Annotated in this window: 345 protein-coding genes, 2 tRNA genes, 1 pseudogene and 1 riboswitch; of the genes and pseudogenes, 167 read left to right on the top strand and 181 right to left on the bottom strand. The window is 59.8% G+C overall.

Annotated elements, in window-relative coordinates:
* Positions 1-27 precede the first annotated feature (27 nt).
* The 11 genes from H567_RS0102035 (at position 28) to H567_RS0102095 (ending at position 16,353) form a co-directional block, all read left to right on the top strand.
* Positions 28-348 carry a hypothetical protein gene (locus H567_RS0102035; protein ID WP_153306013.1) on the top strand — a complete coding sequence of 107 codons (321 nt, stop codon included), beginning with the start codon at positions 28-30 and terminating at the stop codon, positions 346-348.
* Positions 349-553: 205 nt separating this feature from the next.
* Positions 554-4,990 carry an FAD-dependent oxidoreductase gene (locus tag H567_RS0102045; RefSeq protein ID WP_153306014.1) on the top strand — a complete coding sequence of 1,479 codons (4,437 nt, stop codon included), beginning with the start codon at positions 554-556 and terminating at the stop codon, positions 4,988-4,990.
* A 582-nt stretch (positions 4,991-5,572) separates the two neighbouring features.
* Positions 5,573-6,004: a hydrogenase iron-sulfur subunit gene (locus tag H567_RS29250; protein WP_208598313.1), complete on the top strand. Its 432-nt coding sequence runs from the start codon at positions 5,573-5,575 to the stop codon at positions 6,002-6,004.
* On the top strand, positions 6,004-6,954 hold the full coding sequence (locus H567_RS0102060) for a 4Fe-4S dicluster domain-containing protein (protein ID WP_028320118.1): 951 nt from the start codon (positions 6,004-6,006) through the stop codon (positions 6,952-6,954). The genes H567_RS29250 and H567_RS0102060 overlap by 1 nt, the downstream gene beginning before the upstream one ends.
* A 74-nt stretch (positions 6,955-7,028) precedes the next feature.
* Positions 7,029-8,072 (top strand): 4Fe-4S dicluster domain-containing protein, encoded by a 1,044-nt coding sequence (locus H567_RS0102065; RefSeq protein ID WP_028320119.1) that lies wholly within the window; start codon positions 7,029-7,031, stop codon positions 8,070-8,072.
* Positions 8,073-8,219: 147 nt separating this feature from the next.
* A complete protein-coding gene (locus H567_RS0102070; protein WP_028320120.1) occupies positions 8,220-9,062 on the top strand; it encodes an FAD/NAD(P)-binding protein in 843 nt (280 codons plus the stop codon).
* A 407-nt stretch (positions 9,063-9,469) separates the two neighbouring features.
* Positions 9,470-9,898 carry a hypothetical protein gene (locus H567_RS0102075; RefSeq protein ID WP_028320121.1) on the top strand — a complete coding sequence of 143 codons (429 nt, stop codon included), beginning with the start codon at positions 9,470-9,472 and terminating at the stop codon, positions 9,896-9,898.
* 40 nt (positions 9,899-9,938) lie between these two features.
* Positions 9,939-10,622, top strand: coding sequence for a CDP-alcohol phosphatidyltransferase family protein (locus H567_RS22575; protein WP_051184401.1), 684 nt, complete (start codon positions 9,939-9,941; stop codon positions 10,620-10,622).
* Positions 10,619-11,062: an NUDIX domain-containing protein gene (locus tag H567_RS0102085; RefSeq protein WP_028320122.1), complete on the top strand. Its 444-nt coding sequence runs from the start codon at positions 10,619-10,621 to the stop codon at positions 11,060-11,062. Before H567_RS22575 ends, H567_RS0102085 begins: the two co-directional genes overlap by 4 nt.
* A 26-nt stretch (positions 11,063-11,088) precedes the next feature.
* Positions 11,089-14,463 (top strand): AsmA-like C-terminal region-containing protein, encoded by a 3,375-nt coding sequence (locus H567_RS0102090; RefSeq protein ID WP_161626543.1) that lies wholly within the window; start codon positions 11,089-11,091, stop codon positions 14,461-14,463.
* 27 nt (positions 14,464-14,490) lie between these two features.
* A complete protein-coding gene (locus H567_RS0102095) occupies positions 14,491-16,353 on the top strand; it encodes a carboxyl transferase domain-containing protein (RefSeq protein ID WP_028320124.1) in 1,863 nt (620 codons plus the stop codon).
* A gap of 3 nt (positions 16,354-16,356) precedes the next feature.
* On the opposite strand, the gene H567_RS0102100 is transcribed toward H567_RS0102095, so the two are convergent.
* The 3 genes from H567_RS0102100 to H567_RS28340 all read right to left on the bottom strand — a co-directional run bounded on the left by H567_RS0102100 (position 16,357) and on the right by H567_RS28340 (position 18,336).
* Positions 16,357-16,614, bottom strand: coding sequence for a hypothetical protein (locus H567_RS0102100; RefSeq protein ID WP_028320125.1), 258 nt, complete (start codon positions 16,612-16,614; stop codon positions 16,357-16,359).
* A gap of 52 nt (positions 16,615-16,666) precedes the next feature.
* Positions 16,667-17,605 (bottom strand): malate dehydrogenase, encoded by a 939-nt coding sequence (gene mdh, locus H567_RS0102105; RefSeq protein ID WP_028320126.1) that lies wholly within the window; start codon positions 17,603-17,605, stop codon positions 16,667-16,669.
* Between the two features lie 326 nt (positions 17,606-17,931).
* Positions 17,932-18,336, bottom strand: coding sequence for a hypothetical protein (locus H567_RS28340; protein WP_153306015.1), 405 nt, complete (start codon positions 18,334-18,336; stop codon positions 17,932-17,934).
* A 13-nt stretch (positions 18,337-18,349) separates the two neighbouring features.
* Here H567_RS28340 and pyrR point away from each other — a divergent pair, with 13 nt between their 5' ends.
* The 3 genes from pyrR (at position 18,350) to H567_RS0102120 (ending at position 20,522) form a co-directional block, all read left to right on the top strand.
* Complete coding sequence (gene pyrR / locus H567_RS0102110) at positions 18,350-18,898, top strand: bifunctional pyr operon transcriptional regulator/uracil phosphoribosyltransferase PyrR (protein WP_028320127.1); 549 nt, start codon at positions 18,350-18,352, stop codon at positions 18,896-18,898.
* 74 nt (positions 18,899-18,972) lie between these two features.
* Positions 18,973-20,106 (top strand): hypothetical protein, encoded by a 1,134-nt coding sequence (locus H567_RS0102115; protein WP_153306016.1) that lies wholly within the window; start codon positions 18,973-18,975, stop codon positions 20,104-20,106.
* A gap of 23 nt (positions 20,107-20,129) precedes the next feature.
* Positions 20,130-20,522, top strand: coding sequence for a secondary thiamine-phosphate synthase enzyme YjbQ (locus H567_RS0102120; RefSeq protein WP_028320129.1), 393 nt, complete (start codon positions 20,130-20,132; stop codon positions 20,520-20,522).
* 159 nt (positions 20,523-20,681) lie between these two features.
* Here the strand turns inward: H567_RS0102120 and H567_RS0102125 are convergent, their stop codons facing one another.
* Entirely contained in the window at positions 20,682-21,587 is a 906-nt protein-coding gene (locus H567_RS0102125) for an ATP-grasp domain-containing protein (RefSeq protein WP_028320130.1), read from the bottom strand.
* 42 nt (positions 21,588-21,629) lie between these two features.
* Between H567_RS0102125 and H567_RS27700 the strand changes: the two genes are divergently transcribed.
* The 4 genes from H567_RS27700 to H567_RS0102145 all read left to right on the top strand — a co-directional run bounded on the left by H567_RS27700 (position 21,630) and on the right by H567_RS0102145 (position 25,073).
* The gene (locus tag H567_RS27700) at positions 21,630-21,875 is read left to right on the top strand and encodes an FmdB family zinc ribbon protein (RefSeq protein WP_028320131.1); all 246 of its coding nucleotides are present in this window, start codon (positions 21,630-21,632) and stop codon (positions 21,873-21,875) included.
* Positions 21,876-22,237: 362 nt separating this feature from the next.
* Positions 22,238-22,495 (top strand): hypothetical protein, encoded by a 258-nt coding sequence (locus H567_RS0102135; protein WP_028320132.1) that lies wholly within the window; start codon positions 22,238-22,240, stop codon positions 22,493-22,495.
* Positions 22,496-22,881: 386 nt separating this feature from the next.
* Entirely contained in the window at positions 22,882-23,871 is a 990-nt protein-coding gene (locus tag H567_RS0102140) for a DVU0298 family protein (protein ID WP_153306017.1), read from the top strand.
* A 101-nt stretch (positions 23,872-23,972) separates the two neighbouring features.
* The gene (locus H567_RS0102145; protein WP_028320134.1) at positions 23,973-25,073 is read left to right on the top strand and encodes a hypothetical protein; all 1,101 of its coding nucleotides are present in this window, start codon (positions 23,973-23,975) and stop codon (positions 25,071-25,073) included.
* On the opposite strand, the gene H567_RS28345 is transcribed toward H567_RS0102145, so the two are convergent.
* From H567_RS28345 to dsrA, 5 genes are all read right to left on the bottom strand, one after another.
* Positions 24,988-25,647: a YkgJ family cysteine cluster protein gene (locus tag H567_RS28345; protein WP_153306018.1), complete on the bottom strand. Its 660-nt coding sequence runs from the start codon at positions 25,645-25,647 to the stop codon at positions 24,988-24,990. The two genes, H567_RS0102145 and H567_RS28345, sit on opposite strands and share 86 nt — an antisense overlap.
* Before the next feature lie 20 nt (positions 25,648-25,667).
* On the bottom strand, positions 25,668-26,294 hold the full coding sequence (locus H567_RS0102155) for a tetratricopeptide repeat protein (protein WP_028320136.1): 627 nt from the start codon (positions 26,292-26,294) through the stop codon (positions 25,668-25,670).
* Positions 26,295-26,504: 210 nt separating this feature from the next.
* The gene (locus H567_RS0102160; RefSeq protein ID WP_028320137.1) at positions 26,505-26,735 is read right to left on the bottom strand and encodes a dissimilatory sulfite reductase D family protein; all 231 of its coding nucleotides are present in this window, start codon (positions 26,733-26,735) and stop codon (positions 26,505-26,507) included.
* 37 nt (positions 26,736-26,772) lie between these two features.
* On the bottom strand, positions 26,773-27,963 hold the full coding sequence (gene dsrB / locus H567_RS0102165; protein ID WP_028320138.1) for a dissimilatory-type sulfite reductase subunit beta: 1,191 nt from the start codon (positions 27,961-27,963) through the stop codon (positions 26,773-26,775).
* Positions 27,964-27,975: 12 nt separating this feature from the next.
* A complete protein-coding gene (gene dsrA / locus H567_RS0102170; protein WP_028320139.1) occupies positions 27,976-29,394 on the bottom strand; it encodes a dissimilatory-type sulfite reductase subunit alpha in 1,419 nt (472 codons plus the stop codon).
* An 812-nt stretch (positions 29,395-30,206) separates the two neighbouring features.
* Here dsrA and H567_RS22585 point away from each other — a divergent pair.
* Together H567_RS22585 and H567_RS0102180 are read left to right on the top strand one after the other, a co-directional pair.
* Positions 30,207-31,619 (top strand): cobyrinic acid a,c-diamide synthase CobB, encoded by a 1,413-nt coding sequence (locus tag H567_RS22585; RefSeq protein WP_035253320.1) that lies wholly within the window; start codon positions 30,207-30,209, stop codon positions 31,617-31,619.
* A gap of 116 nt (positions 31,620-31,735) precedes the next feature.
* On the top strand, positions 31,736-32,053 hold the full coding sequence (locus tag H567_RS0102180) for a TusE/DsrC/DsvC family sulfur relay protein (RefSeq protein ID WP_028320140.1): 318 nt from the start codon (positions 31,736-31,738) through the stop codon (positions 32,051-32,053).
* Between the two features lie 189 nt (positions 32,054-32,242).
* Here the strand turns inward: H567_RS0102180 and H567_RS0102185 are convergent, their stop codons facing one another.
* From H567_RS0102185 to cimA, 9 genes are all read right to left on the bottom strand, one after another.
* Positions 32,243-33,070 carry a nitrilase-related carbon-nitrogen hydrolase gene (locus H567_RS0102185; RefSeq protein WP_028320141.1) on the bottom strand — a complete coding sequence of 276 codons (828 nt, stop codon included), beginning with the start codon at positions 33,068-33,070 and terminating at the stop codon, positions 32,243-32,245.
* A 301-nt stretch (positions 33,071-33,371) separates the two neighbouring features.
* Positions 33,372-34,436, bottom strand: coding sequence for a 3-isopropylmalate dehydrogenase (locus H567_RS0102190; RefSeq protein ID WP_028320142.1), 1,065 nt, complete (start codon positions 34,434-34,436; stop codon positions 33,372-33,374).
* 363 nt (positions 34,437-34,799) lie between these two features.
* Positions 34,800-35,858 carry a ketol-acid reductoisomerase gene (gene ilvC, locus H567_RS0102195; protein ID WP_028320143.1) on the bottom strand — a complete coding sequence of 353 codons (1,059 nt, stop codon included), beginning with the start codon at positions 35,856-35,858 and terminating at the stop codon, positions 34,800-34,802.
* Positions 35,859-35,870: 12 nt separating this feature from the next.
* Positions 35,871-36,368: an acetolactate synthase small subunit gene (gene ilvN, locus H567_RS0102200; RefSeq protein WP_028320144.1), complete on the bottom strand. Its 498-nt coding sequence runs from the start codon at positions 36,366-36,368 to the stop codon at positions 35,871-35,873.
* A 178-nt stretch (positions 36,369-36,546) separates the two neighbouring features.
* Positions 36,547-38,232, bottom strand: coding sequence for a biosynthetic-type acetolactate synthase large subunit (gene ilvB, locus H567_RS0102205; RefSeq protein ID WP_028320145.1), 1,686 nt, complete (start codon positions 38,230-38,232; stop codon positions 36,547-36,549).
* Positions 38,233-38,397: 165 nt separating this feature from the next.
* Positions 38,398-38,892 (bottom strand): 3-isopropylmalate dehydratase small subunit, encoded by a 495-nt coding sequence (locus H567_RS0102210; RefSeq protein WP_028320146.1) that lies wholly within the window; start codon positions 38,890-38,892, stop codon positions 38,398-38,400.
* A gap of 258 nt (positions 38,893-39,150) precedes the next feature.
* Positions 39,151-40,413, bottom strand: a complete 1,263-nt coding sequence (leuC, locus tag H567_RS0102215; protein ID WP_028320147.1) for a 3-isopropylmalate dehydratase large subunit — start codon at positions 40,411-40,413, stop codon at positions 39,151-39,153.
* A gap of 135 nt (positions 40,414-40,548) precedes the next feature.
* On the bottom strand, positions 40,549-42,090 hold the full coding sequence (locus tag H567_RS0102220; protein WP_028320148.1) for a 2-isopropylmalate synthase: 1,542 nt from the start codon (positions 42,088-42,090) through the stop codon (positions 40,549-40,551).
* Positions 42,091-42,157: 67 nt separating this feature from the next.
* Positions 42,158-43,822, bottom strand: coding sequence for a citramalate synthase (gene cimA / locus H567_RS22590; RefSeq protein WP_084516766.1), 1,665 nt, complete (start codon positions 43,820-43,822; stop codon positions 42,158-42,160).
* A 337-nt stretch (positions 43,823-44,159) separates the two neighbouring features.
* On the opposite strand from cimA, the gene H567_RS22595 reads away from it, so the two are divergent.
* Complete coding sequence (locus H567_RS22595; RefSeq protein ID WP_084516768.1) at positions 44,160-45,914, top strand: B12-binding domain-containing radical SAM protein; 1,755 nt, start codon at positions 44,160-44,162, stop codon at positions 45,912-45,914.
* Between the two features lie 148 nt (positions 45,915-46,062).
* Positions 46,063-47,445, top strand: a complete 1,383-nt coding sequence (locus tag H567_RS0102240) for a sigma-54 dependent transcriptional regulator (protein ID WP_028320149.1) — start codon at positions 46,063-46,065, stop codon at positions 47,443-47,445.
* A gap of 25 nt (positions 47,446-47,470) precedes the next feature.
* Here the strand turns inward: H567_RS0102240 and H567_RS0102245 are convergent, their stop codons facing one another.
* The 3 genes from H567_RS0102245 to H567_RS28350 all read right to left on the bottom strand — a co-directional run bounded on the left by H567_RS0102245 (position 47,471) and on the right by H567_RS28350 (position 48,439).
* Positions 47,471-47,848, bottom strand: a complete 378-nt coding sequence (locus H567_RS0102245) for a hypothetical protein (protein WP_153306019.1) — start codon at positions 47,846-47,848, stop codon at positions 47,471-47,473.
* Between the two features lie 5 nt (positions 47,849-47,853).
* The gene (locus H567_RS0102250) at positions 47,854-48,117 is read right to left on the bottom strand and encodes a hypothetical protein (RefSeq protein ID WP_028320151.1); all 264 of its coding nucleotides are present in this window, start codon (positions 48,115-48,117) and stop codon (positions 47,854-47,856) included.
* A gap of 136 nt (positions 48,118-48,253) precedes the next feature.
* Positions 48,254-48,439: a hypothetical protein gene (locus tag H567_RS28350; RefSeq protein WP_028320152.1), complete on the bottom strand. Its 186-nt coding sequence runs from the start codon at positions 48,437-48,439 to the stop codon at positions 48,254-48,256.
* Positions 48,440-48,940: 501 nt separating this feature from the next.
* Between H567_RS28350 and H567_RS29125 the strand changes: the two genes are divergently transcribed.
* The 3 genes from H567_RS29125 (at position 48,941) to H567_RS0102270 (ending at position 51,263) form a co-directional block, all read left to right on the top strand.
* Positions 48,941-49,102 carry a hypothetical protein gene (locus H567_RS29125; protein ID WP_167330928.1) on the top strand — a complete coding sequence of 54 codons (162 nt, stop codon included), beginning with the start codon at positions 48,941-48,943 and terminating at the stop codon, positions 49,100-49,102.
* Between the two features lie 66 nt (positions 49,103-49,168).
* The gene (gene folE2, locus H567_RS0102265) at positions 49,169-49,951 is read left to right on the top strand and encodes a GTP cyclohydrolase FolE2 (protein ID WP_028320153.1); all 783 of its coding nucleotides are present in this window, start codon (positions 49,169-49,171) and stop codon (positions 49,949-49,951) included.
* Positions 49,952-49,967: 16 nt separating this feature from the next.
* Positions 49,968-51,263, top strand: coding sequence for an IMP cyclohydrolase (locus H567_RS0102270; protein ID WP_028320154.1), 1,296 nt, complete (start codon positions 49,968-49,970; stop codon positions 51,261-51,263).
* A gap of 86 nt (positions 51,264-51,349) precedes the next feature.
* On the opposite strand, the gene H567_RS0102275 is transcribed toward H567_RS0102270, so the two are convergent.
* Positions 51,350-51,676, bottom strand: coding sequence for an SCP2 sterol-binding domain-containing protein (locus H567_RS0102275; protein WP_051184402.1), 327 nt, complete (start codon positions 51,674-51,676; stop codon positions 51,350-51,352).
* An 811-nt stretch (positions 51,677-52,487) separates the two neighbouring features.
* On the opposite strand from H567_RS0102275, the gene H567_RS0102280 reads away from it, so the two are divergent.
* The 16 genes from H567_RS0102280 to H567_RS22630 all read left to right on the top strand — a co-directional run bounded on the left by H567_RS0102280 (position 52,488) and on the right by H567_RS22630 (position 73,712).
* Positions 52,488-52,913 carry a F0F1 ATP synthase subunit B gene (locus H567_RS0102280; protein WP_028320156.1) on the top strand — a complete coding sequence of 142 codons (426 nt, stop codon included), beginning with the start codon at positions 52,488-52,490 and terminating at the stop codon, positions 52,911-52,913.
* Positions 52,914-52,915: 2 nt separating this feature from the next.
* Positions 52,916-53,527 (top strand): F0F1 ATP synthase subunit B, encoded by a 612-nt coding sequence (locus H567_RS0102285; RefSeq protein WP_084516770.1) that lies wholly within the window; start codon positions 52,916-52,918, stop codon positions 53,525-53,527.
* Positions 53,524-54,075, top strand: coding sequence for an ATP synthase F1 subunit delta (gene atpH, locus H567_RS0102290; RefSeq protein ID WP_028320158.1), 552 nt, complete (start codon positions 53,524-53,526; stop codon positions 54,073-54,075). Before H567_RS0102285 ends, atpH begins: the two co-directional genes overlap by 4 nt.
* Positions 54,075-55,589, top strand: a complete 1,515-nt coding sequence (gene atpA, locus H567_RS0102295; RefSeq protein WP_028320159.1) for a F0F1 ATP synthase subunit alpha — start codon at positions 54,075-54,077, stop codon at positions 55,587-55,589. Before atpH ends, atpA begins: the two co-directional genes overlap by 1 nt.
* Positions 55,590-55,621: 32 nt before the next feature.
* Entirely contained in the window at positions 55,622-56,503 is an 882-nt protein-coding gene (atpG, locus tag H567_RS0102300; protein WP_028320160.1) for an ATP synthase F1 subunit gamma, read from the top strand.
* 34 nt (positions 56,504-56,537) lie between these two features.
* Positions 56,538-57,953, top strand: a complete 1,416-nt coding sequence (atpD, locus tag H567_RS0102305; protein WP_028320161.1) for a F0F1 ATP synthase subunit beta — start codon at positions 56,538-56,540, stop codon at positions 57,951-57,953.
* A 13-nt stretch (positions 57,954-57,966) separates the two neighbouring features.
* Entirely contained in the window at positions 57,967-58,383 is a 417-nt protein-coding gene (locus H567_RS0102310; RefSeq protein WP_028320162.1) for a F0F1 ATP synthase subunit epsilon, read from the top strand.
* 217 nt (positions 58,384-58,600) lie between these two features.
* Positions 58,601-58,837, top strand: a complete 237-nt coding sequence (locus H567_RS0102315) for a cell division protein ZapB (RefSeq protein ID WP_028320163.1) — start codon at positions 58,601-58,603, stop codon at positions 58,835-58,837.
* A 19-nt stretch (positions 58,838-58,856) separates the two neighbouring features.
* Positions 58,857-59,168 (top strand): cell division protein ZapA, encoded by a 312-nt coding sequence (locus H567_RS22610; RefSeq protein WP_035253214.1) that lies wholly within the window; start codon positions 58,857-58,859, stop codon positions 59,166-59,168.
* A gap of 921 nt (positions 59,169-60,089) precedes the next feature.
* On the top strand, positions 60,090-61,655 hold the full coding sequence (gene rny, locus H567_RS0102325; RefSeq protein WP_035253216.1) for a ribonuclease Y: 1,566 nt from the start codon (positions 60,090-60,092) through the stop codon (positions 61,653-61,655).
* 466 nt (positions 61,656-62,121) lie between these two features.
* The gene (polA, locus tag H567_RS0102335; protein WP_028320165.1) at positions 62,122-64,806 is read left to right on the top strand and encodes a DNA polymerase I; all 2,685 of its coding nucleotides are present in this window, start codon (positions 62,122-62,124) and stop codon (positions 64,804-64,806) included.
* Positions 64,807-64,821: 15 nt separating this feature from the next.
* Positions 64,822-65,757, top strand: coding sequence for a radical SAM protein (locus H567_RS22615; protein ID WP_051184403.1), 936 nt, complete (start codon positions 64,822-64,824; stop codon positions 65,755-65,757).
* The gene (locus H567_RS22620; protein WP_051184404.1) at positions 65,747-68,857 is read left to right on the top strand and encodes an acyl-CoA dehydratase activase; all 3,111 of its coding nucleotides are present in this window, start codon (positions 65,747-65,749) and stop codon (positions 68,855-68,857) included. Before H567_RS22615 ends, H567_RS22620 begins: the two co-directional genes overlap by 11 nt.
* 52 nt (positions 68,858-68,909) lie before the next feature.
* A complete protein-coding gene (locus tag H567_RS22625; protein WP_051184405.1) occupies positions 68,910-70,289 on the top strand; it encodes a CoA activase in 1,380 nt (459 codons plus the stop codon).
* Positions 70,286-71,794: an Rne/Rng family ribonuclease gene (locus H567_RS0102355; protein WP_028320166.1), complete on the top strand. Its 1,509-nt coding sequence runs from the start codon at positions 70,286-70,288 to the stop codon at positions 71,792-71,794. Before H567_RS22625 ends, H567_RS0102355 begins: the two co-directional genes overlap by 4 nt.
* A 79-nt stretch (positions 71,795-71,873) precedes the next feature.
* Positions 71,874-73,712, top strand: coding sequence for a M48 family metallopeptidase (locus H567_RS22630; protein ID WP_035253219.1), 1,839 nt, complete (start codon positions 71,874-71,876; stop codon positions 73,710-73,712).
* A 19-nt stretch (positions 73,713-73,731) separates the two neighbouring features.
* Here the strand turns inward: H567_RS22630 and H567_RS22635 are convergent, their stop codons facing one another.
* Positions 73,732-74,436: a hypothetical protein gene (locus tag H567_RS22635; RefSeq protein ID WP_153306020.1), complete on the bottom strand. Its 705-nt coding sequence runs from the start codon at positions 74,434-74,436 to the stop codon at positions 73,732-73,734.
* Between the two features lie 69 nt (positions 74,437-74,505).
* Positions 74,506-75,765 (bottom strand): sulfite exporter TauE/SafE family protein, encoded by a 1,260-nt coding sequence (locus H567_RS0102370; RefSeq protein ID WP_028320167.1) that lies wholly within the window; start codon positions 75,763-75,765, stop codon positions 74,506-74,508.
* Between the two features lie 424 nt (positions 75,766-76,189).
* Between H567_RS0102370 and H567_RS29765 the strand changes: the two genes are divergently transcribed.
* The gene (locus H567_RS29765) at positions 76,190-76,321 is read left to right on the top strand and encodes a hypothetical protein (RefSeq protein WP_279614962.1); all 132 of its coding nucleotides are present in this window, start codon (positions 76,190-76,192) and stop codon (positions 76,319-76,321) included.
* Positions 76,322-76,480: 159 nt separating this feature from the next.
* Here the strand turns inward: H567_RS29765 and H567_RS0102385 are convergent, their stop codons facing one another.
* Together H567_RS0102385 and trkA are read right to left on the bottom strand one after the other, a co-directional pair.
* Positions 76,481-77,929, bottom strand: a complete 1,449-nt coding sequence (locus H567_RS0102385; protein ID WP_028320169.1) for a TrkH family potassium uptake protein — start codon at positions 77,927-77,929, stop codon at positions 76,481-76,483.
* Positions 77,929-79,287, bottom strand: coding sequence for a Trk system potassium transporter TrkA (trkA, locus tag H567_RS0102390; protein WP_028320170.1), 1,359 nt, complete (start codon positions 79,285-79,287; stop codon positions 77,929-77,931). The genes H567_RS0102385 and trkA overlap by 1 nt, the downstream gene beginning before the upstream one ends.
* Before the next feature lie 444 nt (positions 79,288-79,731).
* Between trkA and rfaE1 the strand changes: the two genes are divergently transcribed.
* Genes rfaE1 through rlmB form a run of 6 tightly spaced genes read left to right on the top strand, consistent with a single transcriptional unit; the run spans position 79,732 to position 83,967 of the window.
* Positions 79,732-80,781, top strand: coding sequence for a D-glycero-beta-D-manno-heptose-7-phosphate kinase (gene rfaE1, locus H567_RS22640; protein ID WP_244155407.1), 1,050 nt, complete (start codon positions 79,732-79,734; stop codon positions 80,779-80,781).
* Between the two features lie 3 nt (positions 80,782-80,784).
* Positions 80,785-81,327, top strand: coding sequence for a DUF4416 family protein (locus H567_RS0102405; RefSeq protein ID WP_028320172.1), 543 nt, complete (start codon positions 80,785-80,787; stop codon positions 81,325-81,327).
* Complete coding sequence (locus H567_RS0102410) at positions 81,320-82,201, top strand: YicC/YloC family endoribonuclease (RefSeq protein WP_028320173.1); 882 nt, start codon at positions 81,320-81,322, stop codon at positions 82,199-82,201. Before H567_RS0102405 ends, H567_RS0102410 begins: the two co-directional genes overlap by 8 nt.
* Positions 82,202-82,217: 16 nt before the next feature.
* Positions 82,218-82,490 carry a DUF370 domain-containing protein gene (locus tag H567_RS22645; protein ID WP_035253221.1) on the top strand — a complete coding sequence of 91 codons (273 nt, stop codon included), beginning with the start codon at positions 82,218-82,220 and terminating at the stop codon, positions 82,488-82,490.
* Complete coding sequence (gene gmk, locus H567_RS22650; protein WP_035253223.1) at positions 82,490-83,149, top strand: guanylate kinase; 660 nt, start codon at positions 82,490-82,492, stop codon at positions 83,147-83,149. Before H567_RS22645 ends, gmk begins: the two co-directional genes overlap by 1 nt.
* A gap of 2 nt (positions 83,150-83,151) precedes the next feature.
* The gene (rlmB, locus tag H567_RS22655; RefSeq protein ID WP_051184409.1) at positions 83,152-83,967 is read left to right on the top strand and encodes a 23S rRNA (guanosine(2251)-2'-O)-methyltransferase RlmB; all 816 of its coding nucleotides are present in this window, start codon (positions 83,152-83,154) and stop codon (positions 83,965-83,967) included.
* Here the strand turns inward: rlmB and H567_RS0102430 are convergent.
* Positions 83,927-84,541, bottom strand: a complete 615-nt coding sequence (locus tag H567_RS0102430) for a Maf family protein (RefSeq protein WP_051184410.1) — start codon at positions 84,539-84,541, stop codon at positions 83,927-83,929. The two genes, rlmB and H567_RS0102430, sit on opposite strands and share 41 nt — an antisense overlap.
* A complete protein-coding gene (locus tag H567_RS0102435; protein WP_035253225.1) occupies positions 84,538-85,314 on the bottom strand; it encodes a TatD family hydrolase in 777 nt (258 codons plus the stop codon). Before H567_RS0102435 ends, H567_RS0102430 begins: the two co-directional genes overlap by 4 nt.
* Before the next feature lie 354 nt (positions 85,315-85,668).
* Here H567_RS0102435 and H567_RS0102440 point away from each other — a divergent pair, with 354 nt between their 5' ends.
* The 3 genes from H567_RS0102440 to H567_RS0102450 all read left to right on the top strand — a co-directional run bounded on the left by H567_RS0102440 (position 85,669) and on the right by H567_RS0102450 (position 90,256).
* Positions 85,669-87,474, top strand: coding sequence for a GspE/PulE family protein (locus tag H567_RS0102440; protein ID WP_161626544.1), 1,806 nt, complete (start codon positions 85,669-85,671; stop codon positions 87,472-87,474).
* Positions 87,475-87,882: 408 nt separating this feature from the next.
* On the top strand, positions 87,883-88,554 hold the full coding sequence (locus H567_RS26835; RefSeq protein ID WP_051184412.1) for a PTS sugar transporter subunit IIA: 672 nt from the start codon (positions 87,883-87,885) through the stop codon (positions 88,552-88,554).
* A gap of 4 nt (positions 88,555-88,558) precedes the next feature.
* Complete coding sequence (locus tag H567_RS0102450) at positions 88,559-90,256, top strand: chloride channel protein (RefSeq protein ID WP_028320177.1); 1,698 nt, start codon at positions 88,559-88,561, stop codon at positions 90,254-90,256.
* 195 nt (positions 90,257-90,451) lie between these two features.
* On the opposite strand, the gene H567_RS0102455 is transcribed toward H567_RS0102450, so the two are convergent.
* The gene (locus tag H567_RS0102455; protein WP_028320178.1) at positions 90,452-91,933 is read right to left on the bottom strand and encodes a cation:proton antiporter; all 1,482 of its coding nucleotides are present in this window, start codon (positions 91,931-91,933) and stop codon (positions 90,452-90,454) included.
* A 127-nt stretch (positions 91,934-92,060) separates the two neighbouring features.
* A riboswitch (Fluoride riboswitch) is annotated at positions 92,061-92,126 on the bottom strand.
* A 382-nt stretch (positions 92,127-92,508) separates the two neighbouring features.
* Here H567_RS0102455 and H567_RS0102465 point away from each other — a divergent pair.
* Positions 92,509-93,291 carry a TorF family putative porin gene (locus tag H567_RS0102465; RefSeq protein ID WP_028320179.1) on the top strand — a complete coding sequence of 261 codons (783 nt, stop codon included), beginning with the start codon at positions 92,509-92,511 and terminating at the stop codon, positions 93,289-93,291.
* 328 nt (positions 93,292-93,619) lie between these two features.
* On the opposite strand, the gene H567_RS22665 is transcribed toward H567_RS0102465, so the two are convergent.
* Positions 93,620-94,672 carry a phosphotransferase family protein gene (locus H567_RS22665; protein ID WP_035253226.1) on the bottom strand — a complete coding sequence of 351 codons (1,053 nt, stop codon included), beginning with the start codon at positions 94,670-94,672 and terminating at the stop codon, positions 93,620-93,622.
* 679 nt (positions 94,673-95,351) lie between these two features.
* Between H567_RS22665 and H567_RS22670 the strand changes: the two genes are divergently transcribed.
* Both H567_RS22670 and H567_RS0102485 read left to right on the top strand, forming a co-directional pair.
* Positions 95,352-97,349 (top strand): PAS domain S-box protein, encoded by a 1,998-nt coding sequence (locus tag H567_RS22670; protein WP_161626547.1) that lies wholly within the window; start codon positions 95,352-95,354, stop codon positions 97,347-97,349.
* A gap of 114 nt (positions 97,350-97,463) precedes the next feature.
* Positions 97,464-97,985, top strand: coding sequence for a nicotinate-nucleotide adenylyltransferase (locus tag H567_RS0102485; protein ID WP_435051118.1), 522 nt, complete (start codon positions 97,464-97,466; stop codon positions 97,983-97,985).
* A 92-nt stretch (positions 97,986-98,077) separates the two neighbouring features.
* Here H567_RS0102485 and H567_RS0102490 read toward each other — a convergent pair whose 3' ends face one another.
* The gene (locus H567_RS0102490) at positions 98,078-98,467 is read right to left on the bottom strand and encodes a pyridoxamine 5'-phosphate oxidase family protein (protein ID WP_028320182.1); all 390 of its coding nucleotides are present in this window, start codon (positions 98,465-98,467) and stop codon (positions 98,078-98,080) included.
* A 150-nt stretch (positions 98,468-98,617) separates the two neighbouring features.
* Positions 98,618-100,156, bottom strand: coding sequence for an SDR family oxidoreductase (locus H567_RS0102495; protein ID WP_028320183.1), 1,539 nt, complete (start codon positions 100,154-100,156; stop codon positions 98,618-98,620).
* A 356-nt stretch (positions 100,157-100,512) separates the two neighbouring features.
* On the opposite strand from H567_RS0102495, the gene H567_RS22675 reads away from it, so the two are divergent.
* On the top strand, positions 100,513-101,580 hold the full coding sequence (locus tag H567_RS22675) for a class I SAM-dependent methyltransferase (RefSeq protein ID WP_084516842.1): 1,068 nt from the start codon (positions 100,513-100,515) through the stop codon (positions 101,578-101,580).
* 29 nt (positions 101,581-101,609) lie between these two features.
* Here the strand turns inward: H567_RS22675 and H567_RS0102510 are convergent, their stop codons facing one another.
* Positions 101,610-102,563, bottom strand: coding sequence for a YbgA family protein (locus tag H567_RS0102510; protein ID WP_028320184.1), 954 nt, complete (start codon positions 102,561-102,563; stop codon positions 101,610-101,612).
* Positions 102,564-102,930: 367 nt separating this feature from the next.
* Here H567_RS0102510 and H567_RS22685 point away from each other — a divergent pair, with 367 nt between their 5' ends.
* The gene (locus H567_RS22685; protein WP_161626548.1) at positions 102,931-103,401 is read left to right on the top strand and encodes a pyridoxamine 5'-phosphate oxidase family protein; all 471 of its coding nucleotides are present in this window, start codon (positions 102,931-102,933) and stop codon (positions 103,399-103,401) included.
* 309 nt (positions 103,402-103,710) lie between these two features.
* Entirely contained in the window at positions 103,711-105,213 is a 1,503-nt protein-coding gene (locus H567_RS0102525) for a cryptochrome/DNA photolyase family protein (protein ID WP_051184415.1), read from the top strand.
* Positions 105,214-105,267: 54 nt separating this feature from the next.
* Here H567_RS0102525 and ilvD read toward each other — a convergent pair whose 3' ends face one another.
* On the bottom strand, positions 105,268-106,941 hold the full coding sequence (gene ilvD, locus H567_RS0102530) for a dihydroxy-acid dehydratase (RefSeq protein ID WP_153306042.1): 1,674 nt from the start codon (positions 106,939-106,941) through the stop codon (positions 105,268-105,270).
* 473 nt (positions 106,942-107,414) lie between these two features.
* Between ilvD and H567_RS28355 the strand changes: the two genes are divergently transcribed.
* Together H567_RS28355 and H567_RS22695 are read left to right on the top strand one after the other, a co-directional pair.
* Positions 107,415-107,561 carry a hypothetical protein gene (locus H567_RS28355; RefSeq protein ID WP_153306022.1) on the top strand — a complete coding sequence of 49 codons (147 nt, stop codon included), beginning with the start codon at positions 107,415-107,417 and terminating at the stop codon, positions 107,559-107,561.
* A 35-nt stretch (positions 107,562-107,596) separates the two neighbouring features.
* A complete protein-coding gene (locus H567_RS22695) occupies positions 107,597-108,301 on the top strand; it encodes a lysophospholipid acyltransferase family protein (protein WP_161626549.1) in 705 nt (234 codons plus the stop codon).
* Positions 108,302-108,323: 22 nt separating this feature from the next.
* On the opposite strand, the gene H567_RS0102540 is transcribed toward H567_RS22695, so the two are convergent.
* Positions 108,324-109,661, bottom strand: a complete 1,338-nt coding sequence (locus H567_RS0102540) for a M23 family metallopeptidase (protein WP_051184417.1) — start codon at positions 109,659-109,661, stop codon at positions 108,324-108,326.
* A gap of 170 nt (positions 109,662-109,831) precedes the next feature.
* On the bottom strand, positions 109,832-111,217 hold the full coding sequence (locus H567_RS22700; protein ID WP_153306023.1) for an amidohydrolase family protein: 1,386 nt from the start codon (positions 111,215-111,217) through the stop codon (positions 109,832-109,834).
* A 189-nt stretch (positions 111,218-111,406) separates the two neighbouring features.
* Here H567_RS22700 and H567_RS0102550 point away from each other — a divergent pair, with 189 nt between their 5' ends.
* Positions 111,407-112,762 carry a DUF1015 domain-containing protein gene (locus H567_RS0102550; RefSeq protein ID WP_028320189.1) on the top strand — a complete coding sequence of 452 codons (1,356 nt, stop codon included), beginning with the start codon at positions 111,407-111,409 and terminating at the stop codon, positions 112,760-112,762.
* Positions 112,743-113,468 (top strand): tRNA1(Val) (adenine(37)-N6)-methyltransferase, encoded by a 726-nt coding sequence (locus H567_RS22705; protein ID WP_051184419.1) that lies wholly within the window; start codon positions 112,743-112,745, stop codon positions 113,466-113,468. The genes H567_RS0102550 and H567_RS22705 overlap by 20 nt, the downstream gene beginning before the upstream one ends.
* Here the strand turns inward: H567_RS22705 and H567_RS0102560 are convergent.
* From H567_RS0102560 to H567_RS0102595, 8 genes are all read right to left on the bottom strand, one after another.
* Positions 113,452-113,757 carry a DciA family protein gene (locus tag H567_RS0102560; RefSeq protein WP_028320190.1) on the bottom strand — a complete coding sequence of 102 codons (306 nt, stop codon included), beginning with the start codon at positions 113,755-113,757 and terminating at the stop codon, positions 113,452-113,454. The two genes, H567_RS22705 and H567_RS0102560, sit on opposite strands and share 17 nt — an antisense overlap.
* A gap of 33 nt (positions 113,758-113,790) precedes the next feature.
* A complete protein-coding gene (gene tkt / locus H567_RS0102565) occupies positions 113,791-115,797 on the bottom strand; it encodes a transketolase (protein WP_028320191.1) in 2,007 nt (668 codons plus the stop codon).
* Positions 115,798-115,826: 29 nt separating this feature from the next.
* Positions 115,827-116,522, bottom strand: coding sequence for a TVP38/TMEM64 family protein (locus H567_RS22710; RefSeq protein WP_035253232.1), 696 nt, complete (start codon positions 116,520-116,522; stop codon positions 115,827-115,829).
* A gap of 281 nt (positions 116,523-116,803) precedes the next feature.
* Positions 116,804-117,232: a hypothetical protein gene (locus H567_RS0102575; protein WP_028320192.1), complete on the bottom strand. Its 429-nt coding sequence runs from the start codon at positions 117,230-117,232 to the stop codon at positions 116,804-116,806.
* Positions 117,229-117,780 carry a 2-oxoacid:ferredoxin oxidoreductase subunit gamma family protein gene (locus H567_RS0102580; RefSeq protein ID WP_028320193.1) on the bottom strand — a complete coding sequence of 184 codons (552 nt, stop codon included), beginning with the start codon at positions 117,778-117,780 and terminating at the stop codon, positions 117,229-117,231. The genes H567_RS0102575 and H567_RS0102580 overlap by 4 nt, the downstream gene beginning before the upstream one ends.
* Before the next feature lie 62 nt (positions 117,781-117,842).
* Complete coding sequence (locus H567_RS0102585) at positions 117,843-118,595, bottom strand: thiamine pyrophosphate-dependent enzyme (RefSeq protein WP_028320194.1); 753 nt, start codon at positions 118,593-118,595, stop codon at positions 117,843-117,845.
* 3 nt (positions 118,596-118,598) lie between these two features.
* On the bottom strand, positions 118,599-119,678 hold the full coding sequence (gene vorB, locus H567_RS0102590; protein ID WP_028320195.1) for a 3-methyl-2-oxobutanoate dehydrogenase subunit VorB: 1,080 nt from the start codon (positions 119,676-119,678) through the stop codon (positions 118,599-118,601).
* A complete protein-coding gene (locus H567_RS0102595) occupies positions 119,671-119,910 on the bottom strand; it encodes a 4Fe-4S dicluster domain-containing protein (protein ID WP_028320196.1) in 240 nt (79 codons plus the stop codon). Before H567_RS0102595 ends, vorB begins: the two co-directional genes overlap by 8 nt.
* 377 nt (positions 119,911-120,287) lie before the next feature.
* On the opposite strand from H567_RS0102595, the gene fdhF (H567_RS27710) reads away from it, so the two are divergent.
* The 4 genes from fdhF (H567_RS27710) (at position 120,288) to H567_RS0102630 (ending at position 128,024) form a co-directional block, all read left to right on the top strand.
* Positions 120,288-123,059, top strand: a complete 2,772-nt coding sequence (gene fdhF, locus H567_RS27710) for a formate dehydrogenase subunit alpha (RefSeq protein ID WP_084516783.1) — start codon at positions 120,288-120,290, stop codon at positions 123,057-123,059.
* Between the two features lie 327 nt (positions 123,060-123,386).
* Positions 123,387-123,887: an NADH-quinone oxidoreductase subunit NuoE family protein gene (locus H567_RS0102615; RefSeq protein ID WP_028320200.1), complete on the top strand. Its 501-nt coding sequence runs from the start codon at positions 123,387-123,389 to the stop codon at positions 123,885-123,887.
* 368 nt (positions 123,888-124,255) lie between these two features.
* Positions 124,256-126,043, top strand: a complete 1,788-nt coding sequence (gene nuoF / locus H567_RS0102625; protein ID WP_028320202.1) for an NADH-quinone oxidoreductase subunit NuoF — start codon at positions 124,256-124,258, stop codon at positions 126,041-126,043.
* Positions 126,044-126,542: 499 nt separating this feature from the next.
* Positions 126,543-128,024, top strand: coding sequence for a gluzincin family metallopeptidase (locus H567_RS0102630; RefSeq protein ID WP_028320203.1), 1,482 nt, complete (start codon positions 126,543-126,545; stop codon positions 128,022-128,024).
* Positions 128,025-128,210: 186 nt separating this feature from the next.
* On the opposite strand, the gene H567_RS0102640 is transcribed toward H567_RS0102630, so the two are convergent.
* Positions 128,211-129,182: a DUF814 domain-containing protein gene (locus H567_RS0102640; protein WP_028320204.1), complete on the bottom strand. Its 972-nt coding sequence runs from the start codon at positions 129,180-129,182 to the stop codon at positions 128,211-128,213.
* A 22-nt stretch (positions 129,183-129,204) separates the two neighbouring features.
* On the bottom strand, positions 129,205-130,146 hold the full coding sequence (locus H567_RS0102645) for a DnaJ C-terminal domain-containing protein (RefSeq protein ID WP_028320205.1): 942 nt from the start codon (positions 130,144-130,146) through the stop codon (positions 129,205-129,207).
* A gap of 263 nt (positions 130,147-130,409) precedes the next feature.
* Between H567_RS0102645 and H567_RS27715 the strand changes: the two genes are divergently transcribed.
* Positions 130,410-131,825 (top strand): ferredoxin reductase family protein, encoded by a 1,416-nt coding sequence (locus H567_RS27715; protein WP_161626550.1) that lies wholly within the window; start codon positions 130,410-130,412, stop codon positions 131,823-131,825.
* Positions 131,826-132,005: 180 nt separating this feature from the next.
* Here H567_RS27715 and H567_RS0102655 read toward each other — a convergent pair whose 3' ends face one another.
* Complete coding sequence (locus H567_RS0102655) at positions 132,006-133,049, bottom strand: GNAT family N-acetyltransferase (protein ID WP_028320206.1); 1,044 nt, start codon at positions 133,047-133,049, stop codon at positions 132,006-132,008.
* A gap of 455 nt (positions 133,050-133,504) precedes the next feature.
* Here H567_RS0102655 and H567_RS0102660 point away from each other — a divergent pair, with 455 nt between their 5' ends.
* The 5 genes from H567_RS0102660 to H567_RS0102690 all read left to right on the top strand — a co-directional run bounded on the left by H567_RS0102660 (position 133,505) and on the right by H567_RS0102690 (position 141,024).
* A complete protein-coding gene (locus tag H567_RS0102660; RefSeq protein WP_028320207.1) occupies positions 133,505-134,788 on the top strand; it encodes a metallophosphoesterase in 1,284 nt (427 codons plus the stop codon).
* Between the two features lie 122 nt (positions 134,789-134,910).
* Positions 134,911-136,080, top strand: coding sequence for a tocopherol cyclase family protein (locus H567_RS26840; RefSeq protein ID WP_028320208.1), 1,170 nt, complete (start codon positions 134,911-134,913; stop codon positions 136,078-136,080).
* Between the two features lie 327 nt (positions 136,081-136,407).
* A complete protein-coding gene (fdhF, locus tag H567_RS27720; protein ID WP_084516789.1) occupies positions 136,408-139,173 on the top strand; it encodes a formate dehydrogenase subunit alpha in 2,766 nt (921 codons plus the stop codon).
* Positions 139,174-139,485: 312 nt separating this feature from the next.
* Positions 139,486-140,205 (top strand): FmdE family protein, encoded by a 720-nt coding sequence (locus tag H567_RS22730; RefSeq protein ID WP_084516844.1) that lies wholly within the window; start codon positions 139,486-139,488, stop codon positions 140,203-140,205.
* Positions 140,206-140,232: 27 nt separating this feature from the next.
* On the top strand, positions 140,233-141,024 hold the full coding sequence (locus H567_RS0102690) for a sugar phosphate isomerase/epimerase family protein (RefSeq protein WP_028320211.1): 792 nt from the start codon (positions 140,233-140,235) through the stop codon (positions 141,022-141,024).
* A 27-nt stretch (positions 141,025-141,051) separates the two neighbouring features.
* On the opposite strand, the gene H567_RS0102695 is transcribed toward H567_RS0102690, so the two are convergent.
* Entirely contained in the window at positions 141,052-141,414 is a 363-nt protein-coding gene (locus H567_RS0102695) for a hypothetical protein (RefSeq protein ID WP_028320212.1), read from the bottom strand.
* Between H567_RS0102695 and H567_RS0102700 the strand changes: the two genes are divergently transcribed.
* The 5 genes from H567_RS0102700 to H567_RS0102720 all read left to right on the top strand — a co-directional run bounded on the left by H567_RS0102700 (position 141,402) and on the right by H567_RS0102720 (position 146,715).
* Positions 141,402-141,920, top strand: a complete 519-nt coding sequence (locus tag H567_RS0102700) for a hypothetical protein (protein ID WP_153306024.1) — start codon at positions 141,402-141,404, stop codon at positions 141,918-141,920. The genes H567_RS0102695 and H567_RS0102700 overlap by 13 nt on opposite strands.
* 370 nt (positions 141,921-142,290) lie before the next feature.
* Positions 142,291-143,742, top strand: coding sequence for a cardiolipin synthase (cls, locus tag H567_RS0102705; RefSeq protein WP_208598314.1), 1,452 nt, complete (start codon positions 142,291-142,293; stop codon positions 143,740-143,742).
* 131 nt (positions 143,743-143,873) lie between these two features.
* The gene (locus tag H567_RS22735; RefSeq protein WP_051184421.1) at positions 143,874-145,052 is read left to right on the top strand and encodes a metallophosphoesterase; all 1,179 of its coding nucleotides are present in this window, start codon (positions 143,874-143,876) and stop codon (positions 145,050-145,052) included.
* A 307-nt stretch (positions 145,053-145,359) separates the two neighbouring features.
* Complete coding sequence (locus H567_RS26845) at positions 145,360-146,220, top strand: peptidoglycan-binding protein (protein WP_051184422.1); 861 nt, start codon at positions 145,360-145,362, stop codon at positions 146,218-146,220.
* 261 nt (positions 146,221-146,481) lie between these two features.
* Positions 146,482-146,715: a hypothetical protein gene (locus tag H567_RS0102720; RefSeq protein ID WP_028320215.1), complete on the top strand. Its 234-nt coding sequence runs from the start codon at positions 146,482-146,484 to the stop codon at positions 146,713-146,715.
* 55 nt (positions 146,716-146,770) lie between these two features.
* Here the strand turns inward: H567_RS0102720 and H567_RS0102725 are convergent, their stop codons facing one another.
* Together H567_RS0102725 and H567_RS29255 are read right to left on the bottom strand one after the other, a co-directional pair.
* Positions 146,771-147,799 (bottom strand): helix-turn-helix transcriptional regulator, encoded by a 1,029-nt coding sequence (locus tag H567_RS0102725; protein ID WP_028320216.1) that lies wholly within the window; start codon positions 147,797-147,799, stop codon positions 146,771-146,773.
* 35 nt (positions 147,800-147,834) lie between these two features.
* Positions 147,835-151,137 carry a patatin-like phospholipase family protein gene (locus H567_RS29255; RefSeq protein ID WP_208598315.1) on the bottom strand — a complete coding sequence of 1,101 codons (3,303 nt, stop codon included), beginning with the start codon at positions 151,135-151,137 and terminating at the stop codon, positions 147,835-147,837.
* Positions 151,138-151,396: 259 nt separating this feature from the next.
* Here H567_RS29255 and H567_RS0102735 point away from each other — a divergent pair, with 259 nt between their 5' ends.
* The 3 genes from H567_RS0102735 (at position 151,397) to H567_RS22745 (ending at position 160,742) form a co-directional block, all read left to right on the top strand.
* Positions 151,397-155,272, top strand: coding sequence for a hypothetical protein (locus tag H567_RS0102735; protein ID WP_035253243.1), 3,876 nt, complete (start codon positions 151,397-151,399; stop codon positions 155,270-155,272).
* A gap of 410 nt (positions 155,273-155,682) precedes the next feature.
* Positions 155,683-158,883: a CHASE domain-containing protein gene (locus H567_RS0102740; RefSeq protein ID WP_028320219.1), complete on the top strand. Its 3,201-nt coding sequence runs from the start codon at positions 155,683-155,685 to the stop codon at positions 158,881-158,883.
* A 5-nt stretch (positions 158,884-158,888) separates the two neighbouring features.
* Positions 158,889-160,742 (top strand): hybrid sensor histidine kinase/response regulator, encoded by a 1,854-nt coding sequence (locus tag H567_RS22745; protein ID WP_051184423.1) that lies wholly within the window; start codon positions 158,889-158,891, stop codon positions 160,740-160,742.
* 4 nt (positions 160,743-160,746) lie between these two features.
* On the opposite strand, the gene H567_RS0102750 is transcribed toward H567_RS22745, so the two are convergent.
* Positions 160,747-162,444: a potassium channel family protein gene (locus tag H567_RS0102750; RefSeq protein WP_028320220.1), complete on the bottom strand. Its 1,698-nt coding sequence runs from the start codon at positions 162,442-162,444 to the stop codon at positions 160,747-160,749.
* Positions 162,445-162,834: 390 nt separating this feature from the next.
* On the opposite strand from H567_RS0102750, the gene H567_RS0102755 reads away from it, so the two are divergent.
* The 6 genes from H567_RS0102755 (at position 162,835) to bioD (ending at position 171,569) form a co-directional block, all read left to right on the top strand.
* Positions 162,835-163,272, top strand: a complete 438-nt coding sequence (locus H567_RS0102755) for a Fur family transcriptional regulator (protein ID WP_244155415.1) — start codon at positions 162,835-162,837, stop codon at positions 163,270-163,272.
* Positions 163,273-163,467: 195 nt separating this feature from the next.
* Positions 163,468-165,678 (top strand): catalase/peroxidase HPI, encoded by a 2,211-nt coding sequence (gene katG, locus H567_RS0102760; RefSeq protein ID WP_028320222.1) that lies wholly within the window; start codon positions 163,468-163,470, stop codon positions 165,676-165,678.
* Positions 165,679-166,350: 672 nt separating this feature from the next.
* Positions 166,351-167,934, top strand: coding sequence for a glucose-6-phosphate dehydrogenase (gene zwf, locus H567_RS22750; protein WP_084516846.1), 1,584 nt, complete (start codon positions 166,351-166,353; stop codon positions 167,932-167,934).
* Between the two features lie 226 nt (positions 167,935-168,160).
* The gene (gene bioA, locus H567_RS0102770) at positions 168,161-169,525 is read left to right on the top strand and encodes an adenosylmethionine--8-amino-7-oxononanoate transaminase (RefSeq protein WP_028320223.1); all 1,365 of its coding nucleotides are present in this window, start codon (positions 168,161-168,163) and stop codon (positions 169,523-169,525) included.
* Entirely contained in the window at positions 169,509-170,708 is a 1,200-nt protein-coding gene (gene bioF / locus H567_RS0102775; RefSeq protein WP_208598316.1) for an 8-amino-7-oxononanoate synthase, read from the top strand. Before bioA ends, bioF begins: the two co-directional genes overlap by 17 nt.
* A 96-nt stretch (positions 170,709-170,804) precedes the next feature.
* Entirely contained in the window at positions 170,805-171,569 is a 765-nt protein-coding gene (bioD, locus tag H567_RS22755; protein ID WP_153306025.1) for a dethiobiotin synthase, read from the top strand.
* Positions 171,570-171,838: 269 nt separating this feature from the next.
* Here the strand turns inward: bioD and nagZ are convergent, their stop codons facing one another.
* Positions 171,839-172,906, bottom strand: a complete 1,068-nt coding sequence (nagZ, locus tag H567_RS22760; protein WP_051184425.1) for a beta-N-acetylhexosaminidase — start codon at positions 172,904-172,906, stop codon at positions 171,839-171,841.
* Positions 172,907-173,155: 249 nt separating this feature from the next.
* Between nagZ and H567_RS26850 the strand changes: the two genes are divergently transcribed.
* The 6 genes from H567_RS26850 to sctV all read left to right on the top strand — a co-directional run bounded on the left by H567_RS26850 (position 173,156) and on the right by sctV (position 180,144).
* Complete coding sequence (locus H567_RS26850; protein WP_051184426.1) at positions 173,156-174,055, top strand: nucleotidyltransferase family protein; 900 nt, start codon at positions 173,156-173,158, stop codon at positions 174,053-174,055.
* Between the two features lie 7 nt (positions 174,056-174,062).
* Complete coding sequence (locus H567_RS22770) at positions 174,063-175,076, top strand: aminoglycoside phosphotransferase family protein (RefSeq protein WP_051184427.1); 1,014 nt, start codon at positions 174,063-174,065, stop codon at positions 175,074-175,076.
* Between the two features lie 704 nt (positions 175,077-175,780).
* A complete protein-coding gene (gene sctW / locus H567_RS0102805) occupies positions 175,781-176,920 on the top strand; it encodes a type III secretion system gatekeeper subunit SctW (RefSeq protein WP_028320225.1) in 1,140 nt (379 codons plus the stop codon).
* A gap of 138 nt (positions 176,921-177,058) precedes the next feature.
* On the top strand, positions 177,059-177,463 hold the full coding sequence (sctX, locus tag H567_RS0102810) for a type III secretion apparatus assembly protein SctX (protein WP_028320226.1): 405 nt from the start codon (positions 177,059-177,061) through the stop codon (positions 177,461-177,463).
* Between the two features lie 18 nt (positions 177,464-177,481).
* Complete coding sequence (gene sctY, locus H567_RS0102815) at positions 177,482-177,811, top strand: type III secretion apparatus assembly chaperone SctY (protein WP_153306026.1); 330 nt, start codon at positions 177,482-177,484, stop codon at positions 177,809-177,811.
* 248 nt (positions 177,812-178,059) lie between these two features.
* Positions 178,060-180,144, top strand: coding sequence for a type III secretion system export apparatus subunit SctV (gene sctV / locus H567_RS0102820; RefSeq protein WP_028320228.1), 2,085 nt, complete (start codon positions 178,060-178,062; stop codon positions 180,142-180,144).
* A gap of 70 nt (positions 180,145-180,214) precedes the next feature.
* Here the strand turns inward: sctV and H567_RS0102825 are convergent, their stop codons facing one another.
* From H567_RS0102825 to sctQ, 11 genes are all read right to left on the bottom strand, one after another.
* On the bottom strand, positions 180,215-181,489 hold the full coding sequence (locus H567_RS0102825; protein WP_028320229.1) for a hypothetical protein: 1,275 nt from the start codon (positions 181,487-181,489) through the stop codon (positions 180,215-180,217).
* The gene (locus H567_RS22775) at positions 181,461-182,108 is read right to left on the bottom strand and encodes a SycD/LcrH family type III secretion system chaperone (RefSeq protein WP_035253247.1); all 648 of its coding nucleotides are present in this window, start codon (positions 182,106-182,108) and stop codon (positions 181,461-181,463) included. The genes H567_RS0102825 and H567_RS22775 overlap by 29 nt, the downstream gene beginning before the upstream one ends.
* Positions 182,105-182,395 carry a hypothetical protein gene (locus H567_RS28950; RefSeq protein ID WP_028320231.1) on the bottom strand — a complete coding sequence of 97 codons (291 nt, stop codon included), beginning with the start codon at positions 182,393-182,395 and terminating at the stop codon, positions 182,105-182,107. Before H567_RS28950 ends, H567_RS22775 begins: the two co-directional genes overlap by 4 nt.
* An 85-nt stretch (positions 182,396-182,480) precedes the next feature.
* The gene (locus H567_RS0102840) at positions 182,481-183,245 is read right to left on the bottom strand and encodes a hypothetical protein (RefSeq protein WP_028320232.1); all 765 of its coding nucleotides are present in this window, start codon (positions 183,243-183,245) and stop codon (positions 182,481-182,483) included.
* Positions 183,246-183,308: 63 nt separating this feature from the next.
* Positions 183,309-184,001, bottom strand: a complete 693-nt coding sequence (locus tag H567_RS0102845) for a hypothetical protein (RefSeq protein WP_028320233.1) — start codon at positions 183,999-184,001, stop codon at positions 183,309-183,311.
* Positions 184,002-184,036: 35 nt separating this feature from the next.
* A complete protein-coding gene (locus H567_RS0102850) occupies positions 184,037-185,212 on the bottom strand; it encodes a hypothetical protein (protein ID WP_161626551.1) in 1,176 nt (391 codons plus the stop codon).
* Positions 185,213-185,371: 159 nt separating this feature from the next.
* Entirely contained in the window at positions 185,372-186,424 is a 1,053-nt protein-coding gene (gene sctU / locus H567_RS0102855; protein ID WP_028320235.1) for a type III secretion system export apparatus subunit SctU, read from the bottom strand.
* A gap of 175 nt (positions 186,425-186,599) precedes the next feature.
* Positions 186,600-187,391, bottom strand: coding sequence for a type III secretion system export apparatus subunit SctT (sctT, locus tag H567_RS0102860; RefSeq protein ID WP_028320236.1), 792 nt, complete (start codon positions 187,389-187,391; stop codon positions 186,600-186,602).
* Positions 187,391-187,651, bottom strand: a complete 261-nt coding sequence (gene sctS, locus H567_RS0102865; protein ID WP_028320237.1) for a type III secretion system export apparatus subunit SctS — start codon at positions 187,649-187,651, stop codon at positions 187,391-187,393. The genes sctT and sctS overlap by 1 nt, the downstream gene beginning before the upstream one ends.
* Before the next feature lie 156 nt (positions 187,652-187,807).
* A complete protein-coding gene (gene sctR, locus H567_RS0102870; RefSeq protein ID WP_028320238.1) occupies positions 187,808-188,458 on the bottom strand; it encodes a type III secretion system export apparatus subunit SctR in 651 nt (216 codons plus the stop codon).
* Positions 188,451-189,308, bottom strand: coding sequence for a type III secretion system cytoplasmic ring protein SctQ (gene sctQ, locus H567_RS0102875; RefSeq protein ID WP_161626552.1), 858 nt, complete (start codon positions 189,306-189,308; stop codon positions 188,451-188,453). Before sctQ ends, sctR begins: the two co-directional genes overlap by 8 nt.
* Before the next feature lie 129 nt (positions 189,309-189,437).
* Between sctQ and H567_RS29130 the strand changes: the two genes are divergently transcribed.
* Positions 189,438-189,791 carry a hypothetical protein gene (locus H567_RS29130; protein ID WP_167330927.1) on the top strand — a complete coding sequence of 118 codons (354 nt, stop codon included), beginning with the start codon at positions 189,438-189,440 and terminating at the stop codon, positions 189,789-189,791.
* Here the strand turns inward: H567_RS29130 and H567_RS30005 are convergent.
* From H567_RS30005 to sctC, 12 genes and pseudogenes are all read right to left on the bottom strand, one after another.
* Positions 189,700-191,040, bottom strand: a complete 1,341-nt coding sequence (locus tag H567_RS30005; RefSeq protein ID WP_353743094.1) for a type III secretion HpaP family protein — start codon at positions 191,038-191,040, stop codon at positions 189,700-189,702. The genes H567_RS29130 and H567_RS30005 overlap by 92 nt on opposite strands.
* On the bottom strand, positions 191,027-191,530 hold the full coding sequence (sctO, locus tag H567_RS0102885) for a type III secretion system stalk subunit SctO (protein WP_028320241.1): 504 nt from the start codon (positions 191,528-191,530) through the stop codon (positions 191,027-191,029). Before sctO ends, H567_RS30005 begins: the two co-directional genes overlap by 14 nt.
* A complete protein-coding gene (sctN, locus tag H567_RS0102890) occupies positions 191,527-192,876 on the bottom strand; it encodes a type III secretion system ATPase SctN (protein ID WP_279614963.1) in 1,350 nt (449 codons plus the stop codon). Before sctN ends, sctO begins: the two co-directional genes overlap by 4 nt.
* Before the next feature lie 11 nt (positions 192,877-192,887).
* Positions 192,888-193,553, bottom strand: a complete 666-nt coding sequence (locus H567_RS0102895) for an HrpE/YscL family type III secretion apparatus protein (RefSeq protein ID WP_084516801.1) — start codon at positions 193,551-193,553, stop codon at positions 192,888-192,890.
* A gap of 20 nt (positions 193,554-193,573) precedes the next feature.
* A pseudogene (locus tag H567_RS30010) lies at positions 193,574-194,212 on the bottom strand (SctK family type III secretion system sorting platform protein); the annotation flags it as partial.
* The gene (gene sctJ, locus H567_RS22780) at positions 194,190-194,975 is read right to left on the bottom strand and encodes a type III secretion system inner membrane ring lipoprotein SctJ (RefSeq protein ID WP_161626553.1); all 786 of its coding nucleotides are present in this window, start codon (positions 194,973-194,975) and stop codon (positions 194,190-194,192) included. The pseudogene H567_RS30010 and the gene sctJ, both read right to left, overlap by 23 nt.
* Before the next feature lie 46 nt (positions 194,976-195,021).
* The gene (locus H567_RS0102910) at positions 195,022-195,468 is read right to left on the bottom strand and encodes an EscF/YscF/HrpA family type III secretion system needle major subunit (RefSeq protein ID WP_028320245.1); all 447 of its coding nucleotides are present in this window, start codon (positions 195,466-195,468) and stop codon (positions 195,022-195,024) included.
* The gene (locus tag H567_RS0102915) at positions 195,459-195,917 is read right to left on the bottom strand and encodes a tetratricopeptide repeat protein (protein WP_028320246.1); all 459 of its coding nucleotides are present in this window, start codon (positions 195,915-195,917) and stop codon (positions 195,459-195,461) included. Before H567_RS0102915 ends, H567_RS0102910 begins: the two co-directional genes overlap by 10 nt.
* A gap of 42 nt (positions 195,918-195,959) precedes the next feature.
* On the bottom strand, positions 195,960-196,214 hold the full coding sequence (locus H567_RS0102920) for an EscF/YscF/HrpA family type III secretion system needle major subunit (RefSeq protein ID WP_028320247.1): 255 nt from the start codon (positions 196,212-196,214) through the stop codon (positions 195,960-195,962).
* 281 nt (positions 196,215-196,495) lie between these two features.
* On the bottom strand, positions 196,496-196,747 hold the full coding sequence (locus tag H567_RS0102925; RefSeq protein WP_028320248.1) for a hypothetical protein: 252 nt from the start codon (positions 196,745-196,747) through the stop codon (positions 196,496-196,498).
* Positions 196,747-198,147, bottom strand: a complete 1,401-nt coding sequence (gene sctD, locus H567_RS0102930; protein WP_028320249.1) for a type III secretion system inner membrane ring subunit SctD — start codon at positions 198,145-198,147, stop codon at positions 196,747-196,749. Before sctD ends, H567_RS0102925 begins: the two co-directional genes overlap by 1 nt.
* Positions 198,144-199,958: a type III secretion system outer membrane ring subunit SctC gene (gene sctC, locus H567_RS0102935; protein ID WP_028320250.1), complete on the bottom strand. Its 1,815-nt coding sequence runs from the start codon at positions 199,956-199,958 to the stop codon at positions 198,144-198,146. Before sctC ends, sctD begins: the two co-directional genes overlap by 4 nt.
* A gap of 615 nt (positions 199,959-200,573) precedes the next feature.
* On the opposite strand from sctC, the gene H567_RS22785 reads away from it, so the two are divergent.
* The 5 genes from H567_RS22785 to H567_RS22795 all read left to right on the top strand — a co-directional run bounded on the left by H567_RS22785 (position 200,574) and on the right by H567_RS22795 (position 204,291).
* Positions 200,574-201,674: a sigma-54 interaction domain-containing protein gene (locus H567_RS22785; RefSeq protein ID WP_051184430.1), complete on the top strand. Its 1,101-nt coding sequence runs from the start codon at positions 200,574-200,576 to the stop codon at positions 201,672-201,674.
* Positions 201,675-201,959: 285 nt separating this feature from the next.
* Positions 201,960-203,321, top strand: a complete 1,362-nt coding sequence (locus H567_RS22790; protein WP_051184431.1) for a radical SAM protein — start codon at positions 201,960-201,962, stop codon at positions 203,319-203,321.
* 63 nt (positions 203,322-203,384) lie between these two features.
* Positions 203,385-203,762, top strand: a complete 378-nt coding sequence (locus H567_RS0102950) for a DnaJ domain-containing protein (RefSeq protein ID WP_028320251.1) — start codon at positions 203,385-203,387, stop codon at positions 203,760-203,762.
* Between the two features lie 4 nt (positions 203,763-203,766).
* The gene (locus tag H567_RS0102955; protein WP_028320252.1) at positions 203,767-203,955 is read left to right on the top strand and encodes a ferredoxin; all 189 of its coding nucleotides are present in this window, start codon (positions 203,767-203,769) and stop codon (positions 203,953-203,955) included.
* Between the two features lie 135 nt (positions 203,956-204,090).
* Positions 204,091-204,291 (top strand): CooT family nickel-binding protein, encoded by a 201-nt coding sequence (locus H567_RS22795; RefSeq protein ID WP_035253255.1) that lies wholly within the window; start codon positions 204,091-204,093, stop codon positions 204,289-204,291.
* Between the two features lie 207 nt (positions 204,292-204,498).
* Here H567_RS22795 and H567_RS0102970 read toward each other — a convergent pair whose 3' ends face one another.
* Positions 204,499-205,107 carry a TetR/AcrR family transcriptional regulator gene (locus H567_RS0102970; protein ID WP_028320253.1) on the bottom strand — a complete coding sequence of 203 codons (609 nt, stop codon included), beginning with the start codon at positions 205,105-205,107 and terminating at the stop codon, positions 204,499-204,501.
* Between the two features lie 76 nt (positions 205,108-205,183).
* Positions 205,184-205,675, bottom strand: coding sequence for a response regulator (locus H567_RS0102975; RefSeq protein WP_028320254.1), 492 nt, complete (start codon positions 205,673-205,675; stop codon positions 205,184-205,186).
* Positions 205,676-205,966: 291 nt separating this feature from the next.
* Here H567_RS0102975 and H567_RS0102980 point away from each other — a divergent pair, with 291 nt between their 5' ends.
* From H567_RS0102980 to H567_RS0103000, 5 genes are all read left to right on the top strand, one after another.
* The gene (locus H567_RS0102980; protein ID WP_161626554.1) at positions 205,967-206,965 is read left to right on the top strand and encodes a TRAP transporter substrate-binding protein; all 999 of its coding nucleotides are present in this window, start codon (positions 205,967-205,969) and stop codon (positions 206,963-206,965) included.
* A gap of 69 nt (positions 206,966-207,034) precedes the next feature.
* Positions 207,035-207,502 carry a TRAP transporter small permease gene (locus H567_RS0102985; protein WP_028320256.1) on the top strand — a complete coding sequence of 156 codons (468 nt, stop codon included), beginning with the start codon at positions 207,035-207,037 and terminating at the stop codon, positions 207,500-207,502.
* Positions 207,503-207,505: 3 nt separating this feature from the next.
* On the top strand, positions 207,506-208,798 hold the full coding sequence (locus H567_RS0102990; RefSeq protein WP_028320257.1) for a TRAP transporter large permease: 1,293 nt from the start codon (positions 207,506-207,508) through the stop codon (positions 208,796-208,798).
* Positions 208,799-208,861: 63 nt separating this feature from the next.
* Entirely contained in the window at positions 208,862-210,376 is a 1,515-nt protein-coding gene (locus H567_RS22800) for a class I adenylate-forming enzyme family protein (protein ID WP_035253258.1), read from the top strand.
* A gap of 44 nt (positions 210,377-210,420) precedes the next feature.
* Positions 210,421-211,569, top strand: a complete 1,149-nt coding sequence (locus tag H567_RS0103000) for an acyl-CoA dehydrogenase family protein (RefSeq protein WP_028320258.1) — start codon at positions 210,421-210,423, stop codon at positions 211,567-211,569.
* A gap of 79 nt (positions 211,570-211,648) precedes the next feature.
* On the opposite strand, the gene H567_RS0103005 is transcribed toward H567_RS0103000, so the two are convergent.
* The 4 genes from H567_RS0103005 to efp form a co-directional block, all read right to left on the bottom strand.
* On the bottom strand, positions 211,649-212,290 hold the full coding sequence (locus tag H567_RS0103005; protein WP_244155408.1) for a nitroreductase family protein: 642 nt from the start codon (positions 212,288-212,290) through the stop codon (positions 211,649-211,651).
* A 283-nt stretch (positions 212,291-212,573) separates the two neighbouring features.
* Positions 212,574-213,179, bottom strand: a complete 606-nt coding sequence (locus tag H567_RS0103010; RefSeq protein WP_161626555.1) for a DnaJ domain-containing protein — start codon at positions 213,177-213,179, stop codon at positions 212,574-212,576.
* A 232-nt stretch (positions 213,180-213,411) separates the two neighbouring features.
* A complete protein-coding gene (epmA, locus tag H567_RS0103015; RefSeq protein WP_244155409.1) occupies positions 213,412-214,359 on the bottom strand; it encodes an EF-P lysine aminoacylase EpmA in 948 nt (315 codons plus the stop codon).
* Complete coding sequence (efp, locus tag H567_RS0103020; RefSeq protein ID WP_028320262.1) at positions 214,346-214,909, bottom strand: elongation factor P; 564 nt, start codon at positions 214,907-214,909, stop codon at positions 214,346-214,348. The genes epmA and efp overlap by 14 nt, the downstream gene beginning before the upstream one ends.
* A 212-nt stretch (positions 214,910-215,121) precedes the next feature.
* On the opposite strand from efp, the gene H567_RS0103025 reads away from it, so the two are divergent.
* From H567_RS0103025 to larB, 3 genes are all read left to right on the top strand, one after another.
* Complete coding sequence (locus H567_RS0103025) at positions 215,122-216,870, top strand: AMP-binding protein (RefSeq protein WP_035253261.1); 1,749 nt, start codon at positions 215,122-215,124, stop codon at positions 216,868-216,870.
* Between the two features lie 104 nt (positions 216,871-216,974).
* Positions 216,975-217,313, top strand: coding sequence for a hypothetical protein (locus H567_RS0103030; protein ID WP_028320264.1), 339 nt, complete (start codon positions 216,975-216,977; stop codon positions 217,311-217,313).
* A gap of 268 nt (positions 217,314-217,581) precedes the next feature.
* Positions 217,582-218,331, top strand: a complete 750-nt coding sequence (gene larB, locus H567_RS0103035) for a nickel pincer cofactor biosynthesis protein LarB (RefSeq protein WP_028320265.1) — start codon at positions 217,582-217,584, stop codon at positions 218,329-218,331.
* Here the strand turns inward: larB and H567_RS22810 are convergent.
* Entirely contained in the window at positions 218,318-219,727 is a 1,410-nt protein-coding gene (locus H567_RS22810) for a B12-binding domain-containing radical SAM protein (RefSeq protein WP_051184432.1), read from the bottom strand. The two genes, larB and H567_RS22810, sit on opposite strands and share 14 nt — an antisense overlap.
* 207 nt (positions 219,728-219,934) lie before the next feature.
* Between H567_RS22810 and dtd the strand changes: the two genes are divergently transcribed.
* Entirely contained in the window at positions 219,935-220,384 is a 450-nt protein-coding gene (gene dtd / locus H567_RS0103045) for a D-aminoacyl-tRNA deacylase (RefSeq protein ID WP_028320266.1), read from the top strand.
* A gap of 408 nt (positions 220,385-220,792) precedes the next feature.
* Here dtd and rsmG read toward each other — a convergent pair whose 3' ends face one another.
* Positions 220,793-222,262, bottom strand: a complete 1,470-nt coding sequence (rsmG, locus tag H567_RS0103055) for a 16S rRNA (guanine(527)-N(7))-methyltransferase RsmG (RefSeq protein ID WP_028320267.1) — start codon at positions 222,260-222,262, stop codon at positions 220,793-220,795.
* 65 nt (positions 222,263-222,327) lie between these two features.
* Between rsmG and H567_RS0103060 the strand changes: the two genes are divergently transcribed.
* Positions 222,328-223,011, top strand: coding sequence for an RluA family pseudouridine synthase (locus tag H567_RS0103060; protein WP_028320268.1), 684 nt, complete (start codon positions 222,328-222,330; stop codon positions 223,009-223,011).
* A 24-nt stretch (positions 223,012-223,035) separates the two neighbouring features.
* Here the strand turns inward: H567_RS0103060 and H567_RS29770 are convergent, their stop codons facing one another.
* The 11 genes from H567_RS29770 to H567_RS0103120 all read right to left on the bottom strand — a co-directional run bounded on the left by H567_RS29770 (position 223,036) and on the right by H567_RS0103120 (position 237,222).
* Positions 223,036-223,161 carry a hypothetical protein gene (locus H567_RS29770; RefSeq protein WP_279614965.1) on the bottom strand — a complete coding sequence of 42 codons (126 nt, stop codon included), beginning with the start codon at positions 223,159-223,161 and terminating at the stop codon, positions 223,036-223,038.
* A gap of 152 nt (positions 223,162-223,313) precedes the next feature.
* Positions 223,314-224,201: a methylenetetrahydrofolate reductase gene (locus tag H567_RS0103070; RefSeq protein ID WP_028320269.1), complete on the bottom strand. Its 888-nt coding sequence runs from the start codon at positions 224,199-224,201 to the stop codon at positions 223,314-223,316.
* Positions 224,202-224,491: 290 nt separating this feature from the next.
* Positions 224,492-225,148 carry a methylenetetrahydrofolate reductase C-terminal domain-containing protein gene (locus H567_RS0103075; RefSeq protein ID WP_028320270.1) on the bottom strand — a complete coding sequence of 219 codons (657 nt, stop codon included), beginning with the start codon at positions 225,146-225,148 and terminating at the stop codon, positions 224,492-224,494.
* Positions 225,145-228,276, bottom strand: coding sequence for an NADH-ubiquinone oxidoreductase-F iron-sulfur binding region domain-containing protein (locus tag H567_RS0103080; protein WP_028320271.1), 3,132 nt, complete (start codon positions 228,274-228,276; stop codon positions 225,145-225,147). Before H567_RS0103080 ends, H567_RS0103075 begins: the two co-directional genes overlap by 4 nt.
* A gap of 4 nt (positions 228,277-228,280) precedes the next feature.
* Complete coding sequence (gene nuoE / locus H567_RS0103085) at positions 228,281-228,769, bottom strand: NADH-quinone oxidoreductase subunit NuoE (protein WP_028320272.1); 489 nt, start codon at positions 228,767-228,769, stop codon at positions 228,281-228,283.
* A 314-nt stretch (positions 228,770-229,083) separates the two neighbouring features.
* Entirely contained in the window at positions 229,084-231,738 is a 2,655-nt protein-coding gene (locus H567_RS26855) for a molybdopterin-dependent oxidoreductase (RefSeq protein WP_161626556.1), read from the bottom strand.
* A gap of 345 nt (positions 231,739-232,083) precedes the next feature.
* Positions 232,084-232,962 (bottom strand): methylenetetrahydrofolate reductase, encoded by an 879-nt coding sequence (locus tag H567_RS0103100; RefSeq protein ID WP_028320275.1) that lies wholly within the window; start codon positions 232,960-232,962, stop codon positions 232,084-232,086.
* A gap of 74 nt (positions 232,963-233,036) precedes the next feature.
* Positions 233,037-233,612 carry a response regulator gene (locus tag H567_RS0103105; protein ID WP_028320276.1) on the bottom strand — a complete coding sequence of 192 codons (576 nt, stop codon included), beginning with the start codon at positions 233,610-233,612 and terminating at the stop codon, positions 233,037-233,039.
* A gap of 375 nt (positions 233,613-233,987) precedes the next feature.
* The gene (locus H567_RS22830) at positions 233,988-235,844 is read right to left on the bottom strand and encodes a PAS domain-containing sensor histidine kinase (RefSeq protein WP_051184433.1); all 1,857 of its coding nucleotides are present in this window, start codon (positions 235,842-235,844) and stop codon (positions 233,988-233,990) included.
* Between the two features lie 152 nt (positions 235,845-235,996).
* The gene (locus H567_RS0103115; protein ID WP_028320277.1) at positions 235,997-236,575 is read right to left on the bottom strand and encodes a response regulator; all 579 of its coding nucleotides are present in this window, start codon (positions 236,573-236,575) and stop codon (positions 235,997-235,999) included.
* 227 nt (positions 236,576-236,802) lie between these two features.
* The gene (locus tag H567_RS0103120; RefSeq protein ID WP_028320278.1) at positions 236,803-237,222 is read right to left on the bottom strand and encodes a hypothetical protein; all 420 of its coding nucleotides are present in this window, start codon (positions 237,220-237,222) and stop codon (positions 236,803-236,805) included.
* 417 nt (positions 237,223-237,639) lie between these two features.
* Between H567_RS0103120 and speE the strand changes: the two genes are divergently transcribed.
* Positions 237,640-238,539 (top strand): polyamine aminopropyltransferase, encoded by a 900-nt coding sequence (speE, locus tag H567_RS0103125; RefSeq protein ID WP_084516848.1) that lies wholly within the window; start codon positions 237,640-237,642, stop codon positions 238,537-238,539.
* A 233-nt stretch (positions 238,540-238,772) separates the two neighbouring features.
* Here speE and H567_RS22835 read toward each other — a convergent pair whose 3' ends face one another.
* The 4 genes from H567_RS22835 to H567_RS0103145 all read right to left on the bottom strand — a co-directional run bounded on the left by H567_RS22835 (position 238,773) and on the right by H567_RS0103145 (position 244,085).
* Entirely contained in the window at positions 238,773-239,597 is an 825-nt protein-coding gene (locus H567_RS22835; protein WP_035253269.1) for a metal ABC transporter permease, read from the bottom strand.
* A 1-nt stretch (position 239,598) separates the two neighbouring features.
* Complete coding sequence (locus H567_RS0103135; protein ID WP_028320280.1) at positions 239,599-240,360, bottom strand: metal ABC transporter ATP-binding protein; 762 nt, start codon at positions 240,358-240,360, stop codon at positions 239,599-239,601.
* Between the two features lie 131 nt (positions 240,361-240,491).
* Entirely contained in the window at positions 240,492-243,140 is a 2,649-nt protein-coding gene (locus H567_RS0103140) for a valine--tRNA ligase (RefSeq protein ID WP_028320281.1), read from the bottom strand.
* Between the two features lie 402 nt (positions 243,141-243,542).
* Positions 243,543-244,085, bottom strand: coding sequence for a hypothetical protein (locus tag H567_RS0103145; protein ID WP_028320282.1), 543 nt, complete (start codon positions 244,083-244,085; stop codon positions 243,543-243,545).
* Positions 244,086-244,762: 677 nt separating this feature from the next.
* Here H567_RS0103145 and H567_RS0103150 point away from each other — a divergent pair.
* Together H567_RS0103150 and H567_RS0103155 are read left to right on the top strand one after the other, a co-directional pair.
* Positions 244,763-245,848, top strand: coding sequence for a DUF1207 domain-containing protein (locus H567_RS0103150; protein ID WP_035253271.1), 1,086 nt, complete (start codon positions 244,763-244,765; stop codon positions 245,846-245,848).
* Between the two features lie 431 nt (positions 245,849-246,279).
* Entirely contained in the window at positions 246,280-247,992 is a 1,713-nt protein-coding gene (locus tag H567_RS0103155) for an NAD(P)H-hydrate dehydratase (RefSeq protein WP_244155410.1), read from the top strand.
* Between the two features lie 29 nt (positions 247,993-248,021).
* Here H567_RS0103155 and H567_RS0103160 read toward each other — a convergent pair whose 3' ends face one another.
* From H567_RS0103160 to H567_RS26860, 3 genes are all read right to left on the bottom strand, one after another.
* Entirely contained in the window at positions 248,022-251,042 is a 3,021-nt protein-coding gene (locus H567_RS0103160) for an FAD-dependent oxidoreductase (RefSeq protein ID WP_153306029.1), read from the bottom strand.
* Positions 251,043-251,045: 3 nt separating this feature from the next.
* On the bottom strand, positions 251,046-251,930 hold the full coding sequence (locus H567_RS0103170) for a CoB--CoM heterodisulfide reductase iron-sulfur subunit B family protein (protein WP_028320287.1): 885 nt from the start codon (positions 251,928-251,930) through the stop codon (positions 251,046-251,048).
* A gap of 148 nt (positions 251,931-252,078) precedes the next feature.
* Positions 252,079-253,851 carry a 4Fe-4S dicluster domain-containing protein gene (locus H567_RS26860; RefSeq protein ID WP_051184434.1) on the bottom strand — a complete coding sequence of 591 codons (1,773 nt, stop codon included), beginning with the start codon at positions 253,849-253,851 and terminating at the stop codon, positions 252,079-252,081.
* A 245-nt stretch (positions 253,852-254,096) separates the two neighbouring features.
* On the opposite strand from H567_RS26860, the gene H567_RS22845 reads away from it, so the two are divergent.
* From H567_RS22845 to alaS, 8 genes are all read left to right on the top strand, one after another.
* Entirely contained in the window at positions 254,097-255,065 is a 969-nt protein-coding gene (locus H567_RS22845) for a radical SAM protein (protein ID WP_084516850.1), read from the top strand.
* 262 nt (positions 255,066-255,327) lie between these two features.
* Entirely contained in the window at positions 255,328-256,476 is a 1,149-nt protein-coding gene (locus tag H567_RS0103185; RefSeq protein WP_028320288.1) for a (Fe-S)-binding protein, read from the top strand.
* 86 nt (positions 256,477-256,562) lie between these two features.
* Complete coding sequence (gene larC / locus H567_RS0103190) at positions 256,563-257,735, top strand: nickel pincer cofactor biosynthesis protein LarC (protein WP_028320289.1); 1,173 nt, start codon at positions 256,563-256,565, stop codon at positions 257,733-257,735.
* Between the two features lie 294 nt (positions 257,736-258,029).
* Entirely contained in the window at positions 258,030-258,545 is a 516-nt protein-coding gene (locus tag H567_RS0103195) for a phosphatidylglycerophosphatase A family protein (RefSeq protein WP_084516811.1), read from the top strand.
* Between the two features lie 87 nt (positions 258,546-258,632).
* Entirely contained in the window at positions 258,633-259,889 is a 1,257-nt protein-coding gene (locus H567_RS0103200) for a competence/damage-inducible protein A (RefSeq protein ID WP_028320291.1), read from the top strand.
* Positions 259,861-260,436, top strand: a complete 576-nt coding sequence (thpR, locus tag H567_RS22850) for an RNA 2',3'-cyclic phosphodiesterase (RefSeq protein ID WP_051184436.1) — start codon at positions 259,861-259,863, stop codon at positions 260,434-260,436. The genes H567_RS0103200 and thpR overlap by 29 nt, the downstream gene beginning before the upstream one ends.
* Before the next feature lie 363 nt (positions 260,437-260,799).
* Complete coding sequence (gene recA, locus H567_RS22855; RefSeq protein WP_035253274.1) at positions 260,800-261,840, top strand: recombinase RecA; 1,041 nt, start codon at positions 260,800-260,802, stop codon at positions 261,838-261,840.
* Between the two features lie 108 nt (positions 261,841-261,948).
* Positions 261,949-264,594 (top strand): alanine--tRNA ligase, encoded by a 2,646-nt coding sequence (gene alaS / locus H567_RS0103220; protein ID WP_028320292.1) that lies wholly within the window; start codon positions 261,949-261,951, stop codon positions 264,592-264,594.
* A gap of 67 nt (positions 264,595-264,661) precedes the next feature.
* On the opposite strand, the gene H567_RS22860 is transcribed toward alaS, so the two are convergent.
* The 5 genes from H567_RS22860 to H567_RS22865 all read right to left on the bottom strand — a co-directional run bounded on the left by H567_RS22860 (position 264,662) and on the right by H567_RS22865 (position 267,940).
* A complete protein-coding gene (locus tag H567_RS22860) occupies positions 264,662-265,459 on the bottom strand; it encodes an outer membrane protein assembly factor BamD (RefSeq protein WP_051184437.1) in 798 nt (265 codons plus the stop codon).
* The gene (gene trxB / locus H567_RS0103230) at positions 265,456-266,391 is read right to left on the bottom strand and encodes a thioredoxin-disulfide reductase (RefSeq protein WP_028320293.1); all 936 of its coding nucleotides are present in this window, start codon (positions 266,389-266,391) and stop codon (positions 265,456-265,458) included. Before trxB ends, H567_RS22860 begins: the two co-directional genes overlap by 4 nt.
* A gap of 185 nt (positions 266,392-266,576) precedes the next feature.
* Complete coding sequence (gene trxA / locus H567_RS0103235) at positions 266,577-266,900, bottom strand: thioredoxin (protein WP_028320294.1); 324 nt, start codon at positions 266,898-266,900, stop codon at positions 266,577-266,579.
* Between the two features lie 219 nt (positions 266,901-267,119).
* Positions 267,120-267,302 (bottom strand): hypothetical protein, encoded by a 183-nt coding sequence (locus H567_RS0103240; protein WP_028320295.1) that lies wholly within the window; start codon positions 267,300-267,302, stop codon positions 267,120-267,122.
* Between the two features lie 14 nt (positions 267,303-267,316).
* Complete coding sequence (locus tag H567_RS22865; protein ID WP_035253277.1) at positions 267,317-267,940, bottom strand: rhodanese-like domain-containing protein; 624 nt, start codon at positions 267,938-267,940, stop codon at positions 267,317-267,319.
* Between the two features lie 478 nt (positions 267,941-268,418).
* On the opposite strand from H567_RS22865, the gene H567_RS0103250 reads away from it, so the two are divergent.
* The 9 genes from H567_RS0103250 (at position 268,419) to speD (ending at position 277,098) form a co-directional block, all read left to right on the top strand.
* Positions 268,419-269,528 (top strand): DUF362 domain-containing protein, encoded by a 1,110-nt coding sequence (locus H567_RS0103250; protein WP_028320296.1) that lies wholly within the window; start codon positions 268,419-268,421, stop codon positions 269,526-269,528.
* Between the two features lie 175 nt (positions 269,529-269,703).
* Entirely contained in the window at positions 269,704-270,672 is a 969-nt protein-coding gene (locus H567_RS0103255; protein WP_208598317.1) for an ABC transporter ATP-binding protein, read from the top strand.
* Positions 270,669-271,442: an ABC transporter permease subunit gene (locus H567_RS0103260; protein ID WP_028320298.1), complete on the top strand. Its 774-nt coding sequence runs from the start codon at positions 270,669-270,671 to the stop codon at positions 271,440-271,442. Before H567_RS0103255 ends, H567_RS0103260 begins: the two co-directional genes overlap by 4 nt.
* A 5-nt stretch (positions 271,443-271,447) precedes the next feature.
* Positions 271,448-272,860 (top strand): GldG family protein, encoded by a 1,413-nt coding sequence (locus H567_RS0103265; RefSeq protein ID WP_028320299.1) that lies wholly within the window; start codon positions 271,448-271,450, stop codon positions 272,858-272,860.
* A complete protein-coding gene (locus H567_RS0103270; RefSeq protein WP_028320300.1) occupies positions 272,857-273,810 on the top strand; it encodes a DUF4340 domain-containing protein in 954 nt (317 codons plus the stop codon). The genes H567_RS0103265 and H567_RS0103270 overlap by 4 nt, the downstream gene beginning before the upstream one ends.
* A 117-nt stretch (positions 273,811-273,927) precedes the next feature.
* Entirely contained in the window at positions 273,928-275,001 is a 1,074-nt protein-coding gene (locus tag H567_RS0103275) for a branched-chain amino acid aminotransferase (RefSeq protein WP_028320301.1), read from the top strand.
* Between the two features lie 47 nt (positions 275,002-275,048).
* Positions 275,049-275,189, top strand: a complete 141-nt coding sequence (locus H567_RS28370; protein ID WP_153306030.1) for a hypothetical protein — start codon at positions 275,049-275,051, stop codon at positions 275,187-275,189.
* A 244-nt stretch (positions 275,190-275,433) separates the two neighbouring features.
* Positions 275,434-276,474 (top strand): S-methyl-5-thioribose-1-phosphate isomerase, encoded by a 1,041-nt coding sequence (mtnA, locus tag H567_RS0103285; protein WP_028320302.1) that lies wholly within the window; start codon positions 275,434-275,436, stop codon positions 276,472-276,474.
* Between the two features lie 231 nt (positions 276,475-276,705).
* Positions 276,706-277,098: an adenosylmethionine decarboxylase gene (speD, locus tag H567_RS22870; protein ID WP_035253281.1), complete on the top strand. Its 393-nt coding sequence runs from the start codon at positions 276,706-276,708 to the stop codon at positions 277,096-277,098.
* Between the two features lie 131 nt (positions 277,099-277,229).
* Here speD and tilS read toward each other — a convergent pair whose 3' ends face one another.
* A complete protein-coding gene (gene tilS / locus H567_RS22875) occupies positions 277,230-278,657 on the bottom strand; it encodes a tRNA lysidine(34) synthetase TilS (RefSeq protein WP_051184439.1) in 1,428 nt (475 codons plus the stop codon).
* Between the two features lie 536 nt (positions 278,658-279,193).
* On the opposite strand from tilS, the gene H567_RS22880 reads away from it, so the two are divergent.
* The 3 genes from H567_RS22880 to H567_RS0103315 all read left to right on the top strand — a co-directional run bounded on the left by H567_RS22880 (position 279,194) and on the right by H567_RS0103315 (position 282,042).
* On the top strand, positions 279,194-280,609 hold the full coding sequence (locus tag H567_RS22880; RefSeq protein WP_051184440.1) for an acetate--CoA ligase family protein: 1,416 nt from the start codon (positions 279,194-279,196) through the stop codon (positions 280,607-280,609).
* On the top strand, positions 280,606-281,277 hold the full coding sequence (locus H567_RS0103305) for an acetate--CoA ligase family protein (protein WP_028320303.1): 672 nt from the start codon (positions 280,606-280,608) through the stop codon (positions 281,275-281,277). Before H567_RS22880 ends, H567_RS0103305 begins: the two co-directional genes overlap by 4 nt.
* A 462-nt stretch (positions 281,278-281,739) precedes the next feature.
* The gene (locus tag H567_RS0103315) at positions 281,740-282,042 is read left to right on the top strand and encodes a glycogen-binding domain-containing protein (RefSeq protein WP_244155412.1); all 303 of its coding nucleotides are present in this window, start codon (positions 281,740-281,742) and stop codon (positions 282,040-282,042) included.
* A 69-nt stretch (positions 282,043-282,111) separates the two neighbouring features.
* Here the strand turns inward: H567_RS0103315 and H567_RS22885 are convergent, their stop codons facing one another.
* Positions 282,112-282,732: a YkgJ family cysteine cluster protein gene (locus H567_RS22885; RefSeq protein WP_051184441.1), complete on the bottom strand. Its 621-nt coding sequence runs from the start codon at positions 282,730-282,732 to the stop codon at positions 282,112-282,114.
* A gap of 48 nt (positions 282,733-282,780) precedes the next feature.
* Positions 282,781-283,158 (bottom strand): hypothetical protein, encoded by a 378-nt coding sequence (locus H567_RS0103325; RefSeq protein WP_028320305.1) that lies wholly within the window; start codon positions 283,156-283,158, stop codon positions 282,781-282,783.
* A gap of 1,334 nt (positions 283,159-284,492) precedes the next feature.
* Between H567_RS0103325 and H567_RS0103330 the strand changes: the two genes are divergently transcribed.
* From H567_RS0103330 to htpX, 9 genes are all read left to right on the top strand, one after another.
* Positions 284,493-285,707, top strand: coding sequence for an anion transporter (locus tag H567_RS0103330; RefSeq protein ID WP_028320306.1), 1,215 nt, complete (start codon positions 284,493-284,495; stop codon positions 285,705-285,707).
* 130 nt (positions 285,708-285,837) lie between these two features.
* Positions 285,838-286,923 (top strand): pyridoxal-phosphate dependent enzyme, encoded by a 1,086-nt coding sequence (locus tag H567_RS0103335; RefSeq protein ID WP_028320307.1) that lies wholly within the window; start codon positions 285,838-285,840, stop codon positions 286,921-286,923.
* Complete coding sequence (locus tag H567_RS0103340; protein ID WP_028320308.1) at positions 286,920-288,002, top strand: N-acetyltransferase DgcN family protein; 1,083 nt, start codon at positions 286,920-286,922, stop codon at positions 288,000-288,002. The genes H567_RS0103335 and H567_RS0103340 overlap by 4 nt, the downstream gene beginning before the upstream one ends.
* Positions 288,003-288,075: 73 nt before the next feature.
* Complete coding sequence (locus H567_RS0103345) at positions 288,076-290,505, top strand: creatininase family protein (RefSeq protein ID WP_244155413.1); 2,430 nt, start codon at positions 288,076-288,078, stop codon at positions 290,503-290,505.
* A 5-nt stretch (positions 290,506-290,510) separates the two neighbouring features.
* Positions 290,511-291,581 carry a mandelate racemase/muconate lactonizing enzyme family protein gene (locus tag H567_RS0103350; protein WP_028320310.1) on the top strand — a complete coding sequence of 357 codons (1,071 nt, stop codon included), beginning with the start codon at positions 290,511-290,513 and terminating at the stop codon, positions 291,579-291,581.
* A gap of 14 nt (positions 291,582-291,595) precedes the next feature.
* Complete coding sequence (locus tag H567_RS26865) at positions 291,596-293,977, top strand: mechanosensitive ion channel family protein (protein ID WP_153306032.1); 2,382 nt, start codon at positions 291,596-291,598, stop codon at positions 293,975-293,977.
* 9 nt (positions 293,978-293,986) lie between these two features.
* On the top strand, positions 293,987-295,240 hold the full coding sequence (locus H567_RS0103360) for a sensor histidine kinase (RefSeq protein WP_028320311.1): 1,254 nt from the start codon (positions 293,987-293,989) through the stop codon (positions 295,238-295,240).
* A gap of 77 nt (positions 295,241-295,317) precedes the next feature.
* Entirely contained in the window at positions 295,318-296,382 is a 1,065-nt protein-coding gene (gene corA / locus H567_RS0103365; protein ID WP_028320312.1) for a magnesium/cobalt transporter CorA, read from the top strand.
* A gap of 303 nt (positions 296,383-296,685) precedes the next feature.
* The gene (htpX, locus tag H567_RS0103375; protein WP_028320313.1) at positions 296,686-297,621 is read left to right on the top strand and encodes a zinc metalloprotease HtpX; all 936 of its coding nucleotides are present in this window, start codon (positions 296,686-296,688) and stop codon (positions 297,619-297,621) included.
* 261 nt (positions 297,622-297,882) lie between these two features.
* On the opposite strand, the gene H567_RS0103380 is transcribed toward htpX, so the two are convergent.
* Positions 297,883-298,467 (bottom strand): hypothetical protein, encoded by a 585-nt coding sequence (locus H567_RS0103380; protein WP_028320314.1) that lies wholly within the window; start codon positions 298,465-298,467, stop codon positions 297,883-297,885.
* 104 nt (positions 298,468-298,571) lie between these two features.
* Complete coding sequence (locus H567_RS22895) at positions 298,572-299,201, bottom strand: GAF domain-containing protein (protein ID WP_051184443.1); 630 nt, start codon at positions 299,199-299,201, stop codon at positions 298,572-298,574.
* 867 nt (positions 299,202-300,068) lie between these two features.
* Between H567_RS22895 and H567_RS0103390 the strand changes: the two genes are divergently transcribed.
* Both H567_RS0103390 and H567_RS0103395 read left to right on the top strand, forming a co-directional pair.
* Entirely contained in the window at positions 300,069-300,941 is an 873-nt protein-coding gene (locus tag H567_RS0103390; protein WP_035253284.1) for an AAA family ATPase, read from the top strand.
* A gap of 139 nt (positions 300,942-301,080) precedes the next feature.
* A complete protein-coding gene (locus H567_RS0103395) occupies positions 301,081-302,274 on the top strand; it encodes a vWA domain-containing protein (protein WP_028320316.1) in 1,194 nt (397 codons plus the stop codon).
* Positions 302,275-302,406: 132 nt separating this feature from the next.
* Here the strand turns inward: H567_RS0103395 and H567_RS0103400 are convergent, their stop codons facing one another.
* Entirely contained in the window at positions 302,407-303,105 is a 699-nt protein-coding gene (locus H567_RS0103400; protein WP_035253285.1) for a Crp/Fnr family transcriptional regulator, read from the bottom strand.
* A 75-nt stretch (positions 303,106-303,180) separates the two neighbouring features.
* Between H567_RS0103400 and H567_RS0103405 the strand changes: the two genes are divergently transcribed.
* Positions 303,181-303,495, top strand: a complete 315-nt coding sequence (locus tag H567_RS0103405; RefSeq protein ID WP_153306033.1) for a hypothetical protein — start codon at positions 303,181-303,183, stop codon at positions 303,493-303,495.
* A 99-nt stretch (positions 303,496-303,594) separates the two neighbouring features.
* Here H567_RS0103405 and H567_RS0103410 read toward each other — a convergent pair whose 3' ends face one another.
* From H567_RS0103410 to H567_RS0103420, 3 genes are all read right to left on the bottom strand, one after another.
* Positions 303,595-305,127, bottom strand: a complete 1,533-nt coding sequence (locus H567_RS0103410) for a sigma-54 interaction domain-containing protein (protein WP_028320319.1) — start codon at positions 305,125-305,127, stop codon at positions 303,595-303,597.
* A gap of 375 nt (positions 305,128-305,502) precedes the next feature.
* Complete coding sequence (locus tag H567_RS0103415; RefSeq protein WP_028320320.1) at positions 305,503-305,733, bottom strand: hypothetical protein; 231 nt, start codon at positions 305,731-305,733, stop codon at positions 305,503-305,505.
* 215 nt (positions 305,734-305,948) lie between these two features.
* Positions 305,949-307,229, bottom strand: a complete 1,281-nt coding sequence (locus H567_RS0103420) for a putative porin (protein ID WP_161626557.1) — start codon at positions 307,227-307,229, stop codon at positions 305,949-305,951.
* Between the two features lie 403 nt (positions 307,230-307,632).
* Between H567_RS0103420 and H567_RS0103425 the strand changes: the two genes are divergently transcribed.
* The 3 genes from H567_RS0103425 to H567_RS0103435 all read left to right on the top strand — a co-directional run bounded on the left by H567_RS0103425 (position 307,633) and on the right by H567_RS0103435 (position 309,370).
* Positions 307,633-308,211: a hypothetical protein gene (locus tag H567_RS0103425; protein ID WP_028320322.1), complete on the top strand. Its 579-nt coding sequence runs from the start codon at positions 307,633-307,635 to the stop codon at positions 308,209-308,211.
* 72 nt (positions 308,212-308,283) lie between these two features.
* Entirely contained in the window at positions 308,284-309,123 is an 840-nt protein-coding gene (gene pcaD / locus H567_RS0103430) for a 3-oxoadipate enol-lactonase (protein WP_028320323.1), read from the top strand.
* Positions 309,104-309,370 (top strand): hypothetical protein, encoded by a 267-nt coding sequence (locus H567_RS0103435; protein ID WP_028320324.1) that lies wholly within the window; start codon positions 309,104-309,106, stop codon positions 309,368-309,370. The genes pcaD and H567_RS0103435 overlap by 20 nt, the downstream gene beginning before the upstream one ends.
* Positions 309,371-309,576: 206 nt before the next feature.
* Here H567_RS0103435 and phoU read toward each other — a convergent pair whose 3' ends face one another.
* From phoU to H567_RS0103470, 7 genes are all read right to left on the bottom strand, one after another.
* A complete protein-coding gene (gene phoU, locus H567_RS0103440; RefSeq protein ID WP_028320325.1) occupies positions 309,577-310,257 on the bottom strand; it encodes a phosphate signaling complex protein PhoU in 681 nt (226 codons plus the stop codon).
* Between the two features lie 172 nt (positions 310,258-310,429).
* Positions 310,430-311,173 carry a phosphate ABC transporter ATP-binding protein PstB gene (gene pstB / locus H567_RS0103445; RefSeq protein ID WP_353743095.1) on the bottom strand — a complete coding sequence of 248 codons (744 nt, stop codon included), beginning with the start codon at positions 311,171-311,173 and terminating at the stop codon, positions 310,430-310,432.
* A 77-nt stretch (positions 311,174-311,250) separates the two neighbouring features.
* Positions 311,251-312,069 (bottom strand): phosphate ABC transporter permease PstA, encoded by an 819-nt coding sequence (gene pstA / locus H567_RS0103450; protein WP_435051119.1) that lies wholly within the window; start codon positions 312,067-312,069, stop codon positions 311,251-311,253.
* Positions 312,070-312,149: 80 nt separating this feature from the next.
* Positions 312,150-313,070 (bottom strand): phosphate ABC transporter permease subunit PstC, encoded by a 921-nt coding sequence (pstC, locus tag H567_RS0103455; protein ID WP_084516823.1) that lies wholly within the window; start codon positions 313,068-313,070, stop codon positions 312,150-312,152.
* 141 nt (positions 313,071-313,211) lie between these two features.
* Positions 313,212-314,030 (bottom strand): phosphate ABC transporter substrate-binding protein, encoded by an 819-nt coding sequence (locus H567_RS0103460; RefSeq protein WP_028320329.1) that lies wholly within the window; start codon positions 314,028-314,030, stop codon positions 313,212-313,214.
* A 729-nt stretch (positions 314,031-314,759) separates the two neighbouring features.
* Complete coding sequence (gene pyk, locus H567_RS0103465) at positions 314,760-316,169, bottom strand: pyruvate kinase (RefSeq protein WP_028320330.1); 1,410 nt, start codon at positions 316,167-316,169, stop codon at positions 314,760-314,762.
* A 112-nt stretch (positions 316,170-316,281) separates the two neighbouring features.
* Positions 316,282-316,357, bottom strand: a tRNA-His gene (locus H567_RS0103470).
* Between the two features lie 217 nt (positions 316,358-316,574).
* Between H567_RS0103470 and selA the strand changes: the two genes are divergently transcribed.
* Positions 316,575-317,993, top strand: a complete 1,419-nt coding sequence (gene selA / locus H567_RS0103475) for an L-seryl-tRNA(Sec) selenium transferase (protein ID WP_028320331.1) — start codon at positions 316,575-316,577, stop codon at positions 317,991-317,993.
* A 91-nt stretch (positions 317,994-318,084) separates the two neighbouring features.
* On the opposite strand, the gene H567_RS0103480 is transcribed toward selA, so the two are convergent.
* Complete coding sequence (locus H567_RS0103480) at positions 318,085-318,408, bottom strand: HU family DNA-binding protein (protein WP_353743096.1); 324 nt, start codon at positions 318,406-318,408, stop codon at positions 318,085-318,087.
* Between the two features lie 520 nt (positions 318,409-318,928).
* Between H567_RS0103480 and H567_RS0103485 the strand changes: the two genes are divergently transcribed.
* From H567_RS0103485 to H567_RS22910, 7 genes are all read left to right on the top strand, one after another.
* Positions 318,929-319,516: a D-sedoheptulose-7-phosphate isomerase gene (locus H567_RS0103485; RefSeq protein WP_028320333.1), complete on the top strand. Its 588-nt coding sequence runs from the start codon at positions 318,929-318,931 to the stop codon at positions 319,514-319,516.
* 8 nt (positions 319,517-319,524) lie between these two features.
* On the top strand, positions 319,525-320,520 hold the full coding sequence (locus H567_RS22905; RefSeq protein ID WP_051184444.1) for a GSU2086 family protein: 996 nt from the start codon (positions 319,525-319,527) through the stop codon (positions 320,518-320,520).
* Between the two features lie 70 nt (positions 320,521-320,590).
* Positions 320,591-320,809: an FmdB family zinc ribbon protein gene (locus H567_RS0103495; RefSeq protein WP_028320334.1), complete on the top strand. Its 219-nt coding sequence runs from the start codon at positions 320,591-320,593 to the stop codon at positions 320,807-320,809.
* A gap of 46 nt (positions 320,810-320,855) precedes the next feature.
* Positions 320,856-321,344, top strand: coding sequence for a 2-C-methyl-D-erythritol 2,4-cyclodiphosphate synthase (gene ispF, locus H567_RS0103500; RefSeq protein ID WP_028320335.1), 489 nt, complete (start codon positions 320,856-320,858; stop codon positions 321,342-321,344).
* A 41-nt stretch (positions 321,345-321,385) separates the two neighbouring features.
* Complete coding sequence (gene cysS, locus H567_RS0103505) at positions 321,386-322,834, top strand: cysteine--tRNA ligase (RefSeq protein WP_028320336.1); 1,449 nt, start codon at positions 321,386-321,388, stop codon at positions 322,832-322,834.
* A complete protein-coding gene (uvrB, locus tag H567_RS0103510; protein ID WP_028320337.1) occupies positions 322,827-324,821 on the top strand; it encodes an excinuclease ABC subunit UvrB in 1,995 nt (664 codons plus the stop codon). Before cysS ends, uvrB begins: the two co-directional genes overlap by 8 nt.
* An 82-nt stretch (positions 324,822-324,903) precedes the next feature.
* Positions 324,904-326,628, top strand: a complete 1,725-nt coding sequence (locus H567_RS22910; RefSeq protein WP_051184445.1) for a sensor histidine kinase — start codon at positions 324,904-324,906, stop codon at positions 326,626-326,628.
* A 153-nt stretch (positions 326,629-326,781) separates the two neighbouring features.
* On the opposite strand, the gene H567_RS0103520 is transcribed toward H567_RS22910, so the two are convergent.
* From H567_RS0103520 to H567_RS0103535, 4 genes are all read right to left on the bottom strand, one after another.
* The gene (locus H567_RS0103520) at positions 326,782-327,609 is read right to left on the bottom strand and encodes a DUF3786 domain-containing protein (protein WP_028320338.1); all 828 of its coding nucleotides are present in this window, start codon (positions 327,607-327,609) and stop codon (positions 326,782-326,784) included.
* Between the two features lie 82 nt (positions 327,610-327,691).
* A complete protein-coding gene (locus tag H567_RS0103525; RefSeq protein WP_028320339.1) occupies positions 327,692-327,916 on the bottom strand; it encodes a hypothetical protein in 225 nt (74 codons plus the stop codon).
* 74 nt (positions 327,917-327,990) lie between these two features.
* Positions 327,991-328,605, bottom strand: coding sequence for a TIGR02444 family protein (locus tag H567_RS0103530; protein WP_084516827.1), 615 nt, complete (start codon positions 328,603-328,605; stop codon positions 327,991-327,993).
* A gap of 66 nt (positions 328,606-328,671) precedes the next feature.
* Positions 328,672-329,178, bottom strand: a complete 507-nt coding sequence (locus H567_RS0103535) for a hypothetical protein (protein ID WP_153306035.1) — start codon at positions 329,176-329,178, stop codon at positions 328,672-328,674.
* Positions 329,179-329,657: 479 nt separating this feature from the next.
* On the opposite strand from H567_RS0103535, the gene H567_RS0103545 reads away from it, so the two are divergent.
* The 6 genes from H567_RS0103545 to H567_RS22915 all read left to right on the top strand — a co-directional run bounded on the left by H567_RS0103545 (position 329,658) and on the right by H567_RS22915 (position 335,666).
* Positions 329,658-329,978 (top strand): hypothetical protein, encoded by a 321-nt coding sequence (locus H567_RS0103545; RefSeq protein ID WP_028320343.1) that lies wholly within the window; start codon positions 329,658-329,660, stop codon positions 329,976-329,978.
* Between the two features lie 33 nt (positions 329,979-330,011).
* Positions 330,012-330,443, top strand: a complete 432-nt coding sequence (locus tag H567_RS0103550; RefSeq protein ID WP_028320344.1) for a DUF120 domain-containing protein — start codon at positions 330,012-330,014, stop codon at positions 330,441-330,443.
* 32 nt (positions 330,444-330,475) lie between these two features.
* Entirely contained in the window at positions 330,476-331,174 is a 699-nt protein-coding gene (locus tag H567_RS0103555; RefSeq protein WP_028320345.1) for an HAD family hydrolase, read from the top strand.
* A 177-nt stretch (positions 331,175-331,351) separates the two neighbouring features.
* Entirely contained in the window at positions 331,352-331,963 is a 612-nt protein-coding gene (locus tag H567_RS0103560) for a sigma-70 family RNA polymerase sigma factor (protein WP_028320346.1), read from the top strand.
* Positions 331,960-332,949: a zf-HC2 domain-containing protein gene (locus H567_RS0103565; RefSeq protein WP_028320347.1), complete on the top strand. Its 990-nt coding sequence runs from the start codon at positions 331,960-331,962 to the stop codon at positions 332,947-332,949. The genes H567_RS0103560 and H567_RS0103565 overlap by 4 nt, the downstream gene beginning before the upstream one ends.
* A gap of 224 nt (positions 332,950-333,173) precedes the next feature.
* Positions 333,174-335,666 carry a VIT domain-containing protein gene (locus tag H567_RS22915; RefSeq protein ID WP_051184447.1) on the top strand — a complete coding sequence of 831 codons (2,493 nt, stop codon included), beginning with the start codon at positions 333,174-333,176 and terminating at the stop codon, positions 335,664-335,666.
* A gap of 71 nt (positions 335,667-335,737) precedes the next feature.
* Here H567_RS22915 and H567_RS0103575 read toward each other — a convergent pair whose 3' ends face one another.
* The 5 genes from H567_RS0103575 to H567_RS22920 all read right to left on the bottom strand — a co-directional run bounded on the left by H567_RS0103575 (position 335,738) and on the right by H567_RS22920 (position 341,463).
* Positions 335,738-336,490: an SIMPL domain-containing protein gene (locus H567_RS0103575; protein WP_051184448.1), complete on the bottom strand. Its 753-nt coding sequence runs from the start codon at positions 336,488-336,490 to the stop codon at positions 335,738-335,740.
* 147 nt (positions 336,491-336,637) lie between these two features.
* A complete protein-coding gene (locus H567_RS0103580) occupies positions 336,638-337,570 on the bottom strand; it encodes a methylenetetrahydrofolate reductase (RefSeq protein ID WP_028320349.1) in 933 nt (310 codons plus the stop codon).
* A complete protein-coding gene (locus H567_RS0103585) occupies positions 337,567-338,235 on the bottom strand; it encodes a methylenetetrahydrofolate reductase C-terminal domain-containing protein (protein WP_028320350.1) in 669 nt (222 codons plus the stop codon). The genes H567_RS0103580 and H567_RS0103585 overlap by 4 nt, the downstream gene beginning before the upstream one ends.
* Positions 338,236-338,256: 21 nt before the next feature.
* Entirely contained in the window at positions 338,257-338,673 is a 417-nt protein-coding gene (locus tag H567_RS0103590; RefSeq protein WP_028320351.1) for a hydrogenase iron-sulfur subunit, read from the bottom strand.
* A gap of 57 nt (positions 338,674-338,730) precedes the next feature.
* Positions 338,731-341,463 carry an FAD-dependent oxidoreductase gene (locus H567_RS22920; RefSeq protein WP_084516831.1) on the bottom strand — a complete coding sequence of 911 codons (2,733 nt, stop codon included), beginning with the start codon at positions 341,461-341,463 and terminating at the stop codon, positions 338,731-338,733.
* A 619-nt stretch (positions 341,464-342,082) separates the two neighbouring features.
* Between H567_RS22920 and H567_RS0103605 the strand changes: the two genes are divergently transcribed.
* The 4 genes from H567_RS0103605 (at position 342,083) to ppdK (ending at position 345,896) form a co-directional block, all read left to right on the top strand.
* The gene (locus H567_RS0103605) at positions 342,083-342,424 is read left to right on the top strand and encodes an FmdB family zinc ribbon protein (protein WP_084516833.1); all 342 of its coding nucleotides are present in this window, start codon (positions 342,083-342,085) and stop codon (positions 342,422-342,424) included.
* Between the two features lie 81 nt (positions 342,425-342,505).
* Positions 342,506-342,835: a hypothetical protein gene (locus H567_RS22930; RefSeq protein WP_051184450.1), complete on the top strand. Its 330-nt coding sequence runs from the start codon at positions 342,506-342,508 to the stop codon at positions 342,833-342,835.
* 86 nt (positions 342,836-342,921) lie between these two features.
* A complete protein-coding gene (locus H567_RS0103615; RefSeq protein ID WP_028320354.1) occupies positions 342,922-343,104 on the top strand; it encodes a hypothetical protein in 183 nt (60 codons plus the stop codon).
* Positions 343,101-345,896, top strand: coding sequence for a pyruvate, phosphate dikinase (ppdK, locus tag H567_RS0103620; RefSeq protein ID WP_028320355.1), 2,796 nt, complete (start codon positions 343,101-343,103; stop codon positions 345,894-345,896). Before H567_RS0103615 ends, ppdK begins: the two co-directional genes overlap by 4 nt.
* Positions 345,897-346,092: 196 nt before the next feature.
* Here the strand turns inward: ppdK and H567_RS0103625 are convergent, their stop codons facing one another.
* Genes H567_RS0103625 through H567_RS0103635 form a run of 3 tightly spaced genes read right to left on the bottom strand, consistent with a single transcriptional unit; the run spans position 346,093 to position 350,649 of the window.
* Positions 346,093-348,651 (bottom strand): 1-acyl-sn-glycerol-3-phosphate acyltransferase, encoded by a 2,559-nt coding sequence (locus H567_RS0103625; RefSeq protein ID WP_028320356.1) that lies wholly within the window; start codon positions 348,649-348,651, stop codon positions 346,093-346,095.
* 20 nt (positions 348,652-348,671) lie between these two features.
* Complete coding sequence (locus H567_RS0103630; protein ID WP_028320357.1) at positions 348,672-350,045, bottom strand: PFL family protein; 1,374 nt, start codon at positions 350,043-350,045, stop codon at positions 348,672-348,674.
* A gap of 49 nt (positions 350,046-350,094) precedes the next feature.
* A complete protein-coding gene (locus H567_RS0103635; protein WP_028320358.1) occupies positions 350,095-350,649 on the bottom strand; it encodes a glycine cleavage system transcriptional repressor in 555 nt (184 codons plus the stop codon).
* A gap of 218 nt (positions 350,650-350,867) precedes the next feature.
* Between H567_RS0103635 and H567_RS0103640 the strand changes: the two genes are divergently transcribed.
* The 3 genes from H567_RS0103640 to H567_RS0103650 all read left to right on the top strand — a co-directional run bounded on the left by H567_RS0103640 (position 350,868) and on the right by H567_RS0103650 (position 352,756).
* Positions 350,868-351,365 carry a bifunctional nuclease family protein gene (locus tag H567_RS0103640; RefSeq protein WP_028320359.1) on the top strand — a complete coding sequence of 166 codons (498 nt, stop codon included), beginning with the start codon at positions 350,868-350,870 and terminating at the stop codon, positions 351,363-351,365.
* Positions 351,366-351,464: 99 nt separating this feature from the next.
* Positions 351,465-352,529 carry a CehA/McbA family metallohydrolase gene (locus H567_RS0103645; RefSeq protein WP_028320360.1) on the top strand — a complete coding sequence of 355 codons (1,065 nt, stop codon included), beginning with the start codon at positions 351,465-351,467 and terminating at the stop codon, positions 352,527-352,529.
* A gap of 139 nt (positions 352,530-352,668) precedes the next feature.
* Positions 352,669-352,756, top strand: a tRNA-Leu gene (locus H567_RS0103650).
* A gap of 248 nt (positions 352,757-353,004) precedes the next feature.
* On the opposite strand, the gene H567_RS0103655 is transcribed toward H567_RS0103650, so the two are convergent.
* The 36 genes from H567_RS0103655 to H567_RS22965 all read right to left on the bottom strand — a co-directional run bounded on the left by H567_RS0103655 (position 353,005) and on the right by H567_RS22965 (position 381,933).
* A complete protein-coding gene (locus tag H567_RS0103655; RefSeq protein WP_028320361.1) occupies positions 353,005-353,763 on the bottom strand; it encodes a DNA adenine methylase in 759 nt (252 codons plus the stop codon).
* A 165-nt stretch (positions 353,764-353,928) separates the two neighbouring features.
* Positions 353,929-354,882 carry a glycosyltransferase family 2 protein gene (locus H567_RS0103660; protein WP_028320362.1) on the bottom strand — a complete coding sequence of 318 codons (954 nt, stop codon included), beginning with the start codon at positions 354,880-354,882 and terminating at the stop codon, positions 353,929-353,931.
* Positions 354,879-355,457, bottom strand: a complete 579-nt coding sequence (locus H567_RS0103665; RefSeq protein ID WP_035253298.1) for a class I SAM-dependent methyltransferase — start codon at positions 355,455-355,457, stop codon at positions 354,879-354,881. Before H567_RS0103665 ends, H567_RS0103660 begins: the two co-directional genes overlap by 4 nt.
* Entirely contained in the window at positions 355,454-356,206 is a 753-nt protein-coding gene (locus H567_RS0103670) for a glycosyltransferase family 9 protein (RefSeq protein ID WP_028320364.1), read from the bottom strand. Before H567_RS0103670 ends, H567_RS0103665 begins: the two co-directional genes overlap by 4 nt.
* Positions 356,196-357,497 (bottom strand): glycosyltransferase family protein, encoded by a 1,302-nt coding sequence (locus tag H567_RS0103675; RefSeq protein ID WP_035253300.1) that lies wholly within the window; start codon positions 357,495-357,497, stop codon positions 356,196-356,198. Before H567_RS0103675 ends, H567_RS0103670 begins: the two co-directional genes overlap by 11 nt.
* Entirely contained in the window at positions 357,464-357,685 is a 222-nt protein-coding gene (locus H567_RS0103680) for a hypothetical protein (RefSeq protein WP_028320366.1), read from the bottom strand. Before H567_RS0103680 ends, H567_RS0103675 begins: the two co-directional genes overlap by 34 nt.
* Positions 357,686-357,695: 10 nt before the next feature.
* A complete protein-coding gene (locus tag H567_RS0103685) occupies positions 357,696-357,902 on the bottom strand; it encodes a hypothetical protein (protein WP_028320367.1) in 207 nt (68 codons plus the stop codon).
* Between the two features lie 9 nt (positions 357,903-357,911).
* Entirely contained in the window at positions 357,912-358,151 is a 240-nt protein-coding gene (locus tag H567_RS22935; protein ID WP_035253303.1) for a hypothetical protein, read from the bottom strand.
* 9 nt (positions 358,152-358,160) lie between these two features.
* On the bottom strand, positions 358,161-360,473 hold the full coding sequence (locus H567_RS0103695) for a GTA baseplate fiber-binding domain-containing protein (RefSeq protein WP_084516834.1): 2,313 nt from the start codon (positions 360,471-360,473) through the stop codon (positions 358,161-358,163).
* A gap of 2 nt (positions 360,474-360,475) precedes the next feature.
* A complete protein-coding gene (locus tag H567_RS0103700) occupies positions 360,476-360,967 on the bottom strand; it encodes an NlpC/P60 family protein (RefSeq protein ID WP_051184451.1) in 492 nt (163 codons plus the stop codon).
* Positions 360,964-361,761 carry a phage/gene transfer agent baseplate hub protein gene (locus tag H567_RS22940; protein ID WP_051184452.1) on the bottom strand — a complete coding sequence of 266 codons (798 nt, stop codon included), beginning with the start codon at positions 361,759-361,761 and terminating at the stop codon, positions 360,964-360,966. The genes H567_RS0103700 and H567_RS22940 overlap by 4 nt, the downstream gene beginning before the upstream one ends.
* A complete protein-coding gene (locus H567_RS0103710; RefSeq protein WP_028320370.1) occupies positions 361,758-362,381 on the bottom strand; it encodes a hypothetical protein in 624 nt (207 codons plus the stop codon). Before H567_RS0103710 ends, H567_RS22940 begins: the two co-directional genes overlap by 4 nt.
* On the bottom strand, positions 362,374-363,438 hold the full coding sequence (locus H567_RS0103715) for a hypothetical protein (RefSeq protein ID WP_028320371.1): 1,065 nt from the start codon (positions 363,436-363,438) through the stop codon (positions 362,374-362,376). Before H567_RS0103715 ends, H567_RS0103710 begins: the two co-directional genes overlap by 8 nt.
* Positions 363,439-363,442: 4 nt before the next feature.
* Positions 363,443-363,661 carry a hypothetical protein gene (locus H567_RS0103720; RefSeq protein WP_028320372.1) on the bottom strand — a complete coding sequence of 73 codons (219 nt, stop codon included), beginning with the start codon at positions 363,659-363,661 and terminating at the stop codon, positions 363,443-363,445.
* Positions 363,661-364,668 (bottom strand): hypothetical protein, encoded by a 1,008-nt coding sequence (locus H567_RS0103725; protein ID WP_028320373.1) that lies wholly within the window; start codon positions 364,666-364,668, stop codon positions 363,661-363,663. The genes H567_RS0103720 and H567_RS0103725 overlap by 1 nt, the downstream gene beginning before the upstream one ends.
* A 24-nt stretch (positions 364,669-364,692) precedes the next feature.
* Positions 364,693-365,706 (bottom strand): hypothetical protein, encoded by a 1,014-nt coding sequence (locus H567_RS29135; protein ID WP_028320374.1) that lies wholly within the window; start codon positions 365,704-365,706, stop codon positions 364,693-364,695.
* A gap of 11 nt (positions 365,707-365,717) precedes the next feature.
* Positions 365,718-368,993, bottom strand: a complete 3,276-nt coding sequence (locus H567_RS0103735; RefSeq protein ID WP_028320375.1) for a hypothetical protein — start codon at positions 368,991-368,993, stop codon at positions 365,718-365,720.
* Between the two features lie 239 nt (positions 368,994-369,232).
* A complete protein-coding gene (locus H567_RS0103745) occupies positions 369,233-369,625 on the bottom strand; it encodes a hypothetical protein (RefSeq protein ID WP_153306038.1) in 393 nt (130 codons plus the stop codon).
* Between the two features lie 113 nt (positions 369,626-369,738).
* The gene (locus H567_RS0103750) at positions 369,739-370,437 is read right to left on the bottom strand and encodes a hypothetical protein (RefSeq protein ID WP_028320378.1); all 699 of its coding nucleotides are present in this window, start codon (positions 370,435-370,437) and stop codon (positions 369,739-369,741) included.
* The gene (locus tag H567_RS0103755; protein WP_028320379.1) at positions 370,437-370,838 is read right to left on the bottom strand and encodes a hypothetical protein; all 402 of its coding nucleotides are present in this window, start codon (positions 370,836-370,838) and stop codon (positions 370,437-370,439) included. Before H567_RS0103755 ends, H567_RS0103750 begins: the two co-directional genes overlap by 1 nt.
* A gap of 12 nt (positions 370,839-370,850) precedes the next feature.
* Positions 370,851-371,426: a phage tail tube protein gene (locus H567_RS0103760; RefSeq protein WP_028320380.1), complete on the bottom strand. Its 576-nt coding sequence runs from the start codon at positions 371,424-371,426 to the stop codon at positions 370,851-370,853.
* Positions 371,427-371,472: 46 nt separating this feature from the next.
* Positions 371,473-371,922: a phage protein Gp37 gene (locus tag H567_RS0103765; protein WP_028320381.1), complete on the bottom strand. Its 450-nt coding sequence runs from the start codon at positions 371,920-371,922 to the stop codon at positions 371,473-371,475.
* Between the two features lie 3 nt (positions 371,923-371,925).
* The gene (locus H567_RS22945) at positions 371,926-372,366 is read right to left on the bottom strand and encodes a gp436 family protein (RefSeq protein ID WP_051184453.1); all 441 of its coding nucleotides are present in this window, start codon (positions 372,364-372,366) and stop codon (positions 371,926-371,928) included.
* Complete coding sequence (locus H567_RS0103775) at positions 372,366-373,376, bottom strand: major capsid protein (protein WP_028320382.1); 1,011 nt, start codon at positions 373,374-373,376, stop codon at positions 372,366-372,368. Before H567_RS0103775 ends, H567_RS22945 begins: the two co-directional genes overlap by 1 nt.
* A 54-nt stretch (positions 373,377-373,430) precedes the next feature.
* Complete coding sequence (locus H567_RS0103780; RefSeq protein ID WP_028320383.1) at positions 373,431-373,928, bottom strand: head decoration protein; 498 nt, start codon at positions 373,926-373,928, stop codon at positions 373,431-373,433.
* A 48-nt stretch (positions 373,929-373,976) separates the two neighbouring features.
* Positions 373,977-375,044 (bottom strand): hypothetical protein, encoded by a 1,068-nt coding sequence (locus H567_RS26870; protein ID WP_161626558.1) that lies wholly within the window; start codon positions 375,042-375,044, stop codon positions 373,977-373,979.
* Entirely contained in the window at positions 374,977-375,552 is a 576-nt protein-coding gene (locus H567_RS0103790; protein WP_035253305.1) for a phage virion morphogenesis protein, read from the bottom strand. Before H567_RS0103790 ends, H567_RS26870 begins: the two co-directional genes overlap by 68 nt.
* A gap of 8 nt (positions 375,553-375,560) precedes the next feature.
* Positions 375,561-376,322 (bottom strand): phage head morphogenesis protein, encoded by a 762-nt coding sequence (locus tag H567_RS22955; RefSeq protein ID WP_051184454.1) that lies wholly within the window; start codon positions 376,320-376,322, stop codon positions 375,561-375,563.
* Positions 376,319-377,860 carry a DUF935 domain-containing protein gene (locus H567_RS0103800; RefSeq protein WP_028320386.1) on the bottom strand — a complete coding sequence of 514 codons (1,542 nt, stop codon included), beginning with the start codon at positions 377,858-377,860 and terminating at the stop codon, positions 376,319-376,321. The genes H567_RS22955 and H567_RS0103800 overlap by 4 nt, the downstream gene beginning before the upstream one ends.
* Positions 377,861-377,870: 10 nt before the next feature.
* Positions 377,871-379,388: a terminase large subunit domain-containing protein gene (locus tag H567_RS22960; RefSeq protein ID WP_051184455.1), complete on the bottom strand. Its 1,518-nt coding sequence runs from the start codon at positions 379,386-379,388 to the stop codon at positions 377,871-377,873.
* The gene (locus H567_RS0103810) at positions 379,385-379,906 is read right to left on the bottom strand and encodes a phage protein Gp27 family protein (protein WP_028320387.1); all 522 of its coding nucleotides are present in this window, start codon (positions 379,904-379,906) and stop codon (positions 379,385-379,387) included. The genes H567_RS22960 and H567_RS0103810 overlap by 4 nt, the downstream gene beginning before the upstream one ends.
* Positions 379,903-380,151: a hypothetical protein gene (locus tag H567_RS0103815; RefSeq protein WP_028320388.1), complete on the bottom strand. Its 249-nt coding sequence runs from the start codon at positions 380,149-380,151 to the stop codon at positions 379,903-379,905. Before H567_RS0103815 ends, H567_RS0103810 begins: the two co-directional genes overlap by 4 nt.
* Positions 380,148-380,534, bottom strand: coding sequence for a hypothetical protein (locus H567_RS0103820; RefSeq protein ID WP_028320389.1), 387 nt, complete (start codon positions 380,532-380,534; stop codon positions 380,148-380,150). The genes H567_RS0103815 and H567_RS0103820 overlap by 4 nt, the downstream gene beginning before the upstream one ends.
* Before the next feature lies 1 nt (position 380,535).
* Complete coding sequence (locus tag H567_RS0103825) at positions 380,536-381,063, bottom strand: YiiX/YebB-like N1pC/P60 family cysteine hydrolase (protein WP_028320390.1); 528 nt, start codon at positions 381,061-381,063, stop codon at positions 380,536-380,538.
* A 2-nt stretch (positions 381,064-381,065) separates the two neighbouring features.
* Positions 381,066-381,563, bottom strand: coding sequence for a hypothetical protein (locus tag H567_RS0103830; protein WP_028320391.1), 498 nt, complete (start codon positions 381,561-381,563; stop codon positions 381,066-381,068).
* 22 nt (positions 381,564-381,585) lie between these two features.
* Entirely contained in the window at positions 381,586-381,933 is a 348-nt protein-coding gene (locus H567_RS22965) for a D-Ala-D-Ala carboxypeptidase family metallohydrolase (protein WP_051184456.1), read from the bottom strand.
* A gap of 427 nt (positions 381,934-382,360) precedes the next feature.
* Here H567_RS22965 and H567_RS22970 point away from each other — a divergent pair, with 427 nt between their 5' ends.
* Positions 382,361-382,795, top strand: a complete 435-nt coding sequence (locus H567_RS22970; RefSeq protein ID WP_051184457.1) for a hypothetical protein — start codon at positions 382,361-382,363, stop codon at positions 382,793-382,795.
* A gap of 249 nt (positions 382,796-383,044) precedes the next feature.
* Here the strand turns inward: H567_RS22970 and H567_RS0103845 are convergent, their stop codons facing one another.
* The 10 genes from H567_RS0103845 to H567_RS0103900 form a co-directional block, all read right to left on the bottom strand.
* A complete protein-coding gene (locus tag H567_RS0103845) occupies positions 383,045-383,479 on the bottom strand; it encodes a hypothetical protein (RefSeq protein ID WP_028320392.1) in 435 nt (144 codons plus the stop codon).
* 3 nt (positions 383,480-383,482) lie between these two features.
* Positions 383,483-384,148, bottom strand: a complete 666-nt coding sequence (locus H567_RS0103850; RefSeq protein ID WP_028320393.1) for a hypothetical protein — start codon at positions 384,146-384,148, stop codon at positions 383,483-383,485.
* A gap of 200 nt (positions 384,149-384,348) precedes the next feature.
* Complete coding sequence (locus tag H567_RS0103855) at positions 384,349-384,894, bottom strand: HI_1489 N-terminal domain-containing protein (protein WP_028320394.1); 546 nt, start codon at positions 384,892-384,894, stop codon at positions 384,349-384,351.
* A 108-nt stretch (positions 384,895-385,002) separates the two neighbouring features.
* Positions 385,003-386,007 (bottom strand): AAA family ATPase, encoded by a 1,005-nt coding sequence (locus H567_RS0103865; RefSeq protein ID WP_028320395.1) that lies wholly within the window; start codon positions 386,005-386,007, stop codon positions 385,003-385,005.
* Positions 386,004-386,267 carry a hypothetical protein gene (locus H567_RS28375; RefSeq protein WP_051184458.1) on the bottom strand — a complete coding sequence of 88 codons (264 nt, stop codon included), beginning with the start codon at positions 386,265-386,267 and terminating at the stop codon, positions 386,004-386,006. Before H567_RS28375 ends, H567_RS0103865 begins: the two co-directional genes overlap by 4 nt.
* A gap of 23 nt (positions 386,268-386,290) precedes the next feature.
* Entirely contained in the window at positions 386,291-386,551 is a 261-nt protein-coding gene (locus tag H567_RS0103875) for a hypothetical protein (protein WP_028320396.1), read from the bottom strand.
* Positions 386,552-386,751: 200 nt separating this feature from the next.
* On the bottom strand, positions 386,752-387,000 hold the full coding sequence (locus tag H567_RS28955; protein ID WP_035253312.1) for a phage protein GemA/Gp16 family protein: 249 nt from the start codon (positions 386,998-387,000) through the stop codon (positions 386,752-386,754).
* The gene (locus H567_RS28960; RefSeq protein WP_028320398.1) at positions 386,997-387,446 is read right to left on the bottom strand and encodes a hypothetical protein; all 450 of its coding nucleotides are present in this window, start codon (positions 387,444-387,446) and stop codon (positions 386,997-386,999) included. Before H567_RS28960 ends, H567_RS28955 begins: the two co-directional genes overlap by 4 nt.
* On the bottom strand, positions 387,443-388,123 hold the full coding sequence (locus H567_RS26875; protein WP_051184459.1) for an AAA family ATPase: 681 nt from the start codon (positions 388,121-388,123) through the stop codon (positions 387,443-387,445). The genes H567_RS28960 and H567_RS26875 overlap by 4 nt, the downstream gene beginning before the upstream one ends.
* Positions 388,120-390,189 (bottom strand): Mu transposase C-terminal domain-containing protein (locus H567_RS0103900; protein WP_028320399.1); only part of this gene is annotated, 2,070 nt, incomplete at its 5' end. The genes H567_RS26875 and H567_RS0103900, both read right to left, overlap by 4 nt.

Raw genomic sequence — 390,189 nt, forward strand, 5'->3', positions numbered from 1 at the left:
CAGCGCGCGCCGAATGGAAACTAAGCGTTGATCGGGCGGCTGGGTGTGGTTAAAATAGCTTCATACGGGAGTGGAGAAAAGGCTGTTCCCGGCTGGGAGCATAATAAGATCCATCCGGGAATGATTTCCCGGAAAAACCCGGTTTCCAACCCGGAAATGAGGATTTTCTCGCCACACCCTTCAGGTGCTCAGTCCCAACGCTTTGGCGTGAGGCTGGTCCCGGTTTTTTTCAATATCAAGGAAATCAAGCGTTTGCGCGGAGGCGACCTGCAGGTCGCCGCACAAGCAAACGTGCAGATTGACGCCGAGATTGGCCAAAAAGACCATTTCCGGATGAAAACAAAATAGCATCGGGGTAAGGTTGATTCAAGCCGTTTTTGGAAGAGGAATGGGGATCAAAGCGGCGTTTTTGCGTGTAAAGACGAGCGGTTCAGCCCGTAGCCGAACCATATTTTGGTTGACAATTTTCGGCGCTCCGGAGTAAGGTGCGCTGTGGCAACTGGGGAGACCTGAGAAGGTCGCTTTTCTGACAGATTGCTTTGAGGAGAATGAGATGCCCGAGAACGTGGTAGGTTCCGTCATGGTAGTAGGCGGTGGGATCGCGGGGATGCAGGCGGCGCTGGATCTCGCGGATTCCGGATATTTTGTTCATCTGGTCGAGAAGTCCTCCGCCATCGGCGGTGTGATGAGTGAACTCGACAAGACATTTCCCACCAATGACTGCGCCATGTGAATTATCTCTCCTAAACTGGTCGAGGTCGGCCGGCACCTGAATATCAATTTAATCACCTGCGCTGAAATCGTGGACGTCGCAGGAGAGCAAGGTTCCTTCACCATTACCCTGAACAAGACCCCTCGATATATCGATCCTTTGAAATGTACGGCCTGCGGAGATTGCGCCACAGTCTGTCCCGTCAACCTGCCGAGCGAGTATGACCAGGGCCTTGCCGAGAGAAAGGCGACCTTCAAGAAATATGCCCAGGCGATTCCCGGCGCATTCTCCATTCAGAAGGCCGACAAGGCGCCCTGCCGGTTGGCCTGCCCTGCCGGCCTGAATGTTCAGGGCTACGTGCAGATGGTCAAGCAGGGGAAGTACCAAGAGGCCTTGCGAATCATCATGGAGGATCTGCCGCTTCCCGGCGTCTTGGGGCGTATTTGCCCCCATGGATGCGAGGATGCCTGCCGCCGCTGCGAGGTGGACGATCCGGTGGCCATCCGGGACCTCAAACGATTGGCGGCGGACCGGTTCGACCCGAGGGAGATCACGGTTTCCTGTCTTCCGAAGCGGGGAGAAAAGGTGGCGATCATCGGCTCGGGCCCGGCAGGCCTGAGTGCGGCTTACCACCTCGCCAGGAAGGGCATCCAATCGACGATTTTCGAGGCGCTTCCCGCTGTGGGCGGAATGCTCCGCGTGGGGATTCCCGGTCACAGGCTGCCCCGCGAAGTTCTCGATCGGGAAATAGAGGTTGTTACGCGCCTGGGGGTCGAGATCAGGACCGGTACGGCGCTTGGCCGGGATATCACGTTCGAAGGCCTTTTTGAGGAAGGCTACGGCGCAGTCTTCCTGGCGATGGGGGCTCACAAGGGCATCCAGCTGGGGATACCGGGGGAGAAGGCCCAGGGTGTTCGCCAGGGCGTCGACTTCCTGCGGGAAGTCAACCTGAAGGGAACTGCGCCCGTCGGTCGAAAGGTCGCTATCATCGGCGGCGGAAATGTTGCGATCGACGTGGCCCGTTCGGCGGTTCGGCTGGGGGCCGAGGAGGTCCACATCATCTACCGGCGTACGCGGGCGGAGATGCCTGCCTGGGAAGAGGAAATCCGGGCGGCCGAAGATGAAGGGGCCAAGATCACCTATCTTGCCGCTCCGCAGGAGGCCCTGGTGGAGGATGGCCGTGTGGTGGCGTTGCGCTGCATCCGAATGGAACTCGGCGAGCCGGATTCCTCGGGCCGTCGCCGTCCTGTTCCCCTGCCGGGCAGCGAGTTCGAGATCGAGATCGATCAGCTGGTACCCGCGATCGGGCAGCGTCCGGATCTGTCACCGGTGGAGGACACGGAAGACCTGGTGCTGACGCGCTGGGGGACCGTCGAGGCCGATCCGGTCACCTTCGCAACAGGGAAAAAAGGGGTCTTTGCGGGCGGGGACGTTCAGACCGGTCCCTGGGTGGCCATTGGTGCCATCGCTGCCGGAAGGGAGGCCGCCGAGTCCATTGTACGGTACCTGGATGGTGTCGATATGGCAGCGGGCAGGGAATTCGCTGCCAATCCCGAGCCGGTCTATCGACCGATTCCTCCGGATGCGGCGGTGCGCCGTCGCGCCCGGATGCCCGAGCTCGATCTCGAGGCCAGGAAAGGCAGTTTCAAGGAGGTCGAACTTGGCTACGACGAAGAGGCGGGCCTCGAAGAGGCCGCGAGGTGCCTGAACTGCGGGTATTGCTGTGAATGCTACCAGTGCGTGGAGGCGTGCGGCGCCGGGGCAGTCACCCTCGAAACGCACCAGCAGAAGCCCGAGGCCGCTCAGCTGAATGTGGGCTCCATCATTCTCGCCCCCGGATTCCGCCCCTTTGACCCCAGCCGGTACGATACCTACAGTTACAGCAAATTCCGCAATGTGCTCACTTCGATGGAATTCGAGCGCATCCTCTCGGCGTCCGGTCCGACGATGGGTCACCTGGTGAGATTGTCCGACCACAAGGAGCCCCGGAAGATCGCCTGGCTGCAGTGCGTCGGATCACGCGACATCAACCGGTGCGATCATGGATACTGCTCCTCGGTCTGCTGCATGTACGCCATCAAAGAGGCCGTCATCGCCAAGGAACATGCTGGGAACGCTTTGGAGTGCGCCGTCTTTTTCATGGATATGCGCACGCACGGCAAGGATTTCGAGCGTTATTACGATGATGCGCGGGGCAAGCACGGCATCCGCTTCATCCGTTCCCGGGTCCACACGATCGATGAGTTGGAGGAAAGCGGGGATCTGATTCTCAAGTATGCGAACGAACAGGGGGAATTTATCGAGGAGCCCTTCGACATGGTCGTCTTGTCCATCGGGCTCGAGACGGATCCCGCGGCTGTGCGGCTGGCCGGAGAATTGGGCGTTGAGCTGACAGAGGGTTCGTTCTGCAGGACGACCTCTTTCGATCCTGTCGCTACGTCGAGGAAGGGCGTCTATGTCTGCGGCGCCTTCCAGGGGCCGAAGGACATTCCACAGTCCGTGATCGAGGCCAGTTCTGCTGCCGCGGACGCCGGTGCCCTGTTGAGGGAGGGGCGCAATACCCTCACGAGGGAAAAGGAGACACCCACCGAACGGAACGTCCTCGGCGAGCGGCCGCGGATCGGCGTGTTCGTCTGCCAGTGCGGGATCAACATCGGAAGTGTGGTGGACGTCCCGGCTGTCCGGGCCTACGCGGAAGGGTTGCCCTACGTCGAATATGTGGCGGACAACCTTTACACCTGCTCTCAGGATACGCAGGACATCATGAGCCAGGTCATCAAGGAGAAGAACCTGAACCGGATCGTGGTGGCCGCCTGTACACCGAAGACCCACGAGCCGCTGTTCCAGGAAACCTTGATCAGCGCCGGTCTGAACAAGTACCTCTTCGAGATGACCAATATCCGCAACCAGGACTCCTGGGTGCACAAGGAAAACCCCCAGGCTGCAACGGAAAAGGCGAAAGACCTGGTCCGGATGGCTGTGTCCAAAGTGGCTCTGATGGAGCCGCTTGCAGAAACCAGCCTGGAAGTCAATCAGAAGGCGCTGGTGATCGGAGGCGGCATCTCTGGCATGGTTGCGGCCAGGACCCTGTCGGAGCAGGGCTATCAGGTTTGCCTGGTGGAGCGGGCCGGCGCCCTGGGAGGGCAGGCGAGAAACCTTTTCCGCACCTGGAAGGGGGAGGATGTCCAGTCCCATCTCGGGAACCTGGTCCGGTCGCTCGAAACGGATTCCAACGTCGATGTCCGCCTCAATACCACGCTCGAAAATGTCGAGGGGTTTGTCGGAAATTTCAAGACCACCCTGAGTTGCGGGGATTCGCGGGAAGAGGTGCTGCACGGGGTAGCGATTGTCGCCACGGGTGCCCATGAGTGGCGGCCCGATGTTTATGAATACGGCAAGGATCCCAGGGTTTTGACACACCTCGAACTGGACCGCCGGTTCATCGAAAACGACGGGGAACTCAAAAAGCTGGAAAGCGCCGTTTTCATCCAGTGTGTGGGCAGCCGAGAACCGGAGCGGCCCTACTGCTCCCGGGTGTGTTGCACCCATTCGATGGAAAGCGCCCTGCACTTGAAGGAACTCAATCCCGACATGGAAGTGTACATTCTGTACCGGGACATGCGAACCTACGGGGAGCGAGAGTATCTCTATCGGAAGGCGCGGCAGGCCGGCGTCATCTTCGTCCGGTATTCCCATGAGAAGAAGCCTGCAGTACGGGTTGGAGCGGATGCCCTCGAGATTGTGGTGGATGACCACATCCTGGGACGACCGGTCCTGATCCGCTCGGATTTGTTAGTGCTGGCGTCCGCCATTATCCCTGAGAAGGATGAGGCATTCGCGCAGCTGTTCAAGATCCCGATGAACGCCGATGGGTTTTTCGTGGAGGCCCATGCCAAACTGGGTCCTTCGGAGTTTGCGACCGACGGGGTGTTCCTGTGCGGCACTGCGCATTATCCGAAGCCGATCGACGAAACGGTGGCCCAGGCTAAGGCTGCCTGCTCGCGGGCTGTGACCCTGCTGGCCAGGAAAACCGTGCAGGTCAGCGGCACGGTGGCCCAGGTCATCCCGGCATACTGCAGCAGTTGTGGTGTATGCGTGAGCGTCTGTCCTTATTCGGCTCCGTCGTTCATAGAAAAGGGGCCTTTTGCGGGGAGGGCGGAAATCAATCCGGTGCTTTGTAAAGGGTGCGGGTTGTGCGTTGCTTCCTGCCGTTCGGGAGCGATCAACCTGAAAGGCTTCGGGACGGATCAGATCATGGCGATGATCGATGAGATCTGATTCGTGCTCATCGCGATGATTGTCCGGTACGAGCGAGCCTTCCATCCGGAAATGCCATCTCCGGCCTTCCGGTGGTCTGAGATGGGGGCAGCGGCAAAGGGCTGCAAAGACGCCGGCTATTTGGCGTAACCCAGTTTCCAATCTTGAGACAGGGGCTTTTTGCTCCTATCCAGGAAATCAGGTGTTTGCGCTGAGGCGGCTTCAGGTTGCCGCACAAACAACCGCGTAGATGGGTGCACATCCGGAAAGATTTCCCGGGACAACCCGGTTTCCAATCCGGAAATGAGGGGTTTTTGTCAATATCTAAGGAAATCAGCCACCTGCTTCGAGGCGGCCTTTAGGTCTCCTCACAAGCAGACGTGCAGATTGACGCCGAGATTGGCAAGAAAGACCATTTCCGGATGAAAAAAGGATTGACGCCGAGACCGGAAAAGGCCTTTAACGGGAGGGATGGAACCATTGGGTGGGTGCCCGGCTCCCGGTTTCGGCGGGAACGGGGTGCCTTGCCTGCCATACCAGATCCGATGTTCGCATGGAATATCGTCAACGTATTTACGAATACAGGACCAGGAGAATGCAACAATGAGCGAATGGGAACCCAAGATCACGACATTTCTTTGTCATTGGTGCAGCTATGGCGCAGCCGATCTGGCGGGCGTCAGCCGGCTCCAATATCCGCCCAACTTCAGGGTCATCCGTGTTCCCTGTTCAGGACGGGTGAGCCCCAAGTTCATCTTGGCTGCCTTCCGGCACGGTGCCGACGGCGTCTGGGTCTCCGGGTGACACCCGGGAGACTGCCATTACCTGGAAGGTAATTACTACGCGCGGAGAAAGTTCGCCCTTCTGAAAGGGCTGCTGGAACACATCGGTATCGAACCGGGGAGGCTCAATTTTTCCTGGATCTCATCCGCTGAGGCCACCAAATTCGTTGAAGTGGCCAACAAAGTGGCGGACGAAGTGCGGGCCTTGGGGCCTGCAAAGTACTTGATCAAACAAAGAGCCGAGGTGGCATGATGTTGGAATATGCTGGCAAGATCAGAGAAGCAGCCAAGAAGCTGCTTGCCGATGGAAAGGTGGACGTATTCATCGGTTACCAAAAGGGGTCGGTCCCGATGATGAACGAGCCTGTCCTGGTGAAGGATCCGGAGCAGACGGAGATTCTGCACTGGGACAGTCACTGCGGTCTGAACCTCTGCAATTACCTGACCAAACGCACGGACAAGATCGGCATCGTCGCAAACGGATGCAATTCCCGGAATATTGTGACGCACATCATCGAAAACCAGATCGCACGGGATCAACTCTATATCGTCGGCATTCCGTGCGAGGGCATGATCGATCACCGCGCCGTGGTGAGGGCCGTCAAGTATCGTGAGATTACTTCCGTCGAGGAAGAAGGCGACCGGTTCACCGTGAAAGGCCCGGGATTCGAGGAGACATTTGCCAAGAAGGATTTCCTCCGCAGCAACTGTGTCATCTGCCGCCATCGCAATCCCGTTATTTATGACGAAATGCTGGGGGATCCCGTTCCGGAACAGACAGATGTCGATGCCTATGAGGATGTGAAAAAGATCGAGGGGATGTCCTCGGAGCAGAAATGGGAGTTCTTCAATCGGATGATCTCAAGATGCATCCGGTGTTATGCTTGCCGCAACGCCTGCCCTCTGTGCTACTGTCCGACATGCTTCGTCGACGAAAGCCGGCCGCAGTGGGTGGGAAAGAGCATCGATCCCACCGATACCATGACGTTTCACTTCCTGCGGGCCTATCACTGTGCCGGACGCTGCACCGATTGCGGTGCCTGTGAGCGGGTTTGCCCGGTCGGTATCCCTGTCAGGCAGTTCACCAAGAAACTCAACAAAGACGCTGAGGAACTTTTTTCCTGGGAAGCTGGTCTGACGCTGGATCAAAGGCCGCCCTTGGATGTCTATAAACCGGATGACTACAATGCGTTTATCCGGTAGACGGCGTTATCCACTGTCCGGATTCCGCCTGAGGGGTCATAAACCGCACAGCGAATAGACAAAAGGTAAATTCCATGACAGACAAGATATTCACTAAAGATGAGTGGTTGGAACGTCTTGGGGGCGTTAAAGGAGATTACAAGGTATTCGTACCGGTCAAGGATGGTGATTTTCACATGTTCGCCCCGATCGACAGCGGGAAAAAACCGGATTTCAGCTATCAGAATACGCGGCTTTCCCCCAAAGGCCTGGTCTATCCTCAGTCCGAGCGCATATTCGAATATTCCCTGGACAAGCAGGATGAGGATGCCTTTATCGTCAAAGAAGCCCCGAAAGACTACGCCCCTCAGGCCGTCGTCGGCATCCGGCCGTGCGATGCCCAGGCGTTTCAAATCGTGAAGATCAATTTCGACAATAAGGAATTCCGGGATCCCTGGTGGGTGCAACGTTTCGAGTCTTCGGTCCTGATCGGGCTTGGCTGCAACGAGCCCTGCGATACCTGTTTCTGCAACTCGGTCGGAGGTGGCCCTTTCTCCGAAAAAGGCCTCGATGCGTTGCTCTTCGATCTGGGCGATGCTTTCCTGGTCCGGGTCATCACAGAAAAAGGACAGGCATTTGTGGATAAAGTGGGTGGTGGGGCCGAAGCCGCCCAGGACGCAGTCGACAAGGCCAAGCGGCTTGCATTGGAGGCCGAAGGCCGGATGACGTCGAAAGTCCCTACCGACAAACTGAAGGACAAGGTGGTTCTGGATCTGTTCAATGCTCCGTTCTGGGATGAGGTGGCGTTTGCCTGCATCAACTGCGGAACCTGCACCTATCTGTGCCCCACCTGCTGGTGCTTCGACATCCAGGACGAGGCATACGGCAAACAGGGTGACCGCCTCCGAAACTGGGATTCCTGCATGTATCCGCTTTTCACCTTGCACGGGTCGGGCCACAATCCGAGAGACAAGAAATTTCAGCGTGTCCGGCAGCGTTTCATGCACAAGCTGAAATACTATGTCGATAAATACGGTGACGGCGTGCAGTGCTCCGGGTGTGGCCGTTGTGTACGCTATTGTCCGGTCAATATCGACATCAGAAAAGTTTGCGCCCGGATGAATGCATACGAAGGATAGCCTTTTTTACGTTCAGACGGCTGTAAGGTTTTATGCGCCGATGCTTCTGTGAGGTCTTTTCCTGGCCGTCTTCGATGAACGGGTGGGTCAGAGAGGTCAAAAGGCGTTGGAAGGATGTCAAGAACGCTTGAGACAGGGGGTGTTTCATTGAGAAATCCATATTTACCCTATCCGGTTCGGATTGATAAAATAACGACAGAGACCGTTGATCGGAACCTCAAGACCTTCAGATTTGTTTTTTTGAATCCGGAAGATGAGGAAAAATTCGCTTATACACCCGGTCAATTTGCCGAATTGTCGATTCCGGGCAAAGGGGAGATCCCCATCGGGATCGCATCTTCTCCTACGGAAAAAGGCTTTGTAGCCTTTACCGTCAACAAGGTCGGACTCGTTTCCTCTTATCTGCACAATATGCAGGAAGGGGAGGTCATGGGTATTCGAGGGCCGCTCGGCAACTGGTACCCATGGGACGAGATGGAAGGGCAGAACGTCATCATCGTGGGCGGCGGCTTTGCGTTTACGACCCTGCGGTCGAGCATCATTTATATGCTGGACCCCCAGAACAGGCCGAAGTTCAAGGATATCATCGTTGTCTATGGGGCCCGTAATCCCGGCATGCTTCTGTATCGGGATGAGCTGGCCGCCTGGGAGCAGAGGGACGACATCCACATGCACATCACCGTAGATGGAACGGATGACCCCGACTGGAAATACAATGTGGGGTTCGTGCCGGCCATCACGGAGAAGAAGATCACCAGTGCCGAGGATGCGATCGCCATCGTTTGCGGCCCTCCCATTATGATTAAATTTACCCAGCCGGTGCTGGAAAAACTTGGATTCCCGCCGGAGAAGATCATCCTTTCCCTCGAGATGAGGATGAAATGCGGCATCGGCATCTGTGGACGCTGCAATATAGGTGACCAGTACGTGTGCAAAGACGGTCCGGTGTTTTCTCTGGCGAAACTCAAGAAGATGCCGCCGGAATACTGATCCGTTTCTATGTGCAGGTGCGCGCAGGGCGCTTTCCAGGGAAGCGTCCGGAAGGGCCTTTGAGGCGGGGTCTGAATCCGGGTGGTTGAAGGCATGGTGACCAATGGTTTAGGCCGTGCCGAATCATCGAGGGGTCTCATCCGGCGCCGCGGATCGGTGGCGCTGCAGTGGCCTCAGTGAAAGGTGCTTCTTTGTTCTTCTGGCCCGTTGCAGAAACGTTCTTGAGAAGGGCCCTGGGGACCGCGAAAGGATGAAAGTGGGGTGGGTAGCAATCCTATCCCACTTTTTGTTGCGCCCTCGAAAAGAAGGTGTTTTCAGACCGTGCGTCGATCCCCGTGCCCTGCTCCACGAAAAGACCCTTCCCCTTTATTCCTGAAGCGATATCCAACGAGGAGCGAGTACAAGAAATGGCCGACGAAAACCCTATCGTCTCTCTCATCGGAAAAGAATCCTTTCGGTGGCTTTCCGGATCCTTCAATCAGGCGACCCTCCTCGCGGAGGTGCCTTATGAAATCCTGACGGCCGTGGCCGCGATCGATGTTTCGACCCGCGATTTCGGGGCGGATCGAAATGCCGTGACTGCCATTGCGCTTGTCACGTTTGCCTACCGTTTGGCTGGGCGCAGGCAGCAGGCGCATCTCGGACCGAGAGACCTTCTGCTCGTCAAGGTCTTGGCCAAAGAGGAACTGAAGCGCAGAGACGGTCGAAGCGCTTTCCTTCGAGTACCGGAAGCGTTGCCACTGTTCGAGATTGTAACAGGCGAGGTAGGGGACCGCATTCGTTCGATGGCGACGATCAACAGCCCTTTCTGCGCCGGGGTGCATAGGGTTTCTTGAGCCCTTCAACATCCGTTCCCGGCGCTCCAGGAGGCCGTTTGTGAAAACATTCGACATGAGGGAAATCGGCGGAAAGATTCGCGTCCGCTACTATGCCCTTCTGGGCCCGCTCGAGTCGGTGTTGACCAGGTTGAACATCCATCCGGATGCGCTGACCTTTGCGGGGCTGATTCTGAGTGCTGTTGCCGGGCTTCTGGTCGGGGGAGGGTCTTTTTTCTGGGGCGCCTGGGTCATTGCCCTGGCCGGGGTATTGGACACGCTTGACGGTAGCCTTGCCAGAAGCACGGGGCGGGCCTCGAAGTTCGGGGCCTTTTTTGACAGCACGCTCGACCGCTATGGCGAGGCTTTCATCCTGATCGGATTTGCATGGTTTTTCGTGGGCGGGGGTGCTTCGGTGTCGGGGGTTGATACACCGGCCGGTTCAACCGTTGCTCCCTGGACGATCCTGTGGATCCTGCTGGCAATGGTGGGGTCTTTTATGGTAAGCTACACCCGCGCGAGGGCTGAAGGGCTTGGATTAGAGTGCAAAGAGGGATGGTTCCAACGGCCTCAGCGTATGGTTTTGCTGGTGATCGGAGGGCTTTTGGGGGCGTTGCCGGTCGCCGGACCTTATCTTCTCAAGTGCATCCTTTTTCTCCTTGCCTGTCTGTCGAATGTGACGGCTGCCCAGCGAATCCTGCTGGTGCGGAAGGCCCTCTCCTCGAAAGAGCCTCTGGTTCCATGAAAACCGACCTGATCTGCCCCCATTGCGGAGGCAAAGTGACCGCCTATCGCAATCCTTTTCCAACGGTGGATGCCATCATCGAATTGGAAGACGGTGGGATTGTGTTGATTCGCAGAAAGAATCCTCCCTATGGCTGGGCGCTGCCCGGTGGATTCGTCGATTACGGTGAATCGCTCGAGGCGGCGGTGAAGCGGGAGGCTTTGGAAGAAACCGGTCTGCGGATAACGCTTCGATACCAGCTTGGCGCCTATTCCGACCCGACACGGGATCCGCGTTGGCACACCATCAGCGTGGTATTTGTGGCACAGGGCGAGGGGGAGCCGAAGGCGTCGGATGATGCGGCCGAGGTCGGTATCTTTTATCGAGGAGGGCTTCCTGAGCATCTTGCCTTCGATCACAAAACGATTCTGAGAGACTACTTCACGCGATGCGGCGAATGATCCTGAAGGTGCTCATCCCCCCTCTAATGTTGATCGTATTGGGGGGGCTCCTGATGCTGTTGTCGGACCGCCTGGTTCAGGACCCTGCGGTTCAGACCTATTTCCTCAAGCAAATCGGTGGAAAAATCGGATTCGACCTTGCTGCAGAAGAAATCGCCGTCAACTGGCTGCACGGGATAGGTATCCGGGCTAACATGGCCGAGGCTGTTTCCCATTCAGGCAATATGCGGATGGAGGCTGCGGACCTCAGGATCGTATTGTCCCCAATCGGGTTGCTTCAGGGGGAGATCTCACCGACTCGCATCGATGTATATCAGCCTATTGTCCACCTGCGGTCCCTCCCGGGGGAGCCGGCGGGAGCGGCCGTTGGTTGGGCCGACGGGGTCTTTCCGGTGTTGCTGCGTCAGTTCGGAGAGCTTGTTTCTTTGCATCTGGAGGACGGCCGCTTGGATTTGAACGGCGGGTCGGTCCGATTGAAGGACTTCGATCTCATTGCAGAGCAGCGGGTGAACGCGCCTTTAACGGTCGATTTCAGGACCCGTGGACGCCTCATCCATGACCGGCGCGAGTCGATCCTTTCTCTGGAGGGCGAGGTGAAGGAGGACGCGGTTCATCCAGAGGCGCCGCTCTGCCGGATGCGTCTTGAAGGCCGTTCGTTCCCGATCCGGTGGTTGCCTTGGCCTTCTTTCATTCCCTGGCAGGGCGGAAGGATGGACATGGACATCTCGCTGAGCGGCAGCCGGGCTCTGGGTTTTAGTGCGGATGCCCGGCTGAAGGGAAGACAGTGCGCCTTCGAGATTCGAAACGCGGAGCGGAGCAAGTCATACCGTTTCAGCGAGTTGGTATTGAACACAACGGCTGCTTATGCTGATCGGCGCATCGACCTGACTTCTTTCACACTGCAGGGCCCCGGTTTTCATTTTACCGGTTCCTCCGGATTCGATCTGAAGAATCCCAAAGATCCGGAGATCCTTATCCTGGCCAGTAGTGATGCAATCGCGTTGAAGGATTTTATGCCCTTGATCCCGGATTCGATTCTGCCTGCCTGGTTAGAGAAAGACCTGTTTCCGCTTCTGCAGGATGGAGAGGCGGTCTTGGACGGAATTCGCGTGGCTGGGTCCGTGAGCCGCATCGGATCCCTGGGTGACAGGAGAAACGCCGACACGCTCTCTCTCTCGATAGGCTGGAAGGGGTTGACCGCCGATACGCCTTGGGCCCCGGTTCCTTTTCGGGAGATTCCGGGATCGCTGGATATCGCGAATGGGGAGTTGAGGATCTCGGGTATCAGGGCGCTTTTCGGGCAATCGGAACTCCAGGAAGGGTCGATGATCATCTTCGATCTCTATGAGGATCCCCCCGTTTTCGATTTTTCCCTGAAGGGACGATTGGACGCTTCCGACCTTGCAGCCATCGCCGGGAGGGTGCCGCTGCCGCCCGGCTTGACGGGATGGGTCGAGCGCACGAAGCCCGAATCGGTCGGCGGCCGCATCGAGGCCGATGTCCGGGTCGCCTACGTGTCAGGAGCGGCCTGGCCGGTCCTGCAGAGCGGCGTTTTCGAGGTGGTCGATGGGAGATGGTCCCCGGATGATGCGACGGGGGTCCTGCACGTTGAGCAAGGGACCCTGCAACTCGATCTCGCCGGGGAAAGCCGCTTTTCCAGCCGTTTTGACTGGGAAGGCTCATCGTTAGAGATGGAGGGCGCCTTCGGCCCGGGCTGGGAAGACGGATGGAGTCTGAGCGGTCAAGGCGGGATCGATTTCTTGAGGCTGATGCAGTATACCGGGATCGTGTCGCCGTGGCTGCCGGCCTTTCCCCAAGACGTTCCATGCCGGTTTTCCCTGAAGGCCGTGGACGCGGGATGGCAGATTGTGGCTGAAGCGGACATTTCCGGCATGACATGGGATGCGCCTACCTTCTCGATGAAACTGCCGGATCAGGGTTGCCGGGTGGCGTTCGACGGCACGTACCTCCCCGAAAGGAATAAACGGATTTCCGGCAAGGCCTTGTTTTCTTTGCAGAACGCAACCGCCGAGGTCACGGGATTCGGCGATGTCGACAGGCTGCAGGTGTCGGTTGCCTCATCTTCCTTGCCGTTGAAGACGCTTCATTTTCGCCCCACGCTGGCTGGGCGGGTCCCCCTTGAAGGGGTCCTGAAGGGAGATCTCGATCTGGTCATCCCGACGCACTCTCCGGAGGACTTCTCGGCCGAGGGCTTCTTGTCAGGTCAGGACATGGCGTGGACCCTGCCGATGACTTCCATGTCGATTCGCGAGGGGATGTTCGCGTTGGCCTTGGACGGCGAGTCGTGCGAGCTCACTGAGCTTTCGCTTCTGCTGGACGAGGGCCATGTATCCGGGCGCGGCACGTTCGACTCGCTCTGGAGGGCCCCGAGCGGTGATGTGCACCTGGAGGTCGAGCGTGTCGATTTCTCTCGTCTTCTGGAGTCGTTGAAGAAGGTGGGCGCAGGGGAATCCGGACGGAAAGACTGGGATTTCCCCCAGAAGGCCGATTTGGGGTTTTCGGTGGCGATCGATCAGGCCGAGTGGAACGGGCGCGGATGCGGGAAGTTGAAAGGCGAGTTGACCCTGGCCGGCGGAGCCCTCTCTGTGGAAGATGTCCTGCTGCAGCTGCAGCAGACGCGCATGACCCTGAAAGGCTCGGTGCGCCGGGGTGGATCCCCTTCGATCGAGGTTTCGGCCCATGTCCTGTCGGAGGAGCAGCCGATCAGTGAAATTGCGGGTCTTTGCGGGTGGAAGCCCACCGAGATCGAAGGGCGTCTGAGTATGGAAGGTTTTTTTTTCACACGCGGGAAGCGATTTTCGGATCTGACAAAGAACATGGATGGCCGGGCAAGGGTGAAGCTCGAAGACGGGATCATCAGACGATCCAACCTGATTGTCAAGATATTGGAATTTCTCAGTCTGCAGAGGATCGTCGACCGGCGGCCGGATGATATCTCCCGTGAAGGATTCTACTTTCAGAGCATCGAGGGGCAGATAGCGGCCGAAAAAGGGGTTCTCGAAAGCGACGACCTTCTGATCAGGAGCCCGGCCTTCAATGCCGCAGTCGAGGGGTCTCTCGATCTCCGGACGCAAACGGTCGCAATGGATATGGGTGTCCAGCCCTTGGGGACCATCGACAGCCTTGTGAGCCGAATTCCGGTGGTGGGTTATATATTGAGTGGTGAAGACAAGACCGTTCTGGTGTATCGTTTCAAAATCCACGGACCGGTTGACCAGCCGGAAATCGACTACGTTCCCCTGAAGGACATCGGAGACAGCATGAAGGGTTACATGGAGCGATTGATCGGTACACCGTGGCGGCTTCTCAAAAAGATAGGCAGAATCAGCAGAGAGATCGAACAGACCGAACCCTTGGAGCCTGCGGAAGAAGGGCTCTAGACGCCGGTTTTCGAAAGGAACGTCCAGATGGCCAAAATTGACCTGGTTGATATCTTCAAGCGCCGCACCCGGCATCCCTATAGACCCCGAGCTTCTCACCTGGTGGAGCATCTTTTTCCGGATTTCAGCCTGATTTCACCGCCAGGAGGCTCTTTGCTGGCGGGTGTCACCTCTTTTGCGAACCATCAGCTCTATGTCGTCGCCCAGCAAAAACCCACGCCGGATGACCTGCGCAGCAGCGAGGATCTCAAGAAGCTCAACTATGGCATGCTGACCTCGGATGATCACGCCCGGATCCTGAGGATCCTGCGCGAGGCGGCAGCTTCGGATACCGACAAGACGGTCCTTTTCAGCGTCATTGATACTTATGGTGCTGATATTTCAATGTATTCCGCTCAAAGGTTTCAGGCTTTCTTCATCGCCCACCTCATCCGTGCCTTCCTGACCATCCCGGTCAGAACCGTGTCCCTTATCCTGGGGGAGGGGGGGAGCGGGGGGGCGCTGGCGATTCAGGTGACGGACGTCCGCGGGCAAATGGAAGACGCCCTTTATGCCACAGCGCCTCCGGAGAGTATGGCTTCGATTGTTTTCCGGGATGCCACCCGGATTCAGGATGCCCTGACGGTTCTGAAGCCTGCGGCGAAGGAATTGAAGGCCTTGGATGTGATCGACCGGATTGTTCCTTCTCCCGAGGATGTAACGGATGTCGAGGGGTTTGCCGCGAACGTGAAGGATTTCCTGTCCAAGGCGGTCAAAGACCTTTCGCGCAATCATATCAGCAAGCTGATCAAGCGCAGGGAGATGCGCGCCAAATCATATGGGGTGTCGAAAGGAAGCGGCCCTCTTTATGACATCAAGCGCTACATCGAAAAACCGATCAAGATGGCATTCCGCAGACCCGCACCCGACATCAAGATCGTCAACTACTCGAGTCTGACAGAGGTGGGGGATGATTACGGTCACATGGATGGCAGAGCGGAGGATACGGAGTTTATCGAATGCGGGTCTGGAAAGAGCGGGGAGGGCAAGCATCGGGGCTGCGGCAAACTGATCCCTCTCAAGGATTTCCTGGACAATTTCCAGGTTTGCCCCGAGTGCGGCTATGCCTACATCCTGAGCGCGACTGGATGGATAGACTGCCTTGCGGATACCGGGAGTTTTCATGAACTCTACAGAAACCTGAGTGTAGAGGATCTCCTCGAAGAAGACGCCATGACCAGTTATTACCGTGATTTCCTGGCGAAGCAGGAGGGCCGGTCCCATTTCAAGGAATCCCTCGTGGTCGGCAGCGCGGAAATCCATCATTTCAAAGTCGTCATGGCCATCAGCGAATTTTACTACTGCGGCGGGTCGATGGGAGTGGTTTTCGGCGAGAAGTTTCGGAGGGCGGTCGACTATGCGATCCAGGAGAATATCCCCCTCGTGAGTCTGTGTTGTTCGGGTGGGGCGCGCCTTTATGAGGGTATTTCGGCCCTGATGCAGATGGTTAAAACAGTGGAGTCGGTCAACCGCCTCAAACGGGCCGGGCTGCCGTTCATCTCGGTCCTGGCGGACCCCTCGACGGGCGGCGCGATTGCGAGTTATGCGGCTCTGGGGGATGTCGTCATTGCTGAGCCCGGGGCCCTGGTGATCTTCGCCGGCCCGCGAGTGATGAAATCACGCGGGTTTCAGGTCGAGGAAAAACTGGTCCGGTCGCATTTTCTGCACCAGATCTCAGGGGAAATCTATGATCGGCTCGATTACTACCACGATATACGCGGTATCCAGGAGATCTGTGAGCGGAAACACATGAAATACACCCTTGCGAAGTACCTGGAATTTTACCGACGAACGGGTCTACGTCTCCCGCGCAAGACCCGCAGGAAGAAGGGTCGTTCAACCGCCGTCTGATGATCATTCGAGCAGTTCCCGGATGGCAGGCACTACATAGACGCCGCTCAGGTCGAAGCGCCTCAAGGATTGGAGGAGAAGGTCTTTTTTCTCTTCGAGGCAGGCCCGTTTATCGACAATGATAACGGGCCTGCCTCGTATGCGGCACAGGCCTCCCTTGCTGGCAGCGATTTTTCCATGTGAGAGGTTCTCGTAGCGGATCCCGATCTCCAAGGCCGCTGCCAGGGATTCGAGAGTCTCGATCATTTCCTCGTTTGTCACCCTTCTCCTCCGATTCCCGGACGGCGCTCCGAAGAAAGGCTCGCGATACCCTTCAGCCCTTCAACCGTGCCATATCTTGCACCAAGGCCCTGACCGCATCCGCGGAATGCTGCAGTGCCTCGGCTTCAGCACCTGTCAGGTTGATTTCGATGATCTCCTCTATCCCTGCTGCACCCAGTTTCGTCGGGACGCCGATGAAAAGGTCTTTGATGCCGTATTCCCCTTCCAGATAGGCCGCACAGGGAAGGACCTTGTGTTTGTCTTTGAGGATCGCCTCAGCCATTTCGACGGCTGCCGATGCCGGCGCATAATAGGCGCTGCCGGTCTTGAGGAGTCCGACGATCTCGGCACCGCCGTTCCGTGTCCGTTGTACAATGGCCTCGATCTTGGCCGGCGACAGGAGTTCCGTAATAGGAATGCCCGCTACGGTGGAGTAGCGCGGAAGGGGGACCATGGTGTCTCCGTGACCACCGAGCACGAAGGCATGGGTATTTTCGACGGACACGTTCAATTCCATGGCGATAAAGGCGCGGAAACGAGCCGAGTCGAGCACCCCGGCCATGCCTATGACCCGGTTCTTGGGAAAGCCGCTCGCTTCGAAGGCGGCATGGCACATGGCATCCAGCGGGTTGCTGACGATGATCAGGATCGATTCGGGCGCCACCTCTGCAATGGATTTGGCCACCCCCGATACGATGCCCATGTTCGTTGCAAGGAGGTCGTCACGACTCATGCCCGGTTTGCGGGCAATGCCAGCGGTGATGATGACGATATCCGCATCGGCTGCGGCGCTGTAGTCCCCCGTAACACCCGTGATTTTGGCGTCATGCTTTTCGATGGGCGCGGCTTCAGTGAGGTCGAGGGCCTTCCCTGCAGGGACCCCTTCGAGGATGTCGATAATGACCACGTCGCCCAACTCCTTTTCCGCCAGTCGCATGGCTGCGGTTGCCCCTACGTTTCCGGCTCCGACTACAGCGATCTTGTGCTTCATGTGGTTCCTCCTTGGTTGTTCTGTTGAATGATGTGTCAATTCGGTGTTGGCGCTTTTACCTCCTCGGTATTTGAGGCCCAACTCCGCCGATTCGAGGCGGGACCCACCTTCCATGAATCTCATGAAACCATAAACGTGTGCTGGGGCGAACGGTGCATCTTTGTGCTGGCAACCGCGCAAATGGACGCAGAGACGGGCAAAAAGACTCTGTCCGGGTGGAAACCATCGGATGTCGCCGACATAAACGAGCCCTATGAGAGAGAGCTTTGTTTGATCATCCCAGTGGTTCAGGGAACGGGTTCCGCAGGTTCACAAGGACGATTCCCTCAGGCCGGAAGGGCGGCGGTTTTGTTTGGCCGGCTTTCCGGCTGTTTCCAGACGATCTTCTGGCCTAGCCGGGTTCGGCGGCGGCGCGTCCGGGCATAATGACCGCGCACCAAGGTCGAATACCGTCTCGCGAATGGATAAACGGCGCAATTGCCCCGCAAAAGCGCGGGCTGGATTCGAACACTCGAAAAGCGGGAGCCTTGGTCCAGCGGGTTCCCCTCTGGTTCATGACCGGCCGTTGCTGCTGCGAGTTGCCAGCCGGAAAAGCAGTCGGCAAAATTATAGAACAATTGAAATTTTAAGGTCAAGCAGTCAGCGTTGTTGAAGGGGTAAGTATTGATTTTGAATAGGAATTGATTGACTTCGAGGTTTTTGGTGGGTAATAATAAAAATATTAATGACATAGGCGGGTAAAGCATGGAAAAGACAGTGGTGCTCAGGGAGCGGGATATTGCGGAATGTCTACAGACCATCGCTGACGCGATCCTCCGGCGGAATAATATCTTGAAGGATGTCGCTTTGGTGGGTATCAGGACAGGAGGAGCTTTTCTCGCCGCCCGGCTGCAGGATGCCATCAGGGAGAAAAGCGGGAAGGTTTTACCTATGGGGGTACTGGATATCACCTTGTACCGCGACGACTGGACGAGGATTGGTCCGGCGCCGGTGGTGGGAAAGACGGAGCTGCCTTTTTCCGTCGATGACAAGACCGTGGTGCTGGTTGACGATGTCCTGTTTACCGGGAGGACGGTGCGGGCGGCGATGGATGCCCTTATGGATTACGGTCGGCCGCGCCGGATTGAACTGGCGGTTCTGGTGGACCGTGGTGAGAGGAATCGTGAACTGCCGATCTTCGCCAATTACGTCGGCTCTGTCTATGAAAGCTCCGTCGACACGACCGTGAATGTCTACCTCAAGGAAGAGGGCTATTTCGATCACGTTGCGATAGAAGAAAAGAGGACTGTTTGAAGTCAGGTTCAAAAAAGAAGAGCAAAAAGAAGGCGAAGGATGGCAGGCGCCTTTCGAGTGCAGAGGATGCCCGTTTGAAAGAATTGCTGGACATGGCTCAAATGGCTCCCCCTGATTCTCTGGCGGCCGAGGCGGGTGGACCGGAGATGGCCCAAGCCTTGATCGAAAGGTTGGCGCAGGACGACTCCCCTCGTTTGGAGACGATTGCCGCGCTCGCGGAGGCCTATCCTGAAAAAACCGTGCGCAAAGCGCTCAGACGAGCGGTTTTCCAGATGGAGCGGCGCGGTATCCCCTTGGATTTCCTGCAGGAAAATGCAGCGCTACGGCCCGAACCGGCGCTGAAGGGCCGTGTGGGAAATGAACTATATGCGCGGATAGGACCAGTCATGGATCTGAGCGGGGCGCGGTTGGTCATGGTTACGGCGACTCATCCGCTCAGGGGCCATGAGGTCTTGATTGCGGTTGTCTCACCTGAGAAAGGTTTCCTCGATGTCTTCGCGGGCAGAGTGAACAGGAAGCAACTCACGAGGCTCGAAAAAGACATGGAGGCCGAGGGGCAGCCGCTGGTGGACACCTCACTCGTGCACTCGGCGGATGTGCTTGAAAAGGCTTACCAGCAGCATATCCGGATGAACGCCGGTGCACCCGATGGATACCTGGCAATCCGTCCAGACTTGCTCGCACGTGCGGCCCGCCCGAAATCACCCGCAGTCGAAGAAGTGTCTGCGGCCTCAACCGAGACACTCCAGCCTCCGACCCAGGCCCAGTGCGCTCTCTTATTCAGGGAGGCGTGCATGGAAAGATGGCTGATCGATGTCGACCTGCTCCAGCCATATTTAGAGGAGATGCGGTCCGCGGCCGAAAGCCGCCTCGTGCTATCGGCGATGTCTCAGGCCGATCGCCTGGACGATATCAGAGGCCGTGCCCTGTCCGGCATCTTCACCGGAGCGAAGATGGATTTCCTGAGGGATTGCTTGACCGAGAATGCCTTCGTTTTCCGAGGGATCGGGAGAGACGATACTGCTGGAATAAGTCTCCAGGCCGCTCAGGAATGCGTCAGATTCAGGGATGCTCCTGACGGGAGCGCGTTCCTCCGATATCTTTTGGACCGCAGCCTTGCCCAGGCGGGAGGTGTCGACGTCGGAAAACCTCCTGAGGAGGATCTTATGGAGGAAAACCGGACGGAAAAGCCACTGATCCTTGCGTGAAGAGGGAAAGGAGACCGTTTCAGATGCCTGTATCGATTTCTGTCAAAAGCGGCGCCAGGGCCGAAATGATCGACATCACAGGGCGGGTGCAGGAGACGCTGCGGCAGGTCGGCGTCAAAGACGGCCAGTGTCTGGTTTATGTCCCCCATACGACGGCCGGCGTAACCATCAACGAGGGTGCCGATCCGGACGTGTGCGGGGATATCCTTGCCAGGCTTGAATTCCTCGTGCCCAGGAATGCCGGGTACCGCCACGCAGAGGGCAATGCGGACAGCCATATCAAGACGTCTTTGATGGGGAATTCCGTCTCCGTCCTGGTGGAAGAAGGAAGCCTGGTTCTGGGGACGTGGCAGAGGATCTTTCTGTGCGAGTTCGACGGGCCGAGAACACGGCGGGTCTTCGTTGCCTGCAAGTAGGGGGGACGTTCTTCCTTCAAAAGATCTGCTGCCGCTGTTCGTGCAATTTATCCCTCGAGTGACTGGAAGAACAGCGCCTTCCAGGTCCCCGAGTTCAGAAAAAAGGGCCTCCATTCTGGACATGACTCCCTTGAAGCGAATTCCTGCTGCGACGAGTCCTCAATAAAGACATATTCCCGAAGGGTCGAGGCCGATCTTTTCGACCCATTTTTTCACCTCTCTGTGCAGGATTCTGTAAAACCGTTCACCTCCGCCCAGCCCCCGTCTGCCGAAAAAATAATTGATCTCGAGAAAAAGAGGCTCGGGATCGACCTCGGCGAGGTTGAAAACGATGTCGACGGCCGCCAGATTGAGGGGGGCGGAACGGGCAAAGCCTCTTACAGCCGCCACCGCTTTGCGCTGAAGGTTTTGATTCCAGGAGTGGTCGACCACCGCCCCGCGGGCGATGGTCGTGATGATCTGGTTTGGAACGGCAGGACGCTTCCAGAAACTGATCGCGGTTCCACCGATTAGAACGACTCTCAGGACATTGCCTTCCGTATCGATCAGATCCTGGCTGACGAATCCGCTTGCGCCACCTTCCTCGCATTGCCGCAAATGCTGAAGCGTACGGCTCAGCTCCCGCTGGCTGCGGATGAGGAAGACGCCTTCGGCTTCGTGATGGTCGTCCTGCTTGATGAGGAATGGAAACGCATGTGGTTGATGGCCGCAGTCCCAGGTGTGCTTGAAATCTTCTGTCGACGCCCACAAAGAGGTGCGAGGATGGGGGCAGTTGTACCGTGCAAAGAGTTCAGCCTGCCCGCACTTGCCTGGATAGCGGAACCGCAGGGAGTAATCGGGAAAGACGGGTACGCCTGATGCGGCGCAGACCTCGAAAAGCTCTCCGGAGCATCCCTGTGGCAGTAGGATGGCACGGGCCTTCCCTATGAGCCCCTTTTCAGAAGCGCCGAGCGGACGCGATCCCAGGATGATCTGGACATCCCCCCCGAGGCATGGATGAAAAGAAAGGATCATGAGCGGTCCGATGAACTGTATGCACCGTTTGACAATTCTCTGTTCAAGCATTAGGATGATATCAAAAACTTGTCTGTGTAAGGAATGATAAAAATGCCTATCTACGAGTTTCGCTGCCTGCAGTGCGGGGCGTTTGTCGAGAAACTGTTGACGCGCTCGGAGGAGCCGGTCGAGCTGGTTTGTCCTGAGTGCCGGTCCGAATCCTTCGAGCGGGTGGTTAGCCGGACCAATTATGTCATGGGGGTCGGACCCGGGGGTAAATCACCAAAAATTACTGCGAAGTCATGTGGTTCAGGCAACCAGTGTATGACTCTGGATCTTCCCGGTCCGGGAAAATAGCCTCGGTTAAAATCCGGAAAGGGCCTTTTTTGCCGATCTCGGTGTCAAAGTGCAGGTTTACTCTTGCGGCGACCCGGAGGTCGCATCCTTAACAAACGCTTGATTCCCGCTGCATTGGCAGGAAAACCTCGTTTCCGGGCCTTCCAGACGGCCTTCCACCCTCCTTCGGCGAGACGGCCGGGGTGCTGCGTTTGATGATCGTTCCCGCGTCTGTTCGAATCACTGGTGCCGCCCATATCTTGTTGCCGCAGGGGGCCTTTTGACTCCCAGGGATTTTTGCCCCCAGCCGCTCAAGGGCTTTGTATGCTGGGGCGGTCAAGCAGCGCGGGAGGTGCGGTGACCTGTGCGACGGGGTCGAGACAATGGCAGAGAATGAGCTGAAGGCTGAAGCATTGCTGGAATTGAACGCGGATGACGAGGCGCTTATCATGCAGCTCTTTTACGAGCGGATGGTACCGCTGCTCGAGCGGGCCGACGCCAGGATAGGAACCCTGAATTGCCGATTTGCCGGAGATGCTTACAGGCATTGGAATCTCCATTTTTGCTCGGCCGGTTCTTCCTTTCAGATTACGGGCTTGGAGTACGACGAGACGAGTGATGAACTGAGCCTCGACCTCTGACCCGGATGAGGGAGGCGGGGATAAAGGCCGCCTCTTGGCTCATCTGCGCGAATTCGTTTCCATCCGGAAAGGGTCCTTTTTGCCAATCTCGGCGTCAATCTGTACGTTTGTTTGTGCGGCGATATAGGTCGCCTCCGCGCAGACGTTTGATTTTCTTGATATGGTCAAAAAATCCTCATTTCCGGATTGGAAACTGGGTAGTACCGGGAAATCATTTCCGGATGGACACGAATTCAGTTCACAAGCCTCCGTCGAGGCAGAGGATATTGGACATGCTCTTGGATCAACAGCTTCAGGGAAGAGATTTTATCAAACGGCCCACCTGCCCCTTTTGCGGGCTTATGATTGAGCCGCCTAAGGAACTCAGGACCTGCAGGCCTGGTGAAATGCCTGTTGGAACCTGCAGTTGCGGGGCGGTTTATGCCTGTGATGTCACAGGTCGCCACAGCGGGGAGGCTTTGATCGAGTCTCTGGTTTTCTCCTGTGACATGGACTGGGATTTGGCCTGGAATCTGCTGCCGGAAGAGGACTACCTGTACGAGATCGTGGACCATTACGACCTCGCAAATCACGTGATCGTTCCGGGGGGTTTCTTCGAGGGGCGGCGTATTTCCGGGGTTCTTTTTTTCGTTCGGCTGCACAAAGATGTCCTGGAGGTGAGCGCAGACGGCGTCAGGCGAAAAATGGAGGATGCCGTTCCTACCTTTTACGAGCGCAAGATGCGCAGACGCCCGGTGAAGCGCAGGGTCTCCAAGACGGAACTGGAGCAGCTGGTCCGGGATTTTAACGCCGATGCCCTGATCGAACTCGCCCGCGAGGACCCGAAGATCATCCGCATGGTGCAGAGGTTCCTCTACTCGGGGGATCGGCTTTTCAGACAGCGTGCAGCCGATTTGCTGGGTCGTATTGCGGCTGTGGTAGGGGAATCTGAGCCAAAGGCGGTTTCGAATCTTCTGCAAAATCTGTTTTACGCGGTTTCGGACACAGCGGCATCGACATGGGGCGCCTTCGAGGCGATCGGCGAGATCATTGCCCGTAAACCCGACCTTTTTGCCGGTTATATGCCACAGCTCTATCCCTTTCTCACGGATGCGACGCGCCGATCCCAGACGGTGCAGGCGCTGGCGAGAATAGCAGCCTCCGTCCCTCAGTTGCTGCGCAAGATCACCTTCCACTTCATTCCGCTTTTGAAAGACCCGGACCCGGAGGTCCGTGGACAGACGGTCAGACTGCTCGGATATCTGCAGGCCAGTGAACTGAAGGACGATATGGTCGAGCTTCTGCCGGATGAACACGAACTCATCCTTTATGATTCCGGGCGTCTCGAAAGGACGTCTGTCGGAGCGATCGCTGCGGAGGCTCTACGGCGTCTATGAAGATCCGTTGTTGTATCCCCGGTCCCGACGGTGACTGGGAACTGCGCGCCGCCGATCTTGACACCCCGTTTATGCTTGGGCCAGGAGCAGCGCATCCTCAGATGACTGTTGGGGATTTTTTTGAAGCCGTTAAGAGCTTTTTGACCGCCGATGAGGTCATTCGTGAGCCGCTTTCGGCGGCCTACGGGGAAGAGATGCTGCTTCCCTTGCAGGACGCGGGAGAGCGATGGCTGATCCGGATGGAAAAGCATGGGGCCTTTTATCATGTCGCTTGTGTCGAAGGAGGGTGTTTAGGACCTAGACGCAGGCTTGCGGTGGTCTCCGCCCTTGAAGAGACCGGGAAGCGCTTTCTCAAGGACGATGTTCGGAATATTGGCCGCCTTCTGGAGAAAAGGGGTGGGGGAGATCTCCCTGTTGCATACTGCATGGCTGAGATCCATTCTTCCTGTGGCGAGGGGAAGCCCGGCTGGCTCATGGTGCTGTCGGAATGGCTCGAGGACTGTCATGAATGGCATCACACGTTGGGCGAGGGAACATCACACATCCTGATCTGGGATCGAGCCGGGGGGGGACGCCGTGCCGATGAAGCGGAATACGCCGCCATTTATCGCGGGGTATCCCGGCTCCTGGCCCTGCATTACAACCCCGTGACCTTTGAGCGGATCGATCTCTGGCACCATGCGGCGGGGGATTTCGTTGTCTCTCGGTTCGGAGACGATCTCCGGGTCAGGTTGACTACGGTCAGGCGCTATGAGTCTATGCCCTTTTTCGCAGGAGAGAGCGGTGTAGATCCCAGGATTCCGCTGGTCTATCTTTTCCTCGAATCAGCGCTCAAGACCAGATGCGACCGACGCGACGGCACCGGCGAGGTCGTTTGGGCAGAAGACGATGTGCTGGGCCCCACGCTGGACGGTTTTTGCCTTGGCTTGAGAGAAAAAGAAGCGGATCGAGATGCGCTCCCTGAAAACGCAGGCCATCTTCTGGAACTCCTCAAGCCGTTTTCAGCGGAGGAACTGTTGCAGGTCTATTCTTCCCTGCTTCCGCTTTATGAAAGGGAGGACCCGGAGGAACTTCGGATGATGCAAATCCGGTTGCCGGAGCACTGCCGCGCCCTGTTCAGGACCATCCAAAGTGCGTCTTTACGAGCCTTTCAAGCGGCTGACCGAGCACAGCCGGCAGGGAGACCAGCAGGTCGGCCTTGAGGGGATCGCCTTGTTCCAGCCCTGCCAGCAGGGATCTGGAAAGCTGATACAGTTCGCGGAAAACGGTATCCAGAGAGAATGCGGGATAGGCCTCATCAGGCCCGAAACCTGACTTCGGGCAGTAACGGATGCGCCCTTGGATAACGGTCGGGATCCCATAGATACGGCAGGTGATGGGCCGCCAAGGGTAGATGAGGCACAGGCCCGTGGGGAGGAGCATTGGACACCGGACCCGCTCCTGGGCCATCAGACGGTTGGATCGGAAGGGGTCGTCTGCAAACGGCAGGATCCGCGTTCGAAGTCTTTCGATCTCTTTGCGGCTCTTTTCACAGCGAAGCAGCGCCGGACGCCGGTCTTTGCGGGAAAGATCCTCGAAATGCGAGTGGATCCATACAGCTTCGATCAGGAAGAGCCCGAACACGGCATGGCAGCAATCCCGGCAGCCAGGTTGGCAGAGGACGCGATCGCTGTAATCGGACTGGAATCTCCGAAAGGCACCGTCGGCTGCAGCGGCCAGCTCTCGATAGCGCTCGAAAAGGTCGTGCTGAAGGCTTGGGGTGTCGAGAGAGATCACGATGACATCGGGCCGTCCCGTTAAGGTTTCCGGTAGGGGAGCAGCCGTTTGATAAATTCAGGGTGAGCCTCGAACCCGAGAGCGATCGCTCGGTCCAGGTGTTCGATCGCCTTGGCGTAGTTTTCGGCTGCATAGTAGGCGAAGGCGAGGTTGTTGTGCCCCAGTGCGAAATCCGGTGCAAGCGCGACGAGCTCCTGACCGGTTTCGATCGCCTTCTCGACCTCCTCTTTCTGCAGGTAGGCATTCACCAGGTTGTTCCAGGCCTGGGCGATCTTCGGGTTGAGTTCGATGGCCTTTTTCAGGGCCTCGATCGCCTCATCCGTTCGGCTCATCTGCAGGTAGGCGAATCCCAGATTGGCGTAGCCCCTTGCATAACGTGGCTCCAGTTCGATGGCCTTCAGGTTGACCTCGGCGACCCGTTCGAGATCGCCTTTCTTGAAATAGATATACCCGAGGTTTACATACGCCTCGAACATCCTGACGCTGTTCCCGATGGCGTCGTTGAAGACCTTGATGGCTTCGTCCAGGTGGCCTCCCTCCATCAGGGAGACCCCCAGGTTGTAACTGGTATTGGCGCATTCGGGATTGGACTTCAGAATCTCTTTTTGCTCCGCGATAAACGCTTCGGAATCCTGCGGTACTTTCATTTCTTCACCTTGGATCGATCGGCTCGGTGTGGCGGTTCATGAGTCGGCGGATCTTCCTGAGGACGCCCGCCCGTAATCTGATGCTTCAAGTGGACCGCTTCACGCCGTCTTCTATTCGAATCGAGATACAAAGAGGTCGTCGGCCACATGAGCCGACGACCTCGAATCATGCTCCGGCATTCTTTTCAGAACACCGGGTGGACAGACCGGCTAGTGGTCTTCCGTCTGACCCCTGCCTTTCAGGCCGTACATCGTGCTGCTTCCGGTCGAAAAATAGATCAGCTTCTCTTCGTTGATCAGCGCCGTCGCCGCCTTCTTGATCTCGCGGGACTTTGCTTCCGGCATGGATTCCTGAACGGCCTTTTCCATATCTTTGAAATAGAATTTGGACTTTTTGCTTGATGTAGCAAAGTCCATGATGGCCTTTTTGATATCTTCCATTTCAGCTCTCCTTTATTGAGACGCGAACGGGCGGGAATTAGTCCTCGATCCCGCCGGCGGCCCTCGAAACCTCCCAAGCAGCCTCGGTGTATTTGAACTGCGTGGAGGTTCTGTAGGTATCGTACTGCAAGCGGTAATCATCGATGAGGTGCTCGGTGAAGGGGATGTTCGTCTTTTCGAAGAACTTTTCCCAGCCGATCCGCTCGGCCCAGTCGCCGACCCGCTCGTATTTTTTGGCGTCGGAGGCATAGGCTTCGATGATCTGCTTGACGGTTTCACATACCTCAGGATACCTGGGGAAGTTGTTGGGCAGGAAGGGCACCACGACCTTGGAAAATTTGGGAGGCGAGATCCGGTTGGAGATCTTGCCGCCGGCCAGGATGGTCACGCCGTCGCCCTCTTTGTCCGAAAGCGGCAAGGCCATGCACATGGTGTAGCAATTGCCGCAGAACATGCAGCGTTCTTCCTTGATCTTGACCGCCTTTTTCCCGGATTCCGTCTTGGCCGGGGAGATGGCGCCGGTCGGACAGGCCGCGATGACCAGCGGGATCTCGCAGACCGATTCCAGGACCTCCGCATCGACGATCGGCGGCTTGCGGTGATACCCGAGCAGGGCGATATCGGAGCAGTGCACGGCGCCGCACATATTCAGGCAGCAGGCCATGGAAACGCGGACCTGCGCCGGCAGGGTCATGCCCTGGAAATAGTCGAAAAGATCGTCCATCACGGCTTTGACCATGGAGGAGGCATCCGTTGCCGGGGTATGGCAGTGGATGTAACCCTGCGTGTGAACAATGTTGGTCAGGCCGGCGCCGGTCCCGCCGATGGGGAACTTGTAGCTGCCGGAGACGTGCTTGCGGCTCATGAGGTCCTTTTTCAAGGCCTCGAGCTTGTCGGAGCTGTCCACCAGGAATTCGATGTTGTTCCGGGTGGTGAAACGCATGTGCCCTTCGCAGTACTTGTCGGCGATATCGCAGATCTCGCGGACGTGTTCGACGGTCATAAAACGGCAGCCGCCGCAGCGCACGGTGAAGACCTTGTCTCCGGTCTCGGAGAAGTGGACCAGGATGCCGGGTTCGAGGATTTCGTGGTGGGTCCACTTGCCGTAGTTGTTCCGGATGATCGGGGGAAAGTACTGCCAGAAATGCCGCGGACCGAGGTCGGTAATGCGGTTTTCCATGGGTTTTTCAGGGTTATAGAGTCCGAGTCTTTCGGTTGATAGAGCCATGAGTCATACCTCCTATCTCTTGTGTCTGGATCGGTAGTCGTTGATGTCGCGCTGCCAGCCGCCGGGAACGTCTTCCTCTTTCCAGAAGATATAGGGGTTGCTGCGCGGCTCTTTGACCATTTGGGGCATCGGAGGAATCTCCAGGACCTCGAGAAACTTGGGAATGCCGTAACGCTGGATCAGTTCGCCCAGTCGCTCGCGGTTTTTCCCCTCTTCCATCCACCAATCCCAGACCTTTTCGACGATTTCTTTGATATTGTCGTACGGGGGCTCCGCCTTCATAAAGGGAATGGTCAGCACGGACATCTGGGCGCCTTCGAGAATAGGGGCCTTGGCGCCGAAAAGGAGGCTCACGCCCGTATCCAGGCCCGGCCGGAGGGCCTTGGGCATAACGTTGATGCAATGCATGCAGCGAGTGCATTCCTTGTCGTCGATCTTGAGCTTGCCGTCTTCCATCCACATGCACTGGGTCGGGCAGAGGTCGATGACTTCCTTCTGGATGTCGAATTTACCCCAGTCCCTGCCCTTGTGGGCACCGGCGTTGGGCGGAATCTCGCCGCCGATGTAGGCCTTGACCGCTTCCTGGTCGATCCGGATGTTGTCGCGCCAGGTGCCGATGAAGGACATATCGGAGCGGGCGATGGAGGCGACGCAGCCGTTGGGGCAGCCGTCGAACTTGAATTTGAACTTGTACGGGAACGCCGGTCTGTGAAGTTCATCCTGATAGTGATGGGTCAACTCGTAGCACATATCCTGCGTGTCGATGCAGGACCATTCACAGCGGGCCTTGCCGATGCAGCAGGATGGGGTCCGGAGGTTCGAGCCCGATCCGCCCAAGTCCTGCTGGAGGATATGGGTCAGTTCGTAAAAAATGGGCTCGAGCTGTTCGGTGAAGGTCCCGAGGAAGATGATGTCGCCGGTCGAACCGTGCATGTTCATCAACCCGCTGCCGCGATATTCCCAGAGGTCGCAAAGGGAGCGGAGATAATCGGTGTTGTAGAACTTGCTGGCGGGCTGGTTGACACGCATCGTGTGGAAATGGGCGATCGAGGGGTACTTCTCGGGCATGTCGGAGTAACGGCCGATGACGCCGCCGCCGTATCCGAAGACGCCCACGATGCCGCCGTGCTTCCAGTGGGTCTCGCCGTCGTTGAAAGAGTCTTCCAACTGACCGAGCATGTCTTCCACGACGTCTCTTTCGATCAGCATCCGGTCGGTGGAGAGTTTGCGGCGATGAAGGGCCTGGCGTTTGGCATCGGCGACGAAGCTCGGCCACGGACCTTTCTCGAGGTCGTCCAGCAGCGGGGTGGGGTGTTTGACCTTGAAGCTCTTCAGCTCTTCCTCGGTGTAGTTTTTGAGTTCGTCATCCTTGTAGATGCGAAGCTCTTGATATTTTAGTTCTTTTTGCTCTTCTTTTGGTTCGAAAGCCATTATGAATGCCTCCTTCTACGTGGGAAAATAGATATTCTTGCAGGAGCAACCGTCCAAGAAAATAGGGTTTACTTCACCTCCTCCCTCCAGATTTGACCTGACCTAATTCGCTGCCAAGGGATGTCGACCGTGTGTGAGATCCCACAAAAACAAGGGGTTAAACGAGCGCTAACTCCTTGTGAATATTGTAATTAGTTCAATTTTCAAATACTTAAGATTGCTTTTATAGTAGATATAACGTCGTATTGTCAATAGAAAAAGACCAGATTTTTGTTGACAAGACAGGGGTTGCCGAGGCGTAATCGGTCCGGCTCCGCCGAATCAAACCCATCAGCCGTCCCTAGGATTCTGAGTGCCGGGTCGTCCCAGCTCGAACCGGAGAATGGCGTGTGCGGGCGGTGGGTGACCCGGGTGGATGGGGCACGACGAGATCCGAATATCCGAATAGGGGTGGTTTTCATCCGGGAGGGGTCTTTTTGGCGAATCTCGGTGTCGAACTGCAAGGTTTTTTGGGCGGCGGCTTGCAGGGAGCTTTAGCACAAGCACCCGATTTTACTGAATGGACGAACGGAGATCCGCCGCGAGGCGATGGGACCGAACACCCGAAGGGTGCGGAGAAACCGGCACCCGCTCCGCAGGGGTGGGACGGAGCACCCGAAGGGTGTGAATAAAAATCCTCATTTCCAGATTGGAACTTGGGTTTCAGCGGGAAGTCATTTTCAGATTGGAAAATGGTTTCTAGCGGGAAACCGTTTCCGTGCAGAGACGAGGTAGCCGGCAAAGGCCGTTTCAGGATAAAAATCGGAAGCAAGATGTACTTGATACCCCCCAGAATCTCGATCAGTGCGCTGCGCGGAGGGAGCGGCAAAACGCTACTTTCCCTCGGACTGGCATCGGCGTGGGAGGCGCGGGGGTTGTCGGTCGCACCCTTCAAGAAGGGGCCGGATTTCATCGATGCCGGATGGATGTCTTTCGCTGCCGGTCGGCCATGCCGGAATCTGGATCCTTTCTTGATGACGCGGGAACAGGTCATCCGTTCGTTTGCGCTTCATGCAAGCGGGTTGGATTGCGCTCTGGTGGAGGGGAACAGGGGCCTTTTCGATGGTCTGGATGTGACGGGTTGTTGCAGCACCGCTGAACTGGCCAAATGGCTTCGAAGCCCGGTCATTCTGGTGGTGGATGTGACCATGAGCACCCGGACCGTGGCCGCTGTCGTCAAGGGCTGTCAGGTCTTCGACCCCGATCTGCGGGTCTGCGGTGTCATCTTGAACCGGGTCGCCGGGCCGAGACAGGAAAACCTGGTCCGTGAGGCTGTTGCAACCTACTGCGGCATCCCGGTGGTGGGAAGCGTTCCCAAACTCGGGAAAAACCTTTTTCCAGAGAGGCACATGGGCCTGGTTCCTCATCAGGAAAGGGAAGAGGGGCGCAGGGCTGTCGCATGGACGAAAGAGGTGGTCGAGACCCATGTCGATCTGGCGGCCATTGAGGAGATTATGGCCAGGCAAGGCTCCGGGGATCTGCAAGTCCCCGAAGAGGAGGCCTCGTCCGCGATTCTGCCTCTTTCAAAGGTCCGCATCGGCTACATCCTCGACCGGTCATTCTGGTTCTATTATCCAGAGAACCTGGAGGCCCTCGAGCGGCTGGGCGCCCGTCTCATCAGACTCGATGCCATGGAAGACCCTGCTCTGCCGCCGCTCGACGGCCTTTACATCGGCGGCGGGTTTCCGGAGACACAGGCCGCCGCGCTCGCGGCCAATGCGGGGTTTCGCACGTCCCTAAGGTCGGCGGTTGAAAAAGGGTTGCCGGTTTATGCCGAGTGTGGCGGGCTCATGTATCTTGGAGAGGCGCTCGAGATTGAACAGGCGGTCTATCCGATGGTCGGAGCGCTTCCGGTGGCATTCGAACTGATGAAACGGCCGCAGGGGCACGGATATACCGTGCTGCGGGCCGACGCGCCCAACCCGTTTTTCAAGGAAGGTACCGTTATCCGGGGACACGAGTTTCACTATTCGCGGCCTCGGTTGACTCGTCCTCTGGAGGCGCGTTTCGCCTTCAAGGTCGAGCGCGGCCACGGGATCGACGGCGTGCGGGACGGACTCTGGGTCAAAAATCTCTTGGGGGTTTACACGCACGTACACGCTGCGGGGGACGACCTCTGGGCCCGGAGGCTCGTTGAAATGGCTAGGGAATTCGGAGGGACAGATAGGGAATTTTTTCACGAATAGGCAAAAGAACCGTTGACAAGGCTGAAAATTCAAATTATATTTTTTCACTTAGATTTGAAACATACGCTCAAATCGGTTCAAACGGGGACAATATCACTAGAAGGAGGTTCGTTGTTATGCCCACGGTAGAATTTGAAGGTAACACCTTCCAGGTCGATGAAGATGGGTTCATCGATGACTTCAATAACTGGAACGAAACTTGGGTGCAATACGTAAAGGGCACGGAAGGGATCGAGGAACTGACCGACGAGCACTGGAAGGTCATCAATGTGCTTCAGGAGTACTACAAGAAAAACGGCATCGCTCCGATGGTGCGGATTCTTTCCAAGGTCACGGGCTACAAGCTGAAATATATCTATGAGCTTTTTCCATCGGGCCCGGGCAAAGGCGCCTGTAAAATGGCCGGTTTGCCCAAACCGACTGGATGCGTTTAGCCGCTTGAGCGGTTCGCCGCGGCATTTCTCGCAGCATCTGCGCATGGCATGGAATGGTGGATCAAGAAGCCGTTCCGTGCCTTTTTGCGTTGAGGGTCAAGGCCTTAGCTTGGGGGCCTTCCGATTCTCCGGTGGCGAGGTCTCGAAGGCGATCCGGGTCCTGGACGGGTATGGCCGGAGCCGCCCGCTTCAACGGGGTTTTCTCGAGATGCTCCCGTAGAGATCCGGCCGGCGGTTGGGGAGGAAGTACCTCATCCGGTGGGAGCGGATGGCTTGCAGGTGGCTGGCCTTCAGGTCCGCGATGAGGACCTGCTCCTGCCGGCCGGCGTACTCCGCCAAAACATGCCCGTCCGGACCGAGGATCAGTGCAACGCCGGGGAAGGACAGTCCGTCCCCTGTACTGCCCACCTGATTGCATGCAACGGCGAAGACGCCGTTGTCGAAAGCCCGTGCCTGGAGGTGCCGCATCCAGCTGTTGCGCTTTTCCTCGGGGGTGCCCCGCGGGGAGGCATGAGGCATGAAGAGAATCTCCGCGCCTTGCAGCGCCAATGCCGTCGAGATCTCCGGGAAATGGGTTTCGTAGCAGATCTGGATGCCGAACGAGCTGTTTTTGAAGGAAAAAACCGGAAGTTCGGCCCCGGGATGATAGGTTGCCTTTTCGGGCGGCGAGAGGTGGGTTTTCCGATACAACCCGAGGATGCCTGCCGGGGCGATCACCGCCTGGGTGATGCAAGGGGAACGCCCCTGGGCCCCCTCGACGAGCCCGGCCAGGATAACTGCCCCGGTGTCTTGAGCGATCGCTGAAAGCCGCGCAACCGCCTTTTCCCAGTCTTCTCCTTCCAGCGCGGGCACGGGCGGCTTTGCCTTGTATCCGGTTACGGCCAACTCAGGGAAGCAGATCACCTCAGCCATGCGTGCGGCCGCCTCGCGGGCGAGCCGCTCCATACGATCCAGATTTCGCTCGATGGCCTGCGGAATGGCATGCATGCAAACCGCAGCGACGCGCAGGTTTTCCATAGCAGCAAGCGCCTGCTGAAATAAGCCCTGTAAGAAAGGCAGTAAATTTGTCGGCCGCAGCCGCGCAAAGCATCCAGGCGTGGTCAGCGGATCCCTGATCAGCGTGTTGAAAAATCCGTTGTGCGCAGGCTGTTGAAAAACGTCCGGCTGCTGCGTAGTGTTCATCCCGTGTCACTGGGGCGCACGGACAGGTGCGGCCCCCATTCCATGGTAGCCCGCAGATCTTGCATCCGGCCGTTTTTCAACAGCCTGCGCTATGATTATAAAGGCCCGGTCGAAGGTGTCCGGATCGGGTCGGGCATCAGGCCATGATATAGCGGGCGACGAGATCGCCCACCTCGCTGGTGGTATAGCCCATCCGGCCGGCTTCGAGGCTCTTCAGGTCCTGGGAAAGAACCTTGCGGATGGCCTGAAAGATATCGGCGGCCGCCTTGTCTTTGCCCAGGTATTCCAGAAGCATCTGTGCGGAGCCGATCGCCGCCATGGGGTTGATCTTGTTCTGTCCCGTGTATTTGGGTGCCGATCCGCCGATCGGTTCGAACATGGCGGATTGGCCTGGGTGAATGTTGCCGCCGGCCGCGATGCCCAACCCGCCCTGAATGATGGCCCCGATGTCCGTGATGATATCTCCGAAAAGGTTCCCGGTCACGATCACGTCGAACTGCTCCGGGTTCTTGATCATCCACATGCAGAGGGCATCCACGTGCTGGTACCCTGTGCCGATGTCGGGGAAATCCTTGGCCACGTCCTGGAAGACCCTGAACCACAGATCCGATTCGAAGATGAGGACGTTGGTTTTGGCGCAGAGGGTCACGTGTTTGCCCTTGTTCCTCTTGCGGGCATACTCGAAGGCGTAGCGGATGCATCGCTCGACCCCTTTGCGGGTGTTGACCGACTCCTGGATGGCCACTTCGTCCGCCGTGCCCTTTTTGAAAAACCCGCCGCCCCCTGCATACATCCCTTCGCTGTTTTCGCGCACCACCACGAAGTCGATGTCCTCCGGCTGCTTTCCCATGAGTGGGGTGTCCACCCCGGGGTGCAGGACGACCGGCCTCAGGTTGATGTAGAGATCGAGTTCGAACCGGAGTTTGAGCAGGACCTCCCTTTCGAGTATTCCGGGCTTGACGCCGGGGTGTCCGATGGCGCCGAGAAAGATGGCGTCCATCCCGCGAAGTTCATGGATGACGCTGTCCGGGAGGAGGGTTCCGTCCCTCAGGTAGGCTTCGCCGCCCAGATCGTATCGTTTGAAATCGAAGGTGAGGTCATGCTTCCGCCCCGCCGCTTCGAGGGCCTTGAGCCCTTCGGCCACGACCTCCGGGCCGGTGCCGTCGCCGGGGATTACGCCGATCGTATAGTGCTTTGACATGTCATTCCTTTCATAGAGATCGAGGCGACCGGTTGGGGCAGCCCTCGATCGTGCTGCGGACTTCATGCCGCAAACGCCCGGATGCCCGGCGGGAACCAAGCTCCCCAAGCAAACACGATCCGATCCGGGAAATGTGGAATTTTCTTCACACCCTCCGGGTGCTCGGTCCCACCCCTTCGGGGCGGGTCCCGGTTTCTTCACACCCTCCGGGTGCTCAGTCCCAGCCCTTCAGGGCGGATTATCATCCTGTTGCGCCGAGAAGAAGCGGAATCCTGCGCATGGGGAACTCGACCCATCCGGTGCGGAGGCGCGCCGAACGGTGCGAACCGGTTCGAAGGGTATACCCCATTTACGGGATGCGACTTACTTTTGGCGCCTGTTTTCGGGCCTGAGGGCACGGACAGCCGCGCCGGCCTGCCACATTTCGGAATGGCGCATCTCAGCCAACTCCTTGTCGAGCTTTTCCTTGTAGTCCGGCGCGCTGTTGGCCTCGAGGACGATGCGGGTCTCCTCACCCTCTACGACACTCTGGTAAAGGTCTTCGAAGACGGGCGCCACCGCCTCGCGAAACCGCTTGCGCCAGTCGAGGGCCCCGCGCTGGGCCGTGGTGCTGCAGTTGGCGTACATCCAGTCCATCCCGTTCTGCCCCACCAGCCGGATGAGGCTCTGGGTGAGTTCCTCCACGGTTTCGTTGAAGGCCTCGCTCGGGCTGTGGCCCTTGCGGCGCAGGATGTCGTACTGGGCCTCCATGACGCCTGCCAGGGCGCCCATGAGGACCCCGCGCTCGCCGACCAGGTCGCTGTGCACCTCCTTTTCGAAGGTGGTCGGGAAGAGGTACCCGGACCCGATCGCGATACCGACGGCCTTGGTCCGCTCCTCGGCGTTCCCCGTGGCGTCCTGGAAGACGGCGTAACTCGAGTTGATGCCGCTGCCCTCGAGAAAATTGGTCCGCACGGTGGTGCCGGACCCCTTGGGCGCGACGAGGATCACGTCCACATCGCCCGGGGGAATGACACCGGTTTGCTCCTTATAAACAATGGAAAAACCGTGGGAAAAGTAGAGCGCGTCGCCCGGGCTGAGGCACTGTTGGATGAGCGGCCAGATGGCCTTCTGTCCGGCGTCGGAGACCAGCATCATGATGATGGTTCCCTTCCGGGCGGCCTCCTCGATATCGAAGAGGGTCTTCCCCGGCACCCAGCCGTCTTTCACGGCATGGTCCCAGTCTGCCGGAAACTTGGGGGACTGGCCAACGATTACGTTGAAGCCGTTGTCGCGCAGGTTCATGGACTGCCCCGGGCCTTGCACGCCGTAGCCGATGACGGCGATGACCTCGTTTTTCAGGACCTCACGCGCTTTTTCCAGGGTGAATTCCTCTGCCGTGACGACGTCTTCCATCACGCCGCCGAAATTGATCTGTGTCATTGAACGTCTCCTTTATTGTTTTTCGCGCGGGAGGGCGATCAGGCCGGTCCGCGCGATTTCCTTGATGCCCATTGGTTCCAGAAGATCCAGAAAGGCCTTGATTTTCCCCTGATCGCCGGTGACTTCCACCATATAATAATCGGTTCCCACATCGACCACGCGGCTGCGGAAGATATCGACCAGGCGCAGGATCTCCGCCCGGTATTCCGGTTTGGCCCGGATCTTCAGGAGAACCAGTTCGCGCTCCACGTGGCTGACGCCTGTGAAGTCGAACACCTTCAGTACGTTGATGAGCTTGTTGAGCTGCTTCTTGATCTGCTCCACAATGTTCATATCGCCGGTGGTCACCAGGGTGACGCGGGAGATGTTCGGTTCCGTCGTCTCGGCGACGCACAGGCTTTCAATGTTGAATCCCCGCCCGCTGAAAAGCCCGGCGATGCGGGAAAGGACTCCTGGCTGGTTTTCGACCATCAGCGAAAGGATATGGTTTTCTCGATGTTCATCATCCATCGGTATTTCTCCAGGTTGAGTGAGTTTGGGATTCCTCGGGATCCGCCCGGTCTTCGCCCAGCAGAGCGCGTTGGCGCAGGCCGGACCATTCTGCGTCCGGGAATGTTTATCCAGTAGGGACAGGCTTCCAAGCCGGGATGGGGGTTTTTTCGCCGAAAAGCCCCTGTCCGGACGGAAGCTAGACCAGCAACATGTCGGTGATCGGGGCGCCTGCAGGCACCATCGGGTACACCTTTTCCTCCCGCTCCACCACGAATTCCATGATGACCGTTCTGGGCAGGGCGAGCCCCTGCTTGAGGGTCTCCTCGACCTCTTCGGGTTTGGTGGCGCGCAGGCCGACCGCCCCGTAAGCCTCCGCCAGTTTGACGAAGTCCGGGGCGTGCTCCATCCCCGTGCAGGCGTAGCACCGGTTGTAGAACAGCTCCTGCCATTGGCGCACCATGCCGAGGTACTGGTTGTTCAGGATGATGATCTTGACCGGCAGCCCATACTGCACGGCGGTGGCCATCTCCTGGATGTTCATCTGGATGCTGCCGTCCCCGGCGATGTCCACGACCAGCTTGTCCGGTCTGGCGACCTGTGCCCCGATGGCCGCCGGCAGGCCGAAGCCCATGCAGCCGAGGCCGCCCGAGGTGATGAAGCTGTTCGGCTGGTCGAAGTGGTAATACTGGGCGGTCCACATCTGATTCTGCCCCACCTCCGTCGTCACCAGGGCCTTGCCGGCCGTCAGTTCGTAGAGCTTTTCGATGACGAACTGCGGTTTGATGGTGTCGGACTGGGTGTAGGCAAGCCGTTTCGTGCTCTTCCACTCCTCGATCTGGTTGATCCAGGCCGTTCGCGGTTTCTGGACGCCGCTGAAATCCTCTTTCTCGAGCAGCTCGTTCAGCATCTGGAGGGTCTGCCGGCAGTCCCCCACCACCGGAATGGTCACCGGGATGTTTTTGCGGATAGAGGTCGGGTCGATATCGATGTGGACGATCTTGGCCTGATGGGCGAAGGCGTCGGTCTTTCCCGTGACCCGGTCGCTGAACCGCACGCCGATCGCGATCATGAGGTCGCAGGCCGCGGTCGACATGTTGGCCCGGTAGGTCCCGTGCATGCCGATCATGCCGAGCCAGAGCGGTGTCTGGGTGGGGAAGGCCCCCAGTCCCATCAGGGTCGTGCTCACCGGCGATTGGATCTTTTCAGCGAACTTCCTCAGTTCCTCGGAGCCCTTCGAGAGGACGACGCCGCCTCCGGCCACGATCATCGGCCGCTTGGCCTCCTTGATCAGCTTCACCACCTTGTGAAGCTGCTTCGTGTTGGGGCGGTAAGTCGGCTGATAGGACTTCAGATTGACATCCTTCGGCGGCCGGTATTCGCATTTCTTGCTCATGAGGTCTTTCGGGAGGTCGATGAGGACCGGGCCGGGCCTTCCTGATTTCGCGATGTGGAAGGCCTCCCTGACGACGCGCGCCAGGTCTTCCACCCGCGTGACCAGGTAGTTGTGCTTGGTGCAGGGCCGGGTGATCCCGACGATGTCGACCTCCTGGAAGGCGTCGTTTCCGATCAGCTGGGTCGGGACCTGTCCCGTGAGGACGACGATCGGGATGGAGTCGAAGTAGGCCGAGGCGATCCCCGAGACGGTGTTGGTCGCCCCCGGGCCGGAGGTCACCAGGCAGACCCCGACGCGCCCGGATGCGCGCGCGTAGCCGTCGGCGGCATGCACCGCACCCTGTTCGTGGCGGACAAGGATATGCCGGATGTCGGTTTGCACCAGTTCATGGTAAATATCGATCACGGCACCCCCGGGGTACCCGAAAATGGTATCCACCCCTTCTTCCTTCAGGGATTGCATCAGTATCTTGGCTCCAGTCAGTTTCATCCTGTCTTAACCTTTCATTCCGTTTGAATCCATGCCGCATCGCTTTCGGTGCGGATATTTCCGGCGGCACAGGCCGCCCATGCAGCCGCCTCCGCCGCGGCCGGTCTCACACGTTCGGCGGAGCGGCCCTGCGGGTTCTCGAATGCCTGTATTTGAGGGACTGAATCAGGCACGGGCCTTCTGTTTGACGTAGTCTACAAGCCCCCCGGCCAGGATGATCTGGCGCATGAAGTCCGGAACGGGTTTGGCTTGGAAAACCCGGTCCCGTCCCACCACGCCGATACGGCCGGTGGTCAGATCCACATCCAGCCGGTCCCCTTCCTCGACGGCGTCGGCCGCCTCCTCCGATTCCAGGATGGGCAACCCGATATTGAAGGCGTTGCGGTAAAAGATCCGTGCGAAACTTTTGGCGATGATGACATCGATCCCGGCCGCCTTGATGGCCCACGGGGCATGTTCGCGGGACGAGCCGCAGCCGAAGTTGACGCCGGCGACGAGGATGTCCCCTTTCCGGACATCCCCCGCGAACTCGGGGCGCAGGTCCGCAAAGCAGTTCTTCGCCAGGATGTCTTTGTCGGATACATTCAGGAACCGCGCGGGAATGATGAGGTCCGTGTCGATGTGATCACCCAGTTTCCAAACCTTGCCTTGAAAATGCATAGTGCTTATGTCCTCCAGGGTACCGGTCTGTACCGTTCTGCTTTGCGGGATCGCGCCGATCCAGCCGTTGGTCCTGATGAGGAAGCGGCAGTCGAGGTGCTGCGCCTCCGTGGGATGTTGGGGCCCCCATCTGTGGCCGGGGGCCCCCGTCTAAACCCCTTCCGGTTGGGAAGGGGGGTGCTTTCCTCCCTTGTTGAGGGAGATGTCCGGGCATTGCCGCGCTGATAAGCCGGAACGCCCATTCGGCACCCGCTCCCCTTACAGTGTGTCGGGAGCGGTGATATGCCCGGTTACGGCGGATGCGGCTGCAACGGTGGGATTGGCCAGGTAGACCTCGCTTTTCGGGTGACCCATCCGGCCGATGAAATTGCGGTTGCTGGTCGAAAGGGCCTTCTCGCCTTCCGCCAGGATGCCCATGTGGCCTCCGAGACAGGGCCCGCAGCAGGGCGGACCGATGACGGCGCCGGCCTCTAGGAGCGTTTCGATGATGCCCTCCCGGATCGCGTCCCGATAGATGGTCGGGGAGCCGGGGATGACGATCAGCCGGGTCCCGCGGGCGACCGTCCGCCCTTTCAGAATGGCCGCGGCCTTCCGCAGATCGCTCAGCCGCCCGTTGGTGCAGGATCCGATGAAGACCTGGTCCAGCTTGACGGCGCCGGCCTCCGCAACGGGACGGACATTCTCCGGCGAGTGGGGGAAGGCGACTTGCGGTTCGAGGGTCTCCAGGTCGATCTCGACCACCTCTTCGAAAACGGCGTCCGGGTCGTCCGCCAAATACAGGCCTTCCCGCCGGCTTCGCCCGGCCATATACTCGCGCGTGGTCTCGTCGGGGGCGAAGATGCCGTTCTTGGCACCGGCCTCGACGGCCATGTTGGCCATAGTGAAACGGTCGTCCATCCCGAGCTGTCCGATCCCTTCTCCGCTGAAGGCGAGGGTCTTGTACCCGGCGCCTTCCACCCCGAGGAGCCCGATCGTTTTCAGGATCAGATCCTTCCCGCCGACCCAGGGTTGCAACCGGCCGTGATAGACCACCTTTATGCCGGCGGGCACCTTCAGCCAGATGCGCCCCGTGGCCATGATGACGCCCAAGTCCGTGCTGCCGACACCGGCTGAGAAGGCCCCGAGTGCGCCGTAGGTGCAGGTGTGGCTGTCGGCCCCGATCACCAGGTCGCCCGGCACCACCAGGCCCTTTTCCGGCAGGATCACGTGCTCGATGCCGGATTCGGACAGTTCGAAATAGTGCTCGATGTCGTATCGGGCCGCGAAGTTTGCCATCAGCTTGGCCTGCTGCGCCGAGGGAATGTCCTTGTTGGGCACGAAGTGATCCGGGACCAGGGCGACCTTTTCGCGGTCGAAGACCCGGTCCAGGCCGAAGCCCTCGAATACCCCGATCGCCAGCGGCGCCGTGATATCGTTGGCGAGCGCCAGGTCGACCTCGACGTCGATGAGGTCGCCCGGTTGGACGGCATCCCGGCCCGCGTGCCGGGCCAGGATCTTTTCAGTCAGTGTCATGGGGGTCATGCGTTTATCCCTTTCTGGTTTCCGTTTCCGGGTCTTGGGGCCCGCCGCTCCAAGGCGCCTGGACCGCCCTGGGGCGGCAGAGGCCCGGCGGTTCGAAAGTCCTGCCACCCGGGCCGCCGGGGTCGACCCGGGAATCTATAAGACCCGTTCCTCCGCGGATATGGAGGGGTTGCGTTTCATGTACTCGAGGCGGTTCAGCCCGTTCAGGAACGCCTTTGCGCTGGCGGTGATGATGTCCGGATCCGCGCCTTTGCCGAGGGCCACCAGGCCGTTTTCCTGAAGACGCACGGTCACTTCCCCCTGGGCGTCCATGCCGCCGCTGATGGCGTTGACGGAGAAGCGAAGCAGTTTGGACGTCGTTCCCGTCATCTTGGCGATCGTGTTGAACGCCGCGTCGATCGGGCCTACGCCGAAGCCGGCGCTCTGGGCGGTTTCACCGTTGATCTTCAGCTTCACTGTGGCCGTCGGGACCGCCATCGTCCCGCTCACGACATTCAGGTAGTCCAACTGGTAAGTGTCCGGCACCCGCAGGATTTCTTCGGCCACGAGGACCTCGATGTCTTCGTCGAGGATCTCCTTGCGTTTGTCGGCGAGTCCTTTGAAGCGGTCGAAAAGGCGGTTCAGATCGCTTTCGGACAGCTCGTATCCCATGTCCGCCAGCTTTTGTTTGAAGGCATGCCGCCCGGAGTGTTTTCCGAGCACGAGGCGGTTGCTGGACAGGCCGATCGTTTCAGGTTCCATGATCTCATAGGTCATGCGGTTTTTGAGGACGCCGTCCTGGTGGATGCCGGCCTCGTGGGCAAAGGCGTTGGCGCCGACGACGGCCTTGTTGGGCTGTACGACGATACCTGTGATCATGCTCACCAGACGGCTCGTCGGGAAGATCTCGCGGGTCTGGATGGAGGTGGTGAAACCCAGCATCTCCCGCCGTGTATACAGTCCCATGACGAGTTCCTCGAGCGAAGTGTTTCCGGCCCGCTCTCCGATGCCGTTGATAGTGACCTCCGCCTGGCGCGCACCGGCCTTGATGCCTGCCAGGGTGTTGGCGGTGGCCAGGCCGAGGTCGTTGTGGCAGTGCACGCTCACGACCGCCCGGTGGATGTTCGGGGTGTGCCGGATGACATAGGCTACCAGTTCCCCGAATTCATCAGGCATGGCGTATCCGACGGTGTCGGGGAGGTTTACCGTCGTGGCGCCGGCCTCGATGGCGGCTCCGAATACCCGGCAAAGAAAGTCCCGATCGCTCCGCGACCCGTCTTCGGCCGAAAATTCCACATTGGGCGTGAGCGACTTGGCGTACTTCACGGCGGCCGCCGCGGCTTCCACCACCTGGTCCCGGTTCATGCGCAGCTTGTGCTGCATGTGGATGTCGGATGTGGCGAGAAACGTGTGGATCCGCGGTTTGGCGGCATCCTGGATGGCCCCCCAGGCCTTGTCGATATCGTCTTTGCTGGCCCTGGCCAGGGCCGTCACCTCGGCCTGGTGGATGTTGGCCGCGATCTGTTTGACCGCATCGAAATCCCCGGTGGAGGCCGCCGGAAAGCCGGCCTCGATGGCATTGACCCCCAGCTTTTCGAGTTGCCTGGCCAGCCGCAGCTTCTCGGCGGCATTCATGCTGGCCCCTGGTGATTGTTCGCCGTCCCTCAGCGTTGTATCGAAAATCTTGATCTGTTCCATAACGCGTCAGCCTCCCTGATTCAAGAAAATAGCGATGATTGAAGACAGTCTGGTCTTTCCCGGGATGCTAACGCCCAAGGGCCCGCCGCAGACTTCCACTGGGGGAAGGATCTGCGGCGGTTGCCTCCATGTGAGCGGGTTTTGTATCGTTGCCGGGGTTTTCCTCGACGGGGCCTTTGGACAGCTTGTACTGCACACTGTCCACCAGGGCCTGCCAGCTGGCCTCGATGATGTTTTCGGAAACCCCGACAGTGGTCCAGATCTCCCGGCTGTCGCGGGACTCGATTTGTACACGCACCTTGGCGCCGGTGCCTTCGCTGCCGTCGATGACACGCACCTTGAAATCGACCAGCCCCATTTCCTCGACCTCGGGGAAGAACTTCCCAAGCGCCTTCCGCAGGGCATGGTCGAGTGCGTTGACGGGTCCGTCGCCTTCGGCCGCCGTGATTTCGACCTCGTCTCCGACCGAGATCTTGATGGTGGCCTGGGCGGTGTCCTCGCCGTCCCGGTTCTTCTCGATCGTGACGCGGAAGGACTCCAGCACGAAGGGATCCTGATACTGACCGGTGACCTTCTTGATCAGCAATTCGAGCGACCCTTCGGCGGCCTCGAACTGAAAGCCCTGGTCCTCGAGTTCCTTCACCCTCTGGACGACCTTCTGGCTGTCGTAGCCGTTTCCGCCGAGCTTGATCCCCAGTTCCTGGGTCTTGAACTCGATATTGCTCTTCCCCGACAGGTCGGAGACCAGGACGCGGCGGCGGTTTCCGACCTGCTCGGGTTCGATGTGCTCGTAGGCCGCAGGGTTCTTGAGGATGGCGCTCACGTGGACACCGCCCTTGTGCGCGAAGGCGCTATGTCCGACAAACGGGCGCTGGTTGACGGGCGGGACGTTGGCCACCTCACTGACGAAGCGCGAGAGCTCGGTCAAGTGCCGGATCTTTTCGGGTGGAATGCAGTCATAGCCCATCTTGAGCTGCAGGTTGCCGATGACGGCGATCAGATCGACGTTGCCGCACCGTTCACCATAGCCGTTGATGGTCCCCTGCACCATGACGGCGCCGTTCTGCACCGCGGTGAGGGAATTGGCCAGGGCCAGGCCGCAGTCGTTGTGGGCATGGATCCCGAGCGGCGTATGGACGCGCGGGGCCACCTGCTGCAGAGTGCTCTGGACTTCTCCGGGCAGGGTGCCGCCGTTCGTGTCGCAGAGGACCAGGAAATCCGCTCCGCCCTTCTCGGCGGCGGCGAGGGTTTGCAGGGCATAATCCCGGTTGCGTTTGAAACCGTCAAAAAAGTGCTCTGCGTCGTAGATGACTTCCAGGCCCTTTTCCTTCAGATATCGGACGGTGTTTTCTATCAGATCCGCGTTCTGTTCCAGGGAGATGCCGAGGATTTCCTCCGCGTGGAGATCCCAGCTCTTGCCGAAGACGGTCACGGTCTGGACCCCCGAGTTCAGCAGGGCTTGAATACTGGGGTCGTCCTCGGGCTGCATCTGCGCTCTGTGGGTGCTTCCGAAGGCGGTCAAACGGGAATGCTTGAAGTCGTTCCGTGCAGCCATTTCGAAGAATCGGGCGTCTTTCGGGTTCGAGCCCGGCCACCCGCCTTCTATGTAATGGATGCAAAAGCCATCGAGCTTGCGGGCGATCCGCAGTTTGTCCTCGGCTGAGAGGTTGACTTGCTCACCCTGAGTTCCATCCCTGAGTGTTGTGTCGTAGATGATGATCTGTACCGCCATGACGTTGCTCCCTTGATGCGAAAGGCCAAAAAAAAATCCGTTATCAGGCGGACCTGATAACGGATTTGGGGAAACTCTCTTGCTACTTAGCCATTATCAGGTCCGGGGACTTGAGTCGTACGACCAAAAGGAGAAGCAACAAGGATACCAGGATCCCTGTTGCGCTGATAATGGCGATAATGTTAAAGTCCAAGTAGCTCATACCGGCTATTTTCTCGTCAAAAGATTATTTTTCCACTTTAGGGAGACCTCGGAAACTTGTCAAGCTTTTTTTGTAAAAATCCTTCTCCGCTTGGGACCTGGAGATATTCCGGTGGGCGGCCGGCATGGTAATAGTATGAAAGAGATCTTGTTGATCTACCCGCACTGCCTCGAGGAGCGGCTGGACGACGAAGACGCGTCGGTGGTCCCCATTGGATTGTTCTATATCGGTGCTGCGCTGGAGGCCGACGGGCGAAAGGTCGAGATCCTGAACACCCATCCGATGAGGGGCCGGCCGGAGGTCATTGAAAAGATGATCGCTGATCGAAAACCCGATGTCATCGGGTTTTCGATTCTGCATGCCAATCGATGGCCCGGGCTCGAGATGGCGCGTCTGGCCAAGAAGATTCATCCCGGCGTCCCGGTGGTGTTTGGGGGAGTCGGGCCCACCTTTTTGTGGGAGCATTTCCTGCGGCATTTTCCAGAGGTCGATTTCGCTGTCGTGGGCGAAGGGGAGCGGGCGTTCCTGGAGCTCCTGCGTTGTCTCGAGAGGGATGACAGGGAGGCCGTCCGCCGAATTCCCGGGATCGCGTGTCGGGATGGGGATCGGATCGTCTTCAACGGGCCTGGCTCTCCTGTCGAGCAGCTTGACCGGCTGCCGGACCCGGCGCGCTACTTCGATTTCCAGCATCTGACATCGAGCCGTGGATGCCCGGGCCGGTGCACCTTTTGCGGTTCGCCGGCCTTTTGGGGCCACAAGGTGAGGTTCCATTCGCCCTCCTATTTCGTCAACCAGATCGAGCGGTTGTATCGTCGCGGTCAGCGCTTTTTCTATGTGTCGGACGATACCTTCACGCTCCAGCCCGACCGGGTGATCGCGATCTGCAAGGCCATTCTGGCCAGGGGACTCGATATATCCTGGGCAGCGATCTGCCGTGTCAAGGATGTCCACGAGGAGCTTCTCTACTGGATGCGCAAGGCGGGTTGTGTCCAGATCAGTTACGGCGTTGAAAGCGGTTCGCCGGAAATAAGGGAGAGGCTTGGGAAGAGGATCAGCGAGGCTGAAATTCGGAAGGCGTTCCGGTTGACGCAGGCCTACGGCATCCTGGCCCGGGCCTATTTCATCTATGGATGCCCGGGGGAAAACGCCGACACGATCCAGACGACGCTCGATCTGATGGACGACATCCAACCGCTCAGCGTCATCTTCTATATCCTCGATCTGTTTCCCGGCACGGCTCTGTATGCCGATTATATCCGGCGCTCGGGGGTTACAGATGATATCTGGCTGAAGCGAGTCGAAGACGTCATGTATTTCGAAACCGATACGGAGCTGGGTCCCGAAAAGATTCTCGAATACGGCCGGAGCTTGCGCACCGGTTTCCACCGTAGATTGGAAAGCTACATTCGCTCGCTGCAACTGGTTGATCTACCGGAGCTTTATCCTCTGCACGCTGATTTTCTTTCCCGGCTGGGCATGACTCTTAGTCATGGCGATTATGCCCAAATCGAAGAAATCCGTGACAAGGCGGAACTCGCAGAGTGGCTTTACCGAAGGTCGCTCGGGTACCATGGCGATCACCGGGCTTTTCTGGGGCTTGGGGTCCTTCTTCAGAAGCGGGGCGCCCATGCCGAAGCGGTGGAGGTTCTCGATCAGGGTCTAGGGTTTTTCCCCCAAAGTGAACCGCTGTGTGTCTGCATGGGGATCAGTCTGATCAACATGGGCCGATACCGGGAGGCGCTGGCTCTGTTCTCGAGATTCCCAGAGTCTGTGCAGGGGCTTCAGTACGCGGCCCTGTGCTACGGGGCACTTGGAGATAGCTCCAAAGCGTCCGCCGTCCGCAGGCGGGCAGCGGAGCTGCAATCCGGGTCTTTTTCATCAAAACATTGAATTTTTAGTTGTTTTGAGATAGCGTCAGGTCGTGCGGACTGGATGCCCTCCCTCGCCGAGGGGTGGCGCAAGGTCCGGTACTCCGCACCGAAAACGTCCATAGAACCGTTTGCCGGACGAGAAATCATTCCGTTCCCGAAAGGCTGTCGTGTCCGAAAAACTGCAGATACTGGCAATCGATCCAGACAGACAGAATCAGGGTCAATACACCCAGGTCCTCAACCCGCCTCACCAGGTTGTTTTTTGTTGGGACAGAGAGGAAATCCCTTCGGTCCTCAAACAGACGGAGTTCGATGTCGTCATTGTAGGTCTCAACGGGGTGGACGAGGGGGGGCTCGGCATCCTTGGCAAGGTCGCCGAGTGGTCTTCGCATACCCCGGTTCTGGCTGCCGGTGATTCGGACGAGCCAAGCCTGATCGTCAAGGCGATCAAAGGCGGCGCTTTCGATTTTGTTTCCCGGCCTTTCTCCAAGGAAAAACTGTTTGTCGCCATCGAGCGGGCTATCGAGAACCGGAGTCTGCGGAACGAAATTGACTATCTCAGAAGATCGCAGGACGTGATCTATGACTTCTGCCAGATCATCGCATTCAGCCCCGTGATGAAGAGGTTGATCGAGACGCTCAAGAAGTTTTCACGGACGGATTCGACCATCCTGGTGACGGGGGAGACGGGAACGGGCAAGAGTTTTCTCTCCGGTGCGGTTCACTTCAACAGCATGAGGAGGAGCAAGCCTTTTATCAAGATCAACTGCGCCAACATCCCTGATAACCTTCTTGAAAGCGAGCTTTTCGGCCACGAGAAGGGCGCCTTCACGGGGGCATCGAAGACCCGTATCGGACGCCTCGAGCAGGGAAAAGGAGGCACGGTCTTTCTGGATGAGATCGGTGAGATGGCTTTGGGGCTGCAGGCCAAGCTTCTGCGCTTTCTCGAGGAGAAATCATTCGAACGTCTGGGCGGCAACCGGACGATCCAATCCGATGTACGCTTGATCGCCGCGACCAATCGAGACGCTGAAGAGCAGGTACGGGAGGGTAAGTTCCGGGAGGATCTTTATTACCGATTGAATGTTCTACGGGTGCATCTCCCGCCGCTGCGGGAAAGAAGGGAATGTATTCCGAGTCTGGCAAAGCATCTGCTGAATCGTAGCTGCCGGCAGTTGGGCAAATCTATCGAAGGATTCGCTCCGCATGTCCTGGACCGGTTCATCGATTACCGTTGGCCCGGCAATATCCGCCAGCTGGCGAATACCATCGAAAGGGCGGTCATCCTCGAAGATTCCGAGGTGATCCAGCCCGACAGCATCCATCTTCCCGACGCCGTCATTGTGCCGCAACCCCCTCCCGAGTGCGAAGCTCAGACGGCCTTACGCTCGCTTGACGGCCACGAGAGGCAGATGATTCTGAACGCGCTCGAAGATTGTCTTTGGGTCCAGAAGGATGCCGCAGCCCTTCTGGGGATTAGTCCACGGGCCCTCAATTATAAGATAAAAAAATTTCACATCACGCATGCCAGATGGCGCCGAAATCGATGATGAGGTGCAAGCCGGTCGGTAAGGCTCAGGTTCGGTCGGGGCAAGGCGGGGGTGGGTCCGGCGGCTTAGGCGTAAGGCGGACGTTGCTTTTTTTGAGCTCGACAACCAGGGGAATCCCCTCTCGCACCCCTTGCTCAGCGAGTTCCCCCTCTACGAGGCTGTAAACGAGGTCGAGAAGGGTTTTCCTGAACTCGGCAACGGCAAGATCGTACATCAGCCATTCTTCGACCGCTCCGCTGACGATTACGGTAACGCTTTTTTCTTTCGGACCGCGGGATCCTATCTTTCTGAGTGTGATGTCCAAGGGTCCGAAGGGGGTCAGGAAGCGTCTTTCCGTCTCCCCTTTGCGGCCGGTCTTCGTTGAAATGAGCATGACCGGCACGGTCAGGTCCACTTTGTCCATGGTGTTCACCCTGCATCCTCCGGCTCTTGCCGCCAGGCGTGCAAACGCTGATCTTCGCTATAGGTCATCATGCGCATCCTCCATGCTTTTTGCCCGTTTGGAATGACAGGTTTGAACCGTCTCTCGATGAAAAGGTTCACCCGTCGGCCTGTGTTCGGGAAGCCCGAGCATCGTTTGGCATCCACCTGACGGCTGCCCATGTCGGCGTAGCCGCCGATGCAGCCTGTTTCAAGGATCGAAACAAAGCAACCCACAAGGATTCCCTGCATGCTTGATGCCATATCCGGTTCGTCTGAGGATGGGCATGGTGTCAATACGATGCCGGCTGATCGTGCCTGCCTGATCGCAGAGGGTTTTCCCCGCAACGACGGGTGCAGGGCAAATGCCCGCTTCCAAGAAGGCCTTTCAATCGTCATCTGCCGGGGTTCTGCGTGCCTGATTCCGGGGGGCGTTTCCCGTTACTGAAATGTAACTCGATTCCATCCGGAAATGGTCTTTTTGGCCAATCTCGGCGTCAATCTGCACGTTTGCTTGTGCGGCGACCTGCAGGTCGCCTCCGCGCAAACGCTTGATTTCATTGATATTGGCCAAAAGTCTTCATTTCCGGATCGGAAACCGGGTTCTACCGGGAAATCATTTCCGGATGGAATGTAACTCGTATGCCCATGTGGTATCTTTCCGATTGGATGGGTGGACAGCGGTTCCGGAGACAGGAAGACCGTCTCCGGCTATGGAGCGTGTGCAGAATGGTCATCGGCCGAAAGACGTTTCTTTGAAAACAAGGGGGTGACAGGGCCCTGGAATTCTGGCATATTGCAGACACATTGAGCCGGGCCGGGGGTTATGGAAGGTCGTTGTCACCCGGCCCGGTTCTCACGATCTTTCCCTCCGGAAATGGTCTTTTTGCCCAATCTCTGCGTCAATCTGCGCGCTTGCTTGTGCGGCGTACTATCCGTACGCCTCCGCGCGACCGCTCGATTTCCTTGATCTTGGCCAAGAATCCCCATTTCCGGATTGGAAACCGGGTTCTACCGGGAAATCATTTCCGGATGGATACGCAATAAACAACCGAATCAGGAGGTTGATGAAACCATGGCTGGACCAAAAGACCCCGATCCTCAGAAACTGGAGGTGCTCAGGCAATTGCCGGTCGAGATCCTTCGCCAACTGACACGTGAAGAGGTCGCCGCATTCCTGGGCGACGATCCTTGGCCGGATTCTTTACAGGAGAAATTGAAAGACTATCTGATTTAGACCAATGGGCGTATCCGCTTTGCTGCCATGCCCGCCTTGCGGCTTCGATCAGTTCGGGTGAGATCAATGCAGGATATTCAGAGTCATATGGATTACAGAAACATCGACATCGATCAGGTCGGTGTGAAAGGGATTCGTTACCCCATTACAGTGTTGGACAAGGACATGGGGAGTCAGCAGACTGTAGCGCAGATCAATATGTACGTGGATCTTCCACGCTATTACAAAGGCACGCATATGAGCCGGTTCGTGGAGATACTGAATGAACATAGCCGAAGGATATCGCTACAGAATTTTTCCCAGATTCTTCAGGAGATGAAAGACCGCTTAAACGCCGAGAGCGCCCACATGGAGATCACGTTTCCATATTTTGTAAAGAAAGCAGCGCCTGTCACCGGCTCGGAAGGTTTGATGGAGTACAAATGCACTTTCAAAGGTTCACTGCGGCGCCGTTCGGATCTTGTCATTATGCTCCACGTGCCGATCTGCACGCTTTGCCCCTGTTCCAGAGAGATCAGTGATTATGGCGCACACAACCAACGGGGCGAGGTTCGGCTTCAGGTGCGTTTCAAGAAGTTTGTATGGATCGAAGATTTGATCAGGCTGGTCGAGGAATCGGCCTCCTGCGATGTCTATTCGGTCCTGAAGAGGGAAGACGAAAAATATGTGACGGAGAGGGCTTACAATCACCCGATGTTCGTCGAGGACATCGTCAGGGAGATAGCCGTCAAACTGAACCAGGATAACAATATCACCTGGTTTGCTGTGGAGTCGGAGAACTTTGAATCTATCCACAATCATAATGCCTATGCCTATGTCGAAAAGCGTAAGAACGAACCAGGCGCCTGATGGGGAGGAAGAACGGATGGGGCAGGATTTGAAGCAGATGTACCGTACGGTTATGGATGACCATTTTCCCGATGATTTGACGATTTCGTTCGGTGGGCAGACCCTCGTTTACCGGAAACGGACATGGCGCATGCCGGATGAAAAGGCCGGAGGGCTGGTCGAGAAAGGATTGCGCTACGGGGAGAACCCGGGGCAGGAGGCGGCTTTATATGAGTTGACGAACGGGAACTTGGTCCTTGGGGGCTGTGAATGTATTCGTCCCGGGCTGGGGCTTGTCTCCGCGATATCTGAAGAGGACATGCTCCAGAGCGGGAAGCATCCTGGCAAGATCAATTTGACGGATCTGGATAATGCTCTGAACATATTGAAATACTTGAAATCCCGCCCTGCAGCGGTCATTGTGAAACACAACAATCCTTGCGGCGTCGCCTACGGAGAGACCTGCGCCGATGCGTATCTGAAGGCCGACATGGCGGATCGGATCGCCGCCTTCGGCGGGTGTGCCGTTTTCAACCGTCCGGTCGACCGCATTGCTGCTGCCGAAATCGCGAAGAATTATCTGGAAGTGGTCGGAGCTCCCGATTTCGAGGAAGGGGCGCTGGAGATCCTGAAAAAACGGTCGAATCTGCGTGTCATTCGCGTTCCGGGGATGGAGCGACTGGAGGCCTACGCCGCCCTGCGCTTCGTCGATTTCAAGAGCCTCATCGACGGTGGACTGATATTGCAGCAGTCTCCGTTGAATGCGGTCCGCTCTGCAGCCGATTTGAAGCCGGCCAGCGCCATCCACGACGGGCGCTCCTATCGCATTGAGCGGGCGCCGACAACGCAGGAGGTGGAAGACCTCCTTTTCGGTTGGCAGGTCGAGCAGGGGGTGACCTCGAATTCGGTCCTGTATGTCAAGGACGGTGTGACGGTCGGGATCGGCACGGGCGAACAGGATCGAGTAGGGGTCGCTGAAATCGCGGTCTTCAAAGCCTATACGAAGTATGCCGACGCCTGGTGCTTCCGGCGGCACGGGCAATCCTACAAGGATCTGGAACTACAGGTCAGAAAGGGTGAAAAAGCCAAGGATTTGCTGGAGGAGATCAAAGCGGAGACTGCAGAGGCCAAGGGCGGGTTGATCGGTGCTTCCATGGTATCCGATGCCTTTTTCCCGTTCCGTGATGGCGTCGATGTGGGGATCAGAGAGGGAATCGGAGCGGTGATTCAACCCGGGGGGTCTCTCCGGGATTTCGAGGTGATCGAGGCATGCAACGAGGCCCGTCCACAGGTGACCATGGTGTTCACCGGACAAAGGGCCTTCAGGCACTGATGCCGATTGACACCATAGAGGGGGTGCGGCCGCCGCCACGTGCAAGGGGCGGGCACCACCTCCAGACGTTCCGGAAAATCGCCCCGTTATAAAGGAAAAAGCTCGTAGATCCTTTGGGCCAGCAGGATATTCCCCTTGACGCGCAGTTTTCCGGTCATGAAGGCCTGCATGCCGTTGAGTTCCCGGTTGACCATTGCGATCCAGGTTTGATCCGACATGGTCAGGACCACCGAGGGCTCGCTAGGCAGGTTTTCCTCGATGGTGCAGGTGTTTTCTCTGATGACGGCGGACCACTGGCCTCCGTCGCTGCCCGTGATGTCGAAACGGATCGTCGCATCCAGACCCTTCGCGGCGTTTGGGTCGAATGCTTCCGGCATTTTCGCGAAGATCTCTCTGACATGTTTGAAAGCCATGCTCCTGCTCCTTGGTGAATGAAAATAGTCGGTTTGGACGGCACCCGGCCGCCGATGCCCTATCTGGGATGAAACCTTCTCCGATGCGCGGCATTTTGGGGCGGCTGACGGAAAAAGTCAATGGAATCGGCTTTCCATGGGACGGGTTCCTCCAACGCCGAAATATTCACTGCGCGCCGTGAACTGATTTTCGGGTAGAATCGAGTTTCCAGTCCGGAACTGAGGATTTTTGCTTCGAACGCTGCGCGGGCTAAGTCCCCCCGCCTCAAGGCGGGTCACGGTTTGTTTTCATGTTCAGAAAATCAATCGCTTGCGTGAAGGCGACCTGCAGGTCGCCAAACAAGCAAACGTGCAGGTTGACGTTGAGAGTGGCAAAAAAGCCGTTTCGGGTGGAGAACTATTTCCCCTTGCAAATACCATGGCTTTGTGTTATGCAGCCCGGCTGAAGGGGTTCAAGCTCCCACCTGATTAGAGACGTATCCATCCGGAAACGGAAATGATTTACCGGTAGAACCCGGTTTCCAATCCGGAAAGGAAAGTTTTTGGCCAATATCAAGGAAATCAATCGCTTGCGTGGAGGCGATCTACAGGTCACCGCATAAGCAAACGTGCAGATTGATGCCGAGATTGGCCAAAAAGCCCCTTTCCGGATGGAAACTTGAGATATTCAGCCGGCCTGGATTGGGCTTCAGGTGGAGCTGGAAATCGGTGACCGCAGGCCAAAAAATGTTTTGACAACATGCGCTTTTTTTTGTAAAAGGCCTTACCCCGTGAATTAACTTAATCAAAATGAAGGAAGGGTGAGTTATTTATGCTTTCGGCAAATCACACTCTGTTCATTCAAATTGCCAATTTCCTGATCCTCCTCTTTGTATTGAACCTGATCTTGTACAAACCGATCCGGCGAATCATTGCGGAGCGGAGACAGAGGATGGGGAGTCTGGAGCAGGCAGTTGCGGACCTCAGGGAGCATTCTCAGAAGAGCGAGGCTGCCATTCAACAAAGCATCGTTCAGGCGCGTAAGGAAGGTTTCGCCCAAAAGGAAGAGCTTAAAGGGGATGCGCATAAGGAGGAGGTCGGCATCCTTCAGGAGGCTTCGAGCGCTGTAGCGCAGCGCATGACCGAGGCTAAAACCGAACTGGATGCGAGAATGGAGGCCGTGCGGAAGGAACTGGAAGCGCAAGTGGCTGCTTTTTCGAAAGATCTGGCCGAAAAGGTTTTGGGGAGGGCTTTCTGATTATGAGGAAAGGTGGAACCGGTAAAGGTCTGCGATGGATGTCAGCCGGGCTGATCACCACCCTGTTGTGCACCACGGCTGTGATTGCCTATGCGGCGAGCGGCGGTGGTGAACATGCCGCCGATGACAGCGGCAGGCTGATGGATCTGCTGTATCGCTGTATCAATTTTGCTCTGCTCGTTATCATTCTGGTTGTTGTGATCAAGAAGACTTCTCTGAAAGACTACTTTGCGCAGCGCAGAGAGGATATCAAGCGGCGCATGGAGGAACTGCAGAAGGAGAAAGCTGCGGCTGAGGCGCGATACCAGGAACTCGAGCAGAAGTTCAAGGATTTCGAGATCAAGAAGAAGGAGATTGTCGAGCAGTTCAAGGCTGAAGGTCTTGTAGAGAAAGACAAGATCATTGCCCAGGCGAAGGAAAGGGCCCAACAGATCATGGCCCAGGCTGAGTCGACGATTCAGCGTGAGATCCAGGGTGCCAAAGACCGTTTGCGCGAGGAGATTGTCAACGTAGCGGCCCAGAAGGCTCAGGATCTCATCGTCAAACAGATCAAGGCGAGTGATCAGGAACATTTGGTTGATGAATTCATAGAAAGGGTGGGGAAGCTACATTGAGCGGCTCAAAGGTTTCCAGACGATATGCAAAGGCGCTGCTGAGTTTGGGGCAGCAAGACGGTCAATATGAATCCTATGGGAAGGGATTGCAGGCATTCGTCGAATACTGCAAAGCCACCCCGGATTTTTTCGCAGTCATTTCAAACAAGATTTTCTCGGTGGAGGACCGGAAAAAGGTCCTTGATTTTGTACTAAAGAAGAGTGAATTTCCCTCGATGGTCAACAACTTCCTGAAACTCCTGCTCGAGAAGAATCGTATCGGCGCCATCCCGGATATCACCGACTATTATGTAAAGCTCACCGATGCGCTTTCGAATGTCACCCGTGCGGACATCCTGACGGCCAAGCCTCTTAAGACTCAGGCCCTGGAAAAGCTGAAAAAGACTTTGTCCGATTTGACTTCGAAGGAAGTCAGGTTCGAGGTGAAGGTGGATGAGTCCCTGATCGGGGGGCTGGTCGTGAAGATAGGGGATTTGGTATTGGATGGTAGTGTGAAAGCCCAGCTGGAAGGGTTAAAAGAATCATTGAAAAGGGGTGAATATAACTAATGGAGATCAGAGCAGAAGAGATAAGCCAGGTAATCCGCGATCAGATCAAGGATTATGAGAAAAAGGTGGAAGTGAGCGAGACAGGCACGGTTCTGTCCGTTGGCGACGGAATCGCGCGTGTCTATGGCGTGGAAAATGCCATGGCCATGGAGATGCTCGAATTTCCAGGTGGGATCTACGGCCTGTGCCTCAATCTCGAGGAGGACAACGTGGGTGTCGCCATCATGGGCGACGACAGCCAGATCAAGGAAGGGGATACGGTGAAGCGGACCGGCCGCATCGCTGAAATCCCGGTCGGCGAGGCGGTTCTTGGCCGCGTTATCGATGCCGTGGGTCAGCCGCTTGACGGCAAGGGACCGATCGAGGCGACGGAATTCCGGCGGATCGAAATGGTCGCACCCGGCGTCATCGCTCGTCAGCCGGTGGGTGAGCCGATGTATACCGGCATCAAGGCGATCGATGCCATGACGCCGATCGGCCGCGGACAGCGTGAATTGATCATTGGTGACCGCCAGATCGGAAAGACCGCGATCTGTGTGGATGCCATCATCAATCAGAAGCGGACCGACATCTACTGTATTTACGTTGCCGTCGGGCAGAAGAAGTCGACCGTCGCCCAGGTGGTCGACGTGCTCGAGCGCCACGGTGCCATGGAATACACCACGGTCGTAGCGGCCTGCGCGAGCGACCCTGCGACACAGCAGTTCATCGCACCTTATTCGGGTTGCGCTATCGGCGAATACTACCGTGACAACGGGAAGCACGCGCTGATAGTGTATGATGATCTTTCCAAGCAGGCAACCGCCTACCGGCAGGTCTCACTGCTTCTCAGACGCCCCCCGGGACGCGAGGCCTTTCCCGGTGACATCTTTTACAACCACTCGCGATTGCTGGAGCGTGCGGCCAAGTTGAACGACGAACTCGGTGCCGGATCCCTGACCGCCCTTCCTATCATCGAGACCCAGGCCGGTGACGTTTCGGCCTATATTCCGACGAACGTCATTTCGATCACCGATGGGCAGGTCTACCTCGAACCGAACCTGTTCTTCTCCGGTGTCCGACCGGCGATCAACGTCGGGCTATCCGTTTCCCGTGTCGGCGGTGCCGCTCAGACCAAGGCTATGAAGAAGGTGGCGGGGACCCTGCGTCTCGACATGGCGCAGTACCGCGAGTTGGAGGCCTTCGCCCAGTTCGGCAGCGACTTGGACAAGTCAACCCAGAGACAGCTCAGTCGCGGCCAGCGGCTCGTGGAGGTTCTCAAGCAGCCCCAATATCAGCCGATTCCCGCGGAAAAGGAGATCGCTATCCTCTTTGCGGGTGCCAATGGTTATCTGGATGAATGGCCGGCTTCTTCGGTTGCCGATTACGAGAAGCAGATGCTCGAGTTCATGGATAGCAAACATGCCGAACTGTTGAAGGAGATCCAGGAAAAGAACGACATCAGCGCGGACCTGTCAGAAAAGCTGAAGAAGGCGCTGGATGAGTTCAAGGGGATTTTTCAGCCCTCCGTTTAATCCTTAACGACCTGAAAGAAAGAGACGGATAGATGGCAACCTTAAGGGATATCCTCCGGAAAATCGGCGCCGTCAAAAAGACACGCCAGATTACGCGTGCCATGAACATGGTGGCTGCCGCCAAGCTCCGGGGGGCGCAAATGAAGATGGAGAGCTTTGAGCCCTATGCGCGAAAGTTTTCCGACGTCCTGGGGAACCTGGCGAGCCGCATCGAGCCTGACGTCCATCCATTGCTAGTGAAGAAAGAAGATGTGCGTCGGGTCGAATTACTGCATTTCAGTGCGGATAGAGGATTGTGCGGCAGCTTCAATATGAACGGCATCAATCGGGGCGAGAAGTGGATTCGCGAGCAGAAGGAGAAAGGGCTTGATGTGAGCCTGAACCTGGTTGGCAAGAAGGGCCGGGATTTCTTCACGAGGCGCGGATACCCGATCACCGCCGCTCAGATTCACTTATACGGGAGTGTCGATATCTCGTTCGTCAACAAGATGAGCGCCGGGTTTATCGAGCGGTTTTTGAACGACGAGATCGACGAAGTCTACATGATGTACAGCCGGTTCGTCAGCATGGCTCGGCAGGAGCCGACAGTGGTCAAGCTGATTCCGATCGAGCCGCCTCGGCAGAGTGAGGAAGAGGCGGGAAAGACTCAGGCGGAATACGTCTGCGAGCCTGACCCCGAGGATTTACTGATTGAACTTTTACCGAAGAATATCAGCGTACAGATATTCAATGCGTTTTTGCAGAACGAAACCAGTGAGCATGCTGCCCGTATGGCCGCAATGGACAATGCTTCGAAAAACTGCAAGGAATTGATCGAGACGCTGACCTTGGTCTACAACAAGGCCAGGCAGGCCGCCATTACGGCTGAGCTGATGGATATCGTGGGTGGTGCCGAAGCCTTGAAGAAGGCTTAATGGTTTCATATTTTAAGGAGGTCTTTAGTCAACCATGAACGAGGGCAAAGTTATACAAGTCATAGGTCCGGTTGTCGATGTTGAATTCGTTGAAGGCGAACTTCCTGCCATTCTGACGGCACTGCTCATCACCAACCCAGCCATCGATGACACCGAGGACAATCTTGTGGTGGAGGTTGCCCAGCACCTTGGTGATAATGTCGTCCGTTGCATCGCTATGGACGTCACCGATGGTCTGGTGAGGGGGATGAAAGCCAAGAATACGGGTGCGCCGATCCGCATGCCTGTCGGGGATCCATGCCTTGGGCGTGTCCTTAACGTGGTTGGCCGGCCTGTGGATGGCCTGGGTCCTGTCAATGCGGATGTGTATTACCCGATTCACCGTCCGGCTCCGAGTTTCGAGGACCAGGATACGAGCGTGAATGTGCTCGAGACCGGCGTCAAGGTTATCGACCTGCTGGTTCCCTTTCCGCGCGGCGGCAAGATGGGGATGTTCGGCGGCGCAGGCGTCGGAAAGACCGTCGTTATGATGGAGATGATCCACAACATCGCCATGCAGCATGGTGGTATCAGCGTGTTTGCCGGTGTCGGGGAGCGTACTCGAGAGGGGAACGATCTGTACCGGGAGATGAAGGAATCAGGTGTTATCGAGAAGGCTGCGCTGATTTACGGTCAGATGACGGAGCCGCCGGGGGCTCGTGCGCGCGTGGCGCTGTCCGCGCTGACCGCTGCTGAATACTATCGCGATGAAAAGGGCCAGGATGTGCTGCTCTTCATCGACAACATCTTCCGTTTTACGCAGGCCGGATCCGAGGTCTCCGCTCTGCTGGGCCGGATCCCTTCCGCCGTCGGTTACCAGCCGACACTGGGTACGGACCTTGGCGCCTTGCAGGAGAGAATCACGTCCACGAAAAAGGGATCCATCACCTCTGTCCAGTGTGTCTATGTCCCTGCCGATGACTTGACGGACCCTGCCCCTGCCACGACGTTTGCTCACTTGGATGGAACAGTGGTTCTCTCGCGGCCGATTGCCGAGCTCGGGATCTATCCCGCCGTGGATCCGCTCGACTCCAGTTCGCGAATTCTGGATCCGAATGTGCTGGGTGAAGAGCACTACTACGTTGCGCGTCAGGTGCAGCAGACCTTGCAGAAGTATAAGGACCTGCAGGATATCATCGCCATTCTCGGCATGGACGAACTGTCCGACGAGGATAAGCTCACAGTCGCCCGGGCTCGGAGAATGCAGCGGTTTCTGTCGCAGCCCTTCCACGTGGCAGAGACCTTTACCGGAACACCAGGCAAGTATGTCGCGGTCAAAGACACGATCCGTGGATTCAAGGAAATCATCGAGGGAAAGCACGACGATCTGCCCGAGGGCGCTTTCTACATGGTCGGTGGGATCGATGAGGCGATCGAAAAGGCAGAAAAGATGGCTGCCGCCAGCAAATAGGGGTGATTAGCTCATGGGAGACTTATTTTTAGAGGTGGTGACGCCTGAAAAGGTGCAGGTGAGCCAAAAGGTCGACATGGTGGTCGCACCTGGCTCCCTCGGCGAATTCGGCGTTCTGGAGGGGCATGTCCCCTTTCTGACCGGCCTCATTCCTGGATCCCTGCGTTACACGGCGGGGGGGAAGCCCCATCTGTTGGCCGTTTCTTCCGGTTTTGTCGAGGTTTCCGAGAACAAGGTTACGGTCCTGGTCGACTCGGCGGAGCGAGCCGAGGAGATCGATCTCGAGAGGGCTCGGTTAGCGATGGAGAGGGCCAAGGAGCGGCTTTCGAAGGAAAGAGGCAGGAAAGACATCGATTTTATGAGGGCCGAGTTGTCCCTCAGAAGAGCGATTGCGCGGATTAAGGTTGGGGAGGCTACCAAGGGGAAGTAACCAGCGATCTTCTTCTGCATTGACAGAAAAGGGCAAGCCGTGGCGCTTGCCTTTTTTATTGACGTTTTGTTCGATTGTGGATAGGATTACAAATTACTTCAATAAAATAGGCGAATGCCCGACTGGCAGGCGGGGCGTCTGGACGACATCATTTTACCTCCGGTCGGCGATTGGTTCGATGATGATGAATATGTTTTTGTGAAAGGGTGTGCCCGTTATGGATATCGGAATGGAAGTGGACCAATTCGAACTCTTGGAAGAAAAAATTGACCGCCTGATTGGGAGTATCCAGAGTCTAAAACGTGAAAATGAAACCCTGAATGAGAAATTGCAGATCCAGGAAGAGAAGCTTGCTGATATGAATGAGCAGGTGGAGAATCTGAGGGCTTCGAGAGACAATGCAAAGGCGCGGATCGTATCCCTCTTGGATAAGATTGAGCAGATAGGGTTATAGGACCGGTTGGGGGGGGCAGTTGAGCAGGCCCATCAAACTGAGCATTTTGGGGAACGATTATCTCATCCGGAGCGATGAGGATGAGCAGCACGTAAAAGAGATTGCCCAGTTTGTACGGGACAAGTTCGAGCAAATCAGCAGTCAGTCTGATGGAATTTCTGAAAGGAAGACGGCCATTCTCGCTGCATTTTATATTGCGAGTGACTATTTTCAGCTTCTTAAACAGCATGATGAAATGGTAAAGCGGTTTCAGGAACGTGAAGAGATTGTACAATCCATCAGGGAGCGTGCTCGCAAGCTCAATTATCAGATTGACGCTGTTGTAGATTAGGGTCACGGATTGTTTTTGTTTACTCAAGTTGCAGGAGCGATGATTTGAGGCAGGATTCTATCTGGGGCGGGGATTGTGATGCCTTTGTTGTGGATTTTTGGCGCATCAACCCTCCAGGTTGCGTAGAACCAGCCGGCTGCCTGTGCTTGAGGACTGGAATGGGTTGTCCGTTATGCTCCAATCTATGTTGATGATGTCATATTTCAGTTGCAGTGGCCGCCGGTCTTTATTAACGTACTGATAAAGACGATCAAATGGTTCCTGCAGCACTCCCCCCTTTCGAAAACATGCCTGTCGTACTGTAAAACCCGCCTGCCCCGCACGGTTTACGGCTTTTGTAGAGAATGGATTCCCTCTTGTGCGCAGACGATTCCAGTGGTCTGGAAAACGTGAGCCAGTGGGCGTAAAAGAGATTTTATCGCCCAATTCTGGACATCCCGTCAGGAACCTGTTTTTCGGGAGGCGGAGTTGGCCGCCTGCCCAGCTTGTTTCTCTCGCGATTTTGACACGCTGTGCCGATGCAATGCTTGATTTGCTGGTTTAGTCGCCGTCGAGAAATGATTTCCGGTAGAGCCAAGTGTTCAATCCGGAAAGGATTATTTTTAGCTTATTAGCAAGAAAGCAAGCGTTTGCGTGGAGGCGGCCTGTAGAGGTCGGCGCACAGGCAAGCCTGCAAATTGACGGGGAGATCGGCCAAAATGGCCATTTCCAGGATAGGAGCGGGTATCGTCGGGACCGGTAGGCATCGCAACTGGAATAGGGTGGACAGAGGGCCTCTTCGAAAAAACTGAGATCCGCAAGTCTGAAAAGCGGGGTCAGAGTGGGCGGGACCCACAAACGCAATCCTCATTTCCGTGTTTGAAACGTGTCTGTGCTTGAATAGAATTTTTCCGGATAGACACCAAGGAGAATGAACTCGGCATGATCCCTATATATAGCATCATTATTACGGGTGTGATTTCCCTGATTCTGGGCCTCTTGCTGGGCTATTTGCTCTACAAGAAGGTGGTGCAGAATCGTGTGGATTCGGTAGAGAAGTATTCACAGAAGATTTTGGCCGATGCGGAAAAGGAAGCCAGCAATATTAAAAAGGACGCGGCTTTACAGGCCAAGGACATTCTGTATCAGACGAAGATCGAGTTTGAGAGGGAGAGCAAGGAAAAGAAGGAACAGCTGCTCATTCAGGAAAAGAGGCTGCTTCACAAAGAGGAGAATCTGGATCGAAAGATCGAGCAGATAGAAAAGCGTGAAGCGGCTCAGGCCGACCGCGACAAGGATATCGAAAAGCGGGAGAATGAGCTCAAACGAATGGAGAACGAATGTGAGCGGCTGATCGCTGAACAGCGCATCCAGTTGGAGAAGCTTGCGGGCATCTCGAGCGAAGAGGCCAAACAGCAGTTGATCAGTTCGATGGAGATGGAGGCCAAGCACGAGGCGGCCAAGATCATGAGGCGGATAGAGAATGAGGCTCGGGCCGAGGCTGATAGAAAGGCGCAAGAGATCTTGTCTCTCGCTGTAAAGCGCTATGCAGGAGAATATGTGGCTGAAAAGACGGTCTCCGTGGTCAACCTGCCGAATGAGGAGATGAAAGGCCGCATCATTGGCCGAGAAGGCCGGAATATCCGTGCGATCGAGGCGGCGACCGGCATCGATCTGATTATTGACGATACCCCCGAGGCTGTCATTCTTTCTGGATTCAATCCAGTGAGGCGCGAAGTGGCCAAGATCGCCCTCGAGCGGTTGATAGACGATGGAAGGATCCACCCGGCCCGTATCGAAGAGGTCGTTGCCAAGGTCGACAAGGAGATCGAAGCCGCCATCAAGGATGCCGGAGAGCAGGCGGCTTTTGACGTAGGTGTGCACGGAATTCATCACGAGTTGATCAAACTCGTCGGGCGGTTGAAATACCGGTCGAGCTATGCTCAGAACGTGCTGCAGCATTCCCGAGAGGTGGCGTTTTTGTGCGGGATCATGGCGGCTGAGCTCGGGCTGAATGTCAAGCAGGCCAAACGTGCCGGTCTGCTGCACGATATCGGCAAAGCCGTCGACCATGAGGTCGAGGGTCCGCATGCGATCATCGGAGCGGATCTGGCGAAAAAATACGGTGAATCGAATCAGGTTGTTCACGCCATCGCTGCGCACCACGAAGAGGTGGCGCCGGAGACCGTTTTGGCGGTTCTGGTCCAGGCTGCGGATACCTTGTCGGGTGCCCGCCCGGGGGCCCGTCAGGAGATGCTTGAATCCTACGTGAAGCGGCTTGAGGGACTCGAAAAGATTGCTATGAGCTTTCAGGGGGTTAACAAGTCCTACGCGATTCAAGCCGGACGGGAGATCCGCATCATCGTCGAATCAAAGATCGTTGATGACAGCCAGGTGTTTATCGTGTGTAAAGATATTGCCAAAAAAATAGAAAAGGAGCTGTCTTATCCCGGACAGATCAAGGTGACCGTGATTCGTGAGACACGGGCCGTCGAGTACGCCAAGTAGAATTGATGTTCGATTGCGCTCTTTAACGAGACGCTGTTGTGCCACTGATCGGATGTGACGTTTTCTTCCCTGCCTTTTTTCATTCGTGACCGAGGTTTTTTCCATGCTCGCTGCATGGTCGGCTGGCCCCTCTTTATGCGGCGTTTTCTTTCTTTGCGGATATTTTCAAAAACAAGGGTATGAACTGCAAGCGGAAACTCCATTGCAGATCTGCAAGTTTCGCAGATACCGGGTGGGTGATGTTTACATGACCTGCCGGAGAGATGAGACCGGTTTTTACAGGATGTTGGACGGCTGGGGTTATGATTCGTGAGCGAGGTGTGCAGGTGGTCCAAAGCGGATCTTAGAGGCGATCCCTCCGGAAGAGCATGGCCACATTCTGTTTGCCGAGGCTCGATCCGGTGGAAATTCGAGGCATCTTTTTTTGCTTTTGTAATTTATCTCGTTTTTGGAGTATGGTAAAGGCATGCCCGATCGTCTTGTCACCGTCTATCTCGTTGATGGCAGTTCCTATCTGCACAGAGCGTACCATGCCATAAGGAATCTGTCCAATTCGAAGGGATTTCCTACCAATGCCGTTTTCGGATTCACCAAGATGCTGCTCAAACTCTTGGCTGAAAGGAATCCAGAACGTCTGGCGGTTGTGTTCGACGCCAAAGGCCGCAATTTCAGACATGCCATCTACGCTGCATACAAGGAAAACCGCCCGCCGATGGCTGAGGATCTTGTCGTTCAGGTGCCGGTGCTGAAAGAGATCGTCAGTTTGCTGAGTGTGCAGATGGTTGAAAAGGAAGGATACGAGGCCGACGATCTGATCGGAACGTATGCCCGTCTTCTGGAGGAGAAGGGTTGCAGTGTTGTCATCGTCAGTGGAGACAAGGATTTCAGGCAGCTGATTTCGCCGCGCATCAGCCTTTGGGATCCGTCCAAGGATGTGGTTACGGACTATGAAGGCCTCAAACGGACGTACGGGTTCGAACCGGTCCGTTTTGTCGATGTTATGGGGCTTTCCGGCGACAGCACCGACAATATCCCAGGCGTTCCCGGCATCGGGGAGAAGACGGCCGTCGAATTGATCAGGGCCTTTGGTTCTTTCGATGGCGTGTTTAAAAATCTTGGCCAAATCAAGAAGAAGAAGCTGCGCGAGAATCTCGAGAAATACCGGGAGCAGGCCTATTTGAGCAGGCGCCTGGTTGCCATCGAGCGGTTTGCGGATACAGGTGATGCCCCAATGGATTTGCGAATCGGGGAACCGGACCGCGAACGTCTGGCCCAGGTTTTCAGGGAATTGGAGTTCCATGCTTTATGGGAGCAATTCATGCCCCGTCTTGCGGAGAAAGATGTGCCTCTGCGCCTCTGTCTGACAAAGTCGGGTTGGCAAATGTTGAAGGACTCGGTCCGCGCGGCGGAGTCAATGGTGATGGTGGTCTTGACATCCGAGAGTGATCCTCTTCAGTCGCCGATTGCAGGAATCGCGCTTTTCACGCCTGATGAGGGCTTTTCCTATGTGCCGTTGAACCGTAAGGACCGTGGGGACTCGCCCGGGCTCAGCTGGGAGGAGATCGAAAAGGATCTGGCCCAACTGCTTGAAGGCGAAAAACTCGGGGTGACCGGGCACGATTTGAAAGTGACCGCTGAGGTGTTCGCCTTAAAGGGCCTGAAGCTGCGGCGGTTGGAATTCGACACGATGCTTGCGGCCTACGTCGTCAATCCAGGGCTCAAGCGTTACGATCTGCGGGCCCTGGCTCAGTACTACTTGAATTTGCCGATGACCGCCGAGGAGGAGCTTCTGGGTAAAGGCCGGAACGCCCTGTCCTTTTCCGAAATCCCTTTGGAAAAAGCCTCCCGCTATTCCTGCGAGAGGCTCCAGGTCATCCTGTCGCTTAAAGAAGATTTGTCGAAGAGACTCGCGGAACATCGGAACGAAGATTTATTCCGCGAAATCGAAATGAGGTTGATCCCCGTTCTGGTCGACATGGAACTGCGCGGGGTCAAGTTGGATCAAGCGGTTTTCCGGAACCTATCCAAGGATTACGCCGGCAGGATGGCGCAGATCGAAAAGGAGATCTTTACCGAAGCCGGGATGGAGTTCAATATTCAATCTTCTCAGCAGCTTGGATTCGTCCTTTTCGAGAAGATGCAGCTGCCGGTTCAGCGAAAGACCAACAAGACGAAGCATTATTCCACGGATGTCCATGTGTTGAGGAGACTGGCGAATGGTGCTTCCCGGATTCCTGAACTGGTGTTGGAATACCGAACCCTGTCCAAGTTGAAATCGACCTATCTGGATGCCCTTTTGAAGATGGTGAATCCATCCACCGGAAGGATTCACACATCGTTCAATCAGGCAGTGACGGCAACGGGGCGTCTGAGCAGCAGCAACCCGAATTTGCAGAATATCCCTGCCCGGGGCGATACCGGACGCGAAATCCGCAGAGGGTTTATCGCTGAGGAAGGATTCCGGCTGGTCTCCGCGGACTACAGCCAGGTGGAGCTGCGTGTCTTTGCACACTATTCCGGCGACCAGGCCTTTCTGGACGCTTTTCGCAGCGGCGAAGACATCCATCGGCGTACGGCCTCCGAGCTGATGGGGGTGCAGCCCGATGCCGTCACTCCGGACATGAGGCGCATCGCCAAGACCATCAATTTCGGGATTATTTACGGCATGGGGCCGAGAAAATTGAGTGAGCAGCTTGAAATTGATGTGACGACTGCCAAACATTACATCGAACGTTACTACTCCCGATACAGCGGAGTTGTCCAGTACCGGGAGGCGATGATCTCGAAGGCCCGGCGGGATGGCTTCGTGACGACGCTTTTCAACCGCCGCCGGTATCTTCCGGATATCGATCATAAAAATCAGATGATCCGAGCGGAGGCCGAGCGGATGGCGGTGAACACGCCGATTCAGGGGACCGCCGCCGACCTCATCAAGATGGCGATGATTCGCATCCATGAGCGCTTGGAGCCGGATCGACCCGTGTGCCGGATGCTGCTCCAGGTCCACGACGAATTGCTCTTCGAGGTGGCTGCGGAAGAGACGGAGCGGCTCATGCCGATGATCCGCCGGGAGATGGAGGATGTTTATCCGTTGAAGGTTCCGTTGCTTGTCGATATCCGGGAAGGCGCGAATTGGGACGAAGTCCATTGAGGGGAGGGAGGATGTATGCCTAGGTATGTTTTCGGGCCGGTGCCTTCGAGGCGGCTGGGTCTGTCCCTGGGCATCGATCTTCTGCCCCCGAAAACCTGCTCATTCGACTGCCTGTACTGCGAGGTGGGCCGCACGACATTGAAACTGAGTGAGCCGCAGCCGCTGGTTCCTGTGGCGGAGGTCCTTGCCGAGGCCAGGTCCATCCTGGAGACAGCGACCACCGATGTCATTACACTGGCGGGCTCTGGTGAACCGACCTTGCACAGCGGCATCGGCGAGGTCATCGCTGGACTTCGGGATTTGAGTTTAAAACCCGTCGTGCTGCTGACGAACGGGTCCCTTTTTTGGCGGGAGGAGGTCGTCCACAGAGTTCTGGCGGCGGATGTGATCATGCCTACCTTGTGCAGCGCCTATCCCGAGACCTTCGCCCGGATCCATCGTCCGCACCCCGATATCACCCTCGATAAGGTGATTCGCGGGATCCGGTCTCTAAGGCACGCTTATGCGGGACGCCTGGCCGTGGAGGTCGTTCTGCTGGCCGGTATCAACGACACGCCCCAGGAGATCGAGGCATTGAAAGGCGTTTTGGACGAGCTTCGTGCTGATGCCGTGTACCTGAACACGGTTGCAAGGCCTCCATCCGATCCCACGGCCAGGGCGGTCGCTCGGGAGAAGCTGAAGGCCGTCAGGACGTTTCTAGGCGAGAGTGCTGAAATGGTTGTATCGAAGCCGCTGGCAGCCGGTTCGGGAAAAGGGCTTTCGGCTGTGGAGGTCCTGATCGAGATGATCAAAAGAAGGCCTCTCAGATTAATGGATGTCTGTTCATCCCTCGGGTTGACGAAGGATGCCGCTGAAGCCCTGATCAGGGGTTTCGAAGTAAAGGGGCTTATCCGATCCCGGAAACAGAGTGGCGAAGTCTATTATACGAGTACAGAAGACGATGGAAGATGAGACGCGTGCCTCCGGATCCGGAAGGCAGGGGTTGTATGCCGGCATCGACGCCGGCTCGGTGGCTGTCAAAGGCATCGTCATCGATCAGGCGGGGGAAATTGTCCACGCCTGCCCGTATGCCCGGCATTTTGGGAAGGTCGAGGAGAAGATCCAGGAGTTGATCGCGCAGCTTTACGCGGATATCGGCCCCGAAAGGTTCCGGTCCATATCTTTTACCGGGAACCATGCCCGCAAGCTTGCCGAGGATCTCGACGCTTTTTATGAGTTTGAAAACATCACCCAGGTCCTCGGCGCGCTGCATGTTGAGCCGAAGGCGCGTTCCATCATCAGCATGGGAGGACAGGATACCGCCCTTTTCGAGATCGGACACGAGGCCGGGGGGGCGTCCAAAGCGGGCGAAGGAGAGTGGGAGCTGGCCTATTTCAACTCGAACGGGCCGTGCGCATCCGGAACCGGATCGTTTATCGACCAGCAGGCCCAAAGACTGGCGACGGCCCTCTATGAGACCGAAAAGGTGGTTTCACAGGAGGCCATCGACCAGGTGCTCGCAGATTTTATCGAGCTCGGGTCGAAGAGCCAAAAACCCGCGCATGTTGCCTGCCGGTGTACGGTCTTCACCAAGTCGGACATGATCCACCTGCAGAACAAGGGTGAACGGCTGGAGGATATCATTTTCGGCCTCCATATCGGCAATGCCCGCAATTACATGAGCACGATCGTCTCGAATCGCCGGCTGCGCGCGCCGATCCTTTTCATCGGCGGACTTGCGATGAACCGGCTGCAGGTCCAGGCCTTCAAGGCGTATTTCCCGGATCTCGTCATCCCGCCTCATGCCACCGCGACCGGGGCGCTGGGGGTTGCTTTGCAGGCTCTCAGGAGCGGACACAGAGGGGTTGTCGAGGAGAAAAGACTGGAGGAGATCCGCTCCTTACGGATGGTGAATCTGCCCTCGGCCCAGAGGCTGATTCTGCGGAAAACGGTGTTCCCGGAAGGCAATCTCGTTGCTTCGAAGCCGCTGAAGAAGAAGACGCGCGTCTATCTTGGGCTCGATATCGGATCTACGACGACGAAGTATGTCCTGATGGATGAAAACAGGGTGATCATTCACAAGCGCTACGTGCCGACGCAGGGAAAACCCATCGAGGTGGTGAAAGAACTTTTGGGGGATTTGCAGTCCGAAAGGGGCGGCGATCTGGAAATCGCCGGCACGGCGACCACAGGGTCCGGTCGAAACGTTGTGGGGGATTTTCTCAATGTCGATCTCATGATCGATGAGATCACGGCGCATGCCCGCGGAGCTGTCGAGATGGACGCCGCGGTGGACACGATCTTCGAGATCGGTGGTCAGGATTCGAAATACATCTATATCGCGAATACGCACCCGCTCGATTTCGATATGAACAAGGTCTGCGCCGCCGGGACCGGCAGTTTCCTCCACGAGCTGTCAAACAAGTATGGGATCAACATCGTCGGGGAGTTCCAGGATATCGCTCTTTCATCGTCGGCTCCGGTTCCGTTGGCCGAGCGCTGTACGGTATTCATGGAATCGGACCTGGTTTCCTATCTTCAGCGGGGGGCGCCGGTCAGGGATTTGATGGCGGGGCTCTGCTATGCCATCGTGTCCAACTATCTCAACCGCGTCGTAGGCAAGCGCCGCATCGGAGAGCGGATCATGTTCCTGGGGGGCCCTTCCTTGAACAAGGCGGTTGTGGCTGCCTTTGAAAACGTTCTCGGCAGGGGCCTGCTGGTGCCTCGGCATCGTGAGGTCCTGGGGGCCTACGGTGCGGCTTTGAGTGTTCAGGAACTGATGGCCTACGAAGGAAAGGGCGAGAGTAGTTTCAGAGGTATAGCCAGTGCTGTTGCGGATAACATGGAGTACGAAGAAAAGATCTGCCATGCCGATCCCAATTGCCACAACCAGTGCAAGCTGAAGATTTATCATTTCGACGGGCGGCGGAGCGTGTGGGGCGGCGAATGCGGCCGCTACGATGTAACGCGGGGGCGCGGCGAGAAAAAACCCAATTATTTTGCGCTGAGACAGCGCGTTATGGATGAATTTCTCGACGGCGTGGCGCTGACCCTCAAAGAGGGGGAGACGCGGTTAGAGGCGGACGGGCGACCGACGGTCGGGCTTCAGAGGGCGCTGCACGTGCATCAGACGGCGGTGCTTTGGGCGCATTTTTTCGATCGGTTGGGGTTCAGGCTGGTGTTGACCCCTCCAACGACGCCTGCCATCTCCTCGAGCGGCATCGAATCCATGGCCGCAGAAACGTGCTATCCGGTCAAGGTTTCGCACGGACATGCCCGCATGCTGATCGGCAGGACGCGCCACCTCTTCATGCCCTTCATGATCACCATGGAGAAGCCTCAGGAGGTCGAAAGGGGCTTTTATTGTCCCATGGTGCAGGGCAACACCTATATGCTGCAGTCCGCTTTGGGAATTGATCTGAAGAAGGCGTTGACCCCGACAGTCTACCTCGATCGGGATCCTAAGACCATAGCCATGGCCTTGACCGAGGCCCTGGGCCCAAAGCTCGGCGTGCACTTTGCTGAGACGCACCAGGCCCTGATCCATGCTTTGGGGAAGCAAGCGGCTTTCCGCCGCCGGCTGATAGAGGAAGGCGACCGGGTCAGGGCCGCTATGGGTGAAAACGAGCCGCTCGTTGTGGTGACAGGCAGACCCTACAATCTATATGATGAAAGGCTCAATCTGCGTCTTGGGCAGAATTTGGGGAAGATTGGTTTGACAGCCCTGCCAATGGATTTCCTTGATGCGTCGGCAGTGGATCTTTCCGACTTTCCCAGCATGTATTGGGGCTTGGGCGCACAGATCCTCAGGACGGCGAAGATCATCAAGGAGCACGATCACCTCTTCGGTCTGCATCTGACCAACTTCGAGTGTGGGCCGGATTCCTTTCTGGAGCATTTTTACCGCTATATCATGGGGGACAAGGCCTACCTCATTCTGGAACTGGATGAGCACAGCGCTGTAGCTGGTGTGATGACGCGTCTGGAGGCCTATCGAAACGTTATTGAAAACGTGCTGCGAAAGCAGCAGCAAGGGTTCAACGGTGCCCTGGACCACAGGGCAGCCAATTAATTTCCGTCCGGAAGAGGAAAAACGCTCCATTGAGCGCCACAGAGTCGATCTCATGAACGAAACAGCCGCCAATGTGATAAGGTTTCAGGCGCTTACCGAACGGGTAGGCCGGGTGAACCTTCGGAACAAGACCTTTCTGATCCCCCAGATGAACCGGATCGGCTCGCATCTCCTGGCGGCGACCTTTCGCGGTTTCGGCATCCGTGCCCAGGTGATGGAAACATTCAAGGGGCTCGACCTCGGGAAGGAGTATACCTCGGGGAAGGAATGTTTCCCCTGCCAGGTGACGACGGGAGACATCCTGTACCACATGAAAAAGGAAAAAGAGCGGCTTGGAGATGCCTTCAGGGCCGATGATTACGTCTATTTCATGCCGGAAGCGGATGGCCCCTGCCGTTTCGGCATGTACAACAAGTATCAGCGCATCGTATTGGATTCCTTTCCCGATCTGGAGAGTTTGAGGATCGGGTCGTTGACGACCAAGGACGGGTATGCGCTCGATGGGCTGATCGAGCGCCATCGGGTGCGGGACCTGCGCAAATCGGCCTACTTTTCGGTCATCGTCGGGGATATTCTCGACCGCCTTTTGTGGCGCGTTCGACCCTATGAACGCCGACCGGGTGTGACGGATGCCTTTATCGAGCAGGCCATGCAGCGGATGGAGCAGGCTTTCGAGCGGCATGCCGCGAAGAAGGATTTCGATGCGATCCTGGGGCGGCTCGGGGAGATCGTCGAGGAGGGACGCGGCCTGGTCGATCCGGCCATCCCTCCGAAGCCTCTGATTGGCTTGGTGGGTGAGATCTATCTGCGCACCCACGTGGAAGCCAACCAGGATTTGATCCGGTTGCTCGAGAGGTACGGCGGAGAGGTGGTGAACGCATCGCTCGCCGAATGGATGAACTACACGAGTTACGACCGTTTGCGTGAAGCCCGGAAGGATTTCGTCACCGCTCTGCGCCAGCTCCGCATGGCCCCCCTGAAAGAGGCTCTCAACAGAATCATCAGCTACGGGGGGGATTTGTTCTATCAGGAGTATCGTCAACGGCAGGTCTACCGTTTTGCAAAGAGCAGGATCGACTTGCTGGAAGACCATCGCATCGCGCATCTGGACAAGCTGCTGCGGCACACAAACCTGTTCAGCTTCGATGTAGGGACTGAAGCCTGTTTGAGCATACCCGGCATTGTCGAGTATGCGAAAAGCGGATTCAACGGCGTGGTGAATGTCTATCCTTTCACCTGCATGCCGAGCACGATCACGTCGGCTGTTATCAAACCCGTCATCAATCGCTACAAGATTCCATACCTGGACACGCCGTACGACTCCAGTTCCCAGCCCGGAAGAGAAGCGACCATCAGAACGTTTATGTATCAAGCCCATCAACACTTCCAACGAAATGGAAGGTTACGGAAGGAGAGTCATTTCGCCCCATGAAGACCAAAATGCTTATCAACGCGGTGGAATCGGAGGAGTACCGGGTAGCCATCGTCACCGACAATGTTTTGGACGGTTTTTACATCGAGAGCACCGCCTCCGAGCAGAAGATCGGAAATATCTACAAGGCTACCATAGAACGAATAGAACCCAGTTTGCAGGCATGTTTCGTAAATTTCGGGGCTGACAAGAACGGGTTTCTGCCCTCTGCAGATATTCATCCAGAGTACTATCATACACCATACGATCCGTCTTCCGACGGACCGCCGCCGCCGCTCGAAAAAGTCCTCAAGAAAGGGCAGGAGCTGCTCGTGCAGGTGATCAAAGAGATGCCGGGCCGCAAAGGAGCTCATCTCACAACCTTTTTGTCGCTTGCGGGTCGTTATCTCGTTCTCACACCGGGCCGGGAGATGGGTGGCGTTTCCAAGAAGATCGAAGACGAAAAAGAGAGGGTGCGGTTAAAAGCGGTCATGTCGGAGTTCACCCTCCCCGAAGGGGTGGGATTCATCGTGCGGACCGCCGCCCTCAAGCAGAACAAGCGGGAGCTGTCCAGAGATCTGAACCGGCTTCTGCGCATGTGGGAAAACATCCGGAAGGCGGCGAGAGAGGTGCTCCCTCTGACCTTGATTCACAAAGAGCAGGATGTCTGCCTCAGGACCCTTCGGGACTACTTCACTGGCGAGATCACGGAAGTGCTGGTGGATGACAAGGACACCTACGCGAACGTCAAGTCCTACATGAAAATCATCTCGCCGGCTCATCAGAACCGGGTGAAGCTTTACAAGGACAAACGCCCCATTTTCGATCATTACAAGATCGAAGAGCAGATCGAGGCGATTTACCGCAGCGAGGTGCCCCTCAAGTCGGGCGGATCTATCGTGATCGATCAGACCGAGGCGCTGATCTCCATCGATGTCAACTCGGGACGGGGCAAAAGCGGCAAGGATATAGAGACCACGGCTTTCAAGACCAATACGGAAGCGGCGGTGGAGGTGGCCCGGCAGCTGCGTCTGCGGGACATGGGCGGCCTCGTCGTGATCGATTTCATCGACATGCGGGACAAGAACCACAACCGGGATGTCGAAAAGATGTTGCGCGAGGAGATGAAGAAAGACCGCGCCAAGACGGACATGTCCCACATCTCCAAGTTCGGACTGCTCGAGTTGTCGCGCCAGCGACTGAGACCGTCGATCGAGTCGCGCAGTTATCAAACCTGTCCCCATTGCCAGGGCCGCGGCATCGTCCCGTCCGTGGAATCCGCGGCCATCTCTTTCCTGCGCCAGATCTGGCTGGGTATTACGACCAAAGAAGTGAATCAGGTGCGGGGGATTTTGTCGCTGGATGTAGCCACCTATCTGCAGAACAAGAAGCGGCATGAGCTTGCCGAGCTCGAATCCCGCTATGGCGTCTGCATCAATCTCAAAGGGGATCCGCTCCTGCCGCCTGGCAAAGGCCAGATCGAATTCCTGCAGGAAACCCAGCCGAAAGAGAATGGATCGGCGTGATCTCAGGGTTCAAGCCGCAGGACGGGCCGGGGCCGGGCGCCCGGCCGAGAGATGCCTCAGGGCGGTGCGCTGAGATCTGATGTTCAATAATATCTTCTATTTTATCGTGGTTCTTCTGGCCTACGGCGTCGGCGGCGCCGAACGGCCTCCGATCCATCTCCTGCCGCTGCACGCCGGCCTGATCGCTGGAAGCTGGCTGCTCTTCGCCGTGTTGTGCCGGACCGGTTTCAGGACGCTCCTCACGCGGTCCCTGGGCACGAATGAGGCGGTTCACCTCCCGGAACGATACCATGCGCTGCTGGCGAAATTTTCCATCCTGGCGGTGGTCCTCTTTGCGGTGGCGGTCCACGGTTTCCACTTGAAGGGATGGCTGCATGCGCTTCCTTTCTCGGACCGTCTCGACGTCCTGGATCATTCCTTGGCGCTCGCCTTTTTCTTCTGTTGCCTGGCGACCATCTGGTATTGGGCCTATCCGGTTTCAGAGGCGTTCATGGAGACCGGCATCGGGCGCCGCCGGTTCATCGCCTCCCATCTGCGGCTCAATATCCCGATTCTCTTCCCGTGGTGGGTCCTCACGTTTATTGCCGATGTCACCGGGCTTCTAACCGGGTCGCGGGAAGCCCTTTTCCTGGGGGGAATGCCGGGGCAGATGCTCTTTTATACGCTCTTCCTGCTTCTTCTCATGACCATCATGCCCGTTTTCATCCAGTTTTTCTGGGGCTGCCGGCCGCTGGAAGATTCTCCCCCGGTCCAGGAACTGAAGTCCTTCCTCTCGCAGCACGAGTTTCGCTACCGCGGACTTCTCAATTGGCCGATCTTTGCCGGGCGCTTGATGACGGCCGGAGTGATGGGCATCGTTCCCCGCTTCCGATACATCCTGTTTACGGAGTCTTTGCTGAGGTCCCTCCCCGCAGAAGAACTGAAGGCAGTGGCGGCCCACGAGATGGGCCACGTCAAGTACAAGCATCTCCTGTTTTACCTCCTGCTGTTCCTGGGGTTTATCTTTCTCTTTTCGAGCGGTTTCGAGATTTTTGGCTATGTCCTGTTGGCGCATCCGTATTTTTCCCCCTTGCTTCATGCGGGAGAGGGAATCGATTCACCCCTCTTTTTCATCCTGGCAGCACTCCCCATGGTCGTGGTTCTGCTGCTTTATTTCCGCTTCGTCATGGGTTTTTTCATGCGCCATTTCGAACGGCAGGCGGATCTTTATTCGGCCCGCCTGATGGGATCCCCCTGGCCGGCCATCAATGCTCTGGAGCGGATCGCGTGGCTGAGCGGCCGTATCCGAGACCTGCCGAGCTGGCATCATTTCAGCATCCGCGAGCGCGTGGAGACCCTGCAACGCAGCACATGGGACCGCGGCTTCGTGCGGCGCCACAACCGGCTGCTGCTGATCTCCGTTGTCCTATACGTCATGGGTGTGGGGGCCCTGGGCGCCTTCATGCATTTCTCCGGATGGCGGGACCGGGCCGCCCTGGATCTACTCGCGCGGATGATCCAGGAGGAGTTGGCTGAGCAGCCGGATCATATGGAATTGAGGCAGAACCTGGCGATGGTTTACCACCAGAAGGGGGAGGAGGCCGCCGCGATGCAGATATACCGGGAAATCCTCGAGCGGGACCCCGGCAACGCAGTGGCCCTGAACAATCTTGCCTGGTTGCTGCTGACCGCACGGGACGAAGGGATGCGTGATCCCTCAGCGGCGTTGCGCCATGCGCAGGCCGCAGTCGCGCTTGAACCGTCGGCCGTTTTTCTGGATACCCTGGCCGAGGCCTACTTCGCCCATGCCCATGTCGACAAGGCGGTTGTAGCGGCTGAAAAGGCCCTCGCTGCCGCCGGTCCACACGATGACCGGCGTTACTTGCGGAAGCAGCTTGAACGGTTTCGGGCTCATTTGGAGAGGCCGGCGAAAAAGTAGGCATTCAGCTCGGCGGTGCTCAGCGCTCCTCTTTTCTCATCCGCCCTTTTCCCCCTCCTTTTTCCCCGAAGTGGTTCTGCCGTAAGGACCTCGAACGGCTCAAGAGAATCCTGGCGAGTATATACAGGACCATGTAAAGGAAAAGGGCGCTGATCTGATTGCCGAGCCAGGGAATGGAAACGGGCAACTCCATGCGGAGACCCGCAAAGCGCAGTTGGAGCCAGGCGATTGCCAGCGGAACGGGCCAGAGGACGGCCGCGGCTACGGTGATTTGAAGGAAAAAGGCCTTCCCGTAGGCCTCGTTCGCCAGGCTGTTGATGTCTTTGTACAGATCGCGGTCACCATCCTGGAGTGCGGACAGGGATTGGTCATGGCGATCGGATGCCTCAGAAAAGGCGTCCCGGATGGTGCGTCGGTTGGCCCGCACCGCGATCATCCCGGTCACTTCACCGAGGACCGCAGACCAGAGGGCAAGCAGACCCGTTCCAAGCCACCAGCCGAGATAAGGATTGGCCGGCCACCGGTAGGGTGCGATGAGAAAGGCGTCGATAGCTGCAAGAAGGGCATTGGGAGATTCCATTTCACTGCTTGGGGCTGGCCGCCCCGTACCCGCCGGGGTGAAGGTTGCGTGCACGGGTGAACCGGTGCAGATGAGCGGGACAGGGCCCCCCTCTGTCAAAAGGGATGATCCGCCTCCGGGGCGGCTGCGGATCATCCGGTTCATCTGCGGCCTTCTTGGCCATGGCCGCCCCTGCGTGAACACCGGGTCCGATTGCCGGCCGCGGGTCTTCGATCAGAAGGGGGGCAGAATGCTGTAGCCGAGAAAACCCTGGGTGACGTAACGGATGCCGACATAAAAGGCCAGCACGACAAAGATCCGCTTCAGCCAGATGTCCGGGATGTACTTGGACGTGCGCGGACCGATCATCGAGCCGATGAAGATTCCGACCAGTTCCATCCCAATGAGTCCCCAGTCGGTCGGGACGCCCTGCCCGACCATGTAGCCGAAGATCGAACTGATCATGCCGACGAGGACCGCGAGGGCACTCGTGCCAGCGACCAGGAACATTGGCAGACCCGCGATGGAGGTCAGAAAGGGTACGAAGAGAAAACCGCCTCCCACGCCGATGAAGGAGGCCATGGCACCGATGATCAAGCCGCCCAGCATGGGGATCCAGGACTTGAACTCGAATTCGACACCGAAAAAGGTGAAGCGGATCGTACCGACAAAAAAGGTGATGATCAGAGATATCAAGGCCAGCAGGTAGGCAATCCATTTGGCTCCGCCGCCGAGGCTGAGCCAGAGGGCGCTGGCGATGACGAAGGCCAGGGCGAGAAACATGAGAGGCCAGCTGCCAGAAAGCACTTTTACTCCCTGGTCCGTGCGCTGTCCCTCGCGGGTCTGTTTTTCGAAAGCCGCTGCGGCTTCCTTGGCCTTCTTTTTCTTGGCCTGGCCGGAGGACGTCGTTTCGCGGAGCAGGATGATGCCGAGCAGGAGGACAACGAGCCCGAAATAACCCAGGTAGGCCTTGAGACTGATCTTGCCGGCAGTGATGTCCGGGATGACGGAGGATCCGAGCACCCCTCCGATCGCCAGGCACATGGCGAGCGGGGCTACCAGCCGTCCCATACGGTAGTAGTTCGTGCTCGAAATGAGCGCGCTCAGTCCGACGAGCCACTGATTGGACACCCGGATGGAATCGGTTACGAGGTTGTTCATCGGATGGCCTTTTCCGAAATCCTTGGCGTAGTCACCGAGTCCGAAGATCGTGATATGCCCGACGCCCGCCATGATGCCCCCGAAGGCGCCGACGGTGGAAAAGATCCACCCCACCCAGATCGCCCAGAGAAACCCCAACAGATAACTGACATCCGGCGCTCCGGGGATTCCAAGGAAACCTTTCGGTGCATTCGCATCGATCTTGCCTTGACCGATAGTGGACTGGATGGCGTCGGCGAGTTGATCCGCATAGACGGGTCCGGCACCGGTGGCTGTCATGACGGCGCATCCCACAAGCAGCGTCAGGCAGATCATCCATCTCGTCCCTTTCATGTGCAGCACCTCCTCGTGAGTCAGTTTTGGGTATTTATTCCAAACGGTCAGTGGATGCGCCCGAAGGGTTCCTCGGACGTCCTCCGTCTTTGGCGGGGCTGGAGCGATCCGGGCAATGCGCATGGGTGTATGTTCCGCTGCCGGCTGCAGCGAGGCTTCGCATCAGGTGGAGGTTGAACATAGCGATCATGCGCGCACCCCGAAAGATTCCACGCAACGGCACCACCGGAAAAACGGCGTTTGCAGCGCTTCGTGCCGGGATCTCTGAGGGATACTCAGGGAAGAGCAGGAAGTCCAGGAAAATCCTGAAGCATCTCCATCCGAAAATGATTTTCCGGTACGACCCCGTCTCCAATTCGGAAAGGAGTATTTCTCTTTACACGCTGCGCGTGCTCAGTTCCACCGCTTCGCGGCGGGTCCCGGTTTGGCCAATATCCGGAAAATCAAGCACTTGCTTGGAAGCGACCTGTGGGTCACCGCGCTAGCAAACGCGCAGATCGACGCCGAGATGGGCAAAAAAGACCATTTCCAGATGGAAACTAAGCCGATTGTGTAGCGCATTATGTCATTGACGGCAAGAAAAAATATGCGGGCTGCGGGATTGTGCCGCTAAACCCCCCGCTCTATGCGCTGTCCTGGTCAGGGCGTTTCGAACCTCCGGCCGCGGGATTGGCGCCGGGATGCACAGCGCAGCGCCGCCGCTGCAAGATAGCGCCTATTTTCGCCAATACTCGGGAACGAGCAGCACGATGACGGTATAGATCTCGAGCCTCCCGAGCAACATGCACGCGATCAGGACCCATTTGCCCGGCAGGGGGACGGCGGCGAAGTTCTGGACCGGACCCACCAGGGCCAGCCCCGGGCCTATGTTACCCAGGGTGGCGGCGACCGAGGAGAAAGCGGAAATCAGATCGAGGCCGAGGGATGCCATCAGGAGAGATCCGGCCAGGAATAGACCGATATACAGGGCGAAAAATCCCCAGATGCTCGTCAGGACTTCCTGCGGCACCGCCTTTCCTCCGAGTTTGACGGTGGTGACGGCATGCGGATGGATGATGCGGAAGATCTCCTGGTAGGAATGGCGCGCCAGCAGCATGATCCGCATGATCTTGATGCCGCCGCCGGTAGAGCCGGCCATGCCGCCCAAAAACATGCATGCGAGCAGGATGATCTGGGATAGGGGCGGCCACCGGTCATAGTCGGCGGTTGCAAACCCGGTGGTGGTGATGATCGAACTGACCTGAAAGGCCGCATAGCGGAAGGCCGTATCGAGGCTGTCGTAGACGGCCCCGTGGACATCGATCGTAACGAGGAAGGTGAGGATCGCTACGATGCCCAGGAAGACACGGCATTCGGGATCACGTCCGAAGATGCGCCAATCCCCCTTGAGCAGCCTGTAGTGGAGCGAGAAGTTGATGCCCGCCAGGAGCATGAAAACGATGATCACCCCGTCGAAGTAGGCGCTGCTGTAAGCGGCGATGCTCGCGTTGCGGGTGGAAAAACCGCCGGTGGGCAAGGTGCAGAAGGCATGGCAGACCGCGTCGAAGAGGGGCATGCCTCCGGCAGCGAGCAGGAAGATCTCGACCACCGTGATGAGGATGTAGACCTTCCAGAGGGTCTTGGCGGTCTCGCTGATGCGGGGCTTCAGCTTGTCGATGACGGGGCTGGGAATCTCGGCCTTGTAAAGCTGCATCCCGCCGATTCCCAGGAAGGGCAGGATTGCAATGGACAGCACGATGATGCCCATTCCGCCAAGCCACTGAGTTAAACTGCGCCAGAGGAGGATGCTTTCGGGAAGCCCTTCGATCTGTGTCAAAATAGAAGCACCGGTCGTGGTGAATCCCGAGAAGGATTCGAAACAGGCATCGGTGAAATCCGGGATGGCGCCTGAGAAAAGGTAAGGCAGGGTGCCGAAAAGGCCGGCCAGGACCCACCCGAAGCTTACGACGGCGACGCCGTCGCGGTGGCCGAGCTGCGGAGTCTCCGTTTTACGTGTGAGAAGGTAGCCGGCTAGTCCGCTTCCTAAGGTTGCCAGCATGGCGAAGAAAACGCCCGAGGAGACGCCGTCCTGGTAGTATAGGGAAGCAAGGAACGGCCCCAGCATGGATAAGCCAAGGAAAAATGCCAAGACAGCCGAAAGTTTGACAACGATGCGCCAGTGCATCAGAAGTATTCCAGCCTGACAGTGAGCAGTTTTTCCAGTTTAGGGACGACTTCTCTTTGAGCGAAGATGATCAGGTGGTCTTTCGGCTGAATGACGGTGTCTCCACGGGGGATGATGATGTCCTCCCCGCGCACGACAGCCCCCACGATGGCTCCCTTGGGGAATTTGACGCGGGAGAGCGGTTGATTGACGACCTCGCTGGTATCCAGGGCCTCCGCTTCGATCGCTTCAGCATGTTCCCCCTTCAGGGGGGCGACGGAGATGATCTTGCCGCGGCGGATGAACTGGAGGATCGCCCGCACGGCGGACAGCCTGGGGCTGACGACGGTGTCCAGGCCGATGGCCGAGATGAGGGGAATATAGCTGAACTTGCTGATTCGCGTGATGGTTCTTCTCGCGCCGAGTCCCTTGGCGAGGAGCGAGATCAGGACGTTGTTTTCTTCGTCGCCGGTCAACGCGATCAGAAAATCCACGTCCTGGACGTTTTCTTCGATCAGGAGGTTTTTGTCGGTTCCATCCCCTTTGATGACAAGGACCCGCTCCAGGTTCTCGGAGAGTCTGGCACAGATGGCTTCATCCTTTTCGATGATCGTGGCCTTGATCCGGGACTTGTCCAGGTGTGCAGCCAGCGAGGCGCCGGTCAGACCTCCTCCCACGATGATGACGCGTTTGAGCGGCCTGGGGTGGATGTCGAAGGCGGGCAAAAGACTCAAGGCCTGGTCGCCCTGCGTGACCACGTAAACCAGGTCGTTCGGCAGGACCTGATCCTTGCCGCGCGGGATGAGAACCTGGTCACCGCGGACGATGGCTCCGATCAGGAGTTTTTCCGCCTGTCCGGTAAGGGCCATCAGGGGCTTGCCGGTCAGCGGAGACCCCTCTTTCACGGTCACCCCGATCAGCTTGACCCGCCCCGCCGCAAAATCTATGACTTCGGAGGCCCAGGGATATTCCATGAGGCTCAGGATCGACTCGACCATGACCGACTCCGGGTTGATGACGTGGTCGATTCCGAGGAATTCCTGCCCGATGAGATGCTCTTCGTCGATGTATTCCTGATTGCGGACCCGCGCGATCTTGACCATGTAAGGGTTGATGTTGCGGCCCAGCAGGCAGGCGAAGAGATTGACCTCGTCGCTGTCCGTGGCGGCTACAAGCAGGTCGGTCTCTCCCGCTCCAGCCTCCTTGAGCACGCGGGGGCTGGTCCCTGATCCCAGGACGCTGCGGACATCGAGATTTTCATCGATGCGTTTGATCTGAGCCGGTGCCTTGTCGATGAGCGTGACGTCCTGTCCCTCTTCGGAGAGTTTGCGCGCGATGTGAAAACCCACCTCGCCGGCTCCGATGATGATGATCTTCAAGACTGCGCCTCCTTGCGAGAAAAGCATTCGCCTGCAGGGTTCGTCATGGCTGTAGCGGATCGCTTATTCCTAAGAGAGCGCGGGCAGAAAGTCAACTTCCAACTCGCCATGGGTCCACGAAGTATTTTTCTGATCTCGCTTCGCCGCGGATGCACCCGTTTTCCGCCAGCCCTGCGCCCTGCCAGGTCCCGAAGTTTGAAAAGGCTGGACAAAAAGGGGAATTCGATGATATTTATAACAATTTTCGTATCCGCAAACATTTGGATCTTGTCCATTTGGAAATCATTTCCGGATGGGAAATACTTTGTTAAGGTAAAGAAAACCAATCGTTTGTACTGAAACAACCTGTCGGTCGCCGCGCAGGCAAAGGTCAAGATGGACGCCGAGATCGGCAAGAAAGCCCCTTTCCGGATTGGAAACGAATAGATTCAGGAGCAGAAAGCCGTGTTGAAAAACATCCTCAAGACCCTGAGCGGGCGCCACTTCGAAAAGATGCTCCAGGATGCCGTGGATCGGTTCAAAGATGCCAGGGTCCTCGTCGTGGGCGACATCATCATGGATCAATACATCTGGGGCCAGGTGACCCGGATATCTCCCGAAGCACCCGTGCCGGTTGTCGAGGTGCGGGAGGAGACGCGGATGTTGGGCGGCGCTGCCAATGTCGTGCACAATATGTCTACGCTGGGGGCCACGGCGGTCCTGTGCGGGGTGGTGGGCGAGGACCATGCCGGCCGGGAGGTTCTGGAGAAGCTCCGTGCCCTGGAGGTTCCAACCGATGGGGTGATCGTCGAGGCCGGACGCCCGACGAGTCTCAAGACGCGCATCGTTGCCCACAGCCAGCAGGTCGTCCGCTTCGATCGGGAGAGCAAGGGCGCCATCACCGATCAAAGCGCGAAGACTATCCTGGACTATATCGAAACCTCCCTCGACTCGCTCGATGCGATTGTCGTTTCGGATTACGGGAAGGGGGTCGTATCGGCCGGACTGATGACAGGGCTGCGGGAACTGGTTGATTCGGGCAGGACCAACGGCGTGAGGATCGCCGTCGACCCGAAGACCGGGAACTTCGAGTACTATCAGGGGGTGGACGTCATCACGCCCAACCACCACGAGGCCGGCGCCTACTGCGGTTTCGCCGTTACGGACGACGAGACGCTCCTTGCAGCCGGGCGGCGGATGCTGCAGGAGCTGCAGTGCCGTTCTGTTTTGATCACCCAGGGTAAGGACGGCATGACCCTCTTTGAGCAGGAGGGCCGTGTCAGCCATATCGGAACCGTGGCGAAACAGGTCTTCGACGTCACGGGCGCCGGGGATACGGTCATCAGCACGCTGGCCCTCGCTATGGCTGCCGGTCTGGATCTCCGCGAAGGGGCGATGCTTGCCAATTACGCCGCGGGGATCGTGGTCGGCGAAGTGGGGACTTCCACGGTGCGTGCGGAGGACCTGAAAAGGGCCGTCGCGGACATGAAATCCCTGCGCTCCGAGGCGGGATGATCTGTGAGCCGCCCCAGCCCCCCACCGCCTGTCAAACTGATCGTGAGCCTGTTTTCGGCCCGCGAGCCTTTCCTGGAAGAGGTGCTTGAGCGTCTGTCGCGGCTTTTCGGGCCGATCGATGACCTAGGGCCCCGGGGATTCTTCGATCGTTCCACCTATTATTCGGCGGAGATGGGATGGCCGCTGCACCGCCGGTATGCCTCTTTCGAACGTCTGATCCAGACAACGGAGCTGGTGGCCGCCAAGATGGCGACCAATGCCCTGGAAGCGGAATCGGCTGGCGCTGATGGCCGCCGCCTGGTCAACATCGACCCCGGCATCTTATCCGTGGAGCGGCTGGTCCTGGCCACCGGAAAAAATTTCACCCATCGTGTCTACCTTTCGCAAGGGATCTATGCCGACTTGACACTGATCTTCCAGAAAGGAAGCTTTCGTCCTTTGGAGTGGAGCTACCCGGATTACGCCGGCCCGGTGATGATTGAATGGTTGAATGCGCTGCGCTGCAAATACAGGGAGCAGCTGAGGGGGGAGAAAGACAGTGATTAGAAGCATGACGGCCTTCGGCCGCGGGGAATTCACCGGGGGTGATATGCAGCTCGTGGTGGAGATGCGGTCTGTGAACAACCGCTATCGCGATATTGTTGTAAAGTTACCGAAATCGCTTCAATTCCTTGAGGAGGGCGTCCGCAACAGGCTCGGCGGGTTTATCCAGCGCGGCCGGGTGGAAGTGGCGGTTCAGTCGATCGCCAACGGGGAGGAGCGGCCGGGCCGCCTGGAGCTGAACGAGCCCGTGGTCAAAGCTTATCTGGCCGTATTCGACCGCCTCTCCGAAGAGTTCGGCATGCCGCGCGACATACGGATGGATCGGTTTTGTCTGTTGAGTGATGTGATCGTGCGCAAACCGGAAGAAATGGATGAAAAGGCAATTGAGGACTGCGCCGGCGAGGCCCTCGAGCAGGCGGTCGCCGCTTTCGAGACCATGCGCGTGCGGGAGGGGGCGGCCATGGAGGCGGATTTCAACGCTCGCCTGGATCTGCTTTCAAAATACGCCGTGCAGGTAGCGGAGAGTGCACCGCAGGTGGCGGAATTTTACCGTCGGCGCCTGAAGGACCACATCGGCAAGGTCCTGGGTGAGATGGAACTCGACGAGGAGCGGCTGGCGCAGGAGGTGGCCCTTTTCGCCGAAAGAGCGGATATCACGGAAGAATTGGTGCGCCTGCGAAGCCACCTCGATCAGTTCAGGACGTATCTCGGGGCTGATGAGGCCGTTGGGCGGCGGCTGGATTTTCTGCTGCAGGAGATGCATCGGGAGGTCAACACGCTGAGCGCGAAGGCCTCTGATTCCGGGATTTCCCGGATAGTGGTGGAGATGAAATCAGAGCTCGAAAAGATCCGGGAACAGGTTCAAAACGTGGAATGACAAGGAGCAGGCAAGGATGAGCACAAAGCTGGTCAATATCGGTTTCGGGAATTCGGTGGTGTCGCGGCGCGTGATCGCGATCATCTCGCCGAATGCGGCTCCCATCAAGCGCCTGCGTGACGAGGCGCGCGAGGAAAAGCGCCTCATCGACGCCACGCAGGGGCGGCGCACCCGCTCTGTCATCATCACCGACAGCAACCACGTGATCCTTTCGGCGATCCAGTCCGAGACGATCGCGCAGCGCTTCAACCCGAACGGCACCTTGGCGAAGGAAGATCTGGAAGAGTAATGCCGCCGGGACAGATTTTCATTTTCTCGGCTCCCTCGGGCGGGGGCAAGTCGACCATCATCGGAGAACTGCGCAAACGGGTCGCAGGCCTCGGGTACGCGGTTTCCCACACGAGCAGGCCGCCGCGAAAAGAGGAACGGGAGGGCGTCCACTATTATTTTGTAGATCGGGTGACCTTCGAGCGGATGATCGGGCAGGGGGCCTTCGTCGAGTGGGCCCCGGTCTATGATGCCTTGTACGGAACATCCTTCATGACCCTCGAGGAGCAGACCGCCAAGGGGCTCGATGTGGTCATGGATGTGGACGTCAAGGGCGCCCGCAGCATCCGCCGCCGCTTCCCGGAGAGCGTTTCGATCTACATCGTGCCGCCTTCCATCGCCACCCTGGCCGAGAGGCTTCGCAGCCGTGGCACGGATAGCGAATCGGCCGTCGAGCGGCGTCTCCGGGCTGCAGCCGGGGAAATCCATCACAGCCTCGAGTACGATTACATCATCGTCAACCACCTTCTGGAGGATGCGGTCAAAGAGGCCGAGGCGATCATCCTCGCGGCGCGATGCCGGACTGCGCGCCGGGAGATGTCTGTGCGGCGTGCTTTTCCTGAGTCTTTCGCACCCGTGTCCGAGTTGGTGAAGGATACGGGGCCTGGAACGGAGGGGTGAGGATGGGCTTGTCCGGAAGGCCTGAAAACGCCGGGGACGTGCTGATCCCGGGGTTCCATGCGGTCAGGGAGGCCCTGCTGCGCGGGAGCGCCGCGCTGAAGGAGGTCTGGGTGGCGGGAGGGAAGCTGTCCCCCCGTCTGCGTGAACTGGTAAAACTGGCTGCCGGGATGGGGGTTCCGGTCCTGGAAAAACCGCCGGCGGTCTTTGCCGGACGTTTCCCCGACGTGGCGCACCAGGGTGTGGCGGCGGTTGCAGCGGCCTTTGCCTACGCGGATTTGGAGGAAACGGCCCGCAGAGCCCTCGATCGGGCGGAGGAGGCCCTTTTCGTGGCGCTGGACCACGTCACCGATGAGGGGAACCTGGGGGCCTTAGTCCGCACCTCGGCCTTTTTCGGAGCCCAGGGGATGATCCTCCCGAGGGATCGCTCTGCCGGGATTTCACCGCGCGTGCTCAAACGGGCTTCGGGCGCCTGCGCGGTGCTTCCCGTCGTCCAGGTCGTCAACCTCGTCCGCAGCCTGCGGCAGTTGAAGGCGATGGGGTATTGGGCGGTGGGAACTGCAGGGGAGAGCAGCGTGTCCATTTATGACTTCGACTGGCGGCGGCCGACCGTGCTGATTCTGGGGAACGAAGAAAAAGGGCTCAGCCCGGGGATCCGAAAATCCTGCGACCAGCTGGTTGCGATCCCAGGTTCGGGCCTGATGGAATCCTTGAACGTGTCCGTGGCCGGAGGGGTCATCCTGGCTGAGATCCGACGCCGACACCGCACCGGCAAACCCTTCATTCCGGCAGAGGGAATGTCTCCAGCGCGCCGATCCTGAGCAAGGCGTTGACCAAGGCGCAGACCGGCAGCCCGACCACGTTGGTGTAGGAACCGGTGACCCCCATGACCAGAAATGCGCCCACCCCCTGGATGGCATAGGCCCCGGCCTTTCCCAGCGGCTCGCCGGTAGCCGTGTATCCTCTGATCTCATCCTCTGACAGGGCTTTGAAACGGACGAGCGTCGTCACCGCCTCGCTGTGGATCGCTTCGCCTTCAGGGCTCAGGACACAGAAGCCGGTGATGACACGGTGCTCCTTTCCGCTGAGCCGGCGGAGCATGTTCACGGCGTCATCGGCATCGGCCGGCTTCCCGAGTATCTCCCGGTCGATGACGACGATGGTGTCGGCCCCGAGGGTCCAGCGGTTTGTCAGGCGGCTGAAGACCTCCCCGGCCTTTTCAGCGGCGAGCCGCTGGACCAACGATTCCGGGTCTGCGTGCAGACGGCTTTCTTCCGCAAGGCTGGGAACGACCTCGAAGGGCAGCTTGATCTGCTGAAGCAGCCGCCTACGGCGAGGTGAGGCGGAGGCAAGGGTCAGGGGGTTACGGATGCTGATCCGGCAGGCTCGGGTCATGGCGTCTGATCGATCCCGAAAAGACGGCAGGCATTTTCCGTTGTCACCCTGGCGATTTCCTCTTCGCGGAGGCCCCGCAGGGAGGCGATTTCGCCGGCTGTGTAACGGACGAAGGCCGGTTCGTTGCGTTTGCCGCGTTTGGGCACGGGGGCGAGGTACGGGGCGTCGGTTTCGATCAGCAGGGCTTCGAGCGGGATGCCTCGGGCCACTTCCCGGACTTGGGTCGCCTTTGGAAACGTCACGGTTCCGGGGATGGAGATGTAAAAACCCAGATCGATGAAGGTGTGCGCCAGGTCGAGATCCCCCGAAAAACAGTGAATGACGCCGCGCCGCTTTCGAAGGCCCGTCCTTCGGACCGCTTCGAGGACGTCCATGTGGGCCTCCCGGTCGTGAATGATCACCGGGAGGGCGAGGTCGGCAGCCATCTCGATCTGACGTGTAAACAAGGGCTTTTGGGTCTCCGCCGGACAGTAACCGCGGTAGTAGTCGAGCCCGATTTCCCCCCAGGCGACGACTTCCGGCGCGGCGGAAAGGGCCGCCAGCCGCTCCAGGTCGTTCGGCGTGCACTCTGCAGCGTTGTGCGGGTGATAACCAACAGCCGCATAGGTCCGATCGTGTTCTTGGGCGATCGCGATCGCGCGGCTCGAACTCCCGAAGTCGATCCCCACCGTCAGAACGGACTCCACCTGCGCCTCGCGGGCGCGTTGCATGACCTCCTCGAGATCGTCCGCAAATGCCTCCATATCCAAATGTGCGTGGGTGTCGAACAGCATGATCCCTTCTTTCTAGGGGCGCATCACCGGATGGCCTCCGTCAGGCGATGTCGATTCACGAGCACGCGGGGATCTGGAATCCGGCCGCCCTTCCACCGATGGCGGGTTGCAGTTGCTTTGCCGCCGGCGGCTGCGCAGCCCCACGTCCCCAAGGCTGTTTTCGGATGAAGATGGTATAAAGGATTTGTCGCGCCGAGGCAAACAATTCCCTTGCCAGCGCCCATAAATTCCTTAAAATCATCCGCACAGACAGCTTTTGACCACCGTTCCCACGGACTCCCCCGTTGTGCTGCCATGAATCTTCCGCGGCGCCCCCCGCTGAGCAGAGCCTTCCGGAAGCAGCCGGAGACGAAAATGGTGACATCTGAAGAGGAAAACCGCTTGCGAAGCGGCTCCGCGGAACGGGACGCCCGTTCTGATGATGGGTTCGATTCGCGATTTGCCGGACTGCTCGGGACAGGGCTCCTGAGCCTCCTGGATCTGAAGGATGCCGAAAGCCGTGCCAGATCGGCCGGCCGGTCCGTAGAGAGCATCCTGCTGGATGAATTTCACTTGTCGAAGCAGGATCTTGGCCTCGCCCTGGCGAGGTGTTACCGGATGCCTTATCTGGCCTTCAGCGAGGAGTTGCACTTTCCCGCCGGCCGGCTTTCCGGCGTGAAGACCGCTTTCCTGCGAAAGAACGGGATGATCCCGGTTTGGAAAAACCCCGAAAAAAGCGCCGTTCTGGTCGCCATGCGCGATCCTGCCGATCTCCAGGCCAGGGATGCCGTCAGGCGAATCTTTCCGGGCGAACCTCTGTCCTTCGCCGTTGCGCTGGACGAGGATATCCAGCGTCTGATCGATCAACTGGAGCGCAGGCGGCGGGATGGAGCGGCCGTCGATGCCCCGGGGATCGAGGCGCTGCTCCAGGGCCTGGAGCCGGCGCCGGGGGAACCCGAGGAGGAAAGGGAGGAGCCGAGCGAGCAGGACAGCCTTATCGTTCAACTGGTCAACCGGATGATCCTGGACGCCTGCCGACAGCGCGCCTCCGACATCCACATCGAGCCGCGGTCGGGGAAGGCCGGCACCCTGGTCCGTTTCAGGGTGGACGGCGTTTGCCGGGTTTACCAGACCATTCCAGCCAGTTATCAGCGTGCGGTGGTTTCCAGGATCAAGATCATGGCCGATATGGACATCTCGGAGCGCCGGCTCCCCCAGGACGGCAAGATCTTGTTCAAGCGCTTCGGTTCGTTGGATATCGAGCTGCGCGTGGTCACGGTCCCACTCGGGGGGCTGATCGAAGACGTGGTGCTCAGAATCCTTCCGCGGCACGCGGTGCAAAGCATCCAAAAGATCGAGATGAGTGCGCGCGACGAGACACGCTTCAAAGAGCTGATCTCGAAGCCCTATGGCCTGGTCCTCGTCGTCGGCCCGACGGGCAGCGGAAAAACGACCACGCTCCATGCGGCGCTCGCTGAGATCAACCGGACGGAGCGAAAGATCTGGACGGCGGAGGATCCGGTCGAGATCACCCAGGATGGGCTGCGCCAGGTCCAGATCAACCGCAGGATCGGGTATGATTTCGCCGCCGCCCTCCGGTCATTCCTGAGAGCGGATCCGGATGTGATCATGGTGGGTGAGATGCGGGACCGGGAAACGGCCGCCATCGCCATCGAGGCGTCTCTGACGGGCCATCTCGTTCTGAGCACGCTGCATACCAACAGCGCCGCCGAGACCGTCGTCCGGCTGCTCGAAATGGGCCTCGATCCCTGTAATTTCGCCGATGCGCTTCTCGGCGTTCTGGCGCAGCGCCTCGTCAGGAGCCTCTGCCGGCGATGCAGAAGACCGTGCGGGCCGGACCCCGGCTACCACGACGCCCTCGAGGCGTCCTACGGCGATGGCTGGTCCGGTCTGGGGGAGTCCTCGCAGAGCATGGACCTCTTTACCCGTGGAGGATGCCCCCACTGCAATCAGAGCGGGTACAGCGGGAGGACAGCGATCTGCGAACTGCTTCTTTGCACGGATCCGATCAAGGAGCTCATCCGGCGGGGTGCACCGGTCGATGCGCTGAATGCCCAGGCCGCCCGCGAAGGCATGACGACCCTGATGCAGAATGGCGTCCGCAAGGTCGTCAAGGGCATCACGGACCTCCAGGAGGTCCGGCGGGTGTGCCTGCGTTAGGAAAGGGAATCGTAAGGCGCACAAGACCGCCGTCTGAAAAACAGCCGGCGGAAGGGTATCCCATGATCGGGGGAGAAGATTTTTCTGCGAGGTCGGATTCCCACGACCGGCGGTCGAGCATCTGGACGTGCCGGCCCGTTTGAGCGGGTCGCCGGCGAGGAAAAACCTTGTTTTTGGCCGGGGTTCTTGGCATGTTAAACCATTTGCGTCCGCAAAGAGGTTTTTGCGCCCATCCCGGTGTCCGTTTGCATTTCTAATGGAGCGGTAGTCTGCGGACCGCCCTCCGGAAATGTTTCATTTTTCCTGTGTGGGCCCTTTTTGCCGGATGCGAAATCTGGCCGGTGGGAGAGTCTTTCCCCCCGGCTGTCTGACACCCGATATCGGAGAAACAGGACAGAGAAGGTCCCCATGAAGCTTGACTTGAAGGAGGCGGAGTCGCTTCTCGGCATTTCCGCCATGACGATTCAGCGCTGGGCACGCCAAGGGCGGATACCCGCTAGAGAGGCTGACGGCGCCCTCGTTTTCAGACAGAAGGAACTCGAACGGTGGGCCTGGAACCGGCAGTGGCCGCTGCGCCGGGATCCGGGCATGCCCTGCTTGGAGGGCAGCCTGGAGACGGAATGTCTTTCGGACGCCCTGCGGCGGGGAGGCGTCTTTTTCAACGTCCGAGGGAATACGGTCAAGGAAGTCCTGAACGAGATGTCCGGGCTGGTTCCGCTCTCAGCCGATGTGGATCGCGAAGGGCTGGTCGGGCTGTTGGAGGAGAGAGAGCGGTTGGCGAGCACGGGCATCGGGCGAGGGGTCGCCGTTCCGCACCCGCGTGAACCTCTGACCTCGATCGGTGACCGTGCCATTGTGACGGCGGCGTTTTTGGAGCGGCCGGTGGATTTCGGGGCGATGGACCATGTCCCGGTCTTTCTGGTGTTGCTCATGTTGAGCCCCGCAACGCGTACCCACCTCCGTCTGCTGTCCCGCTTGAGCTTCTGCCTTCGAGACGCATCGTTGACGGAGGGGCTGCCGAACTACCGAGAAGAAGAGGCCTTTTTGAAGGATATCGCCCGGGCCGAGCAGGGATTGTGAGGTCATGCACCGCCTTTTACTGCGATTGGATGAACGTCTGCAACTCGTTCTGATCTCCTGCGTGGTGGGGGTCTGCGGCGGTCTTTTGTCGGTCCTGCTGAACCGTTCCCTCCATGCATTTGCTGGGTGGGTCAAGCCCTTGAGCGGAGAGATCTATGCGGTGCTCTTCCCGGCCGCCGGGGCGATGCTTTCATGGATCTTTCTGAACTATGTGATGCGGGAAAAAGGCGGGCACGGGGTCCCCGATGTCATCCAGAGCGTGTCCCGGAGGGGCGGGTTGCTGCCTTTCAGAACCAGCTTCTCGCGCCTGGTTTCCGCTCTTCTGACGATCGGCAGCGGGGGTTCGGCCGGTCCGGAGGGGCCGGTGGTGATCAGCGGCGGCAGCATCGGCTCCAACATCGCGACCTTTTTCGGACTCAAGGACCGGCAGCGGGTGGTCATTGTGGGCTGCGGGGCCTCGGCTGCGATCGGCGCCATCTTCAATGCCCCTGTCGCGGGCATCGCCTTCACGCTGGAGGTGATCCTGGGGGAGTGGGCTCCGGTGAATCTCATCCCGATCGCCATGGCATCGGTGGTCGGCACCTCCGTGAGCCGGCTGCTCCAGGGCAATCAGATCCCCTTCGAGCACCAGGCCTTTCCGGTGGCGGGTTTGGATCTGGTGGCCTGCATCGGCCTGGCCTTGTTCACGACCGGAAGCTCGGTCGGCCTTATGCGGATGGTCTCGACGGTGCACACCTGGTCCACGAAGTGGGTTTCCGCCGGGTGGATGCGCGCCGGCCTTGGCGGCCTCATGGTGGGGGGCATCGGCATGTTCCTTCCGGCCGTCCTTGGCGAGGGCTATGAGGTGATCCGGGAGATTCTCAGGCAGCAGATCTCAGCCGGCGTAGGCATGGTCGCACTTCTGGTCGCCGCCAAGATCCTGGTAACGGGCCTGACCCTCGGAAGCGGCGGTTCCGGGGGGCTCTTCGCGCCGTGCCTGGTCGTCGGCTGCTTCACCGGCCTGTTTTACCAGCGTGCATTGGTATGGCTGATGCCTTCGGTCGAGTGGGCCGGTGAGAGCTACTTCGCCCTGCTCGGCATGGCCGGCGTGATCAGCAGCGTCATGCAGGCGCCGATGACCGGCATCTTTTTGATCAGCGAGATCACGGGGGGCTACGAAGTTCTGCTTTCCGTCGTGCTGGTCTCCGTCCTGAGTGTATCTGTCAGCAGCTATATCGAACCTGTCTCCGTCTATCACCGGGACCTGGTGGCGACGGGCGAATTTATCCGGCCGGGGTCGGATCGGAAGATCCTTTCGGACCTGAATGTCGCCGAACTCCTTGAGACCGATTGCGTCCCTCTGCACCCGGAGATGCTTCTGAAGGACCTGGTGGCGCGGGTGGAACAGGGGCGCCGGAACTACTTTCCTGTAGAGGATCCAGAGAACGGGCGTTTCCTCGGAATGGTCCACCTGGACGATGTCCGAGAGTTCCTTTTCCATCCGGATCTTTACCACTCCGTGCTGGTGGAAGAGGTCATGCAGCGGGATGTTCCCACCGTGAGCCTGGACGATGACCTCGGCCATGTATTCCAGCTCTTCGATGAGGAAAGGGTCTGGAGCCTGCCGGTCGTCCACGGCGATGGGCGGTTTGCCGGGCTGATCTCCAAGGCCACTATCCTGGACCATTACCGCAGGGAACTGATGGCCCAGCAGAATGTATAAAACAGACCGTTTCCAGTCCGGATGGACATCCGTTGAAAAATGTTCCCCCCATCAATCCCCGGCCAACGACTGTCGCGGGCCGCTGCGGCTGAATCACCTGTAAAAGGCATTCTTCATCCGGTACGCCGCTTTATTCCCTATCCAGGCTTCTGCCTCCGCACATGGCAGGGGAACGATCCGTCGCCGGCGCTTCGATCACCAGTCGTAGAGGATCTCCCACTCGTCTCCGAATGCCGGGCCCTGGGCGGTGTAGGTTTTCGTCAGGGTCTTGCCGGTCCCGGGTTTCCCGCCCGACTGCTCCTGCCAGAAACGCAGCACGATGGCCGGCAGGTCGCCGGCATTCCCTGGTCCGCCTGGCTCTTCATAGGCCGGTTCCCAGATCTCTCTTTCTTCGATAACCTTCCACACGGCGCTGGAGCCCTTGTCCCTGACCCGCTCTCCGACCCGGGCCAATCCCTGCTTCTCCCGCAGGTCTTTGAAACGGTAACTCGACCGCGCGCCGTGGTCTAAGACACGTTCGCCCATGACCATGATCCCTATAGCCCCCAATGGGGCGGTCAGGATGATAGACAGGACCGCCACGGCAAGGATGACCTCGCCTCCCGCCACGCCGGCTGCCAGGGGAATCGCGCCGATGGCCGCCTGGACCGTGGCCTTCGGCAGATAAGCGACGACGCAGAAAGCCCGCTCTTTCCAGTTCAGGGGTGTGCCGCAAAGGGAGACATAGGTGCCGATGCTTCGAAAGAACAGGCCCGCCAGGATCACCGCCATGCCGGCCAGGCCTGCCTTCCATGCCACCTGGATGTTGACCTGGGCGCCGACGAGCACGAAGAGCAGCAGTTCGGCGAAGACCCAGAGCTTTTTGAGTTTCTGAGAGATGATGTGCGCGATCGACTCCGATTTCTCGAGGATGATGAATCCGATCGCCATGACCCCAAGAAGGCTCGCTGCAGGGACCCATCGTTCGACGGCTCCTTCGATCCAGGTCAGCAGGATGGCTGTGCCCATGACCACGAGGGTGCGCTTGGGCGGACGCCAGTCGTAGCGGCGGAAGAGCCACAGCAGAAAAAACCCCGGGATGACCCCCAGTAGGATCCCGAGGCCGATGGAAAGCGGGATCTTGGCCAGTTGGGTCCAAACGTGGACTTCCCCTCCGCCGGCCATGCCAAGGGCGATCGTAAAGAGCACGATCACGAAGACATCGTCGATGGCGGAGGCCCCGAGGAGGAGCGTCGGAATGCCCTTACCGGTTCCGCGGCCGCGGTCCATGAAATCGATCATGAGCGGGACTACGACGGCGGGCGAGACGGCCGCCAGGATGGTTCCCAGGATGGCCGCTTCGATGCGGGCGATGGGCAGGAGCATGGGGCCGACCCACGTGACGGCGGCGATCTCGAAAAGGGCCGGGACCATGCTCATGGTGACGGCCGCTTTGCCGACACGGTGCATGGTGTCCCGCCGCAGTTCGAAACCGGCCCGGAGCAAAATGACGATCAGGGCGATTTTGCGGAAATCCCCGGATACGTTCATCATCTCCGGGTTGATGAGGTCGAGGACATAAGGCCCGGCGAGGACCCCCACCAGGAGCATTCCCACGAGCCCGGGGAGTTTCACTCGACGCAGGAGGTAATCCGCGCCGAGGCCGAGAAGGATGATCAGGGCGATGCTGACAGCCATTGTCATTTCCTTTCCAAGGCGTTGTAGAAGCCCTTTGCCCTTTTGGAGGCAAAGGACCGAAAAAAGCCCCATCGGTCATGGACGCGATGGGGCTTTTTCAGGGTGTGATATAGATATTCCTGCCCCATCCGGAGCAGGAGTCATCATCCCTCGGTTCAGGGCGGTTCAGGCAGACTCCATTGCCTGTCTCTGATTTCCTTGAGATCGTATTTCAAGACCACCCTAGGTGTCAACATCTTGGGTGCGCCTTGCACCACATTTTCTGTTGAAAAGGCTTTTCCTGCCCGCGCTATGGAGTTGGAGAGTCTGTCCGAATCAAACAAATATTCCTTTTTCAAAAAAAATACAAAAAAGTATCATTTATATGCTATTAGTACAAATTTGTATATCCTTCCCGAAGGATAAAATGATTTCAACGATTGATAAATAATGGAAATTTAATGAGTTGAGAAAAATGCCCGCTTCTCCCCGCAATCGGCACAGATCTGGCAAACCTAGGTTTCCAGAAAATTCCCGGGATGATTTCGCAGCGGCTGAGCGCCGCTGCAACATGGAAGATAAAAGGAGGAAATTGCATGAAGATGTTTAGCTGTTTTGGGAAAAGAATGTTCATTCTCGCCGTCCTGCTGTCTGCGGCGGCCGTTCCAACCTGGGCTGAAGAGGAACCGGCCCCAACCGCTTCGGCGGACGTGGCGTTCATGAGTCAATACATCTGGCGGGGGTACGAACTCAGCAAGGACAGCCTGGTGATTCAACCGTCGGTGACGGTGGGGTACATGGGGTTCAGCCTCAACCTCTGGGGCAATATCGATACGGACGTTTATGGGGATGATCGCAACGAGGCCCAATGGAACGAAACCGATCTGACATTCGGCTACGAGCGGACGGTCGGCCCGGTCAACCTGGGGGCGGGGTATATCTACTATGCCCTCGACGGTTTGGACGACTCTCAGGAGCTTTATGCCAGTGCCGGCCTGGATGTCTTTCTCTCTCCAACCCTGACGATCTATCGGGAGATCGCGCACGTTCCGGCCTGGTATTTGAAGCTCGGGATATCCCATTCGTTCGAACTCCCGCGGGACATCAGCCTCGATCTCGGGGCCTCGGCCGGGTACTATTTTTCGGATGATGACGATTTCTCCGAAGCGGGGAATCCGAACGAGAAATACCGCAGCCTTCATGACGGGCTGGTTTCCGTGGGCTTGACCATCCCGCTCGGCGACTATTTCAGCTGCGCGCCCATGATCGCCTACTCCTTCCCGCTCTCGAGCGAGGCGGATGACCTGATTACGGATGCAAGTTACAGCCAGGATTCGGACTTTTTCTTCGGAGGGGTGACTTTTTCCCTAGCCTTCTAAATTCCTTTGCTGCCGAAACTGATAAAACCGGCCCCTGGCTTACCACAGAAGGACCAGGGGCAGGTTTTACCGTGCGTTTTCAGTTTGTCCGCAAATGGCTTCGTCTTCTCTCAGCCTGAAAGGCGTATGCCGGGATCAGAGGCTTTCTATTTTTCCGGATGGAGACTATTGGGGTAATGCCTTTAGATCGCGTCCCGACTGTTCACCATTTCTCCATTTGTGAGGCATCGTAGAAGAGAGCTCGAGATACTGTCACATACTACAGTTGAATGCTTTTTCGTACATTTCTGCACATGTTATTGAGGGACATCGCAATTTTGTAAAACCACTATATCAAGTAGTCAGGCACCTTTTCGAGATCGAAGCGTCCGCAGTCGAGCACGTTGAGCCCGAAGGTGATGAGCTTTCGTTTGACGTCGGGGGTGTCGTCAGGATAGAAGCGCGGGTTGGCGATGACCAGGATGCGAAAGGCGAAGAAAGGCTGGACCATGCCGAGCAGATCGTGGTCTCCGGTCCGTTCGAGGTAGTTTTCTACGAACACTCGGCAAAGCTCGGCGAAAGGCCCCTCGAAGCATCCGCGGTCCTTCAGGGCATAGTAGATGTAATTGGATGCCAGGCAGCTGACGTCATCGGCGGCCTCGCCCCACCTCCCGCGCGAGCGGTCCAGCAGGGTGAAGCCCTCTCCGTGGAAGCGGATGTTTCCGGGGTGGTAGTCTCCGTGGACATTGCAAAGCCTTTCGACCCTGTCCCGCAGCTTTCCCCACCAGGAGACGCCTTTTCGGGCAAAGGCGGAAAGCTCTTGGAAGCCGGCGAACGGGACCGTGTCGTAGGTGTCGATGATGCCCATGATGCACTCGCCATGGCCGACCAGTTCGCGGATCCTGCGGCGGTAAAGGGATCGCGCGTTCGGGCCCTGGTAGCGACGTCGATGCAGCCTGGCCAGAAACCGCGCCAATGCCCGGGTCCTTTCCCTGTCCTGTTCGGTCAGGGCACGGCGCTGGAGGATGGCATCGAGATCCTCCACATACGATGTGCCGGGGGCTGTTTTCATGAAGATGAAGAACTCTTGCGCATCCTTGAGGGAGATCAACCGGTCCGGAGTGTCGCCCACGACGTCGATCGCCTCGACATGCTGCGGCATGTCGTTGTAGTCCGCGTAGGCGAGGAGCAGAACCCGCGCCCGGTCCGAAAAATGATCATGACCGAATTCAGCCGGGAACAGGGTCTTGAGGATCAGATTCCGCTGCTTTCCGTCCGTTTCAAAGGCGAGTTTGAATGCGGTGCCGTGCACCCCTTTACCGAGGCGCTTCATCGTTAGATTCGACACGCAGGTGCCGTAAACGGTTTCGAGGTGTTGTCGGACTTTGGTCTCGAGGTCCATGAGGTTCCCCCTTTCCAGCGACGAAAACGGGCTTCGCCTTCAGGCAGGCGAAGAGGCGTTTCCTGTTGTGCGCGGTGCAAGCGGCCGGATCGCGCGGCTCAGCGGCGGATTTGAGATTGAAAAGCAGGCCCGCGTTGGGTATAAATATCAGTCATATCAAAAAGGCTTTTTCGGATGATCGAGGCGCTGGTCTGCAGGTTCGTCCGCGGAAAGACCCGCAGAGCGCGTGGTTCCCGAGGTTCGATTCTCTTTGACCGGGGCTTTTCCCGAGGTCGCACGGCGGAGCGGCCGAGGTCTGTCGAGAAAAACCGCCGCTCTCGAATGGAAAGTTGCCGCTCTTCAGCGGCTACCGGCTTTCCCTAGTACGGCCTGGCTTTGTGAGCGCGGGGCCTCAGCTCCGAACTCGAGACCGGCGCGCTCGGTAAATGCCGAACAGGATAGCCGAAATCGTTTCTGACGGAGAAAGAGAAGCGTCTTCAGCCGTTTGCACCCGCCCAGCGCCATTCCGCCCGGGCGGGTTCTGCGTCCTGATGGAAGAACCTGTGGTCCAGGCGGATGCCGTCGAGAGGCTCCGCCCGTGCATTGCCCCGCGCGCCGCAGATCGAGGGCAGGGATGCCCGGAAACCCGACCGCCTGCGGCGGCTGTGTGCGCCTGTCTGTATCAGACGGGAGGCATGGCTTGACAAGATGCAGTATAGCATCCGTCCGCAGCGAAGTCATCTATACCCGATGGGAACCTATGCCGATCATGGAGCAGCCGACCTATCAAGAATTGACCGAGCGTGTCCGGGAGCTCGAGAAGGAGCTGGCGGACCTGCGCCACACGCAGGAGGAACTGCGCCGCACGGAAAAGCGGTACAGGACCTTTCTGGAGTTTGTTCCTTATGCGGTGGCGCTGCTCACACTGGATGGCCGCGTGACCTTTGTCAATTCGGCTTTCACCGAGATCTTCGGCTGGACGCCGGATGAGTTGATCGGGCAAAGGATTCCCTACATCCCGCAGGGCCTGGTGGGCGAGACGCAGGAATATCTCGGGCGGCTCATAGAAAACCGGGTAGTGATGCGGCATGAGACGAAGCGGCTGACAAAGGGCGGGCGTGTGCTCGATGTTGTCATCCGCGCGGCTGTTTACGATGCCTTTGCCAGCACTCCGGCAGGCGAGCTGATCATCATCCGGGATGTGACCCGTGAGAAGCGCATCGCACAGCACAACGCCGCCATGCTGCGCATCAGCACGGGCCTCCATGCCCACCCGGACCTAGAAGGGCTTCTGGACTACATCAGCAGCGAGGTTCGGGTCCTGGTCAATGCCCAGGGGGCCATCGTCGTCCTCAGGGATGAAGAGAAGAACGAACTTTTCTTTCTGGGGGTGGCATACGATGACAGCGATCTCCAGCGGAAGGCGAAAGAGATCCGGTATCCTGCGGACAACCCTGGTGTAGCGGCGCAGGTCATCCGGACCGGTGAGCCGCTCCTCATCCCCGACACGTCCCGGTTCGAAAATTACTCCTCCTTCGTCGATCAACAACTCGGCTATACGACCCGCGATATCCTGGCGGTGCCCTTGCGGAGCGGGGATCACATCATCGGCGTCCTCCTGGCGCTCAACAAGCAGGAAGGCATATTCGATCAGACGGACGTGGAATTGCTGATGACCGTGGCGGGCACCTTGGGCCTTTCGATCGAAAACGCGCGTTTTGCCGATCAGATCCGCCGGGCCTACATGGAAGTGAGCAGCATGAACCGGGCGAAGGACAAGGTGATCAACCACTTGTCCCATGAGCTGAAGACGCCGATTTCCGTCCTGCTCCTTTCTCTCACGATCCTTTCCCGTAAACTGGCCGAGTTGTCAGACCGCTCCTGGCAGAACACCATCGAGCGCGCCCGCCGTAATTTGGATCGCTTGATGGAGATCCAGTATCAGGTGGAGGACATCATGCGGGAGAGGCCCTATCCCCACTATGGCATCCTTGTGTCGCTTCTCGATGCCTGCGCCGACGAACTCGAGGTGCTGATCGCCGAAGAGGTTGGAGAAGGCCCTGCTGTGGTCCGTATCCGGCGGCGTATCGACGCATTGTTCGCACCGCGTGAGAGCGTCCCGGAGGAGATTCGGCTGGATGCCTTCGTTCCGGACGTTTTGGAAAAGATCGAAGGGCTTTTCCCTCATCGCGAGATCCATGTGGTCACCGATATCGCGACGGTTTCGCCGGTCTGGCTCCCGCCTGATGTGGCGGAGAAGGTCGTCGAAGGGCTGGTCAAGAACGCGATCGAAAACACCCCGGATGAAGGGTATGTTCACGTCAGGGTGAGGGGCAAAGAAGGCCGTGTCATCCTGGAGGTCCAGGATGAAGGGGTCGGGATCACGGCCGAGAATCAGAGGCGGATCTTCGAGGGGTTTTTCACCACGCGGGATACGATGGCCTATTCGTCCAAAAGGCCTTACGATTTCAATGCCGGGGGAAAGGGCGTCGACCTCCTGCGCATGAAGGTGTTCGGCGAGCGTTATGGCTTCGAGATCGACATGGCGTCTATACGCTGCCGCTTCATTCCGAAAGAGGCGGATGAATGTCCCGGGCGGATCAGCGCCTGCCGATTCGTCCGGAACGGAGCCGGGTGCCGTGAGTCGGGCGGGACGACCTTTCGCGTCGAATTCCCGACCGCTGATCGACGAAAATGATATTCCGGGGTCCGCCGCGGTCCCAGTGCGGCAGATAATGGACCTCTTTTTGGGGGCGGGTTGATCGAGACAGGCGTCATCCATGGGCGGTTCCAGGTTCTGCACCGGGACCACATGCGGTATCTGATGGCGGGTAAGGCCCTGACACGTCATCTGGTGGTTGGCATCACGAACCCGGATCCACAGCAGACCGGCTTCGATGCCGCAGACCCCGAACGAAGCGTGCCTTCGGCCAATCCGCTCACCTATTTCGAGCGCTATATCCTGCTGAAACATGCCCTTGTGGAGGAAGGACTGGGCCCGAAGGAATTCTCGATCGTCCCCTTTCCGATCAACCTGCCCGAACTCTATCGCTACTACGTACCCCTCTCCGCGACCTTTTTCCTGACGATTTACGATGCCTGGGGAAGACGGAAAAAGGAACGCTTCGAGGCGCTCGGACTCAAGATCCATGTCCTGTGGGAGAAACCGCCCGCGGAGAAAGGCTTGAGCGGCAAGGCGGTCCGCGCCCGAATGGCCGCAGGCGAAACATGGGAAGCCCTTGTTCCGCCGGCGACCATTCCATTGCTGAAAGACTGGGCGGTTCCCGAACGGCTTCGCCTTGCAGCGATGCGGGCCGGTGGGCGCGAAGGATGATGCCTCAGCCCGCCCTGCTGGCTGATCGCTTGGCTCCGAGAAGTAGAAGTCTTACCTTTGGCGAAGGAAAGTGACCTGCCGGCGGAGACGGGTCAAGCCTTTTCCCCGGATCCGATGAGCGGGAGGATCTTTTCGACCTCGAAGAAGACCAGGAACCGGGAAGCCTCTTCGTGCTCCTCTTCGGCGGCGTATTTTCTTCTTCGCAGGCTGTAGAGCAACTCCGTGTCCTGCTCCTCCCGGAGTTTTTTCAGGAACAGCCGCTTGCCTCTGTACCCCGGGCCTTCTTCCATGAACAGGTAAGCGGCGTAGGGGTTGGAAAGAAGGTTGTGGTGCGTCAGACGGTCGGCCATGATGAAGGCCACGGATCCGTCATCCATGAAGTGGGGTTTTGCGTAGACAGCGAGATCGACTCGCCCATCCGAGTCAACGGTGGCAAGAATGCCCCGCCCCTTGGTGTCTTCGAAATAGCCTTTCAGGTCCATGGGTGCCTCCACGTCTTAGGGGTCTTGCAGTTGCGCGGCCGCCTGCGCTGTCGATAGGTCGAGCGGTGGCCGGTCTCCATGCTTCACAGAGGGGATGTCCATCCGGAAATGAGAATTTCTCTTCAAAGACCATTTCGGGATGGAAACAAACTAAGGTTTCGACTGCAAAGCGCAAGCGTTTTTCGCAGGGCGGGGCGCAAACTGCTGCGGATTCTGGGCGATCGGGCGGCGCGTCGCCTTGGCGATCCCTTTGAGCATCCCCGTGTAGAGCCACTGGTGGGCCGGGTAGAAGGCGTACCAGTAAAGGATGCCGAAAAGGCCCTTGGGTCGGAACCGTGAATACTGTTCGAGGAGGGTCCGGTCTTCCCCGATCGGCTGCAGCCTGAACTCGAGGGTCGCTTCACCGGGAAGCTTCATCTCGGCCAGCAGGAGCAGACGGCGGCCTTCATCGAGGCCGATCACCCGCCAAAAATCGAGGGCGTCTCCGTATCGGATCTCTTGCGGGTCACGGCGTCCACGCCGCAGTCCGACCCCGCCGATCATCCGGTCCATGGCGCCGCGCAGGGCCCAGAGGGTGTTGGCGAAATACCAGCCTGTTCCTCCTCCAATCCGGGTGATCGGCTCCCAGACCTCCTCGGCCCGCCCTTCGATGACAACCCGGTATCCGCATTCGAAGAGGGTCCCCCCGGCATAGGGGGCATCCCCGCAGTCCAGCCACTCGGGGATGCGAATCGGACCGGCATCGCTCCAGCAGGTCTGGATCCCTCTGCCGCTCCGTGTCTGTTCCAGGGCGTGCCGGATGGCCTCCCGGCAGGAGAGCAGACGCTGGGGGATGATCTCCCGGATCCGATTTTCTTCGCAGACCACCGGGATGGACAGCCCCTCGACCAGTGGTTTGGCTAGCGAGATGGGAACCGGAGTCACCAGGTGGAGCCAGTGCGAACTCAGCCTGGGGCTCAGCACCGGAACGGGGATGATCACGCGCCTCGGCAGGCCGGCCTCTTCGGCGTATGTCTCGAGCAGCCGCTGATAGGTGAGCACATCCGGTCCACCGATGTCATAGGTGTTCGCGCGGGTTTCCTCGTGCTCCAGACAGCCTTTCAGGTACTGGAGAACATTGCTGATGGCGATCGGCTGAATGGGGTTCCGGACCCAGCGCGGGGTGGTCATCACGGGCAGTCGCTCGACGAGATAGCGGATCAGTTCGAAAGAGGCGCTCCCGGCCCCCAGGATGACCGCGGCCCGCAGAAAGGTGGCGGGGACCTTGCCGGACTGGAGGATGCGGGCCACTTCACCACGGGAGCGCAGATGTTTGCTTGCCCTGGGGTGGTTCGAGCCGAGCCCTCCGAGATAGATGATCCGCTCCACCCCTCCAGCAGCGGCCGCGCGGGCCATGTGCTCCGCGGCCTCCCGGTCGGTTCTGTCGAAGTCCTTGCTGCGCGGATTCATGGAGTGGACGAGGTAGAAGGCCGCGCGGCAGCCTTTGCAGGCAGTTGTGAGCGCAGCCTCGTCCAGCATGTCGGCCTCGGCGATTTCGAGCAGCGGGTGGGCCGCCCAGGGGCGGCAGCGAAGTTTGGCGGCTGACCGGCCTACCACCCGGACGCGATGGCCCGCTTCGAGGAGCAGCGGGACCAGCCTCCCGCCGACGTAGCCTGTGGCGCCGGTTACCAGTACAGGTCGATCGTCCATGATGCCTCCTTCAGGAAAAGGTTGCCGGAAGGCGGGTTCAAAAAAAACGCCGATGGGCACCGGTTGTCGCCGAAGAGCAGCCGGTGGGAGACCCTTGCGGCGAATGCCTTGGAAGACCCGCGAGATGCAGACCGATGAAGGCGGCCGCCGCCGCTGTGTGGGTTTCGTTCGGCCGGTCCTGCGGTGAAACGGCCAGATGGACCGTGCAGGAATGGCGCACAACCGGATTGACAATCCGTTAAGCTGCTTTATCATAGAATCAAACAGCGAATGAAGTAAATACTAACCCGCCCAGAGATGGGGCTACGAGCCGGGTCCAAGTGATGGATGCCGGCTTTTTCTATGGAGGTGAAGCAATGAACGAGGTGCAGAGCGTTTTGCAGGAAAAGGGTTTCGAGTGGAGTCCCGTGAATCTTGCGGGGGCCTTTTCGCGTCTGGATGATTCGAATGACGAGGTATTCTACGGCACGGACCGATTTGTCAGCCATCTGGATCGGACGGCTCTCGATAGCGTCGAGAAGGTGATCGGTGATCTGGTGGTGGAGGAGGCGCCGGTCATCCTGGATCTCATGGCGGGCTGGGATTCGCATCTGCCGGCGTCCCTCCGTCCCGCGCGCGTCGTGGGGCTGGGGCTGAACAGAAATGAACTGGACCGCAATCCCGCGTTGACCGAAAGGATTCTTCACGACCTGAATGCGGACCCGTACCTTCCGTTTGCGGACGAAACCTTCGATGTCGTCCTGAACACGGTTTCCGTAGACTATATGACCAACCCTTTCGAGGTCTTCAAGGAAGTGGGACGTGTCCTCAAGCCGGGCGGCCTCTTCTTGGTGATCTTTTCCAACCGGATGTTTCCCCGGAAGGCGGTCAAGATCTGGCGCGAATCCGGGGAGGAGGAGCGGGTGATCCTCGTGCAGGAGTTCTTCGAGCGGAGCGGAGTGTTCGACGAGCCGAAGGAGTTTCTTTCAAAAGGCCGGCCGCGTCCCTCGGATGACAAGTATGCGGACATGGGGATTCCGAGCGATCCGGTATACGCCGTCTACGCCGAGCGGAAGGGCGGTGCAGATCGGGCAAAGCGCCCTGAACCGGTCGTGCCCTATCACGGGAGATTGGGTGAGGAAGGGCTCGAGGAGCGCAAAAAGGCGGTCAAAGAGACCCTCTGCTGCCCTCACTGCGGGGAGCGTCTGAAGAAGTGGCTCGTTCCCGACAACCCGTTTGCCCAGACCTGGGACAACGACTACATGTACATCTGCTTCAACGATGCCTGCCCCTATTATGTCCGGGGCTGGGACCACATGCACCGGGACGGGAACCGTGGGATCTCCTATCGTCTGATGTATCATCCTGAGAAGGACCGCTGTTTCCCGATCCCGGTCCCCACGCCGAAGGCGCTTCGCGACGGGATCGTCGGAGAGGACGAGTAGAGCCGGAATCCGTCCCCGCGGGGCCGGGCTCAGACATGCGTCCGCAGCTTCAGCTCCGTGGGGTGGGGGTTGAGATAGACCTGCTCGGCGAGATACCCCTGTCGATATTTCCGAACGTAATGGTTCAGCAGGGTGATCGGGACGATCAGGGGAACCAGCCCCTGGGCGTATTGATCGATCAGGATCAGCATTTCCTGCTTCTCGTCGGCGGAAAGGTCCCGTTTGAAGTAGCCGAGCATGTGCTGCAGGACGTTCGTGTTCTTCCGGTTCGTCGTCTTGAGGGCAAGGGCGGTCATGAGAAGGGTCTCATAGGAGGCGTAAAGTTCTTCGACCGGCCGGGTCTTGCCCTCGGCGACGAGCTTTCCCATCTCCCGGTAGTGCTTTTCGCTGTGGGAGAGGATCAGCAGTTTGTGCCGGGTATGGAACTGGACCAGTTGCCCGAGGTCTTTTTTCCCGGCAAGCGTCTCGCGCCAGCGCCTGAGGGTGAAGATCCTCTCGATGAAATTCTCCCTCAAGCGCGGGTCGTGCAGGCGCCCCTCGTCCTCCACGGGAATCAGCGGGAAGCGATCCATGAAGAGCCCGGCGAAGATCCCCCGCCCGGCCTTGTTCGGCATGCCTTTGTCCGTGTATACTTTCACCCGCTCCATGCCGGAGCTGGGCGAATTGCTTTTGAAGATGAAGCCGCAAAGCCCCTCGCCGGCCAGTTCGGCCAGGCGCTTTTCAGCCCATTGGAGCATCTGATCCGTCAGGTCCCGTCCGCTTCGGATCGTGACCAGTCGCGGCGCCGAAGGTTCGCCTACCAGCCGCATGGCTTCCCGCGGCACCCCCAGGCCGCATTCCACTTCCGGGCAGACAGGGACGTAGTCCACGTACTGACCGAGGGTGTCCCGGATGAAACGGTCGAGTTTGTGCCCGCCGTCGTACCGGACGTCCTGGCCGAGAAGGCAGGTGCTTACGCCGAGCTTGATCCGCGCGTTGTCCATGAATCCCTTCCTCCGTCTGAAATCGTTTCGGTGCGCTCGATGCTTCTGCGGGTGAACGCGGGTTTCCAGTGGTTCATCCTTTCAGGATCAACGTCTCGCATCGAAAATGCCTTCGAGATGAATCGGATGGCGGACGAGCCGGATTGGGCCCTTGACGTGAAAAGGAGCAGTGAGCCCGGTCGAGCCCCGGCTCTCGATGGGGGATTTATCCTCGCCGGCTGCGCAGCCGTTGACCCGCAAGTCCATTTGATAGCAGGAAGCGCCCGTATAGGGAAGCAAAAACCGAGGGCCTTGCACCCGGCTGGCCCTCGGGTGCCTGCGATTTCGGTTTTGCACAAAGGCCCCGATTTGGCATAGGATGGAAGGGATGAAGAGGACACAGCGCATACAGGAGGGATCGATGACGCTCGAGAACATGAAGAAGATGCTGCAGGACCACGACCTTTGCGTCCTGGCGACAGAGTCCGGCGGCAAGCCGCTCTGCTCCCTGATGGGGTATGTCTGCGATGAAGACTGCCGCCACATGTACATGACGACGGCCAAAAACTCGACCAAGTGGCGGAATCTGATGGAAAACCCATCGGTGAGCTGCCTGGTGGACACCCGGGAACGGCATGGCCGTAACCGGCGCAATGAGGTGCAGGCGCTGACCGTGGCGGGCGTTTGCGAGCCCCCCGAAAGCGAGGCGGAAGAGGCGCACATCCGCAGCCGCCTGCTCGAGGCCCATCCACAGCTGAAGGTCTTTCTGGAGGATTCGGATTGCGGCATCATTGCCGTGCGGATCCTTTCGTTCCTTCTGCTCGACGGGTTGACGGACGCCCGCTACGTCAGGGTCTGAAAGGATGCGGCGAGGTCATCGGAAAAAATGCCGCGGTGGGACTGAGCACCCGGAGGGTGTGAAGAAATATCTTTATTTCGGGGTTGGAAATGGTGATGCGCCGGATGCTCTTTCCCGAATGGATGCGACGCAAGCCTTGACTGCAGGTTGAAAAGACCGTTCTGAGCAGGCTGTTGAGAGACGGCCGGATGCAAGACTTGCGAAATCCCATGGGATGGAGTGCACGTAGAGATGCCCCGCCGTTGCGCGGGATGAGTTTAACGCAGCAGACAGGCGTTTTCCGCCGCCTGTTGAGGAGCGATAAATAGGATGCCTCAGGACCAGGATCAGGACAGGGAGGGGCGGCTGCAGCATTGCAACGTACCCCGGCTGCGCATCAGGGCGGTCAATGCGGCCCCGGTTCGGCGGGAGCGGCGCTACGTCCTCTACTGGATGACGGCCTTTAGGCGCCCCGTCTGGAATTTCAGTCTGGATCGAGCCAGGGCCTGGGCCGATGAGCTTCAAAAGCCGCTCTTGATTCTGGAGGCGCTTCGGGTGGGGTATCCATGGGCCGCCGACCGCCTGCACCGGTTCGTCCTCGACGGGATGGCTGCAAACGCCGCGTATTTCAATAGGACCGGCGCGCTCTACTACCCTTATGTCGAACCGGCCGAGGGTGCGGGCAAAGGTCTTCTCGCCGCGTTGGCCGCCGAGGCCGCGGTGGTTGTGACGGACGAGTTTCCCGCCTTTTTCATCCCCCGCATGACGGCGGCCGCCGGCCGGCAGTTGGATGTCCGGCTGGAAAAGGTCGATGCGAACGGCCTTCTCCCTGTAAGGGCGGCGGATCGGGCATTCCCGACGGCCTATGCCTTCAGGCGCTTCCTCCAGAAGACGCTCTCGGTCCATCTGGTCGAGCGGCCGTCAGCCGATCCGTTGGGCGGCCTGCCCGCCCGCAGACTTGCCCTGCCCCGAACCACGACGGGGCGCTGGTCTCCGAGGACCCTCGAGTCTTTGAAGAACGACCGTGTGCTCGAAGCACTCCCGATCGACCACGGCGTCCGCCCGGTCGACACGCGCGGGGGCGTTGAGGCCGCCCGGAGTTCGCTCGACCGGTTCCTTCTGGAGAGGCTTCAGCGGTATGCCTCGGAGCGGAACGAACCCGAGATCGAAGCCACGAGCGGCCTATCGCCCTATCTCCACTTCGGCCACCTGTCGGTCCACGAGGTTTTCCATACCCTTGCGGAAAAGGAGGGGTGGTTTTTCGACCGGCTGGGTTTGACCGCGAAAGGCAGCCGCCAAGGCTGGTGGGGGATGAGCGAGTCGGCCGAGGCCTTCCTCGACCAGCTTGTCACCTGGCGTGAACTCGGGTTCAACGGCTGCCTGTTCATGGAGGATTACGATGCGTACGCCTCTCTCCCCGATTGGGCCCGGACGACCCTGGAGAGGCACCGGCAGGATCCGCGCGAGTACGTCTACGACCTGGCGGCGTTCGAAGGCGCCGCGACCCACGACCCCCTGTGGAACGCCGCCCAGCGCCAGCTCCTCCGCGAGGGCACGATCCACAACTACCTGCGGATGCTCTGGGGGAAGAAGATCCTCGAATGGAGTTCCTCCCCCGAAGAAGCGCTGCGGATCATGATCGAGCTCAACAACCGCTATGCCCTGGATGGCCGGGATCCCAATTCCTACAGCGGCATCTTCTGGACCCTGGGGCGCTATGACCATGCCTGGGGCCCGGAGAGGCCGGTATTCGGAACGGTCCGCTACATGAGCTCCGCGAACACGGCCCGCAAGGTGCGGGTGAAGGACTACCTCCTGCGCTATGCTCCGTGAATCCGGGTGACCCGCCGGGATGGAATCCGGAGCCGGGCTTCCGCCCGTCTGCTTTTAGCGCTCGAAGACGGCGCCTTTGTCCGCGCTGGAGACCATTCGGGCGTAGCGACCGAGGTAGCCATGCCGCACCTTGGGTTCGAACGCCGGCAGCCGGCTCAGCCTTTCGGCGATCGCTTCATCGGAAAGATTGAGACGCAGGCTCTTGCCCGGGATGTCGATTTCGATCGTATCGCCCTCCTCGACGGCGGCGATAGGGCCGCCGGCCGCGGCTTCGGGCGAGACGTGCCCGATGGAGGACCCGCGGGTGGCCCCCGAGAAGCGACCGTCCGTGATGAGCGCCACGTCCTTGTCCATCCCCATCCCGGCCAGCACCGATGTCGGGCTGAGCATCTCCCGCATCCCTGGACCTCCCCGGGGGCCCTCGTAACGGATAACCAGCACATCCCCCTTTTGGATCCGGCCGCCCGTGATGGCTGCCACGGCATCTTCCTCGCTGCTGAATATCCGGGCCGGCCCCCTATGCTGGAGCATCTCCGGCGCGACGGCGGCCTGTTTGACGATGGCGCCTTCCGGGGCCAGATTGCCCGTCAGGACAGCCAGCCCCCCCGTGGAGTGGACGGGGTCCTTTACCGGCCGGATCACCTTCGTGTCCCGGATGCCGGCCCCGATCCGCTCGAGCATTTCCCCCAGTCGGGTCCCGTAGACGGTCCGGGTTTCGAGGTCGATCAATCCGGCCTGGCCGAGCTCCGCCAGGATCGCGGGCACGCCGCCGGCATGGTAGAGGTCGATGATGTGGTGCGGTCCGGCGGGCGCCATGGAGGTCAGATGGGGGATCCTGGCGGTGTAGGGGTCGAAATCCTTGAGGGTAAGGTCCACATCCGCGTAGTAGGCAATGGCCGGCAGGTGGAGGGCGGTGTTCGTCGATCCGCCAAGGGCCATGTCCGCGGCGATGGCATTCCCGAAGGCCTCCCGCGTCATGATATCACGCGGCCGCAGGTTGCTGCGGACGAGCTCGACCGCCTTCATGCCGGTTTCCTTCGCCAGATGGACCCGGTCGGAGTAGACTGCCGGTGCGCTGCCGTTATACGGGAGCGACATCCCGAGGGCCTCCGACAGGTTGCTCATAGTGTTGGCGGTGAACATTCCGGAGCAGGAGCCGGCCCCCGGGCATGCTCCGCACTCGTAGCTGTGCAGGTCTTCAGAAGTGATCCGGCCGCTCTTGAGGGCGCCGACCGCCTCAAAGACCTTGTCGAGTCCCATCTCGCGTCCGGCCACCCTGCCCGGCAGCATGGGGCCACCGGAGAGGAAGATCGCCGGTATGTTCAAGCGGGCGGCGGCGATCAGCATCCCGGGGATGATCTTGTCGCATGAGGCGAGGAGGACGAGCCCGTCGAAGGGGTGGGCCATCGCCATGATTTCAACCGAGTCTGCGATGAGTTCGCGGCTCGGGAGGGAGTACTTCATCCCTTCGTGGTTCATGGCGATTCCGTCGCACACCCCGATGGTGTTGAAGACCATCGGCGTGCCCCCTGCCGCGTAGATGCCGGCCTTGACGGCGTCCACCAGACGGTCGAGATGGATGTGTCCAGGGATGATTTCGTTGAAGGAATTGGCGATCCCGATGATCGGCCTTTCCATTTCCCAGTCGCAAAAGCCGTCGGCCCGCAAGAGTGAGCGGTGCGGGGCCCTTTCGGCGCCTTGCAGCATCAGGTCGCTTCGTTTACTCATCATTCTTCCTCCTTAGGTCGTTTCATCCGGAGGGGGGCGATTCGCTTCCTGCGAGGTGCCGCCCCGTCCGGGTCGGAAATCCTTTTTCGCGGCCGGCTGCGCGCTTGGCCTTCACGTGCCGCCGATACATGCCGGCAGCGTTGGGTAAAAACCGCTTTTTCGAAACATCCGCCGTCGGCCCGCAGGCCGTCGCGGTTCAGCGGTGGCTATGCATGCGGCAGACAGCTGGAAAGATGCAATTTGGCCGTGTGCTTCAGCAGGTGGTGGCTCCGCATGGGGGCAGACGGCTGCCTTGCCGTCTGCACATCTCCTTTTGCCTGAAGGTTCAATCCGTTCGTCCAGGCCTCACGGTTTCGAAAGCGTTGGCGGCCCTAGGTCAGCGTGCCAGTCCGCGCAGAGCCGGCTTCGATGGTTACTCTATAGCACCGGCGGTTCCCGCGATCAAGTCATCATCTCCTGATAGGGGTTAGAGGATGCCGTCTGCAAATCGAATCGAACCGGATACGCATCACACGGTCTACATCTCGGGTACTCCGCTTGCCATGACGTCGGAGAATCCCTACAATGCAGATGCCGGGACCCAGGCGCCTGTCTGCCGGTTCCGCAATGAGTCCGGTTGAGGCTGCACCCGATGAACGAGCATTTGGGACAGAAAATGGAAAAGGGAGCTTTCCGCCCGCACGAGCGTCTATGGCTGACCGCAGGTTCCTCCGTCTTGGCGGTCTTGATCCGGATTTATCTGGGGAGTTGCCGTCTGGTGCGGGTCGAAGGCGGTGATCTGCAGCGCGAGGCGCTCGGCCGTTCAAGGGGGAGGGCGGTCTTCGTCACGTGGCACCAGCGGATGCTGATGTTGGCGCGCTATTTCGGGCCGCGCCGTTTGACCGTCATGATCAGTCAGAGCCGCGACGGGGAGTACGGTGCCCGCGTTGCGGCGAAGCTCGGGTTCGCCAACGTGCGGGGCTCCTCGACACGCGGCGGCATGCGCGCCCTGCGTGCGCTTTCGAAGGCCATCCGGGAAGGCGGCCGCGGCGGGATGTTGGCGGACGGCCCCCAGGGACCTCCGCGGGTGGCGAAAGTGGGGACGGTGCTCTCGGCACGCGATGCGGGTGTCCCGATCATCCCGGTGGTGTGGGCTGCAGATCGATGCTGGGTCCTGAACTCCTGGGACCGTTATATGATCCCGAAACCCTTCGCCCGCGTGGCCGTCTTCTATGGAGCCCCCATCTGGGTGCCGCCGAAGGTCCGCGGGGAGGCATTGGAAAGCTGTAGGAGGGGGCTGGAGGACCGGTTGAACGACCTTACGCGGAGCGCCGATGCCTATTTCGGAGCGGAAAGACCCTGGAGGAGGCCGAAAGACTGATTCGTTTCCACCCGGAAATGGCCTAGTTCAGCAGCGCGAGTTTGCGCGTTACATTGTCCTGGATCCAGTGGCTGTCCCACCATTCGATCGGATTGACAGGGATTCCGTTGACCATGACCCCGAAGTGCAGATGGTCGCCTCCGGCGAGGCCCGTCTGCCCGGTCAGCCCCAGGATTGCTCCCTTTGCGATTTCCTGGCCCTTCTGCACGTGGCTGACGCTCAGGTGCGAATAGATGGAGGCGAGCCCCTGGCCATGGTCCAAGACGACTGTGGTCCCATAGATCCCAAGGGGGCCGGAGAAAATCACCCTGCCGTTGTTGGCGGCCTCCACGGGTGAATTGGCGAGCGAAGCCAGGTCGATCCCCATATGCGTCTGCTCATCGATCTTCTGCCCGTTGTAGAAATAGCTGCGGCGGTCGCCGAAGCGGGCCATGTTGGCTGCGTTTTTGAGCCGGAGCCAGGTCCCTTCCCACAGCTGCCGGGGGGCGGTTTCGGTGCGCATCGCGTAAAACGTGTCGGCGTTTTCGCGGCGAAGGTCTCGGTTGATCTTCAAAAAACGCTCCAGCAAGGTGGCCTGGGGCTCGAACTTCACGGAGGTGAAGTAGGGCAGGATCTTGTTCAGAAAGCCGTCGCTGACATTGATCGAGTCGGAGCGGAAGCGCTTGTTCCGAACCTGATAGTAGAAGCCGGCCCTGGCGGAGTTCCCCGCCTGATCGCGTGCCCACAGATGGATGGCAGGCTTTCCCTGGGTGTCCAGGGGCAGAGCGAAATAACAGGCATGAGCCCCGCTTCCTTTGGCATCGTTCGCGGGGTAGCCGGGGAAAAAGAGGTCATCGACGTATACGCCGGTCTCTACAGCATCGGATGAAGTTTCATAAACCACCATGCCGGTGCCCCCCACGTTGATGTAATGGGAGGCGCTGATCGCCCTGAGGGCCGGCGGGATGGTATCGACCACCATCTTGTGCTGCACGATCGACCGGTTGCCGTCCCCCCCGTTTCGTCGTGAGTAGTCCCAGACCGATACTTGGAGTTCCACGAGGCCCTGGGCCAGCGAAAGCGCTTCCGGATCGACGGTGTATTCCATCTCGAAACGATGCTGCCCCTCTTTGTTGGAAAATCCTATGAACGGAAAGGTCTCCTCCGCCACCGTGACCTCACGTCCCTCCTGCGTCACAATGGCCTGGATCCGCCGCAGTCCCCGGTTGGCGTCCGATGTCGTGATCGTGAATTTCTGGTTGGCCGAAAGGAACTCCGGCAGCGGTTTGAGATCGAGGGTGGGTTTGACCCCTTCGAAGATGCCCCAAAGGAACCAGCCTAAACCCGCCACGACCAGGACCAGCACGGAAAATGCCAGCATAAACCCAATCTTTTTGCCTTTACCCATGGTTCGACCTGAATTGTCCTCTCATCCCTGCGAAGGGATACTGGTTAGGGGGGACCTGAAGCGATCCCCACCCGCGGTTTGCATGGTGTATATCAACGGACGTCCGATCCGGGCGGAGCCTTCAGGATGCCTGACACGGTCGGTCATGTCTCCTGGGTCGCTGCCGGCGGGGCGCTCGTCTGGTTCGGTCCGGCTGCTGCGGCCGTTATCCTCTGTGCGACGGCCGAGACCTTGCGCATGATTTCATTCGCGTCCAGCGTCAGGAAGGAACGGTTGCGCATCAAGATGCGTCCCTCGACGATGGTGTCCCGCACATCTCCGCCGGAGGCGGCGTAGACCAGTGCGGAATAAGGGTTGTAAACGGGTCGGAGGTGCGGTTTTTGGAGATCGACAACAATCAGATCGGCCGCTTTACCGGCTTCGATGGTGCCGATCCGACCCTCCAGTCCGAGCACGGCAGCCCCCAGCGAGGTGGCCATCCGGAGTGCATCCCGGGCCGTCAGGGCGACGGGATCCGCGCTGAAAACCTTGCTCACCTTGGCGGCGGTGTCCATCTCCTGGAACATGTCGAGGTTGTTGTTCGAACAGCAGCCGTCGGTTCCGAGGCCCATGGGTATGCCCAGCCGTAACAGGCCGGTGACCGGGGCGACACCGGAAGCGAGTTTCATGTTGCTTTCGGGCACGTTGACCAGCCTGACACCGCGCTCTTTGATCAGGCCCATTTCGTCCCTGTCGAGGTGGACGGCGTGGGCGGCCGTCATGCGGTCGTTGAGGACACCGAGATCATCGAGGTAGAAGACGGGCCTTTTGGCAGTCTGCTGCAGGATTTGGTCTACTTCGCTGCGGGTCTCGGACAGGTGAATCTGGAAAGGGGTTCCGTAGCGCTCGGCCGCCTCTGCGCCGGCTTTCAGGGTGGCGGCCGAACACGTCAGGGGGCTGTGGCAGAAGAGCCCCGGGGTGATCCGGTCCGATGCCCCTTGCCAACGCTTCATGAAGGCGCAGGCCTCGCGGATATTGTCTGCCGGGTCGGGCACCCCCGGCGCTGGAAAGTCGATGACGCCCTGGGCGATGACAGCGCGGAGCCCGGCCTTGCGGACCGCTCGCGCCGTCGCGTCCTGGAAAAAGTAGCCATCGGCAAAACAGGTCGTCCCCGAAGCGATCATCTCCAGACACCCGAGAAGGGCTCCCCAGTAAACCGTGTCGTCGGAGAGGAAGGCTGCTTCGGCGGGGAAGATCCGTTCAAAGAGCCATTGTTGGAGGGGAAGGTCGTCGGCATATCCCCGGAACAGGGTCATGGCGGCGTGGGTGTGGGCATTGACGAGCCCGGGCATGACGATGCACCCTGTGGCATCGATGTGGTCGAGGGCGTCCGCGTCAGCGGTTTGCCCCTCCGGTGTGGTGTCGATCCCGATGATGAGGCCTGAACGAATGCGGATCGTTGCCTTCTCGAGAGGCGCTGCCCCATCGACCATCGTCAACAGGGTACCGCCGGAGACGACCAGATCCGGCCTATGGGCAAGAGTTTCCAATATCGCGAATCGCTGTGATTTTCCGAAGGTTCATCCCCGCCCAGGCTGTTTCGGCTCCGGCGGCAACGTTCCCAACAGGGTAGCGGCTTCGGCGGCAGCGGTCAAGTCTTAAATCCAGTTGACAAAAATCACCGAAATGAGCGAAACTAAAAATTTATGATTTTTACCGCCACCTTGAAGGAGCCCAATATGACCATCATTGCCCCCTTCCGGGGGTTAACTTACAGCCCGGACCTTTTCGACCAGCTGCCGAACCTCACGGCCCCGCCCTATGACGTCATTTCACCGGAGGAGCAGGAAGGTTACTATCAGAAAAACCCCTTCAACGTGATCCGGTTGATCCTGGGCAAAAAAAAGACGGGGGACTCCGACTGGGACAATCCTTACACGCGCGCCGCAGACCTGTTCAGGCGATGGCAGTCCCAGGGGATTCTCCGGCAGGCGGATCAACCCTGCATGTACGTCACTGCGCTCGATTATGATCCAGGCAACGGGGAGCCCCGGCGGACCCGCTGGGGCGTCATCGCGGCCGTGAAGATCGAAGAGCCGGATTCCGGGGTGATCCTGCCCCACGAAAAGACCTTTTCGGCCCACAAAGACGACCGGCTGCGGCTCATGCGCGCCTGCGGCGCCCAGTTCAGCCAGATCTTCGGCCTTTACGAGGACGCTGAAAACCGGGTCAAGGGCGCCTTGAACCGTGTTGTCGAACGTGCCCCCGTGTTGGATTTTCCGTTTCATGACGGGACAAACCACCGCATGTGGGAGGTCGATGATCCGGCCGTCTTCAGGTCCATTTCGGACACGCTTGCGGACAAGCGCATTTTCATTGCCGACGGACATCATCGCTACGAGACCGCCCGGAATTACCGCAACCTGATGCGGACGAGATACGGGCAGCAGAGCCCCGGGCGATCGTATGAGTACGTCATGATGTATCTGTCCAACATGAGCGACGAGGGCCTGACCATCCTGCCCTCACACCGCTTGATCAAGCGGGTGCCGGGATTCGACCTCGACCGGTTCCTGGAGCGGTCAAGCGCCTGGTTCGAGATCGAACCGGTGTCTTTGCCCAAAACGCCTTCCGATGCGGAGTACATGGAGCTGAGGGACTCGCTGGCCGAGGCCGGCCGGGTGACGAGCGCCTTCGCCCTCGTGCTGCACGGTGATGAACGGGTGTTTCTGTTCACCCTCAAACCGGGCGCGCGGAAGGAGATGGGGGACGACTTGCATGACTCTCTGAAGAAGCTCGATGTCCTCGTCCTGTCACGGCTCGCCTTCCAGAAGGGTATGGGTTTCAGCCGCGAAGACCTGGACAACCCGGAACTGTTTTTTTATCAGAGCGGTTTTCGCAAGGCGGCGAACGATGTCCGGCAGGGGCGCTACCAGCTGGGATTCCTTCTCAACCCGACGCGTATGGAGCACGTGAAGGAGGTGGCAGGCAACGCCCTCGTCATGCCGCGCAAGTCGACCTTCTTCTTTCCCAAGGTCCTGACCGGCCTGGTCTTCAATAAACTCGATCCCGACGATGTCATCACCGTTCCCTGAGGTCGCGATCGGACCCGACGAATCCTTGGACGCCATTTTGGGCGGGCGGCTGCAATTCATCCAGTCGAGGGACGGGTATCGTTTTTCTGTGGATGCCTTGCTGCTCGCCGACTTCGCCACGATCAGGGACCACGACGTACTGGTGGACCTGGGGACGGGATGCGGCGTCATCCCGATCCTGCTGCTGCACACCCGGCCGATCGCTTATGCAGTGGGGTTGGAGATTCAGTCCGAACTGGCCTCTCAGGCGATCAGGAACGTCCGACTGAACGGCTTCGACCGCCGGATGTCCGTAGTGAGAGGCGACTTGCGTGCCTTGCCCCTGAAGGGCGGGTCAGCGGATGTGGTCGTCTGCAACCCGCCTTACCGGAAGCTCGACAGCGGGCGCATCAATCCTGATGCGCGAAGGGCCATCGCCCGGCACGAGATCATGGCCTCCCTGGATGACATCCTGGCGGCGGCCCGTCACCTGCTCCGGAAGCGCGGCCGGATCGCGTTCGTCTACCCCTCGGTGCGTCTGGTCGATGCCTTCGCGCGTATGCGCCGCTTCGGTTTCGAGCCGAAACAGGTCCAGTTCCACTATCCCAATCTGAAATCCGGTGCAAAGATGGCCTTCATCGAAGGAAGCCCGGGCGGCCGCGCAGAGGTACGGGTGCTGCCGCCGATCCTGGACCAGGGGGCCTTTTCGATCAATGTCCCATCCTGAAAACGACCTTCCGCACGACATTCCGGCCGAGGGCGAGATCGAGCTTTTCCTTGATCTCGGGCTCCCGGTAGGTCAGTTCCTGCATCCAGACCGGATCGGTCACGCTCACCTTCAACACGGCGTCTTTGAAATATACCGGCCGCGCGTGTTCGGCGATGGCCTTTCCCATGACCTGTTCCCAGATCCGCAGGATGGGGTAGAGACCCTGCCCCAGCGGGGAGCTTCGGCTTTCCAGGATCTCCGCCAGAATATCTTTGATGGGCATCAGTGTTTTTTTCGTATATTCCATGCGGGATATTCCCTCTGACCTCAGCCGGCCCGTTCATTTCGAGAGAAGTTCACGCGCCTTTTCGAGGACGGCGGCCACGGTCAGTCCGAATTGCTCATACAGGATCTGATAGGGCGCCGATGCACCGAAGCGCTCGATTCCGACCACGACGCCGTCTGCGCCCACGTATCGGTGCCAGCCCATCGGGCTGCCGGCCTCGACGGCGATCCGGCGGGTCACATCTTCGGGGAGGACCTCTTTCCGGTAGGCAGCCGGCTGCCGTTCGAAGAGTTCCCAGGAGGGCATGGATACGACCCGGACACGGTGTCCTTCATCCGAGAGCTTCGCTGCGGCATCGATTACGATGTGAAGCTCCGAACCCGTTCCGATCAGGATGATTTCGGGTTTGCCCTCTGGGCTCTGCCACAGGGTGTAGGCGCCGCGGGACAGCATTTCGGCCGGGCCCAGTGCCGCGCGATCGAGCGTCGGCAGGCCTTGACGCGTGAGGGCCAGGGCGACCGGTCCTTCGGTCATGCGGACGGCCGCCCGCCATGCCTCTCGCGTTTCGTTGGCATCCGCCGGGCGGATGACCGTCAGGCCGGGAATGGCTCGCAGGGCGGCCAGTTGTTCGATCGGCTGGTGGGTCGGACCGTCTTCGCCTAGGCCGATGCTGTCATGGGTGAAAACGTAGATGACCCGAAGCCGCATCAACGAAGCCAGGCGGATGGATGGCCGCATATAGTCCGAGAAGATCAGGAATGTACCGCCATAGGGCCGGATCCCGCCGTGAAGCGCCATGCCGTTCAGGATGCCGCCCATGCCGTGTTCCCTGACGCCGAAACGGATATTGCGGCCTGTAAAGGCCGGCCCCTTGAAATCTTCTTCCCCTTTGATCAGCGTTTTGTTCGAGGGGGCCAGGTCGGCCGAACCACCGAAAAGGTTTTTGAGCTTGCCCGCGAGGGCATTCAGAACCGTTCCGGAGGCCGCCCGGCTGGCGGGTCCCTTCTTGTCCGCTTCGAAGACCGGCAGGGCTTCGTCCCATCCCCCCGGCAGGCCGGCGCTCATCCATAGGCGCCATTCGTCCGCCAGGCCAGGGTGGGCTGAGCTGTATTCCGCGAAAAGGGATTCCCAGGCCTCCTGCGCGGAGGCTGCCTGACGGCCTGCCTCACGAAAACGTTGCAGGGCTTCTTCGGGGACATGGAAGGCGGGCCCCGCCGGCCAGCCCAGGTGGGCCTTGGTTCTGGCAAGCTCTTCGGCCCCCAGCGGTTCTCCGTGCGCACCCGGCGTGTCCTGTTTCCCCGGGCTGCCGAATCCGATGTGGGTGCGGACCGCGATCAGGGAGGGGCGTGCCGTCTCGGATCGTGCCGCACGGAGGGCTTCTTCGAGGGCATCGAGATCGTTTCCATCGGAGACCTCCTGGACGTGCCAGCCGTAGGCCCTGAACCGTGCCGCCCGGTCTTCCGTGAAAGTGATGTCCGTGCTGCCTTCGATGGAGATATGATTGTCGTCGTATAGAAAAACGAGTTTTCCGAGGCCGAGGTGCCCTGCGAGGGATGCCGCTTCGTGCGAAACCCCTTCCATCAGATCTCCGTCGCTGACGATCGCGTACGTGTAGTGGTCGACGATGTCGAAGCCCGGGCGGTTGAAGTGCGCGGCGAGGTACCGCTCTGCCATGGCCATGCCGACGGCGTTGGCGAATCCCTGTCCGAGCGGGCCGGTGGTGGTCTCGACCCCAGGAGTCTGCCCGTATTCGGGGTGGCCGGGTGTCCTGCTTTCCCATTGCCGGAACTGCTTCAGGTCGTCGAGGGTGAGATCGTATCCGGTCAGGTGAAGCAGGCTGTAGAGCAGCATGGAGCCGTGTCCGGCCGAGAGGACGAAACGGTCCCGGTCGGCCCAGGCGGGGTCTTCCGGGTTGTAGCGCATGAAACGGGTCCACAGCAGGTAAGCCATCGTGGCGGCGCCCATGGGCATTCCAGGGTGCCCTGAGCGCGCTTCTTCGACGCCGTCGGCCGACAGCATCCGGATGGTATTGATGCACAGGGTATCCAATTCCAGAGACATGATTTTTCAAATTCTCCTTTTGAGATGGGTTAGATGAGGTGGAGCTTCTTCAGCAGCTTCGGGATGAAGAAGGAGAAGGCATAAAGCCCCGCCACTGCAAAGGACTCGACGGAAAAAAGAGCGTGCCAGTTGCCGGTGACCCAGGCGTCCTTCAGGACCCCTCCAAGGAAAACGAACGTAAAGAGGCTGATGATCATGCCGAGGGCCGTGGCGATGACATAAGGGCCGAAGCGGACCCCGGTCAGGCCGATGCCGAAATTGACATACGTAAAAGGCATATTCAGCAATCGAATGTAGAGGACGGTCACGAACCCGTTGGTTTTGAAGGCGTGGTCGAAACGTTTGAGCCGGTTGCCGATCATGGCCGCGGCGAAGTCGCGCCCAAGGGTACGGGCGATCAGAAAAGCGGCGCTGGCCCCCAGAATGGCCCCGATCCAGACGCAGAAAAACCCCAGATTGATCCCGAAGAGGGCGGCACCGAGCATGCTGAGAATGCTCGATGGAACCAGCAGGCAGAGTGCGGTGGCGTAAAACAGGACGAAGATCGCCGGGCCCCAGAGGCCGAAACTCTTGACGACCGGCTCGATGACGCCCGGGTCGAGCCACTGCCTGAATTCCGGCGAGCGGATAAGCAGCAGCGCCGTCAGGAAAAACAGCAGCAGACCCGCCGCCTTGATCCACGTATGCTTCGAGATGGGTTTTAGAGGGCTTGCTTCTGTTGGCATGCCGGGCAAAGATGTCTCGGAAAAATTAGGCAATGTCAGATAGCTATCCACGTCGGCGCGGTTGGATAACGTTCCCCTTGATTCGACTTGTAGCAGCATTCTCCTGAGGAATCAATCCTCAAAGCAAAAGGCCGCCGCCACCTGTGGCGGCGGGCGGCCCCAACCTTACGGAGTGAATCTTCCGGACTTTTCCAAAGGAAAAAGAGGGCGATCCGGCTTGCTGCCGGGGGTGGCCTGGTGGACCGGCCGCCCCGGCATGCCAGGATCAAGAATAGGGATGATCAGGTGTGATAGAGCTCTTGGCCGATGACCCTGATCCAGCTGTCTTCAAGACGCTTGACAGCCTCCTCCAATGGTTCGAGCCCAAGGATCAGCACCGTGGCTTCCCCGGTGCCGATGCAGGGGTAGATGTAATCGACATTGATGCCGGCGGCCTTCAACGGCTTCAGGACGGCGTTGAGCCCCCCGGGATGGTGCGGGGTTTCGCAGGCGATGACGTCGGTTGTCTCCAACTCGTAACCGGCGGTCTTGAGAATGTTGACCGCTTTGTCCGGGTCGTCCGCCACGAAACGCAGTCTGCCTTCGTGCGGTTCGGTTGCGACGTAGAACGCGATGATATTGATTCCTCCCGCGCCCAGGGTCTCGCTTACAGCGGACAGGGCTCCGGGTTCGTTCTTCAACGCGAGGTCGATCTGCTTGACGGTTTTCATTGTGAGGCTCCTCTCAGGACGAATTCGGCGCCTTTATCCAGACCTTTCCGGTTTAATTCCATGACGGCCGGTTTCTTCCCTTTGACGATTTCACCGAGGCCGTTCATGATGGAATCCAGGGTCGTGATGCCGGTCTGCTGCACAAAGGCACCCAGCATGATCATGTTGATGGTACGGTCGCTGCCCAGTTCCTTCGCCATGTCGTTGGCGGGTACGCGCAGAACGGTCAGGTCCGTCCTGGAGGGGTTGGTTTCGATCAGACTGGAGTTGAGGACGATCACCCCCCCCTCTTTTATCATGCTCTCGTAGCGCGCCAGCGAGGGTTTGTTCATGATGACCGCATACTCGGGCGAAGAGGCGACCGGAGAAAAGATCTCTTCATCGGATACCACGACCGTGCAGTTCGCTGTGCCGCCGCGGACCTCGGCGCCGTAAGAGGGCAGATAGGTCACATTCTTACCGTCCCGCATGGCGGACACGGCCAGCACGTATCCCATCATCAGAACGCCCTGTCCACCGAAACCCGCAAAAATTGTCTTCTTGGTCATAACCCACCGATCCTTTTTTTAACTTGGCCGATACGGTACTCCGCCGGCCCGGACTGGGAATCTCATTTCAGGTCCGGAGCGAGGTCTTTGATGACTTTCAGCGGAAAATACCGGGTCATGCTTTCATCAACCCACTTGACTGCATCCACTGGACTGAGCTTCCAATTGGTCGGACAGGGGGAGAGGATCTCCACCAGCGAGAACCCCAGGCCGGCCATCTGGACCTTGAAGGCCTTGGTGAGGGCCTTTTTGGTGTGCCGTATCGTTTTCGGGCTGCTGACGGCGGTTCTCTCGATATAGGCGCTGCCGTTGGCGATGCCGAGCATCTCGCTCAGATTCAAGGGGGCTCCGTCACGACGGATATCACGGCCTCCCGGCGTTGTTGTCGAGTTTTGGCCGATGAGGGTCGTAGGAGCCATCTGCCCCCCGGTCATGCCATAGACACCGTTGTTGACGAAGATCACCGTAACGTTCTCTCCGCGGTTGGCGGCGTGAATGGTTTCGGCTGTTCCGATGGCGGCGATGTCCCCGTCGCCCTGATAGGTAAAGACGATGCGGTCCGGAAGGACCCGCTTGATGCCTGTGGCGACGGCGGCGCCACGCCCGTGCGGCGCCTCGCCCATGTCCACGTCGAAGTAATTGTAGGCCAGAACGGCGCAACCGGCGGGAGGAACCCCAATGCAACGTTCGCCGATGCCGAGTTCATCGATCACCTCGGCGACCAGCCGATGGATGATGCTGTGGCCGCAGCCCGGGCAATAGTGGAAGACCGCCTTTTTCAAGTATCGCGGCCATTCGAAAACCTTGGTTGCCATAACTTATTCCTCTTGCAGGTTCTGCCGATGATAGAGGGTGTTGATCACCTTGGACAGTTCCTCGGGGGTCGATACGACACCCCCCGGGCGGCCGTAGAAATGCACCTGGCTGCGCCCTTCGAGCCCGAGCCGGACATCTTCCACCATCTGGCCGGTGCTCATTTCGTAGACCAGGAAGTGCCGGACCCAGCGGCTCATCTCGACCAGGATGCGGTTTGGGAACGGCCACAGGGTGATCGGTCTAAGAAGACCCACCTTGAGGCCGATATCGCGCATCCGCTTGATCGCCCCCTTGGCGATCCGGGCGGCGGTGCCGTAGGCGACCACGACCAGCCGGGCGTCGTCCGTGAGGTATTTTTCGGCTGCCGGGATCTCACGCGTAATCTGTTCGTATTTGCGCACCAGCTTCCAGTTCTGATCCTCCTCGACGGACACGTCGAGCAGAAGGGAGCGGATGATGCGGCTCGGGCGGCCTTTGGCCCCGTCCAGGATCCAGGGCTTGGGCGGGAGCTTCTTGAGATCCAGGGGCTCCGGGAAGACGACGGGCTCCATCATCTGGCCGATCATGCCGTCGCCGAGGATCATGACCGGGGTGCGGTAGGTGTCGGCGTAATCGAACGCCTTGCGTGTGATGTCGGCCAGCTCTTGGCCGCTTGCCGGGGCGAGAACGATGGTCCGGTAGTCGCCGTGGCCGCCGCCGCGGGTCGCCTGAAAGTAGTCGCCCTGGCTCGGTGCGATGTTTCCGAGGCCCGGTCCGCCGCGCATGGTGTTGACGATGACCGCAGGCAGTTCCTGCGCGGCCAGATAGGAAATCCCCTCCTGCTTCAAGCTCACGCCGGGGCTGGAGGAACTCGTCATGGCGCGGGCGCCGGCCATGGCCGCCCCGATGACCATATTGACGGCGGCCAGCTCGCTTTCGGCCTGAATGAAGGTGCCGTCTTCCAGCCTGGCCATGGCCCCTGCCATGTACTCGGTCAACTCGTTCTGGGGGGTGATGGGATATCCTGCGTAAAAGCGGCAGCCGGCGCGGACGGCCGCTTCGCCGATGACATGGCTTCCCCTCATCAACATTTTATCATTCACGGTAAACCTCGATAGCCAAATCGGGACAGATGGTGGCGCACATGGCGCACGCGGTGCATTGCCGATCCTCGGTTGTCTCGTTTTCGGTGAACTCGGCCGGATAGTAGCCTTTCTGGTTCAGCCTGTCCGAGACGACGATCAGATGCTTCGGGCAGACGGAAATACAGAGCTGGCACCCCTTGCACAACTCCCGATCGATGGTGATCCTGCCTGTCTTTTCTTTCTTTGCCATGGCTTCATACGCGTTCGCTTGGGTTCACGGGCTCCGGGGCCCTGGGGCCCTGGAGAGGGTCATATTTTTGAATAAACAAATTTAACTAGGCGGAACCGGCAAGTTTGTCAAGCCTTTTTGTGAGAAACATCCATCCGGCTTCTCGAAAGCCGGACAAGCGGGTGCGCCGGGAAAAAGCCTGCGTTTCCATCGGACCAGGGGACTGTCGGGGTGTGCCGCGGTTTAGAACGGCTGGGGAACATACCCTAAAAATCATTTGGAAAGTCATTCTGTTTTCTGATAAACTCCCGGCGGGTTGCAAAAAGTCCACACTCAACGCAATCTTCGGATTGTAACCGCTATTTTTTCTTTTTTCTTCAGGATGACTGGGAGTCGAAATGGGATCCAAGAACATGATTGTCATCGATGGCCGGGAATGCACCTTCAGCGAGGGAGAGACCATCCTGCAGGTCGCTCAGCGCAACGGGTTCGACATCCCCACGCTTTGTTATCTCAAAGGGGCAAGCCCCACCGGCGCCTGCAGGGTCTGTGTGGTCGAGGTAGAGGGCATCAAGAACCTCGTGACGTCTTGCTCCACGCCGGCCGCAGCGAACATGGTGATACGGACCGAGAGCCGCCGGGTTGTCGAGGCACGGAGACTGAATCTGGAACTCCTGTTGGCCTCCGGCCAGCACAACTGCCTTGCGCAGGACATGGAGCTGGATTCGTGGACCGACTTCCAGCTGGAGGCCATGGGGACGGCCGACGAGCACAAGGACATTTGTCCGGCCTATGGGACCTGCCGCCTGCAGGACTTGGCGATCCGCTACCGTGTGAAGGGAAACCGGTTCTCTCCGGCGCCGCTCCTTTATCCGATCGAAAACGTCAATCCCTTCATCGTGAGAGACCACTCTCGGTGCATCCTGTGCGGCCGCTGTGTACAGGCCTGCAACGAGGTTCAGGTGAACAACGCCATCAGCTTCGGCTACAGGGGCAGCGATGCCAAGGTGGTTACGAAGGGCGACCGCGCTTTGAAAGACTCGGACTGCGTTTTCTGCGGGGAATGCGTCCAGGCCTGCCCCGTGGGGGCGTTGATTCCGAAACGGGATTTCGAGCAGCGCTGTTTTCAGCTCGAGAGCCGGAAGGTGCATACCACCTGCTCTTACTGCGGTGTCGGCTGCCAACTCTATCTGCACGTCAAGGACAACCGCATCGTGAAGGTGACCGGTGTGGAGGACGTCGGCCCCAACTATGGAAGCCTCTGCGTCAAAGGGCGCTTCGGCTATGATTTCGTCGGGCATCCGGAGCGCCTGAAAAAGCCGCTCATCCGTGACAACGGGGTGCTGCGCGAGGCGGAATGGGACGAGGCCCTGGATCTGGTCAAAAGCCGCCTCGAGACGATCCGGGATACGTCCGGGCCGGACAGCATCGCGCTCTTGACCAGCGCGCGGGTCACGAACGAGGAGAATTACCTGGCCCAGAAGTTCGCCCGCGCCGTGCTCAAGACCAACAACGTAGACCACTGCGCGCGCCTCTGACACTCCTCCACTGTGGCCGGTCTGGCCGCAGCGTTTGGCAGTGGCGCGATGACGAACCCCATCGAAGACATCGAGCGGGCCGACGTGATCCTGGTCACCGGCTCCAACACCACTGAAAACCACCCGGTGCTGTCGAGTTATGTCAAGCGTGCCGTTACCTTCAAAGGCGCCAAACTGATCGTCGTAGACCCGCGGCGGGTTCAGATCGCGCGCTTCGCCCAGCAATGGCTCCGGCCGAAACCCGGGACCGACGTGGCCTGGATCAACGGGTTCATGCACGTCATCCTGTCGGAAAAGCTCTATGCCGAAAAATATGTCACTTCTCGGACCGTTGGCCTCGAGGAACTCAAGAAAACCGTGGAGAAATACACGCCAGCCTACGTTTCTGAACTGACGGGGATCCCGGCGGAGCAGATCGTCGACGCGGCGAGGCTCTTCGCCTCCGCGCCCGCGGCCTCCATCCTTTACACGATGGGGATCACCCAGCACACCTGCGGGACCGACAACGTCAAATCCCTTGCCAATCTGTCGATGCTCTGCGGCAATGTGGGTATACGCGGCGGCGGCGTGAATCCTCTTCGCGGACAGAACAACGTCCAGGGGGCCTGCGACATGGGCGGGCTTCCCAACGTTTTCACCGGCTATCAGCAGGTGGGGAACATCGAGGTCCGGGAGCGCATGGAGAAGGCCTGGGGTGTCAAAGGGCTTCCCGAAAAGCCGGGCCTGACGGCGACCGACATGATGAACAAGGCCCATCACGGGGAACTGAAGGCCCTGTATATCATCGGTGAAAACCCGATGGTTTCGGACCCGGATCTGTCGCACGTGGAGGCCGGTCTCGGGCGGCTCGATTTTCTCGTTGTCCAGGACATCTTCCTGACCGAGACCGCTGCGAAGGCGGATGTGGTCCTGCCCGCCGCTTGCTTCGCTGAAAAGGACGGGACCTTTTCGAACACCGAGCGAAAGGTCCAGCGCGTCCGCAAGGCCGTCGACCCGCCAGGCGAGGCCCGGCAGGACTGGGAGATCATCTCGAATCTCTCGACGCGGATGGGGTATCCGATGAAATACGAAAACCCCAGGGCCATCATGGAAGAGATCGCCAGTGCAACGCCCTCCTACTGCGGTATCAACTACGCGCGCCTCGAACAGGGGGGGATCCACTGGCCCTGCACGGGGACGGACCATCCCGGGACGCCCTGCCTGCACATGGATCAGTTTACCTGCGGCCTGGGGGTGTTCCACGCCATCGATTACATTCCTCCGGCCGAGGTGCCCGATGACGAGTACCCGCTTTTCCTCACGACCGGGCGCGTTCTTTACCAGTACCACACCGGGACGATGACCAGGAAGTCGGAGGGGTTGAATGATCGTGCCCCGGAGTGCTTTGTGGAACTGTCGGCGGAAGACGCCGAGCAGTGGGAAGTCAAGACCGGAGACCGGCTCAAGGTCACCTCGCGCCGGGGGGAGATCGAGGCCAAGGCGCTGATCTCCGATAAGGCGGTCAAGGGCACCATTTTCCTTCCTTTTCATTATGCCGAGGCGGCGGCCAACCGGCTGACCAATGCAGCCCTGGACCCGGTATGCAAGATTCCGGAGTTCAAGGTTTGCGCAGTCAAAATCGCAAAGGCCTAAGCGGCCGGGCCTGGCGCCGATCGTCGCCGGGCCCGGCTGTATCCCTTGTCGAACCGGATTGGTTTCCATCTGGAAGACACTTTCCCGCCGATCGCGGTGTCCATCGGCCCCTTTGCCGACGGGGCGATCCCCAGCTCGCCTCTGTGCCAAGGGTCGGTGTGCGTGATCTTTTCAAGACCGGCATCCGTCGGGAAACCGTGCTGCTGAGCGGCTTGGCCGGCAGTCAAGTTCGATCATCCCTTCCGGAGGCGAATCCTTTTCGCGATGGATCATTGCTTCTGCGGGGAAACGGCTTGTTTCGCCGGAAGGTTGCCGAGGAGTCCGATCATGTTGAACCGGAAACACCTTTCAGCCTTGAATCCGGACCTGACCGAAGATGTCCTGGCGGATGTCGATGAGGTGCTCGGCGGCTTGAAGGACAAACCGGGATGCCTCATCCCGGCCCTGGAGGCCTGTCAGCGCATCGTTGGCTACCTTCCGCTGGAGCTTCAAGACTATATCGCCGAGCGTTTAAATATCCCCGGCAGCACTGTGTACGGGGTGGTCACGTTCTATTCCTTCTTTTCGATGGCGCCGAAGGGGCGGCATCCGATCAAGGTGTGCATGGGGACGGCGTGTTATGTCCGCGGCATCGCGGAGGTCGCACGTCGTATTTCCGCTGAGTACCATCTGGACATCGGGCAGACGACGGAGGATCGCCGGTTTTCCCTGGAGGCGGTCAGGTGCCTCGGTGCCTGCGGGCTTGCGCCTGTGGTCGTCGTCGGGGACGATACCCACGGCGGGGTGACGCCGGATCAGGTGTTGAAGATCCTGGAAAGTTACCCATAGCTTGTTTCCAATCCGGAAATGGTCTTTTTGGCCAATCTCGGCGTCCATCTGCACGTTTGCTTGTGCGGCGACCTGCAGGTCGCCTGCGCGCAAACGCTTGATTTCCTTGATATTGGCCAAAAATACTCATTTCCGGATTGGAAACTGAGGCCTAACGCGGCATCACTTCCGGATGGATACAAGTTAGTATCCATCCGGAAGTGATGCCGCGTTACAAACAGGTTTCCAATCACCGGCAACCTGTCTCGATCCGCTGGATTGATCTCCGTTCCCGATCCTTCGATTTTTTTCAACGCTCCCGACGGATGCATCTACAGCGGGCAGACCGTCGAACGGCGTTTTTCTCCTAAACATGAGGAGGTTCGAGGATGCAGCCATTTCGAAACGAAGTGTATCTCTGCGGGGGCACGGGGTGTCACGCGTCGGGCAGCCGGGAAGTCAAGAAGATTTTGCTGCAGGAAATCGCCCGGCACGGGCTCGAAAAAGAGGTCCGCGTCATCGAAACAGGGTGCAACGGCTTTTGCGCCCAAGGTCCGGTCATGGTTGTTCAGCCAGAAGGAATTTTTTACCAGAAACTGAAGGTGGATGACATCCCCAACCTTGTCGAAGAGCACTTCCTGCATGGGCGCCCGTTCGAGAAGCTGTTCTACGAGGAGCCGACCTCCCGCGAGCGTATCCCGAGGATGAACGATATTCCGTTCTATGCCCGGCAGAAGCTCATCGTTCTGCGCAACCGCGGGGCTCTCGATCCGGAGAATATCGAGGACTACATTGCCCACGGGGGGTACACGGCGCTCAGGAAGGCGCTTTTCGAGATGTCGTCTGAGGACATCATCTCCGAGGTGAAGCAATCCGGGCTCAGGGGCCGCGGCGGCGCGGGTTTCCCGACCGGACTCAAGTGGGAGTTCGCTTGGAAGGCCCCGGGTGAGACCAAATATGTCCTTTGCAACGCCGATGAGGGGGACCCCGGGGCGTTCATGGACCGGAGCGTCCTCGAGGCCGATCCCCACGCGGTGCTGGAGGGGATGATCATCGCCGCAAAGGCCGTCGGGGCCGGGAGCGGGTACATATACTGCCGTGCCGAGTACCCGCTGGCGCTGCACAGGCTGGGCGTGGCGATCGCGCAGGCGCGGGAGCACGGTTTCCTCGGCGAGAATATCCTGGACAGCGGCTTCGGATTCGATCTCGAGATCTATCAGGGCGCGGGGGCCTTCGTCTGCGGAGAGGAAACCGCCTTGATGAGTTCCATCGAAGGGCGCCGCGGCATGCCGCGGCCCAGGCCGCCCTTTCCGGCCCAGGAGGGCCTGTGGAAGAAGCCCACGGTGCTCAACAACGTCGAGACCTATGCGAACATTCCCCAGATCATCACCAACGGGGGGGGCTGGTATGCCGGCATCGGCACCGAAGCGAGCAAAGGCACCAAGGTCTTCGCCCTGACCGGCGACGTCAACAATATCGGACTGGTGGAGGTCCCGATGGGCACGACCCTTAGGACCATCATATTCGATATCGGCGGCGGGATCCCCCGAAAGCGGAAATTCAAGGCGGTCCAATTGGGCGGTCCTTCAGGCGGCTGTGTCCCGGAGGAGTTCCTCGATGTGCCGGTGGATTTCGAATCGATTGCCAAGGTCGGGGCCATCATGGGGTCCGGCGGGATGATCGTGATGGACGATCAGACCTGTATGGTGGATATGGCCCGGTTCTTCATGGATTTCATTCAGGATGAGTCCTGTGGGAAGTGTACGCCCTGCCGCGAAGGAACCAGACGCATGCTCGAGATCCTGGAAAGGATCACCCAGGGCGAAGGGGTGCCGGAGGACATCGAGAGCCTCGAGGATTTGAGCCGGACCATTAAGGATTCCGCCCTTTGCGGCCTCGGCCAGACCGGGCCGAACCCGGTGCTTTCAACCCTGCGGTATTTCCGGGACGAGTACGAGGCGCATATCTACGAAAAGCGATGCCCGGCAAAGCGCTGTCCGGCCCTCATGAAGTTCGAGGTCAACCCGGATGCCTGCATCAAATGCGGCATCTGTTTCCGGGACTGTCCGGTGCAGGCGATCACCTGGAAAAAGAAGGAGACAGCCTTCATCCACAAAGACAAGTGCATCAAGTGCATGACATGCATTACGCACTGCCCGGCTGACGCTATCGATTAGCGGTGTGCAGGACTCGCATTCTAAGACCTCACGGTTCTTGAACGGACTGGCTTCTATCGCGAGTGTGTCCGCTGCAGGAGCGAGTGTTTGAAAGTTGATTCAGGCCCAGGACGGGCAGAGTCCTGGACGCCTGTTGGTTCGGCGGTGGTCGTCTATTGAACCAGCTTGGTTCCATCCGGAAATGGTCTTTTTGGCCAATCTCGGCGTCCATCTGCACGTTTGCTTGTGCGGCGACCTGCAAGTCGCCTCCGCGCAAACGCTTGATTTCTTTGATATTGGCCAAACCGGGACCCGCCCCGCAGGGGTGGGACTGAGGACCCGAAGGGTGTGAAGAAAAATCCACATTATCGAACTGGGAACTGACTTGTAACGGGAAATTGTTTTCCAGAGAGACGCTGAGCAAACGTCCAACCGTCTCCCGTCACGGGTAAGGGCTGGAATTGAGGGCCGGCGGTCTGCGCCGGGTTGCGTCCGGGGGAATTCGCCCGTGTGCGTAAGCATGAAAACGAGCCGTGCGGATCTTGAAAACACCCTCCATCATCTGAATTATCGATGGAATCTCGAGGCGTTGGCCCTTTGGAAAGGGTTCGAGCCTCCTTTCAAGCCGCACGAGATCTATGCCGGCTACGAACGCTTCTTGAGCCTCGAAACCCTCCGCGCCATCGATGACGTGGCTGCCGACGGCGACAGGACGCGCCTCCGGCATGCCCTGATCGACCACTACCTTCAGAACATCCTGCTGCCGCATGAAACCGAGATGCGCACCTGGATGCGGGGTGCATCGGCGCATGTCAACGGACAGAAGATCTACTTCCGCGACATCATCCCCTGGTGCCAGAAGGCGAGCACCCTGGACCAGCGCCTCCTTCTGCAAAAGGAGACCGGGCCGCTCTGCAAGTTCCTGCGGCCTTTCGCCCTGAATTACTGGGACATCATGCTGGAGACCCTCCGTGAGGACCTGGGTTTCCCGGATTACCGGGACTATTGCGGCCTTAAGAAGGGCCTCGATTACCCCTCCTATGTCGGCATCATGTCGGCGCTCCTCGATGAAACCGCCGAGCTCTACTTTCCCGCCATGGACCGCTGGTGCCGCGCCTGCTACGGGCGCCCGCTAGCCGGCCTCACCCGTTTCGACTCCATTCACCTGCTGGGGATGGCCGAGTTCGATCCCGTGTTTCCAAATCGGACCCTCGACTCCACCCTGGATTTCTTCGCGCGTTGGGGGATATCCCTGCCCGGCATCCCGGGGCTTCAACTCGACCTCGGGCGGGAGGAGGGCAAGAGTGCCCAGGCGATGTGCTTCATTCTGCAGGTCCCCGAGGAGGTGTATGTCCTCATGAAGCCCGAAGGGGGGTGGGTGGACCTGGAGACCCTCTGGCATGAACTGGGACACGGCCTTTCCGCGGTCTTCACTTCACCTGATCTCAGCATCCTGGAGAGGGACCTGGCCACCAGCTACAGCCTGTCGGAATCGTTCGCTTTCCTGCTGCAGAACTTGAGTCTCTCCCGGCCTTTTCTGCGGGGCTATCTCGGGCTCGCTGAAGATGACGCGAGGCGCCTGGCTTATCACAAGACCTTGAAGGATTTGGCCTTTTTCCGGCGATACGCCGCCAAGTTCTTGGCTGAGTACGCCATGTTCGAGGCGGGAGATCTGGCCGACGGCCGGATCTATGCCGACCTGATGGCCCGTCACACGGGCTTCTATTACCAGCCCGAAAGCCACCTATTCGATCTCGTCCCGGAGTTCTACAGTCTGGATTACGTCCTCGGCTGGATGACGGAGGCGATCCTGGAAGCGGAATTGCGGAGGCGCTTCGGGGAGGCTTGGATGTTTGAGACGGGGACGGGAGTAGCCCTGAAAGAATGGTGGGCCCAGGGCAACCGCGAGGATATTCCGGGGTTTCTCTCAAGAAACGATCTCGGACGGCTCGGGCCCGATGCCCTTCTCAGCCGGTGGCGGAAGGGGCTCCAGACATCCTGATCGGTTGTGGAGTCTCCTCCCGGGCAGCGTCTATTTCCCCGTGCGCCCTCTCGGGTTGCCGGGCGCGGTGGAATCCCCGCCTGTCCTGATGCCGGCGGGAACAGATGGCCTGAAGAAAAATTCGACCGCCCGATGATCCGGCCTGACGTCCAGCCGCTGCAAAACCGCCCGGTATCCCACCAGGATTCAAATCATCATGTGACGGTAAAGATCTTTCGGGCGGACTGGAACCTCCTCCATGACCGTTTCGAATGCTCCCTTTGCGTGTACGGGACAGGCCGCCATCCCATCGGCGTCGCTGTAGGCCAGGGTGATAGCGGCCGCCGTCCTGCAATCCTTTTCGGAAGGCTTGCCTGAAAGCAGGACAGAGGGCCCCGGCACGTTTACGGCGGTCAGGATGAGGTCCGAGGGTCCCTGCAGGGCTTCAATGGCCTCGTTTTCGGCCTTGTTACGGCCGACGGCGATTTTTGCGGCGGATCCCAGTCGAAAATGCCGGCCCAGCTTAAGGAGTTCGATCTGATGGAATGCCGGTTCGGGTGAGTGGGCCAAGAGATCACGCAGCCGTTTCGAAAAGACGGGTTCGGTCAGAAGGCAGCCGCCGCCGGGCGCCGGGTATTGCGTGATATGGAAGCGGCGGGCCAGCGCCATTTGCGGTTTGCGGCTCCGCCCCTGAAAACCCTCCAGCCGGTCACGGTCGACCCAACCCTTTTCTTCCGGGATGCTCACCGGCAGAAGCTTTGCTGACAAAGGGCGCAGGAGAAGCCCGTCGAGGCCGCTTTCCGCTTCGACCACACGCAGCGCCTGCCGGTTCTGGCTCATGGGCCGCTGCCCCAGGACTTCGCCGCTGATCACGAAAGAGGCCTCTTCAGTTGGAAGCATTTCCCCTGCAATGCGGAACATCAGGGCGTGGCAGTCGATGCACGGATTCATGTTGCCGCCGTAGCCGTGGGGGGGATGCTTGACCACCTCGAAATGGCGTTCCGCGATATCGACCACCTTGTACGGGAGGCCCATGGAACGAGCGGATTCGATGGCCTTGGCCGGGCCGAAAAACGGGGTTTCAAAAAAAAGAGCCAGGACATCGATGTCCTGGTCCCTGATCAACGCTGCGGCAAGCATGCTGTCAAGGCCCCCGGAAAAAACACACAGGGCTTTCATCCAGACGACTCTCCTCCCTATGTTACAGCCCTGCTTCGGCCAGGGAATGCACCAGCGCCGCCTGCTCCTCGTTCAGGTCCTTAGGCACGGCAATCTGGATTTCCACGTAGGCGTCCCCGCGTTCCCCGCCGTTCATCTGGGGCAGGCCGTATCCCTTCAATCGTAGTTTCGTGTTTCCCTGGGTGCCGGGTGAGATCTTCAGCTTCAGATCCTTGCCGTCGATCGTCGGCACCTGGACCTCGGTGCCGAGGACCGCGTCGGAAAAGGAGATGTTTTGCCGGACAAACAGATCGTGGCCTTCTTTCCGAAAAAGGGGATGTTGCAGGGCCTTGATCTGGACGTAAAGGTCTCCAGGCGCCCCTCCGTTGGGTGACGCATGTCCCTTGCCGGCGAGCCGAAGTTTTTTCCCCTCGGAGATTCCGGCCGGGATCTTGACCGATACGCTTTCCGGGTTTCCCTGAAGCGTGTAGGAAATGATTTTTGTGGTGCCTTGCGCGAGTTCTTCGAGGGTCAAAGGCAACTCATAGATCACATCCTGCCCTTTCCTGGGGCCGGCCGCCCGTCCACACCGGCCGCCGAAGTCGCTCCCGCCCTGAAAATGGAAGCCTCTGCCTCCCGTGCCACCGAACAGGTGGCTGAAAACGGAATCCCCTCGGCCGCTCCCTCCCGCGAATCCGAATTCCCTGAAGATGTCCCCGAAATCGAAGTTCCGGAAGATATCCTCCTGACTGTAACGATTGCCGAATCCTTCTGCTCCGAAAGTATCGTACTGGCGGCGCTTTTCGGGGTCACTCAGGACCGCGTAGGCCTCGCTGATGTCTTTGAATTTGGCCTCCGCCGCCTGGTCTCCGCCGTTGTGATCCGGATGGTATTTCATGGCCAGTTTACGGTAGGCCTTCTTGATTTCTTCCTGGGAGGCGCTTTTGGATACACCCAGAATCTTGTAATAGTCTTTGCCGGACATAGACATCCCTGTCGACTGGATTTTAGCGATACGAAGAGCAATCCCATATTAGTCACCATCCCGCCAAAGTCAAGGCGGCGCGGAAGGGGTGTTGCGCAAAAAGCGGGTGTTGCATCTTGTTGGAAATGCTGGCACGATGAGCAGCAGCTGTCAGACCGCGGTCGATTCTGTTGCAGGTCGCACTTTCTGTGCGCAACGATGCGTGAAGTGCACCCGCGGTCGGTTGCGCCATGAGCGGAGCGGGCCGGGGGAAGGGGGAAAAGGTGAAGGATGTAAAGGAAGATCGGAAAGGTATCAAAACGCCGGCTGGACGCAAGCTGGAGCGGATCGGCATTTTGGCCTTGGGCTTTTTGCCCCCGGCGGTCTTTGCCGGCGCATGGGTTTGGCACCGGTGGGACGGGCTCCTGGACGACTGGGCCACTTTGTGGGGCGCCTTGGGAAATCTCTTTGCCTTGTCGGGGCTGTCTTTGGCGGTGGTGATGGTCTGTCTGGGGGCGCGCCCCCGGTGGATCGAACGGCGCTTCGGACTCGACAGGATGCTCAGGCTGCATCAGGTGATGGGGCCTCTGGTGGTGGGGCTCCTGATGCTCCATGCCTTTCTTCGGACCCTGAAGGCGTCGCTTGTCTCCGAAGGGGGCTGGCGCTGGGATTTCCTGACCACTCTGAGCTACGCAAACTGGACCGAAACGGCCTTGTCCGGTGCCCGGATCGCACTGGCGACGGTTATTGTGACCTCCGCACTCGCCAAGCTGGGACGGTATTTTTTCCCCTTTCATCTCTGGAAGATTCCGCACCTGTTTCTTTACGCCGCCTTGGCGCTCGGTTTCACCCACAGCATCATCGTGGGCGATGATATGCTTCAATTCCCCTATGTTCTCGTGTGGGCGGGCCTGCTGATCTTTTTCCTGTGGACTGCGGTTCAACGTTTCCTCTATGTCAGGACACGTGGGCAGCTCTACAGGGGCGTCCTGGTGGAGGCCGTGCCTGAAACCCATGATACGAAGACCCTTCGGGTGAGGCCGAAATCCGCAGCCGGGCTTCTAAAGGATCGCCGGCCGGGCCAGTTCGCCGTCATCCGCTACAAGCGGATCCACGGATACAGCCAGCCTCGCCCGTTTACCATCTCTGCGCCGCCGGCCTCGGACGACCTCACCTTTACCATCAAACAGACCGGACGTTTCACCCGGAAGCTCCACAAACTGCGCGAGGGGACGGGCATTCTCTGTGAGGGTCCTTACGGGGTGTTCGTGCCGGATCTGGAACGGGAGCGGAATCTCGTTCTGATCGCAGGGGGGGTTGGAATCACCCCGTTTCTGAGCATGCTCCGGCACATTCAGCAGCAGAAGCTGGGTAACCGGGTGACTCTGATCTGGGCCAACAAGACGCGGAAAGATTGCATCGCGGGTGATGAGCTGACCGGGATGGCCGCCCAGGGCCTTCTCAAACTGGTCCACGTCTTCAGCCGCGAGGCCCGGGTGAAGGATGCCCCCGGGCAGGGCGCCGGATATCTTGAAAACGGCCACATCGACCGCGGCATCCTCAAGAAATACGTCGATCCTGCAGGCGCGTCCTATTACCTCTGCGGCCCACCGGCGATGCAGGACTTCGTCCTTCGAGAATTGAAGACGGGCCTTGGCGTGCAGCCAAAGCAGGTCAAGCGGGAGCTCTTCTTCTGGTAAGCGGCATCCGGCAGGCGCATGGGGCCGATGAACGCTGCCGCCTCCCGTTCGACTCGGCTGAATGGCATCCGGCAGGCGCATGGGGCCGATACTTTCCTGGAGGACGTATGATTTCTCTATGCCAAGGCATCGAAAGACGAAGCAAAAGGGAGGCTTGTCCCGGAGGTGCTGCAGGCTTTTTCAGCTACGCCCGGCCTCGATGCTGCGCTCCCAGTCCGCCCGGATCCGCCTGAGAATCTCTGCATAGTGGTCGTCGAGAACCTGAATCTCCTCCCAATTCGGGCGCTTCAGGATCTTCTGCATCAAAAGCCCGTCGCTGTCGAACCAGCGGGGAAGGGGGCCGCCGAGAAAATATCCGCGATCTCTAAGGATTTCAACCGCCTGTCCGGACCATGGGCAGGCCAGGTTCACCCAGATCTGGTTGACATGGATGCTCCGTCCCCGCAGCTCCTTTTCCAGGCGATCCAACGTGGGGGCGAAATCTTCCCCCACCTCGTGAACCGCCACTCTTGCGACCTGGGCGAAATCGAAGATTTGCGGCCTGATTTCGGAAACCGAGCGCGCCGGGATGCCCTGTTCGGAGATGCGGAAGTCGCGGCTGTCGTCGAGCCCTTGATACAAGAAATCGAGTTCATCCCGGTAGACCGCCGGGAGATAGACCGTATGGGGCCTCGGGCGGAATGTCCGGAATACGAGGAATGCCGCAACCCGGCCGGCCCGGCCGTCCTGCTCCTGGTGGATCGAAGGCGGGATGAGGTCGACCTCCAGCGCCCGCGGCGGAAAGCCGGCTTTATCTGTCAATTTCTGACTGAAAAGGTGATTGCAGACGGGCTCGCAAAAAACGGCATTCAGATGGGGAAACTGCCTGGCGACCTCGATGCCGTGATCCACCATGCGGGTGAAGATCCCTTTTCCGCCCCGATAAGCTTGATGCACGACGCCGGCGCCTGATTCATAGGTTCCGGGATGGGCCGCGCTGTTGAAAAGGGCGTTATGTCCGACGACTTCCCCCCCGGGGGTCTTGGCGACGCTGGATATGACCCGGTGCGCCGCATTTTCGGCAATGAGCATAGCGGGTTCCACATAGGTCCTGACGGCGTACCCTTCGCCGTAAACCGATCGAAAGAGGCGTGAAACCCCTTCGGCATCTTCCGGTTGAAACAGGAACACGTCCCAGTCCTGTCCAGGTTCGATATCCCATGCATCGTTGCTGTCGGTGCTCATCCCATCCTCCTTGATCGAGCGGTTGGACGCCGAGGGCTGTTTCAAGGTCGAAAATGCGATTCGGCTGCGGATTCCTTAAACCGGATCTGCCTGAGTCGCTTTGGTTCGAGTGGGCCTCTTTATGCGCCTCGCCGGGGAAAAACCATAGTTGTTTGGCTGCGGATGGCAGGAGGATGGTTTCGATAGACCCGCCGGAGCGCAGGATCTTATAAGATAAGCGTCTGATAATGTCAAGCCGTCGAACCGGCGCGGCCTGCTCACGCGCGAGATCGGCCGGGCGCAGAGGCCTGGCGACCTTCGAAAGGGCCCTCGTATTTTCGGCAGGAGAACACGCTGTGAAAGGTTGCCTTTTGGAAAACAAAATGCAAGGTTTATAGGGATGGCCGGTAAAGGCCGGTTTGCCTGATTTGACAATTCATGAGGAGCGTTTTTGTCCCGCCGGGAGGAACATGACGATGAAGCGACGTGATTTCCTGAAGAGCATGGTCGTGGGGGGGACGGCGGCCGCACTGGCAGGCGGGGGCGGCGTTGCATCCGCCTTCTGGCCTTCGTCCAAGGTCCGCGTTGCCGGAAAGACCACGCTGGTTTTCATCAGTGATCTCCATTTGAACGTCGATGCGCCCTATGCCTGGTTTTCCAAACACGCCCCGCTCTTGGTGCAGTTTTTCGAGGATTTGAATGACCGGGAAGATGTATCCGAACTGGTGATCTTGGGTGATATGCTCGACGACTGGGTTTCACCTGTGGAAGGACCTCCCCGCAGCCTTGCCGATGTCCTCGAGGACAACTACGCGAATGGTGTGGTGCCAGCCCTGCAGGCGCTTTGTCTGAATCCGGCCCTCGATGTTGTCTATGTGACGGGCAACCACGACCTGCTCTCATATGACCCGGACAACAAGACCCTCATCGGCGGGGTTTTTCCAGGAATGAGGATCGAGTCGGATGCACCCGGGCTGGGCGCTTACACCCGCGACCAGGTGATCTGGGCCGAGCACGGCCACCGCTATTCCCTCTTCAACGCCCCGGACATCTGGAGCCGGCCGGACGGTCACCTGCCCTTGGGATACTTTATCTCCAGACTGGCTGCCTCCGAATCCTTCGGTACGGGGAGACGCGTCACCACGCCCGAGCTGCTCCGGCGGTTCTTAAAAGCGCCTGGTCATGCGCTCGAAAGCATGCAAGAGCACTCGATCCGTGCGGGTTTTCGCCAGCAGGAAAGCGGTCCGATCGACGACGCCTTCATCCAGGCGCTCTATACGGGGATCTACCGGTTGATGGGATACCGGGCCTGGGACCGGTACCGTATGGAAGGGGTGGACGGATTTTCGAGAGACCCTCTGGTAGCGGCTGTCAAATGGATTTACGGCGGCATTTTCAGCGGCTGGCCTTCACGTCAAAACATCATCAGCAGCGATGAGGCCGTCATGAGCGATCTTTACCTGAATCACGTGGCCCGGCTCCTGTTCGAGATGCCCGACTCCATCAAGGATTTGTATCCCTTCGCTCCGAGGATCATCCTGTTCGGGCATACCCACCGGGCTGCCTTCGAATACCGTGCCGGAGAATTCGACACCCTTTACATCAACACCGGCACATGGATCGATTCGCAGCCCATTACCTGGGTCGAGGTGGAGATTCAAGATGCCGACCCGGGATTTAGATCGTACACCGCGTCTTTGTGGTTTCAGGGAGAGACGTCCCCGAGGCATTCGGGCACGTTGCATGCGGCGTATGCCTGAGAGAGGAACAGCCGGAAACGGACACGCAGGTGAAGAGGAAACACCCTATGAATACGGCTTGCTGTCGATGGCGCTCCTTGACTGATTTCAAATTTCTTGCAGCCTGCGCGGGATGGCGGTTGATGCATCGGGTGTTGGCCTCGCTCTTGGCTTTTTCATTCCTGTCCGTGTCGGCACAGGGTTTAGAGGCCTCGGAATGGCACCCTCCCTTGGCTGCGGATGAGACCGGGTCCTTTCAGGGTTGGTATACGCGCGTCGTGGAGCGGGGCGGGCTGTCTTCGCTCGCTGTCATCGGAGCGACGCAGGTTGTCGGCGAATGCATCGGGCGACCGGCGGAGGGTCCAGGATATCTGGCTGTCATCATCCAGGATGAGGATGGTACGCGGATTTTTGAGGCTTACCCCCCGAAATCCGGGTTTTGGTCTCTCCGGGAGAGGGTCCTCGAGGATCCATTGAGCGAGGAGTGGGCAGCATTCGAGTGGCAGGCGGAGGGTTTCGGGGTTATTTCCAACAAGTGGATCGACATACGCATCCCTGAACGGGTTGAGGTGCAGGTTGCTCTGGATGGTGAACGTTTGCCATGGAATCGGTGTTTGCCTTGGGCCGGGCCTGAAGGCTGGGTGGAATTCGTGCGGTTCGTGCCGTTGCACTGGTTGGTGTACACCCTTGGGACCCCGGCGGATTACCATTGTTCCGTCTGGGACGGAGAGGTTCGGCAAGACATGTCGGGAACGGGTTATGCCCATCAGGAATCCAATTGGGGCGAAATTTTTCCACCAGCCTGGGTTTGGGCCCAGGGCATCGGTCCGGACAACCATTGCCGCTTCGCTGTTGCCGGCGGGAAGGTGATGATCGAGGGGCGGCCCTTGAAGGCTTGGTTTCTGGCCTACCAGTCCGAGTTTCTTTCATGGGAGTTCAGTTCTGCCAGGCCGGGGGTCCTATTCAGTGCATTTATCCGGCCGGAAGCCGGCAGGTTCCGAATCACGGCCCAGGATCGGATGAGAAGGCTTGTGCTGAACGCGGTCGCTCCCCGGGAAAGCTTCGTCACGGTGTCGGTGCCGACCTGGTCTGGTTTTGAACCTGGGGGGATCGAATCGTTTTCGGCCTCCATAAAGGTGCAGGCCTACCGGCGAACTCCGAGAGGGTTCCGTCTTGTCGATGGGCAACAGTTCCGGAACGCGGCCCTTGAATTCGGCGATGTTGGAGACCCCCAAACAGAGGGCGGTTCTCCTGAAGATCCTGTTTCTCCCTTCCCGGAGGCTGCTTCCGAGGTCCTCGAGCGCGATCGCTAGGGCGTGATGCGTCTGATCCCTTGCGTTGCATCCCCGTCGAATCCACAGACGACTTTCTCCGGCTGAGGCAGGCGGCTGCTCGAGGGGCACGAGGCACAGGGCCTTCTCGAACGGAAGAGCGGCCGCGGTATTCCGATTCAGGAGCAGGACGATTTTTTTGATATCACGCGAAAAACGTGGCTTGACAGATATATCGTTTTTGACATATATCAGCGCTGATATATGTTGCTGCTGACCGGATCCTTTTCCAGGCAGCGAAGGGTCTCTCCGGCTGAGGGGGCTCATCGTCCGCATTTCCGCTGACAGGTATCGAATTGGAGGCGTTTCATGGTTTCGGAATTTCTTACATTGAACGGCAAAGAGGTCCCTTTCAAGCCGGGGGCGACCATCCTCGAAGTCGCGAGGGAAAACGGCGTGGAGATCCCGACGCTGTGCTATCTCGAGGAGACCACGCCGACCGGGGCATGCCGGATCTGCCTGGTGGAGGTGGAGGGGGCTCCCGCCCTTGTGACGGCCTGTTCGACCCCGGCAGCGCCGGGCATGGTTGTCAGGACCCATACGCCGCGCGTGATCGAGGCGCGGCGTCTCAATATCGAGCTCCTGTTGTCTTCCGGGAACCACAACTGTCTGGTCCTGGACCAACCGTTGGACAACTGGACCGACTTTCAGCTGCAGGCCATGGAGCCAAATGAACATAAAGACTTGTGCCCCGCCTATGGAAACTGCCGGCTGCAGGAGTTGGCGATCGAGTACCGTGCACGACCCGGCGCCTTCGAACCTCCCGAAAATCCCTATCCGATCGAGACAGTAAACCCTTTGATTATAAGGGATTTTTCCCGTTGCATCCTGTGCGGCCGGTGCGTTGCGGCCTGTAACGAGCTCGTCGTGAACCGCGCCATCAGCTTCGGTTACCGGGGTGCGGCTACCAAGATCGTCACAAAAGGCGACCGGCCTTACCACCAAAGCGATTGCGTCTTCTGCGGACAGTGTGTGCAGGTGTGTCCGACCGGTGCTCTTGTGGAGAAAAAGTCCCTGGGACTCGGGCTTCCGCTGGAGCAGACCAAGGTCCGGACGACCTGTCCCTATTGCGGTGTCGGGTGCCAGCTGTGGCTGCATGTGAAGGATGGCCGCATCCTCAAGGTGACGGCTGTCGAGGAGGGCGCGCCCAACAAGGGACGCCTGTGCGTCAAGGGGCGTTTCGGGTACGATTTCATCTACTCGGAGGACCGGTTGAAGACGCCGCTGATCCGGGAAGGAGACCGGTTCAGGGAGGCCGGCTGGGACGAGGCCCTGGATCTGGTGGCCGGGAAATTCAAGCAGATCATCGCTGAGAGCGGTCCGGACGCCATTGCCGGGGTCAGCTGCGCGCGCAGCATCAACGAAGATTCCTATCAGATGCAGAAACTCTTTCGCGCAGTGATCGGCACCAACAATATCGACCACTGCGCGCGGACCTGACACGCCCCGACCGTCGCCGGGCTGGCGACATCCTTCGGATCGGGCGCTATGACCAACTCCTTCGAAGAGTTCAAGCGTGCGAAGTGTTTCCTCGTCATCGGATCCAACATGAACGAGGCCCATCCCGTGGCCGCCACCTTCGTCAAGAACGCGGTGAACCGGGGGGCCAAGCTGATCGTCGTGGACCCGCGCAGGCACTCCCTGGTGGATTTTGCAGACCTCCACGTCCCCATCCGCGTCGGCACGGACATCGCGTTTCTGAACAGCCTCATGCATGTCCTCATACGGGACGAACGTTACGACAAGGCCTTTGTCCAAGGCTGCTGCGTGGGTTTCGAGGTCCTCAAGGAAAAGGTCCGGGAATATCCTCCCTCGCGCGCTGCGGAGATCTGCGGGGTTCCGGAGGGCATGATCGAAGAGACCGCCCGCATGCTATCCGAAGTCAAGCCCGCCATGCTCTGCTACACCCTCGGGATCACCGAGCACACCTGCGGCAAAAACAACGTCATGAGCTGCGCCAATCTCCAGATGCTGCTCGGAAACCTCGGGAAGGAGTGTGCGGGCGTGAACCCCCTGCGCGGGCAGAACAACGTCCAGGGGGCTTGCGACATGGGAGCGCTGCCCAATGTGTTCCCCGGCTACCAGAAGGTGGTCGACCTCGCGGCGCGGTCCAAGTTCGAAAAGGCCTGGGGCGTCCGGAAGCTCCCGGAAAAGGTCGGCCTGATGATCCCGCAAATGATGGACGGGCTGGTCGACAAGTCGGTGCGGGCCTTTTACATCTTCGGTGAAAATCTGGCCAACACGGAGCCGGACATCCGCCACGTCGAGCATTGTCTGGCCTCGGCGGAATTCCTGGTCTGCCAGGATATCTTCCCCACCGAGACCACGCGCTTCGCCCATGTGGTTTTCCCGGCCGCGGCGTGGAGTGAAGACGACGGGACCTTCACGAACAGCGAGCGTCGTGTGAGCCGCGTGCGCACGGTGAGTACGCCTCCCGGAATAGCGCGCCCCAACTGGTGGATCTTCCGCGAACTGGCGAAGCGCATGGGGCAGGAATGGGCGTCCGAGGGCGGCCGGGACCTGTGGGACAACGAGATCTCGCAGCTTGCTCCGTCTCTTGCGGGGATCAAATACGACCGGATCGAGCAGGACGGATTGCAGTGGCCGTGCCCGGACATCTCTCACGCCGGCACCTGTTTTCTGCATCGCGACGGGCAGTTTACCTGCGGCCTGGGGCAATTCATGCCGGTCGATTGGACGCCGCCCGCGGAGATCCCTGACGAGGACTACCCGTTCGTGCTCAGCACGGGCAGGCGCCTCTACCATTACCATACCCGCACCCAGACCGGACGCTCAGTCGGGCTGAACGACCTCCTCGGAGAGGAGACGGCCGACATCTCCCCCATCGACGCGGAGCGGCTCGGTGTGCGGCATGGAGACACGGTCCGTGTCCGATCGCGGCGGGGTCAGGTCCATGTCAAGGCCAAGGTCACCGACCAGGTGCCTCAGGGGCTTGTCTGGATGGCGTTTCATTTTCGGGACGGTTGCGCCAATTGGCTCACGAACCCGGTCTACGACCCCGAAACGCTCACTGCGGAGTACAAGGCCTGTGCCGTCCAGGTCGAGAAGATTTGAGCCGGCAGGGAAGGCAAAGGTGCACGGCATATTGCGCCCTCCAGGCGTGCAGCAAAGATTCCTTCCTGCAACCGTTTTCCACTGCGGTGGATGAGAAGAAGTGCATGGGGCGCGGGGCGTGCCTCAGGCGCTGCCCCGCCGAAGCTCGTCGGCGAACCGGTTCCGCCGCCGATCCCGGAGGAGAAGAGAAAAATCGTCAGAAAAGGCAAAAAGCTGACCGTTGGCCGATCTTTTCCCTGCCGCCCCGGGATTGAATCGGATAACCGCAAGAGAAGAGATTGCCATTGACCTCAACATATGGGAGTATTTCTCATGAATATCGGTTCCTACGCCTACGATGAATATCTCGAGGCGGTTCGCCGGTTCCATGGAACGGTCGCCCCGGGTGTCGTGCTGGGTGGTTTCATGGTCGACTTGGCGCTCGACAACCTCCCCGAAGGGGAATTTTTCGACGCCCTTTGTGAGACCCGTGCCTGCCTGCCGGATGCGATCCAGTTGCTGACGCCGTGCACGACGGGCAACGGATGGCTCAAGGTGATCGACCTGGGCCGCTATGCGCTGGTCCTTTATGACAAATCAAGCGGCAGAGGGGTGCGCGTCTATGTCGATGCGTCCAAAATGGAGGGCTGGCCGGGATTGAAAAGCTGGTACTTCAAGCTTAAACCGAAGAAACAGCAGGACTCCGTCCGCCTTCTGGAGGAGATCAAGACCGCCGGAGCCGGTGTCTGCAGCCTACAGGCCGTGCAGCTCGATCCGGAGTTTATCAAGGTGCGGCGCCGCAAGGGTTTCAAGATCTGCATGGTCTGCGGAGAGGCCTACCCTGTCACAGACGGCTCGATCTGTCGAGGGTGCCAGGGCGAGGCGCCCTATGTGGCTATGGAGGCATCCCTGCTCGCTCAAATGCCATGCGGTTTGAAGACGCCGCTGGCAGTGTTTTCAAAGACCCTCCCGCATGCCGGGGGTTGCTTTGAGGCTGTTGCCGCGCGCCGGGCGGCCTCTTTCCGGAGTGATAGGGCGGGGTCCCTTCCGTGAATGCTCAAGCCTTGGAATGAAAAGCCAATGGTCCCAGTACTCGGCATTACGACGCAAATTGTCCAGGAGGCCAAATGGTATAAACACATTGCCGGGCTGGGATTCGACGCCGTCGAGATCAATCGGCGGAACTCCAAACTGCATTTCAATCTCTATTTCCTGGAAAAGGTCAAGCGGTACCTGGAGGGGTTCGAATTGAGCATCCACTCCGGTACGGCCGGCATTTTCCAGCCCTACCCATCTTTCACCAAGGCCAACCTGGCTGTATTGAGCGCGGAACTCGATGTGTGCCGTTTTCTTGAGGCGCCGCAGCTTGTGTTCCATTTGAACGATGGGATTCTATCTCGAGAGGACAAGCGGCGCCTCAAAGAAGTCCTTTTGTATGCTACGGATCTTGGCGTGGACATGCTGTACGAATCGAACAGCACCCTGGTCGCCGATTATGCGTACGACATCCTTGAAAGCTTTCCGGAACTCGGATATGTGCTTGATCTCGGGCATCTCAACAACGGCTGCGGACGCGGCGAACTCGGCTGCGAGATCGACGTTTTCCTGCGTGAAGTGAGAAGCAGGGTGGTCTATGTGCATGCCAGCAACAATTCGGGTCAACACGACGAGCACAACGGCCTCGAAGAAGGGACGCTCGATTGGCGTCATGTCTTGGATATGCTCGATTTTTCGATCATCATGAAGATCATCCTGGAGGTCAGATCCCTGGAGATGGTGGAGACCTCCCGGGCGGCCCTCATGCATTATCTAAAACTAAAATTGGGGTCGGACCAAGATAACATGTTGACAATGCTTAATTATCGTGGTTAAACAGCGCATTTTCCGTGCTTAAACGCTTCATTTCGGTGTCAAAAAGAGGGGTTTAGCCGGCAAGATGGCGTTCCAGGAAAGAATTGACGATTCCGCTTTCTTCTGGAACACTTTCCAGACCCTATAAGCGTGGTCCCTTTCGCGCGTGGTTCCTGTTCTGTCTGGTTTCCGTCCGGAAATGGCCTTTTTGCTCAATCTCGGCGTCGATCCGCGCGCGTGCTTGTACAGTGCGAAATCCGTACGCCTCAGTGCAATCATTCGATTCCCTTTATATTTGCAAAAAATCCTCCTTTCTGGATTGGAAACCGGGTCATACAGGAAAATCATTTCCGGATGGTTACGAACGATGAAAATCGAATAGGAAAGAGCACCGGCATATGCCAGATTCATTGAAAAGAAAAGAAATCCTCAAGGAATTCAAGGAATTTTTTGCATTTCTACAAAATTTGTGGGGGATTCTTGCGGGAATTTCTGTATTCTTTCCTCTTTCCAACACCATGATGAAAGTGATACCGATTGGTCAATTCTATGATGAACCCCCCGGATCGGGTGCATTCCAGTATTTGTCTTCTGAACTGGTCACTTCGATTACGACACTGATCACGGTGTTTGTCGTGTTTTCGGCTTTCAGCAGACGCCATAGGTACCAGGTTCAGGAATATCAGACAATCAGACGTCAAGCCTGGGTTTCTTTCCTGGCAGGGATTGCCTCGCTCGTCGCCTATTTGGTGGCAAATTTCGGGTTATACGAACTGATCTATGGACCTTTGGAAATATGGGGTGGAGACCCTCGGCGGTTGATCGGTGATGTTTTCCTTCTGTTTACATATGCGATTTTTTTTGCCTTGATCACACGGGCCTTTATGCTTTTGGGAATGGCGGAATTCTACAGGTGAATCTATAAACGTTTGCGGGAAGGTTGTTTCCTCCTGGATAAGCGCGACGATCCCCAGTGGCTTGAAGAAGGGATCTGATCACTTCAAAGGACGCTTTCTTTAAGACGGTAGAACTCTCTTGAGCGTTGCTGATGCCTTATCTTGCGGAAGGTGCTTATGAATAATAAGGATCGCTGGCAAGACAGCATCGGAATGAATAAGCCGCTCGTTTTCTTTGGGTGTGCACCCATCTTGCTGAAATTCCTGTCTCCGCACCCACGACCCGGCCACCCGAACTTAGGGCCACGGTCCGTGTTCCGGCTTGAATCGATCCAGCATTCCTTTTAGGAAGGGTGGAGAATCCACAGGCTTTAATCTCGAGGGCTGTAGCTTGAATCCACACATGGTTTCCACTGTCGTTCTGGTGGTTCACTGGGTCGTCATTGTGATCCTGTCGATCCGTGTGGTCATGCGTCGGCCGCCTGTGGGTGTTGCGATGGCCTGGCTGGTGGTGGTGTTCAGTGTGCCATTCGCAGGCGCGGCAGTCTATTTGCTCTTCGGCGAAAAGCGGCTTGGCCGGAGCCGTGCCGTGCGGATTCAGAGTGGTGTCCCCAGGCTGACCCGGTGGCAGGCGTCCCTCGGGGCGCAAGCGGTAACGGTGCCTTTGCCAATCGGTCCTCCGGGCGAACCGCTTCGACGCCACGCCGAGCGCCTCCAGGGTTTCCCCGCCCTGCCGGGGAATGAAACGCTGCTCCTCAGTGATTTCGAGTCGGTCTTCGACCATATGATCCGCGACATCGGCGCGGCGGAGCAAACGGTTCATCTTTGCTTCTACATTTGGGAGGAGAAAGGCCGCACAGGAGAGATCGTGGACGCCCTGACCCGCGCGGCCCAGCGTGGGGTGCAGTGCCGGGCGATCGCGGATGCGCTCGGAAGCAAAACATTTCTCAAAGGGCTTCAGGCCGGGAGGCTGCGTCGTGCAGGCGTCGACCTCAGGGCTGCCTGGCCGACCGGACTCGCACGTGCGCTTGCCACGCGCACCGACCTGCGCAATCATCGGAAGATCGCCGTGATCGACGGGCGGGTGGCCTACACGGGCAGCCAGAACCTGGTCGACCCCCGCTTCTTCAAACAAAAGGCGGGTGTCGGGGAATGGGTGGACGCCATGGTGCGTATTAAAGGGCCGGCCGCTGCCTCACTCGACGGTGTATTCCTTTTCGATTGGTCGGTCGAAACGGGCGCCACCTTCGAGCCGCCGACGGTGTGGACAGCATCGGGATCGGCCATGCCGGGCGGTTCGGTGGTGCAGGTCGTGCCTTCCGGTCCGGACCTCCAGGCGGAGTCGATTCACCAAGTGCTGCTCAAGGCCATCTATGGCGCCGAGTGCGAACTCGTCATGACCACGCCTTATTTCGTCCCCGACGATGCGCTGCTGACAGCGCTCACGACGGCCGCGCTCTGCGGTGTGGCGGTGACCCTGATCATTCCGGCCCGGAACGATTCACTGCTCGTCCGCCACGCAAGTGCAGCCCACTTCGACGATCTGATGTCGGCAGGGGTTCGGATCGCGCTTTTCAACGGCGGACTCCTCCACACCAAGAGTCTCACCATCGACGGGGCGGTCAGCGTCTTCGGGTCGGTCAATCTCGACATGCGCAGCTTCTGGCTGGATTCGGAGATCTCCCTCCTGGTGTACGACCGCGATTTCACCGGTCGTCTCCGTGATCTTCAGGAACGCTACCTTCGGGACTCCGAGCGGCTGGACCCGGATGTCTGGAACTCCCGCCCCTCCCGGCGCCGTTTTGTAGACAACGCCTGCAGGCTGCTGGGCCCCCTGCTCTGAAACGCGTGAGGCCTTGCACTGGTCGTCTTCATCGCTGTGGAAGAGCCGCAGCGCCTTACAGTCTTCCCGGAATGTCCGACACCAGATTCACCCTGGAATAGGAGGGTCCTATTTTCATCTTCGGAATAGGTTTGATCACGGTCATAACGCTGCTCCAAATCTACGTTTTTGTTCGCCTGGATTCATTGACCGTGTTCAATCGACGCATGAAGCGCTCAGGGTTGATCGGCGTCGGTGTTGCGTGCTGGATCGTTTTTTTTCTGGGCCGCATCTATAGGGGGCATGGGGCCGGCGTAGTGTCCGATACGCTCCAGGTGGTCGGAATGCAGTGGGTGGGATGCGTTTTTCTCGCTGCGGTCGGCTTCTTCATCGCCGATCTGGTTTCCGGGTTCGGACTGCTGTTCAGGAGGTCGCTGAACCGCTTACGCTTGATGGGTGCGGTCTTCGGGGTGATGTCGATCACCCTTGGGCATGTGCAGGGCCTGCGGCCTCCGATCGTCGAGACCTATGAAGTGGCCGTTGACGCCCTGCCCGACACCCTGGATGGTCTGACTATCGCGGCCCTGGCCGATCTGCATGTCGGTGAGGCGCTGCTGGGGTCCAGCTGGTTGAGCGCCCGCATCGATCAGGCCTTGGACCTCCGGCCGGATGTGATCGTTCTGGTCGGGGACTTGTTCGAGCGCAGGGTCGACCCGGGGGAGATGGTGCCGGTGATGCAGCGGCTTTCGGCGCCGTTGGGCGTGTGGGCTGTGCGGGGAAACCACGATGCGGTGCGCCCCAATCGCCGGGATGTCACCGGCGAGATCCTTGCGGGCGCCGGAATCCGGCTCCTCGCCAACGAGTGGGCGCAGCCGGCGGACGGTCTGGTGCTTGCGGGGGTCGATGATTTGACAGTTGCCCGACGGCGCCCAGGGGAGGGGGAGGTCAACCTGGATCGAGCATTGCGGGGCAGGCCGGAGGGGGCGACCATCCTCCTTTCGCACACGCCCTGGCTGACCGGTCGTGCAGCGGAGGCGGGCGTGGATCTCATGCTTTCAGGTCATACCCATAACGGCCAGATATGGCCGTTCAAGTACCTGGTGCGGGTCCTCTACCCCCGGGTCGAGGGGAGATACGATCGCGAAGGAATGGATTTGATCGTTTCCCGCGGCACCGGGACCTGGGGACCGCGGATGCGGCTGTGGGTGCCCGGTGAAATCAGCCGCGTCATCCTCCGCCAAAAAGGGCCTTGGAATGCCGATGGTTCTGTACCCAATCATGGGGCCACTGCATGTAGCCTGAAAAATGGACATGGCACGGCCGGGAGTTGAATTCGGGCCCAATAGTGGCGGATGCGTCTATCCGACTGAGTCGTGCATGTCTGACTTGGTCATCGGGTCGATCATTTTCGGGGTTGCCGTCCGCTGAGGCATCAAGATCACCGTGGAAACGGTAGGGGCATGGCAATCTTCGACGGGAGCCTGAGATAGGAGATGGGAAGAGATCTTTCACGGGGTACGAATCTCTGAAGGGCATGGAAGGGCCTTTTTTCCAAGTATTATTCTCGTGAAATCGATGGTTTGACAACTTGTACAGATGGACGTCATCCACAAACAAACTTTTCAGGAGGAGCGGACAATGCCTGATCCGGATTTGAAAAGAGGAGACAAGGGCGAAGCGGTTTACAGGCTGCAGTCTTTTCTCAACCGCGTCGGAGCGATGCTGATTGCGGACGGGGATTTCGGCCTCGCGACTCAGAGGGGCGTCCGGTACGCGCAGGATTATGCCCATCAGCCCGTGACGGGGATCGCTGGTTTAACGCTCTGGACATGGCTGGAATCCAGGCCGGAGCCGTTTCCAAAGCTTGACACCAATGGGTTGGCATTCATCGCCCTCGAGGAGACGGGCGGCCTCGCGTATTACGATCTCTACACGCGGTGGCCTCATTATCCCGGCGAGCAGAGCGGCATCACCATCGGCGTCGGATATGATCTGAAGTGGAATACCGAGGCGGATTTCATTGCGTCTTGGGGGCCCCATCTATCCGATGCCGTTCTGGCTGAACTGGCCAGAGACATCGGTAAACGCGGGACGAAAACTCGTGCTCGGGAGCTTCGGCAGCTCGGGGTGGAGATTCCTTTCAAGTATGCCTGGTCGGTTTTTATAGAAAAAACCCTGCCGCGGTTCTACGCCGATTGCGAGGGGATCTATCCCTCGCTCGAGCGTCTGCCTGCTCTGTGCCGTTCGGTTCTGGTCAGCCTCGTCTTCAACCGTGGAAGCGATCTGCGCGGAGCTCGACGAAGGGAAATGAAGGAGATTCAGACGATCCTCGCGCGGGCGGACGAGGCCGCAGCAGGCACAGAACACGTCAAATCGATTCTCGGCGAGGTCGAGGATCAGATCGTGTCCATGAAGCGGCTGTGGGATCCCTCGTCCGGTCTGATCAAGCGCCGGCAGGCCGAGGCGAACCTGTGGCGCAAAGGTCTGGAACTGCTGTAGAAGAACAAGCGCCGCTGAAAAAGGCACGAAGCCTGTGCCGTTCGCCTCGAACTGATAAAGCCATCGAGGTTCATGCCCCCTCCCTCTCGACCTCAGGATTCAGGCATCGCCGCCTGCTTCCTGTGCCGACCCGATAAAAACAGCGCTCCTGTGACCGGATCTGTCAATCGGCTGTGCTAGGGTGCTGCTCAGTTATGGTGAGGGGGGATGAAAGTGTTGCCCCCTTTGACATGGACGGGTCGAAGAGAAGGAGGGGTACCCATGAGCAACGATGGCCTGCCGGTATATCTTTTTGAAATGAGGCAATTCATGGGCGGGACAGAGCTTGTTTTTACGACGCTTGTGCGAAGCCGGGAAGAGGCTGCCGCAGCGGCGTTCGAACATCTGGTCGACGGTGAGCTCAACGTCGTCTGGAAACTCTTGCCGGTGGATTCCGTGAAGGTGGATGGGCAAAAAGCACGACAGTGCGAAACCCTGGGACCTGACACTATGTGATGATCTCCAATAACGGGATGTACGGGGCCCGGTGCCGCCGCCAATCAGCGGGCTGTCACGAAAGCGATTCTTGTTCAGGTTCGAGGTGCGAGGGTGCTTGCGCGCTTCCATCGTAACGCTCGGCGATGAGGCGCGCCTCGGCCTGGATTTCCTCCCGTACAGACTGCGGTTCGAGCACGAGGGCATCCGCCCCCCAGCCCATGATCCACGCCCTGATCTCCACGCTCCACGGCACCTCGGCTTCAAAGAGGACGGATCCATCTCTCTGAATCAGGATGCTTTGACTCGGGTGCCAGATCTTCTCCCGGATGTAGCCTCCGACCTCCCGGGAGAACCAGACCTTGATCCGGACCATCTCCCCCTGGAAGACGCCGAAGCTCGACTGCGTGAAGGCGTCGAAGCGAAAGCCTTCCTGAACCGTGAAGGGTTCATTGGTCAGATGGAGCATCTTGATGCGGTTGACGGCGAAGATCCGGACGGCGCAGCGGGTGTGACAATAAGCGATCAGGTAGAAAGTCCCGTTGAAAAACCAGATACGGTAAGGGTCGACCTTGCGCCGGCTTTCCTTCCTGCGGCTCATGGTGAAGTAGACCATCTCGATGGACCTCCTTCGGAGTGCCGCATCGTGGACCCGGTTCAGGATTTCACGAAACCTCGAGTACTCGCAGTAGGGCTTGATGCCGACTTCGATGGTCTGCTCCAGTCCTTTGACGTAGCGTAGAGAATCGGGCGGTAGAGTGGCTTTGATCTTCTGCGAGAGGCTTTCGAGGGAATCATAAAAAGCGGTTTCTCTGAAGACTTTCAACATGTCGGTGCTGAAATAGAGGGCCATCAACTCTGTCAGCGTGAACGGCACGGGGATCTGATGCTTTACGGTGTCCAGGACGGACCAGAGGTTTTTTCCGTCGACCCGTTCGGTATAAATGGGAAAACCGGCGATCTGCAGCGCTTCGAGATCGCGATAAACGGTCCTTGGATGGCATTCGAGTTCACTGGCCAGATCTGCGGCGGATCGCCCCTGCCGGGAGGTAATCAAGGTCTGGATGATTTTCCATTGCCTTCCGAGCTGCTCCCCTCTCGCCATACCCTATAACCTCGCCATTCGTTCATTTCTGCGTTTCAAGTGAAGGATATCTTGCCCCGCCCGAGTTCCGCGTGGTCTTCCAGCAACTGGTCTGCCATATTCTGCCCGAGCTTGCGGTAGGCCTCGAACTGTTCTTCGCTGAAAAATTGATCGGAGGTGGGCTCCTGAGGAAAGACGGGGTGGGTCTGGCGGTACTTTCGCACCGTTTCGTCGTCGTCCTTGTGCACCGACGATTTCAGGATGACCAAATGCCCTTGCGTGCTCGGTTCCGAGTCGGTGGCGGGATAGAGGATGGTTCCGATGGCGTAATGTTTAGCGGCAAATCCGATTTTGTCAGGCTTCAAATCGTCCAAACGGAGTTCGATCCGGATTCCCATGTCGGCTTCTGCATACTGGATGGCGTTCATGAGGGACCCGAAGCTCCAATCGGTGTCGCATTCGGCATCCACCACCAGGACGAGACGGCACCGGCGCTGCAAGAGCGATATGAGGCCGAGGTTGTCGCCGGTGTGCCCCCCATCGGAGAGGTGCACGAGGCGCCGGCGTGAATCGCTCATGCCGAGGACTTCCATCAGCAGGTACTTGGGCCAGAAGATGATGGTTTCCCTCCTTCCGATGTGTTTGCCGCCGTGATAACCCGGGTTCTCCATCCACTGCCCCAGCCGGATGTTGAAGAGCGTGGCGCCGAAGGCCTGTGCAAAGAATGTCTGACGTCCGAGGGCCGAGTTGATCGCCGCGCCCGATATGGTCAAGACCCGGGCGACCTTCGTGGCGCCGGAGCGATAGACCCCAGTGTCTGTAAAGCCGGTCGCGGGAGCGCCGCAATAGAGTTTGGAGAAGATGAAGATGTCCGATTTCCGGCTGCGATAGGCCGCGTCGCGGTCGGTGGAGAGGTTCAGACAGGCGTTGTAGATGTGATAGGGTGCGGTGGTGGCCGCGCCCGTGAAAGGCTCGGGCTCAGGCTCGAGCGGCTTCCAGATCTGCACCCGATCGAGTGCACGGGATTGCAGCCGGTACTGTACAAAGGAAGACTTGGTCGGAATCCCGTCCGGTGGTTTTGTCGAAGTCGCCGCGTTCGCCTGCGCCTTGGCCCTGGATGTATTTCCAGGACGCCCGTGCAGATCCAGAAGCCGCATCTGACTGTGCTCACGCCTGATTTCAGGGCCGCCGTGCAGAACCGGGTCGAGCGGCCGAGCCAACGTGCTTAAATAAGCCTCGGCCAGCCGGTCCCGGTAAAAATAATGCATGGAGATCTTGTTGAAGTCGACCAGACAGCCGGGGATCAGCAGAAAGGCGGCCGCCGCGCTGAAGATGAGATAATGCAGCGCGCCGGGATCGGCTTCGCCGACCCAGCGAAGGAGCTGCTCCACCAGCACCATGCACAGCATGAGGCCCGCCGCCAGAACGAGCCCCGCCGCTGCGCCGAGCACGATTTTCTGGATGACCTCCGAAGAAGTCTTCAGCCAACTGAACGCTCCTTTGATCTTTTCTCCGCTATCCTCTTTGTTTTCCTGTCTGCGGTTCTGCCTCCACGCCATCAGGCCCAGGACAAGCGCTCCGATGAGACCTGCGCCGCCCCCGCCGGCGATGGTCTCGGAGCTTGGAAGACTTTGCCCTCTGGCGATCGCTGCGCCGAGAAGAGCGCTGATCAGCACCAGACAGGCGGCGGCCAGAAAAAGGTAGAAGAGCAAACCGATGATGGAGCTCAAATAGGAGCGGCTGTTCCGGTTGGACCGGCGCTCCCCTCTTCCTGGAAAGAGGCATACCAGCAGAATATAGGCGAAAACGAGGGAGAGGAAACCGCCGGCGAAGAAACAGAGGGGCACGAGGACTCCATCCTGCATCTCCGGCACGAAACTCCCCAATGCCGCAGGAGCGGCGAAGGCGGCTGGAAGGGCGAGCCCCCCCAGCACCCAAAGGGCCCGGCGCTGCCTTGCGTCTTCGTAAGTGTCTCCGCTTCGCTCGAACCAGGACCTTGGCGCACGGTCCGCGCATGCCCCGCAGACGACGCCCGCGCCGATGGCGAAAAGGCCGCCGGCACCGGCCGCCCACAAAAGCCCGGCCGCCCCGCCGGCGCCCGCCAGGAGGGTGCCGGCGTACCCGCCGGAGGGGTCGGGAAAGGGTTCGCTCCCGCACAGAGCCAAGGCCAGGAGGGCGAGGGCCGCACCGATGATCACGAGGTTGAAGAAAAGCCCCAGGGTGCAGAAAATGCCGGTCAGCAAGGTGCCGAGCGCACGAAGGACATCGCGGTCGAAGACTCGGTGTTTTCGGACCAGATAGTCCCCGAATGCCCTCAGGTGCTGTACGACGATACGGCCGCTGAGCCACTGCCGGTGAGGGGTGCGGGGGGTGCGGCAGTCGTCCCGAAAAGGGCTGTCCACCGGGTTCTTGACATCGAAATGCGCTTCGTCCTCGGCTTCGAATTCAAACTGGGTCGGCTCGTCAGGGCCGAGATACGTATTCAATTTCCTGCAGGAGAGGAGACTCGAGAGAGCGGAGCCGATATACCCGCCTCCCGAGACCGTGCTGAGATAATCGATGCGTTTGAAGAGGGGGCAGGCTGAGAGCGACTGAAGTACACCGAGTGAAAGCGTCGCAGAGCGGATGCCGCCCCCCGAAAGCGCCATTCCGACAGGTGCGGGGTCTTCGGTATCCGGTACTCCGGCCTTGCGCCGCCGGCTCTGGATGTAGATCCTTTCGCGCCGGACGACTTCTTTCAGCGTTACCAGGTGCTTGGATTCCCGGGCAGCGGGTTTGGTAGCCTGATGGAACAACCCGAAACACAGGACGGCGATGCCCGCGATCACGCTCAGTCCGAGCAGACAGAATTTGGTCAGGGCGAAAAGGCTCGCGCCTATGACCAGGGACGTCTGCGGTGACGTGGCGGCAAGGATTCGCCCCAGGAAATGATTTTCGAGGAGGTCAGCCAGGCCGGCTGCAAGAGGCAAGGCAACCAGGCACAGCCAGAAACGATCGATCGGCACCCGCAGGACCTTCAGAAGCAGCAGAAGCAGCGCGGCGCCGAACACCGCGTACCCGGGAATGAGCTGGCGGTCGAGTTGAAGGCTTCGCTCGGCATGCACAAAAACCGGCGTTCCGTCTTCTATCCTCTGTCGCCATTCATCCAGAAGGGCAGCCGCGCGCTCAGCGCTCAAAGCCAACTCCAGCCCGACGATTCCCGCCGATGCGTTTTCCCCCTTTAGCTTCGCGTCATGGTCCCAAGAGTTGCTGAGAGCGCAAAGCAGCAGCGCCAGGGATAGACCCATGACTACAACCAGCGCGATGAGAGATAGCCATCGCGTTCCAACCCCCTGCCGTAATGTCGCATCGCCGCTCATGTCGTTCTCCGAGTAGGAAGCACAGCATGGAAGCCTTGGCCATCAAAAATCGATCTTAGCACAGATGAAGGGAATCGGGTAATAAAGTAGAAACATGAACGAGGTATTTGCTTTTATGGTATGATCCGCTTTCAGAAAAGTGCATGCATTGGAGCCCCGAACTGGATAGGGCGCTCAAATCAGCTCGATTCTAGCTTTATCCTTCCGTGTGACGGCGCCGTGAGGCGAATCGGACGGAGGCCGGAAAGGGGTGCGGATCATGAACGATCTAAAAAGCTTATGTCTTTCTTCTTTGGCTTGGTGCATTCTAGGTGCGTTTGTTCTTGTCACCTTTTCTGCGTTGGCAGGGGCTGCAGACCCGGATTTTTCCAATGTCGATGATATCCTGTCCAATCAGCGTCAGCTTCTGCGTGACGATGACATCATCGTGAGCGCGCCGTCCCCGGCGGGTGGGGTGGTCACCGCCGTTCTCGAGACAACCGATTCGAAGGTAACTCAATCGATTCCGGGCCAGCATCCCGACACGCTTGCCTGGGGGTTTAGAACGGCTGCCGGGCGCATGTTCAACCTGCCGAATGACGTTCTGATCACGGTGGGCCCCGACGCTCAGTATCCTACCAGCACGATCGTCACGGTCCAGGATACTCTGGGCCCTTTCAGACATTCCGACCTACTCCCGGGCGGGGCTAAGAGTTCGGTGGATGCCCTGGCGGTTGGCGACCTCGATCAGGATGGATTCGCCGAGATGGTCATCGGCCGAACGAACTGGACGGACGGGTATCAGACCGGTTCCTCCATCGAGATAGTCACAGCGGCCGATGTCAATGATCCTTCCGCCGGCCTCGTGTATTCGGGCGCCATGGTTACCTGTCCCGATGGGGTTCTGCAGGCCCTGGGGATCGGCGATTTCAACGGGGATGGAGTGGGGGAGATCGCGGTCCTGTGTTTCAAAGACGATCTGCTGCTGACCTTTGTGGTCGTTCGGGTGGATCCTGCAACCTTGAGCGTCATCGACACGATAGGGACGGATCTGCCTGGATCCAATTATGGCATCGCGGCTATGGCCGTAGGGAACCTGCTGAATTCGGGCCTGCCGACAAAGGTTCCGGACGACGAGGTCATGGTCATCGGGGATCACTTCACCTATACCCTTCAACTGACTCCAAGAGCGATGCTCCTCGATGTCGACGGCAGTTTTCACGCGACGATGAGCGACAGCATGGAGCTGAATTATCTGGGAAATACAGGGGTCTACACGGCAGTTGGGAAGATCGACTGGTTCGGGGATACGGAGCAGGTGGCCGTGGGGATAAACAACTTCAACGATTACACCTCTTATCTCTATCTATTGAGTGTCGGACCGGACCTGAAGATCAAGCTCAACAGCAAAACGCAGGTGGACAGTTGCCTCGAGGATATCGCATTCGGGAATTTCGACCGCAAAGACTCGGAAGGCAAGACGAATCCCGATCTTCAATTGGCCATCCTTTCCTCACCCAAATGTCTCGAACCGGCCGATCCTCCAAATGTCACGATTTACAACATGGATCAAAACAATGGCTACAAACTCGAACACGTGCAGACGGTGAAGGTCTCCGATGCGGCGCCGGCAAAGGATCGGAATTTGAATCTTGCCGCCGGTGACACACAAGGCCGTTCGATGTTGCTCGGCCCACCGGCCAAGGTGACGGTCACCGGTCATATCCAGCCCCACGTCATCCTGGGAATGCCTCCAATGCACATCGATTACGTAAAAGGGAAGGGCGATGCCGCGCCCAGGATCCTGAACCTGACGAGTTTCCCAACCCACTTCTATTCACAATATCAGATGGAGGAGACCTCTTCGAACCAATCGGTGACACGGAGTACGACCAGTTATGCCTTTTCAACGAAAGAGTCGTTCGCTCAAAAATTCTCCTTCGGAGTTCCGATTCTCGATTCCATCTCGGCGACATTCAAGGAATCTATTGAACAGGCGCATTCCGAGACCGTATCCGATCAATATGACACGTATATCTCTACGGAATTCGACGCCTCTTATCAGACAGGTTTCAGTGATCTCGTCTGGTTTACCGCAGACAGGTTCAATGTGTATATCTATCCTGTTCTCGGGCAATACGCCCTGGATCAGAACGGCACGGCCCAGCCCCTTTATGTCCAATTGTCCGGACCGGATATGGTACAGCGGGGCATGATCGACGGCTCCCTGCTCGAGTGGTATCAGCCGCCCCAGGAACCGGGAAACATCTTTTCCTATCCCGGCAGCTACAAACTGCTCGAGGACCTGCAGCCCGATCTGGATCCGCTGATCACCCTCCCGGCGACGACCTGGGCCACCGACAGCTCCGGCGGAAACGTCAGCGTCAGCTGGGGTCAGACCTCGGGCTCCGAGGCGACGACCGGCTCCAAGCAAACGCATTCCTTCGACGGGTCTGTGTCGGTCTCCGCGAAAGGCGTGATGAAGTTCATCAGCGGTAAGCTCGACAATTCGTTTGAGTACCAGGGAAGCAAATCGTTCGAAAGCATGAACAGCGCCATACAGAAAGTGGGGGCCTCGACCGGAATCAAGGTTTATAAGCCTGCTTTCAACGATCCGGCACAGTACGCCTATGCAGCCCAGACCTATATTCTGGGGCGGAAACCGGCTCCGGGAAGTGTTCATGAAATCCCGCTGGATACGGATATTCAGTTCGACGGCATCCTGTCGGTGGCCTTTGTTGCAGATCCGACCGATCCGGCGGCCGGCGGCTGGTGGTCGAAGACCTATGCCGTTCCCGACGTGGCGCTGAATCACCCTTCCCGCTGGGACTGGGATCCAGACCCTAACACCCTCGACAAACTCACCTTCAATGAACCCGATCCGGAGCATCCCGCCAACAGTGATTTCTATTTCATGAAGGGGCTATTCATATTTCCGGAAGACGCGAAAGGCGGCCCCCAGACGACAATCACCACCGCTGGGGAAAAGTTGTCGCTTCGCGCCCGGGTCTACAACTACAGCCTGGCGGATATGGATCCTGGGTCCAGGGTCAAGGTCGTCTTCTTCGGCCAGGAATGGGACAATACGAAGCACGATCTCTCCGGATCGGCTTTCCTGATCGGAGAAGCCGTTCTGCCGCCGCTTCCAGGGTTGAATTCCCCGTCGTTTCAGGAGGAGGTCTTCAACTGGGACTACGCGGAGACGACGTTTGATACGGCGGGATATGCAAACAAATACCTGGTCTTCTGGGTGGTTGTCTGGACTGAGAAGGACGGTGCGCTGGCAGCGGAGATCGAGGGGCACGGATTGAAGGCCATCCCCGACGTGAACCAGGTCAATTCCTTGTCGGATATCCTTATCGAAGATTACAGCAACAATGTTGGGTTATATAGACAACCCATCTTCGTAGCGCCGGTTTCGGCTGCCGCGCAGGAGCCTGTCGTCATGCACCGGGATCCGTCGGGGGAATCCCTTTGCCTGCTGCCGGTTCGGGTGGAGGAGGTGTCCGTTTCACCCGGTTACGTCGGCGTGAACAAGAAAACGACGGTCGATGTCCGATTGCGGGGAGGCTTGACATGCCAGGATTCGGTGATGCTCTTCTTCTACGAGGGCGATCCGCAGAGCGGCGGCAAGGTATTTGATGCCGAGCTGATACCCCATCTGAGGGCGAACGACATCTATTTGGCTAAAGGAAGGTATACCCCGAAGACCTGCGGGATCAAGAGCATCTACGTAACGGCCGCCTCGGGGAAGGGCGGCTTCCTCTCAGCCGGAAAGGGGACGCTGCGGGTGGGTTGTCGGGAAACTGTCTGTGCGACCCTTGGCAATGGGTTTGGAGCCCTCTTCGATGCCGATCGCTTCACCTTTGAAGGCATGGAAGGCGAGCACGTCGAAATAGCCGTGAGACCGGTCGACTCGGCGGTTGCAGGCGGCATCGCCTTCTTCAGGCTTGTCGGACCCGGTTGGACCTTCGTCAGGAAGGTCGAGCAGCTGCCCTGTGAAGTCTGTTTCGATCTTGCGGCCACCGGTCGATACTCCATCCAGGTGGCAGTCGAAAAGGCCAATGAAAATCACTTCAACGGACCGTACTGCTTGACGATCCAATCATCTGGAGAGGCTTTCAGCACGATTGCGAGAAGGCCGTCGGCTGAATGAATTCAGCGATAACTCATTCCGTCCGCTTTTACCCTTTTTTGAAGCCTTGAGAAGCCGGGGAGGCTGTTGCGGTGTCTGCCGCTGCGTTGTGCCATGATCCCGATCTGGGTGCCGAACCGTTCTTTGAGAACGCTCTGCTCTTTTCGAGACAGCTGAAGCCTCCTCTCCGCTCGCCGGTCTTGCAGGCGGAGCGTTTGATCTCGTCAAGGCGTTGTCAGCATCTTTGGCAGGTCATTGGATACTCCGGAATGCAGCATATGTCCCGGCGTTTTTGCGGATTTCTCCAGCCTTTCTTCCGGGTTGACTTGTTATGCCTAAAGGTCTTACATATCGCGGCGATATTGCTCAAAAGGTGTGCTTATCGATCGAGGGCCCATCGCGGGTGAAGACAGGGGGTTGAAGGGGGGTCTGTGCCGGCAGCCTGGTATTTTTCACAACTGGACTATATCTGTTTCGTGGACGGCCTTGTATTTCTTCTGCTGGCCTTTGCGTGCATCAGGGCGGATTGGCAGTGGGGCGAAAAGCCCGGGCTTCCCTGGCGATGGCTGGTGCTCTACGGCTTGCTGCAAGCTGCAGCGTCCTGGATCAAGATGTCGGCGCTCAGCCTTTCAGAGGCCGGAGGTTTCGAAGCGCTTCATACCGGACTCACACTGATTTCGTTCATAGCCCTGGCGGAGTTCGGCAGGCGCTCTTGGAGCGGTCTCGGTGCCCGGAAATTCATGGCGCTGGCTTTTACGTCCTTGTTGCTGACGACGGGTGGAGTGTCCGCGGCCGGGTGGATCGAGCTCGAGGCTTCAGCGCGTTATTTTCTCGGTGCTCCAGGCTCCGCGCTGAGCGGGCTTGTGTTGTGGCGCGCATCGAGGTCTTTGCCCGGCGCCCATGGCATCGCATTGAAGGTGGCGGCCATGGGGATGGCGGGCGCCGGCCTCGCCTTCGGCATTGCCGTCAATGAACGGGTATCGGACCTGACCGCCTGGCCGTCTTTCGAGATCCGCCCGGCGATCGCCGGTTTGCCGGCCGAACTCTTCCGGGGGTTGGGCACCTTTCTGGGAGGCATTGGAATATGGCATTGCGGCTCGACCGGTTTTTTCTCGAAAGACGGGCGCGCCTGGCACATCAGGTTGGCGCTTCCGTTTTTCCTGCTGGTATCGATCTCTCTCAGCTGGTACGCCACTGACCTGAGGGGACGTGCTTGGGACGGCCGGATGCGGGAGGATATTCTGCGTCAGGCCAGAGGCATCGCAGCCGCTATCCCCCAGGAAGAGGTCAAAGCCCTTACGTTTACGCTCGATGACCTCGATCGACCCCAATTCAAGCGCATCTGCAATCATATGATCGCTTACGGGCGTTTGCTCGAAAATGTTCGGGGTATTTACAGCCTGGCCGTCCGCAGGGGAGAAATGGTCTTCGGACCTGAGAACTACGATCCGCAAGACCCTATGGCCTCACCACCCGGTACGGTTTATCGAGAACCGGGCCCTGAGGACTGGGAGGTTTTCCGGACGGGCCTTCCCTATACCATCGGCCCCTTCTGGGACGAATACGGTGCTTTCGTAGCCGCGCTTGCGCCGGTGCTGGACCCCTGCAGCGGCGAGGTGCTGATGCTGGCCGGGATCGATGTGACGGCGGACAGGTGGCGGGCGATAGTCGGCGATGCCCGACGTCAGGTGATCCTGGCGGCAATGGCGCTTGCCTGTTTTTTCCTTGGGGGGTTGGCGCTTTTGCAGTGGCGGCGTTTTCACCCGGACTGGGCGATGACGGTCTGGCTCAGACACGGTGAGACCATCCTGGCGGGGGTCCTTGGGACCGGCATCGCGCTCATTTTAGGAGCGGCGGTCCAAGAACTGGAACTCAACAGGTTCCGGGATGAATTCGTCGTAAAGGCAGAGCTTCGGGCCCATTGGGTGACGGACGTCTTCAGGGGGATTCAGCGCGATCTGGCAAAAATGAAGCGTTTCTTCGAAGTAAGCCAATATGTGGATGCACAGGAATTTTCAGCCTATGTGGGGCCGCTGGTAACGGTATCCAACGTGCAGGCCTGGCAATGGATACCCATTGTGCCGGCGACAAGCATCCTGGCTTTCGAGACGCACATGCGCTTAGGAGGCAACCCCGATTTCCAGGTGAGGGAGAAGAACGCGACCGGGTCAATGGTGCCGGCAGGCAAACGAGAAACCTACTATCCTCTCGCTTACATCGCCCCTTCTGCCGACCATGCATCTCTGCTGGGGTTTGATTTCGGAAGCGAACCGGAACGAATGGCGGCGATCGAAAAGGCGCTCGAAACCGGGTTGCCTGTGGCTACGTCTGCAGTCGAGCCCCTGCAGTTGATGGGAGACGAGCTTTGTATCGAAGCATTCGAACGGGTCCAGAAAACCGGGTATCAGCGTCCGTCCGGGCTGGTTGCCTGTTTGCTGCGTCCACAGGGAACGGTGAATACGGTTTTCGGAACCGGTGAAAAAAGCCGCTCGCACGTCGATTTCGATCTTGTCGAGATCAGGAGCGGCGAGTCGCGGACAACGATGGTTTATCCCTCCGAGTGGGTTTCTGGAACCCCCGCAGCAACGACTTCGGACCTCTCTGCCCTTAACGGACTGTTCCATCCCCTCTTTCTTTTTGATCGCACTTGGGCCGTTGTCACTCGACCGACGGAGGCCTTTTTGTCCGGAAAACGAACCTGGGCAGGGGCTGCGGCCTTCGGGTCGGGGCTCCTGTTGACGGCCGCGGTGACGATGTTGATCGGCTTCTCTCGCTCCCGCGAGACGACCCTCGAACGACAGGTGGCGGAACGAACCTCTGCGCTGCATGAGAGCCGTGAGCGCCTGTCTTTGGCCACCCGGGGCACCGGGCTGGGGGTCTGGGATTACCGGGTGAGGGAGGATCGCCTGGAGTGGGACGAGAATATGTTCGCGCTCTTCGGAACAGACCGGGAAAATTTTGGGGGGCGTCTCACCGACTGGATGAATCTCCTGCCTCCAGAGCTGCGTTCCGAGGCGGTCGCCACATTCGATAGCGCTCTTGCGGGTGGCAGGGATTTTAATCTTGAGTTCCCCGTCCGGAAATCCTCCGGGGAGATGCGCCATCTGGTCTGCACTGCCACGGTGGTGGCGGATGCATCCGGCCGGCCCTCGCGTGTCGTAGGTATCCATTACGATATCACCGAGCGCAGGCGTGCAGAAGACGCCTTGAGAGAGAGTGAAGAGACCTTCAGGCTGGTCTTCGAAAACGCGCCGCTCGGACTGTTTCATTACGACGTCGCCGGCGTGATTACGGACTGCAACGATGTCTTCGTCGGCATCATCGGATCGAGCCGCGAAGCATTGACGGGTCTCGATATGACCCGGCTGCCCGATACCCGGATTACAGCTGCGCTCTTAGAGGCCCTGGAGGGCCGTTTGACCATCTTCGAGGGGGATTATCGATCCTACACGGCTGATAAGGTGACACCGGTGCGGGTCTTTTTCGCGCCGATACGGGATCAGGCGGGCAAGGTCAAGGGCGGGGTGGGCATCGTGGAGGATGTTTCGCCTCGCAAAAAGGCCGAGGATGCCTTGCGTGAGAGTGAATCCCGGTTTCGCTCATCTCTCCGACCGGTCGTTATGAATATGTGAATCCGATGTTCGTAAAGGTTTTCGGTTACACTCTGGAGGATGTGCCTACCGGGAAAGACTGGCTCATCAGGGCCTATCCGGATGAGGGGGCAAGAAAAAGCGCCCTCGAGATTTGGCTGCAGGATATTCGCCAGATGGGGGAGTATCAGGTGCGGCCCAGGACGTTCAATGTCTTCTGCAAGGATGGTTCGAGCAAGAAGATTCTTTTTCGGCCCATGACCATAAAAGGAGGTATGCAGTTCATTGTCTATGAAGATATCACGGAGCGTGAACGGGCCGAGGCCGCCCTGCGTGAGAGCGAGGAGCGGTACCGGACCCTGTTCGAGAACTCACTCGATGCCATTGTGGTGATGGAGCCGCCGGACTGGAATTGCAGTTCGGCGAACCGCGCGGCCCTCGATATGTTTAGGATAGAGGGTCTGCAGCAGCTGGTTTCCAGACCCCTTTGGGATTTGTCTCCGCCTACGCAGCCCGATGGACGTGAATCCTCGGCGGTGGCGGAGGAGATCGTCAAACAGGTCCTGGAGGAGGGGGGACGCCTCTTTGAATGGACGCATCGACGGGATGATGGCGATCTGTTTCCTGCCACGGTCTTGCTTACGAGGATGGAACAGGACGGAGAGGTTTTTCTGCAGGCGACGGTCAGGGATGTCTCCGATTACTTGCGCGGAGAGGAGGAGCGGCGTCTGCTCGAGGCGCAGATCCAGCAGACGCAGAAACTGGAAAGCCTCGGCGTTCTGGCCGGCGGCGTTGCCCACGACTTCAACAACATCTTGATGGCGGTGATGGGGTATGCGGAACTCGCGATGGAGATGGTTTCCCCGCAGTCGGCCGCGCGCAGCAGCCTGCGTGAGATTATCACCGCCGCACGCCGGGCTGCCGAGCTTTGCCGTCAGATGCTGGCCTATTCGGGGCAGGCCTCTTTCAGCCTCGAACCAACGGACCTGAAGGAGTTGGTCGAGGAAATGGCTCACCTCCTGAAGACCTCCATCTCCAAGAAGGCGATATTGAACCTGAACATCGAAAGAGGCCTGCCGCCGGTCATGGCCGATCCAACCCAGATCCGTCAGATCGTAATGAACCTGATCATCAATGCATCGGATGCCATTGGCGATCGGAGCGGGGTCATCCATGTCGCTGTCGGTGCCTCGCGCTGCGATGAAAGGTACCTCAAAAGGACTGAGCTGCACGAAACGCTGATGCCCGGACTCTATGTGCACATCGAGGTTTCGGATACCGGGTGCGGTATGGATGCCCAAACCCGCTCCAGGATCTTCGAACCGTTCTTCAGCACCAAATTCACCGGCCGCGGACTGGGGTTGGCCGCCGTGCTCGGGATCGTCCGCGCCCACAAGGGGGCTGTCAAAGTTTACAGTGAACCCGGTAAAGGCACGCGTTTCAGGGTGCTTCTGCCGTCCATAGATGGCTCGGAGGCGGGAGAGGCTTCTTCAGCAGTGGAGCACGGGCGGATGGGATGGATGGGAGAAGGGACGGTTCTCCTGGTGGATGACGAGGAATCGCTGCGGGCGCTTGGGGCCAGGATGTTCGAGCGCCTCGGGTACTCGGTGCTCACTGCTGCGGACGCTCGTGAGGCGCTGGATATTTACAGGGAGAGGGGAACTGAGATCGATTTTGTCTTTCTGGACCTGACCATGCCCCACATGGATGGTGCCGAGGCCTTTGCTGAACTGCGGCGTTTGAATCCGGATGTCCGCGTCATGATAGCCAGCGGGTACAGCGAAGAGGATGTGGCGGCGCGCTTCGCAGGCAAGGGGCTTGCTGGGGTGCTTCAAAAGCCTTTCACCCTGGAGAGGCTCGAGGAGATCCTGCGGGGGCTGGCGCCTTCGAAGGTTGTATGATGGTCTACCCCTGCACCCATTCGAGCAGCTTTTTTTCGCCCTCGTGGGTTCCGATGAACAGCAGCTCCGAGTCTTCCTGGATGGGGGTCAGCGGATCCGGGTTGATGGTCATGACGCCGTTGGCCTTGATGGCTACGAGCGAACAGCCTGTTTTCTCACGGATCTTCGACTCGGCGAGGTTCTTGCCGATCAGGATGTGCGGCGTCTGCAGACGGAACACATTCAGCCCCTCGACCAGCATCAGGGTGTCTTCATTCTTGAGATAGTTGAAGATGGCGGTGGAGCCCAGGGAGGCGTAGGACATGACGAAATCCGCGCCTGCACGGTGAAGGGTGGACACATTGCGATCCAGGCTTGCACGACTGAGAATGCGCATATCCGGCCGAAGGCTTCGTAGGTATTTCGTCAAATAGATGTTTGTTGCGTCATCGTGGGTGGTCAACAGGGCTGCGGGCGCCTTTTCGATCCAAGCCCTCTCCAAGGTGCGGATATCCGCCGCGTCTCCCAGGACATAAAACTCCCCCTCCTGCACCCTGCGCGGATTCTTTTCGATGATCAGGTATTGCATTTCCCTTTCCTTGAACCGTTCTGCAACGGTCTGCCCCACGCGTCCTCCGCCGATGATCAGGACCGGATTCGCGGTGAGGCGGCAGACGTGGTAGAAGGAATAGACATCGTCGAAGGCGGCCAGGTTCTTTTCCGAACCGGCCAGGACCAGAACGGAGTTCGGGTCGATCTGGCTCTGGGCGTTCGGGATGCTGAAATGCCCTCGCTCCCAGATTCCCGCCACGCTCACCCCGAACTCCTCTCTGATGCGGCTTTCTATAAGGGTTTTTCCGGCAAGGGGGGTTGCGAAGGGTGAGAATTCGGCCAGGATGAGTTCACCGAATCGGCCGATGACGGTCGACCGGCAGTCTCCGCCGATCGTCCAGGCAGCAAGGGAGCGGCCCAGCATGTCATGGAGTTTGAAGACCCTCGAACTGCCGGCCATCTGCAGGATGTCCTCCGAGTGGGGTGAATCGGCGGTGGTGATGATGGGGACATGTTCGTTCAATTCCCTGACAGTAAAAGCGATGTTCGTATTGATTTCATCCTGATGGGTTGCGACGACGAGTGCGGCATGGTTTACGCGCATCCTGCGGTAGGTTTCCGGGTCGTCGATATTGCCGACCCCCACGCGGATGCCCTCGTCATAGAGTTCCAGGGCGCGGCGCAGATCGTCCACGATCAGCACATACTCCTGTCGGTGGTTTTTCAGCTTTTCGATGAGAGCCATCGTCACCGGTTCATACGCGGTGAGGATCACGTGATGCCAGGTCTCCGGCGGGAGTTCCTTGGGGGCGCGGTTTCGTGATTCAGCTTCTATCCAGGGGGCGTAGAAAAACTTGATGAAGGTGAAGGGCAGGAGGGTCAAAAGGAAGATCACTCCCGAAAGAAGGACCATGATCGAAAAGGCGCGGCCCAGATCCGTCTGAAACGTGATGTCGCCGAAACCGAGGGTGGTCATCACGGTGAGCGTCCAGTAGATGCCGGTGATCCATGAATAATCCTTTCCTTCGTAGGACATCAGAAAGTGGAACAAAATGCTGTAGACGAGGACGAGACCCGTCAGGACGAGCAGAAATTTGATCAACTGGCGGAGGTCGCGCTTGGCGCCCTCACGCTGGACGAAGTAGCTCAGCATGGACGGAAAGAACTTCACGGCCTTCTCCCTTTGGTCCTCTTTTGACTATCGCTACGCGCGTGTGAAGTAAAGGCGCGGGGCGCCAAACAACTATTTATTCTAGGCTCCCACTCCCCAGTAAGTCAAATGTCTCAAGCCATGGTCCCCGAATCCGGCGATGTTCAGGAGAATGGGGCGAAGTCCTGCGATTAGCATAGCGGGTCCGACCCCTTTTCGTTCGCAGGAGAGCCGGGTGCGGCGTCGATCTTTCGCCTCCGCGATGCACATGCCGGCCCGCGGCGGCCTTGCACCACGGTGCACGTTATTTCTGGCCTTTTCGAAGGATCCTGTAATAAACTTAAAGTTTAGGTGCCCAGGTTTTCACGGTTTGTCAACGTTCGAAGTACGGGAAGGAGGGCCTCATTCTTGGTGGATCCCGACGAAAGGCTCCAGCAGATCATCCAAAGTCTCCGCGAACACGGGCACAAGATTACACCGCAGCGGGTCGCTGTTGCCCGTATCCTGGCGGGCTGCGACAGGCATCCTTCGGTCGAGGAAATTTGTGAAGAACTGCAGCATGATTTCCCGGGCGTGAGCCAGGCGACGGTCTATCGGGCGATCATGCTGATCAAGTCCCTTGGCGAGGCTCTCGAACTGGCGTTTCCCGATGGGGGCAGCCACTATGACGGGAGGCGCCCCTATCCCCATCCCCACCTCATCTGCACGCGGTGCAAAAAAATCCTCGATCCGGACCTGGATACGCTGAGCGGTCTGACCCAGGAACTGGCGGCCGAGAGCGGGTTTCGAATCTCCTCCTATCGGCTGGATTTTTTTGGTCTCTGTCCGGATTGCCAGAAAAAGGATTGACAGGATCCAGGGTTTGTGTGTTTAATTGCGAATAGTTCTCATTTGTAAATCCATTGCAACTTCTTTGATCGTCAACCCCAGAACCTTTTCCTTATTCTTATTCCCAGTCCGTTTTCTATTGTCAGGGGCGATGCAAGCCTCCACAGCACGATTGATGAATGCAAAAACGCAGGCCTGAAAAAAAGGAGGACAACGATGAATGAAGAGAGCAAACAGCCGGCAACGGGCAGGGCGGGCAAATTCTTTGCCGGCGGCGGGATGTCGAACCGGGACTGGTGGCCGAACCAACCGAATCTCAAGATTCTCCATCAGCACTCCAACCTGAGCAATCCGATGGGTGAGGCGTTCAACTACGCTGAGGAGTTCAATAAACTCGACCTCCAGGCTGTGAAGAAGGACCTCTATGCGCTGATGACCGACTCGCAGGACTGGTGGCCGGCGGATTGGGGCCACTACGGGGGGCTCTTCATCCGGATGGCCTGGCACAGCGCCGGCACCTACCGCATGGGCGACGGCCGCGGGGGCGCGGGGTCCGGCTCCCAACGGTTGGCCCCCCTCAGCAGCTGGCCCGACAACGTGAATCTCGACAAGGCGCGCCGCCTGCTCTGGCCGATCAAGCAGAAGTACGGCAGGAAAATCTCCTGGGCCGATTTGATGGTCCTGGCCGGCAACTGTGCCATCGAGTCGATGGGGCTGCCGACCTTCGGTTTCGCAGGAGGACGCGAGGACGTCTGGGAGCCGGAGGAAGATATCTACTGGGGCGCCGAAGAGGAATGGCTGGCTACGAGCGACAAGCCCAAGAGCCGTTATTCCGGTGAGCGCGACCTGGAAAACCCCCTGGCGGCTGTTCAGATGGGGCTGATCTATGTGAACCCGGAGGGCCCGGACGGCAACCCGGATCCGGTCGCCTCAGGCCGTGACGTTCGAGAGACCTTCGCGCGCATGGCCATGAACGACGAAGAAACCGTCGCGCTCGTCGCCGGCGGCCACACCTTCGGCAAGTGCCACGGCGCCGGTCCTGCGTCCCATGTGGGGCCTGAGCCAGAAGCTGCCCCCATCGAACAGCAAGGGCTCGGATGGAAGAGCAGCTTCCGCAGCGGCAAGGGCGGCGATACGATCAGCAGCGGCATCGAAGGCGCCTGGAAGCCGCACCCGACCCGCTGGGACATGGGCTATCTGAAGGTGCTGTTCAAATACGAGTGGGAACTGGTCAAGAGCCCGGCGGGCGCGAATCAGTGGCTGGCCAAGGATGTGGACGAAGAGGATATGGTGCTGGACGCGCACGACCCGTCGAAAAAACACCGGCCGATGATGACCACGGCGGACCTCTCTTTGCGCTACGATGCCATCTACGAGCCGATCGCGCGGCGCTACTTGCAGAACCCGGAGGCATTCGCCGACGCCTTCGCCCGGGCCTGGTTCAAGCTGACGCACCGCGACATGGGCCCGCGCTCACGCTATCTCGGTCCGGAGGTCCCGGCGGAGGAACTGATCTGGCAGGATCCGGTGCCCGCAGTCGATCACGAACTGATCGACGAAAAGGATGCGGCTGGCCTCAAATCCAAGATCCTCGCCTCGGGATTGACGGTCTCCCAACTGGTCGCGACCGCCTGGGCGTCGGCATCGACGTTCCGTGGCTCCGACAAACGCGGCGGCGCGAATGGGGCGCGCATCCGCCTCGCCCCGCAGAAGGATTGGGAAGTCAACCAGCCGGCCCAACTGAAGAAGGTCTTGCAGACCCTCGAGGAGATCCAAAAGGCGTTCAACAGCGCGCAGCCCGGCGGGAAAAAGGTTTCACTCGCTGACCTGATTGTCCTGGGTGGGTGCGCGGGTGTCGAGCAGGCGGCGAAGAATGCCGGCTCCGACGTGACCGTTCCTTTCACGCCGGGACGTACGGATGCATCGGAGGCGCAGACCGACGCGGCGTCGTTCTCCGTGCTGGAACCAATTGCGGACGGGTTCCGCAACTATCAAAAAGCCAAATACGCGGTATCGGCGGAGGAACTTCTGGTCGACCGGGCGCAGCTGTTGACGTTGACCGCCCCCGAGATGACGGTCCTCCTCGGCGGCATGCGCGTCTTGAATGCCAACTTCGGACAATCTCAGCATGGCGTCTTCACCAAGCGGCCGGAGACGCTCACGAATGATTTCTTCGTGAATCTGCTCGACATGCGCACGACGTGGAAGGCCGTCTCGGAAGACGAAGACGTGTTCGAGGGCCGTGATCGAGCAAGCGGCGATCTCAAGTGGACCGGCACCCGTGTCGACCTCCTTTTCGGTGCGAACTCCCAACTTCGGGCCGTGGCGGAAGTCTACGCCTGTCAGGATTCCCAGGAAAAGTTCCTGCAGGATTTTGCAGCCGCGTGGAGCAAGGTCATGAACCTCGATCGCTTCGACCTCGCCTGATCGCAGCCTGAGCGCGCTCTGCAGGTTTTCACAGGGCGGCGAATGAATCCGTTTGATCCTGCCTGTAGCGTCCGCAGGGTGCAAAGGTTGAAGCTCGACGTTCACAAGGTCAAGCGCCTCGAGGGCATGACACAAAATGACATTCCAAGACCACGGGGAAAAACGCCCATACCTGAGCAGTAGATCAAAAACCAAACAAAAAGGGGCAGGTCTAATCAGCCTGTCCCCTTTTTATTGTTATCAGATCGGTTGATGGTGCTTTCTATGACGATCTGCGCTGGCGCTTTCGATATAAAAATCCGGCAACAGCGAACATCAAAAGAGACATGATAACGATGCCCCAGAGGGTCTAAAGGTCCTACCTCCCGCGGCCCGCGGATTCACCGCTCAGGCAATGGCCCTGTTCGTTTCTCAGCGATATCGAAAGGCGGTTGTCCTTGCATTGGAGGGACTTTCTTCCGAAGCAACCAGAAGGGCTGCGAGTCAAACCAAGGCGAATTGACCTGAGGGGCTCAGGCCGATTATGATGGGTTTTTGCCTTCGAAGAAGCGGTCTTGGGCCTGGGAAGTCTTCGTTGCAGTCTGATTTTCAGCGGAGGGGCCTGGCAAAATGGCAAGGAGCGTGAATTGATCGAAGCGGAATTCGCTCATGGGTGTGGAGGCATTGGACGGGATGAGTGATTTTTTCGAAGAGGCGGACAGGACGCTGGTCGAGGGGCGTGCGCCGGATCTCGAGGTGCCGAGGGAGATGTGTGTATTGGAGGGGCCGGGCGAGCCGTGCGTGCTGGTGATCTTCGGCGCTTCGGGGGACCTCGCGGGGCGCAAGCTGTTGCCTGCGCTTTGGAACCTCTATCTGCAGGGCGGCCTGCCGCAGGCCTTCGCGATCCTGGGCTGCGCCAGGACCCCGATGACGGATGAGACGTTCCGGGCTTACACGCGCGAACTGCTCGAGTCCGCCGGGATGCTGAAGGGATCGCGATGGGAGGGGTTTTCGCGTCTGCTCCATTATCGTGTCCTCGACTACGGGGATCCTGCAGCCTTCAAGACCCTCGGATCGGACCTCGACGCGCTCGATCGAGAGGCGCGCACTGCGGGAAACCGCATTTTCTACCTGGCCGTCCCGCCGGGGATCTATGCTTGGACGGCCGAACTGCTAGGCAGCTCCGGCCTTTCGGGAGAGGATTCGAACGGGGTCGGCTGGTCCCGCATCGTCGTTGAAAAACCGTTCGGGCACGATCTGGAGTCGGCCGAGCAGTTGGATGGAATCCTCCACCGCTATTTCAGGGAGCATCAGATCTTCCGGATCGACCACTACCTCGCCAAGGAGACGGTCCAGAACATCTTGATGTTCAGGTTTGCGAATGCGATCTTCGAGCCGTTGTGGAACCGCCGCTACATCGACTACGTCGCTGTCACCGCCGCCGAGACCCTCGGTGTCGAGCACAGGGCGGACTACTACGAAGAGGCCGGCGTCCTGCGGGACATGTTCCAGAATCATATGATGCAGCTCCTAACCCTGACGGCCATGGAGCCGCCTTCGATCTTCGAGGCCGAGCGTGTTCGGGACGAAAAGGCGAAGGTCTACCGCGCCCTGAGGCCCTTTCCGGTGGACAGGCTCGATGAGTACCTGGTCCTTGGCCAGTACGGACCGGGGGTGCTCGACGGGCGGGAGGTTCCGGGGTACCGGGAAGAGACGGGGGTGAGCCCCGATTCGCTGACCCCCACCTTCGCCATGATGCGGGTTTTTCTCGACAACTGGCGGTGGCAGGGGGTCCCGTTTTATCTGACATCCGGCAAGCGTCTCCAGGCCAAGCGGACGGAGATCGCCATCGCCTTCAAACAGGTGCCTCATTCCATGTTCCGCCAGGTCCTGGGGGAGCATATTTCCGCCAACCGGCTGGTCCTCGGGATCCACCCGGAGGAGCGGATCACCCTCACATTTCAGACCAAGAACCCCGGCGCCAAGGTGTGCCTCCGCACGGTGACCATGGATTTCAATTATCACCAGAATTACACGGGCCCGGTCCTCGAGGCCTATGAAAAGGTCCTCATCGACTGCATCCTGGGGGATCAGATGCTCTTCTGGCGTCAGGACGGCGTGGAACTCTGCTGGTCCTTCCTGACGCCCATCCTGCATCGGTGCGAGACCTGCGGCAATCGGGCGGAGAGGCTCCTGCGGTACCCGGCGGGAAGCTGGGGGCCCGACCAGGCCCATCAGCTCGGGCCGGTGCTCGCCTCGCTCGGCGATGGGCACTGACCTTGGCCCAGCCCGGCAGGGGTACCCGCCCCGAATTGACCCTTGAGTTTTGCTCTTTGCGGCTATAAAGTAGCGCTGCTTTGTTCCGAAGGAAGCGGCCGGGTCCGCCGTTGCGCGGAGGCGGGGAAGACCGCTTCCCCTGAAAATGCCGGAGGGGTGCGGAGGTTTGCGCTTCGGCCGGCTCGGCGGGGGCCGCGGATGTCCGTGGACCCGGAAAGGAAGAATCATGTCATTGACGTATTCAGCGTCCAGGGATGAGCTGGTCGAGTACGACAAGCAGCACCTCTGGCATCCATTCACCCAGATGAAGGAGTGGACGGATGGGACCCCTTTACTGATCGCCCGTGGCGAAGGCAACTATCTCGTCGATGTGGACGGAAAGCGTTATCTGGACGGTGTGTCGTCGCTGTGGGCGAACATTCACGGCCACGGACGAACCGAGATCAACGAGGCTATTGCGTCACAACTCCAGGAACTGGCCCATTCGACGCTGCTCGGTTTGAGCCACCCGTCGGCGGCCCTGCTCGCGCATCGCCTAGCCCAGCTGACGCCGGGGGATCTCCGGTGGGCCTTCTATTCGGAGAGCGGTTCGACGGCCGTGGAGATCGCTATCAAAATGGCCTTTCAATACTGGCAGAACCTGGGGCGTAAAAAGAAGACCCGTTTCATGAGCCTCAGGGAGGGCTACCACGGGGATACCATCGGGGCCGTCAGCGTGGGGGGGATCGATCTTTTTCACCAGGTCTACGGTCCGCTGCTCTTCAACGGCGTCAAAGCCCCATGCCCTTACCGCTATTGCCAGGAAAACGATATTCCCCTCGAAAGGGGCACAGAGCGGTTGGCGGCGGAGGTTGACGCCCTCATGACGGCCTACGCCGACGAAACCGCCGCCTTCATCCTGGAGCCTCTGGTGCAGGGGGCGGGCGGGATCCTCCCCTTCCCGCCGGGCTTGCTGAAGCGGATCGAGGAGCTTTGCCGCCGGTATGATGTCCTGCTGATCGCGGACGAGGTGGCGGTCGGGTTCGGCCGCACCGGGACGATGTTCGCCTGCGAACAGGAGTCGGTTGTGCCGGATTTCATGTGCCTGGGCAAGGGGATCACAGGAGGCTACCTGCCCCTGGCGGCCACTATGACCACCCAGCGGATCTATGACGGGTTCTGGGGGGATTACCAGGAGCTCAAGACCTTTTTCCACGGCCACACCTACACGGGAAATCCGCTCGCCTGTGCGGCGGCGCTCGCATCGCTGGATTTGTTCCAAACGGACAAGACCATCGAAAACCTGCCGCCCAAGATCGCCCGGATCGAGGCCGGCCTGGACCGCCTGGCCGAAGGCGAGCAGGTCGGTGACGTCCGGCAGCGGGGAATGATGGCCGGGGTTGAACTGGTGCGGGACCGAGCCGGAAACTCCGCGTATCCGGTTGAGGAGCGGATCGGGCACAAGGTCTGCATGGCCGTCCGCAAACATGGGGTGATTCTTCGGAATCTGGGGGACACGGTTGTTCTGATGCCGCTGCTTTCCCTGACGATCGAGGAATTGGACCGGATCTTCGACGCACTGGAGAACGCGATTCGTGAAGTCTGCGGATGATCCCCGTGGCCCGCTCCCGTGGCCGGACTATATCGTCCACACGATTAGAGAACTAAAGGAGAGGGGGCTTTACCGCCAACTGAAGATCCTGGACTCCGCGCCGGGTGCCGCCGTCAAGGTCGGCAGACGGTCGGTGCTGCTCTTCTGCTCCAACGACTATCTGGGGCTTGCGGCCGATCCCCGCATGAAGACGGCCGCCGTTCGGGCCGTCCGGGCCTGGGGGACCGGCGTCGGGGCCTCCCGCCTGATCAGCGGCAACATCGCCTTGTACCGCACCCTCGAGCAGGCTGTATCGAAGTTGAAGCGGGTCGAGGCGGCGCTGGTCTTCGCGAGCGGCTATGCCACCAATGTAGGCGTGATTACGAGCCTGGCGGGACCGGGCGATCTCATCCTGAGCGATGCCCTCAACCACGCCAGCATCGTCGACGCCTGCCGCCTTTCGAAGGCCGAAATCGCCGTCTATCCGCACCGGGATGTCCATGCCCTCGAGGTGCTGCTCCGGGGCAGATCCACCCGAGGGCGGGTCATGATCGTGACGGACGGGGTCTTCAGCATGGATGGGGATCTGGCGCCTCTGCCCGAGCTCACTGCCCTCAGCCGGGAGTCCGGGGCGCTCCTCGTGGTGGACGATGCCCATGGCACCGGTGTGATCGGGCCGAACGGCGGGGGGGTGTTCGATTACTTCGGCCTGAAGGATCCGTCGGCGTTGCAGGTGGGGACCTTCAGCAAGGCCTTGGGAAGCCTCGGCGGCTTTGCCGCGGCATCGGCCCAGATGGTGGATTTTCTGGTGAACCACGCCCGCTCCCTCATCTATTCGACGGGCCTGCCTCCGTCCGTCCTGGCGGCCAACGCGGAGGCCATCCGGATCATTATCGAAGAGCCGAACCGGCGTAAACACTTGCATCGATTGTCTTCTCATCTCCGCGATGCCCTGGGTCCGCTTGGATTTTCTCTTGCCGAGGGTCCGACGCCGATCATCCCGCTGGTGGTCGGGGATGCGGAAGAGGCCGTCCGGCTCTCAGCCTACCTCTGGGACGAGGGGATCTTCGTGCCCCCTATCCGGCCGCCCACCGTGCCGGAGGGTCAGAGCCGCCTGCGGGTGAGCCTGAGCGCGCTCCATCGCCAGGAAGATGTCGACCGTCTGGTTTACGCCATCAAGGACTACTTTCGTCAGGGGAGCTGATCGAGCGTGTTTCACCCAGGAAGACGTCCGTCCGCCGCACGGGCGGACGGCGAGGTCATTACCGGTGATTTTTTGCAGTCGGTTCGAGATGTGAAGATGAAAGCAAACGGAATTTTTGTGACGGCCACGGACACGGAAGTCGGCAAGACTTTCGTCTCGGGGCTTCTGATGCAGCATCTGGCCTGGAAGGGATTGAACCCGGGGTATTTCAAGCCGGTCGCAAGCGGCTGTTATATGGAAAACGGACGGCTCGTGTCGGAGGATCTGGCCTGGATCGCCCGCTTTCTGGGCGAAGAGATGCCGCCGGAACTCCACTGTCCTCTTCGCTTCGAAAAGCCGCTCGCCCCTTTGGCGGCATCCCGCCTGGAGGGTCGCGAGGTCGATCTCGGGATGGTCCGGGAGGCCTTCGGGAGGCTGCGCGGGCGGTATTCGACCATCGTCGTCGAAGGGATCGGGGGTGTCATGGTCCCGCTCAGGCAGGATTACCTCGTCCTCGATCTGATCGAGGAGACGGCGCTGCCCGCGCTCATCGTCGCGCGGCCCGTCTTGGGGACGATCAACCACACCCTTTTGACCCTGGAGGCCCTTCGGGCGCGGGGGCTGCCTGTGCTGGGCTTTGTTACGAACGGGGCGCGGGACGAGACCGATGAAGCGGCCGGAACGAGCCCTGGTATCATCGCCGAACTGGGGGGGATTCCTTATCTGGGGCACATCCCCTTCCATGATCCCGGCCGCGATGAGCCCGAGTCCTTCCGTGTGCAGGTCGCCCCGCTGCTGGAGGCCATATGGTCCATCTGCTCAGGGAAAGAGGGCGTCGCCCCTCCCGCCCCGGGAAGCGCGCCGGCCTTGACAGGCTGTTGAAAAACGCCCATCTGCTGCGATCAGTTTATCCCGTGCCGCTGCGGCGCACTGTTCTATGCGCTTCATTCCACGGGTTGTCGCATGCCTTGCATCCGGCGGTTTTTCAATAGCCTGCGCAAACCGGATGTTCCAGCACGCTGTTCAGCCGGACGGGTCATTCAGCGAACAGATGTGCCGGAATGCGTTGTGGGCATCGAATAAGGAAGCCTTTCTTCATCGCACAGGGTGAGGGCGCAAGCCCGGTTGATTCCGGCTGGGATTCGTTCAGTTCAGGCGAAATAGCGGCGGACTTCCTGGAGTGAGACCCGACCGATCGTTTTGATGTAGCGCTCTTTCGCAGCCTTGATCCGCCGGTTGCTTGCGTGGAGCCGCTCCATGGAGAGCCTGCCTTCGAGGAGGGCCGACTGCACGGCGTCGATGGCCTGAAGGACCCGCTGCTGGTTCCGGCAGATGAGCAGGATATCCGCCCCGGCTGCAAAGGCGCGTTCGGCCGCCGCATCGACCCCCCAGGAGCCGGTGATGGCCCCCATTTCGAGATCATCGGTGATGATCAGGCCGTCGAACCCCATGCGTTCCCGCAAAAGCCCGGTCAGAACGGCCGGGGAGAGGGTGGCGGGTGTGCCGTCATCGAGCGCCGGATAGACGGCATGGGAACTCATGATGCCGCTTACCCCCGCAGCGATGCCGGCGGCGAACGGCGGCAGGCTGACGGTCTCCATCTCGGCGAGGGAAAGGGGGATGGTGGGAAGTTGCAGATGCGGGTCGCGGCCGGTCCGTCCGAGGCCGGGAAAGTGCTTGGCCACAGCCATGACGCCGTTGGCCTGAAGATCGCGGATGATCAGGCTCCCGAGCCGCCCAACCTGGTCCGGATCTTCCCCGAACGTCCGCCCGGCGAGGTGCTTCTCGGCCTCTCCGCGCCGGACGTCCACAACGGGGGCGAGGTCCATGTTGAGCCCGACGAGGCGCATTTCACGCGCGGTGGTGCGGGCGAAGGCGCGGGCGGCCTCCTCCGGCTGAGGGCTTCGGCCGATGGCCTCGTTTCCCGGGAACATACTAAAGGGCGCCTGAAGGCGGGCGACGCGGCCCCCTTCCTGGTCGACGGCGATGAAGAGCGGGGTGCCCTGGCTTTCCAGCGCGGCTGTTTGGAGATCGTTCGTCAGGGCGGCCAGTTGCTCCGGGCCCTCGATATTGCGGGCGAACAGGATGACCCCTCCCAGGCCTGCCTTCCGGATGAGCGCCTCCGTGTCCGAATCGAGGGTGGTGCCGGGCATCCCCGCCATGAACAGGCGGCCAATGCGAAGGGTGATCTCGTTCAATTCCAGGGTGGAATGATTCATGGAAGGTCCCTTTGATGGGGTTGGATGAAGGCGGTCCGTCTCTTTGGTCCGGTTGCCGCCGCAGGGAAAGGGTCGGTTCGGTCATCGACCGGCAAATGCCTGGGGATGCCTTCCGTAAAGCCGGCAAGCCTTGGCCTGCCGGACGGATCGCGCATCTGTGTCTGGGAACCGGTTCGGAATGAATCAGTCCGCGTTGCCCAAGGCTGATTTTTTTCCGTGGAAGGATATTTTGCAACAGAAAAAACACCCATGAAAGCGATGATTCTTGCCGCCGGGTTCGGCACGAGGCTGCGCCCCCTGACCGATCACCGTCCGAAGGCCCTCGTACCGGTCGGAGACCGGCCTCTTCTGGATTACAATGTGGATTATCTCAGGCGGTACGGCGCTGAGGCCGTGGTGATCAACGCCCACCACAAGGCTGCGCAGCTCGAGGCCTATGTGAGCGCGAAAGAGTGGGGGATCCCCGTCTCTGTACGGATCGAGAAGGAGATCCTCGGGACGGGGGGCGGCATCCGAAACATTGCGGACTTCTGGGATGACGAGCCCTTCATCGTCCTGAACGGCGACATCCTGACGGACATCGACCTCCGGGCCGCCTACCGCGCCCATTGTGAGGCCGGGAGGTTGGCATCCCTGGTCCTGCATGCGTGCGAGTCCTATAGCCAGGTGGCTGTTGACGCCGAAGGCAACATTGTCGATATCGCGGCGGCTCCCCGTCCGGGGCGGCTGGCCTTCACGGGTATTCACGTGCTCGATCCGCGCTTGATCGAAAGGATTCCGGGCCCCGGCTTCGCGGACATCGTCGCCTGCTACCGCCGCCTGATCATGAAGGGGGGCGGAGTGGGCGCATTTTTGAGCACGGGCCACCGCTGGCGGGACCTCGGGAGCATCCCGGAGTATCTGGCGGCCAACCGCGATTGGGTCGGATTGCGGCGGGTATTCGTGGGGCCGGGTGCGCAGGTGCATCCTACGGTGCGATTCGAGGACTGGGCGGTGGTGGGCGCCGGGGCCCTTTTGGAGGCGGAGGCGGTGGTTGGCCGCAGCGTGTTGTGGGAAGGGGTCAGCGTCGCTGCCGGCATCGAAGTCCTGGACAGCATCGTGACGGCGGGAAGGCGCATCGACCAGCCGGTGTGCGGAGCAATCCGGTAGAGCGGCTATGGAAATGTTTGTTGAATCGGCCGTCATGGCCTTTTTGGACCGGCAGGGGGGCGGCGTTGATACGGATCGTTTCGTCTTGTTGAAAGGCGACGGTTCCGACCGCCGGTTCTGCCGCCTGAGGTCTCTGGCTGCAGGCGGGCGCGGGTGCGTCATTATGGTAAACCCGCCGGCGGATGAAGCGGCCCGGATCGAAAACCGAGCCTACGTCGAGATCGGGCGCCACCTCTATGCGCAAGGAGCCCCCGTGCCGGAGATCTTCGATTTCGATCTCGAGGCGGGGTGGGTTGCCCTGGAGGATTTGGGGGATGCCTCTTTGCACGGAATGGTCCTTGGCGGAGCTGCACCGCTGCCGCTGTACTGCGAGGTTGCGGAACGGCTTCTGGACATGCAGCTGAACGGTGCGAAAGGGTTTCAGACAGCATGGTGCTGTCAGACGCCTTATTATGATGCGCATGTGGCATCCTTTTACGAGGCGGAATACTTCGCGCGCGCGTTTCTTCAGGGATACCTCGGATTGAGCCTTGATCTCCCCGGCTTGAAGGGCGCCTTCGACCGGATCGCGTCGGGGGCCTTGCAGTCGGGCGACCGGTTTTTCCTGCACCGCGATTTCCAGTCCCGCAACATCATGTGGTCAGGGGATCGGCCGAGATTCATCGATTGGCAGGGGGGGCGGATCGGCCCCCTGGGGTACGATCTCGCTTCGCTCTTGATCGACCCTTATGCGGCCCTGTCAGAAGCGGTGCAGCTCGGCGTTTATGCGCACTATCTGAAGCGGCTCGATCACCTCCGCCCGGAAGCCGTTGCAGGGGTGGCCGCGGCCTATCCCTGGCTAGCCCTGCAGCGGAACCTGCAGATCTTGGGGGCTTTCGCCTTTCTCAGCAAGATCAAAGGCAAGCGTTTCTTCGAGGCCTATATCCCCGCTGCGCTGACATCCCTCCAGCAGCGGCTCGCCGCCCAGGACGACCCCTCCCTGCAGCCTTTGCAGGACTGCCTGAAAGAGATCACATTCTAACCTCCCCTTTCGGAAGCGCTTTTTCACGGAACAGCGGCTGCAGGGGGGTGACCCAGGGGGCGAAACGGATCCGCTTCACGCTTATCGTTCATCGACCGAAGCGAATATCGTTATAAGGGTCTCCACGGGTCGCTCGTCTGCAATCCATCAAAAATCCATTCGAGCGTTTCTTTCCCCAAGAATCGAAGCCTGGCAGCCGGGCATCCGTCGCACAATTCCCGCTGCCTTGCGCACAGTTTGCTATGCATTTGCCCGTCTGCCAGACCTTCTGCCGCACGTTCAGGGATGCCGCATGGCAGCCCGCGGGGCACCGGTTGTTTGCAGTCAAAAACGGCGTTATGTGACAGGGATCACTCCGGTTCTCGTTTTTTAGCAAATTTGTGTCCTGTTTGACCGCGTGATGGCTTCAAGTTTGCAAAACCCCCAGTTACTCGGCACCGGTGGCTCCCCGAGAAACATTCAGACATCGGACGGACCTGAAGGGGGCCATCCAAGGCATGCACACACCCGGGGTTGATGTCATGCATCCAAGCGTGCAGGGCGTGGCTTCGGAATTGGCGTGCGTATTCCGCCTATCTCCTGGGCGGCGTCGGTGTCTTGTGTATCGGTACTTTACGTGAAGAGTGGTGTAGTTCAAGATTTCAACGGCCTGAAGAAAAGGCCTGACACAGCGCTGGCAAAGGGCGGAAAAGGTTTCGGAGGCCATGTTCGAACAAGTCGATGGGACTCATAGCATGCAAGGGGTGCCGGCGCGGGAGGCTGCCCCGGAGCCCCCGAGGTCCGTAGAGGGTTACCATGCGGGCCGTGTCGTCCAGGTTAAAGATTTCCAGTCCCTGATTGCCGAGGCCGCAGAGGAGGTCTCGTTCGCTTTCAGCGAACGGGTCGAAAAGCGCCTCGCCGAGCGTAAATCGGTGCGGTTGGCAAGCGGCCAAACAGAACTCCTGCAAGGGGCGGAGGACTGCTTCGCAAGGCTGCCGGATTTCAAAAAGGGCAGGCTGCTTGAGGCATTCATGGCGCACTTCGGGTCGCTGCGGGATGTGAGTGCAGGGCAGATCCTTGCGGCTGTAAGGCTCTATTTCACGGATGTTTCCATTCAATACGCTGTGTTGCTGCATGCTCTGGAGTCGACCGCTGTGGCAGGAGAGTCATCGAGCGGTCTGCGCAACGCCTTGGACGGAGCGCTGGAAAACCTGGTGCGGCAGCAGGGACCGGCTGTCCGGGCCGGGCTGAACACGAGCATAACCGCCTTCGAGGTTTCGGGGCAGGGATTGGCCGGTGTACAGCGCCTGCGGGATTTTTATCGCAGCACGGTGCTCAGCTTCACAGGTCTCGACTCGGCCTACCGCGAAGTGATGGAAGCCTATGGAGAAGAAGGTTTTCAGCGGGCTACGGATTTCCTCATCAAGGCAGCCGGTGCCGAGCTGATGTCTCGGGGACCTTCGATAGATCGAGCAGAGCTCAGGTCGATCATTGACCAACTTTATTATCTCGAGGTCCTCGGGAATACGCAAAGGGCCTGCACAGTCCTGATGAAAAGGATGCAGACTCAATTCCATGAGCCGGCAGCCGGTTCGGGGCGGGCCTTGATGGGCAAATTGATGGGGTTGACGATGGATCCATTGGTCGGGAGCCAGGAGGTTTTGGCTATCCTGAATGACCTCGGGATTGGTGGCGCGGCAGCGAGGATCGATTTATTGAGGGAATTGCGTTACCTGGCCTGGGAGATTCCCCTCAAGGCCTGCAAGGATATGCAAGGCCGGCAAGAATTATTAAAGGGACTGCAGCAGGCGCTTGATTCGGAGATTGCAAAGGAGCAGGCGCTTCAACTACGCCGCTGCCGATAAGGGGAGTCGACCGTCCTGTTGGAATGTCTACCCTGTGCAGGGACCTCGGTTTACGATGGCCTTTTCAGCCGGGCACGCACAGGGAGCATAATTTCGTTTAAGTGACCACCAGGGTCATCGAGCAGGGGAGAGAAACGGATGCCTCGAATTCCAGACCATTCAGATGTCGTTCAAAACGTCTTTCAGCAAAGGATCTACGGCGGGCCCATCGCCGGAAAGGTCCGCTTCGATCCGGCGGCTGCGCGGCCTGTTCCGAGTGAAGATCCGCCGCTCGGCCGCCTGGAAGGCATTTCCCCGGACCATTCGCTGGATTCCCGCCTCCTGACATCGATGAAACCCGTGACCCTGGAACCGGATATCTTGAGGTCGGAATGTTACCGCGAGGCGATTGCAGGCGCCGCCCGCGCCCTGCGGGAAATGTCCGTCAGGGAGCTTCGGCAGCTGTCCCGAAAAAGTGTACGCGAGGCGATAGCCGTGATGGAGGAGCATTTGATGCTCGACGAGTACCTTGTTGCCTGCCGGAACATCCTGCTGAAGGGGTGAAACGCCCGGGATCGATCGATGAATCCAAGAGAAAAAGAAGCATTGGCTGTGCTCGGTTATTTTTTTCTTTCCCATCGAAAGGCAGAAAAGGCCCGCACCCTTTTCAAAGCACTGGTGGCACTGTTTCCCGAGGAGGCTCGCTTCGCGGAGTCCCTGAGTTATGCGTATCTTATGACCGGCGAATATGAACGGTCCCTTGCAGCCGCAGAGGACTATCTCCTCCTGGAAAAGGAGCGAAAGCGCCAAGCCTTGGGCTACCTGCTGAAGACCTTGGCCTACCGCAGTCTCGGAGAGGAGGAAAATGCCTGCGAATGCCTGAATGCCTATCTGGTGTCCATCCGGAAGTGATCATCCGGCATGTCCCGGCTCTTATTCGGAAATCAGGATTGCTTTGTGAATTCCAGTGAAATCCGTTGGTTGCGATGAAGGTGAACTGCAGGCCTTTGCCCAATCAAACGTCCAGACGGCGGCAGTGACCGGGCGAGCCCGGACTCGCTGCGAAGGGGCGGGACTGAGCGGGTGAAACCTGGGATGAAACCGGCCATCACCAGGTGGGAACCGCCTGTTGAGGAGAAGCTCCGAACATGCACGTGAAACTGAATAGCCTCCAACACATTCTTGTAAAGGCATCGCGGTACAACGATATCGTCCTCGCGACCCTCGTGGTGGCGATTATCGCACTGATGATCCTTCCCATGCCGACCCCTTTGCTCGATGGTCTGATCGCCGCGAATCTCGGTCTGGCGGTGACCCTGATCATGGTCGCCATGTACATCCCCTCGGCACTTTCCCTGTCCACCTTTCCGAGTATACTTCTGTTTACGACCCTTTTCAGACTTTCCCTCAACATCACATCCACCCGCTTGATCCTCCTGAACGCCGATGCCGGTGAGATCATTTCTACATTCGGGAATTTTGTCGTGGCCGGAAATTTTGTCGTCGGAGGGGCCATTTTTCTGATTATCACCATTGTCCAGTTTCTGGTTATCGCCAAAGGGTCGGAAAGGGTCGCTGAGGTCTCGGCCCGTTTCACGCTCGACGCTATGCCGGGCAAGCAGATGAGCATCGATGCGGATCTGCGGGCCGGCGTCATCGATATGGTCGATGCCAGGCGAAGACGGCGAGGCGTGGAGAGGGAGAGTCAGCTGTATGGCGCCATGGACGGCGCCATGAAATTTGTCAAGGGGGATGCCATCGCCGGCATCATCATCATTGTGGTGAACATCCTGGGAGGGATGGCGATCGGTGTTCTGCAAAAGGGGATGGACCTCGGGAGGGCGATGCAGACCTACTCGATCCTTACGATCGGGGACGGGTTGGTCAGTCAGATTCCAGCCCTCTTTATTTCCGTTACGGCCGGGATCATTGTGACGCGTGTTTCTTCGGAAAAATCGGATAGCCTCGGAGGCGAGATCGGGACCCAGTTTCTGGGACAGCCGAAGGCCTTGCTGCTAGGGGGAGTGCTGCTTTGCTGCTTTGCCCTGGTCCCCGGTTTTCCCAAGTGGCAGTTCATTGCGCTCGGCCTGTTGATCGGCCTCGTGGGGTTTGTTTTTGGACGTGTTCCATCCGGACCGCTTCAGGAGGCGGAGTTCGAAGATGACGGAATCTCAGACGCAGAAGATGAGATTGAGGAACGTACCGACAGGGTAGCGGCGTTTTCTCTTACAGCCCCCCTTTCGGTTGCGGTGGCCTCTTCACTGAGGACGGTGATTCAGCCTCAAGCGCTGCAAGGCAATCTGAAAGAGGTTCGCAGAGCCCTTTACCTCGACCTTGGTGTCCCTTTTCCCGATATCGCCCTTCGATTCAGCCATACGATCGAAAAGGACCGTTACGTGGTTCTCCTGCAAGAGATCCCTGTTTCAGAGGGGCTGCTGCTTTGGGACAGACTTCTGGTAAGGGAGACGGAGGAGCATCTTCGGGTTTTGGGGATCGCTTGTGAGGCAGGCAAGACCTTCCTGCCGGGTATGCCCCATATATGGGTCGAGGAGCGTTTTCGTGCTCGGCTTGACCAGGCGGGGGTGGCCTGGATGGACCCGGTCGGGGTGCTGACTTATCACGTGATGCTGGTGCTCAAGCGATATGCCTCCGAATTCATCGGCCTCCAGGAGACGCGTTATTTAATGGAGCGGATGGAGGAGCGATTTCCGGAGTTGGTTCGGGAAAGCCAGCGCATTCTGCCCCTGCCGAAAATCACAGAGGTCCTGCAGCGTCTTGTTCAGGAAGGCCTATCCATCCGCAATCTGCGGAGTATCCTTCAAAGCTTGATTGAATGGGGGCAAAAGGAAAAAGATGTGATCCTCCTGACGGAGTATGTCCGGATGAGTCTGAACCGCTATATCAGCTACAAATACAGCATGGGGCAGAATCTCTTAGCGGTTTACCTCTTTGATGCAGACACCGAAGAAACGATACGCAAAGCCATTCGGCAGACATCGGGAGGCAGTTACCTGGCCCTTGACCCACGCGCTGCAAGAGCGCTTGTCGATGCAATCAAGGCGGAGGTAGGAGATATCAGCAGGAGGGCTCAGAAACCCGTTCTTTTGGTTTCCATGGATATCAGACGTTATGTCAAGAAAATGGTGGAACTGGATCTGCCGGATCTGCCCGTGCTCTCACATCAGGAGTTGACCCAGGAGATCATCGTCCAGCCTTTGGGTCGCATTGCCCTTCCTGCTCACTGAGTCCGGGATCCGAGGGTGAACCGCTGCGGATCGGGCAGGAGGTGCATGCGACCAAGGTATGTAAGGCATGTCAACCACTGACCGCCAGGTTGCCTCGAAGTCCCTGGAGCCATTTTTGGATATCGGACGTGTACATCTGCACCAGGGTCTGTTTGTCGTTGTTGTGCTGATTGAGCAGAATCGTGTCCTCCTCGTTCTGCATGTTGAATTCATTGATTTTGCCCTCGATGCTCAGTTTGAACCCTTCCAGCCTCCCTTCCCACCAGTTTACCGTGTTCACGGAATCGTCCCAGACCTCCATTTCACCGTTTTTCAGGGCCTGGGACAAACCGAGTTCTCCAAGCCAATCATGGAAATTAAGGGTCACTTCTTCGCCTTGACTGTTCAGGCCCGTTACCCATCCCTCTTCGCCAAGACATGTTCGCCTGCCTTTCATATCCGGATCTATGGCGCGCAGCATTTCCATGTATTCGTTCAGCACACGAATATGATCGTTTGTCATGCGGACCTTATCGTAATACTGCATGAATGCTTCGTTGGCTTCCTGAATCGCGTCCATGCGGAAGAGCAGGAGCATTTCAAGGAGGCTCACCATTCGGCCGTTGTAGACATACCGATCGTCGGGTACGAACGTGCCGTCGGCAAGGTACATGCGCCCCTCGACATCGCGTTTGCCGGCGGTTGGGGGTACGGAGTTGGGGAGGGTGCATTTATACGTTCCATCGGAGAGGGCCAGGCCATCGGGAATCGACGCCAATTCGACTCCTTCTCCGTGATAGACGAACTTGCCGTTGTCGAGAATCGCCCCGTCAGGGATTTCCCAAAGATGCATCAGGCATGGCTGTCCCGCCTTATCCGCCCAAACACAGGTTCCATTGTAAAAGACCGCGCCTTTCGGAAGTTCATCGAGGCAATATTCCCCCCCTTTGTAAAAATATTTTCCGTTTGACAGAAGACAGCCGTCCGGTGGGTTCTGCGTCAAGGTGTTGCCCCATTTGTACCAGTGGCCCTCGTACCCGTAGCCTTCTACAATCTGGCCTTGGGGAAGCGGCCCCAGTCCGAGATATCCGTCCCCCCATTTGAATGCCAGTCCCTGAATGTAGCGATTGAGGGCATATCCGTCAGGGAAAAACGACCGGTCTTTTTCTTCGCCTCGATACACGTACAGGCCATTGGAAAGGCCCAGGCCGTCGGGCAGTTTGTCGATGGTCAGGCGCATGCCGTTATACCAGTAGGTCCCGTCTCCGAAGGCATAGCCGGGGGGATAAACGACAGGTTTGCCCTCAACGGCACAGTGCATTTGGACCCGGTAAGGATCAGCCAGGGTGCAGAGATTGATTCCCATTGCTTTGTCCTCCTGTTGGTTTATCGGAGTCGAGGGTCTGCAGGATCAGAGCGGCCCGTTGCTTCAGAAGACCGTTCTTGTCGTTTCGAGCCAAGTCGGCGGCTGTCCGGATGCTTTCCCGGGCGGCATCTCGATCGCCCAGTTCCAGGAGGCACAGGCCCAGGTGCAGATGGGCATCCGGTTTCCCGGGTTCCGCATGAGTGGCGAACAAAAACGCGGCTGTAGCCAATCCTGGATGTCCGGCCATTTGGTTGCAGGAAGCGAGGCCGAACCAGTATTTATAAACATGGGGGCTCATGAGGACGAGCAGCGCGAAGATCTTTTGTGCGTCGGGATACCTTGCTTGGGCATAAAGGCTGTAGGCCAAAGCGTAAATGGTTTCGAGGACGCTTTCCTCGATGCTGTTGTCCGAGCGGGCCGTGCCTTCCGGCTTTGATCCGGGGTAAGCGCTGTGCACCGCGGCGTTTTGGGCTTTAACTGCGATGGGTTCTCCGCTCTGATGGAGTGGCTGTTCGCATACGTCACCGGATGTATTCCGTTTAACCGGTTCGACTCCGCCGCGTAAGTGTGCGGTCTCCGCCAGCCGTCCTTGGATGCCCCGGAACTCTGCCTGACTCATATCCTTGTGCCCCGAAAAAATCCGCCCCGCAGCTCCCATCCGGACTGGGGATACGCAGTGCCGTTTTCGCCAGTTGATGATTCAACGGGAGGGGCGAATCCATAAAGGGTCAGCTCTTTCAAAGCGCTTTCCGGCAGATCCTTCCACGGGATGTCCGGGTCCAGGCTGAGGACCGTCTTGATTGCCCGCTTCCTGATTTCACAGAAGCGGCGATCGATTTTGTCCCGCTCCCGCATGATCCGCTCCAATGCGGCTGTTCGGTCTCTATAAAAGGGATGGAGCGTCATAACGGCCTTCAAGAAAAAAAGTTGTCAAAATCGGCTGACCGTCATCTTGGACGGTCTGTCAGATTGAAGCTCAATCATCTTAGCCCTAATTGGTTTGTCGCTTGGAATCCAGTACATCAGCGTTATAAGGCTGTATCGGATCTTCGCTGAAGGGAGTAAGCGTCTTTCGTTCATGATCATCTGGTGGAAGGCCGGTTTGATGTGAGTGATCGAAGTCCTCCAAATCTCCAAAGAAACTCGGTTCCTCATCTATCTCGTTGGAACGGTCCACCTCCCCATCCGGGCCATCAGCCCCGTGAGCCTGGGTGGGAACGCTTTCGCTCCTTGGGTGGCCGGTCTCCCGTAACGAATCGATATCCTCCAAATCCTCAGACAAATCCAATTCATCACCCGTTTGTGAGAGGTTGGGCGTCTCCGAGAAATCGACCTCGTTCCACCTGTTGTCCGCAATAGGTTCTCTATAACGCGGGTGGTTCAGAGCGCCCCAATCTTGCCCGCCAGGGTAGGCATCGTTCGGCTGCAAGGGACAGAAAGCGGGCAAAGAGGTTAGGTTCAGGAGGAAGGAGGCCGAGGCGTATTCGGAATGAATCCCAACGTTTCGCCACTTCCATGTATCATCGGAAGGCTTGCTTTTGTAGCCTCGATCCGGATTTACGGGAAGTCCCGTGTGATCCAAGAGCACTCTGAACAGGACACCTTTCCAGGCGGGAAGCTCTTTGTGGGATAGCCTGCGAACGTCGTAATTCTTCCACTTGGAACCCATCCGGTCTGTGGAATCGGCCGGTTCTTTCAAACAATTTTCCTGGCTTTTGATTTGCGAATTCCCGGTGTTGTCGATCGGTGACGTCATAATCCCTTACCCCCTTTGAGTCATGGCCGGCTCTCTCCGCTATTCATTCGGAGGCGGCCTGCTTCAGATCTTTCCTACGGCCTGTTTGGCGGCCAGTTCGGCCTGGAGCATTTCCCCGAGAGACCGTCTGATGGACTGCGCCGTTTGGCTGAAGGACTGGAAGAAGGCGTTCGACATGTCCTGTTGCGCACGCGTGTACTCAGCCTGGGCTGTTTGTTTGTCGCCTTTGGCCAGCTCGGTCTGATTTTTCGCCTGCCCGATGCTGGAGACCGCCTGGGATGTGGCCCCAAGGCTTTGAGACAGACCGGCCGTTTTCTCTCCTCCCAGGGAGCAAGATGCCCCTGCGATGCTGACGGCCAAGGCTTCGGTGGCATAATTTTGAAGGATGTCCGCGCCGTCTTCCTTCTTTTGAGCTGCTTCGGTCAGCAGGGTCCTCCTTTGGATGGCTGCGTCCACGACCTTCTGAATATCCTGAGGCGTCATTTCTCTCGCCATCTGGTGAAACAGGAGTGCCAGATCGAAAAAGTGATGCAGGGTGTTGCTCAATGCCTGAGGATCGGTTGGTTGACCTGCATCAGGGCTGGGGAGGTTTGGATCCAGAGAGCCGTGTCCCGGCCTTTCGGCTGCAGGGTTGGGTGCGAGCGGACCAGCCGCCACCGGGGAGCACAAATATCCGGTGATGTCCTTTTTGCATAGATTTTCGACAGGTCTAGCCGGGGGAATATTCATCGAGTGCTTTTCCAGCGGTCCGATCATACCTTTGGCTCCTTTCCATGCCGAAGCAATGGTTGTTATATTCTTTTCGCAGCCCCGATGGCCTGATTGACTTTCTGGGCGGTTTCGGCTTCGAGTTGGATGATTTCCATCGTTGTGCGCAGGTTACGCGACAGGCTTTCGATGATCGCTTTCATAAGTTCCAAATGGGTTTCCGCGAGGGATTGAGTGAACTCTTGATCAGCGTTTGTCTGATCCAGCGCGGCTTCCTTTTTCTGCGCATCTGCTTGTGCGCTGTCAGCTTCATATTTCTTGTAGGCTGCCTCACCCTGGAAGGCCCCAACGATCGTGCCTCGGACCACCGGCGAGGATGCACTGGCCACCGCCCAGAGGGCGCCTACGGCCGTGGTGAAGATGGCGATGGCCTTTCCAGCGTCCTCGCGGCTCATATTGAAGGTCTTGGCGTAGCTTTCTATCATGGCTTTCTGGACCGCGGGGTCGTTCATGATTTCCGGTGCAAACAGGGCCGCGGCAGTGACGAGCCCTAACGGCCCGCCCCCGATAAGGAGCGGTATGGCGGTGGCGCTGAATAATCCGCCGGTAACGGGGTTTTCTTTGAAGGCCTCCTCCAGGTTTTTGCCTGCTTCCTCGAAATCACCCTCGAAAAAGGCCTTGACCACCATGCCCAGGCGCCCGAAGAAGCCCGCTGATTGAATCTTGCGTTGCGCTTCTTCGAGCTTCTCCATCCACTCATTGAATTTATCTACGCGCTCCGCCTGCCTGCGCTCCATCTCTTTGCGATGATGGTCGGCCATGATCCGGCCGGTTTCGAAGGTTTGTTTGGCCAGGGAGTCCTGAAGCAACAGAAGAGCGAGGGTCATGTCCGCCATATCGACAGCCGGATTCTCGATTACCGGCGGCGTAGGGCCGTCGGGGACGGAGGGGGGATAATCTAAATCCGGGGGATGGGGATGATTCGCTGTTCTGAAACATGATTTTGGACTTGCCTGTGCCGGCGCTGCCGGCTCATAGGCGCTGTTTGGCGATCTGCTGCTCAAAGGGATGGCATGAGCGTCGCTGCATGGTGTCATTCTTGACCTCCGCAAAGATGGATCGTCGATCTCAGAAGGTGAAGCGGGACTGTGCTTCCAATAAAAATCGAGCAAGAAATATGCCATTTTGAGTATGTGCGGTTTGATGCTTTTTGAGAAAACGAGGGTCGGAATTTGCACAGCAATAAGGGCATAAGGCATCGGCGATTGGGCGGATAAGGCCTGTTACGCTTGACTTGAACTTGCCCCGAGGATGTCTCGACCGGCCTCAAACGCAATCCCAAGCCCCTGCCGCCGTCGAGATCGAGGAGGCGCTCCAGGTGTCGGGCACGGGCGGATTGGAAGGGAAGAGAAGGGGATCTATGGAGTGTACCGCTCTTTTTTGAGCTTCTGGACCCATCGCAAGACCTCGGCCACGGGTTGAATCAACGACTGGGGGATATATTGATCGAGGCGCCCCTGCTCGAAAAGATCCCGGGCCAGCGGTATGTTCTCCATAATAGGAACGCCCTCCTTCCGGGCGACCTCGATCATGCGCTTGGCGAGGAGGTCTTCGCCTTTGGCTGTAACGATAGGCAGTCGGGTCTTTTCCGGATCGTAAAAAAGAGCGATCGCCCGTCGCGTCGGGTTGGTGATGAGCACGGTCGCCTTTCTGACCTTTTCGAGGGTGTCGGCCATGGCCAACTCGCGATGAAGTTCTCTCCGGCGACCTTTCAGAATCGGCTCTCCTTCCATTTCCCGGTACTCGCGCTTGACCTCTTCCCGGGTCATCATCAGCTTCTTGATATGCCTGGATCGCTGGAAAAAGTAGTCCAGGAGCGCGACGGTCAGAAAGGCAGCGATGGTGAAGGCCGCCAGCTGTTTGAGAGCATCGTTCAGGACGGCCGTTAGGCCGGTCAGCCCGAAACGGGGCGCCAGCATCAGGGGGTTCACGGATTCCTTGATCACCACGCTGAACAGCAGGGTCAGGATCAAGACCTTGCCCGTTGATTTCAATAGCTCGACGAAATTTTCGATTGAGAAGAGCCGCTTGAATCCATCCACCGGGTTGATTTTCGCCAGGTTCGGTTTGACAGGCTCCATCGCAAATAGCCCCCCCACTTGAATGAAGTGACTCAGAACGAGGAGACCGAAAACCGCTCCAAGGATCGGCAGGGAAAGGCTGATAAAGGCTTGGAGGGTCCCGTCGAGCGTCCGTTTCAGGGCTTCGGTGAATGTCAGTTCATAAAAGCGGGGCGGCAGCAGGACCATTTCTTTTGCCTGTTCCAAGAAGGTGTCATAGCCGGCCCAGAGGACACAGAAGGCGGCTGTTATGGCTGCTGCGGATCCGATCTCCCTGCTTTTTGCGACCTGGCCCTTCTTCCTGGCGTCTCGCAGCCTTTTTGGGGTAGGCTGTTCCGTTTTCGTTTGCATTTCAGGCTAGATACCTCCCTCGCTCGGCAAGAAAGACAGCCTCAGGGTGATGGGATAGGCCTCCAAGGGGAGACCGTTTGTCTTCGAGATGAGGATGGACGCCCCTCGATTTCATCGCGGTTCTCCGCAAAAGTGCCCCGTCGGGCCGAAGCGATCACTGGGGGGGCGGCGCACGCTAAGCTGGCCCTTCTATACAGGTCGACAACTCCTCGAGCAGGTGTTTGAATCCAAGGAATTCCTCCTCGAAATATACCTCGATAAACCTCACATAAAGGATCAAAAGAAAAACGGCTATCCCGCTTTTGATGGGCATGGATATGAAAAAGACATTGAGTTGGGGTGCAAAACGGTTGATGAGCCCCAGTCCGATTTCGCTGATGAACATGACGATCACGATCGGCCCGCCCAAGAGGACGATTAGGCGCATGATGCGATCCGCCTGCGCCAGAAAAAAATCCGAGAAGCCCGGCGTCAAATGCGGAAAAAATGAAAAGACAGGCCACACGCGGTAACTTTCGAAGATCACGCCGAGGAGCAATAAGAATCCTCCTCCTGAAAAGAAAAGGACCGTGATCAGTTGGAGCAGGAGTGTTCCCAGTGAGGAGGTCTGGGATCCGGAAATAGGGTCGAAAAACCCCCCCATGCCGGCCCCGCGTTGATTGTCGATGAAGATCCCCATCCCTTCGGCGGCCCAGAAGAGGCCTCCGGCGAGGAACCCCAACAGGCAACCGAGAAACACCTCTTTGGCAACCAGTGCGACCAGCAAGGGATACGCCGGCAGGCTCCCTGCCGTAAGAGGCGCCCCCATCGGATACAGGATCAGGACGAACACCAGGGCGACGCTGTTGCGGACCAGTCCCGGCATCACCTCCCGGTTCAGAAAAGGCAGGATGGAAATAGCTGCCAAAAGCCTCGGGGTAAAAACCATGAAGGTCAGCAGGATCTGTTTTAGGGGAGTTATATCCATCAGCCGGTAATGGTCGGAAAGAGGGTGAAGAGGTTCTCCGAGAAGTGCAGGAGTTCCCAGCCGACCCACCGGGCCGTTACGATTAGGGTGACAATGATGGCAACGAGCTTGACGGCGAAAGACAGGGTCTGATCCTGGATTTGCGTGACCGCCTGAAGCAGACTCACGATGATGCCCACGACAGCGGCCACAGCGATGGCCGGCATGGACAGGAGCAGCACCAGTATCAAGGCTTGAATCGTACAATCGAGGATCGTCATGGAGTCCGGAACCTCATTCTATTATATCCTATAGATGGTTTTCCCCATCCTGACTCGAAGACAGAGGCGGTCCACTCTCGGCTCCCCCCACCCGGAGCGCTCAACGGTCCGATAAAGGTCCATCCGGTGCGATACCGCAAACAATTGCGTTGTCCATCAGCGATAAGTCAGAATAAGCCCGTGGATCAGCTTCCCCCACCCGTCCAGCAGGACGAAAAGCAGGAGTTTGAACGGCAGCGAAATCGTCATGGGGGAGACCATCATCATACCCATGGCCAGGAGAATATTGGAGATGATGAGGTCTATCGCGACAAAAGGCAGATAGAGCAGAAAGCCGATCTGGAAGGCCGATGTCAATTCACTGACGGTAAAAGCCGGTATCAGCACCATCAGGTCGTCGGATTTGAGTGCTTCCGCCTTGTCCTTGGGCCAGATCGCCTTGGCCGATTCCACAAAAAACAGCCGTTCCTTTTCTTTTGCATGTTTCAGCAGAAAGCGACGCAAGACCTCTTTGCCTTCCACCACCGCCTGAATGCAGTTTTTAAAATCTTTTTGGATCGCGTCTTGACGCTGCATCGCCGTCCAGCATTCATCCGCAACCGGTGCCATGATGTAAAAAGAAAGGATGATAGCCAGTCCGTTGATGACCATATTGGGAGGAATCTGTTGGATGCCGAGGGCGTTTCTGAGAAGTCCGAATACGACCACCAGTTTGACGAAAGAAGTCACCATCACCGCCAGGAAAGGGGCCAGGCCCAGAAAGGCGAGTGCGGCAATGACATACAGAATGTCAGGAAGTTCATTCATCGCCGTTCCGCAGAAATGTCAATACTCGAACGCCGATCCGATTGGCCACGCCTACCAGTTCCCCCCAGCCGATCCGCTTCCCGTTCGCACGGATGGCAACCGGTTTTTCCAGAGGGTTCTCCAACTCGAAGGTGTAGCCCGGGTGCAGATGCATCAGTTCCCCAAGAGACATGGTCTTGCGGCCGACCTCGAAAGTCAGCCCGATCATGATGTCATTCAGTTCTGCGGCAGGGACCTCATCGCTTTCCTCGTCTTTTTCGAAGTCTTGCTCTGCGGGATCCTCTTCGGATGCGGCGATTTCATCGAAATGGTCTTCTTCCATAAATCCTCTTGCGAGCCTCTGCACCGTGGCGGTGCGGCCGTTCAAATGAGCCTGAAAGGACAGACGGGGGGCAAGGCAGATCTCAACGCTTCCGTCGCCGCTCCGGGCATGTTCATCCAGTAACATGACATCTCCCGGTTCTATTTCACTGAGCGCGGAAAGTGCGAGGCGGGTACGGCCCACGAGGAGGGCCAACCTCAAGGGGATGGCGTCGCATGCCATGCCAACCGTCCGTGGAATGTATTCCAGCAGCGGATCGATCCACCGGGACGCGCCCGTTTCCAGATGCAGACGCCCCATGATGGTTTGGTGGTTTTCATTCGTGATGCCGCCACCTTCCGGCACGAATTCGAAATCCAGTTGTATAGGCCCTCGCGGAATACCTGCCGGCCTCCTTGTCTCGTTAAACCCCTGTTCCCTGAAGAGGACCTCACGAACTTCCACACGCAGGCCGCTCCATGTCTCGAAACCATCGAACAGATCTTCCAACGCAGCTTCGATCAACATCCCTCTCGTTTTTTCGGGCATCTCACGGAAAGTTTCCCAGTCGTAAAGAGTTTCCCGCCAGCCGGAAGGAAAGCAGGGGCCGAGGCCCATCAGTACAGTGGCTCTTCCTATCGAGAGTTTTAGGTATATCTCTTCCTGCAAGAGGGGATTATGAGCCTGAAAGCCAACACGACAGGGCTGATCCCCTATCCGGAAAAACAAATGGTCACACCTGCTGAAGATCTTGTTCAACAGAAGGATTGTTTCCTGAGAGAACATCTCCATGCGCAGCGCAGCTACGTCGTGTTTCATGTCTTTGTCACCGGACCTATCGTGATTGAACCCGGTCCGTTCGATAGGCCTCTTTCAATCTCCTTGTTGAGAAGGCGATCGCGCGACTGGCGCCGCATCGATCGGGTAGCTTTAGAACCTTTCATTCGTTTTCCTGCGGATCACGTTGCCGGTGCTGATGACTCGAGTGCCCACTCGGTCGATCCTCCGGTGTTTCGGAGTAGTGTAGGCTGACAGATGTATTTTCTCCGATGCGGTTTTTCAGTATATGCGCGAGTTCTCCTGCCGCTGCAGAAAGCAGCGCATGGGCATCTGAGGAGGTCGTCAGGAGATCCACCTGGAGGTTCCCCGCATCCATACGGATGCGGATCTCGGTGTCTACGATATAGGCATCTTTGAGCGTGATGCGCACCTCTTCTTGTCCATCCGGCCTGTCCCGGAGCACCCCGATCCGATCGGCGATCTGATGAACCAGAAGTTCCAAAGAGGGTTGCGCTTCGGTGGGAGGCAACTGCGACGGGACGGAGCCTCGGGTTGTCCCCAGGAATGATGAAAGAATGGCCATTGCGACTCCGCCCGGGTCCACAGACCTGTTTTCGGGCAGTGGGCTATCGATTGGCAGGGGCTGGCTTCTGCCAGCCCGGAAGAGGGGCTTTCGGATGATCGGTCCTGAAAGGTGGCCACGGTGCATGGTGCTATAATGAGAAAAGGGCGCCATTTTTTCTGTTCCTGGAAAAGGCTCTCGCCTCACGGGAGTGGAGGGCGTATCATTCGGTTTTCCTTTTTCAGGTCCGGGGAGGGGTCCTGATGAAGGTCTGTCGGAGTTCTCCATGGTGATCGGGTCCGCCCCTTCCTGAAAGGGAGGTCCGCCCGCGGGAGCGAGGAAAAGGCTTATCGAGGGCTTTGCATCACTGCCGGACGTGATAGGGGGCAGGGCTGCAAGCAGAGGGGTTGGTGCGACTGTCCCGTATCCATCCTGAAAACATGCGGCAAGGGAGGATCGGTGCATCGAGTAAAGCGGGGGTTGGCGATGCCTTGCCGCAGGCGGCGGATTTTGTCCTCGGCAGTTCCGGGAGCCGTGCCTGGGGTCCGCAGTAAAAGGCGTTTCCGGGCCTGGGGCTTGATTAGGCAAAAAACCGGAAGGCGCCGGTGAGGAGAGTTGAACAGGCGTATCCAGCAAATTTGGATGATGGTCAGAGGCCTTGGAGGAAGAAGCGGAGGAAGGCGGTTTCCGATCAGCGGCAAGCCCATCATCCGCGATGGGTTGACCGTGTGGTGCCGTATCCCGGTGGATTCGGGGTGGAGCCGTATGAGCCGATGGGACAGATTGGGGCGGGTGATCGGACATGGCGGTTTCGAACCGCTCGATATCCGCGGTATCGAGCGGGGCATCGCATATTGGTTTTGCATGGGGGATGCAGCGGGTGTTTGCGGGTTTGTCCCACTTACAGCATGTCAAACCGGATGTGTTATGCCAATTCATGGGGATCCTCCATAAGGATGCGAATTCTGGAGTGCTGGAAGATCTCCATCTCGACCTCTTCCAGCCGTTCACTCTCCCTTCGCATGGCTTCTCTCAAAATGGCTTCGTACCCGTCTAACTTTTTCCTTTGCCTGACGGAGACGAAGTAGGCCGTTTTTGCCTCATTCAGGGCCTCTTGGGCCGTCTGCCGATTGGTTTCCGCCTGTGCTGCAGATTCCTCCAGGATCATCTCCTTTTCACGAAGCGAGTGAAACTGTCCTTTAAGTTCGGCCAGTCCGCGGACCGTCACACGCCGGTTTGTTATCTGGCGGAATAGATTGGACTCCTCTTCTATCCGCCATGTGCGGTAGGTCTTCAGCCCTTCCTGTTTTCGCCGGACGTCCTCTTGGGTTTCCGCGTAAGCGGCTGCACGGTTTTTGAGCAGGTTAGCGGCAGAGCTCTCACGGAGATCTCGAACACGTAATAATACGTCGAATGAGGTAGTACTCATTGAAATGCGATTTCCTTCAGCCGGTTCGCGGTGTCTTCAAAAGAAATCCGTTCACTCGAATCCTGGCGCAGAAAACGGTTGATCGCTTCTATCTTGTGAATGGCCGTATCAGCCTCCGGGTCCGAGCCTTCTCTGTATTCACCGATTCTGACGAGAAGCTGGATTTCCTGGTATTTTGCCAACAGTTCCCGCAGCCGGGCGGCGGCCACCCTGTGATTTGCATCTACGATGCTGCTCATGACGCGGCTCAGGCTTCCCGGTATGTCGACGGCCGGGTAATGGCCGGCGGAGGCCAACTTCCGCGACAAGACGATATGTCCGTCCAGGATGGCCCGCATTTCATCGGCCACCGGTTCGTTTATGTCGTCGGCCTCGACAAGAATGGTGTACAATCCTGTGATGGAGCCTTTATCGGATTGCCCCGCGCGTTCGATGAGGCGCGGCAGAGTGGAGAATACGGAAGGGGGGAAGCCTCGCCGCGTCGGCGGCTCGCCTGAAGCGAGTCCTATTTCCCGCAGCGCGCGGGCAAACCGGGTCACGGAATCCATCAGCAAGAGTACGCTCTTGCCTTGATCGCGGAAATACTCCGCTATGGTCGTTGCCACGTAGGCGGCCTTAAGTCGTTCCATGGCGGGTCTGTCGGAGGTCGAAACCACCGCTACCGCTCGCCGCATACCTTCATCACCCAGGTCCTTCTCAAGAAATTCACGCACTTCACGGCCGCGTTCGCCTATGAGGGCCAGTACTTTGACATCCGCTTCAGCGCCTTTGGTCAGGATTGCCAGGAGACGACTTTTTCCCACTCCGGCGGCTGAGAAGATCCCCATACGCTGACCTTCACCGCAGGTGAGCAGTCCGTCGATCACCCTCAGCCCCAGCGGCATCGGTTTTGTGATGAATCGGCGAGTGAGCGGGGCCGGGGGCTCCGCGTAGACCGGGTAATGATCCTGGGCCTCAACCGGTCCAAGCCTCCCGGTGTCCATCGGATTTCCCAATCCGTCCAGGACCCTGCCAAGAAGGCTCGGTCCTACCGGGACCGTGTGGTACTTGCCGCTCGGGATGACCTCTGTTGAAGAGGAGATTCCTCCGATCTCTCCAAGGGGGGTCAGAAGGGCCGCCTGCTTGGAAAAGCCGACGACTTCCGCCTGTAGGCTCCTGTCTTCGAAAGGGTTTCGGAGAATGCAAATCTCCCCGATCCTCACGCTGGGGAGCACGGCTTTGATGATCGTTCCCAGGACTTGAGTGACGCGTCCCTTGATCTCGACGGAGACGGCCTCTTTCAAGGCGGCGGCAAGAATCTTGTCGACAGGTTCCAAAGAGCGCGCGACGGTTTCTTCGTGCTGCACGAAAAACTCCATTATTTCCGATTGAGGGCGTTTGTGAGGGCGCGCCGTATCGCTTCGATCTGGATGTCTACACCGGCGTCGACCACTCCCATCTCCGTTTCCAGGATGCAGCCGCCTTCTTTCAGACGGCCGTCCGGCACGACATCGATGAAGCGGATAGCCGGAAAATCCGTCATGATGGCGTTCAGCGAGGCGTTGAGGCTGTCCGCTTCGGCCGGGCAGACCCTCAAAGAGACCTGTGGCTGATTTTTTGCGAAGGCCAGTACGTTGCGCACGACCTGGACGATCCGCTCCGCGGGGTCCATTTCCCCAACGATCTTTCGAAGGGCCGATAGGACTAATTCGACGGCTTTTTCTTCAAATTCAGCGAGATAGCGTGCAGTGGCGGCGGCGGTTCCGACCATTTGCTCCGCCAACTGCATTTTCCCTTCTCTCAGAGCTTCCCGGTAGCCCCTGGCCTTTTCCTCCGCAAAGGCTGTCCGGCCCCGCGCAGTGATCTCTTCGGCGGCTTCGTTGGCTTTGCGGATGATCTCTTCGGCCTTCAGACAGGTTGTATATTGACGAGCCTTGAGGACCTTTGCGCTTCCGGCTGTCCGAAGCCCTTCATGGTAAACGAGAAACAGGGGGCCCACTGCGGTGCCACCTCTTTCAGCAGTATCTTTCGGAGTACCGACCATGCGATCTCCTTCTTCACGGGGTTTGTCCGATGTCCGAAATAGTTTGCATAGCTCCTGGGGAGTTTGAGCCGGAGCCGATCCTTCAAAGCCTGAGGGGCATCGGCCAGGCTGGCAGCAAGACAGATTGTTCCGCAAACCATCATGTGGGACCTGGGATCGGGGATTGAACAGGGACCATCCGAAAGAGGGATAACCGGTCCCAGCAAAAATGGCGCCCGCTTGACAGCGAACAGATATCCTTTTTCACCAAGGGCACTCTTGAGTTTGAGAACGGACTCTCTGTCGACGGTCTTCAGAATCCTTTGCGCATTGAGGGCGATCCCCGTGCGCCAGACCAGTTCTTCAAGCGTATACCCATCGATAAGGGCTAGACGCCGGGGCGGTTCCTCGAAATGGAAGCAGTAACGGTCGCCCAGGTTATGTTCGTCCAGCAGGATGCGTGAAATTCTTCTCGAGGCCCTTGGTTTGCATCGGATGGTTTCCAGGGTCCTTTGATCCAGGAGATGTGCCATCCAACTCCAATGAACGGTCCGCCCGGGCGACAGGTTGAATTCGAGGATGAGCGGGACCAGTGGATGCCGCTTTTGAACCAGATGTTCAAAAAAAACGTTGCTCATATCACTGATTCCCCCATTTTCAAGACGCCGTATAACCGGCATCCGGATGCAGAGAACGGTCGCCCTTTGGCCTTCCTTCCGACCGCGATGTTCGTTTGTAGCGGAGCACCCAAACGATTCCGATTGGGATCAACGCCGAGACGAACGCGAAGCCTCCGACCAGGATCCAGAAGGGGATGACCGAACCGGGTGAAAGATCGATCAAAAAAATCCGCCGGTAATGGGGAGGGTCCAGGGGAAGGAAGGTTGATTCCGATGGGAAAAGCACCACCGTGACATTTTCATAGGAGAGCCCTTCGATTCCGTCCACAACCAGTTGCTTGATTTTTGAGATGCTGGTCTGGAGGTCGGTCGCCTCGATATGTTTAACGAAAACCGAAGCGGAGGAAGGGCGGATCTTGTCCGAAAGGGGATTGTTTTCCGGGATGACCACCAGGACCCTTGCCGTCAGCACTCCGTCGATATGCGAAATGGTCTCGGAGATCTGCTGGGAGAGGGCGTATAGGTAAAGAATACGCTCCTGGAGAGGAGACGACACGAGCCCTTGTTTCTTGAAAACCTCTCCGATGCTTTCGAAACGATCTCGTGGAAGTCCTTCTTTTTCGAGAATTTGTATCGCTTGGGCCATGTCGGCCTTGTTGATTCTCAACCCCCAGGTTCGCTCCTTTCCAGCGATTTTTTGGACATCGATCCCCCTTCTGAGGAGGACCGAGAGGATCTGGTTCGCCTCCCGCTCCTCGAGGTTGGTGTAAAGTTCCATGCTGCAAGCCGGTAGCAGGAAGCAGAGGACAACCAAAAAAAACATGCGCCTGCAGCGTTTTTGGATCGGCATAACGCTCAATGGGTTGCCTCTATCCCTGATTCCTGAAAAGCGTTTGTACGCCTTGGCCGCATTTATCGACGACCTTGCCGGCCAACTCCTGCTCGATGGTCAATTGCAGGATTTCATACTGCAACCGTATGAGTTCACTTGGCGACAAGGCCGGTGCGGCCCCTCGGTCGACGGTATCGTGTATCCTGTGGATCCGTTCACGATGCGCTGCTGACATGTCCTCGATGCTTTGAAGGATGACGTCCCCAAGGCCCGTGGCACGCTGAGGCGATGAAGATGCCCCGGGCCAGGAAATGGTTGCCGCATCGGCGCGCCCGATCAAAGACTCCGAATCGGTAACGATGGCCTTTTCAAATCCCGAAACATCACCGGATGGGTAAAACCCCGACATGCCGGCTTCTTCGGTCGCCCCTGCATCGAGCGGTGTTCGATGGAGGATCGAATCGAGCGGGTTCGTTATCTGCACGATGCTTCTCCTTCCTGTTGAAGAGAGGTGAAAAGGTTGCTGCGAAAGGCAGGGGCTGTAAAATGTTTCGGGTTCATTTCGATGAGGATCGCCTCGGCTATCCGCCCCGCGAAGACGTCTTCGGTGGTGTTCAGGATGTCGTTGCAAAGCGTTTGGCCCCGGTCGTTAAGTCCTGCCTGCCTGAACGCCTGCGCTAAAAACGCCTTGGCCAAATCGCTTTCGGGGTTGATCTCGAGGGCTTCACTTGTAAGGATCTGAATCGCCGATTCAGGATCCATTTCGTTCAATTTGTTCACCGCTTTCCCGATCGATGGGAACTCGCTTTGGGGCGACATGGCCTGGATCCCTGAAAAGATGGTCTCCGCCTCCCTATAATATCCCGTTCCGCTGGCTATAAACCCAATCTGCATCAACAGTTTCAGTAGATCGGCAGGGAATTGCATCGGCATATGTTCTCCTCTTCATTTGGGGCATGGCGCCGCAACTGGCTGCTATTTGATATTCTGGTAGCAGTTGCGGATTCCGTCTGCCAGGGCTTTGACGGTGTTGGTCTGTGCTCCCATGTAAATCTGCCACTCATTGACAAGTTTTGAGAGTTCCATCTGCTGAGTGGTATCCGGGTCCTTACTTGCCTTTATTTCTTCGATCTTTGTTTTTATTTCTGTTTCTTTGCTCGTTCGTGCCAAATCAAGAGCATCAAAGATTGTACCTATATTCAGCGTTATGACATTGATATTATCAGCCATGATAATCTCCTTTTTCCTTTTGGTTTTCTTCATAAATTGTATAAATATTTATAAAGAACATGCTTGTAAACAACAAGAGTATATCTGGAATTTATGCTTCTTATTTGCATGAGTGTGTTTTATTGCAAAACATATAATTAAGCATGTATTTTGAGTCAGAGATATATAAAATATTGGAGGAGCTCTGCAAGAAATGAATATGACAAAATGTCTAAAATGACATGGTAAGTTCCAATACAGAAATTGACAGTAGTCGTTTGGTTTTATTTTAGATATACACATCATTCTGTTCTATATTGTTCAGATAGATACTTTAATGTTTGTTCTGCAAAACGTTTGGATGTCTCCAGGGATTCCTTTATTTTTTCCAGGTCGGCGAATCTTTCCGGTGTTGCTCCGGAATCGATGGCGCCTTTTACGGCAATGAGATGGTGAGAGAGAGTGCGGATAACCGCGTCCAGGCATGTTCCGCTCTTGTCCGTTTTCAGTTCTCTTTCCAAATCGATTTCCGGCAAATCCACTCTGTCCTCCATCAGTTTTCTCCAGGGTATATGTGCACGGTTTCAAATCCTTTAACGGCAATGATCCCGTCCGGGCCGATGCGTCTGATGGCATAGCCGTTGCCGATCATGGCGCCTTCGAAGAGCCTTTCTCCCTGTGCGAGCAAAACATGCGGAAACGGCCCGAGGCTGATCGATTTCATAGGGAGGGTGAATCGGTGGTCACCGGATGTGGTGATCTGTTCACTGTGCCAGGCTTCAGGCGTTTTCGAGCCGATTTCATCTTCTGGAAGGAAAGCGGCCTGGAAGCTTTCTCGGATAGCGATATGGTCTCCGTACTCCTCGGTTAGGGCTTTCTTGACGGCCGACCATAGTCTGAGATCGTCCTCATGCAGCAAGCCTGTGGCGAGGATGTGGTCGGGATGAAGGGCGAAGTCGATTTTTCCTTTGAAGCCGGCTTTCGCCAGGCGGGCGTAAATCTCCTGTACGAGGTTCTTGGGGGTCATGACGCGGTTGTCGATTTCTTCTATGAACGGGAGATCCTGTTTGATGACTTCGATACCCCGATCAAGGCGTTCTTCATCGAGTATGAAGCCGGTGAGGATGATCTTGCCCGGTCGTTCCGATGTCGCCTCCAGCGGGAGCCCCAAGGCCGCCAGTGTGTCTTTGCATATCCCTGCGACCTGTTCGTTGACGGTTATGCGGAAAGCAGGCAGGGGCCTATCATCCATCCTTCGCTGGATAGACTCCATCAGGGCCTGCTTTTCTTCCAACGTTTCCACAGAGCCTTTGAGCATGAGCCTGCCGTTTTCCAGGTGAAAGGCCTCCACTCCTGACAGCCCCAATTCGCCGATAACGGTTCGAGCCTCTTCAATGGGTGCCGTGGGGATCAAAGCGCTGAACGACTTGCCATGTGAGGGTTCTTTAGAAAAGGATACCAGAAAGATGCTAAGGGTAAGAACGCCTGCAAAGAAGACAGAGCTCGAGAGTAGCAGGCGGATGGATGCACGCTTTGGGCAGGTTTCTTTATCAGGTGAGACGTGAGCCGCATTTTTGGGAGGCGGCTCGGTCTTTTCCGGACCGGGGATTTCAGGCAGGTTCAGGGGGGGCCATCTTTCACCCGCAGGGCCGATGCTGAAATGGGTGGTGCCGATCGTGACAATCTGAAAGGGAAGGAGGGTGGTTACAGCCTGTTGAGGCCCTTCTCCGTCAATGTAGACAACGCCGTCCAGCGTTGAAAGCCCAAGGGTGCCGTCCGAGATGGAAAGGGATACGTGCCGGGATGCAACGCTTTCGTCGCTGAGCACGATATCGCATGCCTCCTGGCTTCCGATGACATAATGTCCCTCGCGGATCAGAACCTCGGCCCCAAGATGCGGCCCGGAGAGGATCTTCAGTACGTACGGCTTTTGCGGTTCTTGCGCGGGTTTCACGGTTCGACTCCAAAGATGCCCCCTTTTTCGGGGCGGTGAAAAGTGGCTCGTGACATCGATCCCCCGCCTTGTAAGGCGGTCAGATCGTTCTTGGGATCGGCTCCGGTGAAGGCCTCGTCCAGGATGATCCTCGGTGTGATCAAAAACATTCTCTCGGCCCGTTTGGAGACCCTCTGATCCTGTTTGAAGAAGATATTCAGGATCGGAACGTTCAGGAGACAGGGGATTCCGCTCGCGGTGGCAAAATGCGACTCGTGATAGTATCCGCCGATCAAAAGGCTCTGGTCCTCCTTGATGACGGCCTGGGTGTTCACGCTGCTCTTCTGGACGATCGGGATCTGGTCGACTTGCTGATCGGGGGATATGTTGCCGTCTTCGATGCTGACGGCGAGTTTGATTCGCGTTTCCGAACCATCCCGGATGATATGGGGAGTCACCTTCAGGACGATCCCTGCGGTTACGGAGAAGAGGTCCACTTCCTGGTCTCCGGGTATTCTCACATAAAATGTCTGACTGTGCTCGAGGAGGGCGGCAACGTTGTCGAGTGTTAGGACCGAGGGCTGCGACAAGACGCGGGCCTTCCCGTCTTGCTCGAGGGCGTGCACCTTGGCCAGGATATAGTTTGCGGCCGAGCCGATAACCGTAGCGAAGTTGAATCCCGGACCGACGATGAGGTCGGGATTGCCGGGTTTGAAATCCTCGTCGACATCGACTCCGGCATCGGTGAAGCGGGTTCCCTCGTTTGAACTTCCCCTGTGATGGAAACGCCAGTTGACACCCAGTTCGTGCAGGTAATCGGTGCTGATGTCCATGATAGTCGCCTGGATTTGCACCAATCCGACCGGGATATCCAATTGAGGAATCATCTCTTCATAAAAGCGCAGCCGCTCTTCGGTATCCCGGACGATAACCGCATTCAATCGGGTGTCCGCCATAATAAACGCACTGCCATATCTCCCGGTTCCCCTTTCACCCGGCGCATCCGATTCTCGATCGGCGGGTGGGCCCTCTTCAGCGGATTGAGCGGGTTGTTCTTCTTGAAGGGGGGCCCCACTCGATGCAAGCCCCTTTCCTTTGAGTTTGCCGATGGTCCTGGGCAGGATCTTGAGCCGGGCCTCCGCCATCTGCCCGCCGGTGCCGTAGTCGGCGAACAGCTGACGGAGGATCGTGGCCACCCCAAGCACCGTCAACTGGGTATCCATGAAGGTGAAGGTCAGGTCCGCAGCCCAGGCATGCTTGAGAGGGAAGATCTTGATGACTTCCCGCGCGGCCTTGGCTGCAACCTCCGTCGCGCGCGTGTCGTTCAACTTCGAAGCGACGTCCGATACGAGTTCTACGTAGCGGGGCGGGCCTGAAACATAAAGCGTTCCGTCCTCGTTCAGCATTTCCAGACGAAACCTTTCGTCGAGCGCTCCCATTCGTTCCAGGGTTTCCTCGAGCATTTGGAAGGATAGATTCTTCATGATGATGATCTTGGAGCCCCATTCGCCCGATCGATTGAAGTAGAGCGTCTGGCCACCTTCGCAGTACCAGAGGAGGCTGTAGGCCCGGCAGATGTGCTCCAGAAAAACCTCCGGCTCCATCTGAATAAAACGGCCTTTGACCGTCCCCTTGACCTGTTCGCTGACGACTGCGCTCAAATGCTGACTCGAGCAAAAATCACGAAGCAGGTCCGCGAGATCTTCCCCTTCCGAGACATGGGAATACAGGTATTTCCTCCAGGGCAGGCCCCCGGCCTGGCTTTCTACGGTGAAGAGGATCGCGAAGGTGATGCAGCTCAGCACCGTTGTCTGAATGATCCGGGAGAACATTTTGGGTTGCGGGGTAGACAGACCGGGGGTGCTGGTTGAACAGGCCGACCCTGATCGATCTCCTTGCGCGTTTTCCTCCCATGTCGGATTTCTTCCCGCTCCCGGATTTGCCGGCGGCGAGGAAAGGCAACCCGGTCATGGCGATTTTCCATGCTGGAAACATGCTACCCCTTTTAAATGCCCTTTGGAGGTCGGATGCGCTTCGATGTACGCCGGGCTTGTCCGTTCACAGGTTCGGCAGGGGCTCACAAGACCGATGAATCTCAGGCTGCGATGAAACGTATCAGCAATATCCATGCCGCAAGGTCCGAGTGTCTTTGCCTGCCTCGGTGTGTTTGGAGGTCCGGAGGGGTGGCCGATACAATTTATTGAAAACATAGGTTTTTGTGCAAAACTGTTCAGTCGTTTTACTCGGGTCGAGGCCTATGGGGCAGATCCCCGGGTGGCCGGGATGCTCCCTTCATCGACCGATTGTGCACAAAAGGTTGTGCTGTGGTGCCCAAATCAGGAGGCGTGTTTCTGATAGCGGTGTCCTTTTTATGTGGCTGCATTCATTCCAAGCTTGCAATGGAACGAGCGCTCGGTAAGCACTGCTGGGAGGTCTTTCGGTCCAACATGTGCGAGAGGGATTGCGCGCTGCGGCGGACCATGGCCCAGGGGCGCCCCTTCGTCGACACGACCACGTATATCGTCGACCGCCGGAAACGTCGGATCCCGGTGGTGGTCTGCACGGCGCTGCTGAAGGATGAGGCCGGGCAGGTGCTTGGCGGGGTCGAGATCTTCCGGGATATGAGCCAGGTCGAGGAACTGCGCAAGGAGCTGGAAGGCCGGTATCATGTCGGGGACATGGTCAGCCGGAGCGCCGCCATGGCCGAGATCTTCAGGATTCTGCCACAGGTGGCGGGAAGCGGAAGCACGGTGCTGATCCAGGGGGAGACGGGAACCGGTAAAGAGCTCCTGGCACGGGCGATCCACAATCTCAGCCCGAGGCGGAAGAAGCCGTTCGTGGCCGTCAACTGCGGCGCGCTGCCCGATTTCCTCCTCGAGTCGGAACTGTTCGGATACCGCGCCGGGGCGTTCACGGATGCCGTGAAGGACAAACCCGGGCGGCTCGCGCTTGCCGAGGGTGGGACGATCCTGCTGGACGAGATTGGCGATTTGAGCGCGGCATTCCAGGCCCGCCTTCTGCGTGTGCTCCAAGAGAGGACCTTCATGCCGCTGGGGGGCACACGTTCCATCAAGGCCGATGTCCGCGTGATCGCTGCGACCAACAAAGACCTGGCCTCGGAAGTGGAGGCTGGACGGTTCCGGCAGGATCTCTTTTACCGGGTCAATGTCTTGCGGCTGGATTTCCCGCCGCTGTGGGAGCGTAAAGAAAACATCCCCATGCTGGCCGAACGATTCATAGACCGGATGAACCGCCTGAGGGGATCGGCGATCACGGGGATCTGCCGGGAGGCCGTCTCACGCCTCATGTTCTACAACTATCCGGGCAACATCCGGGAACTCGAGAACATCATCGAACATGCCTGTGTGCTTTGCCCGGGTGGACAGCTTGAAATCACTTGTTTGCCGGAGCATCTCAGAACGGGCCCTTCCCCGGTGGCTGAACGGGGGGGCGATGCGCAGGCCTTGCTCGAATCGGCTGAAACCCGGGTGATCCTGGAAGTCCTCGAGTGCAACCGTTTCAACCGGGCGGCGGCTCGCGAACTCTGAATCCACAAGAGCACCCTCTACCGGAAGATTCGCCGACTTGGGATTGCGCTTCCCGCAGCCGATGGCCGGGCAGGCTCAGTTGAGCCCCGATAGCGTCGCATTCATGCGACGCTATCGGGGCTCAACATTGCAGATCTGCGATTTCATTCCATAGGAAGCCCTTTTGCCGCAGGCCCTTCTTTTTAAAAAACACTAAAATATAATATGCTTATGCTGCATGGTCATCTGTGCCATTCTGTGGCGCGGCTTTTGCTTTCTTAGGGGGAAAAGCCGGGAGTTTCTTCGATGAAGGTGGCCTTGACGGTATGGGAAGATCGTATTTCTCCCCTGTTCGATTCCGCAAGCATGCTCCTTGTCGCGGACATCGCCAGGGATGGGTTGAGCGGCAGGCGCCTCGTGCCTTTTGCCGGTGACTCCCCGCTGACGCGCGCCGCGCGGTTGGCTGATCTGGGAATCAAAGTTCTGATCTGCGGCGGGATATCCGGATCCTACGCGAATTTGATCGAGGTCCGCGGCATCCGGATCGTCCCTTTTGCAGCGGGCCCGGTGGAACGGGTCCTTGAAGCATATTTGACCGGCAAACTTGATCGGGAGGATTTTAAAATGCCCGGATGTGAGACTAGCGAGTGGGATGCCCCTTCGCAGGAAGAAGGATCTGTTTTGCCTGGAAGGCACCTTTTCGGGCCGGTTCCTTCCAGGCGTTTTGGGCGTTCTCTGGGTGTCGATTTGACGCCCTACAAGACCTGTACGCTCGACTGCGTGTTCTGTCAGCTCGGCCGGACGACGCATAAAACGGTGGCGCGGGAGGAATATGTGCCGACCGAGGCGGTGATTTCGGAGATCCGCGCCTGGCTCGATGCGGGCGGCGAGGCCGATTACATCACGCTTTCCGGTTCCGGTGAGCCTACACTCCATTCCCGTTTCGGCGAAGTGATCGAGTTTGTCCGCACCCACAGCCGGATTCCAACGGCGCTCCTGACGAACGGGACCCTGCTTCACCTTCCCGAGGTGCGTGAGGCGTCTGCGGCGGCCGATGTGGTGAAGATTTCCCTGAGCGCCTGGAACCAGGCCTCCTACGGATGGGTGAACCGGCCGCACCCCAACCTGGAGTTCTCACAGTTGATGGCCGGGGAAAAGGCCTTCCGCGACTGCTTCAAGGGCCGGCTTTGGCTGGAGGTTTTCCTGGTGGCCGGTATGAATGCCACAGCGGCCGATGTCTCACGGATCGCCGCCCTGGCAGGTGAGATCCGGCCCGATCGCATCCAGCTCAATTCGGCTGTGCGGCCGCCAGCCGAAGAATTTGCCGGAGCTGTGTCGGCGGAGCGTCTCCAGTCGTTCTGCCCGCTTTTTCGGCCCCAGGCTGAGATCATCGCGGAATTCCACGCCGAGAAAGAGGTTCCCGTGCATGCTACCCGGGAAACGATTTTCTCCATGCTGGAGCGCCGCCCCTGCACGGCGGACCAGATTGCCAGCGGATTCGGCATGCACCTGAACGAGGTTTCGAAGTATCTGGGAAATTTGCTGCGCGGCGGCCGCATCCGAATGGAGCGGAAAAACGGAACGGTCTATTATGCGCCGTCCGGAAGAGGGAAGGGGGCCGGCGGTAGTCGGAATACGCGATCGACCTCAGGGCCGTCGAAGGGGTGAACGGGCTGGCTCGTCTGATGGGAATCGAGGGAGGGACAGCCCCTTAGCGGGAGGATAGTTTCATTGGCATTCAAAGATTATTACCAGGTGCTGGAGATCGAGCCTGAAGCGTCGGGGGAGGAGATCAAGAAGGCCTGCCGACGTCAGGCGTTGGCCTACCATCCCGACAGGAACCAGGGCGACCCGGTCTGTGAAGAGCGGCTGAAGGAGATCAACGAGGGTTACCAGGTGCTGGGTGACGAAGCGAAGAGAAGCTGTTATGACGGCCTGTACCGGAGGGCGGAGGATGGGTTTGTGCCGCGCCGGACGGACTGGGACGACGTGTTGTTCGAAATGATGCGTGCCTTTGCGCGTGTGGGCTTCGGCCCGGGACGGCCCGGCGGATGCAGAGGCGGCAAATCCGGGAAGAGGGGCTGCCGGTGGAGAAACTGGAATTTATAGTCAAATGGCTTACAAACCTGAAGTGGATGCTGAAAAGTGTGTGGGATGCGGCGAATGTGTGGAGGTGTGTCCCGTTGATGTGTATGAAATAATCGATGAAAAATCGGTGCCGGTCAATGAGGAAGAATGCCTTGGCTGCGAAAGTTGCGTAGAGGTCTGCGAGCACGAGGCGATTACCGTCTCAGAGGTTTGATGATGCTCTGCCGGGCTCGCGCAATGGACAGGCCGTATCCGTTGGAGTGCGGGGATCTGCTGCGCTCAGTCCGGACGGTTCCATCGCCTGCCCAGAGGGAAGGTGTCTTGCATAGGCGGCATTCGGGAGGCTTATATGTGTTTGAGTACGGTTTACATGGATTCAGGAGAACAGCAAACGGAAATCATGAAGGATGTAGCTCGGATCCAGGCCGAGGGCCGCGGTTTTTGGCTCTACGACATGTTCGGCGACAAACAATATGTTGAAGGGACGATCGAGACAGTCAATCTGATGGATGGGTATTTCGTGCTGCACCGAGCAGGTGGATCGCACTGAAAGCGTCCGATACATGGAAGGATTTCAAGCCTATATCCGGCCGGGTGGCGGTGTGCCGCAGGACACGCCCGGCGGAAAACCGGTCGATCCCCGGGACCAGACCAGCCGGATCCAAAAAAAGGAGGTTTCAAAATCGAGACGGGCTGTTTAACCCTTGTTGCTCGCGGGGCTGAACGGCCTGTCTTCTTCGATTCCGATCGCGTCGAATTAGGCCGGCACGCGGTTGCCGTCGATCCCGTAAAGGAAGAAGTCGTATATCCGTTCGGCGAGGTCGTCCGGTTTGACATCGCCTCTTGCATTGTACCACTGATAGATCCAGTTGCAGATCCCGACCAGAAAGTTGACGTAGACCGACAAAAAATCGAGTTTGATCGACTCCTTCAGGCAAAGCCGTTCGAGCCCGTTGCGCCAGTAGGCGATGTATTCGCGCTGCTTGTCCTTCAGTCTCCGGTAGTAGGCGCCGCTCAGACAGTTTTCGTCATGGATGATCAGCTTGCTGCGGATGCTGTCGCGATGGTACATCCCGACCTGGAAACGGATCGCCTCCTTCAGGAATTCATGCGGATCCTCCACTCTTTCGTGGATCTCTCGGATGCCCTTGATCAGCTCATCCATATATCCATCCAGAAGCTGGTAGAGGAGATCCTCCTTGCTCTTGAAGTAGTAGTAGAGGCCGGCCTTGGTCATGTGGGTGGCCTCGGCGATGTCGCGCAGGGAGGCTTTCTCGTACCCGAGGTTGCACAGGACCCTCGCAGCTGTGCGAAAAATCCTTTCCTGGCGCCGCGACTTTTCCATTTCCCGTTCGGTGATTGCCATAAAGATGCCTCGCTGAAGATGGGTCTGAAGACACGGTCGAATCTTCAGGGCGAAGAGCCTTCCGCTCAACCGGAATCTATGCCCCGTACTTGATCATGTCCCAGATGTCCTTGTCGGCTTCCTTCCAGTCCGGACCGAACTTTCGGTCGTAGTAATCCCCGAGCCTGTCAAACCACCGCCACCAGAAGCTTTTGCCTTTTTCCTCGGCTTCCAGAATGTCGTTCAGGAAGGTCTCGAGGTTCAGCATTTCCTCCTTCGGCAGGTAGGAAGCCGCCCCCGACCTGAACGACTTTGCGGCGTCCTGGGGGGTCAGGGCATGGGCCGTCAGCATGACGGGGATTACGCCTCTCTTGTTGGCGATATCGAGCAGTTCGTAACCGTTCACGCCCATGATGTCAAGGATCGCGATGTCGAAGCGCTCGCTTTCGAGCAGGGCCTTGGCAGCCTCGAAATGGTCCGCCGATGTCACCTTGCAGTCCGAAAGCAGCTCTTCGAGCGATTCAAGCACGTCGGGCTCGTCATCGACGATCAGCACCTTCTTTCCTTCCAGCAGATTCCTCTTTTCCATGGCTCAATCCTCGCATAAAAAAAGATTCGAAATGGGTACGTGCAGGGAGCCGCTTCGAGGCGGGCCCCGGTGTCTCCGCTGCCGCATGTCGGAAAAATTCGATCTTTACTGCAAAAAAAATGGTTGACGGCCTAAAACCTTTATGGCTATATAGACACCAATTCTACCGGTCGTCAAGTAGAAAAGTTTACCGGCCGACAAGTAGATCCGGTTGATTTTGGCAGACTGCTTTTGGTGCCAACCGTTTGTTGTCCGATCTTTTTATCAATGGAAGGAAATGAGGAGGTCACAATGAGGAGAGCAGTTCGTTTTTTTGGAGTGGTCATGTGCGCGGTTTTGCTCGGGGCCTTTGGCGGCAACGCGCTGGCCGGCCCGGTATCCTTCAAGTTCGCCCACTTCATCCCGCCGAACGAACCCGGGGCCGAAGTCGGGTTGTGGATCGAAAAGGAGTTGAATGAAACGGCTGGAGACGTGGTCGAGGCGAAATATTTTCACAGCACCCAGATGGGCAGCACGATCGAGATCGTCAACAAGGTGCGGATGGGCACTTTGCAGGCCGGGTTTCTAACCAGTAACTACGCGCCGGACCTGGACCCGAAGTTCGGCATCGGCACGCTGGCCTATTGTATGGAATCTTACGCGAAGTGGGACGCGCTGCTGAAAAACGACGCGGTCCGTGAAGAGCTTTACACCTGCCTCCTCCCCAAAGGCCTGCGCGTTCTGGACACGGCGTATTTCGGCGTCTACGGGCTCGTCACCACCAAGCCCGTCAATTCCTTCGATGATTTGAAGGCCATGAAGATGCGCACTACAGAGGCCCGCTATCCGGTGGCCTTCTGGAAGGCCCTCGGCGTCAACCCCGTTCCCATGGCCTGGGGCGACGTCTTTCCGGCCCTGAAGCAAGGGGTCGTGGATGGCACGGACCAGACGATGAACGTCGCCCGCCTGCGGCTGACCGACGTGACCAAGTACTTTACGGAGACCAAGCACATGCTCGGGCTTTTTTTCCTGGTCGTGAATGAGAAGTGGTACCAGAAGCTGGATCCAAAGGAGCGCGAGGTCATTATGGGCAGCATCCATCGGAACTTCGTCAAGGCCCGGGAGGCCAGCATGCGCTTGACCGAGGAGGCGCCGGCGGCGCTGAAGGAGAAGGGCGTGACAGTGATTGCCCTGCCGGATGCCGAGATGGCCAAGTTCAAAGAGGCCCAGATGCAGGTCTGGAAGCAGTTCGAGCCTGAAATCGGCACCGAGTGGCTGAACAAGATCAAAGATCTGACCAAGGGAATGTAAGAGGTCCCGGCAAACCACGGGCCGCACCTTTCTGATCGGGTGCGGCTCGATTCCGCAGGGGTGTCTACCATGAAGAGACTCGGAACGTTTCTTGGCTGGCTCGAAAACGGGTGCATATTCCTCTGCTTTTCGGTCACCCTCACCATCCTGAGCATCAGCATCCTGAGCCGCTATGTCTTCCGGCGGCCCCTTTCCTGGCCTGACGAGCTGACCACCTACCTGTTCATCCTGATGACCTTCATGGGCGCGTGTGCGTCCGTGAAATGGGGTTCGGAGCTCAAGGTCAACGCCCTCTATGAACGATTCCCGCAATGGCGTTTCGGCCTGGATCTCATCCTGAACCTGGTCCGGCTCCTGGCCTGCATCCTCTTCGTCGTGCTCGGGATCAAGTTTGTCGCCATTGCTTTCGATATGCAGACTTTTTCACCCATTCTGCGGATCCCGGTCTATCTGATCTTCTGTATGCTCCCGTTTTTCGGTTTCGTCATGGGTCTTCGGACCGTGGAATGCCTGGTCAACCTTTTCAAAGGGAGATGACGCGTGGAAACGCTGATCATTCTGGCAATTCTGCTGTTTCTGCTGTTTATCCGGATCCCCGTCTACATCAGCCTTTTTCTGACAGGCCTGCTGGGGCTGGTCATCTTCACCGACCTGGAGTTGATCTTCGTCGCCCAGACCATGGTGAAGAAGCTGGACAACTTCTCTCTGCTGGCGATTCCGTTTTTCATCCTTCTGGGGGCGGTCATGGTCCACGGCCAGTCCGCCAACCGGATGATCCACCTGGCGAGGAAGTCCGTTTCGTTCATGCCCGGCGGGCTCGCCGTCACCGGCGTCATCAGTTCGGGCGTCTTCGGCGCCATCTCCGGGTCCAGCATTTCGACCCTGGTGACCATCGGCAGCGTCCTGTTCCCGCACCTGGACAAATATAAATACCCGAAGAACTTTTCGATCGGCCTTCTGACCAGCTCGGCCATTCTGGGGATCATCGTGCCGCCGAGCATCATCATGATCATCTGCGCCCTGACGGCCGGTCAGTCGGTGGTACGGCTCTTCGCGGCCGGCTATCTGCCTTCGCTCCTGATCGTCGGAGGGCTGTGCCTTTATGCCTATATTGTCTCCGCCTGGAAGGGGCTCGGGAAAACCGCTATGGAGCCCTTCGACGGCAAAGGGCTCATAAAGGCTTTCAAAGACGCTTTCTTCCCCTTCATGGTCATCGTCGTCCTCTTCGCCGGCATCTACACGGGCGCCTTCACGATCACCGAGGCATCGGTGGTCTCCTGTGTCATGGCCATATTCATCGAGGCCTTCATCTATCGGACCCTCAGCCCGGGTGCCTTTTACAAGATGCTCGTCAGCAGCGGCATCATCAGCGGTGCGCTGGTCATCACCGTTTCGGGGGCGGGGGTGCTGGCCGAGTACATCACGATCCAGGGCATCCCCCAGCGGATCCTGGATGTTTCACTCCAGTACATCCCGAATGTCTGGGTCTTTCTGATTTTCACCAACCTCCTGCTGCTCATGGTTGGGACGTTCCTGGACCCGATCGGCGCGATCATGATCCTGGTGCCGATTCTGATGCCCATCTCCGACTCGTTTGGAATCGATCCGATCCACCTCTGCCTGGTGATCAGCGTGGCGCTCGGCATCGGGTACATCACACCGCCGCTCGGGCTGCTGCTCTATACGGCCTCCGCCATCACCAAGACGGATTTCGTGTTCGTGTCGCGGGCGATCATGCCGACCTTGCTGGTCTATATCGCATTGTTGTTCTTGATATCCTTCTTCCCGGCCCTTTCGACCGCCGTTCCGAACCTGCTGCTGGGGAAGGTCTGAGGGGAGGGCCGATCGACCATGGTGTGCTGCAATGAAGAACCCAACCTGTAAAGGAGCCAGGCCGTGAATATCGCTCAAAATCTGGTAAGGATGGCCGCCCTTTTCCCCGAGGCGACCGCCGTCAACGAAAATGATCGTGATATCAGTTATCTGCAGTTTCACGAGGAATCGAACCGCATCGCCGCTGCGCTGACGAACCTGGGTATCCAGCGCGGGGAACACGTCGCGCTGTGCACGCCCAACACCTATGCCTGGCTCGCCATGTATTACGGGGTGCTGAAGGCGGGGGCGGTGGCGGTGACAATCTCGGCCGCCCTGAAGAAGGACGAGTTGACGGCTATTCTGGATGACTGCCGGCCGCGGCTCATCTATACGACCGATGACCGGTTGCAGGATCTGGCGGAGGCGCGGGACAGGGGCTATCTCGATTGGGTGGTGTCACCGTCCGGCGAGCACACCTTCGAGGGGTTGATCGAGAAAGGCAGCCCGGGGTTTCACTGGGTCAACCGTTTACGGGATGATGCCGCGGCGATCCTTTACACCGGCGGCACCACCGGGGTCCCTAAAGGGGTGATCCTGACCCACCAGAACCTCCAGACCTCGGTCCACAATGTGGCCTACAACGAGCGCTCCTCCCGGGCGGACCGGGCGCTCTGCTTCCTGCCCCTCAACCATGTCTTCGCGCAGGTGCATATCGCCGGGTCCACCGTTTACAGCGGCGGAACCCTGATCATGCAGCCGGCCTTCGAGATGGATCGTGCGCTCGATGCGATCAAACGGCTCGGCGTGACCAAATTCTACGCGGTGCCGACCATCTACGTGCGCCTCCTCGCGCTCAAGGATGTCACAGAGCGCTTCGCCTCGGTCCGCTACTGTTTTTCGGCGGCCGCCAGCATGGCCGCCGAACTGGTGCGGGAATGGAAGGGCCGGACCGGCCTCGATATCCATGAGGCTTACGGGATGACCGAGAGCGCCTCGATGGTGACCTTCAATCACTACCATCGGCATGTGGTAGGCTCGGTCGGCACGCCGGCCAACCTTGTCGAGGTGGAGATTCGCGATCTCGAGGGAAACCCCGTCGGGCCGGGCGTCGAAGGCGAGATCTGCATCCAGGGCCCGAATATCATGCGTGAGTACCTGGCCAAACCCTCCGAGACGGCCGCCGCCTTCTGGGATGACCGGTGGTTCCGGTCGGGGGACATCGGGCTCATCGATGAAACCGGGTATCTCTACATCGTGGACCGGCTGAAAGACCTCATCATCACGGGCGGTGAAAATGTCTACCCGCGTGAGATAGAAGAGTGGCTTTATATGCGGCCGGAGATCCAGGAGTGCGCCGTCATCGGGGTGCCCGACCACGAGTATGGCGAGCGGGTGGTGGCCGTCTTGACGACCCAAGAAGGGCGCACCGTCGACCCTGTCGAGCTGAAGGCCTTCCTGAAGTCGAAGCTGGCTCCCTATAAGGTGCCTAAGGAATATATCACCGTCGATGCGATACCGAAGAGCAGTGCGGGCAAGATGCTGAAGCGCGAAGTCAAAAAGAGCCTGCTCGATCAGATCAACCTTCAAAAGGCGTGAGGGGGAAGACTTCACGCAACGTCAAGGATCAGGGACGAAACCAGATGACCGATTCATTGTATACCGAAGAACATCAGATATTCCGCGACGCGTTCAGGAAGTTCGTCGCCAAGGAGATCACCCCCAACGTCGAACAGTGGGAGGCCGACCGGGCCGTGCCGAGGGACCTCTGGCTCAAGATGGGGGAGCAGGGCTATCTCTGCCCCTGGCTGCCCGAGGAATACGGCGGCCTGGGACTGGGCTTCGAGTACTCCGTGATCATCAATGAGGAACTGATCCGGGGAGACGGCTTTGGAGTGGGTGTGCCGCTCCACAGCGACGTGGCAACCCCCTACGTCCATTCGTACGCCACCCCGGAGATGAAGGAGCGGTGGCTGCCCGGCTGTGCGACCGGGGAGGTGATCACCTCCATCGGCCTGACGGAGCCGAACGCGGGCTCGGACCTGGCCGCGATCCGCACCACCGCCCGGCGCGATGGTGACAGCTACGTCCTGAACGGGCAGAAGACCTTCATCACCAATGGGTTTTTCGCGGATCTGGTCGTGGTGGCCGCCAAGACCGATCCCAAGGCGGGGCATCGCGGGGTCAGCCTGATTTTGGTCGACAAGGATGCGCCGGGGTTCCACCGCGGCCGAAGGCTCGAGAAGATGGGCTACCACATGCAGGATACGGCCGAGCTCTTCTTCGAGGACTGCCGCGTGCCGGCCTCCCACCTGCTGGGTGTCGAGGGCGCGGGCTTCAAGTACATGATGGAGAAGCTGCAGCGTGAGCGGCTCGAGGTCTGCATCAAGTGCCAGGTGAACGCCGAAGAGGCGCTGAAGGAGGCGCTCAGCTACGCCAAGGTGCGGGAGGCCTTCGGACGGCCGATCGGCAATTTCCAGTACACGGCCTTCAGACTGGCGGAAATGGCCACTGACGTGGAGTTGGGCCGCGTGTTTCTGGACCATCTCATCCGGCAGCACATCGAGGGAAACGACATCACCCAGCAGGTCTCCATGGCGAAATACTGGCTCGGCGAGATGGTCAACCGGGTGGCCTATCAGTCGCTCCAGATCCACGGGGGCTACGGCTACATGGAAGAGTACCGCATCTGCCGGATCTCCCGGGATGTCCGCTCGCTTTCGATTTTCGCCGGGACGAGCGAGATCATGAAGCTGATCGTGAGCCGCAATCTCGGGCTTACCCCCCAGTAGTTTCCGGCACTAAAACGGTCTTTTTGCCTCGTCTTTGTGTCAACCGGCTGAACCGTTGTTGATGCAGTTGCGGGGCGGTCTATTTACGGCCAAGCAGGCAGTCGGCGAGGGGTTTCCGGCTGCCGGGCCTCTTCTTTTCGGCGGGATGGCCCAGCGCGATGACCGCCATCAGTTCGCAGGTCTCAGGGACTTCGAGGACGGCCTCGACGGCAGCGCGGTTTTTCAGGATCTCCCCCAGCCAGACTGCGCCGAGACCCATTTCGTGGATGGCGAGGAGCATGTTTTGGATGCATGCGCCGACGGCCTGGATGTCCTTCACCCGGTCGTAGCTTTGCGCGTTGTCGAGGAAGACGGCAATGCAGACGGGGGCCCCGAGGATCACCCGGCTGTATCTGGTCTGTTCGGCCAACCGGCCTTTCAGTGCCGGGTCGCGCACCACCATGAATTTCCATGGCTGATTGTTGAGGCCCGAAGGTGCCCAGGTCCCGAGGGTCAGGATCCGGTCGACGGCTGGGTCCTCGACCGGATCAGGGGTGAAGCTGCGTATGCTGCGTCGCTCGACGATCGCTTCGATCATGGTCTTTCCCTTTTTGGTGATCCGCCGCCCGCCGAGCGGACGGTCTTGGTGCGAAAGTGGAGGCGCACCCAGTTCCGGGCTTCCGCCTCGCTGATCATCCTTCCCGTGAAGTCCGCCGCTGAAAAATCCGGACCGGCCACCCATACCCCTTCACGCCATACCTCGCAAAGCAGCCCGGCCGGGAGCTGTTCCCGAATGCGGCAAAGTTCCCCTTTGTAGAGGGCATACCAGAGGATGATCGCCTGGTTTTTGGTTGAGTCCGAGTTTGAGAACATGTTTGTAGTATAGCGGAAACGGCCAGGCTCCAAAAGAGCGGATTTGAAAAAGGTGCGGTCCGAGAAATGCTTTCACGGTTGGTGGTCGCAGCAGAAGCGAGCGTGCAGGTTGACGCCGCGATCGGAAAAAAACCGTTTCCGAAGCGATTCGATTACAGCGGGGGTGACCAGCGGTTGGTGGATCCGTCGTAGGACCAGCAGTCTTCGAGGGCCTTGCGCGATGTGTATTGGGGGTTTTCGGCCCAGATGAGCATCTGTTCGTGGGCCCGGCTGAGCTGTTTGAATTTCTCTGCGTCGCCGCCGACGTCCGGGTGGTATCGTTTGGCCATCTTCTTGTAGGCGTGCCTGATCTTGACCATGAGGGAATCGGAAGAAAGATCCTCGTTCTCCAGGTCCAGGATCTTCAGGCACGTCCTCTCGTCCTTCGAGAGCCGGGGCTTGCTGTTGCGATCGGGCATGATGCTTTGGGGATCGATGCGCCCCTGCTGGTTGCGCTCTAGCATATAGAACGATGCATAGCTCCTGGAGGTGCGGTTGTGGACCATATCGTGCCACTCCTCGCCGGAGCGGAGGATCAGATTCTTGAGATCCTGGGCGGGTTTGTTCCCGGGGGCGCGACGGGCGACGAAACGCGAGATGCGCTTCGAAAAGACCGGGAGGGTGTCGAGGATGACGTGGTTGCTGGTGAAAAAAAAGGCCGCATAGCGGGTGTTCAAAGCTTTGAGGAGCCCCTTGGACAAGGAAAGCACCCAATTCATCTGCTGCCGGCATTCCTTCGAGCAGTATCGGCGCCCCCCTTTGACCGGCATGATACCGCACGCAAGGCAACGCTTCACACGTTGGGCCTCGGGCTGGAGGGCGATTTCGAATGGCTCTATGGTTTGGGTGGCGGTGCGCATTTTCCGGGAAAGTCGGATCATTCCTGATTGAATATATTTTTGCAGACTCGCTTCCCTTATATACTGAAATGACGCGGGAAGCAAGCACTTCCTAAAGATCCTCGGGGGTGAAGGCGACGATGTCGTCTACGCAGATGCGACCGGTGAAGAGCATCACGAGGCGGTCGATGCCGAGGGCGATCCCGGCGGCTTCCCTGCCGGCCAGCTTTTCGAGATCACGCAGGAAACGCTCCGGTGCGGGATAGGCATCTTTGCCCGCCCGAAGCCGGACCGAGGCCTCTTCACGGAAGCGCCGGCACTGTTCTCCGGCGTCGGTCAGCTCCGAGAAGCCGTTGGCGAGCTCCAGCCCGCCGATGTAGAGCTCGACTCGCTCCGCCCATCGGGGGTCCGCAGGCTTCAGCCGGGACAGGGAGCCGAGCGCGGCAGGGTAATCGCAGAGAAAAACGGGACGGGCTACTCCGAGGCGGGGCTCGATGTGACAGACGAGGATCTCGTCAAAACGGTCCGCCGCGAGGGCTTCTTCGAGAGGCACGGGCGAGTGGCGTGTAAAGGCCTCCGCCACGGTCAGTCTTTCCCACGGCGGGGTGAGGTCGATCGACCACCCTTCGTAGCGGAGGACGGGTCCGGAATCGAAGGCCTCGGCAACCGCTCCGACGAGCTCTTCGCAGTCCGTCATCAGCCGCCGGTAGTCGGCGTCCAGCCGGTACCACTCCAGCATGGTAAACTCCGGCAGGTGGAGCCGGCCGCGCTCTCCCCTCCGGAAACATTTGCAGATCTGGAAGATGCGGTCGAAGCCATCGGCCAGCAGCCGTTTCATGCAGAGTTCAGGGGAGGTCTGCAGGAAGCCCCCGTCGGCCGGGACGGCGTCGATGTGGGTTTCCGGGGCAGGTCCAGGGATGAGGACGGGGGTTTCCACCTCCAGAAAGCCGTCTTCGAGAAAAAAACACCGCGCCGCCTGGATCAGGCGGGCACGCAGCCTGAGCAGGGCGGAGCGGTCGACGGCCGAGGAGGGTTGCTGCAGAAGGCTATTCTTTGACACGCGTAACGTATTCACCGGTGCGGGTGTCGATCTGAATCTTTTCCCCCTCCTGGATGAAGGGGGGAACCCGCAGAACATAACCGGTTTCGAGGGTGACAGGCTTCGAATCACCGGCCGCCGAATCCCCTTTGACCCAAGGGTCGGCCTTCGTAACGGTCAAATTGACGAAGTTGGGAAGGGTGATGCCGATCGCCTTTTCCCCGAAAAAGAGGATATCCACTTCCAGGTTGTCAATCAGGAAGTTCTTGGCGTCGCCGAGTTGATCTTCTTTGAGGAAGGCCTGTTCGTAGCTCTGGACGTCCATGAAGCAGAATTCGTTTTCCTGGTTGTAAAGGTACTGCATGCGGCGTTCCTCGAGGGCCGCCTGCTGAAACGTGTCACCGGAGCGGTAGGTCCGGTCGAGGATGACCTCAGTGATCATGTTCTTCAGTTTGCACCGGTAAAGGGCCTGCCCCTTCCCGGGTTTCGAGAACTGAAACTCGGTGACGACGTAGGGTTCACCGTCGATTTCCACCTTGAGGCCTTTTCGCAGGTCGCTTGCTGTGTACATAGGCTGCAATCCTTCATGGTGATGTGTGATGCCCCCGGAGGGGGGCCGGGTTTCCGATCGTTTTGCCGATGCCTTGATTTATATAGAAAAAGGGCTCGGGTCAAGAGAAAATCCTGTTGCCGCGGAGCGAAAAGACTTGAGCGCGGAGGCCGAAACAGATATAAAAATGCTAACATAATCAGGTGAATAACGTTCACAAGGAGGCAGGCTTGATGGAGAATCCCTTTTTTGTCCCGGAGTCGCGGCCCTGGTTTCGCCCCGAGGCGGGCTGGCCGGAGCAGGTCCCCAGGAATTTCGATTTCCCCCGCATCTCACTGTATCAGATGTTGGCCGAATCGGCGGCGAAGCATGCCGACCTGCAGGCGATGTGGTTCCTCGAAACCTTCATGAGTTATCGCGAACTCGACCGCCATGTCAACGCCCTCGCGACGAGCCTGCACGGTCTGGGGCTCAGGAAAGGGGACGTCGTGGCCCTGGTTCTGCCGAACTCCTTCCAATACGTTATTTCCTACTATGCCTGTGCGCGTCTCGGTCTGGTGGTGACCGGGGTCAATCCCACCTACAAACCGGCGGAGGTCCTCCATCAATTCAATGTGACGGGCGTGAAGGCGGCCATCGCCCTGGACGCTCTTTACGAGCCCTTGATCAAACCCATCGCGGAGGTCTACCCTCTCAAACCCGTGATTGTGACCGGCATCGTCGATCTGGTCCGGATGTCGGGGCTGAAGCGCTGGCTCGGGAAAAAACTCAAGAAGATCCCGACCGGGGAGGTCCCGGCCTCGGCCATCCGCTTCAATGATCTCCTTGCGGTGACGCCGGCCCCGCCGGATGTCTCTGTTCTCCCCGATGACCCGGCCACCTATATCATGACGGGCGGGACGACCGGCGTGCCCAAGGCGGCTGTACTCACGCATTTCAACTGCGTGTCGAACGCGGTGCAGTGCTCCCTATGGATGTGGATGGGGGGAAAGGGCTTTGCCGACGTCGGGGTTTTGCCGCTTTTCCACTCCTTTGCGATGACCACGGTCATGAATACCAGCGTCCGGGTCGGCATGTGGATGATGCTGTTCCCGAAGCCGCCCGAGACCGGTGAACTGATCAAGACGATCTGCCGGCTCGCGCCCGACAAACAGACCATCTACTGCGGGGCCGAGGTGCTTTTCCAGCGGATGGCGGATTACCCGGAGATCGGGAAATTTCCGATCGCCCGGAAGATGCGTGCCTGCATCTCGGGGGCGGGTCCTCTTCACCGTCCGGTTCAGGAGCGCTTCGAGAAGGCGACGAACGCAGTCATTGTCGAGGGTTATGGGCTTACGGAAAGCTCCCCGGTCATCTCCGCCGGGCCGCTCACGGATTTTCGCACGACGGGTACCATCGGCCTGCCCCTGCCGGGAACTGAATGGAAGATCATGGATATCGCCACGGGGACCGAGGAACTCCCTGTCGGCGAGCACGGCGAACTGGTGGCGAGCGGCCCCCAGGTTATGCTAGGATATTTGAATCAACCGAAGGAGACGGCGGACACGATCCGGGAGTGGGACGGTAAGCGCTGGCTTTTTACCGGTGATATCGGCTATGTGGATGAACATGGGCGGGTCACGATCAGCGACCGCAAGAAGCAGCTCATCAAGGTGCGGGGCTACTCGGTCTTCCCGAAAGAGGTGGAAGAACTCGTCGGGCGGCACGAGTCGGTGCTGGAGGTGGCTGCCTCGGGCCTGCCTGACCCCGAGACGGGCGAACTCATCAAGGTCTGGGTGGTTCTTAAGGACAACTGGAAAGGGAAGATCACCGAATCGGAGCTGAGGGAGTGGTGCAAGGAGAATATCACCCACTACAAGGTGCCGAAGTTGATCGAGTTGCGGGATGATCTTCCGAAGACACTGGTCGGCAAGGTGATGCGCCGGCAGCTCATGGAAGCCGATCCGGTCTACAGGGCGTTTCACGAAAAGCCCAAGGCGTGATCCGCGCAGCGTGCTGTTGCCGGATCCGGCAGGCGGTTCGGCGCTCCTCTCCTTCCAACATACAGAAAGGATGGTTTTGGCCCGTGACGCATCAGGAAGCCATTATGGCGTTTTCCCAAAGTGAAAAGATCAAAGCCGGCATCATCTGGGCGTCGACCGCCCTTCAGTCCACGGACGCCCTTCAGGGCATGGAAAAGCGCGGTGCAGAGGGGGTGATCAGGACCCTCGTGAACCTGATTGCCCATGATGTGCAGCTGTCCTCGCGGGTCGCCCCCGACGAGGGCTGGGGGGAGGTCCAGTCTTTTCTGGACCAGGCGCTGGTGATGGTTGCCTCCGGCGTGGGCTTCGATGCGGTGCACCACCTGACCAAGGCCCTCAGCCGTGTGACGACGATCGGCCAGCGGGCCATGACGGCTCTGAAAGAGGAACATCTGCTCGATTGAACCGCCTGTGCGGGCCTGGCCGGGATGGGGGTCCCGGCGGGTCGTTTTCAGCAGCCGCCTCCTCATGTCTGTTGGGTTGGTTCTTTTCTCCGGTCCTCGAGGTCGCCGTCTGTGGCGTCTTTTACAGGGAATACCCCTGCAGCTTGGTTTGACGTGCGGATCCTGCCGCGATGGATGGCGGTGGGTGTCCAAGGAATGAAGGCCCGGCCGGCCGGCGGCTGAAAGGCGCCCCTTCGGCCCGAAGCGGAAGGGATGTGCGTGAAAGAGCGTGAATAGAGACCAACTGGAAGGCATTCTGAGGGAGTTGAAGCGCGGAGAGACCACCGTCGAGGCGTGTCTCGAGCGCCTGAAATCGCTCCCGTTCGAAGACATGGGGTTTGCCTGCCTCGACCATCACCGCCCTCTGCGGCGCGGCGCGGCCGAAGTGATCTACGGCGAAGGGAAGGATGCCGCCGACATCCAGGCGATTATGGAGCGGATGATCGACGCGGGGGACAACGTCCTCGTGACCCGCCTCGCCCCCGAAAAGGCCGAGGTCCTCGAGCGGGCCTTCCCGGAGAGCGTCTATCACCCCCGCGGGCGCGTTCTCACCCTCATCCGCGAAAGCCCCGGGCCGGCAGGCCGGGGGACGATCCTCGTCGTGAGCGCCGGGACCTCCGATATTCCCGTGGCCGAGGAGGCGGCCGTCACGGCGCGCTTTCTCGGCCACACGGTGGAGACGCTCTATGACGTAGGCGTTGCCGGGCTGCACCGGCTGTTGCGGGCGCAGGAGCGCCTGCGGCAGGCCTCGGTCATCATCGTGGTCGCCGGTATGGAAGGGGCGCTTCCGAGTGTGGTGGGCGGGCTCGTAGACCGGCCGGTCATCGCAGTGCCCACGAGCATAGGGTACGGCGCGGGTTTTCAAGGCCTGGCGGCGCTTCTCGGCATGCTCAATTCCTGCGCGGCCGGGGTGACGGTGGTCAATATCGACAATGGCTTCGGCGCGGGCTATGCGGCGAGTCTGATCAACCGGGTCTGAAGTCGGCTTCGGCCGTGACGGCATGCGGCGGGTGGGCGCTGCGGTCTCGGACGGATTCGCGGATGGTGCGCAGCTTGCCCCTCAGTTCCGGCAGGCGGGCCCGTTCGTGCGCACCCCAGCAGGGGAGCAGGGTGTTGTTGTGAAACAAGGGCTCGCCGGCCAGGTCGTAGGCCGAGGCGGCCCGGGCCGCCTCCCAGAGGGCCGTGTGCGGGATCGGCGAATATTCGGAGATGAAGGGCATGACGCCCGCCTTTTCCACCAGGGAGAGGGCCGCGTGGACGGCCTCGGCGGATTGGCCCGGCAGGCCGGCCAGGAGGTAGGCCCCGATCTCCGTCCCCTGGAATCCGGCGTGCAGAAGGTTTTCCACCGCCCTTTCGAATTCCCCCTGCCGCACCTTTTCGTCCATGCGCCGGTCTGAGAAATCCGCCGATTCGAGCCCCAGGCGGATGGTCCGGAACCCCGCCTGACGCATGAGGAGGGCGGTTCCGCGTGAGATCTCCCGGACGTGGAGGGCGTTCGGCGTGTGGAAGCGGACGTCCGGCGCCTCGCGGGCGATCCCTTCGAGGAGGCCCCGGATCGAATCCCCGGGGCCGGCGAGGAGCGCGTCGTCGTAAAAGGCCATATCGGCGACGCCCATTTCATGCCTCCAATAGCGGATTTCGTCAACGACGTCTTGCGCTTCTCTCCGCGCCGTGTGCGGGTTCAGAAAGGGGCCTGCGCAGTAGCGGCAGCGGTAGGGGCAGCCCCGCGAGGCGAGCAGACAGATATAGTCTAGGCCGTGGAGGAGATCGAAGGCCGGGTAGGGGTGCAAGGGTTGTTTGCGTCCCGCCGCGGGCGGCGGGGGCAGCCCGAGGCAGGTCAGCAAGGCGATGAGCGCCTGCGGGTCGTCTTCGTAAACCACGTGATCGGCGCCGCTTGTTGCCGCGGCGTGCCGACGGCAGAGGCGCGCGTAGATCCCTCCGAGGATCACCGGCGCCTCAGGATGCACGGCGCGTGCAGCGGCGATGGCGGCCTGGACGCCCGGATACCAGTAGGTCATGAGAGAGGTCACCAGGATGGCGCCCGGTTCGGGGACGGCGGCCAGATCCGCCTGGAAGGCGGCCGGGCTGATGCCGTAGCGGCTGTAAGGGCGGGTGGCGAAGTTCAGGCAGGCAGGCTTCGGGATCTCGAGGCGCGGGTATTTACCCGTTCCGTAGAGACGCCGCCTGACGGCGAGGGGACCCTCGCCCTCGAGCAGGGACGGGTGGTGGACATCGAGGCAATCGATCAGATGGATGCGGTAGCCGCTGCGCCGCAGCGCTGCGGCCAGGGTGAGCAGGCCGAGCGGCTTGGCCCAGAGGTCATAGGCGGCGAAATCGTGGATCCAGGGGTTGATCAGGACCAGGGTCGGGCCCATCGAAGACGGTTCCTTTCGTTTAAATGTATCCCGCGCAGCCGGTGCGCCGGTGCGACCTTCCGTCCCCGCGCCCCGCAAATCTGTGGCGGAGCCGCTCGGCCCCGCCAGGTCCAGGTGCCGGCTGCAGTTCCTGCGCCCGGGCCGGTCGCCCGCATGGCCTCTTGCCCGTTCAAGGAAACTCGGTCTTTCAAGGGAGGCTTTCAGACGATGCGCGCCGTTATACAAAGGGTGAAAGAGTCGCGGGTGGATATCGACGGAACGGTCGTCGGACGGATCGGCCCCGGTCTCCTCGTGCTGCTGGGTGTCGGGGAGGCGGATACGGAGGCGGATGCGGCCTATCTGGCCCGGAAGATCGCCGAGATGCGGATTTTCGCGGATGCCGGCGGGGCCATGAACCTTTCCGTCCAGGATGTGCAGGGGGAGGTGCTGGTGGTTTCCCAGTTCACCCTCTGGGCCGACTGCCGCAAGGGGCGCCGCCCATCCTTCGTGCGCGCTGCCAGGCCGGAGAAGGCTCGCGAACTCTACGCCCGGTTCGTCGAGGAGATGAAGGGAACGGGCCTCACCGTGGCCACAGGCCGCTTTCAGGAAATGATGAAGGTCCACCTCGTCAATGATGGGCCTGTGACCATCCTCATCGACAGCGAAAAGACCTTCTGAAAACCCCTTCAGGCGAGATCCCTGCCGGCCGGCACCCGTTGGACTTTCCCGGGTCCGGCGGCCCCTCTCCGCACAACCCTGCCTCAGTCCATCTGCAGGTCGTGCTCCAGTTCTCGGATCCGCGCCTGAATGGCCTTCCGCGTTTCAGCGTCCATCTCCGATTCTTCGATTTGCAGCTTCAGACCAAGCAGTTCCATGGTCTTCCGATGTTGTTGACAGTTGACTTGCATATCCCCTTTGTTGACCTCGTTGAATCCAGTCCCTTTTTCGAAAATCCTTCAGAGCGGCGCCGGTGCCCCCGGTTCTGTCCGGGGCGCCGGCGCCGGCCCGGATTTCAAGCGCTCAGTCCACCGCGCCGTAAGTATACGCCTTTTCCCGACCGTGATCGCCCTGAAGAAGGCCCGGGTTTCAGCCGTTCAGTCCGCGGCGCCAGAGATACAGGGCGATGCCGGCGGCGAGCGCGGCGTTCAGCGATTCGACGCCGCGGGCCATAGGGATCGAAAGCGTCTCCGCCTTTGCCAGGGTATCGGTCAGCCCGGGGCCTTCAAGTCCCGGTATCAGGCAGAAGCGCTCAGGAAAGTGGAACCGCCCGATGTCGCGCCCTGCCGGTGAGAGGGCGATCAGCGGCAGCCGGTCCGGGTGGAGCGCTTCGATGGAGGGGCCCTCCAGCAGCGGCACCCGGAAAAGGGTGCTGCCTGCCGCCCGCACGGCCTTCGGGTGGAAGGGGTGCGAGGCTTCCTGCAGGAGCACGACGCGGTCCACTGCGAAGGCTGCGGACGAGCGGATGACGGCGCCGACGTTGGCCGGGTCCTGGAAGGGGACGAGCAGGGTGCAGCCCGGCGGCGCGCCGGCCGCGGACCACGTTTCCATCGAGGGCAGGCGCACGAGGAGGACCGGGTAGCGCGTATCGAAAAGGTCGATCTGGCGGAAGAGGTCCCGGGCGAGCACATAGGCCGGCAAGCCGTTTGGCAGGGGAAGGTCCGGCGGGTCTTCCCCCTGGCAATAGATGATGCCGGCGGCCTGCGCCGGAAAGTCCGCGAGGATCTCGGCGATATTTTTCGCCCCCCAGAAGAGGGCTGTTCCGAGCTTTTTGATCCCGCGCGCCCGGGTCATTTTCTGGAGGTCTTTGAAGAAGGGGTTGGCCGCGCTGGTGATCTCCGCGGCCTCCCGCTGCGGGGCGGCCGCCGCGAGCGGGGCGGCCCCGGCCGTCAGCGGTCTTCGCGCCCGCGGCCCGGCCCCCTCCCGGCGTTTGAAGACGATGAGGCGGCGGCGGTGCGGGGTCTGCGGGATGATGTAGGCGCTGTCCCCCTTCAGTTCATAGGTTTCCCCGAGCCGCCTCGATGCCTCTGCCAGTTCTTCGTCGCAGTGCGGCCCCTTCATGAAGATCACCTCTCCGCCCGGCGGCAGAAAGGGCTCCACCCTCGCAAGCGTCCTCCCGATGGTTTCCACCGCCCGGGTGATAACCCCCTGGACCGGGAGGTCGAAATCGGGTTTAATAGTGGCATGAAGGATGGTGACCCCCGACAGTCCCAGCAGATCGCAGACCTCCTGGAGGAAATCGACCCGTTTGCGGCGACCCTCGGCCAGGATCAGTTCGATCTCCGGCCGCCGGATCTTGATGGGGATGCCGGGGAACCCTGCGCCCGAGCCGATGTCCAGGAGCGGGGAGGGCAGGTCGATGAGTTGGGGCACCAGGGAGCAGTCTACATAGTGTTTGATGACCATGTTGTCGAAATGGGTGATCCGCGTCAGGTCGAGTTCGGCGTTCCGTTCGCGCAGGTGCGTGTGGAACCGCCAGAACTGCCTGGCCTCCTGCTCCGAAAGCATGATGCCGCTGCGCTCGAAGAGGGCGATCATGGCCTTGAGGCCTGGACGCATCGGGTCTCCTCTCATCATATTGCGTTTCGTGCCGGCGCCGCCGGTCCGGAAGCGGGTGGTTCGAGATGATCGCTCATCGAGAGACGGTTAGGGTCCTCTACGAGGACAACCACCTGCTGGGGCTTTACAAGCCGGCCGGGATGCTGGTGCAGGGCGACCACACCGGGGATTACTCGCTTCTCGAGTGGGCGAAGGACTATATCCGGGCGCGTTACGCAAAGCCCGGCGAGGTCTTCGTGGGGCTGGTGCACCGGCTGGATCGCCCGGTTGCGGGGGTGGTCCTCCTGGCGCGCACCTCCAAGGCGGCGCGGCGGCTTTCGGAACAGTTCCGTGAGCGGAGCTGCCGGAAGATCTATCGTGCCGTTGTCGTCGGCACGCCGCAACCCGCTGAGGGCGCCCTGACCTCCTATGTGAGCTGGAACGGAAAAAGGGCGCTCATCGTACCAGCAGAGCACCCTGATGCAAAAAAGGCCGAACTGCGCTATCGAACCCTGGACCAGCGGGGCGGATCGAGCCTGGTCGAGGTCGAACTTCTGAGTGGGCGCCACCACCAGATCCGGTTGCAGCTCGCCTCCATCGGCTGTCCCATTCTCGGAGACCGGCTTTACGGCGGCAGGGCGGCAGGAAAAACCGGCCTCCTGGCCCTCCTGGCCTGCAGCCTGACCGTCCGCCATCCGACCCGGGACGAAGCGGTCACCCTCGTTTCCCCGATCCCTCCCGCCTGGCCCTGGCCTCCCGGCAAGGACTGAAGGGCGCGAGCAGCGGCGAATCGATCAGGCCTGTGCCTGGCCTCCGCGCGCGAGGCGCTCTTCACGGGCCCGCGCTTTGAGCCGTTTTTCCCGGCGGCGCCGACGGCGTTCGATTTCTCGTTTTCTTTCGATCTTCTTGTGCTTGGCCATGGGGTTTTGTTCCTCTCTGGTTTCCGAACGGAAACGATTTTTTCTTATCGATGAAAAAGATGTGATCTTTCTTTCTAGCGAAGAAATCGCCCCAGGTCAACGGTAAACTGCCGCTGAAGACCGGGCGGGGCAGGCTTTTTCCTGCCGTCTTTTCAGAGGAGCCCCGCCTCGGCCATGATCTCCGGGACGACCTCCTCCTTCCCGATGGCCATGATGTGCACGCCGTCGCAGATCTCCTCCTCCTCGATCCGGCGGATCATCCGCCCTGCGATCTCGATTCCCTTGCGGAGAGCGCCCCCTTTCGGAGCCGCCGCCATCTCGTCGATCAACGCCTGGGGTACCACCACCCCCGCCACGTTCTTGTTCATGAACCGGGCCATAGGGGCGGAGGTGAGCAGGATGATGCCCGCCAGGATCTTGACGGGGAAACGCCGGGCGTAGTCCATGAAGCGCTTGAAGTTGTCGAGGTCGTAGACTGCCTGGGTCTGGATGAATTCGGCGCCGGCCTCGATCTTCTTCTCGAACTTGATCAACTGCGGCTCGATGGGGTTGGCCTCCGGCGTGACGATGGCCCCTGCGCACATTTCGATGGCCCCGTCGAGTTCGTTGCCGGCTATGTCCTTGCCGCGCTCCATGGTGCGGATGGCTGCGAGGAGCTGGGAGGAGTCGAGGTCGAACACGCCCTTGGCCTCTTTGTGGTCACCCAGCATGACCGAGTCGCCGGTCAGGCAGAGGACATTGCGGATGCCGCGGCTGTAGGCGAAGAGGAGATCGGCCTGGAGGGCGAGGCGGTTGCGGTCCCGGCAGGTCATCTGGAGGATAGGCTCGCCGCCGTGCTCCTTGACCAAGAGGGCGCCCCCGAGGGACGGGTAGCGCATGACCGAACTCTGATGGTCGGTCACATTCAGGCCATCCACCTTGTCCTTCAGTATCTCCACATGATGCTGCATCTTCTCGAGGCGGGTGCCCTTGGAGGGGGCCGCTTCGGCCGTCACCACGAACTTGCCGGAATCCAGGGCCTTCTTGAATGCAGAGGTCATGAGATCATCCTTTCCAGTTTCACACAGAGTGACGTTGGGGGCGTCCATTCATGCAGCCGCCCGGGCACCTGTGGCCGCCGGCGCCGCAACGCCTGCCGGCTGGCCGTATGCAGCCTGCAGCCCACTGCCCGGTCTTCGCTGCAGGCGGCCGGCCAAGCCCACCGTCCATCTTCGGTCGGGGGCATCGATTTCCGGCCTGCCTTACCGAAGGGGATCGACGGCCGGCGCCGCAATGCCTGCCTGGCGGCCTCCCTATGCAGCCTCTTTCCCCGAACCAGGCCGGCATCGCCTCAGGGGGCTGCGGGCAGGCGGTAGCGGCCGGGGCTCGGTTCGCCCAGGTGGTTCCGCGGGCGCTGGTAGCGGCGCATGGCGTCGAGCCGGTCCAGCTCCTTCAAACGGTTGTAAATCATCGTCCAGGCGCAGTCCTTGTCGGCGTCGATCTCGCACTTCCCGTTGTTGGTCCCGCCGCAGGGGCCGTTCACCAGGCCTTTGTGGCAGGCGGTGACGGGGCAGATCCCCCCGGTCTCCCCGATGATGCAGGTGCCGCACTGGGTGCAGACCTCGTCGAACCGCCCGTCCGGACGCTCCTTTCCGATGAACAGGGTGTTCTGGGCTGGGATCACCAGCCGCCTCAGCTGACTCGCGATGGTCTGGACACCGAAGGCGCAGGACATCACCAGCAGGGCATCGGCCTGGTCGATCCGGCCTCCCTGCTCGCTCAGGATCTGCGGCGTCAGGTTGTCGCAGGCAACCGGCACCACGGTCGTCCCGGTCACCACCTTGCCCTTCTCCGAGAGCGTCTGCTGCATGGCTGCGACTTCGGGTGCGCCGCCGGTGCGGGTCAGCGTGGTGCAGGTCCCGCAGCCGATGATGAATATCCTGTCCAACCCCTCGAGCAGGCGCTCGAGCTCCTCGATGGGCTTTGGCTGGGTGATGGTCCGGATCATGCTCGACTCCTCTCTTTTTCAAGGTCGCACCTGAGGCAGCGCCGTGCTTCCACGTGGGCCTGTTCGGCGCTGAATCCCCTTTCAACCTCCCGAAAGTCCTGGACCCGCTCTGAGGGGTCCTCCATCTCGACCAGTATGCGAGGCCGATCCTCCGTCGATTCTTCCTCGAGGGCGAGGCCCGTATCCTGCGCCAGGGGCGTTTTTTCATCCACCATTCGAATTCCGGAGCTGTCCCCCTGCAGATACTTGTCGATGGCCAGGGCCGCGCGGCGGCCGGAGGCGATCGCCCGGATCACGAAGGTCGGACCGGTGGTGAAATCCCCGCCGGCGAAGACCCCGGGGATATTGGTGGCGAGGGTGTTTTCGTTCACGGCGAGGGTGCCCCATAAAGCGCGTTCGAGCTGGCTGTCCTCGGGCAGGAACGACATGTCGGGCGCCTGGCCGATGGCGATGATGATGTGGTCGGCCTTGATGAACTGGGTGTCGTCCGCGTCGCACTCCGGGCTGAAGCGGCCGTTCTGGTCGAAGACGGAAAGGCAGTGCATGAACTGGATGCCGCTGACGGCGCCGTTCGTATGTTCGATCTGAACCGGCGACCAGGCTGGGTTGATGACGATGCCCTCCTCGATCGTCTCCTCCACGTCCTTCTCCCAGGCCGGCATCTCGTCGCGCTTTTCGAGACAGAAGAGCTGGACGTCCTCCGCCCCGGCGCGCAGGGCCGTCCGGGCCACGTCCATGGCCACGTTGCCCCCGCCGATGACCACGGTCTTTCCGGACAGCCGGCCGCCCAGCCCCATCCGCACATCTCTGAGGAACGTGAGGCCGTAATGGAGCCCGGCCAGCCCCTCCTCCTCCCCGGGGATGCCGATCCGCTTGCTCGCCTGGGCGCCCGCGGCGATGAAGACGGCGCTGAAGCCCTCCTTGAGGAGGTCGTTGATGGTGTGGTTGGCATCGATGGGATGATTGCACACGATCCGGACGCCCGCGTTGGAGATCGATTGGATCTCGAGGTCGATGACGGCGCGCGGGAGGCGGAACTCCGGGACGGCGATCCCGAGCATGCCACCCGGCACCGGCTGGGCCTCGAAGACGGTCGCGGCATACCCCATTTTGGCCAGGAAATAGGCGCAGGTGAGGCCCGCCGGTCCGGCGCCCACCACCGCCACCTTCTGGGGGCGGGTCACGGGGAACGGCGCGTGGGCCGCCCCGAAGCGCTGGTAATACCAGTCGGCGGCAAAGCGCTTGAGGGCGCGGATCGCGACCGGTTCGTCAAGTTCGCCGCGCCGGCACTTGTATTCGCAGGGGTGGATGCAGACCCGCCCGCAGACGGCCGGGAAGGGGTTGCGCTCGCGGATGATGTCGACCGCCGCCCTGTAATCCTTTTGGGCGATCGCCGCCACGTAGTTGGGGACGTCGATGCCGGCCGGGCAGGCGTGCTGGCAGGCCGAGATCACCATGGCGTCGCAGACCGCCCCCGCGCAGCGGTGCTCCTGGATGTGCTCCCGGTACTCGTCCTCGAAGTACATCAGGGTGGACAGGGCCGGTTTGGGGCTTGCCTGCCCGAGGCCGCACAGGGACGCCTCGGTCATCGTGCGTCCGATCGATTGGATGGCCGCGATGTCCTCGGCCCGCCCGCGCCCATCGGTGATGCGGCTCAGGGTCTCGAGGAGCTGGGTGGTCCCGAGGCGGCACGGGGCGCATTTGCCGCAGGATTCCGACTGGGTGAAGTTGAGGAAGAAGCGCGCGATTTCCACCATGCAGTTGTTCTCGTCCAGGACCACCATTCCGCCCGAGCCCATGATGGCCCCGATCCGCTGGATGGTGTCGTAGTCGATGGGCAAATTCAGAAAGCGCGCCGGGACGCAGCCGCCGGCCGGCCCGCCCATCTGCACCGCCTTGAAGCTCCGTCCCTTCGGGATGCCGCCCCCGATGTCGAAGACGACCTCCTTGATCGTCGTGCCGATTGGGACCTCCACGAGCCCGGTGTTGTTGACCTTGCCGGCCAGAGAGAAGATCTTGGTTCCGCGGCTGGCCTCCGTGCCCATCTCCGCGTACCAGGCTGCGCCGTGGGCGACGATGAGCGGGATGTTGGCCAGGGTCTCGACGTTGTTGATGTTGGTGGGCTTGCCGTCGACGCCGGCCTGTGCCGGGAAGGGCGGGCGGGGGCGCGGCATGCCGCGCCGGCCCTCGATGGAGGCCATGAGCGCGGTCTCTTCGCCGCATACAAAGGCCCCGGCGCCCTTCTTGAGCGACAGGTGAAAATCGTAGCCGGTGCCGAGGATGTTTTCGCCGGCAAGCCCGAGTTCCAGGCACTGCTCGATGGCCAGGTTCAGGTGTTCGACGGCGATGGGGTACTCCTCGCGCACGTAGATGATGCCGTATTCGGCGCCCATGGCATATCCGCCGATCATCATCCCCTCGATCACGGCGTGGGGGTCGCCTTCGAGCAGCGCCCGGTCCATGAAGGCCCCGGGGTCCCCCTCATCCGCGTTGCAGACGAGGTATTTCGGGGTGGCTTGAGACTGGCGGGCCAAACGCCACTTGAGGCCGGTCGGGAACCCCGCTCCGCCGCGGCCCCGCAGCTTCGACTGGACGACCTCCTCGATCACCGATTCCGGGGTCATCTTCGTCAAGGCCTTGACGAGGGCCTTGTATCCGCCCGCGGCGATGTAGTGTTCGATCCGGGTGGGGTCGATCCGGCCGCAGTGGGCCAGGACCCGCCGCACCTGCTTCTGATAGAAGGGGATCTGGTTGCGGTGGTAGATGGGCTGTCCGCTCTTCGGGTCGCGGTAGGCCAACCGATCGATCAACCGGCCCTCTTTCAGGGTGCTCCGCACGATCTCCGGCGCGTCCTGCGGATCGACCTCCTGGTACTGGACACCCAGGGGCTCGATCGCCACGACCGGCGCCTTGGCGCAAAACCCGTGGCACCCGGTCGAGCGGACCTCGACCTGGCGGTCGAGCCCGGCCCGCGCGACTTCCTCCTGCAGGGCGTCCCGCACGGCGGCCGCCCCGTAAGCCCGGCAGCCGGTCATGCAGACATGGACCTCGGTCCGCCCGGCGCCGGCCTCGGCCAGGATCTTGTTCCGCAGCCATTCCAGTTGGCCGATGGATGCGAGCTTCTGCATGGGCTTACGCCTCCTCTTTGTCTTTGCGATACTCGCTGAGCACGCTGGCCACCTTGGTCGGGTTGAGCCTGCCGAAGTAATCGCGGTTGACCATCATGGTCGGGGCCAGAAAGCAGGCCCCGAGGCAGGCGACGGTCTCGAGGGTGAACTGGTAGTCGGGGCTGGTTTCGCCCTCCTCGAGGTCGAGTTCCTTCTGGATCAGGCGGAGGATGCTCCGGCTGCCCTTCACGTGGCAGGCCGTTCCGCGGCAGACCTTCAGGACGCAGCGGCCTTTGGGCTTGAGGGAAAAGCCCGAGTAAAAGGTCACCACCCCCTGGACCTGCGCGGGGAAGAGCTGCAGGGCGTCGGCGATGGGCTCGATGGCCTCGGGCGGGACATAGCCGAAGGCCTCCTGGACCTCCTGGAGGAGCGGGATCAGGCCCCAGCTTTCCTCGCGGTGTTTGGCGATGATCCGGTCGAGTGTCTCGCTGTCGAAACGGGTCGTGTCTTCCATGGAAACGCTCCTTGATCCTCGGGAATGTCCTGGGTCGATAATCCTCGGGAAAAATTCCGCGGCGATGGTTCGAAGCCCAGCCGGTTTTACATGGCTTCGCTTGCGGTTCTCCCTACCTTATGCTCTTTCATTTGGATAACCCTGGTGACGGCCGCGTTTCCGGGCCCCGCGTGGCCGCGCAACCTGCGGCGGAAGGGGGTCCTTTTCACGGCCCGGAGGCCTGATGAGGCTTCCGGGCGCCTTTCAGGGTCGAGACGGGCGGCGGTGGCGCCTGAAGGTGCTTGTTCCCGCCCCGGCCCCGTCCATGGCAACGGCTAGGCCTTTTCGACCCGGACCGGACAGGTCCGCCATCCCCCCTCGGGGGATTTCAGACGTTCGAGGCCGATCAGCCGCATGACATCGTTCCCTGCAAATCCCTGGGGGATGATCAGCCGCCCCGGCGGCAGTTCCCGGTTGACGATGAAGCCGCGCTCGATACTTCCCGCCGCGGATGTCACGCGGACCCTGCCTGCCGCACCGAGCGCGAGGGCGGCCTGGTCTTGCGGGGAGAGTTCGACCTCCCCGTGTTTGCCCGAATCACGGATACGCTCCGAACGGCTGGTGCGGGTTCCGCTGCCGAGATGCCAGCGCTGGGCGCTGATCAGGGCTTCATAAGGAAAAGCCGTGTCCAGGGCTTTTGGTTGCCACGAAGCCGGAGGGGCGAGCGCGAAGCGCACGCTGTTCGACCCCTGACTTTCCCGGGTCTCCACCGGTGCGACCCAGCCCCAGCGCCGCGAGCCGATCTCGGCATAGGCGGGTATGGCGGTCCGGATCTCCTGACGGATTTTTTCCAGCGTGGCGTAATGCTCCGGATAGCCGAGGCTGCGGGCGAGCTGCGCCAGAATGGTCCAGTCGGGCAGCGCCTCGCCAGGGGGCTCGACCCCCGGTTCGAAGGCCTGCACCCGTCCTTCCAGGTTGGTGAAGGATCCCCCCTTTTCGGCGAACGCCGCCCCCGGAAGCACCACGTGTGCAAGGCGCGCGGTGCGCGTCATCAGAATGTCCTGGACGACGAGAAACTCCAGCCGTCCGAGCGCCGCACCGACCCGCTCGGGGTCCGGCATCGAGCGGAGAGGGTTTTCCCCCATGATGTAAAGGGCCTTCAAGCGGCCCGCAAGCGCGGCCTCCACGATTTCCCCCGGATCGAGCCCGGTTCCGGCGGGCAGTTCACTCCCCCAGAGGGTTTCGAACCTCTGCCGCGCGGCGGTGTCCTCAAGCCGGCACCGGCCTGGCAGCAGGTCCGGCACCGCCCCCATATCGAAGGCCCCCGTCAGGTTGTTCTCGAGGCCGAGGACGAAGATCCCTGCATTTCGCGGGCCAATGCTGCCGGTGAGGAGCGCGAGGTTCATGACCGTGTCGAGGACGGCGGGGCCTTGGTCGCGCTCCAGCAGATCGTGGCCGATCACGAAGGCGAGCTTGCGGTCGCGGAGCAGCAGGACGGCCTTTTCCATCTCATCCTGGAAGGCCGGATCTTCTGCCGCGGCCTTTTCAGGGGCAAGCGCACGGAAGCGGGCTGCCCAGTCCTCCCAGCCCGCCGTGCGCGCCTCGATGAAGGTCCGGTCCAAGGCCCGGGTGTTGTCGAGTTCCGCCGTGAGGGCGTTCAGCACCGTCAAAGACGGCTGCCCTCCCCGGCCCAGCCAGGCGCTGGCGATCTCGCAGCAGCCGGTGCGGACCGGGTCAACCACCACCAGAGGGGCGCCCCGGCGCGCCGCCCGCCGGATGTGGTAAGCCGCCACCGGCACGGTGTGGTCGGGGTCCGCCTCGACGATCACGATCGCGTCGGCTTGCTCGAGGCCGGCGAGGGGGCGCAGGCGGCCGGCGCCCTGCAGCCGGTCTTCGACCGCGCGGAGCAGCGCGTACCCGCTCAGGCTGCCGCCGCTCGTCACATGGGGGGAGCGGAAGCAGACTCGGGCGATCTTCTGCAGGAGGTAGTTCTCCTCGTTGCTGCATTTGCTCGAACCCAGGAAGGCGATGCTTTCGGGGCCGTGCCGGCGCTTCAGTTCAGCCAGCCGCCCGCCGACCAGGGAGAGGGCTTCGTCCCAGGCGGCCTGCTGGAGGCTGTCCTCTCCGCCTTCCCCTTTGCGGCGGATTAAAGGATGGAGCAGACGGTCGGACGCGGAGAGGAAGTCGTGCGCGAAATGCCCCCGGACGCACAAGGTGACGCCGTTGACCGTGTCCGGTTCGCGCGAAGGATGGACCTCGACGACGCGCCCGTCCGAGACCCCGAGGGCCAGGCTGCACCCGGCGCTGCAAAACCCGCAGACGGTGTTGCGCTCGTGCTCGGGGGTGCCGACGAAGGCGCCGCTGCGGGTGGACAGCGCCCCGGTGGGGCACAGGGAGACGCAGGTGCCGCAGAAGGTGCAGCGGGAGGATTCGAGCGGACGTTCGTGGAGGGTCGCGGGGCGAGAGGCGAAGCCGCGCCCGTAGTAGTCGATGGCCCCCGCCGCGACGAGCTCGTGGTCGGCACGAATGCACTTGCCGCAGAGGATGCACTTGGAGAGGTCCCGGACGATGAAGGGGTTGAGCGTTTCGAAGGGCTTGTAATTGGGCATGGGATAGAGCCCGGATTCCCCCACGCCGAGTTCGGCAGCCAACCGGCGCAGTTCACAGCGGTTCCCCTTGCTGCAGACGATGCACGATTCGGGGTGTTCAGCCATCATCAGGCGCACGATGTTCCGCCGGTGCTCCATGACGCGCGGCGAGTGAGTGAGAACGGCCATGTCCTGCGCGGCCGGTGTCACGCAGGCGGCCATCAGCCGGCCGGTCTTCTCGTCCTCCACCAGACACATGCGACAGGCGCCATAAGGGGCGAGATCGCGGTGGTGGCACAGGGTGGGGATCGAAAAGCCGTTCTTCTCGGCGATGCTCAGAACGGACGCACCGGGCGGGCCGGATACCCTCTTGCCGTTGATGGACAGGACGATGGACTGCACGGGGGCGGCTCCTTTCTCATGCGGGTGAAGGCCCTGCACCGGACAGCCGCCGGCAGGCGGCGAATGCTCCTCTCCGCGGCGGGACTGCCGGCGTCCGAACATGCGCTTTCAAACTGCAACATCAGGTGTCGCTGGGATAGTTCTTTCGGGAAACTCGACGGTCCATTCAGGGTCTGTTGGGACTCATATTCAGTTTTTAAGCCGGACTTGGATTTTTCACTCCTTCGGGGTGGTGCCGGGATCGCGGGAACCACATGCCGGCGGCGAGGCGATCCGTGGGCCGCTGCACAAGCATACGCGCAGTAGACGCCGGGATTGGCCGAAAAGACCATTTGCGGCTGGAAACTAGCGCAGCTTGGCGGCGTCCAGATACTGCCGCAGCTTCGACTCCCCGCCGATGGTGATGATGTGGACGCCGTCGCAGATCTCTCTGAGTCCTTTAATCGTGTCGGCGAACAACTCCAGACTCGCCTTTTCGATGTCCGCGGCCTGGGCGAGTTTCCGGATCACCCATTCGGGCACAAGCCCGCTCCTGAGGTGGCGGTTCAGAAAACGGGCTACGCCGGCTGTCCGCAGGATGAGGACCTCGGCGATGACCGGCACACCGAATGTGTTGGTGCGGGAGAGGAATTTCTGAAAGCGGTCCAGATCGAAGACCGGGGTGGTCAGGAAGTAGCCGGCGCCGACCCGGACCATTTCCTCCATTTCCCGGAGTTCGAGGTCCGGGACGTTCCGCCCCCAGACCGATTCGACACCCGACCCCAGAAGGAACTCCGCCTTGTCCGGGATCTCCCGTCCGTCGACCGTGTGTCCTTCACGGATGTGATCGAGGACGGACTTCAGCTTGCCGGCGTCCACGTGGAAGAACATCATCTCCTGCAGGCTGTCTCCCGTGATCCGATAGTCCTCCGTGAAGACGAGAAGGTTTTCCACGCCCGCCTGGTGGGCGGCGATCAGGTCTTTCTGGAGTTGGATCCGGTTCTTCTCCCGGGTGGTGGTCTGATAGATCGATTCGAAGCGGTTCTGTTTGAGCAGTTCGCAGGTTTTGATCGTGTCGCCCACCACGCCCTCGAGTTCGGTCTCGGACAGGGTGATCCCGTCGACGCGCCCGCGGATCCGCTCGAGGTTCTGGATGATCAGCCCGCCGGATTCCTGGTCGAGCGGTGTCTGGATCTCGGTCGTGACGACGAATCGCTTTTTTTGCAGGGCCTCCTTGAGTTTCATGAACGACCTCCTCCCCTCTCTGCCGGACAGAGATCCGGCGTATGCGATGCAGGTGCGGCGGCAGGTGGACCCGCTTACGCCCTGTCCTCCAGTTGACGGCGCACCTCTTCTTTGAGGCGGGGCAGGGGCAGCGGCTTGGAAAAACAGGCGTCTGCGCCGTTCTCCTTCATGCGCTCGAACTTCTCGTCATCCAGATAGGCGGAAAGAACGATGATCCGGGTATCGCGCGTCTCGGGAGACGACTTGATCTTCTTGCAGACCTCGTAGCCTTTGATGTCCGGCATCATGATGTCCAGGATGAGGAGATCGGGCTGGAAGTGCGCGACCTGCAACCCGGCTTCGAACCCGTCGGAGGCCGAGATGACGTCGTAATCATGTTCGTCCTCCTCCAGGGCCTGAACGATGCTTTCCACGATGATCGGATCGTCATCGACCACCAGGATCCGGCGGCGGGTGGCGGCCGGCGCCTCCGCCGGGATCGGGATCCCCTTTTCCCGCATGAACTGTTCCAGGTCGGTGCGCTTGATGCGCCGGTGCCCCCCGGCGGTTTCATGGGCCTTGATGCGCCCTGCTTCGATCCACTCGATGATGGTTCTGGAAGGGACATTGCAGTACTGGCCGGCGGCGAAAACGGTGAAGACGTCGTCCATGGGAGCCCCCTTCGCGGCATGGGTTGTCGTTTTTTTAGGTATTATATTAATTATAGATTTTAATGATTGTCAAGAAAAAAATCTTGGATGCTCGGAAATAAAACATAAACTATTAGAATACAAAGATCTATTGTCCAGGCATCCCCTCGAATGCCCCGTAGGACGGAATTATCGTTTTTCAATTTATTATAATTGTGATCTGTCCAGTCCAGAATCCACGGGCTCAAATCTCGCTCAACAGTCCGCGCATTTTCCATGGACGGGTTGGGATGAAGCAGTGGCAGACCGAGAAGATCGTGGTGGGTAGCGTCCCCTGAACATCTCACACCAGTGGGGTGCCCGCTATTTTGACACCCAGCCGATTCTTCGAGATGTTCAGGGCTGCGCCTTGATCTGCGCGGGCATTCCTCCGTTTTCAGCCTTGTGGGCCGGAAGCGCGATGGTGAAGGTCGTCCCCTGATTGGGCTTCGACTGGACGGTGATGTCGCCTCCGTGGTCCTGGATGAACGCGTAGCAGACCGACAACCCCAGCCCGACCCCCTTGACGCTGTCCTTGGTGGTGAAAAAGTTCTCGAAGACGCGGTGAACGTTTTCCTCCGCAATGCCTTGCCCGGTGTCCGCGATTTCGATCAGGGCCTGCTCGCCTTTCCGACGGGTCCGGAAGGTCAGTGTGCCGCCGCCCGGCATGGCGTCCCGGGCGTTCGAGATCATGTTGAGGATGACCTGGCGCATCTGATTTTTCGAGACGCTCACCTCCCCGAGGTCCCCGGCCAGTTCGCGGACGATCCAGATGTTGTTTTCCTGGAGGATCCTTTCGTGGAGCAGGAGGAGTTCTTCGATGATCTGGTTGAGGTTGGCCGGGCACCGCTCTTCCTGATCCGGCTTGGAAAACGAAAGCATCTTCTTGAGCATGTCGGCGAGCCTGACCGTTTCGGAAAGGGACATCTCCAGAAGCCTGCGCCGCTTGTTTTCGGGCGGTATCTCGGTTTTCAGCAGTTCGAGGGTGTTCATGATGCCATAGAGCGGATTGTTCAGCTCGTGGGCGATCTGGGAAGTCAGCTTGCCCATGGCGGCGAGCTTCTCGGATTGCAGCAGCTGTTCCTGGATGTTGTGCAGGGCCCTTTCCATGCCGATCCGCTCCGTCATGTCGACGAAGGAGCCCACGGTCGCAACCTCGCGCCCTTCGTCGTCGTAAATCATGGCCGCCGAAAGGGTCCCGTCGATGACCTGGCCGTCCCTCCGCACATAGAGCATGGCGTGATTCTGCAGCAAACCTTTTCCTCCGTGCTCGGAACTGCGGATCATCTTCATGATCTTGCGGGCCACGCCTTCCGGGTAGATGCGGGAGATGTGCATTTTGCCGACCGTTTCATCCGCCAGGTACCCCAGGGTTTTTTCAGCCGCCCGGTTCCAGAGGATGATCCTGCCTGTGAGATCGGCTGCCATGATCGGGTTGGGCGAACTCTGGATGATTTTGTTCAGGAAATCGTGGGCCTCCTTCAACTTGCGCTCCATCCGGTAGCGCTCTGTCTGGTCGACGTTGATGCCCTCATAGCCGATGACGTTGCCGAGATGGTCGTGCCGCAGGTGGCCGGTGACCCACACCACAATGGGGTCGCCGTCCTTCCGCTTGAACTCGACCTCGTAATCCTTGACAAATCCTTCCCGCTCGATCAGCTGCTGGAACCGGATCCTGTCCTCCGGTCTGACGTACAGGTCCCTGGAGATGTCGATGTCCAGGAACTCTTCCTTGGTGTCGTAGCCTAGCATCTGCAGCAGGGCCCTGTTCGCGTCCAAAAACTTCCCTTCTTTGCTGCTGATGTAGACACCGACGTTGACGTGTTCGAAAAGGCTGCGGAATTTTTCTTCGGACAGCCGGAGCTCGGCCTCTCTGCGCTTACGGTCGGTGATGTCCTTGAAAAACCGGATCCGGGACTGGCTGCCGTCGAGGTAGGCCACGGGTTTTTCCGTGACCTCGAAGGTCCGGTTCACCTTGGGAATATAAATTTCGCCGCGCCGCTCTTTCGACAGGGGTGTTTCGTGGGCCCAGCACCACGGACACAAGGTGTCCTGATCGTTGATCACTTTGTGGCACTTCTCCCCGACCCCTTGCCCGAAATATTCGATCATGGTCCGATTCATATACTCCACGGTGAAGTCGGGGTCGATGACGTAAACGCCTTCGTCGATCGACTCCACGATGGAGGCCAGCATGCGCTTTTCCTTGTCCATGGCCGACCCTTCCTGGAGGATGCCGCCGGTTCGTCTCCCGGCGGAAAAGGGTTTTCGATCGGGGAAAGGGGCTCTTGATGGAGGGCCGCGCCTGCAGATGGACGCTCTCGGAGTCTTCGGCGGTGTGCGCGGCGCGGCGGCCGGCTGCGGCTTTACCGGTCGAGCCCTAGCTGGCGGGCCACTTCCTCCAGAAGCTGCGGCAGGGGCAAGGGCTTGTTGAAACAGACATCGGCCCCCTCCGCCGTCATGCGGTTGAATTTCTCTTCATCCAGATAGGCCGAAAGAACGATGATCTTGACATGCTGGGTCTCGGGAGAGGCCTTGATCCTGCGGCAGACCTCGTAGCCTTTGATGTCCGGCATCATGATGTCGAGGATCAGAAGGTCCGGCTTGAAGTGGGTGACCTGCAGCCCCGCCTCGAACCCATCCGCGGCGGAGATGACCTCGTAATCGTGGGCATCTTCTTCGAGGGCCTGTACGATGCTCTCGACGATGATGGGATCGTCGTCCACCACCAGGATTCTTTTCTTCCGGCCTTCATCCGCGTTAGCCTGAGGAATCGGGATCCCCTGCCGAAGCATGAATGCTTCCAGATCCTCGCGGCTGATCCGGCGGTGTCCCCCGACGGTGCGATAGGCCTTGATGTGGCCCGCGTCGATCCAGTTAATGATCGTCTTGGAAGAAACGTTGCAGTATTGGCTGGCGGTATAAACGGTAAAAACATCACGCATCTATAAAAGCCTCCCTCTTTGAGGCATTAAATTTTATTTATTATAATAATTACAGTTTTTGAAGAATGTCAACCAAAAAGGTCTGAAGCCCTACCTGGTTCGGCAGGGTTCAAGTTCCAGATGCAGTTCCGTTCCGGGAGGAATCAAAAAGAGGTTGGGCGTGGACCGGAAAGCATTCCGGTTTCCCCAAGGGCGACGCGGCGGCAGAGGCCATGTTGCGGCGCATTTCACACGTGGAAGATCAGCTCATTCAAAGAGGCTCCGATCTCGTCTGCAGAGGGTCGGTTCCTTCCATAGAAGTAGAGCAGGAGGTTGTCGAATTTTCTCCGTAACTGCGTGTCGGCTACGGCCTCGGCGAGTGTGAGACGGCTTTTCGGGTCATAGAAATGCTTCAGCCTGAGAAAGATTTCGCGGGTGGTGATGCCGAGGTCGTCCCTGAAGGATGGGGATCGGGAGATGGTTTCGAGCAGGGAGAGCAAGGGCTTGCGGTAGACGGAGATGGTGCGGTAGTTGTAGTAGTGTGTCAGCCTTTCGGTGTTGTACTCCCTGGGCGAACGGGATTCGATCAGCCGCACGAAATGCTCCACCTCCTCGTCGACCGGTTCTCGCGGCACTTTGTGTGCAGGGGTGAAAATGGGCCATTTCATCCTGTTCTACCCTCCTTATTCATGGACAAGCGGCGCTGGTTAGAGTGGTCTTGCCGGATGGGCCTGCGGGCATGAACAACCCCCGGCCGTGGCCGGATGGGGGGCGGCCCGTGGTGTCAGGGCAATTTCTGCTCTCCTCACGTTGTTTTTTCGCTGGACCAGCCGACTTCGTGCACCATGCCTGCTCCCGGCTCTGCCTGATTTCTACCGGCCCTGGGAAGCGGCATCGCGGCCCGGCGCGCACGGCAGGGCCTGTGTGGCTTTCTTTCCAGTAAAATCAGGTGTTGACCCTCTTGTGACATTTGCCTATAGTTCCCCCTGATGCTTTTGGACTGAAGCTATGACGGAACGATCAATCACCGCGGCGGCGGAGGCGTTTGGCCGCTTCGAATGCGTGCGGGATCGAAGAGGGAAAAAATGACGCAAACGACATCCGAGAAGCATGTTGGTTTCAAAGTGGACGAGGCGGCGGGACAGGCGCTCAGCCTCTGGTTCAACGACAGCATAGAATTCGCCCATGGCTGCAGGATCAGTGTGAGGATCAAAGACGTTTTGTGCCACTACCGTTCCAGGTTCCAGGAGATCGCCGTCTTCGAAACGGAGCGGCTGGGCCGGATGCTGGTGCTGGACAATATCACCATGCTGACCGAATTCGATGAGGCAGCCTATCATGAAATGATTGTGCATGTCCCCCTGTTGACTCATCCCAGACCGGTAAAAGTCCTGGTGATCGGCGGCGGCGACGGCGGCACGATCCGCGAGGTGCTGAAACACCCGTCCGTGGAAGAGGTGCATCTGTGCGAACTCGACGAAGAGGTCGTCAAGGCCTGCCGAGCCCACATCCCGTCGCTCGCCTGCGCATTCGACGATCCCCGGGTCAAGGCCTACTATGAAGACGGTGCGAAGTTCGTCAAGGAGCGCCCCGCCGCCTACGATGTCATTATCGTCGATTCGACCGATCCTATCGGACCCGGTCAGGTCCTTTTTCAACGGCCCTTTTACGCAGATATGTACAGCGCCTTGAAAGAGGACGGGATGGTCGTAACCCAGTGCGAATCCATTCACCTCCACAGGGAAGTGATCCGCGGCGTGGCGGACTTCGCCAAAGAGATCTATCCCAGAATCGGTTATTACTACACCCTCGTGCCGACCTACCCGAGCGGTGTGATCGGGTTCATGTGCTGTTCCCGCCGCTATGATCCCCTGAGGGATTTCGATGAAAAGCGGGCGGAGGTGCTCACGGACCTGCGATATTACACGCCGGAGATTCACCGGGCGGCCTTCGTGTTGCCGCGGTTTGCACACGGCCTGGTTTAGCCCGTTCCCGCCCGGAAATGGTCTTTTTAGCCAATCTCTGCGTCAATCTGCACGTTTACTTGTGCGGCGACCTCCAGGTCGCCTCCGCGTAAACGCTTGATTTCCTTGATCTTGGCTAAAAATCCTCATTTCCGGTATGGGGCTCGTATAACGCTGGGTGGTGCTATTCAGAGCGGCATTGGTTCGTTCCCGCCCGGAAATGGTCTTTTTAGCCAATCTCTGCGTCAAGGAGTTCAATTTTTGGCACTGGCGGTCCCCGGTTTGATCCGGCCCGAAAAGGCGGACAGGAAGAAGGCCGTCCCGGCCACCAGGATGATGGTGGCCCCGGATGTCAGGTCGAAACGGTAGGACAGCCACAAACCCACCACCGTAAAACCCATGCCCAGGAGGGAGGAAAGCACCATCATCCGCCCGAGCGTGTGGGTGTACTTTTCAGCGATGTATGGCGGGATGGTCAGCAGGGCGATGACCAGGATCAGGCCGACGATCCGGATGATCATGACCACCGCCAGGGCGATCATCCCCAGCAGGGTGAAGTAAAGAATCTTGACCGGTATCCCCACCACGAAGGCGAACTCCTCGTCGAAGGACATCGCGATGAATTCCTTGTAAAAGACGAAGACGGTCAGGCAGATCAGCAGGTTCATGGGAAGCATGCACCACAGGTCGATCAAGGGCACGGCCAGGATGCTCCCGAAGAGGTAACTCATGAGGTCGACATGGTACCCGGGGGTCAGATCGATCAGGATGATGCCGACCGCCATTCCGACGGCCCAGAGGACACCGATGATGGTATCGGCCCGGTGACGGTTTCTGAAGCTGACGGCGCCCATGATCATGGCCACCGCCATGGAAAAGAGGCCCGCCCCCAGCGTGGGGGGGATCCCGGCATAAAAGGCCAGGCCGATGCCGCCGTAAGCCGCGTGGGCGATTCCGCCGGAGATGAAAACGATCCGGTTGACGACCACAAGCGTCCCGATGACCCCGCAGACGATGCTGACCAGGATGCCCGCGGCGAGGGCGTTGCGCATGAATTCGTACTGAAGGGCTTCCCACACGTCAATGCTCCTCGTGTTTCGGCAGGACGCGGTGCGGGATCCCGTGCGCGATGAGGTCGACCGGGCAATGATAGGCCATGTTGAGCATCTCCGTGGTGATCTGGCCTTCGCCGTGAAAGATCATCTTGCGGTTGATGCAGGCGACCGACTTGACGTGCCTCGAGATGACGCCGATATCGTGCGTGATCACCACGATCGTTACGCTGCGGTTCAGGTCCCGAAGAAAGTCATAGAGGTCGACCTGAAACTCGGCGTCCACACTGGAGGTCGGTTCGTCCAGAAAGAGGATCTTGGGGTCCGTGGCGAGCGCCCGGGCGATGAAGACCCGCTGGCGCTGCCCGCCTGAAAGATGTCCGATGGGGGTGGCCCGCTCTTCCCACATCCCCACCCTTTTCAGGGCCTCCTCGACCTTGCCGCGGTCCTCCCGGCTGTACCGTCTGCCGATCCGGGCCTGGGAAAGGCGTCCCATCAGCGCCAGTTCCAGGGCCGAGATGGGGAAGCTGATGTTGAAGTCGGTGTGCTGTGGGACGTAGCCGACCCGGTGCCTTGCATCGTTCGGCTCCTGCCCGAGGATCCGGATGGTGCCCTTGTCGGGTTTCAGCAGCCCCAGCAGCAGCTTCAGGAGGGTCGTCTTACCGCCCCCGTTGGGGCCGAGGATCCCTAGGAAATCGCCCTGTTCCAGGCGGAAATTGACATCCTGGATGATGGGGCGTTCATCGAACGCGAACCAGAGATGTTCGACCTCGATTGCGGGGACACTCATGGCGTTTCAGATCTCCTAAAAAGGCGCTTGAGCGGGGCAGGGGCTCTACCCCGGGCGCGGGCCCAGCGAGGCCCTCACGTCTGGCGCGTCCGCAATTCGGAGCTTTCTGCACCGGGCGCGGCTTCCTCCCTTCAGGAACGGATCTCCTCGAAGAAGTGGAGGTTCTGCTGCAGCTTTTCGAACTCGGCCTGCTGAGCGGCCAGTTTTTCACGCACCTCCTGTACGACCTCGGCCGGGGCCTTGTCCAGAAAGCCAGGATTGCCGAGCTTCCGTTCGGCGGTCTGCATGTCTTTCTGCAGTTTCTGCATGGCCTTGCTGATGCGCTTTTTCTCCTCCTCGAAATCGAGCAGCCCGCGCAGGAGGACATGCACCTGGTTCTGCTGGAATACCGCGGTCGCGGAGGCCTCGGGCTTGTCAAGGCCGGTTCCGAGGGTGATGCCGTCGACCCTGGCGAGCGTGTGGACGTGTTTGAGGTCCCGGCGCAGGAGTTCTTCGTCCTCGGCCCGGGCGAGGTCGATCACCACGCTGACCGTTTTGGAGGGGGAGATGTTCATCTCGCCGCGGATGTTGCGGATGCCGGTGATCACCCCCATCAGGAGGTCCATTTCGCGGATCGCCTGGGCATCCTCGGGGTAATCCCCCGCCTTGGGGAAAGGCGCCGTCATGATGCTTTGCCGGGTGCCGGGCAGACGCTGCCAGATCTCTTCGGTCACGAAGGGCATGAAGGGATGGAGCAGCTTGAGGGATGCGGCGAGCACCTGCTGTGCGGCCGCCTGGGCCGATTCCTTGACCGCGGGATCGTCGCTGTAGAAGCCCTGCTTGGCCATTTCGAGGTACCAGTCGCAGAATTCATGCCAGACGAACTGGTAGGCGAGCATCGCCGCCTCGTTGAACTTGTAATCGTCGATGGCTGTGGCCATGCCTTCGCTCACCTGCCCGAGACGGGTGAAAATCCACCGGTCGGCGAGCGTGAGGTCCCGGGGCGTCTCCGGCAGGGGACGGTCGTCCAGGTTCATCAGCACGAGGCGCGCGGCATTCCAGATCTTGTTGACAAAGTGACGGTAGCCGAGGATTCGCTCCTCCGAGAGCTTGATGTCGCGCCCCTGGGCCGCAAGGGCGGCGAGGGTGAAGCGGAAGGCGTCCGTGCCGAACTGGTCCATGACCACCAGGGGGTCGATGACGTTCCCCTTGGATTTGCTCATCTTCTTGCCTTCGGCATCCCGCACCAGGGCGTGGATGTAAACGTCCCGGAAGGGGACCCGGCCCATGAAGTGGATGCCCATCATCATCATCCGGGCGACCCAGAAAAAGAGGATGTCGAAGCCGGTCACGAGGGCTGCCGTGGGGTAAAAGGTCTTGAGCTCCGGGGTTTGGTCGGGCCAGCCCAGGGTTGAGAAGGGCCAGAGGGCGGAGCTGAACCAGGTGTCGAGGACGTCGGTCTCCTGGGTCAACCGCGTCGATCCGCAGGCCTTGCAGGAGTCCGGCGCCTCCTTGGCCACCTGGACCTCCCCGCACTCTTCACAGGTCCAGGCCGGTATGCGGTGCCCCCACCAGATCTGGCGGGAGACGCACCAGTCTTTGATGTTGGTCATCCACTCTTCGTAAACGGCCTCCCAGTTGGAGGGGTAGATGCGGGTCTCTCCCTGCTTGACCGCCTCCAAAGCCTCGGCGGCGAGCGGCGCGACCCGCACGAACCACTGCTTCGACAGCAGGGGCTCGATCATGGTCTTGCAGCGATAGCAATGACCGACGGCGTGGCGATAGGGTTCGATCTTCTCCAGGAGGCCCTGCGCCTCCAGGTCGGCCAGGACCTTCCTGCGGCACTCGAAGCGGTCGAGGCCCCGGTACGCCCCTGCAAGATCGTTCATCCGGCCGTTCTCGTCGATGACCTTGATCTGTTCGAGGCTGAACCTGCGGCCGATCTCGAAGTCGTTCGGATCGTGGGCGGGTGTGATTTTGAGGGCCCCGGTCCCGAACTCCTTGTCGACATAGGTGTCGAAGATGATGGGGATCGGTTTGTTGAGCAGGGGCAGGATGACGTGCAGCCCGGAAAAGCGGCTATAGCGCTCGTCCTCCGGGTTCACGGCCACCGCCGTGTCCCCGAGCATGGTCTCCGGCCGCGTGGTGGCTACGACGATGTGGCCGTCCCGGCCTTCGACGGGGTAGCGGATATAGTACAGGTGGCTGTCCAGTTCTTCGTGTTCGACCTCGAGATCCGCCAAAGCGGTGTGGCAGCGCGGGCACCAGTTGATGATATAGTCGCCGCGGTAAATCAGACCTTCATCGTAGAGTTGAACGAAGACCTCCCGGACGGCCCTCGAAAGCCCTTCGTCCATCGTGAAACGCTCCCGGCTCCAGTCGCAGCAGCATCCGAGGCGCTTCAGTTGATTGATGATGAGCCCGCCGTACTTCTTGCGCCATTCCCATACGAGGTCGATGAACGCGTCCCTGCCGACCGAGTGCCGGTCCTTGCCCTCGGCGGCCAGGGCCTTTTCCACGACGTTCTGGGTGGCGATGCCGGCGTGGTCCGTACCGGGCTGCCACAGGACGTTGTAGCCCCGCATCCGTTTGAAACGGCAGAGAATGTCCTGCAGGGTGTTGTTGAGGGCGTGCCCCATGTGCAGAGTCCCCGTGACGTTCGGCGGGGGGATGACGATGCAGTAGGGAGGGGCATCCGAGGTGGCGGCGGCGCGGAAAAGCCCGTTGTCTTCCCAGTGGCTGTACCACCGTTTTTCCACGTCACCCGGTTCGTAGCTTTTCGGCAGGGTTTCACGTTCCATGAATCAATGACTCCTTCAGAGAAAATCGAAAACATTACTTTTACCAGGATAAACGCCGACGATCAAGACGCTTCTTCACCGGCCCGCAAGGGTGTCGCTGCCAGGCCGCCGGAGCGGGGACCCGCGGACACCGGGCACATGGGGGTCCTGCCGGCCGCGACCCTGCGCCCGGCGTTCCCGGGCGAGAAGTCCGGGCGCTGTCGTGTCGACTGCCGGAAATCGTGGGGAGATTCGACTGGCTGCCTCGGCAATTCGGGCGCTTCAAACAGAGAACCGGCGGGTTTGCAGGGGTTGCACGCGTTTCCGCGCACCGGCACGGCTGGCTCGGGTTCGGGTCGACAGAAGTTCGATCGGATCTTTGGCTGCGGCGGCAGGCCCTGGCTGCGACCCGGTGGATCGGCGTCAATCCTGCTCGGACTGAAGACTTTCCTTCAGGGAGTCGATGGCCTCGCGAATCAGTTTTTCTGCAACCGTTGTCAGGGTTTCCCTTGCAACACGTTCAACGGTTTCTCCAACGATCCGCCGGATGATCTCCTCGATCCGATCCTCCGAGATGGCCATAGGATGATCCGGGGGGCGTCCTTCCTGAGGAGTTGCGGCCGGGGTGCTCTCCGGCTGAAATACATAGAGGTCCTCGTCCGCTCCGGCGCCTTCGAAGCCGCTTGAACGCGGGCCTCCGCCCATGCCCTTGGAGTGATACCCCGGAGTCTCTTCCGTCTCCTCGGATTCAAGCGCCCTTTCCTGCCTCAAAGCGGCGTCCAGGTTGGACAGAGTGATAGCCTCAGCCTCTTCGTAACCGGGTCCTCGTTCCACCACGTCCGTCAGTTCGAGGATGTCTGAAGCGGCGTCAGGATCCGCGGCATCCAGATTGGAATAGGCGGTGTGATTGTTATCGAACGAAAAATCAAGCGGGGGCTTTTCTCGGGAATCTTTGTCATCAGCCATGGGCAGCCTCTGGGATCGGGGTGAAAATCCATCTCTGGGCGGACCCTAACACAGCCTCCCTTGATTGTCAACGGTTCAGAATCACAATGAAAAGGGTGAAGAATCCCCGTTCGGGCGCTTCCGGTTGCAGGAGCGCTGCAGGTCCAAGGGTGCCGACACGGGCCACCCCGCATCGGGACGCGCTGTTCGGATAGCCCGTGGTTTTTCACTTTTCTTGGGCAAAAGAGGCGGGAACGTGTAAAATACGGCGACGAAGCCACATGGTTCAGCCGGGTGCATGGATTCGGAGCCGTGTGACGGCGCTGCTCCGAACCCATGCCGATGCCCGTTCGGGGTGATTCTCGGCCTCAAGGATTTGTCCATCGCGGGTCGTTCTCCATCTCAGGCTCGAAACCGCGTTTGGACCGGGGAAGCCATGGACAGATCGTGGAAGGGCTCCATGGGCTGTGTTCTGCCGATTCCCCCGGCACTGCGCCATGGTGGCCTGAGGGTCGCATTCGCCGGAATTTCGAAGGTTTTGCGTGCGGATATTTTTTCCGTTCCTTGTGAACAAAGGGTTTCTGTGCACGCGTTGATCCGTATTTGACCCAGGCGCCGAGCATTGCGGGCCCGGTGGCCTTTTGAGGAGCGGAGTGAGCAGAAAGATGAGGATACGTTGCGCAAAGAGGTGGTTGGGAATGATGGTCGCGCTCGCATGCACGATGGGTTGCTGGCGGCCTGCGGGAGCCTCTGAAGAGAGGAAAGAAGACGCTTATCTTGCCGGTTACGCGACGGCGGTGATCGAGCGCGAGTTCCAGGTGGGGTGCCGCTCTGTCAGCGTCCGGAACGGCGTCATCACCCTGGAGTTGTCGGGCCTGCCGAGCGACGTGGAAGAGCGCCTTCGGAAGACGCTGCTCGATGTCCCGGGGGTCGAGCAGGTGGAGATCGTGGAGGTTCAGACGGTGGAGCCGGCTCCAGCTCCGGCTGCTTCCGAAAGGGTTTGCGCCGTGAAAGAAGCCTCTTTTTTCCCGAAAGGGGGCAGCCTTTTCGAGCCCCTCATCGCTGATCCCCGCTGGCCCCACTTTTCCGCGAGTTTCGTATGGCTCCTCGACGGCGAGGAGTTCAGCCACATGGGTGCGGTCAGTTTCGGCGAGCGCTTCCCGTTATACAGGGAAGTCTTTCCTTCGGGGCGAAGCTGGGAACTCGGGATCGAGGCCGCCGTCTTCTCCGTCTTCGATATGGACGCTGATTCCTATGATCTGATCAACAGCGACTTCTGGGTCTCTTTCCCCTCTTGGACTTACCGGGATCGCGATTTCAGCGCCCTGATGCGTTTCTACCACCAGAGTTCCCATCTGGGAGACGAGTATATCCTGAGAGGCGGGGTAGACCGGGTCAACCTCAGTTACGAGGCCCTGAGCCTGACGCTTTCACAGCGCTTTTTGACGTCTTTCCGCGTCTACGGGGGCGGCGGGTACCTCGTTCGGAGGACCCCTTCCGAGCTCGAACCCTGGTTTTCCCATCTGGGCTTCGAATATGAAAGCCCGCGCCAGTATCTGAAGGATTGGGTGACGCCGCTGATGGGGTTGGATCTGCAGTTCAATCAGGAGAACGATTGGAGCACGGACCTGTCGCTGCGGGTAGGCGTCCGTTTCAAGTCGCTCGAAACGGGCACCCGGCGCTATCTCCTGACCCTCGATTATTACAACGGTCATGCCCCTAGCGGGCAGTTCTACGACCAAAAGATCGAAAGTCTGGGGGTCGGCACCCATTTTTATTTCTAGTCTGATCCATCGGGAAATGGTCTTTTTGGCCAACCGCGGCGTCAATCTGCACGTTTGGTTGTGCGTAGGCGACCTGCAGGTCGCCTACGCACAACCGCTTGATTTCCTTGGTATTGGCTAAAGATTCTCATCGCCGGATGGGAAACCGGGTTCTACCGGAAGATCATTTCCGGATGGACTCTAATGACACATTCGAAAAGAAGGCTTTTTCTTCAGACGCTTCGCGTGCTCAGTCCCACCCCCTCGGGATAGTTCCCGCTTGGCAATGTCCGTGAAACCAGCTGGTTGGGCGGAGGGATTGATGCCCAATCTGAAAGTTTGATGGGAGGAATCGGTTTCCCGTGTAAGCCACTGAGGCGTTTAGACTTTCTGCCCGGACACAAACGGGGGGTCGGGCGAAAGAGGAGCGCGTTTCAACCAGGAACGCGGCATTGCATCCGCCGAGGGATCGGGGACGGAGCGTCGGCGGAGAGCGGTTCGATGGGCAGGATTTCAAGGACGGCGGTCTGGGCGCGTTGCCGGTCGTCTCAGGAAGAGGGCCGGAGGATGGACGGGAGTCGAAAGATATGAAGATTGCACGGGTTTCACAGATGCGGGATATGGACCGGATGGCGATCGAGCGGTACGGTATCCGGGAGGAACTCCTGATGGAAAACGCCGGGGAGGCGGTTTATTTCGCCCTCTCGCGGCGGTATGCAATGAGCGGCAGGCGTTTTGCGGTTTTCTGCGGCGGGGGCAACAACGGAGGGGACGGGTTTGTCGTTGCACGCAAGCTGCACGCGGCAGGCGCCGCCGTCGATGTCTGCCTGCTGGCGGATCCCGAGAGGTTCAGCGGCGCGGCGCAGTTGAACCGGGAGATCGTCATGGCCCTCGGCCTGCCGGTGAGGAGGATCGTGGATGCGGGGGAGGCCGCTCGCGTCGCGCAGGGGGCGGATGTCCTGATCGACGCCATTTTTGGAACGGGCCTTGCGCGGGAGGTGTCGGGGATCTACCGCGAGGTGATCGAGGCGGTCAACCGGAGCGGAAAGCCCGTGGTGAGCGTCGACATCCCCTCCGGGGTGCAGGGCGACACCGGCCGGGTGATGGGTGCGGCCGTCAAAGCGGATCTGACGGTCACCTTCGGCCTGCCGAAGATCGGCAACCTGCTGTATCCGGGTTATGACCTGTGCGGTGAACTCTTCGTCACCCACATCTCCTTCCCTCCGGAACTGCAGGACGCCTCCTGGCTGGATGTGGCCGTAAACCTTCCGGTGGTTCTCCCGCCGCGTGATCCGGACGGGCACAAGGGGTCTTTCGGGCAGGCGCTCTTCATCTGTGGTGCCGCGAGTTACTACGGCGCCCCCTTCCTGGCGGCCTATGCCTTTCTGAGGGCCGGGGGCGGGTATTCCCGGCTTGCCGTGCCGGCGGCCATGGCCCCCTTCATCGCCGTGGAGGGCCGGGAGATCGTGCTGGTGCCCATGGCGGAAACCGACACCGGCAGCATCTCGGAAGAAAATGCGGATGAACTCCTGAGGCTGTCGGAAGGCATGGAAATGGTCGTCATGGGTCCGGGCCTGTCCCTGGATCAGGAGACGCAGCGCCTGGTCTTGGATCTCGCCGCCCGGATCGAGCGGCCGCTGCTGCTTGACGGGGATGGCATCACCGCGGTTTGCCGCGACCTCGACTGCATCCGGCAGCGCAAGGCCCCGACCGTGCTGACGCCGCACCCGGGCGAAATGGCGCGGATTGCGGGTGTGGCGACGGCGGAGATCCAGGCCGACCGGGTGGCCGCCGTCCAGAAGGCTGCGCGCGATCTGCGCGCACACGTCGTGCTGAAGGGGGCGCACTCTCTGATCGGGTGTCCGGACGGCCGGGTCTATGTGAATCTGAGTGGAAACAGCGGCATGGGCAGCGCCGGGTCGGGCGACGTCCTGACGGGGGTCATCGCCGCCATGCTGGGCCTCGGGCTGGGTTTCGAAGAGGCGGTGCTGAAGGGGGTCTTCATCCACGGGCTGGCGGGGGATCTGGCGGCCCAGGCGATGGGGGAGGACGGCATGACGGCGCGGGACGTGCTCGGACACCTCCCGCAGGCGGTTCGGCTCGACAGGGAGGGCCGCGCGGAGGACGTGCTCGGACGCTTCTACCGGGGCCCCATCATCATTTAAAAAGGGGGCCGAAGCCCCCGTCTGGTGTTTCAACCGGCCTGGTCGATCATGGCCATGATCTGCGAGGTGTCGAATCCCTTGAGGTGAATGGCCCCCGACCGGCAGGAGGCGGCGCACAGACCGCAGCCCTTGCAAAGCTCCGACTGGATTTCGGCCTTGCCGGTCTTCTCGTTGAACCGGGGGGCCGAGTAGGGGCAGATGGTCACGCAGACGCCGCACTGGCTGCAGAAGTTCGGGTCGACCTGGGCGACCGTGCCGCTGACCGGGATGATCTTCGCGGAGAGCAGGGTGACTGCCCGGGCGGCGGCCGCCTGGGCCTGGGTGATGGATTCGTCGATCGGTTTGGGCGCATGGGCGAGCCCGCAAACGAACACCCCGTCCGTGGCGAAATCCACCGGACGCAGCTTGACGTGGGCCTCGGCGTAGAATCCGTCATCGTTCTGGGAAACCTTGTAGAACTGGGCGAGCGGGCTTTCCTTTTCGGGAACCACGGCCGAGGCGAGCACCAGGAAGTCCGGCTGGATCTCCATGGGGCGCCGCAGGACGCGGTCGATGAAGCCGACCGAGAGCTTATTGTCTTTGACGGCCACATCCAGGCCCTTCTCGGAGTTGTAGCGCACAAAGTGGATGCCGCGGGTGCGCGCCTCCCGGTAGAGGTCTTCGCGCAGTCCGTAAGGGCGCATATCCCGGTAGACAATGAAGATGTCCATCCGTGGATTGATGTCCTTCAGCTTGAGGGCGCTCTTGATGGACTGGGTGCAGCAGACCTTCGAGCAGTAGGGGCGCTCGGGGATGCGGGAGCCCACGCACTGGACGAAGACCGCCGTGTCGGCCTTTTCGAGTTCCGGGTCCTGATCGATGAAACGCTGTTGGAGTTCAAGCCCCGTCATGACGCGGGGGTCCTGCCCGTAGAGATACTGGTCGGGCTTGTACTCGGAGGCCCCTGAAGCGAAGATCGTTACGCCGTGTTCCAGGACCTGGTCTTCGCCGTTCGTCCGGATGGTGGTGCGGAAATTCCCGACAAACCCGTCGACCTGCGTGATCTGGGAGTTGAGGAAGACCTGGATCCGCTCGTTGGACCGGGTGGCTTCGATCATCTTGGCGAGCTGGGCCTGAATGTCTTCCCCTCTCCAGGTCTCGTGCAGATGGATGGCATTCCCGCCGAGCGCGCCGGTCTTCTCGACCAGGTACGTATCGTATCCCTGATCGGCCAGATTGCGTGCGGCGGCCATGCCGGCGATTCCCCCGCCGATGATCAGGGCCGACGGGGTGATCTGGAGCTTCGGTTCGGGAAGGGGTTCGAGGAGGGCGACCTTCGCGACGGCCATCCTGACCAGGTCCTTGGCCTTGGCCGTGGCGGCGTCCGGGTCGTCCTTGTGGACCCAGGAGCACTGATTCCGGATATTGGCCATCTCGAACAGATATTTGTTGATGCCCGCGTTGGTCAGCGTCTCCTGGAAGAGCGGCTCGTGCGTCTTGGGTGTGCAGGCGGCGACCACCACGCGGTTGAGGTGCTGTTCCTCGATCACCTGCCGCATTTTGTCCTGGGTGTCCTGGGAGCAGCTGAACATGTTCTGTTCGGCGTAGGCGACGCCCGGAAGCCCCTTGGCGAACTCGACGACGGAAGGAACATCAACCGTCCCGGCGATATTGGTGCCGCAGCAGCACACGAACACCCCGATACGGGTCGGCTCGCCGCGGATGTCGATCTCTTTCGGGATCTCTTTGGTCTTCGTCAGAGACCAGCGCGCCTCGGTGAGCCGGCTGCCGGCCACCCCGGCCGCTGCACTGGAATCCACGACGGAGGTGGGGATGTCCTTCGGGCCTTGACAGACACCGCAGACGTAAACGCCCGGGCGCGAGCTTTCAACCGGGGCGAAGCTGCTGGTGCTGGCGAAGTTGTAGTGGTCCAGCTTGACCCCGAACCGGGCGGCGAGCTCCGCCGATTCCGGATTGGCCTCGAGGCCCACCGACAGGACCACGATGTCGAAGTCCTCCTCGATCCGTTTGCCGGCTTCGTCCACATAACGGAGCAGGAGGCGTCCGTCTTCGAGGGGCGTGATGTTGGTGATCCTGGACTTGATGAAGCGCACGCCCATCTGATCCTTGGCGCGGTTGTAATAGCGCTCGAAATCCTTCCCATAGGTCCGGATGTCGATATAGAAGATGGTCGTGTCGAGCCCTTCCTTGCTGTGCTCCTTGGCGAGCATCGCCTCTTTGATGGCGTAGGTGCAGCAGACGCCGGAGCAGTACCCCTTCGCCCCCAGGTGCTCGTCCCGGGACCCGACGCACTGCAGCCAGGCGATCTTCTTCGGCTCCTTGTGGTCCAGGGGCCTGACCAGATGGCCGCCGTAAGGGCCGGACGAAGAGAGGATCCGCTCGAACTCGAGGCTCGTCACGATGTTGGGGTGTTTGGCGTAGCCGTAAGTATCGTGGACCGCTGGGTCGAAGACCTGGCCGCCGAGCGCGAGGAGGATGGAGCCGACCTGCAGGTCGAGGTCTCTGCCTTTGTCCTCGTAGTTGATCGCCCCGGCCGGGCAGACCTTTTCACAGGTCCTGCACTTGCCCTTCGTCAGATAGATGCAGTTCTTGTCGTCGATCGCGTATTTGAGCGGCACCGCCTGCGGGTATTTGACATAGATGGCTTTGCGCTTGACCAGCCGCTCGTCGTATTCGTTGCCCACCTTTTTGGGGCATTTTTCGGCGCACAGCCCGCAGGCGATGCACTTGTCAAGGTCCACGTACCTCGGGTGCTGTTTGACCTTGACGCGGAAATCCCCTTCAGTCCCCGAGACGTCTGTAACCTCGGAGAGGGTCAACAGTTCGATATTGATATGCCGGCCGACCTCGACCAGTTTGGGAGAGATAATTCACATGGCGCAATCGTTGGTCGGGAAGGTCTTGTCCAGCTGGGACATCATGCCGCCGATGGAACTGGATCTCTCGACCAGGTAAACGAAATAACCGGAATCGGCCAGGTCAAGCGCGGCCTGCATCCCCGTTATGCCACCCCCAACGACCATCACAGCGCCGGTTTTATTCTGTGACATGGTTTACTCCTCTTTGCCGGTATCGAAAAAAGACGTGACACCGCTGATGTCGATCTTGTTCCGCTTGATCCCGAGCGTCTCGGCATCGATGCCCATGCAGAGCCCGAGCAGTTGTGGATAAAGGATCGAAGCGAGATATTCCTTGTTGCCGTTATGGGAAACGATCGTCTGCTGGACCGTGTCGAACTGCTGCTGGCACCAGGGACAGGCCGTGCAGAGAAAGTCGGCTCCGGCCTTTTTTCCGTCCCGCAGTTTCTTGCGCGTCAGATCGAGCGACACGCGATCATTGATGCCCAGAAGCGGGGCACCGCAGCACTCGAGGCGCGTCGGCCAGTCGACCGGTTTGGCTCCGAGCAGTTTCACGAGCTCTTCGAAAAGGGTGGGAGCGACCGGATCGTCGAACTGGGTGACCTCGCTCGGGCGCAGGGCGTGACAGCCGTAGTGGGCGGCGATGCTGAGTCCCTTGAAGCTGGTCTTCAGGGTGTCTTTGAGCGTTTTGATGCCGATCTCGCGGTGCAGAAAAGGCAGAAGATGTTTGATCTCGGTCTTGCCCTCGTAATGGAGACCCTCCCGGTCCAGGATCCGGTTGACGTCGCGTTTGAGGTCTTCATCCCCCCGGAGGGTGTATTGGGCCTTCCTGAGCGTACCGTAGCAGCACTTGCACAGGGTCAGCATGTCCAGACCGGCCTGTTCGGCGAGGGCCAGGTTCTTGGCGGAGGAGACCAGAAAGGCCATCTCGTCGATATTGCGCAGCGGGTAGCCGCAGCAGTTGAATTCGCGGAAATCCCGGAGTTCGACCCCGAGGCGCGCCAGGACGGCGCGTGAAGCCGTCTCGTATTGTGGAACACGGGCCGGGATGTTGCAGCCTAGGAAAAATGCAAAGTTCATGGTTGGTACCTCAATTCCGTTCCATCATGACCAGACCCGGTCGGCCTGGCTCGAAGACTCGCACCGGCCCGCGCCCGGATCGCCCCGCCCGTGGCGGTTTGAATCTACGGAAACGGCCCGGCAGGATTGTTTCCAGAAGGACAGCCGATCAGGCGGCCTGGCTTATGGCCCCGGACTTTCCGGCGGATTTCTCCTGATTGCGGATCGCCACATGCTTCAGTTCATACAGGATATCCGTAACCCGCACGTTCTGGGGGCAGTGCTCTTGACACTGATAACAGGTCAGGCAATCCCAGATCATGCGGGAACCGGCAGCCATATCGACGAGGCCCAGCCCGAGGGAGCACATGATCTGATGCGGCAGGAGCCCAAGGGCCTTTTCGGGTTCTTCGCAGCTGCCGACGACCGGGCAGACCGTGGTGCAGTTCTGGCATCCGAAGCAGTAGCTGAAAGTGTTTGCGCGGCTCAGTGCCGCCGCTTTGCCCGATGCCGGCGCATGGAGGGCGATGGGGCGGTTCTGGGCCTTCAGGGCCTCGAAATCCAGGACAAGCCGCCTCTTGGCCGATTCGCTCGGCTCCGGATAATCGTCGGAGACGAGGCCTTTGCGGAACATCCCGACGACGTAAGACAGCGGAGAGAGCACGACCGGGTCGGCGTAGCCTTTCTCGAACTGCACCTCCCGGAGGTTGAGCCACATCTCCCTCAGGTTGATGCCGGAGGGGCAGACGACGGTGCAGCGGTCGCAGCTCGTGCAGACCCAGATGCCTTCGATCAACGCCCGGTTCTCCTCGGGGCTGAGGGTCTTACGGGAAGCCCATTTCTTGAGCACGGCCATTTTTTCGGACGGGAGGATGCATTCGTTCCCGATGGCGGCGAAGGCCCCGGCGGCCGAACAGCGCAGACTGCAGGTGCCGCAGTGCGTACAGGCATCGAGCTCCATCACCTGGCGGGTGGCGACGTTGGCCGGATCGGACGTTGCGGGGTCCATCACGGCGTTGGCCAGCAGGCTGACCGGTGTGGCAAAAAGGTGAAACATCTTGCTGAAAGGCAGATAGGCCAGACCGAAGAAGCATGCCCACAAATGGATGTACCAGAGGAAGGTGCCCGCGCCGGCCCGGTCCAGGCCGAGGGCGATGGGGCTGATGAGCTTCGCCAGCGGATATCCGGTGAAGGCCCACTGCGGCGCGGAGTGGCATGCCGCGCAGCTCATTTCGTGCATATCCCCGCCGTCGGCAAGGGTCTCGGCGTCGAAGGGCGGCTTGACGCCAGGGGAGACGACGCCGAAATGTTCGACCCAGTAGCTCTCGAGCGGCCTGACGTCCTCCGGGTCGGTCGAGTCGGCATAGTCCTCCACCATGCGCATGAAGTCGGAGTGAGACGTGATCTTGACCGCCTCGAGGAAGATCCCCGAAAGGATGATGACGGCGACGATGAGGATGGCATATTTATCCATCCCGCTGGTCCTGAGGCGGGGCACCTTGAGGATGAACCGCCGGTAGACGGCGATGGCCACGCCGACCACGACCATGGCGCCGAAGAGGTTTCTCAGGAACATGTAGGGATTGAGGGTCGAGGCGTAATCCGGGAAAACCGCGACGGTCAGGATGCTTCCGAGGGCGTGCATCAGCAGGAGCAGCGTGAATCCCCAGAAGATCAGCATGTGCATGACCCAGCGCAGGGTGTCTTCCTTGAGGATGCGCTGCTGCCAGAGGACGTCGACAAGGAAGGCCTTGATCAGGGTTCCCATCCTGGCGCTGAACAGGACCGCCAGGATGCCTTTCATGGCGGCTCCGATGCGCTCGCCGGTCGAGAAGCTCTTCCCGCCCATGCCCACCTGACGGGTGAACCATGTGCCGATCTTGTAAATCAGGCCGATGAGAAAAATGGCCAAAGAGGTATAGAGCGAGACGGTGAAAAACATGCGTGGACCTCCTCATGATTCCCTTGAAGAGCGAAAAAGCGCCGGATTTCAAGGCGATTCGCCCCAGATTGGCTTTTTACGATCAACCCTTATAGCGATTGTGATGGGATTTGTCAAAAGAATATATTCACAAACTTTTCCGATTGTTGTGTTATGATGCCGCCGCTGGCGAATTGCGGAACGCTTGCGGCGAGAGAGGAAAAACTCTCGCTTACGGATCGGAAACTCGGCTGCACCGGGGAAACATGATCGGGATCGACATAACTTACAGGGCCCTGTACGACGAATGCCGTCTTTGCCCGCGCGACTGCAGGGTGGACCGCTCGGTCCGACGGGGGGTTTGCGGAGAGGCCGACACCCTGCGGGTGGCCTATGTCGGGCCGCATTTCGGCGAGGAGCCGCCGATCAGCGGGGAAAGCGGATCGGGCACCGTCTTTTTCACCGGCTGTGCCGTGCGCTGCAGCTTCTGTCAAAATCATCAGATCTCCCGCGGAGGTTTGGGGGAGGCGCTCACGGCAGAGGATCTGGCGGGGCGGATCATCGATATGGCGGTGCGGCACCGTGTGCACAATATCAATTTTGTCACGCCCGACCATTTTTTCCCCGATGTCTTCGAGGTCGTGTCGATCTGCCGGGATAGAAGGGGAGTCCGTCTACCTCTGGTATACAACCTCTCGGGGTATCAGCAGATCGAGTCGCTGCAGCAGGCGGAGCCTTTTGCGGATGTCTACCTGCCGGATTTCAAGTATTCGGATTCGGAACTCGCGCGCAAACTGTCGCGGTGTCCGGATTATCCGGGGAAGGCTTTGGATGCGGTCGCCGAGATGATCCGGCAGAAGGGATTTCTGGATTCGTTTGAAACGGATGGCGCGCCGGCCGGCAAGGGCGTGCTGGTCCGGCACCTGATCCTCCCCGGGGAGGTGGAAAATTCGATGGACGCCTTGACCATGCTTTTCCTGGAATTTGGTGACAGGCTCCCTCTGAGTTTGATGTCGCAGTACCACCCCGTGACCCCCCAGGCCCACGCCCCCCTCAACCGCCGGCTGTCCAAGGATGAGTTCGACCGGGTCTTCGATCACGCGCTCGCCCTGGGATTCAGAAACCTGTTCGTACAGTTCCCTGAGGAGGTTCCGGCGGGGGGGGAAGGATTCTCATGGAGACCGCTGGTCCCCGATTTCACCGCCGAGGAGCCTTTCGCCCCCATCCTCGGCTAGACCGGGCGTGAACCTGCAGATTGACGCCGAGATTGGCAAAAGAGCCCATTTGCGGCGGTCCGGTTTCCGCTCCCCTCCGGGAGCGAGGTCCTCTGCAGGCAGGCGCTTTCGGCGTCTCACGTGCCGCATGGAGGTCCTGTCTTTTCACCCGTCATCTTCTGTTGACATTAATGAAGGCGTTTGTTAAAAAAATCACATTCTTTGGATTGCCCCCGTCCGGCTGAACCGGAGAGGCCAAAATTCTGAAAGGAGCACACACCTCATGGAAGCATTAACCCCGCTGTATGAAGTCAATGAGGCCCTCGTGGCGATGGGGGCCGAGAAACTCAATCTCTGTATGCAGTGCGGCATGTGCGCCGGGTCCTGTCCGTGGCGGATCGTCGACGGGCCGTTCAATATCCGCAAGATGATTCGCATGGCGCAACTCGGCGTGGAAGGCTACGAATCGGATGACATTCTTTTTGGCTGCACGACCTGCAACAAGTGCGTTTTGAAATGCCCCAGGGGCGTCACCATTATCGACATCGTCAAGGCCATGCGCGGTATGATGGTCGAGGCCGGCTCGCTCCCGGGCGTCCTCAAGACCGCCACCGGAAGTGTCCACAGCCAGGGCAACCCATGGTCCGAACCACGTGAAAAGCGCGTGCAGTGGATGAGCGGACTCGATATCCCGCAGTTCGACGGCAGCCAGGAATACTTCCTGTTCGTCTGCTGCACCTCCACGATCGACGCGCGCAGCCAGAAGATCGCCAAGGCTATGGTGAAGGTGCTCAAGGCGGCCGGGGTCTCCTTCGGCGTGATCGGCGAGGAGGAGAACTGCTGCGCGGAATCGGTCCGCAAGATCGGCGACGAAGAGCTTTTCACGAAGACGGCCGAGAAAAACATCAAGCTTTACAGCGAAAAGGGCGTCAAAAAGGTCATCACCACCTCCCCCCATTGTTTTTATACGTTTTCCAAGGAATACCCGGAATTCGGCGCGGATTTCGAGGTGATGCATTACACGCAATTCCTGGCGAAGCTTCTGGAAGAAGGCAAGATCAAGCTGTCCAAGACCCTGGACACCACGGTCACCTATCATGATCCTTGCTATCTCGGCCGGCACAGCGAGGTGTACGACGAGCCGAGGGCTCTCATCTCCGCGGCGACCGGCGGAAAGCTCGTCGAGATGAAGCGCATCCGAAAAGACAGTCTGTGCTGCGGCGCCGGCGGCGGGCGGCTTTGGATGGAAACCCCGCCCGAGTGGCGTTTTTCGGACCTGAGGATCCACGAGGCGTGCGAGACCGGGGCCAAGATCCTCGCGACAGCCTGTCCTTACTGCATCTCCATGCTCGAGGACAGCCGCAAGACCACCAACAAGGAAGATGAAATCGAGATCAAGGATATCTCCGAGCTGATTGCCGAAGCGCTCTAATCCATCGATTGTCCCTTCATAAAAGCCTTACCTGCCCGGGTAAGGCTTTTTAGCGCGTGGGCCTCGAGCCCGCAGGGCCTGACCCGATGAAAACGGCCTATTTCGACTGCTATGCCGGTGTCAGCGGCGACATGTTCATCGGTTCGCTGCTGGATGCTGGTCTGCCCTTCGAGGAGCTCCAGGCGGCGCTCGAAACGCTACCGCTTGAGGGATACCGCCTGGCCATGCGCGAAGAACGGCGCCAGGGGATCCGGGGAACGCGCTTTCTGGTGGAGATGCTCCAGCATGAGCACGCCCATCGGCGTTTGGGGGACGTCCGTCGCATCATCCACAGCTCCGCCCTGAGTGATTGGGCGAAGGGCGCCGCGGAGGCGGTCTTCGAGATCCTGGCCCGGGCGGAGGGGAAGGTCCACGGGCTTTCTCCGGATGCGGTGACCTTCCACGAGGTCGGAGCGGTCGATTCGATTGTGGATATCGTGGGCGGTGTGTTCGGGGTCGAATCTCTGGGCATCGAAAGCATACAAGCCTCACCCCTGCCGCTCGGTCGTGGATTTACCTCGTCGGCCCACGGGAGGCTGCCTTTGCCCGCACCCGCCACCCTCGAGATCCTGGCAGGCCTGGAGGTGAGGGACGCCGGCACGGAGACGGAGACGGTGACCCCGACCGGGGCGGCACTGCTCAAAGCCCTGGCTTCATCCTGGGGCCCGATGCCTGCCATGCGCATCCAGCGGATAGGGTACGGTGCCGGCTCGCGGGATCTGCCGGACAGACCGAATTGCCTGAGGGTGCTCATCGGAGATGCGGCGGTTGCCGGAGATGCCGAGACCGTCCTCATGCTCGAAACGAACCTCGACGATGCGAGCCCGGAGTTTATGGGCTACATGATGGAGAGGCTTTTCGGCGCCGGAGCGCTGGATGTGGTGTTCTTCCCTGTGCAGATGAAGAAGAACCGTCCTGGGACGCAGGTGCAGGTCATGGCGCATCCGGTCCGGAAAGACGACCTGACCCGTATTCTGTTCGAAGAGAGTCTCACGCTCGGGGTCCGGGTTCGGATGTGCGAGCGAGAGGTGCTCGAGCGGGATCTCGTGACGGTTGAGAGCCCCTGGGGGCCCCTCCAGGTCAAACGCGTCAAGGATCCGGGAGGCCGCAGGAGGCTTGTGCCGGAATACGAGGCTTGCCGGGCGGTGGCTGTGAGCCGGCGGGTCCCCTTGAGAGACGTCTATGCCTGGGTGACGGGACTGGGGGATTCCGGCCTGTGACGTCCCCCCCATCTCAGGAGCGTGTTGTAAAATCCCTTGTCTACAGGCCGTTAAAAAGTGGTCGGGCGGAAGGTTTGTCAATTCCGGCGCGATGAGCTGCGCACATGACAAGAGCTGAGCAGTGAAGCGGGATGAGCGCAGCCGAAGGGCGTTTTTCAAGACCTGTCAGCCGGATACACCCTGTGGAGCGGTTCGGCGATACCGGCCGGCTGAACCGCCTGTCCGGCAAGTGCTGCTGCGATCCGGCCGGCTCCCCCCGCGCAAAGGGGTGGAAGCGGAGGCAATCCCTGCTTGATGTCCACAGACCGATCTGATACCTTGACTCCCGCAGCCGCGTTCAAGATCGCCTCTCTTTCGGGCAAGGCGGCCCTCGTCCTGTCGACCTGGTTCGGAAGCGGCCTTGCCCCGGTTGCCTCGGGAACCTTCGGAACCCTGGCGGCTTTGCCTCTGGCCTACCTGGTGAGCCTTGCGGGAGGCGCAGGAGGGGTGCTGGCGACGCTCGCCCTGATCGGGCTGGCATTCTGGTCCTCGGAGAGGACGCGGCGGCTGCTCCGAAAGGATGATCCTTCGCCCGTGGTGATCGATGAGGTCGCGGGGACCCTGGTGACCCTCTTTCTGGTCCCGCCTTCCTGGCTGGGTTGGATCGCCGGTTTTTTCCTGTTTCGTTTCTTCGACATCCTCAAGCCTTATCCGATCAGGCGGCTCGAGAGGTTGAAGGGCGGCTTGGGGATTGTCGCCGATGATCTCCTGGCGGGGGTGTATGCCCGGGTCGTGCTCGGCCTGATCCTGTGGCTGGTGCCTTCCGCGTGAGGGCGGAATCCCGCTCCGGTGGCATGCATTCGACCATCGCGGCGGCCGCCCGCCGTCCGCCCTTGAAAAACATCCGGCACGCGAAATATGTACGGAGAAATCATCACCATAGGCACTGAGCTCATTTCGGGCAGAACCCTGGACCTGAACGCCTGGTACGCTGCAGGGCGGTTGACGGCGTCGGGCCTTCGGGTCACGCGGATGACGGCTGTTGGAGACGACCGGGAAAGAGTTACGGATGCCCTTTCGCGTGCACTCGGCGAATCGCTGTTCGTCATTGTAACCGGGGGCCTCGGCTCCACCGAAGACGACATGACCACCGCGATTGTGGCTGATGCCTTGAAGCGGCCGCTCTGCCTCGACCGGCGGATGTTCGATCTGATCAAGAGCCATGCCGAGGCACGCGGTATGGAAATGACGGCGGCGCTTGAAAAGATGGCCTGGATGCCGGGTGGTGCGCAGGTTCTGAAGCCGGAGGGAAATGCCTGCGGGTTTCGGATGGTCGAGGGGGCTGTCCGGCTGTATTTTCTGCCCGGGGTGCCAGATCAGATGCGTTATTTGATGGATGAGTGCGTGCTGCCTGATCTTTTGCAGCGGTTCCAGACCTTGCCGGTGCTCCGTCAGCGCATCCTGAAGCTTTACGGCGTCAGTGAACCTGTCATTGCGGAGACATTCAAGAGTCTGGAGGCCAAGTCCCCGGATGTTCAATTCGGTTTCTACCCGCGCTTTCCCGAAAACCACATCACGATCAGCCTGAGAGGCCCCGACGAGCCCTCCGTGAGCCGTGAACTCGACCAGGCCGAATCGGCCGTCCAGGGGCTTTTGGGGGAGTATGTCTTCTCCGCAGGAAGCGATACGATGGAAGAGGTCGTCGGGCGGGGTCTGATAAAGGCTGGCCTGAAACTGGCATCGGCCGAGTCCTGCACCGGGGGGATGATCGGGCAGATGCTGACCAACGTACCGGGGAGCTCCGACTACTTCGAAGGAGGCGTGATCTCCTACAGCAACGCCGCGAAGGTGGGTTTTCTGGGGGTTCGGCGGAGGACGCTCGCGCGGCACGGTGCCGTCAGCCGTGAGACGGCGCTCGAGATGGCCGAAGGGGTCCGCGGACGTATGCACGTGGATATCGGTCTGTCAGTGACAGGTATCGCGGGGCCTGCGGGCGGTTCGGCTGAAAAACCTGTTGGTACGGTCTATTTCGGATTGGCGCATGAGGGAGCCTCGTTTGCAGAACGATACCGCTTTTGGGGCACCCGGAAACAGATCCGGAAGAATGCCGCCATGATGGCGCTTGATTGGGTGAGGCGTTTTTTGCATGGAGATCCGTTCCTTTCTGGCGTTTGACTTGCCCGGTGTCCTGCGGGAGGGAGTCGGCGAAGTCCACCGTGACCTGGTTCCGCGGATGCGGGATGTGCGCTGGGTGGCGCCGGACAACGTGCATCTGACCGTGGTTTTCCTCGGTCAGGTGCGGCAGGGAGATCTTGACGGCATCGGGTCCGCCGCCGCCGCCGTTTGCCATGCCTTCAGCCCTTTCAGGATCGCCCTCGAAGGGTTGGGGACCTTCGGTGGGAGCCGTCGGCCGAGAGTCCTCTGGATCGGCCTCGCGGGGGACATCGACCGGATGGGGGGCTTTCGGGACGCTTTGCAGGACGAGCTGCAACCTTTCGGCATCCAACGTGAGACACGCCCTTTCCGGCCGCATCTCACGCTGGGAAGATTCCGGGAGAATGCACGGCCCGGCGAGGCGCTCGATCGATGCCTGAAAGAGCGGGCGGGATGGACAACGCCCCCGGCCGTCCTCGACGAACTGGTTCTTTACCGGAGCGACCTGAGGCCTGGTGGGGCAGTGTATACGCGCCTCGGCGCCTGGCCGCTCTCCGGGTCGAGATGACTCGCTCTCCGGCCCTCCGGCGGGATGACCGAAGGCCGCGGCCGGTTTTTTCTTCAGGAAGCCTTTTGGGCGGATATGGATCTCCTTTTGAAAGGGGGACCGGTCGGGCGAGGCCTGTGAAGAAACCGGGACCCACCGCACAGCGGTGGGACTGAGCGCCCTAAAGGTGCGAAAAGACCGGGACCCGCCGCACGGTGCTGGGATTGAGCGCTTGAAGGTGTGAAGAATCTGGGACCCGCCCCGCTGGGATGGGACTGAGCAGGCGAGGCCTGCGAAGAGAATTCCCCGTATCCGGACTGGAAAGGTGCACGTGTTTTTTAATCATGCCCGGTTGGAAACCGGCACAGCAGGAGGGTTGATGCGATGGACCGAGGAAAGGCCGTAGAACAAGCGATTTCACAGATAGAAAAGCAGTTCGGCCGCGGCTCGATCATGAAGATGGGGGAGCAGAAGGTTCTGGACATCCCTGCTATTTCAACCGGTTCGCTGGCACTCGACCTCGCCCTCGGGGTCGGCGGGGTGCCCCGCGGACGGGTGGTGGAGATCTACGGCCCGGAGTCGTCGGGGAAGACCACCCTGGCGCTCCACATCGCGGCGGAGGCCCAGGCAAAGGGTGGAATGGTGGCCTTCATCGATGCGGAGCACGCCCTCGATATCTCCTATGCCCGAAATCTGGGGGTGGATGTCGACAGCCTCCTGGTTTCGCAGCCGGATACCGGGGAGCAGGCCCTGGACATCGCTGAAATTCTGGTCAGGAGCGGGGCCATCGATGTCCTGGTGATCGATTCGGTCGCCGCGTTGGTTCCCCGCGCGGAGATCGAGGGGGAAATGGGAGATCAGCATGTCGGACTGCAGGCGCGGCTCATGAGCCAGGCCCTGCGCAAGCTGACGGCCACCATCAGCAAATCCCATACCTGCGTGATCTTCATCAATCAGATCCGCATGAAGATCGGCGTGATGTTCGGGAGCCCCGAGACCACCACGGGCGGGAATGCGCTCAAGTTTTATGCCAGCCAGCGTCTAGACATCCGGCGCATCGCCGCCATCAAAGAGGGTGCCGACACGATCGGGAACCGCACCCGGGTAAAGGTGGTCAAGAACAAGATCGCCCCGCCGTTCAAAGAGGCCGAGTTCGACATCATCTACGGCAAGGGCATTTCAAAAGAGGGGGATATCCTGGATCTCGGCGTGGAGTTGGGCATCGTAGAGAAGAGCGGCGCCTGGTACTCTTTCGGAGAGGACCGGATCGGGCAGGGCCGCGAAAACGTGAAGCGTTTCCTGGCGGAGAACACCGATATCCGGGATCGGATCGCGGAGATGATCCTGGAAAAGACCGGCCTGAGGCAGATCGTTTCCAGGGAGGCCGGAGGGGAGCCGGTTGAGTCCGCCCCCGAATCCGCCTGAAAGAGAACCGGCGGGTCGACGCCCATCGAGAAAGGGCCTCCATCTGGAGGCGCCTTCCCCCGCAGGGGGTATTTTTGAACAGGATGGAACACGTTCATGACGAAGCCAATGGATTTTAGACAGATCAGGCAGGCCTTCCTGGACTACTTCAAAGGCCGGGGCCATGCGATTGTGGAGAGTTCTTCGCTTATCCCGAGGGACGACCCGACCCTGCTTTTCACCAATGCAGGGATGGTGCAGTTCAAACGAATGTTTCTGGGAGAGGAAAAGCGGGGCTATACCCGGGCGGCCACGTGCCAGAAATGCGTACGGGCAGGCGGGAAGCACAACGATTTGGACAACGTGGGCTACACGGCCCGCCACCACACCTTCTTCGAGATGCTCGGCAACTTCTCCTTCGGCGACTATTTCAAGGAAGAAGCGATCGTGTGGGCCTGGGAGCTTCTCACGCAGGTCTACGGCCTGTCCGAGGAGCGGCTCTATGTCTCCGTCTTCAAGGATGACGACGAGGCGCGGAGAATCTGGGCTGAGAAGGTCGGCGTCCCGGCGGAGAAGATCGTTCCCCTAGGGGAGAAAGACAATTTCTGGGCCATGGGGGACACGGGGCCCTGCGGACCCTGTTCCGAGATCTATATCGATCAGGGGCCCGAGATCGGATGCGGCCGCCCCGACTGCTACCCCGGCTGCGACTGCGACCGGTTTCTGGAGATCTGGAATCTGGTCTTCACCCAGTTCGATCGCAGCCCGGACGGAAGCCTGACCCCGCTCCCGCGCCCCAACATCGACACAGGGATGGGGCTCGAACGTCTGGCGGCGGTCATCCAGGGGGCTTCTTCCAACTACGGATCGGATATCTTCAAGGATATTTTGGGCTCCATCGGCGAATTTTCCGGAAGGCGCTACGGAGAAGATGCGCGCCAGGATGTTGCCTTCCGCGTGATTGCGGACCATTCGCGCGCGGTCACGTTTCTGATCAATGACGGGGTGATGCCCTCCAACGAGGGGCGCGGATATGTCCTGCGGCGGATCATCCGCCGGGCCGTCCGTTTCGGCCAGTTGCTTGGACTGCAGGATGTGTTCCTCAGTCGGGTGTGCAGCCGGGTGATCGCCGTCATGGCGCCGGATTACCCCGATCTGATCCGTTCGCAGGCCTTCATCGAAGGCGTGGTGACGAACGAGGAAAAGCGTTTTGCGGATACGCTCCACTACGGTATGCGCGTCCTGGAAGAGGAGATCGAGCGTCTGCGCGCCGGAGGGGCCCGCTTCGTTCCGGGCGATGTCCTGTTCAAACTCTACGACACCTATGGGCTCTCAGCCGATATCGTCGAGGACGTCGTACGGGATGAGGGCTTTGCCCTCGATATGGAGGGCTACGGGGAGGCGATGTCGCGGCAGCGGACGCAGTCCCAGGAGTCCTGGAAGGGGAGCGGTGAAGAAGCGATACCCGAGGGCTACCGGGCGGTTCTGTCGCGGGGTGTGGCTACACCCTTCGTAGGGTACACCGAACTCGCGTCTGAGGCTGAGGTGGCGGCGGTTCTGGTAGACGGACGTGAACAGGAGGCTGTTTCGAGTGGTGTCGAGGCCGAATTGATTTTGAGCCGCACACCGTTTTACGGCCAGGCCGGCGGACAGGTGGGTGACCGGGGCTGGATCGAGTCCGACGGGGCGCGGTTCGTGGTAAAGGATACGCGTAAATACGGTCAGGATCTGATCGTGCATCAGGGCGTGCTCGAGAGCGGCCGGATCGGCGTAGGGGCGAAGGTCAAGGCCGTCGTGGACGAAACGCTTCGGCGGGCGACAGCCGCCAACCATTCAGCGACCCACCTCCTGCACGCGGCGCTGCGGGATGTCCTGGGGGACCATGTGAAGCAGGCCGGTTCGATGGTTTCCCCCGAACGGCTGCGTTTCGATTTCAGCCACTTCACGCAGGTGTCGGCCGACAAGCTTCTGGATGTGGAGCGGCGGGTCAATGCCCGCGTCCGCGAGAATCATCCTCTCGAGACCGAGGTCATGACGAGGGAAGAGGCGGCGCATACAGGCGCCATGGCCATTTTCGAAGAGCGTTACGGCGAGCGGGTGCGGGTGGTCAGCGTCGGGGATGATGTGAGCAAGGAATTGTGCGGCGGGACGCACACCGCACGGACGGGTGATATCGGTCTTTTCCGGATCGTGAGCGAAGCGGGCGTGGCGGCCAATGTCCGGCGCATAGAGGCCCTGACCGGAGAGGCGGCGCTTCTGCACGACGAGGCGGAGTCTGAGACGATCCGGCGCTCTTCCGCCCTCCTCAAGACGACGCCGGATGCCCTGCTCGAGAGGGTCGAACGGCTGGTGCGCGAGCATCGCGAGAAAGACCGGGAGATCGAAGTCTTGAAGGCCCGTCTGCTGACCCGCAGGTCGGATGAATGGCTGCAGGATGTCCGTCGGATCGGGGATGTTTCCGTGCTCGCTCAAAAGCTGGATGCCGATGGACCGAAGGCCTTGCGTGAGGCCGCGGACCGGATCAGGGACAAGCTCGGTTCGGGGGTGATTCTTCTCGGCGCCGTGCACGAGCAGAAGGTGATGCTGATCTGCGTGGTGACGGCCGATCTTCAGGACCGCTTCAAGGCCGGGGAAATCGTCCGCCGGCTTTCTCCCATCGTAGGCGGGAAAGGCGGCGGGCGGCCCGACATGGCGCAGGGCGGCGGCACCCATCCGGAGAAGCTCGCCGAGGCGATCGAGGCCTTCTACGAACTGATGAGCGGCGGCGACCTGTGAGTCGCCGCACAGGCAAGGGTGCGGGTTGACGCCGGGATGGGCTGGAAATCCCCTTCCTGGATGGAAGCTAATCGAAGATGCGTGCCGGCAGATTCCACCAGGCGGGTTTCTTTTTCACCGGTTCGGCGGTTTCATCGGCAGGCGGGGCGTCGGCCAGTTTCTCCCGGCTTTTTGACAGGTTGGTCAGGGCTTCGTGGTATTGCCCCAGGTCGGGGTAGTTTTCGATGAGATATTCATACCGGCCGGCGGCGGCGCCGTAGCGGCCGGTTTTGTAATAAAAATTACCGACATAGAGTTCGTGCCCCGCGAGCGATTCGTAGCAGTCCCGAACCTTCAGTTTCGCTGACTGGGCGTAGGGGGAATCCGGAAAGCGCCTGATCAGCCGCTCGAAATGCTCTTTGGCCTTGAGCGTGTATTCCTGATCGCGGTCGACGGATTTCATGCGCTCGTAGTGGCAGAGCCCCATGCGGTAGATGACATAGGGGATGTCGGGGTGGTTCGGGTGGAGCTTCTCGAAATCGCCGTAAGCGCCGAAGGCTTCCTCGAAAAGCCTCCTGGCGAAATAGGCGTCGGCCAGCTTGAGTTCGGCAGTCAAGGCTTCACGGCTGTATGGGTACCGGTCGGTGATCTGCTGGAAGGCGTCGATGGCCTCCTGATAGTAGCCCCTGTCCATGGCGTCCATGCCGTCGCTCAGGAGCAGCGTCGGCCCCTTCTCCGCTTCCTTCTCAGGGGGGAAGACCCAGTGCCACAACGAGCAACCGTTCAGGAGAAATCCCATCAGAACGAGGGCGGCACACCACAGCAATATGCAACGAGGCGTTTTCATCTGATCCGTTCGATGCTCACCGTTTTCAAAGATGTTCACCCGAAGGTTTCCCGGTGGGCCTTCAGGTCTTCGATATGCTTCTCCGCTGCAAAGGTGGCGGCGGCCCCTTCTCCGACAGCTGTGGAGACCTGCCGCAGCTGCTTGGAACGGATATCTCCGCCCGCGAAAACACCGGGAACAGAGGTTTGCATGTTTTCGTCGGTGACCACGAACCCGTAGTCGTCCGTTTTGAGAAGCCCATCGACCAGTTGGTTGTTGGGACTGTACCCGATGAAGATGAAGGCGCCCTGCACGGGCAGCAAGGAGGTCTCACCGGTCTTTACATTTCGAAGGTCGAGGCCCTCGACGCCGGTCGCCCCGGTAATCCGGGAGCAGACCGTATCCCAGATGATGTGGATCTTCTCCGAGGCCATGGCACGCTCCTGCAGGAGTTGAGTGGCCCTGAGCTTGTCGCGGCGGTGGATGAGGTGGACCTTGCTCGCGAAGCGCGTCAGAAAGAGGGCCTCCTCGACGGCGGTATCTCCGCCTCCGATGACGGCGACTTCCTGGTCGCGGTAGAAGGGGCCGTCACAGGTGGCGCAGTAGGATACCCCTTTCCCGGTCAGCAGACCTTCACCCTCGACCCCCAGTTTCTGGGGGAAGGCGCCGGTTGCAAGCACGATCGCCAGCGTTTCCAGCTTTCCTTTATTGGTGTGGATGGTCTTGATGTCTCCATCGAGGTCCAGACGGGTGACTTCCTGGCTCTCGATGTTCAGGCCGAATTTCTCCGCCTGGTTCTTCATCCGATCGATCAGCTCGAAGCCGGAGATGCCGTCCGGAAAACCCGGGTAGTTCTCCACCCAATCCGTTGTCAGGATCTGTCCGCCCGGGGCGAATTTTTCCAGGAGGATCGTGTTGAGCCTGGCCCTGGCGGCATAGAGACCCGCGGTTAAACCGGCTGGGCCCCCTCCGATGATAATGAGGTCATACATGATGTTGCTCCAAGAACCGTCTCAAGGTGCGGACAGGCCTTCCCTTCGCAAGACGTTCAGCCCTCCTCGAGGGGCGAGACCGTCGGAAAAGCGGAGGTTCCGGTATCCAGCATACCCGCACCCTTGCATCCAGAACAGTCGCGCAGTCTGACGGGCGAGCCGTTTGGACAGACAAAAGGCCCGCTCTAAAGCAGTTTTTTCAGTTCCTCTTCGATGTGGCTTTTGGGGTGGGCCCCGATGACCGTCTGCACCAGTTCACCATTCTTGAAAAAAAGCAGGGTCGGGATGTTGCGGATGCCGAAACGGGGAGCCGTCTGACGGTTTTCATCCACATTCATCTTGGCGATCTTGACCTTGCCCTGGTATTCCTTGGCCAATTCTTCGATCGCGGGCGCCACCATCTTGCAGGGGCCGCACCATTCCGCCCAGAAATCGACCATGGCCGGAATGTCGGATTTCAAAATCTCGTCATCGAAGGTGCTGTCGGTTACATAAAGCATGTCAGACATGGATTCTCTCCTTATGGGGATTCAGGAATAATGTTGGAGCAATCGCTTCGCCGCGCATGCACCGGCAACCGTTATCCTCTCCCGAAAGGCATTCCCTCCGGGGCTGGTCGGCATGGCCGTTTTCTCTTCGACAGGCGGACGGTGCCCGCCGGTGCGCGGTTCAATGGATTGCAGTCCAAGCGGCCATACGTTGGAAATGAGGCCAGCGCGCTGGTCCGGTCAGGCCGCTGGTTCTTCCAGAACCTTTTGGAGATTCTTCAGAACGGTTACCGGCACTGGTCCCGATTTAGCGTATAAATTCAGTAAATCATGGGAAATCTTGGCTTTTTCCTGGACTTTGTCCCAGCCAATCCCTTTTTCTTCGATCTGTTTCATCAGTTCGATAAGCTCCGGTGATTCCATTTCTGAGACCCTCCTTATTTTTCGGCCGGTGCAAGATCGGGCGGATAGATGTATTTTGGATCCATCTCATAGGTCCAGGGCAACCCCCACCACTGCCAGCCGTTGTGCCGCCTGTGGTTGAACCCATGGATCTTGTTGCGTTTGGCCAACTGCCTGAAATATTTGTGGCGGTTGCTGTCTTCGGAAAACGGAAAAAGCGACCCTTCGAAGCCGTCTTCTACATTATAGACGTTTTTGAAGCCGGCTTTCAAGAGTTCATCCGCCGCCCGGGCGCTGCGCTCACCGTCCCGGCAGATGAGGAGCAGGTTGTCCGTCTTCTTGAAGACCTTGGCCACCTGCTCCATGAATTTCTCGTTTTTTGCACTCAGCTGGTAGGCGTATTCCTCATCCGATTTCTTGAACGTATTCGTGAAGAACTGATAAGGGAAGAGATAAGCCCCCACGGGGTGTCCGACGAACTGGTACTCGGCCCGTGTCCGCACGTCGATGAGGTAGGTGTCGGGGACCGTGCTGGTCATGTCGAAAGCTTCGATGCTCAAGATCTTCTTCGGCTCCTGAGCGTCGACCGGTCCGGCGGCGCCGAAGGCGCCCAAGAGCGCCGAAAGCAGTACGACCGTGATGTGAAGCGCGTATTTCATGGTTTCTTTTGTGTGAGGTTGTATAAAAGCACCGGGCCTCTCAGGGGCCTTCCCCTGAAGACGTATGCATGGCCACGACCCGGGGATCGGACGCGCGAGCCCGGGGGCGGTCATCCTCGAAGACCAGCTTTGCACGCCCGGTCGAACCGCAATCGGAACAGCCGATGAGATCATGTCGCAGACCTTTCCAGCCTGCTTTTTCGAGGCAATGACTAAGGTTTTTAATCCAACGGGAGTTTTGCTGTCAATGAAAATCATGGGTTGCGGACCATGGCCCTTGACAGCCAATTCCGGAATACATTAGATTTCAGGCTGCTCGATGCGCAAGTGCACCGATGCCGACCCAGCGCGGGTGGATGAGCAGTCCGCAAGAGATTTTCCGCCCTGGGACCTTGCACCGCTTGGGTCATTCTTTAACCGGGGACTGGTCGACGGCCCATGGGACGGCCGTCCAGCCATACCATTCAGGAGGACAGCCATGTCGAAAAGCCCGGTCTTTTTCGCTGACTTGCGGACCTCCGTCAAGGAGAGTCTCCTCGGTAAGTTGAGCCGTCTCATGGAGACGGCAGGACTGAAAGAGGCTGTGCCCAAACGTGGTCTTGTTGCGGTGAAGCTCCATTTTGGTGAACTCGGCAACACGGCCTTCATCCGGCCGCTTTTTCTCCGCCAGGTGGTTGCGGACATCAAGGCCCTGGGTGCCTGCCCCTTTCTGACCGACAGCAACACGCTCTATGCCGGCACACGGAGCGACAGTGTTTCACACCTCGACACGGCTGTAGCGAACGGTTTTTCCTACAGCGTGGTCGGAGCGCCGGTCATCATCGCCGACGGGTTGCGCGGGGCGACGTGCGCCGAGGTCGAGATTCCCGGGGAGCTGATCCAACGGGCCTATATCGGCAAGGAAATCGTCGAAGCGGATGCCCTGATCAGCGTCGCCCATTTCAAGGGGCATGAACTGTCCGGGTTCGGCGGGACCATTAAAAACCTCGGGATGGGGTGCGCCAGCCGAAGAGGCAAACTGGATCAGCACAGCGACCTTTCACCGAAGGTCAAGGCCAAGAAGTGCGTGGGGTGCGGTGCCTGCGTGGAGCACTGCGCCCACGGCGCCCCTTCGATCGGCAAAGGCAAGGCCCGGATCGACCCGGAACGATGCGTCGGCTGCGGGGAGTGCATTCTCATCTGCCCGAACGGGGCGATCGAGGTGCAGTGGAATGCGGACATCCCCATCTTTCTGAAGAAGATGGTCGAGTACACGCAGGCGGTGCTGCTCGGGAAGAGCGGACGGGCCTTCTTCATCAACTTTCTGACGAACATCTCTCCGGCTTGCGACTGCTACGGTTTCAGTGACGCCCCCATCGTCCAGGACGTGGGGATCCTCGCTTCCAGGGATCCGGTTGCCATCGATCAGGCCTCCGTGGATCTCGTCAACCGTCAGCCGGTGTCGGGAACGGCCTGTCTGGCTGATAAGGCGGAAAACGCGCACGACAAATTCCGCTGCCTTTACCCCAAGGTCGATTGGGAGGCTCAGTTCGTGCATGCCGAACGGATAGGGCTCGGCAGCCGCGATTATGAACTGATAACCATCTGATCGGCTGGCCGAAGCGCCTCTTTCGCGTCTTCGGGGAGTGGGGAGCAACCGTAGGCCTGGGAGCCTGCCCGGCACCTCTGCGGGGGTCTTTACCTGATTGCGCGGAAAGGGCGGCGGGAGTGGTTGCCCTGGAAAGCGTCTGTTTTTGGATACTTGCGGCCTATAATGAAGGTGAATGCATCCAGATGAGCACCCCGGCATGATCGTCGTAGAGGGTTTGAGCAAATACTACGGACGGATACCCGCTGTCACGGACGTTTCGTTCCATGTCGAACCGGGCGAGATCGTGGGTCTCCTGGGGCCGAACGGGGCCGGGAAGACAACGATCCTTCGGGTCCTCACCGGCTATATGCCGCCGACGTCGGGCCGCGTGCTCGTCGGAGGCCGGGATGCCTGCCTCGAGTCGCTCGCCGTCCGAAAGGGGATCGGGTTTCTGCCCGAGAACGTTCCGCTTTACAGCGATCTGAGCGTGCTGCAGTTTCTGCGCTTCGCCGCTTCCGCCAAAGGGGTCGCCCGCGACCGGTTGGCCGCCGAGATCCGGCGCGTCCTCGAGATCAGCGCCCTCATGGGGTACGAAAGCCGGTTGATCCGGCATCTGTCGAAGGGTTTGCGGCAGCGTGTGGGGTTGGCACAGGCCCTCCTGAACGATCCGCCGCTGTTGATTCTGGATGAGCCGACGACGGGCCTCGATCCCTCGCAGATCGTCGAGATGCGGGAGATGATCCGCGGGCTCGGAGGTGAGCGCACGGTGGTGCTGAGCACGCACATCCTTCCCGAAGTGAGCCAGCTTTGCCGCCGGGTGATCATCATCAACAAGGGCCGGATCGTCGCAGAGGATACGCCTGAGGGGTTGGGGGCCAGGCTCGCGTCCCGGCGCGGCGTCCGGACGGCCATTCGAGTGGATGCGCCCGAGGCCGCTCTGAACGAGGGGCTTTTGGCCCTGGACGGGGTCCTGGACGTTCATGCGGGCTCCGAACCGGGCTCCTACGAAGTGGAAAGCGAGCAGGGCCGGGAAGTCCGGGCCGCGATCGCCCGCTTTGTCGTCTCCTCCGGCTGGCCGCTTTACGAGATGACCCAGCGCGATCCCAGCCTGGAAGAGATTTTTGTCCGGCTGGTGACGGAAGAAGAGGGGGGGACGCGGTGACAAGGCAGATTGGCGCCGTTATGCGCAAGGAACTGGCTGTGACGTTCACGTCCCCCATCTTTTACGCCGTCGCCTTCATTTTTCTTTTGATCAGCGGGTATTTCTTCTACTCGGATGTCGCCTATTTCAACTTTCTGAGCCTGCAGGCGGCCAGCAACCCGTTCATCGTCGAGGGGTTGAATCCGGAGACCATGGTGATCCAACCCTTTTTCGGAAACATTTCGATCATCCTGCTCCTGATGCTGCCGCTCCTCACGATGCGTTTGTACGCCGAGGAGAAGAAGACGGGGACGATCGAACTCCTTTTCACCTACCCGCTCAGTGATGTCGCAACGCTGACCGGCAAGGTGCTCGCCACGTTTGCAGCGCTGCTGGCCCTCCTAGCCGCGGGTTTTCCGTGCTTCCTCCTCTTTTCTACCGTAAGTTTCGTGGATTGGGGCATGGTGGGCGCCGGGTATCTCGGCCTGCTCCTGATGGGGGGCGCCTTTGTCTCGTTGGGGGTGTTCACCTCTTCCCTGACGGAAAACCAGGTGGTCGCCGCTGCCTTGAGCTTCGGTCTGCTGCTCCTATTCTGGGCCCTCGGCTGGGCCGAACCTTTGGTCGGCGGACGGGCGGGGCAGTTCCTGGCTCATCTGGCGATTGCCTCGCACCTGGATTCGTTCGCGCAGGGGCTTGTCGATACCCGTGATGTTCTGTACTACCTATGCTTCGGATTCTTCTGGCTTTTTCTGACCTTGCGCAGCCTGAACTCGCGTTCCTGGAGGGGTTGAGACGAATGGCGGGATCCGCTCGAAAGAAACGGCTGTTGAGGTCCGGCGGTACAGGCGCCGCCGTCGCGGCCGTGCTAGCGTTGCTGGTTTTCCTGAGCCTTCTTTCCGACAGGTATTATCTCCGTTGGGATCTGACGAAATCGAAACAGAACAGCCTTTCCGCCGAAACGATCAACGTATTGAAAAACATTCGCGAACCGGTGCAGATCAAGGCCTTTCTGGTCGATGGAAGGGACGGGACCCGCAAGGTCGAAGACCTTCTGGCGGCCTACCGCTACCACAATCGGCAGGTGGATTACACGGTGATCGACCCGACCCGGAACCCCTCCGAGGCCCGCCGTTATGATGTCACCAGCGAAAAGACGCTGATCCTGGAGGGGTACGGCCGGAGCCAGACCGTCAAGATCCCGGACGAGCAGAAGATCACCAATGCCCTCCACCGTTTGATGGAGAGTGCTCCGTGCCGTGTTTACTGGCTCGGCGGCCATGGCGAGCGATCCTTCGAAGGGAAGGAACCCGAGCATCTGATGTCCCTTGCAGATGCCCTGGAAACCGAAAACTGCGAGAACACCGCGTTGAATCTCATGCGCGGCGAGCCGCCGCGGGATGCGGATGTGATTATCGTTGCCGCCCCGGAAAAGCCGCTTTTCCCGGAGGAGATCGAATGGCTCGATGCCTTTCTGGCGGATGGGGGGCGGATCCTGCTCCTTCTCGAACCTTTCCGTGACGGGGGTCTGGGGCCCTTCCTGCGCCGCCACGGGATCGGGATCGGTGACGACATCGTGGTGGATCCTTTCAGCCGCGTCATGGGGGGTGACTACCTGATGCCGATGGTCGGTGACTACGGGGATCATGAGATTACCAAAGGATTCGATCTGACTTCGATCTTTCCCATGAGCCGCTCCCTCGACGTGCTCGATGCGGAGGAGACATCTTCGGGAGAGGCGGTTTGCCTGGCTTACACGTCGGAAGATTCCTGGGCGGAGACGGATCGCGCCGCGTTGGACGAGGCCCGCGTGGAGGTGAATGCCACGGACCGGAAGGGCCCCCTTTGTCTGGCGGCCTTGGTCGAGACGGCGGGTCCCGGACCGAATTCGGGTGAAGGCGTTTCCGGGGAGGCGGCGGAAAAAGAGCAGGCGGTTTCGGAGAACGGGAGACTCGCGGTCTTTGGCGACTGCGATTTCGCCTCGAATCAGTTCCTGAGTGTGGCAGGCAATCAGCGGTTCATCCTCAACACGTTTCGCTACCTTGCCGGGAAATCCGATTTCATCACCGTCGAACCAAGGCGCGGGAGGCTCGAATCCCTTACCTTGAGCCGGTCCCAGGGGCGGATCTTCTTCCTCTTTCCCGTGGTGGTCCTGCCCGCGCTTGTTTTGTTGGCGGGCGTCTGGGTCTGGATGCGGAGACGCCCCAAATGAAACTCAGACCTGTCATCGTCTATGCCGTCCTGGCTCTTGCGGCTGCGGCCCTTTATTTCTTCGACCGCAGCCGCCGAGGAGCCGAGGGGGAGGCTGAGAGGCAGGCGCGGCTCGTCTTCGATACGGCTGTGGAAGATATCGACCGGTTGACGATCAAACGCCCGGGGGAGACGATTCTCATCGCCAAAGAGGCCTGTCCCGGGAAGAAAGGCTGCTGGCGGATCCTCGAACCGGTTGCGACGGCGGCGGATACGGCTGCAGTGGAGCGGGTGGCCGCTGATCTGACAGGGCTCATGGCGCTGAGGACTTTCAAGGACGAGAAAGAGGATCTCTCGGCCTTCGGCCTCGATCGGCCCGATCTGAGCATTCTCTATGAGACGGGCTCCGGGTTCTCCAGCGGGATCACGTTCGGTGAAATGAGCCCGGTCCGGGAGGGGTATTACGCCCGCCGAACCGGAAGCCGGGAGATTATGCTCGTGCCGCGGGACATGCGTGAGAAACTGGACAAGACCCTTTTCGACGTGCGGGACAGGCGCCTGTTCCACTTCGATCCGCGGGAGGTCGTCGAGGCGGATATTGACGGCCCGGAGGTCAGCTGGCGTTTCAGTCGCAGCGGAGACCAGTGGAGGCTTCGGGATGACCCTGATTTCATCCCGGACGGCCGCCGGGTGGACACGATCGTAGGTCGTTTCATTTGGGCGGAGGCGGCTTCCTTCGAAGGATCGGACCTCTTCGACGCTGCGGCTTTCGGGTTGGATTCCCCTCGATACCGCGTACGGCTCTCCGACGGCCGGCGTGCCGAGACGCTGCTGGTCGGCAATCCCGTGGGCGGTGACGAGGGGCGCTTTTACGGATGCATGCTGGAGGGCACCGAGATCTTTACGGTGCATGACTGGGTGGTCGCGCATCTGCCCGCCGGCAAAGAGGAACTGCGGGTGGACTCTGACTAGAACTGGGCGGCCGCTGACTGAAAAAATGGTCCTGAGAGATATCCCCCTGTTGTAAGTGGACGCGGGGTATGCTATTGAAAAAAGATTTTTCGATACGTGCAAAGGAGACTGGAAACCATGGAAATCAGTGTCAATCGGTTGAGCCCGGACAAGCTCAAGAAGCGGCCGGCGGATGAATCCAAATTGGGGTTCGGGGATATTTTTTCGGACCACATGTTCATGATGGACTACGAAGCGGGCAAGGGGTGGATCAACCCGCGGATCGAACCTTACGGGCCGCTCTCCATCGACCCTGCAGCCATGGCGATCCATTACGGCCAGCAGATCTTCGAAGGTCTCAAGGCCTACCGCGGGCGCGAGGACGGGGTGTATCTCTTCAGGCCCCGGGAAAATTTCGAACGGATGAACCGTTCGGCCCTGCGGCTTTGCATGCCTGAAATTCCGATCGAGGAAGCGATGGCCGGCATGAAATCGCTGGTCCTTCTCGATCGGGAATGGATACCGCGTTCTCCCGGCACCTCGCTTTACATCCGCCCGACCATGTTTGCAACGGAGCCCCACCTCGGTGTGCGGCCCGCCAGGTCTTACCTGTTCTACGTCATCATCGGACCCGTGGGCGCCTATTACAAAGAGGGTCTCAACCCGGTCAAGATCTACGTCGAGGATCGCTATGTCCGGGCGGCCCGGGGCGGGACAGGTGAGGCGAAAACCGCCGGGAACTATGCCGCGAGCCTGCTGGCCGCCGAAAAGGCCAAGGAGAAGGGCTTTACTCAGGTCCTGTGGCTGGATGCCGCAGAGCGCAAATATGTCGAGGAAGTCGGAACGATGAACATGTTTTTCGTCATCGACGACGAGGTGCTCACGGCCCCGCTGGACGGGAGCATCCTGCCTGGAGTGACGCGTGACTCGGTTCTGCGGATCGTGCGCGATTGGGGTCTGAAGGTCACCGAGCGGGCGCTCGCTATCGATGAAGTGGTGGCCGCCGCGAAAAGCGGACGTCTGAAAGAGGCCTTCGGGACAGGTACCGCGGCGGTGATCTCTCCGGTCGGCCAGATTACCTTCAAGGGCGAAGACCATATCGTGGCCGGCGGAAAAATGGGGACGCTCTCCCAGCGGCTCTATGACGAGATCGTCGGCATCCAGTACGGTGAGCGGGAGGACCGCTACGGCTGGCTCGAGCGTATCGACTGATCAGCCCTTCGCGGCGCGCTGCCAGTTTCCATCCGGAAAGGGTCTTTTTGGCCAATCTCGGCGTCCATCTGCGCGTTTGCTTGTGCGGCGACCTGCAGATCGCCTCTGTGCAAACGCTTGATTTTCTTTATATTGGCCAGACCGGGACCCGCCGCGAAGCGGTGGGACTGAGCACGCGCAGCGTGTGAAGAAAAATACTCAATTTCCGTATTGGAAACCGGGTTCTACCGGCAAACCATTTCCGGATGGAAACCAGCTAGCAGGCTCGAAGCATCACCGCAACGGTTTGCTGGTCCGGACGCGTAGCAATCACGGTTTTTTCCCGCGCTCCAGCAGGGTCGGCCCGCCGGGGCGCCGTCGCATCGACCGGCCGGTTGAAGGGCCGGCCTGCGGCTGTTTCACCCTCTTAATGCTTCGACCCGAGGAATTTTTATGATCCCCACCATCCAGTGGGACAACGACCATATCCGTATGATCGACCAGCGGAAGCTTCCGGCCCGGGTCGAATGGTTCGTTGCCCGAAACTACCGCGACGTCATCAAGGCCATCCAGCGGATGGTGATCCGAGGGGCGCCGGCGATCGGCGTTGCCGCCGCCATGGGTCTTGCCATGGGCGGGCGAACCATCAAGGCCGGAACCTACGGTCCCTTCATGCGGCGTTTGCAGGCGATGGCGGCCGAGATGGCGGAAGCGCGTCCGACGGCGGTCAATCTGCGCTGGGCGTTAGAACGGATGCTCCGTCTGGCCGAGGGGATGTCCCTGGAGCCCGTGGACGTGATCAAGGCCGCCCTGCGTGCGGAAGCCGACCGGATCCTGGCTGAGGATATCGCCGTCAATCAGTCCATCGGGAGGCACGGGGCATCATTGGTACCCGATGAGGCCACCATCTTGACCCATTGCAACGCGGGATCACTGGCGACGGGCGGCTACGGAACGGCCCTCGGTGTGATCCGCGCAGCCCGGGATGCGGGAAAGACGGTTCGGGTCTATGCGGACGAGACGAGGCCCTGGCTGCAGGGGCTGCGTCTTACGGCCTACGAAATGATGGAAGAAGGCATCCCGGTGTGGGTCATCGCCGACAACGCCGCCGGTTCATTCATGCGGCAAGGCCGGATCCAACTGGTCGTCACAGGGGCCGACCGTATCGCGGCCAACGGTGATGTGGCGAACAAGATCGGCACCTACCAGGTGGCGGTCCTGGCCAAAGAGAACGGCATCCCCTTCTATGTGGCCGCCCCTCTTTCCACCATCGATCCAGCGATCCCCGACGGGGACCACATCCCGGTGGAAGAAAGAGATCCGGCGGAGATCTGCCAGGTGGGTGGAAAATGTGTCGGCCCGCAGGGTGTCGCCGCGCTGAACCCGGCTTTCGACATCACACCGGCGCGCTATGTCAAGGCGATCATCACTGAAAAAGGCATCCTTTACCCGCCTTACTCGGACACCCTCAAGAGGGTGTTGGAGGGCGCCTAGCCACCCTGATTTTATTCTTGACCTATCGCAATGAATCGCATAAACTTACCCGTTTCAAGAGAGAGGGATTAAAAATATAGCCGGCAGGGCCGGGCGGCCGAATAGGCGTTTTTCCATCTGAAATCAAGTTGTGCAGAGCATCGGATTTACGGGTGGGAAACGCACTGGGCCGAGGGAAAGGAGTTGGGAACTTCAAAATTTTAATTTAGGAACGAAAGAGAGACAGGAAAAGTGACATCACTGCTTGATCTTGTATTGATCGATTTGTATGAGTGTGATCGCGAGAGCCTCATGGATACCGGACGGATCCGGGAAGGGATGCTCGAGGCCGCCAGGATCATGGGCGCCGAAGTGGTGGGCGACTCTTTTCACACCTTTGAGCCGTGGGGTGTCAGCGGGACCGTGACGATCGCGGAATCCCACCTTGCGGTTCACACGTGGCCGGAATATGATTTCGCCGCGGTCACATTCGAAACGTGCGGTCAACATATGGACCACAAAAAGGCCTACAATTATCTGATCGGGTTCTTCCATGCGCGGAAGCCCAGAATCACGCAGCAGAAACGGGGCTTTATCGAGTCCGCTGAAAACACCGTGCTGCCTTATAAGCAGGTGGTGGGCTGACTCAAGGGCCCGAGACCGCGTTTACCCGGTCACCAAAACCTTACCATGACCCGTCATCCCGCTGTGGGGGTTTTTCCTCCGGGCAGGGCCATGGTGAGGTGTGCTTGTTTTACCCCTTTCGTATCCAGCGCTCATTCGCCCTCGAGGGCGGTGGCCTGCCTCAGATAAGTCCCTTCCAGAACCCGTTTCGTCCCCGAAGTCCATTTGAACCGGTCATCGATCCTGAGTCCGCAGACCCAGACGATCTCCGTGTCTGAGCGGTGTGTGAGCACCGGGATTCGCCGTCTTTCGGATCGGGGGATCTTCATGTCGATCAGGAAATTCTTCACCTTCCTCGTTCCGGACATGCCGAGCGGCCGGAAGCGATCCCCGGGCCGGATGCTCCTGACGGTGAGCGGAAAGCGGATTTTGTCGGCGTCGAAATATTCCCTGTGCGGGTTGCCGTCCAGCTGCACTCCATCGGCCCCCTGCATCAGCCGCAGGGTCAAGACCGTTCGAGCCTCCGGCACCGCACAGACGCCCGGTTCTTCCAGGACATAGGAAAAAGCGCACTCCTCAGGAACTTCCAGCTGGGAGCTTACGATCAGGTGCGTGGGATCAACCTCCGCCCGGATCCCGTTGGGCAGGTGCAGGGGCCCGCGGCTTCCGGGGGCGGCGTTTATGGCCTTGACCGCGTCGATGTGCCGGATATCCACGCTTCGCAGACTCCCCTTGGCAACGACCCTCACGATCTCACGGATGACATGGTTCTGAAGCCCGGCAGGCAGGGAAGTGAAGGCGGCCCTTGGGATTCTTACCCTGCCGGGTTCACGCCCGCAGCGCTCCTCGATCCACTTGTCCGCGCACTGTTTCAGAAAGGCGTGGTCCAGGCGGAGGATCTCGGCGGTCGCAGCCAGCCTTTCGACGATCCGGGGCTGAAACGAGGCGAGTAAGGGAATGAGTTCCAGCCTGACGCGGTTTCGCAGGGGATCGAGCGAGCGATTGGAGGAGTCCGTCATGAAAGGGAGCCCCTTCATCTGCAGATAGGCTTCGATCTCCCCTCGGCTGACCTCGATGAGCGGACGGATGAATCGGCCGCTGCGGACGGGCGCCATGCCGGCGAGCCCTTCGGTCCCGCTTCCCCGGAGGAGGCGCATGAGGACGGTTTCCGCCTGGTCGTTCATGTGGTGGGCCAGGGCGATCCTGTGGGCGCCGAAGCGGCTGCGGATTTTCTCCAGAAAGGCATAGCGGGCGAGGCGCGCCTGTTCTTCGAGGGACGGTGTGCGGGGGCTTAGGGGAACCTCCGGCTCTCCGCATGCGCACGCGAGGTTGAGCGAGGAGGCCAGGGAGGCTGCGAAAACGGTCTCCTCGGGGTCTTCAGCCGGGCGCAGCCCATGATCGAAGTGGGCGACGGACAGCTCGCAGCGCAAGGCGCCTGCAAGCGAATGCAGGACGTGGAGGAGGCAGACGGAATCAGCGCCCCCCGAGACGGCGACCAGAATACGCTCCCCCGGCTCGATCATCCCGAAGCGCAGGATGGTCTTTTCGATTTTCTTCAAGAAAAGGCGCGTCTTTTCCATCGGCCTCCGCCCATCGGTCGACGATTTCCTTGTCATGCCCACTGTTTGGGAAGATGATTTTACGGGCTGGTCCCGAGCGTCGCGCCGCATCGGGGTGCACGGCGGGCAAGGCCTTGGCCCGGCAAGCGATCCAGCCGGACGCCCCTTCGAGTGCGGAAATGGAACGTCTGTTTTGTCCTCGAAGTCGACACCTTAGCATGGTTCGCCGGGGAAGACAATCGGCGGCGGCGGTTCCGGAGACGACAATTTCGATTGACGAAGACCGCACCTGGTTATAAACAGGGAAAGGGCGCCGACGCGGCCCGAATCGTCAAAAGGTCTCCTATGAAAGGTTGCGCTGCATCCCCCCATAAACAGTTGCCGTGTGCGGCCGCGCTTCCGATCCGGAGGCGGCATCGGCCGGCTGTCCGGGCGGGGTTGGCCGCAGCATGGATGGCTTCCGGCCGGCGTGGTTGTCCAGGTCACGGCGACGGCATGAACCGCTGACTGAGGGTATTTTTAGAAAGATCCAGGTTTCCGCCACGAAAGGAATCGATATGTCCGCCACCTCTCCGACCTATGATCTCGATCCTCTTTTCCGCCCTCGCACCGTGGCGGTGATCGGGGCATCCGACAACCCCGGCAAGCTGGGCTACCACGTCATGAAGAGTTTGATTGAAGGGGGCTTCGAGGGGGAGATCCTGCCGGTGAATGCCAAGGCGGAACGGGTCATGGGCCTGGCGGCCTACCCGTCCGTGGAGGCCTGCCCGTCGCGGATCGATCTGGGGATTGTCGTTGTGCCGGCTGCGGCGGTGCCGACTGTGCTCGAGCAGTGCATCCGGAAAAAGGTGGGGGGGCTGGTGCTCATTTCGGCCGGCTTCAAGGAAATCGAAGATCCGGCCGGGGCCCGGCAGCAGGAGGCCCTGAAGGCGATGGCCGTCGTGAACGGCATCCCGGTTATCGGTCCGAATACGTTTGGGATGATCAACCTCCACCACCGCTTGAATGCCTCTTTTACGCCCGAGTTTTCGCTTGCCGGCAAAGGGGGCATCGCCCTCGTGAGCCAGAGCGGCGGGATGTCCCATCTCCTTGCGTTCCTGGCCATGAACGCGGGGATCGGCTTCAGCAAGATCATCGGGTTGGGAAACCGTCTGAACCTGGACTTCGCCGAGATCCTGCCCTACCTGGCGTCCGATCCCGATACGAGGGTCATCGCGCTTTACATCGAAGGTCTGGATGAGCCGCGGCCGCTTCTGGAGGCGGCGGAATCCGTGCGGGGAAAGAAGCCTGTCCTCGTTTACAAGACCGGCGCCGCTTCCACGGGCGATCAGGCCTCGATGAGCCACACCGGAAGCCTGGCTGGACGCCACGAGATCTATTCGGGGGCCTTCCATCAGGCCGGGATGTTGACAGTCGACGGTTCCGAGGCCATGCTGGATCTCGGGAAGGCGCTCAACGTCTGTTCCCTGCCCCGAGGTGGCCGGATTGCGATCCTGACCGGGCAGGCAGGGCCAGGCATGGCGGCCGCTGATGCCTGCGAGGCCCTAGGTCTGGAGATCGCGCGGTTCGGATCCGCCACCCAGTCGGAGGTCGACCGGCTGCTGCCGCCGCTCGCGATGCGCACCAACCCTGTGGACATGGGGCCAGCCTGGTACGACAGCGGCGCGATCCAGGGGATTATGCGCGCCGTGCTCGAGGACGAGGGGGTGGACGGGATCATCCTCCTCATGATGTATGCCTCTGCCAACAGGGAGGTCGTCCCCGTCCTTTCAGGGCTTTTGAACGAGTGGCGGCAGAGGAAGCCGCTCGTGAGCTGCCTGGTTTCGCCGGCCGGCATCTGGGACGAGGCGGTCCGTGAGCTCGAAGAGGGCCGCGCCCTGGCGAATTACCCGACCCCGGAGAGGGCTGCCGAAGCCATGGCCGGGCTGTGCCGATATGCCTGTTTGTCGAATACCGAGTGGAGGGCATTGTGAATCTGATCACAGAAGCACTGGAAAGGGGTGAGAGCACCCTGTCCGAGCATGCATCCAAGCAGTTGCTCGCCGCCTACGGCATCCCCGTGACCCGCGAGGTGGAAGTCCTCCGTCCGGAGGATCTGGCTGGCGCCCTTGACGAGGTCGGGTTTCCCATGGTTTTGAAGGCCTGCGGGGCCCGTTTCACCCACAAGACCGAAAGGGGGCTCGTCCGGGTGGACCTGCGCACGAGGGAAGAAGCGCTCCGGGCCTTCGAAGCGATCTGGCCCGAGGCGGAACAGGCTGCCGGCTCTGTCCTTGTACAAGAAATGGTGGGCGGCCGGAGGGAACTGGTCGCAGGCCTGACCCGCGACCCGCAGTTCGGCCCCTGCGTGATGTTCGGTTTAGGCGGCATCTTCACCGAGATCCTGCGCGACGTCGTTTTCCGGGTGGCGCCTGTTACGGAACGGGATGCGCAGGACATGTTCTCCGAGATCAAGGGGCGGCGCATCCTCGATGCGGTGCGCGGGATGCCGCCGGCCGACCGTGATCACTTGGCGCGCATCCTGATCGCGCTGGGCCGGATCGGACTCGAGCACCCTCGCGTGAAGGAAATCGATGTGAACCCTCTCATCCTCGATGCTGAGCGGCCGGTGGCCGTGGATGCCCTCGTCGTCCTGGGGGACTAGTTGTTTCCACCCGGAAATGGTCTTTTTTGCCAATCTCGGTGTCCATCGGCACGTTTGCTTGTGCGGCGACCTGGAGGTCGCCTCCGCGCAAACGCTTGATTTCCTTGATATTGGCAAAAAATCCTCATTTCCGGGTGGGAAACCGGGTGGTACCGGGGGTTATTACCGGATGGAAATTCGTGTTCTTTGGATCCGGAAATGGTCTTTTTTGCCAATCTCGGTGTCCATCGGCACGTTTGCTTGTGCGGCGACCTGGAGGTCGCCTGTGCGCAAGAACGGGAACTTTTTGACATCAAATAAACGGGGACCGGCCCCTCTTCAAATCGCAGGCATAAAATATCTGTGGTGCGACGCCGGATGTGCTATGATAGTTTATAATATTGTTATAGGACACTGGGTTGGTGCTGTTGGTTCCATGAACATTCAACGTTAGCGCTTTGAGTGGACGAGGGAGGTGCTACCGTGGCGAAGGCGAGTGTGAAAAAGAAGAGTACGGCGGGCAGGCGCAAGGTCACCGTTTTTCTGGAGGCCCCTGACGCGCAAGAGGTGTTTCTGATCGGAGATTTCAACCAGTGGAACACCGCGAACTACCCCATGAAACCGGATAAGGACGGGTTGTGGTCGCGCACGCTGATGCTCGAGCCCGGGACCTATGAGTACAAGTTCATCGTAGACGGCGAGTGGCAGAACGATCCGGCCAATGCTCAAGCGTGCAAGAACTGTTTCGGCACCTTCAACAACGTATTGGCGGTATCTCCGAAATAGGCATCGTCTTTGCCTGTTTCGACGCATGCGGCAGTTCCTGGGGCTGTTTCGCCCGCCTTTGGGTCCGGTTCAGAAGGAGGATGCCTGAGAGGGCGTCAGGTGCCTCGGGGAGGTCCAGTACATTTCTATAAGGGCCTCCTTCAGGGCGGTGTTGATGGGCAGTCTGCGAAATCCCCTGGCTGGATCGAGGACGGCGATACGGAAAAAGGCGTCCTGGTAGACGGGAGGGAGGATCTCGTTCGCGATGGCTGTCTCCGCCCGCCTGATTTCATGGGGCGAGGATTCTCTGATCCGTCTGCAGGTCGAAAACTCGAAATCCCCGGTTTTGCGGCGACGGGCGGCAAAGCCGAAAAGCCTGCAGACCAGGGCCCTGAAACGATAATACCGGCACCGGCCCTGGGTTCCCGTATCGTCATCCGCCTGGTAAAGGACGCAGTCGAAACGCCCTTCCTTTTCTTTTCCCTCGATCGCATCGGCGATGTGGTCCTCCTCCCCTCTGCGAAAGATCTCCTGGGCCAAAGGGAGGACTTCGAGGACCGTGGCCTCCACCGTCTGACTCCGGCAGCAGGCCCCGCACCCCGGGGGGCAGGAAAGTCTTGTGAGGCCTTGAAAACGGAGGGCTTCATCGTCCAGCATCGCATAGGCGGCCAGGACATTCCGGGGAAGATCGAGCGGGCTCTCTTTTTTCATGCTAGGATATGGTCAGCAAAAGGGTCTGTATCTCTCTAGGAAAACGCTTTAGCGCATCTTCGGCCGATAATCGTCATCGTCGTCATCATCGTCATCGGAATCCAGATCATCGTCGTCCCACTCATAGGCCTCAGCCGCATCCAGCGCGTCTTCTTCGTCTTCATCGTCGAAGAGGTCATCGAGGAGCGCATAATTCGATACTTGAACGCGGAAGACCCCGTTGGCATCCAATGTGACGACACCGGTCACCTCCACATCCTCGTGCAGGTAATCGAGCAGTTCTTGGCCCAGGGTGTCCATGTCCACCAGGTATTCTTCTTCATCGGTCTGGATGGCTACAGCGGTCACCTGGCCGTCCTCGTTCCACTTTGCCGGCGCGACGTATCCTTCGAGCGTCGTTTGTCTTGTCTTTCTCGGCGTTGCCATCGTGTGGTTCTTCCTTTCTCCTGTCGGAAGCAGGAGTTCATTTTTTGAACCGCCTGCAGCCGGCCGCTCCCCTGCAAATTCGACCTGACAAGGTAGCGAGGAATCTCAAAGGCAGGGCTAGGCAGCAGGCCTTCAGCCTTTCCCGGCCTTCGGTCCATCCTGGGGTTTCCCTCCGGCTCTAGGTTCAGGCTGTTGATCCCGGCCGGTTCGATGCTTCCTTTCCACCGGCATTCCGGGATCGCCGTTGGACCGGAGGACCCGTCCGCGGCATCCTGTCCCCTCTTCGGCAAGCCCTCCGCCGGGTACTCGAAACGCAAGCACAAATCGTGCCGAGATTCGACTCGATCCATCGGTCCACGGCGAAAAGGATGAGCCGAAGACATCCATCCGGAAACCCTCCCCAGCCGCATGGAAGCAGAAGAGCTTTTCTCCAACCACAGGAAATTATATAAAATACACATTCGGGTGCCAAATGGAAGAGCGCCCTCCGTGCATTCGCTTCCTCTTTGGGGCTGCGGCGTGGGAATCGATCGCGAGGGGGCTTTCCGGCTGCGTCGGCATGTGCCCGTCCAATTCATGAGTGCCTGCCTCCGGTCGATCTCGGGTGGGGCTTTCCATTTCTGCAAGCATGTTTGGGGTTCGGTGCTAAGGAAGGAATCCTCAGTTCCGAAAAGGTGACGGCCCTGGCCCAGACGGTTCGGCCTTTCTGCTTCTTCCATGTTTGTTGGGCATAGGTTCGAGGCGGCTGAATGCCTTTCCTTTCTGACGCAGAGAGGTGCGGATTCAAGGGGGGACGAGGCCTTCCGCGCGGCCACGGCAGGGGCGCCTGGCTGCGGAAGCGGAACATCGGGTTCTCATTTGTGCGGATTGAAACGGCAGGAAGGACAGGTCTGGCGGCCTTCCGAGATGGATTTTCCGCAGACCGGAGAACCTCGGGAACACGGATGACAGTCCGCCTCGATCGTGCTATGTAGACGGTGGCCTGCGCCGGTTCAGGGGCGTCTATGGGCGCGCCCCGAATCGCGGGGAGGGCTCCGTTTAGACTTGCCCGGCAAGGTCTCATCCGCTGCGGCGAATCCGCGCCCGCGCATCATGATGATTTGGCAAGGCTCCCGCTTCCCGTCCCGAAACGAGCAGGGAAAGACTTCTGTCGTTTCGCCGCTGTTCCGGAAGATGCGGGGGTCGATTTGGACCGGCGGACAGCCTTGAAGCCTCCGAAAGGACCCGGAGCCCGAATCCTCTTGCGAGTCTATGAACTCCTGAATCTCCTCCCGGGTCTACGTTCCGAAAGGACCCGGAGCCCGAATCCTCTTGCGAGGGTGGAATAAACGACCATGGACGTCGGTGTGCTCATCGTTTTCGGACTGGTTTATGCGGGGATGATGCTCGGACGCGTGCCAGGCCTCGCCCTCGACCGGACAGGCATCGCGCTCCTCGGCGCCATCGCTCTGCTGGCCATGGGGCGCCTGGATGCGCAGCAGGCCTGGGATGCCGTGGATGTTCCGACCATCTCGCTCCTTCTGGGGCTCATGGTGGTGTCCGCGCAGTTCCGGCTGGGGGGTTTTTACGCCCACGTGACGCGCCGTCTTTCAGCAATGACGATCGGTCCGGGTCTCTTCCTCGGCGGCGTGATCGGACTGTCCGGCATCCTTTCGGCGCTCCTCGCGAACGACATCGTCTGCCTGGCCATGACCCCGGTCCTGGTGGAAGGCTGCGGACGCCGGCAGTGGGACCCGGTGCCTTTCCTGCTGGCGCTTGCCTGCGCCGCCAATGTCGGGTCGGCGGCGACCCTCATCGGAAATCCGCAGAACATGCTGATCGGGCAGTCGCTCGACCTTCCGTTTGGACGATACGCCCTGGACGCGGCGGTGCCTGTGGCCCTCGGACTGGTCAGCGTGTGGCTGGTGATCGCCTGGATTTACAGGGGACGGTGGGGGAAGCCCGGTGCATCGACCTGCGAAGCGGGGGCCCCTCCTTTCAGCCTTTGGCAGACGGTCAAAGGCCTGGGCGTGCTCGGCTGCCTGGTGACGGCCTTCCTTCTGGCCGTGTGGCCCCGGGATGTCATGGCCCTCGCTGCGGCCGGCGTCCTTCTCACCAGCCGGCACATGGCCTCGCGCAAAGTCCTCGCCCTGGTGGACTGGCAGTTGCTGGTGCTCTTCGCCGGACTGTTCGTGGTGAACGCCGCCTTCCAGTCATCCGGTCTGCTCGGCGGCCTGCTCCGGTTCCTGGAAGGGGCCGGCATCGATCCGTCACAGCCTGCCTGGCTCTTCGGCATCACCGTCGTCCTGTCGAACCTGGTGTCGAACGTCCCGGCGACGATGCTTCTCCTCCCCGTCGCCACCCATCCCCAGGCGGGCCTCATCCTCGCGCTCAGCAGCACGCTGGCGGGCAACCTGATTCTGGTGGGGAGCATTGCGAACCTGATCGTCGTAGGACAGGCCGAGCAGTGCGGCGTCCGGATCTCCTGGTGGGCGCACGCCCGGATCGGCGTCCCGGTGACCCTCTTGACGCTCGGCATCAGCGCTGTGTGGCTTTGGACGGGCGCGTAGGTCCGCTCTGCCCCGGGGGTTGTCTTATCGGCCAGCTTGCGGTATAACCGGGGTGAGCCTTTGATTGTGAAGCGGACCTGCACCGGCCGTCCCCTCTGTTTCGTGCCCGCGATGGGCGAGGCTGCATTCCATGAATGAAGACTTGAAACCGGAGTTTTTCCTCCTTGACGGGGCGACGCCCCAGTCACCGATCATCCCCCCGGAACTCGACGTCCAGACAAGGATCGCCTCCGATCACGGCCGCCCGCTGCCGGATCGCCTCGAGGCCTTCGAAGACATCATGGACAGCGAGATCGGTGACACCAACCTTTCGAGGGCGCGCAACATCGAACGGGAGTACGGGCTGCGTCAGATCTACCTCAAGTTCGAGGGGGGCAATCCCACCGGCACCCAGAAGGACCGGATCGCCTTCGCCCAGGCGATGGATGCGCTTCGCAGACGGTTCGAGATCATTACAACGGCCACCTGCGGCAACTACGGCGTCGCCACAGCGCTGGCGGCCTCGGTGGTCGGCGTAGGCTGCATCGTCTATATCCCCGAGGGTTATCACACCGGCAGAGTAAAAGAGATGGTCGACCACGGCGCCGAAATCGTCCGGGTGCCCGGGGACTACGAGGCGGCGGTCATGGCCTCGCGCCGCTTCGCCGAGGGGGACGACATCTATGACGCCAACCCGGGCGGGGCCAACTCGGGGCTCCAGATGCGGGCGTACGGGGAGATCGCCTACGAGATCTACGACGAGCTGCGCGACGCGCCGGCCGCCGTTGCTGTGCCTGTGTCGAACGGCACGACCCTGGCCGGGATCTACCGCGGGTTTCTGAGCCTTTACCGCCGGGGGAAGACCTCGCGGATGCCCCGGATGGTGGCGGGTTCATCGTTCGGGAAGAACCCGATCGTCAAGGCCTATATGAAAAACACGCCGGGATGCGAAGACCTCGCGCCCGCGCGGATCCGCGAGACGGCGGTGAACGAGCCGCTCATCAACTGGCACGCGATCGACGGGGACGAGGCGCTTTTGGCCGTCCGGAAGACGGGGGGGTGGGCCGGCTACGCGAGCGACCGCGGGATGACCTCCTGCTCCGGCCTCCTGCGGCGGCGGGAGGGATTGAATGTCCTGCCGGCCTCCACGGTCGGGTTGATCGTTCTTCTGGACCGCCACCAGAAGACGAAACTGCCGGGGGACCGCTACGTGGTCATTCTGACGGGGAGAAAATGATGGAGACCTTTCCGGAAGGCCGTGCCGTCGTCTACTGCCAGGGGGCCTTCAACACCCCGAACGGCAAGACGGCCCACGGGCTCGTGCGCAGGACCGAACGCTACCAGGTCCTTTCGGTGGTGGACGCGCGCTTCGACGGGGAAGATGCCGGGCTGATCCTCGACGGCCGTCAGAACGGGGTGAAGGTCTTTGCCGGCCTCCCCGCGGCCGTGGCCGCCGCGTCGGCTGAGGGGATGCCGGCGACGCATTGCGTCATGGGGCTTGCGCCCGACGGGGGGCGCTTGAGCCCGGAGGCGCGCCGGGACATGCAAACCGCCCTCGAACTCGGGCTCAACGTGGATTCGGGGCTGCACGATCTCTTGACCGAAGACCCGGAGCTCGTTGCCGCCGCCGCCCGGGCGGGCGTCCGGATCCGGGATATCCGAAAGACGCCCCCGCGCAGGAGCCTCCATTTTTTCAGCGGCCGCATCGAGGAGGTCGCATCCCTCAAGGTCGCCCTTCTGGGGACCGATTCGGCGGTCGGGAAACGGACGACGGCCTGGATCCTGATCGACGCCTTGAGGGCGGCCGGCTGCCGGTGCGAACTGATCGGCACCGGCCAGACCGCCTGGATGCAGGGGGTGCGCTACGGGTTGATCATGGATGCGCTCATCAACGATTTCGTGGCCGGCGAGATCGAACACGCGGTGTTGTCGGCCTGGGACGAGGTCCGCCCGGACGTCATCGTGATCGAGGGGCAGGGTTCGCTCATGAACCCGGCCTATCCGGGAGGGCTGGAAATCCTGGCCGCGGGCCGCCCGGACGTGGTGGTGCTGCAGCACGCCCCGGCCCGGAAGGAGTACGACGGGTTTCCGGGGTACCCGATCCATCCCCTGAAGACGCAGATCCAGGCGGTGGAACTCCTGAGCTCACGGCCCGTGGCGGCCGTGACCCTGAACCGCGAAGGGCTGGACGAGGCGGGAATACAGGCGGCCATCGAGGCGGTCACCCGGGAGACCGGTCTGCCGGCGATGGAGGTGCTTTACCACCGGCCCGAACCTCTGCTGGCGGCCTTGAAGCCTTATTTGCGCAAGGTGTGAGACCGGTGCGGCGAGGGGTTCCTCCCGCGCCTGAATGGCTGTTTTTCTCTGAGCGACGTGAGGACGACACCCCGTGACCCGCAACAACCGAAACCTTTCAGGCACGGAGCAGGGCGCCCGGATCGGCGACAAAAACGATTCCGGGCGGGGCGGCACCCTCGATGATCTGAAGGCGATCGAACGGCTGGAGATCGGACCTGTGCGCATCGAGCCTCGCCGGGTCAGCGCCCCTTACAGGGTGGTGCGCGAGAGTGGGGAAGAGACGAACGAGCTGATCTACCGTTTTGAAGAGGACGTCTTCGAGAAGAATGAAGCCGCCTCCCTGAACCTGGGAAGCGTCATGTGCGCTCAGGTGGCCCTGAACTACGGGCTGTTCTGCGGAGAAATCGTCTTCAACGGCTGGTACGACGATCACGACCGGCGGTTTCTCCAGCGTATGTGCGCCAACACGGCGCGGGAGATCTATGTCAAGAAGCTGCTCGAGCCGAACCCGTTCCTGACCGGCGCGGCCGCCCGGATGGGGGTCGAAAGACGAGAGGATTACGGGCAGGCGGTTCTGCGTTTCGAGACGCCGCCGGCGGGCCACGCCCCAGAGAGTCGATCGCAGGCGCGTCCGCCCTGGAAGGTCAGCCCCGGCAGGCACCTGGTGCTCTCGAGCGGCGGGAAGGACAGCCTGCTCAGCTACGGTCTGCTCAAGGAGATCGGCTGCGAAGTCCACCCCGTCTTCGTGAACGAGTCGGGGAGGCATTGGTTTACGGCGCTCAACGCCTACCGGTATTTCGCCGCCGGGGTCCCGTCGACGGCCAGGGTGTGGACCAACGCCGATCGGATCTTCAACTGGATGCTGCGCCATCTGCCTTTCGTGCGGCCCGATTTTGCGGATATCCGCTCCGATGCTTATCCGATCCGCCTCTGGACCGTGGCGGTCTTCCTGTTCGGGGTTCTTCCCCTGGCGCGAAAACGCGGCATCGGCCGGATCGTCGTCGGGGACGAGTTCGACACGACGAGGCGCTACAGCCACCGCGGCATCACCCACTACGACGGCCTTTACGACCAGAGCCGCTGGTTCGACAACGCGCTGACCCGCTACTATCACCGCAAGGGCTGGGGCCTTTGCCAGTTCTCCATTCTGCGTCCGCTCTCGGAGATCCTGATCCAGAAGACCCTGCTCGAGCGTTACCCGGAGCTGCAGGCCCGTCAAGTCTCCTGCCATGCGGCGCACAAGGACGGCGACCGGGTCCGCCCGTGCGGCCGCTGCGAGAAGTGCCGGCGGATCGTGGGCATGATCGAGGCTGTTGGCGGTGATCCGCATCGCTGCGGCTACACGGACGAGCAGGTGGCCTTCTGCCTGAAGGCCCTGGCGGAAAAGGGCGCCCACCAGGAGAGCGCCGGCGTGCAGCATCTGCTCTACCTGCTGCGCCGGAAGGGACACGAAGGCATCGCCCACCCATCCGGGCTGCACGTCAGGCCCCGCCCGGAGGTGATGAAGATCCGCTTGGACCCGGAACGGTCGCCCCCGGAGGAGATCCCGAGGGATCTGCGGCTGCCGCTTTTCACGATCTACGGGGCGCATGCGGACGGAGCCGTGAAACGCAACGGCCGGCTGTGGATCCCCATCGACCCGATGAGCGATCCGGTCCTGTCGAGGCCTTATCCCTTCGAGCCGCCGAATCGCTCTGCGGCGGATGGCGCTGTGTCCGGCGGGGGGAGCGGCGATCCATCGAAGAGTTTCCTGCTGGGAGACCTGACCTGGCCGGAGGCGAAGAAACGCTTCCGTGAGGTGGATGTGGCGCTGCTGCCCGTCGGGGCCATCGAACAGCACGGGCCGCATCTCCCCCTGGACACGGATGCCTTCGACGCGGAATACCTGACCCGCCAGGTGGCGCTCGGCTGCTCCGAACCGAGGCCGGTCGTCCTCCCCCTGATCCCGTACGGCGTCTCTTATCACCACGACGATTTCAGCGGCACCATCGGGGTCAGCCCCGACAGCCTTTCGCGGGTGGTTTACGACGTCGGCATGAGCGCGGCCCGCAACGGCGTCACCAAACTGGTGATCATCAACGGCCACGGGGGCAATATCCCGGCGCTCCATTTCGCGGCGCAGATGATCAACCGCGATGCGCACATCTTCACGTGCGTCGACACGGGCGAGAGCAGCGACGCGGACATCGAGGCCATCGCCGAGACCCCGAACGACGTCCACGCCGGAGAAATCGAGACCAGCACCTCCCTGGCGGTGCGTCCGGAAGGGGTGCGGATGCAGGCGGCCAGGAAGTTCGTTCCCCGTTTTTCGAGCCGCTACCTGGATTTTTCGTCCAAGCGCGGGGTGGGGTGGTATGCCCACACGGCGAAGCTTTCCCGCTCCGGTGTCCTGGGGGATCCGACCAGGGCGACGGCTGAAAAGGGGCGGCGGATGTGGGAGCAGATGATCCGGAACCTGGTGGAGTTCGTCGAGCACCTGAAGGGCCTGACCTTGGACGAACTCTACCAGAGGCGCTACTGACGGCCGTGAGAATCGCGTCCATAGAGGCGTGGCCCGTCCACATGGACCTGGCGGAGCCTTACACGATCGCCTACGAGCGGGTCGAGTCGACGACGAACATCCTGCTGAGGGTCGAGACCGACCAGGGGATTACAGGCTGGGGCTGCGCCGCGCCGGACCTGCACGTGACAGGCGAATCCGCGGAGACGGCCCTCCGGGCGATCGACGATCTCGCTGCGCCGGTTCTGCGGGGTGCGGACCCCTTGAGGCCGGCGTTGGTGATGACGCGTTTGCGGCGGCGGATCACTGGCATGCCCTCCGTTCTTGCCGCGGTGGACATGGCCCTGTATGATGTCCTCGGGAAGCGGTGCCGGCTCCCGCTGTGGCGCCTCCTGGGCGGGTACCGTAGCCGGATGAAGACCAGCGTGACCATCGGGATCATGCCGCCCGCCGAGACGCTCCTCGCCGCCCGGGATTTGACGGCGCGCGGGTTTAGGAGCATCAAGATCAAGGGCGGGCTGGACGTCGAAGGCGATATCGAACGGGTCTGGAGGGTTCGTGAGGCGGTCGGGAAAGGGACCGAACTGCGCTTCGATGCGAACCAGGGGTTTACGGTGGAGCAGTCGCTCAGGTTCGTCGAGCGGACCCGGGCGGCCCGCCTCTCGCTCATCGAGCAGCCGACCCCGAGAGGCGAGCCGCAGATGCTCGCACGCGTGACCAGCCGCGCCGCGATTCCCGTCATGGCGGACGAGAGCCTGACGAGCCTGCGGGACGCCTTCCGGATCGCCCGAGGCGGTCTGGCCGACATGGTGAACATCAAGTTGATGAAGGTCGGGGGCATCTCGGAGGCTCTGCAGATCGACGCCGTGGCGCACTCCGCCGGCCTCGAGGCGATGGTCGGCTGCCTGGACGAGGCGGCCCTGGGCATTGCCGCGGGGCTTCATTTCGCGTTGGCGCGGCCCAACGTGATCTATGCCGACCTCGACGGCCATCTGGGGCTCCTGGATGACCCAACGGCGGGGGCGGTCCGCTTGCGGGGCGGATTCCTCTACCCGAATCCGGAGCCGGGTCTGGGATTCAACGTGACGGGTCGATAGGAAGGTGGCGGGGTGTGATATCTTATAGGAGAATTTTTCCCCTGCTTGTGATGGTGCCGGCCTTGTGGGTGCTCGCGGGGTTTGCGGCCTTGCCCGCCCCGGCGGCGTCCGCCGATACCGCCGATCCGTATCCTTCGCGGGTCTCCCGCCAGGATATGGAGCGGATGGTCGAACTGTTGGAAGACCCGGCCAGGCGCGAGACGTTCGTCCAGGATCTAAAGACCCTGCTCGAGCTCGAGGGGGAGCGGAAAAAGGGAGTGACCCCAGAAGGACGGGCACGGGAATCGGAGGGGGAGGAAGAGCTCGCTTTTCTGGATCGGGCGGCGGCAAGGTTCGAATCGATTTCCACGCACATCATACGGGCTACAGAGGCGGCCTGGGGCCTTTTCGTCCGCACACCCGAGGCGCTGCACGAAACCCTCGCCCTTGTGCGTCATTCGGAAAGCCGGAAGGGCCTCGCCGTTCTTGCGGGTCACGTTCTGGCGGCGGTTTTTCTGGCCCTGCTCGTTCGCTGGGCGCTGAACGGCGTCCTAAACCGGACCAGAGAGGGGATGATCCGGAATCCAGGGCATCTTCATCTCGCCCTTGCGAGGGTGTTCGTATCGGGCCTGCCATGCGTGATGCTCCTGCTTGGTCTTTTCCTGCTTTTCCGATGGATGCCCTCTCTCCCTCGGGTTCAGCTGTTTATCCTCTTCTTTTTCACGGTTCTGATCGGCTACCGATGGACGGTGGAACTGCTGAGGGTCTTCCTCGGGCCGGATCCGGATTTGCCCCGCATCCTGAGGATTTCGGACGAGGATGCCAACTATGCCTGGCTTTGGGGGATGCGGCTGGTTCGGTACGCCTTTTTTTACATCGTTCTGACCCAGTTTCTCCGTTTGCTGAGGATCCCAGCCGATGCCTATGCCTTTATCCGCGGCGCGCTCCTCCTGGGGTTCCCGGTCATGCTCAGCTCTTTCATCCTTCAGGTTGCGGCCGAAATCCAGACGCGCCTCGGGAAAAGAACGGCCGGCACGGCAGATCCCGAACCGGTGCTGCACCGGGGCCTCCGCCTGGCGACCCGTTACGGGCGGCTCCTGTTGATTGGATATGTGTGGGCGTTTTTCCTTTTTTTGATCCTGCACCTCGATGAGGCCTTTTCTTACCTTCTGGCGGCCACGCTCAAGACGGGCGTGGCTGGGGTGTGCCTCTGGCTGGCGTTTCGGGTGCTCGACGGATTCTTCGGGGCCCTGTTTCATGTCGAGGAGGCCATCAAGACCAGATTTCCGGGGCTCGAAGCAAAGGCGAACCGCTATATCCACCTCTTCCGGAAGGGCCTGAACGGTGTCCTGGTGATCATGGCCCTAGGGGTCGCAGGGCAGGTATGGGGGGTGCCGGTTCGGGATCTGGTCCTGTCGGACACCGGCTCCATGCTGATCTGGAGGGGATTCGGCATGGTGCTGACGGTTGCGCTCGCCCTGGTCGTGCTGGAGATCTGCCGGTTCTTGCGCAGGTATCTGCTCAGTGAGGACACTCAGAAGTGGTTCCAGGTGACCCAGAAGACCAGAACCTTGATCCCCATGCTGCATGCAGGGATCAAGGTGGGCGTCTGGTTCGTGGCGGGGGTGATCGTGCTGGATCGTCTGGGGGTGAGCGTCGGCCCGATCCTTGCCGGGGCGGGCATCTTCGGGCTGGCCATCGGATTCGGATCCCAGACCCTCGTTAAAGACCTGATCAACGGGCTTTTCATCCTCTTCGAGGACAGCATTCGGGTGGGGGACTGGATCAGTCTGGGAGACAAGGGGGGAAACGTCGAGGCCGTCAGCATCCGGACCATCCGGCTGCGTGATTTGCACGGCAATGTCCACGTCATTCCCAACAGCTCCGTCAATGTACTGACCAATCTGAGCAAGGAGTATTCTCGGGCGGTGATGGATGTCGGGGTGGCCTATCGTGAGGATGTCGACGAGGTCATGGAGATCCTGAAGGAGATCGGCGCGGAGATGTGTCAGGACCCCGACTACGCCTCGGACATCCTGGAGCCGTTGGAGGTCTTCGGGCTGGATCGCTTCGAGGACTCGGCGGTGGTGATCCGCGCCCGATTCACTACACGGCCACTCAAACAGTGGGGTATCCGCAGAGAATTCAATCGCCGGTTGAAGCGCGTCTTCGATGCCCGTGGGATCGAGATTCCGTTTCCGCATCGAACGCTGTACATGGGCGCCCTGAAGGATGGCGAGGCTCCTCCCCTGTTTTTGAAGATGAAGACGGATGGTGGCGGCGATTCGGGCGCCGTCGATGGGGCGGCCGAGCGAAAGCAAGAACAGACCGGTGCATCGATGGATGGGAGCGGCCGTACCAGCGAGACTGGCCGGCCCACGGACTCTGCGCCGGTCGAGAATCATTCTGTGAGGTGAGATCGAGCGATGCCCTTCAACAAGGAATATATCTCTTTGCCCTTTGACGAGACCGGCTTCCGCGAGAGGAACCGGGATCTCTCGCTGCTGCTCGACCTGAGTTTTCTGACGGCGTCGACCATCGATCTGGCCGGGCTTCTGAGCCGGTCCATTGCAAAGATCACCTCCCACTTTCAACTGGACGCGGCCAGGATCTATCTGATGGACGAAGAGGCGGAGTGCATGCACCTGGCCGCCAGCCTCGGTATCGAGACCGAGCGCCTGGAGACCGTGCGGCTGGAGGAGGGCTTTTCAGGGAAATCGGCCCGCACCCGTTCGTTCATCGCGCAACGGCTGAGCGAACTCGATGACCGGGAGAGGATCAAGCTGCTGGCCGCCAGGGGGATCAAGATCATTATCTGTGTGCCTTTGATATTGATGGACAAGGTAGTGGGCGTCCTGAATTTGGCGGCCCGGCACGAGGTCGAGCTGCATCAAGGGATGGTGGACATCCTCAATCTCATCGGCAGCCAGATCGCCGTGGCCGTCACCAACATCCGCCTGCTCGAAGATATCCGGTCGAAGGCGGAAGAGATTGAAAAAAAGAACGAAACCATCAAGTTTTTCGCCTACTCCATTTCGCATGACCTCAAGGGCCCCGCGATCGCCATTTATGGCCTGCTGCGGCGCCTGGAATCGATGATCGACGGCGGGCTCGACGAAAAGGCGAAGACGTGCCTGGACCATATCTTCAAGGCTTCGACCCAGCTGCAGCGGCTGGTTGCGGATATCAACGCCTATATCAGCGCCAAGGAAGCCTCTCTGGACATCGAAAAGGTCCCGGTGAGGGAGGTGCTCGCCGAAATTCGAGAATCCCTGAGGGAAACCCTCTCCTGCCGAGGCATCGCATGGATCGTGCCCGAGGATTTGCCGGTGGTTTCTGCAGACCGGCTGTCCCTCAGCCGGGTGCTGCGGAATCTGACGGAAAACGCCCTCAAATACGGCGGACCGGGGATGACCGAGATTCGATTCGGATACCGGGACGAAGGCGACTTCCACGTCTTCTCGGTTTCGGATAACGGAGTGGGGATCTCCGGAGAAGATGCCGCCCATCTGTTCGAGCTCTTCCGGCGCCACGCCAGTTCGAAGGGGACCGAAGGATCCGGCATGGGGTTGGCGATTGTCAAGGAGATCATCCAGCGGCACGGGGGTCGTGTTTGGCTGGCCGACAGCGAAGGAAGAGGGGCGTCTTTCGTGTTCTCGATCAGGAAGGGCCTGGGCTGAAAAAGCTGCTCCCAAAAAGCGGGCAAAGTTCGTCCGGGATGGCCTGCGGGATCCCTGCCGGGCAGGAGGTTTGCTTCATGGGGACCTATCATAGAAAAGTGTCGTCCAAGGCGGGTCTGCCGCCCGGCACCCTGGTGCATGTCGGGGAAAGGAAGGCGGAAGAGGTTCAGATCGCCCTGATGCAGTACAACGCTTCGGATCTTGTCGAAAGAGAGGTTTCATCGGTTGAAGAGTGTGAAGCCGCGCTCTCTGATGACAAGGTGTCATGGATCAATGTGAGCGGGGTTCACGAGGCCGGTGTCGTGGGGGCGTTCGGGCGGTTGTTCGGGCTTCATCCCCTGCTGTTGGAGGATGTTTTGCACACCGGGCAGCGCCCCAAGCAGGAGGACTATGAGGGCTGTCTCTTCGTTGTCCTTCGGATGTTGACCTTCGATGAAGAAAGTGGAGAGGTGCTGTCCGAGCAGATAAGCCTCGTCGTCGGGCCTCGCTATGTGCTCTCCTTCCAGGAGCGCGAGGGGGACGTATTCGGCATGCTCCGTGACCGGATCCGTAGCGGGAAGGGGCGCATCCGGAAAATGGGGGCGGATTATCTCGCCTACGCCTTGATGGATGCGGTGGTGGATCAGTATTTCGTGATTCTAGAGAATTTCGGCGAGCAGCTCGAGGAGCTTCAGGATCTGGTCCTTTCGGGTCCGATGTCCGACACCCTGGAGAGCATTCAGACCATCAAGCGGGAGATGCTCTGGATGCGGAAGTCGGTATGGCCTCTGCGCGAGGTGCTCGGTGGCCTGCAGCGGGGTGAATCGCCGCTGATGGGGCCGGAGGTGCAGCATTTTTTGCGGGATGTCTATGACCACACGATCCAGGTGGTGGACACCCTCGAGACCTTCCGGGATATGGCGGCGGCCACGCTCGACGTGTATCTGTCTAGCCTCAGCAACCGCATGAACGAGGTGATGAAGGTGCTGACGATCATTGCGACCATTTTTATCCCGTTGACCTTTATCGCCGGCGTCTACGGGATGAATTTCAGGTATATGCCCGAACTGGAATGGCGCTGGGGCTATGCCGCGGTGTGGCTGGTGATGATCGTGGCCGGCGGACTCATGGTCCTGGCGTTCCGCCGCAAGAAATGGCTGTGACCCGCTTCTGCCTTCCGGCCCGGTTCTTCCGGGCCCTGTTCCGCCGCCGCAGGTTTTTGGACGGGCGCGGAACCAAGGACGCCCGGGGGGTGCCGCTCGTGGACCGGTGCCCCATCGGATCCGGGCCGGGCGTGTTTCGCTCCGATCTCTATTGATCCTGTTGAACCCATTCTTATGATATACATAAGCGTTCAGGACGGTTGAGTCCAAGGGTGATCTGCGACGGCAGGAAACCGGAACGGCCGGCCCTGTGCTGCATGCTCCAAACCTTTTGTCGTCTGAAGACGGGGAGGAAGAAGGACGATGGGAAACTGGTTCAAAACGACGCTTCTGCTCGGGGCGTTGACGCTTCTGATCATGTGGATCGGCCATCTTTTCGGAGGGAAGCAGGGGATGATCCTGGCCTTCATCCTGGCCATGGGCATGAATTTTTTCAGCTACTGGTATTCCGACAAGATCGTTCTGCGGATGTACCGGGCGCAGGAGGCTACGGCCGACCGGTATCCCGAGCTGTACCGGATCGTCTCCGAACTGGTGCAGCGGGCGGGTCTTCCGATGCCCAGGCTTTACGTCATTCCGGAGCAGGCGCCGAACGCCTTCGCTACGGGAAGAGATCCTGAGCATGCGGTCGTGGCGGTTACGGAGGGGCTCCTGCGGCTGATGAATCGCGAGGAGATCAAAGGGGTCCTCGCCCACGAACTGGCGCACGTAAAACACCGCGATATTTTGATCGGCTCCATCGCCGCTACGTTGGCCGGCGCGATCATGATCCTGGCCAACATGGCCCGGTGGACGGCTATCTTCGGCGGAGGATCCAGCCATGATGAAGAAGGTGGGGGCCTCGGGGGCGTCGGGTTGATCGTCATGTCGATCCTGGCACCGGTGGCGGCGATGCTGATCCAGATGGCCATCTCACGTTCGAGGGAGTATCAGGCCGATGCCGGTGGAGCGTCGTTCGCGGGCAACCCCGAAGGTTTGGCCGGAGCGCTCGAAAAACTCGGAGCCTACTCCAAGCGGCTTCCCATGCAGGCCAACCCGTCTACAGCCCACATGTTCATTGTGAACCCGCTCTCAGGGCGGAGCCTGATGCAGCTGTTTTCGACCCATCCGCCGATCGAAGAGCGCATCGCAAGGCTGCGGGGCCAGCGGCCTCAGCAGCCGGCAGCGGGCGGGGACGGCGGCCCTGCTTCGGGTGAAGACCAGGCCAAGGCGGCCTGGAGGCATTTGTCAGGCTCCTGAGATTCCGGTGCCGATTGCCCGGCGGTGCCTGCGGCTCGCTGCGCGAGCGGCCGTGCCGATGGGCGCTGAGACCCGGCGCGAAGCGTATCCCCCGATGGAAACCGATCAGTGTCGTCACGCGGCTTCCATCGGGCTTTTTTGTTCCGGGGCCTGCCTGCCGGTTTCGCGGAACGGGAAAGCCGATCGCCTGCTCGATACCCATTCAAGGAAAAATCGGTTTTTTTCTTGCTGTGGCACAGGGGGCGCGAACGGGCTGGGTGCTCAGGAAAGGTCGAGTCCTTCGAAGATCCCTGTGGGGTTTTGCTGGATACGCCGTTTCATCTCGAGGATCTCAGGGGGGCGGATGCCGTCTCTCCAGCGGGGGTACCCCCCGAGCCAGACGTAGCGGATCAACTCCTGAAAAGCAGGGCGATCGAAGCGGTAAACACCGATGGCGGCTTCCATGCCCTCCTTTTCTACCACGAATGGGATGGGCCGCCTCTGAGCGTATTTCTGGATCAGGGCTTCCATGTCCTGCCGGGTTTCATGCCCCTCGGGCTTCTGTTTGAAGGCCTCCGGCTGTGGTGGGAAGGGAAACCGGCGATAGACGTCGCCGAGAAACCCCGTGTAGCGGATGCCGTGAATGGCCCCCATGAGGTCGCCGACGTCCTCGGATCGGTCGATTCGATAAACATCCCAGGTGCTTCTGTGGCGGCGCGTTCCGTCCGCATCGGCGATTCCGGTCAGGGAGCGGCAGAAAATCGGCGTGAAAAAAAAGAGGCGGTCCAGAAGCAGCATGTCGGAGTCGATGTTGAAGAAGCCGAAGGCGATGGTCCCATGGCTCGAAGATTCAAACGCTAACGGCATACGTCTGCCCTGCTTCTGGTTTGGAGACCCGCCCGGTCCCGAAAAGGCCGGGTGACCGGCATAGGGATCGGGGCGGGTTCATAGAGGGTTGATGCGGATCCCGTCTAGTGCACATCCGCGGGTTTCTGGCCGAGCGTCCCGACGCTTTTCGGCACCCCCTCGTGGGGCGTCCATTTCTTGCTCTTGAGGCTGCTGGCCGGTCTGCGGGCCTTGAGGATCTCGATGCTGTCTTTAAGCCCCTTGTACAGGCGTGACATCTCGAGCGCCATCCCGGCTATCTGGGCGACCGCCTGGACGAAATTGACATCTTCCAGACTGGCTTCCCAGGGCTCGGCGGTGTAGACCCTGAGGGCGCCGATCGGGTTTTCCCTCACAATGATGGGGACGGCTAGGATGGAAGCGATCCCTTCTTTCTTGGCGGCCTCCGGATACTGGATGCGCGGGTCGTCGGTGACGTCATAGACGGCGACCGGACCGTCGCGCAGGGACGCCGCAATGGACTTGAGGGAGCTGAGCGGGCCTTTGTTCAGGTACTCATCGCTCAGGCCCATGGAAGCGGCGACTTCCAGTTCGTTGGTCTTGCGATTGAAGAGGAACAGGGCGCAGGCCTTGGCGTTGAGTGCGCTCTTGACGCTTTCGACGATCAACAGGGCGACCTCTTCGGGATCTTTGGAGACAACGATGCCGTGGGTCACCTTCAGAAGCGTTTCGTAGTTGAGAATTTGTTTCTGCATGGGCGCCTCCTTCCCGGACAACGGGTTGCACATCTTCTGGCTGTGCACTCGCGCAGCGGAGCCTCCAAGGAAAATTTCCCGTCCCTGGAGGCTCGGGCAAGGGCAGTTTGAGACAAGTCCAGGACACGATGCCGCTCCGGTTTTTCGGTGGATTTGCAGGGTGGAACCGATCGGAAAGATCTGCAATTCGCCCAAAGGTGAGGCTGTGAGCTTGGTGGACCCTTTACCATGCCGACTGGAGCTGGGATCCTTCTGGATCCTGTTTGTCCGGTGCGTGTAACAGGGAGGCTGAACGTTCAATGTTTATCATCATACATCTTCCGCGGCTGCGAGTCCATACCTATAAAAGACTCTGCCGGCCTCGACAATTGCGTGAGTCTGGCAGTGGAAGCCAGGCCGGGTGGCGCCCCTGATGTCCCGGTGCCGGCGGGTGCCGCTTGAACGCAGGGGCCCAGGCCGGGGCGAAGCGCCCGATCCGGGGGAACAGGGGGCGACGGAATCACCGTTCTCCGGGACCGGCCAGGCGGCGATTCCGGGGCAGGGCTCTCTGAGGGGGCATCCGGGTCGAAAGGCCGCCAGGTAGCTGTCTCCTGCCTGGAGCGAAGGCAGGTTCGCGGATGTGTGGTGCCGGGCCCGTGGGGGCAGAGGCAGGCCGAGGGCGGAAAGAGAAACCCGACAGTCCCGGGCGGTCATTCCCGGTTAGGTCCGAGACGGGCCGGGGTTCACGTGTTGACATGGGCTTGTCGAGTCTTTATATTAAAAAATTCGATTCATATTTGCACCGATTTACATCCATGAAAACGAATGTGGCATTTACTTTGTGAAAATATTCCGTTTCTAGCAAGGCGCAAAAAAAGGAGTCTAGACATGTCCAAGGTACCATCCCCATCGGCCGCCGGATCGGATGGCTGCGTTTTTACCGGGGCGTCGAAGTACGTCCTGGACGAGGAACTGGCCAATATCGTGAACATTTCGATGGCGCTCGAGATGCCCCTGCTTCTCAAGGGCGAACCCGGTACGGGAAAGACGATGCTTGCGCACGCCATCGCCGAATCGCTGAACATGCGGCTGATCGTTTTGAATGTCAAATCCAGCATGAAGCTGGTCGAGGCCCTCTACCAGTACGACACGCTCACCCGGTTGAACGACAGCCGCTTCGGCGATTCCCAGCGCGATGTCAGCAACATCGAAGAGTACATCAAGATGGGAAAGATCGGGCAGGCGTTTGCAGCCGACCAGAAGGTGGTCCTGCTGATCGACGAGATAGACAAGGCGGACACCGACTTTCAGGATGACATGCTCGATGTGCTGGACCAGATGGAATTCGACATCATCGAGATCGACAAGACCGTCAAGGCCAAGAATCGCCCGGTCATCATCATCACTTCCAACGCCAAGAAGGACCTGTCGGATCCCTTCCTGGGCCGCTGCAATTTCCACCATATCGCCTTTCCGGAGCCGGACATGATGCAGAGGATCATCTCGGTGCACTTTCCGGATATCAGCCGGGAGCTTTTGGACCATGCGGTGCGGGCGTTCTATCAGCTGCGGGGCATCCGGGGGACGGAGAAGAAGCCCGCCACCCGGGAGTTGATCAACTGGATAAGAGCCTTGAAATCCGATCCGGAGTTCAATGTCAAGGACCTCGTCAAGGGCGAACTCCCCTACCTGGGCGTCCTTTTCAAAAAAAGCCCGGATTTTACCCTGGCCCGCAGTGCCGTCTCCCGCATGCGGATCTGAGAGGGCCGACGCGGCATCCCTGCCACCTCGAACCGGCCGGTGCCTGATGCGCCGGTGGAGGGGATGGCCTGCGCCCATCGGCCTTGGGCGATAGCGAGGCCCGGCGGCAGCCGAATCAATCCTGGACGGACAGGAGCGTATGTTCACCCAATTTTTCTATTTATTGCGACAGGTGGGGATCCCGGTATCCCCCACCTCCTTTCTGCGGCTGCAGAAGGCCCTTTCAGAGGGGATGATCACCTCCCTGGGGGAGCTTTACACCGCTGCGCGCGCCATCCTGGTCAAGAGCGAGCGTTATTTCGACCTCTATGACCAGGTCTTCGCCCATCATTTCGAAGGGGCGGAGCTCAAGGCGCCGGAGGCGTTCGAACTGGAGGAAATGGCGCGGCTCATGCTCGAGGAGTGGCTCAAGGATCCGAAGGCCATTGCCGATGCGCTCGGGGTCGATGAGTCGAAGCTGAACAAGCTCAGCCCGGAGGAGCTGCTGCAATATTTTCTGGACCGGTTGAAGGAGCAGACCGAGGAGCACCACGGCGGGAGCAAATGGATCGGGACGGGCGGGACCTCGCCGGTCGGCCATTCCGGATACCATCCGGGCGGTATGCGCGTTGGAGGCGTCTCCCGGAATAAATCAGCGATCAAGGTCGCCATGGACCGCCGCTACCGGGACTATTCCCAGGGAGGCCCGTTGACTCAGGCCCAGATCGGGGAGGCCCTGAAGCGGCTGCGCAATTTGATGCCGGCCGGTCCAAAGGACCAGGTGAACGTGGACAAGACGATCTATCAGACCATGCGCAACGCAGGGGAGATCGAAATCGTCTTCGACCGGAGCCTGAAAGACCGCCTCAAGGTCATCCTCGCCATCGACAACGGGGGCTGGTCGATGGACCCGTACATAGCGGTCGTGCAGACCCTCTTCAACTATGCGCGCTCCCAGTTCAAGGAGTTGAAGACCTTCTTCTTCCACAACACCATTTACGACAACCTCTGGGAGGATCCCTCCCGGTACCGCAAATCGTTCCGGGTGGATGAACTGGTCAGGCTGGATCCCGATACCCGTTTCATCATCGTAGGAGACGCCAGCATGGCGCCCTACGAACTCATGGCGACGGACGGCTCGATCCACGTCGAAGAGCGCTCCAACCGGCCGAGCATCGAACGGCTGCGGTTCATCGCCGAGACCTTTCGTTTTTCGGCCTGGCTCAACCCGAAGATGTCCGACGAATGGCCCTACACCCGCTCGATCCACGCCATACGCGAGATATTCCCCATGTTCGAGCTGACCATCGATGGGTTGGAGGAGGCTGTCACTCATCTGATGCGCAAGAACTGACCGGTCCGGACGTCTGACGACCGCCTGGCGCGGCCGAAGTCGGCAGGGTCATGCTCTGCGGGCGCTCGTCCGGCCATGAATCCCCCCTCCTCGATGACCGGCCCGTGAGACCGGGCGGACAGCGGCCGCCGCCTAAAGCCCTGTGCCGGATTCGGCCAGTTGCTGCAATGCGGCAAGGTCGAGGATCTCGATGCGCGGTCCGTTCGAGAGGATCAAACCCCGTTTGCTCATCCGTCCAAGGATGCGGGAAAGCGTCTCGGGGATGGTGCCGAGCAGGGCGGCCAACTGGGATTTGGAGATGTCGAGTTCGAGATCGAGGCTCCCCCGGCTTCTCCGGCTGAGGTAGAGCAGATAGGCCGCCAGCCGGCCCGGGACTTCCTTGAGGGAGAGGTCTTCGATCAGTACGGTGAACACGCGGAGGCGCCTGGCGAGAACGGCCAGCATATCGAGGGCCAGATCGGGATTGCGGCGGATGCAGTCGATGAAGGCCTCCCGTGGAAAAAATAGGAGGGTGCTTTTTTCGATCGCTTCGGCATGGGCCGGGAAACGCTGCCCGGCGAAAACCGGCACCTCCCCGAACGGTTCGCCGGGACCGAAGATGTGCAGGATCTGTTCCTTCCCGTCCCAGGAGATCTTGTAGATCTTGACGCGCCCTTCGACCAGCACAAAGAACCCCAGGCCCGGATCCCCCTCGGAAAAGATGACGCCGCCTTTCTCGAAGACGTCGATCCTCACGATCTGCGCCAATTCCTCCAACTGCCGCGCGGGCAATCCTTCGAACATCGGGATATCCCCGATCGTCCGGGTCAGTTCTGCTGCAGGGGTTTCCATCGTTTGCACGCCGCCTTTGTTGACTTTGGGGGACCGGGTTTCTATACTCGAAATGAAAGGATGGTCCTCGATTTCATGGACGAAAAGGAATACCAGCGCAAATTCCTGAACCTCAAGATCCTCAAGGGCATTCAGGATTATCTCAAATCCGCCGCGGATCCGGACGCCGCCTTGGATTCGGACAGCGCCGTCTACCCGATCAAGGTGCCCCAGGAGTTGCTCTATCAACTGGTCAAATTGCAGGGTGCCGAAGGCGCCGATGAGGCCATCCACCGGATCTTCAGATTGGGCTTGACCTTTTGGAGCGAGCGCCTCTTCGAAGAGAGCTTCGGTACGGCCGAAAGTCTGAAAATGTTCATCGAACTGGTGAAAAGCCGCAACAAGGACTGACGTCGGCCTTTGCACCACCTCTTGCCCGATGCCCGCCTGTCCGGCTCCTTCCAACTCACGGGAAAGCGTCCCTGCTCGAAGGTGTGATCCGGTTCGCCCTCACCGGTATTTCTTCGGATCGATCCCGTACTTCTTGATCTTGTAACCGTAGATCCTTTCAGTCGTCTGAAGGGCCTTGGCGGCCTGCCGCATGTTGCCGCGCGAACTTTTCAGGGCATCGATCAGAAGGTCCCGCTCGAACCGCTCGATGGCGTCCTGCAGCGAATCGGATTGCAGCGTCCCGGTGTCCCTGGCGGTCTGCAGGGTGGGCGGGAGGTGGTAGCTGTGCAGGACCTGGTCGTCGCAGAGAAGGACGGCCCGCTCGATGCAGTTTTCGAGCTCCCGGACATTCCCAGGCCAGTGGTACTGCGTCAGGGCCTCGATGGCGGGGGTCGAGATCCGCTTGATGTCTTTGCTGTACTCCCGGGCGTATTTTTCCAGGAAATAATCGGCCAGGAGCAGGATGTCCGCCTCCCGTTCGCGAAGGGCCGGGAGGTAGATAGGGTAGACGTTGAGGCGGTAGAAGAGATCCTCGCGGAAGGTTCCGGCCTCGACGGCGGTGGCGAGATTCTGGTTGGTGGCGGCGATCAGCCGGATGTTGACCTTGATGACCTTGTTGCCCCCCAGCCTTTCGAGTTCTCTCTCCTGCAGGACGCGCAGGAGCTTTCCCTGGCTTTCGAGGGCCAGAGAGCCGATCTCGTCCAGGAAGATGGTCCCGCCGTGGGCCCGTTCGAACTTGCCGGCCTTCTGCTCGTTCGCCCCCGTAAAGGCCCCTTTCTCGTATCCGAACAGCTCCGCCTCGACAAGGTTGGCGGGCAGGGCGGCGCAGTTGACTTTGATCAACGGCTGCTCGGCTCGAAGACTGTTGTAATGGATGGCGTTGGCAACCAGTTCCTTCCCTGTGCCGCTCTCCCCCAGGAGCAGGACGTTCGCGTTGCTTTTGGCGACCTGGGTGATGAGGTAGAAGACCTCCTGCATCTTCCGGCTGTTGCCGATGATATTGGTGAAGCTGTATTTGCGGTTCAGTTCCTTCCTGAGGAGGATGTTCTCTTCTCGCAGCTGATCGGTTTCCCGGGTGATCTTTTCGAGCAGGCTCACCTTCTGGGCGATCAGGCTGCTGATGATCGTCAGGAGCCGGACGTCTTCGTCGAGCGAGCTCCCTCCGTCAGGCATCCGGTCGACGCTCAGGGCCCCCAGGACCTTGGTCCCGTCGATGACGGGCACACAGAGAAACGCGATCTTGGACTTGTCGATCGCTCGCCTCGCGCCTGTCCGATCCAGGAAGAGGGGCTCTTCGTCCACCTGCGGGATGACCATGGGGCGCCCCGATTCGATCACTCGCCCGGTGATGCCTTCACCCAGGCGATACCGCCCGCGGTTCATCTCCGCCGACGAGATGCCATGGGCGACTTCGATATGGATCTCGGAGGTCTCAGGGTTCAGAAGGGTGATCGAACCCCTGTTCATCCCTAGATATTCGGAAAGCAGATCCAGGACCTTATAGAGGCTCTTGCGCAGATCGAGCGAGGCGTGGATCGCCTTTGTGATTTCATAAAGACAGGTGATCTTATCCAGATGGGTCGCTTCGTCCATGGAAGAAATGCCTCGCAGCGCAGTCAGGATAGGCTGAACGGATATAAAACCAAATTATACAAAAATGTAGTCGGCGTGGCAAATGAAATCGGTGCGATGGTCGGCCCCGAAAGCGCCTGGTGATGGGCGTTTCGCCCGCTCGGCGACAGGCCTTCGAGGATGCCGGTGGAAAGCCGCAGCGCATCGGCTGCTGCCTGCTGCACCGTTCGGAATCGGCGAGGGGATTGGGCCGTTTGTTCGATTCATTCGCCCGTACCCGGGAGGCGGCCCTGAGGGTTTGTCGGATGGGATTCCCTTGGAGGGTGAGGCGAACCGGATAGCTGAGGCGCCGCGGAGCGGCGGCCGGTCACGCGGCCGGGTTCTGCCTTGGGTGGCCTATTGGCGGGGTATTTCGTAGGTGTCTACGTGCGTCTTCAACCACTCGGCAAGACGTTCATGGGTATCGAGCGCCAGGTTTTTGTTCAGGATGGTGACATCCGTGCGACCCGCTTTCCGATCGTGAATAACCATGACACGGGTTGCCAACTGATCCGGCAGACCGATCGCCGCCCAGTTTTCGAAGTCGAAGATCGACACGAACTTGTCCACTTCTCTTTCCGTGATCATATAGGGTCCTCCTTTCTCTAGCAATGATGGCTTCCGGCATGGATGCCGCTTTCAATTCCCGCCCCATCAAGGCCGGCGTCCGATGCACGGCCATCATGGGGCGGGTTTGCGCGTTTCAAGTCCGGGCGGCTGGTTCTACCCGGGGGATGCGGATCGGGTCCGAAAGGCCCCTGGAGAGGCAGGATCGGGAACTTGGCCTGCCTTCCAGGGCGCGGTTACCACTTGACGATGAGGTCGACCTGCAGAAGGTCCTGCTTTTTCACGGGGTCGACGGCATCGATGGGTTCGACATCGAAGTAGTAATCCAGGCCGATCGTGACATTCTTCGCGAGGCCGAAGACGAACTCGACCTCATGCCCCTCGGCATTGGTCGCTCCGCCGTAAAAATCGCTGTCCGGCAGGAAGTCCGGCCAAGCATCCCTTTCCAGTTTGCGGTAATTGTACTTGAGCTGCCAATCGGCGAAGGCTTTGACCTTTTTTGCGCCCATCTTGGCGCCGAACAGATAACCGGTGTCATCCTTGTCGGCGTCCGATTGGACATACTGACCGAAGAGTGCCGCCATTTGGACCGGTCCGCCGAAATGGAAGCCCAATTCACCGTCCACGGTCCAGGCATCGTAATCGTAGATCAGTTTGCCGTTCTTATCGACCGAGTTGCTTTTCGCGCTGTGGACGAAATTGTTCCCCTTGAGGGCATCGAATTTATAGAAAGAGGGGGCGACCTTCACATAGGCTGCCTCGGTGAAGCTGTACTGGGCCCCGGCCTGCAAGGCAAGCATCCACGGGTCGCTGGTGTCCGCCTTGTATTCGTCGAGGATGAACCAGGCAGGGACGAAGAAGAGCTTCACACGGCCGTCCTGCATGCTGTGTTTGAGGGATGCGGCGAAACCGTCCGGATTGATGTCCCCGTCCCACAGGAGGTCCTTGGCGCCCCAGAGCGGGTTCTTGAACTTGCCGCCCAGCAGATCGACCCATTCGGCCGGGGCGTACTTGACGAAGGCGTAGTCGATCCGTGCATCCGGGGTCTGGAAGGTGTCCTCGAAGGTCTGGTTGGTGGAGCGCGGGTCATCGCTGCCGGAGGCCAGTCCGAAGCCGGCCGTCCACTGCTCGTTCACCTCCGCCTCGAGGCCTACCCGCCAGCGGAAGCGCCAGCGGTCGCGGCTGGGGCTGTTGTCGTTGTCCATGTCCTCGCTCTGATAACGGAGGCGCAGGTCGCCCTTGAAGTTGATTTTTTCCACCCACTTGGGCAGTTCCACGAGCTTCCCCTTGGTTTCTTCCTTGGCGGCTTCCTGCGCCACCTGCTGGATCTCGGCCTTCTGGCGTTCCGTCTCGCCCTGCATCTCCGAGAGCAGCTGGCCCGCCTCGTCGCGTGTCAGCAGCCCTTTCTCGACGAGTTTGTTGACCAGGATATCCACTTCAGCCGCATACGCTGGTCCGGAAAATACCGAGGCCAGAAAGAACGTACAGACAGCCAGTAAAAGGAATCGTTTTCTCAAGTCCAATGCATCTCCTTGATTTGAATGATAACGTTCACAACCCTCTCCCCCTGTTTCTTCCTCCGCAGCCGATTCTGCCTTCACCTCCTCCCCCGGATGATTGTTTTCTGATAGGGCACTATCCCCCGGGGATATTTGGAAAGCATGATCAAAGCATGAGATTTTGATGAGCGGGAAAGCCTCGCCTGATTGTCGAGGGCGCATCGCCTTGCGGTCGTTGGACCCGGAAACGCCCTGCCAATTTTCGCGGAATATGCTATAATATGAACAAATCAGCAGAGAGCGCCGGCGGCCGCTTTGCAAACGGACAACTCCTTCTTTCGAACAGCGGCGGCCGGTCACGAAGGCGTGAAAACGTAAAGACGCTTCCAGGGTGTGTCCGGTTTGGAAGGTGCGGGCAGCGATGGGATATCTCAAAGGACTCCAACCCTATCTGGAGAAGAACTACGAGCGGTCGATCTTCGATGCGGCCGCGCAATCCCGCAAACCCTGGGAATTGCACATCCATGGGCATCGCGTAATTGCGTGCAAAATCTACAAGAACCTGAAATACGATATCCTCTCCTCCCAGCCTGGCGGGGGGGAGATGCACCTGTCCAAGCTTCAGATCAAGTTGCTCTATCCGCTCGAGGTCGCTTCCAGGGTCAGGGGGATGATCCGGATCGACGAGGAGGTTCGATCGATGAATCTTGATCCGATCCTGGCAGCGGGCGCCCGCCGTTTCGTCAAGAACAAGAGTCTGTTTCCCCTGATGATGTCGAGAGAAGTGGTGTTTTTCACCCTGCTCGAGGGCGAGGTGATCCGGGGGATCATCGCCGACTTCAGCCGTTACGACATCACGGTGCATTTGAAGGGCGGCGTTCCGATCGCGATCCTCCGGCACGCGATCTACGACCTGAAAAACAGGCGGGGGAGGTCCTTTCTCAAGGACTTTCAAGAGGAGCAGCGGGATTGGGAGAAGAGCGATCTTTACGTGCCATAGGGGCCCGGAGCGCCATCGTGCTTCGAAAACGGGCAGGCGCGGGCCTCGGGGCGAGGAGGTTTAAAGGCAGGGATGAAGATCAGAGCCAACGATATAACGATCCGATACAGCCTCGAGGGACCCCCCGAAGCGCCCTTGGTGACGATGAGCCATTCTTTGGGGACCAGCCTTGAACTCTGGGAGCCGCAGGTCCAGGCGCTGAAGAGCCGCTATCGGGTTCTGCGCTTCGACACACGGGGCCATGGCGGCACCGATGCCCCGCCGGGCCCTTACAGCCTGGAGATGCTGGCAAGCGACATCTTTGAACTGCTGGGCGTCCTGGGTCTGGGGCCAACGCACTTTATGGGGATCTCCATGGGGGGGATGATCGGCCAGACGCTGGCTTTGCTGCATCCGGAGGCGTTGAAAAGCCTGATCCTCTGTGACACGACGAGCCGGGTTCCCCCCGAGGCTGCGCCCGTCTGGGAGGAGCGCATCGAGGCCACGCTTCGGGAAGGGTTGGCTCAGCACGTGGAGCCGACTCTGGAAAGATGGTTCACCCCGCGCTTCCGTGATGAGCACCCGGAGCTCGTGGAGCCCGTGCGCCGCATGATCCTGGACACTCCGCCGGAAGGATACGCAGGCTGCTGTCATGCCATCCGGCGGCTCGATTTGACCGAGGCGTTGGGTCGGATCGCTCTTCCGGTGCTGATCGTCGTCGGCGAAGACGACCCCGGCACGCCGGTCTCCGAGTCGGAGGTCCTGCATGAGCGGATACCAGACTCCCGGCTCGTGGTGTTGAAGTCCGCAGCCCATCTTTCCAACCGGGAGCAGCCGGCTGCCTTCAACCGGGCCGTCATGGAATTTCTGGGCGATCTGGAGGGCGCCCGGCAGGGATCCGAAGGGCGATCATATGAACCGCTCGACGTCTGATGGGGGTTTCACGCCCGAGTCATCGACCATGCAGGAGACCTTGACGATCCACGTGGACGATGAAGCGCTTCGGATCCGGGATCGCAGAGGCCGGGGGGTGGATTTGGAACCCCTGGAGGCCCTGATGCTTCTGGATATCCTGAGGGCCGAAGAGGCGCGTCTGAGGGCTGCTGCGGATGCGGCCTGCCCGCTGCCTTTCCGGGTCGCCGTCTCGGGGCAATCGGATGAGCCGGGGACTGTGCGCTGACCTCCTTCAGCACCGAAGAGCTCTGGAAGAATCCGCCGGAAAGGCGGGCCGCCGCCAATTTGTGACGCTCAACGTTTCCCGCCGCGAGTGACCAAGCGTTTCTTCCGGGTGCCTCAGCGGCCGGAAAAGGCGCGGGGCGGCGCGCCCTTCCAGTCAGCGTCGATCCGACCGCCGGGATGACTCGCCTGAAAGGCCCTCTCCAGGGATCAGCAGGGGTTGTCACCCGGCTGGAAGTTGTTCCTCTGGTGGCGGGAGATCTCCCCCTCGATCATGTAGATGACCTCTTCGGCGATGTTCGTGGCATGGTCCGCGATCCGCTCGAGATGACGCGCCACCAGAAGCATGTTGATCAGGTAGGCGACGCGGTCGGGGTGAAGCATGATGGTGTCTTTGACCTTGTCGTAGATCCGCCGGTTCATTTCATCCACCTCATCGTCCATGAGGCACACCTTGTAAGCCAGATCGACGTCCATGTTGACCAGTGCGTCCAGGCTGCTCTTGACCATGCTCTCCGCCTTTTCGGTCATCCGGCTGTAGTCGAAGGGCACGTTCAGGGGCGGGCGCTTCGCAATGTTGACCACCCGCTCCGCGATGTTGACCGCCTCGTCGCCGATCCTCTCGAGATCGTTGTTGATCTTGATGACCGCCGTGATGAAGCGCAGGTCCACGGCGACCGGCTGGTGCAGGGCGAGGATCTTGAGGCATTCCTCCTCCACTTCGACCTCGATCTCGTCCACTTCCCGGTCCGCTTTGATGATCTCTCGCGCCAGATCCCCGTCCCGGGTTTCGATGGCCTGGATGGCCATGCGGACCCGGTCCTCCACGAGGGCCCCCAGGGTGAGGATCCGCTTTTTCAGATGTGCCAGTTCACGCTGAAAGTGCCTCATCGCCCTTCCTTTCGATCGGGTTGAATGGCCGCCGAAAAACGCCCTCCCGGTGCGTCTCGCTCATCCCTTCGCTGCCGTGTGCTCACGGGCACACAGGGTTTCGCGGGATGTTGCGGGGTTCGAATCCGAACATTTTCCTCGGCCTGTGAGCAGTGGGTTTTTCGACGCCCTGTCAACCGAAACGGCCAGTGATGTAATCGGAGGTCTGCTTCAGTTTGGGACGGGTGAAGATGTTTTTGGTTTCGCCGAACTCGATCAGACGGCCCATGTAAAAGAAGGCGGTGCGGTCCGAGATCCTCGCGGCCTGCTGCATGTTGTGGGTGACGATGATGATCGTGTAGTCCCGCTTCAGTTCGTGGACCAGTTCTTCGATCTTCTGGGTTGCAATCGGGTCCAGGGCCGATGCGGGTTCATCCATGAGGAGGACCTCGGGTTCGACGGCCATGGCGCGCGCGATGCAGAGGCGCTGCTGTTGCCCGCCCGAAAGCCCCAGGGCGGATTCGTTCAGACGGTCCTTGACCTCGTCCCAGAGCGCGGCCCCTTTGAGGCTCTTCTCCACCGCCTCGGAGATCGTTATGCGGTTTTTGACGCCTTTGACCCGGAGGCCGTAGGCCACGTTTTCGAAGATCGTTTTCGGGAAGGGGTTCGGCTTCTGGAACACCATCCCGATGCGCCGGCGGAGGCTGACGACATCGAGATCCGGGTGGTAGATGTCCTGACGGTCGAGCAGGATCTCCCCTTCGACCCTCGAAGAGGGAATCAGGTCGTTCATGCGGTTCAGGCATCGCAGAAGGGTGCTTTTCCCGCACCCCGAGGGACCGATCAGGGCGGCCACCTGGTTGCTGAAAAAGTCCAGGTCGATGTGTTGCAGGGCGTGGAACGGGCCGTAGTAAAAATCGAGGCCGCGAACCTGCATCTTGACCTCTTCCTCGATGCCGGCATCCGGATCGGCGGCGGTGTTCTCGTTCGCGGCGGGGATCGTGGACATTCGGGTCACCTCTTCCTTTGGAGTCTTGCGCGGTAGATGATCGCCACCAGGTTCAGGCCCAGGACGAGGGTGATCAGAACGAGGGCCGTCCCATACTGAAGCGGGCGGGTCTGCTCGATTTCCGTCCCCGCGGTGGCCAGGACGTAGATGTGGTAGGGGAGGGCCATGATCTCGTCGAAGACCGAAGAGGGCATCGACGGAGTGAAAAAGACGGCCGCGGTGAACATGATCGGGGCGGTTTCACCCGCAGCCCGGCTGAGGCCCAGGATGGCTCCGGTCAATATGCCCGGCAGGGCCGCCGGCAGCACGACCTTCGATATGGTCTGCCACTTGGTGGCACCGAGCCCCAGGGACGCCTCCCGGTAGGTCTGGGGAACGGCCTTGAGGGCTTCTTCCGCCGATCCGATGATGACCGGCAGGGTCAGGGCCGCCAGCGTCAGAGAGCCGGCCAGGATGCTGACGCCCATCTTGAGATAGACGACGAAAAAGGCGAGCCCGAAGAGGCCGAAGACGACCGACGGAACCCCGGCCAGGTTGTTGATTCCCAGGCGGATGATCCGCATCGCCCGTCCGGGTTTGGCGTATTCATGCAGGTAGATGGCCGAGGCGACGCCGATTGGAAGGGCGATCACGATGGCGCCGACGCTGAGGCAGAGGGTGCCGACGATGCAGGGGAGGATGCCGCCCCGCGTCATCGAATCGATGGGCGGCTGCGTGAGGAAGGTCCAGTTGATGGCCTTCCAGCCGTTTTTGACCAGGAAGAAGACCACCACGAGCAGCGCGAGGCCGTTGATCAGGGCGGCGCCGCGAAAGAGCCAGAACATGGTGCTCTGGACGAATCGTCTCTTCAGGGACAGGCGGCTGTCGGCCCGGGGGTCCAAGGTTGTTCCGGGATGTTTCTGCATCAAAGTGTCGCGGCTCCGGTCTGTTTGTAGCGATGGGCGACATGGTCGGCGATCAGGTTGAAAAGGAGCGTGAACAGGAAAAGGACGACGCCGGTCGCAAACAGGGCATAGTAATGGTCGCCCCGGAACGGGGCCTCGGCCATCTCGGCCGCGATGCTGGCGGGCATGGGCCGCACGGGGTCGAAAAGGGAGGTCGGGATCATGGCCGCCCCGCCGGCAACCATCAGGACCACCATAGTTTCCCCGATCGCCCGCGACATTCCTAGGATCACCGCCGTGGATATCCCTGAGAGGGAGGCGGGGATGATCACCCGGGCGATGGTCTCCCAGCGGGTGGCACCCAGGGCCAGGGAGGCCTCCTTGAGTTCACGGGGCACGCTGAAGATGGCGTCCTCCGAGATGCTGCAGATGGTCGGCACCGACATGAAGGCCAGCATCAGGGAGGCGTTGAACAGATTGAGGCCTGTCGGGAGATTGAAGGTGTTCTGCAGGAACGGGGCGACGATCACCATCCCGAAAAAACCGATGACGACGGAGGGGAGCGCTGCGAGCAGTTCGACGATGGGCTTGACCCACTGCCTCAGACGGTGCGAGGCCGATTCGGCCAGATAGAGCGCCGTCATGACACCGAGGGGGATGGAGATGGCCGAGGCGACCAGGGTCACCGAAAGGGACGCGAGGATGAGGGGAAAGATCCCGAAATCCGGCGGATCCGATGTCGGGTACCAGTACCGCCCGAAAAGAAAATCGGACACCGGTACATCGCGGAAAAGCGGCACGCCCTCGGCGAAGAGAAACAGCATGATGAAGGACAGCGTGGCGATGGAGGCGAGTGCGGTCAGAAAGAAGAAGACACGGATCGCACGTTCTTTGCGCTGCCTGGCAGAACCGGTGTGGCTGGGATCGGGCTTTGCCATCATAGGGGAACCGTTCATACTGCAGATCGCGGCGGTAGGTCGATTTCACCAATGGGGCCGCATCGTCCGAAGAGAAGCGGCACAGGACGCACCCCAAACCGGTGCGTCCTGCCGCCGTGTCAGATGATGGTGCATTCGGGCCGGTCAATAAAGCGGAACGAACCCGGCATCTTTGACGTATTTCTGTCCCTTTTCGGGATGCAGGACGAAATTGATGAAGTCGAGGGTGTCGCCCACAGGCCATCCCTGGGTAAACATGTAAAGGGCGCGGCTGATCGGATAGGTCCCGTTCAGGGTGCTTTCGGGTGTGCCGGCGACGCGGTCGACCATCAGGGCCTTGACGCTTCCGTCGATGTATCCGATGCCGATGTATCCGATGGCGTTCGGGTTTTTGGAGACCGCCTGGACGATGGCGCCGTTCGAGGCCTGCAGCAGGGCGGCGGGAAAGACCCGCTCCTTTTGCATGACCTTTTCTTCCCAGACCTCGTAGGTGCCCGACGAGGTGTCGCGGGAGATGACGACGATCGGCCGGTCGGGGCCGCCGATTTCACGCCAGTTCTTGATCTTGCCCATATAGATGTCCTTGAGCTGCATGAGGGTGATGTTGGCGATGGGGTTGCCAGTGTGCACCACGGGGACGATGCAGTCATAGGCCACCGCGAAGGGAACCGGGTAACGGCCCTTTTCCACGGCGAGCTTGACTTCTTTGTCCTTGATGAACCGGGAGCTGTTGGCGATGTCGGTGGACCCGTCGATCAGGGCCTTGATCCCGTTGCCGGACCCGCCCCCGGACAGGGAGATTTTCACGTCCGGGAACTGCTGCATGTACGCCTCGGACACCTTCTGGGCGACGGGCAGGACGGTGGTGGATCCCTTGATGGTGATGCTGCCGGCCCATGCGGATCCCGCTATGAGGCAAAAAACTGCCAAAAAACTCAAAATGATCACGATTTTCTGTCGCATGAATGGTCCTCCTGAAATGGGATATCGCTCCTGTGTCCTCATCGACGGCGCGGCCTCTTTGCCGCTTCCGGGATCAGGCGGCTGGCCCGGGCATCCGCCGCCGCCCTCCGCCTCGAGGGGCGGCGGCAGGCACGTCGGATATTCGTTCGGCTTGAAGGTCGCCGTCCCCTGAACCGCCGCCGGGGAGCATCCGTTGGTTTTTTGAAACGCTTTGTACCGGGAGCCTGCCCGCAATCGGACGATCACCCCGTATTCAAAGCCAGATATGTTAGAATTCGGTTAGCATTGGGTTAGGATTTCGTGGGAGGCCTGTTCCGCATCTCCCGTACCCCCTTTCAGTTTCGTTGCCTCCAAACGGTCTCAGAAATAAGTTTGGCCTGGGGGGAGCCCCAGGCCCTGTCCTTCCAGGGCGAGGTGTGTTGATTTGGGTGAACCCGGCCAGGAAAGAGTGATGATGGGAAAGACAATGCGTGTGCGGTGTTCGACCCGTGTTAGCCGAAGATTAAAATTCGATGAAGGCGGCACATCATGGAGAAAAATGCTGAGGGCGGATAAACCTGGACGTTGCTCCGTCGAGTGGATGCCGCAAGGGCGGGAGCCGTCATTGGTCCGGGTCCGAAGGCTGGCAGGCTTGAACTCGAGGCTGTGCGTCTCTCTCCGGCCCGGAGAGAGATGCCCGTTTGCCGGGCAGTGAAGGCCGAACTCCGCGGCGGGGTCCGCAAGAGACGGCTAAAGGTATCGGACTTTGACCATATTGGTCGAACCGGGCACCCATACCGGATGACCGGCCGTGATGACCACCAGGTCCTTTTCCCTGACGTTGCCTGAATCGAGCGCCGCAGCGGCGGCCTTGTCGAACATGTCGTCGGTGTCGGAAGGCCTTGCGACCAGGATCGGGAGGCAGCCCCAGCAGAGGGTGAGTCTCCTGACGGTCTCCTCGGAGGGGGAGACCGCGATCAGGTGGTTTCTGGGGCGGAAACTCGAGATGAGGCGTGCGGTCTGGCCGGACCGGGTAGGTGCGATGATGGCAGCGGCATGCAGCCGTTCGGCCAGGGTGCAGGAGGCATGGGCCACCGCTTCCGGGATGTCGCCGCCTACCGGGCGCTCCAGGTACCTGGCATGGGGAAAGTGGATTTCGGTCTGTTGAAGGATCTGCGCCATGAACCGGACCGCTTCCACTGGATATCGTCCGCTGGCCGTTTCCTCCGAGAGCATGACCGCATCCGTCCCGTCCAGCACCGCATTGGCCACATCCGTCGCTTCGGCCCGTGTCGGACGGGGCGAGTCGACCATGGACCGCAGCATCTGGGTGGCGGTGATGACCGGTTTTCCCAGACGGTTGGCCTTTTCGATGATCTCTTTCTGGATCATGGGGACTTCATAGAGCGGGATTTCCACCCCCAAATCCCCGCGCGCTACCATGACCCCGTCGGCCGCCCGCAGGATTTCGTCGATGCGCTGAACGGCCTCGTGCTTTTCGATCTTGGCGATCACAGGCGTGTCCTTGCCGGCCTGGGCGATCATCTCCCTGACCTGGTCGATCTCCTGCCGGCTCCGGACGAAGGAAAGGGCGACACAGTCGACCTCCTGCTCCAGCCCGAAGCGGAGGTCGTGTTTGTCCTTTGCGGTGATGGACGGCGTGCTGATGGTTCGGGAGGGGAGATTGACGCCCTTGTGCGAGGTCAGGATGCCTCCGGTGATGACCTCGCAGATGATTCGTGGGGGAACGACCTCCAGAACCTTGAGTTCGAGAAAGCCGTCGGCCAGCAGAATCCGGTCCCCGGGCTTCGCTTCGTCGGGCAGGGTGGGGTAGGAGATGGACACCTGGACAGCCGTTCCGTCGATCTTTTCGGAGGTGAGGATGAAGCGCTGGCCGGCCTTCAGGGTGATGCCGGGGTCCGGGATCCTGCCGACGCGGATCTTCGGTCCACCGAGGTCCTGCAGGATTCCGACGGGCTTCTTCAGTTCAGCGGATAAAGCGCGGAGGGCCTTGATCTTGGCGGCATGGTCCCTGTGGGTCCCATGCGAGAAATTCAGCCTGGCGACGCTCATGCCATTCAGAAGAAGGGCTCTCAGGATCTCGGGCGATTCGCTGGCCGGACCGATGGTGCAGACGATCTTGGTCTTCGGAAAGGGCATCGGAGTTCCTTTCTTCGACGGATCACGCGGGCCGATGCTGCGGCTGAGGAAGCACGGATGGGAGACGAAAGAGGGGGAACGCATTCCCCCTCTGGGTGATCTGAGAATATGATGGGGTGAGTGAAGGGATTTGAACCCTCGACCGCTGGGGCCACAACCCAGTGCTCTGCCAGCTGAGCTACACTCACCATCGACATCGACCATCCTTCTACCACAGGTGCCGGGGCCGAGGCAAGCGCAAAGTTTGATCCGGGCCTCCAGGGGACGCCCTCCTCTCTTTCCGTTGGATATCCGCGTTCCGGACTCCGGCCCCGGCAGGGGTTTTGGCCGGAGGAATGGACATTGACGGATCGGAGGAGGTCTTTTATAGTCTTCATCGACACGATCCACGAAAGGAGCGTTTGAGTGGGCAACGAAGACAGACAGATTTTCTTGCGGAAGATCCCCGGCGTCGATCGGCTCCTCGGAAGCGAGGAGATTCAGGGCCTGGCGCGGACCCACCCCCGGGCGCTGATTTTGAAGGCGATTCATCAAGTTCTGGAAGATCTCCGTGCCCGGATACTCGAGGGCGGGATCGAGGACCCGAAGGATCTCGATATCGCGGCCGTTTTGACGAAGGTCCGGGAACGGGTCGAGGACCTTGCCCGGCCCAGCCTCCGGCCTGTCATCAATGCGACGGGGGTGGTGGCCCACACGAACCTCGGGCGGTCCATCCTGGCCGAACGGGTGATCGACCGCTTCCGTTCCCTCGCCGGAGGGTACAGCAATCTCGAATACGATTTGAAGGAAGGCCGGCGCGGCAGCCGCTATGTGCACGTAGAGGGGATCCTCAGGGAGTTGACCTCGGCCGAAGCGGCCATGGTCGTGAACAACAACGCCGCGGCGGTGCTCATCGCCCTCGAGACGCTGGCCAAGGGCCGTGAAGTGATCGTCTCCCGCGGGCAGCTCGTCGAGATCGGCGGGTCGTTCCGGATCCCCGACGTCATGCGCAAGAGCGGCGCCACGATGATCGAAGTGGGAACCACCAACAAGACCCATCTGAAGGATTATGAAGAGGCGATCCGCCCCGAGACCGCGTTGCTTTTGAAGGTGCACACGAGCAATTTCCAGGTGATCGGCTTCACCAAAGAGGTCCCCCTGGCTGAACTCGCGGAGCTGGGACGCCGTTACGGGCTGCCGGTGATGGAGGACCTCGGGAGCGGCTGTTTCGTCGACCTCGACGCATTCGGGCTCTCGCGGGAGCCCACCGTCCAGGAGGTGCTCGCCCAGGGTGCGGATCTGGTGACGTTCAGCGGGGACAAGCTGCTCGGGGGGCCTCAGGCCGGGATCATCCTGGGGCGGCGCGACCTGGTCGAGGCGATTCGGGGCAATCAGCTCAACCGGGCGCTGAGGATCGACAAGCTGACCCTTCTGGCCCTGGAGGAGACGCTCAGGCTTTACCGCGATCCCAAAGAGGCCATCCAGGAGATCCCGACGCTCCGGATGATCCTGCAGCCGCTGGAAGAGCTGCGCCGGAAGGCCCGAAGCCTGATGGACATGATCGGCCTCGGAGAGGGGGCTGCTCTCGGGGTGAGCCTGTGCGACGGGTCGTCCAAGGTGGGCGGGGGGGCGTTGCCCCTCCTCGAATTGCCGACTTGTCTGGTCTGCCTCGATCCAGGAAAGATGACGGCGCAGTCTCTGGAAAAGGCCCTTCGCGCCTCCGACCCTCCGGTGATCGCCAGGGTGGAGCACGAGCGGGTCATGCTGGATGTGCGGACGATTCAGACGGGGGAGATGACGATCGTCGCCCAAACCATCCACCGGATAGCACGCGGGATGCGGTGAGGGAGAAGAGGGCGCGGGTCTTCATCGAAAAGCGACCACAAAAAAAGCGGGTCTGAAAACCCGCTTTTTTTTTGGAGATATGTCGATATGTTTAAACGCTTTCTTTGAGGGCCTTTCCGGGTCGGAATTTAACCACATTCTTTGCCTTGATATTGATGGTTTTTCCTGTCTGGGGATTTCTGCCTTTCCGTGCTTTTCTCTTGGCGACCACAAAAGAACCAAACCCAGCGAGAGCCAGTTTCTTGTCTTTTTTGAGGGTCTTCTTGGCGACATCGATGAATGAGTTGAGTGCTTTTTCAGCGTCTGACTTCGATAGCTGGGAATTCTTGGCGATTTCTGCCACTAACTCGGCCTTTGTCATGGTGTCCCCCCTTCTGTGTCGCTGATCGGGTTTCGAAAGATCATTCTTCCTCAGTATAGCTTCTTCCTTTCTCTTTCCCCCCTTTCATCCCCAGAATGATAAACGGTCCATAAAATGACGGATACCGCTTAAACCCACCCCATCCTCATGTCTCTGCGAAAATCGTCAGTAACAATGCTAATTTTGGCCTTTCTAGCACATGAAATACACCTTTTCAATAAAAAATAATCAAAAAGTGCCGTGAAAACCCCTAAAAACAAGGAAAAAATTGCATTCACTCCGGGTGGGGGCTTCTGGGAGCGGGTCCGGGGATGCAACGGAGTGCGCGGCGCCCTGCCGGCGGACCCCCCGATCAGGTCATCGTCGACTATCCCTGTCTTTCGATTCCATGAGGAGGGGGGCCGGCCATCGGCTTCGCTCCGGTTGACATCGCGGGCGGCAGGTCATACATTATCGGTCGAATCAACCGCTTTACGGCCTTGGAAACGGATTCCCGCGGAAGTGCCGATGCGAAGACGGGCAAGGCTTTTTCCGGCTCCTGTGAACTGAATCGAATCGAGGAAAGGGGACATCCTTGGAGCGTATCATCAAGGACATCCTGGTGGAGAGCATCGAGGTCAAGGAGGCCTTCATCCGCGAACAGGGTGCGCAGATCGCGGCGCTCGCCGAGAAGATCGCCTCGGCCTTCACCGGGGACCGCAAGCTGCTGCTTTGCGGAAACGGCGGCAGCGCCGCAGATGCCCAGCATCTGGCCGCGGAGTTTGTCAACCGTTTTCAGTTGGAGCGCCCTCCCCTGCCCGCGCTTGCGCTGACGACGGACACATCGGTTCTGACCAGCATCGCCAACGACTACGACTTCGATCAGGTTTTTTCAAAGCAGGTCGCAGCGCTGGGCGCAGCGGGGGATGTCCTCCTGGTGCTGACGACGAGCGGCCGTTCGAAGAACATCGTGAAGGCGGTCGAGGCGGCGCGCAAGGCCGGGCTCTATACGGCCGCCCTCCTGGGCGGAGACGGGGGGGAGGTCCGCCGGATGGCGGACCTGGCCATGGTGGTCAAGAGCAAGACCACCGCCAGGGTGCAGGAAGCCCATATTTTGGCTGGACATATGCTGTGCCATCTGGTTGATTATATCCTTTTTCAGAGGCACTTGAACGAGAGTTGACCATTGCGATGACGCTTTTTGATCCTATCGAGCTGGCCGGCGTTCGCTCTTATCCCCTGTCGGAGCGCAAGAGCATCGTGTGCCGGGACGATTTCGCCCGGCCGTGGCGGGCCGGTGGTTCGGTCAAGGAATGGCTGGCCTCCCTGCCGCGCATCCTGGCGGCGAAGGATCTGCTGGAGATCGCCAGCGGCATCGTGGGTGCGATCGGACGGGACCGGCCTGTCATCCTCGCCATGGGGGCGCATGCCATCAAGGTGGGGCTCAACCCCGTCATCATCGATCTGATGCGCCGAGGGGCGATCAGCGCCCTTGCATTGAACGGGGCCGGGATCATCCACGACAGCGAACTGGCGATGGTGGGTTCCACCTCCGAAGATGTCGCGGCCGAGCTCGGTTCCGGCCGTTTCGGGATGGCGGAGGAGACCGGCGCCTATCTCAACAGGGCCATCCGGGAGGGGGCGGCCCATGATCTGGGGCTTGGGCGGGCCGTCGGGGCCATGCTCGAGCGGGAACGTTTCCCTCACTGCGACCAGAGTCTGCTGGCACAGGCCTGCCGCCTGGATATCCCGGTCACGGTCCACGTGGCCCTGGGCACCGACATCATCCACTTCCACCCGAGCGTGGACGGAGCGGCTATCGGCAAGACATCCCACCGGGATTTCCGGGTCTTTGCGCGCGCGGTTTCGATGCTGGAAGGCGGAGTCTATATCAACCTCGGCTCGGCTGTCATCCTTCCGGAGGTCTTTTTGAAGGCGCTCAGCCTCGTCAGGAATCTGGGGCACCGCGTGCAGCATTTTACAACGGTGAATATGGATTTCATCCGCCACTATCGACCCGTGACCAATGTCGTCAACCGTCCGACGCTGGACGGCGGAAAGGGCTACAACCTGGTCGGCCACCACGAAATCATGTTCCCGCTTCTGGCTGCAGCCGTGATCGAAGGGCTTGACGAGGCCGGGGGCGCAGGAAACGGACCGCCGCCGGACAGCCGGCGGGACATCTGACTACACATGTACCGGTGCTCATCGGGTGTTTGGCGATGGGCACGAGTGATTTTTGGAAGGGATCAATCATATGCCTATCTATGAATATCGATGCAAAGCATGCGACCGCGAGTTCGAAGCCCTGGTCTTTTCGGGCGACAGCCAGATCGCCTGCCCCCACTGCAAAGGGACCGATGTGACGCGCCTCATGTCCGCCTGCGGATTCAAGAGCGACAGCGGCTTTACACCGTCCTCCGGGTCTTCGGGATGCGCCTCCTGTTCCGGAGGCAGCTGCAGCAGTTGTCATTGAGGCCGGCCGGGGGAAAATGGGTCCCGTGAATCATGAAACACCGCTCGTGCGCGTAGGCTTCGGGTACGATGTGCATGCCCTTGCGCCGGACCGCGCCCTCATCCTGGGCGGGGTCCATGTCCCTTTCCCGGCGGGGCTGGCAGGGCATTCGGATGCGGATGTCCTGATCCACGCCGTGATGGACGCCATCGTCGGGGCCCTGGGCCTGGGGGACATCGGACGCCACTTCCCGGACAGCGATCCGGCACTCGAGGGGATCTCCAGCCTGATTCTGCTGGATGAGGTCCATGACATGCTGATGCAGCAGGGCTGGTGCATCAACAACCTGGATGCCACGGTCGTGGCCGAGCGGCCGAAGCTCGCACCCTTTGTCCCCGAGATGCGGGAACGGATCGCCCGCACCCTTCAGACGCCTGCCGAATGCATCAACATCAAGGCGACGACGACCGAAGGCCTCGGCTTCTGCGGCCGGGGGGAGGGGATCGCCGCCTATGCGATCGTGAGTCTGCGCCCGGTCGGGGCGGGAACGCCATAGAGCCGCCTGCCGGCGCAGGCCCTTCATAAAGGAGAAAATCGTTGACGTTACAGCTTTACAACACCGCGACGCGGAGAAAAGAACCCTTCACGCCCCGCGAACCCGGCAAGGTCGGCCTGTATGTGTGCGGGGTTACGGTCTACGATCTTTGCCACATCGGACATGCGCGCTCCGCGATCGTCTTCGATGTGCTCGTGCGCTATCTCCGGGCCAAAGGGCTCGAGGTGACCTACGTCCGGAACTTCACCGACGTGGATGACAAGATCATCGATCGGGCCGCCCAGCTCGGGGAGGACCCGGGCGTTCTGGCGCAGCGCTTCATCGACGCCTTTTACGAAGACATGGGGCGGCTCGGCGTGCTCGAGGCCGACATCGAACCGCGGGCCACCGAACATGTCGAAGGGATGATCGCGATGATCGAGGCCCTTCTGGAAAAGGGGCTGGCCTATGCAGTCGACGGTGATGTGTTCTACTCGGTCGAGGCGTTTCAGGGGTACGGTGCGCTTTCAGGCCGGAAGCTGGAGGACATGAAGGCGGGCAGCCGGATCGCCGTGGACGAGAAGAAGCGGCACCCCATGGATTTCGCCCTCTGGAAGAGCGCCAAACCGGGGGAGCCGCAGTGGTCCAGCCCGTGGGGGCCGGGCCGGCCGGGTTGGCACCTCGAGTGCTCGGTCATGAGCAACCGGTACCTGGGGCCGTCTTTCGACATCCACGGCGGGGGGCGCGATTTGCTGTTCCCCCACCACGAAAACGAGCGGGCCCAGTCCATCGGCGCCAACGGAGGCGAGTTCGCCCGCTACTGGGTGCACAACGGCTTCGTGACGGTCGAAGGGGAAAAGATGTCGAAGTCGCTGGGCAACTTCCTGACCATCCGCGATGCGGTCGAGCAGTACCACCCGCAGGTGTTGAGGTTGTTCCTGCTGTCCAAGCATTACCGGAGCCCCCTCGATTTCAGCAAAGGCGCCGTCCTCGGCCAGCAGTCCGGCCTGGTCCGCATCTACCGGACGCTGAAGCGCCTGGAGGAGGAGGCGGGTCCTCCGGAGGGCCTCCCCGATTTCGGGACCCTGGCGGAGGGGCAGCAGGACGATACGACCTTTCTGGGCGCGTTCGTGCACGCTATGGACGATGACTTGAACACCGCCGGAGCGATCGGAATCCTCTTCGAAAAGGTCCGGGACCTGAACCGCATCCTGGACGCCGGGCCGGCGGAAAACCGCGTGGAACAGCTGCAGACGGGCCGCGGCGAACTGCTTGCGGCCGCCTCCGTGCTCGGGCTGCTGGAGACGCCGCCGGATGTCTTTTTCGACGAGATGGCCGGCAGGGGGTTGTCTGCCGACCGGTCCGAAATCGACGCCCTGGTCGAGGAGCGCATGCAGGCCCGGGCAGGCAAGGATTGGGCGAAGGCCGACAGGATCCGCGACCGGCTCAAGGAGATGGGGGTCGTCCTCGAAGACGGGCCAGGCGGGACGACCTGGAGGCTGGATGTTTGAGATCGTTACGGATCTCTCCCCTTGCGGCGATCAGCCTCAGGCGATCGATGCGCTCGCGGGCGGGCTGGAAGAGGGGTTGACCCACCAGGTCCTCCTCGGGGTGACGGGCTCCGGGAAGACGTTCAGCATCGCGCAGGTGATCGACCGCGTGCAGAAGACGACGCTCGTCATCGCACCGAACAAGACGCTGGCGGGCCAGCTCTACGGGGAACTCAAACACCTCTTCCCCCGCAACGCCGTGGAGTATTTCGTCAGTTATTACGATTACTACCAGCCCGAGGCCTACATCCCCCAGTCCGACACCTATATCCAGAAAGATTCGCACATCAACGACCAGATCGACAAGATGCGCCACGCCGCCACCCGCTCGCTCCTCGATCGGGACGATGTCATCATCGTAGCCAGCGTCTCCTGCATCTACGGCCTCGGATCGCCCGAGGCCTACCAGGACATGCTGCTCTATGTGGAGCGGGGCGTGGAGCTCTCCCGGGAAGCGGCGGTCAGGAAGCTGGTGGAGATCCAGTACGAACGGGGCGATCTGGATTTTTACCGGGGGCGCTTCCGGGCGCGGGGCGATGTGCTGGACATCTACCCGGTGCACGAGGAGGAGCGGGCCGTTCGGATCTGCTTCTTCGGCGACGAAGTGGAGGCGATCCAGGAGATCGACCCGTTGACGGGAAAGACCCTCGGCCACATGAACCGGGTGACGATCTACCCCGCCAGCCATTACGTCACCAGCGTCGAGATCCGCGAGAAGGCGATCGAGGCGATCAAGGTGGAACTGGGGGAGCGGGTGGATGCGTTCCGGGAGCAGGGCAAGCTCCTCGAGGCCCAGCGGATCGAGGAGCGGACCCGGTTCGATCTCGAGATGATGATCGAGATGGGGTACTGCCACGGGATCGAAAACTACTCCCGCCATCTGACGGGCCGCGCGGCCGGCGAACCCCCTCCTACGCTGCTCGACTATTTTCCGAAAGATTTCCTGGTGGTCATCGATGAGAGCCACATTACCGTTCCTCAGCTGAGGGGCATGTACAACGGAGACCGCTCTCGGAAAGAGACCCTGGTGGAGTACGGGTTCAGGCTGCCGTCGGCGCTCGACAACCGGCCGCTCCGGTTCGAGGAGTTCGAGCGCAAGATCAACCAGGCCATCTATGTCTCGGCGACGCCCGGCCCTTATGAATTGGCGAAGGCGGAGCGGGTGGCGGAGCAGATCATCCGGCCGACCGGGCTGATGGACCCCGTGATCGAGGTGCGCCCGGCCGCCGAGCAGGTGGACGATCTGCTGGCGCGCATCCGGGAGCGGGTCGATCGGGGCGAGCGCGTGCTGGTGACGACCCTCACCAAGAAGATGGCCGAGGATCTGACGGACTACCTGGCGGACCTCGGTGTGCGGGTGCGCTACATGCATTCGGACATCAAGACCATCGAGCGGATGGATATCATCCGGGACCTCCGGCTGGGGGCCTTCGATGTACTGGTCGGGATCAACCTGCTCAGGGAGGGGCTCGATCTGCCGGAGGTGTCCCTGGTGGCGATCCTGGATGCCGACAAGGAGGGGTTTCTCCGCTCCGAGCGTTCCCTGATCCAGACCTGCGGGCGGGCCGCCCGCAATGTCAACGGCAAGGTCATCCTCTATGCGGACACCGTCACGGAGTCCATGGCCCGGGCCATAGAGGAGAGCACACGCCGGCGCGAGATCCAGGAGGCCTACAACCGGGAGCATCACATCACGCCGGCGACGATCCGGAAGAACATCGACCACGGCCTGTGGAGCGAGGTCGAAGCCGATTACTTCACGGTCCCCGCCGTTGCGGAGGCAGCCGGTACCTTCCGGTCACCGGACGAGATCGAACGGGAGATCGAGGACTTGACGGACAAAATGATGGCTGCGGCGCAGGACCTCGCGTTCGAAGAGGCGGCGGGGTTTCGCGACCGTATCCGTGCCCTGGAGCAGCAGGCCATGGCCCAGATGGAGCCGGTCTGAAGCGGGGTGTCTCCGGGCGCCCGGGCAGGAGTGAGGTCGTGGCTGTGCTCGGCCGGCCCCGGACACGAGAGGTGAAGATCCCATGAAGATGTTCAGCGAAAGCGGCAAACTCGATTACCACTCCCTGGTGATCAACCGCATCTTGACGACGGTGCTCGTATCGGTCATTCCAATGGTTCTCGCCGTCGGTGTCATCTTCTACCAGTTCAGGACGTCGTACCAGGAGAAGGTGCGGGCCCATCTGACCACCCTGATGAAGAAACACAAGGAGCGGATCGATACGTTCCTGAACGAGCGGCTGGGCAATATCCGGTTCCTCTCCCACCGGTGCATGCTCGAAGCGTCGAACCAACGGGGTTTCATGGAAGAGACCCTGGCGGCCCTGCAGAGGGATATCGGGCCGATCTACGTCGATCTGGGTCTGGTGGACGATCATGGGATGCAGGTGGCCTACGCCGGCCCTTATCGCCTGGGTGGGGCCCATTATGCGGACGCCGAGTGGTTCAGACAGGCCATGCAGAACGATTATGTCATCAGCGATGTCTTTCTCGGGCTGCGCGGCCTTCCGCATTTCATCGTGGCGGTCAAGAAAACCTGGGAAGAGAAGGACTGGGTCCTCCGGGCGACGATCGATTTCGGCGCCTTCAACACCCTGGTGGAAAACATCCGGATCGGCGAGACCGGTTTCGCATTCATCCTGAACCGGGAAGGGCAGTTTCAGACCAAGCCCCTTTTCGAGGTGGCGGCGGCGAGCGTCCCTTACAAGAAGATGCTCTCGGCCGAGGTGCGGGAGGACGAGGTTCAGATCCTGGAGATGAAGGACGACTATGGGCAGGAGAACCTTTACGCGAGCGCCTTTTTGAAGGGCGGCGATTGGCTCCTGGTCTATCAGCAGCGGACATCGGAGGCCTTCGCCGACATCCGGCGCACCCTCAATGTCACGGCGATCATCATCCTGCTCGGGGCCCTTGCCTCGATCACGCTGGCGGTCGTTCGGGTGAAGACCATGGCCCGGCGTCTGGAAGAGGCGGATCGCGAAAAGGAAATGATGAACGACCAGATCGTGGAGGCGGGTAAACTGGCCTCCGTGGGAGAACTCGCAGCCGGCATCGCCCACGAGATCAACAACCCGGTGGCCATCATGGCTGAAGAGGCGGGCTGGATCGAGGATCTGTTGGAGGATGTCCCCCCCGACCTCGAAAATCTGCCGGAAATCCAGCGCGCCCTGAAGCAGATCCGCACGCAGGGGAAGCGCTGCAAGGAGATCACCCACAAACTGCTCAGTTTTGCGCGCCGCACCGACTCGACGGTCCGCGAGGTCGATTTGAGAGAGATCGTCGAGGAGATCGTCGAGATCTCGGCCCAGCGCGCGCGGTACAGCAACGCCACGATCCACACCGAGATCGAAGAAACCCTGCCCCGCATCCAGGCCTCTTCGACGGAGATCCAGCAGGTCTTTCTGAACCTGATCAACAACGCCCTGGATGCGATGGAAAAGACCGGCGGACGGATCGACATCACCGGGCGAAGCGATGGGAAAGACATCGTCTTCGAGATCGCCGATACCGGCTCCGGAATACCGGCCGCGAATCTCAACAAGATCTTCGACCCTTTCTTCACTACCAAACAGGTCGGCAAAGGCACGGGCCTCGGTTTGTCCATCTGCTACGGGATCATCCGCAAGATGGGCGGGGAGATCACCGTCCAGAGCCGGGTCGACGAAGGGACCCGCTTCACGATCCGGATCCCTGTCATGACACCGATCGAGGACAGCAAACGGGGAAACGGCTTTCGCAGAGCGATGTAGACCGGCGGACGGACCCGGCCGCTGCAGCCGCCGCCGCGCAGGCAGACCGGCCGAGACTGCATGTGGACCCCATCAGGAGCGCTCGGGGTGCCGGCTTTTTATGCTGAACGGTCCTTTCGGTCGAAGGGCCGCTCCTCCGCACCGACGTCCGCTTCAGCCCGCCGCCTCGCAAAGGATCTGGCGGAGCCGTTCGCTCAGGAAGATGATGGACTCGATGTCGAGGTGTTCGGTGACGGTGACGTCGAAGAGGAGCTTCGCCTTCGCCCCGAACGGCTCCCCCGGCAGTTCATCCCAGAAGAGCAGCAGCACGGGGATGCGCGGCAAAGGGGTGAAGAGGATCGCCAGATCGGCATCCTGCGCCGAATCCCCGAGATCTTTTCCGCCCGCTTCGTGCGCCGCCCGCCGCAGGTCCTCCCTGCGGCCCCGGAAGTGTTCGACCAGCGGCGTCTCCACCTGCTCCCGCATCGATACGATCTTGGAGACCGTGTTGGGGATCTCTTCGAGGGCCTTCCATATCCCCTTGGGCGGGGTCCGCCCGCCCTGGGCCATGTGGTTGTAAAGGAAGACCTGCTCCCAGCGCCCCAGCGGCGCGCCGTCCATCCTGAAGATGCCCCGCTCCGAGACGCGGATGACATCGGTGAAATAGGGGATTTCCATGTACTGGCCCCCGTTTTCCTCCGTGATTTTTCCCCCGATCCGCTGCGACACGGCCTCGAGGGTCATGGAAGAGGCCCGTTCGCGCGCCCACTTCAGGGCGTCGGCGGCCAGATCCTTCTTGGTCCACTTGCCCTGGGCGTACTGTTCGTCCAGTTCGGCCTGGACTTTCTCGACCAGGTCGGGCGCGAGATGCGGGCAGTTGGCGATCGGGAGCTTCTCGGATACGACCATGCTCGCGAAGGCGAAGCAGGTCGGGAAGCCGCAGTCGCGGCAGTTGGTTCGAGGAAGCACCTTGCGATAGAGATCCACGATCGATAAAGGCAAAGGCATGACCTCCCAATGGATGCCGGACGCCCTTCAGGGGCTTGCGGCGGACGGGTTTTGTGCGTGACGGGGCGGACGGTCCTCAGTGCGCCGTCATAGCCCCTTTCAGTCTTTCGATGAAGCGTTCCCGGGCCCCTGCGTCATTTCTGATCTGTTCCTTGACGGCCTTCCAGGCCGGGGAGCAATCCTTGTAAGGGACGTCCACCAGGGAATGGACGATCCGGTCGACGCTCTGTTTGTTTTCGGCCGTGATGACGATACCGGCCTCTTCGAGGACATCCTTCATGTGCCGGAAATAGCAGGACATAGGGCATCTCCGTTCCGATGGGTGCAGGCCCTGGCGGCACATTTCGGGGCCGCCTCCGGCGAGGGGGTCTTCCCTCAAACGGGGGCCGGTCTTGAAAAGGATGTGTCGATCAGGCTGGCCAGAGCATCGGCGTCCGAGTGCGGAAAACAGGCGCGAAGCAAAACCCCGATGGGCGCTTTCAGTCCGGCCGGGAGGACGGTGGGCGGGGCGCTGCCGCCTGCCCGGCAGGATGCCTCGAAATGCAGAAAAAGGTACCGGGTCAGGTTTTCGAGGGCATCGGCTTCACGCACCCTGTCAGCGGCTGCGGCATCGATTTCGAAAGGCGCCAGGGCGGCGATCTGCAGCTGCTCCATGTGCTCCGCGTCCAGTTCGGCGGCGATCAGCGCCCGGCGCAGGGGCTCCGTGAACTCCACCGGGAAGTCGCCGAAGCGGGGTTTGAGTTTCCGGCGGGCGGTCCATACGGGGCGGACGATCTCGTTCTGCCAGCCGCTCGAGCCCTCCATGATCCGCAGCAGGTCCTCCCTGCGGGCGGGGCCGCCGCCTGCGGCGCCTCTCCAGCAGCAGTAAAAGAGGATGTTGACGTCGATGGCATGATCGACCTGCATGGCCAGGCAGGCCTCGTGAACGCCGGCATGGCCATGCACCTTAATCGAAAAATCCCAGAACGGGTGCTCGGGAAAATCCATCATGTCTCCTTTTACGGGTGGCGGCCGACGGTTTGAAACGCGTCGGATTTTGCGCGTGGGACGGGCCTTTCAATGCCTCCTGGGTGAAGGAGGCGCATCCATGGCCTCTTCCACGAGCGATTCGGGCGCCAGGATCTCATAGGCGACTCCTAGCCTGCGGGCAAGCTGCATGAAGGAGCCCGGCAAAGGAACCTCCCGTTCCCTCAGCAGGAGGTTCAAGGCATCGGCCCGGGCCAGGACCTTTCCGCTGTCGACGCCCTCGTGGCTGTCGCAAAAGAATTGGATCCGCAGGGCGTCGGTGAGCGGGATGCGCATCTCGGGCATGGTTGCGGCGAAGAGGTGCAGCTCGGCCGTAATGCGCGGCTCTTGCTCTTCTCTGAAGGCCGTGAACGATGGGTCGAGGTTGGGCGTTCCGAAAAGCTCGTTGACCATGGCACCGCACAGTTTGACCGTGAAATCCATGGACTGCAGCGGATGCCGCTCGATCTGCCGGTTTCTCAGGTTTGTGTAGACAATGGCTTTGATGATCTCGACGCCTTGCCGCAGCGTGGCGACGAGTCCCGGTTCGATGTCCATATCCGACTCCTTCCGCACAACAGTGTTTTCGATTCCGGGTCGCTTTGTCAATGCCTTTCCATCGATGGCAAACCCCCTCGCCGGATGCATGGCGACGCTCCGGCTCACCGTCACGAAGAGCTCCCGACCGAGAACCCGTTCCCGACGTCCAACGCTCCTCCGGAGCGCTGCAGGTGCTTGAAGCGATTGCAGGCCTCTGAAGGGCGCCTCTGCATGAGGGGGTATGGAGGGAAGTGGGACCGGCCGGAGGGCGCTGCTTGCCCGCGGCACCGATTTCTGTTATCAAACGGATAGAGGCGTAGAGCCCGACGGCCTGGAGATGTCGGTGGGCAGGACGAATGGTCGACAGACAACGGGCCTGAAACCACTCAGTCGGGCTGGCGGGGAGAAAGCCTCCCCAGACGAACCGGAATAACAGGACCGGTCTTCGGTCGGCCGGATGCTGTCCCCTGGTGACGTAGACTGAAAAAGGAGGAAGAATGGATCTCTGTGCTCAGATTTATGAATTTGCGTCCTCGGCCGGCGCGCTCGAAGGGTATGTCTACCGGAGGCAGGGCCTCGACGCGAAGTCTTTGGAGAACTGGGTCGGTCATCTGGTCAAGGCCTACGAACTGATGCCGGCCGAAGAGCGGCGCCTGCTCCAGCCATCCATCGACCAGACGATCGGCCGTGCCGTCCGTTCCCTGGAGGGCTTGTCCGGCCCCGAGGCGGAGCGGCTCGCCTCCGTCCTGCGGGCGGTGGTGAAAGGTCCGATGCCGGCATCCCCGGATGATTTCCAGAAGCAGAAGTGGTTCGAGTAGTCTGTTCCGTCATTCCATATCGAAGGGGCGATCATGGCAGCAATATGGACACTGACCGGCTCGATCGTGAGCGGAGTCGGCCAGGCGGCCTTTTTCACCCGGCTCGACTGGGTGCAGGAGCAGTGTGAGGCCAAGCTCGGCTTCCGGCCGTATCCTGGCACCCTGAATATCGAATCGGACCAGGAGAGCGAGGCGCTTCTGGGGGCGATCATGGATGCCGAGGCGATCGTTCTCGAGCCGCCGGATCCGCAGTTCTGTGTCGGGCGGGTGCTGCCGGCGCACATCGGGGGAATCGAGGCGGCCTTGATCATTCCGGAGGAGCGCGTGAACGTCCACGGCTCGCGGGTTTTCGAGATCATGGCGCCGGTGGGCATCAAGGACGCCCTGCGCCTGGACGACGGAGACCGGGTCGAGGTGGTTGTCCGGGCGCCGCGGGATGACGATGCACGGGGCGCAGCTGTTTGAACCGTGAAAGCGTGTCGAGGGAGGGGTGGCGGGTGCAGGGAGAACGCTTCAAAGGAAGGGTGGAGGCGGTGTCCTTCGATCTCGACGGGACCCTGATCGATTCCATCGGGACCTACATCACGATCGTCAATCAGGCCTTTCCTGCAGTCGGGCTGCCGCCTGTCCCGAGGGAGGCCCTGCTGGAGGCCATCCGCTACGGCGGGTTTGACTGGGAAAAGGTCCTCCCGCTGGACATCGGGGCTCAGAAGGAATCGACCATCGAAACGGCGCGGAAGGCGATTCTGGCGATTTACCGGGAGACCTTCCGGCGCGAGACGCGCATGTTCCCGGGGGCCGCCGAGATCCTGCACGAGGTGGCGCGCATGGGCTACCGGATCGGGCTGGTGACGGCCACCCAGCGGATCTTCCTCTCCGACAAACTCCACGCGCTGCGGATGGCCGGCGCCGAGAGGCTGCTGGAGGTGATGATCACGACCGATGACGTGGAGCGGCAGAAGCCCGCGCCCGACCCCTTGATTCTCTGTGCGGAGCGGCTCCAGGTCGAAGCGGGCAGGATGGTCTACATCGGGGATTCCCGGGTGGACATCCAGGCCGGCAAGGCCGCCGGCAGCCTGACGGTCGGCGTTTTGTCCGGCGTGGAGGACCGGGACACGCTCGTCGCCGAGGAGGCCGATCATATTCTCGAAACCGTCGGGGATCTCCTGCCGCTCCTGGAGCAGTGGCGGCGGTAGAAACGGGCCGGCTCGATTTTGTCCTGAAGTGGATCGGCCCGGCTTGAGAGAGGGGGCTGATTTTTTTCGAGCAGGCCTGTTTTTTTGGAGAGGCCTGGTTTTAAGGGTGGGATTGACCGGTGAAACGGATCGTTTCCCGTGCGCCGGGAACTTTTTCGCTCCAGGATGGTCCAAGAGATGGGGGGGGTGGAAGGGGTCGTGGACGGTCGGGACCAGGACGATGTGCAGGTGCGGGCGGCCCAGCGCGGAGACCGGAAGGCCTTCGAGGCCCTCGTGATCCGCTACCAGGACCGCATCTACAACGCCTGCTTCCGCGTCATGGGGGACGGCGAGGAGGCCCGGGACTGCGCCCAGGAGACGTTCATCAAGGCCTATCGATCTCTGAAGACCTTCCGATTCGAGGCCGCCTTCGGGACCTGGCTCTATGCCATCGCCGTCAATACCTGCCGGAACCGGCTGCAGTCGGCCGCATATCGCGCCAAGCGCAAAACCGTCCCCTTGCATGCCCCTGCCGACGAAGACCCGGGGGGATGCATGGCCGAGTTGCAGGACCCTTCGCTCTCCCCTTTGGAGCAGCTGAGCCGAAAGGAGGGGGAGCGCCGTCTGCAGCGCGCCATTGCCGCCCTGCCCGACGCGCCCCGCACCCTCATCGTGCTGCGGGACATCGAGGGTCTGAGCTATGAGGAGGTGGCGCAGGCCACCGGGCTGGAACTCGGGACGGTCAAATCGGGGCTCGCACGGGCACGGGCCCGGCTTCGAGAAAACCTCAAAGGGGAGGCAACGGGATGACCTGCCGGGAGATCCAGGAACAGCTGTCTCTCTATGTGGATCATGAACTGGATGCCGAGGACGAGGCGGCCGTCAGGGAGCATCTCGAGGGGTGCCCGGCCTGCCGCGAGGCCCTCCGGGATCTCGAGCTCTGCCTGCAGGCGATGCGCGATATGCCACGGCATTCGGCGCCTCCCGGCTTTCTCGAAGGGGTGAGCGATCGTCTGGAAGCAGGGGGCCGTTGGAAGCGCCGGCTCGAAGGCGTTTGGGAACTGCTGCGCTCGAAGAGGCCCTTGGAGGTCGTGGGTGTCCTCGCGACGGCGGTGGTTGTGGTCTTGGCCTATCAGGTTTTCGACGGCCGCCAGAAGACGCTCCTGTCGCCGCCCGACGATGCCGTGGCCCCGCCCAGGGCGGCCTACGAACGCTCCCTCGAGCTTGCCGAGGCCCCCGTGGCGGAGCAGGTCACCCGGGTCAGGGATGCCCCGCCTCTCCTGCGCCTGCGGGTGGTGAAGACCGTTGGACCTGAGGCGGCCGGCGGCTCCGCGGAGCCGGGGGGGCGGGCGGACTCGCAGGCGGCGGGCGATGGTTTCGAGAGGCACACACGCGAGAAGGCGGCACGCTCGGTCGGGGCGCCGGAGGCCGATGTTGCGGCGGATGGTCTCGAACCGCTCAGCCTCGCGAAGGTGCGTGAAAAACCGCCGGTTCTCTCGCAGGCCGCCTTGGAGGAGAAGCTCGAATCCGCGGAGAAAAAGCCTGCCCTCAGCCCGGATGCACTCCTTTCGGCGGTCGAGGCGGCGATCCTCGGGTGCGGCGGGACGCTGATCGGGGTCGAGCCCGGACCGGACCATCCCGATTCGCGCGTGCTTTCTTTCCGTGTTCCCGCCGAGCGATACGATGCGCTCCTTCAGGAACTCCGTCCGCTCGGGCGTCTGGAGATCCAGGAGCCGGCCGGCCTCGCGCGCGGGGCGGGTGAGCCGTGGCATTTGGAACTGATCTTACAGCCTTGACCCTGCGGGGTGTCTCCTGGCCCGCAGAGGCGTCTTTCCATCCTGTTCGAAACCTCCTTTTCTGATCGAACCGGCGGCTCATGCATAGTTCAGGCCCATGGCATGGACGAGCAAAGCCGGATCTTCCGCCGCGCCTCCAGCCTCGAAAAATCCGGGAACTTTTCCGTTGCTGTCCTGTCCAATCGGATAAAGGATGATAAAACCCGAAAAAGAGGAGGACAGCCATGAAGGAAAAAAAGGGTCTGATGTCGAAGAGCGGAATTTTCTCGGACGCGGGTGCGCAGGCGCGTCGTGTCGGTTTTTGGGCGGCGGTCTTGATGCTCCTGGCCTGGGCGGCATTCCCGGCATCCTGGACGCTGCCGCCGGTCTGGGGGGCGGCGGAGGGCGGGGATGAGGCGGGGCGCACCCTCTCGCCCTATTTCGTGGTGGTGAACGGGGAGCCGGGAGTGGATGCCCTGCCGCTGAAGGAGACCCGGGCGGAGGTCGACATCGCCGGGGTCATCGCCGATGTCCGTGTGACGCAGGTCTACCGGAACGAGGGACGCCGGGCGATCGAGGCCCTCTATGTCTTCCCGGGCTCGACACGCTCCGCGGTCTATGCGATGAAGATGACCATCGGAGAGCGGGTGATCGAGGCCCGGATCGAGAAGCGCGAGGCCGCGCGCAAGGCGTATGAACAGGCGCGCGACGAGGGCCGGACGGCCTCGCTCCTCGAGCAGCACCGCCCCAACGTCTTCCAGATGAATGTTGCGAACATCCTGCCCGGCGACGAGATCCGGGTCGAGATGTCCTATACGGAGATCCTGGTCCCGGAGGACCGGGTCTACACCTTCCTCTACCCGACCGTGGTGGGGCCGCGCTATCAGCGTCCGTCCGAGGCGGAGGGCGAAGGCGCGGAAGGGTGGGTCCAGAACCCCTATCTCCATGAGGGCGAGCCGGCTCCCTATGATTTCGACATCCGGGTCGCCCTGAACGCGGGGATGCCGATCCGCGAGGCGAAGTGCGGCACCCACCGGGTGGACATCCGCTACGAGGGCGATTCGCGCGCGCTCATCCGCCTCCATGACACCGAACGGCAGGGCGGCGACCGCGACTTCGTGCTCCGCTACCGGCTTGCCGGCGATGCCGTCCACTCCGGGCTCCTGCTCTACGAGGGCCCGGAGGAGAACTTCTTCCTCCTGATGGCGCAGCCCCCCGAGCGGACGGTCCTTGCAGAGGTCCCGCCGCGGGAGGTGATCTTCGTCGTGGACGTCTCGGGCTCGATGCACGGCTTCCCGCTGGATGTCTCCAAACGGATGCTCCGTGAGCTGATCTCCGGGCTGCGGCCGAGCGACTGCTTCAACGTCCTGCTCTTCGCGGGCGGCTCCATGGTCCTGGCGGAGCAATCCCTCCCCGCCACCGCTGAAAACATCCAGAAGGCCATCGCCCGGATCGAGGAAGAGCGGGGAGGAGGGGGGACCGAACTCCTGCCGGCCCTCGAGCGCGCCATGGCCCTGCCGCGCTCCGAAGGCTTTTCGAGGTCGATCCTCCTGGTGACGGACGGCTATGTCAGCGCGGAGCCCGAGGCCTTCGATCTCGTGCGGCGGGGCCTCGGGGAGGCCAACCTGTTCGTGTTCGGCATCGGTTCGAGCGTCAACCGGCACCTCGTGGAGGGGCTCGCCCGGGTCGGCATGGGTGAACCGTTCGTCGTCCTGCGGGAAGGCGAGGCCGCGGAGACGGCCGCGCGCTTCCGCCGGCTCGTGCAGTGGCCCGTGATGACCCGCCTGCACATGGCTTTCCCTGGGTTCGACGCCTATGATGTGGAGCCTCCGGCGATCCCGGACCTGATGGCGGATCGCCCTATCGTGTTGGTCGGCAAGTGGCGCGGGAAGGCCGAGGGTGCGGTGACCCTCGAGGGGTTGACTGGCGCGGGGAAGCCGTATCGGATGAGAATCCCGGTAGAAAAGGCCCGGACGGCGGCCTCGTGCAGGGCCCTGCGCTACCTGTGGGCCCGGCAGCGGGTGGCCCTCCTCTCCGACTACAACCGGCTGCAGCCGTCGGACGAGCGGATCGAGGAGGTCACCGAACTCGGCCTCCGGTACCATCTGCTGACGGCCTACACCTCCTTCGTGGCTGTGGATTCCGTGGTGCGTGAGGAAAGCGGGGAGCGGACGACCGTCAAACAGCCTCTGCCCCTCCCGGCGGGCGTATCGGACCTGGCCGTCGGCGGCATGGCCCCGATGGGCTCGGCCAAGATGTTGAGCCTGGCGCGTACGACGGCCGCCCCGCAGGCGGCGCACGAAGAAGCCGCCCCCGGGGTGGCGGGCGGACCCGACCGGAACGGCGCGGCTGAGGGGCGGAACGATGAGGCGGTCGAACCGTCGATCGTCGGCGAAAAAAGGCCCGCAGAGCAGGCCCGATGGGCCATCGGAGCGATCACGGCCCCGGATGGGCTCGATGAGGCCGAGGTGCGGCGCGTGGTGGCCGGGCAGATCGAGGTCTGGGCCGCCTGCCTGGATGGAAAAGGGATTGCGGCCCGCAAAGGGGACCGCGTCACGGTCCGGTTCCGCATCGATCCGTCCGGGCGGGTGAAGGACGTGTCCTGGAGCGGGCTGTCGGGGGAGACGGAGGCGTTCCGCCGCTGCCTCGAGCAGGCGGTGGAGGCCTGCCGCTTTGCGGCGCGGCTGGGAGGGGAGACGCTGAAGGTTGAAGTCATCCTCGAGCGGATGAACGGATAAGCGACAGACAGGCCCAGGGATGGGAAGCGGCCGCCTGCGGCGGGGATGTCACCCCTCGCAGGCGGCCGGTCTCATTTCTGGATGGCGTACTGGATGGTCACGACGGCCTTGACGCTCTTTTCAATGGAACTGGTGTCGTACATCCCGTAGCTGGAGATCTCGGTCGAGTGGACGGGGGTGACCTGAAAGACGCCCTGGGAGGCGGACTTCAAGTCGCCGACGTGGATCCCGCTGCTCCCGGCGAACTGCTCGGCCCTGAGGCGGGCGTTGCTCGTGGCTTCCCAGAGGAGATCGATCTTGATCCGATCGAACTCCGAGGTGTAGTACTCGGGCGGGAAGGAAGTGAACGCGATCCCCTCGCTGATGAGGGAGGTGGCGTCCTTCGAGAGCTGCGCGATTTTCCGGACATCCGGGGAGTTGACGGTCAGGGACTGCTCGAGGACGTAGCCGGCGATCTCGTGGGTCTGGTATCCCTTTTCGTTCTGACGGTACTGCGTCATGGTGTTGACGGAGGACAGCTCGATCTGTCCGGGCTCGAGCCCGTTCTGGACGAGATAGGCCCGCGCCCGCTCCATGTCCCTCGAAAGGGTCTCGTAGCATGCCCTCAGGTCCTCGCCCCGGGCGGTCACCTGCCCTCTCCAGACGGCGATGTCCGAGGTGACCCGCCGTTCGGCGAACCCCTTGACGGTGATCGTTTCATTCGAGCGCTTCAGCCGCTCCAGGGTCGTCGTCACCAGGAAGGCCGTGGCGATCATGCCGAAGGCGAGCGACAGACCGAGCAGCAGCAGGCCTAGACGGTCGTAAGGGCGGTGGATATCGTTCATCCGGGGCCTCCGTGCGAAAGGGTTCGACCATTGCGTGGGGCCAGGCGTCGTGCGGTGAAAGGCGGAAGAGGCCGATCGTCGAAAAGCCCCCGGCGATGCCGTCGGAAATCCGGCATCCCCGGGGGTTCGATCTCGATCCGGCGGGGTTTAAACCTGAGGCCTCGGAAGCATGCCGGCCCTTTCGGCGATTTCGGGCACGCGGTGCTCCCACTCGATCGCCATCAGGTGCACGCCCGCGACGCCTTCCATCTGCTTGAACTCCTCGATCTGCTCGAGGGCGAAGAGGATGCCCTCCTCGGCGACCTTCCCTTTGCCGGCGCCGCGCAGGCGCTTCAGCAGCGAGTCCGGGACATCCATGCCGGGGACCTGTTTCGCCATGTACGTCGCCATACCGACGCTTTTCATCGGGGTGACGCCGGCGAGGATGTAGCACTTTTCGTGCAGGCCCATGTCGACCACCTGCTTCATGAAGGCGCGGAATTTATCCATATTGTAGATGCACTGGGTCTGGATGAAATCCGCTCCGGCGGCGATCTTCTTGGCGAGCCGGTAGACCCGGAACTCGAAGGGGTCGGCGAAAGGGTTGGAGGCCGCTCCGATAAAGAGCTTCGGGGGTACGTCGACGTCCTGCCCGTTCAGGAACTTGCCGTCGTCCCGCATGGTCTTGACCAGGTTGATCAGCTGCATGGAATCGATGTCGAAGACATTCTTCGATTCAGGATGGTTGCCGAACTTCTGGTGGTCCCCGGACAGGCAGAGCATGTTGCGGATTCCGTGGCTGTAAACGCCCAGGATGTCGCTCTGCATGGCGAGGCGGTTGCGGTCGCGGCAGACCATCTGGAAGTTCGGTTCGATCCCTTCCTGAAGCAGGATCAGCGACGCGGCCCAGCTGGACATCCGCACGACAGCGGTCTGGTTGTCCGTGACGTTGACGGCGTCGACGACGCCTTTCAGATGATGGGCTTTTTCCTTCAGGTGCTCGACATTGGCCCCCATGGGAGGTCCACACTCACCGGTAAAGGCGAAATGTCCCGCTTTCAGTACCTTTTCAAGATTGCTGCCTGATTTGTATTCGCTCATTTTACCAGCTCCTCCCTGAACAGTTTGCGCGGGCCTCCGTCCCGGGCCGTGGTCCAACTCTTGGGCGGTCTGAATTGGAGGAGGTCTTCAAGACGCCCCTGAGCCATCAGCTTCCGGACGATCAGATCCCACACGCAGTCGACGTCCTTGGCAATCTCGCACTTGCCTCTGGCGGATCCGCCGCAGGGGCCGTTCATCAGACTCTTGGAACAGCGTGCGATCGGACACATCCCGCCGAAAAAGTGGATGACGCAGGTGCCGCAGCCGGCGCAGCGCTCTTCCCAGATGCCGTGCTGGACAGCTCCCCCCATAAACCGCGTGTTGACTCCGGGGAAGATCCGCTTTTCCGGGTAGCGCTCCGAGAGAAACTGGGGGCCGACGCCGCACGCGATGGAGACCACTCCGTCATAGCCCTCGATCCTGTCCTTGACTTCTTCGATGTATTCCGGATCGCACTGCCGCTCGAGCGTGTGCTCGCCGACCTCGATCCGACGTCCGGCTTTGGCGGCGGCGATTCTGAGCGCGGAGGCCAGGATGCCCACCTCTTTCGAGCCTCCGACGTTGCAGACCGTGACACAGCCTTTGCACCCGATGACCAGGACCCTGCTGCAGTCCTTGACCATCTCGACCACTTCTTTGATGGGCTTTGGTTCAGCGACTATCATTACTTGTACCTCGCAGAGTATCTAGGGTTTCACGCGTACTGGGTTGGGACCGAGCTCCTTGATCCGGTTCAGCATCTCATGGGCGACGTCCACGAAACGCCGTCCCCTTCCGGCGGAGAGATTGTAGATCTCGATACGTTCCGGCTCCATGTCCAGTTCCTCCAGCACCTTTTTGACCTGGGCGACCCGCTTGGCCGCCTGCGAGATGCCGGAGATGTATTGACAGCTGTCCGTCTGGCAGCCGGCGACATAGACACCGTCCGCGCCGTTCTCGAAGGCCTTGAGAAGGTGGAGGGTCTCGAGCCTTCCAGTGCATGGAACCTGAACGACCTTGACGTTGTCCGGCATGGTCAGCGACATGCTTTCCGCGACGGTGGCCGCCGATGAGGCGCAGTTCGAACAACAAAAAGCGATGATTTGGGGTTCAAAATCAGTCATTGCAGCATCTCCTTTAAACACCTGGTGTCATTGACCTCTCTAATGCGGGGACACCGGTTAGTTCGTTTCCATGAGGATGGAAGGCGCCTGGTTCAGCATCTGATCGGAGACGCCGGGCATTACAATGGCTTTGCCGGGGCATTCCGCGACGCACATACCGCAGCCTTGGCACAACGCGGGGTCGATATAGGCGGCTCCGCGATCGTGATCGATATAGGGCACGTGGAACGGACAGGTCCGCACACAGGTGCAGCAGACCGCGCATTTTTCGGGCCGCACCTCGGCCACGAGGACCGCCGCCTGGACGGTGTCCTGCTTCAGGGTCTCCAGGGCCCGGCCTGCAGCGGCCTTGGCCTGGGCGATGCTGGCGAGGGTGTCCTTCGGGTAGTGCGCCAGGCCCGCCTGGAAGATGCCTTTGATCGTCGTATCGGAGGGCTTCATCTTTTCGGGCGATTCGGCGAGGAAGCCGTCCTCATCCAGGCCGACCCGGAAAAGCGTCGGCAGGGCGGCGTTGTTGGGGGCCGTGATGGCGGTCTGGAGCGAGATGAACTCCGCCGGGAGGGCCAGGTCTTTGCCGAGGATCGGATCGAAGACCGTCACCGTGAGCCTGCCGTCGGCAGCCGTGACCGCCGGTTTGTGCTCGAGGTCGTAGCGGATGAAGACCACGCCCTTCTGGCGGGCGGTCCGGTAGAGTTCCTCGCGTTCGCCGAAGGTCCGCATCTCCCGGTACAGGATGTAGATATCCATGTTCGGGTTCTTTTCCTTGAGGTCGATGGCGGTCCGTACGGCGAACCCGCAGCAGAGGTTGCTGCAGTGGGGCCGTTCGGGCTCCCTCGATCCCACGCACTGGATGAAGACACCCGATGAGGCCGACTCGAGCGCCTTCGGGTCCTTCAAGAGCTTCGTGCTGAGCTCGTTCCACAGGTAGACCTGGTCATTCCGACCGTAGAGATACTCGACGGCCGGGACCGGATCGCCGCCCGTCGCGAGCACGGTCACACCGTGGGCGAGCGGCAGGGTCTTGCCTCCCTGCTCCAGGGTGCTCAGGAACTGCCCTTCGAAGCCGTGGCTTTCCTTGACCGTGGCGCCGGTCAGGACGGTGATGAGGCTGTTCTTCTGAACGGATGCGAGCAGGTCCTTCAGGTAGGCCTGAACATCGTAGCCCTGCCAGGTGGACCGGACGTGAAGCGCGTGTCCCCCCAGGGCGGCGTCTTTTTCGACCAGCGTCACCGGGAACCCTTCCCGTGCGATCGCCAGAGCGCTTTCCATCCCGGCCAGACCCCCGCCGACGACGAGCGCCTGCTTGGTCACGGGGACTTCCCGGACCGGGGTGGGGGTGCTCAGGGCGGCGCGGGCGACGCCCATGCGCAGCCGATCATTCAACTGGGTGTCGGCAGCGATGTCGAGCACCCGCAGGTCGACCAACTCGAACAGGGCCGGATTCAGGCCGCTGCGCTTGAGCGCCTCTTCGAGCAGGGCCTTGTGGATGAGCGGCGTGCAGCTGGCGAAGACCAGGCGGTTGGCGCCGGCGGACTGGATCGACTGGACGAGCTGATCCAGGAATGTGCCCTCCATGCCGGCGACGGAGGCCACCTTCGGGAGCTTGGACGTGAAGGCCTCGATGCGCTTGCCGATGCCGGGATCCATGCCAGGGCAGAGATGGTAGGCGACGAGGATCTTGGGCTCCGCGTCAGGGTCGGCAACGATCTGCGGATACATGACGGGAGGGGCGAGGGCCGCCGGGTCCAGGACCGCTGCGATCTCGGCCGCCACGGCGTTGGCCTGGGTGATGGACTGGCCGATATCCAGAGGGCCGGACATTCCGCCGCAGGTAAAGACGCCCGGGAGACTGGTGCCGACCGGCTGGAAGGGGGGCGTGGCCAGGAAGCGGTCGGGGCTCAGCTGCAGCCCCATCTTCTCCGCCAGGGCGATCGCGTCCGCCGCCGGTTTGAGGCCCACTGAGAGGACGATCATGTTGAAGGTCTCTTCTTGCAGCGTGCCGGCTTCGTCGGCGTAGGTCAGTTTCAGGTCGTCGCTTCCGGGCTCGGGGTCCACCGTGTGGATCCGGCTGCGGACGAGGCGGATGCCGCGGGCCTTGGCATCGTTCAGGTAGGCCTCGAAGCCCTTGCCGTGGGTGCGCATGTCCATGTAGAAGATGACGGGTTCGACGTTTTCGTCGACGTCGACGCTGTTGACGGCCTCCTTGAGGGCGTACATGCAGCAGACCGACGAACAGTAGGGGGCGTCGCAGCGGTTGATGTCACGCGATCCGACGCACTGGAGCCAGGCGATCTTCTGCGGGGACTGCCCGTCCGACGGCCTCTTGACGATGCCTTTCCCCTGGCCGGTCGGCTTCTGGAGCTGTTCGTATTCAACGCTGGTGACGACGTTCGGGTAGCGGTGATAGGCGTAGGTGTCGTGCTGGGAAGGATCGAAGGCCTCGATGCCCGCTGCAAAGACTACGGCGCCGGCCTCGAGCTGTTTGGCGACGCCGCCTTGTTCCACGTTCAGGGTGAATCGGCCCAGTTCGCCCGATATTCCGGTGACCTGAGTGTCGGTCAGGACGTTGACATTGGGGTTTTGCTGGCACGCGGCGATCTTGGGGTTCACCTTGCAGCAGGCGCAGAGGGGGTAGAACCGGTGGAGATTGGGGATCATCCCGCCCAGGGTTGCCATACGTTCGACCACGTGGACACCATATCCTGCGTCAGCAAGGGAAAGGGCGGCCTGTATTCCCGCGATGCCGCCCCCGATAACCGCTACAGAGCCCTTGGGTTTATTTTGACTCATGACATTCTTTCTCCTGCTTCTCAGCGTTGAAGTGTTGTTTCGAGAGATTCGTCTCGAAGTCGGTAAAATCGGATACCTCGATGCGAAGGAGCGGTTCCCGCCTTCGCGCAAACCCGGCGCCCCTCAGGAGCCGCGGAGAAATCGGCCGACCTGTGCTCTCTTCCGCGTCCGCCCGAAAGGGCATGAAATACCCATTTGGGGCATTATGTCACTTGTGAAAATCGTTACATGCCACAAGGGCTGGGAGGTGTCAAGGGAAATGTGTCTCGACGACAGGGGCCCGGATGCCGCGGCGGCGTTGGGTAATCGCTTGATAAATGACCGGGAATTTGATAAAAAGTCTGCATGCGCAAACGGTCTTTTCAGGATCGCGCTCAGTCCCGTCCCTTCGGGGCGGACCCCGGTTTCTTCGCGCCCTTCGGGCACTCAGCCCCACCGCCTCGCGGCGGGGCCCGGTGGCCGCTCGGCCTTTGGCGCTCGGTCTCGGGGGTGGCGGCGGATTTCACGGTGGCTGAGCGCAGCCCCGTCGAGCGTGTGGTTTATGGCGGACTGCCGCCCGCGCGAAGGCTGCAGGGCCAGGCGGGGGCGGACGGCGAATGTGCAAGGGGGATGATGGAACGTGCCCATATATGAATATGAATGTCGGCAATGCGCCAGGACTTTCCAGGCGTTGATCATGAAGAAAGAGGACGAAGAGGGCCTTTCGTGCCCCGGCTGCGGGGGGAAACAGTGGAAGCGGCTCATTTCACGCGTCAGTTTCCACGTCTCGGAGCAAGACCGGCTCTCCTCTTTCGATCCGTCCGCCCGCAAGGATGACGGATTTTTCAAGGATTCGCGCAATATCGGCCTCCATGCCAAGAAGAGGGCACAGGAGATGGGCGTCGACCTCGGGCGCGGCTTCGAAGAGAAGCTCGAAAAACTACGGACCGATCCGGGAAGCGTCATCCGGGATTCGGAATAAGAGCGGCGGATGCGGCCCCCCGCCTGAAACCCGCTCGGGCGTCTTGTCCGCCCCGGCCGGCCGGGGGTGAGGAGTGAGGTCATGATGAAGCGGAAACCGGGGGATGTCATCCTCGTCTATTACCAGGATGCCCCCGCCATTTACGCCCGCATCGAGGCGATCGAACCCGATGTGAAGCCGGGGTGGTGCCAGGTGACGCTCCTTTTCCTGAGTGTGCCGAGCCAGGTCGTCCGGTGGATCCTGCGCGAGTCTTACGTGGACGGCGAGTCTTTCACCATGGGAGGCCAGGCTGTCCGCCTCGAAGAGGTCAGGGCAACGCCGCCGGCGACGGCGCCGGAGGGCCCGCCGGCCGAAAACGGGGAAGGGCGGAAGGGTGCCGCCCGCGTCATTCCTTTCAAGAAACCCTCCTGATTGAAAGGAGGCGCTATGCCCGGGGGCCGAGTCCGCAGGGGAGGCTGCCCCGGCGTGTTCACGGGTGGAGAACGGAGCTGCGAAACATGGGAAAATGGGAGATGTTCATCATTCGGCTCGTGCTGGCCGTGGGGATCGCGATCCTCATCGGCCGATTCTTCTTGCAGGGCCGTTCGTTCTGGTGGACGCTGCTGCTGGCGGTTGTCCTGCTGGGGTTGGCCTATTTACAGGAGTATTTCAGGTTGCGCGACAGAAGGGGGAACCCATGACCACGAAAAAGTTCGTCTATGCATTTGAGGCGGGGGACAGCAAGAACAAGAAACTCCTGGGGGGCAAAGGGGCCAATCTCTGCGACATGACGCAGATCGGGCTTCCGGTTCCGCCGGGGTTCGTCATCACCACCGAGGCGTGCCTGGCTTACCTGGCCCAGAAGAAGAAGGGGCTCGACGCGGAGCTGATGGGGCAGATCAAAGGGGCGATGGCGGACCTCGAACAGAAGACCGGCAAACGCTTCGGGGATCCGAAGAACCCGCTGCTGGTCTCCGTTCGCTCCGGTGCGGCCATCTCCATGCCCGGGATGATGGACACCATCCTGAACCTCGGATTGAACGAGGAGACGCTGCCCGGGCTCATCGAGCAGACGCAGAACGAACGGTTCGTCTACGACGCCTACCGGCGCGTGATCCAGTTGTTCAGCTCGGTCGGGCTGGGGCTCGGCGACGAGCTCTTCGACGAGATCTTCGAGGCGGTCAAGAAGAAGTACAAGGCGGCCCAGGACATCGATCTGGATGCCGAGGGCCTGCGGGAGATCTGCGGCCGTTTTCTGCACGCCGTGCAGGAAAAGACGGGCGCACCGTTTCCGCAGGACCCCTATGTGCAGCTCGAGATGGCCGTCGAGGCCGTCTTCCGCTCCTGGATGGGGAAGCGCGCCGTCGACTACCGCAGGGAGTTCGGGATCACCAATGAGATGGCCAACGGGACGGCGGTGAACATCTGCACCATGGTCTTCGGAAACATGGGCAACGACTGCGCGACCGGTGTGGCCTTCACGCGGAACCCCGCCACCGGTGAGAACCGCCTCTACGGCGAGTACATGCTGAACGCGCAGGGGGAGGACGTCGTCGCGGGCATCCGCACCCCGAAGCCGATCCGGGAGCTGCGCCGCGAGATGCCCGAGGTCTACCAGGAGCTGGAGAAGCTCCGGCACACCCTGGAGAAGCGCTACCGCGAGGTGCAGGACTTCGAGTTCACGATCGAGAAGAACAAGCTCTACTGCCTCCAGACCCGGAACGGAAAGATGAACGCGGCGGCCTTCATCAAGACCTCCATCGACATGGTGAACGAGGGGCTCATCACCGAAGACCAGGCGATTCTGCGCATCAAACCGGACATGCTGGCCCAGCTTCTCTATCCGCGGCTGGACCCCGAAGCGAAGGTGGACGTGCTGGCGACCGGCCTGCCCGCCTCTCCCGGCGCCGCTTGGGGCAAGATCGTCTTCGACGCCGACCGGGCCGAGAGCAAGGCCAAGCTGGGCGAGAAGGTCATCCTGGTCCGCGAGGAGACCAAACCCGACGACATCCACGGCTTCTTCGCCGCCCAGGGGATCCTGACGAGCCGCGGCGGCAAGACCAGCCACGCGGCCGTGGTCGCCCGCGCCATGGGCAAACCGTGCGTCTCGGGCTGCGAGACCATGGTGATCAACTACGCCGCGCGCGAGGCCGTGCTCGCCGGAGTCCCGCTGCGGGAAGGCGATGTGCTCACGATCGACGGGACGACCGGAAACGTCTTCCAGGGAAGGGTCCCCACGATCGAACCGGAGTTCGTCGAGGATCTGCTCGTACTGCTCGAATGGGCGGACGAGATCAGCGAGCTGGAGGTGATGGCGAACGCCGACACGCCCGAGGCGGTCAAGAAGGCCAAGAAGTACGGCGCGATGGGCATCGGCCTGTGCCGGACGGAGCGGATGTTCAACCAGCCGGACCGTCTGCCGATCGTCCAGGAGATGATCCTGGCTGAGACCACCGACGAGCGGCAGGCTTCGATCAACCGTCTGCTGCCTATCCAGCGCGAGGATTTCAAGGAGATCTTCCGCATCATGAACGGCTATCCGGTGACGATCCGTCTGCTGGACCCGCCGATCCACGAGTTCCTGCCCTCCGCCGACGAGCTGATCCAGGAGATCACCCACCTCCGCGAGCTGCGCAAGACCATCGAGGGGATGGCGACCCTCCCGGACACCCTCAAGATGCTGGATCCGCAGCTGCACGAACGGTATTCGGCCAACCTCGAGGCGATCACGCTCGGCCTGGAGGAGCTCAAGAACAAACACCTGGCGGAGACCCTGATCGACAACAAGGAGGTGATCCTGAGGAAAGTGCGCGCCCTGGCCGAGACGAACCCGATGCTCGGTCACCGCGGCGTCCGCCTGGGGATCACCTACCCGGAGATCTACGCCATGCAGATCCGGGCGATCCTCGAGGCCGCCGCCGAGCACATCAAGACCGGCGGGCGGATCAGCCCCGAGATCATGGTCCCGCAGGTCTGCACGCTCGAGGAGCTCAAGTGGGTGCACCGCTACGTGAGCCAGATCCACAAGGAGGTGGAGAAGAAGTTCAAGATCAATGTGCCGTTCCACTTCGGCACCATGATCGAGGTGGTGCGGGCCTGCATGCGCGCCGGGCGGATCGCGGAGCTGGCGGAGTTCATGTCCTTCGGAACCAACGATTTGACCCAGGCGACCTTTTCCTTCTCGCGGGAGGACGCCGAGAACAAGTTCCTGCCGCTTTACAAGCAGCACGAGATCCTGCAGCACAACCCGTTCGAGGTCCTGGACATCAAGGGCGTCGGCCGGCTGATGATGATCACGATCGAGTGGGCCCGCAAGACCCGCCCCGACATGAAGGTCGGCATCTGCGGAGAGCAGGGCGGGCATCCGGACGCCATCCGCTTCTGCCACTACATCAAGATGACCTACGTGTCGTGCTCCCCGCCCCGGGTCCCCATCGCCCGGCTGGCCGCGGCGCATGCCAAACTGACGGAGGCGGAGTTCAGCGTGGTGTAGCCCCGCCGGAATCCGCTCGAAGGCGACAGGAAAAGGCCGGAGGTTCTTCCCCTGCTCGATCAGGGGAAGGGCCTCCGGCCTCTTGCTTCCGATCCGGCTCCTTTGGCGCAGACCGCCTCTTTACCGTCGTTCCGGGCGGAACGGGAATCCCGCTTCGGGCGGTGGGATCCCGGGGGGGCCTGTTCACCCCGGCGGGTCAGTAAGCATAGTGGAAAAGGTCGTAGATCCGCTGGGCAAGCCGGTGGAGATCCCGCTCGTCTTCCGGGAAGGAAGGCGCCGAATCGTCCAGGGACTTGAGGATGTGCTGGTCGATCAGCTGCGCCGCGTTCTTGAAGGTGACCTGCGAGAGGGCCTCCAGGTTGCGGATGATGCCGAGCTTGTGGTAGCGCAGTCCGAGGTTTTTCATCCGCTTGAGGGCGTCCCCCTTCTGACGGCGTTCGCCTTCGTCCCGGAGCGCTGCGCGCACGGCGACCCAGTAGGCCTCGAGGAACGTGCGGGCGAACCCCGCCCAGATGCGGAGCATCTCGATCCCCTCCGCCCTGACGCGGTATCCCTCCGATTCCCGCTCATAGAAGATCAGCCGCTTTTCCTGGAAATAATCCAGCCCCGAGGCCACGGCCGCGACATCGTCGTGCGTCTCCTCGAAGATGAATTCATATTGGAAGAGCCTTCTCAGAAAGCGGTAATCCTCCAGGACCCCTTGGTGGGTCTTGATCTCTTCGGGCCGGCTGATGAGGGAGACGCCCACGAAGGCGTGCGAGATGAACCAGTGGATGATGCTGTTCTTGTAGTATTCGAGTTCGAGCTCCCGCTCCTTTTCGATGAAGTAGAAGGTCTCCTCCCCGGAGACGTCCTCCAGCTGGTTCACCACCTTCCAGCCGATCAGCAGGTTCAGGGTCTCCTCCACCGCCTCGTCGAAGGATGACAGGCTGCCGGCGACGGGGACCTTCTGCCCGCCGAGGAACTCCAGGAACTCCCCGGCGGTGGCCTTCAGTTGGCTCAGGAGGAAACCGTGCCGGTGCCCGGTGAGCAGCGCGGCGGCTATGAGCGCCAGCGGGGTGGCCAGCGTCACGTGGTTGATGGCCTGGATCAGATGGGAGGCCAGCCGCCGGTGGTCGCCCGGTTCGAGCTCCCGCCCGGAGGCGCGGATGTAGTCGCTGAGAGAGATGGGCTGTCCGAAGCGGATGTAGATCTTGCCGTACTTGCGTTTGAGGAAGCGCCGGGCCTTCAGGATCTGGAAAAAGCTCTCCCGCTCCTTTTCCCCCCCGCTCAATTCCTTCAGATAGGCCTTCTCTTCGAGGATCCGGTCGTAGCTGATCGAGGCCGGGACGAACAGCAGGTCTTCACAGAAGCCCTCCTGGTAGGCCTCGAGCAGGATCGACAGGAAGCCGATCTTGGGGATGATCAGCTTGCCGCTGCGGCTTCGTCCCCCTTCGATGAAGAACTCCAGCGGGTAGCCTTCCTTCAGCAGGGCCTTGATGTACCGGGCGAAGATGGTCGCGTAGAGGCGCGCCCCCTTGAAGGTCCTGCGTATGAAAAAGGCCCCGGACTTCCGGAACATGTGCCCCATGGGCCAGAAGGCCAGGTTCTGCCCCGCGGCGACCCGGGGGATGTGCATGTTGTAATCGTAGAGGATGTAGTTGAGCACGAGGTAATCGACGTGGCTCTTGTGGGAGGGGATGTAGATGAGCGGGCCCTGGCCGGCGGCCTTTCTCACCCTGGCGAGCTCGTTCGGCTCGACTTCGATCCCCTCGTAGATCTTCTTCCACAGCCAGCTCAGCGTCAGGTGGAAAAACTGGATGTAGGCGCTGTTGTAGTCGGCCGCGATCTCCTCGTAGTGGGCGGCCGCCTTTTTCTTGACCTGTTTCACGGCCCTGGGGTTCCCCTTCGCGCTGTGCTCGATCAGCTGCATGACCTTCGGGTCCCGCAGGACGATCTCCTTCAGCTGCTGGTGCGATTTCATGATGGGGCCGAGGATGACCCGCTTCTGCTGGTCGATGCGGTTGATCATCTCCTGCCGGATCTCCGCGGCCGCTGCCTCGGGGGAGAGGTCGGCCGCGCTCGCGGCGAGGTATTCCTGCAGATTCAGCGGCTGCCCGAAGTCGATGAAGGCCCGGCGGTGGTAGCGGAAGAAGAGGACGATCTTGCGGATGATCCCGGGGTTTTCCTTGAAACCGAAGAAGATGTCCAGGATGCCGGGGTGCTCCTTTTCCGGGGCCTTCTTGTAAAGGATGAGCTGCGGGATCATGAAGATGGGGCGGTCCATGGTCTTCTGGGTCTCGATCAGCAGCTGCATCGGGTCCTTTTCGGCGTGGATGAACTGCCGCCGGAACCGCTTGGGGCTCAGCAGCGGGAGGAGGGCCGTGTCCCCCGAGAGGATCGCGTCCCGGAAAAAGGCGCTTTCGTAAGGGTCGGCAAACTTGCCGTTCTTGAAGAAGTGCCCGACTTGAAAGCGGAGCCAGCGGAAAAGCTGCCGAAGCGGAAGCAGCAGGACCATGTTGAGATCGAAGGCGATCTTGGGGTAGGGCAGGCGGCTTCTCAGGAAGCGGTAATGATAGAGGAGATATTCGAGTCTGCCGCGGTACTTGATGGCGTAGACCACGGTCCCGTCGCGGTTCATCTGCCTGAGCTCTTCGGTCATGTTCTCGTCGAAGCGCACGTGGCGGAAGAGCCGATAGAGCAGCCAGCTCAGGAAGAAACCGGGCTTGTAATCCAGGACGAAGGGGAAAAAAGGCCCTTTCTGCTTCTGATTCATGAGATGCTCACCTTTCCGTGTCAATTCACGAGGCTTTGCGTGGGCGCCGGGATCCTGCCGCCCAGGCGGATGAAGGTGGGGTCTCCATTGGCGCCGTTGACCGGCATGATGGTGGCCTCCCCCAGCAGCCCCCCGAAGAACGCCTTTTCCCCGGCCCGCTTCCCGGGCACCGGGATGAGGCGGGCGGCGGTGGTCTTCTTGTTGACGACGCCGATCGCCATCTCGTCGGCGATGATCGCGGCAAGCGTTTCGGCCGATACATCCCCCGGCACGGCGACCATGTCGAGCCCCACCGAACAGACGCTCGTCATGGCCTCGAGTTTTTCGAGGCTCAGGAGGCCGCTGCGCGCGGCCTCGGCGATGTTGCTGTCCTCGCTGACCGGGATGAAGGCGCCGCTCAGCCCCCCCACATAGGAGCTCGCGAAGGCCCCGCCCTTTTTCACGGCGTCGTTCAGAAGCGCCAGCAGGGCCGTCGAGCCAGGCACCCCGATGGCCTGCAGCCCGAGGCTCTGGAAGATCTCCCCGACGCTGTCGCCCACGTCGGGGGTCGGGGCGAGGGAGAGGTCCACCACGCCGAACGGGACCCCCAGCCGCTCGGCCACCTCACGCCCGATCAGTTCGCCGGCCCGCGTGACCTTGAAGGCGGTCCGCTTGATCAGCTCCGAAAGCCTTCCGAGGTCGAGGCTGGGCTCCACCGCGCGGGCGCGGTCGATGGCGCGTTTGACGACGCCCGGTCCGCTCACGCCGATGTTGATGACGGCGTCCGGCTCCCCGACACCGAGATAGGCGCCGGCCATGAAGGGGATGTCCTGCGGGATGTTGGCGAAGACGCACAGCTTGGCGCAGGCGATGCCGTCCGCCCCGGCCGAGGCCGCTGCCGCGGCCTTGATCGTGCGCCCCATGAGGTAGACCGCGTCCATGTTGATGCCCGCCCGCGTCGAGGCCACGTTCACGGAGGCGCAGAGGCGCTCCGTGCGGGAAAGGGCCTCCGGGAGGCTCTCGATCAGGGCCCGGTCGCCCCTCGAAAACCCCTTTTCGACGAGGGCGCTGAACCCGCCGATGAAGTCCACGCCGACCTCCCGGGCGGTCCGGTCGAGGGCCTCCGCGATCCGCACGAAGCCGGGCGCGGAAAAAGGGGCGCCCGCCACGGCGAGGGGGCTGACCGCGATCCGCTTGTTCACGACCGGGATCCCGTATTTCTCGCCGACCTCGGCGCAGACCTGCACCAGGGGGGCCGCCAGGCCTAAAATCTTCTCCCGAATCCGCGCCATGAACCGGTCCGGATCGTCGCTGGCGCAGTCGAACAGGCTGATGCCGAGGGTCACCGTGCGCACGTCCAGGTGCTCCACCTTGAGCATCTCCAGCGTGGCCAATATATCCTGGTCATTGATCATGATCGGGTCTCTCCATCTTTAATCTTATAGGAGGCGGAGCGGCGCTCGCTCAGATGCGGTGCAGGGCGTCGAAGATGTTCCTGTGCTGCAGGCTGAGGGCGAGCCCCAGCTCCTCGGCCCGGGCGTGAAGCGCCTTGCGGAAGGCGGCCGGATCGGTGTACACGGGCACATCCACTTCGTAGATCATCGTGTTGCGCCGGGGATCCTCTCCGCCGCGGAAGATGGCCTTGAGGTTCACGATGTTGGCCCCGAAGGCCGCCATGACCTCGCTGATCCCGGCGATCAGACCGATGCGGTCCGCCCCCATGGTGGTGACGATGAAGGGCTGGCTGGCCGCCGGAGGGGCAGGGGGGACGCTCTTGTCGAGCGGCCTCGCGAAGGTGCTCAGCCCCATCGGTCGAAGGGCCCGGTCGAGGGCCGCCTCGATCCCGTCGAGGGCCGCCGCCTCGGGCAGGGAGACGATGACCACTCCTGCGAACTCCGTCTGGAGGATGGTCTGGCTGACATCTTCGATGTTGCAGCCGTTGTCGGAGAGGGTCCTCGATATGGCCGCCATGATGCCGGGCCTGTCGGTGCCGAGCACCGAGATGATCGCCTTTTCCATGGGGGGTCTGTTCCTCCGGCCGGGAAGAAGGTGTAGTGTTTCCAAAGACCGGTACACGCTATGCCGACCGTCCGAAAATGTCAATCCTGACGGTTCCGCAACGCGTTCGCGGGCCCTTCCCGGAAGGCGCTCATTGGACTGCCTTGTTGACAAACGAAGGCGTATGTTTAAGAATAAACTTAAACATACCGATGCGCACGCATCCCTTGGAGGGAGCCATGTACAAACCCATGGTGATATCCGGACTGACGGTCGACCCGGTGACCAACAGCCCGATTGTCATATTGAAAGAGATCGACGGCGAGGAGACCCTTCCGATCTGGATCGGGCTTCTGGAGGCTACGGCTATCGCCAGCGAGCTCGAAGGGATCAAGTTTTCCAGGCCCATGACCCATGACCTGTTCCGGAATCTCCTGGAGATGGTCGGGGTCAAGATCCAGAAGGTGGAGGTCTGCGACCTGAAAGACAATACGTACTTTGCCATGATCCATTTCTTGCATGAGGGCAAGGAGATGACCATCGACGCGCGGCCGAGCGATGCGCTGGCGGTTTCCCTGCGGGCCAAGGCGCCCATCTTCGTATCCGACGAGGTGATTCGGAAGTCGGGACAGATCGATCTCAAGGCGGAGGCGGAGGACAAGTCCGAAAAGGGCAAGAAGTGGCAGGAGATCCTCGAAGGATTGAACCCGGAGGACTTCGGCAAATACAAGATGTAGCGGCGGCCTTCGCCGGTTCGGGACCCCGCGGGTTCCCGCGAAATGAGCCCCTCCTGCGTCCCGGGGCCGAGGCATTCAATCGCTGCGAGGTCCGGCCCCATGTTCGAAGTCGTCGGAAACCTTCACATCCACTCCCGCCATTCGGACGGCACCGCCGAGGTGCCGGAGATCGCCCGGGACGCGGCCCGCGCCGGATGCGATTTCATCCTGATGAACGACCACGCCCACATGGCCGGCGGGTTGCACCTCGATGAGGCCGGCTATTACGGACGTGTCCTCGTCCTCATCGGCCAGGAGATCGGCCACCGCTTCCACCACTACCTGGCCTACAACCTCAACGAGTGGATTCCGGGGCATGCCGACGGCCCCCAGACCACCATCGACCGCGTCAAGGCGCAGGGCGGGATCGGCTTTCTCGCCCATCCCTTCGAGAAAGGCATGCCCTTCAGAGACGGCGGGATCGCCTACACCTGGAACGACCTGACCGTCAGGGACTTTACAGGCATCTGCATCTGGAATTTTTCCTCCCGCTGGAAGGAGCGCGTCAAAGACATCCCGACCGCCCTCTACTGCCTCCTCTTCAAGGCCTTGAGCCTGAAAGGACCCAGCGAAGAAACACTCGCCTATTATGACCGCTGCTGCCTCGAGCGCCGTGTGACGGCGATTGGCGGCTCCGACGCCCACGGCTCCTTTTTCCGATTGGGCCTCCTCCGTTTCAGGCCCTTCTCTTACCGCCGGCTTCTCCGCTCCATCGATGTGCACCTCCTTCTCGATGCGCCCCTTTCCCGAGACGTAGACACCGCAGCCCTCCAGATCTACCGGGCCCTCCAGAAGGGAAGCCTTTACGTGGCCCACGACGGCCTGAAACCCGCCAAAGGCTTCCGGTTCGCCTTCGTCCCCGATGAAGGCGACCCCCTCCCGATGGGTGCGGAGGCCCCCTTCCGCCCCGGCCGCCTCCAGATCAACCTGCCGCGCCCCTCCCTCGTCCGAATCATCCGCAACGGCCGCCTCTTGCAGGAGCGGACCCTCCTCGATGCTCACCTTCCCGTACCAGGCCCCGGCGTCTACCGCCTCGAGGCCTGCCTCCGCCGCCCCCTTTTCGGCCTCCGCCCATGGATCTTCTCGAACCCCATCTACCTCCGCACCCCCTCTCCGGATCGTTGACACACCCCGCCCCCCTGTGCTAATGAAAAGCCTATCCCCCCGATCCAGGGACACTCGGACGGCGCCCCTCACCGCCCCGGCTTCCCCGAAATCGTCGGAGGCTTCCCGCTTTCTCTCTCCATAAGGTGAAACACCCCCTGCCTGGGTGGCGGAACTGGTAGACGCAAGGGACTTAAAATCCCTCGGTCCTTAGGGCTGTACGGGTTCGATTCCCGTCCCAGGCACCAATAAGATCAATAACTTACGATACAACAAGCAGTGAATTTTTGTTTTTCGAGCAGCTGTGGCGAATATTTTGCGATATCGCGGGCAGGGGCAGCCCATTGTGAACACTTCTTAGCAGGTCAATTTATTCTGCGACACGTTGAAATGAATTTTGCGACAGAAAATCCGCCCCCGGTCGCAGGGCGCAAAAAACCTGTTCGATTCGGCACCCCGAATCGACAGGCCAAATCCACTCACCTTTTTAAAGAGTTCAGAAGTTTCTGATAAGCAATTCCTTTCCGTCTGTCAGTCCTTTTTCAGCCACCGAATACTTCAACTCAATAGGCTGAACATCGAACCGCCTGAAGCATTTTCGCATTTCCTGATGATCATTGATGCTCAGTATGAACCTGGATTTGATCCCGCCCAGAATCTCCGCCATCTCCTGGTAATCCGCCAGGACGAGATTATGGGCGTAAAAAGGTGCCTTGAAATAGGGCGGATCCAAGTAAAAAAGGGTTTCACTCCTATCGTATTTCTTGATGAAGTTCTGCCAGGACAGATTTTCAATCGTCACTGCTGCAAGCCTCAGATGAACCTCGGATAGCTCTTCCTCTATACGAACCAGGTTGATCCTTGGCCTGCTCATTGGCGCCGTTCCGAATGTCCTTCCTCTTACCCGACCCCCAAAGCAAAGCCGCTGCACATAATAGTAGCGGGCAGCACGCTGGATATCTGTCAGGCCTCCGGCCGGCAGCTGGCGCTTCCAGTCTTCGAACCATTCCCGGGATGCCAGGACCCATTTGAACTGGCGCAGGAACTCCTCGAGGTGGTTCTGGAGCACCCGGTAGAAGGCTACGAGGTCGCTGTCGAGGTCATTGATTACCTCGTACTTCGAGGGCGGTTTCCGGAAAAACACCAAGGCCGCCCCCGCGAAAACCTCGCAGTAGGACTTATGCTCCGGCATCATCTCGATTATCATCTTGGACAGCTTTGATTTTCCGCCGATATAGGCAAGTGGGCTGTTCACATCTCCCCCCTTTACATGCGATGCCGCTTCTGCATAAAATGCCTCCCGCCCGGCCGGGCACAGGGGCAGCAGCTTCGGCTGTGATCCGTTGTTGGCGCAACGGGTCGGTGGGGAGGTTGTGCTCCCTGCCTGCTCCTGATAAACTTCAAATCTCTTTCGGATTTTTCATGCTGCTCCTGGAGCCACATTGACCCAGTGCTGCATCCAGTCCTCGATGTCCATCACCTGTTGGGATTTGATATGCCGTCTTTGCTCACCGCACCGAATGACCACGTCATCAAGAATCGACGATAAAACCTCGGGGCGACCTTTCACATAGGCCATAAATCTCCCCGCGAAATCCCGGCCGCCATGAAGATATGCCGCGATGCAGCGGTTTCGCACCCAATCAGTGTGGTTCCACCTGTATCCCCTTTTTTCCGCGTAGTGGTAGAGCGGCGGGCCCGGTATGATGTTGATGTGGTAACCGAGCACGGCCAGGCAGAAGTTCAGGAAATTCTCCCCGCCCCCGTAAATCCCCAGCTCCGCCGGCCAGCCCCCAAGCCGGTCAACCAGGATTTCGCGCGTGATCATCACTCCGCATGTGCTCATGCAGGGCACCCGGTACGGCTTTTCCGCCGGCCGGTAGCGGCTGAAGGAATAATGGGCAACGCCCTTTTCCGCATCGGCAACCAGTTTGTAGATCAATTCCCGGCCCGTCCGCTCGAGCATGTAGGAAAGGGGCAGATGCAGGGTTCCGTGAAGTGCCTCGTGGTGCGCCTCGTAATATCGGTACATCCCCACCAAAGCTCCTTGGCTCAAGATGCAGTGCCCGTCGCAGAAGAACAAAAAAGGCGCGTCGGTAGCCCGCACGGCCGCCATTTTGGCGTTCCAGTGGGACAGCTTGTCCGAATAAGATAGACAGGTTACCCTCTCTTGAATCCGTGCGATCTCGGCCATATACTGGCCGCCTTTATCCGCCGGCCGGCCCTGGGCAGCGACCTCCTGGCAGTAGTTGTCAACGGCAATGATCTTGTAGTCGATCCCAGACCCATTGAGCTCACACATGAGGTTTTGGACTGTGAAGGCGATCTGCGGGTACTCGTTGACAAATGGTATGACGATGGCCAGTTCGGTCACGGCTTTACCCCCTCCACTCGAAAATCACGGTTTCCCATGCCGTGGGTCCGACCATGCCCGACATGGACGACTCTAAAGCCGCAGGATATCATCAGCTCTGCCGCGGTTTCTTTCGTGTAGCCCCATCGGTGGCTCCATTCATCACCCCACTTGTCCACGTGGGGCTGATTTCCGTAGAGCCCGCAGATCAAGCCTGCAATGTCATTTCCGTAGTGCTGGTACATGCCGAGGATGTCCGGCCCCTCGAGGATGAGGCGCCCGCCTGGGCGAAGGAGAGCGAAGCAATCCTGCAGCATCTTCTTGGCTCCGGGCGGCCGGAAGTGCTCCACCACGTGGGAGCTCAGAATCCCGGCGAACACCCCAGCAGGGAGAATATCCGCCACGGCTTCGATGCGCCCTATGACATCGGTGCAAAGGCCGCCGCGCTGGAACTCGGTCATGTCGTAGTTGATATGGTCGGTCTTGAGCATTTCACCGGATCCCAGGTTAAGCCTCGGATCCGCGAGGCATCGCTTCTGATCCACCGACCCGGGTGCACACCCCCTCCTGCAGACCGCACAAAGCTCGTCGTTCAACGGGCACCCCTTTCCGCGGCCTCCTGGGCCGCTGCAGCCACTTGGGCCACGGTGATTTCCTTCATGCACCGGCGTTCCAGAAAATCCACGCACGGATCCGGGTTGTAGCAATAGCTGCATGGCAGCGGGTTGCAGATGTTCACCTGCTCCTCGTATCCGTTCCAGGCCGGATCCGCAAACCCGCCGAAGACAACCACAGCGGGGACCCCGAGGGCCCGGGCAATGTGGCTGAGCCCTCCCTCGGCGCAGACCACGGCCCGGTAGGAGCCGACCACGCGCACCAGGTCGGCCACTGTTTGGCATCGCGGGATCGGCTCGAATCCAGGCATACCGGATAATTCCAGGAACCCAGGCCAAACCTTTTTGTTCCACCAATGTCCCTTGTGTCTCACCTGGACTCCGACCCGGGAACGCCAAACCTCCCGCTCCCACCCTCCGGCGAGATAGATCTCCGGTTTGAGCTCCGGGGGCTCGAGTTCCAGCCCGTAGGCCTTCGAGACAATCTCCCAATCACTCAGGATGTGGTGCCGGGTTGGCAGAACCCGGTGAATCGGATCCGGGTAGCCGAGGAACACCCCGTCCCGCCCCTCGTTGATGCCGTCCACAAAGGGGCTGGCCGCGAGGATTGCCGGGTGATTTGTGTTTACCACCACTCTGGCTCCCGGGCAGGTCTCCTTGATCCGCCGCAGAGTCGGTGTCAAGAAGAGCAGGTCGCCGATGCCGTTGAAACTCTTGATCCTAATTTCCACGCGTCTCCTCCAGCATCGGCAGATATTCATTGTGATAGAGCCAATCCCAGTTGTACCGACGCCTGGCATAGTCCCTGGCGCTGATGCTCAGATCCCGGCGCATCCGGTCCAATATGTCGCGCGCGATTCCGGCGAAATACTCCTCCGGGGCAGCAATCACATATTTCTGTCGGTGGCTCCCGAAGTGATAGAACAGGGCCCGGCCACCGGCGACCTCCCTCTGCATGGGGAGGCTCTCGTTGAGCACCAGGAGACATCCGGCCAGGGCGGCCTCGGGTACTACCAGGCCGAAGGTCTCTTCCTTCGTCGGGAAAATGAACAGGTTCGAACAGGCAAAGAGTTCCCGGACCATCCGCTTGGGGATCCCGATTTCCCATTCCGGCCGCAGCCGGCAGGTGAACGTGACCTCTTGCCCGACGATCAGCCCTTGCTCGACGGCCCAGACCTCGAGGCCCGCAATCGCTGTCTTGCGCTCCGGCGTGGTTGCGTGCTGAGCTGCGATCAGAAGACAGACGCTGGCCCCCTGGCTTTTGAGAGCCGCGAAGATTTGGATGACCTCTCGCGCCCGCTTGGCGTGCAGGCGGTCGGCGCCGGCCGGCAGGATCTGAACCACCTCGGCCTGAAGCAGCCCCGGCACCCGAGCGATCACCTCGCAGGTCTCGGGGCTGAAGTCATGAAAGGTCCGGAGGTCCTTGACATGGTGGATTGCCAGAACATCCTCGGGCCCGCCGCGGTATTTGTTGATCACGCGCGGGAGGTCCGTTTTATTTGGGTATACCACCTTGTGGTTGCCGATCGGCTTGTACTCCCGGATCCGCCGCCAGTGCCTATCATTGGCCGGCACACTGTGGATCCAGTGGAACCACCGTACCTCCGGCAGATGCGGCCCGGCCTGCTTGACGCCCTGACCGTAGGGCACGTTCCAGCCGGTGTAGATCCAGTCATGCGTGAAGGCGGCGTCAAATCCTGACAGCGCTCCCTCAAGGAAGGCCTGGGTTCGATCGGCAAGGACCTGGCCTTCCGGCTTGAGGGGTTCCATGTGTTTGTAGTCGATCAAGGGCGCCGCAGGCACCTCCCTGCGCAAAGTGACGCCGGCCGGCAGGTCGAAGGGCCAGGCCTCCACCAGGTCGAATTTCTCTGAAACGAACAGATGAACCTCATGATCATAGGCAGCTAGCATCCGGGCCTGGTCCAGCACAATGCCTGTCAGGCTGTAGCCCGGGTTCATCCGCTTGAAGTTGGTCAGGATGGCGATCTTCACTTCGGCACCCCCGGCACCACCGGCTTCCATTTCCCGGATCCGGCATGATAGGCCAGGATATCCCCGTCAGCCCGGCCGGATATATCGACGTCCAGGAGAGCGCTCAGATAGAGCAGCGTGTTGTTGAGCCTTTCCCAGTTGCCGTTATGATGCTCCAGCCAGTCAGTATCGCCGTACTCGGTTGTTTTCAGCCCGCTCGGGCTCAAGGTCGTCGCCATGCAATCTCTCCTATAAAACGACCGCTTCCCATTTTGCGGATTCGGAATTCCAGCGCAGCACGGCGCCATCGGCAAGGCTGGTCGCGTCGACATCCAGCAAGGCGCTGATTTTGAGCAGTTTCTGATTCAGCAGATCCACGTTTTTATTGTAGATCGCCACCCAGTAAGGCTGCCCGTAATCGGCGGTTTCAAGCTTTGTGGCGGCCAAGATCGTCATGCTGTGCCTCTAAGTTGTTGTGGTTTCCTCTTCGAAGATATCGTCCCAAGGCGTTGCCACCCATTTCTGCGAGCTGGCATTCCACACCAGGACAGCCCCATCCTCGAGCGTGCTCAGATCCGCATCGAGCATCCCGGAGATCTTAAGCAGGGCATCGTTCAGCTTCCGCATGTTGTCACTCAGGATCTGATTCCAGCCCTGAGCATTCAATGTCAGCTTCTCCAGTTCTGTCGGCATCACTTTGGGCATTTTTCTCCCCTACGCAACTGGTCCTATGTAGCTCTTGCCAACTTCATCTCCCACGTCGATGGAAATCACCTCGCCCAAGTACTGCCCCTCCCTGCGGGGCTGCATGTAGAGGGTGAAATTGCCGTTCATCGAGTATTCGCCGTAGTAGGGCCCATAAGGCACAATGATCCAATAGTGGACCCCATAGACGGAGTCCCAGATCTCGAAGCTGGTATCCGTATCCCACAGGAAAGGCTCCTGATCGGTCTGGTTCTCCGCGGCCACGGCGCCGGCGCCCTGTTTCGTTTGGTTCGTGGGCCAGATTCTGATATGCAGGGTGAAGTAATCCTGCCTGTAAACCTCGACCCTGCAGGGAGACCAGGGCTTTGCGGCCTTGTAGGCCTTCACGGTATGGATCGCTGTCGCATCAGCCGGGTTGAGGACCTTGGCTCCAACCTTCGGCAGCATTTTGGTGTAGAAGTTGCTCCCCGGTACAACTTGTCCGAAGGTGGTGTATTCCCCTTCGCCGACAACATTGTCCGCCAGAGTGGTGAGCCAGATCACGGATCCGGCTCCATGCGTTTCGACGGGCGTGTTGTAGATCCCGCGCATGCAACCTGTCAGTCGATAGCTGGATTCTCCCTCTGGTGTGACGTTCTGAAAGCCGATGATCTCGTTTCCTATGATGGCAATCCGAGGGGTGGAGAAAAGGGCCTCCCTCGATATTGTCCCGAAAACCGGGTCATTCCTCGCCGGCGTGTAAAGGATGCCGACCTCGTCATCGATGGCCGGCGTATCAGAGGGATAATCTTCATCCAGAGTGCCACGCTGAGAGAAGGTGCCCACGGTGCCGAGGTTTGTGTAATCCGTACCGTTTATGCTCACCAGGACCACGAATCCGTTTTCATAGGCGGTTCTGCGCTGAGCCAGCAGCACAAAGGCCGGGTATCTTCCAAAGCTGCTGTTGTATGGCAGCTCAAAGATGGCCTGGTGCAGCAGGGCCTGAGGCTGGTAGTCGGGAGGCTCCCATTCAGGATCACCACTGTCGACGTATCCGTCGTCAAATAGCTTGCTCGTCACCTGTTCGGCCTGGAAGGTCAGTTCGTTCCGATCGATTTCGGAGACATCCTTACGGGTGATCCAGTAGTCGACTCCCTCGAGGCCGTAACGCGAGTGGTTAATCCTGACGATGTGCCCTACGTTCAGGCGGGCGCATTTCATGTGGGTCTTGAAGGTGAGGTTGGCGCCCGGGAAACTCTCGTGCTTCATGATTTCCCAGAGCCGCTTGCTGGCTGTGGTCACATCCCGAAAACACGTGAGGTCGACGCTCAGAGGAATCTGGCGCCCCACAAGCCGGATGTTCGCCGGGTTGTAGCAGGAAACGGTTCTGGTGCTGTAGAGCTGATTCTCGTCGATATAGCTCCCTCGGAAAAAGTTGTGGGTATCGAGCCAATGCTTCCTTGTGATCGTGAAATCAAGGAAATCGTCGTTATCATCGCTCAATTCCATAAAGGGCTCTTCGCTGGGATCGAAGGCCTTGATGATGAACTTATCCTCCTCGTCGACCCCGAAGGCGCCGCCCACCCACTCAAGGACCTTGGCGATGTGCTTCTTGATTTCCTTCTGCTCCCGCAGCTCGACGTTGATCCCGTAGCCTCGCTCGTACCAGTAATCTGCAGCCTCATTGAATTTATCGAGATTGATCCAGGTACCTCCCGCCCCTGCCTGCAGCAGCATGTCGTAGATGACCGCCGCCGGGTTCAAACCCTTTTCCATGACGGCATGGTTGACCGGGCTATCTTCGAGAGGTGCGTCCACGGTGTAATGGATGGTCGGGACAAAGGTTACGTTTTCACCAAGGTAGAGCCTCTTGAAAAAGACATGGGCGACATCCGGGATCCGGTTGGCGTGTTCTCCGGGCTCCGACGGGAAATCCGGCTCGGACCCGTCGTTCAGCGTAATGGTTGTAGCGCTTGGGGTGCGTTTGTCGTCCTGGACGTAGTATTCGACAATCTGCATCCCGCCGCGGCTTGCACAGATCGCCTGCCACACGTCCAGGTAATAGTAATATCCAACCGTTACTTCACTTTCATCCCCCTTACCTCCGGCGGTCTGAGTGTGCGCCACAGCCTCGAGGTTTCCGTACCAGATGATGTTCCCCGAAACCCTCCGCCGGCCATAGATGACGGGAACAACGGCCCCTTCCTGGGCGGTCGTGACATTGAAATCATCCAGCGATGCCGGCGCCATGTCGGTTTTGGCAGCCTTCTTGGCGGCATACATCCCTAAGGCCACCCCTAGTCCGGCCATCATGGTCACGCCGACTATAATCCAGACGCCCACGGTCAATTCCCCCGCATGATTCGGAATGAATGCGTCATTTGGTCGATCCAACCCTGGCGCAACTTCAGGTAACAGAAGCCACGTCCGTTGATCGCGTTTGCGAATCTGCCGTCTCCCAGGAAGATTCCGGCATGATTTGAAACGAGCGTTTTCACTGTCGAGAAAACGAGGACATCCCCCCTGTAAAGTCTTTCGGCGTGAGCGTCGACCTCCGCAATCGTAAAGCCGTGGGCAAGATGGTTCCGAAAATGCCGTTCGAAGCTCTCGAGGATGAGTTCCTGGCTTGTGTGCACGTGCCAATCCCGGGGGTAATAATCGTGCTCAACCCGCAGAAGGATCCCGGCCTCGATGAGGCATCCGCCGATGAAAAGCGTGCAGTCGGCCTCCCGGCCCTTCGTCATCCCAAGGTGTTTATAGGGCGTGCCCTCCCAGGAATCGATAATCCGGAGAAATCTCTCCCACGCCCGATCATCCTCAAAATATGGCACCATCATGCTACCCCCCAGACGACCGGGTTCTTGGAGGGAATGTAGGGGAACCCCTGGAATCCGTCTTCGAAATTGTTGAATTTGTTCTTACAGGTCGAGGGGCTCCCGTCACATCCAGGGAATACTTTCACCGACGCACCAGATGCTACGCGCGAATCAAACGGCACGTGGAGGTTGATCGTGCCGCCCTCGTGTCTTGTGATCATCCTCATGTCATTTCGGATCTGGACATGTCCGCCGGTGAAATACCCATCAGGGAAGGCTGCAAAATCCGCGCTTTCCATCTGGGATCCATCTACGTCAACGGTTGTCTCGACCTGGTAGTCCTCCTGTGTAAGACCACAGCCACTGTCGAACACCATGTGATTGCAGTAGCTCTGGTAAACGACCCTGGGAATGATCACGTCAAGCACGGCCGCCTTGGTGGTTGCGACGGCAGAAGCCACTCCGTTCCGCGCTGAGATCCGCCGGATTTGGCCGGCAAAGATGACCACGAAATCCGAGAGATCATCGGCAAGTGCCCGATAGATCTTGACGCTGATCGGCTCCACGGGCTGATTGGCGATGTGAGCGGCCATGAGGTCTGTGATCGGCGCCGTGATGGTGACCTGAACAGCACCAAAATCGGCATCGATGCTGAATCCGGATCGATGAATGTCGACGGCCTGGAACCGGTACCCCAAAAAGCTCAAGCACTTTCCCCAGGAAGTGACCCGTTCGTGGTCGGTGCCGCTTTCGAAGGCGTAGAGTTCCGGAAGCCCCGCCTGTTCTACCGCAGACAGGTTGCTCTCATAGGTCATGACGGGTACTCCTGCACCAGTTCTGTGAACCGGCCCTCCGCATCGGCCAGATGGGAGGTCATAAACTCCAGTTTCAGCGCATCGGTCTCGAATCGGACCAGGTAGAGCATCCCGATCCGGTAGTGGTTCGTGGGCGTGATTTCCCGGTCGAGTCCCATCGCAAACAGAAGCTGCAGGCGGCTGTTTTCCTCCCGGTCATCCGTGATGCCGGTGATCTTCCGCGTGATGAGGTCTCCTCCGTGGGCCTCGATGTAAATCCGCTCATAGCCTTGGTATAACTGCAAGAATCCGTTATCGTGCACCCATAAGTGGGATGCCCCCGCAGCCGAGGCTGCTTGCAGCGTGAAGGCCGTTTTGGGTCCCTTGAGCCAGAATTTCTTGAGGCGCCCAAGCCGGCCAACGAAGAAGTCCAGGAGTTCATATTCCTCGTCCTTGTCCGTTCCGAAGCCGGCGCGCAGTCGAAAGGCGGCCGGATCCATGATCGCATCAAGGCCCTGTACGGTCCCGGTGTACTGTCTGAGATCCCGGATCAGCATCGGATCGAGCTCGGGTTCGGTAGTCCAGTCCGGCTCGAGCGGGAAGATGGGAAAACCCCCGAGGTCTTGAAGGTCATCAGCCACGCAGGTATTCCTCCACCTGAATCTCTACTGCATCAATGCCATCGACCAGGCTCCGCTCTTTCACGCCTGTGATGAGCCCTGGAAACATCGGGTACAGCACCGGATCCGCATACGCCCCCGATATGGCCCGTCCAACCGTGAGAGTCTGGCCAACGATGGATACCAAAGCGACGATCTCCCCGGTCATGGTTTCCGTCTCAAGGACCGCGATGAACTCGCAGAGATTGTTCAGGTTCCAGTACTTTGAGGCATCGTTCAGGATCTCGATTTCTGTCTGTCCGGTAATCGATCCCGCGGGCTGGAGCGGCTCGCTGTATATCGGTACCCCGACGACCTTGTCCTTGGCATAGGCCAGAAGGTTGTGTATTTTCTGGGCATTCAGCCCGAAAGCTGTCACCGTGAAGCTCTCTTGGCGATAGGGCTCGAGCAGAAGTGGCCGGCGCTGCTCGGAAAGCTTTCGGCCCTGTGCGATCACAGTCTGGAAATTCAGCGTCAAGCTCACCGGTTCATCCCATTCGGGCTCTGACGGGATCAAAAGGACACGGGTTCCAAGGACTCGGCTCCGGAGCTCAAGGCCCTCGACGGTAAAGACAAAAGCCGTGTCCTGCACCGCAGGGCCCTCCCGGTAAATGGTTAGAGGGACGCTGATTTCCTCGTTCGTGCCGAGAGGAAAAGGGGGCTCCTGGTGATCCAGGAAGGTCCCCTCCGGCCTCAGTTCCTCGATGCCCTCGACGGTGACGGATCTGTCCAACCATGCATTCCAGAGGTTCAGAAAGGTGTGGATGTCATCCAGGATGATCCCGCAGTCGATGAGTTCCGGGCGCAGCCAGACACGGTCGTAGATTTTGGTCAGAGTAAAATCTTCGGGCACGATCATGGCGGGTTTGCGGGAGCTGGTGTCTGTGAAGCCCCGGGAAAGATCTTCCTCTGAGAATATGCAGGCAAAGTTCGGCAGGGGCTCGGCGCCGATCTCAAAATCGATACCTACCGGCCGGCTCATCCCAGGAAAAGGCGCTTCCCCCAGACCCTCGCGCAAAAAGTCAGCTCCCGGAATCATCAGGTCAGCCCTCCTGAATCGTCCGGCGCCGGCCCATCAGCAGGTGGAAGAAGAAGGGAAGCACGGCTGCAACCCCAGTCCCAGCAGACTCTGGCAACCCGGCGTCGATCGCTTCCATCAGGATCAGGGCCGGCAGAACACTAAACGCTCCGCCCGCGTATCTCTCGGCGGCAGGAAAGCCTGCCCGGCCCGCTTCTACCTGGAAATCGGCTAACGGGATCATCAAGCCACCCGAAAAGCTATGCCACGGTCGGTGGTGTAAGGGCCAACAGGAAACACGAGGTATTCCTCATCGCCGTAGACCAGCAGTTCGCCCGGAGAAAGCCCTTGGAAATTGCAGAAGTAGCACGGCGTTTGACAGATGGGTTCCCAGACGGAATCCTCCGCACGCTTGTGAAAGTAGACCTGTTTCAACAACACCCTCCGGCCGGAAAAATTGTTCCTGACGAGGGCATTTTGATACTGATGGATGAATGCGAAGACACTGAGCTTTTGCTCCTCATATAAAGTCCCGCCAATGGCATTGTTTGGATAAAGAGTAAGATCACGTCCCCCAAACCAGATGCCAAATGGCCTTTGGAAGTAGCCGCTAACAGATTCTCTATTGAGTCCTATTTGACTAAAAAACCCTGAAAATAGGGCACTCCCTGCAACAAAATCATCCCATTCTTTATGAGGGTATCCCCACATCCCGATCCTACCCGTAACATCCCCTTCGGTTGGGTTATCATCGAACATTTCGAAAGAGCCGAAATGCATCAGGTTAAAAATACTTCCGTTGATGTTCACCAAGGCACAGATCCATTTTTCGTCGCCAAATATCCATATCCGTTCCATTTGAGAAGCTGGGAGTGACCAGCCGTAAAACCCTGAACTATTCGGAACCTGGTTAAGGTCGACTTTGGTATTCTGGCGAAAAGGATAGGCTGAGCTCAGAGTGTACTCTTTCGAAGAACACATATTGCAGCAAATAGTTGGCCCCATATCTGGACCGGCCACACGAAGTTCCAGCTTGGCGATAAGGCTCTGGCTGCCATATCCAAGACTCGAAAGACAAAGGTAGTCTCCATTGGAATCGTTCAACCAGCCATATGGCGAAGAAGTGTTCCATAGCTTGTCTTGTTGCCATTCCTCCTGCACCCAGCCCTGGGAAACAGCGAAGGCCCGAATCTTATCAAGGACATCTTTGATGCCTGTGGGATTGGCCTGTTCAACGTAATTCAAAAGCATTTTGCCCCCCGGTACCGTTTCAGGTTATTCTCCTGATGTGGTGGTTTCCTCTTCAGTGGTGGTCGTCTCTTCCTCGGTCGTCGTGGTTGCATCTTCGGTGGTTGTTGTTTCCTCGGTCTCTTCCTGAACAGCCATGAACGAGTAGTTGTACGTCTCGGCCGCTTGCTGGAAGATCCTGAAATCGCCTTCCGCCGCTTCGTATAAATCCTCCGATTGCATGCTCAGCATGCGCGGCGCGTAGACCCCCTGGAGGCTCATCAGAAGATCGCCGTCGGCCAGGACATAACACGGCAAGAGCAGCCCCTTGCCATTCGGGGCAACATCGATGGCCCTGTTGTCCGAGTCTCCCTGCATGGGGATCACTCTGGGCGTGGAGCCCGTCCTGAAGAGGTTACCGGGCGATACCACAAAGAAGGATCCCGCGATGGGTCTCACAGGCCCATAACCGCCGGCTTGATAGCTTCTGTTCCCAAACCAGGATCCGGCGACCAGCAGAGGGAACGGGTATTCGGAGGGGCTCCCCAAGCGGTAGCCCAGCCCAAGGTAACAGGCAAAATACGAGGACCCCACCTTGACGATCACCACGATCCGTTCCTTGGTGGAGTAGATCCAGTAGTACATGGTGGAATCGAAGAGCTGCAGGATCGGTAGGCCCGAGGTCGTTCCGCTCGCCCAGTGCTTCCAGGTGGAATCGTAGGAGGTGAATCCGGTGTCGTTCTTGTTCCCGGCCCAGGAAGAGGGAACATCCAGATACCCGTTCAGGTCCCAGCCCCAGGCGTTTCCAGCCACGTATTTCCACTCCCGGATCCCGATCAGGATCTGCTCGTTGCCGGATAGCCCGGTGTTTTTGAGGATCACCTCACGAAGATTGTCCTCGGGGAAGGCATCGGTTATCCCGTCTGATCCCTTGGAGTTCTGGTCGAGTTTCAGGGTCCAGTCCCGGCCGGGGCCCGCATCGGCGCAACAAAAATCGATCAAGGCCTGCAGCAGGCCGTTTGCGCCTGAAAAAGCACTGCAGCTTCCACTGGTTTGAGGCATAGGTTCCTCCTCTAGGAAATCTCCAAGGCTCGACGCACCTGGAACGAATTTTCACTGATAAAATTGAGCATGCTCCGCCGGCCGGAGCTGGTCGCCATGTACCGATCGAAAAGTTGCGGATCGATGATGTTGACGATGTCCATCCCTTTTTCCCTCGAGTCACCGCGTCCATCCTGCGGGGCAAGGGCCTCGAAGGTCGCCGCCGGGGAGATCTGTCCTCCGGCTGCAAGCGCAAACGCTGGCGGCCCCGGCATCAATGGAACGCTGATTGTCTGGATTAGGGCCTGCAGGCTCTCCCGGGGGATCATCTTCCGGCGAATCGCCTCCATGACCCGGACTCCGTAGTACCGCACGGCACTGACCGGGTGCATGTATTCGCCCGCCGTCGCCAAAATCGGCACGTTGTCGGCCGTTTCGGTCGGGCTCGACCCTGCTATCCTCCCCCCAGCCGTTTGCTTTCGTACGGGCCGGACAGGGCCGCCAAAGGCGAGCTTCTGCGCCACGATCGAAGCCACCCGGACCATGCCGAGCGCGTATTGCACTCCAGCCATGATGGGCCCCATGTAGGGCCCGCCTTCTGCGAGGGCCTTTGACGCTGCGAGGTGTGCGTTGATCATGGCCTCAGCAATCGCGGCGGCTTTCTGGAGGTAGAAAAGCTCCTTGACGCTCTTGCCCGTCAGGTCGTAGAGGGTTCCAAAGATCTCCGACATCCCGGATGCGACGTCTTGCGCCATCGTGAGCCGGGCTTCCATCAGGCGCTGTTCCTGATCGGCCAAGAGCTGGTCTTTTTCCTGTTTCTGGATCCGGTAAAGCTCGTCTATGGCCGCGCGCTGCTCGTAATAGGACATTTCGGCGCCGAGCTTATCGTTTAGGAGCGACATGAAACTTTCACGTTCATCGGCATGCCGGCGGTCCATCTCTCCCAATTCGGTTTGGAATGTCGCACCCAGCCCCTGGCCGACCGCTCCCTGATCGGCTCGCAGTCGCATGTCAGCCAGGAGGTTGTCGAGATCCTTTTTTGACTCTATCAAGCGTTTTTCAGCCGCGGTCTGCTCTCCTGTCAGTTCGATCAGGGCCTGCTTATAGGCGATCTCCTTCTCGTAGATTTGATCCTCGATCGCCAGCAGTTCATTCTTGTCCTTTTGAAGGACAGCCAAGGCCTTCAGGGATTCGATCTCGGTGGTGTATTGCTCATCGATAATCGCCCGGCGCCTGGTAAAATACGCCTGCAGGCTGACCTTGCCTTGGTCGTAGAGCTGCTCGAGCTTGGCCAGTTCCAGTGACAGGTCGGCCTCGCTCCGGGTGACGCGGCTTTGCGCTCTGGCCTCTGTTGTCTCTCTGGCCTCTTCCTCGTTGATCCGCTTAAGGCTGGCGGCGTAGTTTTGTTCGATCTGAAGGAGCAGATCCTTCTGGCCGTGAGCCATTGCCAGTTGGGCCTCGTAATGAAGCCTCGCCTGATTGCGGAGGACCTGCCATTTGTTTGCATCGAGACGGGCCAGGTCAGCGTTGAGCTGCTCCTGCAGACGTTTTTGGTCAGCCTCGATCTTGTTCACTTCTTCGGGATCAGGAGGCGCGGCCTTTGGAGTCATATCGATTTTTGACCCGCCAGCTTTTTTGATCGCTGCCTCCAATTCCTCGATGCGTCTTTTGACGCCGACGATTTCCATCTGGGCAGCGCGGGCCTCTTCTGTTGGGCTTCCAAACCAGTTTGTCGCCCGCGCCTGGACCTGCAATTCACGGAGTTCAGCGCTCCAGTAGGCCTTGGCCTTCCTCAAGTTTTCCTCGATGACCTTCAGGTCCGCGTCTGTCTGATCCTCCAGCTTTACGGGGATCTGGATGTCCTTGAAGGCCTCGTACTTCTGCTTATTTTTGGCTGTCGCTTCGAGCAGCTCGCCCTCCGCCTCTTTGGCTTCCTTGGCAGCTTTGCGCCACTCCTGCATTGCTCTGACAAGCTTATAAATCTGGATCGCGGCATACGCTGCGGCGCCGGCCAAGGTCGCCCTGAGAGCCACACCGGCAATGCCAGCCTGCGTCGCCACACCGGCCAGAGCGGCGCGAAGGGCCGCCAGCACACCCGAGATGCTGGCCCCCTGTTTAAGGATCCCCAGTGCAACGGCCAAGGCTTTGATCTGGTTAGCGAGGGTGAGCGGCAGACCGATGAACACCGCGAAGGCGGTCTTGAGGATCACCATGTAGGTCACGGTCTGGACAATGGCGGGCAGAAAAGGGCCAAGGGTATCCAGGATCTTTAGAATGACTTCCGCCACGCGTATCCCGGCGATCGCCAAGTTGGCCATGATATCAGCCACTCGACCGACCCATGTATCGAGGTTTTGGCCTGCCCCTTCAATGAGATTGGCTATCGCCTCATCGACACGGGCCAGAGCAGCGACGATTTTATCGTTGAAGGTGAACGTGCCGGCCTCTTCATCGATGGTGACGATAGCATCCCGCAATCTGAGCAGCAGGCCGGTCGTTTTGTTAAATGCATCATCAAGCCCCCTTCCAAGGGCCATCTGAATGGCATCGGCAAGGTTGCTCGTGGCGCCCTGGAATGTTTTTGCAGTCTCCTCCCCGGCGGCGCCAAACTCCTTCAGTTTGCCGACCAAATAATCATAGAGCTCCCCACTCTTGGCCAGTTCCTTGACTTTTTCGTTGGTCAGGCCCAGGGCCCTGGCAATCCGGGCATTGCGGTCGATGGTTCCATCCATGATTGCCCGGAGTTCCTGTCCGAGCTGATCCATCGGGAGGCTTATGCCGGCGGCTGCTTGCACCATGAGGCTCGTAAATCTGACGATCTGCTGAGGATCGAAACCGGCCTTGAAAGCTGGCCCGATGCCTTCCTGAAGCGCGCGCAGGAGTTCCTCGTAGGTAGCTGTTGTCTTCAGGCCCTCAATCTGCAGCTGCCGCTGAATCTGCGTTGCAATCTGGACACTTTCTTTGTAGGCCGTGGTGGCATCGACGGCCCGCCCCTCAGCGTCGGTGAAATCGTTGAAAGTCCGGACCAGGGCGGCGATCCCGATCCGGCTTTGCTCAATGGTGGAGTTGAAAGAAATGGCTGATGCAGCTGCGCGTCTGAATATATCGACTCCGCCTGCCAGGGCCGCCAGGCGGAGCATCCCCCCGACAAAGCTCTGCTGCGCCGTGTTCATCTGGGCGATGGTCGCACGGTAGGCTTGTCCGGCAGCGTTCACACGCCCGAGCCCCCTGACAGTCTTGTCAAGGACCTCGGCCCCGGTCTGCTTGAGGGCGATGATGATCTGGAGGATTTTGGAGTCCGCGGCCATCGGCTATTTCTTGCCTTTGCCTTTCTTACGCAGGGTGTTGATTCTGGTTATCAGGGCTGTTGCCGGGAGCTTGCCCATGTGTGGGTCGCGTTTCTTTGCCATCGCGGTTGCCCAGGCCCTCTTGTCGGCGTGAAACCCCAGCCGGCAAGCAAGTGCAGCATCTTGAAAATCTGCATGGCGCGTTTCGCTGTAGGTCTCGAGGGCGTCTAGAAAAAAGCTCACCCCGTAGTCCGCTGCGGCTATGTGCCCGGCTTCAATGAGGCGGCAAAGATTTTTCCGAATTCCCCGGACAGTGAACTTTTCAGCTCCTGGGTGATGATTTCCTTGAACTCCACGGCCATCTTGCCCAGACCCAGGGTCTGGGCCATGCCGAAAAAAGCCGCATTCACCTCCTTGAAGGCATCCCAGATGCTCTGGAGCTCCGAAGGGGCCATCTCGCAGAAGTCCATCAGCCTGGCATCCGTAGCGCGACTGAGGTAATCGTCTATCAGTTCGGTCAGGGATTTCTTTTCGCCCCCGGCTTTTTCGTTTGCCTCGACCGCCTCCATTATTTCGATGAAATCCTTGATTTTCAGCTCCTTGACCGTGATTTCCCGGTCATCGATCTTGACCACTTTGTGCCGTCGCATCATGCCTCCTTGGCTAGTCTGGTTCCTAAACAACATCAGTGCCTGCTGGAACACCTTGCACACCTGGCACATCCAATGCTACTGGCCGAATCGATACGGGGTCCAGCCACGGCCCCTCACTCGGGTTGCGCTACATACCGCACTCCTGCTTCAAAACAGGCCCAGAAATCATTCGTCACATACGCCACCGATCCAAACGCGAAAAACATCTTTCTCACTTGCCCATCAATGCGGTAGGCAAGGCATAGTCTTTCGGTAGCCCCACTGTAAAACAGTCCTACCGTTCCCTCTTTTGCCGTGTCTCTCCCGGTGTTATAGGTGCCCGATGACAGCATCGTCACTTCATCGTCAACATTTTGGACCTTTAATGCGATGCCTACCGGATGAGTGAGCGCAGCACTTAACGCCTTCATCCCTATAGAAGTCGTACTACCCCCCAGGGTAGTTAACCCACCTGCAGAAGAAGCGTATCTGGAAAACGTGAAAAATGGGTTTATTGTCGCGGCGTAGAAATCGGCTACAGCTTGACTGAGCGCAGCAACTGTGGGGCTGGTAACAATCACCGTCCCCGATGTAATGCCGTGAGTTGCGATGTCGTCTCCAACGACTTCCTCCAGCCATTGGAAATCGCTGATTGAGTCAACGTGCGCCTTGATAAAATCCCGGTGTGTCGTTCCGTCATCGGCCACCAATCTGTGGTATAAAATTGGTATTTTGTTGCCACCTGCACTCCACACCAGCTCACCGCCGAGATAGACCGCCTCAACGGCTTTGCCGCCCAGGTATAGAGCCGCTGCATCGCTCAGGAGAGGCATCACGCGCCCCCCGTCGTGGTCGTCTCATCTTCGGGCACGATCACATAGAGCTTGGCGGAGTCCGGGCCGGGCGCCAGGGCGTCGTACTCGTCTTGGGTGAGAGACACGATTTGGGAGATCGTGGCCGATGTGACCATGCCGGTGTGGGTGTGGCTTGCGGCAGCCTTTCCGGCCAGATCCTGCCCGATCTTTTGGGCACTCCAGGCCTTGTCGCCAGCCGTGCTCTCATCGTCGATCTGCGCGCCTGCAGGCGGCAAATCCGGGATCTTCACCCGCAGGGCATTTCGCTCTTCGTCAAAAACCGCGTTCAGGGCCTGTTGGGAAGACAGGAGCCCGGTCAGGCTCCCGTCCCCATCGGTCGAAAACACACGGTTCAGAATTTTCTGGATGCTATGCAGCATGGCAGTCCTCTGTTACACCGTGGTCGTCGTCTCTTCCTCGGTCGTTGTGGTCTCTTCATCGTCTTGAGCATCGACGTCGAAGAATGGACTGGTGGGATGGTTGGCAACATCGGAGAGTCCTTCGCCCGCGTGCGGCAGTGTCATCCATTCTTCTCCGATCAAGGAGCCGGCGCCGTTCGGGCGCAGCTTCACCCGCCAGAAATCCCACTGGCGGTTCGGCCCTTCGGCGTTGTCGGAGATGAACCGTATCCAAACCTCACGCTGGGTGTTGGTGAGGCCGGCGATTTTGTCGCCCACAGCCGTTCCCATCAGAAACCGCTCGAGGTTCTTGGTGGCCATTTCATCCAGGCTGAAATTGAGCTTGTAGCCCTTCTGGATCGTGGTGGATTTGTCGAGGTTCTTTGCGCCGGACCGGCTGGAGTAGTGCTCTTTCTCCTCGACAGAGAGCTCCAGGCCTAACTCGGGGCAGTTGCCCACGTCGCCCAGATCGCCCTCGTCGGGTGGCGTGGCGCCGTCCCAGTCGGCCATGTACATGATGCCCTTACCGATGGTGTAGAGCTCGGTGCTCGGGCTGGTTGCAATAGGCATGGTGTCCCTCCTCTTTGCGCCCAAGGGGGCGCTCGCCATTCCTTGTTTATGCCGGTTTCACCGACTTCAGTTCGTAATGGGCCGAATAGACGCAGAGGCTTTCTCTCGGTGCGTAAACCAAAGGCTCTTCCCGCATCAGCTTCAATGGCGTCCAGCCATCCAAAACGCGCACACCTGCCAGACGTCCTCGGACTCCGAGCAGGAGTTCATATACGCCAGGGCTCGATGCATCCCCCCTGGCGGCACTCCGGCTGCCACGCACATTCCGGTCCCCGACAATGATCGAAACCCCCATCCCATAGTGCCGATATCGGTTGATCTCTTCGGAACTCAGGTCTGAGGCGATCACATAGCAGCATGGGAATTGGAGTGTCAGGTCATCAAGGGCTTCCACGTCCATCTGGCCTGAGTAAGTATCGAGCGTTTTGAGCCCGATCTCCTTCAGGGCTTCGAGACGCCCCAAAATGGCATTTTCCACGGCTTCGAATTCATGCATGGGTCAGTATTTCTCCATCGTGGTGGTGCCGAAATCCTGTGGCCGCGCGCTGATTCGGGCTCCGTTTTCATATTCGCCGGTGCCTGGGGGCCCCGGGGGAGGCTGAATCCCCAGGGAGATTTTCCCCGCGGCTACCTGCTCCAGGAAGCGCACCGCGTTCTTGTACCGGTCCTCCCGAGTCTGGGGGATTTCCTCCTTGACACGCGAATAGAGGTTGTAGATCGCAACGTCTGCGTTCAGTTTAGACAGGATCGGTGGCACCGTATCGCTGATGGGGAGCTTGTAGCGGCCCCCGATATAGGCATCAATTTCACGGGCGGCCGAGTCCAAGGCCTCCTGAACGACGCCCGGAATCACTGCCCCGAGGCCGTCATCATCCGTCAGCCGGATCAGGACTGCCTCGGGTAGCACGCTCTTCAGCTCTTCCAGGGTGCAGTAGGCCATCAGACCACCTTCGCGTAGATCACGGCCCCAGGGCGCTGAAGCACCGGAAGCGGCCTCGATTCGACCTTGACCCACCGCCCGGAGGGATCCGGCACTTTCCAGGACTTCGAGAAAAAGAGCACCCCATTCCCGTTTTCATCGATGTTGCCGACCCCGCCCGGAGCCTCGTCATCCACGATCGGGGCGTAGGGGACGTCCACCAGGTCATCGCAAAGACCGACGAGAAGCATGTACTTCTCGTCGATGAATCTCCGGCGGGTATTGCTGTCGTCCAGGAAGCTGCCGTTATATTCGGTCAGCTCCACCTCAGCCAGGCGCTCTATCCGCCCACTTGCCGCCATCTGGCTGCCTTTGTCGTACTTCAGGAAGTCGAGCACGGAGCTGTGGGCCAGGAGGGCATCCATGACCTCTGAGCCCAGGAAGGCGATCCATCCGGTGATGGCTGTAAGGGCGTCATCCTCGATGGTTTTCTTGAAGGCACGGATCCGGTTGAGCGGTTTCGAATCGGCGTGAGTCCAAAGATTCGTGTTCGTAAGGGTCACCAGGTGGGTAGCATCGAGGCCATAGTCCACCAGCACCGTCGACAGATCGGCGTCGTAGATCTTCCCGCGGAGGGCGTTGGCTGCCCAGAACTCCATCGTTCGGTCGATCTCGTTTCGCATATCGCGCTGCTCCCGGGCGATCCGGGTGCTCATGAGTTCGGCTTGTACCTGGCTGCCATACGCCCGCAAGGCATTGAGCTCAGCCGTGTGAATGAGCCTCTTCTGGGCGAGCCTGGGGGCCTCGAGGGTCACCACCTTGCGGCCGGTTTTATCGCGCACCTGGGCCGGCGCGTAAACCGAGAGGTTCTTGAGGATCTTCTGGCTTCCGGTATGGATCTCGAAGGCCAGCCGATCCGAAGGCTCCAGGTGCTCCTTCCCCCTGAAAATGCGGTTGTAGATCACCATTGACGGAGCCGTCATGGCGTTTACAGCCGCGGTCAATACCCTGATTTTAAACAGATCATCCATAGTCTATCTCCCTCCAGGACCAACCGAGGCATGCGCCCCAGGCCGTGCTGTTTGTTACTCGCCAGATGTCGTCGTTTCCTCTTCCGTGGTGGTCGTCTCGTCCTCGGTTGTCGTGGTTTCCTCTTCAGTCGTGGTCGTCTCGTCCTCGGTTGTCGTGGTTTCGTCCTCGGCAGCATCGAGGATCGTCTCATCGATGACGATGCCGCGATCCTGCAGGGCCACGATGGCCGTACGCTTCTGGGTGGCCGATATCCCATCGGGCCAAACGAGATCGGAGGCCCGGTATTTCCCCACGAAATAGGCCTGCTTTTTCTGTATGGCATCCGAATCCGCGGCGGCTTCACACAGGATGGCCCTGGCGTTGGATCCGTCCTCTGCCTGCAGCTGTTGCCATTGCCCCGAGGTCACGCTCACCATTTCGAGCACGGTTCCGCGGGCCAGGGCCCCGGCCGATGCCTTGAGATTGATGTCGCGCTGAATACAGCCCTCGCCCGCCACAAGCTGGGAGAGTTCCGCGCTCTCGTTTACGGTGACTCCGAATGTCCCTGCCATCGTTGGTCCTCCATTCCCCGGGGTCTGAGGCCCTGGGACGCTGGTCGGTTAATAGGTCTTCGCGGCTATCCGCCGCCCTTTTTCGGCATCCGCTTTCGCTTCGGTAAAGGAAGCGGCATCCCCGGCTTTTTCCTTGGTGGCGAGCTCAGTAAAAATAGGCGAGTGGCTGAAGGATTCCATCGTGTCTCGGAACCATTCCCAGGGCGTCTTTTTCTCATGGCTCTCGCCGAATTCGATTTCCGCCGCTTCCTCCAGGGCGAGGGCGAAGTCTTTCAGTCCTGAGGCCGCCCAGGAGGGGAGAACGCGCCCCTCGGCGACCATCTTCTCACACCAGGCGGAGATCTCTTCTCTGCGGCGCGATTTGGCCTCCTGGCGGGTTTTTTCGGAGAACTCGGCTTCGATCTTTTCCCGCTCCTTTCGTGCTGCGTCCTCAGCCGCTGCCCGTGCCGCAGCCTCGAGATCCGCCTCGGAAAAAGACCTGGCTGCAGTCCCTTCCGGAGGGTTGTCCGGCAAGGCGTCATCGGGGACCTTGCTCGTGTCGATCCCGATGAATCCGAGCATGTTTTTGAGCTTTTCCTTGAAAGTCATGGGCGTTCCTCCACTCTTGGGGTTGATGTCCTCAAACTCGAACGCAACCTGGGGCTGATCCTCGAAGGCCAGGTCCGCCAGGCCTTTGACCGCCGGGGGCGCCGCCCCAAGAAAACCTACGTGGCGCAGCCGCCCGTCACGGTAAAAGCTTGCTGAACGCTTCTTGTAAAGGCCCTTCCGCACGGTCTCCTCGAACTCCGGAACCACCTGCCGAAATTTGGCGAGCAGCACTTTCACGCCGTTTTCAGTGGCTGTCTTGAGCTTCTCAACCCAGCCGAAAGCAGGGGCATTGTCGGCGGGATGGCCCACCACGATGGGCGGTTCGTGCACGCGTGGATCGAAGCTCTGGACGGCCTGCTCTATCAGCGTGTCTCCGTCGTGCTCCCGGCCGGTTTTGTCCATTTGCACTCCACCCCGGAATATTTCTACCCAGTCATCGAATCCATTAAATTCCAACATCTTACGCTCCCCGCCGCCTCTGGCGTCGTGCAGTTTCCAGATGATCCAGGAGGCTTTCCCGGATCTCATCCCAATCCTCGTTCTGGACCATCATGAATGGCCGGGCAGGAATATCGCCCCAGGGAAGAACCACTTTTCTCGTGTGCGCCCGAACTTGAACAGTCTTCCCATTGGCCATTCGGCGCATATGGCTGCGTACCTTCGCCAGGATGGTTCCGAAAGCGCCTCGTTTGGCCCCAAACTGATGGACCGCTGCGTATTCCTTATTGGCGCTCATCTCCACCCGGTCATCAAACGCCCTGTAGCTGATGGCACCCATGAGCCCGCCGGCTTTTCCTGATCGGACCAGGATCATTCCGGGCCATTTCCGGATTCTCTGGCGCTGAAGTTTTGTGGATGAGGAAAGGTCCTTCCATTTTTCCGGCCGGCCGCCTTCTTCGAAATTCCGCTCGATCGACTCCTGGACAATCTCGCCGATGAGGCTCATCGCGGGTTTGAGATGCTGGAGCCTGCTTTGGATCTCTGAAAGAAGACTCCTAACCCCCTCATCCCGTATTTCGATTGTGCTATTCACCATGTCCTTGCTCAGGCTCCGGAGCCGCTATTGTCAGGCGGAACTTCCGCCATGAACTGGTCGCTCAAGCCAATTGGATACTTGTTCAGATCTGGCTTCCAGGCATCGAGGCCGGCCTCGCCCGGGTTGTACCGAAAGCCTTCATCCGGTTTGACGTTGACCCCGCGCTTCTCTTCGGTCAAACCACGGGCCCGCAGCTGCCGTTCACTCAAGGTCTTGACGTAGCACCGGCACCCAAACCCGTTCGGCGGATACCACTGGTTCCAGACAGGATGCTCGGCATGCCAGACCTTGTTATGCATCGCGGCATGCTCCGGTCTTGTGCTGGCATCCATCACGGCCTTGTATTGCCAGTAGGGGCGGGTGGATTTCACTTCCTGCGCCTGCTCATAGCGGCCAACTTGATAGGCGGCCTGCAGATTCGTCCTGTAGATGTTTTCCAGGCGCCAACCTGTAAGACGCTTTCGAACTGTGCCGTCCGGTTGAACGGCCACGGCCGGTTCACCCTTCGGGGCGAACCATCCTTTTCTTTCCAGGATTTCTGGCAGCTCGCTCTGAAAACTCTTCAGGCTCAACCCCTTTTCCATTGCTTCATCAAGCGCCTTCCGGATATCCATCAGGACATCCATCGCAGAAACTCTCGCGACGGTAAAAGCCCGTGCGTGAGCCTTTTGCCAGACATCCCTCCAGCTGTCCGGGGATAGGGCGTAGCCCTTCTGTCTGAAAAACGCGAGTTGCTCTTCGAATGGAAGGTCGAACCGGATCCCGATCATGACCGCTCCTCGCTGGCGGCAACGTAACCAGTCATGGCGGCGGCGCTCATGGCACGTGCCAAGAGTTCCTGGAAGCGCTGGCTTTCCATCTGTGGGTAGAGCTCGTAGAGTCCTTCTCCGATTTCCTCCAGGCTTACCGCTTTTTCGACCAGGGCCATGACTGGTTCGATCAGCCGGTCGAGTTCCGCTTGGGCGGCCCGCGCCGATTCATCGGCCAAAAGCTCGACCTCGCCCTGAAATTTTGTCGCAGATTGCGTTTCAGCAAACGCGGGGGTTTGCTCCTCTTCGTGCAAGTGAAGGGAGGCGGGATCGGCGCCGGCGGCACCCAGTACGGGCCTCCCAGGCGCCTGAACATCAAAGTCATCCGGATCCAGGGCATAGGCTTTCTCGTAATAGGCCTGTTTGAACCGCACCCCTTGGCGTGTCAGGATCTCATCCCGCTCGGCGCGATCTTTTTGGACGTCATCTTCTTCGTAGAACCCGAACAGGGGAGGCGCCGCATCGGGAGCATTGAGTTCCCCCACCCATCGAAAAAGCTGGTTCATGGCAGTCGCCACCATGTGTTTGTCCTGGTCGACCAGGTCTGCGCGGACCTCCATGTGCTCCTTTGCCGCGGCGTAAGACCCGCCCTTGTCGATTTCGGTCGAGAGGGTCTGCCCCAGGATCGCCTTGGAGATCTCACGGTTGGCGGCGCTGATGAGTTTTTCATAGATCTCCGCGCTGGCGGATTTGCTCGCGGACTCAATGATGTCGATGCTTTCGTCGTCATTGATGACCGCCACCGCGTCTTGCACCATTTGAGCGAGCTTGCTCAGCAGCTGATCTCGTTCGGTGCTGTTGGTGCTTCGCGGCACTTTGCCGACCAACCACGGCATGCCGTACTTTTCGGTAAAGATGGCCCAGAATTTGAATCCGCCCTTTTTAAAGGCCACCGGCCAAAAGCACCTGCTGAGGGTCCTTTCCCCGTAAGGGTTCTGATAAGTGGCATGATGGGTGGGAAGCAGGAATTTGTAAGGCGGGATGAACTCCCCCTCGATCATGTTTTCTTTGGAGCGGAAGCGGAGGCGGTTCTGCTCATCGAATCCGAACCACTCCGGGGGCTTTCCGACGAGGTTCCCTGGCCACCATCCGGCGGGGCTGGACTGCCAGAGGATTTCAATCGGGCTCATCCCGTAGAACACCGCGTCAAGCATGTCGCACATGACTTGGAAGAGGTCGATTTCGCTCAACGACTCTTCGACCATCCGCAGAAGGCGACGACTCGAGCGGGAGAGGGCTTCTGGTTCACGGATTTCCCATTCACAGGAAAGAACTCCGGATTTTCTGCTCTGGTAGCAGCTCCAGACATGGGCATCGGTCAGGAGCTGCCGGTAAACGGTTACATCCTGCCCGAGCTTTCTCAGTACCGGATCGGGGTCCGGCAGGAAGCCCATTACCCCCATCCAGTCGATCGATCGGCTCCTCGGGGCGATTTCACGCATCAAGGACGGTTTGTCCTCGATCTCGATGAACTGGCTTTCGGTCAGCCATAACTTCATGCCATGCCTCTCAATAAGCCGAGTATCTTGCACCGTTGAAATAGCTTGTCGTCTCACCCATCATGTGACTCGACCGGGCTGTAAGGATTTCAGGAACTCCCGCCATTCCGGCCAATTCGCTCACGGCAAAGTCGGCCAGGGCCCCGGCGATGGCGCTGTCTCCATGCCGCTGCTTACCATCCCGGCCCTTGCTCCGGAGATTGTCGGGCACCTTGGCGATCCCCTTTTCCATGCGGATCGCCCGGTGGTCATCCAGGAGGTCGCCGTCCTTGGGTATCAGAATCGTTCGGTCTTCGAAGCTCGCCTTGTAACGTGGCATGTTGTCCCGGTACCACTCGTTTGAGAGCATCACCTGGATGATTCTGTTCCGGCCGTACCGCTGCATGGCCACCTCGGCCAGGTACTGGCCGTTGCCCCTGGCATCCATCGCCCCGCCGCAAAAACGAGGCATGCGGTCGCAGATGTAGAAAAGCACCTGCTCCTGCTGGCGGAAGGGGACGTTCCGGAGTTCGAGGACGAAAGGCGCCCGCCGCAGCAAATTGCGCATCTCCTGAAGCGGGAAAACGACCGTCAGGTCTCCCGATCGCCCGAAATCCTCTCCAAAATAGGACGGGGCATGGGGATCGAGACGAGCCAGGACTTGGTCCAGGTTCTCCTTGCACCAGCCCTCGGTTTCTTGCCGGCGGGTGTACTCGGGCAACTCCGCAAAATCGTCCTTGCAGCTCCAGCGGATCACCGGGATCCCCGGATCCATGCAGGCCTCGATCACCGCCCGCGGCAGATAGACCCCTGAGCCCTTTGCCGGGATGCAAAAGAGTTCCTCGTCGGCATCCTCGCCGTAGTACTCGATCAGGTCATCCCGCCAGGCCGCCTCGCCTTCCGGGGTCCAGTCCTTTCCGAGGCGGAGACAAATCCGCTGGTAAAGCCCGTCCCGGATCGCGTCATCGAGTGTGATCCGGTGAAGGGCGTACGGCTTTTTCCCCGCGCGGATATCACTCACGAGCTCGTTGAAGGGGTGGTCATCCCCGTTATGGGTGCTGACAACGACCACACGACCGCCCCACATGAGCATGGCCATTGCGGCCTTCAGGAGCCCCGGGAGATCGTCATGAAAAGCCGCCTCATCGATGATGATCTTTCCCTGCTTGCCTCGCAGGTTCGAGGGCCGGCTAGACAAGGCCACCACCTTCCAGCCCGACTGGAAGCGAATTCTGAAAGCCAGGATGTCTTTTTCCTCGTCATTGAAGACAAATTCCTCAACCGCCGCCGCTGCGTGGTGAAAATGCCGGGCCCAATCCGCACAGTCCTCGATGAACTCCTGGCTCATGTCCTTGTTGTAGCCGATGTACCAGCAGTCCATGCCGCTTTCGCTCGCAGCCGTAAGGGCCGAATCGCAGGCCTCCGCCCAGGAGAGCCCTATCCGGCGCGATTTTTCGCACACCTTCACCTTGCTCTCGTCAGCCATCCAGCGCTGCTGGTAGGGGAGAAGGGCGGCAGGGGTTCTCGTTGCGCGCTGCTCCATCGTCATCGGCTGATCCCCAGTATCTTTTTCCGGATCTCCTCGGCGGCTTCTTCCGACAAGCCTTTGCCCCTCACGCTTTCGACCACATCTGCTGCGGTCTTTTGCACTTTCTCGGCAAAATCCTTTTTAAGCCGTTCGCGGCTTACAACGGATGACTGGAGCTTCGCGAAATCACTCACGATCCGCGGCAATTCCTTGATATCCAGTTCGCCGGACATCTGCGCTTCGAGGATCATCTGCGCGAAGAGCTTGCTCGCCGCCTCCTCGAGCACCATCCCATCTCCTGCCTCGGAAACCAGGGCACGGGATTTGTCCTCGATGATTTTCAGGCGCTGGTAGGTCGCCAGAAAGTCTTTCCCATAACGGCCGATGGCTGACCGGCTGATGTCGTACCCCTGGGCATCCAAATAGGCCTTGATGTCATCGTAGGTGACGCCTCCCTCGATCATCAGGCGATCCACCTGTTGACGGATCTCCGGGGGGAGTTCATCCCGAACGCGGCCGTGGTTGCGCCGGATCTTCATTCCCCAAGCTCCCGTCGGATCTCATCCATCTCGGCAACGACCTGGACATACTCGGTCTTGAGATCATCCAGTTCTCCGATGAGTTCGAGGGCTTCTGATGTTCGGAGGTCCCTGAGGGGGGTCACCGCAGCCGGCTGGATAATCTGTTTGATACCCCGGATAAGCCCGTCCGCCTTGATCGCGAGCTTCATGCTCCGGAGCTTTTTCTCTTCCAGGGCGCCTTTCAGCATCAACCTTTCACTCATCGTCCATCCTCGCTTACAGGCCCGCTCATCGGGTGATGCGCGACCGGGCCTGGCGCCCGTTTTTCGAGACGCATCATCGGGCAGTACTGGTTGGTTTCCATTTCGTGCATGATCTTTGTCATGCCCTGTATGTTCGTGATGATGATTTCCTTTAGGTCCTGAGCGAGATTCTGAGTTGTCTTCAGGAGATCGACATTGTTCTCGTACATCCGGACGACGGCTTCGAATCGCTGACGCTCGGAGAATGCGAGATGGAGGCTCAACAGCCAGGGACCAATCATCACGATGAGAGTGATGCTTGCGACCAACCCTACGGACCAGCCGCCCATTTTGTTCAACAAGCTCAAGATTGACGAGATGATCGATATGTGATCCGGGCTCATTTCATGCCTCTTTGTCGATCCTGGTGAGTTGGCCTTTGATCCAAACGGGGATATCGCCGGGCCTCGGTGCTGTTACAGGTCCCATGACCGCCTGGAAAAAGGGCGCTTTTCGCCACATGTCCCAGATGAATTCACTGCAGAAGTATCGCCTGGCGTTCAAAGAAACGCGGCCAAGCATGTTCCGGAAAAGGCTGCCATAATCGTATGGGATCCCCCTCGCGCAAACATCGAGTGCCGAGGTTCCGATACGTGTTCTGGCTGAGTGCGATAACCCGATCGGTTTGAACCAGAACGTCTCCCCTCGATGATTCTTGAGCCTTTCACTTAACAGTCGGAGCTGCACCCCGGCCGCCAAGGCTTCGACCAGAAATATCCGGTCGGTGAACTCCTCGTACCGATCGAGCCGGACGACCAGCGACGCGTGGGAGAAGGCAGAAAACCTCTGAATGAGCCAGGGGATCGCCCCGCGGCTCTTCCAGAGGATCGCGTCACCGGTTTTGATTTGCGGTCTCAGTTCTGCATATTGCATCGTCACGCCTTTGTTTTCAGACGCTCGATCCCTTCCGATGCCCCCTCCAAAAACGCCTTGACGGCCTCGGCTGAATGCTGGTAGTTCTCCGGGATCTGGATATCTGTGGTAAGCAGCCCTTCCAGCAGTCGGGCAGCGCTCACGACCGCAGTCTCGTGTTTGTCCTCCAGTGGAAATTCGTCGATGAAATCGAGAATCAGTCGTGCCACCTGGTGGGGATCCGAGTCACCCATTAGAGCCTGAGCCCCTTCGACAGCTATTTCGGCCTTCAGGACGGTTTCACGGGATTGGTCCTTCAGCGCATATGTGGCCGCATTGAACCCGGCTTCCCGGAAGATCAACGTCTGAGTTTCGGGGGCCATCTCCTTTCCGGCGCAACCCTGGAAAGCAAACACCCCGATCACCGAGACCATAATCAGCGCCACCAACCCTGCGGCGAGGCCCTTGATCACCTTGTCCGCACTCTTTTCCGCTCTTTTCGCAAATCCCCATTCTCCCATCTCATGCCCTCCCTTCGGCCGGTCAATAAAGCCAGATCACCTGCGGGTCTTTCTGCCGGTCGATGTCGATGTGAATGAAATTCTTGCCAATGCCGATACGGGTAACACCGTGCTTCAGTGCCGATTCAACAATTTGGAAGCGCGAGCGCGAATCCGGGCAAAAGATATCGGCCGCAAGGCCCCGCAAATGACTCGAAGTGGGAGACCCCTTTACCTTTGCGTTGTGGCTCGGGCAGCGGTAGCCCGATGTGACAATCAACGCTTGGCAGAAATCACCTTCCATGCGGGAGACGATTCCCTCGATGCGTGGATCGATCAGGTTGGTGCCGCAGCACTTACATGCGAAACGCTCATGGCGATCATTGCTCATACCGGCCTCTCTTTTTGATGGAGGGCTGCCGTGGCACAAACACCACGACAGCCGTTATCATGCGCAGCTAGGGCTCGGCCGGACGGCAATCACGAGAAAGTTGCGCGGCTTCCTCAGCCGGTTACGGTGGTCATCGCCCTTCTCGGGGGTTGGTCGTGAATGAGTAGAGGGCCAAAAGACAAGGCCCGGCATCCTGAAAGTAACAACGATCAGTTGGATGCCGGGCCCATAGAAGAATGGAAGGTGGGATTCCCGAAATGTTAGATTTCTTAGTACGGTATCAAAGACAAAAGAAAAATCAAGCAAAAATTTTTGCGCAAAACAGGTTTTTTATGTGATTTTGTCGCAGAATATGTTTCAGTGGCATGGTAGATTTCCGTTCCAGGATTACGCAGATTTGGATGCTGCCAGAGAATAGGAGGATCTCATGACAGAAAGCGTGCTTGATAGGGGGTTTCAGCGTGAAATGCTCCTTGAGTTACAAAAAATTTACCCGAATGCTCTTGACGAAAAGAAGATTCTGGAATTTAAAGGGAATCCAACGTTCAGGGCAAACATCAACTATTTGCGCGAGCATAGGTTGGTGCAGTTCAATCCGGTTTATGGCGGTTTATCGCAGTTCAAGATCACCGCTGAAGGATTGGATTTCCTCGCGGAGGATGGCGGCTTAACCGCGATTAAGAGGACCATTACCGTTCGTCCTGATGTGGAAAGCTTTCTGAATCTCTTGAAAGAACATGCTGAATCGCTTCCTCCAGAAGAGAAAGGGGGTTTTCTGAATGCAATCGGCCAGTTTTCCAAACCGATTCTTCAGGGAGTAATCCAAGGTGCTTTGACTGCCTATGCTGGAAAATACTTCTAAAAAGTGCAAATGGAACAAACCCAGTCAGCATGTAGGTCCTTTTCTGGTGTGTTTGATTGCAGCCGGGCCAGATCGTTGACATCTGCGTGAAAAGCAGGATTGCCTCCTTCCTTGGCCAAGGGAGAGTGAGATATTTGGGGAAGTTATGCCTATCCGCGATCTTTCCAATATTCAAGAACAGCTCACCGTCTGTGATTGTAAATTTCCCGGAACACCGATCCAGTGGTATCCCCGTGCTCTGCCCGTTTTTCATTTCTTCTCCTCCTTGCCAAAAATGACATTTCCCTTATGGCTCTGATCAATCAGCACAATAGACTCGTTATTCGCTATTAAATGACGTTTCAATGAGCTGAATGATGTCCAGTATGGCCAATAACTGGTGACCCTCTTTTCAGGATCAACCCCAACTGTTTTGAGTAGTTTTTTCGAAATGCGCCTATCTTTCCTTAGGTAATCGAAAGCCGAAGTAACTCTTGGACGCAAAAACCGCCGCCGCTCCTCACAGTCTTCCAGTATCCATTTACCCATAAAGCATCCGTTAACCGAGAGAATAGCGATAACGTTTCTGTAGATAGCCAGCTGAACAAGGCTTAAACCCACTATGAATCCATCACAGTTCAACTTTACTGGATGGTATACGTTTCTCAACCTTCCTTCGACAACGTCCCATTCTACTTTGGTCATTCTCTATACCCCAATCTGGCTTACGAGCTGTTGGAGCTCCGCCGCTTTAGCCCGCATGGCCTCCACCTGGGCTTTCGGAAGCAGGATAGTTCCATATTTTCGCCCGAGTTTCCGGAGGCCTTCGGAGAACCGCTCCGGATTCTGGGTCATCCGCTCCAGGAAGACATCGACGACCTCCACGGGAGTCTGCACGCTCTTGCCGGTTTTGGCCGGCGCCGGCAACCCTGTTTTATCCACAAGATCATCGAATTGGAATGATAGCTGTTCGACCAAATCAACCAATGCGGCTTTCTTGCCGCGGCTCGCCTTGATAAGCCCCGTCAACCCACGGCTTCGAAAGGCATCGTAAAAACGAGTCGTTTCCCCCTCATCTGCCGCGATCCAGTAGCCGCCTCCAATGCCTGCCCGGCTCAGGATCGGGATATGGCTATGTTCCTTCAGGAGGTGATTGTGCATCAGCCTGCAATCCCGTTTCCACAGGTCGAGGTCTTTCTTGTCTGAAGGCTGGAAGCCCGCAAGCTTTAGGGAATAAAGCCTGGCGAGATCGTCGCCTGAAATGGCGTTTTCGTAGCCGACGTGGTCCCAGAGCACACTGACAAAGGCGCTTTCGGCCTTGGTCAAGCGCTTGTCGTGGTAGCCATTGGAATATCCAAAATCATTCGCGCGCATTTTCTACGCCTCCTTTCCCCCGGTCAGCCCCACAATACGGGCAGTAACGGCGACCGTTTTTCTCTACCAGCCCTTCGTCCACCAAGCGGAACACTTTTGTCCCCCTCGATGCCCGCCAAAGGCATATCATTCCGATCATGAAGAGCACCGCAGCGAGAACACTCAATTGCCAAAAAGTCATAGGGACCGCCTTTCTGCTTTCATTCCCGCAGGAATTTGATGGGAAATTCCTTGTCGGCATGACGTTTCTTGAATTCCTCGAATGTTATCCCCTGAAGAACCTTCTCTGAGGCTGCCGCAGATTTGCTACGTTCAAGGGCGGTTTGGCGGCGCTTCTCTTCTCGATCTTGCTCCTCTTTGGCTGTCATGCCTTGGGCACTGACTCGCTCGGAAGCCTGCATCATCACCCTCTTGAGGTAGTTGTCATTTTGAAACCCGCATTTTTCCAGGTTACAGACCGTTTCCAAGGCCTCCATAATCCGCCGCTTATCTGTGCGGTAACGTTTTCCGTCATACTCGAATTCGCAAGCTTCCCACAGTTTCACCATTCGCCAGAGGATCCGTACCCGTTTTTTGAGGCTGACCCGGCTGGTCGTGAATTGCCGGAAGCAATCGACATATTCGTTGGCGATCCGCCAGGCAGGGCCAAGCTTGGCCGCGATCTCGGCACGCTCCCGCCAAAGCTCCGCATCATCGACCTGGTCGACATCGAAGGCACGCTCGCAATAAGGGCAGGTGATCTTCATTTCCCGCCCTCGGCATTTACCGCATCCGTCTGCAGGCCTTTCAAAATGTAGAAGATCGCTTGGTGTTCAACCGTCCTGACCTGTTTGACAGCTGTTTTGTTCAGCTTTTCAACCACATCTGGGTATTCTTTCAAGTCGAGATGAAGAGCCCGGGTCGGCCTCGGTCTCTTTTGTCAGGGGGATAAAGGGGCCAAAGCCGTCGAGTCTTCCGGCGCGCCAGGCGTCGTAGTGCTTTCCACAAAATCCCCGCGCCTTCGCGACATACTCACACCCTTCCACCTTGCACAATTGTCTTGTCATAGCCTTTTGCTCCTTCCCTTTGTGTGCCAAGCTCTCGTCCAGGATCTGCTTTCCCTGAGGGCAGCCCTGGCATTCGGGCCATCTTGGGGCATTTGAATAACTGCCGTTTCGCTCTTTCTGTCTCTCAACGCACCGCTTGCGCAGCATCCGGGTACCGAATCGTTCACATCGAAAGGCATCTGGTCCATTGAGGATTTCGTCTAGGGATGGCATGCTCTTGTCCTCACAGTCCCCCAGGGGCTGGCAGCCCATTGCTTCACGCAATCTGGCGGGGCCATCGGCAGCCGATGCCGCCCAGTACTCCAAGGTCAAATCATCCGCCTGCTCGAGGGTCAGGCTTCGAACAGGGAGGCTCCATGCATCCAGCCACCCGGCAATGACCCCATTGACCCTGAGTTGCCAGACGGGATCGGTATCGCGGAAACCGTCCTCAACAATCGGTTTGCCATTCGGCACCATGAATATCAGCGCGTCATAGGTCTCCATCCAGGCGAGAGCCGTCGGCATGCAGCTGTGGACCAACTCGTGCATTCCGTTCACCTGGGCGTAAGCCAAAGGATCGATCACGGTTCTGTCGCACACCAGGGCGTGACACTCGGCCCCATAGTCGATTTCGGCCACGAACTGGCGGTGAAAGAGCCATTGCTGAGCCCTCGGGGTAGCCTCGTGGTTCAATTTGAATTTGCATGTCCTGGCAATCTCCGTGACCAAGCCGGCGCTCATGCCGCATTGTTGCTGGATCATCCAGGCAAGTTTCCTCGCAAGGGTCGTTTTCCCCACTCCATGCGTCCCGGTTATGCCAATCTTGATCACTTGAAATCCCTCCGCATTTGTGGACCGAGCACCGTCACAACTTTCCCGCAAGATTCATCCACCTTGAGGATGACGGCTTCCTGCGGGCACCAATAGGAACTGAGAAGCCGGTACGGCGCGCCAATCCTGGTAAAGAGCTCTCTCTGCTTCTGGATGACAATCGCCTGTCGAAGCATCCGTTTGATCCGCCCGGCGGCCGGCGGAGGCGTGCCAACCCGCTCAACCCACTGGTCCCTGGCATGCTTGCTCATAGAGATCATTTCGAGACACCTCCGCGAAGGCATTAACGAGCCGCGCTTTTGAGCAGTGGCACCACCAAGGTTTCGCTCAAGACGCTCGAAAGCCGGCTGGGGTTCGTGGTGTTGACGATCCGCTCTGATGCCTGGTCATTTTCGCGATCGATCCATTTGGCGACGAAAGCCCGCTCACGCCCCTCACAGCAGGGGCAGTTGAAATACCGCCCCGCGTCATAGATAACCTGGCAATCCGGGCAATAGGCTGCCATCCCGATGGGGATGCAATTCTGAAAGCTTTTCCTGCTCATAGGGCTACCTCCTTGCTGTTTGATTCCAAATTCCTGATGTTCCTCATAGCTGCCAGGAGACGTTCAAGCTTGCCTGGGTCCCGGCACCAGTCGAGGCGGTCCACGCCGCAGATTCTCCGGACGAGTCCCTGGAGGCGCTTCTCACCGTCCCGATCGAGTTGCTCGGCTTCGGCCATCGCTCGCAGTTGCAGGGCCCGGGCCTAACGCCGGGTTCGATCCGTTTTCCTTCGTTCGCGAATGACCTTCCGCTCGAAACCGCAGCTCTCGAAGTGCCGGACCAGGTCTTTCAGTTCCGGGATGCTCATAGCGGCGGCTGATCCCACCCCATAGGCGGCCAGAGCGCTCCGGTAGATTTCCTCCGAGAGTCCGAGGTCCTTCTTGGCCAGGTGCACCAGGGCCAAGAGCCCTTTCCTCTGCCGCTCGAGCTGTTCTTTGTGCACCTCTTTCATGAGGCCTCCTTTACGTAATCGAGAAAAAACCGGTCCCTGTTCCCTACCTGGTAAGTCCTCTCTCTGGCCCCCGAGGGAGCAGGTCTGTCGCCCGCAACCCTCAACGCTCCGTTCTGAATGAGCTTTCTGATCACGCTGCGCACGTAACTGCTGTCCGCATCCGTTAGAAGCACCAAATCCCGGACGGAAAACGTGCCCCTTACATGCATAGCGCGGAAGATCCGGCGCCGGACCGGCGAACCTTCGATAATCTTCAGGCACCTGTAAACCCCTGGTTCCACGCACTCGATCTCTCCGGCCTTCCGTAATTCCCTGATTGCTGAGCGGATCTGTTTGAGTTCCCCGTACTCCTTTACGGCCAGGGCAGTACCGATATCCGCTGCACGAAATTTCCCGAGCTTTTTGGCTGCTGCCCTCACCCGGTCTGTAATGCCTGCCTTCATCATTGGAAGACCTCCTCGATGACCGCGTCATCCAGGTCCTTGAGCCCGCTCGACCGCATAATCCGTTCGAGGCGGATGGCGTCTTTGACCACGTTTCGGAAGTCACCTTTGGCGTGCCTCAGGATCCGCGCCGACTGCTCGGGTTTTAACGCCAGGTCGAGGGATTTCCGGTAGAAGACAACCACATCCGAATGGCTGAGGGGGGCGAGTTTCAGCACCTCACGCACACGGCTCAGAAGCCGTCCCTCCCGCCCGAGCTTTCTGTGGAGGGCATCCTCCCCGAGAAGCACGATCGGGACATGGTGGAGATCGTGGAAAGACCGCAGCTGGTTCAAGTGCTTCAGGGTCATCTGGTCGGCTTCATCAACCAGAATCAGGCGCCGCTGGCGCCCGAGCTCATCAGCGATCGCCTCCACGCAGGCATCCGTTCCCCGGGGGCGGATCCCGGCCACCGCGAAGGCGACCTCCCGGATCAGCCCCGCCAGACTCATGCGCGGCTCGAAGCATACGTAGAGCACCTGTGGGTTCATCGCGACAGTACGCTCGGCGATCTTCGTCTTTCCTCGGCCGTAGGGACCAAGGACCACGGCCAGGTCAACGCCGATCGAAGATGCCAGTAGCTCCTGACAAAGTTCCTGGAAGTTCTGAAAATTCTGTGTGGGGATGAATACGTCCTTCATGCGCCTTTCCCTCCGGCCATACCGATGCTTTCCTGATAAAGTTCCCAATATTCCCTGGTGTCCGGATCCATCTTGGCCTCGAAGGCGGCCATGAATCCGGCATCGTCCTGCTCGATCGTCTGCCCATCCAGCTGCTGATCGAGGATCCAGCGGTACCGCTCGGCCTCGCTTTGGAAAAGCGGCCGTGGCGGCTGATAACTCTCGATCTTGGCGACTTCCTCAGCCAGTTGTTCTGCCGGCGGAGGCAACACGGCCTGCCGTTCCTCCAGGACCCGGCGCTTTTCTCTTCCGATGATGGCCGCCGCCCGTTCGATCTCCGGGGTTTTCGAATACTCCATAAAATCGGGTATTTTGGATGTGAGCTGGCGGTATTCGAGGATGAAACCCTTCCGTCGGCGGCGCTTCTCTTCAATCTTCATCTTGGCAAGGGCAGTATCCTTCATGCTCGAGTAGACCACCGGCCGGGCCGGGGCGATATACTGGCCATTCTGGAAGACCATGAGCCAATCCGGATCCAGGGGGTCGTACCGGCATTCGCACCGCGACCCCGAGAGAGCTATCAGGTCTTCATGCTCGTAGATTTCATTTCGGAAGCGGATCCGGCCGCGGTCGATCACGCGATTGGCCCTGGGGAGGAAAATCAGGTCGATGGCCTCATCCGAGACCTTCCCGGGCCGCCAGCCATCCATGTAGCAACGCCGCAGGCAATCCATCGGGGTTGCACTCTTGGGCTTCGGCTTGCCGATCCACTCCTTCAGAACGCCTCGATGCGCTTTCTGGCTGTTGTAATGGTCCATCGCCTTCATGAGGGTGGCCGCAAATTCCCAAAAGGTCAGGAGTTTCCCCTCCCGGGCCAGGCGGTCGATCTCCTTCTGGTCGACTTCGTTTTCCTCGGCCGGCCCACCAAGCCGCTTGACCTGGCCGGGCACGCGGAAAGTATTTCGCAGGACTGATTCGAGGTTGCTGAACGTCCCCTCGATCATTTTGGCCTTGGCGTTTCGGACGATGGCTTTCCGGTGTGTGCCGGGCTGGATTGCGCAGGGGTTCAAGAGCTCCGGATCCACACCGGTGCAGTCGACCGGGGCGTCCATTTCGGGATGCACCGAAAGGCCGACCGCGCGCATATCTGCCATGACGCCCATGACGTAGCGGCTGAGCTCGGGCTTGCCGTTATCGGTGTAGATGGCGTCGAAGGCACCCCAGATCTTCAATCCCATGCGGAGGGCCAAGCCAATCAGGTAGCTGTCGTACTTGCGGTCCACCGTCCCCCCGTAGATGAGCCGAGTTCGCAGGTCCTGCCAGAAATAACCTTCCGGCCGGAACACCTCCCCCGTATCATCATCTACGACCCAGAAGTCGAACCGGTGCTGATCCCCAACCAGCATCTCGAAGGGGTTGAGGTCCGAATAATCCCTAAGGACAGGGGGCAGGGCGTTGTCGAGGGCGCGGAGGCCTCCGCGCTGGAGGGCCAGGAGCTGTGGATTGACGCGCTTGTGGAACCACCACAGGGCGCTTTCATATCCGCCGGTACGCCAATCACGCTTTTGAGCTTCTTCCCTGAGGATGGCGTAAAGGATGTTCTTATCGAGCTTACGGTGCTCTTTCTTGAGACAGAGACCACACCAGAAGTCCACCGCCTCGGGAGTCCAGGTCTTGGGCTGGCTTTTCGTGCTCTTGGTATGTTTCAGGCCGGCCAGACCCCGCTTCTCATACCGTTTGATTTTGCGGTAAACTGTCTGCCAGGCAACGCCATGCTTGGCCGCCACGAATTCGATCCACGCCCGCTTTTTGTGACCTTTCGGGACACTCATGGCCTCCTGGATAATGCGCGTCCATTCCTGCACTTTTCGGTCGCGCAGGACGTCCATCCCGATCGGCGGGTGTGAATGATGCGGGGTAAGCGCCTCCTTATTATATAGAGAGCACTCACCCATCGCCTTCGTCGCTGCGGCCAGGGCGGCTTCCGGAGCGAGATCAGGCAATAGGTAGGCGGGGACATCGGTTCTGGTCGCGACGATCTTCTGGATCTCAGGGGGAAGGGAGGTCAAGGAGAAAACCCTCTCGCC

It is taken from the genome of Desulfatiglans anilini DSM 4660, assembly GCF_000422285.1.
Taxonomy (GTDB): domain Bacteria; phylum Desulfobacterota; class DSM-4660; order Desulfatiglandales; family Desulfatiglandaceae; genus Desulfatiglans; species Desulfatiglans anilini.

Excerpts from the sequence above, each read along its gene's own strand:
- H567_RS0102315 (WP_028320163.1), top strand. The coding sequence starts at position 58,601 with ATGGATATCGGAATGGAAGTGGACCAATTCGAACTCTTGGAAGAAAAA.
- H567_RS0103735 (WP_028320375.1), bottom strand. The coding sequence starts at position 368,993 with ATGGCCGCGGACTCCAAAATCCTCCAGATCATCATCGCCCTCAAGCAG.
- uvrB (WP_028320337.1), top strand. The coding sequence starts at position 322,827 with ATGTTTGAGATCGTTACGGATCTCTCCCCTTGCGGCGATCAGCCTCAG.
- atpA (WP_028320159.1), top strand. The coding sequence starts at position 54,075 with ATGGAGATCAGAGCAGAAGAGATAAGCCAGGTAATCCGCGATCAGATC.
- H567_RS0102385 (WP_028320169.1), bottom strand. The coding sequence starts at position 77,929 with ATGCACTGGCGCATCGTTGTCAAACTTTCGGCTGTCTTGGCATTTTTC.
- H567_RS22965 (WP_051184456.1), bottom strand. The coding sequence starts at position 381,933 with ATGAGCAATGATCGCCATGAGCGTTTCGCATGTAAGTGCTGCGGCACC.
- H567_RS0102720 (WP_028320215.1), top strand. The coding sequence starts at position 146,482 with ATGAGCAACGATGGCCTGCCGGTATATCTTTTTGAAATGAGGCAATTC.
- H567_RS0102185 (WP_028320141.1), bottom strand. The coding sequence starts at position 33,070 with ATGGAAAACCTGCGCGTCGCTGCGGTTTGCATGCATGCCATTCCGCAG.
- pyrR (WP_028320127.1), top strand. The coding sequence starts at position 18,350 with ATGGAAAAGACAGTGGTGCTCAGGGAGCGGGATATTGCGGAATGTCTA.
- ppdK (WP_028320355.1), top strand. The coding sequence starts at position 343,101 with ATGACCACGAAAAAGTTCGTCTATGCATTTGAGGCGGGGGACAGCAAG.
- H567_RS0103615 (WP_028320354.1), top strand. The coding sequence starts at position 342,922 with ATGGGAAAATGGGAGATGTTCATCATTCGGCTCGTGCTGGCCGTGGGG.
- H567_RS0102640 (WP_028320204.1), bottom strand. The coding sequence starts at position 129,182 with ATGAAAGCCCTGTGTGTTTTTTCCGGGGGCCTTGACAGCATGCTTGCC.
- tilS (WP_051184439.1), bottom strand. The coding sequence starts at position 278,657 with ATGGAAAAGACGCGCCTTTTCTTGAAGAAAATCGAAAAGACCATCCTG.
- efp (WP_028320262.1), bottom strand. The coding sequence starts at position 214,909 with ATGTACACAGCAAGCGACCTGCGAAAAGGCCTCAAGGTGGAAATCGAC.
- H567_RS0103265 (WP_028320299.1), top strand. The coding sequence starts at position 271,448 with ATGGCGGGATCCGCTCGAAAGAAACGGCTGTTGAGGTCCGGCGGTACA.
- H567_RS0103565 (WP_028320347.1), top strand. The coding sequence starts at position 331,960 with ATGACCTGCCGGGAGATCCAGGAACAGCTGTCTCTCTATGTGGATCAT.
- H567_RS27700 (WP_028320131.1), top strand. The coding sequence starts at position 21,630 with ATGCCTATCTACGAGTTTCGCTGCCTGCAGTGCGGGGCGTTTGTCGAG.
- H567_RS0102630 (WP_028320203.1), top strand. The coding sequence starts at position 126,543 with ATGAAAACGAGCCGTGCGGATCTTGAAAACACCCTCCATCATCTGAAT.
- H567_RS0103335 (WP_028320307.1), top strand. The coding sequence starts at position 285,838 with ATGAATGAAGACTTGAAACCGGAGTTTTTCCTCCTTGACGGGGCGACG.
- H567_RS22865 (WP_035253277.1), bottom strand. The coding sequence starts at position 267,940 with ATGAAATACGCGCTTCACATCACGGTCGTACTGCTTTCGGCGCTCTTG.
- H567_RS26835 (WP_051184412.1), top strand. The coding sequence starts at position 87,883 with ATGAAGCTTGACTTGAAGGAGGCGGAGTCGCTTCTCGGCATTTCCGCC.
- H567_RS22710 (WP_035253232.1), bottom strand. The coding sequence starts at position 116,522 with ATGCCAACAGAAGCAAGCCCTCTAAAACCCATCTCGAAGCATACGTGG.
- H567_RS29135 (WP_028320374.1), bottom strand. The coding sequence starts at position 365,706 with ATGCCTCAAACCAGTGGAAGCTGCAGTGCTTTTTCAGGCGCAAACGGC.
- H567_RS0103525 (WP_028320339.1), bottom strand. The coding sequence starts at position 327,916 with ATGTCCTGCTATTTCCGGCACATGAAGGATGTCCTCGAAGAGGCCGGT.
- H567_RS0102085 (WP_028320122.1), top strand. The coding sequence starts at position 10,619 with ATGAAAACCGACCTGATCTGCCCCCATTGCGGAGGCAAAGTGACCGCC.
- H567_RS26860 (WP_051184434.1), bottom strand. The coding sequence starts at position 253,851 with ATGTTTTTCACCGTCTCGCTCTATACCTCTTTGGCCATTTTTCTCATC.
- sctC (WP_028320250.1), bottom strand. The coding sequence starts at position 199,958 with ATGTTCTCCCGGATCATTCAGACAACGGTGCTGAGCTGCATCACCTTC.
- H567_RS0103495 (WP_028320334.1), top strand. The coding sequence starts at position 320,591 with ATGCCTATCTATGAATATCGATGCAAAGCATGCGACCGCGAGTTCGAA.
- tkt (WP_028320191.1), bottom strand. The coding sequence starts at position 115,797 with ATGTCTCTGGAATTGGATACCCTGTGCATCAATACCATCCGGATGCTG.
- H567_RS26840 (WP_028320208.1), top strand. The coding sequence starts at position 134,911 with ATGCATCGGGTGTTGGCCTCGCTCTTGGCTTTTTCATTCCTGTCCGTG.
- trxA (WP_028320294.1), bottom strand. The coding sequence starts at position 266,900 with ATGTCTGACATGCTTTATGTAACCGACAGCACCTTCGATGACGAGATT.
- H567_RS0103275 (WP_028320301.1), top strand. The coding sequence starts at position 273,928 with ATGGAAATCAGTGTCAATCGGTTGAGCCCGGACAAGCTCAAGAAGCGG.
- H567_RS0103800 (WP_028320386.1), bottom strand. The coding sequence starts at position 377,860 with ATGAAGTTATGGCTGACCGAAAGCCAGTTCATCGAGATCGAGGACAAA.
- H567_RS22665 (WP_035253226.1), bottom strand. The coding sequence starts at position 94,672 with ATGGACCTCGAGACCAAAGTCCGACAACACCTCGAAACCGTTTACGGC.
- polA (WP_028320165.1), top strand. The coding sequence starts at position 62,122 with ATGCCCGATCGTCTTGTCACCGTCTATCTCGTTGATGGCAGTTCCTAT.
- H567_RS22595 (WP_084516768.1), top strand. The coding sequence starts at position 44,160 with ATGAAAGAGATCTTGTTGATCTACCCGCACTGCCTCGAGGAGCGGCTG.
- H567_RS0103575 (WP_051184448.1), bottom strand. The coding sequence starts at position 336,490 with ATGAACGATATCCACCGCCCTTACGACCGTCTAGGCCTGCTGCTGCTC.
- H567_RS0102245 (WP_153306019.1), bottom strand. The coding sequence starts at position 47,848 with ATGGACAAAGTGGACCTGACCGTGCCGGTCATGCTCATTTCAACGAAG.
- H567_RS0103025 (WP_035253261.1), top strand. The coding sequence starts at position 215,122 with ATGGAGAATCCCTTTTTTGTCCCGGAGTCGCGGCCCTGGTTTCGCCCC.
- H567_RS0103700 (WP_051184451.1), bottom strand. The coding sequence starts at position 360,967 with ATGATGGTGCCATATTTTGAGGATGATCGGGCGTGGGAGAGATTTCTC.
- sctY (WP_153306026.1), top strand. The coding sequence starts at position 177,482 with ATGAATCCAAGAGAAAAAGAAGCATTGGCTGTGCTCGGTTATTTTTTT.
- H567_RS0103330 (WP_028320306.1), top strand. The coding sequence starts at position 284,493 with ATGGACGTCGGTGTGCTCATCGTTTTCGGACTGGTTTATGCGGGGATG.
- ilvC (WP_028320143.1), bottom strand. The coding sequence starts at position 35,858 with ATGACACAGATCAATTTCGGCGGCGTGATGGAAGACGTCGTCACGGCA.
- H567_RS0102435 (WP_035253225.1), bottom strand. The coding sequence starts at position 85,314 with ATGCTGTTCGACACCCACGCACATTTGGATATGGAGGCATTTGCGGAC.
- sctQ (WP_161626552.1), bottom strand. The coding sequence starts at position 189,308 with ATGCCCGAAAAAACGAGAGGGATGTTGATCGAAGCTGCGTTGGAAGAT.
- H567_RS22630 (WP_035253219.1), top strand. The coding sequence starts at position 71,874 with ATGTTCAATAATATCTTCTATTTTATCGTGGTTCTTCTGGCCTACGGC.
- H567_RS22930 (WP_051184450.1), top strand. The coding sequence starts at position 342,506 with ATGATGAAGCGGAAACCGGGGGATGTCATCCTCGTCTATTACCAGGAT.
- sctU (WP_028320235.1), bottom strand. The coding sequence starts at position 186,424 with ATGCAAACGAAAACGGAACAGCCTACCCCAAAAAGGCTGCGAGACGCC.
- H567_RS0103750 (WP_028320378.1), bottom strand. The coding sequence starts at position 370,437 with ATGCCTCTCCTGAGCGATGCAGCGGCTCTATACCTGGGCGGCAAAGCC.
- H567_RS0102160 (WP_028320137.1), bottom strand. The coding sequence starts at position 26,735 with ATGGAAGATATCAAAAAGGCCATCATGGACTTTGCTACATCAAGCAAA.
- recA (WP_035253274.1), top strand. The coding sequence starts at position 260,800 with ATGGACCGAGGAAAGGCCGTAGAACAAGCGATTTCACAGATAGAAAAG.
- H567_RS29130 (WP_167330927.1), top strand. The coding sequence starts at position 189,438 with ATGAGCCTGAAAGCCAACACGACAGGGCTGATCCCCTATCCGGAAAAA.
- H567_RS0103145 (WP_028320282.1), bottom strand. The coding sequence starts at position 244,085 with ATGGCTGATGACAAAGATTCCCGAGAAAAGCCCCCGCTTGATTTTTCG.
- H567_RS22970 (WP_051184457.1), top strand. The coding sequence starts at position 382,361 with ATGACAGAAAGCGTGCTTGATAGGGGGTTTCAGCGTGAAATGCTCCTT.
- alaS (WP_028320292.1), top strand. The coding sequence starts at position 261,949 with ATGGATTTTAGACAGATCAGGCAGGCCTTCCTGGACTACTTCAAAGGC.
- phoU (WP_028320325.1), bottom strand. The coding sequence starts at position 310,257 with ATGAGGCACTTTCAGCGTGAACTGGCACATCTGAAAAAGCGGATCCTC.
- sctT (WP_028320236.1), bottom strand. The coding sequence starts at position 187,391 with ATGGATATAACTCCCCTAAAACAGATCCTGCTGACCTTCATGGTTTTT.
- H567_RS0102560 (WP_028320190.1), bottom strand. The coding sequence starts at position 113,757 with ATGGAATATACGAAAAAAACACTGATGCCCATCAAAGATATTCTGGCG.
- H567_RS0102700 (WP_153306024.1), top strand. The coding sequence starts at position 141,402 with ATGCCAGATTCATTGAAAAGAAAAGAAATCCTCAAGGAATTCAAGGAA.
- trxB (WP_028320293.1), bottom strand. The coding sequence starts at position 266,391 with ATGTATGACCTCATTATCATCGGAGGGGGCCCAGCCGGTTTAACCGCG.
- H567_RS0103825 (WP_028320390.1), bottom strand. The coding sequence starts at position 381,063 with ATGCAATATGCAGAACTGAGACCGCAAATCAAAACCGGTGACGCGATC.
- H567_RS0103395 (WP_028320316.1), top strand. The coding sequence starts at position 301,081 with ATGTTCACCCAATTTTTCTATTTATTGCGACAGGTGGGGATCCCGGTA.
- H567_RS22675 (WP_084516842.1), top strand. The coding sequence starts at position 100,513 with ATGAACGAGGTGCAGAGCGTTTTGCAGGAAAAGGGTTTCGAGTGGAGT.
- H567_RS0102575 (WP_028320192.1), bottom strand. The coding sequence starts at position 117,232 with ATGAAAACCGTCAAGCAGATCGACCTCGCGTTGAAGAACGAACCCGGA.
- H567_RS22585 (WP_035253320.1), top strand. The coding sequence starts at position 30,207 with ATGTACTTGATACCCCCCAGAATCTCGATCAGTGCGCTGCGCGGAGGG.
- H567_RS0103845 (WP_028320392.1), bottom strand. The coding sequence starts at position 383,479 with ATGACCAAAGTAGAATGGGACGTTGTCGAAGGAAGGTTGAGAAACGTA.
- H567_RS0103585 (WP_028320350.1), bottom strand. The coding sequence starts at position 338,235 with ATGATAGTCGCTGAACCAAAGCCCATCAAAGAAGTGGTCGAGATGGTC.
- H567_RS0102585 (WP_028320194.1), bottom strand. The coding sequence starts at position 118,595 with ATGGCAACCAAGGTTTTCGAATGGCCGCGATACTTGAAAAAGGCGGTC.
- H567_RS0103005 (WP_244155408.1), bottom strand. The coding sequence starts at position 212,290 with ATGGGTGGCCGGTCCGGATTTTTCAGCGGCGGACTTCACGGGAAGGAT.
- H567_RS0102430 (WP_051184410.1), bottom strand. The coding sequence starts at position 84,541 with ATGACCCGAGCCTGCCGGATCAGCATCCGTAACCCCCTGACCCTTGCC.
- H567_RS0103790 (WP_035253305.1), bottom strand. The coding sequence starts at position 375,552 with ATGGTGAATAGCACAATCGAAATACGGGATGAGGGGGTTAGGAGTCTT.
- H567_RS0103530 (WP_084516827.1), bottom strand. The coding sequence starts at position 328,605 with ATGATGGATTTTCCCGAGCACCCGTTCTGGGATTTTTCGATTAAGGTG.
- H567_RS29255 (WP_208598315.1), bottom strand. The coding sequence starts at position 151,137 with ATGAGCGGCGATGCGACATTACGGCAGGGGGTTGGAACGCGATGGCTA.
- H567_RS0102975 (WP_028320254.1), bottom strand. The coding sequence starts at position 205,675 with ATGGAAAAGAGGAATCTGCTGGAAGGAAAGAAGGTGCTGATCGTCGAT.
- H567_RS22645 (WP_035253221.1), top strand. The coding sequence starts at position 82,218 with ATGAGCACAAAGCTGGTCAATATCGGTTTCGGGAATTCGGTGGTGTCG.
- H567_RS0102440 (WP_161626544.1), top strand. The coding sequence starts at position 85,669 with ATGGTGACATCTGAAGAGGAAAACCGCTTGCGAAGCGGCTCCGCGGAA.
- htpX (WP_028320313.1), top strand. The coding sequence starts at position 296,686 with ATGGGAAACTGGTTCAAAACGACGCTTCTGCTCGGGGCGTTGACGCTT.
- H567_RS0102955 (WP_028320252.1), top strand. The coding sequence starts at position 203,767 with ATGGCTTACAAACCTGAAGTGGATGCTGAAAAGTGTGTGGGATGCGGC.
- gmk (WP_035253223.1), top strand. The coding sequence starts at position 82,490 with ATGCCGCCGGGACAGATTTTCATTTTCTCGGCTCCCTCGGGCGGGGGC.
- H567_RS22955 (WP_051184454.1), bottom strand. The coding sequence starts at position 376,322 with ATGATCGGGATCCGGTTCGACCTTCCATTCGAAGAGCAACTCGCGTTT.
- H567_RS22635 (WP_153306020.1), bottom strand. The coding sequence starts at position 74,436 with ATGAACCGGATGATCCGCAGCCGCCCCGGAGGCGGATCATCCCTTTTG.
- H567_RS0102095 (WP_028320124.1), top strand. The coding sequence starts at position 14,491 with ATGGCCAAAATTGACCTGGTTGATATCTTCAAGCGCCGCACCCGGCAT.
- H567_RS0103720 (WP_028320372.1), bottom strand. The coding sequence starts at position 363,661 with ATGATCCCGTTAGCCGATTTCCAGGTAGAAGCGGGCCGGGCAGGCTTT.
- H567_RS0102845 (WP_028320233.1), bottom strand. The coding sequence starts at position 184,001 with ATGATCGGACCGCTGGAAAAGCACTCGATGAATATTCCCCCGGCTAGA.
- H567_RS0103830 (WP_028320391.1), bottom strand. The coding sequence starts at position 381,563 with ATGGGAGAATGGGGATTTGCGAAAAGAGCGGAAAAGAGTGCGGACAAG.
- thpR (WP_051184436.1), top strand. The coding sequence starts at position 259,861 with ATGGAGATCCGTTCCTTTCTGGCGTTTGACTTGCCCGGTGTCCTGCGG.
- H567_RS0103140 (WP_028320281.1), bottom strand. The coding sequence starts at position 243,140 with ATGGAACGTGAAACCCTGCCGAAAAGCTACGAACCGGGTGACGTGGAA.
- H567_RS0103105 (WP_028320276.1), bottom strand. The coding sequence starts at position 233,612 with ATGGACGACGTCTTCACCGTTTTCGCCGCCGGCCAGTACTGCAATGTC.
- H567_RS0103100 (WP_028320275.1), bottom strand. The coding sequence starts at position 232,962 with ATGAAACTCAAGGAGGCCCTGCAAAAAAAGCGATTCGTCGTCACGACC.
- H567_RS22810 (WP_051184432.1), bottom strand. The coding sequence starts at position 219,727 with ATGGGCCCGACCCTGGTCCTGATCAACCCCTGGATCCACGATTTCGCC.
- H567_RS0103640 (WP_028320359.1), top strand. The coding sequence starts at position 350,868 with ATGTACAAACCCATGGTGATATCCGGACTGACGGTCGACCCGGTGACC.
- H567_RS0103200 (WP_028320291.1), top strand. The coding sequence starts at position 258,633 with ATGTACGGAGAAATCATCACCATAGGCACTGAGCTCATTTCGGGCAGA.
- H567_RS0103410 (WP_028320319.1), bottom strand. The coding sequence starts at position 305,127 with ATGGACGAAGCGACCCATCTGGATAAGATCACCTGTCTTTATGAAATC.
- ilvB (WP_028320145.1), bottom strand. The coding sequence starts at position 38,232 with ATGAAACTGACTGGAGCCAAGATACTGATGCAATCCCTGAAGGAAGAA.
- H567_RS0103405 (WP_153306033.1), top strand. The coding sequence starts at position 303,181 with ATGGACGAAAAGGAATACCAGCGCAAATTCCTGAACCTCAAGATCCTC.
- H567_RS0103185 (WP_028320288.1), top strand. The coding sequence starts at position 255,328 with ATGGAAGCATTAACCCCGCTGTATGAAGTCAATGAGGCCCTCGTGGCG.
- H567_RS0103010 (WP_161626555.1), bottom strand. The coding sequence starts at position 213,179 with ATGAATTGGGTGCTTTCCTTGTCCAAGGGGCTCCTCAAAGCTTTGAAC.
- bioA (WP_028320223.1), top strand. The coding sequence starts at position 168,161 with ATGTCATTGACGTATTCAGCGTCCAGGGATGAGCTGGTCGAGTACGAC.
- H567_RS0103635 (WP_028320358.1), bottom strand. The coding sequence starts at position 350,649 with ATGGAAAAGGCGATCATCTCGGTGCTCGGCACCGACAGGCCCGGCATC.
- pstC (WP_084516823.1), bottom strand. The coding sequence starts at position 313,070 with ATGATGGCAAAGCCCGATCCCAGCCACACCGGTTCTGCCAGGCAGCGC.
- H567_RS0102660 (WP_028320207.1), top strand. The coding sequence starts at position 133,505 with ATGAAGCGACGTGATTTCCTGAAGAGCATGGTCGTGGGGGGGACGGCG.
- H567_RS0103115 (WP_028320277.1), bottom strand. The coding sequence starts at position 236,575 with ATGCGTGATGTTTTTACCGTTTATACCGCCAGCCAATACTGCAACGTT.
- H567_RS22775 (WP_035253247.1), bottom strand. The coding sequence starts at position 182,108 with ATGAGTCAGGCAGAGTTCCGGGGCATCCAAGGACGGCTGGCGGAGACC.
- H567_RS0102190 (WP_028320142.1), bottom strand. The coding sequence starts at position 34,436 with ATGTCAAAGCACTATACGATCGGCGTAATCCCCGGCGACGGCACCGGC.
- H567_RS0103135 (WP_028320280.1), bottom strand. The coding sequence starts at position 240,360 with ATGAGTGTCCCCGCAATCGAGGTCGAACATCTCTGGTTCGCGTTCGAT.
- H567_RS0102285 (WP_084516770.1), top strand. The coding sequence starts at position 52,916 with ATGAGGAAAGGTGGAACCGGTAAAGGTCTGCGATGGATGTCAGCCGGG.
- H567_RS22705 (WP_051184419.1), top strand. The coding sequence starts at position 112,743 with ATGTCATCACCGTTCCCTGAGGTCGCGATCGGACCCGACGAATCCTTG.
- H567_RS0102925 (WP_028320248.1), bottom strand. The coding sequence starts at position 196,747 with ATGGAGGACAGAGTGGATTTGCCGGAAATCGATTTGGAAAGAGAACTG.
- H567_RS0103755 (WP_028320379.1), bottom strand. The coding sequence starts at position 370,838 with ATGCTGCATAGCATCCAGAAAATTCTGAACCGTGTGTTTTCGACCGAT.
- atpD (WP_028320161.1), top strand. The coding sequence starts at position 56,538 with ATGAACGAGGGCAAAGTTATACAAGTCATAGGTCCGGTTGTCGATGTT.
- H567_RS0102980 (WP_161626554.1), top strand. The coding sequence starts at position 205,967 with ATGAGGAGAGCAGTTCGTTTTTTTGGAGTGGTCATGTGCGCGGTTTTG.
- H567_RS22935 (WP_035253303.1), bottom strand. The coding sequence starts at position 358,151 with ATGCCCAAAGTGATGCCGACAGAACTGGAGAAGCTGACATTGAATGCT.
- H567_RS0102250 (WP_028320151.1), bottom strand. The coding sequence starts at position 48,117 with ATGCAGGGAATCCTTGTGGGTTGCTTTGTTTCGATCCTTGAAACAGGC.
- atpG (WP_028320160.1), top strand. The coding sequence starts at position 55,622 with ATGGCAACCTTAAGGGATATCCTCCGGAAAATCGGCGCCGTCAAAAAG.
- corA (WP_028320312.1), top strand. The coding sequence starts at position 295,318 with ATGGGGACCTATCATAGAAAAGTGTCGTCCAAGGCGGGTCTGCCGCCC.
- H567_RS0102615 (WP_028320200.1), top strand. The coding sequence starts at position 123,387 with ATGTTGAACCGGAAACACCTTTCAGCCTTGAATCCGGACCTGACCGAA.
- H567_RS0102370 (WP_028320167.1), bottom strand. The coding sequence starts at position 75,765 with ATGAAAGGGACGAGATGGATGATCTGCCTGACGCTGCTTGTGGGATGC.
- H567_RS22785 (WP_051184430.1), top strand. The coding sequence starts at position 200,574 with ATGTGCGAGAGGGATTGCGCGCTGCGGCGGACCATGGCCCAGGGGCGC.
- H567_RS0102540 (WP_051184417.1), bottom strand. The coding sequence starts at position 109,661 with ATGCTGGCATTTTCCGTGCTGGTCCTGGTCGTGGCGGGTTTAGGCTGG.
- ilvN (WP_028320144.1), bottom strand. The coding sequence starts at position 36,368 with ATGGATGATGAACATCGAGAAAACCATATCCTTTCGCTGATGGTCGAA.
- H567_RS0102840 (WP_028320232.1), bottom strand. The coding sequence starts at position 183,245 with ATGACGTCACCGATCGACAACACCGGGAATTCGCAAATCAAAAGCCAG.
- H567_RS0103415 (WP_028320320.1), bottom strand. The coding sequence starts at position 305,733 with ATGATCACGGAAAGAGAAGTGGACAAGTTCGTGTCGATCTTCGACTTC.
- sctO (WP_028320241.1), bottom strand. The coding sequence starts at position 191,530 with ATGAGTACTACCTCATTCGACGTATTATTACGTGTTCGAGATCTCCGT.
- ilvD (WP_153306042.1), bottom strand. The coding sequence starts at position 106,941 with ATGAGTAAACGAAGCGACCTGATGCTGCAAGGCGCCGAAAGGGCCCCG.
- H567_RS0103435 (WP_028320324.1), top strand. The coding sequence starts at position 309,104 with ATGAACCGCTCGACGTCTGATGGGGGTTTCACGCCCGAGTCATCGACC.
- H567_RS0102850 (WP_161626551.1), bottom strand. The coding sequence starts at position 185,212 with ATGCCTTATGCCCTTATTGCTGTGCAAATTCCGACCCTCGTTTTCTCA.
- H567_RS0103195 (WP_084516811.1), top strand. The coding sequence starts at position 258,030 with ATGTCCACAGACCGATCTGATACCTTGACTCCCGCAGCCGCGTTCAAG.
- H567_RS0102920 (WP_028320247.1), bottom strand. The coding sequence starts at position 196,214 with ATGGCTGATAATATCAATGTCATAACGCTGAATATAGGTACAATCTTT.
- mdh (WP_028320126.1), bottom strand. The coding sequence starts at position 17,605 with ATGAAGCACAAGATCGCTGTAGTCGGAGCCGGAAACGTAGGGGCAACC.
- H567_RS0102060 (WP_028320118.1), top strand. The coding sequence starts at position 6,004 with ATGTTGGAATATGCTGGCAAGATCAGAGAAGCAGCCAAGAAGCTGCTT.
- H567_RS0102985 (WP_028320256.1), top strand. The coding sequence starts at position 207,035 with ATGAAGAGACTCGGAACGTTTCTTGGCTGGCTCGAAAACGGGTGCATA.
- H567_RS0102355 (WP_028320166.1), top strand. The coding sequence starts at position 70,286 with ATGAAGACCAAAATGCTTATCAACGCGGTGGAATCGGAGGAGTACCGG.
- zwf (WP_084516846.1), top strand. The coding sequence starts at position 166,351 with ATGAGTGATTTTTTCGAAGAGGCGGACAGGACGCTGGTCGAGGGGCGT.
- H567_RS22920 (WP_084516831.1), bottom strand. The coding sequence starts at position 341,463 with ATGAGTCAAAATAAACCCAAGGGCTCTGTAGCGGTTATCGGGGGCGGC.
- H567_RS0103820 (WP_028320389.1), bottom strand. The coding sequence starts at position 380,534 with ATGAGCCCGGATCACATATCGATCATCTCGTCAATCTTGAGCTTGTTG.
- H567_RS22695 (WP_161626549.1), top strand. The coding sequence starts at position 107,597 with ATGGAAAAGGGAGCTTTCCGCCCGCACGAGCGTCTATGGCTGACCGCA.
- H567_RS22910 (WP_051184445.1), top strand. The coding sequence starts at position 324,904 with ATGAAGATGTTCAGCGAAAGCGGCAAACTCGATTACCACTCCCTGGTG.
- H567_RS0103340 (WP_028320308.1), top strand. The coding sequence starts at position 286,920 with ATGATGGAGACCTTTCCGGAAGGCCGTGCCGTCGTCTACTGCCAGGGG.
- H567_RS0102140 (WP_153306017.1), top strand. The coding sequence starts at position 22,882 with ATGCCTGTTGGAACCTGCAGTTGCGGGGCGGTTTATGCCTGTGATGTC.
- H567_RS0103855 (WP_028320394.1), bottom strand. The coding sequence starts at position 384,894 with ATGAAGATCACCTGCCCTTATTGCGAGCGTGCCTTCGATGTCGACCAG.
- H567_RS0102695 (WP_028320212.1), bottom strand. The coding sequence starts at position 141,414 with ATGAATCTGGCATATGCCGGTGCTCTTTCCTATTCGATTTTCATCGTT.
- H567_RS0102155 (WP_028320136.1), bottom strand. The coding sequence starts at position 26,294 with ATGAAAGTACCGCAGGATTCCGAAGCGTTTATCGCGGAGCAAAAAGAG.
- H567_RS0102065 (WP_028320119.1), top strand. The coding sequence starts at position 7,029 with ATGACAGACAAGATATTCACTAAAGATGAGTGGTTGGAACGTCTTGGG.
- H567_RS22770 (WP_051184427.1), top strand. The coding sequence starts at position 174,063 with ATGGAAATGTTTGTTGAATCGGCCGTCATGGCCTTTTTGGACCGGCAG.
- leuC (WP_028320147.1), bottom strand. The coding sequence starts at position 40,413 with ATGACCCCCATGACACTGACTGAAAAGATCCTGGCCCGGCACGCGGGC.
- H567_RS28960 (WP_028320398.1), bottom strand. The coding sequence starts at position 387,446 with ATGATGAAGGCAGGCATTACAGACCGGGTGAGGGCAGCAGCCAAAAAG.
- sctS (WP_028320237.1), bottom strand. The coding sequence starts at position 187,651 with ATGACGATCCTCGATTGTACGATTCAAGCCTTGATACTGGTGCTGCTC.
- H567_RS0103255 (WP_208598317.1), top strand. The coding sequence starts at position 269,704 with ATGCATCCAGATGAGCACCCCGGCATGATCGTCGTAGAGGGTTTGAGC.
- H567_RS0102120 (WP_028320129.1), top strand. The coding sequence starts at position 20,130 with ATGCCTGTATCGATTTCTGTCAAAAGCGGCGCCAGGGCCGAAATGATC.
- folE2 (WP_028320153.1), top strand. The coding sequence starts at position 49,169 with ATGCAGGATATTCAGAGTCATATGGATTACAGAAACATCGACATCGAT.
- H567_RS0103240 (WP_028320295.1), bottom strand. The coding sequence starts at position 267,302 with ATGGAATCACCGGAGCTTATCGAACTGATGAAACAGATCGAAGAAAAA.
- H567_RS0102310 (WP_028320162.1), top strand. The coding sequence starts at position 57,967 with ATGGGAGACTTATTTTTAGAGGTGGTGACGCCTGAAAAGGTGCAGGTG.
- H567_RS0103625 (WP_028320356.1), bottom strand. The coding sequence starts at position 348,651 with ATGAATCAGAAGCAGAAAGGGCCTTTTTTCCCCTTCGTCCTGGATTAC.
- H567_RS0103550 (WP_028320344.1), top strand. The coding sequence starts at position 330,012 with ATGGCAGCAATATGGACACTGACCGGCTCGATCGTGAGCGGAGTCGGC.
- H567_RS0103560 (WP_028320346.1), top strand. The coding sequence starts at position 331,352 with ATGGGGGGGGTGGAAGGGGTCGTGGACGGTCGGGACCAGGACGATGTG.
- H567_RS0102490 (WP_028320182.1), bottom strand. The coding sequence starts at position 98,467 with ATGGACCTGAAAGGCTATTTCGAAGACACCAAGGGGCGGGGCATTCTT.
- H567_RS22895 (WP_051184443.1), bottom strand. The coding sequence starts at position 299,201 with ATGCAGAAACAAATTCTCAACTACGAAACGCTTCTGAAGGTGACCCAC.
- speE (WP_084516848.1), top strand. The coding sequence starts at position 237,640 with ATGACGCAAACGACATCCGAGAAGCATGTTGGTTTCAAAGTGGACGAG.
- H567_RS22915 (WP_051184447.1), top strand. The coding sequence starts at position 333,174 with ATGAAGGAAAAAAAGGGTCTGATGTCGAAGAGCGGAATTTTCTCGGAC.
- H567_RS0103765 (WP_028320381.1), bottom strand. The coding sequence starts at position 371,922 with ATGCATGAATTCGAAGCCGTGGAAAATGCCATTTTGGGGCGTCTCGAA.
- H567_RS0103060 (WP_028320268.1), top strand. The coding sequence starts at position 222,328 with ATGATCGCTCATCGAGAGACGGTTAGGGTCCTCTACGAGGACAACCAC.
- H567_RS0103120 (WP_028320278.1), bottom strand. The coding sequence starts at position 237,222 with ATGAAATGGCCCATTTTCACCCCTGCACACAAAGTGCCGCGAGAACCG.
- H567_RS0103675 (WP_035253300.1), bottom strand. The coding sequence starts at position 357,497 with ATGGAAGCCGGTGGTGCCGGGGGTGCCGAAGTGAAGATCGCCATCCTG.
- H567_RS0102075 (WP_028320121.1), top strand. The coding sequence starts at position 9,470 with ATGGCCGACGAAAACCCTATCGTCTCTCTCATCGGAAAAGAATCCTTT.
- H567_RS26845 (WP_051184422.1), top strand. The coding sequence starts at position 145,360 with ATGCCTGATCCGGATTTGAAAAGAGGAGACAAGGGCGAAGCGGTTTAC.
- H567_RS22795 (WP_035253255.1), top strand. The coding sequence starts at position 204,091 with ATGTGTTTGAGTACGGTTTACATGGATTCAGGAGAACAGCAAACGGAA.
- H567_RS29125 (WP_167330928.1), top strand. The coding sequence starts at position 48,941 with ATGGCTGGACCAAAAGACCCCGATCCTCAGAAACTGGAGGTGCTCAGG.
- H567_RS0103075 (WP_028320270.1), bottom strand. The coding sequence starts at position 225,148 with ATGATCCGGACCATCACCCAGCCAAAGCCCATCGAGGAGCTCGAGCGC.
- H567_RS22730 (WP_084516844.1), top strand. The coding sequence starts at position 139,486 with ATGAATATCGGTTCCTACGCCTACGATGAATATCTCGAGGCGGTTCGC.
- H567_RS0103630 (WP_028320357.1), bottom strand. The coding sequence starts at position 350,045 with ATGATCAATGACCAGGATATATTGGCCACGCTGGAGATGCTCAAGGTG.
- H567_RS0103270 (WP_028320300.1), top strand. The coding sequence starts at position 272,857 with ATGAAACTCAGACCTGTCATCGTCTATGCCGTCCTGGCTCTTGCGGCT.
- H567_RS22625 (WP_051184405.1), top strand. The coding sequence starts at position 68,910 with ATGAACGAAACAGCCGCCAATGTGATAAGGTTTCAGGCGCTTACCGAA.
- pyk (WP_028320330.1), bottom strand. The coding sequence starts at position 316,169 with ATGCCCTTTCCGAAGACCAAGATCGTCTGCACCATCGGTCCGGCCAGC.
- H567_RS22745 (WP_051184423.1), top strand. The coding sequence starts at position 158,889 with ATGTTCGTAAAGGTTTTCGGTTACACTCTGGAGGATGTGCCTACCGGG.
- H567_RS0103460 (WP_028320329.1), bottom strand. The coding sequence starts at position 314,030 with ATGCGACAGAAAATCGTGATCATTTTGAGTTTTTTGGCAGTTTTTTGC.
- H567_RS0103875 (WP_028320396.1), bottom strand. The coding sequence starts at position 386,551 with ATGAGCAGGAAAAGCTTTCAGAATTGCATCCCCATCGGGATGGCAGCC.
- H567_RS0103745 (WP_153306038.1), bottom strand. The coding sequence starts at position 369,625 with ATGATGCGACGGCACAAAGTGGTCAAGATCGATGACCGGGAAATCACG.
- H567_RS0102270 (WP_028320154.1), top strand. The coding sequence starts at position 49,968 with ATGGGGCAGGATTTGAAGCAGATGTACCGTACGGTTATGGATGACCAT.
- sctW (WP_028320225.1), top strand. The coding sequence starts at position 175,781 with ATGTTCGAACAAGTCGATGGGACTCATAGCATGCAAGGGGTGCCGGCG.
- H567_RS0102210 (WP_028320146.1), bottom strand. The coding sequence starts at position 38,892 with ATGCATTTTCAAGGCAAGGTTTGGAAACTGGGTGATCACATCGACACG.
- H567_RS26875 (WP_051184459.1), bottom strand. The coding sequence starts at position 388,123 with ATGAAGGACGTATTCATCCCCACACAGAATTTTCAGAACTTCCAGGAA.
- H567_RS22885 (WP_051184441.1), bottom strand. The coding sequence starts at position 282,732 with ATGAAAAAAGAGAGCCCGCTCGATCTTCCCCGGAATGTCCTGGCCGCC.
- H567_RS0102090 (WP_161626543.1), top strand. The coding sequence starts at position 11,089 with ATGTTGATCGTATTGGGGGGGCTCCTGATGCTGTTGTCGGACCGCCTG.
- H567_RS0103815 (WP_028320388.1), bottom strand. The coding sequence starts at position 380,151 with ATGAGTGAAAGGTTGATGCTGAAAGGCGCCCTGGAAGAGAAAAAGCTC.
- H567_RS0103080 (WP_028320271.1), bottom strand. The coding sequence starts at position 228,276 with ATGCAGAAGCTCGCATCCATCGGCCAACTGGAATGGCTGCGGAACAAG.
- H567_RS0102135 (WP_028320132.1), top strand. The coding sequence starts at position 22,238 with ATGGCAGAGAATGAGCTGAAGGCTGAAGCATTGCTGGAATTGAACGCG.
- H567_RS0103590 (WP_028320351.1), bottom strand. The coding sequence starts at position 338,673 with ATGACTGATTTTGAACCCCAAATCATCGCTTTTTGTTGTTCGAACTGC.
- pcaD (WP_028320323.1), top strand. The coding sequence starts at position 308,284 with ATGAAGATCAGAGCCAACGATATAACGATCCGATACAGCCTCGAGGGA.
- H567_RS0103645 (WP_028320360.1), top strand. The coding sequence starts at position 351,465 with ATGTTCGAAGTCGTCGGAAACCTTCACATCCACTCCCGCCATTCGGAC.
- H567_RS0103580 (WP_028320349.1), bottom strand. The coding sequence starts at position 337,570 with ATGAGCGAATACAAATCAGGCAGCAATCTTGAAAAGGTACTGAAAGCG.
- H567_RS0102510 (WP_028320184.1), bottom strand. The coding sequence starts at position 102,563 with ATGGACAACGCGCGGATCAAGCTCGGCGTAAGCACCTGCCTTCTCGGC.
- H567_RS0102180 (WP_028320140.1), top strand. The coding sequence starts at position 31,736 with ATGCCCACGGTAGAATTTGAAGGTAACACCTTCCAGGTCGATGAAGAT.
- H567_RS0102465 (WP_028320179.1), top strand. The coding sequence starts at position 92,509 with ATGAAGATGTTTAGCTGTTTTGGGAAAAGAATGTTCATTCTCGCCGTC.
- dsrA (WP_028320139.1), bottom strand. The coding sequence starts at position 29,394 with ATGGCTTTCGAACCAAAAGAAGAGCAAAAAGAACTAAAATATCAAGAG.
- H567_RS0103680 (WP_028320366.1), bottom strand. The coding sequence starts at position 357,685 with ATGGCGACGACCTTGAGCCCGAGCGGGCTGAAAACAACCGAGTACGGC.
- rsmG (WP_028320267.1), bottom strand. The coding sequence starts at position 222,262 with ATGCGTCCAGGCCTCAAGGCCATGATCGCCCTCTTCGAGCGCAGCGGC.
- katG (WP_028320222.1), top strand. The coding sequence starts at position 163,468 with ATGAATGAAGAGAGCAAACAGCCGGCAACGGGCAGGGCGGGCAAATTC.
- H567_RS22685 (WP_161626548.1), top strand. The coding sequence starts at position 102,931 with ATGAAGAGGACACAGCGCATACAGGAGGGATCGATGACGCTCGAGAAC.
- sctX (WP_028320226.1), top strand. The coding sequence starts at position 177,059 with ATGCCTCGAATTCCAGACCATTCAGATGTCGTTCAAAACGTCTTTCAG.
- H567_RS22945 (WP_051184453.1), bottom strand. The coding sequence starts at position 372,366 with ATGGCCTACTGCACCCTGGAAGAGCTGAAGAGCGTGCTACCCGAGGCA.
- H567_RS22790 (WP_051184431.1), top strand. The coding sequence starts at position 201,960 with ATGAAGGTGGCCTTGACGGTATGGGAAGATCGTATTTCTCCCCTGTTC.
- nuoE (WP_028320272.1), bottom strand. The coding sequence starts at position 228,769 with ATGGAAGACACGACCCGTTTCGACAGCGAGACACTCGACCGGATCATC.
- H567_RS0102550 (WP_028320189.1), top strand. The coding sequence starts at position 111,407 with ATGACCATCATTGCCCCCTTCCGGGGGTTAACTTACAGCCCGGACCTT.
- sctR (WP_028320238.1), bottom strand. The coding sequence starts at position 188,458 with ATGAATGAACTTCCTGACATTCTGTATGTCATTGCCGCACTCGCCTTT.
- nagZ (WP_051184425.1), bottom strand. The coding sequence starts at position 172,906 with ATGAATCATTCCACCCTGGAATTGAACGAGATCACCCTTCGCATTGGC.
- H567_RS28955 (WP_035253312.1), bottom strand. The coding sequence starts at position 387,000 with ATGAAAGAGGTGCACAAAGAACAGCTCGAGCGGCAGAGGAAAGGGCTC.
- H567_RS0103685 (WP_028320367.1), bottom strand. The coding sequence starts at position 357,902 with ATGACGATCTTGGCCGCCACAAAGCTTGAAACCGCCGATTACGGGCAG.
- H567_RS0102525 (WP_051184415.1), top strand. The coding sequence starts at position 103,711 with ATGCCTCAGGACCAGGATCAGGACAGGGAGGGGCGGCTGCAGCATTGC.
- sctJ (WP_161626553.1), bottom strand. The coding sequence starts at position 194,975 with ATGTTTTTTTTGGTTGTCCTCTGCTTCCTGCTACCGGCTTGCAGCATG.
- H567_RS0102450 (WP_028320177.1), top strand. The coding sequence starts at position 88,559 with ATGCACCGCCTTTTACTGCGATTGGATGAACGTCTGCAACTCGTTCTG.
- H567_RS0102725 (WP_028320216.1), bottom strand. The coding sequence starts at position 147,799 with ATGGCGAGAGGGGAGCAGCTCGGAAGGCAATGGAAAATCATCCAGACC.
- H567_RS0102895 (WP_084516801.1), bottom strand. The coding sequence starts at position 193,553 with ATGGTCGGTACTCCGAAAGATACTGCTGAAAGAGGTGGCACCGCAGTG.
- H567_RS0103725 (WP_028320373.1), bottom strand. The coding sequence starts at position 364,668 with ATGCTTTTGAATTACGTTGAACAGGCCAATCCCACAGGCATCAAAGAT.
- pstA (WP_435051119.1), bottom strand. The coding sequence starts at position 312,069 with ATGTTCTGGCTCTTTCGCGGCGCCGCCCTGATCAACGGCCTCGCGCTG.
- H567_RS0103030 (WP_028320264.1), top strand. The coding sequence starts at position 216,975 with ATGGCGTTTTCCCAAAGTGAAAAGATCAAAGCCGGCATCATCTGGGCG.
- H567_RS0102485 (WP_435051118.1), top strand. The coding sequence starts at position 97,464 with ATGCGGTATCTGATGGCGGGTAAGGCCCTGACACGTCATCTGGTGGTT.
- H567_RS0103150 (WP_035253271.1), top strand. The coding sequence starts at position 244,763 with ATGATGGTCGCGCTCGCATGCACGATGGGTTGCTGGCGGCCTGCGGGA.
- H567_RS0103425 (WP_028320322.1), top strand. The coding sequence starts at position 307,633 with ATGGGATATCTCAAAGGACTCCAACCCTATCTGGAGAAGAACTACGAG.
- pstB (WP_353743095.1), bottom strand. The coding sequence starts at position 311,173 with ATGCAGGTTCGCGGCCTCGATTTTTACTACGGCCCGTTCCACGCCCTG.
- H567_RS0103360 (WP_028320311.1), top strand. The coding sequence starts at position 293,987 with ATGCCCTTCAACAAGGAATATATCTCTTTGCCCTTTGACGAGACCGGC.
- H567_RS0103545 (WP_028320343.1), top strand. The coding sequence starts at position 329,658 with ATGGATCTCTGTGCTCAGATTTATGAATTTGCGTCCTCGGCCGGCGCG.
- H567_RS22620 (WP_051184404.1), top strand. The coding sequence starts at position 65,747 with ATGGAAGATGAGACGCGTGCCTCCGGATCCGGAAGGCAGGGGTTGTAT.
- H567_RS0103850 (WP_028320393.1), bottom strand. The coding sequence starts at position 384,148 with ATGCGCGCGAATGATTTTGGATATTCCAATGGCTACCACGACAAGCGC.
- H567_RS22960 (WP_051184455.1), bottom strand. The coding sequence starts at position 379,388 with ATGACGATGGAGCAGCGCGCAACGAGAACCCCTGCCGCCCTTCTCCCC.
- H567_RS0102145 (WP_028320134.1), top strand. The coding sequence starts at position 23,973 with ATGACTGTTGGGGATTTTTTTGAAGCCGTTAAGAGCTTTTTGACCGCC.
- H567_RS0103325 (WP_028320305.1), bottom strand. The coding sequence starts at position 283,158 with ATGGCAACGCCGAGAAAGACAAGACAAACGACGCTCGAAGGATACGTC.
- nuoF (WP_028320202.1), top strand. The coding sequence starts at position 124,256 with ATGCAGCCATTTCGAAACGAAGTGTATCTCTGCGGGGGCACGGGGTGT.
- H567_RS0103250 (WP_028320296.1), top strand. The coding sequence starts at position 268,419 with ATGTCGAAAAGCCCGGTCTTTTTCGCTGACTTGCGGACCTCCGTCAAG.
- H567_RS22880 (WP_051184440.1), top strand. The coding sequence starts at position 279,194 with ATGTCCGCCACCTCTCCGACCTATGATCTCGATCCTCTTTTCCGCCCT.
- H567_RS0102735 (WP_035253243.1), top strand. The coding sequence starts at position 151,397 with ATGAACGATCTAAAAAGCTTATGTCTTTCTTCTTTGGCTTGGTGCATT.
- H567_RS0103000 (WP_028320258.1), top strand. The coding sequence starts at position 210,421 with ATGACCGATTCATTGTATACCGAAGAACATCAGATATTCCGCGACGCG.
- H567_RS0102595 (WP_028320196.1), bottom strand. The coding sequence starts at position 119,910 with ATGGCAAAGAAAGAAAAGACAGGCAGGATCACCATCGATCGGGAGTTG.
- bioD (WP_153306025.1), top strand. The coding sequence starts at position 170,805 with ATGAAAGCAAACGGAATTTTTGTGACGGCCACGGACACGGAAGTCGGC.
- H567_RS0102220 (WP_028320148.1), bottom strand. The coding sequence starts at position 42,090 with ATGGAACAGATCAAGATTTTCGATACAACGCTGAGGGACGGCGAACAA.
- H567_RS0103170 (WP_028320287.1), bottom strand. The coding sequence starts at position 251,930 with ATGAACTTTGCATTTTTCCTAGGCTGCAACATCCCGGCCCGTGTTCCA.
- H567_RS28340 (WP_153306015.1), bottom strand. The coding sequence starts at position 18,336 with ATGTCATTAATATTTTTATTATTACCCACCAAAAACCTCGAAGTCAAT.
- H567_RS22905 (WP_051184444.1), top strand. The coding sequence starts at position 319,525 with ATGACGCTTTTTGATCCTATCGAGCTGGCCGGCGTTCGCTCTTATCCC.
- H567_RS0102645 (WP_028320205.1), bottom strand. The coding sequence starts at position 130,146 with ATGTCCGGCAAAGACTATTACAAGATTCTGGGTGTATCCAAAAGCGCC.
- rlmB (WP_051184409.1), top strand. The coding sequence starts at position 83,152 with ATGGGCTTGTCCGGAAGGCCTGAAAACGCCGGGGACGTGCTGATCCCG.
- H567_RS26870 (WP_161626558.1), bottom strand. The coding sequence starts at position 375,044 with ATGAGATCCGGGAAAGCCTCCTGGATCATCTGGAAACTGCACGACGCC.
- H567_RS0103810 (WP_028320387.1), bottom strand. The coding sequence starts at position 379,906 with ATGAAGATCCGGCGCAACCACGGCCGCGTTCGGGATGAACTCCCCCCG.
- H567_RS0103715 (WP_028320371.1), bottom strand. The coding sequence starts at position 363,438 with ATGATTCCGGGAGCTGACTTTTTGCGCGAGGGTCTGGGGGAAGCGCCT.
- H567_RS28355 (WP_153306022.1), top strand. The coding sequence starts at position 107,415 with ATGCCGTCTGCAAATCGAATCGAACCGGATACGCATCACACGGTCTAC.
- mtnA (WP_028320302.1), top strand. The coding sequence starts at position 275,434 with ATGATCCCCACCATCCAGTGGGACAACGACCATATCCGTATGATCGAC.
- cimA (WP_084516766.1), bottom strand. The coding sequence starts at position 43,822 with ATGGCGGTACAGATCATCATCTACGACACAACACTCAGGGATGGAACT.
- H567_RS0102655 (WP_028320206.1), bottom strand. The coding sequence starts at position 133,049 with ATGAGCACCGACAGCAACGATGCATGGGATATCGAACCTGGACAGGAC.
- H567_RS26850 (WP_051184426.1), top strand. The coding sequence starts at position 173,156 with ATGAAAGCGATGATTCTTGCCGCCGGGTTCGGCACGAGGCTGCGCCCC.
- H567_RS22830 (WP_051184433.1), bottom strand. The coding sequence starts at position 235,844 with ATGGACAAGGAAAAGCGCATGCTGGCCTCCATCGTGGAGTCGATCGAC.
- H567_RS0103400 (WP_035253285.1), bottom strand. The coding sequence starts at position 303,105 with ATGGAAACCCCTGCAGCAGAACTGACCCGGACGATCGGGGATATCCCG.
- H567_RS0103390 (WP_035253284.1), top strand. The coding sequence starts at position 300,069 with ATGTCCAAGGTACCATCCCCATCGGCCGCCGGATCGGATGGCTGCGTT.
- H567_RS29770 (WP_279614965.1), bottom strand. The coding sequence starts at position 223,161 with ATGGCCAAGCACAAGAAGATCGAAAGAAAACGAGAAATCGAACGCCGT.
- H567_RS0102825 (WP_028320229.1), bottom strand. The coding sequence starts at position 181,489 with ATGGGAATCAATCTCTGCACCCTGGCTGATCCTTACCGGGTCCAAATG.
- H567_RS22940 (WP_051184452.1), bottom strand. The coding sequence starts at position 361,761 with ATGACCTATGAGAGCAACCTGTCTGCGGTAGAACAGGCGGGGCTTCCG.
- H567_RS0103775 (WP_028320382.1), bottom strand. The coding sequence starts at position 373,376 with ATGGATGATCTGTTTAAAATCAGGGTATTGACCGCGGCTGTAAACGCC.
- H567_RS28375 (WP_051184458.1), bottom strand. The coding sequence starts at position 386,267 with ATGATCTCTATGAGCAAGCATGCCAGGGACCAGTGGGTTGAGCGGGTT.
- larC (WP_028320289.1), top strand. The coding sequence starts at position 256,563 with ATGAAAACGGCCTATTTCGACTGCTATGCCGGTGTCAGCGGCGACATG.
- H567_RS0102280 (WP_028320156.1), top strand. The coding sequence starts at position 52,488 with ATGCTTTCGGCAAATCACACTCTGTTCATTCAAATTGCCAATTTCCTG.
- H567_RS0103760 (WP_028320380.1), bottom strand. The coding sequence starts at position 371,426 with ATGCCTATTGCAACCAGCCCGAGCACCGAGCTCTACACCATCGGTAAG.
- H567_RS0103380 (WP_028320314.1), bottom strand. The coding sequence starts at position 298,467 with ATGCCGTTAGCGTTTGAATCTTCGAGCCATGGGACCATCGCCTTCGGC.
- H567_RS22615 (WP_051184403.1), top strand. The coding sequence starts at position 64,822 with ATGCCTAGGTATGTTTTCGGGCCGGTGCCTTCGAGGCGGCTGGGTCTG.
- H567_RS0102690 (WP_028320211.1), top strand. The coding sequence starts at position 140,233 with ATGGTCCCAGTACTCGGCATTACGACGCAAATTGTCCAGGAGGCCAAA.
- rny (WP_035253216.1), top strand. The coding sequence starts at position 60,090 with ATGATCCCTATATATAGCATCATTATTACGGGTGTGATTTCCCTGATT.
- H567_RS0103535 (WP_153306035.1), bottom strand. The coding sequence starts at position 329,178 with ATGGACATCGAACCGGGACTCGTCGCCACGCTGCGGCAAGGCGTCGAG.
- H567_RS0102915 (WP_028320246.1), bottom strand. The coding sequence starts at position 195,917 with ATGCCGATGCAATTCCCTGCCGATCTACTGAAACTGTTGATGCAGATT.
- H567_RS22845 (WP_084516850.1), top strand. The coding sequence starts at position 254,097 with ATGATCGGGATCGACATAACTTACAGGGCCCTGTACGACGAATGCCGT.
- H567_RS0102125 (WP_028320130.1), bottom strand. The coding sequence starts at position 21,587 with ATGCTTGAACAGAGAATTGTCAAACGGTGCATACAGTTCATCGGACCG.
- H567_RS0102275 (WP_051184402.1), bottom strand. The coding sequence starts at position 51,676 with ATGGCTTTCAAACATGTCAGAGAGATCTTCGCGAAAATGCCGGAAGCA.
- H567_RS0103780 (WP_028320383.1), bottom strand. The coding sequence starts at position 373,928 with ATGGCAGGGACATTCGGAGTCACCGTAAACGAGAGCGCGGAACTCTCC.
- H567_RS0103070 (WP_028320269.1), bottom strand. The coding sequence starts at position 224,201 with ATGACCTCTGCATTCAAGAAGGCCCTGGATTCCGGCAAGTTCGTGGTG.
- dsrB (WP_028320138.1), bottom strand. The coding sequence starts at position 27,963 with ATGGCTCTATCAACCGAAAGACTCGGACTCTATAACCCTGAAAAACCC.
- H567_RS0102580 (WP_028320193.1), bottom strand. The coding sequence starts at position 117,780 with ATGACCAAGAAGACAATTTTTGCGGGTTTCGGTGGACAGGGCGTTCTG.
- H567_RS0102455 (WP_028320178.1), bottom strand. The coding sequence starts at position 91,933 with ATGGCTGTCAGCATCGCCCTGATCATCCTTCTCGGCCTCGGCGCGGAT.
- H567_RS30005 (WP_353743094.1), bottom strand. The coding sequence starts at position 191,040 with ATGAATTGGCATAACACATCCGGTTTGACATGCTGTAAGTGGGACAAA.
- dtd (WP_028320266.1), top strand. The coding sequence starts at position 219,935 with ATGCGCGCCGTTATACAAAGGGTGAAAGAGTCGCGGGTGGATATCGAC.
- H567_RS28950 (WP_028320231.1), bottom strand. The coding sequence starts at position 182,395 with ATGACGCTCCATCCCTTTTATAGAGACCGAACAGCCGCATTGGAGCGG.
- H567_RS0102495 (WP_028320183.1), bottom strand. The coding sequence starts at position 100,156 with ATGGACGATCGACCTGTACTGGTAACCGGCGCCACAGGCTACGTCGGC.
- H567_RS0102970 (WP_028320253.1), bottom strand. The coding sequence starts at position 205,107 with ATGGCAATCACCGAACGGGAAATGGAAAAGTCGCGGCGCCAGGAAAGG.